Below are 450,738 nucleotides of genomic sequence, written 5' to 3'. Positions count from 1 at the left end.
TGGCACTGCTCGTAGCCGAAGGCCGCCATGCCGTGCACGTAGGGCACCTCGGCCGCAGCCGGCAGCGCCGCGAGCGCGAGCCGCAGCATGCCGGGGCAGTCGCCGGTGTTGAAGCAGTGGTACTGGCCCAGCTTCACCGACACCAGGTCGCGTGGATGCTCGCGGGCATGCTCGGCATGCAGCGCGATGGCGCGTGCGATGTCGCCGTCGGCCCAGGCCTGGACGGCGGCGATGTAGCGCTGCTCACGCGGCGTGGCGCGCGCCGCACCGGCGCGGGCCTTGTCGAGGAAGGGCTGCGCGTTGGCCGCGGCCTCGCGCGATTCGGCGAACAGGTGCAGCGTCGCGCAGTAGGCCTGCACGATCGGGCTGGCATCGCGTTCGGCCAGCGCCAGCAGGTTCACGGCGCGCGCCTCGGTCGAGAGAAAGCCCATGACGAAGTCGTCGACCAACGCGAGGCTGGCGGCGTCGTCGAGCGTGAGCGGATTGCCGAGGCTGTCGGCGGCGTGCGGGGTTCCGTGGGAGGGCATGGCGGCATGGTGCCACGCCCTCTCGGCGTCTTTCAAGTCTTCTCAGACACCTGCTTGCTGGTGGCGGTACTCCTGGGTCTTGCCGCCATAGCCATAGGCCGCACCGCGCGCATCGATCACGTGGACGTACGAGACCTCGTGCAGGTCGGGCCGCAGCCGGGCCATGGCCGCGTGCACCTCGCGCAGGTAGCGCGCCTTCTCGGCCTTGGTGTTGGTCTCGTCGGTCACGCTGATGTCCAGGTGGAAGGCCGACTTGCCGAGCTCGGCCAGCGACTTGCCGCCGATGAACCAGCTGTCGGCGGCGATGTACTGCACCGTGACGGCGATGACCGGCAGCGCCTTGCCCAGCACGCTCTGCGTGAGCTCGGCGACCGTGTCGACGGTCTTGCGGGTGAGGGCGGCGTCAGGCTGGCCGGAGAGGTGGACGACGATGTGGGGCATGGTGGACTCCTTTTGCGTTGAAGAACGGGTGGTCGATGGGGTGATTGTGGGATTCCTCTCGTCATCGGAAAAGCGGGAAGATATGATGGAATCCATCGGATCAGCGAATGGATAGGCAGGCACCATGCAAGGCTTCGACCTCGAACAGTTGCGCACCCTGGTGGCGGTGGCCGACGCCGGCAGCCTCACGGCCGCGGCGCCGCGCGTGTACCTGTCGCAATCGTCGGTGAGCGAGCAGATCCGCAAGCTCGAGGAGCGCGCCGGCCAGTCGCTGCTGACCCGCAGCAAGGCCGGCGTGGCGCCCACCGAGGCGGGCCTGCGGCTGCTGGGGCATGCGCGGCGCATCCTCGCGCTGAGCGACGAGGCCTTTCGCGACCTGCGCGGCGAAACCCTGCAGGGCGAGCTGCGGCTGGCCGTGACCGACTACTTCCGCCCCGGCGACCTCACCCGCCTGCTGGGCCGGCTCGGCGAGCGCTATCCGCAGGTGCGGCTGCACGTGACCATCCTGAAGAGCGACGCGCTGCGCACCGCCTACGCGCACGGCGATTTCGACGTGGGGCTGGCGATGAACATCGCGGGGGCCAATGCAGCCGCGGCGGGCAGCGGCGCCGTGCTGCGGCGCGAATCGCTGGCGTGGCTCGGTGCGACCGGCCTGCGCGTGGTGCGCGGCGAGCCGGTGCGGCTGCTGGCGCTGCCCGACACCTGTTCGCTGCACCAGTTCACCGTGTCCCTGCTGCGCCGCCGCCGCGTGCCCTACGTGCTGGCGCACGTGGCATCGGGGGTGGCGGGCCTGCAGTCGGCTTTGGCCGCGGGCCTGGGCGTGGCCTGCCTCAACGAATCGGCGATTGGGGAAGGCATCGCGCGGCTGGCGCCGCCCCACGGGCTGCCGGCGCTGCCGCGCGTGGCGTTCCAGTGGTTGCCTGCGCGGCGGGGCGAGACCGCGTTCGTGACGCGGGCGCGGGAGATGCTGTCGTTGCAGCTGGCCTGAAGGCCGTGCTCAGAGCTGCGGCCAGGGCCGCTGCACTTCCCGGATCTGCTCGAACGCGCGCGCCACGCGCAGCACGCCGAGGTCGTCGAAGCGTTGTCCCGCGATCTGCAACCCGATCGGCAAACCGCCGGCCGAGTAGCCGCAGTTCACCGACGCCGCCGGCTGCTCCGACATGTTGAACGGCACGGTGAAGCCGATGTGCTCCAGCGGCCGCAGCGGGTCGTTGGTGGGCGAGGGCGCCTCGGCCGCCGCCGGCATGTTGGGCGACACCGGCGAGATCACGTAGTCGAAGCGCGCGCAGGCGTTCACCGTCGTGACGCGCGTGGCGTGGAACTGGCTGAAGCTGCGGAACACGTGCTCGCCGCTGAACTCGGCGGCGCTCTCGGCCCATTCGCGGATGTAGGGCAGCACCTTGGCGCGCTGGTCGGGGCGCAGGGCCTTCAGGTCCACGAGCGAGCGCATGCGCCACAAATGGTCCATGCCGTCGAGCAGGGCCTGCGACATGAAGGGCTGCATGGGCTCGACGGTGGCGCCGGCCTTCTCGAACAGGCGCGCCGCCTGCTCGACCGCGGCCTGGATCTCGGGTTCGACGGCGAGGCCGCAGCCGGCGTCCAGCAGCAGGCCGATGCGCAGGCCGCGCAGGTGGTCGGGCGCGACGTCGAACGCGGCCCAGTCGATGTCCTGCGCAGGCAGGCTCATGCTGTCGCGCGCGTCGGGCCGGGCCAGCGCCTGCATCATGAGCGCGGCGTCGCCGACGGTGCGCGTCATGGGGCCGGCGGCGCGGCCCATGTAGGGCGGGTCGATCGGGATGCGTCCCAGGCTGGGCTTGAGCGTGAAGATGCCGCACCAGCTGGCGGGCAGCCGCAGCGAGCCGCCGATGTCGGTGCCCAGGTGCAGCGGGCCGTAGCCTGCGGCGGCAGCCGCGCCAGCGCCCGCGCTGGAACCGCCCGGCGTGCGGCTCAGGTCCCAGGGGTTGCGCGCCAGCGTGTGAAAGCTCGACAGCCCCGACGACAGCATGCCGTAGTCGGGCATGGTGGTCTTGCTGACGATGACGGCACCGGCTTCCTTCAGGCGCGCGGCCGGCGGGGCGTCGGCGGTGGCGGGCATGAGGTCGACGGCGGCGGTGCCCGCGGGCAGCGGGTCGCCGCGCGTGGCGATGTTTTCCTTGATGGTCGTCGGCACGCCGTCGAGCGGGCCGCGCGCGTCGCCGCGTTGCCAGCGCTGCTCCGAGGCGCGCGCCTGTTCCAGCGCGGCCTCGGGCCGGAACAGCCACGTGGCCTGCAGCCGGGGCTCGCAGTGCTCGATGCGCGCGATGACGGCGCGCGTCACCTCGACCGGCGACAGGCGCTTCTCGCGGTAGGCCGCGGACAGCTCCTGCGCCGACAGGTCGCTCAGTGAAGGCAGGGAAGGGTCAGGCACTGCGGGGCTCATCCCCACGACAGGGCCGACAGGTCGTTCACGAAGATCGGGTTCTCTTTCCAGAGGCCCTTGACGTTCTTCTTGGCCACGGTCGGGAACTGCGGCTGGTAGAGGAAGCCGTTGGCCGCGTCGGTGGCCAGCAGCTTCTGCGCCTCGCCCAGCAGCTTGTTGCGCTCGGCCGCGTTGCCGGTGGACTTGATCTTGTCGAACAGCGTGTCGAAGGCCTTCGACTGGTAGCCCCAGTAGTAGTCGGGCTTGGCGTAGTTGCCCAGGTCGAAGGGCTCGACGTGCGAAATGATCGACAGGTCGTAGTCCTTGTTGCCGTAGGTGCCGCTGAGCCACTGCGCCCACTCGACGTTCTGGATCTTCACGTTGATGCCGATCTTGGCGAGCTGGGCCACGATGACTTCGCCGCCCTGGCGCGCGTACGGCGGCGGGGGCAGGGTCATGCGCAGTTCGAGCGGGGTCTTCACGCCGGCTTCGGCCAGCAGCTTCTTGGCCTTCTCGATGTCGAAGGGGTTGATGCCCGTGGTGTCGATGTAGCCCGCGGCGCCCGGCACGTAATGGCTGCCGATCGGCACGCCCAGGCCGTCGGCCGCGCCCTCGATGAAGGCCTTGCGGTCGATGGCCGCGAGGATCGCGCGGCGCACGCGCACGTCGTCGAGCGGCTTCTTCTTGTTGTTGATCGAGAGGATGGTCTTGGCGCGCGAACCGGCCAGGATGGTCTGGAACTGCGGGTTGTTGCGGAACTGCGGCACGGCGCGCGTGCCGATGCGCGTGAACACGTCCACGTCGCCCGAGAGCACGGCAGCGGCCTGCGCGGCGGTGTCCGAGATGAAGCGGAAGGTGACCTTGTTGATCTTCGCGACGGCGGGGGCGCGGAAGCCCTCCCACTTGCTCAGCGTGATCGACGAGCCCTTGGCCCAGTTGTCCAGCTTGTAGGGGCCGGTGCCGATCGGCTTGGTGGCGTTGCCCTCGGCGCTCTTGGGCTCGACGATGGCGGCCGTGGCCTGGCCCAGCACGAAGGGCAGGTCGGGGTCGATCTCCTTGTTGATGACCACCACCGTGTGCTCGTCGACCACCTGCGTGGCGAGGTTGGCGAAGGTGCGCTTGTCCTTGTTGGTGCTCTTCTCGCCGCCGGCGCGGTCGAACGCGAACTTGACCGTGGAGGCGTTGAAGGGCTCGCCGTTCTGGAACTTGACGCCCTTGCGCAGCTTGAAGGTGTAGGTCTTCAGGTCGGGCGAGATTTCCCAGCTCTCGGCCAGGAGCGGCGTGACGCTGCCGTCGACGTTGATCTTGGTCAGCGTTTCCAGGATGTTGTACTGCACGACCTCGGCGATGGCGGCGGCGGCGCCGGTGGTCGGGTCCAGGCCCGGCGGCTCCAGGGCCATGCCGATCACGATGGCGTCCTTGCGGCCCTGCGCCATGCCGGCCAGCGGGGTGGCCAGGGCGACGGTGGCGCCGGCGGTGGTAAGGAGCGTGCGACGGTTCAACATACGGGGTGATCTCCGGAAAACGGTCAGTGTCGAATGACTGCTTCGGCGCGCACCGTGCCCCAGGGGGAAGCGCAGCGCCACGAAAGAAAGACACACAGCACGAAAGATGCCACGTGCAGCGGATCATTCTCTCGCAGCAGGCCCTCCGGTGCGCGCCGGCGCGGGCGGTTTTTCCTCGGGACGTTCCCGGATGGGCGAGCGATCTTGCGCGAAGCCAAGGCCTCGCGCCACCAGATGCTCATGACCGATCTGTCCGAGGCCGTGCCCCGGCGACTTCAGGCCGCGCGCAGCGTGCCGCCGGGCGGCGTGTGCAGCACCGCCGACAGCAGGGTGCGGGTGTACGGGTGCTGCGCGCGATGGAACAGCTCGGCCGGCGGCCCCTGCTCCACGATCTGCCCCTTGAACACCACGCACACCTCGTCGCACAGGTGGTTGACCACGGCGAGGTCGTGGCTGATGAGCAAATAGCTGATGCCGAACTGCTGCTGCAGGTCCTGCATGAGGTTGAGCACCTGGGCCTGCACGGACACGTCGAGCGCGCTCACGGGCTCGTCGGCGACGATGAGCTTGGGGCGCGTGATGAGCGCGCGTGCGATGGCGATGCGCTGGCGCTGGCCGCCGGAGAACTCGTGCGGGTACTTGTCGAGATCGGTGGTGCGCAGGCCCACGGCGGCGAGTGCTTCGGCGGCGCGCTCGCGTTGCTCGGCGCGGCGCGTTTCGGCCAGTGCTTCGAGCGGCTCGGCGACGATGCGTGCGACGGTCTGGCGCGGGTCGAGCGAACCATACGGGTCCTGGAACACCATCTGGAAGTCGCGCCGCGCGGTGCGCAGCTCGGCCTTCGAGAGCGCGTGCAGGTTGCGGCCTTCGAGCGCGACGCTGCCCGAGGTCGGGGTGTCCAGCGCCATCACGAGGCGCGCGATGGTCGATTTGCCGGAGCCCGACTCGCCGACGATGCCCACGCTCTTGCCTGCCTGCACCTCGAAGCTCACGCCGTTGAGGGCCTTCACGGTGGGCGGCGGGCCGAAGAGCTTTTCGCGCGGCAGGGCGTAGTGCCGCACGAGGTCGGTCACCTGCAGCAGCGGGGTCGATGGATTCATGGCGCAACAGCCTGTGCGGCTGCAATTTCTTCGAGACGCATGCAGCGCACCGCGTGGTCCGGCGGCAGCACCGTGGCGGACGGCCGCGTGGTGTGGCAGGCATCGACCGTGTAGGCGCAGCGGCCCGCGAACGGGCAGCCCGGCGGCAGATCGACCAGCTCGGGCACGCTGCCGCGGATGGTCGCCAGGCGCAGGCCGCGCGGCGCGCCGATGGCGGGGCGCGCGGCGAACAGGCCTTGCGTGTAGGGGTGGGCGCGCTTGGCGAACACGGCGTCGGTGGGGCCGCTCTCGACCACGCTGCCGCCGTACATCACGAGCATCTTCGAGACCGTCTGCGAGATCACGCCGAGGTCGTGCGAGATCAGGATCAGCGCCATGCCGCGTTCGGCCACGAGGCCCTGGATGAGCTCCAGGATCTGCTTCTGGATCGTCACGTCGAGCGCGGTGGTGGGCTCGTCGGCGATCAGCAGGTCGGGCCCGCAGGCCAGCGCCATCGCAATGCCGATGCGTTGGCGTTGCCCGCCCGAGAACTGGTGCGGGTAGGCATCGAGGCGCGAGGCGGCGTCGGGAATGCCGACGCGGTCGAGCAGCGCGAGCACTTCCTTGCGCGCCTCGGCTTTCGACAGGCCGCGGTGCAGCCGCAGCGGCTCGCCGACCTGGCGCGCGATGGTGTGCACCGGGTTCAGCGCCGTCATCGGCTCCTGGAAGATCATGCCGATGCGGTTGCCGCGGATCTGGCACATGTCCTTTTCGTCGCGACCGACCAGCTCGGTGCCGTCGAAGCGGATGCTGCCCGTGACCTTGGCGGTCGCGGGCAGCAGGCCCATGAGCGACATCACGGTGATCGACTTGCCGCAGCCCGATTCGCCGACGATGCCCAGCGTTTCGCCGCGCTCCAACGAGAAGGAAATGCCGCGCACGGCTTCGGCTGGCCCGCGTTGCGTCTGCAGGCCGATGTGGAGGTCGTTGACTTCGAGAAGTGCCATGACGTGCTTGCTTACCTCGCGCGCGCCAGGCGCGGATCGAGCAGGTCGCGCAGGCCGTCACCCATCAGGTTCAGGCCGAGCACCGCCAGGGCGATGGCCATGCCGGGGAATACCGCGAGCAGCGGCTGCTGGAACATGAGGGTCTGGGCTTCGCTGAGCATGCGGCCCCACGACGGTTGCGGTGGCTGCGTGCCGAGGCCAAGGTACGACAGCGCAGCCTCGGCCAGGATCGCGATGGCGAAGCGGATGGTGATCTGCACGATCAGCACGGCGGAGATGTTGGGCAGCACGTGCTGCATCGTGATCGCGAAGCTGCCCTTGCCGCAGGCGCGTGCGGCGGCCACGTACTCGCGCGACCAGATCGCGTTGGCTGAGGCGCGCGTGATGCGCGCGAACGTGGGGATGTTGTAGATGCCGATCGCGATGATCGCGTTGACGATGCCGGCGCCGAAAACGGCCGTCATCATGATGGCCGAGAGGATCGCGGGGAAGGCCAGTGTGAAGTCCGACAGGCGCATCACCGCCTCTTCGACCCAGCCGCGTCTCGCAGCAGCGAGCAGGCCCAGCGCCGTGCCGACCACAAGGCCGATGCCCACGGCGATCACCCCGACGAGGATGGACGCACGCGCACCCACCAGCAGCAGCGAAGCCACGTCGCGCCCGAAGGCATCGGTGCCGAGCCAGTGCGTGGCTGAAGGGCCCTGCATCTTGTTCGCCATGTCCATCGCGTAGGGCGACCAGGGCGTCCAGACCAGGGAGAGCACGGCGGCGATCAGCAGCAGCAGGCTCAGCACGCCGCCGATCGCGAAGCTGCGGTGGTGCAGGGCGCGGCGCCAGAAGCCCGGCACCTTGAGCGCGACGGCGCTGGGAACGGTGGTCGTGCTCATACGTCGCTCGCCTTGATGCGCGGGTCGATGACGGCATAGAGCACGTCGACCACGAAGTTCACGATGACCACCATCGCCGCGAGCAGCATCACGCAGTTGCGCACCACGATCAGGTCGCGGTTGCTGATGGCCTGGAAGATCAGCCGGCCCAGGCCGGGCAGGTAGAACACGTTCTCCACCACGATGGTGCCGGCCAGAAGTTCGGAGAACTGCATGCCCATGACGGTGATGACGGGGATCATCGCGTTGCGCAGCACGTGGGTCCACAGCACCATGCGCTGCGACACGCCCTTGGCGCGCGCCGTGCGAACGAAGTCTTCGCGCATCACCTCGAGCACGGCCGAGCGCGTGATGCGCGCGAGGATCGCCGCTTGCACGACGGCCAGCGAGAGCGCCGGCAGCAGCAGCGATTTCAATCCCGCGAAGATGCCTTCGCCCCAGCCCTCGAAGCCGCCGGCGGAGAACCACTGCAGCTGCACCGAGAACACGAGGATCAGCAGGATCGCGAACCAGAAGTTGGGAATGGCAATGCCGACCTGGGCCATGCCCATGAGGCCGACGTCGCCGAGCTTGTTGTGGCGTGCGGCGGCGGTGACACCGACCAGCAGGGCGATGACGACGGTGAGGGCCATCGCCATCACGGCCAGTGGCACGGTGAGGGCCAGGCGCTCGAGGATCAGGTCGATGACGGGCGAGCTGTAGGCGTAGCTGTCGCCGAGGTTGCCGGTGAGCAGGCCGCCGATCCAGTGCCAGTAGCGGGTCCACGCGGGCTGGTCGAGGCCGAGCTTGGTGGCCAGGGCGGCGACGGCGTCGGGCGAGGCGTCGGGGCCCATGAGCATCTGCGCGGCGTTGCCGGGCAGGATCTCGAGGACAAGGAAAACGATGACCGAGGCGCCGATCAGGGTGCCGATCAGCGTGGCGATGCGCTTGAATAGAAACAGACTCATGGGGCGGGCCGCAGCATAACTGACTGGTGCAACAACGGTGCCTCGACTGTGAACTTTGTGGCTCCTCGCCGGACCGCCCTGACGCCGACGCGGGCTCCGCAAGGCCCGTGGCAGGGCGTTCGTCCGGTCCGCGGATAATCGGGGGATGGCCCTCATGATCACCGACGAATGCATCAACTGCGATGTCTGCGAGCCCGAGTGCCCGAACGATGCGATCTACATGGGCGCCGAGTTCTACGAGATCGATCCGCACAAGTGCACCGAGTGCGTCGGCCACTTCGACGAGCCGCAGTGCGTGCAGATCTGCCCGGTGGCCTGCATCCCGGTGAACCCGGACCATGTGGAGACCCGCGAGACGCTGATGCAGAAGTACGTGCGCCTCACGGCGGACAAGGCGGCAGCGCCAGCTTCGGATGCCGCCTCGCCGTCGTCGTCAGCCGGCGCCCTCTGAGCCGGGTTTCTTCTTCTTTTTCTTCTTGCCTGTGTCCTTCGGCGCCTCGTCGCCAGTCGAAGGACTGTTGAAGCGCGCACTCGTCGGGCGGGGCTCGGCCGTGTGCTTGCGCTGACGGGCCTGGGCGGCCTGTTCGGCGGGCGTGAGCGGTTGCGCGCCCGAGGCGAAGCGCCCCGCATCGAAGGTCGTGGGATTGCCCTGGCTGAGCGCCTCCCGCTCCAGCGACTGGCGGCTGCGCGCCAGCCGGCCGGCGCTGCGTTCGTTGCGGCGCGTGGCGTCTTCCGATGCCTTGCGGTCCGCATCGTTGCGCCGATCGTCCACCTTCACGGTCCGCCCACCTTCGCAGGGCTGGTCGGAATAGGTGTTGCCGCATCGCCAGGTCTGGGCTGAAGCGCCCATGGATGCGATGGACAGTGCTATTGAAAATATAGCGATTGCCGCTGTTCCAGCCGTCTTCTTGTTCTTTGTCGTCGTTCTTCTTTTTCTCATTTTTTGTTTGCTCTTCCTCCCTGCACTCCCGTGGCCGGCTAGGTGGCGGCAGGCGTCGTGCCTCCGTCGCCGGGCTCCCGCCTCGGCGGCTTGGGCCGCGGCGGTTTGCTCGTGTGAATCATCAGCGTGGCTTTTTCCATCTCACCGGCCACCAGCGCGGGGGCGGCATGCAAGGTGCGCACGATGGCGTCTTCGATCGCTTCGCGCTGCTCCTTGAGCGGCTTCTTGAGCACCCAGTTGACGACCTCCGACTTCACGCCGGGATGGCCGATGCCCAGGCGCAGGCGCCAGTAGTCGCCGGTGCCGAGCTGGGCGTGGATGTCGCGCAGGCCGTTGTGGCCCGCATGGCTGCCGCCGAACTTGAGCTTGGCCTGGCCGGGCACCACGTCGAGTTCGTCGTGCACCACGAGGATTTCGTCGGGGGCGATCTTGAAGAAGCGCGCCAGCGCGGCCACCGACTTGCCCGACAGGTTCATGAAGGTCTGCGGTTCCAGCAGCCAGATGCTCTGGCCGCCGATGTTCGCGCGTGCCGCGAGGCCGTGGTAGCCGCGCTCAGGCACGAGGTTGAGCTTCCAGTCGCGCGCGAGGGCGTCGATCCACCAGAAGCCGGCATTGTGGCGCGTGGCTTCGTACTCAGGGCCCGGGTTTCCGAGGCCGACAAACAGCTTGATCATGGCGGGAATTATCTCGCCGCCCCACAAAGCAAAAGGCCCGCACGAGGCGGGCCTTCTGTTCGCGGACGGAAAGAAAGAGGATTACTTCTTCTTGGCCGTCTTGGCGGCGGGCTTGCCAGCGGCAGCAGCAGCGCCTTCGGCAGCAGCGCCTTCGGCGGCCGGTGCGGGCTCTTCCGAGACCAGCGGCGGCACGGCCGACACGATGACGGGGTTGGTCTTGCCGTGGCTCACGAACTTCACGCCCTTGGGCAGCTTGATGTCGTTGACGTGCAGCGTGGCGTTCTTCTTCAGGCCCGAGAGATCGATCTCGATGAATTCAGGCAGATCGCTGGGCAGGCAGTTGATTTCCAGTTCGGTCATCACGTGGTTCACGAGGTTGTGATCCAGCTTGACGGCGTCGGACTCTTCTTCACCCTTGAAGTGAAGCGGCACCTTCATGTTCATGCGGGTCTTGGCATCGACGCGTTGGAAGTCGATGTGTTGCACCAGCTGGCGGAACGGGTGGTACTGCACGTCGCGCAGCAGCACCTTGGTGACGGCGCCGGCGAGGTCCATTTCGAGGATCGACGAGTGGAAGGCTTCCTTCTTCAGGGCGTGCCACAGCGCGTTGTGATCGATTTCGATCAGTTGCGGCTGGGTGTCACCACCGTAGACGATGCCCGGGGTCTTGCCCGTGATGCGGAGACGGCGGCTCGCACCCGTGCCCTGCTTTGCGCGCTCATAAGCGACGAATTTCATAACTAGCTCCTGTGAGAGTCCACCGCGACCAGTGCGACTCCGGTTCAAAAAGGCCTCCGAAGGAGGCCTGCTTTTTCGCTCTCAGCTCAGAACAGGTTGTCCTGGTCCGAGAACAAACTCATCACCGACTCGCCCTTGGCAATGCGCTGGATCGTTTCGGCGATCAGCGGTGCCACGGAGAGCTGGCGGATCTTTCCGCACGCGACGGCCGCGTCGGAAAGAGGGATGGTGTTGGTGACGACCACTTCGTCCAGGGCCGTGCCCTTGGAGAGGCGTTCGATGGCCGGGCCCGAGAAGATCGGGTGCGTGCAATAGGCGTACACGCTCTTGGCGCCGCGCTCCTTCAGCACTTCGGCCGCTTTGACCAGCGTGCCGGCCGTGTCGATCATGTCGTCCATGATCACGCAGTTGCGGCCGTCGATCTCGCCGATCACGTTCATGACTTCGCTGACGTTGGCCTTCGGGCGGCGCTTGTCGATGATGGCGAGGTCGCAGTTCAGTTGCTTGGCCAGCGCACGGGCGCGCACCACGCCGCCGACGTCGGGCGAGACCACGATCAGGTCTTCGTAGTTCTTCTGGCGCAGGTCGCCCAGCAGCACGGGCGAGGCGTAGATGTTGTCGACCGGAATGTCGAAGAAGCCCTGGATCTGGTCGGCGTGCAGGTCCATGGTGAGCACGCGCTCGACGCCCACGGTTTCCAGCAGGTTGGCGACCACCTTGGCCGAGATCGGCACGCGGCTCGAGCGCGGGCGGCGGTCCTGGCGGGCGTAGCCGAAGTAGGGAATCACGGCGCTGATCCGCTCGGCCGAGGCGCGCTTGAGCGCGTCGACCATGATCAGCAGTTCCATCAGGTTTTCGTTGGTCGGCGCGCAGGTCGACTGCACCACGAACACGTCGCGGGCACGGACGTTCTGGTTGATCTCGACGGTGACTTCGCCGTCGGAGAAGCGACCGACGCGTGCGGCGCCCAGCGAGGTGCCGAGGTTGTGCGCGATTTCTGCAGCAAGGCCGGGATTGGCGTTGCCGGTGAAAACCAAGAAATCAGGGTGATTGGCCTGCATGAGCGCGTCCGGGCAGTGCAAATGGGCTTGCGGGAAAGCCGCCAAAGGTTTCGAGTCGTGGCGGCCTGTGTGGGCCGCCGATTATTGCAGCCGGTGGACTGCAAAAGAAGCACTGCGGCCATCAGGCCGCAGTTTGAGAGATTTGGCAGGGGAGAAAGGATTCGAACCTTTGCATGCTGGAATCAAAATCCAGTGCCTTAACCAGCTTGGCGACTCCCCTACACAGGTTGATGGTTTGCACCATCCACCGATATATGTCGCATCGAACCGCAGAGCGTTCCGATTATCTCTTCAGGCTGCCCATCCCCAGAGTGGATGAACTGCCAGATTGTCGCATTGTCGAACCTGCCATCCCCGGGGGGCTTCGAGCAGTTCCGCTTCCTGCGGCAATTGCGGCATCTTCGCGAACACCGAACTTCCGGAGCCGGTCATCCGGGCCTTCAATCCTTGCAGTCCGAGCCATTCGATGGCGTCGGTGACTGCGGGGCAAAGCCGTTGGGCAACCGGCTGCAGGTCGTTGTGACCGAAGTCGTAAACCCCGTTGCCGAGGTTTGTGGCTTCTAGCTGTTCGCTATCTGCAGCAAAGCCTGAGATTATAGCAACAGGAGTCGCCCGTTCCAAATCATCCGCAGAAAAAATTAATCGGGTATCGAGTCCCTCGGGTGGCTTGGCCACCACGAAGCGTGCCGGCGGCAGGTTCACGGGGGTGATTTCCTCGCCGATGCCCTCGACCCAGGCGTTGCGTCCGCCGAGGAAGAAAGGCACGTCCGCGCCCAGCTTCAACCCGATCTGCGCCAGGCGCGACAGCGGCAAGTTCAGGTTCCAGAGGCGGTTGAGCGCGAGCAGGCAGGTGGCCGCGTCCGACGACCCGCCGCCCATGCCCGCCTGCGCCGGCACGTGCTTGGCAATGCCGATGTGCGCGCCCTGGCCGGGCGCGGCATGCGCCTGCAGCGCACGGGCGGCGCGCAGCACGAGATCGTCGGCCGGCAGTGGCGTGGTGAGGTCTTCGCGGCTGAGCTGGCCATCGTTGCGCAGCTCGACGTGGAGCGTGTCGCACCAGTCGATCAGCATGAAGACCGACTGCAGCAGGTGGTAGCCGTCGTCGCGCCGCCCGGTGATGTGCAGGAACAGGTTCAGCTTGGCCGGCGCGGGAAGGTCGTAGATCGCCTTCATGAGCGTTCGAACACGATGCGCAGGTCCGCCCTGGGCGCGGGAGATTCGCGGGTGGCCTGCAGGCGGCCGTTCGACAGCTGGCCCAGGTCGGCGCGCCAGCCGGGGACGGGGTCGGCGCGGCCGTCGAGCCAGCCGAACAGAGCGCCCACCGGAATGGCGGCGCCCGTGGCGGCTTCGATCAGCGCGTCGACGGAGTCGTAGCGGCGGGTCTCGCTGCCGTTCTTCAGCAGGGCTTCACCCGGCGCCCAGTGCAGTTGCGCCAGCGTGCTGCCGATGGGCGTGGTCAGCGTCAGGTCGCCGGTTTCGGCCGAGCCGCGCAGCTCGAACAGTGCGGCAAAGGTCTGGACCGGTTCGCTGTCGATGCGCAGCGACATGCGCCCGCTCCAGCTGGCCGAACGTCCGGGCGCGGCAGCGGTGCCGCCCGAGAGCTGGGCGCAGCCCGTGAGCCACAGCAGCAGTGCACCGCCGCCCGCGCCAAGCGCCGCGCGGCGGGTGAAGGACTCATCGCCCCGCGCGGGAGCCGTGTGCGTGATCGATGCCATTCAGGGTTTGACGCGCAGGCGCTTGAGGGTTTCCTGCAGCGTCTCGTTCTCGGCGTCCGTCAGCAGCGATTCTTTCCAGATCGCGACCGCGCGGTCCTTCTGGCCGACCGACCACAGGACTTCGCCGAAATGCGCGCCGATCTCGGGGTCGGGCCGCGTCTTGTAGGCCGCCTCGAGGATGCGGATCGCCTCCGCCGTGTTGCCGAGCCGGAACTCGACCCAGCCCAGGCTGTCGGCAATGAACGGGTCTTCGGGCGCGAGCTGCACGGCTTTCTGGATGAGCGTGCGGGCTTCGTCGAGCCGGATCTTGCGATCGGCGAAGGAGTAGCCCAGCGCGTTGTACGCGTTCTGGCTCTCGGGCTTGAGCGTCATCAGGCGGCGCAGCAGCCGCTCCATGTCGTCCAGGCGATTGAGCTTCTCGGCCATCATGGCCTGGTCGTAGACGAGGTCGCCGTCGTCCGGCGCGGCGGCCGAGGCCTGGGCCAGCAGGTCGTAGGCGGCCTGGTATTGCTTGGCTTCGCGCAGCAGCTGGGTTTCGGCCAGCAGTTTCTGCTTGCGTTCCTCCGCCGTGCGCTCGGGCAGCGCGCGCAGCAGCTCGCGGGCCTGGGGCAGCTTGCCCTGCTTCGCGAGCAGGCTGGCGCGGCGGCCCTGGATGGCGCTCTGGTTGTCAGTGCTGTCGATGCGCGTGATCCAGCGGTCGGCCGCCTGGAAATCCTTGCGCCGTTCCGCCAGCTGCGAGAGCACGAGGTACGCCTGCGTCAGCCCGCGCTTGCGGTCCGCGACGTCACCGGCGTCCTGGCTCTGGCCCGGCGCCGTCATCAGGTCGACGTAGCGCTTGAGCGAGGTTTCGGCCGCCGCTTCCTGGCGGGCCTGCATCTGCAGGCTGCCGAGCAGCAGCCAGGGCTCCGCCAACTCGGGACGCGCGGCGGTCAGGGTCTGCAGCTGCGTGCTGGCGTCGCTGAAGCGGCGGTTCTCGACCAGCGTGCGCGCATAGGCAATGCGCAGGTCGGGCGAGGCCTTGGGGTTGTTCGCGAGGTAGCGCGTGACGATCGGCTCGGCCAGCGGCTGGCCCGGATCGATGAGCTCGAGCGCCAGCGCCGAGGGCGCCTCGGACGACGGGTCGATGGCCTGTCCCTTGCGCGCGGCGTCCAGCGCCCCCGAGGGGTCGCCTGCGTTCAGGCGCAGCCGGCCCACGGTGGCCCAGGCCAGTCCGCCGGTGGTCGGGCTCTTGAGTTCGTCGACCAGCGCCTGCTCGACCACCGAGGCGGCGAGCTTCTTGTCGGCGGCGCGGCCGTAGGTGCGTGCGATCACCGCCATCAGCAGGGGGCGCTCGATCTGCGAGGTGGCGGCCACTTCGGCGCGCAGCGGTTCGACGGTTTCGCTGATGCGGTTCAGTGCGATCAGGATCTGCAGCTCGATGCGCCGGGCATCGCGCGAATTGGGCAGTGCTTCCTGCCAGGCGCGTGCCGCGGAAATGGCGGCGTCGCCGGAGCGCGACTGCAGCGCGATTTCGACCGCGCGCTGGAACAGCTTGCCGTCGCGCAGGCGTCGGGCCGCGTCGAGCACGAGCGAATAGCCGGAGCCGGGGTCGCCGGAGCGGGCGGTGATCTCGCCCATGAGGATTTCGTAGAACAGGTCGGCCGTCAGCGCCGACGGCTGCGCGGCTTCGGCGGCCGGCTTGGCGGCGGCAGGGGTCGTCCGGGGGCGCACCGGCGGCTTCGGCGGTGCCGTGCGCTCGATGGCGGGGGGCGGGTTGCCGGCGGCAGTGGGTTCAAGAGACTGTGCGTGCGTTGTGTAGGCAAGCAGCACGAGAGACGCGGCCGCCGCAAGGCGGTGACGGCGGGGCGATGGGTTCATCTGACCATAATAATCCAGCCATTTGAACGAGCGCCGCATGGGGCTTCGTCGCTGCCGGAGTTTTACTTTTCATGCCTGAACTACCCGAAGTCGAAGTCACCCGGCGCGGCTTTGCCGACCGCATCGCCGGCGCGCGCATCGAGTCCGTGCGCATCGGCAAGCCGCTGCGCTGGGCGCTGATGGTGGTGCCGCAGGCGCTGGTTGGGCGTCGCGTGCGCGAGGTGCGCCGTCGCGGCAAGTACCTGCTCATCGACCTGGACCGCGGGCTGCTGCTGCTGCACCTGGGCATGTCGGGCAGCCTGCGCTTCGACATCCACCTGCCGGAGCCCGGCGTGCACGACCACTTCGACCTCGTCACCGAACTCGGGACCCTGCGGCTGAACGACCCGCGCCGCTTCGGTGCCGTTGTCTACGTGGACGACGAAGAGGCGCCCTGGGCCCTCAAGCTGCTCGGCGGGCTGGGCATGGAGCCGCTGGGCGACGCCTTCGACCTCGACGCCTTCCATGCCGGGCTGAAGAAACGCCGCACGGCCATCAAGCAGGTGCTGCTCGCGGGCGACGTGGTGGTGGGCGTGGGCAACATCTATGCGTCGGAGGCGCTGTTCATGGCCGGCATCCGGCCGACCCTGTCGGCGGCGCGCATCAGCCGGCCGCGCGCGGCGAAACTGCATGCGGCGGTGCGCGACATCCTGGCGCGGGCGGTGGAGAAGGGCGGCAGCACCCTGCGCGACTTCTCGAACGTGGACGGGCAAAGCGGCTACTTCCAGCTCGAAGCGACCGTCTACGGCCGCGCGGGCGAGCCGTGTCGGGTGTGCGGCACGCCGATCCGGCAGCTGAAACAGGGGCAGCGCTCTACTTATTACTGTCCCCATTGCCAGAAATCCTAGGGACGGTGGGCCCCGTGGCGGCTGCTTCGGGGCAAACTCCTGTTGGTACCCCGTTCGCCATGTGGCGATGTTATATTTGTAAATTCTTACTTACATCTTCCCCTTGAGCCGCTCTTTCAACCAACAGCTCGATCAGCACGGCGCCTGGCGGAGCAACTTCGCCCGCCGCCTTCAGTGGCTGTCCCGTTGGCTGACCGACAACGAGCTGCTCGACCAGGCCGTGGCCGAACGGCTGCGCGCCCTCGAAGACCAGATCCGCACCAGCAAGGTCATGGTGGCCTTCGTGGCCGAGTTCTCGCGCGGCAAGTCGGAGCTGATCAACGCGATCTTCTTCGCCGGCTACGGCCGGCGGATCATGCCGGCCAGCGCCGGGCGCACCACGATGTGCCCGACCGAGCTGGGCTACGACGCCGCCCTGGCGCCCAAGCTGCGCCTGCTGCCCATCGAAACCCGCCTGGAACCGCACTCGCTCGCCCACTGGCGCGAGCGGCCCACGCGCTGGACCGAGTTGCCCATCGAGGTGGGCGACGCCGAGCAACTGGCCCGGGCCATGGGCAAGGTGGCCGAAGTCCGCTGGGTGAGCAAGGACGAAGCCCGCGCGCTCGGCTTCTGGAACCCCGAGACGCCCGACGACAACCCGGTGCAGGACGCCGAAGGCCGCGTCGAGATTCCGCGCTGGCGCCACGCGGTGCTGAACATGCCGCACCCGCTGCTCGAGCAGGGCCTCGTGATCCTCGACACCCCCGGCCTGAACGCGATCGGTGCCGAGCCCGAACTCACCGTGAGCCTGATCCCGCAGGCGCATGCCGTGGTCTTCATCCTGGGCGCCGAAACCGGCGTGACCCGCTCCGACCTGTCGATCTGGCGCGAGCACCTGATCACCGGCGACGACAGCCACGACACGCGCTTCGTGGTGCTCAACAAGATCGACACGCTGTGGGACACGCTGAGCACCCCGACGCAGATCGGGCAGCAGATCGAGCGCCAGCGTGAAGGCGCAGCCCGGCTGCTCGAGGTGCCGCTGGCGCAGGTGCTGCCGGTGTCGGCGCAGAAGGGCCTGCAGGCCAAGATCGGTCACGACGCGGCCCTGCTCGACGCCAGCCGGCTGCCGGCGCTCGAGGCGCTGCTCGGCGAAGGCGTGCTTGGCAAGCGCGAGACCATGCTGCGGCTGGCGGTCGACGCTGGCATGGCCGCGCTGCGCACCGAGGCCGAGCGTCTGCTGAAGGTGCGCCAGCGTGACCTGTCGGAGCAGGCGCTCGAACTGCAGGGCCTGCGCGGCAAGAACGTGTCGGTGATCCGCCACATGCGTGCGCGCATCGACCAGGAACACGCTGAATTCGAGGGCAGCAACACCCGCATCCTGGCGCTGCGCTCGGTACAGGGCAAGCTGCTGCGCGAGGTGTACGCGGTGCTCGGGCGCACGGCGCTCAAGGCCGACATGGTCAAGCTGGCCGCGGCGCTCAAGCGCCCCGGCGTCAAGTTCAACGTGCGCAAGGTGTACGGCGAAACCTTCGATGCGCTGCGCAACAACCTGCGCGAAGTGCAGGCGACGACGGCCGAGATCCAGTCGATGCTGCACGCCACCTTCCGCCAGCTCAACGCCGAGCAGGGCTTCACGCTGCAGGCGCCGGCCGAGCCCGACCTGAGCGGCTTCGAGCAGGAGTTGGGCCAGATCGAGCGCAGCCACATCCACTACCTGGGCGTGGGCAACCTGATCAAGCTCGCGCAGGCCGACTTCTGCGACAAGCTGGTGCGTGCGCTGGCCAGCCGGCTGCGGCTGGTCAACGAAGCCGCCATGACCGAGGTCGAGCGCTGGAGCAAGGGCGCGAGCGCGCAGATCGATGCGCAGCTCAAGGAACGCCGCCGCAATTTCAGCAAGCGCATCGAGGCGATCGAACGCATCCAGAATGCCGCGGGCAGCCTCGACGACCGGTTGGCCGAGATCGCCGCGCAAGAGAGCCACCTGGCTGCGCTGCAGGAGCGGCTGCACGAGTTCACCTCGCTGATCGCGCAGCACGGCAGCCAGCCGCCTGCCGCGGCCGCCGCCATCGCGGGCGAGCAACTGCGTGCGGCCTGAGCGAACCGCCGCGCGGGCGGCCGTCTCCCCACTTCCGCCGCTGCCCCCCGAATTCGCAGCACAGATCGTGCGCTGGCAGCGCAGCCATGGGCGCAGTGAGCTGCCGTGGCAGAACACGCGCGACCCCTACCGTGTCTGGCTCTCCGAGGTGATGCTCCAGCAGACCCAGGTCACGACCGTGTTGGGCTACTTCGCACGCTTTCTCGAACGTTTTCCCGACGTGGCGGCGCTGGCCGCCGGCACCGAGGACGAGGTGTTCGGCCTGTGGAGCGGCCTGGGCTACTACAGCCGCGCGCGCAACATGCACCGCTGCGCGCAGGAGGTGGTCGCGCGCTTCGGCGGCGCCTTTCCGCACACCGCCGCCGAACTCGTGACCTTGCCCGGCATCGGTCGTTCGACGGCGGCCGCCATCGCGGCCTTCTGTTTCGGCGAGCGCGTGGCCATCCTCGACGGCAACGTGAAGCGCGTGCTGACGCGCGTGCTCGGCTTCGACGGCGACATGTCGTCGTCGGCGCAGGAGCGCGCGCTGTGGGACCTCGCCACGCAACTGCTGCCGCCAGAAGGCCAGCGCGAGGCGGTGGCGAGCTACACGCAGGGCCTGATGGACCTGGGCGCCACGGTCTGCCTGCCGCGCAAGCCCAGCTGCATGATCTGCCCGGTGAACGCGAGCTGCGTGGGCCTGCGCCAGGGCGCGCCCGAGCGCTACCCGGTGAAGACGCGCAAGCTCAAGCGCAGTGCCCAGTCGCTGTGGGTGCTGCTGGCGCGCGACGCGCAAGGGCGCGTGTGGCTGGAGAAGCGGCCCGCCAAGGGCATCTGGGCGGGGCTGCATTGCCTGCCGGTGTTTGACAGCCACGACGACCTACTCGCGGCCCTGCCGTCGGGCGCGGCGCATGACACGCAGGAACTGCCGCCCTTCGTGCACGTGCTGACCCACAAGGACCTGCACCTGCACCCCGTGCTCCTGCAGGGCGTCCAGCCGCAAGGCGAGGGCGCGCGCTGGGTCGAGGCGCAGGAGTGGAGCCGGCTGGGGCTGCCCGCCCCGATGCGCAAGCTGCTGGAAACCGCCGAGGCCTGAGCGGCCTCCGCCGTTAGGCGTCGAGTTCGCGGTGGCGCTTGAGCGCGCCCCAGCGCGCACCGAAGGCGCGTGCCAGTTGCTCGACCAGGAACACCGACCGGTGCTGCCCGCCCGTGCAGCCGATGGCCACCGTCACGTAGCTGCGGTGGTCGCGCGCCAGTGCGTCGAGCCAGTGCGTCAGGAACTGCTCGATGTCGTCGAACATGCGCGCCACGTCGTCGTGCTCGCGCAGCCATTCGATCACCGGCTCGTCGCGGCCCGTGAGCGCGCGCAGCGCGGGCACGTAGTGCGGGTTGGGCAGCATGCGCACGTCGAACACGTAGTCGGCATCGAGCGGCACGCCGCGCTTGAAGGCGAAGGATTCGAACACCAGCGTCAGCGCGTTCTGCGGCGCCGAGATCAGCCCCTTGATGTAGCTCTGGAGCTGTGCGGGGCGGATGAGGCTGGTGTCGATCACGTCGGCGCCGTCGCGCAGGTCGGCCAGCAGCTCGCGTTCGAGCTCGATGGCCTGCACCAGCACGCGGTGCTGCTCGGGCACGTCGGTGCGGCTTTCCTGGCGCGAGAGCGGGTGGCGCCGACGGGTTTCAGAGTAGCGGCGCAGCAGGGCGTCGGTGGTCGCGTCGAGGAACAGCGAGCGCAGCGAGACGCCGTCGGCACGCAGCGCTTCGAGCTGCTGCGGCACGATCGGCAGCGACACGCCGCTGCGCACGTCCATGGCGATCGCCACGCGCGTGGCCTGCTGCTCGTGCTGCAGGGCGATGAAGGCCGTGAGCAGCTCGGGCGGCAGGTTGTCGACGCAGTAGTAGCCGGCGTCTTCCAGCGCGTGCAACGCCACCGACTTGCCGGAGCCCGACATGCCGGTGATGAGGACGAGGTCGAGGTTCATGTTCATGGGGCGGTCGCCGGCGTCTTGTGGCCCAGCATTTCGCGCGCATGGGCCAACGAGGTGGCCGACACCTTTTCGCCGCCCAGCATGCGGGCGATTTCGCGGGCGCGGTCGTCGGCGGCCAGGCGCGACACGCCGCTTTCGGTGCGCGGGCCGTCCGTGCCGGCCGCCGTCGTCTGGCGCTTGGCGACCACGAGGTGGTGGTCGGCGCAGGCCGCCACCTGCGGCAGGTGGGTCACGGCGAGCACCTGGCGATCGCGGCCGAGCTGCTTCATGAGGCGGCCCACGGTTTCGGCCACCGCGCCGCCCACGCCGGCATCGACCTCGTCGAAGATCAGCGTCTGCGCGGCGCCCAGTTCGCTGGTCGTCACGGCGATGGCCAGTGCGATGCGCGAGAGCTCGCCGCCCGAGGCCACCTTGCCGATGGCGCGCGGCGTGCTGCCGGCGTGGCCGGCCACCAGGAACGAGATTTCTTCGAGGCCGGCGCGGCCGGGCTGTGCCAGCGGCTGCAGTTCGACGTCGAAACGCCCGCCCTGCATGCCCAGGCCCTGCATCGCCTGCGTGACGGCCTGGGCCAGGCGCGGCGCCGCCTGCTTGCGGATCTTGCCGAGGGCCTTGGCTTCCTTCATGTAGGCCTGTTGCGTGTTCAGCTCGGCGCGCTCCAGGCCTTCGAGGTCGCTCTGCGCGTCGAGTGCCTGCAGCTCCGCCTGCCAGCCGGCCAGCAGCGCGGGCAGCTCGGCGGGCGTGCGCTTGTAGCGGCGTGCGAGCGACATCCACAGGCCCATGCGCTCGTCGAGTTCGGCGAGCGTCTTGGGATCGGTGTCGGTGTCGCGCAGGTAGCCGTGCAGCGAGTGGGCCGCGTCCGAGGCCTGCGCCACGCAGGACGCCAGCACCTCGCCCAGCGTGCGGAATTCGGGCTCGATGTGCTCGCAGTTCTGCAGCAGTGTCGCGGCACGCGAGAGGGCGGCGAGGGCGCCGTTGTCGTCGTCTTCGAGTGCCTGGCTTGCGCCCTGGGCGGCGTCGATGAGCGCCTGCGCGTTCGAGATGCGCGAATGGTGGGCCGAGAGTTCGTCCCACTCGTCGGCACCCGGCGCGAGCTTGGCGACTTCGGAAATCTGCCACTGCAGCCGCTCGCGCTCGCGTTGCAGCGAGTCTTGCGCCGAGCGTGCGTGCTCGAGCGCCGAGAGCGCCTGGCGCCAGCTCTGCCAGGCGGCGTCGAGCGCGTCGGTGCGCGCGCCGGCGTAGGCGTCGAGCAGGCCGCGCACGGCCTCGGGGCGGGTCAGGCTCTGCCAGGCGTGCTGGCCGTGGATGTCGAGCAGGCGGTCGCCGAGTTCGCGCAGCTGCGTGGCGGTGGCGGGGCTGCCGTTGATCCAGCCGCGGCTGCGTCCCTGCAGGTCGACCGTGCGGCGCAGCAGCAGGCCGTCGCCGGCCTCGAAGCCGCCTTCGTCGAGCCAGCCGGCCAGGGCCGGGTCGGCGTCGAACTCGGCGCTCACGTCGAGCCGCTCGGCGCCTTCGCGCACGGCACCGGCGTCGGCGCGGTTGCCCAGCGCCAGCTGCAGCGCGTCGATCAGGATGGACTTGCCGGCGCCGGTTTCCCCGGTCAGCACCGTGAAGCCGGCCGACAGATCGAGTTCAAGGGACCGCACGATCACGAAGTCGCGCAGTGCGATGCGTCGCAAAGCCATCTCAGTTCGTCCTCAAGCTGGGGGCGTGGTCCTTCATTCAGGAGCCCCCTTCGTTCCAATGGAGTTTTTTCCGCAGCGTGTCGAAGTAGCTCCAGCCGCGCGGGTGCAGGAAGCGCACCCGGAAGTCGGAGCGGCGCACCACCACGCGGTCGCCGATGGCGAGCGAGGCGAGCGACTGCATGTCGAAATTGGCGCTGGCGTCGCGCCCGCTCACCAGCTCGATCACGATCTCGTCGGCGTCGGGCAGCAGCACGGGGCGGTTGGACAGCGTGTGCGGCGCGATCGGCACCATCACCCAGCCCGGCACCGCCGGATGCAGCAGCGGCCCGCCGGCCGACAGCGCGTAGGCCGTCGAGCCCGTGGGCGACGCAATGATCAGCCCGTCGGCGCGCTGGTTGGCCACGAAATGGCGGCCCACCGACACGCGCATCTCGACCATGCCCGAGGTGGCGCCGCGGTTGACCACCACGTCGTTCATCGCGAGCGCGTCGAACACGACGGCGTCGTCGCGGAGCACCTGCGCGTGCATCAGGCTGCGGTGGTCTTCTTCGTATTCGCCGGCCAGCATCGGGATCAGCGTGGCCTGGTAGTTGTCGAGCGGGATGTCGGTGATGAAGCCCAGTCGCCCGCGGTTGATGCCGATGAGCGGGATGCCGTAGCACGCGAGCTGCCGGCCGATGCCGAGCATGGTGCCGTCACCGCCGACCACGAGGCCGAGGTCGCAGCGCTGGCCGATTTCCTCTACCGACAGCGCCTGGTAGCGCGGGTGCGGCGGCGCGTCGGTGTCCTCGCAGGACGAACGCTCCACGAACACCGTGCATCCCTGCGATTCGAGGAAGGCGCCAATGCCTTCCATCACGCCATCGCGCGCATCGGCCTGCGCCCGGGCGCCGGAAGCCTGGTATTTGCCGATCAGGGCGACGTGACGAAAGCGTGAGGTCATAGCTCACAAATTACAACATCAAACTCTTGCGCATTCGCGAAACCATGCGAGTTTTGCAGGCGCTTTCTCGCTCCGATTCGAGTGCGGCCAGGACGATCCATTCCTTCGGGTCTTTTCCGAGTTCTTCGGCCAATGCTCCAGCGATTGCCGGGCTGAGGTGGCCGCGTGCTTTGGCCGTGTGCAGTGTCTGGCGGGCCAGCTTGAGCTTGTCGGCCCAAAAGGGGGCTGGGTGCAGGCTGAATGCTTGGTCGAGAAGGTGCATGGTCGTTTGCATATGCGTGTTTCTCCTGTGTGGGTGTGGTGCGTTGACTACAACGTGCAGTCATCTTACGGAAGGGCTTGACTGCAAGGTGCAGTCAACCTAATCTCCGGTCCGTGACTGCAATATGCAGTCACAGACTTTACAGGAGCCGCGCCCCTCGGGGCTACCGCCAGAAGCAGCGGCTCTCAACTCAGGAGCCGGCATGCACCAAATCTCTTTCGCTGCGTTCGCGCAACGTCCCCTCTGTCCTCCCCCACCTGCTTCGGCTAACGGCTCGGTTCTGAGCTTGCCGGCTCCTGCTGAGCCCGGGGTGGGGGTGGACACCCTCCGTGGTCCGTTCCAGTGCTTGTGTCAGGACTGCCTGCATGTGCAGACCTACGGCACTGAGGCCGCTCAGATCGAGGCGCACGACGAAGACACGTTCTGTGAGGCCTGCGGCACAGGCGTGATGTGCGCATGCCTTGGGTGTGTGGATTGGATCAGGCATCACGGCTCCGAAGGTGCCCTGTGACCCCCGCTCAACGCTGGTCCCTCATTCGTCGTCGCGAGTTTTGGACGCAGGGGAGGCTGTTCTGACTCGCCAGCTCGTAGCCCTTGCTGAGGGCTTCCGGCTGGCACGTCGCCAGGGCCTGCCGCGACACGCGGCCATCTAGGAGCACCACATGTCTCAATTCAGTTCCATCATTGAAGTTCTCGCCGTCGAAAACGAGGAGCGCGTCTCCAAGCGCACTCAGAACAAGTACACCCACTTTGCTGCGCGCTGCGTGCTGCGCAACGACAAAAACGAGGTGGTCACGGTCGGCACGCTGCGTAGCGATCAGATCATTCCTGAGCTGCGCGATCAGGTGAAGGTCGGTCTTTTCGCGGCAACGTTCTCCCTGCGTGTCGCCGACTGGGGCGAGTCCAAGGGCGACATCGTGTCCGTGCTCACGGGCTTCACGCCTGCCGCAGCACGCCTGCCGCAGCAGCCCTCGAAGGGTCAGTGATGTGCCCCGCCGTTGATACGTTGTGGATCGCGGCGGGCGTTGTGCTCGCTGCAATTCTCGTGCTCATCCTTGCGGCCCGGCTCTGGGTTGCCGTCGCGGACTACCTCCTGCGTCGTCGCATCACGTTGCGCGGTGCCATCGGTAGGGCGGTGGCTGCGCCTTTCGACCGTCTCGAAGATGCCCTTGCTGCTGCTGTAGGGCTCAAGCCATGAGCCGCCGTGTTCGGCTGAGGCTTGCGCTCATGGTGCTGCTCGCAGTGTTGATGGGCGTGCTCGTGGTCCTTCTCGTTGACCGCGCCATGGGTCCGCCTCGTTCCTCGTTGCTCGGGGTCGAGCGTGTTGAGCGCATGCGTCCTCCGGGTTTCGATTCGTTCACCGCTCACGAGCAGGCCGCTTTTTTTCGCGCGATCTGTGAAGCGGGCTTCACGCCTGACCTGATGCGGCCCTTGGGCCTCTACCCCGGTTTCCCCAGTCGCAAGCCCTTCATTGAGTGCCGCGCTCTGTGAGTGGCTTGCGGTTTTTAACTACGCGATAGGAGCTTTTATGGCAATGAGCCCTGATGAGGATTCCGAGTTCGATCCCGAGGCCGATTGCCCGCACTGTGGTGCCGAGCATGGCTATTCAGAGTGGGAGTCCGCCGACGGCTTAGAGGATGCGGTCGTGTGTCCTTCGTGTTCGGGTGTCGTTGAGGTCGAAGAAATTTATCCGTCGGCCTGATGCGCTACCTCGTCTGCACTGTCGATGCGAATCCGTGCCCGCCTGAGAGTGTCTCGTCGGTGCCGTTTCTCGAAACCATTGACTTCGCGTCCTTGGGCATTACTCCGGAGTCGCTGTTCTTTGTCTTCGGCTGGGGCTTCGCGGCGGTGTTCGCGTTCTGGTTGCTGGGCTTTGGCACGGCGCTCGCCCTGACTTCGATTCGCAAGCTCTGATGACCCGGTAGCCCTGCGGGTCAGGGTTTCCGGGTGTCGGTTTCCGATGCCGTTTTTCAACCAACCTGAAGGAAAAGCAATGCTGAAAAATCTCCACAACCTGAGCCAAAAGTACGGCTCGAAGGCCCTCGTGGTCGCCGCCGTGGCAACTGCATCGACCGGCGCATTCGCGCAGGAAACGAACCCGATCATCACGCTGCTCAACGGCATCGGCCTCTCGGGCGTGCAGGCTGCCGTTCTGGCCATCTGCGTCACGATCATCGCGATCGCGCTGACGCTCAAGGGCCCGGACGTGTCGAAGCGCGTCATTCGCAAGGTCTAAGCGATGCTGGCCGGCGCGCTCCTCGCCTTGTTCTGGGCAATCATCTTGCTCATGGGGGCGATGGGCGCGCTCCTGTTTGTGGCTGGCTATAAGTCCGCGCCATGAATTGGCTGCACGCTCTCTTTCTTGGCATCCTCCTGGCATGTGCCAGTGTGCAGGACGTGCATGCGTCGTATGTGTCGAAGGGCGCTGGTGGTTTGGGCCTTGCGCGCTCGGGGCCGAATACGGCGAGGGCTACTGTCAAGCCGACTGGTAGTGATTTCGATGCTCTGTTGGGCAAGCCTGCGAATCTCAGTGGCGGCCAGTCTGATTTCGAGGCCTTGTTACAGATGCCGTTCAAGCTTTCTGATCTTCCGCCGGACAAGGGAACGGTCAAGGGTGTATTGACGCCCGCGAACATCGGCAAAGCGTTGCGCGGTGGGATTGGTGGCTACGTTGCAGGCGAGGCGTTTAAGCGATTGACTGAGGCCGCTTGTGTTCGGCTTGCTGGTGGCTCGATGCAGCCTATCCCGAGTGGTGCATGGGAGGAGTGTGTCCCCGGACCGCCGCCGGTTCAGTCGGATGGCTTCTTCTACTACACGGATACGAAAGCCGGGGTTCCCACTCACCATAGCTCTGCTGCTGCGGCGTGTTTGGAACACAAGGAATGGTCCGCTCAGGTTTTTAAGGGGTCGAATCCAACAGCAGAAATTTTGGGGTCGGAGACGCTTACATGCGCTGTGCCATCTACCAAAGCGCGTGTTCATTGGAAGATCGGTACGGTTACGGCTTATCAGGACCGCACGGCTTCAATGTATCGAGCGGCGAGTGGGTGTCCGGCAGGGAACTACATTTGGTCTGACGGCTCTTGTCACGCTGAACCTCAGGTGACGGACGTTCAATACAGGCCTATCACGACCGATCAGGCGCAGCAGAAGCTCGAAGGCGCAATCCGTGACGACAAGAACAAGAACATCGTTTGGGATGCGATTCGCGACTACTGGGACAAGGGTGGTCAGATTGAGATTGATCAGCCGCTGTCCGTGATCGGACCGGCACAGTCACCAGCGAGCACGACGACTACTCAGACCACGCAGCAAACAGCGAACGGTCCTGAGACGCACACGACCACGAGCACGACGGTCATCAACTACAACTATGCTGGTGACACCGTGACGGTCAATCAGGTCACCAACAACGTGACAAGGAATCAGGCCGGTGATGTGATCAGCACGAGCACGACAACCAAAACGCCTGATCCTGTCGATGACGCGCCGACAGATACGCCTCTGCCTCCTGTCCCGGAGCTCTATGTCCGCAAGTACCCCAACGGCATGGAGGGCATCTATGACGAGTACAAGGATCAGTTCAAAAACACTCAGTTGGTCCAGCTTGCAAAGCAGTTGATGCCCAACGTTGGTGATGGTGGCACGTGTCCTAGTTGGCCGATAAATCTGAACTGGGATTGGTGGATCATGTACGGCGTGCACGACGTAGCGCCGCCTTGCTGGATTTGGGATGTCGCGAAAGCCATCCTCATCCTGAGCGCGTTGCTTTTGGCTCGTGCACTGATATTCGGAGGCTGACGTGGCAGCAGCCTTCACGATGCTTTTCGCGAAGATTTCGGCTGTCCTCACGTGGATCGGTCAGCTCTTCGTTAAGTGCTGGGTCGCTGTATGGGATGCGGTGCGCGACGCGGCGTGTTGGCCTTTCGAGCAGGTCTGCAAGATCGTCGTCAAGGCCATCGCTGCTATCGACTTCTCCGGCATTCAACCCTATGTCAATGCGGCTGGTGGCCTGCCTGCTGAGATAGTCAACATCATGGGACTGCTTGGCGTTGGCACCTGCGTTGCGATCATCGTTGCGGCCATCGGCATTCGACTGGTGCTGCAAGTCATTCCGTTCACGAGACTCGGATCATGATCAATGGCTTGGAGGGAATTCCCGGCTCTGGCAAGAGCTACGAGGCCAGCGTCTTTCAGGCGCTAGAGGCATTGAGGGCTGGTCGAAAGATCATCACGAACCTACCGCTGAATGTTGATGTGTTCGCGGCCATCGATCAGCGATTTCGGTCCTTGATCGAGATGCGGTATGTGGCCGCGCCTGTGCGTGGCACCTGGGACGCGAATCGCGTTGATCCTGCGACCGGCAAGGGTGAGGCATTCGAGCTTTTCGCTGATGGCCATGTCGAGCCTCCTGCTGCGGGTGCAGTGGTGTTCGGCACCGTCTGGTGCTACTGGTCCGACTGGAAGCATCCGAAAACAGGTCAGGGCCCGCTGTTTCTCATCGATGAGTGCCACGTAGCCATGCCGCGTATCGGCACTCATAAAGCGGTGATCGAGTGGTACAAGTTGCACCGGCACTTCAACTCCGATGTGCTGCTGGCAACGCAGAAGTTTCGACAGATGTGCCAGGACATTGCCGAGCTGATGGCGATGGTGATCAAGGTCCGCAAGGCCGATGTGCTCGGCAAGGCCGATAGCTATATTCGCAAGGTTCACGCTGGCTATCGTGGTGCCGTGATCCAGACCGACATTCGAAAGTACGAACCTCAGTTCTTCGCGCTGTACCGCAGCCACACCCAAGGCAATGCTGTATTGGAGGCTGGTGCTACTGACGTGGCACCGCTGTCCGTCAAGTTGAAGCGCTGGACTAAGAGTGTCTGGGCCTTGTCCGCCCTGTCGATCGCGTTCGCTGTGTGGCAGTTCTCCGCTGGTGACAAGCCCAAGCCCGTCTCGGTTGTGAAAACTGCCACGCAGGCCCCGGCTGAACCTGTTGCGGGCGCTACAGCGGGTGTTTCGGCGTCATCCGCAGCATCGTCCCCAGTCGCATCGAAAAATGCAGCTGGCGGTGCGCTTAGCGAGCCCAAGGGTGATCCCGAGCCTTACGCGGGTAAGTCGCTGCACCTCACGGGGGTGATGCGTCTCGGTGGTCGAGTGCTGCACACCTTTGCTCTGTCCGCCTCAGGTGCCGTCTTCGCTCAAGTCACGAGTGATGAGCTGACGGCGGTAGGTTATGACTGGGAGCCAAAGACCGATTGCATGGGCTTTCTGCGATGGCATGGTCAAGCTCGCGCGCTTATCTGTGACGCGCCGCAGCGGCAGGTCGGTTCGCCCGACCGTCCCTTGGTGTTGCGTGACGGCTATGGCTCTGACGGTCGGGTGCCCGCAGGTGCTCGTGGTGATGTACCCGCGGCTGGGCTTTCGTCGCAAGTTCTCATCGATGGCCCCGGCTATCGTGATCCGCAGGCTCTCAAAGGGGGGCGCGGGTGATCCGTTTGTTCAGCGGTCGCCCGGCTTGCGGGATGCTCTTTACGTGCCCCTGCGCCAGCGCTCGCGCCACTGCCAAGCCATCGTCGGAGCGAAGCGCAGACACCTGCACTACCGGCGTGCTTTGTATACGTGCCCCGGGTCATGCGCTCAATGAGAAGCAAAGCGCTCGCGGCTGCGAGCTTCGGAATTCGCCTCCCTATGCCCTTCGTTTTCTCGCGCTGGCGGCCCGCGATGTCGCAAGGCGCGCGAAGGGGGCCCCGCTTGCGGGGGAAGGGCGCGCCGCGCGCAGCGCGGCGCTAACTTGTTCTTAGAACACTTTGGAACAGAGCTACTTTTCCGCCGTCTTGACCGTGATGGTCTGAGGCAAAAAAAGACCCGGCAACGCGTCAACGTTCCGGGTCGGATCGGCATCGAAACTTAGGAGGAACCATGCCAATGGAGCGGTATGTTAATGGGATCAAGTTCGAAGGGAAAGTGGTCCCCGACAAGTGGGTGATCCGCACGTGGGAGTGCAACGGCGTCATGGAGCGAAGTGCGACGCCCTACGTCGCGTGGTCTGAGGTCTACAACCATGGCTTCAAGCTGGATGGCTGGGAGCCCGGTGATGACCGTGTGTTCGACGGCCTGCCGGGTTCGTTGGTCCTTGACAAGCACGAGCAGGCGCTGGCTCTCAAGAGGGCGGCCAAGGACGCAGAGGAACAGGCTGAGCGTGATGCCGCTGTGTTGCGAAAGTCGGCTGCTCGTTCGAAGACCACGGCGCGGCGCGGCATCATCACCGAGTGCTTCGATCAGATGATGACCATCACGTACAAGCGCAATCAGCCTGACCGCACACTCTGCAAAAAGCACTTCAAGGAATGGGTGCGCCGCATGAAGCGTGCGCTCGGCGGTCAGTTCCGCTACGTCGCTGCATTTGAGCCTCAGGAGCGGGGCTCAATGCACGTCCATCTCGCGTGTCACCGGCTCGCGACGTATGTCAGCCACAAGGGCGAGCGGATCAAAAGCTATGAGCTTGGTACACGCATCTGGCGCGATGTTGTTGGCGACCTTGGCGGCCTGTGCTTCCTCGGGGGCAAGGACAAATTCGGTCGTCCGCGTCGGCACAGCATGAGCTTGGCCAAGATGGCGGCCTACGTCTCGAAGTACATCCTCAAGGACTACGAGGACGTGCCGAAGCACGAGAACAGATTCAGCCGCAGCATCGGTGTCGTCGACGTGCCGATTGAATCCATCGTCGTTGATTGCGAGTTTGCCGACCTGATCGGGCTGGTCTACGAATACCGCCAGGGTGATTCGGTGCTTGCCCTGCGTCCGGGTCGGTTCAATGACCGGCTGTGGTTCTGCAAAGAGACGCCAGGGGGGTTACCGCACTAGTCGCCAGGCGAGCAGTAGCAGCACGGCGATGCAGAGCCACACGAGCAGCTGGATGCTCCAGTGCCAATCGCTTCCCCAAAGCTTTGGAGGGTGCTTCCCGTTGACTCGGCGGATCAGGTCGTCTGGGTCGTTGCGCTTCGATGGCGCGGCACCGGTCGCCCGAGCCGCACGCTCTTTCTCGTCGCGGTCTTTCCAGTACCAGTCCCTGTCTTGCACTCCCATGGGGTTTCTCCTTTCCTGTAGTCTACAAGTGCTTACAAAAATCGCGGAGTGCGGGGAGGGCATGAAGTGCTGATTGGTTATGCACGGGTGAGTACGGCAGAGCAGGAGGCGGACCTGCAATTGCGTGCGCTGAGGCGCTATGGTGTGCGTAGGGTGTTTTGGGAGACAGGATCAGGGGTAGGCCCTCGGCCCGAGCTTCAGCGTCTTCTGGGGTCTCTGAGGGAGGGCGACACCCTTGTGGTCTGGAAGCTTGACCGCGTTGCGCGATCGATGCAGGAGGTCTTACGGGTAATGGATGTGCTGAAGCTCCGAGGTTGTGGCTTCAGGTCGCTCACTGAGCCGATAGACACTTCGCATTCCTTCGGCGAACTCGCCTTGCAGATGATCGCGGCGTTCGCTCAGTTCGAGCGGAGTCTGATTCGGGAGCGTTGCGAGGCGGGGAGGGTGGCTGCTCGAGCACGTGGGGTGCTGTTTGGCCGTCAGCCGTTGGTGACCGGGGAGGATGCGCGTGTTGCGGCGATCCTGTACCGGGAGGGTTTTACGCTGGGGGAGATTGCGCAGATGTTCGGGGTATCGCCTACGGCGGTCCGGTCTGCGCTTGTGAGGGATGGGGTGACGAGGCGTGCGTGGGGCGGGCGGCGGTATCGCAGGTTGAGCTAGGCTCGGCGCTTCCGACCGAATTTTTCAAAGTACAACACTAAAATCTTGCAATGCTGGACGACCGTGCCAAGTTGCTGTTGAAGACGCTGGTCGAGCGTTACATCGCCGATGGGCAACCCGTCGGATCACGCACGCTCTCGCGTTCGGCGGGGCTGGATCTCTCGCCCGCGACCATCCGCAACGTCATGTCCGACCTCGAGGCGCTGGGGCTCATTGCCAGCCCCCACACCTCGGCCGGACGCGTGCCGACCACGCGCGGCTACCGGCTCTTCGTCGACACCATGCTGACCGCGCAGCGCGAGCAGATGAGCACGCCAAGCCTGGCGGCCGACCAGCCGCAGAAGGTGATCGCCAACGCCGCACACCTGTTGTCGAACCTGTCGCAGTTCGTGGGCGTCGTGATGGCGCCGCGGCGCGTCTCGGTGTTCAAGCAGATCGAATTCTTGCGCCTGTCGGAGCGGCGGCTGCTGGTGATCATCGTGTCGCCCGACGGCGACGTGCAGAACCGCGTGATCTTTCCGGAGTCCGACTACTCGCAGTCGCAGCTGGTGGAGGCCTCGAACTACATCAACGCGCACTTCGCCGGCCTGACGATCGAGCAGGTGCGCGACCGGCTGCAGTCCGAAGTCGAGAAGCTGCGCGGTGAAATCGCCGCGCTGATGCAGGCCGCGGTGCAGGTCAGCTCCGAAGTGCTCACCGATGCGCAGGCCGACGACGTCGTGATTTCCGGCGAGCGCAACCTGCTGTCGGTGACCGATTTTTCCAGTGACATGGGGCAGCTGCGGCGTGCCTTCGATCTTTTTGAAGAGAAGGCGCAGCTGATGCGGCTGCTCGACGTGTCGAGCAAGGCCGAGGGCGTGCGCATCTTCATCGGTGGTGAAAGCCAGGTCGTGCCCTTCGAGGAGCTGTCGATCGTCAGCGCCAATTACGAGGTGGACGGCCAGGTGGTCGGCACGCTGGGCGTGATCGGCCCGACCCGCATGCCGTACGACCGCATGATCCAGATCGTCGACATCACGTCGCGGCTGGTGAGCAACGCGCTGAGCCACCGCAAGTAAGCGGCTGCGCGCGGCGCATAGAATCGGGCCCGCGTGGGCCGTTAGCTCAGTTGGTTAGAGCAGCGGACTCATAATCCGTTGGTCGAGTGTTCAAGCCACTCACGGCCTACCACCAAATAAGAAAAGCCTGCTATCCAAAAGATAGCAGGCTTTTTCGTGTAGGCGCCTGTGAAGGCCCCGACCTGGACACGCAGACGATATCAGTTGTTGCAGGGTGGCATTTTGCGGAGCCACCAGCCGACTATGCGGCACTGTATGAAAAGACATGGAAGGAAAGCAGTATCCCTACAATGCATGGTAGTGGTCGCAGGAAACCATGTTTAACAAATAGCTCATATGCCAACACCAGGAAAATCATTGGTCGGTTTCATGGACGAGCCATCTGCCGTCGCCTATCTGCGTACCCATTGTGTGCCGCCTCCAGGCGCTGACGATTCCGTATTGATCGCAGACTGGCGTTCAGCGGTGGCCAAGCTTGGGGTGCCAACGCCGCAGGCTGGACACCCGACCGTCCAGCCGATCCCGGCAAGCCATACCCCGCGCATAGCAGCCTTGTATGCGCAACCTTGGCTTCAGCCTTGGATGGGGATGATTGCGCAGTGCCGATTCGAACTGGTCGAAATAAGACCCCTCCTCGCATTCCAGTTTCACGTTGATGCGAGCCGGTCTTCCCATCACTGCGCGCCGTTCTCCGCGCCGCCGACGCTCGATGAATTGATTGATGCGTGCTTGCCCAGCAACGCGCCTATCGAGCCCTATCAGGTCACGCCGGGAGCAAATTCTTTGCTGATCAGTTCTCGTAGCTTGAACTGGAAAGCTACGACGGCCGGGATGCTATCGCCTAACCACGCTGGTGTCGGATTCAATATCAGCCTGCCATTGGTGCACGTGGTGCGATACAACGGCAAGTACCTGCTGCACAACGGTTTCCACCGAACGTTTGGCGCTGGACTAGCAGGGGCCACTCATGTGCCGTGCTTGGTGCGCGATGTCGCCAGCGCAGAAGAGGCTGGGATTAACGCGGCCGGCGGGACTTTCTCTGAGAATCTTCTGTTCTCACATGACCCGCCGACGCTTGCTCACTTTTTGGACGCAAAGGCTCACGACGTGAACCTAAGAATTTTCACCCGTTCTCTGCACGTGAGTTGGGCTGAGTACTCTGTACCCTTCGAGTAAGGCTCAGTAGCTGAAACTGAATTCCTTAAAGTTCGTTTGAACGACCGGCGACGAATCTGGCGCCGGATTTCTCCGAACGAGCTCACTCTGCCCCCGTAGCACGTCTTGGGCATGAACGGTCGTAACTACCGTGCCGCGTAGTCCGCCAACTGCCTGCGCCTGCACTGTAGCCACGGGCAATGCCAGCGGGCCGTACTGTGTCAAAAGCTGTTGGACCATTGGTTTTCCTTGCTGTTTCGATAAACATTTAAGGGCGACACCTTTTTTGAAGTGACGCCCATTGACAACTATTGTCGGATGAGAGTAGCGGTACCGTCAACAAGCTTAGACAGGACCGTTACAAAACTATCCTCTGAAAACTACCCACTCTGTTACAAACATCACGGATGCGGTCTCGGCTCTACAACATTTGGCCCCAACCGTCAAATGCAAGAACGAGGTCAACTTTCTTGTGCCGCAGGCAGGAAATCGACGGTGTCTCGTTGGTACGCTGCATTGCAGCGTACCATCAACGATCGGTAATTTCCAACTTTCCTCTAAAGTCCCCGGCGCCACGGGCCAATGCGACTGAATGTGGGGACTCACTGTTGGATTTCTGTGGCTGGCAACCAGCGATACCTCGGCCTTGGCTGATCGGCGCCGCCTACGCTCACCCTGTTGAAAGTCTGCATATGTGAAAGCCATCGCTCGACGGCTGCAGTTTCAACAGTCGTCAAGGTGACCAACTCGGCCACCGTGCACGGGCCTTGTTTCAGTGCTTCGGACATCTGCACAGCACACTTGGCACTGATGTGTTGCGATTGGTTCATGCTTGTGATCTCAGTTTGTTGCGGTGAGGCCATTGTGCTTCAGCGCATATACAAAATCAACTTGTTTTCGTGAGTGCGAAAACACTATCCGCGGTTGTTTGCGCACATACAATTCACCCATGAAGAAGCCCCCAAACGACCGAGGTCAAGGCCGCAAGCCGATCAGCCCAACGGGTGAACTCATGAAGTCGCGGCCTTTGCGAATGACCGACGCAGAGTGGGAAAAGTGCAAGGCCTTGGGCGGGGCGGCGTGGGTGCGTGAACGCATCCGGCTAGCGGAAATAAAAACACTCGAGTAGATGCCCTTTGATCAGGACGGGGCCGTCGCGTCGTCAAGGTCAACAATGAGCCTAGTTGCTGACTCGCTCACGATCGGCTCACCACCCAGCGTTGAACGCCTTCCCGGTCAATCAGCACAGTGCCGTCCGGGTCTCGGATGAACTCACGGTCCTCCAGCCACTTGCCGTCGCGGATCTTCATGCGGATGGAGTTCTCGCTGCGGCCGGTGATGGCCGCGTAGACGCTGACCATCACGTAGCGGTCGGGCGCCAGGTAGACCGGCGGCGGGACCTCTGGCGTCGCTTCACGCATGAGGTACGCGGCGGCCGCGCGCTTTAGCTCGGCATCGGGTGTTTCATGTTGCATTGTCCCAATCCTCTGGTTGCTAGAGGCGCAATGCTAGGGTTTTCGTCGAAACCTCGGGGGTTTCTCCCGAAACCGTTTGCCCTCAAGGGGCTGATGCAGGGAGGCCCTTAACGCCATTCCGCACCGCCGCGAGCCAGGATGAAAGGGCGCGCTGTTGATCCGACGTCGGGGTGGGCGCAGCGCTAGGGAACGTATCCACCATCTTGGCTATCGCGCTTGCCAAGAAGCCGCATGCGTACTGGATAGGCATAGCGCAAACATTGAGCGCCTCGGCAGTACCTGCGCGGAAGGCGCGTAGCTGGTGCACGGACATTGGATAGGTGTGGACGTACTGAGAAAGCCACATAGTCGCGGCCGTGTGGTAATCGTGATTCACCACATTTCGCTCGTTCATGGCTTTTTGCGTGAGTGTCGCGTGCGGGGCGTCATCATCTTGGACCTTCCGCTGCATTCCATTGGAAAGTCGAGTGAACCAGCGGTGCTCTGTTACCTGCTTCTTCAACGAGCTGGCTTCGTCGCGAATCTGCTGCACCTTCGGATGCATTGATCCGATCGCGTCGGCCATCTTGATTCGCCGATGGGCGTCGTGTAGCCGCCATAGCAAAACCCTGAAATCTTGTTCCTCCGGTCCTTCACCTTGGTGCGCCATGTAGCTCAGGAGGTCATGGGCTTCAATCAGACATCGCGCTACTGCACTGGCCGATGCGGGGTCCCAAATCTGCCCCTGCACCTCCGGAAGAGCAGGTGAGAGCCGACGAAGGCTAATTGCATGTGCGAGGATTTTTGTATAGATCGCATCGAGGTAGTTCAAATGCATCTCAGTAGGCAGCATGCCTACTGTTCTTGCTGACACGGAAACCCCGAGCTCAATGAGCCCGTCAAACTCAGCTAGCAAGCGTAGGTAGCGATCCTGTTCCATCCCAACATTGTCGGCTGGCAAAAGGCTCCGTGGTCAATACCTCAGGAGACACTCGCTGCGTTTTTAAGCTGAGACAGAAGCCCTATGATGCCGGCGGCATCGGCTTCGGTGGCCATGTTGAAAAGGCTTCGACGGCCACCGCCGATATCAATGGTCAATGTGTGTGACGTGCTGCCGCCCATGAGCGCCGGCGTGCTTGGTGTAGCCGCGACTGCGGTTGCTTCCAATTTTTCCAGCCGAGCCACGGCACCCTCGAACTGCGCGCGTGTCGCCTGCCAGGCGCGATCGTCGCGCGCACCTTCCAGCGAGATGGCTCCCGGGTTCCGCCGCATGACATCTGCATTCACCTGCGCGTTTTGCTGCAGTGCGTGTATTACGGTCTTCAACGCGGCGACATCGTCGGGCTCCAGCGTGCCAGCTTCCAACTTGTTTCGTAGCTCGAACATGAGCCGGTTATCGACAGCGTTTTGCCCGGACAGCCGTTCTTCGCGCGTGCCTCCGAGTTGCGACTTCACCTCTTGATTGGGGCCAATGATGCCGAGGCTGTCTTCGTTGCGCCGATAGGTGCCGTCGTCGTTGCGTCCGCCTTGCTGGCTGTTCTGCCGGGGTGCGCTGGGCGTCGGGGGCGGCGTGCCGCGCTGCGGGCGCAGGGGGGCGCCGTTCGGCGATGGTGATCCTTGGGCCGCAATCTGTCGTGTGCGAAGCATCTCTCTCTGCAGTGACACCTCCGACGATTCGACGCCCTTGTTCGCGGCGATGGCTGCAGCTGCATACTTCTCAAAGGCAACGATCTTGTCGTCGAGGCTGGTTGTCACGCTGTCGCGGATGATCTTCCAGGACTCTTCGAATCGGCTTGCGGTTGCCTGGAGTTCTTCCGACGACTGCAAACCGAAGTCGTGCAGCGCTTCGCGCAAGCTCCCAACGCCCGGTAGCAGTCCGTCGATCTTCTCCCGCGCCTTTTCGAGGCCCGCTGCAACTTGCTCCCCGGAGAGACGCCCGGCCCGGCCTAGTTCTTCATACCGCTGAATGAGGGCCTGCAGCGCGCGCTCAGTGTTTGCCGAGGCGACTGCCTTATCCAGCGCTTGACCAAGCGCTCGACCTGTCTCTGGCCCCTTTGCGCCCAGCCTATCGAACGTAGCGGCAAGCGCATCGACGTCGTTGAGCATGCGCGCGGTTGTCGCGCCGAAGCCCGTAGCGAGCTCTTGAGCACTCAGGCCAGCACGGCGCAACGACTCGTTGCCCACCGCATCGATCGCGGCGGCCAAGCGGCGAACGCCTATCTCGCTATTGTCAAAAGTCGCAGCCGCTTCGGTTTGAAATTTCCCAAGGTCCTCTGTGCTGAGCGCCGCTGCAAGCGCCTCACGAACTTGCTCGCCTGAGATCTTGCCGCGCACCGCAAGTGCGTCCAGTGCCGCACCGGCTGCCTCGATGCCCTGTACGTTCGAGAGGTCCAGGGCCTTCGCCACTTTGTCTAGCGAATCGGCGACGGTGTCCCCCGCCTGCCGGGCTTTCTCAAACGTTCCGATCAACGCCTGAGCCTCCGTGCCAAGCCCCAGCGCCTTGTCGGCAGCGATCTGCGCGCGCTGTGCCAAAGCCGCATTGGTCTCCGCGAGCGCTCGCGCGGCGGCATCTTGCGCGCGCATGCGGCCTTCGAGGTCGCGCAAGGCATCGTCAGCGCCTCGCCATTTCGCGATCTGCTCGCCGATGGCGGTGCCTATTTCCTTGATGTTGACGGCGACAGCGACCAGCGCGCCGAGCTTCAAGGTCCCTAGGAGGCTCGCTAGCCGTCCGACACCAACTGCGCTCGCAGTACTGGCTGCATTCGCGGCGGTCTGTGCTGCGGTAAAGGCTACCGTTTCAGCGGTGGCCACCTTGGCGGCAACACCGATGCCTGTGAACGTCTGCGCCAGCCGAATAGCTTGGAATGCTGCAGCCGTTTTGCCGGCGGCGAGCAGCACGGACACGACTGTGTCCAGGTTCTTTGCCAATGCATTGATTGCGCCGGCGATGGTCGAACTGGCGCCTGTGGCCTTGTCGACTTCGCCGACATACTGCGTCCAAGCGGTCGACAAATTGGTAATCGAGCGCCCGATGGTCTGCGGCAGTTGGTCGAACTCCGCGCGCAAGGCGGCGCCTTGACCGCGCAAAGCGCTGATGACTGTTTGCGACGTCAGCGTACCGGCCTCCGCCAGCTTTCGAAGTTCGCCCGTCGTGACACCGAGCCCGTCGGCGAGGGCGCGCGCGAGGCGCGGCGCCTGCTCCATGACGCTATTGAATTCGTCGCCTCGCAAAACGCCTGCCTGCAGGCCCTGGACTAACTGGGTGATCGCGGCGCCCGCGCTTTCGGCGCTCGCGCCCGAGAGCTGCGCGGCCTGCGCGATGGTCTCGGTGAGTGCCAGTGCTTCAGCGTTGGTAACGCCGATCTGTTTGCCTGCAGCCACAAGCCGCGTGAAAAGGTCACCGACTGTGCCAACGGCCGTGCCCGTGCGCTGCGCGACCTCGAACACTCCGGATAGCGCGATCTTGAGCGCCTCTCCATCGCCGACCGCCAGCTTGATGCGCGCGGCGAGGTTCGCGGCTTCGTCGGCGGTCTTTGCGACGTCGCCCGCCAAGCCGCCGAGCAGTTGTCCGCCCACAATCGCGGCGGCCGCCTGCTGCACCCCCCGAAGTTGGTTTTGAATGCGCTGCAGGCCATCTGCGGTTTGAGTGTTTGCCGCGACTTGCTGCCGGCCGGAGCTCGCCGCCGCGACGCCGGTACGCTGCAGCTGGTCGGCCAGGTTCTTCTCCGCCGCGGCAGCGATGCGTGACGATGTCGCCGACTTGTCGAGCGCCTCGGCCTGAGTGCGCAGCGCGGCTCGGCTGTCGAGGATGGCAAGCTGTGCCGCCTTGACCGCCTGCCGGTATGCATCGGTCGCCTTGTCGGCTTCGCTGGTCGTGAGTCGCGTACGGGCGAGGGCATCGCGCTGATCCGTCAGCGCCTGTTTGCTCGCCTTCACTTCGGCTTCAAGCGCCGCCTCTGCCGCGCGGAAAGCCTTCGTCGCCGCGGTGGCCGCCTCGAGTTCTGCGGCGACCTTGGCGAACTCTGGGGAGAGATTCTTCCCGGCCGCGCCTAGGTCTTTGAGGTCGTCGGCAAGGCCATCGACACCCGTGGCCTCGACGTCTACACCGAGCGTCATGCGGACATCGCGATTGCTGTTACTCGTTGCCATTGCGGCACCCTTCTGGTGTTGTACCGCTACGCGGCGGGGTTGAGAGCTTGCAGCTCGGGCTCAAGAGCGGGGCGCAAATCCACCGCGGAGACGTGATGCAAGTCGCTCACCGTCACATCAACGCCCGGCCCATGGATGCGCAGCGCGCCGGCCGTGCCAACGGGCTCAACACGCAACCCTGCGGCAGCGATACGGGCCTTTACTCGCTGCTCGCGGCGTTTGCGTGTGTCAAGCATGGGCGGCGCTCCGTGTCGTCGGGAGTTTGGGCATGGGCCACTGCCTGCACCACTCTGCGGCAGCGCGTAGCGACGCGCGTTGCTTCAGAGGGAGTGTGTCGATGTAGGCGCGCGCCTGCGCAGGGCAGTGGAGGTACTCCGTCTGATCGGCGCTGAGGCTGTGCATCGGATCGCGGATCATTCGACACCAAACCCGATCAGGATGGCGGCCTCTGCTCGCTGGCCGGGCCGCGGGTCGATGTCGATACCCTGCGCATCCGCCTCGCGCCACAGCTTCTCTTCCAGGACCTCTGCCTGCTCGATCTTCCGACGGATACCCGCAAGGTGGACCGCGCGTTCCTTGGCGCCGAAACCTTCCGGCATCTGATCGAGCAGCGGCTTGAATCGCTTGAGCATCTCGGTTTTTCCGAGCGCGAAAGTGAGCCAAGCGCGCGTTTCCGAAACCACCTCGCGGAGTGCTACAGCCGGGTCCAATGCGAAGTCGATCACCTCGGGCGAAAGCAATTCCACGAGAGTGTCCCCTGCGGCGATTCGCTGCAGGTCAGAGGCCACGCGATCCGTGGCTTGATCGTGCCAGGCGTCGATCTGTGCCCGCAACACGATTTCCACTTCTGTGCGCGATGCATGGGCGTTGGCCGGATCGCTCAACAACTGCTCCAGCTTCGCGATCTGCTCGCGCGCCGATTCGATATTCTTCAGGATGGTGTTCACAGTTCGACCCCATGTTTCTTGGCGAGAGTTCGAAGAGCCTGGCAGTAGGTCAGCCAAGGCTGCACGCGACGTGCGAGGGCTGTTTGCGCGGCACGCTGGCGACCGATGCTGGTGTCAAGTGCCTTGCACTTTGTGCGCTTGGCATCGACGCTCGTGGTGAGCGATGCAAGACCGCTCTTAGGGCCGCGGTAGCGTGCTACAGCAGCCTCTGCTTGTTCGAGGTCAACGCGAGCCTCTCGGAGCGAGGCTTCCTTCTCTATCAATGCCTTGCGCGACTGATTGGACGCTGCGGCCACTGCGTCACCCCGGTCCAGCAATAGACTCAAGCGTTCGATGTCGATCATTTCTTTCCTTGGTTGTGATATCGGTCCCAGATAGCTGAAGTGCTGTTTGCGGCGGTGAGCCCATTTAGCAATGCGGCGCGCACCTGCGAGAGAGGCGTGCCGGCGGCGATGAATTCGGCGGCGGCTTGTGGGCGATTCGCATACGCGCAGAGAGCTCGAATCTCCGTCTCCAAATTCGCGGTTGAGCGAGGTGGCGCCGCTGAGGCTCGCAGGAGGGCCTGTACCTTGGCCGGTAGATTTGCCTGCAGCGGGCTGATGCGCGCCCAAGCGTCAATCGGCGCGGTGACCTTGGTCGCGAAGCCCAGCGTGCGCGCTTCACTCGCGGTCATCAATGTGTCTGCGGCCAGGAGCGCGTGCAGTTTTGCCTCGCTCAGGCCGGTGCGTACCGCGTAGGTGGCCGCCAAGCTCTCGCCGATCTTGTGGAGTACGTCAGCGGTCTCTCGCATTTCGTCGGCGGTGCCGACCACCTCAGCCCACGGGTTGTGCACAAAGACGTATGTGTCCTCTGGCATCTCCCTGATATCGCCGGCCATCATTACCAACGAAGCGGCAGATGCGGCGATGCCCGTGACCTTCGTGGTGATGGTCTTGCCCGAGGCGCGCAGCATGTTGTAGATCGCGAGGCCCGCGAACACGTCGCCGCCGGGCGAATTGATCTCGACGGTGAGAGCAGCCCCCGGCGTGTCCGCCAGTGCCGCGCGAAACTCTTTGGCCTGCACTCCGCTGCTACCGATCTCTCCCTCGATCCACAGCACGGCCTGCTCGCCCCTCGCATGGAATTGTCCGTAGCGTTTCATGTGGAGGTGGGCTTAGTCGCGGACGATCACGCCCTTGCGGCCGAGTTGCGCGATGGCGGGGGTGTCCAGGCCGGTGAGTGCATCGCGGTTGACTTCGCAGTCGCGCACGAAGCCGACGGCGCGCGTATCGCCCGTCTTGGCCGGCAGGTAGTTGTAGAGCACCGCGTCGGCCGGGCCGGCAGCGCCAGCGGCCACGTAGGGCGTGTACTTCAGCGAGCCCACAGCCACCACGATCTGGAACTCGTCCCCGTCCACGGCGGCGGTGCCGCCAGCGGTCAGCGTGAAGCCGAGACCGCCCTTGTTGAAGGCCGCACCCAACGTGCCGTTGCCGATGGTGACGCCCTCGGGGTCCTCGACGACGAATTTGGTGGGCGCCGTGAAGCGGCCACGGTAGACGCCCGCTTGCGCAGCGGCGCCGACGGTGATGGGGCCCGACGTCGGGTTGCCGGTCGCGCCCGCCTGCATCGCGAATGCGCCGGCGCCGGCATCGCCGGACTGGGTCAGCAGCGTGCCCGACTTCACCGCCGAGCCGCTTTGCGTGACCACGATGTTCTCGCGGCTGCGCTGGCCTCGGGCTTCACTCAGGACGAACTCTGCCAGGCGGGGAGTCGAGGTGAGGATGGTCGCCATTTCAAGCACCTCCGGCGACGGGAGCGAAGAGGTCGGAGCCCTCATCGTCGGCCACGTGCCCGCCTTGCAAAAAGTCTGAAAGTGCGGATGCGCGAACAAACTGCTGGCGGCCGATGTACATCAGTTCGACGGCGCCAAGCTGTCCAGCTTCAGCGGCGACGATGAACAGCTTGGTGCTGAGACCGGCACGCGCCGCAGCGTCTTTGACGTGGAGCAGATGGTGCACCGTGTACGGGCGCGGTTTTGTCAATTTCATGAAGGCCTTCACTTGGTGAGAGGCCTTCATGGTCAATTTCGCGCACTAATAAGCCCTGCGGCACGATTTCGCAGCGTCTTGTCTGGTCTCGCTGTGTTTCAACGCTTGTCGCGTCGGGACACCAACGGTCGCTTATCTATGCGCCGCTTCAATCTGCAGGCAATTGCGCAATCGCGCAATTCAAGATATGAAATCTTGAAAACTCGCGAGCCCCGGGCCTCTTCGTCCCCGCACGGTCGTGGCGACCCTACAGGGTCCCCGGCGGATATCGAGCGTGCGGTCGTGTCGGATGTGCCGTCCCCTCAGGGGGCAGGGGGTACATACTGGGCTGATAGGGCGGTCACCGCGCTGAGCCATAGGCGCGCCTCCATGGCGTCGCCGCTCACGTATGCGTTGGTTCGCCAGTGCCCCGGCTCGCCGAACTCGATTGAAAGTATGTCGATGTCAGGCAATGGCGCGTCACCCGCCCGGCTTCGGAGGTCGCGCCATAGTGCACTTGCCCACCAGTCAGTTAGGGATATGTTCTCGAGGTAGACGCACGCCATGCGCGCAGCGTTGGCGCTGAGGCTCTGCAGGTCGTGACGCAGTGCTGCTAGTGCGAGGGGTTGTTCCTTCATCGATTCTTCCTGTGGTCGTTGGAGTGCGCGGGGTGGAGCGAGGTCGGTTACGGGTTACGCGGGTTACGCTGACCCCCGGTAGCCCAAACTCTCCTATTCAGAATTTCTCTTTAGGTCTTACTAGAGTGGGCGTAACTGCTGTAACCCGTAACCGGTGCGGTTAGGCGAAGAGGTCGCTTGCCATGCGGGCGTGCTCGACCTCATCCTGCGAGCGGCGCGCCTCTGCGCTGAGCTCGCCCGGCGTACGGCTGCGCCACCTATCGGGGTCTCGGAGAATCCAGCACCGATGCGCGGACCCGTTGACCTTCAGGGGCTTCGCGATGCTTTCGCAGCCCAGTTCCTCGAGAGCCCGCCGCATCGCGTTGGTGAGCATTGCCCCTTCAGAACCGTCGGACAGTGCCCGGGCCACTTCGCGATTGGTCGCCACATCCGAGGGCCAATTGGCAACGAGATCCTCCGCGTACTTGACGATCAGCGACTTTGACGCTGCGATCACCGCGAGCTTGGCGTCGCTCATTGGCGGCCGCTCGCCAGGGTTGAACGCTGAGATATCTCGATCGCGCAGGTAGACGCCGACGGCGTTGACGAATTCAAGATCGCTCAACGCCTGGTATAGCCGCGAGTAGTCCGAGGGCGAGCGCGGCGGTGCGGTGTGGCGCGCGACTCGAAAGCGTCTGTCGGTGCCAGTGATGGGCAGCGCATTGTCATGGTTGCTGTACACGAGCCAACGGCAGGAGTTGTGCTCTCGGTACTGTCGCCCGAATTTGGGATTGATGTCTCTGAACTCGGCGTTGACGATCGATTTCAGCCGATTCGCGTTGCGATGGGGGTTCTCGCCCGCGCCTTCCTGCACTTCGTCAACGATCGCCACAATGCGGCCCGCGAGTTGCCCATTGAACTGCGAATCCATGAGCGCCGGGAGGTCGACGTTCGGTGCAACCTGGCCTCGCCACAGCCGCGCAAGCAGACTGGCCAGCCAATTGCGGCCGGTGCCGGTGTTGGATGCGACATGCAGCCATCCATAGTGCGGCAACTCGCCCGGGCGCTGTTCGATGTGCGCCAGCCAATTTAGGAAGGCTTCGCGCTCGACAATGTCGGGGAACAGATACGCCAGCTGTTCGAGGAACAAATCGATGTCTGCGTTCGCTGCCCATCGATTGATGGATTGCCACGAGTTCAAGGCCAGCTTGCCGTCGGGGTCTGTGCAAAGCCGCGGCGCGCCGGCGTGAAATGTTCGTGTGGCGACGGTTTTTCGAACGGGCGACTTCTTCCAGATGTTCGCGTTTGGAATCTCGCGCAACTTCGGCTTCTCGGCCTTCGCTGTCTTGTCTTCGACCTCGGTTGCGGACGCCGCGGTCAGCCCGGCGAAGTCGGTGAAGCTGAGCACTTGTCGTGGGTCGTGGAGTAGGCCTACCTGGCTACCCTCGCCGATCCACACGCAGCTGGCCTCCATCTCCGCGACGCTCATGATGGTTGGCATGGCGCTGGTGTCGGTGTCTTGCATCCGTGCGTTTTCCGCTTGTTGCCGTTGCCGCCGCTGCTCGTCGCGAGATGTTGTTGTGCGTGGGTCGATCCAACCGCATTCTTTAGCGCGTGCCAGCAGCGTGCCGACACGAATTTTTTCGCCATCGACCCTAGACTCGCGTCGCTCCCACTGGTGGGCGAAGTCACGCGGCGTGCACTCCGGGTGCCGCAGCGACAGTTCCTCTGCGATGTCGCGGCCCGCTTCACCTGCGCCGTCTTTGATTGCCCACAATACGTCTCGCCACTCGAACCAATCCGACAGGGCTTTGGGGTGCACGCCGTCGTTGGGAATGGCGGCGGCTGCAGACGCGATGACCTCCAGCGGCGGCGGGGGCAAACCCCCGATTGCGAGTAGTGCGGCCTCGTTGTCGTCTGTAGGCGCTGGCCGTTCCGGTCGAACCTTGCGGATCGCGACGGGCGCGGTGAACAAGTCGGGCCCATCGTCAAGCCATGTTCCCCCCTCGACGTTGCGCACCTCGTAAGGCACCTCACGAACGCGACCGAAGTAGAAGCCTTGACCATGCGAGATGCTCTCGCTCGCGAGGATGCCGCCCAGTGCCCCGTTAAGCACCTCAGCCATCTCGACCATGGCCGCAAGATTGCACCTTTTGGACAGCGGTGCGACGACACGCCAGCGAGGGGTCTCGGGGGTATGGCGACTCGTCGTATAGAACAGGCATCGGATGCCAGCAATGCGGGCTCTGGCTGCGGCCTCGTCGACCGTCACCTTTCCGCCGTCGTAGTCGCCAACCACGCCGGTGTAGTGCCGCACGTTTGGGCCGTGTTTCAGCGAACCGCTCTCAGTAGCTAGGTTGCCGAACTCCGCGAAAGACAGCAATGGGCACGCATACTTGTGTGGGTAGGCCTTACCGGTGCGCAACTGCTCGAAAAAGTCGCTCCAGGACAACGACTGCGTGCGTCGGGTCTTGGCTCCAACGTCGGGAAACGTCGTGAACACGATTGTCTGCGATTGCGCAATTGCATAGCTCCCGATAAAATTGCTCGCAAGGTTGCTTTCGTTGGCTGCCTGCTTCTCTAGACGGCCGCTTGTGTCCAGCAAGCGGCCGTTGTCATTTGCGTTCATGCGGCGGCACCCTTCCGCTTCAGCGGTGTGCCGCCCTCGGCGAGACGGTCCAGGGCCTTAAGGACGTGCTGCGGGTTGTAGCGAATCACCCCTCCGATCCGGTAGAACGGCAGCAGGCGCTGACGTCGCCGATCTCGCCGTATCCAAGTGAGAGAAACGCCGAGAGCGGAGGCCATCTCTACATCTGTGAGGCCTATGCGATCAGCAAAGGGTTTGGTCGGTGAACTTGCAGGGGTAGCGGACATGCCGGGCTTTGGATGGGTGAGCTTTGACCCGTCGTCATCGACGGGCCGCTCGACCGATCTCCCCCAGGTCGCTCGCTGAGGGCGGGTCCTCAGTCGTTTGGGTAGCGCGGAAGCGCCATTTCCAACCCTGTCTTCAGAGCACGCGCGGACAGGCTTAGATGCGCGGGCAATCCAACAGAGGTCCTTTAAGCCGGGCTGTTGGCCCATTGATGAGCATCATAGGCTAAGGAAGACTATTAACGCAACTTGTTTGCAATAGATTCGCTATTGCGAAACTTTGGCGCACACCTCGATATGGTCCGCGATTGCTTGCCACCCAGCGCGCAACTGCTCTTCGCTCACTTCAACGTAGCCGTCAGTGACGTCGTTCGCAGGGATGTGGTTCAGCAGGCGCTTTAGCGTGTAGACCGGAACTAACTGCGCGGCGATTGAGGCGAAGGTGTGCCGCAGCTTGTGCGGTGAAATGCCAGCGACCGCCGCGGCCTCGTTGATCGCGGTCAGTGTCTTTGGTGCGCTGTTCACGCCGAAAAGGGGCGCGCTGGCTACCTTGCCCTTCACGTGCTTTTCTACGATGGCTCGTGTTTGACTCGAGAGCAGCAACACATGTGTGCGTCTGTTTTTGGTGTCGGGCAGGGTGATTCGGCCGCCGCGCAGGTCGACGTCTTCCAGGGTAATCCCCGCAGCTTCACCGGGTCTGCAGCCAGTCAGCAACTCGAACCGCAGCATGTCCGCGCTTGGGGTGTCCACGGCGCAGGCTGCGCGCCACCAAGCGCCCCGGCGGTCTGTAGGGATGGGCGAGGGCTTGCCGCGACTTGGTGCAATGGCCACGCGGTCCTCGCCGGCCGTCGTGGGGCTAAGCGGGTTGTCCGCGATCATCACACCCTTGTGTCGCAAAACGGCGCGCAACACTTGCATGCTGTAGCTCTGTTGCCGCTCGCCGCGAGATGCTGCGGCGTCGTACGTGTTGCGTATGGTGGTGGCATCCAGTCGGCTGATCGGAATATCTGCCAGTGCATGCAGCGGCCCCGCTTGCGTGAGCTTGCCGTTCTTGAGCAGTTCGGCAGGAGCAATCATCGCGAGATAGTCCGCCTTGGTTCGCTCCTTCAGTGGCAGCTTGTCCTTGGCGCGGCGCTTGTTCTTGACGTAGGCGCGCAGGGCGACCGCGAACGTGTCGACCTCAGCCTTTACCGCCGCGCGGCGTTCGCGTTTTGTTTCCAGTCGGTCGACACCCTGCTGTAGTTCGCTCGAAACGTCGACAGTCAACTTGCGAGCCGCGTCTGCGCTTATGGCGCCTCGCCCCGACGCGGCGCCGAGAGTGCGTCGGACGGTCTTGCCATCCACCCGACGTTCAAAGACCCATGCGCGAGCATCGTTCGCCGTCACTCGCAACGCAAATCCTGGAGTTCTGGGACACCAGTGGAGCGAGTAACTAGTGACTGGCGCGGGTATCTTGCGAGCTTCGCTGTCGGTGATCCGGACTGAGTGTGTAGGCATCTCGTGTAGGCGCTGGTGAAGGCAAAAAAGTGCCTACAGTTGACCACACATGACATACTGAGGCCAAGCTTTCATAGGGAGGATGGCAACTCGGGCTCCCGTCTGCAGGTGCAAAAAATGGACTCATAATCCGTTGGTCGAGTGTTCAAGCCACTCACGGCCTACCACCACACATTCCCCCCTCTGTAGACACTCCGACGAAGGCCGCATTGCGCGGCCTTTTTCTTTGGTGCCAGAGGCGCGCGAGCGAGGCCTGCGGCCGCCGCCGATTTCACCTACGGCAAACACAGGATTCCTTCAGGTTGCAATGCAACATCGAAGGCAAAATGCACCATTTGAGTGCAAATGTAACGGGCCGGGTGATCCCTGCGCGCGCCGCACTGCGATTCCCGATGGCCATGACCCCGCTTTTCAAGCTCCTGCTTCCGATGTCCCTGCTCGCGCTCGCTGCATGCGGTGCCAAGCGGGCTTCCACCACCGATGATGCGCCGCCCGAAGTCGGCGTGGTGGCGCTGCACGCCAGCGACGTGGCTGTGCACACCGAGCTCGCGGGCCGCACGGCCGCCTACCGCGTCTCCGAGGTGAGGCCGCAGGTCAACGGCATCGTGCGCAAGCGGCTGTTCGAAGAGGGCGGCATGGTCCGCGCGGGCCAGGTGCTCTACGAGATCGAGCCCGGCCCGTTCGAGGCCGCGCACGAGCAGGCGCAGGCCACGCTGGCCACGTCGCAGGCCACCATCGCCAGCCTGCGCGGCAAGGCCGATCGCTTCGGCGAACTGGTCAAGGCCAACGCCGTGAGCAGGCAGGAACACGAAGAGGCGCAGGCGGCGCTGGTGCAGGCGCAAGCCGGCGTGAAGGCCGCGCAGGCGGCCGTGAAGGCGGCGCGCATCAACCTCGACTTCACACGCATCACCGCGCCCATCGCGGGGCGCGTCGGCCGCTCCGCCGTGACCGAAGGCGCGCTCGTGGCGCCGGGCCAGGCGATGGCGCTGGCCACGATCCAGCGGCTCGACCCGATCTATGTCGACGTGGTGCAGTCGAGCCTGGCGTTGACGAAGCTCAAGCGCCGCTTCATTTCGGGCGACATGGCGCCGGCCAGCACCCAGGTCCGCCTGCGCATGGAAGACGGCCTGCCTTACCCGCATGCCGGCACGCTGAAGTTCTCCGAAGTGGCCGTCGACGAGGCCACCGGCTCGGTCACGCTGCGCGCGGAATTCCCGAACCCGCAAGGGCTGCTGCTGCCGGGCATGTACGTGCGCGCGCAGGTCGAGTCCGGCGTGGAGCGCCAGGCCATCCTGGCGCCGCAGCGCGGCGTGGCGCGCAACGAGAAGGGCGAGCCGACCGCGCTGGTGGTGGCGGCCGACAACAAGGTCGAACTGCGCGCGCTCGAAGTGCGCAGCACCGAGGGCGAGCACTGGGTCGTGACCCGGGGCCTGCGCGAGGGCGACCGCCTGGTGGTCGACGGCCTGCAGCGCGCGCGCCCGGGCGAAAAAGTGAAGCCGGTGCCGGTGTCCACGGCGGGCGCATCGTCCGCTGCTGTGCCTTCCCCGGCCGATTGATGAGAAGCGACAACCTTCCGTGATCGCCCATTTCTTCATCCAGCGGCCCGTCTTCGCCTGGGTCATTGCCATCCTCATCATGCTGGCCGGCGGCGTGGCCATTCGCACGCTGCCGGTGTCGCAGTACCCGGACATCGCGCCGCCGACCGTGGTCGTGTCGGCCAACTACCCCGGTGCCTCGGCGCAGGCGGTGGAAAACAGCGTCACGCAGGTGCTCGAGCAGCAGCTCAAGGGCATCGACGGCCTGATGTACTTCAAGTCGACCAGCAGCGCCGCCGGCTGGGCCGAGATCAACGTCACCTTCCGCCAGGGCATCGACCCCGACACCGCGCAGGTGCAGGTGCAGAACAAGGTCAGCCAGGCCACCAGCCGGCTGCCGCAGGCGGTGCAGCAGCAGGGCGTGACGGTTGCCAAGTCGCAGAACAACTTCCTGCTGATCGTGGCGCTCTACGACGAGACCGGCCAGCGCACCGACACCGACATCGCCGACTGGATGGCCAGCAACCTGCGCGACCCCATCAGCCGCGTCGACGGCGTGGGTTCGGTGCAGGCCTTCGGCGCGGCGTACGCCATGCGCATCTGGCTCGACCCGCACCGGCTGGTCAGCTACCAGCTGATGCCGTCCGACGTCACGGCCGCCATCACCGCGCAGAACACGCAGGTGTCGGTGGGCGAGATCGGCGCGCGGCCGTCGGCGCCGACGCAGCACCTGAACGCCACCGTCACCGCGATGTCGCGGCTGCAGACGCCCGACCAGTTCAAGGCCATTGTGCTCAAGACGCAGGCCGACGGCGCCGTGGTGCGGCTGGGCGATGTGGCGCGCGTGGAGATCGGCAGCGAGTCGTATGCCGAGACCACACGCCTGAACGGCCACCCGGCCGCAGGCTCGGCCGTGATGCTGGCGCCCGGCGCCAACGCGCTGACCACCGCCCGCGCGGTGAAGGCGCGCATCGCCGATCTCGAGCGCTCGCTGCCCGCCGGCCTGCGCGTGGCCTACGCGGAAGACACGACCCGCTTCGTCAAGATCTCGATCCAGTCGGTCATCCGGACGCTGCTGGAGGCCATCGCGCTGGTGGTGGTCGTGATGTTCCTCTTCCTGCAGAACTGGCGCGCCACGGTGATCCCCGCGATCACCGTGCCGGTGGTGTTGCTGGGCACCTTCGGCGTGCTGGCGGCCTTCGGCTATTCGATCAACGTGCTCACGCTGTTCGGCATGGTGCTGGCCATCGGCTTGCTGGTGGACGACGCGATCGTGGTGGTGGAGAACGTCGAGCGCGTGATGCACGAAGAGGGGCTCGATGCGAAGGCCGCCACGATCAAATCGATGAAGGAGATCACCGGCGCGCTGGTCGGCATCGCGGTGGTGGTGTCGGCGGTGTTCCTGCCCATGGCCTTCTTCGGCGGCTCGGTGGGCGTGATCTACCGGCAGTTCTCGGTGACCATCATCGCGTCGATGGTGCTGTCGGTGGTGGTGGCCATCGTGCTCATCCCGGCGCTGTGCGCGCGCTTCCTGAAGGCCGGCGTGCCGCCGCGCACGCGCGGCTTCCTGGGCGCCTTCAACCGCCGCTTCGATGCCGCGCAGGGCCGCTACGTGGGCGTGCTGGGCCGCATCCTGCGCAAGCCGCTGCGCTTCACGGCGGTGTACGTCGCCATCGTGGCCGGCATGGGCCTGCTGTACCTGAGCCTGCCTGGCGGCTTCCTGCCGGAAGAGGACCAGGGCAGCGTGATGGTGATCGCGACGCTGCCGGCCGGCGCCACCTCGGGCCGCACCGACGAAGTGAACCGCGCCATCGAAAAGCATTTTCTCGAGACCGAGAAGGACACGACCGACACCATCTTCACGCTCACCGGCTGGAGCTACAGCGGCTCGGGGCAGAACATGGGCATGACGTTTGTCTCGCTGAAGGACTGGTCCGAACGCGCCAGCGCCGACAAGCGCGCGCACGCCATCGTCGAGCGCGCCGGCAAGGCGCTGGCCAAGCAGCAGCGCGACGCCGAGGTCTTCGGCATGGTGCCGCCGCCCATCGAAGGGCTGGGCGAATCGAACGGCTTCGAGTTCTGGTTGCAGGACACCTCGGGCATGGGCGCCGAGCGGCTGTTGCAGGCGCGCGAAAAGCTGGTGCGCGAGGCCAACAAGGACAAGCGCCTGCAGTCGGTGCGCGCCAACAGCGTGGCCGGCACGCCGCAGCTGCAGGTCGACATCGACCAGCTGAAGGCCTCGGCGCTGCGGCTGTCGCTGGACGACGTGAACACCACGCTGGGCATTGCCTGGGGCGGCAGCTACGTCAACGACTTCATCGACCGCGGCCGCGTGAAGCGCGTGTACGTGCAGGCTGATGCGCCGTACCGCTCGGCGCCGGACGACATCGGCCAGTGGTTCGTGCGCGGCAGCACGGGCGCGATGACGCCGTTCTCGGCCTTTGCCACCACGCGCTGGTCGCAGGGCGCGTCGCAGCTCGAGCGCTACAACGGCCTGCCCGCGGTGCAGATCCAGGGCGCGGCCGCGCAGGGCACGAGCTCGGGCACGGCCATGGCGGCCATCGAGACCCTCGCGAAGAAGCAGAGCGGCACGGGCCAGGCCTGGAGCGGCCTGTCGTACCAGGAGCGGCTGTCGGGCGGGCAGGCGCCGCTGCTGTTCGCGCTGTCGATCCTCGTGGTCTTCCTGTGCCTGGCGGCGCTGTACGAGAGCTGGTCGGTGCCGGTGTCGGTGATGCTGGTGATTCCGCTGGGCGTGCTCGGCGCGGTGATCGCGGCGGCGCTGCGCGGGCTGTCGAACGACATCTACTTCCAGGTCGGGCTGCTCGCGACCATCGGGCTGTCGGCCAAGAACGCGATTCTGATCATCGAGTTCGCGGAAGCCGCGCTGCGCCGTGGCGTGCCGCTGCTCGAAGCGGTGGCCGAAGGCGCGCGCCTGCGGCTGCGGCCGATCCTGATGACCTCGTTGGCCTTCCTGGCGGGCGTGATCCCGCTGGCGGTGGCCACCGGCGCGGGCTCGGGCAGCCAGGTCGCGATCGGCACCGGTGTGTTCGGCGGCGTGCTCGCGGCGACGGCACTGGGCATCTTCTTCGTGCCGCTGTTCTACCTGCTGGTGAAGCGCGTGGCCGCACGGCTGATGGGGCGCAAGGCGGAGGAGGGCGGCGAACAGGTGGCCTGAGGCCGTCGCATCGCAAGGCCGTGAAGCTTTTTTGAAAGGCCTCGCCGGAACAGCGCTTTCGGCGGGGTAGAATTCAAGGCTGCGCGGCTGTAGCTCAGTTGGATAGAGTACTTGGCTACGAACCAAGGGGTCGTGGGTTCAATTCCTGCCAGCCGCACCATCTCTCGAATAGCCTGGAAGAGTTTCTCTTCCAGGCTATTTTCGTTTGGGGCCCTCACAGAGAGGGTTTCGTCGCCCGTATTCGCTGCGCGGCAGGCGCCCACAAAAAAGCCGCCCGAGGGCGGCTTTTTGACGTCGATACGGACGACTGCCAGGCCACGCCTGTGCAGCGTCGCACCATGCGTCTTACTTCTTCTTGGCGACGGCCTTCTTGGCGGGAGCCTTGGCGACGACTGCCTTGGTGACAGCTGCCTTCTTGGGAGCGGCGGCCTTCTTGGCAGCGGGTGCAGCAGCAGCCTTTTCAGCCTTGCGCTTGGCGGCCTTGGGGTCGATGGCGGCCTTGAAGGCAGCGCCGGCGACGAACTTCGGCACCTTGGTGGCGGCGATCTTGATCTTGGTGCCGGCCTGGGGGTTGAAGCCCGAGCGTGCAGCGCGTGCGACTTGCTTGAAAGTACCGAAGCCGACCAGCTGGACCGAATCGCCCTTCTTCACGGCAGCGACGACGCTGCTGGTGATCGTTTCGAGGACGCGTGCGGCCTCGGCCTTGCTCAGGTTGTGGGTGGTGGCGATCTTCTCGACCAGTTCGATGCGGTTCATTCAGTATTCCTTGGATGGTATGGCGCCGTGTTGCCTACGGCGGCCCAGGCTTATTCCGGGCGGGGCGGAGTGTACCGGGTCGGAAGGGCCTCTTTGGAACGGCATGGGTCGGATGCGTTGCAACAAACCCCATTGCGGGTGGCCGTCGTCCGTATTTTCAGCTTTCGATCACAAAGGTTGGGACGGGCGAAAAAACACGCTATAATCGAAAGCTGTGCGGCTGTAGCTCAGTTGGATAGAGTACTTGGCTACGAACCAAGGGGTCGTGGGTTCAATTCCTGCCAGCCGCACCACTCTTCAAGGGTTAGCTCGTTTTTCGAGCTAACCCTTTTTCTTTGGCCGGTCATTGCGCCGCGCTCGCATCAAGGTCGCGTCGGTCGCGCGTCTTTCCAGAGGCCAGCCCGCTTGGCCCTGGCTTCTTCCTCCGCGAATTCATACTGCCCACGCTCCTGGGGCGACAGGCGTTGCGCCTGTGCGGGCTGCCAGCGCGCCAAGCCGACGGTCAGCAGCGCCAGGCCTGCGTCGAGCGTCCTCGGGCCGTTGGGTGCCGAATCCGGCGTCACCATCACGCGGCAGATGCGCGCGCGGGCATGGGATGTGGACGCGTCGCAGTCGACGTCCGCCGGCTTCAGGCGAACCATGTCGTGCATCTTCTGCCGAGCCTGCTCGGCAAAGGGCTGTCCGGGCTTCGGCGCCTCGATGCCCTGCAGGCGCACGCGGCGCCACGCACTGGCGCTGGCCGCGTCGCCGCAGCGGGCAGTGAGGGTGTCGCCGCTGTGGATGCTCACGACGAAGCAGGTCTGCGTCCTGGCGTGGGTGTCCACGGGAAGAAAGCCCAGTGCGGCAGCAAGGACCGCGAGAGCGTACAAATGAAGCCCCGCCGAGACATGGCGACGGCATGGGAAATGTCCGGTGGCGATCACGGGGGCTCCTGTCTCCTGGGGATTGCGGTTGCGGCAAACTCACCGGCTTGTAGGGCGCGGCAAGGGCGCCCAGTATTTCCGATTTGAAGGGCTCTGCATTGAACAAGGCATTCACCAAGGAGTCGGACGCCGATGCGGACGACGACGATGACGGCGCAGGCGGCGCCGCACCCGCGCTGCCGGCAGGCAGCAAGAACTACATCACGCCCGAAGGCTACGCGCGCCTGCGCGACGAACTGCTGCAGCTGATGGACGAGGAGCGCCCCAAGGTCGTCGAGGCCGTGCATTGGGCCGCGAAGAACGGCGACCGCTCCGAGAACGGCGACTACCTCTACGGCAAGAAGCGCCTGCGCGAGATCGACCGGCGCATCCGTTTCCTCGGCAAGCGGCTCGAGATCGCGGAGATCACCGACCCGTCGGTGCACCATGGTCGCGACCAGGTCTTCTTCGGCGCCACGGTCCGCTATGTCGATGAGACCGGCGACGAGCGCAGCGTCACGATCCTCGGCATCGATGAGGCCGAGAGCGCCAAGTCGGAGGTCAGCTGGATCTCCCCGATCGCGCGTGCGCTGCTCAAGGCGCGTGAAGGTGATGTCGTGAAGCTCGTGACGCCGGGCGGGGCGCACGAGGTGGAGATCCTGTCGGTGAGCTATCCGGCGCCGCGCACGCCAGCGAACTGACGAAGAAGGTCAGGGCGCCGGAATCGTCCGTGCCGCGGTCAGCACCGACGCGGTCCGGCGCGCGGCGCGCAGCACGGCATCGAGGTGCGTGCGGTCGCGCACCGCGATCACGAAGCGCAGGTCGGTCGAATCCTGCGGGGTCTCGTCGGCCATTTCCACGTGCGTGATGTCGGCCTCGGCATCGGCCAGCGTGGCCGCCACGCGGGCGAGCACGCCCTTGTCGTTGCGCACGGTGATGACCACGCCGGTTTCGAAGGCACGCGTGGGCTCGTCGGCCCATTCGACCGCGAAGAAGCGCTCGCTGTCCTTGTTGCGCAGGCGCTGGCCCACGCCGCAGTCGTCGGTGTGCACCACCAGCCCTTCGCCGTGCCCGAGGTAGCCGACGATCTGGTCACCGGGAATGGGCCGGCAGCACTGCGCAAAGCGCACGGAAGAGTTTTCGCTGCCATCGAGCGTCACCGCGCCTTGCGACACGGCCTCGTGCGAGGTGAAGCGCTCGCGGCTCAGGAGGAGGGCGTCGGGGCGCTCGCCGATCTCGGCCAGCAGCGCCATGAGCCGCTTGGCGACGATGCTCGCGATGCGCTTGCCCAGGCCGATGTCGGTCAGCAGCTCGGCGCGAGTGCGGTTGCCGGTGAAGCGCAGCAGCTTCTCCCACAGCGCCTGGTGTTCGTCGTCTTCCTCGGGCAGCTTGCCCAGGCCTTCGGCGCGCAGTGCCTGCGCCAGCAGCTTCTCGCCCAGGCCTTCGGACTCGGCATGCGCCAGCGTCTTCAGGTAGTGGCGAATCTTGGAGCGTGCCCGGCCGGTGCGCACGAAGCCCAGCCAGGCGGGGTTGGGCGTGGACACGGGCGCGGTGATCACCTCGACCACGTCGCCGTTCTTCAGCTCGGTGCGCAGCGGCACCTGGTCGCCGTTGATGCGCGCGGCCGAGGTGTGGTCGCCGATGTTGCTGTGAATGGCGTACGCGAAGTCGACCACCGTGGCGCCACGCGGCAGCGCCATGATCTGGCTCTTGGGCGTGAAGACGTAGACAGCGTCGGGGAACAGGTCGACCTTGACGTGGTCCCAGAACTCGGCGGCGTCGCGTGTTTCGTCCTGGATGTCGAGCAGCGACTGCAGCCACTTGGTGCCCAACCGGTCGTTGCTCGCGGCATTGGGCTCGGCAGCCTTGTAGAGCCAGTGCGCCGCCACGCCCGATTCGGCCACGACGTGCATGGCCTCGGTGCGCAGCTGGAACTCCACGCTCACGCCGGCAGGGCCCACCAGCGTGGTGTGCAGCGACTGGTAGCCGTTGAGCTTGGCGATCGCGATGTGGTCCTTGAACTTGCCCGGCAGCGGCTTGTACATCTGGTGCAGGATGCCCAGGCCGGTGTAGCAAGCGATCACGTTCGGCACGATGAGCCGGAAGCCGTAGATGTCGGTGACCTGCGCGAAGCTCAGGTGTTTTTCTTCCATCTTGCGGTAGATGGAATAGAGCGTTTTCTCGCGGCCCGCGATGCGCAGCGTCATGCCGGCGGCGGAGAAGGCCGTCTCGACCTCTTTCTGCACCTTCTGGATCAGGTCGCGTCGTCGTCCACGCGCCTTGGCAACGGCCTTGGCCAGCGTGGCGTAGCGCCAGGGCTTGAGGTGGCGGAACGACAGGTCCTGCAGTTCGCGGTAGGTCTGGTTCAGGCCCAGCCTGTGCGCGATGGGCGCGTAGATCTCGAGCGTTTCGCGCGAGATGCGGGCCCACTTCTCGCGCGGCGCATCGGCCAGCGTGCGCATGTTGTGCGTGCGGTCGGCCAACTTGACCAGGATGACGCGCACATCGCGCGCCATGGCCAGCAGCATCTTGCGGAAGGACTCGGCCTGATTCTCTTCGCGCGTGTTGAACTGCAGCTTGTCGAGCTTGGTGAGCCCGTCGACCAGCTCGGCAACCGGTGCGCCGAAGCGCTCGATGAGCTCCGGCTTGGTGACGCCGCAATCTTCGATGGCGTCGTGCAGCAGCGCGGCCATGAGCGCCTGGGCGTCGAGCTTCCATTCGGCGCACTGCGCCGCCACGGCGATGGGGTGGGTGATGTATGGCTCGCCGCTGTTGCGCAGCTGCCCGAGGTGGGCCTCGTCGGCGAAGCGGTAGGCTCGGCGAACCAGTTCGGTGTCTTCGGGGCTGAGGTAGTCGAGGCGGGCCGTCAGCGCGGCAAAACTCGCGGCGGCCGCGTTCAGCGCCGCCGGACTCGGTTTCGGCGTGGGGGACGGAGGTTTGGCGACCGCGCTCATGGCTACCACTTTAGCGTGACCGCTCTATGGACGCGTCCAGACGTAAAAAAAGCACCGCAATGCGGTGCCTTTTCGTTGCGGGGCTGCGTCAGATCAGCCCGGCACTTTCTTGAGCATCTCGATGCCGATCTTGCCTTCGGCGATTTCGCGCAGGGCCGTGACGGCGGGCTTGTTCTTGCTCTCGATCTTGGGGGCGTGGCCTTGGCTCAGCATGCGCGCACGGTACGTGGCGGCGAGAACGAGCTGGAAACGGTTCGGGATCTGAACGAGACAATCTTCGACGGTGATGCGGGCCATGATGAATTCTTTCGGTCGGTGAGCGGGGATTTCAAGGGATGTTCAGTGCGGCGAACGTATCGGCACGGGCTCTGCGCTGTGCGGAATACCGAAGCCGCTGCGCGTGGACGATCGCCTTGAGATCGAAAAGTGCGCGCTCAAATAACTCGTTGATTATAACGAAATCGAATTTTCCGGCCTGGGCCATCTCTTCGGCCGCGTTCTTCAGGCGCAGTTCGATCACCGCCGCGCTGTCTTCGCCGCGCCGTTCCAGGCGGGAGCGCAGCTCTTCCCAGCTGGGCGGGAGGATGAAGATCATGACCGCGTTGGCAAAGGTCTTGCGGATCTGCAGCGCGCCCTGGAAGTCGATTTCGAGGATCACGTCGGTGCCCAGGGCCACCCGCTCCTCGACCGCCTTCTTCGACGTGCCGTAGCGGTGGCCGTGCACGTGGGCCCATTCGACGAAGCCGTCGGCCGCGATGAGGGCGTCGAACTCGCTCGGGGAGGCGAAAAAGTACTCCCGGCCGTGCTTTTCCTGCCCGCGGGGGGGGCGCGTGGTGTGGGACACCGAGGGTTGAACGGCCGAGTCGAGCTCCATGAGCGCCTTGACCAGGCTCGATTTGCCAGCGCCGCTGGGCGCAGCGACCACGAAGATATTGCCGGGGTAGTCCATGGGTAGGCTCGTCGTCATTCGATGTTCTGCACCTGCTCGCGCATCTGTTCGATGAGGACCTTCATGTCCACGCCGATGCGCGTGAGTTCCAGGGCCGCCGACTTGGAGCCCAGGGTGTTGGCTTCGCGGTGCAGTTCCTGGATCAGGAAGTCCAGCCGCTTGCCGATGTCGCCGCCCTTCTTGAGCAGCCGCTCGATCTCGTCGAGGTGCGAATTCAGCCGCGTGAGCTCTTCCGCCACGTCGATGCGGATCGCGAAGGCGGTCGCTTCGGTCAGGGCGCGGTCCTGGGCGGCTTCGGGCAGCGTGCCGCCCGTGCCGGCGGTCAGGCCCATGGCCTCCTGCCAGCGCTCCAGGAAGCGGTTGCGCTGCTGTTCGACCAGCTGTGGCACCAGCGGGCCGGCCTGCTGCACCAGGGTGCGCAGCTGGGCCAGGTGGGCCTCGAGCATCTTGGCCAGCCGGGCGCCTTCGCGTTGGCGGGCCGACATCAGCGCCTCCAGCGCCTTGCCTGCCACGTCGAGCAGGTCGGGGCCCCAGTCGCCGCGCGTGGCGCCGTCGCCGCCGGCCAGCCGCAGCACGTCGGCCACGCTGAGCTCGCGGGCGCCGGGCAGCCAGGCACGAATGCCGTCCTGCACGCCGTTCAGCCGCTGAAGCAGCTTGACGGAGGGCTCGACCACGCCCGCCTGGGACGTGTTCTCGATGGCCGCGCGCACCTCGACCTTGCCGCGCTTGAGCTTGGCCGTGAGCAGCTCGCGCAGCGCGGTCTCATGCTGGCGCAGCTCCTCGGGGAGCTTGAAGGTGAGGTCGAGAAAGCGGCTGTTGACCGAGCGGATTTCGACCCCGAGTCGGCCCGCGGCGGAGGGCCGTGCATCGGCTTCGGAGTGGCTGCCTGCGGGGCCGTTCTGGCCGCTGGCGTAGCCGGTCATGCTGTAAACTGGCATTGCGCCTCACTGTGGTTTTGCTTGCAAGCACCGAGGCGTCGGTACAGCGTTCGCTTGCCGCACCATCGCCTTCGGGCGAAACTCCCGGATTATGTCAAAGGTCAAGCCTACGCCCCTGTTGCCCGATACGGTCATTGGCGGATATCGCGTTGTTCGCCGGCTTTCCGCGGGCGGTTTCGGCGTGGTCTACCTCGCGATCGACCCGAACGGCCAGCAGGTCGCCGTCAAGGAATACCTGCCTTCGTCGCTCGCCACGCGGGGCCCCGGCGAGCTGGCGCCGCAGGTGCCGCCCGAGAAGCTGTCGCTGTACCGCCTGGGGCTCAAGAGCTTCTTCGAAGAAGGCCGCTCGCTCGCGCAGATTTCGCATGCGTCGGTGGTCAGCGTGCTCAATTTCTTCCGTGAAAACGAGACCGTCTACATGGTCATGAACTACCTGGAGGGCGCGACCCTGCAGGATTTCGTGGTCACGGCGCGCGACCTGAAGCGGCAGAAGGTGTTCCGCGAATCGACCATCCGTTCGCTGTTCGACGAAATCCTGCGCGGCCTGCGCATCGTCCACCAGTACAAGATGCTGCACCTGGACATCAAGCCCGCCAACATCTTCGTCACCGACGACGACCGCGCCGTGCTGATCGACTTCGGCGCCGCGCGCGAAGTGCTCAGCAAAGAGGGCATCTTCATCCGCCCCATGTACACGCCCGGCTTCGCCGCCCCCGAGATGTACCGGCGCGATTCGTCGATGGGCCCCTGGACCGACATCTACGCCATCGGCGCCTGCATCTACGCCTGCATGCAGGGCTACCCGCCCAACGACGCACCCCGGCGCATCGAGAAAGACCGCCTGAGCCTGTCGCTCTCGCGCCTGCGCGGCGTGTACTCCGACAACCTCATCGAGGTGGTCGAGTGGTGCATGTCGCTCGACCCGCTCTCGCGCCCGCAGTCGGTGTTTGCGCTGCAAAAGGAACTCAGCCGCGAAGGCGAGCGCCGCTACACCAAGCTCACGGTCGGCGAAAAGGTGCGCCTGTCGATCGACAACATCCGCTCCTTCGACAAGAAGAGCCTGCCGCGCGCCGCCGCGCCCACCACCCGACCGGCCTGAGCGACATGAAGTTCTCCGTGTTCCAGGTCAGCCGCAAGGGTGGCCGTCTCAAGAACGAAGACCGCATGGGCTACTGCTACACGCGGGAGTCGGGTCTGTTCGTGCTCGCCGACGGCATGGGCGGCCATCCTGAAGGCGAAGTGGCAGCCCAGCTGGCGCTGCAGACCATCGCCGCGCTGTACCAGCGCGAGGCCCGCCCCACCGTGAAGGACGTGAAGGCCTTCCTGGCCGAATCGGCCATGTCGGCGCACCAGCAGATCATGCGGTACGCCAGCCACAAGGCGATGCTCGACACGCCCCGCACCACCGTGGTCGCGGCCGTGCTGCAGAACGCCACCGCCACCTGGCTGCATTGCGGCGACTCGCGTCTGTACGTCGTGCGCGACGGCCGCCTGCTGACCCGCACGCGCGATCACTCGCATGCCGAGCGCCCCAAGCCCCATGGCGCCTCCGACGCGCCCGTCAACCGCAACCTGCTGCTGACCTGCCTGGGCTCGCCCACCACGCCGCTGTTCGACGTGTCGGCGCCGCTGCCGCTGCAGCGCGGCGACCGCCTCATGCTGTGCTCCGACGGCGTCTGGGGCGTGCTCGACGACGCCGTCATCGTGCACACCCTGTCGTCAGGCAAGCCCGTGTCCGACGCCGCGCCCGACCTCGCCGAAATGGCGCTGCGCAAGGGCGGCGCTCACAGCGACAACGTGACGCTGATCGCGCTCGAGTGGGAAATGCCCGAGACGCCCGGCGACGACCGCGGCGTGTCCACCGAAACCATCGACGACGGCGTGTTCGCCTCGACCATCCAGGCCGGCATGCCGTCCGACAGCGAGATCGACGACCTCGACGAAGACGCCATCGAGCGTTCCATCGCCGAGATCAACGAAGCCATTCGCCGCTCAGCCGCCCGCAAGACCTGATCTCTCGATCGGGTCTCGCGGATTTCCTTTTTCTTTTTTCGGTTTCCTCCAGACACATGACTGCTTTCACACGAAGCGGCGGCCGCGCCGCCGACCAGCTGCGTCCCGTGCGCATCACCCGCGGCTTCACCATCCATGCCGAGGGCTCCGTGCTCATCGAGTTCGGCCAGACCCGCGTGCTGTGCACCGCCTCGGTCGAAGAAAAAGTGCCGCCGCACAAGAAGGGCAGCGGCGAAGGCTGGGTGACGGCCGAATACGGCATGCTGCCGCGCGCCACCCACACCCGCAGCAGCCGTGAAGCCGCCAAGGGCAAGCAGACCGGCCGCACGCAGGAAATCCAGCGCCTCATCGGCCGCTCGATGCGCGCCGTGTTCGACCTCGCCGCCTTGGGCGAACGCACCATCCACCTCGATTGCGACGTGCTGCAGGCCGATGGCGGCACGCGCACCGCGGCCATCACCGGCGCCTTCGTGGCCGCACAGGACGCCGTCGACAAGCTGCTGGCCTCCGGCGCCCTCAAGGCCTCGCCCATCAAGGGCCACGTGGCCGCCATCTCGGTGGGCATTGTCGAAGGCACGCCGCTGCTCGACCTCGAGTACACCGAAGACTCGGCCTGCGACACCGACATGAACGTCGTCATGACCGGCGCCGGCCACTTCGTCGAAGTGCAGGGCACGGCCGAAGGTGTGGCCTTCACGCGCGAAGAAATGAACCTCCTGCTCGGCCTGGCCGAGAAGGGCATCGGTGAACTCGTGAGCCTGCAGCAGCAGGCCCTGCTTTCGAACTGAACGACGACTACAACCAACGAGCCACTGGCGCCCGTTCATCGGGCACCACAGCCATCTTTGACTTTCCATGAAACTGGTTCTGGCTTCCAACAACGCGGGCAAGCTCGCTGAACTCCAGCAGCTGTTTGCCGAGCTGTCCGTCACCCTGGTGCCGCAGTCGACGCTGGGTGTGGGCGAGGCTGAAGAACCCTTCCGCACCTTCGTCGAGAACGCGCTCACCAAGGCGCGCCACGCCAGCGCCGCCACCGGCCTGCCGGCCATTGCCGACGACGCCGGCCTGTGCGTCGACGCCTTCGGCGGCCTGCCGGGCGTCGACACCGCCTACTACGCCACGCAGTTCGGCTACGCCAAGGGCGACGCCAACAACGTGAAGGCGCTGCTTGAGCAGCTCGACGGCGTGGTCAACCGCCGCGCCGCGCTCGTCAGCACGCTCGTCGCGCTGCGTCGCCACGACGACCCCGAGCCGCTCATTGCCGTCGGCCGCGTGGTCGGCGAGATCGCAAGCGCGCCCATCGGCGACAACGGCTTCGGCTTCGACCCCGTCATGTTCCTACCGACCTTCGGCAAGACCTTCGCCCAGCTGCCGCCCGACGTGAAGAACGCCAACAGCCACCGCGGCCGCGCCGCGCAGGCCATGCTCGCCCTGATGCGCGAGCGCTGGTTCTGACTCATGGCCACCGTCTTCCCGATCCAGCCCGCCCAAGCCGGCGGCGCCCCCCAGGCCAATGACGTGCTGCACTGGATGCGCCCCGGCCCGCTGCAACTTGCCGCGCTGCCGCCGCTGTCGCTGTACATCCACCTGCCGTGGTGCCTGCGCAAGTGCCCTTACTGCGACTTCAACTCGCACGAGTGGCGCGCCACCAGCGAGGCCGACATCGACGGCCTTCCCGAAGCCGCCTACATCGACGCGCTGATCGCCGACCTCGACGCCGCACTGCCGCTGATCTGGGGCCGCACCGTCCACACCATCTTCATCGGCGGCGGCACGCCCAGCCTGTTCTCGCCACAAGCCATCGACCGGTTGCTCGGCGACGTGCGCGCGCGCCTCAAGCTCGCGCCCGAGTGCGAGATCACGCTCGAGGCCAACCCCGGCACCTTCGAGCGCAACCGCTTCCGCGCCTACCGCGCGGCCGGCGTCACGCGCCTGTCGGTGGGCGTGCAGAGCTTCAACGACGAGCACCTCACGGCGCTGGGCCGCGTGCACGACCGTGCCCAGGCCATCGCCGCGGTGGAAGAGGCCGCGAGCGCCTTCGACACCTTCAATTTAGACCTGATGTACGCCCTGCCGGGCCAGTCCATGGAAAGCCTCGACGCCGACCTGACCCAGGCCTTGGCGCTTGTGCCGCCGCACATCTCGATCTACCACCTCACCATCGAGCCCAACACCTGGTTCGCCAAGTTCCCGCCCACGCTGCCCGAGGACGACATCGCCTACGCCATGCTCGACCGCATCACCGAGCGCACGGGCGCGAGCGGCATGTCGCGCTACGAGGTTTCGGCCTATGCACGCGACGGGCACCAGTGCGCGCACAACCTCAACTACTGGCAGTTCGGCGACTACCTCGGCATCGGCGCCGGCGCGCACAGCAAGCTGAGCTTCGCGCACCGCATCGTGCGGCAGGTGCGTTATCGCGAACCGCGCCTGTACATGGAGAACGCGCGCGCCGGCATGGCCGTGTCGCAGAGCGACGAAGTGGCGCTGGCCGACCTGCCGTTCGAGTTCATGCTCAATGCGCTGCGGCTGAAGCAGGGCTTCACGCTGCCCCAGTTCAGCGAACGCACGGGCCTGGCGATGACGTCGATTCAGCGCGGCCTGGAAGAAGCCGAGCGCAAGGGGCTCGTCGCACGCGACCTGTTCCGCGTGTGGCCGACCGAGCGCGGACTCGACTTCCTGAGCGACCTGCAGACGCTGTTCCTGCCCGACGACGAATAAGGCTGCGCCGTCAGCATAAAATCGACGGTTCCGGAGAGTTGGGTGAGTGGTTTAAACCAGCAGTCTTGAAAACTGCCGACGTGAAAGCGTCCGTGAGTTCGAATCTCACACTCTCCGCCAGAATTGATCCTTGGCAGTTTTTGAAAGTCCCGCGCAGTCCATGCGACGGGACTTTTTCATTGGAGGATGCGTCCTTTTGCGTCCGGCGCGATCTGCAAAAGACCACGCCTAGCTAGCTACCAAACATGGCATCAGTCATGGTATTTTCGAGTCGATACCATGACCCTCACCGTTAAAGCTATTGATGCGACCAAGCGCGCGAGAAGGCCTACAAGCTGACCGACGCGCATGGCCTTTATTTGTTCGTCTCACCGACCGGCGCGAAGAGCTGGCGAGCGAACTACACCGTCGGCGGAAAGCAAAAGACAAAGACGTATGGCCTCTACCCTGCCGTGAGCCTGGCGGATGCCCGGAAGGCGCATGCGTCTGCTCGTGAGGCGCCGCAGGCCGAGGTTGCGGCGCCGACCTTCGAGAGCGTGGCGCGCGACTGGCTCAAGGCGAAGCTGCCAACTCTATCCAACGGCAAGCATCAAATTCAGGTCGAGAACACGCTGAAGCGGTATGCCTTCCCGCTGCTCGGGTCGCGGCCGATCAATGCCATCCCGCGCTCGGAGCTGGTCACGGTGGTGCGAGCGGCGCAAGCTGGCGGCAAGATCGAGACGGGACATCGTGTTGCGAGTCGCATCTCGGCTGTTTTCGACGTCGCGCAGGACACTGGCCTGCTTCAGCAGCATGGTGCTGCCGGGCTACCGTCCGTGGCGCTGATGTGCGCGTCCTCCGCGGCACCGTTGTGCTCGGCGCGGATGACTTGCCAGAGCACGGCGCCGGCCATGCGCAACGCATGGGCCTCGTTGTCGAATCGCACGTCAGTGACGACGAAGCGGGTTTCGCCTTCGCGACGGTAGTTGGCGAGGCGGGCGATGAGTTGCTGGGTCCAGTAGCTGGGCGACTGGGCGCGGCGGTATTCGGTGCCCCACCACTGCATGATTTGCCTCGGACTGCGCGGCTCGTCGAGCCATGCGTCGCTGAGCGGCGTGCGATGGTTGGCCTTGTGCTGGTCTCCGGCGTGGACGTGCAAGACAACCGTTTCGAGGTGGTGACCTGGGCCATTGGTCGCGGCGAGGAAATGTGGTGCGTCGATTACAGCGTGATTTACGCGAACCCCGCCGACGAGCGCGATTGGTCGCACCTCGACGCCTACCGCAAGACGATCTTTCAGCATGCCAGTGGTCAGGCAATGAAGATCGAAGCGATGGCTGTGGACACCAGCGGCCACTTCACGCACCAAGCCTACAACTACTGCCGCCAGCGTGAGCGTGAACGGGTCTTTGCTGTGCGCGGCGATCCGCAGCCGTCGAAGATGGTGAAGAGCAAGGCAACCGTCCAGGACGTGAACTGGGGCGGGAAGATCATCAAGCGCGGCGTGCGCCTCTGGTACGTCGGCACCGATACCGCAAAGGACTTGTTGTATGGGCGCCTGTGCGTCGAGAAGAAGGGCGCCGGCTTCGTTCACTTCAGCGCGGACCTGCCGCGCGAGTTCTATACGCAGTTGACCTCCGAGGCACGCGTGCTGCAGCGCGTGGCCGGCGGCGAGGCCTACAAGTGGATGAAGTCGCCCGGCGTGCGCAATGAGGCGTTGGATTGCTCCGTCTATGCGATCTTCTGCACGCACATGCTCGGCCTGCACCTCTACACCGGAAAGATGTGGGAGCGGCTGGAGTCCATCGTGCAGCCGCCGAATGGTGATCTGTTCGGTAGTGGATAACAGCAGGAGGCGCTTCCCGCAGATGTTTCACGCGAAACGCAGGCGTCCGAGGATGGGCCGGCAAATGTTCCACGCGAAACGCAATCGGTCGAGCGACCGCCCGAGCATGCGCGCGCTGAGTCGGTCGTGACGCCTACGAACCCTCGGACGCCCCCGCCTGCAGCACCGCCGCCTGTCACGCCTCCGAAACCGGCGCAGCCACGCCGAATCGTTCAACGTCCTTCCCGACAATCCTTTCCCGCTAGATCATGGTGAACAACACGAACCGAAACGACATCGTTCTCGACATCCTCGGCCGAGTGCAGGACGCGCTCGCCACCGCCAAGGGCGAGTTGACGCCCGAGCTTGTGAAGGCCGTGGAGGTCGACATTCGAACGGACTGGGGAGGTGATCGCGTGTTTATCGCCAAGCGCCGCGGCGAGGGCCATAGCAACCGCAATAGCCGCATCTTCCGGGACTATCTCGCCGGCGAGCGGGTCAAGCTACTGTCGCGACGGTACGCTCTTTCAGAGCGCCAAGTCCTGCGGATCATTAAGGCTCCCGTAAAGTAGTTGCGACAGTAGCTCCAAGTCGGACAGGTTGCCTGCTGTAGTGGCTACTGTCCATACCGCTTTTTAGATAGCCGCGGCGGACCTACACCACTGAGCGATACGGCTGTACAGTGGTTCACTAGGGCGACGAGGCATCCTGGCGTCTCTCGAAAAAGCCATTTAAAAAATTCGTTGGGAGAGCTATATTTCATAGATTCGGACCAACATAAACTTTTTGAAATAACAAATGCTCACTGAAGAAATTAACGCTGCCCAACGACTGGTGCGAACCGATGCATATCAAATGTCGATCGGTGAAATTGTAAGTATGTATGATAATCGCGAGATTATTATTGACCCAGAGTTTCAGCGGCTTTTCAGGTGGAATGTCGGGCAACGAACGAAACTCATTGAATCTCTTTTGCTTGGAATTCCAATTCCGTCCATTTTTGTTTTTGAAAAAGATGACGGAAGTTGGGAGCTAATTGACGGTCTGCAGAGAGTGTCTACTATTCTGGAGTTCATGGGGCGATTGAGAAGCCCAGATGGTCAATTGGCATCGCCGTCAATTCTTGAGGCAACCAAGTATTTGCCGTCATTGCATAACGCCGTGTGGGAAAGGTCTGAAAATATCCTTGATGTTCCGGAAGATGAGCAATTGCCAATTGACAAGACGCAGCAATTGGCTATTCGGCGCGGGAGGATTAGCGTTGAAATTCTCAAACGCCCAAGCGACGACCAGACAAAGTACGACCTATTCCAAAGATTGAACGCGGGGGGCACAGTCGCAAATGCCCAGGAACTTCGGAATTGTGTGATGTTGATGATTGACCGTGATTTTTTTCACGCGGTTAAAGAGTCTGCGGAGCAAGCCACATTCCGCGCGGTCACGGGAGTCACGAACGAACAAGCTGAGAAACAGCGGCATCTTGAACTGGCGGTGCGCTTCCTGGTCCACACTCTGGTGCCTTACGATGGTGTCCTTGATGTTGAAGAATTCATAGATGAAGGCATTATCCAACTGGCACAGATAGGTGACGGTGCGGGCGCGAGGGATCTGATAGATCGCACTTTTCAGTTGCTTTTTAGTGCCGCAGAGGAGGATGCGCTAAGGCGCTTCCAAAACGGAGCGCACGTCGGGAAAACCGGTCTTGTTGGCCTTGAAGGTATTGCGGTAGGAGTTGCGAAAAACCTCGACGCTATTCTCGCTCTAGGAGGGCAGGCGGCGGTGGATTTTGTTCGTGAAAAACTTCAGAGCTTCTGGGCGCAACCGCAAAGTGCTGGTTTCACATCACCTGGCCTACGCGGCACGACACGAATTCAACGAACTGTTCCTTCTGGCGAGGCTTGGTTTAGGCCATGAGCAAACCTTACTCGGAAGATGATTTTTCTACGTTAATCACCGAGGATCGCAACTGGCGTATTAAAGAAATATCAGACCTCAAAGGAGCAATCAAAGCAGGAGACGCAAGCCTTCGACGGGTTTTGTTGCGCGCGTTAATTGCTGTTTGCTATGCCCATTGGGAAGGGTACGTCAAGTTTGCGGCGAGAAAATACATGGAGCATGTGGCGCTCCGAAAATTCCAGTTCACCCAGCTTGACGCGCAATTCCTGCGGAATTACTTTTTGCCACGACTGGCGGCTCTTTCAGTGTCAAAAACAAGCATCGCCGAAAGGTGCGCGCTTGTGGATGAAATGCTAAATTCGTCTGGTCAGCAATTTAAAAGGGTAAATGAAGATCTTATCAATACAAAGTCCAATTTAAACTTCGAGGTTTTTTCGGATATTTGTATTGTTTGTGGATTATCTGCGAATGCTTTTTCGGATAAGTCCACATTTATCGACGTCATTCTGCTGAAGCGCCGAAATTCTATTGCCCATGGTGAAGAAACCTTTGTAGCCCTTGCTGAGCTTGACGATATTACGGTGGAGGTAATTGGACTAATGCGTTCATTCGGGGATCTGCTAGAGAACCACGTGTATACGCAAACTTATAAGGCCGCGTAGATTGACACTGCTTTTTCACGGCGAGTGACACGGTTCGCCTTGCTGATGTCAGCTTCCCTCTTCGATAGTCCGGTCAATCCTGACCAAAGGTCCGACCGTGGCTATCGACACCTCCAATACAGAACCCATCTCCATCATTCCCGGCGACACCGTCAAGTGGGCGCGACGGCTCGCTGGCTATCCAGCCTCGGCCGGTTGGGCGTTGAGCTACGAACTGCTCAACGCAATGCATCGCTACGAGATTCCTGCGAGCGCTGACGGCGATGCATTTCGCATCGCTGTTTCCGCTCAGGCTACGAAGGACTATGCGCCCGGCTCCTACGACTGGCGCGCGCGCGTGACGAATGCGAATGAGGTCTACACGGTCGGCACCGGGCGGCTGACCATTGCGCCATCGTTCGGCGCGGCGGGCGATGTCCGCTCGCATGCACGGCGTACCCTCGACGCTATCGAGGCGGTGCTTGAAGGACGAGCGACCAGCGCAACGGCCGAATACGAGATCAACGGTCGGCGGTTGCCATCACTATGCCGAACGGGAGTCCGTTGCCCGCGGCGAAGATCGCGAAGTTTGCGCCGCACGATTGGCTCGGCCGTCGTTGGGAATGGGTGGACCCCCTCAAGGACATGAACGCTCGTATTGCTGGTGTGGGCGCTGGTCTGGTGTCGTCGGCATCAAGACCGGAAGCGCTGCATCATTCCGGCCGCTAGCTACGACGAGCCGAACTGGGAAACGGGCAAGAACGTCTGGTGGCGCTTCCGCCGAGCCGACGGGGCGCCTTGGGGATTGGCGGGTCTGTGGGATGCTTGGACCGACCTGAAGACGGGCGAGGTCTGGGAGAGCTACACCATGCTGACGATGAACGCCGACGGCCACCCGCTCATGGGCCGCATGCACAAGCCCGATCCGAAGCTGCCAGCAGACCAGCAGACCAGCAGACCAGCAGGACAAGCGCACGGTGATCCCGTTCGAGGTGCACGACTTCGACCGCTGGCTGACCTGTACGGTCGAAGAGGCGAGGGAGATGCTGAAGGTGCCTGCGGTCGAGCTGTTCGACGCGGGGCCGATTGAGGGCTAGTTTTTCAGCGCATCGGCCAAGTCCCGGGGAGGTCGATTCAACGCGTGCCTACACTAGTAAACAAATCAATATCTTGATGATCTACCGATGACCCATATTTCACCCTCTTCGTCGCAAGGAGGCGGGTCACAACACGATCTAGTGCTCTTTCGCTATGGCTTATTCATGGTCGCTTGGTCGGTGCTTGAAACCGTGATTCAAGCCGCGATTCAACGTCACTTGGGCGTGGATGTGAACAAGGCGGTCATCGTGACCGGAAAGCTCCAGTTCAATCCGCGTGTGCAGTTGCTTATCGGACTGCTCAAATCCGAAGGTGTAACACATCAGGAGGCCATTAAATTGCTCGGCAAAATCGAAGGCTTCGCTCAGCGCAATACCCTGGTGCACGGGAACGTAATTGTTGGGGTCCCTGAGCAACTGACCTTTATCAAGTATGACGGTGGGAGCAGCATCAAGCGGTCGTTCACGGCCGATGAACTTGCGGCTCACATCGTTGAGTTGATGAGCCGCACTGAAAAGCTGCAGGAGCTTTTGGCCATCACGGACGCGAACCTGCAGGAGATCGGCGACGCTACGTTGGCACACGCAAAGTGATTGTGCTGTGCCAGTCCAGATGCTTCTATGGCATTTTTGATGGTACTGGAGTGCTAAGTTATTGTTGGAGAACAATTTTTCGCTCTCACACTCTCCGCCATCAGCCCGCTATTCATGTGGGCTCGCGATCAGGGGCAAGCCATTTGCCCCCTCACGCAATTACCTCCCCGACCCATACCGCCGCACCAGAATGCGCGTCCCACTCGCAGCCTCAAACTGCTGCCAAGCCAGCACCGCATTCCCCACTTCATTCATCGCCAGATCCGGCGCCGCAGCAATCTCATCCGTGCCCTCCTGAGCCACCGGCGTCCCCCAGCCATCCGCCAGCGTGTGCCGAGCCGCATAGAGATCGCTCGTCCCCACCCCATTGCCCTGCGCCCACGCCACCAGCGCATTGGTCGCATCGTCCACACCCAATGCAGGCAAGCTCGCCAACGCCTGCGAAGCCGCTGCCCGCACCACACGCTCCGCGCCGAACGCAGCCCCCGGCACCGCCGTCGCCGCCAAGAGCGCGTTGTCCAGCCGCCCCCAGCTCACAACCGCCGCACCCGCCGCGTTCATGCGCAGCACGGGCGTGCTCAGCAACGCCTGCGTGGCGACGAACGGTGCGCCCACGCGCGCGGTGCCACTCTGCCACGCGCCCGCCGAGAAGCGCTTGAACCACACGGCGCTTTCCCACTGGTTGCTGCCACCGGGCAGGTCGGCCTGGCCCCAGGCGAGCAGGGCGTTGCCGGCGGCGTCGATCGCCAGGTCGTGGGCGCCGATGGAGTGGCCGGTGCCGGTGTCGGGCACGAGTTCGGTGGCCGTGGTCCAGGTGCCGCTTGCGTTGGCGCGGTTGGTCCACAGCGAGGCGCTGCTGCCGTCGGAGCGCTTCCACACCGCGACCGATTCGCCGGACCCCGCGACCACGACGGCCGGATCGCCGTCGACGCTGCCCACGACCTCGTTGGTCTCGATGAGCGCGGCGGTGCCCCAGCCACCGGCCGGGGTGTAGCGGTTGGCGTAGATGCTGAAGCGCGTGGCCGGGCCGATCTGCGACCACACGGCGACGGCATTGCCGTTGGCGTCGATGCCCACGCTGGCGTTGCCGACGATGCCGGTGCCGGTTTCCAGCAGCGCGGGGCTGCCCCAGCCGCCCGCGGGGTCGACGGGCAGCGCCCACAGGTCGTAGCCGGTCACGGAGCTCAGCTGGGTCCACAGCACGACGGCGCGGCCGCTGGGCTTGTCGATGGCGATACGGATGTCGCGCACGCCGCCGGCGTTGGCCTCGAGGCGCTGCGGCGCGGTCCAGCCGCCGCCGGGCAGGTAGCGGCTACCCCACAACCGATCCACCTGGGGGTTGCCTTCGATCTGGCGCCACACGACCAGCGCGCGGCCCTGCGCATCGATCGCGGTCTTCGGCAGGCTGGCGCCGCCGGCCGACAGCGCTGACGCATCACCCCAGCCGATCACGGGCGGTGCGGCCACGAAGGTGGCCGTCACGCCGAGCGCCGCGTCCATCCGCACGGTGCAGGTGCCGGCGTTGCCGCTGCAGGCGCCGCCCCAACTGCCGAGCACCTGCCCTGCCGCTGGCGTGGCCGCTAGGACGACCTCGGTGCCCGCATTGAAATCCGCACCGCAGCGGTCGGTGCAGTCGATGCCCGCGGGCTGCGATCCGACGCGGCCGTTGCCGGTGATGCCGACCTCCAGGCGATGCGTCACAGCCGCCGGCGGGGGCGCGGGCGGGAAGATGCCCAGGGGCGGCAACGCGCCGCCGCCCGATCCGCCGCCACCGCCGCCGCAGGCCGCCAGCAGGGCCAGCGCGCCTGCGCACACCATCCACCGTCCGTAGTTGCTCGTCTTCGTCATGTCTGTGTTCCTCCTCATCCGCTGGCGCCGGGGCCCGGCGCCTTCTGTGTTTGCTTGTTCGTTCAAGAGGGGCGGATCGTAGGGACGGCTGCGCGTGCGGCCCATAGCACCTTCGGGCACCTGCCCTAAGGTGCTATGGGCCGTTGCAAGGTGTCCCGATAGGCTGCTGGCATGACCTCTTCACGAACGCTCTTCTGCCTGCCCTGGCTTCTCGCGGCCGCCGTTCTGGCGGGGGGATGCGCTTCGCATGCCGTGACCGACGACGCCATCGTCACGAACACCTCGCGTGCGTTGGGCCTGCCGCCGCAGGCCTTCACGATCTCGAACCGGGCCGACAGCGGCGTGCAGACGACCTTCCAGGCTCGCACCGACGGTGGACGGGTCTACAGCTGCTACGTGGAGGGTTCGATGTCGGTGGTCGGCCGGGTGGTCAGCGATGCCATCTGTCAGGAGATGCGCCAGAGCGACGCACCCGCGTCCGCACGTCGCTCCGCCACGCGGCCGACGACCAGCCCCGCACCGGCCTGCAATGCGCTGCTGCGCGCGGCCGGCCGTTGCAACTGAGGCTTCGCGAAAGCCGGCGTGGCACCGACGCGCCGACGTAGACAACAATGGCGCCCTAAGAGGAGAGGGCGCGGGCCGGGCCCGCACCTGAGGATCACGGCACCATGAAACTCCTGCTTGTCGACGATCACCCGCTGTTCGGTGTCGGCTTTGCGCACGCGCTGACGCACGCTCGCCCCGACTTCGAAGTGCAGACCGCGCTCTCGCTGGCCGAGGGCGTAGCGCGGGCCTCGCAATGTGCGCCCGACATCGTGCTGATCGACTACCGCCTGGGCGGTGAAGACGGCCTCGAAGGCCTGCGTCTCTTCGGTGCCCGGCATCCGCTCGTGTCGCGCCTGATGATCTCGGGCGACGAAGAACCCGCACTCGCCGCACGCGCACGCGCCGCGGGTGCGGCCGGCTTCATCGGCAAGTCGCGCTCGGTGGCGCACATCGCGGCGGCGCTGGACGAGGTGGCCGCGGGTGGCGAGTCTTTCGACGTGCTGACCTCGCGCACCGGCCTACCGGTCGCGAGCCTCACGCCGCGCCAGCTCGAGGTGCTGCTGCTGGTGGCGCAAGGTCGTCAGAACAAGCAGATCGCCGCCGAGCTGGCGATCGCGGAGCGCACGGTCAAGCTCCACATCACGGCGCTGCTCGACACGATGGACGCGCGCAACCGCACCCACCTGCTGGTCCAGGCGCGGCGCGCGGGGCTGCTGCTGGAGCCGCGATGAAGCCTTCGGTGCCTGCCGCCCTCGCACCTCCGTTGAAAGCGCCGCGCGTCCCTGGTGTGCGCGGCCTCATTGCCGCGTGCCTGCGCTTCTCGGACCTCCAGCTGCAGCAGGTCGAGCAGATGATCCGCACCACGCCGTGGGCGTGGATGCTGGCCGCGCTTGGCGGGTACCTGTGCTACCGCGAATACGCGACGGGCGCGGACGGCGCGCGCATGCAGGCGTGGTTCGCCGTCTACTGCTTCCTCGTGGCCGTGCGGGGCGGCATCTGGGTGGCATGGGCGCTGCGGCCCGGCCTTCGATCGAACCTCGCGGCGATGGCGCTGCCCCTCATGGCCAGCAGCCAGAGCCTCGCCTTGTCGTGGGGCGTCTTGTGCGTCCTGCTGCAGAACGACGGGCCGGCGCAGGCCGAGGCCATCCTTCACATCACGATGGTCACCGTCTCGCTCGGCGGCGCGATCCGGCTCTCGACGATGGAACGGTCGGCCATCGTCTATGTGGGCCTCATCCTCGGCCCGCTGGTGCTGCGCGACATCTGGTTCGGCGGCAGCTACCACCTGGCCATGGCAATGATCGTGACGCTCATCGGCGTCTACACGCTGCTGAGTTCCCGCGAACTCTCGCGCGCGCTGCACGAGATCCAGGCGCAGCGTCGGCGCAATGCCGAACTGGTGACCGCGCTGAGCGCCGAAAACGAGCGCAGCCGCTCGGCCCGCCAGACCGCCGAAGAAGCCGTGGCGGCGCGCATGCGCTTCTTCGCTTCGGCCAACCACGACCTGCGCCAGCCGCTCAACGCGATGGCGCTGCTGGCGCAGACGCTGCACACGGTCAGCACGCAGCCGCAGGTGCAGGCGCTCTCCGAGCAGCTGGTGGCCTGCGCCGACGGCATGACCGACGTGGTGGACGACCTGCTCGACATCACGCGCGCCGATGCCGGATCGATCAGCCCGCAATGGTCGCTCTTCGCCATCGACGAGTTGCTGCGCGACTGCTGCCGGCCGCACCAGGCCGTGGCCGCGGCCAAGGGGCTGACGTTCGAGCTGGCCATCGACCCCGCCACCGTCCGCAGCGACCGCGCCTTGCTCACGCGCGTCGTCACCAACCTGCTGGCGAACGCCATCCGCTACACGCGCAAGGGCACCGTGCGGATCGGTGGCCGGGTCGACAACGGCCGGCTGCGGCTGGCCATCGAAGACACGGGCATCGGCATCGCGCCCGAGCACCTGCCGCACGTTTTCGACGAGTTCTATCAAATCGATAACCCCGCGCGCGACCGTCGCCTGGGCTACGGCCTGGGCCTTGCGACCGTGAAGCGATTGAGCGAACTGCTCGACCTGCGCGTGACCGTGCGCTCGCAGCCGGGGCAGGGCAGCGTGTTCGACGTGCAGGTGCCGTTGGCCGATGCGGCCGAGAGCGATCGGGCGGACGATGCCGAGCGGCTCGCCGCGTCACCGACCGCCGCATTGGCCGCGCGCGTGCTCGTGCTCGACGACGACCAGAGTTCGTTGCAGGCGCTTCAGGGGCTGCTGGCTTCCTGGGGCACGGAGGTCCGCGCCGCGAGCGACATGGCGGGCGCGCTGGCGTGCCTGCAGGCGGGCTTCCGGCCCGATGCGCTGGTGGTGGACCTGCGGCTCGGCCTGCAGGCGAGTGGCCTGCAGGCCATCGCGGACCTGCGCCTTGCGTTGAACGAAGCCGACCTGCCTGCGTTGATCGTGACCGGCGACGTCGGCGGCGATTCGCTGGCGGCGGCACGCGAGGTCGGCCCGCCGGTGCTCGTCAAGCCGGTGCGGCCCTCGCAGCTTCGCGCCTTCCTGGGCCATGCGCAGGCCTGGAGGCGGACTGGCGTCTCGAGCGAGTAGTTGCAAGCCCCGGGCGACTCGCTTCGCGCCGGGACTCATCCTCCCTATCCATTGCCCCGCCCGGTCAAGGTGCGGCGTGTTCGATGGCGCGGGAAAACACCGAGAGCGCGTTCGTTGACTGGCCCACCCGCAATCCCTAAAGTTCACCCACATGATCAATTGAGCAGTTGAAGATCAAATGTTCACAAAATACACGACATGGACCCCGAACTGAGTCTTTCCATCCGCGCCGCATGGCTGGCCTATGTGGGCGGCCACACGCAGGAGCAGATCGCCGAGCGGCTCGGCGTGTCGCGCGTCAAGGTGCAGCGGCTGATCGCCTCGGCCATGCAGAGTGGGCTGATCAAGTTCTTCGTGGAAGGCGTGCCTGCCGAGTGCATGGCGCTCGAAGACAAGCTGGTGGAAGCCTTCGGCCTGAAGCGCTGCGTGGTCGTCCCGACCACCCAGGCCGACCTGGACGATGCGACCGATGCGATCCCCGCGCTGGCAGTGGCTGCCGCACGCCAGCTGACCCGTGTGCTCGACGCCGGCGAGGTGCGCACCATCGGTGTGGGCCACGGTCGCACGCTGGCTGCGATGGTCGAGCGGATGCCTGCGGCGAATCGCAAGGACACGCGCTTCATCTCGCTCCTGGGCAGCCTGACGCGCCGCTCCGCCGCCAACCCGTTCGACCTGATTGCCAAGCTGGCCGAACGCACGGGTGGCGAGTGCTACTTCATGCCGGTGCCGTTCCTGGCCGACAGCCGGGCCGACGCTCAGGTGCTGCGCGCCCAGCGTGGCGTGCAGCACGTGCTCGAGCTCGTGCGCGAGTGCCAGCTCTGCGTCGTCGGTGTCGGCGACCTGGGCCCGGACACCCATCTGCTGCGCACCCAGTCGGTCACGGCCAAGGAGCTGGCGGCGCTGCGCAAGGCGGGGGCGGTCGGTGAACTCGCCGGCTGTTTCGTGGCGTCGAACGGCGAACCGGTGAAGTGCGAGATGAACGAACGTGCGGTCGGTGCGTCGCTGGACGACCTGCGCGGGCGCGACGTGCTCGCGGTGGCCGGTGGCACGTACAAGGCGGAGGCGATCTGCGCGGTGCTCAACACCGGCCTGATCACCGAGCTGATCGTCGACGAGGCGACCGCGCAGCTGTGCCTGCGCCATCAGGCAGGTCAGCGCGGCTGACCGGGCCGCCATCTTCCGGTCGTCGGAGTCGGTGCCCATAGAGCGCCAACGTCGACCGGAGCAGACAGGTTTAAGAAGATCAACAGGGAGGAGGTTCGCATGGGCGCCCAGCTCGAAATTTCCGCGCGCAGACCGTTCCGTCTGCGGACGTCGGCCTGCGTGTGGACGGCGGTGCTCCTGCTGCTGTGCGTGGCGATGGTGCTGGACACCAAGGCGGTCCGCATCGGCTCCCCCGAAGACGCACGGGTCGACGCGTTCTCGGCCGAGGCCTACGGCAAGAAGGCATTCGCACCCATTCGGGCCCTGATCGAGAAGGCGGCCGTCGACGCCCCGATGCTGGCGCAGGCCCTCGCGGCGGACAAGGCGGCAGCCGGCGAGACCTACGGCAAGCCCGGAAGCGTCGGGCCGATCTTCCCGGTCCGGTTCACCGGGACGGTCGGCGAGGGCCGTGCGGGCATCTTCACGGTGGTGGTCGACGGCCTGCCGCAGGGGCTGCAGCTTCGCGTGCAAACGGGGCCGGCCCTCAACGGCACCGAGGTGCGGGACGCCACGGGCACCGTGGCCTTCGGCCAGTTCACCAACCAGATCGACTACCAGGACGCGGGCTCGGCACTGAACAACGAGGTCAAGGCGCAGGTGCTCGGCACGCTCGACCGCGACACGCTCACCGGCAAGAAGGTCGACGTCATCGGTGTGTTCCAGCTCATCAATCCGTCGAGCTGGCTCGTCACGCCCGTGCGGCTGAGCGTGCAATGAGCGCCGCTGGCATCGCCCGTCATCCCGACAGCGCGATCGTGCTGTCGGCGCGGAACATCGCCAAGTCGTACGGCAGCGTGCAGGCGCTCAAGGGCGTGAACTTCGACATCCACCGCGGACAGGTCACGACGCTGTTCGGTGAAAACGGCGCCGGCAAGTCCACGCTGATGAAGATCCTCTCGGGCGTGGTCACGCCCACGTCGGGCGACATCGTGCTCGACGGCGTGCCGGTGGTCCTGGCGTCGGCCGCCGACGCACGCGAACGCGGCATCTCGATCATCCACCAGGAGCTGAGCCTGGCACCGAACCTCTCGGTGCGCGACAACGTCTTCATGGGCCGCGAGCTACGCAGCGCCACCGGCGTCGACTTTGCCGAAGAGGCGCGGCGCACGCGAGCGCTGATGGCGGAACTCGAGGAAGCGATCGATCCGTTGACCTTGGTCGAAGACCTGCGCCTCGGGCAGCAGCAGATCGTCGAGATCGCGCGGGCCCTGTCGGTCAACAGCCGCATCCTGATCATGGACGAGCCCACGTCGGCGCTCTCGGCGACGGAGGTGGAGGCGCTGTTCAAGGTGATCCGCGACCTCACGGCGCGAGGGGTGTCGATCGTCTACATCTCGCACCACCTGGAGGAGGCGCTGCAGATCACCGACCACGCGGTGGTGCTGCGCGACGGTGCCATGACCGCCAAGGCGCCGCGCGCCGAGATCGATCTCGAATGGATCGTGCGCCACATGGTCGGCGAGAACTTCGATCTCGGCAGTCCGCCCGGCGGCTACGACTTCGGCGAAGTCGCGCTGGCCATCGAGGACGCCGTCCTCACCGAAAGCTCCGGCGCCGACGTCGTCGACCATGTGTCGCTCGACGTGCGGTCGGGCGAAATCGTCTGCATCTACGGGTTGATGGGCGCGGGGCGCACCGAGCTGCTGGAGGCCGTGGCCGGCCGTTGCGCACTCGACGGCGGGCGCGTGCTGCTCGAAGGGCAGGACGTGTCGAAGCTGAGCATCGCGCAGCGCATCGCCAAGGGCCTCGCGCTGGTGCCCGAAGACCGCCAGCGCGACGGCCTCGTGCAGACGATGAGCGTCGGCCAGAACCTCTCGCTGGCCAGCATCGGCGCCTTCGTTCGCGGGTGCTTCACATCGCCGGCCCGGGAACGTGCATGCGTCGACGAGTCGATCCGGCGCGTCACCGTCAAGACCAGCGGCGGCCAGGCGGCCATCGGATCGCTGTCGGGCGGCAACCAGCAGAAGGTGGTCATCGGAAAGATGCTCGCCACGCACCCGAAGGTCCTGCTGCTCGATGAGCCGAGTCGGGGCATCGACGTCGGCGCCAAGGCCGAGGTGTTCCGCCTGCTCGCCGAGCGCGCGCGGCAGGGCCTCGCGGTCGTGTTCTCGACCTCGGAGGTGAGCGAATGCCTGGGCGTCGCGCACCGGATCGTCGTCATGCGACGGGGGCGGATCTCGGCCCAGTTCGGCGCTGACGCCACCAAAGAAATGATCATGGCCGCCTCGGGCGAAGCCATGGTTGCCTGAATGAAGCCTTCCGAGCGGACATCACCATGAGCGAAGCCCCATCTCCAGCCCTGCCTTCCGGTCCTGCCAACGGCGGAGGCGGCGGCATCGACATCGTCCGCCTCCTGCTTGAAGGGCGCGCCTTCTTCGCGCTGATCGCGATCGTGGCCGTGTTCTCGTTGCTGTCGCCCGTGTACTTCTCGACCGGCAACTTCCTCATCATGTCGTCGCACGTCGCCATCTTCGGGCTGCTGGCCATCGGCATGCTGATCGTGATCCTCACCGGTGGCATCGACCTGTCGGTCGGGTCGACCCTCGGCCTGTGCGGGGTCGTCGCCGGCTACCTGATGCAGGGCGTCACGATCGACGCGCTCGGCCTGGTGCTCTACCCGCCGGTCTGGGTCGTGGTGCTGCTGACCTGCGCACTGGGTGCCTTCGTCGGGGCCGTCAACGGCGTGCTGATTGCCTTCTTCAAGGTGCCGGCCTTCGTGGCCACGCTGGGCGTGCTGTACGTCGCGCGCGGCGTGGCGCTGCTGATCACCAACGGGTTGACCTTCAACAACCTCGGCGGCCGGCCCGAGTTGGGGAACACGGGCTTCAACTGGCTCGGCTTCGACCAGGTCCTGGGCATGCCGGTCGGCGCGCTGGTGCTTGCCATGGTCGCGGTGGTGGCGGCCGTGCTGCTCAACCGCACGGCCTTCGGGCGCTGGGTGTATGCGAGCGGCGGCAACGCGCGGGCGGCCGAGCTGTCGGGCGTGCCCGTGCGATTCACGACCGTCACCGTCTACGTGCTGTCCGGTGTCTGTGCGGCCATTGCGGGGCTGGTCCTGTCGTCGCAACTGACTTCGGCCGGCCCGACGGCGGGCAGCACCTACGAACTCACCGCGATCGCCGCCGTCGTGGTGGGCGGCGCGGCGCTCACCGGGGGGCGCGGCAACGTGCGCGGTACGCTGCTCGGCGCCTTCGTCATCGGCTTCCTGTCCGACGGGCTCGTGATCATCGGCGTGTCTTCCTACTGGCAGACCGTCTTCACGGGCGCCGTGATCGTGCTCGCGGTGCTGCTGAACGCCATCCGGTACGGCCGTCGGCCTGCGCGTGCCGCGACCCCGGCCGCGCCAGGCGCGTCCGGCGTGTCCGCCGTCTCTGGCGCGACCGGCCAGCCACGGCCCACGGCCTGAAAGATTCCCGTCCGCCGCAGCCGCGGCATCTGTCCAGAAGAAACCACCAAGGAGACGAAGTCATGTTGAACACCACCCGCCGCACGCTGCTTGCTGCACTCTCGCTCACGCCCCTGATGGCCAGCCCGGCATGGGCCCAAGGCAAGGGCAAGGGGCTGATCACGATCATCGTGAACGATCCCGCCAACCCCTACTGGTTCACCGAAGGCGAAGTGGCCAAGGCCACGGCGCAGAAACTGGGCTACACCGCGGTCGTCGCCGCGCACACCGGCGACACCAACACCGAGAGCCGTCTGATCGACACGGCCATCACCAACAAGTCGGTCGCCATCATCCTCGACCCCGCGAACGCGAGCGGCTCGGTGGGCGCGGTGCAAAAGGCGGTGGCCGCGAAGATCCCCGTGATCCTCGTCAATGCCGAGATCAACAAGGAGGGCCTGGCGCAGGCGCAGCTCGTGTCGAACAACGCCCAGGGCGCCGCGCTCGGGGCCCAGCACTGGGCCGAGCTGATGGGCAACAAGGGCAAGTACGTCGAGCTCGTCGGCGCCCCCTCCGACAACAACGCCGCGACCCGGTCGAACGGCTTCAAGACCGTGCTGAGCCAGTACCCGGACCTGGCCAAGGCCGGCTCGGAAGTCGCCAACTGGAACCGGACGCAAGGGCACAACAAGATGCAGTCGCTGATGCAGGCACACCCCGACATCAAGGGCGTCATCAGCGGCAACGATGAGATGGCCCTCGGCGCGATCGCCGCGCTCAAGAAGGCGGGCAAGTTCAACGGGGTCGTCGTCGGCGGGTTCGACGGTTCGCCGGACTCGGTGGCCTCGGTCAAGGCCGGCGAGCTGGCCTACACGGTGCTCCAGCCCGTCGCGGTGTTCGCCGCTGCGGCCGTGCACCAGGCCGACTCGTTCATCCGAACCGGCAAGACCGGCGCCAAGACCGAGAAGCAGCTGTTCGACTGCCTGCTGATCACCAAGGGCAACGCCGCCAAGTACTCCTCGCCGTTCGTCCTAGACAAGTAAGCCCACGCAACGTCACGCCACCCCGGCACCGCAAGGTTCCGGCGGCGCTCGCCACGCGACGCCGCCGGTTGCACAGCCGGTTCGAAGAAATGGAAAGCACATGAAGATCGCCATTGCCGCGGACACCGCGGGCGCGCCCCTTGCCGAGGTTCTTGCCAGGCACTTCGCCGGCCGGGAGGGCCTCGAGGTGACCCACATCGGCCTGCCCGAGGAGGACGCCGACTTCTTCTATGCCGACCTCTCCGACCGGGTCTGCCAGGGCATCCTCAGCGGCCTCTACGACCGTGCGATCCTGGTGTGCGGAACCGGCATCGGTGTCTGCCTCTCGGCCAACAAGGTGCCCGGCATCCGCGCGGCGCAGACGCACGACACCTACTCGGCAGAGCGCGCCGCGCTCTCCAACAACGCGCAGGTCATCACCATGGGGGCGCGGGTGATCGGGGCCGAACTGGCCAAGGCGGTGGCGCAGGCCTACCTGTCCTCGCACTTCGACCCCCACGGCACGTCGGCGCGCAACGTCCGCGCCATCGATGCGCTGGACGAGAAGTACCACGCGAAACACCGATGAACGCAACCCGTTCCCTCGGCGGCCGGCACTGACGCGCATGGCACGCGACCTCATCATCGGCGTGGACGCCGGAACTTCGGTCATCAAGGCCGTGGCCTTCGACCTGCAGGGCCGGCAGGTGGCGGTGGCCAGCACGCCGAACCGCGTGCTGCTCGGCCCCGACGGCGCGGCCGAGCAGGACCTCGACGGAACCTGGACCGACACGGCCGCCACGTTGCGCGCGCTGGCCGCGCGCGTCCCTGGCCTGGCGGCGCGCGTGGTGGCCCTGGCGGCCACCGGCCAGGGCGACGGAACGTGGCTCGTCGATGCCGATGGCCGCCCGGTCGGACCCGCGATGCTGTGGCTCGACGCGCGCGCCGGCCGTCACGTGCAGGCGCTGCGCGAGACGCCGGCCTCGCGGCTCGTCGCCGCGCGCACCGGCAACGCGCTCAACCCGTCGATGCAAAGCGGCCAGCTGCTGTGGCTGCAGGCGCACCAGCCCGAGCGCCTGGCACGGGCCGCATCGGCCATGCATTGCAAGGACTGGCTCTTCTTCAAGGCCACGGGCGTGCGTGCGACCAGCCCCTGCGAAGGCGTCTACACCTTCGGCAACTTCAGGAGCCTGGCCTACGACGACGAGACCCTGGCACTGCTCGGCCTGGGCGCCATCAAGCACCTCCTGCCGCCGATCGTCGACGGCACCCGCAGCCATGCGCCGCTGATCCGCACTGCCGCCACCGAGACGGGGCTGCCCGAAGGCCTGCCGGTGGTGCTGCCGCTCATGGACGTGCCGCTGTGCGTGCTCGGCGCCGGCGGCATGGCGTTCGATGCGCAGGGCGGGCTGCGGCACGTCGGCTGCTCGGTGCTCGGCAGCACCGGGATGCATGGCTGGGTCACCGACAACACGGCGGCCATCGAACCCAGCGCCGAAGCCGGCTACACCATCGCGATGCCTGCGCCGGGCCTGCGGGTCCGCCTGGTCTCGCACATGGCGGCGACGCTGAACATCGACTGGTTGCTCCGGCTGCTCGGCAGCGCGGCCGAACTGGCCGGCGGAGCGGCGTTGCCGCACGCGCAGATGCTGGAGCGGCTCGATGCGCTGGTGCTGTCCACCGCACCCGCACAGGCGGTCTACCACCCCTACATCGCGCAAAGCGGCGAGCGCGGACCCTTTGTCGACGCGAGCGCCCGTGCGCAGCTCAGCGGCTTCAGCGCGACGCTGGGCGTGGCGGGCCTGTCGCGGGCGGTCTTCGAAGGCATCGCGATGGCCACGCGCGATTGCTACACCGCGCTCGGCACGCTGCCCGAGGAGATCCGCCTGTCCGGCGGCGCCGCACGCAGCCTGGCGCTGCGGCAGATGATCGCGTCGGTCACCGGGCGCCCGGTGCGCGTGTCGAACCGCGAGGAGTGCGGCGCCGCAGGCGCGGCCATCACCGCCGCGCTGTCGATCGACAGCCACGCCAGCCTTCACCAGATGCTGCCCCAGTGGGTCGATGCCTACCTCGACGAGGCGGTCACCTTGCCGGACCCGGGCCAGACCGCGCTCTACGACCAGATCTACGGGCAGTACCGCGAAACCGCACAACGGGCGAGGGCGCCCTGGCAGGCCCTGGCCGACATCCGGCGTGCCCACTTCGATGCCGCCGCGCAGGAGATTCGATGAACGACTTCGTCCCGCCCGCCGTCCTGGCGCGGGCCTTCGAGCCCGCCGACGCGACCTGGCTCCATCCCGCGCAGCGGCGGCGCGACCTGGCCGAAGCCTCGCGCAGCGTGGCCGACGTGCTGGTGATCGGCGCGGGCGTGACCGGCGCGGGCGCCGCGCTCGACGCTGTCGCGCGCGGACTCTCGGTGGTGCTGGTCGAGGCGGGCGACATTGCCACCGGCACCTCGTCGCGTTCGGGCAAGACCTTTCACGGCGGCCTGCGCTACCTCGAGCAGCTCAACTTCAAGCTGGTGGCGCACGCGATCGAGGAGCGCGACCTGATGGTCAAGGTCCTGTGCCCGCACATTGCCCGCCCGGAGTCCTTTCTCTATCCGCTTACCCGCGCCTGGTGGGAGCGGCCCTATGTCGGCGCCGGCGTGCTGCTTTACGACCTCTTCGGCCTGAAGGGCGGCGCCGTCCCGCGCCAGCGCCATTTCGGCCGGGCGGCGCTCAAGCGGCACATTCCCTCGATCGATGCACGGCGCGTGGTCGGCGGCGTTCAGTTCCATGACGCGCTGATGGACGACGCGCGCCACACCCTCGCGGTCGTGCGCACGGCGGCCGGTCGCGGCGCCAAGGTCATCACGCGGGCGCCCATGGTCGAGTTCATCAAGGACGGCGAGCGCGTCGCGGGCGTCGTGGTGCAAGACACCCTGACCGGCGAACGGCATCGCCTGGCCGCCCGCGCGGTGATCAGCGCCACCGGCATCTGGGCCGACGACATCCAGCAGCGCGCGGGCGCCAACAGCTTCCGGGTGCAACCCGCGAAGGGCGTGCACATCCTGCTGCGGCCGGAAGCGCTGCAGTCCGACACCGGCATCCTCGCCCGCGCCACCGACTCCGTCATCATCGCGCGCCGCTGGTACGGCTACTGGCTCGTCGGCACCACCGATACGCCGTGGCACGGCGACAAGTCGCAGCCGGTCGCCGAAGCGGCCGATGTCGACTACCTGCTCGACAACCTCAATGCCTACCTCGAGCGCAAGGTCGGTCGCGCCGACGTGCTCGGTACCTTCGCCGGCCTGCGCCCGCTGCTGAAGTCGGTCGGCACCACCGATTCGACATCGGCACTGCTTCGCGACCACGCGGTGATCGACGGGCCGCCCGGCCTCACCACCGTCGTCGGCGGCAAGTACACGACCTACCGCCGCATGGCGGCCGACGCGGTCGATGCCGCGGTGCGGCCCCTGGGGGTGGGCACGCCATCGTCCACGGCCTCGCTGCCGCTGGTCGGGGCCGGCGACTGGGCCGCGGTGCGCGACAGCGCCGGCGAGCTGGCACGGCATTTCGGCATGGGCATCGGCGATGCGGGCCGCCTGCTGCAGCGGCACGGCGACCGGGTGCGCGACCTGCGGGCGCTCGCGCGGGCCAGGCCCGCACTGCGCGCAACGCTGCCTGGCGCGGCGCACTACCTGGTCGCCGAACTCGTGCATGCCGTCGTCGCCGAGGGCGCGCACACGCTGACCGACGTGATGACGCGTCGCACCCACCTGTCGATCGAACTCGCCGATGGCGGGCTGGCCCTGGCCCCGTTCGTGGCCGGGTGCATCGCGCCGTACCTGGGCTGGTCGAGCGACGACATCCGCCGGCAGCTTGCGGCCTACCGCGAACTCATCGCGGCGGAGCGTGCGGCGCTGGGCCCCGGCGTTGCCGTGCCGCCGGCCGCGTCGCCTGCCGCTGCCCCTGTCCCGCTCGCCGCGGCCCTGTAGAGCCATCCCTTCGCGCACACCCCGCGGGCCGCGTCCGGCCCCGCCCTTACCCAGGAGACCTGCTTTATGTCCATGAACCGTGTCGTCAACCACCCCGATCGCGTCGTCGAGGACATGCTCGGGGGCTGGTTGCTGGCCCACGGCGACAGCGTCGAGGCACTGCCCGCCAACCCGCGCGTCGTCAAGCGCGCCCGGGCGCCCGAGCGCGGCAAGGTCGGCGTCGTGACCGGCGGCGGGTCGGGGCACGAGCCGGCGTTCCTCGGCTACGTGGGCGACGGCATGGTCGATGCCGTGGCCGTCGGGGAGATCTTTTCCTCGCCCACGGCCAAGAGCTTCCTGGACGCGATCCGCACCGCCGACGGCGGCGCGGGCGTGGCCTGCCTCTACGGCAACTACGCCGGCGACAACATGAACGTCGGCATGGCCCGCCAGATGGCCGAGCGCGAGGGCATCGTGGTCAGGACCGTGGTCGCCAACGACGACGTGCCCTCGGCCGCCAAAGGCGACGAGGCGCGGCGCCGCGGGGTCGCGGGAGAAATCTTCATGTGGAAGGTCGGCGCCGCCAAGGCCGCGCTCGGCGCTTCCCTCGACGAGGTGATCGCCGCGGCGCAGAAGGCCATTGCGAACACGCGCAGCATCGGCGTGGGCCTGTCCGCCTGCGTGATCCCCGCGGTCGGCAAGGCCAACTTCCACATCGAGCCCGGCACGATGGAAGTCGGCATCGGACACCACGGCGAACCCGGCATCGACGTGCGGGCGACGGCGAGCGCCGCCGAGATGGCGCAGCTCATGCTCGATGTCGTGCTGCCCGACCTGCCGTTCGGTGCCGGCGACCGGGTCGCGGTGCTGATCTCGGGGCTCGGCGCCACGCCGGTGATGGAGCAGTACATCCTCTACGGAGAGATCGCGCAGCGTCTGCGGGCCAAGGGCATCACGGTGGCGTTCAACCAGGTCGGCAACCTCTTCACTTCGCTCGAGATGATGGGCGTGACGCTGACCCTCATGAAGCTCGACGACGAACTCGAGACCTGCCTGAAGCACCCCTGCCGCAGCGTCGGGCTGAGCGTGCCCGGCGACGCCGCGCAGGGCCGCACCTACAGCGGGAGCGCACGCATGAACGCTGCCGTGGCCACGGCTACCGTGTCTTCGGGCGCCGGCGCGCGCGCACGCACGGTGAGCGGGGCCACGCTGGCCCTCGCACAGGCGGGCCCCGTGGTGCGCGACCTCATCGACGCCATCGTCGCGAACCGCCAGCACCTGAGCGAGATCGACGGCCTGATCGGCGATGGCGACCACGGCATCAACATGGCCAAGGGCTTCACCGGCTGCGGCACGCGCCTGGACGCGCTCGGCCCGCGCGCCGCGTCGCTGCCCGCTGCCCTCGAGCAGCTGTCGCAGGCGCTGATGGACGACATCGGCGGCTCGATGGGGCCGCTCTATGGCCGCTTCTTCCTCGGCTTCGTCGACACCCTCGCGCCGCATGAACAACTCGATGCGGCGCTGTTCGGCGAGGCGCTGGCCGTGGCCGTCGCCAACGTGCAGGCGATGGGCAATGCCCAGGTCGGCGACAAGACACTGATCGATGCGCTCGTGCCGGCGCGCGATGCCTACGCCGCCGCACTTGCCAATGGCTCGGACTTCGCTGCCTGCCTGCAAGCCATGAGTGCTGCTGCACAGCAGGGGCGCGACGCCACCAAGGCCCTGCAGGCCCGCATCGGCCGTTCGGCGCGGCTGGGTCCGCGCTCGATCGGCGTGCTCGACGCCGGCGCCACCTCGTGCTGCCTGATCCTGCAGACGCTGGCGGCTTCGCTGCAGCGCCGGCTGGCCCCCTGAATTCGACTGTCACACGCAAGGAAATCCTTTTCATGACCACCATCCAAGCCGTCGTCTTCGACATGGACGGCATCCTCATCGACTCCGAAGTGCTCTGGCGCCAGGCCCGCGAGGAGTTCGCCGCAGACCACGGCATGACCTGGAGCGCCGAGGACCAGGAATCCACCATGGGATGCAACACCCGCATGTGGTCGCGCCTCATGGTCGAGCGGCTCGACTTGCGCGCCAGGCTCGGCATGGACGAGGCCGCGATCGCCCGCGAGATCAAGGCGCGCCTGCTGGCGAAGTACGAGGTGCACCTGCCCGAGCGCGAAGGCGCGATGGCCGCGGTGCGCCTGGCGGCGACCCGCTACAAGGTCGCGCTGGCCTCCGGCTCGCCGAACGAACTGGCGGCGCACGTGATGAAGGTGACGGGCCTCGACACGGTCTTCCTGGCCACCACGTATGGCGACGATGTCGCGCACGGCAAGCCGGCTCCCGACATCTACCTCGACGTGCTGCAGAAGATCGGCGTGAAGCCCGAGCACGCCGTCGGCGTCGAGGACTCCGGCAACGGCATCCGCTCGCTGCGTGCGGCCGGCATGGGCATCATCGCGGCGCCCGGGCCGGAGTTTCCGCTCGGGCCCGAGGTGCTTGCCCTGGCCGACGTGCGCATCGCCGAGCTGACGGCGTTCGACCTCGACCTCGTCGAGCGCGCCGGCGCGGCGCACCGGGCGCGGATGCGCTGACGGGCCGGGCCGCCCGAGGCCCGAAAGAAATCAGCGGCTCTCGACCGCGTGCCCCGCAATCGCATCGATCACCGGCGTCCACGTCAGCTTCGGCAGCGCGTGGCCCATGCCCTCGATGGTCACCATCCTCGCGCCGGGCACGTGGCGCGCCACGTCCTTCCCGCATTCGATCGGCACCAGCGGATCGACATCGCCATGGATCACCAGCGTCGGCGCCTTCAGCGACGCCAGCCGCTCCCTGCGGCTGCCTGACGCGATGATGGCCGCGAGCTGGCGCGCATAGCCGGCCGGGTGCAGGCCGCGTTCGAAACTGCGTTCCGCGCGCGCGGCATCGAGCGCCTCTTCGTCCGGATGCGAACCGGCGCGCAGCACCTTCATCACCTGCTGCTGGCGCGCGATGTAGCCGTCGCGGTCCAGCGGCGTGGGCGTGAGCAGCACCTGCAGCGCCTGCGGTTGGGGCGGTGGCAGGTCGGGCGCGCCGCTGGTGGCCATGATCGACACCAGCGTGCGCACGCGCGCCGGATGGCGCAGCGCGATCTCCTGGCCGATGGCGCCGCCCATCGAGGCGCCGACGATGTGGGCGCGATCGATGCCCAGCGCATCGAGCAGGCCGACCGCATCGTCGGCCATGTGGGCCAGCGTGTACGGCACCTGGCTCGCGCTCACCGGCATGCCGGCCAGCGCCTGTCCGAGCAGCTTGGCCACGTCGGGAATACCCGCGGCGCTCAGGCGCGTGGACTGTCCGATGTCGCGGTTGTCGAAGCGGATGACGCGGTAGCCGCGACCGGCCAGGCGTTCGCAGAAGGCTTCGTCCCACGCAATCATCTGCGTGCCCAGGCCCATGATGAGCAGCAGCGGTGGCGCCGCCGGATCGCCGAAGCAGTCGTAGGCCAGCTCGATGCCGTTGGACGAAGCGAACGAAGGGGAAGAGGGGTCGCGTTGCATGGGGCGTGGCGGTGAAAAGGAAGGGGAGAGAAAGGAAGAGAAGCGAAAGGCAACCGCCGCGCGTTGCGCTTTGTGCCCTGCGGCCGGGACGGTGTTTCGTGGACGATCTTTCCGTGGGGCACCAGCGCGAGAAAGGTTCGTTCAGACCAACCGGGAGTGACTTCGGGACAATTTGGCGCTATCGGGAAACTCCGAGTCTGCGCGTGCAGAACGCTTCGATATCCTGCGACGACCTTGGAGTGCGAGGCCAGTGGCGGCCTCGCCATCGAAGGCATGTGTTCTGAAGGGATTGAATCGTCGTGCATCGTTCGCCACCCGACTTCGCGTCACGCGTCTACGGACCCCAGCGCGTCGCAGCCATCGTCGCCACCCTGGTCGAAGAAGGCATCGCACCGGAACAAACCCTGAGCGGAAGTGGCCTGACGGAAGACCAGCTGCGCGCACCGGCGACGCGGATTTCCTACGAGCAGGCGGCCGTGGTCTTCCGCAACGCGGTGCGTCTGGCGCCCGGTCCCAGCATCGCCTTTCGCGCGGGCATCCGCATGCACCTCACGGCCTACGGCATGTACGGCTACGGGTTGCTGAGCAGCCCCACGCACGCCGACCTGATGGACTTCACCATCAAGTACAACCGCGTCATGGGCCCCGTGGCCGGGCCGGTGTCGTACACCTGCAGCAGCGGCACGGCCGTGCTGCCCTACGAGGTGCTGCTGTCGTCTGATCCGCAAGACCCGCTGTACCGCTTCGCGCTCGAGTTCGCCTTTGCGGTGCACCTGCGGCTGGGGCGCGATCTTTTCGGTCCGTCGTTCGGCCTCTCCGCACTGCACGTGCGCTTTGCCGAGCCCGAAGATTTGAGCGCCTACCGCACCCTGTTCTGCTGCCCCGTGGCGTTCGGCCAGCCGCGCGATGAACTGCATGTGGGCTCGCCGTGGGTGGGCCATCCTTCGCGGCTGCCCGACTCGGTCACGCATGCGATGGTGAGCGAGATGTGCCAGCAGGTGCTGGCCGACCTGCCGCGCTCGGGCGGTGTCTCGTCGGTGGTGCGGCGCACGCTGATCGACCACATGCCGTGGCGCTTTCCGACCATCGAGCCGATGGCTTCGGAGCTGTCGATCCATCCGCGCACCTTGCGCCGTCGGCTCGAGACCGAAGGCACGACCTACCGCGGCATCCTGGCCGACGTGCGCCGCGTGCTGGCCATCGAGTACCTGCGCACCACGCGCATGACCACCGAGGAAATCGCCGAGCGGCTGGGCTACAGCGACGCCTCGAACTTCCGCCACGCCTTCGTGCGCTGGACCGGTCGCAGCCCGCAGGACTACCGCGCGGCGAAGGCCTGAGCCTTGCCTGCGCGATGCCGCATCGGGCATCGTGAACCACCGCTGATTCGCATGCGCGCGCCTTCGTGCGGCGTTCGCGTGGCCGTCGATCCACACATCTGTTCGCAGTTGTGAGTCGCGCCTGCGCGGCGTTCAGATGCGCGTCCCGAAATCACCGCGAAGTGGTCGCATCGCACCTTTCCTTGTCGACGTCGCCGCGAAAAGATGGCGCCCAGAGCAACGACAACAAAGTGCCCGATCCGAGCCTCGCTGAAGGCCCGGACGAGGCCGACAGGAGACAACACATGGATGCACCTCGCGCGTGCCGGCATGCCCGGCACGGACTGGACGTACGCGGCGGGTTCACACCATGCATGCGTGCCGCCGCACAGGCCGGGCGCCGCCGTTGCGCGGCGCCGTCAACCCTTTTCCCCGATCTCGATCCTCTCTCGAACGACCGCCCGACCGGGTAGCCGTGTGCATCGCGTCTGCACGTCGGGCTTTTTCTTCGCCTCTCTTTTTTCTTTTCCCTTTCCCTCCACTCCCGAGATGACCATGACCGAATCTTCTTCGATGGCCCCGCCGTCCCGCCGCCTGCTGATGCTCGAGTGGCGCGCCGTGGCGGAGCTGTCCGCGTTCTTCACCATGGCCCCGATGCTGCGCATGGCGCCCGCGGGCGACGGGCATCCCGTGCTCGTGCTGCCCGGCCTCTCGGCGAGCGATGCTTCGACGCAACCGCTGCGCGCTTTCCTGCGCGACCGCGGCTACCGCGCGCACGGATGGAAGCTCGGCCCCAACTTCGGCCCGCGCCCCGGCGTGGAAGACCAGATGCAGGAGCGCCTGGCCGAGCTGCACGAACGCTATCAACGCAAGGTGAGCATCGTCGGATGGAGCCTGGGCGGCGTGTTCGCACGCGAGCTGGCACGACGCGCGCCCTCGCAGGTGCGCAGCGTCATCACGCTGGGCAGCCCGTTCGCCGGCGAGCCGCGCGCGAGCAACGCGTGGCGGCTGTACGAGATGGTGAGCGAGCGCAAGGTCGAGGACTGGCCCGAGCGCGAGCGCATGCGCACACCGCCGCCTGTGCCGGCCAGCGCCATCTACAGCCGCAGCGACGGCATCGTGGCCTGGCAAGGCTGCCGCGAACGCGAGACCGCGACCTCGGAAAACATCGAGGTCGAGGGCAGCCACTGCGGCCTCGGCCACAACCCGGTGGTGCTCTACGCCATCGCCGACCGGCTCGCACAGCCCGAGGGCCAGTGGAAGCCGTTCCGCCGCGAAGGCCTGCGCCGCCTGCTGTACCTCGATCCGCACCGCGACGTGCGCAAGGCCGCCTGATGCGCCGCATCACCCACCCGTTCACTTCCTGGAGACGCACATGAACAGCAAGCCCTGGCTGGCTTCCTACCCCGAAGGCGTGGCGTGGGACCACGCGATCACGCCCACCTCGGTCCAGCAGATCCTGGCCGACGCCGTGGCCGGTTTTCCCGACCGGCCGGCCATCGACTTCATGGGCAAGCGCCTGAACTACCGCGAGCTCGGCGCGCTGGTCGATCGCGCCGCCAAGGGCTTGCAGGCCCTGGGCGTGCGCCCCGGCGTGCACGTGGGCCTGTTCCTGCCCAACACGCCGCACTACCTGGTTGCGCTGTTCGGCGTGCTGCAGGCGGGCGGCACGGTGGTCAACTACTCGCCGCTCGATGCGGCGAAGGTGCTCGAGCACAAGATCGAGGACAGCCAGACCGACTTCCTCATCACGCTCGACCTGGCGGCGCTCTACCCGCAGATGGCCGCCATGCTCGGCAAGACACGGCTGAAGAAGCTCATCGTCGGCAACCTCGCCGAGATGACGGGCGCGCCCGAGCAGGTGGCCGCGCAGATGAAGGCGAAGAACGAGACGGTCGAGATTTCCGGCGACGAGCACCACCTGCGTTTTTCCGAACTGCTCGACAACGACGGCCGCTACACGCCGCACCCCATCGGCGATCCGCGCGAGGCGCTGGCCATCCTGCAGTACACGGGCGGCACCACCGGCCTGCCCAAGGGCGCGATGCTCACGCACGCCAACCTGTCCTCGGCCTGCGAGCAGGTGGTGATCACGCAGTCGGGCACGCCGCCCGTGCTGCAGATGGGCACCGAGCGGCTGCTCGCGGTGCTGCCGCCGTTTCACATCTACGCGCTCACGGTCAACCTGCTGCTGGGCGTGCGCCTGGCGGCCGAGATCGTGCAGCACCTGCGCTTCGACCCCAAGGCCGCGCTGCGCGACATCGCCGAGAAGAAGCTCACCACCTTCTGCGGCGTGCCCACCATGTTCACCGCGGTGATCGGCGACCCCGACACGCCGCAGTACGACCTGCACTCGCTCAAGCTGTGCAACTCGGGCGGCGCGCCGCTGCCGATGGAGGTCGGCGAGCGCTTCCGCGCCATCACCGGCACCTGGCTGGCCGAAGGCTGGGGCATGACCGAGACCTCGCCCACCGGCACCTTCTCGCCCGCGCACGGCCAGCGCAAGGCGGGCTCGTGCGGCATTCCGCATCCGGGCGTGGTCATCAAGATGCTCGACCTCGAAGACCCCGCGCGCTACGTGCCGTTGGGCGAGAAGGGCGAGATGTGCATCCAGGGCCCCAACGTGATGAAGGGCTACTGGAACAAGCCCGAGGCCACGGCCGACAGCACCACCTTCGACGGCTTCTTTCGCACCGGCGACGTGGGCTACATGGACGAGGACGGCTTCGTCTTCATCGTCGACCGCTGCAAGGACATGCTGCTGTGCAGCGGCTACAACGTCTATCCGCGCGTGCTCGAAGAGGCCATCTACCAGCACCCGGCCGTGCATGAGGTGGCGGTGATCGGCGTGCCCGACGAATACCGCGGCCAGTCGCCCAAGGCCTTCGTCACGCTCAAACCCGGCGCCGAGGCCTTCGACATCAAGGCCCTGCAAAGCTTTCTCAAGGAGCGCGTGGGCAAGCACGAGATGGTGCAGGCCCTGGAGATCCGCGCCGCGCTACCCAAGACGGCGGTGGGCAAGCTCTCCAAGAAAGACCTCGTGGACGAAGAGCTGCGCAAGCAGGCCGTCGCCGCGGCCACCGCCTGAGCGCGCATTCCCCAATTCCCACCGATCCCACCGACGAAAGAGGCCACGCCATGGACCACCTGAGCAGCATGGACGCGTCGTTCCTGCACCTTGAAACCCCCGAGACGCCGATGCACGTCGGCAGTCTCATGCTCCTGGACCTGCCCGAGGGCTACCGGGGCGACTACTACGAAGATGTGAAGGGCATGCTGGGCAAGCGGCTGCACCTGGCGTCGGTGCTCACGCGCAAGCTCGCGCAGATGCCCTTCGAGCTGGCCGAGCCGGTGTGGATCGACGACGACGACATCGACCTGGACTACCACGTGCGCAGCCTCACGCTGCGCCGCCCCGGCACCATGGAGCAGCTGCACCACCTCGTGGCGCGCCTGCATTCCAGCCTGCTCGACCGCAGCCGACCGCTGTGGGAGATGTACGTCATCGAAGGCCTGGAGAACGGCCAGGTGGCCTTCTACACCAAGGCCCACCACAGCGGCGTCGACGGCAAGGCCGGCACCGAACTGGCCAAGGTGCTCTACGACACCACGGCGCAGATGCGCGAGGTGCCGCCCGCGCGCCGCAAGCGCGGCAGCGGCAGCCACTACCAGCTCGGCGTGGCCGAGCTGCTGCAGGCGGCGGTGTCGAACTCGGCGCGCCAGTACCGCAAGCTCGCCGAGCTGCTGCCGGCGGCCGCGCGCGCGCTCACGGCGGCCGGCAGCGTGCTCGCGAGCCAGCAGACCGGCAAGGGCGAGCGCCGCCTGAGCCTGGGCATGGCGCCCAAGAGCATGTTCAACGACGCCATCACCAACCAGCGCTCGTACAGCACGATGTCGCTGCCCTTCGACGAACTCAAGGCGCTGGGCAAGCGCGTGGGCGGCACCGTCAACACCATCGTGATGGCGATGTGCAGCGAGGCGCTGGCCCGCTTCCTGAAGGAGCGCAACCTGCTGCCGAAAGAAGCGCTGATCGCCGGCGTGCCCGTGAGCCTGCGCGCCGAGGGCGACGACTCGATGAACAACCAGGTGTCGATGGTGCGCGTCGACCTGGCGACCGACATCGGCGACGCGGCCGAGCGCTTCAAGGCGATCCATGCCTCGTCGGAGGCGGCCAAGGCCGTGGTGCGCGAGCTCAAGCCCGTGCTCGGCGTGGACATGCCGATCACCGGCTCGCCCTGGCTCATGACCAGCCTGGCGTCGCTGTACGGTCGCTCCAACCTGGCGCGCCGCGTGCCGCCCGCGGCCAACGTGCTGATCTCGAACGTGCCGGGGCCGGGCGCCACGCTCTACGTGGCGGGCGCGCGGATGATGCACTTCTACCCGGTGTCGATCCCGTACCACGGCAGTGCGCTGAACATCACGGTGCAGAGCTACGCGGGCTCGCTCGACTTCGGCCTCACGGCCTGCCGCCGCATCCTGTCGCAGGAAGAGTCGTACGAACTGATCGGCCACCTGCGCGCGGCGCTGCGGCAGATCGAGCGGCTGCCCAGCGTCGAGAGCGCGGCCAAGCCGGCGGTCGCGAAAGAGGTGCCAGCCGAGGCCGTGCCCGCCAAGGCCCCGCGCCGCGCGAAGGCGCCGGCCGCCGCCAAGCCGCGTGCGGCTGCCACTGCTGCCGCACCCGCCAGCAAGAAGCCCCGCGCGCCGCGCAAGCCGGCCGCGCCTGCCAAGGGCAAGCGTGCCGCGGCCGCTGCCTAGCCTTCCCGCCGACTCCTTCACCGACCGACCCCAAAGGAAAGCAAGACCATGACCCCCACTTCTGCGCAGGCCCCCGCCCGCGCGCCGTACAACGCGGCGGACGAGGCTTTGTTTTCGAAGGTCAGCTGGCACCTGCTGCCGCTGTTGATCCTCTGCTACATCGTCGCCTTCATCGACCGCATCAACATCGGCTTCGCGCAGCTGCAGATGAAGCAGACGCTGGACTTCAGCAACGAGGCCTATGCGCTGGGCGCGGGCATCTTCTTCATCGGCTACTTTCTCTTCGAGGTGCCCAGCAACCTCATGCTCGAGAAGATCGGCGCGCGCAAGACGCTGCTGCGCATCATGTTCTGCTGGGGGCTCGTGGCCTCGGCCATGATGTTCGTGGAGACCACCACGCAGTTCTACGTGCTGCGCTTCCTGCTGGGCGCCTTCGAGGCGGGCTTCTTCCCGGGGATCATCCTGTACCTCACCTACTGGTACCCCTCGGCGCGGCGCTGCAAGGTGATCTCGATCTTCATGACGGCCACGGCCATCGGCTACCTGCTGGCCGGCCCGCTCTCGGGCTGGATCATGAAGTACATGAACGGCCTGGGCGGCCACCACGGCTGGCAGTGGCTGTTCGTGGTGCAGGGGCTGCCGGCCTCGCTGCTGGGCATCGTCGCGTTCTTCTACCTGAAGGACAAGCCCGAGCAGGCCAACTGGCTCACGCCTTCGGAGAAGCTCGCGCTGCGCAACCACCTGGACAACGAGCCGCATGCCGTGGAGACCGCGTCGCACGGTTCGTTCTGGGCGCTGCTGCGCGACCCCAAGGTGTTCACGATGGCCTTCGTGTACTTCCTGTTCCTGGGCGCCAACTACACGCTGGTGTTCCTGGTGCCCACGCTCATCAAGAACTGGGGCGTGGGCGACGTGTTCATGGTCGGCCTGCTGTCGGCCATTCCGGCGGTCTTCGGCGCCGTGGGCATGGTGTTCGTCGGACGCAGTTCCGACAAGCACCTGGAGCGGCGCAAGCACTTCTTCTTCTGCGTGGCGCTGGCCTCGGCGGGCCTGCTGGTGGCCGTCTTCAGCGGCGGCAACCTGGTGCTGGCGCTGGCGGGCCTCGCGGTGATGAGCATCGGCCAGTCGGCCAACACGCCGATCTTCTTCGCGGCCATCAGCGAGTACCTGCCGCGCAAGTCGGCGGCCGGCGGCATTGCGCTCATCAGCAGCCTGGGCAACCTCGGGCCCGCCGTGATGCCGGTGATCACCGCGTGGATCACCACCGCCACCGGCAGTTCGGACAACAGCATGTTCCTGGCGATCGGGCTGTGGCTGCTGTCCGGCGTAGTGCTGCTGCGCGTGATGCGGCCCGCCGCCGCCGGGCGCACGCAGTTCGCGCCGGCCTGATTTCTTGTTACCCGCTATTTCATTCACACAAGGAGATTCGATCCATGGCAACCAGCAAGAACGCAGCCAACGCCAACCCGCTCTTTCCCACGGCGCTGCCGTCGATGGAAGATTTCAGCAAGCTGATCGAGCAGCTCAAGCTGCCCGGCGTGGACGTCGGCGCGCTCGTCGAGTGGCAGCGCAAGGACATGGAGGCCCTGGCCGAGGCCAACCGGCAGGCCTACGAAGGCATCCAGTCGCTGGCGCAGCGGCGCGGCGAGATCCTGCGCGACACGCTAGCCCAGTGGCAGGACGCACTGAAGGACGCCACCGGCAAGGACGCCATCTCCAAACAGGCCGAGGTCGCGCAGCGCGGCGTGCAGCAGGCCGTCGACAACTTCCGCGAACTGGCGCAGCTGGAAGCGCAGGCGCGCAACAACAGCTGGAAGGTGGTGCAGGACCGCCTGAACGAGAACATGGCCAACCTGCAGCAGCTGCTGCAGCCGAAGAAATAGGGGCGCTCCCGCGGACGCAATGTCCGCGCAACGACTGCTGGTAGCCTTGCCGGATTGTTCAGGCGCGCCTCGCCCCGCGAGGTCGCGCGATCCGGATGAATCAGAAAGGACTCAGCGCGTGGTTGTGACAGGGAGAAGATGGGGCGCGTGCGCCGCGTTGACGGCGGCATTGCTGGTGGGCGCATGCTCCACCACGCCCAGTACGCCGGTGGCGGGCCCCGGCGAGTACGTCGTGCAGACGGGCGACACGCTCTACCGCATCGCGCAGCGGCACGGCCGGACGACGGCCGAGATCGCCCGCTGGAACCAGATCAAGGACCCCGACCAGCTCGAAGCCGGGCAGGTGCTGCGCGTGGTGCCGCCCGGTGGCGCCGCGACCGGGGCTGCCACGCCCCCGCCGCGCAGCAGCGGCGGCAGCAGCAGTGCCGAAAAAGCCAAGCCCACGCCCGCACCCCGCGAGCGCGACCCCGTGGTGCCGCCCGCGTCGCGGCGCAGCGACTGGGGCTGGCCCTCGCAGGGTGCGGTCATCGCCGGTTTCAACGGCAACAGCAACAAGGGCCTGGACATCGGCGGCAGCAGCGGCGAGCCCGTGCACGCGATCGGCGCCGGCTCGGTGGCCGCGACGGAGACGATGCGCGGCTACGGCAGCGTGATCATGGTCGACCACGGCGGCTCCTACATGTCGATCTACACCAACGTGGGCACCGTGGGCGTGAAGCAGGGCCAGCGCGTGCAGCGCGGCCAGAAGATCGCCGAGATCGGCCCGGCGGAGGGCGGCCGCGCCAAGCTGCACTTCGAGATCCGCTACCGCGGCAAGGCCGTCGATCCGCGCCTGTACCTGCCGGCGAAGTAAGCGGAGCGGGCCTTCAGCCCTGCGGCCGGGTGAGCAGGTCGAGCTCGGCCCGCAGGCGCCGCACCGCGACTTCATGGCGCCGCGTCTGCGGCCCGCGCCCGTGCGTGCCGGCCTTCAGGATGAGCCGCAGCTGCTCGCGCTGCAGCTGTGCCTTCAGGCGCCGGGCGCGCTTGCCGAATTCCTTGCCCATGTCGCGGCGCACGCGGTAGCGCAGCAGCGGCGCGCCCAGGCGCACCCATTCGTCGTCGCGGATCAGCTCGCGCTCGGGCACGAAGTAGGCCGCCAGCGCGTGCAGGTAGGTGCCGTTCTCGCGCGCGGCGGCACGCCAGACGAAGGCGGCGGCGATCACCACCGGGATGCCCTTGACGATGAGCAGCAGCGCGATGCCGACAAAGCCGTCGTCGAAGCGGTCTTCCAGCAGCGGCGAGTTCCAGATGAAGTGCATCGCCCACGCCAGCGCGAAGTAGAAAAGGGCGCAGCCGATGCGCGCCGCCATCGAGCGCTGCGGGTTCAGCAGGAACCACGCCACGCCGAACGAGGCGATGGTGGTGTAGGCCGCGTGGCTCCACAGCCCGCTCAGCAGCCCGCGCATGAGCAGGTGGTAGAGCACCGGGTACACCTGGTTCTCGAGCGGGAAGTTCACGGCGCTGTTCACCGTGTAGCTCAGGTTCTCGATCACCTGGAAGCCCAGCCCGGCCATGGCGCCGACGATCAGCACCGACAGATACGTTTCGAACTGGTTGCGCGCGATCAGCACCAGCAGGATCACGCCGGCCAGCTTCAAGAACTCTTCGGTGATCGGCCCCGCGATGGCCGGCCCCCACGCCGCCACGAACTCCGGCGACACCAGCTTGGCGCACAGGCTCTGGATGGCGATGTTGGCCGGCGCCGCGAAGTACACCGCGCCCAGCCCGCCCCACGCAAAGGCCAGCACGTAGGCCTCGGGCGGGTGCTGTTCCAGCAGGTCGAGCGTGCGGAAAAACAGCACGAAGGCCGCCGTGTAGCCGCCCCACACCAGCAGGCCCAGCAGCGCGGTGACGGGCACCACGCGAAAGCCCAGCGAGAACATCGACACGGTATAGAACAGCCCGTTGAGGATCAGCGCCGCCAGCAGCCAGAACGCGGCGCGCTGGGGCTGGAAGAACGAGTCGGTGCCGATGGGCCAGTCGGCGTCTTCCTGGGTCGCGACGGGAGCTTCGGTGGCGGTGCTCACAGCGGTGCCTCCAGGTCCATCGAGTCGAGCATCTTGCGGGCGTCGGCCAGCGCTTCGTTGAAGCCGTCGGTGGGGCCGTACACGTCGATCTGCACCAGCGAGCGGCGCGGCGTGTCGACCACCTGCCAGAAGCGGCCGGCGAGCTTGGCGCCGTAGTAGGCGAAGGTCTTGCCCTGCAGGCCCCAGCCGGTGACGAAGTCGGACACGTCGCCTTCGACGGTCAGGCCCTGGCCGCGCTCCATGAGCCGCTGCTGGCGCACCATGGGGCCGTCGGGCCCGCCCATCCACAGGCGCGTGGTCACGAGGAACTTGTGGCCGCCCTTGAAGAGCATGAGCGACTGGCCGGCCTTGGAGCGCGACACGTCCATCTGCCAGCCCGGCGCGGGCTCGAAGCGTGCGTGGGCGACCGACACGGTCTCGCCCGCGGGCAGCGGCCGGCTGCCGGGCGTGTGGTTGTTCCAGAAGGTCAGGCCGCCGACGTACGCGGCAATGGCCAGGAGGATCGCGAGCGCGCCCGGCCAGGTGCGGTACGGGATGCGGCGGGACGGTTGAAGCATCCGTGGATCGTGCCACACCGAAGCGACGGCGCGGGGGCGCCGCCGCTGTTGTCAGGCGCTCAGAACGCCATGCGAATACCAACGTCGTAGCCCAGCGCGCGGTGCGGCTGCATCCCGTTGGTGGTCGCGTAGGCCGGCTGCGGGAAGATCGCCGGCAGGCTCAGCACCAGCGGCGTCACGCCTATCACGGTCGGGTTGTTGCGGCCGTTGGCGATGTGGATGCGCGCCACCGAGGCATACAGCGCCGTGCGCTTGGAGAGGTTGTGCACGTAGCCCAGCGCCAGCTTGTTGACCGACGAATTGCCGTCGGGCAGGCCCAGCCCGTTGACGAAGCGCACGCGCGCATACGAGGCGCGCACCACGCCTGCGCCCAGCGGCACGTTCACGCCGGCCATGAGGCCGTCGTAGCGGTCGCTCAGGTGCAGCGCGCCGTTGGCGAAGGGCGCGGCGCTGTTGCGCACCTCGCGTACATCCCGCACACGCGACCATTCGCCGAACACCTTCACCACGCCGAAGTCGTACGAGGCGCCCAGGTTCAGGCTCTTGATCTTCTCGCTCTGCGCGGCGGCGCTGGCCAGCGTGCTCTCGCCATAGCCCAGCGCCACGTCGGCCGGACCGCTGGCCCAGCCGATGCGACCGCCCACGTAGCGCCCGCGCTGCGAGGGGCTGTCGGGCGTGTTGCTGACCTTGGTGTTCTCGTGCAGCGCGTACTGCACCTGGCCGTAGAAGCCGCCCAGGTTCGGCGGCAGGAAGTAGCTGATGGCGTTGCTGGTGCGCAGGTAGCTGTCGGTGCCGGCCGAGAGCCCGCCGTTCAGCAGGCCGCCCGTGGCCAGCGCGCGCGAGGCCGCGATGTTGCTGTTGACCACCGCGATCAGGTTGGTGCCCACGCCGTTGACGCTGAAGGGGTCGAACACCGCGTCGTTCCAGAACGAGGCCGTGTAGTCGCGGCCCAGGCGCACTTCGCCGAAGGGCCCGCTGAGGCTGAGCGTGGAGCGGCGTCCGAAGTTGGTGATGCCGCTCCCCGTGTCGTTGCTCAGCGGCGCTTCCAGCCAGAAGCTCGCGGCCAGCCCGCCGCCCAGGTCCTCGGTGCCGCGAAAGCCGATGCGGCTCGAGGCATTGCCCGAGGGCGACAGCACGGTCTGGCTCTGGCGCAGCTCGGCCGGGCGCAGCGGGTTGTACGAACTGCTGGTGGTGCGGTAGTGGCTCACGCCCGCGTCCATCACGCCGAACAGCGTGAGCGAGGACTGGGCGAGGGCGGCGCCGGCAGCGAGGGTCGCGGTTGCGGCGGCGATGAGGGTCTTCTTCTTCATGGTCTTGTCTCCTGGTTGTTGTGTGTGTGGTCGTCTCTGTCGTCGTGGGGGCGGTGTGTCAGGGCGCCCAGCGCAGCAGCGCGAGCACCAGCGCGGCGATGAAGACGGTCTCGCCGACCATCAGCACCACCGGCTTGAGGCCCACGTCGACCAGCTCGCGCAGCTGCGTCTTCATGCCGATGCCGGCCATGGCCGCCACCAGGAACCAGCGCGACAGGTCGCTGCCCGCGGTGGTGAGCGGGGGCGGCAGCCAGCCCGTGCTGTTGAGCGCCACCAGCGCGGCGAAGGCCACCGCGAACCACGGCAGCAGCGGCGGGCGCTGGCCGCCCGCGGCCTTGCCGGTGGCGCGCGTGAACATCACGGCGAACAGGATCACCGGCAGCAGCGCCGCCACGCGCATCAGCTTGACCAGCGTGGCCGTGTCGCCCGTGGCCTGCGACATGCCGTAGCCCGCGCCCACCACCTGCGCCACGTCGTGGATGGTGGCGCCCAGGAACACGCCGGCCGTGTGCGCGTCCATGCCCAGGGCGCGCGCGATCAGGGGGTAGGCGATCATCGTGAGCGTCGACAGCGCCGACACGCCCACCACCGTGAACAGCGTGGCGCGTTCCTTCAGCGGATGCGGCGGCAGCGCCGCGGCCAGCGCCAGCGCGGCCGAGGCGCCGCAGATCGCGGTGGCGCCGCCGCTGAGCAGGCCGAACAGCACGTTGAAGCCCATCAGCCGCGCCACGACCATCGACACGCCGATGGTCAGCACCAGCGACACCGCCACCAGCAGCACCGGGTGCCAGCCCAGCGCCACCACCTGCGCGGCCGTGATGCGCAGCCCCAGCAGCGCCACGCCCCAGCGCAGCACGTGGCGCGCGGTGAACTCGATGCCGGGCTTGCACGGGCCCTCGGTCGAAAGGAAGTTCATCGCCATGCCGAGGATGAGCGCGAACAGCATCACCGGCGCACCGTAGTGCTGCGACAAAAAGGTGGACGCGGCGGCGACCACCGCGCAGGCGAGCACGCCCGGAAAGAGCAGGCGGCCGCGCGCCGGCCATGCGGCGACAGACAGAGCGGTCATGAAAACCTCAGGGCACGAGCACGGTGGCGCCGGTGGTCTTGCGGCCTTCGAGGGCGCGGTGTGCCTCGGCGGCGTCGGCCAGTGCGAAGCTCTGCTGGGGCTCGCTCACGATGCGGCCGGCCAGCACGTGGCCGAACAGTTCGTCGGCCATCGACAGCATGTGTGGGCGCGGGTGGATGTAATGAACCATCGCGGGTCGCGTGAGCCAGATCGAGCCCTTCGCGGCCAGCAGCTTGGTGTCGAGGACCACGGCGCCGGAAGACGTGCCATTGCTCACGAGCGTGCCGCGTGGCTGCAGGCAATCGAGCGAAGCCTCCAGCGTGTCTTTCCCCACCGAGTCGTATACGACGGGCACGCCCTTGCCCTCGGTGATCTCGCGCACGCGCTGGGCGATGTTCTCGCGCGAAGTCACGATGGTGTGCGTGCAGCCGTTGGCCTTGGCGACGGCGGCTTTCTCGTCGGTGCTCACGGTGCCGATCATCGTCACGCCCATCGCGCGCGCCCACTGGCAGGCGATGAGACCGACGCCACCGGCGGCTGCGTGGTACAGGATCGTCTCGCCACCCTGGAGCGGATAGACCTGGCGGAACAGGTACTGCGCCGTCATGCCCTTCATCATCAACGTGGCGGCGGTGCGGTCGGAGATCCCATCGGGCAGCGGGATCAACACATCGGCCGGCATCACACGCACTTGCGAGTACGCCCCTTGCGGCCCGATGAGATAGCCCACGCGATCGCCCACGCGAATGTCGGTCACGCCCGGCCCCACGGCCTCGACCACGCCCACGGCATCGGAACCGAGGCCGTTGGGCAGCGCCAGCGGATAGCGCCCGGTGCGGAAGTAGATGTCGATGAAGTTGACCGCGATGAGGCTGTGGCGCACGCGCGCCTGGCCCGGGCCGGGCTCGCCGACTTCGACATGTTCGAGCTTGAGCACGTCGGCGCTGCCGGTCTCGTGGAAGCGGATGGCTTGGACCATGGGGAGTTTCTTTCGGTAGGAAGGGCAGGCGGGCAGAAAGGGCTCAGTCCGCCGAGAGTTCGTCGATGAAGGCCTGCGCGCCCGGCCATTCGCCGTAGCCCGAGGCGGGGTTGAGGTGGCCGACCTCGCCGAGGTCGACCAGGCGGCTGCCCCAGCCCTGCGCCATCTGCACCACGCGATCGAAGGGCGCCAGCGGGTCGTTGCGGCTGGCCGCCACGATGCTCGGGAACGGCAGCGGCCCGGTCGGCACCGGCAGCCAGCCGCCGGCGCGCAGGGCCTCGACGCTGGGGTAGCCCTCGGGCATCGGCCGCTCGAAGTCGGGCGGCGTGGCCAGCAGGGCGCCGCGCACCGGCCGGCGCGTGCGCTGGGCCCAGTGCGCCAGCATCACCACGCCGCCGCTGTGCGCCACGATGACCAGCGGCCCCTCGACCGCCTGCGCCTCGCGCTCGATGGCCGCCACGCGCGCGGCGCAGTCGAGGTCGTCGCGGCCCATGGGCGGCACGGCGCGCACGCGCGGCAGGCGTGCGGCGAGCAGGGTCTGCCAGTGGCTGGCGACGGCGTCGCGCAGGCCGGGAACGATGAGGACGGTGGGCGCAGTCATGTCGGCCTGCACCCTCACTGGTTGAGCTGGATGTTGTAGGTCTTGACGATCCGCGCGTTGCGCTCGTACTCGTCATGCGTGATCTTCGCGAGCTGCTCGGGGCTCTCGCTGGTCATCGGCACGAAGTTCTGCGCGATGAGCCGCTCCCGGACCTTCGGCGAGGAGGCGGCTTTCGTGAGGACCGCATTGATCCGCTTGACGAGGTCGTCGGGCATCCTGGCCGACACGATGGCGCCGGCCCAGTTCGAGAAGTCGATCTCGTCGAAGCCCTGCTCGGCCATCGTGGGCACCTCCGGCAGCTGCGCCAGCCGGGTCTTGGCCCCGACCCCGAAGACCTTCACCTTGCCGGCCTTGATCAGCGGCAGCGACGTGACGATGCCGTCGAACAGGATGTCGACCTGGCTGCCCATCAGGTTCTGCAGCGCCGGCGGCGAGCCCGGGAACGGCACGTGCTGCAGGTCCAGCCCCGCCTTGCGGGCAAAGATGGCGCCGGCGTAGTGCGAGCTGGTGCCCGCGGAGTACGAGGCGTAGCTGCCCGGGCTGCCCTTGCCGGTCTTCAGGTAGGCGATGAGGCCTTTCAGGTCGTTGGCCGGCACCGACGGCGCGCTCACCAGCACCATCGCCGAGCGCGCCACCATGGTCACCGGCTTCACGTCCTTGACCGGGTCGAAGCTGGTCTTCATCACCAGGGGAATCTCGGTCAGGATGTTGCTGACCATGAACATGATGGTCTGCCCGTCGGGCGGCGCGCTGTTGAGCGCCTGCACCCCGATGGCGCCACCGGCGCCCGGCTTGTTGTCGACGATCACCGGCTGCCCGATCTCGGCCGAGATCGCGTCGGACAGCACGCGGGCCACGACGTCCATGGTGCCGCCCGCGGGCGCCGGCACCACGATCCGCACCGGCTTGGTGGTCCAGGCATGGGCGAGCAGGGGCGCGGCGGCCAGGGCGGCTGCCCAGGGCTTCAGGCGGCGAAGGATGTTGTGGGTTTTTTTCATCGCGATGTCTCCAGGTGTTCTGGTGCCGGGGGTGTGGGGTGCTCAGGCCGCCTTGCGCAGGAAGCCCTGCTGCGCGCCGTTGCGGTTCGGCGCGAAGCCGTTGGCGGCCAGCGACTCTTCGACGGTGTCGTAGAAGACGCCGATCTTCGAAATCTCGCGCGCCTGCTTGGCGGTGGCGATGGGGCGGCCGAACTGGCGCGAGATGGCGACCAGCTGCTCGACCTGCGCCACCGTGCCCATCTTGGCGGAGCGCGACTGGTTCCAGAGGTTGTCCTCGATGCCGCAGCGCACGTGCAGGCCCATGGCGATGCCCATCATGTTCACGGGCAGCACGTTGCGCATGGAGCTTTCCACCGTGAGCACCGCGCCGTCGGGCACGGCGCGCACGAAGTTGGCCAGGCTGTAGATGTTGGGCACGTCCATGCCGCCGCCGATGGCCACCCAGTTCATCACCAGCGGGCCCTTGTAGACGCCGCGGCGCATCAGCCGCTCGACCGAGTCGAAGCTGTTGATGTTGTAGCACTGGAAGGCGCTCTGGATGCCGGCCTTGGTGAGGCGGCGGATGTGCTCTTCGGCCCAGCCCGGCTGCGCGGGCACGGTCATTTCCTTGTAGGCGCGGTAGACCTCGGGGTCTTCCATCGAGGTGCCCCGGGTGTCGGCGTCGTCCCAGTGCTCGACCACGTTCATCTGCGAGGTGTTGATGGTCACCGTCACCTGGTCGGGCGTGGGCTCCAGCTCGGCCAGCATGTGGCGCGTGTCGTCGCTCAGCCACTTGGCGGCCGCGCCTTCGCTCTCGGGGGCGAAGCTGATCGAGCCGCCCACCTGGATGATCATTTCGGGCACGGCCTTGCGCACGCCGGCGATCAGCTCGTTGAACTTCGACAGCCGCTTGCTGCCCTTGCCGTCGAGTTCGCGCACGTGCAGGTGCAGCACCGTGGCGCCGGCGTTGTAGCAATCGACCGCCTTCTGGATCTGCTGCTCCATGGTGACGGGAATGTCTTCCGGAAAGTCGGCGGGCACCCACGACGGTGCGTAGGGCGCGGCGGTGATGACCAGCGGCTGCTGGTTTTCGGGGAACAGATGGCCGTCGAGAAAATTCATGGCAGGACCTCGGGAGAAAGGAAGAAGGAAGGGAGAGGGCGCAGGACGTGCCCGCTCAGAAGACCGCGTCGCCGACGATGCCGGCGCGTTCCATCTTTCGATGGCAGGGCGGGTAGTCCATGACCGCGTAGTGCTGGGTCGATCGGTTGTCCCACATGGCCACGTCGCCCGGCTGCCAGCGCCAGCGCACCTGGTACTCGGGGATCTGCACCTGGCTCACGAGGTAGGCCAGCAGCAGGGCGGCGCCGGGCTGGTAGTCCTGCCCGTAGCGCACGTTGGCCGGCGTGTGGAAGTTGGTGAAGTGGGTCGTGAAGCCGTTGACGAACAGGATCTTCTCGCCCGTGTCGGGGTGCGTGCGCACCACCGGGTGCTCGGCGTCGGGAAACTGGGCCTTCAGCGCCAGGCGTTTCTCGATCGGCATCGCGGCGCCGAAGGTGGCCTCGATGCTGTGGCGCGCGCGCAGCCCGGCGATCTGCTGCTGGATGTGCGCGGGCAGCTTCTCGAAGGCCAGCGCCATGTTGGCCCACATGGTGTCGCCGCCCACCGGCGGGCATTCGACGCAGCGCAGCACGCAGCCGAAGGGCGGCTTCTCGCGCCAGGTGGCGTCGGTGTGCCAGCTGTTCTCGTAGCGGTCGACCGGCGTCTCGGGGTTCTTGTAGATGCGCACCAGGCCCGGATGCTCGGGGTCGCTGCCGACCACGGGGTGGTCCTCGAGCTCGCCGAAGTGGCGGGCGAAGGCGACGTGCTCGGCGCGCGTGAGTTCCTGCTGGCGGAAGAACAGCACCTTGTGCTGCACCAGCAGGGCGCGGATCTCGGCGGCCAGGCCGGCGTCGCGCGAGGCTTCGGCCAGCGACACGTGACGCAGCTCGGCGCCGATGGCGCAGGTCACGGGGTGGACCTGGATGCCGCGCGTGTGCACGGCGGGGGCCCCGTTCGAGAGGCCTGGCTGGATCGTGGAACCCATGTGTCTTGTCTCCTGTGCCGGTCGGGGAGTGCCGCTGTGCGGCGGTGACCGTGCTGGAAGCAAGAATAGGTCGGGGCCCCTGCGCGCGCCCCCTCCTCGCAGGAGGGGGAGGCGGCCCCGGAGGGGAGGGAGAAACCCTCAGTGCCCGGCTGCGAGCAGCCCCAGGATGCGCGCGCGCTGCACCACCTGCGCGCGCGTGCCGGCGTCGAGCTTGGCGAACAGGTTCTTCACATGCCACTTGACGGTGGTTTCGCCCACCTGCATGGCGCGCCCGATTTCCTTGTTCGACAGGTTGCGCGCCAGCAGCACCAGCACCTCGCCCTCCTTGGGCGTGAGCACGGTACCGGGCGAGGCCGGTGCCGCAGGCGCGGGCACGGGCGGCACGGCAGGCACGAGTGGCGCGACCGCGATCTCGGCCTGCGCGCCCTCGGCCGCGAGCGTGCCGACCCAGGCACCCAGCTCGGGGTGCGCGTCGGAGAACACGCGCTGCAGCCCGTAGGCGCGCGCCAGGTCCATGGCCTCGCGCAGCAGCGCCTGCGCCGGCTGGCCGCAGCGCTCCAGCGCCAGCGCGCGCAGGCCCAGCAGCTCGATGTGCAGGCCGCCCTGCTTGCGCTGGCGCGCCTGTTCGTCGGCACGCGCCAGCTTCGCGAGGGCGTCGGGCCAGTCGCGCGCGGCGATGGCCGCGTGGGCACGCGCCACGTCGCGCAGTGCTTCCACGCTGCGCCGCCACAGCGGGCCCTGCGGCAGCGTGGGGTCGGCCAGTTGCGCGTCGATGCGCTCGCACAGTTCGCGGCAGGTCTGGGCGCGGTGGCGCTGCGCATGCAGGCGCACCTGCTCGGCCAGGCTGGCGATGCGCAGCCGCGGCAGGCGCCGCGCGACGCCGGCCGCGTCCAGCGCGTCCAGCAGTTCCAGCGCGCGGTGCTCGGCGCCTTCGGCCGCCGCGATGCGCGCCGCCGTGCGGTAGGCCTGCAGCAGCGATTCGGGCAGGCCGCTGTGCTCCAGCACGTCGAGGCGGTCGGCCAGCAGCGTGGCGGCGTCGCCCGGCAGGTCGCGCTCCCAGGCCACCGACGCGAGCAGCGCGGCCAGGTTGCAGCTGAAGCGGTGGCGCCGGCCCATCTCGGCCTCGGCGCCGGCCACGGCCGGGCGCAGCAGCTGCTCGGCCAGCAGCACCTGGCCTTCCCACGCGTAGCTCAGGCCGATGACCAGTTCGCTCCAGCGCCGGATGTAGTCGACGCCGTGGCCCGGGTGCCCGCGCAGGGCCTGCTGCTGGCGCAGGCGCGCCAGCGCCGGCTCGCCTTCGAGCAGCGCGCGGTAGGCCATGCGGTTGGCATGCGACTGCAGCAGCAGCGGGTCGGTCAGCGGCACGGCCTCGGTCCACGGCGCGTGCAGTTCCACGAAACGGTCGGGGTCGTCCGCGAACACGGCCGCGCCGCCGAGGATCAGCGCGCATTCGCAGCGCAGCGCATCGCTCACATCGGGCTGCGCCAGGATGCGCGCCACGAAGCGGCCGGCTTCTTCATGCCGCTCGCTCGATGCGAGCGTCCATGCCGCGGCCAGCAGCAGGCGCGGGCGGCGGTCGAGTTCGTCGGCCGGCATCTGCGCCATCCATTCGAGCACCGTGGCCTGCCGGCCGCGCCGCATGAGCGATTCGTACAGGCTGCGCTCCGCGAGCTCGTAGGCGGTCTGGTGCTGGCCCGCGCTCAGCGCGTGGTGGGCGGCTTCGTCGAGCAGCTCGTGCGCGGCCAGCCACTGCGCCGCGCGCGCATGCGCCGCCACCTGCTCGGCAGCATCGAGCGCGGCGAAACGCTGGCGCAGCACGTCGCGCGCCAGCGCATGCATGCGCAGCCACTCGCCCCCTTCGGCGGCGGCGAACACCGGCGTGTCGTTGCTCAGCCGCGCCAGCCGCGCCGCGGCGTCGTCGACGCCGGAGACGGCACGGCACAGCTCGGGGTGCAGCAGGTCGAGCACGGCGATGCGGGCCAGGAAGTCGCGATCGTCGGGGTCGAGGTTCACCAGCAGCAGCCGCACCAGTTCGCCCTGCAGCTCGCCGGCGGCGGCCGTCATGTCGCCCAGGACCGTGTGCGCGGCGTGCGCGTCGGCCCCGCGCGCGATGATGGTCGTGGCCAGCTGCAGGCCCAGCGGCCAGCCTTCGGTCAGCTCGTGCAGCCGGGCGGCGGTGTTGCGGTCGACGCGCGCGCCGAAGCGCGCCTGCACCAGCTGCAGCGTCTCGTCGAGGCTGAACTTCAGCAGCGCCGGGCCGATCTCCACGCACTGCCCGTAGGCCACGAGGTCCTCGATGTCGAGCCGGCCGTCGGGGCGCGTGGCAATGAGCGTGCGCACGTTGGGCGGCGCGTTGCGCAGCAGGTAGGCCAGCGCCTCGCGCGAGGCCGGCGGCAGGCGGTCGGCCTCGTCGATGACCAGCACCACGTTCAAGGCCGCCTGCGCCAGCTCGGCCAGCAGCGCCGTGACGCTGCCGAGCGTGCCGGGCCGGTCGTCCTGGAACAGGCTGCGCCCGAACGCGGGGCGGCCCATGGCGACGCGCAGCGCCAGCGCCAGGCTCTGCACCAGCCGGCCCGGGTCGTCCTGGCTCTGCGCCGAGACCCAGCCGACCGGCACGCCCAGGCCCAGGTACTCCAGCCGCCACTGCGCCAGCAGCGAGGTCTTGCCGAAGCCCGACGGCGCCTGCACCACGCACACGGCGTGGTCGCGCAGCGCGTCGGCGCTCGACAGGAGCCGCGCGCGCGAGACGAGGTGACGCGGGACACGGGGCGGCGTCACCTTGAGCAGCAGGTCGCGCGGGGCGCCGCTCGCATCGGGGGGCGGGAAAGTGGCCAAGGCTCGTTCGTGCTCGTGGAGGGAAGAACGGGCGCGATTCTCCACGTCAATCGCGCGAGGCCGAAGCGCGGCGCGGCGCCCCCCGCCGCGCGCGGCTGGCCTTCGCGCTGCAGCCGTACTGCGCATGGAACCAGCGCGACAGTCCGCTGGGCGCACAGAAGCCGAGCAGGCCCGCGACCTCGGCCAGCGGGCGGTCGCCCTCCAGCACATGGCGCACGGCGAGTTCCTTGCGCACGTCGTTGACGATGGCCGAGAAGCTCTGCCCGTCGTCCGCGAGCCGGCGCTGGATCGTGCGGCATTCCACGCCCACGTGCGCCGACACCTGCGCGATGCTGCAGCGCCCGCTGGGCAGGAGCAGCAGCACCGCGCGCCGCACGTCGCCCGGCAGCGCGTCGCCGGGCGCAGGGGCTGCCGCGTCGAGCAGTTGCCGCGCATAGCGCGCCATGGCCGGGTCGGCCGCGGGGTTGGGCGCGTCCAGGTCGTCGCGCGCGCAGACGATGCCGTGGAAGTCCTGGTCGAAGGCGACGGCCGCGCCCAGCACGCGATGGTGCGTGCGCAGGTCGCGCGGCGCGGGATGCGCCAGGCACACGCGCCGGGGCTGCCAGTCGGCGCCGAGAAACTGGCGCAAGAGGCGCAGCATCACGCCCAGCGCGAGTTCGATGCGCTGGCGCGTGGCGCGGTGCGCCTTGCCGGGCTGCACTTCCTCGCGGATGACCACCACCTGGCCGAAGGCCTCGACCATCAGCGACAGCGAGCCGTTGAGCAGCGGCTGGTAGCGCATCAGCACGTCGAGCGAATCGCGCAGCGTCGGCTGCTCGCGCACCAGCAGGCCGACGGCCCCGAGGTTCGACAGCCGCCGCCCCTCGGCCATGCACAGCCCGAAGCTGTCGTTGCCCGAGCGCTCGGCCGAGGCCTGCAGCAGCGCGGCGACGCGGTCGACCGGGATCATCAGGTCGGGCTCGTCCAGCACGCGGGGACTCAGGCCGGCGTCCAGGAGCATGCGCGCCGGGTCCAGGCCGCTGGCGCGGGCGACCTCGCTGTAGTGGGTGAGGCTTGCCGCGCGGACCAGGGAAGACATCGCAAGTCCGCACGTGGCAGATCTCAGGGCACGAGCACGGTGGCGCCGGTGGTCTTGCGGCCTTCGAGGGCGCGGTGTGCCTCGGCGGCGTCGGCCAGTGCGAAGCTCTGCTGGGGCTCGCTCACGATGCGGCCGGCCAGCACGTGGCCGAACAGTTCGTCGGCCATCGACAGCATGTGTGGGCGCGGGTGGATGTAATGAACCATCGCGGGTCGCGTGAGCCAGATCGAGCCCTTCGCGGCCAGCAGCTTGGTGTCGAGGACCACGGCGCCGGAAGACGTGCCATTGCTCACGAGCGTGCCGCGTGGCTGCAGGCAATCGAGCGAAGCCTCCAGCGTGTCTTTCCCCACCGAGTCGTATACGACGGGCACGCCCTTGCCCTCGGTGATCTCGCGCACGCGCTGGGCGATGTTCTCGCGCGAAGTCACGATGGTGTGCGTGCAGCCGTTGGCCTTGGCGACGGCGGCTTTCTCGTCGGTGCTCACGGTGCCGATCATCGTCACGCCCATCGCGCGCGCCCACTGGCAGGCGATGAGACCGACGCCACCGGCGGCTGCGTGGTACAGGATCGTCTCGCCACCCTGGAGCGGATAGACCTGGCGGAACAGGTACTGCGCCGTCATGCCCTTCATCATCAACGTGGCGGCGGTGCGGTCGGAGATCCCATCGGGCAGCGGGATCAACACATCGGCCGGCATCACACGCACTTGCGAGTACGCCCCTTGCGGCCCGATGAGATAGCCCACGCGATCGCCCACGCGAATGTCGGTCACGCCCGGCCCCACGGCCTCGACCACGCCCACGGCATCGGAACCGAGGCCGTTGGGCAGCGCCAGCGGATAGCGCCCGGTGCGGAAGTAGATGTCGATGAAGTTGACCGCGATGAGGCTGTGGCGCACGCGCGCCTGGCCCGGGCCGGGCTCGCCGACTTCGACATGTTCGAGCTTGAGCACGTCGGCGCTGCCGGTTTCGTGGAAGCGGATGGCCTGGTTCATGGTGCGTCTCCTGGGGTGTGTGGGGGCTGGATGGAACGGATTCTTGCGGCGCGTGGCGGCGGCGGGAAGCGTGGTCTTGGTGATGTCCCAAATTGGCAAATCGATGCCCCAATAAAGCAAGAAATGCGGGCGGGGTGCGCCGGATACTGGCGGCATCGGCCCACCGAGGCCTGCAAGACAACAATCGGAGACACCCCATGAAACTGCTGCAATTTGCACGCGCCGCCGCCGTGGCGCTGGTCGGATGCTCGATGGCCCTCGGGGCCTGGGCGCTGGGCGACAAGCCCGTCAAGCTCATCGTTCCCGCGCCGCCGGGCGGCACGATGGACATCGTGGCCCGCGTCGTCGGGCAGCAGATGGCGCTGGACATCGGCCGCCCCGTGATCGTCGAGAACCGCCCCGGCGCGGGCGGCTCCATCGGCCTGCAGGCCATGCTGCAGGCACCGGCCGACGGCAACACCATCGTGATGGCCGCGAGCAACGTGCTGGCCGAGACGCCGCAGGTCGTGAAGATGCCCTTCGATCCGCTGAAGGACGTGGTGCCCATCGGCTCGGTGGCGCGCTCGGGCGTGGTGCTCGTCACGGCCGCGAACTTCCCGGCCAAGGACTTCCAGGGCCTCGTTGCTGAACTGAAGACGCGCAAGGGCAAGGCCAGCTTCGCCAGCTACAGCCCCGGCACCGTGTCGCAGTACGCGGGCCTCATCCTCAGCGACCGCGCCGGGCTCGACCTGCAGCACATCGGCTACCCCGGCTCGCCGCCCGCGCTGCAGGACCTGCTGGGCGGCCAGGTCGACCTGATGTTCGACGGCATGCTCACCTCGATGCCGCTCATCAAGGCCGGCAAGCTGCGCCCCTACGCCTTCACCGGCAAGACCCGCTCGCGCTTCCTGCCCGACTTGCCGACCACCACCGAGCTCGGCTACCCCGACCTGCAGTTCCGCGGCTGGGTCGGCTTCATCGGCTCGGCCAAGCTGCCGGCCGACGTGATGGCCAGGCTCCATGCCGCGATCGAGAAGGCCGGCCAGGCGCCCGCCGTGCAGCAGAAGCTGCTCGACGTGGGCCTGGAGCCCGAGCTCAGCGTCGACACGCCCGCGCTCATCGCCGAGACCCGCGTGCTGTCCGAGCGCAACGCCGCCATCGTCAAGAAGTACCGCATCCAGGCGAACTGAGCGGCACCCGTCATTCCATCGGAGACCTCTCATGAAGATCAGACCTATCACGCCGTCCATCGGCGCCGAAATCTCGGACGTCCACCTGGGCGAGGCCTCGCGCGACCCCGAGTGCTTTGCGTCGATCCGCGCCGCGCTGCTCAAGCACAAGGTGCTTTTCTTCCGCGGCCAGGACATCGAGCGCGCCGAGCACGTCGCCTTCGCACGCTGCTTCGGCGAACTGGAAGACCACCCCGTGGTCGGCAGCGACCCCGAGCACCCGGGCCTCGTGCGCATCTACCGCAGCGACAACAAGCACAGCTACGAGAACACCTACCACTGCGACGGCCTGTGGCGCCAGAGCCCCGCGATGGGCGCGGTGCTGCGCTGCATCGAATGCCCCGAGGTCGGCGGCGACACCATCTGGGTGAACATGGTGCAGGCGCACGACGAGCTGCCCGACGAGATCAAGCAGAAGATCGGCAAGCTGCGCGCCAAGGCCAGCATCGAGCATTCGTTCGGCGCCGTGATGCCGATGGAAGCGCGCCTCAAGCTGGGCCAGGATCATCCGCCCGTGGAGCACCCCGTGGTGCGCACGCACCCCGAGACCGGCGAAAAGGTGCTCTACGTGGGCAGCTTCACCACCCACTTCGTGAACTACAGCACCCCCGAGAACGTGCGCCACGGCATCGACAAGACACCGGGCGCGGCGCTGCTGCTGAACTACCTGCTCAGCCGCGCCACCATTCCCGAGTACCAGGTGCGCTGGTCGTGGAAGCCGGGCGACGTGGTCGTCTGGGACAACCGCAGCACGCAGCACTACGCGCTGAACGACTACTGGCCCGCGCCGCGAAAGATGGAACGCGCCGGCATCGTCGGCGACGTACCGTACTGAACATCGCCCCCCGCCTCGCCACCTGACAGACGCACGCCATGAACTTCCTCGACGGCCACCTCTTTCCCGAAAACCAGCAGCCGCTGATCATCACCGCCGCGCCCTATGCACCGGGCTGGCTTCCTTCCGACTTCCCGGGCGAGATCCCGGTCACGATGGAAGAGCAGATCCAGAAGGCGGTCGATTGCTACAACGCCGGCGCCACGGTGCTGCACCTGCATGTGCGCGAACTCGACGGCAAGGGCAGCAAGCGCCTGTCGAAGTTCAACGAGCTGATCGCCGGCGTGCGCGCGCGCGTGCCCGAAATGATCATCCAGGTCGGCGGCTCGATCAGCTTCGCGCCCGAGAGCGAAGGCGCCGCCGCCAAGTGGCTCAGCGACGACACGCGCCACATGCTGGCCGAGCTGGAGCCCACGCCCGACCAGGTGACGGTGACGGTCAACACCTCGCAGATGAACGTCACGGAGCACGCCGAGCTGGCGGACTTCAAGGGCACCTCGCGCGAGATCCCGGCCATCTTCGAGGCCTACAAGGAGATGACGGTGCCGGCGCAGCCGGGCTGGGTCGAGGAGCACATCCGCCGCCTCACGAAGGCGGGCATCCAGAGCGCCTTCCAGTGCTACAACATCAACAGCTTCGAGTCGGTCGAGCGGCTCATGCGCCGCGGTGTCTACAAGGGCCCGCTGGTGATGAACTGGGTGGCGATCAGCGGCGGCATGGACGCGCCCAACATCTACAACCTGGCCAACTTCGTGCGCGCCGTGCCCGACGGCGCGGTGCTCACGGTGGAAAGCTCGGTGCGCAACGTGCTGCCCGTGAACATGATGGGCATCGCGATGGGCCTGCACGTGCGCTGCGGCACCGAGGACGTGCTGTGGAACCAGACGCGCACCGCCAAGATCGGCACCGTGGCGCAGATCGAGCAGCTGGTGGCCATCTCGCGCCAGTTCGGCCGCCCCATCGCCACAGCGCAGCAGGCGCGCGAGATCTCGAAGATCGGCGTGTTCTACGAGACGGCCGAAGAGTCGCTCGCGGCCAACGGCTTCGCGCCGAACCGCAACGGAGGCAACCAGGGCTTCCTGCGCAAGGCGGCCTGAGAAGGACGATGGCGATGACGAGGCGTTTCACGCACGCCGCCTGGCGCCTGCTGGAGGGCATCGCGCATGCCCTGCGCCACGAAGACCTGCTTCAGAACGCGCGCACCGCGCCCTGAGCCACCGCGCCGGCCGTCTGCTTGCTCCATTGCGAGGCGCTGCAGCCGAAGTGGTGGCGGAACCAGTGGCTGAAGCTGCTGGGCCCTGAAAACCCCAGCAGCTCGGCCACCTCGCTCAGCGGCAGGTCGCTGTCGCGCAAGTGGCGCTTCACGAGGTCGGAGCGCACGTCGTCGAGCAGGCGGCTGAAGGTGAGGCCTTCGGCCTCGAGCCGGCGGTGCAGCGTGCGGCGGTCCACGCGCAGGTGCCGCGCCACTTCCTGCGCGGTGCAGCCGCCGCCGGGCATGAGCGCCAGGATGAGTTCGCGGCAGGCTTCGCGCGTGCTCTCGCCGCGGTCTTTCAGCGCGGCCTCCAGGTATTCGCGCGCGAAACGCGCCACGCCCTGGTCGCCCGATTCGCGCGGCTTGCGCAGGTCGGCCGCCAGGCACACGAGGCCGTTGAAATCCTGGTTGAACTTGACGTTGCGCCCGAAGAAGGCGCGGTGCGCCGCCATGTCCGCCGGCGGGCGGTGCGTGAAGCACACCTGCTGCGGGCGCCACTGCGGATCGATCAGCTCGCCGAGGATGCGGAACATGATGCCCACGGCCAGCTCCATCGACTGGCGCATCGGCAGCCCGGGGCTGGGCAGCAGGTCTTCCTGGATGATGACCATGTCACCCGTGTCCTCGAGGCGAAAGCTCAGCGAGGCGTTCACCAGCTTCAGGTAGCGGCCCAGCGTGTCGAGCGCGTCGCGCGGCGTGGGCTCTTCCTTGAGCACGACGCTGATGGGGCCCAGCGCCGAGAGCTTGCGCTGCGCCGCCAGCCGCAGCGCGAAATCTTCGGTGCGCGTGGCGCGCGCGGTGATCTCGAGCAGCTCGCGCACCGCATCGCCGGGGATCAGCGTCTCGGGGTGCTCGAGCAGCTGCGCCTTCAGCCCCACGGTGCGCATGAAGGCATGCGGGTCGCGGCCGAGCGATTGCACCAGCTCCACGTAGCCGCTGAGGCTCGCGCTGCGCATCAGTCGACCGAGGTGCTTCATGGTGGCTTCTTTGGCAGAGGCCCCGTGTTCACTCGGGGCTGATCTTGAGTTGCAGTTTCTCGATGATGGCCCGATTGTGGGCGGTCGTGGCGTCCAGCGTCTGGCGCAGCTGCTGCAGCGTCGCCTCGCGCGGCGGATCGTAATTCTGCGCGAGCAGCGCCTCGCGGAACTTCGGCGCCTGCACGGCCCGGGCCACCTCGGCGCGGATTTTCTCCTGTAGCGCCGGCGGCATGCTGCTGAGCACGAACACGCCCACGCTCGCGTCGGGCATCACGAAGTCGGGCAGGCCCAGCTCGCCGAAGGTGGGCACGTCGGGCAGGAAGCGCGAGCGCCTGGGCGACGCCACGGCCAGTGCCTTGATCTTGCCGCTGCGTATCAGCGAGGTGACGTTGCTCACCACCTCGAAGGTCAGCTGCACCTGGTTGCCCATGAGGTCGACCAGCGCCGGCGCCGAGCCCTTGTACGGCACCACGAGGATGTCGTTGCCGCTGCGCGCGCGCAGCATCTCGCCCAGCAGGTTGGAGCGCGTGCCCGTGCTCAGGTTGGCCACGCTGACCGAGCGCGGGTGCGCCTTGGCATGCGCCAGCAGGTCCTTGACCGTGTTCGGCGGGAAGCCGGCATTGGCCACCAGCACATGGAACATGCCCGTCACCTCGCCGACGTAGGTGAAGGTCTTGAGCGGGTCGAAGGGCGTCTTCACCGTGAGCGGAATGTCGGACAGCACGCTCGACGGTCCGACCATCAGCGTGTAGCCGTCGGCCGGCGCGGCCATCAGCGCGCGCTCGGCGATGACGGCGGAGCCGCCCGGCTTGTTGTCCACCAGCACGGTCTGGCCGAGGTTCGTGCGCAGCTGTTCGGCGAGCAGCCGCGCCGCCGCGTCGGAGATGCCGCCCGGCGGCGCGGGCACGATCAGCCGAATGGGCTTGTCGGGCCAGGCCTGGGCCGAGGCCGTGCCGCAGCACAGCGCGGCCAGGAAGAGGAGGGAGGCTCGCAGCAGATGCAGACACATGGTTCGTCCTCAGGTGGAAGAGACAAAGGCGTGCGGATTCTGCGGCGCCACCTCCTTTGAACGCTTGGCGTCACGCGTCGGCCACTTACCGGATCGCGACAGCGACACCTGTCTTTGCACGCGCCATTCCAATGCCCCGGAAAAACAAAACCGCGCCCCCGATGAGCAAGAAGTTTTCGCAGGTGCGCCAGACACTTTTGGCGTCAGAACCACCTTCCCACCGGAGACACCCATCATGAACTTCCTCGACGGCCACCTGTATCCCGAGAACCAGCAGCCCCTGATCATCACGGCCGCGCCCTATGCGCCGGGCTGGATTCCCGCCGACTTTCCGGAAGACATTCCGGTCACGATGGAAGAGCAGATTCAGAAGGCGGTCGACTGCTACGAGGCCGGCGCCACCGTGCTGCACCTGCATGTGCGCGAGGCCAACGGCAAGGGCAGCAAGCGCCTGTCGATGTTCAACGAACTGATCGCCGGCGTGCGTGCGCGCGTGCCCGAGATGATCATCCAGGTGGGCGGCTCCATCAGCTTCGCGCCCGAGGACGACGGCGCCGCCGCCAAGTGGCTCAGCGACGACACGCGCCACATGCTGGCCGAGCTCACGCCCAGGCCCGACCAGGTCACGGTGACCGTCAACACCACGCAGATGAACGTGACCGAGCACGCGGGGCTGGACGACTTCAAGGGCCTGTCGCGCGGCGACCCGCGGCTGTATTCGACGTACCGGGACATGATCGTGCCCTCGAACCCCAGCTGGGTGGAAGAGCACATCCGCCGCCTCACGGCCGCGGGCATCCAGAGCGAGTTCCAGTGCTACAACATCAACAGCTTCGAGACCATCGAACGCATGATCCGCCGCGGCGTCTACAAGGGCCCGCTGGTGATGAACTGGGTGGCCATCAGCGGCGGCATGGACCAGGCGAACATCTACAACCTGGCCAACTTCCTGCGCGCCGCACCCGACGGCGCGGTGGTCACGGTGGAGAGCTCGGTGCTCAACGTGCTGCCCGTGAACATGATCGGCATCGCCCTGGGCCTGCACGTGCGCTGCGGCATCGAGGACGTGCTGTGGAACCAGACCCGCACCGGCAAGATGAGCTCGGTCGAGCAGATCAAGCAGCTCGTGCGCATCGCGACCGAGTTCGGCCGCCCCATCGCCACCGCGCAGCAGGCGCGCGAGATCATGCAGATCGGCGTGTTCTACGAGACCACCGAAGAGACGCTGCAGGCCAACGGCTTCGCGCCCAACCGCAATGGGGCGCAGCAGGGCTTCCTGCGCAAGCCGGCCTGATACCGCTTCCACCGCTTCCCGGGGGGCGGTTGACGTACCGACTGGTCAGTCGGTAGACTGGGCCGATCGCGCAGCTCACCGGGCTGCATCGCATCGAACCGAAAGCCCCCCGATGAGCGAGAACTTCGCAGCCGAACTCCATCGCCGAGCGACCACGGCCCTGCAGGCCGGGCGCGCCGACGCGCAAGGGGAGGGCGACCGCGTGCCGGTCGGCCAGTACACAGACGAGGCCATCGCACGCGAAGAGCGGCGGCTGCTGCAGCGGCATCCGCAGCCGGTGGCCGCCAGCGCCTCGCTCGCCTCGCCGGGTGCCTGGCTGTCGCTCACGCACACCGGCGTGCCGCTGCTGCTGGTGCGCCAGGAGAACGGGCAGGTGCAGGCTTTTCTCAACGTGTGCCGCCACCGCGGTGCGCGCGTGGTGCCCGAGGGCAGCGGCAGCGAGGCGCGCGCCTTCGTCTGCCCTTACCACGCATGGACCTACAAGCCCGACGGCGCCTTGCGCGGCGTGCCCGAGTCCTTCGGATTTCCCTGCCTGAAGCAGGACGAGTCGGGCCTACGCCGGCTGGCCACCGTCGAGCGCGCGGGCGTGGTCTGGGTCGTGTGCGATCCGTCGCGGGCGGACAGCGACCCCGGCGCGCACCTGGGCGCGCTCATGGACAACCTCGAGTCGCTGGCCGGGCTGCGCGCGCCCGTGGCCTATGCGCCGCGCATGTACGAGGTCGAAGCCAACTGGAAGCTGCTGGTCGACGGTTCCTTCGAGGCCTACCACTTCAAGGTGGCGCACCGCGAGACCATCGCCCACATGTTCCTGCACAACCTGCAGGTCATCGACGAGTTCGACCTGAACCGGCGCCTGTACCTGCTCAAGTCGAAGTTCCAGGAACACCGGCCCGACGCCGCCGGTTTCGATCCGCGCCGCTACGGCAACCTGACCTACTTCTTCTTTCCCAACACGACCATCCTCGTGCAGCCCGACCACGCGCAGCTCAGCATGCTGGAGCCGCTGGGCGCCACGCGCACGCGCGTGCACGAGCTCACGCTGATTCCCGAGGCACCGGCCTCGGAGAAGGCGACCGCGCACTGGGACGCGAACGTGGCGCTGTACCGGCGCACGCTCGCGGAAGACTACGCACTGGCCGAGTCGATCCAGGCCGGGCTGGCATCGGGCGCGAACGACGCGCTCAGCTTCGGCACCTTCGAGTACAGCGCGCCGCGCTTCCATGCGCAGCTCGCGCAGCAGGTGGCGGCCATGCCGGCCGCACGCTGACGCGCGAGGGTGTCGCGCGTGCAACAACCAGACCCCAAGACACAAGAAAGAATGGCGCGCGTCGCGTCTGATCGCCGGTCGCGTCTTCGCGGCATGCGCCAGGCGTGACGCCTTCCAGAACCGCCCGATGGCCACCCTTGCCCCTTCCCGTAAAGAAACGATCCTCGCGCGCGCCGAGCAGCACTTTGCCGACCACGGCTTCCAGGGCGCATCGCTGTCGGCCATCGCGCGCGATTGCGAGGTCGGCAACCCGGGGCTGCTGCATCACTTCGCGAGCAAGGAGGTGCTGTACCGCGCCGTGCTCGAGAAGCAGGCCGAGGACCTGACGGCGCGCATCTGCAAGCGCGTCGAGGCGGCCCCCGACCTGCCTGCGCGGCTGCAGGCGTTCGTCGCGCTGCAGGTCGAGTGGATGCACGCGCGGCCCACGGGCTTCAAGCTCGTCACGCGCGAACTGCTCGACAACGCCGAGCGCATCCAGCATGCGCAGACCCGGCCGCTCGAAGGCTTCCTGCAAGCCAGCCTGGGCCTGGTGGCCGCGGCGCAGGCGGCCGGCCTCGTGCGCGACGACCTGTCGGCCGTGGTGGTGCTCACGCTCATCTTCGGCACGCTCAACTACGCCAAGATGGCACGGCCCACCTTCGCCAAGACCTTCGCAGAGCCTGCGCTGAAGAGCGACACGGCCTGGATGAAGGCGATGGCGCGCGATGTGCTGCGCGTCATTTCGCCGCCCTGATTTCTTCTTTCTCTCTTTCCTTCCCAGCAACCCCGACCAAAGGACGTTCCCTTGAAAACCCGCATCACCGAACTCTTCGGCATCCGCCACCCCATCATCCAGGGCGGCATGCACTACGTCGGCTTCGCCGAGCTGGCCGCGGCCGTCTCCAACGCCGGCGGCCTGGGCATCATCACGGGCCTCACGCAGAAGACGCCCGAGCTGCTGGCGCGCGAGATCGCGCGCTGCCACGAGATGACCGACAAGCCCTTCGGCGTGAACCTCACCTTCCTGCCGACCTTTGCCTCGCCGCCGTACCCCGAGTACATCGCGGCCATCGTCGAAGGCGGCATCAAGGCCGTGGAAACCGCGGGCCGCAGCCCCGAGGCCTACATGCCGGCGCTGAAGGCCGCGGGCATCAAGGTGATCCACAAGTGCACCTCGGTGCGCCACGCGCTCAAGGCCGAGCGCATCGGCTGCGATGCGGTGAGCGTCGACGGCTTCGAGTGCGGCGGCCACCCCGGCGAGGACGACGTGCCCAACATGATCCTGCTGCCGCGCGCGGCCGAAGAACTGAAGATCCCGTTCGTCGCCTCGGGCGGCATGGCCGACGGCCGCAGCCTCGTGGCCGCGCTCGCGCTGGGCGCCGAGGGCATGAACATGGGCACGCGCTTCATCGCCACCAAGGAAGCGCCGGTGCACGCCAACGTGAAGCAGGCCATCGTCAACGCCTCGGAGCTCGACACGCGCCTGATCATGCGTTCGCTGCGCAACACCGAGCGCGTGATCAACAACGCGGGCGTGGAGCGCCTCATGGAGATCGAGCGCGCCAAGGGCGACGCGCTGAAGATCGACGACATCATGGACCAGGTCGCCGGCATCTACCCGAAGGTGATGACCGAGGGCCACATGGACGCCGGCGCCTGGAGCTGCGGCATGGTGGCCGGGTTGATCCACGACGTGCCCAGTTGCGCGGAGCTCATCGACCGCATCATGGCGCAGGCGGACGAACTCATCGCCAAGCGGCTGGCGGGCATGCTGAAGGGCTGAGCTTTCAGTACGTCACCGTCACCGTGATGGTGCTGCTGTAGGGACCCGGTGCCACGTACTGAGCGGCCGGAATGCGGCCGTAGACGGTGTGGGGGCGCAGCGTGGTGACGCCACCGAGGGTCGCCAGCGCGCTGTAGCTGTCGCTGACGCTGTTGAGGCCCCAGACGGTGCTGCGCGCGTTGGTGGTGTAGAGGTTGTAGCCCAGCGGCGTGGCACCGACCGGGCCCACCATCTGCCGGCTGGCGATGTTGCCGGCCGAGCCCGCGTCCAGGCTGATCGTGAACGACAGCGTCACCAGGATGCCCAGGCCCGTGACCGTGCCGGCGACGGTCACGGTCGAGGTGTTGTCCTTGGGCGTCGCGACGGCCGGGTCGTAGTTGCCGAAGGCCAGCGCTGTCGCACTGACGGTGGCGCTGCAGCTGAACACGCCCACGCCCGAGCACGCGGCCAGCGACGTGCCCGGGGCCAGCAGCCCCGCCAGCGCCAGCGCGGCGGTCAGCGCGGGGACGACGACACGGGTTCGCATCGGTAAGGTCCCATCGAAGGCAGTGCGCCGGCGGCGCGGTCGGGTTCGCCCAGCGTGAAGTGGCAATGCCCGCGCTTCCATCGCGCCTCGAAGCGCTCGTTCGGCTGCGGGTCGTCGACCGACACCAGCCCGTTGAAGCCCGACAGCAGCGAGGTGCCACGCGCCGGTCGCATCACGTCGATGCCCGGAGGCAGCGGGCTGCCGTCGGGCAGCAGCACCGTGACGTTCGCCACCGTCTCGCGCGCGATGTCGAAGCTGGCCTGCGCCACGCCCTTGTAGCGGGGCACCACGCGCAGCACGTCGCTGCGCACCTGCGCCTCGATCGGCAGGTCGCCGTTGTCGATGCTGATGTGGTTGGGCTCGTAGGCGCGCAGGCCCGAGACGACGGCGCGGCCTTCGCTGTCGGTGGTGGTCCAGGGCTGGTTCTCGCGGTAGACCTTCACGCCGGCGGCGCCGGGCACGGTCACGAGCGCGAAGGCGTCGTCCGACTGGCGGGTGGCAAAGCCCACGCCGCCCGCGAAGCCCACGGCGCCGCTGGCGCGCAGGCGCACGGCGGTCTGGCCTTGCGCGCGCGCGGCTTCGGCCGTCAGCATGCCGTAGCGACCGCGCCAATCGACCGCGGCTTCGCTGCGCGCGTTCTCGCCGTCGGCGGCGCGCAGCCGGTAGCCCCAGCCGGTGTCGTTGGGCGGCTGCTGCACCCACTCGGCCACGGCCGAATGGCCGCCCGGCTTTTGCTGCTGCACCGAGAGCGTGGCGTGCTGGCGTTCGCCGAGCGTGAAGCTGAGGCTGACGTTCACCGAGGTGATGGAGCGCTTGCCGTCCTGGCGCGTGTGGGCCACCGAGGTGCCGAGCCAGGCGTTACCGCCGAGGCTGATCGACCAGCTGGCGGTGGTCACGCCGATGTGCTCGCCGGTGTTGTAGCGCAGCCGCGTGTGGCTCGCGCCCAGCGTGCCGTAGCGGCCCAGCGAGCGGCCTGCAAAGAGTTGGGTCTGTGCGTCGGTGTGCACGGGGCTGTCGTGCCAGGCGATCTGCGTGAAGCCGCGGCTGGCCACCTGGCGGCTCACGGAGAAGTTCCATTCGTCGCTGGTGCGGGTGTAGGCGGCGCGCCAGAGGCGGCCGCTGTCGCCGTCCTTGCTGCGGCTGGCGGCGCCGTGCAGCGAGAGTTCGCCCAGCGTGCCCCAGACCCAGGTCACGCCCGCGCCCGCGGTCTGGCTGCGCGAACTGGCCTCGCCGCGCGCCTCGACGGTCACGCCGTCGTTCACGCCGTGGCGCCAGGTGCCGGCGACGAAGGGCGGGCCGTAGTCGAAGCTGCGCTCGCCGTAGCGCAGGCGCGTCCAGCCGGCTTCGAGTGAGTAGTCGGACAGCCCTGCGCGCAGCAGGTTCGAGCTCACGTAGTAGGGCGTGGTCACGGTGCGCTGCACGCCCAGCGCGTCGGTGACGGCGAAGCGCATCTCGCCCGCGCCGGTGAGCACGGGCACGTCGCTGAGCGCGAAGGGGCCGGCATCGACACGGCGTTGATAACGCAGCGTGTCGTTCACATACACCTCCACCGCCGACGGCACGGCCGCACCGCCGCGCAGGGTCGGCATCGGGTAGCTGATGAAGCCGGGCTGCAAGCCGAAGCGGGTGCCGAACTGCACGCCACCGAAACGAAAAGGTGTCGACCACGCCGCGGCCTGCGTGATCGTGTCGCCCACCGTGAGGCGCGTGAGCCGCGCGGGGTCGTCGCGGCGGAAGTAGCTGTCCAGCCGCGTCGTGCCGCGTCCGCCGAACGCGGACTGCCCCGCGACGAGGCTCGTGCCCACCAGGCCCCAGTCGCCCGAGGCCGCCGCATCGAAGTAGCCCGAGGCGCGCGTGCCTTCGCGGTCGTGCTGCAAGGCCAGGTCGTAGTTGAGAAAGGCCCCGAAGGCCGACGCCGACAGCGGCGGTCGGTCGCCCGCGTGCGCATGCACGGTGCCCAGCGTGAACGCCTCGGCGGGCACGCTCAGGTCCACGCTCTGCGCGCCCTCGTCGAGCTGCAGCTGCGCGCCCGGCAGCGCGCGCAGGTCGTAGTAGTCGGTGCCGTCGCGCTGCAATGCCGCGGTGGCGGGCCGCACCAGGCGCCAGGCTGCGAAGTCGGGCGCCGACGCCAGCAGCTGCGCACCGCGCCGCAAGAGCGGTCGCGGCGCGGGCTGGCTCAGGCCGTTGATGCGCACGTCGAGGATCGCGGGCTGCACCTCGCCCGCCATGTCAGCGGGTGAGGTCTGTGCGCAGGCCACGCGCAGGCCCAGCCAGCCGCAGCAGACCCACAAGCTAGCGTGGCGTGGCGGGCGCACGGGGCACGCGCACGGTGGCGCTGGACGACGCCTCGGGGGCATCGGTGGCGGCCTCGACCTGCAGCCGGGTGTCGGGCGGCAGGGCGGGCAGTTCGATGTCGATGCCGGCCGACTGCCCGGCCAGCGCGTACTGCGACAGGCTCTTGCGCAGCAACTCGGTGCCGTCCTCGCGGCGCACCACGAGCTGCGTGACCTGGATGTGCTCGCTGCCCTGGTTGTCGAACACCAGCCGCCAGGCCGTGCCTGCCGTGCCGGTGGCGCGCCCCGAAGGCTGCAGCGACCATTGCAGCGCGCGGCGCAGCTGCAGCGGCGGCACGAAGATCGGCACGCCGATGCGCAGCAGCGTCTGCACCTTCGCGCCCTCGGCGCCGTCCGCCGACAGGGCCTGGTCGCGCGGCAGCTGGCGCAGGAAGATGCGGTAGCTGCGCTCGCCGGCGTCGGCCGGCACCTGCAGCCCGAGGCGCACGATCTGCCGCCCGCCCGGCGGCAGGCGGAAGATGGCCGGGTTGACCAGCACGTCGCGCGTGGGTTCGTAGGCGTCGCGCCCGTCCTGCTGCGACCACGCCACCACCTCGGCCTGCACGGCGACCTCGGTGTCCTCGGCGTTGCCCATGGTGAGCGAAGCGACCGGGCGCTGCGGCGTGAGCACGATGCGCAGCGGCGCCACGCTGAGGCTGGTGGCCGCGGCGGGAGCGGGAGCAAGGGCGGCCAGCAGCAGGCCGGCCCCCCATGCGACTGGCAGCAGGGCGCGACGCATGCCGTGGCGGCCTGCGGTGAAGGCGGTCAACGGCGCCCTCAATAGGTCAGCGAGACCGTGATCGTGTCCGTGTAGTCGATGGCCGGCGCCGCGGTGTACTGTCCCGTGGGGATCAGGCCGTAGATCGTCTGCGTCTGGGGCGTCCCGTTGCCGACGTAGCCGGTGCCGGCGACGCTGTTGTCCCAGTTGGTCTGGTGCGCGCTGTCCTTGAAGAGGCCGTAGCCCAGCGTGTTGTTGCCGGCGGTCGCCGTGGGGCTGGTCATCAGGCGGTTCGTGATCGTCGCGCCCGAGCCGCCGCCCGCGCTCAGGCCGAGCGAGTAGGGCGTGCCGAAGGTGCAGGTCACGTTGAGGCTGGTGGTGCCGGCCAGGGCGGTGGCTGACGCCGGGTCGTACGGCCCGAACGCCAGCGTGGCCGGCGTGGTCATGAGGCAGGCCTTGAGCACCGTGGCCGTGACCTGGAAGGTCGTGGTCGTCGTGACCGCCTGCGCGGGCAGCAATGTCAACAAGGCACCGACGGGCAGCACGGTACGGGCCAGTGTGCGAAGGAGGGAGCGAGGCTGGTGGCGCATCGGACGGGACCTTTCATCGGTGACTGGAAACCCAGGAACGACAGTGAAAACCCACCCACCGTTTCCAGTAGTGGGCGCCCCCTTTCTAACCAATCTCTCCCTGATGGGACATAGGACGCAGCCCTGTCGTCGACAGCTTGCTACAGATTTTTCCGAGGCCGGGAGAGCTCATGAGTGATTTCGGTCTACAGCCTGGGCCGGGCCTAGGTCGGATGTCTTCATGGGGCGCGACCTCTTGTCGGAGGGGGGGTGGTGCGTGCGGTGTATAGAACCGTTTACATTTACGCTCTTGGGAGTCGCCATCCAACGCCATTGCAACCTTGCCCGCGAGGTCCATCCAACGTGATCGCCGAAATACATGCTGATGCCGCGCCTGCTGGCCTCGCCTCGGGGTTCACCATGGCGTTCCAGCCCATCGTGGACCTGGGCCGGCACGAGATCTATGCGCACGAGGCGCTGGTGCGCGGCCTGTCGGGCGAAGGCGCCGCCGAGGTGCTCGGGCGCGTCGATCCGGTCGACCGCTTCGCCTTCCACGAAGCCTGCCGCGTCAAGGCCATCGAGATCGCCTCGCGCCTGGGCATGAAGTCGCGCCTGAGCCTCAACGTCATGCCCAACGACGTCGCGGGACAGGCCGAGTGCTTCCGCACCGCCATGGCTGCCGCCAAGCGCTGCAAATTCCCCGTGCGCCAGCTGATGTTCGAGATCACCGAGGGCGAGCGCGTGCGCGACCTGCACGGCCTGGCCGACACCTTCCGCGCCTTCAAGCGCCACGGCTTCACTTCGGCCATCGACGATTTCGGCGCCGCCTACGCGGGCTTCGAGCTGCTGGCCGCGTTCCAGCCCGACGTGGTGAAGATCGACCTGAGCCTGATCCGCGGCATCCATGCCGACCCGGTGCGGCTCACCATCGTGCGCGGCTTCGTCGCCACCTGCGACGAGCTGCGCATCCGCGTGATCGCCGAAGGCGTGGAGGCGCCCGAAGAGGTGCGCGCCTTGCGCGAGATCGGCGTGGAGCTGTTCCAGGGCTACCTGTTCGCGCGGCCGGCCATCGCCACGCTGCCGGCGGTGGCGTGGGACGCCGCCGCCTGAGCCTTCCCTGACCTCGGACGTTGGGGGTCAGACGTTGCTGGTCGCGCGCACTTCCTCGAGCGTGGTCCGGCCGGCCAGCACCTTCTCGATGCCGTCCTGACGCAGCGTGCGCATGCCCTCGCGCATCGCGGCGTCCTGCAGTTCCTCGGCGCGCGCACCGCCCTGCACCAGCCGGCGCAGTTCCCTCGACATCACCATGAGTTCGTGGATGCCCACGCGGCCCCGGAAGCCGGTGTCGTTGCAGTGCTTGCAGCCGGTGCTGGTGTAGGTCTGCAGCTGGCCGTCGCGCCCGTGGCGCTGCACCCACTCGGCGCGCACGGCGTCGCGCGCGGCCGGCGTGTCCTGCGCGCCGAAGGCATGCATGTAGTCGGCCAGCAGCTCCTCGACCGCCTCGCTCGTCGCCGGGCGGCTCTGCACGCACTGCGGGCACAGGCAGCGCACCAGCCGCTGCGCCAGCACGGCCAGCAGCGAGTCGGCGAAGTTGAACGGGTCCATGCCCATGTCGAGCAGGCGCGTCACGGTTTCGGGCGCGCTGTTGGTGTGCAGCGTCGACAGCACGAGGTGGCCGGTGAGCGAGGCCTCGATGGCGGTCCTGGCGGTCTCGGCGTCGCGGATCTCGCCGACCATGATCACGTCGGGATCGGCGCGAACGAAGGCGCGCAGCGCCTTGGCAAAGGTCCAGTCGATGCGCGGGTTGACCTGCACCTGGCGCAGGCCCGGCTGCGTGATCTCGATCGGGTCTTCGGCGGTCCAGATCTTGCGCTCGGGCGTGTTGATGCGCATGAGCGCCGAGTGCAGCGTGGTGGTCTTGCCCGAGCCCGTGGGGCCCACGCACAGCACCATGCCGTAAGGCCGGTCGACCGCCTGCGAAAACTGCGCCAGGTTGCGCTCGGACAGGCCCAGCGCATCGAGCGCGATGGGCTTGGCCGAGGCCAGGATGCGCATCACCACGTCTTCCAGGCCGTTGTTGGTCGGGATGGTGGCCACGCGCAGCTCGATGCGGTGCTGCGGCGAGTACTTCGAGAAGTTGATCTTGCCGTCCTGCGGCTTGCGCTTTTCGCTGATGTCCAGGTCGCACATGATCTTCACGCGCGCGACCACGGCGTTGCGGTAGCTGGGCGGCAGCTCCAGGTAGGTGTAGAGCCGGCCGTCGCGGCGAAAGCGGATGCGCGTCTTTTCCTGCCCCGGGTCGCTCTCGATGTGGATGTCGGAGGCGCCCTCGCGGTGCGCTTCGAGGATCATGCTGTTGATCATGCGCACCAGCGAGTTGTCCGACTGCTCCACGGGCGGCTCGCCGGCGGCGGGCGCGGCGGCCGATTCTTCCTTCTCGAGTGTCTTCAGCAGCGTGCTGGTGCCCGTCATGTCGAACTCGAGCGGACGCATCGGGTCGTTCATGTCGACCACCGGGCGCTCGGCCGCCACCTGGCCGACCTTCTCGTAGGCCTTGTGCAGCACGCCGTCCAGGTCCAGGCACTGGCCCAGCACGGGGAGCACCTTCATCTGCGCGATGAACTCCACCTCGTCGATCACCGCGTGCCGGTTGACCGGGTCGTCGAGCGCCAGCACCAGGCGCCCGCCGTGCAGCATGAGCGGCATCACCTGCAGGCGCCGCGCGGCTTCGTGGCCCACCTTGCGCAGCGCGTCGGCCGCGGCCGGAAACACATGCAGGTTCACCAGCGGGTAGCCCATCTTGCGCACCAGCGCGGTCTGCAGCTGGCCCCGGCTCACGACGCCCATGCGCACCAGCGTCTCGCCCAGCGGCACCGTGGGCTCGCGCTGCTGCTGCTGCAGCGCCGCGTCGAGTTGCGCCTGCGTGACCATGCCCAGCGACATCAGCGCCTGGCCGATGCGCGCGATCGGCATGCGGCTTTGCAGGTCGAGCTCCTGCACGAGCTGTTCGGGCATGACGACTTCGGTGGCTGCCATGGATCGATCTCCTGGTGGTTGTGGGGGCGCGGCGGGTGTGCCGACGCTAACGGTAAAACGCGAAACGGTTGCGGCCCTGCGACTTGGCGGCGTAGAGCGCCGTGTCCGCCCGCGCGAGCAGTTCGCCGGCGCCGACGGTGGCATCGACCGTCTCGACGAACACGATGCCGATGCTGGTCGTGACGTCCAGCCGCCGGCCTTCCACGGGGAACGCCGGCGCCGCGATCTGCGAGACGATCTTGTGCGCCACGCCCGCCACCGCGTCCTGCGAGTGCACGTTCTCCAGCACGATCACGAACTCGTCGCCGGCCAGGCGCACCACGGTGTCGGTCTCGCGCACGCTGGCGCGCAGCCGGCGCGCGTACTCGGCCAGCACGCCGTCGCCGGTGGAATGGCCGAGCGTGTCGTTGATGGCCTTGAAGTGGTCGATGTCCAGGAACATCAGCGCCATGCCGCCTTCGGCGCGGCGCACGCGCGACATCGCCGCGGGCAGCTGCTCGTTGAAGGCCAGCCGGTTCGGCAGGCCGGTCAGCACGTCCATGCGCGCCAGCTCGATGAGCTTGCGCTCGGCCTCCTTCAGCGCCGTGACGTTGAAGGTCATGAGGTAGAAGCCCGCCGTGTGGCCCGCCAGGTCCTTGTCGGGAATCAGGTTCACCTGGAAGTGCGCCTCCCGGTCGTCGATCGGCACCTGCACCGGGTACTGCGTGGCCCTGCCGGCGAGCACCGTGGGCAGGTGGGGCGTGTGCTGCACGTACACCGCCTCGCCCACGGCCGAGCGCAGCGTCACGCCGTCCAGCGGCGCGCGCTCGTCCAGGCCCGCCATGCGCCGCGCGCGGCTGTTGCCGTACAGGCAGTTCTCGTCGCGGTCGAAGTAGGCGACCAGCGCGGGGATGTTGTCGGTCACGTCGCGCAGGCGCTTTTCCTGCTGCGTGAGGGCGCGGCGGATGTTCACTTCGTCGGTGATGTCGAAGGTCATCGCGAACACGCCGTGCACCATGCCTTCGGCGTCCTGGTCGGGGATGTAGTGGGCCTTGAAGGTGCGGTCGCCGATGCCCAGCGCCGCGTCGCCGGCCTTCTCGACGATCACCGTCTCGCCCGCCAACGCGCGCTCCATGTGGGGCCGCACCACCGCGAAATCGGCCGCGCCCCGCACGGCCGGCATCCACTGGCCGACCAGCGGCTGGCCGTGGTGCAGCGTGCGCACCTTGGCATTGACGAAGGTGTAGTACAGCGCGGCGTCGACGTGCGAGACCAGCGCGGGAATGTTGTCGGCGATGGTGCGGATCTGCGCCTCGCTGTGCGCCAGCTCGAGCTCGATGTGCTTGCGCTGCGTGATGTCGAAGGTCATCGCGTAGTAGCCGCACACCCGCCCCTGCGCGTCGAGCTCGGGGATGAAGTCGGTCTGGAAGAAGTGCTCTTCCTCGTCGCGGTGCGCGGCGCCGCGCCGCTCGAAGGACACGGCCTCGCCGGCCAGCACGCGCCGCAGGTTGTGCTCGAGCGTCGGGTCGTCGTGCAGGCCGCTCATGCTCTGCACGGGCTGGCCCACCAGCTCCTCGGCGCTGTAGCCCAGCTCCTCGCACAGCCGCGCATTCACGAAGGTGTAGCGGCCCTGCGCGTCGGCGTGCGAGATCATGGCCGGCAGGTTGTCGGTGATGTCGCGCAGGAACTTCTCGCTGGCCTGGTGCTGCTGCATGAGCCGGTCGAAGGTGCGCGAGAGGTCGCCGATCTCGTCGTCCGGGTAGGTGCGCGCCACGGCCGTTTGCGCGGGCGCCGCGTGGGCGTCGAGCATGTGGCGGTGCAGCCCGGTGAGCGGGCGCAGCTGCTGGCGCACCACGGCCAGCGCGAGCGCGCCGGCCAGCAGCGCCAGCACGATGGCGCCGATCCACGCGGTGCGCTCGATGGCTTCGATGCGGGCAAAGGCCTCGTGGCGCGGGTACATCGAGCCCATGATCCAGTCGGCCTGGCGAATGCGCTTGAAGGCGTACAGGCCGGGCACGCCCGCATGGTTCACGCCTTCGATGGTGCCTTCGAAGCCGCCGATCGCGCGGTCCAGGTCGGGCGCGTCGTCGGCCATGGCCATGTTGGCCTGCTTGAGCACGCGGTCGGCCAGCGGGTGGTCGATCACGATGCCGTCCGCGGTGGTGATGAACACGTAGCCCGTCTGGCCGAAGCGCACGTCGGCCAGCTCGCCCAGGATGTTGCGGTCCTTCAGGTTGATGGAGCCCGAGATCACGAACAGCACCCGGCCGGCCGCATCGAGCACCGGCTCGGTGATGGCGACCTGCGCCAGGCCGTTGAGCCGGTTGCGGTAAGGCTCGGAGATCACGCCCGTGCGCGCGGCGACCGTGTCCCTGAAGTACGCGCGGTCCTTCACGTTCACCTTGCCGATCTGTCGCGCGCCGTTCAGGTTGGCGACCAGCTCGCCGTCCGTGTCCAGGAAGGCGACGTTGTCGAACGCCGCCCGCAAGGACTGGTGCTTTTCGAGAAAGGCCTGCAGCGGCGCGGCGTTCGTGATGCCGTGCGAGCCCACGCTCTCGGAGATCGTCTTCAGCAGGATGCGCCGGCTGGCGAACTTCTGCTCCACCGCGCTCGCGATGGCCGACAGCCGCGCGAACTCCTCGTTGGCGATCGAGGCCTGCATGCGGCTCTTGACCAGGTGCAGCGCCACCGTGGCGATGATGAAGGTGGTGGCCAGCACGACGGCCGCAACGCCGACGCTGAGGCGCGTGTTCAGGCTGATGCGGCGTTTCGCGGTCGCGAAGAGTTTCATGGGCGTCGTGCAGGCGGTGCAGCGAAGCGGCGGGGACCACCGGCCGGGCCGGCCATGGGGGCACGGCACACACCCTTCGCGCGTTGCGCAGCTAGTGTGTCAGAAAGTGCGAGAAATGCGCGCCATTGCGGTGCATCTCGCGGGGTTCCTGGGGGCCGGAGTGTTGCGCAGGTGCGCGAGGGAAACCAATCGTATTACTCGACGCGCGGCGGCGGCTCCGATCGGGCGGCCGCGGGCGAGCGGGCCGGCGCGATGAGCACCATCGCGCCGTCCTGCCCGCGCCGCACGCGCAGGCGCGTGCCGTCGAGCAGGCGCTCCAGCGCCGCGTCGGCGGCGATCTTTCCCCTGATGCCCCGGGTCGAGAGGTCCTTGACGTCTTCCATCTTGTAGATGAGCTGCACGCCCGACTGCGCGATGTAGGCGTCGAGCGCGGGCCGCAGCTCGCCGCCCTTCACGTCGAACTCCCGCGCGTGGGCGAGGGCCAGCCCCGTCGCCAGCAGGCCGGCGGCGGCCACGAGGGCAAGGCGGGGGCGGGTGAGCAAGAGGGCAAGGAAGGTGGGGGGCTGCCTCCGGATTCGAATCATGTCGGTCTGTTTTCCGCGAATTGGTTTTTCTTCTGCCCCCGGTGAGACGAGTTCGAGCGCACTTTCCGGTAACGGGGCAAGGGGGAAAAGCCCTCGGGCCCAGCCTTCTAGAATTTCCGGGTCCGCCGCCGGGCATGGGAATTCAAGGAAATTTCGCCGGCGGGCCTTCGCGCGTTACCGGAAATCTTCGGGCCGTTCGTCTCACTGTCTGTCGTCAATCCCGGCGACCTGCCGCTTTGTGTGTCGGCCCTTCAATTTCCAGGAGCGCTTCGTGGTTCTCAGTGACTTGGATGCCTGGTTCGTCAGCGAGGTGCTGCCGATGGAAGCCGCGCTCACGCGCTTCCTTCGCCGCAACTGGCGCGACGACGCCGAAGTGCCCGACCTGCGGCAGGACGTCTACGTGCGCATTTACGAGTCCGCCTCCAGATCCATGCCCGACCAGGTCAAGCCTTTCGTTTTTGCCACCGCGCGCAACCTGCTGATCGACCGCGCCCGGCGCGCGCAGATCGTTTCCATCGAGATCATTGCCGACCTCGACGCGCTCGATTTCTCGGCCGACGAGCTCACGCCCGAACGCCACGCCGCCGGCCGCGGCGAGCTGCGGCTGCTGCAGACCGCGCTCGACGCGCTGCCCTCCAAGTGCCGCCGCGTGGTCGAGATGCGCAAGATCGACGGGCTCTCGCAGCGCGAGGTCGCCACGCAACTGGGCATCACCGAGGACACGGTCGAGCGCCAGGTCTCGCGCGGCGTGCGCGCCCTGGCCGACGCCCTGCTGTCGGGCGGCGTGCAGCTGGACACCAAGGCCTTCGGGCGAGCGCAGAACGAGCGGAGGCTCTCGACATGAGCGAAGCCCAGCGCATCGAATCGTTGGCCGCCGACTGGCTGGCCCGCCGCGACAGCGGCGACTGGACCGACACCGACCAGCAGCAGCTGGACGCCTGGATCGCCGCCTCCATCGCCCACCGCGTGGCCTGGCTGCGGCTGTCCAGCGCCTGGGAGCGCGGCGACCGGCTGGGCGCGCTGCGCACGCCGGCGATCCCCATTCCCCTGCCCACACCGGCGCCGGCACCCGCACCGCAGGCCGCACGGCCGGCGCAGCGCCTGTCGCGCTTCTCGCTGCAACGCATCGCCGCCGGCGTGCTCGTGGCCGCCGCCGGCACCGCCTGGCTCGGCTGGCAGTACACGCAGGAAGAGCGCGGCCAGCACTACGCCACGGCCGTGGGCGCGCGCCAGTCGGTGGCGCTGTCCGACGGCTCGAAGCTCACGCTGAACACCGCCACGCAGGTGCGCACGGCCGTGAACGACAGCGGGCGCAAGGTGTGGCTCGATGCGGGCGAGGCCTACTTCGACATCGCGCACGACAAGAACCATCCCTTCGTCGTGATCGCCGGCGACCGCCGCATCACCGTGCTGGGCACGCGCTTTCTCGTGCGGCGCCAGGGCGAGCAGGTGAACGTGACGGTGGAGGAAGGGCGCGTGCAGATCGCCGCGGCCAAGCCCGATGCCCGAAGCGCCGAGCCCACCGTGCTCACGCGCAACCAGGCGGCCGTCACGCATGCCGACAACGTGCTCGTGATGTCCAAGGCGCCCAAGCAGGTCGACGACGAACTCAGCTGGCGCGAAGGCAAGCTCGTGTTCGACCAGACCACGCTGGGCGACGCGGCCGCGCAGTTCAATCGCTACAACCTGCGCAAGCTCGTGATCGCCGACCCGGTCATCGCGCAGGTGCGCATCGGCGGCAGCTTCGATGCGAACAACATGAGCGGCTTCGTGGGGCTTCTCAAGCAGGGCTTCGGTCTTGCCGCGCATGAGAGCGGCAACGAAATCAGAATTTCGAATCCGTAAATTACCGGAATGTGACGGGGCATTCGTCTCAGTGGGTACCCAAACAAATAACCACGCTGGAGACACACACAATGAATCGCACCGCGCCCCGCACCGGCCTGCCGCCCCAGAAGAAGAAGCGAACGTACGGCGCGCTGCGCCCGTGGGTCATCGGCGGCGCGTGGGCGCTGGCCAGCGGCATGGCTGCGCACGCACAGACGCAGGCCCCGCCGCAGGGCTTCGACGTGAGCGGCGGCGATCTCAAGACCGCACTGGACGCCTACATCGCGCAGGGCGGCGTGCAGCTGCTCTACAAGGTCGACGACGTGAAGGGCGTGGCCACGCGCGGCGTGAAGGGCGCGCTGTCGCCACAGGACGCGCTGGCGCGGCTGCTCGAAGGCACGCCGCTGCAGACGCGCCGCGGCGATGACGGCGCCATCGTGATCTACACGGCCGCCGCAGCCAAGCCGCAGGCCGACGAGGCACCGCAGTCGCTCGACAGCGTCACCATCACCGCCACGCGCCGCCGCGAGCCGGTGCGCGAGATCCCGATGCAGGTCAACGTGATGAAGGCGCAGGCGCTGGAGCGCGCGGGCGCCAAGAACCTGGCCGACTACGTGGCCGAGCAGCCGGGCGTGAACCTCACCAGCAGCGGCAGCGTGGGCGGCACGCTCACCATGCGCGGGCTGACCACCGGCCCGGTGCAGGGCATCGCGACCGTGGGCGTGTACGTGGACGACGTGGCCACCGGCATGAGCTCGGCCGGCGCGAGCGGTGGCAACACGCCGCTGGATATGGGCATGCTCGACCTCAGCCACATCGAGGTGCTGCGCGGCCCGCAGGGCACGCTGTACGGCGCCGGCGCCATGAGCGGCGTGCTCAAGTACGTGACCAACCAGCCCGACACCATGGAGTTCGCGGGCTCGGTGAAGCTGGGCACCTCGTGGACGCAGGGCGGCGGCCCCGGCTTCACGACCGGCGCGGTGCTCAACGTGCCGCTCAAGGAAGACGTGGCGGCCGTGCGCTTCGCTGCCTTCACCGACCAGTTCGGCGGCAGCTACGACGCCACGGGCCTGGCGCGCGGGCGCAACATCGACCGCGGCCACACCGACGGCGGCCGGGTCTCGCTGCTGCTGACGCCCACGCGCGAACTCACGGTGCGCCTCACGGGCACCGTGCAGGACGTGCATCGCAAGGGCCTGGGCTTCGAGGACATGGACCAGCGCACGCTGCGCCCCTGGACGCGGGAGCGCACGCGCCAGCTGTCGGCCAACGAGTCGTACAGCAACCTCACGCAGCTGTTCGGGCTGGACGTGGAATACGACTTCGGCTGGGCCCGCCTGAACTCGATCACCTCCGCGCAGGACGTGAAGATCAACAACACCGTCGACGTCACCGGCCGCTACGGGCCGATGCTGAGCGCGCTGCGCCTGCCGGTGGCCTCGGTGCCGGTGAACAGCGCCGTGGAGCAGCACCGCGTCAGCCAGGAGTTCCGCCTGACCTCGCGCTCGGGCACCACCATCGAGTGGCTGGCGGGCCTGTACCTGAACCGCGAACGCGGCAGCAACAACGGCGTCATGGACGCCAACCTGATCGGGGGCCGCAGCCTCGGCCTGCTGACCTCGACGCAGTCCTCGCGCTACCGCGAGGAGGCGGCCTACGGCGACGTCACCTGGAACGTGACGCCCAAGTTCTCGCTCACCGGCGGCGTGCGCCTGGCGCGCAACAACCAGAAGTACGCCAGCCGCCAGACCGGCCAGCTCGTCGGGTCGGTCGCCGCCAGTGCCGCCGGCACCTCGTCGGAAAGCCCGACCACCTACCTGGCCGCGGCCAAGTACACGCTGTCGGACACGAGCACCATGTACTTCCGCGCGGCCAGCGGCTACCGCCCCGGCGGTCCCAACGTGCTCAAGGCCGACACCGACCGCAACGTGGTGCAGCCGATGTACAACTCCGACTCGCTGTGGAGCTACGAGCTGGGCTACAAGGCCGACCTGCTGGACCGCACGCTGTCGCTGGAGGCGGCGCTGTACGACATCGAGTGGACCGGCGTGCAGCAGCCCACGCGCAGCGGCGCCTTTGTGTTCGTCACCAACGCGGGCGCGGCCCGCATCAAGGGCAGCGAGATCACGCTCAACTGGAAGCCCAGCAAGGAATGGCGCTTCACCGCCAATGCCGCGGCCGTCGATGCGCGCCTGACCGAGGATGCCAAGGGCCTGGGCGCCAAGGCCGGCGCGCGCCTGCCGCACACGCCGCGCTTTGCCGCCACGCTGGGCGTGACGCGCAACTTCAGCTTCGCCGACCACCCGGCCTACGTCGGCATCAGCGCGCGCTACACCGGCAAGCGCGATGCGGGCTACCGCGGCAGCACGGCCATTCCGAGCATCAACATGCCGGCCTACACGCTGGTCGACCTGCAGGCGGGCATCGACTTCAAGCGCTTCAGCGTCTCGGCCTACGTGCGCAACCTGACGAACAAGCGCGGCATCGTGTCGATCGAAACCGGACTCAACGCGAACCCGAACCTGGTGACTGCGGCACTCGTGCCGGCGCGCACCATCGGCGTGAACGTCAACGTTCCGTTCTGACATGTCGGGCCTCCCACCGTTCGCGGCACCGATGCCGCTGGATGCGGCCGCCCCTGCGGCCCTGGAAACGACCCGCAAGGCGCCCACCAGCGCCTGGTATGCGCTGGCGGTGCTCATCATCGCGACGGTGCTGGGCTCGATCGACAAGGTCATCCTCACGCTGCTGACGGAGCCGATCCGCCAGACGCTGTCGCTGTCCGACACGCAGCTCGGGCTGCTGCAGGGCGCGGGCATCGTGCTGTTCACCGGCATCGCCACCTTGCCGCTGGGCTGGCTCAGCGACCGCTACGACCGGCGCGTGGTGCTCGCGGCCTGCGTGGTGCTGTGGAGCGCCGCCACCGCCATGCGCGGCACGGCCATGGACTACGGCGTGCTGTTCGTCGCCTCCGTCGGCCTGGGCGTGGGCGAGGCGGGCCTCACGCCCATCACCAACAGCATGATCCCCGACCTGTTCCCGCGGGCGCAGCGGGTGCTGGCGAATGCGGTGTTCGCGCTGTCGGCCATCTTCGGCAGTGCGCTGGGCGCGCTGCTGGGCGGCACCATCGTGCACCTGACGGACGATCTGCGGCCCTGGCTGCCCGTCGCGATGCAGCAGCTCGAAGCCTGGCGCCTGACCTTCTTCGTGCTGGCCAGCGCCGGCATTCCGGTGACGCTGCTGGTGCTGTCGATCCGGCGCACGCCGCGCGGCGGCGCACTGGAAGCCAAAGCAACGCCGGGGGCACCGGCCGCCGACGCGCCGGGCGCCACCACCCTGCGCCAGCACCTGCGCCAGCACTGGCGCACCTTCGCGGGCCTGGTGGTCGGCGTGGGCCTGACCAGCGTGGGCCTGAGCTCGCTGGGCACCTGGCTGCCGATCCTCACGGCGCGCACCTACGGCGTCACGCCGGTGCAGATGGGGCAGGGCATGGGCCTGGCCTTCCTGTGCGGCACGGTGGCCGGCGGCCTGCTGGGCGTGCTGTCGATGCGCTACGTGCAGCCGCGCATGGGGCCGGCCGCGGCGCTGCGCCTGATCATGCTGGGCAACCTCTCGGCGGCGCTGATGTCGACGCTGCTGCTGTTCACGAGTTCGGCCAACCACAACTTCGCGCTGCTGGGCCTGCTGGTGGTGCCGCTCATCGGCAGTGCGGTGCTGCTGCCCAACGTGCTGCAGGACGCGGCGCCGCCGCACCTGCGCGCCCGCACCATCGCCATGCTCACGCTGGCCAGCCTGCCCTTCGGCGTGGTGGGGCCGCTGGTGGTGGGCATGTTGTCGGACGCCCTCAAGTCGATGCCCAACGGGCTGGCGGTGTCCATCGTCGTGACCACGCTGGTCGGCGGCAGCCTGGGCGCCATGGTGCTGCGTGCCGCCGAAGGCCCGTTCGTTCGCCTGATGCGCGAAGCGAAGCCGAACTGAGCCTTCCGCGTCGAGATCCCGCTCCCCCTTTCATCGTTCGTTGTTCCTCCATGTCACAACCACACCCTTCAGCCTCTCTTCCTGACACCGCCTCCGCGCTGGCCGCCATCGACGCGCTGGTGGCGCCCCTGAACCGCAGCGACGCGCCCGGCCTGGTGCTGGCCATCGCGCAGCATGGCCGCCTGCTGTACCGCCGCGCCGTCGGCATGGCCAGCCTGGAAATGGGCGTGGCGCTCAAGCCGACCACGCGCATGCGCATCGCCTCCACCAGCAAGCACTTCACCGCCATGGCCGTGCTGCTGCTGGCCGAAGACGGCCTGCTCGACGTGGAAGACCCGGTGCAGAAATACCTGCCCGAGCTGCCGCAACTGAGCGCCAACGGCCCCACGCTGCGCCACCTGCTCACGCACACCAGCGGCTGGCGCGGCCACGACGAGCTGTGGGCCATCGCGCACGGCCTCACGTTCACGCTGCCCGGCCCGGGCCTGCCGGCCATGGCGCGCCAGAGCGAGCTGAACTTCGAGCCCGGCACGCACATGGTCTACAGCAACGGCGGCTACTTCCTGCTGGCCAAGATCGTCGAGCGCGTGAGCGGCAAGAGCTTCAACGACTTCCTGAAGGCGCGCCTGTTCGACCCACTCGGCATGGCCGACACCTCGTCGGTGGTGACCGACCTCGACGTGGTCCCCGGCATGGCCGGCCTGTACATGCCCGCGCCCGGCGGCGGCTGGCGTCGCGGCCTGTACCCGTGCGAACTCGACGGCGGCGGCTCGCTGGTGTCGACGGCGGACGACATGCTGCGCTGGCTCGCCCACATGCACGGCAGCGAGAAGATCGTGGGCAGCGCGAAGAGCTGGGCGCTGCTGTCGGCGCCCACCACGCTGTCGTCGGGCTCCCAGGTGAACTACGGCTTCGGCCTCGCGCGCCACCCGTACCGCGGCGTCGAGATCGTGCACCATGCGGGCGCCGTGCTCGGCGCGCAGTCGCAGATGATCAGCGTGCCCAGCCACGGGCTGGACATCATCGCCATGGTGAACGGCGCGCCCGTGTCGCCGTCGGCGTTGGCCCTCAAGGTGATCGAGCTGCTGCTGGGCGACGCGCTCGCGCCGCCCGAGGTGCGCCCGCTGGCCAGCGCCTTCCCCGCGCTGCCCGGCCAGCGCTACCACGCCCCCTCCACCGGCGGCCTGCTGGGCTTTGCGGACGTGGCCGGCAAGCTGGCGCTGTCGTGGCAGGCCGGCGAGGCCAGGCCCCTGAACCAGGGCGACGGCAAGCTGTGGCTGGGCCTGCAGGACCTGCCGACGAACGACCTCGTGATCGACACCGTCGACATCGACCCGCAACGCGCACCCGATGCCTTCGTGCTGCATGAAGGCGGCCAGCCGCGCCGCTTCGAGCGCCTGCCCGAGACCGCGCCCGATGCCGCGTCGCTCGCCGACGAACTGTGCGGCGACTACACCAGCCCCGACCTCGACGCCACCGCGCGGATGGTGCTGGTCGACGGCCGGTTGCAGCTCACCGTACAGGGCCGCCACGGCCAGCACGCGTGCGTGCTGACGCCGCTGTCGGCCGACGTGGCCACGCTCGCCTCGGTCGACCCGGTGCTGGCCCAGCTGGGCAAATCGGTTCTCAACGTGGAGCGCAAGGGCGGCCGGGTCGTGGGACTGCTGTTTGCCACGACGCGCTCGCGAAACATCCACCTTGCCCGCCAGGAGCCCCGCGCATGAAGTTCTTCACCACCCTGTTCGCCACCGAAACCAACACCTTCGTCTCGGCCCCCACCGGCCTGGGCAGCTACGAGGAATACGGCATCTTCCGCGGCGACGCCAGCACGCGCGACGCGACCGGCTACGGCCTGTACGCGGTGGAAGTGCGCCGGCAGCTGGCCGCCGAAGGCCATGAAACGGTCGAGAGCCTGCTGGCCTTCGCACAGCCGCTGGGGCGCACCGTGCGCAGCGTGTACGAGCGCCTGCGCGACGAGATCCTGGACGACCTGCGCAAGGCCGGCCCGGTCGACGGCGTGATCCTCGTGCTGCACGGCGCGATGGTGGCCGACGGCTACGACGATTGCGAAGGCGACGTGATCTCGCGCGTGCGCGAGATCGTCGGGCCGAACGTGCCCATCGGCGTCTCGCTCGACCTGCACTGCCACTTCACGCAGAAGATGGTGAACACGGCCGACGCCATCATTTGCTACAAGGAATATCCGCACACCGATGCGTTCGAGCGCCTGACCGAGCTGATCCGCATCGTGGTCGACACCGCGCAGGGCCGCGTGAAGCCCGTGACGGCCGTGCACGACTGCCGCATGGTCGGCAAGTGGCACACCACGCGCGAGCCGATGGCCGGCTTCGTGCGCCGCATGCAGGACGCCGAGAAGCTGCCGGGCGTGCTCTCGGTGTCGCTGGGCCATGGCTTCCCCTGGGCCGACGTGCCCGAGTCGGGCGCCAAGCTGTGGGTGGTGACGGACAACGACCCCGCGCTCGCCGCCAAGCTCGCCGAAGAACTCGGCCGCGGCTTCTGGGACCTGCGCCACGAGACCGGCGTGCCCTCGCTCTCGATCGAGGAAACGCTCGCCAAGGCCATGGCCGTGCAGGGCGGCCCCGTCGTCATCGCCGACACCGCCGACAACCCCGGCGGCGGCGCCACCAGCGACAGCACCTTCATGCTGCGCGCCGTGGTCGAGCGCGGCATCGGCGACGTGGCCTTCGGCGGCGTGTGGGACCTGGGCGCGGTGCAGCTGTGCCGCGACGCGGGCGTGGGCGCGAGCTTCGAGCTGCGCCTGGGCGGCAAGTGCGGCCCAGCCTCGGGCGACCCGATCGACCTGCACGTGACCGTGATGAACGTGGTGGAGGCGCACTCGCAGGGCGGCCTCTCGGGCGTGCGCACGCCCATGGGCCCGTGCGTGTGGGTGCAGGCGGCCGACGGCGTGGACATCGTGCTCATCAGCAAGCGCAACCAGGTCATCGGCGCCGACCTCTTCACGGGCCTGGGCATCGACCTGGCGGCCAAGAAGCTGGTCATCGTGAAGTCGGCGCAGCACTTCCACGCGGAGTTCGGGCCCCTGGCCAAGTCGGTGCTGTACGTGTCGACGCCGGCCTCGCTGAGCACCGACTTCGCCAACCTGCCGTACCGCGTGCGCGACCTGGACTACTGGCCGCGCGTGGAGCAACCCGGTCGCCCGCACCACATGGCCGCGCCCGGCGAGCTCTACACCATCGACGGCCGCGCCATGCACCTGCAGCGCAGCGGCCCCGTGCCGGCCAGCGCCGCACAGCCCACGCTCGTCATCGAAGCCGGCGGCGGCTGCGCCTCGCCGACCTACGCGCGCCTGCAGCAGGCGCTGGCGGCCAAGCACCCGGTGATCAGCTACGACCGCGCCGGCATGGGCTGGAGCGAAGCCGACGACGCGCCCTTCGACGGCGAGCGCACCGCGCACCGCCTGCATGCGCTGCTCGCAGCCGCCGGCGTGACGGGCCCGATCGTGCTCGTCGGCCATTCGCTCGGCGGCCTGCTGAACCGGGTCTACGCGGGCCTGTACCCGCAACAGGTCGCGGGCGTGGTGATGCTCGACGCCAGCCACCCCGACCAGTTCGCGATGTACGAGCACCCGCCCGAATCGCAGTTCGCGGCCGAGCGCGTCAAGCGCGCGGACTTCCAGGCCGGCGGCCCGCCGCCGGCGGAGCAGGCGCCCATCGAGGCCCTGTTCGCCGACATGCCGCAGGTGCTGCGCCAGATGAAGGCGACCTACACGCCCGAAGCGCTCGACACCATGGTGGCCGAGGTGCGCGGCCTGCCGCACGTCGCGCGCCAGGCGGCCGCGTCGCCCGACTTCGGTGCGCGTCCGCTGGCCGTGCTGTGGGCCAGGCAGCAGCCGCTGCCGGCCGGCGCCGACCCGGCCATTGCCGCGGTGCAGCAGCGCTGGCCCGAGTTCCAGGAAGCGCATGCGGCGCTGTCGACGCAACGCCGCCTGGCCTGCATCGAAGGCGCCGCGCACATGACGCTGGTGCTGCTGCCGCCGCTCGTGCAGCGCGTGGCCGAGGAAATCGACGGCGTGATGGCGCAGATCGCGTCCGGAACCGGCCGATGACGCCCCTGGCCGAACTCACCACGCCCGCGCTGCTGCTCGACGTCGGCGTGCTCGAACGCAACTGCGAAGCGATGGCGCAGCGCGCGGCGCGCCACGGCGTGGCGCTGCGACCGCACCTGAAGACCGCCAAGTCGGCCGAAGTGGCGCGGCGCGCCACGCGCGGGCAGGCCGGCGGGCTCACGGTGTCGACCGTGGCCGAGGCCGCCTACTTCGCGCGCCACGGCTTCACCGACCTGACCTACGCCGTGGGCATCGACGCGAACAAGATCGAGGCGCTGCACGACATCCAGCGCACGCATGGCGCGCGCGTGACGCTGCTGGCCGATTCGGTCGAGGCCGTGCAGGCGGCCGGTGCCCGCGCGCGGGCGCTGGGCGCGAGCTTTCGCGTGCTGCTGGAGATCGACACGGGCGGCGGCCGCGGCGGCGTCGGTCCGCGCGACGACGGCCTGCTGTCGCTCGCGCGCGAGGTGCAGCGCAGCGAATCGCTGGCGCTGGCCGGCGTGCTCACGCATGCGGGCCACAGCTACCACGTGCAGGGCGGCACGGCGATCCGCGCCATCGCCGAGGCCGAGCGCGCCGGCGCCGTGCATGCGGCCGAGCGGCTGCGCGCGGTCGGCATTCCGGTCGAGGTGGTGAGCGTGGGCTCCACGCCCACGGCCGTGTGCGCGCAGTCGCTCGAGGGCGTCACCGAGATGCGCCCCGGCGTCTACACCTTCTTCGACCTGGACCAGGCGGCGCGCGGCATCTGCGGCGTGGACGAGATCGCGCTGTCGGTGCTGGCCACGGTGATCGGCCACAACCCGCGCTCGCGCCGCGTGCTGATCGACGCCGGCGCGCTCGCGCTGTCGAAGGACCAGTCGGCGGCCGAGTTCCGCGCCGGCCTGGGCTTCGGGCTGGTGTGCCAGGCCGACGGCACGGTGCCGCTGCCCGGCCTGTGCGTGGCCGAGCTGCACCAGGAGCACGGGCTGATCGCCTGTGAAGGCGATGACGACGCACAGGCCATGTTCCGCGCGCTGCCCCTGGGTGCCCGCGTGCGCGTGCTGCCGCACCACGCCTGCATGACGGCCGCGCCCTACGACCGCTACCACGTGGTGGACGGCGCGGGCAGCGGCGTGCAGGCGGTCTGGGACAAGGCGCACGGCTGGCAGGCCGGCGCCTGAAGCAATCTATTTTTCTGGAGAAGACAACGATGACGAAGACATTCCTTGCACGGCTGACGGCCGTGGCCGCGCCCTTTGTTCTGGCCCTCGGCCTGGGCAGCGCGCCGCAACTCGCAGGCGCCCAGACGCCGGCCGCACCGCAGGCCGCGGCCAGTGCTGCTGCCGCCACGCCGGCGCCCGTGGCGGTGCCCGAAAAGCCCGCCGCCCCGGTTGCTGCGCCGGCCGCCACCGCCAAGGTCGACAACCCCTACGGCGTGGGCGCGCTCTGGTCGCAGAGCGACGCCGTCGCCAAGGCCGTGCTCGCCATCCTGGCGATCATGTCGATGGGCAGCTGGTACGTGATCGTCACCAAGCTGCTCGAGCAGATGCGCATGGGCCGCCAGGCGCGCGCGGTCGACAACGAGTTCTGGAACGCGGGCACCGTGCAGGCCGGCACCGCGCGGCTGGCCGAGGGCAGCCCTTTCCGCTTCATCGCCGACGCCGGCATGCAGGCCACGCAGAAGCACGACGGCCTGCGCGGCAAGGTCGACTTCGCCGACTTCGTCGACCTGTGCATCCACCGCGCCACCGAGCGCGTGCAGCGGCGCCTGGGCAACGGCATGTCGCTGCTGGCCACCGTGGGTTCGACCGCACCCTTCGTCGGCCTGTTCGGCACCGTCTGGGGCATCTACCACGCGCTCACCGCCATCGGCGTGGCGGGGCAGGCCTCGATCGACAAGGTGGCGGGCCCGGTGGGCGAGGCGCTCATCATGACCGCCATCGGCCTGGCCGTGGCCGTGCCCGCGGTGCTGGGCTACAACTGGCTCCTGCGCCGCAACATCACCGTGATGGACGACGTGCGCGAGTTCAGCGGCGAGCTGCACTCCGTGATCCTGGCCGGCAGCGCCGCGGCCTGACGCGCGCCCACGCACGCAAGCGGATCGCGCCATGGCGATGAACATCCCGGCCTCCGGGGGAGACGAGGAACAGGCCATCGCGGCCATCAACACCACGCCGCTGGTCGACGTGATGCTGGTGCTGCTGATCATCTTCCTCATCACCATCCCGGTGGTCAATTACTCGGTGCCCGTCGCGGTGCCGAAGGAGCGCAACGAGGTGCGCGAGAGCAAGCCCGAGACCGTCGTGATCTCGGTGGACGCCGCCGGCCGCACCTACTGGTACGACACGCCGGTGCAGGGCACGCCCGCGCTGGTGGCGCGGCTCACCAAGGTGGCGGCCCTGAACCCGCAGCCCGAGGTGCACATCCGCGGCGACTGGCATTCCGACTACGAGCCGGTGGGCCGGATCATCTACGCCTGCCAGGCGGCCGGGATCGCCAAGGTGGGCTTCATCACCGAGCCGCCCGCGCGCAACTGAGACGAGACAAGCAAGCCATGCCAAGAAAACAGAAGCAGGGGCGGCGCAGCAGCACGCCTTCCGACGAGCCGATGATGGACATCAACACCACGCCGCTCATCGACGTGATGCTGGTGCTGCTGATCATGCTGATCATCACCATCCCGATCCAGCTGCATTCGGTGAACCTGAACATGCCCACGGGCAACCCGCCGCCCAGCGAGCTCAAGCCCGAGGTGCTGCGCATCGACATCGACGCGCTCAGCGTCGTGCAGTGGAACGGCGAACCGCTGGCCGACCGCAGCGAGATGGAACGGCGCTTCGAGCAGGTCGCCGCGCAGGCGGTGCAGCCCGAGGTGCACCTGCGGCCCGACCGCCGCGCGAAGTACGAGGTGGTGGCCGGCGTGATGGCCTCGGCGCAGCGCACGGGCGTGAGCAAGCTGGGCATCGTGGGCGCGGAGCAGTTCATCCCATGAAGCGCTCCCGCAAGGACTTCAACCCGAAATCGCGCTTCGGCCCCGTGGGCATCGCCGTGATGGTGCTGTTCCACGTCGGCGTGGGCTATGCGCTCGTGTCGGGGCTGGCGCGCCAGACGGTCGAGCTGATCAAGAAGCCGATGGATGCGACCATCATCAGCGAGATCAAGCCGCCGCCCCCACCACCACCGCCGCCCCCGCCGCCGAAGAAGATCGTGCGCCAGGAAACGCCCAAGGCCCCGCCGCCGCCGCGCCCGGCCTACGTGCCGCCGCCGGCCGTGACACCGCCGGCCACGTCGGCGCCCGCGATCACCGCCGTGCAGAACACCGAGCCCGTGCCGCCGCCGCCGGCCGCACCGCCGGCGCCCCCCGCGCCGCCGGCCCCGCCGAAGGCAACCACCACCGACATCGCGGTGGCCTGCCCGCGGCAGGTCAAGCCCGAGATGCCGCGCAAGGCGATGGACGAAGGCATCGGCGGCGTGGTCAAGGCCGAGGTGCGCATCAAGGGTGGCCATGTGCAGGAGGTGCGCTTCCTGTCGGGGCCGCGCGTGTACCACTCGGCCGTGCGCGCCGCGGTGATGCGCTACGAATGCCAGACCACGGGCGATGCCGAGGTGCTGGCGACGCAGGAGTTCGTCTTCCGCATCGAATAGGGGGAAGGAGCCGGTCTCTCTTCTTCAGACAGATCGGCCCATGGCGAGCGCGCGCATCACGGCGGCCGTGCGCGTCTCCACGCCCAGCTTCACGTAGACATGCTCCAGGTGCTTGTGCACGGTGCGGGGGCTGATCGTCAGCAGGGCGGCGATCTCGGCGTCGGTCTTGCCCTGCGAGAGCCAGTGCATGACATCGCCCTCGCGCGGCGTGAGGCCGGCAGGCTGTGCATCCGGCAACGGCGTCGGGGCGCGGCAGGCCAGCCGGTACAGGAAGGCCACCGCCATCGCATGCTCCAGCCCCACGCGCCGGCAGTAGTCGGCCTGCTGGGCGGCGCGGCGCAATTCGCGCCGGCCCGGCGCCTTGGCGATGCGGCGGGTGGTGCGCGTGGGATGCGCGTCGGCGCTGCGATGCCGCACGGGCACATGGCCGGACTCCAGTTTGTCCAGCAGGCGAAGTGCGCTCGCCCAATCGTTGCGCGACAGGTGCGTCATGGCATGCCCTTTCACGGTGCATACGCATTGCTGCGTATGGCGCCCGCACGCATCGAGAGACAGGATGCTCGCAGGCCCTTTGCCTCGAATTCAGTATAGGCAGGCAGCGGGCGCGCCAGTCGCTTGTCGACGAAGGGGATACACATGGCCATCGACGAAACACGGCTTAACGCGTTCATGGGTAACTTCGTCCACGACATCGGGGCCGTGATGCATGCGGCCACCATCGTCGTGGGCGACCAGCTCGGCCTGTACAAGGCGCTGGCCGAAGGCCCCGCCACCGCGGAGCAACTGGCCCGCCGCACCGAGACGGACCCGCGCTACCTGCGCGAATGGCTCTCGGCCCAGGCTGCCAGCGGCTACGTCGAGTACGACCCCAAAGGCGAGCTGTTCTCGCTGACCGAGGAACAGGCCTTCGCCCTGGCCGAGGAAGGCAGCCCGGCCTTCGTGCCCGGCGCGTTCCAGATCGCCGTGGCGCAGTTCAAGATCATTCCCAAGATGGTCCAGGCCATGCGCACGGGCCTGGGCATCGGCTGGCACGAGCACGACGTGGCCCTGTTCCACGGCACCGAGCGCTTCTTCCGGCCCGGCTACGCGGCCAACCTGGTGAGCCAGTGGATTCCGGCGCTCGAAGGCATCGAGCCTTTGCTGAAAAGCGGCGCGCGCGTGGCGGACGTGGGCTGCGGGCACGGTGCCTCGACGCTGCTGATGGCACAGGCTTATCCCCAATCCAGCTTCGTCGGCTTCGACTACCACGCACCGTCGATCGAGCGTGCGCGCGAAACCGCGCGCAAGGCCGGCGTCGACGATGAAAAACGCCTGCGCTTCGAGGTCGCGAGCGCCAAGGATTTCCCCGGCGAAGACTACGACCTGGTCGCCGTCTTCGACTGCCTGCACGACATGGGCGACCCGGTCGGTGCGGCGGCGCACGTGCGGCGCACCCTCAAGCCGCAAGGCACGTGGATGATCGTCGAGCCCTTTGCCAACGACCGGCTGGAGGACAACATCAACCCGGTGGGGCGCGTGTTCTATTCGGCCTCCAGCTTCATCTGCACGCCGGCCTCGCGTTCGCAGGAAGTGGGCCTGTGCCTGGGGGCGCAGGCCGGCGAAGCGCGCCTGCGCGACGTCGTCTCGCAGGGCGGCTTCTCGCACTTCCGCCGCGCCAGCGAGACGCCTTTCAACCTGATCTTCGAAGCACGTCCGTAAGGACAAAGGAGGCGCCATGTCCCGCCAATACATCGACTGCCGCGAGTATCCGAGCACGATGAACTGCAGTGTCGCGCTCTGCGCCGATTCCGAAGGCGAACTGCTCGATGCCGCCGTCCAGCACGCCGTGGCCGTGCACGGCCACACCGACACGCCCGAACTGCGCAAGCAGCTGGCGAGCATGTTCAAGGCCGGCACGCCGCCGGTGGAGCTCGCGAAGACGCCCGCTTGACTGGCGGACTGACGGTCCTGCGCGGCCCCGGCCGCCGCAACGAACCTTGATGCAGATCAAACGCTTGCATCGGCAAGGCCCTTAGCCTGCCCCGATGCAAGCTTCCGCCGCGCTCGCGCCGTTCCCGTCCGTTCCGTCGTCCACGGGGGCTGACGCCCGCGCCGACGCCTGGCAGCTGCTCGACGACCCCGCCGAATGGGCCGCGTTCGGCCGCCCGCTGGAGGCCGGCACGGGCCGCTGGGAATCGCAGGTGGCGGTCGAAGGCATGCACTGCGCGGGCTGCGCCTTCACCGTCGAGGCCGCGCTGGCGCAGGTGCCCGGCGTGACCGAGGTGCAGGTGAACGCCGCGAGCCGGCGCGCGCGCGTCGTGTGGTCGGCCACGGCCACGCGGCCTTCGCGCTGGTTCGAGGCCAGCGCCCGCGCGGGCTACCCCCTGCTGCCGGCCGGCAGCCGCAGCGCGCGCGAGACGCGCACGCGCGAACTGCGCATGGCGCTGTGGCGCTGGCTGGTCGCGGGCTTTTGCATGATGCAGGTGATGATGTACGCCTACCCGGCCTACGTCGCGCGCCCCGGCGACATGACGGCCGATGCGGCGCAGCTGCTGCGCTGGGCCTCGTGGGTGCTCAGCCTGCCCGTGGTGCTGTTCTCGTGCGGGCCCTTCTTTCGCAGCGCCTGGCGCGACCTGCGCATCGGCCGCGTCGGCATGGACCTGCCCGTGACCTTCGGCGTGGTGATCACCTTCGTGGTCAGCACGGCCGCCACCTTCGACCCCACGGGGCCGCTGGGGCACGAGGTCTACTTCGACTCGCTGACGATGTTCGTCTTCTTCCTGCTCACCGGCCGTTGGCTCGAGGCACGGCTGCGCGACCGCACGGCCGGCGCGCTCGAGGCGCTGATGCACCGGCTGCCCGACAGTGTGGAGCGCCTCGGGCCCGACGGCGCATGGGCCCGCGTGGCCGTGCGCCGGCTCGCGGCGGGCGACGTGGTGCGCGTGCGCCCCGGCGAGGCCTTCCCGGCCGACGGCACGGTGATCGACGGCGACACCACCGCCGACGAGGCGCTGCTCACCGGCGAGTCGCGCCCCGTGCCGCGCCCCTGCGGCGACCGCGTGCTCGCGGGCAGCCACAACCTCTCGGCCGTGGTGCAGGTGCGCATCGCCTCGGTGGGCGAGGGCACGCGCTTCGCGCAGATCGTGCGGCTCATGGAAAACGCCGCGCTCGACAAGCCGCGCCTGGCCCGGCTCGCCGATCGCGTGGCGCGGCCCTTTCTCATCGCCGTGCTGGCCTGCGCGCTCGGCGCGGGCGCGCTGTGGTGGGCGGTCGATCCCGGCAAGGCGCTGATGGTCGCGGTGGCGGTGCTGATCGTCACCTGCCCGTGCGCGTTGTCGCTCGCCACGCCCGCCGCGATGCTCGCGAGCGCGGGCGCCCTGGCGCGCGGCGGCGTGCTCACCTCGAACCTGCAGGCGCTCGAAGCGCTGGCCGGCGTCGACACCGTGGTGTTCGACAAGACCGGCACGCTCACGGGCGACACGCCGCGCCTGGAGCGCGTGTACTGCCGACAGGGCCTGCGCCCCGGCGATGCGCTGGAGATCGGCGCGGCGCTCGCGGCGCTGTCGCTGCACCCGGCGGCGCGCGCGCTCGTCAACGCCTGGCAGGCGCAGTTCCGCGCGCCGCCGGCCTGGTCGGCGACGCAGCTGCGCGAGACGGTGGGGCAGGGCGTGGCGGCTTCGTTGCACCGGCGTGATGCGGTGGACGACCACGGCGCGCGCCCCGTGCGCCTGGGCTCGGCGGTCTTCTGCGAGGTGCCGCCGCTGCAGGTCGACGCGGCGCAGATCCACCTGAGCGACGACGAGGGCTGGCTCGCCAGCTTCGTGCTCGCCGAGGAGCTGCGCCCCGACGCTACGCAGGCCGTGACGGCGCTGCAGGCGCAGGGGCTGTCGGTGCGCCTGCTCTCGGGCGACCGCGAGAACGCGGCGCGTGCCATCGGCGCGCAGGCCGGCATCGCGGCGGTGCAGGGCGACTGCGCACCGGAAGACAAGCTCGAGGTGCTGTGGCAATTGCAGGCGGCCGGGCGCGAGGTGGCGATGGTCGGCGACGGCCTGAACGACGGCCCGAGCCTGGCGCGTGCCAATGCGTCGTTCGCCTTCGGCCAGGCCGTGCCGCTGTCGCGCGCGCGGGCCGACTTCGTGGTGCTCGGCGATGCGCTGCAGGCCATTCCCGCGGCAGTGGCGCAGGCGCGCCGCACGCTGCGCGTGGTGCGCCAGAACCTGTTCTGGGCCGCGGCCTACAACGCCGTGTGCGTGCCGCTGGCCGTGGCCGGCTGGCTGCCGCCCTGGCTCGCGGGTCTGGGCATGGCGGCGAGTTCGCTGCTCGTGGTGCTCAATGCGGCGCGGCTCGCTACGCCCGGTAAGGCTGCGGTGGCCTGAGATGGACGTGCTGTTCCTGCTCGTGCCGCTGTCGGTGGTGCTCGTTCTGGCGATCCTCGGAGGCCTCTGGTGGGCCATCGAGCGCGGCCAGTTCGAAGACATCGAGGTCGAAGGCGACCGCATCCTGAAGAATGACTAACCCCCAGGCTACGCGCACTTCGTGTCGCTTCGCCAACCCCCTTGCAGGGGGCACACCCTGCGGCCTGGCATAGCCAGTTCCGCGGGTGTTCTGGCACGGCCTGCTCCGCGGCCTTCGGCATCGTCCGAGCTCGTGTGCCGCCGTCGATACAAGCCGCAGTGGAGAACGGAGCGGGCTTGATCTGCATCAAGCCTGCCCGGGCGACGCGGGCAGACACTGCCCGCAAATCACATTCACGGGCACCACGATGCAGCAGACCACGCACCCTCCCGCGGCCATCTACGACGACACCGTCGTGCGGCAGTTCGCACTCATGTCGGTGGTCTGGGGGGTGGTCGGCATGCTGGTCGGCGTGATCATCGCCTCGCAGCTGACCTGGCCCGATCTCAACTTCGGCATTCCCTGGCTCAGCTACGGTCGCCTGCGTCCGCTGCACACCAACGCGGTGATCTTCGCGTTCGGCGGCTGCGCGCTCATGGCCACGAGCTTTCACGTCGTGCAGCGCACCTGCCAGGTGCGGCTGTTCGCGCCGGCGCTGGCCTCGTTCGTGTTCTGGGGCTGGCAGCTGGTGATCGTCGCCGCGGCCATCAGCCTGCCGCTGGGCTACACCAGCGGCAAGGAATACGCCGAGCTCGAATGGCCCATCGACATCCTGATCGCGGTGGTCTGGGTGGCCTACGCCATCGTGTTCTTCGGCACCATCGGCCTGCGCAAGGTGCGCCACATCTACGTGGCCAACTGGTTCTACGGCGCCTTCATCATCGCGGTGGCGCTGCTGCACATCGTCAACAGCGCGGCCATTCCGGCCGGCTGGATGAAGAGCTACTCGGCCTACGCCGGCGTGCAGGACGCGATGGTGCAGTGGTGGTACGGCCACAACGCCGTGGGCTTCTTCCTCACGGCCGGCTTCCTGGGAATGATGTACTACTACATCCCCAAGCAGGCGGGGCGCCCGGTGTACTCGTACCGGCTGTCGATCGTGCACTTCTGGGCGCTGATCTTCACCTACATGTGGGCCGGCCCGCACCACCTGCACTACACCGCGCTGCCCGACTGGACGCAGTCGCTGGGCATGGTGTTCTCGCTCATCCTTCTCGCGCCCAGCTGGGGCGGCATGATCAACGGCGTGATGACGCTCTCGGGCGCCTGGCACAAGCTGCGCACCGACCCGATCCTGCGCTTTCTGATCGTTGCGCTGTCGTTCTACGGCATGTCGACCTTCGAGGGTCCGATGATGTCCATCAAGACCGTCAACGCCCTGAGCCACTACACCGACTGGACCGTGGGCCACGTGCACTCCGGCGCGCTGGGCTGGGTGGGCTTCATCACCATGGGGTCGCTGTACTACCTGATCCCGCGCATGTACGGCCGCCTCGCCATGTACAGCGTGCGCGCCATCGACGTGCACTTCTGGATGGCCACCATCGGCATCGTGCTGTACATCGCCGCGATGTGGATCGCCGGCGTGATGCAGGGCCTCATGTGGCGCGAGATCAATGCCGACGGCACGCTGACCTACACCTTCGTCGAAAGCGTGAAGGCCACCTTCCCCTACTACCTGGTGCGCGTGATCGGCGGCGTGCTCTACCTGGGCGGCATGCTGGTCATGGCCTGGAACGTCTGGATGACCGTGATCACCGGGCGCTCGGTGCGCGCCGAGATCCCGGCCGTTGCCGCCGCCCACGCCTGAAGCCATTGAGGACGCACGATGAACGCACCTGACAACCAGAACTCCGCGCCCGCCGCCACCGGCTTCACGCACGAGAAGGTCGAGACCAACAACCTGCTGATGATCGTGCTGATCCTGCTGGTGGTGGCCATCGGCGGCCTCGTGGAGATCGTGCCGCTGTTCTTCCAGAAGTCGACCACCGAGGCCGTGGAGGGCGTGAAGCCGCTCACGCCGCTGCAACTGGCCGGCCGTGACGTCTACCTGCGCGAGGGTTGCTACAACTGCCACTCGCAGATGATCCGCCCCTTCCGCTCGGAGACGCTGCGCTACGGCCACTACTCGGTGGCCGGCGAGTTCGTGTACGACCACCCCTTCCAGTGGGGCAGCAAGCGCACCGGTCCCGACCTGCACCGCGTGGGCGGCAAGTACAGCGACGAGTGGCACCGCATCCACCTGAACAACCCGCGCGACCTCGTGCCCGAGTCGAACATGCCGGCCTACCCGTGGCTGGAGAAGGGGCTGGTCGACGCCGGCAGCATCGCCACCCGCATGCGCGCGCTGCGCACGGTGGGCGTGCCCTACACCGACGAAGAGATTGCCAAGGCCGCCGACGAGGTCGCCGGCAAGACCGACATGGACGCCACCGTGGCCTACCTGCAGTCGCTGGGCCTGGCGCTCAAGTAAGAAGAAAGAACAGGCAACGCCCCATGACCGACATCACCACCTTGCGCATCGCCGCCACCATCGCCTGCTTCGTCGTCTTCATCGGCATCGTGGCCTGGGCCTGTTCGCGCCGCAACACGCAGCGCTTCGCCGAAGCGGCCCGGTTGCCGTTCGAGCAGGACTGAAGGGAGCCCCACGATGAGCGATTTCATCAATAACTTCTGGTCCAGCTACGTGGCCGTGGCCTCGCTGCTGAGCATCCTGGGCTGCGTGCTGCTCCTGTGGCTCACGGCGCGCAAGCGCGTGCCCTCCGACGCCGACAACACCACCGGCCACGTGTGGGACGAAGACCTGCGCGAAGCCAACAACCCGCTGCCGCTGTGGTGGGTGGGCCTGTTCGTGCTGACCATCGTCTTCTCGCTCGGCTACCTGGCCGTGTTCCCGGGCCTGGGCAGCTTCCGCGGCACGAACGACTGGAGCTCGCGCGCCGAGTACCAGCAGGACGTGGCCAAGGCCACGCAGGCGCTGGCGCCGGTGTACGCGCGCTACGCGCCCATGCCCCTGGAGGAGGTCGCGCGCGACCCGCAGGCCCGCGCCATCGGCGAGCGCCTGTTCATGAACAACTGCGCGCAGTGCCACGGCTCCGACGCGCGCGGCAGCAAGGGCTTTCCCAACCTCACCGACGCCGACTGGCTGCACGGCGGCACGCCCGACAAGATCGTCGAGTCGATCACCAAGGGCCGCATCGGCACCATGCCGCCGGCCGCCGCGATGGTCGGCACGCCCGACGACGTGAAGAACGTCGCCAACTACGTGCTGAGCCTGTCGGGCGAGCCGCACGATTCGCTGCGCGCGGGCCTGGGCAAGCCCAAGTTCGCCGCCTGCGCGGCCTGCCACGGCATCGGCGGCGTGGGCAACGCCGCAATGGGTGCCCCGCGCCTGAACGACCGCATCTGGCTGCACGGCTACGGCGAGGCCGCCATCGTGCAGATCATCAACGAGGGCAAGCACAGCGCCATGCCCGCGCAGGAAGGGCGCCTGACCGAGGCCCAGATCAAGCTGCTGGCCTCCTACGTGTGGGGCATGTCCAACCCTGCGACCGGGACGCCATGACGCGAAAGACCGTCATCCCGATCGCGAGCGTGCCGCCCGCCGCGGCGCCGGAGGTCGGCCTGTACGAGGCGACGAAGAAGATCTACCCGCGCAGCGTGCAGGGCCTGTTCGCGCGCTGGCGCTGGGCCATGGTCTTTCTCACGCAGCTGGTGTTCTACGGCATGCCCTGGGTTGAATGGGGCGAGCGGCAGATGGTGCTGTTCGACCTGGCCGCGCGGCGCTTCTACATCTTCGGGCTGGTGCTGTACCCGCAGGACCTGATCTACCTGTCGGGCCTGCTGGTGATCAGCGCGCTCTCCCTCTTTCTCTTCACGGCCGTGGCCGGGCGCCTGTGGTGCGGCTACGCCTGCCCGCAGACCGTCTACACCGAGATGTTCCTGTGGGTGGAGCAGCGCATCGAAGGCAACCGCAGCGCGCGCATCCGGCTCGACGCCGGCGCGTTCTCGCTCGAGAAGCTGGTGAAGAAGGCCTTCAAGCACCTCGTCTGGATCGGCATTGCGCTGTGGACCGGCTTCACCTTCGTGGGCTACTTCACGCCCATCCGCGAGCTGGGCATGGCCTTCCTGCAAACGCAGATGGGCTCATGGGAGGTGTTCTGGGTGTTCTTCTACGGCTTTGCCACCTACGGCAACGCCGGCTTCATGCGCGAGCAGGTGTGCAAGTACATGTGCCCCTACGCGCGCTTCCAGAGCGCGATGTTCGACCGCGACACGCTCATCGTCAGCTACGACCCGCGGCGCGGCGAGCCGCGCGCGCCGCGCCGCAAGAACGTCGACCCGCGCAGCGCCGCCTTGGGCGATTGCATCGACTGCAGCCTGTGCGTGCAGGTGTGCCCCACCGGCATCGACATCCGCCAGGGCCTGCAGTACGAGTGCATCGGCTGCGGCCTGTGCGTGGACGCCTGCGACAGCGTGATGGACAAGATGGGCTACGCGCCGCGCCTCATCCGCTACGACACGCAGAACGGCATGGAGGCCGGCTGGTCGCGCCGCCAGCTGTGGCGCCGCGTGCTGCGCCCGCGCGTGCTGGTCTACACCGCATTGCTCGCGCTGCTGGTGGCGGGCCTGCTCGCCAGCCTGGTCGCGCGCACGCCGCTGAAGGTCGACGTGGTGCGCGACCGCGCCTCGCTGGCGCGCATCGTCGAGGGCGGGCGGCTGGAGAACGTCTACCGGCTGCAGATCATGAACGCGACCGAGCGCGCGCAGCACTACCGCATCGCCGCGCGCGGCATCGAGGGGTTGAGCGTGGCCTCGCCCGACGAGGCCATCGAGGTCGAGCCCGCGCAGGCGCGCTGGGTCGCGGTGCGGCTGCAGGTGCCCTACGGCGCCGCGCCGGCCGGCTCGCACACGGTGCACTTCGACATCCGGCAGGCGGATGGCGCGGCGCAGGTTTCCGAAAAAGCGGTCTTCCTGGTGCCGCGCTGAAAGGTCTTCCCATGAACGATGCCCTGCCGATGAACGTGCCCGCGACCTCCGGCCCCTGGTGGCGCTACCCGCTGGTCTGGCTGGTGATCGCGGGGCCCGCGGCCGTGGTGCTCGCGAGCATCGCGACCGTGTGGCTGGCGCTGCGCACCCCCGAGGTGCTGGTGTCGGAGGACTACTACCGCGAAGGCATCGAGATCAACCGCACGCTGGCCGACAAGAAGCGCATGCCGGCGCAGGCCGGGCGCAACCACGCGGCGACGCCCGAGGACGATGTGCCGGTGCCCCGGAGGGGCGCGCAGTGAGTGCCATGCGCCGCATCGCCGGCATCCTGTGGCCGTCGTTCCTCGTGGCCTGCGGCATGGAGGTGCTGGTGTTCGCGATGATCGATCCGATCCATTCGTACTGCGGCGCCGATGCGCTGCGCATGTCGCGCCAGGGCATCTACACCGTGTCCTTCTTCGTGTTCTGGCTGATGGCGGCGGCCTCGAGCGCGTGCACCACGCTGCTGGCGCTGCCGTCCGAGAAAGAGACTGCGTCATGAGCCTGCCCCTGGCCTGCGTTCCCGAGACCCCGTCCGTGCTGCCCGTCGAGCTGCTGCGCCGCTTCGACGTGCCCGGCCCGCGCTACACCTCGTACCCCACGGCCGACCGCTTCGTCGAGACCTTCGGCGCCGGCGACTACGCGCAGGCATTGCAGCTGCGGCGCGATGCGGACACGGCCGGCGAGCCACTGTCGCTGTACGTGCACATCCCGTTCTGCGAATCGCTGTGCTACTACTGCGCCTGCAACAAGGTCGTCACGAAGCACCGCGAGCGGGGACGAGAGTACCTCGATTACCTCGCGCGCGAAGTGGCGCTGCAGGTCGCGCAGCTCGGCCCTGGTGCGCCCGTCGGTCAGCTGCACCTGGGCGGCGGCACGCCGACCTTCCTGGACGACGAAGAACTGGGCGAACTGGTGGCCCTGCTGCGCCGTACGTTCGCGTTCGTGCCGGGCGGCGAGCAGTCGATCGAGATCGATCCGCGCACCGTCGATGCGAAGCGCCTCGCGGCGCTGGCCGCGCTCGGCTTCAACCGCCTGAGCTTCGGCGTGCAGGACTTCGACCCCGCCGTGCAGCAGGCCGTGCACCGCATCCAGCCGGCGGCGCAGGTCTTCGCGCTGATGGACACGGCGCGCGCACTGGGTTTCAAATCGATCAACGTCGACCTGATCTACGGCCTGCCTCGTCAGAACGATGCCTCGTTCGAGCGCACCCTCGCGCAGATCCGCGAACTGCGGCCCGACCGCATCGCGCTGTATGCCTACGCCCACCTGCCGGAGCGCTTCAAGCCGCAGCGGCGCATCGCGGCCGACGAGCTGCCCGACGCCCCCACGCGCGTGCGCATGCTCGGGCGCGCGATCGCAGCGCTCACCGAAGCCGGCTACGTCTACATCGGCATGGACCACTTCGCACTGCCCGACGACCCACTGGCCGTGGCCAAGCGCGAGGGGCGGCTGCACCGCGATTTCCAGGGCTACAGCACGCAGCCCGACGGCGACCTCGTCGCGCTCGGCGTGTCGGCCATCGGCCGCGTGGGCGCGACCTACAGCCAGAACGCGAAGACGCTGGAGGACTACTACGCGCTGCTCGACCAGGGCCGCCTGCCCGTGGTCAAGGGGCTCGTGCTGTCGGACGACGACGTGCTGCGCCGCGAGGTCATCATGGCGCTGATGTGCCGGGGTCGCGTGGACTTCGACGCCGTCGAGGCCGCGCACGGCATCGCCTTTGCGGATTACTTCGCCCCCGAGCGTGCCGCGCTGGTGCCGATGGCCGAGCAGGGGCTGGTGCGCCTGTCACCGCGCGCCATCGAGGTCACGGAGGCCGGCTGGTTCCTCGTGCGCGCCGTGGCGATGGTGTTCGACCGCTACTGCGCCGCGACGCGCACGCGCTTCTCGCGCGTGGTTTGATTCGATGGAATCCCCCGCACTCGCCGGCGCCGCACTGTTGATGGGGCTCGCGGGCGGGCCGCACTGCGTGGCGATGTGCGGCGCGGTGTCGTCCGCGGTGATCCGCATCGTGCCGGTGGGCGGGTTGTCACAGGGAACGCATGCCATCGCACCGATCGCCTTCCATCTCGGCCGCATGGCGAGCTACGCCGCCGCCGGCGCCATCGCCGCCGCGAGCCTGCACGGCCTGGGCGCAGCGAGCGCGCAGGTCGCGGCCTGGCGCCCGCTATGGGTGATGCTGCATGTGTTCGTGCTCGCCTGGGGCGTGGTGCTCGCCGTCGCGGGCCGCCAGCCGCTGTGGGCGCAGCGCGCCGGGCGTGCGCTCGAAGCACGCCTGCGGCCCATGGCCGGCAGCTCGCTGCTGGGCGTGCTCGCCACGGGCACGCTGTGGGTCGCGATGCCCTGCGGCCTGCTCTATTCGGCGCTGATGCTGGCCGCGTTGGGCAACGGGCCGCTCCAAGGTGCATCGACGATGGCGCTGTTCGCGGCGGGCAGCAGCGTGTCGCTGCTCGCTGCGCCGTGGCTGTGGCAGCGCTTGCGCGGGTGGGGCGACAGCGGCACGCGCCAGGCCTGGGGCGCGCGGCTGGCAGGGGTGTTGCTGGCAGCGGTGGCGCTGCAGGCGCTGTGGATGGACCTGAGCCACCGCATCGCCGATTGGTGCGGCTGAGGCGCTAATTCCTCAGGCGATGCTCTCGATCAGCAACGCCTGTAGCACGAAGCGCCGGTTGTCCGCTGCCGCCGTGCGTTCGCCGAGCAGGCCTGCGAGCGCGGCCGTGGGGTGGCTGTCGGCCGCTGCGCCGTCGTGCACCGGAATCCCCGCGTGCTGGCCGATCTGGCGCACCAGCGCGGCGTCGATGCCCTCGCAGGCGACGGCGTCGTAGAGCCGCCCGAGCATGCGCGCCGTGTGCTGCAGCTCCTGCACCGGCGTGTCGGTCGACAGGCTGGAGCGCATGGTCGCGACCTGCGCGCCCAGTTCCTCGGCGGCCTGGCGCAGCAGGGCGAGGGCGGCGCTGTCGCGGGTCTCGCTGAGCAGGCCGAGGTTCTTGCCGCGCAGCAGCCGCGGCGGCGCGGCGCCGTCGAGCGCGGCGCGCTGGAGCAGCCGGGCGCGGCCCAGCAGGCTGGCCTCTCTCTGGGGCGACAGCGCGGCGGTGGAAGGGTGCATGGCAAGGTTCGACATGTGTCTCGCGGAGGCTAGCCACCCCGGCCGCGCTGGCCTTGACGCACATCAAGGACCGCCCCGCTGTTACACGCCGGACACAGAGCATTCACCCGACGTTACGCACCGATGCGGGCCGTTGTCACTGCGGGGCCTCGCGCTTCCTAGCATCGAGACATCGCCTGATCGCAGGCAACGCCACACAAGACAGACAGAACGCCGAGGAATCCCCATGCTCACGAGTGCCCGCCCCAACCCCATCCTCCCGCTTCGGCCGCTGCCGGCAGCGGTGCACAAGGAAGACGCCGGCCGCCGCACGGCCGAGCGCCTGCGCCTGCTGGCCGAGCAGCTGCAACCGCAGCGCCGCATGGTGCACACGGGCGACGTGATCTACCAGGCCGGCGAGCGCTTCGGCAACCTCTACATCCTGAACTCGGGCTTCTTCAAGATCGTGAATCTCTCGGCCGATGGGCGCGAACAGGTCGTGGGCCTGAAGTTCCGCGGCGACTGGCTGGGCTTCGACGGCATCGCGGGCCAGCGCTACGTGTGCGACGCCGTGGCCATGGACACCGGCGAGGTCTGGGTCGTGCCTTACGAGTCGCTGCTGGCCGCCTGCACCACGCACCCCGCGCTGCTGCAGATGCTGCACGCCGCGATGAGCCGCGAGATCGCGCACGACCGCGATTCGCTGATGTCGGTGTGCACCTTGCCGGCCGACGCGCGCGTGGCCGACTTCCTGCGCTACTGGGCCGAGTCGCTGGCCGACCGCGGCATGCGCACCGACGAGATCACGCTGCGCATGACGCGCGCCGAGATCGGCAACTACCTGGGCATGACGCTCGAAAGCGTGAGCCGCGCACTCTCGCGGTTGGCGCGCGACAAGGTCATCGGCTTTGCCACCAAGGGCCGGCGCGAGGTGCAGATTCCCGACGTGGGCGCGCTCTCGGCCTTCGTGCAGCGCTGCCTGGCGCCGGCGCCCGCGATGCTTCAGTAGGAAGAGACGTCGTTCACTCGCGCGCAGCCAACAGCGCCCGCGCCATCGCGCGTGCCAGCTCGCTGCGCGAATACGGCTTGCGCAGCAGCTCCCAGCCCGGCGGCGCTTCGCGGTCGGCGTCGAGCAGCTCGGCCGAGAACCCCGACATCAGCAGCACCGCCAGCCGCGGTTGGCGTTGCACCGCCTCGGCGGCCAGCCGCGTGCCGCGCATGCCGGGGCCGAGCGCGATGTCGCTCAGCAGCAGGTCGAAGGGCGTGGCTTCGGCGGCCATGGAAGGCAGTGCCTGTTCGGCGTTGGCGGCGGTCGCGACTTCGCAGCCCAGCGTGGTCAGGAAGGTGTGGACCACCTGGCGCACCTCGGCGTCGTCTTCGACCAGCATCACGCGCAGGCCCGGTGCCAGCGTGGCTTCGGCTTCGATCTCGATCGGGTCTTCGTCGGCGGGCGCCGCAGCGCTCGCCGCATCGGCCTCGACCTGCGGCAGGTAGAGCGTGACGGTGGTGCCGGCGTTGAGCTTGCTGTCGATGGCGATGGCGCCGCGCGACTGCTTCACGAAGCCGTACACCGTGCTCAGGCCCAGGCCGGTGCCGCGCCCGGCTTCCTTGGTGGTGAAGAAGGGCTCGAAGAGGTGTTCCATGACCGCGTCGGTCATGCCGGTGCCGCTGTCGGCGATGGAGAGCGCGACAAAGCGGCGGCCGGCGTCGGCGTCGCTCAGTTCCTGGCGCACGGTGGCGGGCAGGGCGTCGCAGGCTTCGGCGCGAAAGTGCAGGCGCCCGCCCTCGGGCATGGCGTCGCGCGCGTTGATGGCGATGTTCAGCAGCGCCGATTCGAGCTGGCCCGGGTCGGCGCGCACGGCGGGGCAGGGGTCGTCGGCGTCGATCTCGATCTGGATGCGCTGGTCGAGCGTGCGGCGCAGCATGTCGGTGAGCGAGTGCAGCATCTGCCGCACGTCAACCGCGTCGGGCTGCAGCATCTGGCGCCGCGAGAAGGCCAGCAGCTTGCCCGTGAGCTCGGCGCCGCGCCGGCTGGCGCGCGCGGCGGCGGCCACGAGCTGCTGCGCGTAGCCGTCGGCCGCGAGCTGCGGCAGCTCTTCGAGCACCTGCAGGTTGCCCTGGATGATGGTCAGCAGGTTGTTGAAGTCGTGCGCGATGCCGCCGGTGAGCTGGCCCACGCTCTCCAGGCGCTGCGCGTGGTTCAGCGCCTCCTCGGTCTGCACGCGCTGCAGGCTGGTGGCCAGCAGGCTGGCCACCGATTCGAGAAAGCGGATCTCCTCGTCGCCGAAGCGCCGCGCGGCGGTGGCGCGCACCGACAGCATGCCGGTCACGCGGCCCCGGTCGGACAGCGGCACGGCCAGCGCGCTGACCAGCCCGGCCTCGAGGTAGGCGGGCGGCACGGTGAAGCGACGCTCCTCGCGGTAGTCGGTCACGACGACGGGGCAGCCCTGCGAGAGCACGTAGCCGGGCTGCGTGTCGGGCCGGTTGGCGATGCGCAGGCCGACGCTCTCGTCGGCGACCAGGCCCACGCCGCTGGCCAGGCGGAACTCGCGCTGGGTGCCGTCGAGCAGCCACACCATGGCCACCTCGACCTGCAGCGCGGTCGCGACGATGTCGGGCACCTGCGCCAGCACCACCTGCAGGTCGCGCGTGTCGACCGCCAGCCGGCCCAGCTGTGCCAGGTGTTCGCTGTAGCGCGCGCGCTGCAGCGCCTGCTTCACGCGCGGGTAGGCGCCGATGTCGCGGATCGCGGCCACCACGAAGGGCAGGCCCTGGTTCTGCAGCGGGCTCAGCGCGATCTCGACCATCACCTCGCTGCCGTCCTTGCGCTTGGCGACGAGCTCCATGTCGGTGCCCATCGGGCGCGGGCGCGGCGCGCGGCCGTAGGCTTCGCGAAACGCGGCGTGGCGTGGGCGGATGCTGTCGGGCACCAGCGCTTCCACGCTCAGGCCCACGAGCTCGTCGGCCGCGTAGCCGAGCATGGCGGCGGCCGAGGGGTTGGCCAGCACGATGCGGCCCGACTGGTCCACCACCAGCAGCGAATCGGGGTAGGCGGCGAACAGCGAGCGGAACACGCTGCCTTCCTCGACGCCCGAGGGCAGGCCGGGGATGGAGGGTGGTGTTGTGCCGTCAGCCATGCGTGACCGGCGGCACGAGGATGTAGCCCGCGCCGCGCACCGACTTGATGAGCTGCGGATCGTCGGCGTTGGCCTCGATCTTCTTGCGCAGCCGGCCGACCTGCACGTCGATCGTGCGGTCGAAAGGGGCGGCCTCGCGACCGCGCGTCTGCTCGAGCAGGAAGTCGCGCGAGAGCACGCGGCCCGGGTGCCGCGCGAAGGCGCACAGTAGGTCGAACTCGCCGGTGGTCAGCGCCACGGCCTCGCCCTGCGCGTTGCTGAGGCTGCGCGCGGCGGTGTCCAGGCGCCAGCCGGCGAAGCGCAGGCGCTCGGGCGGCGTGGGCGCGGCGGCCGCTGCCGACGCGTCGGGCGTCAGGCGCCGCAGCACGGCCTTGACGCGCGCCGCCAGCTCGCGCAGGTCGAAGGGCTTGGTCACGTAGTCGTCGGCGCCCACTTCGAGGCCCACCACCTTGTCCACCGGGTCGCCGCGGCCGGTGACGATCACGAGGCCGCAGCGCCAGTTCTCGCGCATGTGGCGGGCGATGGAAAAACCGTCTTCGCCGGGCAGGCCGAGGTCCAGCAGCACGAGGTCGGCCGGGTCGGCGGCCATGAGCGAGCGCAGCGCCGCGCCGTCGTGGATCTGGGTGACGCGATAGCCGTGGCCCTGGAGGTAGTTGGCCAGCAGCAGCGTGATGTCGACCTCGTCGTCGAGCACCGCGATGTGGGGGGCAGAAGTCATGCGGGGGCTGGGAGAAAAAACGCCGGCGCCACGGGGAAGGGCGCAGGGAGCCGGGAAGCGTAGCACGCAAGGCGCGGCTGCGGCAGCCGCAGCGCCCGCCGTTGATCTGGCGCAAGGCATGCGGGCGGGGCGCTTCCGAGAATCGCGCCCGTTGTCCACAGGGTCCAGAAGGTACGAACGAATGGCATCTTTTCTTTTCTCGGGCGCGCTCGATCTCCCGTGGTGGGGCGTGCTGCTGGCCGCGCTGGCGCTGACGCACGTCACCATCGCCTCGGTCACCATCTTCCTGCACCGCCACCAGGCGCACCGCGCGCTCGACCTGCACCCCATCGCCAGCCATTTCTTCCGCTTCTGGCTCTGGATGACCACGGGCATGGTCACCAAGCAATGGGCCGCGGTGCACCGCAAGCACCACGCCAAGTGCGACACGCCCGACGACCCGCACAGCCCGCAGGTGGTGGGCCTGAAGCGCGTGCTGTGGGGCGGCGTGCTGCTGTACGTGGCCGAGGCGCGCAACCCCGAGACGCTCAGCCGCTATGGCCACGGCACGCCCGACGACTGGCTCGAGCGGCGGCTGTACACGCGCTACCAGACGCTGGGCATCACCTGCATGGGCCTGATCGACATGGCGCTGTTCGGCGTGCTGCCGGGCGCGCTGGTGCTGCTCGTGCAGATCGCGTGGATTCCGTTCTGGGCCGCCGGCGTGGTCAACGGCATCGGCCACTTCTGGGGCTACCGCAACTGGCCTGCGTCGGACGCGAGCACGAACATCTTTCCCATCGGCCTGCTGATCGGCGGCGAGGAGCTGCACAACAACCACCACGCGTTCCCGACCTCGGCCAAGCTGTCGAACAAGTGGTTCGAGTTCGACATCGGCTGGGTCTACATCCGCGCGCTGCAGGCGCTGGGGCTGGCGAAGGTGAAGCACCTGGCGCCGAAGCCGCGCCTCACCACGCCGCGCGCCACCGTCGACCTGCTCACGGTGCAGGCGGTGATCCGGCACCACTACGACGTGCTGTCGAACTACTCGCGCTCGCTGAAGCAGGCCTGCACCGAGGAGCTGGCGCGGGTGCATGCGCTCGCGCCGAACAAGGCACGCGCACTGCGCGCCGCGCGGCCCTGGCTCGGCAAGGAAGAAAAGGCGCTCGACGCCACGCGCCATGCGCAGCTCACGCAGGCGCTGGTGGCTTCGCAGGCACTGGAAACGATGTACGCGATGCGGCGCGAGCTGACCGCGCTGTGGAGCCGCTCGGGCGCCACCGGCGAACAGCTCGTGAAGCGGCTGCAGGACTGGTGCGAGCGCGCCGAAGCCAGCGGCATCGCACCGCTGGCGGCCTTTGCGGTGCGGCTGCGTTCCTACGCCTGAGGACGGTCTTCGCGGGTGCCGTCAGGCCGGCCCGACCTGCACCGCCACATCGAGCGGCACGGCCCGGCGCAGCGCACTGCCCACCGGGGAGTGGGCCTCGGCCCAGTGCACCAGGTCGCGCAACGCCTGCTCCGGCACGCCCTCCGCGGCGATCCGCACCGCGACGTGCATGCGGCTGGGGCCGGCGGGCACGGAGGCCGGCTCGCCGAGCAGGCCGCGGCTGTCCGACTGGCTGCCGACGACCACTTCGAGCGTCGTCAACGCGATGCCGAGCTGGGCGGCCCGCATGGCGATCACGGTTGTTTCGCAACTCGCCAGGGCGGCGCGCATGAACCAGCCGGGCGATGGCGCTTCAGCCTTGCCTCCGATGGCCTTCGGCATGTCGGTCGCGATGGATTCCCCCGTGGGCCCGGTCACGCGAAAGTGCAGGCCCGACACCAGCGTGGCCGTGGCCGGCTTGTCCTGGGTCAGTGCGTCCTGGGGATGCGTCGCGAAGTGGCTCGCGAGGGTGTCCATGGACTGCCGGATGTGCTGGGGTGAGCTCATGACGCTGCTCCTTGAAACGGGGAACGGGCGGGCGGTTCTTGCGCGAAAGAAGCCGCGAGCGGAGCAGGCCATTCTGGGCGCGGTGCCGGGCCCCGTCAAACCGGCGGCGGGCGGGCGGCCTACTGGTTCGCGACCTGTCCGTCCGGCAGGCTGAAGCGCTCGGACTCCACCTTGGCCGCGGCTTCGGGCGCGCGGATCAGCAGCACCGGCACGGGCGCCACCCGCAGGATGTGCTCCGCGCTGCTGCCCATGGCCCAGCGGCTCAGGCCGCGCCGGCCGTGCGTGCCGAGCACGATCAGGTCGGCCTTCGAATCGACGGCCTCGGTCACCACCTGGTCGTGGACCGCGCCGGCCTTGAAGCCGTCGCGCAGCACGACCTCGGCCTCGACGCCCGCTTCCTGCGCCTGGGCGCGGGCCTTCTCGAGCAGCGTCACGGCGTTGGCGCGCAGCGCCCCGAGCCAGTCGCCCGAATGGCCGACGTAGACGTCCATGCCGAGCGCGAACGAGAGCTCGTCCAGGATGTGGACGATGCGCAGGCGGCCGCCGGTGAGCCGGGCCAGGCGGATGGCTTCGGCCAGGCCTTCGGCGGAGGTGGAACTGCCGTCGACGGGAACCAGGATGCGTTGGTACATGGTGTGGAACCTCCAGGGTGCGTTGATGAGAAAGAGGAGATGCCATGCCAGTCTGTGCCTGGCTGCATGCACGGGCCTTGATCTGGAACAAGCCTGGGCCGCCTCGGGCTTGCGACCCTTGGGGCCTTCGAAAGAAGGAGACCCTCATGACCCATGCCGCCGTCCGGATCATTCGCCAGGAGCACGCCGCGCTGGCGGCCATGCTGCGTTCCATCGTGATGCTGCTCGACCAGCACCGCCGCAAGGGCACGATGCCCGACTTCGCGACGCTGCGCGCGATGCTGTTCTACGTGGACGAGTTTCCCGAGAAGCGTCACCACCCGAAGGAGACCGAGCTGCTCTTTCCCCGGCTGCGCGCCTGCACGCCGATCTCGCGCGACCTGATGGACAAGCTCGACAACGACCATGCCTGGGGCGAGCGCAAGATCCGCCACGTCGAGCACGCGCTGCTCGCCTTCGAGATGCTCGGTGAGCCGCGCCGCCTGGCCTTCGAGCAGGCGATGAACGAGTACGTGAGCTTCTACCTGGAGCACATGGCGCACGAGGAGCGAGAGATCCTGCCGCTGGCCGAGCGCGTGCTCAGTGCCGACGACTGGCGCGAACTCGACGCGGCCTTCGGTGAGAACCGCGACCTGTTCTCCAACCACCCCGCGCCCGACGAGGTGTATGCGTCGCTCTTCACGCGCATCGTCAACGCGGTGCCCGCGCCGATCGGGCTGGGGCCGGCGCTGTAACGACGGCCCGCGTCCGGATCGCGTAGGCTCGGCCTGACACCCTTCAGGACGAACGAGACGGCGAGATGGACATCGATCAGATCAGGGGAAGGCTGGACTTCCTTCGCGAGGCCGAGCGCCTCAAGAGCGTGCTGCGCAGCGCGCACACGGCCTCGGGCCGCACCGAGAGCACGGCCGAGCACAGCTGGCGCCTGTGCCTGATGGCCATGGCCTTCGAGGACGAGCTGGCCGACCTGGACCTGCTCAAGGTGCTGAAGATGTGCGTGGTGCACGACCTGGGCGAGGCGATCCACGGCGACATTCCCGCCATCGTGCAGGCCGCGCACCCCGACAAGAGCGCGCAGGAGCGCGAAGACCTGCAGATGCTCACGCGCACGCTCGATGCGCCGCTGCGCGCGGGCATCCTCGCACTGTGGGACGAGTACGAGAAAGCCGAGACGCCCGAAGCGCAGGCGGTCAAGGCGCTCGACAAGCTCGAGACCCTGCTGCAGCACAACCAGGGCGCGAACCCGCCGGACTTCGACTACGAATTCAATCTCGGCTACGGCCAGAAGCACACCGGCAGCCGGCCGCTGTTCCGCGCCATGCGGGCGTTGGTGGATGCCGACACGCAGAAGAAGGTGGAGGCCGCGCGGCGGGCGCAGGTGGGGCCGGCGGTGCGCCCCGAGCAAGCGGGCGACGAGGCCGCGATCCGGCAACTGACGGTGGCGGCCTTTGCCGGCGCGGCGCATGCCGACGGCACCGAGCACCTCATCGTCGACGCCCTGCGCGCCGCCGGGCGGCTCACGCTGTCGCTCGTGGCCGAAGACGGCGGCGAGATCGTCGGCCACGTCGCGGTGTCGCCGGTGGCGGTTTCCGACGGCACGACCGACTGGCATGGCCTGGGGCCGATCTCGGTGGCGCCCGCGCGCCAGGGGCAGGGCATCGGCCGGCTGCTGATGGACGCGGCGCTGGCGGGCCTGCGCGACGCCGGCGCGCAAGGCTGCGTGCTGCTGGGCGACCCGGCTTTCTATGGCCGCTTCGGCTTCGTCGTGCGGCCCGGCCTGGTGTTGCCGGGCGTGCCGCCGGAATACTTTCAGGCCGTGTCGTTCCACGGCGCGTGGCCGGTCGGCGAGGTGCGGTACCACGCGGCGTTCGGCGTCGGTGCCTGACGCACGGACCGGGGGCGCAAGGCGTTCATAATCGCCCCCGTCATGCCTGCCCGCCACCTGCCTTCGGACACTGCCCATGCGCCGCGCGTGAAGCGCGCGCAGACCTCGGTGTCCGCGCGTTCCGCGACCCCCGAACCCCCCCGCCGCCGCATCCATGACGGTGGTGCGTCCCGCAGCCTTGCGGGCTTCACCGCGATGGAGAGCAGCGCACCGGCCCGCGCGCCGTCTGCGGCGCGACCGCGCAACTGGCGCACGACCCTGCTGGGTGTGGCGCTCGGGCTGGTGATCGCGATGCTGTTGCTGATGAAGTGGCTGCTCGACTACCAGGTCGATGCCGCGCAGGCGCGCCACGCGCAGGAAGCCCAGGCGCGCACGCAGGCCGCGCGCTGCTTCGGCCGCGATGCCGGGCCGTCGTGCCCGCCGGCCGGCCGCACGGTCGTCGAAACCGTCGAGTCGGCCGCCACGCGATAACGCCCGCGCACCGCGCGCGCGGTGCCGGGTTCGTTCAGTTCAGCGCAGCACCAGCACCGGAATGTGCGAATGCGTCAGCACGTGCAGCGTCTCGCTGCCCAGCAGCAGCCGGGCCAGGCTGCGGCGCCCGTGCGAGGCCATCACGATCAGGTCGCAGTCCTGGTTCTTGGCGGCGTGGATGATGGCCTCGGCCACCTGGTTCGACTTCATGACCACCGCGTCGGCGCGGCGCACGCCCTTGGCCAGGGCGGTGTCGCGCACCGCATCGGCCACGCGCTGGGCCGCCTGCTCGACGTGTTTCTGGTTGGCCTCGAAATCCGTCTGGTTCAGCAGCATCGAGCCTTCGAAATAGCCATAGGGCTGGATGTGCGCGACGTTGACGCTCACCAGCTCGGCGCCGGTCAGCAACGCGAGGTCGATGGCCGCGGCCACCGCCTTGTCCGACAGCGAAGAGCCGTCGGTTGCGACGAGAACACGCTTGTACATGGCAGGCTCCTTGGCCCCCGGCACCGCGGGTGCCCTCACTGCCCAGTCTAGGTCGCGGGGCCCGGTCTTTCAAGGCGCGGCGCAGCGGCCGCGCCGATCGCCGTCAGCTGCTCGTGCTGTGGCGCCGGCCCAGTGCGAACACCGAGTTCGGTGCGTCGACCACGAAGGGCTTGCGCACCGGCGAGCCGACCACGGCCGTGGTGCGGCGGGCGGCCGCGCTGGTGGCGGGCTGCACGCCCTTGGCCTTCTGTTCGTCGACCAGGCTCTGCAGCGAGATCGAGCGCAGGAACTCGACGGCGCGCAGGTTCACGGAGGCCCACAGGTCGTCGATCTCGCAGCGGCCCGGTTCGTCGGCCGAGCCGGCGGCGCGCGGGCGGATCTTGCTGGCACCCAGGTCCTCGATGGTGAGCACGATGTCGGCCACCGTGATCTCCGTGGCCTTGCGGCTGAGCGAGTAGCCGCCGCCGGGGCCGCGGGTGGATTCGACCAGCCCGTTGCGGCGCAGCTTGGCGAACAGCAGTTCCAGGTACGAGAGCGAGACCTGCTGGCGCAGGCTGATCGAGGCCAGCGTGACGGGGCCCGAGCGGCCGTGCAGGGCGATGTCGATCATCGCGGTGACCGCGAAGCGGCCCTTGGTGGTGAGGCGCATGGTGCTTTCCTTCCTTGTCTTGTCGTTCTGGCGCGCTTACTCGTCCCGGCCGCCCGCGATGCCCAGCAGGGCCAGCAGCGACTGGAACACGTTGTAGAGGCTCAGGTACACGCCCAGCGTGGCCGAGATGTAGTTGGTTTCCAGGCCGTCCTTCACGCGCTTCAGGTCGTGCAGGATGAAGGCCGAGAAGATGCCGATGGCGGCGACCGACAGCGTCATCATCAGCGCGCTCGACTGGATGAAGACGTTGGCGATGCCCACCACCAGCAGGCCGATGGCGCCCACGAAGAGCCACTTGCCCATGGCCGAGATGTCGCGCTTGATGACCGTCGAGAGCATGGCCATGCCCAGGAAGATGCCGCCGGTGCCGGCGAAGGCGGTCATCACCAGGCTGGCGCCGTTGGACAGGCCGAGCACGCTGCCGACCAGGCGCGACAGCATCAGACCCATGAAGAAGGTGAAGGCCAGCAGCACGGGCACGCCGGCGGCGGAGTTCTTGGTCTTCTCGATGGCGTACATGAAGCCGAAGGCGCCGCCGAGGAACACCATGATGCCGATGCCGGGCGACAGGGCGCGCGTGAGGCCGGTGGCCACGCCGAGCCAGGCGCCCAGCACGGTGGGCACCATCGACAGCGCGAGCAGCCAGTAGGTGTTGCGCAGAACGCGGTTGCGTTCCTGGACCGAGGCCAACGGTGCGCCGAAGCTGGAGGGGTAGGCCGATTGGCTGGAGTTCATCGAAAAATCCTGAAAAAGAGAGAAGGCCGGACGGGTCGCATGACACGTGCGGCGGGGCCGTCGAACGGCTGAAAAGAAGGGGCAGGGGCGTCGCGCTAAACAGGCGACGGGCCGGATCGGATGAGCGCAAACGCCCGGACTGTTTCAGTCCTCAGGCGTTCGCTCGCCGCCGCGCGGCCTCAGGCGGCGAGAAGGGCGTGGGGCCGGGGTGGCCGCTTGGGCCGGTCGAGCAGCGGCGAGAGCACCGAGGTGGAGCCCAGCCGCGGCGGTTGCGCGGAGAGCACCAGCAGATTGCGCGCGTGGGGACGCGCATCGACCAGTTCGGCGTGCTCGGAGCCGGCTTCGTCCATGGCGGACGGGTCTTCGGACGATGTCTTGCCGATGTCCTTGTCGCCGCCATCGGCCAGCGAGGCGGCGAGCGTCGCGACGGTCTGGCGTTCGCCGGACGACGACGTCACATGGTGGCCGCCGACCAGCCCGTGCGCGAGCACGGCGAAGCCGTAGCAGGACAGCATGAAAGCGAGGACGGTAGCGGCAAACCAGCGGGACATGTAGGGGTATTTTACCCGCCGCCACGGATCGGCTCCGGCGGGCGCGAATTCATCCGACCACGGCGCACGGGTGTTGCCATCGTCCATCGGGTGGAACGCTGCAAGCCAATTGCACCGACTACCGGACTTCGGGGCGCGCTTTTACGCTGACGGACATGCATCGGGGGCCATTTTTCCCCGGCATTCAACCTCGCAAAGGAAGCCTCTCATGTCCAAGCCTTACACCCGTCTCGACAAGAACGATGTCGCCGTGCTGCTGGTCGACCACCAGACCGGCCTGCTCTCGCTGGTGCGCGACATCGACCCCGACAAGTTCAAGAACAACGTGCTGGCCCTGGCCGACATCGCCAGCTACTTCAAGCTGCCCACGGTGCTGACCACCAGCTTCGAGAACGGCCCCAACGGCCCGCTCGTGCCCGAGCTGAAGGCCCAGTTCCCCGACGCGCCCTACATCCCGCGCCCCGGCCAGATCAACGCCTGGGACAACGAGGACTTCGTCAAGGCCGTGAAGGCCACGGGCAAGAAGCAGCTCCTGATCGCCGGCGTGGTCACCGAGGTCTGCGTGGCCTTCCCGGCGCTGTCGGCGCTGGCCGAGGGCTTCGACGTGTTCGTCGTCACCGACGCGTCGGGCACCTTCAACGACGTGACGCGCCAGGCCGCATGGGACCGCATGTCGGCCGCCGGCGCGCAGCTGATGTCGTGGTTCGGCGTGGCCTGCGAGCTGCACCGCGACTGGCGCAACGACATCGAGGGCCTGGGGACGCTGTTCTCCAACCACATCCCCGACTACCGCAATCTCATCACCAGCTACACGCAGCTGACCCAGGGAAAGTGAGCACCCCATGACCACACCGAACACCGTCGCCAACTTCAACGGCGCCAAGCCCGTCATCGACCCGGACGACGCCGTGATGCTGCTCATCGACCACCAGAGCGGGCTGTTCCAGACCGTGAAGGACATGCCGATGACCGAGCTGCGTTCCAACGTCACCACGCTGGCCAAGGTCGCGACGCTGGCGAAGATCCCGGTCATCACCACCGCCTCGGTGCCGCAGGGCCCGAACGGCCCGCTGATTCCCGAAGTGCACAAGTACGCGCCGCATGCGCAGTACGTGGCGCGCAAGGGCGAGATCAACGCCTGGGACAACCCCGAGTTCGTGGCCGCCGTGAAGGCGACCGGGCGCGGCACGCTGATCATCGCGGGCACCATCACCAGCGTGTGCATGGCCTTCCCGAGCATCGCGGCGGTGCACGAGGGCTACCGCGTGTTCGCGGTGATCGACGCCTCGGGCACCTACTCGAAGATGGCGCAGGAGATCACGCTGGCGCGCGTGGTGCAGGCCGGCGTGGTGCCGATCGACACCGCGGGCGTGTGCTCCGAAGTGCAGAAGACCTGGCACCGCGACGATGCCGCGCAATGGGCCGAGGCCTACAGTGCCGTGTTCCCGCCCTACCAGCTGCTGATCGAGAGCTACATGAAGGCGCAGGAGGTGGTGACGAACAGCGAGCAGCTGGATTCGCAGCGCGCCTGATCTTCCGGGTGCGACACTGACGAACGCCGCGCCGCACGCGCAAAGTGCGGCGCGGTTTTCCTTCTTCTTTCAACGCACGGCAAGGAGCCCGGCATGGACAGTCCCCGCATCCTGATCATTCCCGGCAGCGCCCGCGACGGCTCGCTCAACCGCCGGCTGGCGGCCGTGGCCGCGGCCACCGCGCGCGCGGCGGGCCTGCAGGTGACGGAGATGGACCTGCGCGCGCTGGCGCTGCCCGTGTACGACGGTGACCTCGAGGCCGCCTCGGGCGTGCCGGCCGGCGCGCACGAACTGCGCAGCGCCATCGCGGCGAGCGACGGCGTGCTGATCGTCACGCCCGAGTACAACGGCTTTCCCACGCCGCTGGTCATCAACGCCTTCAGCTGGCTCTCGCGCATTCCGCCCGGCGAGGGCCACGCGGGTGGCCTGGCCGCCACGGCCAACAAGCCGGCCGCACTGCTGTCGGCCTCGCCCGGGCCGCTGGGCGCGCTGCGCTCGATGAACTTCCTGCGCCAGTACCTGCAGATGGCCTTCGCCATGCTGGTGGCGCCGCAGCAGTTCGCGCTCGGGCGCGCGAACGAGGCCTTCGAGGCCGACGGCACGCTGAAGGACGCGCGCGCCGCGCAGTCGGTGCAGAAGGTGGTGGCGGCGCTGGCCGCGCTCGCGACCGCGCTGCCCACGCCACGCTGACCCGCCCAGGGCGGCGTTCGTGCTGTCGCGCGAACGACCGTCCCGATCCGCATCGCGACGTATCTTCGACCGCACATTGGAAGAAGGACGAGACGACATGCAATTCGAATTCACGCCCCGGGTGCTCGCGCTGCGCGCCGAGCTGCTCAAGTTCATGGACGAGCACGTCTACCCGAACGAGAAGCGCCGCGAGGAAGAGCTGGCCGCCAACGCCCGCGCCGGCCGGCCCTATGCCGAGCTGCCGATGATGGCCGGCCTGAAGGCCAAGGCGCGCGAGCGCGGCCTGTGGAACCTGTTCCTGCCCGAGTCGGAGCACGGCCCGGGCCTGAGCAACGTCGAGTACGCGCCGCTGTGCGAGATCATGGGCCGGCGCTACTGGAGTGCCGAGATCTTCAACTGCTCCGCCCCCGACACCGGCAACATGGAAGTGCTGGCGCGCTACGGCACCAAGGCGCAGCAGGAACGCTGGCTCACGCCGCTGCTGGCCGGCGAGATCCGCTCGTCGTTCGCCATGACCGAGCCCGAGGTGGCCTCCAGCGACGCCACCAACATCCGCTGCAGCATCCGGCGCGAGGGCGACGAGTACGTCATCAACGGGCGCAAGTGGTACATCACCGGCGCCATGAACGAGCGCTGCGAAATCTTCGTGCTGATGGGCAAGACCGACCCCGACAACGCCGACCGCCACAAGCAGCAGTCGATGGTGCTCGTGCCCAAGAACACGCCCGGCATCACCATCGTGCGCGACATGCAGCTGCTGGGCATGTACGACCCGCCCTTCGGCCACCCCGAGATCGTGTTCGACAACGTGCGCGTGCCGGTCGAGAACATCCTGCTGGGCGAAGGCCGCGGCTTCGAGATCGCGCAGGGCCGCCTCGGCCCCGGCCGCATCCACCACTGCATGCGCGCCATCGGCATGGCCGAGGCCGCGCTGGAGATGATGTGCCAGCGCCTCGTGTCGCGCGTGGCCTTCCACAAGCCGCTGTCGGAGCAGGGCGTGTGGCGCGAGCGCATTGCCGAGTCGCGCATGCTGATAGAGCAGTCGCGCTGGATGGTGCTGAATGCGGCCTACCGCATGGACACCGTGGGCAACAAGGTAGCGGCCAAGGAGATCGCCATGATCAAGGTGCTCACGCCGAACAACTGCGTGAAGGTGATCGACTGGGCCATGCAGGCCTTCGGCGCGATGGGCCTGAGCCAGGACACGCTGCTCACGCACTTCTACGCCTACGAGCGCCACCTGCGCGTGGCCGACGGACCCGACGAGGTGCACCGCAACGCGATCGCCAAGCAGGAGCTGGCGGCGTATCAGTAACGGCAACGCCGCCGCGAGCGCGTCAGTCGACGCGTTTCGCGCGCTCCAGCATGGCGTGCAGCAAGACGTTGCAGCCGGCCGTGAGGTGGTCGGGCTGCGCGTCCTCGATCTCGTTGTGGCTGATGCCGTCCTTGCAGGGCACGAAGATCATGCCGGCCGGTGCCAGCCGCGCCGCATAGATCGCGTCGTGGCCCGCGCCCGACACCACGTCCATGGTCGAGTAGCCGAGCTTTTCGGTCGCGCGGCGCACCGCGTCCACGCAATCGGGGTGAAACGGGCAGGGCGGAAAGTACGACACGCGCTCGATCGTCACGCCCAATCCGGTCTCGCGCCCCGTGCGTTCGACGAAGGCGAGGATCTCGCCGTGCATGCGGTCGAGCAGTTCGCCGCTCACGTTGCGCAGGTCGACCGAGAACTTCACCTCGCCCGGAATCACGTTGCGGCTGTTCGGGTGCACCTGCACCATGCCGACCGTGCCGCGTCCGTAGGGCGGGTAGCGCAGCCCGATGGCCACCACCTCCTGCATGATCCGCGTCGCCACCTGCAGCGCGTCGCGACGCAGGTGCATCGGCGTGGGGCCCGCATGCGCCTCCATGCCGGTGACGACGCAGTCGTACCAGGAGAGGCCGAGCACCGCCGGCACCACGCCGATGACCTTGTCCGCATCTTCCAGCACCGGCCCCTGCTCGATGTGCGCTTCGAAGTAGGCGCCGATGGGGTGGTCGCCCGGCGTCTGGTCGCCGATGTAGCCGATGCGCTGCAGCTCTTCGCGCACCGTCTTGCCCTCGGTGTCCTTCGCGGCGTAGGCGTGCTCCAGGCTGAAGGCGCCGCAGAAGACGCCCGAGCCCATCATCACCGGCACGAAGCGCGAGCCTTCCTCGTTGGTCCAGAACGCGACTTCGATGGGCGCCTCGGTGCGAATGCCCTGGTCGTTCAGCGTGCGCACCACTTCCAGTGCCGACAGCACGCCGTAGTTGCCGTCGAACTTGCCGCCGGTGGGCTGCGTGTCGATGTGGCTGCCCGACACGATGGGCGGCAGCGCGGGGTTGCTGCCTTCGCGGCGCATGAAGACGTTGCCGATCTTGTCGACCGTGATGCTCAGGCCCGCCGCCTTGCCCCACGACACCACGAGGTCGCGCCCCTGCTTGTCGAGGTCGGTCAGCGCCAGCCGCTTGACGCCGCCCTTGGGGGTGGCGCCGATGCGCGCCAGCTCCATCAGCGAGTTCCACAGGCGCTCGCCGTTGATCGTCAGCACCTGCGTGTCCACTGCTGCATTCATGTATGACTCCTTGGGGGTTCAGCGCGCCACGGCCGTGGGCGCGTGCTGCTGCTTGAAACGTTCGAGCGCGGTGAACATCGGTGCGAAGGGCGGGCGCTTGAGGTAGCGGCCGGTGCCGGGCTCGGCGCGCAGGTCGCCGTCGCGCCAGACCCAGCGGCCGGCACTGACCGTGTGCCTGGGCACACCTGTCACCTGGCGGCCTTCGAAGATGTTGAAGTCGCTCTTCGAGTGCTGCGTCTTCACCGACAGCGTCTTGGTGGCCTTCGGGTCCCACACCACGATGTCGGCGTCGGCACCGGGCTGGATCACGCCCTTGCGCGGGTACAGGTTGAACAGCTGCGCCGCGTTGGTCGAAGTGACGCGCACGAACTCCGACGGCGTGAGCCGGCCCGCGTTGACGCCGGCATCCCACAGCACGGCCATGCGCTCTTCGACACCGCCGCAGCCGTTGGGGATCTTCGTGAAGTCGTTGCGGCCTGCGGCCTTCTGCTCGGCGCAGAAGGTGCAGTGGTCGGTCGCCGTGGTGTGCAGGTTGCCGCCCTGCAGGCCGCGCCACAGCATGGCCTGGTTCTCGCGCGAGCGGAAGGGCGGGCTCATCACGTGGGCGGCAGCGCGCGCAAAGTCGGGGTCGCGGTAGGCGCTCTCGTCGACCACGAGGTGGCCGGCCAGCACCTCGCCGTACACGCGCTGGCCGCGCGCGCGGGCGCGGGTGATAGCGTCGAGCGCCTCGCCGCACGACACGTGCACCACGTAGATCGGCACGCCCAGCACCTCGGCGATGGCAATGGCGCGGTTGGCCGCCTCGGCCTCGACCATCGGCGGGCGTGACAGCGGATGCCCCTCGGGGCCGCGAATGCCCTGTGCCAGCAACTGCTGTTGAAGCATCGCGACCAGCTCGCCGTTCTCCGCATGCACCGTGGGCATGGCGCCGAGCTCCAGCGAGCGCTGGAAGCTCTTCACCAGGATCTCGTCGTCGGCCATGATTGCGTTCTTGTAGGCCATGAAGTGCTTGAAGCTGTTCACGCCATGCTCGTGCACCAGCGTGCCCATGTCCTTGTGCACGCTGTCGTTCCACCAGGTCACGGCCACATGAAAGCTGTAGTCGCCGGCAGATTTTTCGGCCCAGTCGCGCCACATGCGGAACGCGTCCATCAGCGACTGCTGCGGGTCGGGAATCACGAAGTCGATGATGCTGGTGGTGCCGCCAGCCAGGCCGGCCGCCGTGCCGCTGAAGAAGTCGTCGGCCGCCACGGTGCCCATGAAGGGCAGCTGCATGTGGGTGTGCGGGTCGATGCCGCCGGGCATGACGTAGGCGCCGCCAGCGTCGACGACTTCGGCGCCCGCCGGCACCTGCAGGTCGGTGCCGACCTGGAGGATCTTGTCCCCCTGGCAGAGCACGTCGGCACGGTGCTCGGCATCGGCGTTGACCACCGTGCCACCGCGAATGAGAACGGTCATGGCGTGGGTTCCTTTTCTGTTTTGTCTCAGCTGGGGTTCTTGAGGGGCGGGGTCATGCCCTGAAGCTGTGGCGCGCGCGCCTTCATCAGCCCCATGTAGACCACGGCCGACAGCACCACGCCGACGAACCAGGCGTAGGTGTAGATCGTCTTGAAGAACTCGGGCATCGACGGCACGGCCGACGGAAAGGCGGCGTTGAGGAAGCCGGGGATGTTCGGCAGCACGCCGACCACGAAGGCGACGATGGCCGCCATGTTCCAGCCATTGCCGTAGCTGTAGGCGCCGGTCTCGCGGTAGAGCGCGTCGACGTCCAGCTCCTTGCGGCGGATGAGGTAGTAGTCGGCAATCAGGATGCCGGCCACCGGCCCCAGCAGCGCCGAGTAGCCGATGAGCCAGGTGAAGATGTAGCCCTGCGTGGTCTCCAACACCTTCCACGGCATCATCACGATGGCGATGCCGGCCGTGATGTAGCCGCCCGTGCGGTACGAGATCTTCTTCGGGTTGAGGGCAGAGAAGTCGTAGGCCGGGCCCACGAGGTTGGCCGCCAGGTTCACGCTCACCGTGTCGATCAGCAGGATGATGAGCGCGAGCAGCACCGCGGCGCCGGTCATGCGGCTGGCCAGGTCCACCGGGTCCCACAGCGCCTTGCCGTAGATGACCACCGTGGCCGAGGTGACCATCACGGCCATCATCGCGAGCAGGCCCATGGGGGCGGGCAGGCCGATCACCTGGCCCACCACCTGGTCGCGCTGCGAGCGCGAGAAGCGCGTGAAGTCGGGGATGTTCAGCGCCAGCGTGGCCCAGAAGCCCACCATGGCCGTGAGCGATGGCCAGAACACGGCCCAGAACATGCCGGCCTTCTTTCCGCCCGCTTCGAACTGCGAAGGCTGGTCGAAGATCGGGCCCAGGCCGCCCGCGCGCTGCACGGCCCAGTAGAGCAGGGCGATGCACACGATGATCTTCAGCGGCGCGGTGTAGGTTTCGAGCCGGCGGATCGATTCGATGCCGTGCACCACGAAGTACAGCTGTATGGCCCAGAAGATCAGGAAGCACACGAGCTGCGCGCCGTTGATGCCGAGCATCGGCAGCTTGTCGCCGCCCAGCGGCTGGCCCATGAGCACGCCGACCAGCGTGTAGATCATCTGGCCGCCGAACCAGGTCTGGATGCCGTACCAGCCGCAGGCCACGATGGCGCGCAGCAGCGCCGGCAGCCGCGCCCCGCGCGTGCCGAACGAGGCGCGCGCCATCACCGCGTAGGGAATGCCGTACTTGGCGCCCGCGTGCCCGATGAGCAGCATCGGCACCAGCACGATGGCGTTGCCGAGGAACACGGTCAGCACCGCCTGCCCCCACGACATGCCGCCCTCGATCAGGCTGGCCGCCAGCATGTAGGCGGGGATGCACATCACCATGCCCACCCAGAGTGCGGCGAAGTGGTACCAGCGCCACGTTCGCTGCGCCAGCGTGGTGGGCGCCAGGTCCTCGTTCCAGAGGTTTGCGGCGGGTGCGCCGCCGTGCTGTGGGGTCGTCATGTGGGTTTTCTCCTGCACGTGTGTCGTGCTTCTGGCCGTGTGGTCGTTCCCCTCCCGCCGCCGCCCGGTCTGCGCCGGGCTTGGTCATTCACTTGCTCACTCACTCGCTTGTTCGATATCCCGTTCAGGCGGGACTGCCGGTGCGCATCGGGTTGTTGGGGTGCGTGGTCCAGTTGGCGTAGTGGCCGACCACCGGGTGGCCGGTGCGCGCGTCCGTCTCACCGGCCTTCAGCGTGCGCATCGACAGCGCGCCGGGCACCGGGCAGATCGACACGCACAGGTTGCAGCCCACGCACTCTTCTTCCTTCACCTCGAAGAAGCGCATGCCGTCTTTCGTGGCGCTGATGGCCTGGTGCGAGGTGTCTTCGCACACCACGTGACAGCGGCCGCACTGGATGCACAGGTCCTGGTGAATCACCGCCTTGTCGACGTGGTTCAGGTTGAGCTGCTGCCAGTCGGTGATGCTGCCGACCGCACGGCCGCGCAGCTGATCCAGGTTGGCGTAGCCCTTCTGGTCCATGAAGTTGGAGAGGCCGTCGCACAGGTCCTGCACGATCTTGAAGCCGTAGACCATGGCGGCCGTGCACACCTGCACCGAGCCGCTGCCCAGCGCGATGAACTCGGCCGCATCGCGCCAGGTCGAGACGCCGCCGATGCCCGAGATCGGCAGGCCGGCGGTCTGCGGGTCGCGCGCGATCTCGGCCACCATGTGCAGCGCGATGGGCTTGGCGCCGGGGCCGCAGTAGCCGCCGTGCGAGCCCTTGCCGTCGGTGTGCGGGAACATCGCCATCGCGTCCAGGTCGACGCCCATGATCGAGTTGATGGTGTTGATGAGGCTCACCGCGTCGGCGCCGCCTTTCTTCGCGGCGCGCGCGGCGGGCCGGATGTCGGCCACGTTGGGCGTGAGCTTCACGATCACCGGCAGCTTCGAGTAGTGCTTGCACCATTCGGCCACCATCTGGATGTACTCGGGCACCTGGCCCACGGCTGCGCCCATGCCGCGTTCGCTCATGCCGTGCGGGCAGCCGAAGTTCAGCTCGATGCCGTCGCAGCCGGTGTCCTCGACCCTCGGCAGGATGTTCTTCCAGGCCTCTTCGGTGCACGGCACCATGATCGACGCCACCAGCGCGCGGTCGGGCCAGTTGCGCTTCACGCGCGTCATCTCTTCCAGGTTGGTGCGCAGCGGCCGGTCGGAGATCAGCTCGATGTTGTTGAAGCCCGTCACGCGGCGGTCGGCCGCGTACGACACGGCGTAGCGCGGGCCGTGCACGTTGACGACGTTCGGGTCTTCGCCCACGGTCTTCCAGACCACGCCGCCCCAGCCGGCCTCGAAGGCGCGGACCACGTTGATCTCCTTGTCGGTCGGTGGCGCCGAGGCCAGCCAGAAAGGGTTGGGGCTGCGGATGCCCACGAAGTCGATGCTCAGGTCTGCCATGTGAATTGCTCCTGTCGCGCCACGGCGCGCTCGGATGAATGGAGTGAAGGAGAGGGAGGGATTCGCAGCCGCGTCAGGCGGCGCGCAGGTGGCGGTCGATGGACAGCGCGGCCTGCTTGCCGTCTTCCACCGCCTCGACCGTGAGGTCGCGCCCGCCGAAGCGCGCGTCGCCGCCGGCCCAGACTTTGGGGAGCGAGCTGCGGCATTCCGCATTGGTGCTGATGCGCCCGCCCTGCAGCTGCACGCCGCTGTCTTCCAGCGCGGTCGCGACAAAGCTCTGGCCGATGGCGCACAGCACCATGTCGGCCTGCAGCGCGAGCGCTTCGCCGGTCTCGATCAGCTTGCCGTCGACCAGCGCGGTGCGCGCGAAGTCGATGCCGCGCAGCACGCCGCCCTTGGCGCGCAGGGCCTTGGGCGCGGCCCAGTGGATGATGCGCACGCCGTTCTCCTTGGCCCAGCTCTGCTCGTCGACCGAGGCGCCCATGGCTTCCGCGCCGCGCCGGTAGACGATGCTCACGTCTTCCGCGCCGAGCTTGCGCGACTGCACGGCCGCGTCCACCGCGGTCATGCCGCCGCCGATCACCACCACGTGCCGGCCGATGGCCACGTCGGCCGGCGAGGCGGCCTGGCGCAGTTCGGCGATGAAGTCCACCGCGTCGCGCACACCGGTCTGCTCGCCCAGGCCCAGCGTGTTCACGCCCGCCAGGCCCAGGCCGAGGAACACCGCGTCGTAGCCGGCGGCGAGTGCGTCCAGGTGCAGGTCGCGGCCCAGTGCCTGGTTGTTGCGTACCTCGATGCCGCCGACCGACAGCAGCCACTCGATCTCGCGTTGGGCGAAGTCGTTCACCGTCTTGTAGCTGGCCAGGCCGTACTCGTTCAGGCCGCCCAGCTTGGGGCGTGCATCGAACAGCGTCACCTGATGGCCCAGCACCGCGAGGCGGTGGGCGCAGGCCAGGCCGGCCGGGCCCGCGCCGACGACGGCAATGCGCTTGCCCGTGTCGGCCGCGCGCACGAAGAGCGGCGCGCCGGGCGCGTCGAAGAAGGCGTCGGTCGCGTGGCGCTGCAGCAGGCCGATCTCGACCGGCTTGCTCTCGTTGCTGTTGCGCACGCAGGCCTGCTCGCACAGCACCTCGGTCGGGCAGACGCGGGCGCACATGCCGCCCAGCGGGTTCTCTTCGAGGATGGTGCGCGCGGCGCCGCGCAGGTTGCCGTCGGCGATGCGGCGGATGAAGGTCGGGATGTCGATGCCCGTGGGGCAGGCCGTCTGGCAGGGCGCGTCGAAACAGTAGTAGCAGCGCTCGGCCTCGATGTTGGCCTGCACCACGTTCAGCGGCGGGTGGGCGTCGCAGAAATTCTTGGCGTACTGCGCGGGGTCGAGACGGCCGGCGCGCACATCGGAGGCAATGTGCGCGCTGGGCGCGACGGGATTCATCGTGCTGCTCATGGGCTTTCAAGCTCCAGGTCGTGGTGGGGTAACCGTGTGCGACATGAGAGATCGAGCCCTCATGAAGTTTGACCAAATGGTCGAATGTCGCGATGATTCAGCAAACGAGGGGTGCCGCCCATACACAGTTGGCGCGGCGCACGAGAAAGTGTTTGCCGCTGCCGACCATGCTGTTTGGTGCACTCCCCAGCACAGTTGCCCAGGGCAAACCCTGTCCAGACAGGCCGCATGCGTTTCTCAAGGAGACCCGGTGATGCAGAGTTCAAGCAACGCGTCGGCGCTGCGCCAGCCGGCGCAGGCCGGTGCCGGTTGGATGCAGGGCCTGATGGGCGACATGGACGAAGCCGCGCCTGGCCTCGGGCTGGCGCAGCGCCTCGTGGTGGGTGTCGAATTGCGCGTCATCGACGGGCGCCTGGCGCCCGGCACCAAGATGCCTTCGGTGCGCGCGCTGGCCGGCAAGCTGGGCATCAGCACCTTCACCGTCACCGAGTCGTACAGCGCCTTGCGCGCGCGCTCGGTGCTGGCCTCCCGGCCGGGCAGCGGTTACTACGTGCTGCACCGGCCTTCGCGCATTGCATCCGACGACGCCGATGCGGTGCCGCGCATGACCGACACCGCCACGGCCCACGACCGCCCGCCACCCGCCGAATACCGGGGCGACGACCTGGTGCGCGAAGCCATGCGCCGCGTGGCGCGCTCGGCCCCCGAATGGGACAGCGGCACGCGCCAGGGTTTCGGCCTGCCGCGCCTGCGCGAGCTGATCGCCGCGCGCCATCGCGCCGAGCTGCCCGCGCTGGGCCCGCAGCAGGTCATGACGGCAGCGGGCAGCCTGGGCGCCACGATGTGTTTGCTGCAGGCCTGGACCGAGCCCGGCGACGCGGTGCTGGTCGAGTCGCCCGCACCGCGCCAGCTGCGCAGCCTGATCCGCACGCTGGGCCGTCGCATGCTCGAAGTGCCACGGCGCGGCGGTTGCCTCGACATCGCCGCGCTCGACAGACATGCCGTGCTGTTGCCTGCGGCAAGCCGCCAGCGCCTGCTGTTCCTGTCGACGGCAGTTTCCAATCCGCTGGGCGTGTGCATGAGCCCGCAGGGCGCGCACCAGGCGCTGCAGGCGGCCGAGCGGCACGACCTGCGCGTGATCGAGCTCGACACCTGGCGCGGGCTCTCGCCGCTGCAGGCACCCAGCCTTGCCGCGATGGACGGGCTGCAGCGCGTGGCGCAGGTCGGTGGCGTGTCGACCACGCTCTCGGCCAAGCTGCGGCTTGCACATGTGCTGCTGCCGCAGCATTGGGTCGAGGATGCGGCCTTGCGCTGCCTGCACACCACGCTCGGCCCGAGCGAGTTCGAGGAGCGCGTCGCCTGCGAGGTGCTGGCCGATGCCGGCTATCCGCGCTTCCTGCAGAAGCTCAACACCGCGCTGAAGATCGCCGGCGAGCGCACGCTGTCGTTGCTGACAGGCGCGGGCCTGCAGGCGCTGTGCGTGCCCGACGGCGGCCCCTTTCTCTGCGCGGGTTGGCCGCCCGGCTGTGAGCCTCGTCCATCGAGCGATGCGGTGCTGCAGGAGGCGCGCAAGCAGGGCCTGCCGCTCGCTGCCGCGACCGATTTCGGCGACATGCCGCAGCCCTTTGCCTGGTATCGCTTCAACGTCGCGCATTGCGGCGACGAGCGACTGGTGCGCTTCCTGGCGCGGATGAAGAACCCATGAGTGCTGCGCCACCCCTGCGAACTGCGGCGCGTCCTCCCGCCGTGAAGCGCCAGGCCCGCCGCCAGAACCTCGAGAGCGCCATCCTCGCGGTGGCGCAGGAGCGATTCGCGCTGCACGGCTACGGCGGCGTGTCGGTCGACGACATCGCGGCCGACGCGGGCATCTCCAAGCAGAGCCTGCTGTACTACTTCCCCTCGAAGAAGGCGCTGTACAGCCGCGTGTTCAACGACGTGCTCGACTCGTGGCTGTCGAACCTCAACAGCCTGGCCGACGCCGACCTCGACCCGCATGCCGCGCTGGAGCGCTACGTCACGCAGAAGCTGCAGTTCTCGTACGACCACCCCTCGGGCTCGCGGCTGTTCGCGCAGGAAATCATTTCGCAGGCGCCGCAATGCGCCGACGACATCGAGGCCAAGCTGGTACCGGCCTTCCGCGCCGAAGCCGCAGTGCTGAACCGCTGGATGGCGAACGGCGACGTGGCGCCGCTGCCCGTGCCGCACCTGCTGTTCACGCTGTGGGCCATGACGCAGACCTACGCCGACTTCGCCTGGCAGATGCGCATGCTGCTCGGCAAGCAGGCGCTGGAGCCAGCGGATTTCGACCTGGCCCGCGAGACCATCCTGCGGATGCTCGAAGGCGCGCTGGGGCTGAAGCGGCCCGCCACCTCGGCGGTGGTGACGAGCGGGCACGCTGCGCTGCCTCCCGTGGAAAAAGCCGGGAAGGAGCGGGCCTAGTCGCGCGTCTCGAGCACCATCGACACCTCGACCACGCCGCCGCGAGGCAGCGACGCGACGCCCACGGTGGTGCGAACCGGCAGTGGGGCATCGGGGAAGATCCGCTGAAGGGCCGCCGAGGCCGCGTCCATCACCTGGGCGTGGTCCTTGAAGTCGCCGCAAGCCTGGAGATAGCCGTTCAGTGCCACGACGCGCACGACGCGAGAGAGGCTGCCGAGTTCGTCCTGTGCCGCGCGCAGCAGGGCGCCGACAGCCGCCACTGCGGCCCGCTGGCCGCGTGCCACATCGTCGGGGCCTTCGAGCCGGCCTGTGATCACCTGGCCGTTCTCGCGCGCCACCACGCCGCTCGAATGCAGCAGGTTTCCCACTTGCGCGAATGTGGCGTAAGTACCCGATGGCTTGGCCCGCGCCACTTCAGGTGGGCACAGCTGGTCGAGCAGAAAGTCTTCGGGCTGCGCATCGCAGGCCTCGCCGCCGACCCAGCAGCCTTCCTGCGCGTTCGCACCCGATGGCAGTCCCACGTGGATCGCGGAAGGTGAACCCATCGCTTCGCCCTGCCGCACGGTCGCCGACAGCGCGTCGTGGCCGACCAGCCCAAGGTGGCGCAGGCCCCAGGCCAGCGCCGCGGCGGCGATGCCCGTGGCGGCGTCTTCCGGGTAGCCGGAAGATTTGGGAAATTGCCGCGCGCTGACCGTGTCGGTCTCGTCCCGTGACATGGCATAGGGATACAGCCCGGTGGACCCGAGACGTTCGCACAGCGATTCGACGCGTGCGAAGTCGACGCGCAAGGCGTGCAGCTGCGCGGTGTCGGCCAGGCGAACCAGCGTCTTGACCCGGCTGGTGGCGGCGTTGAGCACCGGCCCCACGATCTGCCCGACCTCGATGCCCAGGCACTGCGCGAGGTCTTCGACCAGCCGCTGTTGCGTCACCTCTTCCACCGTGGCGCGCGGCTGGCTGATCCGCACCGTGCCATCGACGCGCCGGCCCGTGACGGTGCCGCTGAGCGTTTCGATCGCGACGGGCGCACCGTCCCATTCGCCGCGCCGGTGCAGCAGCCACAGCGCGCCGACCGTGGCGTGGCCGCACATTTCCATCTCGTGCTTGGGCACGAAGTAGCGCATGCGCAGCCGGTGCGCCGGTGTGGTCGGCTTCAGCACGAAGACGGACTCATGGCCGCTGAGCCGGGTGTGCTCCTGCATCTGTGCGGTGGAGAGCGCGTCGGCATCGAGCCAAACGGGCGCGGGGTTGCCGCCGACGGATGGGTCGGGGCCGACGAACACGCGGATGTTCCGGCAACCGGGCGCAGAAAAAATCGCAGCCATCGTCAATCAGCCCTCGCATTGACCGAGCGCGCAATGCCGCCCCAGAGCTTGATGTCGCCGCGGATCTGTTCCTCGAACACCTCGGGTCGCACGCTCCACGGCGTCACGCCCTTGGCCAGCATGTCGGCGCGCAGGGCCGGGTCTTTCATCGCGGTGTCGAGCGCGGCGCGCAACCGCTGCACCACCGGCTGCGGCGTGGCGGCCGGTGCCATCAGGCCGTACCAGAGCTGCGGCTTGAAGTCCTTGATGCCGGCTCCCTCGAAAGTCGGCAGGTCGGCGAAACCCGCCATCGGTTCACTGATGGCCAGCGCGCGCATGCGGCCGCCGCGCACCTGCGCCAACAGCGCGGGCGGGTTGTCGAACAGTGCCTGGATCTGGCCTGCCATCAGGTCGGCCTGCGCGGGCGCGGCGCCGCGGTAGGGCACGTGCGTCATCTCGATGCCGGTGCGCTGCTTGAAGAGTTCGCCCGCCAGGTGGCTCAGGCTGCCGTTGCCGATGCTGCCGTAGTTGAGCGCCTGCGGGTTGGCCTTGGCGTAGCCGACGAAGTCCTTCACCGTGCGCGCCGCCAGCGCGGGCGTGACCACCAGCACGAAAGGCGTGGTGCCGATGGTGCCGATCGGCACCAGGTCCTTGAGGGGGTCGTACGCGAGCTTGGGGTACACCGCATCGGCCGAGGCGATGGTGGTCGTGGTGCTGGCCACCAGCGTGTAGCCGTCGGGGTTCGCCTTCGCGCCGAAGCCCGTGCCCACGGTGCCGCCCGCGCCGGAGCGGTTGTCGATGATGACCGACACACCGAGCGCAGCCTGTAGCCGCAGCTGCACCGAACGGAAGATCACGTCCGTTCCGCCGCCGGCGGGGAAGGGTACGATGATGGTGATCGGCTTCACCGGGTAGGCCGGATCGGAGGCCGGCCACGAGGCGGTCGGCCCGTACAGGGCACCGGCGGCGGCCAGGCCCAGGAGCGCGCGGCGCAGAGGTTGAGTAGTCATGGGGTCTTCTTGCAGGAGTGGTCCTTCCGATTCTGTGGAGCGCGCGCCAACGCGTGCGCCCGATTGCGACATGCGCGGCTTCGAATGCGACAAGGAACGGCCATGCCACTGACTTCCAGCCACCCGCCGCCCCGCCAATCGCTGTTCGTCGAACGGCTGTCTCACCAGGCGACGATGGTCGCCAACACCCGCGACCACTACGCCACCGACGCGCACGTGCACGATTGCGACATGCTGTTCGTGCCCATCGCAGGCCGCTTCAGCGTGGGCGATGCGCAGGGCGAGGCGCAGCGCCTCGGGCCCGGCCACTTCGTCTGGTTCGCGGCGGGCAGCGCGCATTCGACGACCACGCTCACCGCCGGCCAGAGCCATGTCGCGGTCTACGTCGATCCGGCGCTGTGGGCCACGGCCTTGCAGGCGCAGGGCGTCGTGCGGCCCCCGCAAGGCATGCGCGCGGGCAGCACCGCGCTGGGCGCCCTGTCGCAGCGGATGTTCGAATCGACCCGCGCGGGCGACAGCGAGAACTACGTGCTGTGCGGCGCGCTCGTGATGGAGGCCGCGCGCCTGAGCGCCAACCCGTTGTCGGAGGGCGACGCCTCGCCGGCGCTGTGGGTCGCCGAGCTGCTGGCCGAAACGATGCTGCGCGATCTGGCGCAACCCCTGTCGCTCGACGCCTTTGCCCAGCAGCACCGGCTGTCGCGCCGGCAAGTGGAGCGGATCTTTCGCGCGAAGCACGGCATCTCGCCGCTGGAGTTCCTGCAGCGCCAGCGCATCGAGCGGGCCGTGTACCTGTTGCAGACCACGCGGGACTCGGTGCTGTCCATCGCGCTGCAGGTCGGCTGGGAGTCGGCGTCCTATCTTTCGCGGATGCTGGAGAAGACCTGGGCGAAGACGGCGACGCAAATTCGCGCGGCAGCCCCTCGGAAAAACTAGCCTGGCCGTTCAGGCCGGCGGCGCTTCCCACGCGAAGCCGACGCCATACACCGATCGAATCCAGTCGTGCGCGGGCGTCACCGCGCCGAGCTTGCGGCGCAGGTTCTTCACGTGGCTGTCGATGGCGCGCTCGGTCACGTCCACCGTGTCGTCGTAGGCCAGCTCCAGCAGCCGGGCGCGCGAGAAGATGCGGCCCGGGTGCCGCGACAGCACCTGCAGCAGCCCGAACTCGCGGCGCGTGAGGTTCAGCGGCGTGCCGTCGAGCGAGGCGCGCCAGTGCACGTCGTCGAGCACGAGGCCCGGTGCGTCGCCCGGCGTGGCCTGCGCCGCCACGGCCGGCGCGGTGCGGCGCAGCACGGCGCGCACGCGTGCCACCAGCTCGCGCGGTGAGAAGGGCTTGCACACGTAGTCGTCGGCGCCCAGCTCCAGACCGAGCAGGCGGTCGACCTCCTCGATGCGCGCGGTGAGCATGATGATCGGATGGGCGGTGTGCTCCCGCGCGCGGCGCAGCACCTCGATGCCATCGAGGCGCGGCAGCATGATGTCGAGCAGCGTGAGGTCGGGCGGCGCGGCGACGATGCGTTCGAGTGCGCTCTGCCCGTCGGCGAAATGTTCGGTGTCGTAGCCGGCGTGGCGCAGGTAGTCCTGCACCACGGAGGCGATGTCGAGTTCGTCCTCGACGATCACGATGCGCGTCATGCGGAAGCCGCCAGCGGAAGGGTGATCGTCATGCGCAGCCCGCCCAGCGGCGAAGGCGCCGCCTCGATGCTGCCGCCGTGCGCCTCGAGGGTCGCGCGGCAGATCGACAGGCCCAGGCCCGAGCCGCCCAGCGCGCGGCTGCGCGAGGTCTCGCCGCGAAACAGGCGGTCGAAGAGGCGCGGAATCTCTTCTTCGGGCACGCCCGGTGCGCTGTCGTCGAACACCAGCGTGAGGCAATTGCCGGTCCATGCGCCTTCGACGCTCACGCCGATGCGCAGCTGGCCGCCGGCGTCGGTGTAGGCCAGCGTGTTCTCCAGCAGGTTCATGAAGACCTGGTGCAGCCGGTGCGCATCGCCGTCGATCACCGGCTGGGCCGAGGCGGCGATGCGGTCGAGGGCGTCGCGATCGAGCGCGATGCCGCGCTGCGCGAAGCGGTCGCGCGTGTGGTCGAGCGCCTCCTTCAGCAGCGACAGCGGGTACACCGGCGCCTTCAGCAGGTCGCTCTGGGGCTCGCGCATGCTGCTGCGCAGGTCGTCGACCAGCTGGCCGAGGCGGATCACCTGCCGGTGCATGCGCAGCGCGGTGCGTTCGTCGAAGGTGCGCACGCCGTCCTGCAGCGCTTCGATCTCCGCGCGCATGGCCGCCAGCGGCGTGCGCAGCTCGTGCGCCGCATCGGCCAGCCAGGCGCGGCGCGAGGCCTCGGCCGTGTCCAGGCGCTGCGCCATGTCGTTGAAGGTCTTGCCCAGCAGCGCGAGCTCGTCCGAGCCGTGGACCGCGACGCGCGTCGAGAGCCGTCCGCGCGCCACGTCCTGTGCGGCCTGCGTGAGCGCGTCGATCGGCTGGAACCAGCGGCGCGCCAGCAGCCACGACAGCACCAGCGCAAAGGCCAGGCCGCACAGCCCGGTGAGCGCGATCACGCCGGACTGCCGGGCGAGAAAGGCGCGGTCGGCCTCGCTCTCCAGGCCTTGCATCGGCGCGAGCGCGAGGTAGCCGACGACGGTGCGCCCGTGGCGGATCGGCCGGCGTGCGGCGTTCTCGGGGTCGATGGTCGCGCCGACCACGAGCGCGCCGTGCGCGTCGAGCACGGCGAGGCGGCGAAAGATCGAGTCGGGCGGGCCGGCCAGGCCGGGGAAGAAGCCCGGGGGCGGCATCAGGAAGCGGCGGGGCAGCAGGTCGAGCTGTGGCGGCGGGGGCGAGGCGGTGGGCGAGAGTCCGCTGGACGGTTCTGCCTGCGGCGCGCCGTCGCCCTGTGTGCCGGGCGCACGGCGCTCGTACCAGGGCGGCAGCCGTCGGTCGTCGGGCGTGGCGGCGCCGTCGATCACCATGGCCGACTGGCCCAGCTGCAGGCGGTGCCAGGCGTCGTCGTTGTCGCGCAGTTTCTTCCAGTCGCCGTTGGCGGTGTAGTGCTTCAGCAGCAGCTGCGAGAGCCAGTCCATGCGGCGGATCTCTATCTCGGCCACGTAGGCGCCCAGGCCCCGCTGCAGCGCGACGATCGAGAAGCCCACGAAGCTCAGCAGCAGCACGATCAGCAGGGCGGCCAGGGCCAGGAAGATCTTGCGGGAGAGGGTCAGGCGCGGCATGGGCTCGGCGGCGGAGGCATGGCCGCATTCTGCGGCATGCGTTTCGGGGGCGGGGATGGCATGGGCAAGCCGCCGATCATGGCGCCCGATTGGGGAGGAATCTGGGAGACGGGCCTTCCCGCTCCTCTCCCACATTTCTCCCGATTCGGATCGCACGATGCCCGCCATGACACCGGACACGCATCGCGCCTCTTCCACCTTCGCTTTCCGCGCACTGGCCGCCGCCGCGCTCGCCTGGGCCCCGCCGGGGCACGCCGCGCCGCCGTCCACGCCTCCGGGCGACACCGACATCGACCTGCTGCTGTTCCTGCTGGCGGCGCTGTTCTGGGGCGTCGCGCATGTGTGGACGCTGTTCGTGGTCTGGGCCGAGGCGCGGGCCTCGGGCGTGCGAGCCCCTGCCAGGAAGGAGGCTGCCCATGGCCGATGAAGCGATCGGGCGCCGGGGCCTGTTGGCCGCGATCGGTGCGGCGGGTCTGGCAGCGTCAGCACCAGCGGCTGCCACACCGCAGAAGCTCCCGCTGACCGCCCAGACCACCGAGGGCCCGTACTACCTGGACCTCGCGAATTTCCGCACCGATCTGACCGACGGCCGCGAGGGCGTGCCGCTCGATGTGCGCCTGCGCGTGCTCGATGCCGCCGGTCGGCCGCTGCGCGGCCTGCGCACCGACCTGTGGCACTGCGACGCGCAGGGCAACTACTCCGGCTTCGGCGGGCAGGGCGACGACCGCACGCGCGGCTTCGAGGGCCAGGCCTTCCTGCGCGGCAGCCAGCGCACCGACCGCGACGGCCAGGCCACGTTCGCCACGCTCTACCCGGGCTGGTACGCGGGGCGCACCACGCACATCCACGTCAAGGTGCACCACCGCGAGCGCGCCGTGCTCACGACGCAGTTCTTTTTGCCCGATGCGCTCAGCGAGTTCCTCTACACGCAGGTCTCCAGCTACCAGCGCGCGCGGCTGCGCGACACGCTCAACAGCGCCGACGGCATCGCGCTGCGGGCCGGCGACACGGTGCTGGGCGCGGTGCGCGAGGAAGGCCGGCGCTATGTCGCGCTGCTCACGCTGGTGGTCGACCCCGCCGCGCGCCCGGTGACCGAGCGCCCGCCGTCGCTCGGCAAGGGGCCCATGCCAGTGGGCGGCGTGCGGCCGATGCGGCCGCGCACGCCCGAGGGCCTTGCCCGCATCCGCGCGCTGGTGCCGCCGCGCACGGAAGGCTGAGCGGTGCTGCGCATGCCGCTCCCGTCCGTTGCGCCCGCCGATGGGCGGGTCACGCCGCGCGCGCTGGCCCACGTCTGCGCGGGCGGCCTGGCCTTGTGCAGCTTGGCGCTGGGCATCGGCGTCGCGGCACGCGGCGCCTGTGCGGAGGCCCGGCAGGCCGAGGTGCGCAATTCGCGTCTGGCGACGCTGGCGCCGATCATGCAAAGGGGCGGCGAAGGCCGCACGCCGCGCGGCCACGGCGCGTGCAAGGCCAGGTCCGCCCTCAGCCCGGCCGCTGCGCGAAGCTGAACCCCACGCCGTAGACCGAGCGGATCCAGCCGTGCGAGGGCGACACGGCCGCGAGCTTGCGCCGCAGGTTCTTGATGTGCCCGTCGACCGCGCGCTCGTTCACGTCGAGCGCCTCGGGGAACGCCGCTTCGAGCAGCCTGGCGCGCGTGAACACGCGGCCCGGTTCGCGCGACAGCGCACGCAGCAACAGCAGCTCGCGGCGCGTGAGCGCCAGGGCCCGTCCCTCCAGCCAGGCATGGCCCAGCGCGCTGTCGAAGGCCACGGCGGGCGAGGCCATGCCCACGCTCAGGTCGGGCGGCGCGCGTCGGCGCAGCACCGTGTGCACGCGCGCCACCACCTCGCGCGGCGAGAAGGGCTTGCAGACATAGTCGTCGGCGCCCAGGTCGAAGCCGCGCAGCCGGTCGGCCTCGTGCGCGCGCGCCGTCAGCACGATGATCGGGTGGTCGCTGCGTGCGCGCACCTGCGCGATCACCTGCAGCCCGTCGATGCGCGGCAGCACCACGTCGAGCAGCGTGAGCGCCGGCGGCGCGTGCAGGATGCGCTCAAGCGCGGCGGCGCCGTCGCCGAGCTGCTCCACCTCGTGGCCCGCGCGCTGCAGCGGGCCCAGCAGCAGCGACGCGATCTCGCGTCCGTCTTCCACCAGCAGGATGCGGCTCATGGTCGTGCGGGTCGGTTCAGAAGGACGTGCCGATCTGGAACTGGAAGCGCTGCGTGCGGTCGGCCGCGATGCCGTTGGCCGTGTCCTCCTTCTGGTAGACGATCGGCACCGCGTACGCCAGGCGCAGCGGCCCCAGCGGCGAGATCCAGCTGATGCCCAGGCCGGCCGAGGCGCGCAGGCGGTTCTGCGCCTTCCACTGCGCGTCGGTCATGCTGGCCGTGCGTTCGGCGAACACATTGCCCGCATCGAAGAAGGTGTACAGGCGCAGCGACTTGTCGTTGCCCGCGCCGGGGAAGGGCGTGGTCAGCTCCATGTTGAAGATCGCCTTGCGCGTGCCGCCCAGCGAACCGCCGGTGACCGCGTCGGTCGGGCCCAGCGAGTTCTGCTCGAAGCCGCGGATCGAGCCCAGCCCGCCCGCATAGAAGTTCTTGAAGATCGGGAAGCTGCTGCCGCCCAGCGCCTTCGCATAGCCGAGCTGGCCGTTGAAGGCCAGCGTGTACTGCCTGGACAGCGGCACGTACTGCTGGTACTGGTAGTTGGTCTTCAGGTAGCGCAACTCGCTGCCCACGCCCAGCTCGAGGTTGGCGCTCTGCAGGCGCCCGCGCGTGGGCACCAGGGCGCTGTCGCGGTCGTCGCGCGACCAGCCCACGGTGGCCGGGATGCCCACCACGTTCCTGCCCGCGCACACCACGCTCGGCGCGGTGCCCGTGCACTGGAAGTAGTCGAGGTAGGCCTGCGGCGTGGCCGTGTAGACGTACGAGCCGTTGACCAGCGTGTACGAACCGTTGGTGCCCGGCGTGAACGAATAACGCTCCACGCCGATGCCCAGGTACACCGTGTCCAGCTCGTTCACCGGCAGTCCGAAGCGCACCGAGCCGCCGTCGCTCGCGAGCTTGTAGTTGCCGTCGGCCTCGTAGTAGGGCCGGGTGGTGGTGTGGAACAGGTTGAAGGTGCGCGAGATGCCGTCCTTCGTGAAGTACGGGTCGGTGGCCGTGAGCGACACCGAGCGGTTGTACGAGCTGGTGTTGACCTGCAGCCCCAGGTAGTTGCCCGAGCCGAACACGTTCTCCTGCGTGATGCCGAAGCTCAGCGAGACCTTGTCGGTCGACGAGTAGCCCGCGCCGAGTTGCAGCGAGCCCGTGGGCTTCTCGGCCACGGTGACGTTCAGGTCGACCTGGTCGTTGCTGCCCGGCACTTCGGCGGTCTCGACGTTCACGTCGGTGAAGAAGCCCAGGCGGTCGACGCGGTCGCGCGAGAGCCGGATCTTCGTGCCGTCGTACCAGGCGCCTTCGTATTGGCGGAACTCGCGCCGGATCACCTCGTCGCGCGTGCGCGCATTGCCACCGATGTTCAGCCGCCGCACATAGGCGCGCCGCCCCGGCTCGGCGTTCAGCACCATCACGACGCGGCGCCGGGTGCGGTCGATCTCGGGCTCGGCCTTCACGCGCGCGAAGGCGTAGCCGAAGGTGCCGAAGTGATCGGCGAAGGCCTTGGTGGTGGCCGCCACGTCCTCGCCGTTGTAGGGCGCGCCGGGGCGCACGGTGACGAGCGACTTGAACTCGTCCTCGCGTCCCAGGTAGTTGCCCGCCAGCTTCACGCCGGCCACCGCGAACTTCTCGCCCTCGCTGATGTTGACGGTGAGTTCGAGTGTCTGCCGGTCGGGCGAGATCGCGACCTGCGTCGACTCGATGCGGAACTCGAGGTACCCGCGCGTCAGGTAGAACGAACGCAGCGTTTCCAGGTCGGCGTCGAACTTGGTGCGTGCGTACTGGTTCGACTTCGTGTACCACGCCAGCCAGCCGCCGCTGTCCTGGTCGAACAGGTCGAGCAGTGTGCGTTCGTCGAAAGCCTGCTGGCCCACCACGCGCACCCGCGTGATGCGCGCCGGCTCGCCCTCGGTCACGCTGAACGTCAGGTTGACGCGGTTGCGCTCCAGCGGCGTCACGGTGGTGACCACCTGCGCGTTGTAGAGGCTGCGGCCGATGTATTGGCGCTTGAGTTCCTGCTGTGCGCGGTCGGCCAGCGCCTTGTCGTAAGGCCGGCCTTCGGCCAGCCCGATGTCGCGCAGCGCCTTCTGCAGTGCCGCCTTGTCGAACTCCTTGGTGCCCGCGAAGTCGACATCGGCCACGGTGGGGCGCTCTTCGACGATGACGACGAGCACATGGCCATTGACGTCGATGCGCACGTCCTTGAACAGCCCCAGGTCGAACAGAGCGCGGATCGCCGCGCTGCCGCGGTCGTCGCTGTAGGTATCGCCGGCCTTCAGGCCGAGGGTCGCGAATACCGTGCCCGCTTCGACGCGCTGCAGGCCTTCGAGGCGGATGTCCTGCACGGTGAACGGGTCGGCGGCCTGTGCGGGGCAGGCCGCCATCGCGAGGCACAGCGCGGCAAGGGCTGCGAGAGACTTGGGAGGAATCATCATCACCGCATGGTCTTCACCAATGTCGGAGGAATGTGGGACGCCCTCCCGCGCCCAGGGCCGGTTGGTGAGCAGTCGTTACTGCAACCCCATCGCGTTCACCGCCGGCCACGCCACCGCAGGCCGTTCGATCCGTTCGCGACAGTTCTGCGCATGCGTCTCCAGCGACAGATCGCCCTGGATCTCCAGTAGTCGCTGCACCGTGCGATCGACCGCCTGCGCGTCGAGCAGCGGATACGTGCGCGCCGTGCGCCCGTTGTTGCGCACCAGGCGCGCGATGTACGGCAGGTCCTGCTGCGTGATCACGGCGGCAGGCATCACGCCCTCCAGCTCCACGCCTTCGCACGGCAGCAGCACGAAGTACTGCAGCCGCAGGTCGTCCGGCAGCAGGCTGCGCAACTGCGTCGTCTTGCGCCCGCCTTGCCAGGCCGGGTCTTTCACTTCACGTGCCCGCGTGCAGCCCTGCAACCGCAGGAACCAGCGCGGCGGCGCCTCGTCGGACTTCTTGCGGTAGACGAACGCATTGCGCCACGCCTTGATCTCGAACAGGTACACCCCGGTCTCGCACACGACGACCGCATCGATGCGCGCCGTGGGCACCACGCAACCGGAAGGCATCGGGATGATGAGGTTGCGAAGAATGCGCAGATGCGAAAACGCCGGACTGAACGCGGTGGCAAGTTGCTGCACCCCGAGCGACGCGGCGACCGCGCTTTGCGGCAGAACAATGGTCATGTCGAACTCCTTCGGAGCCCCGAGCATTGCCGGCCTTTTAGGAGACTTCTGGTAAACGAGGCAGAGCCTTGCGGTGTTCCCAGGCCGAGCGAAGCAAAGGCCTGTGAGGTTCCCCACCCCTTCTGTATGCGCCGAGGAGCGCAGCGTTTCGCGGATCAGGGCTCGCCCTTGTTTGAGCGAAGCGAGTTTGGGCGAGACCCCGCGAAACGTGAGCACCGCAGGTTGCCCGCAGCGAAGCGGAGGGACGCAGACAGCAGGGTCGCCTTTTCTTTGCTTACTTTCTTTTGGCGAAGCAAAAGAAAGTGAGTCGCCCGCCGGGGCGAGACCCGGCCTCAGGCCATCAAACGACTAACCCTCGATCTTCCCCAACCGAGACTCCCGCAGCCGGCTAGGCGCCAAAGCCCCCGCAGACTCAAGAATCGGATAAGCAATCGAACAGATATGCGAATTGATCCGCTTCAAATCACTGATCAGATCGATGTGCAGCGAACTCGTCTCGATGCTCAAAGTAGTCCGATCCGACAACCGATCCAGATGGGTTGTTGCATAGGCCCGCTCCAGATCCCGAAACCGCGCCTTCTCTTCCAGCAGCTTCTGTGCGTCGCGAACATTGCCGTTCAAGAACACACTCATGCTCAACCGCAGATTGGCAACCAGCCGCTGGTGCAACTCGACGATCTCCGCCATCCCCGCTTCCGAGAAGTTGCGCTGCGGCTTGATCTTCTTGTCCTCGATATCGATGATCACCCGCTCGATGATGTCCCCGATCTGCTCCATGTTGATCGTGAAGCTGATGATGTCCGTCCACCGCCGGCTTTCCTCTTCGCCCAGCGCCTCGCGCGAGATGCGCGTCATGTAGTACTTGATCGCCGAGTACAGCTCGTCCACCGTGTCGTCGAGCTGCCGCAGCTCCTGCGCCAGCCGCAGGTCGTTGTTGCGGATCACATCGAGCGTGCCGATCAGCATCGTCTCCACGATGTCCGCCTGGTGCAGCGCCTCGCGCGCCGCGTTCGAAATGGCCAGCGAAGGCGTCGACAGCGCCGAAGGATCGAGGTGGTGCGGCCGGCTCGTGCCCACGGGCTGCGGCGGCACGGGCAGCATGCGCGTCACCAGCTTGGCGACCCACTGCGTGAGGCCGATGAAGCCGACGCTGATCACGATGTTGAACGCCAGGTGGAACAGCACCACGCCGTGCGTCTGGTTCGGCAGCTGGGGCTGCACGTAGCGCACCCACAGCCCCACGAACGGCGTGACCAGCGCCACGCCCAGTGCCTTGAACAGCAGGTTGCCCACCGTCACCTGCCGCACCGACACGGCCGAGCGCGCCGTGGTCAGCACCGCCAGCAGGCCGCTACCGAGGTTGGCGCCGAGCACCAGGCCCAGCGCCACGTCGAGCGGCACCACGTTCGAGCTCGCCATGGCGGCCACCAGCAGCACCACCGCCAGGCTCGAATAGGCCACGATGGCAAGTGCGGCACCCAGGGTGATCTCCAGCAGCACGTCGCTGGTGATGGACGCCAGCAGCGCCCGCACGGCCGGCGACGAGAACAGCGGCTCGGTGGCCGCCACCACCAGCTGCAGCGCCAGCAGCATCAGCCCCAGCCCGATCAGCACCCGCCCCACGCGCCCCGCCACGGTGGCCGAGCGCGTGATGAACAGCACCACCCCCACGAAGATGAACATCGGCGAGAGCCACGAGAGGTCGGCCGAGAACAGCACCGAGATCAGCGCCGTGCCCACGTCGGCGCCCCGCATCACCGCCAGCGCCGCCGGCAGCGTGACCAGGCCCTGCCCCACGAACGAGGAGGTCATGAGCGAGGTGGCCGTGCTCGACTGCACGAGCGCCGTGACGCCGATGCCCGAGAGCGCGGCCGTGAAACGGTTGCGCATGCTCTGCACGAGGATCTTGCGCAGGTTGGCGCCGAAGACGCGCAGCACGCCGGTGCGCACGAGGTGCGTGCCCCACACCAGCAGGGCGACGGCCGCAAGCAGATTCAGAAGGTGCTTCATGGAGGGCGGGGTCTGACCTTTCTCTTGTTTTCGTTTTGATTCGTTTCAGCCCCATTTTCCACAAGTAGACGCTTCAGTCGATCAGGGCTCCGTTGTCGTGGAAAGGATAAGGGCCTTCGAAGCTGCCGGAGGCCGCCAGGTGGGTGACGAGCCGGCGCCCGGCCGCAGACCAGGCGTGCACCCGGAACGAGGGCGGCTCCAGCGTCCAGGCCGAGGCGGCGTCGGGCGCCAGGTCGAGGCAGACCTGGTGCGCCTGCGCCGGCGAGGTCGAGGCGATGGTGCCGCCGAAGCGCACGTCGATGGCGCGGTGCAGGTGGCCGCAGACCACGCGCTCGACGTTCGTGTAGCGGCGCAGCAGGGCCTCGAGCGCGTTGGCGCCTTCGAGCAGGCCGATCTCGTCCATGTGGCCGATCAGCGTCTCGAAGGGCGGGTGGTGCATGGCGACCACCACGGGCTCGTGGCGGCAGGCGTCGAGCTGGGCTTCGAGCCAGGCCAGGCGCCGCTCGCACAGCGTGCCGTGGCTGGCGCCGGGCACGCAGGTGTCGAGCGTGAGCAGCCGCAGGTCGCCCACGCGCACCGAGTACTGCACGAAGCCGTGCGTGTCGGCGCCCGTGCCCAGGTAGGCGTGGTCGGGGAAGCTGCGGCGCAGCTGGTCGCGGTCGTCGTGGTTGCCGGGCAGCAGGTAGACGGGCATCGTCAGCGGCGCGAGCAGGGCGGCCAGGTGTTCGTACTCGGCGGCGCGGCCGAAGTCGGTCAGGTCGCCGGTGATCACCACCGCGTCGGGCGGCTGGCGCAGCGCGAGCACCGACTGCACGGCGCGCGCGAGGTAGGGCGCCGTGTCGATGCGGCCGTAGGCCAGCCGGCCGGGCTCGCGGATGTGCAGGTCGGTCAGCTGGACCAGGAAGGTGTTGGGGGGCGTGGTCGTGGTCATGCGCGGGTTTCCTGCGAGGTCATCAGGCGGTCGGCCGGGATGCGCAGGCCCACCGCGTCGCCCGGTCCGAAGGGGTTGTCGCGCCCCACGTCGGCCACCAGCACGGGCTGGTCCTGCAGGCGCAGGTGCAACTGCACGCGGTCGCCGAGGAAGGTGCGGCGTTCGACCGTGGCGCGGCCCCAGCCGGGCGCCTCGCCGGGCGGGGGCGCGCCGACCTCGATGTCTTCGGGCCGCACCAGCAGCGTCGCATGCTGCTGCCAGGGCGCGGGGCAGGGCAGCGACGACCCTCCGAGTCGGACAACGCCCTGTGCGATGGCGTCGGGCGCGCGCTCCAGCCGGTTGACCCGGCCCAGGAACTCGGCCACGAAGGGGTGCGCGGGCGCGCGGTACAGGTCTTCGCCGCGTCCGACCTGCACGATGCGCCCGGCGCGCATCACGGCGAGCCGGTCGGCGATGGCCAGCGCCTCCTGCTGGTCGTGCGTGACGTGGATGGCCGTGATGTGCAGGCGGCGCAGCAGCTCGGCGAGTTCGTCGCGCAGCGATTCCTTGAGCTTGGCGTCGAGCGCGGCCAGCGGCTCGTCGAGCAGCAGCACGCGCGGGCGCACGGCCACGGCGCGCGCCAGGGCCACGCGCTGGCGCTGGCCGCCCGAGAGTTCGGCGGGGCGCTTGTTCTCCAGGCCGCCCAGGCGCACGAGGTCGACCAGTTCGCCCACGGCGCGTTTCTCTTCCTCGGGCGACACGCCGCGGATGCGCAGGCCGTAGCCGATGTTGGCCGCCACCGTCATCTGCGGAAAGAGCGCGTAGCTCTGGAACACCATGCCCACGCCGCGGTGCTCGACCGGGCGCTGCGTGACGTCCTGGTCGCCGAAGACGATGCGGCTGTCGTCGTCGGGTGCTTCCAGCCCGGCGATGAGACGCAGCAGCGTGGTCTTGCCGCAGCCCGAGGGGCCGAGCAGCGCGAGCACCTCGCCGGCCTCGACCTTGAGGTTGGTGGGCTGCAGGCCGCGCGTGCCGTCGGCATAGGTCTTCGCGCAGTTCGAGATGTCGACGGGGATGCGTTCAAGTTCCATGGCGTTTCTGCATCAGGTTGGCAAGGTACTGCAGGCCCCACAGCACCGGAAGAATGACGGCGAAAAAGACCAGCGTGTAGGCCGATCCGATCTCGATGCGCATCGAGGCGTAGCTGTCGGCCAGGCCCACGGGCAGCGTGCGCGTGAGTGGGGTGTGCAGCATCCAGGTGAGGTTGAATTCGCCCACCGACAGCGTGAACACCATCAGGCTGCCGGCCACGATGGCCGGGAACACCGCAGGCACCAGGATGCCCATGAAGCGCTGGCGGAAGTTCGCGCCCAGCGAGCGCGCGGCCTCTTCGAGCGCGAGCAGATCGTCGCGCTGGAAGGCCGAGCTCACGGTGCGCACCATGAAAGGCAGCGTGAAGACGATGTGGCCCACGAGGATGAAGGCGAAGCTCTGGCGGAAGGCCGTGAGCTGGCCGTAGGCGAGGATGAGCGCGAGCGCCGTCGCCAGGCCCGGCACCGCGACCGGCAAGGTCAGCAGTTCTTCAAAAATGCGCGCCGCGCGCGAGCGGCTGCGCGCCAGCGTGTAGGCGCAGGGCACGCCGATCAGCACGGTGCACACGACGCAGGCCACGGCCAGCGCGAGCGACCAGCCGACGGTGCCGCCGTAGTTCTCCCACACCTCGCCGAGCCAGCGCAGCGTGAGGCCGCTCTTCAGGCCCGCGCTGTAGTTGTTGACGAGGCCGGCCATCACCGACAGCAGCATCGGCGCGATCATGAAGAGGCTCACGATCACCGTGATGGCGAGCAGGAAAGGGGCGCGGGGTTGCGAAGGGGTCTTCATCATCGGGCGACCGGGTTGGCGCCGAAGCGGCGCGCCACGAAGAGCACCAGCCAGGTCACGACGCCCAGCGAGATCGACAGCGACGCGGCGAGCGCGAAGTTGGCGTAGTTGGTGAACTCGTTGTAGATGGTGATGGGGATCACCTCGAACTTGCTGGCCAGCGTGAAGGCCGTGCCGAAGGCGCCCATCGAGGTGGCGAACAAAATGGCGCCGCAGGCCAGCGTGGTGGGCGCCAGCTCGGGCATCCACACGTCGCGCGCCACGCGCAGCTTCGAGGCGCCGAGCGAACGCGCCGCTTCCTCGAGCTGCGTGTTCATCGATTCGGCCGCCGCGGCGTAGGTGGCGATGGCGCGCGGCAGCGAGAAATACAGGTACGCCAAAAAGAGGCCGAGCAGGCCGTAGGCGAAGGTGATGCGCTCGCCGACCAGCGCGTCGCTCAGGTCGGCCACCACGCCCTGGCGCCCGCCCAGCAGGATCACGAAGAAGCCGATGATCACGCCCGGGAACGACAGCGGCAGCGTGAGCAGCGACAGCAGCATGCGCTTGCCCGGGAAGGCATGGCGCGCGAGGTAGATGCCCACCGCCGCGCCCAGCACCAGCGTGGCCAGCGTCACCGCAACCGACAGCGCGACGGTGTTGGCCATGCTGTGCAGGTAGCGCGCGTCGGTCAGCACCGCGAAGTAGGTGGCGGCGCCCTTGTCGGCCGGCAGCGCGAGCAGGCGCACCACCGGCAGCAGCCAGAAGGCCGCGAAGAAGACGGCCGCCGGCGCGACGCAGGCCAGCAATCGCCAGCGCGGGTTCCAGGCGTTGGAGTTGGAGGTGGTGGTGCTGCGTGTCATCGCGCGCGGCGCCGGGTCAGCGCACTTCCTTCAGGTACTGGTCGGAGAAGCCACGCTGCGCGTCGGCCATGCGGGCGTAGTCGACGGTTTTTGCACGCGCGTAGTCGCTGGCGGGCAGGAACTGCGCCTCGATCTCCTTGGGCATCGCGCTGGCGCGCACCGGGCGCAGGTAGGCCTTGGCCCAGATCGCCTGGCCTTCGTCGGACAGCGTGAAGTCGAGCACCTTCTTCGCATCGGCCGCGTGCGGCGCCTTGGCGACCAGGCTCATCACGTAGGGCACGGCCAGCGTGCCTTCGCTGGGGATGACGAAGGCGACGTTGGCCTTGTCCTTGTACTTGGCGCGGTAGGCGTTGAAGTCGTAGTCGAGCAGGATCGCGATCTCGCCCGAGAGCACGCGCGCGTACGAGGTCTGCTTGGGCACGATGGGCTCGTTCTTCTGCAGCGCCTTGAAGTAGTCGATGGCCGGCTTGAAGTTGTCGAGCGTGCCGCCGCGTGCCTGGTTGACCGCCACGGCGCCCACGTAGCCCACGAAGGCCGAGGCGGGGTCGAGGTAGCCGATGAGGCCCTTGTACTCGGGCTTGAGCAGGTCGGCCCACGACTTGGGCACCGGCTTGCCCTTGAGCGCGTCGACGTTGACCATGAAGCCGAGCGTGCCCGAGTGGATGGTGAACCAGTTGCCGGCCGGGTCCTTCAGTCCGTCGGGAATGTCTTTCCAGGCGGCCGGCTTGTAGGGCTCGACCACGCCGTCTTTCGCGGCCTGCACCGCGAAGGTCACGCCCAGGTAGGTCACGTCGGCCACGGGGCTGGCTTTTTCGGCGACCAACTGCGCGAGCGACTGGCCCGAGTTCTTGTTGTCGGCCGGCACGGTGATGCCGGTCCTGGCCTTGATGGCCTTGAGCTGGGTGCCCCAGTCGGCCCATTCGGTCGGGCAGTTGTAGCAGATGGCGGTCTGGGCCATGGCGCCGCCGGCGGCGACGAGGGCGGCGGCCAGCACGCCGAGGCGGGCGAGGCGGTGAAAGCGCAGGGACATGGAAAAACTCCTGGGAGGGGTGGTGAGGTCAGGACAGTGCGGCGTCGTTGTCTTCGCGCGCATTCGCGCACGACTCGCCGTCTCGGAAGGCATGGGGCAGCAGCAGGCTCGCGTCGGCCTGCAGCGCGCGGCCGCCGGCGATCGCCTGCGCCAGCAGCTCGACGCTGTGGCGGCCGATGTCGCTGTTGGGCTGCGCGATGGTGGTGAGCGCGGGCGTGAGGTCTTCGCCGAGCGCGATGCCGTCGAAGCCGACCACGCTGAGGTCGTCGGGCACCGCCAGGCCGCTCAAATGCGCGGCGCGGATGCTGCGGATGGCGAGCAGGTCGTTCGAGCAGACCAGTGCCGTGGGGCGGCTGCGCGGGCGCAGCTCGGCGCACAGCGCATCGACGGCGGTCTCGACAAAGGGCACTTCGACCAGCGGCGGCGCCGCGAGGCCGGCTTCGGCCATGCCGCGCTGGTAGCCGCGGTAGCGCTGCTGCGCGCGGTCCGACGCGGCCAGCGTGCCGCTGACCATCGCGATGCGCCGGTGGCCCAGCAGCACGAGCCGCGTGACCGCGTCGGCCACCGCGCCTTCGCTGTCGACCGACACGCAGGGATGGTCGGCGTGCCGGTTGTAGGCCAGCACGTAGGGCACGCCGGCGGCCTGCAGGCGCTGCAGCGCGGCCGAGGTGGACGGGTTCGACACCACGAGGATCAGCCCGTCGACGTTGCCCGCCAGCAGCAGCTGGACGGCACGCTCTTCCTCGTCGAGCCGGTAGCCCGTGGTGACCGGCAGGATCGCGTAGCCGCCCGCGACGGCCGCGCGCGCGATGCCCTGCAGGCATTCGGCAAAGGTCGGGTTCAGCAGCGTGGGCAGCACCACGCCGAGCGTGCGGCTGCGCTGGGTGCGCAGGGTGCGGGCGCTGGCGTTGGGCAGGTAGTTGAGTTCGCGCGCCACGCGCTCCACCAGTTCGCGCGTGGCCGGCGTCACCTTGTCGGGGAAATTGAAGGCGCGCGAGACCGTGGCCACGGAAACCCCGGCCTGGGCGGCTACTGCTTGGATGCTCATCGTGCGGGGTCCGTGGTGGGGTTCATGTAATCGATTACATTGGACCGGCGCAGTATGACTTCGCGATGACAGGGCAGGGAAGTGGGGAGAACCCCCGGGGCCGCTGGCGCAGCGTGCGGCCCAAAGAAAAAGGGGCCCGTGGGCCCCTTTGGTCGAGAACTGGCTTACTTGCCGCGTCGGACCCGCCGGATCTCGTCGACGATCAGGCAGATCGCCCCGAGCGTGATGGCGCTGTCCGCCGCGTTGAACGCCGGGAAGTACCAGTTGCCCCAGTGGAAGCTCAGGAAGTCGACCACGTAGCCGTGCATCATGCGGTCGACCACGTTGCCGATCGCGCCGCCCAAAATGCAGGCCATCGCGAACGAGAAGAGCTTCTGGCCTGCGTGCGACCGCAGCATCCAGACGATGAAGATCGCCGCCGCCACGCCGATCGCCGTGAAGAACCAGCGCTGCCAGCCCGAGTGGTCGGCCAGGAACGAGAAGGCGGCGCCCGTGTTGTGCGCGCGCACGACGTTGAAGAAGCTCGTCACGTAGGTCGCGTCACCGAGCTTGTAGTAGCCCAGGATCAGCGTTTTCGTGAACTGGTCGATGATCACGATGATCGTCGCCAGCCCGAGCCACGGCCAGATGCTGGCGCCGCGCGAACGCGAGGCCGACGAGGCGGAGCGTGCGGCCGCCATCAGGCCACGCTGCGCGATTCGCCCGCGCCGAACAGGTTGCTCGTGCAGCGGCCGCAGATCGTCGGGTGCGCCGGGTCGTGGCCCACGTCCTCGCGGTAGTGCCAGCAGCGTTCGCACTTCTGTGCGGTGCTGGGCGTGACCACGGTCGACAGGGTGTCGCCCGCCGCCAGCGCCACGGCCGAGGCGATGAACACGAACTTCAGGTCGTCGCCCAGCGAGCCCAGCAGCGCGAGGTCGTCGGCCGGTGCGTTCAGCTGCAGGTTGGCCTGCAGCGACGAGCCGACCTTGCCCTCGGCGCGCACTGCCTCGATGTCCTTGTTGACGCCGTCGCGGATCTCGCGGATGCGGCCCCACTTGGCGAGCAGCGCCTCGTCGGGTGCGGCGAACTGGCTGTAGGTCTGCGTGAAGATCGACTCGCCCGGCTTGCCGGTGCCCACGATCTTCCAGGCCTCTTCGGCCGTGAAGCTCAGGAACGGCGCCATCCAGCGCAGCATCGCCTGCGAGATGTGCCACAGCGCCGTCTGCGCACTGCGGCGCGCGAGCGAACCCGGGGCCGTCGTGTAGAGGCGGTCCTTCAGGATGTCGAGGTAGAAGCCGCCCAGGTCTTCCGAGCAGTAGATCTGCAGCTTGGCCACCACCGGATGGAACTCGTACACCTGGTAGTGCGCAAGGATCTCGGCCTGGAACTGCGCCGCGCGCGACATGGCGTAGCGGTCGATCTCGAACAGCTGGTCGAGCGGCACGGCATCCTTGGCGATGTCGAAATCACTCGTGTTGGCCAGCAGGAAGCGCAGCGTGTTGCGGATGCGGCGGTAGGCGTCGACGACGCGCGCGAGGATCTTGTCGTCGCCCGCGATGTCGCCCGAGTAGTCGCTCGCGGCCACCCACAGGCGGATGATTTCCGAGCCCAGCTTGTTGCTGATTTCCTGCGGGTCGATGCCGTTCTTGAGCGACTTGCTCATCTTGATGCCCTTGGCATCCACCGTGAAGCCGTGCGTGAGCAGGCCCTTGTACGGTGCGCGGTCTTCCAGCATGCAGGCGATCAGCAGCGACGAGTGGAACCAGCCGCGGTGCTGGTCGTGGCCTTCGAGGTACAGGTCGGCCTCGGGGCCGGTCTCGTGGTGCACGTTGGGGTGCGTGCCGCGCAGCACGTGCGAGAAGGTCGAGCCCGAGTCGAACCACACCTCGAGGATGTCGGTGCTCTTGGTGTAGCTCGGTGCGTCTTCGGCGCCCAGGATGTCTTCGACGGTGACGCGGCTCCAGGCCTCGATGCCGCCCTTCTCGACGATGTCGGCGGCCTGGTCGAGGATTTCCATGGTGCGCGGGTGCAGCTCGCCCGAATCCTTGTGCAGGAAGAACGGGATCGGCACGCCCCAGCTGCGCTGGCGGCTGATGCACCAGTCGGGCCGGCCGGCGATCATGTCGTGCAGGCGGGCCTTGCCGTTCTCGGGGTAGAAGCTGGTCTGTTCGATGGCGTCGAGCGCGGTCTGGCGCAGCGTCTTGGGCGCCTTGTCCTTGGTGAACACGCCTTCGCCTTCGTCCATGCGCACGAACCACTGCGCGGCCGCGCGGTAGATCACCGGCGTCTTGTGGCGCCAGCAGTGCGGGTAGCTGTGGGTGATGGTCTCGGTGGTCAGCAGTCGGTTGGCGTCGCGCAGCGCGGCGATGATCACCGGCACGGCCTTCCAGATGTTCTGGCCGCCGAACAGCGGGAAGTCGGGCGCGTAGCTGCCGTTGCCCTGCACCGGGTTCAGGATGTCGTCGTACGCCACGCCGTGGGCGATGCAGGAGTTGAAGTCGTCCACGCCGTAGGCAGGCGACGAGTGCACGAGGCCCGTGCCGTCGGTGGCGGTGGCGTAGTCGGCCAGGTAGATGGGCGACAGGCGCTGGTAGCCGGCATCCACGTCGTACAGCGGGTGCTCGAATTCGAGCCCGCCGAGCGCTTCGCCCTTGACCGTGGCCAGCACCTTGCCGTCGAGCGCGTAGCGCGTCATGCACATCTCGACCAGCGAGTTGGCCAGGATCAGCAGGCCGCGCTCGGTGTCGACCAGCGAGTACTCGAGCTCGGGGTTGAGGTTGATCGCCTGGTTGGCGGGGATCGTCCACGCGGTGGTGGTCCAGATCACGGCGAAGATGTCGCCCAGGATCGTGTGGTCGGTGCCGAAGGCCTTGAGCACCTTCTCGCGCTCGTGCGCCTTGAAGGCCACGTCGATGGTCTGGCTCTTCTTGTCGGCGTACTCGATCTCGAACTCGGCCAGCGAGGAGCCGCAGTCGAAGCACCAGTACACGGGCTTCAGGCCCCGGTACACGAAGCCGCGCTCGATCACGCGCTTGAACGCGCGCAGCTCGCCGGCTTCGTTGGCGAAGTCCATCGTCTTGTACGGATGGTCCCATTCGCCCAGCACGCCCAGGCGCTGGAAGTCGACCATCTGCTGGGCGATCTGCTCCGTGGCGTAGGCGCGACTCTTGGCCTGCATCTCGTCGCGGCTGAGGTTGCGGCCGAACTGCTTTTCGATGGCGTTCTCGATCGGCAGGCCGTGGCAGTCCCAGCCGGGCACGTACAGCGCGTCGAAGCCTTCGAGCTGGCGCGCCTTGGTGATCATGTCCTTGAGGATCTTGTTCACCGCGTGGCCCATGTGGATCTGGCCGTTGGCGTACGGCGGGCCGTCGTGCAGGATGAACTTGGGCGCGCCGTGGCGGGCGTCGCGCAGGCGGTGGTAGCGGCCTTCGTCGTTCCATTCCTTGACCCAGCCCGGTTCGCGCTTGGGCAGGTCGCCGCGCATCGGGAAGGGGGTGTCGGGCAGGTTCAGCGTGGAACGGTAATCTTTGGGGGAAGCAGCGTCAGACATGTTGGGTGCGGCGAAACAGAGGGGCTTCGACAGGCTCAGCCCGAACTGCATTGAGCGGTCGGTGCGGAAGATATAGCCGTTCGCCCTGAGCTTGTCGAAGGGCGGCAGCACGGGGCGTGCAGGGCTAAATTCGGTCGCGCGTGGTCTGGCGGTGGGTCTCGGCGTGGGTCGATGCGAAGAACGCGCGTGCGTCGCGGCCATCCTTCGCGATGCCCGCAGTGAGGGCTTCGAGGCTGGTGTAGCGCAATTCGTCGTGCAGTTTGTGCAGGAGTTCCACGCGCACGATTTTACCGTAGGCCCCTTCGGCCCCCAGATGCGAGGGCCACTCCAGGCAATGCGTCTCGAGCAGCACGCGTCCTGCGTTGACGTCGTTGGCGTCCAGCGAGGGCCGCACGCCGAGGTTGGCCACGCCCGGCAGCGGCTGGTCGGCCAGGCCATGGACCAGCACCGCGAAGATGCCGCTGGCGGCCGGTTTCCAGTGCTTGAAGCGCAGGTTGAGGGTGCGAAAGCCGTCGTCCTTGCCCGGCGACGAAGCGCCCAGCGCCCGGCCCAGCTTGCGGCCGTGGACCACGTGGCCCGAGATCGTGTACGGGCGCCCCAGCAGCGTGTGGGCGTCGGCCATGCGGCCTTCGGCCAGCGCCTCGCGCACGGCCGAGCTGGACACCCGCAGGCCGTGCACCTCGTAGCTGTTCATGCGCGCGACGTCGAAACCGTGGGTCTCACCGGCGGCATCGAGCATGGCGTAGTCGCCCGCGCGTTTGGCGCCGAAGCGGAAGTCGTCGCCCACCAGCACGTAACGCGCACCCAGGCCGTCGATCAGCACGTTCTGGATGAAGGCCTCGGGCGACTGGGACGCCAGCCGGCCGTCGAAGGGCAGCACGATGGTCTGGTCGACGCCGCAGGCCGCCAGCTCGGTCAGCTTGTCGCGCAGCGTGCCGATGCGGGCCGGGGCCAGGTCGGGTTTCTTGGTGACGGCGGCGAAGTAGTCGCGCGGGTGCGGCTCGAAGGTCAGCACGCAGCTGGGCAGCCCGCGATGGCGGGCCTCGGTCTGCAACAGCGCCAGCATGGCCTGGTGGCCGCGGTGGACGCCGTCGAAATTGCCGATCGTGAGGGCGCAGGCCGGAGCTACGCCCGGGTGTCGGAAGCCGCGGAAAACCTGCATGGGAGAGTATCTTTTTGATAGCGCCTGACGCCCGTCGAATGGGCAAATCAGGCCGATTTGTCACAAAGCCGGTATATTGTGACGCAGTGGGTGGGTTGGCGTGAGTCGCCGACGCATTCCGAGTCTCTGGTCTCTGCGTGTTTTTCTCGTTTCGAGGAGGCGTGTGTGAAGGTCTTGAAGCTGTCGGCCCAAGGGCTGCCCCAGTCATGGATATCGCTGGAACAGGCGGTGATCCACTACGCAGCGGACGAAGTCCGCTGGGAAGTGGGCGCGCAGGTGGCCGTGTTCCGTGGCGGCCACAACGCGATCACGGGCGAGCAGTCGCAGATCGCGATCAACAGCATCATCGGCACCAAGGGCGTGCCGCGCATCAACCCCTTCGCGCAGCGCCCGGGCCTCACCAACAGCAAGCTGTTCTCGCGCGACCGCAACATCTGCGCCTACTGCGGCGGCCATTTCCACGAAGACGAACTCACGCGCGAGCACATCATTCCGTTCGCGCAGCGCGGCATCGACACCTGGATGAACGTGGTCACGGCCTGCAAGCCCTGCAACCACCGCAAGAGCAGCCGCACGCCCGAGCAGGCGAACATGCCGCTGCTGTATGCGCCCTATGTGCCCAGCCTGTGGGAAGACTTCATCCTGCGCAACCGCCGCATCCTGGCGGACCAGATGGAGTTTTTGATGGCGCACCTGCCGCAGTCGTCCCGGTTGCACGACATCTGACACCCGACGCGCAAGAAAAAGGAGGCCTCGGCCTCCTTTTTTCTTTCAGCCCTTCCAGGCCGGCGGCCGCTTCTCGATGAAGGCCTGCACGCCTTCCAGCGCGCTCTCGTCCATCATGTTGCAGGCCATGGTCCGGCTGGCGTCGGCCAGCGCGGCCTCGATGCCGGTCTCGAGCTGGCGATAGAACAGCGCCTTGCCCAGCGCGAGCGCCGTGCGGGGCTTGGCGACGATGCTGGCGACCAGTGCCTCGACCGCGGCGTCGAGCGCCTCGGGCGGCGCGACCCGGTTGACCAGGCCTTTCTCGCGCGCTTCCTCGGCGCCGATGAATTCGCCCGTCACCAGCATCTCGAAGGCTTCCTTGCGACCCAGATTGCGCGACAGCGTGACGCCGGGCGTGGCACAGAAGAGGCCCACGTTGACGCCGCTGACCGCAAAGCGCGCGTCGCTGGCGGCCACCGCGAGGTCGCAGACCGCCACCAGCTGGCAGCCCGCCGCGGTCGCGATGCCGTGGACACGCGCGATCACCGGCACCGGCAGCCGCTGGATCGACAGCATCATCGCGCCGCACCGGTCGAACAGCTGCTGGTAGTAGCCGAGCGAGGGCTCGGCGCGCATCTCCTTCAGGTCGTGGCCCGCGCAGAAGGCCTTGCCCGCCGCGGCGATGACGACGGCGCGCACCGTGTCATCGGCGGCGATGGTGCCGAGCGCCTGTTCGAGCGCGCCCAGCATGCCTTCGGAAAGCGCATTGAAGGCGGCGGGGCGGTTCAGCGTGAGCGTGACGACGCCGCGCGCGTCGCGCGCCGTCAGGACGAAGGGGGCCGTGTCGTTCATGGCCGTTCAGTACGTCAGCTCGAGCACCGTCGTGTGCCCTTGCGCGGCGGGCCAGCTCTGGCCGGTGATGCGCTCGCCGTTGAACTCGGCGCTGACCGTGCGCTGCGGCGCGCCGGCCGCAATGCGCAGCCGTGAGCTCGACTGCCCCGCGCCCTGGGCCGGCACGCCGGGCGGCGGGCTCTGGCCGTCGAAGTTCATCGTGTCGCGCTGTGCATCGAAGTAGCCGCGCGGGCGCGTGAAGACGACCACCGCGCCCGCGCCGCTCTCGGCCGGCGCCAGGCGCTCGGTCCGCAGGTTGACGACGCCGCTGCTGCGCACGAACGGGCTGCGGTAGATGTGCGTGGTGCCCTGGCCGGGCACGTCGAGCACGAACTCGTAGCGCGCAGTGGGCTGCGCGCTGAACGGGCCCCAGCGGCCGTTGGCGCCGACCGTCTGCTGGTGCGCCGCCTCGCCGCGCCGCGCGCCCGAGGCCGGGTCGACCGCAAAGACCGTGACGCGCGCGCCGGCCAGCGCCAGGTTGTCCGCGCCGGTCGCACGGCCGTCGAGCACCACCTTCGATTCCGGCGCCACCGCCGTGCTGGCCGGCGCCTGGCCGGTCAGGAAGCGCCAGGTCGCCGCGAAGGCGGCCGGCGAGAACGAGGTCTCGCGGTGGTCCACGCGCGGCAGCACGAGGTTGGTGGCGCCCTTGAGGGCCGGCCCGTCGAAGCCGATGTTCGTCGGCTGGCCCGGCGCGCCGATCCACAGGCCGTCGGGTTGGGCGTACTTGTCGTTGGTGTCCGAGCGCAGCGTGAGCCACTGCACGCCGGGCGTGACCTCGTCGCCGTTCGGTCCCTTGGGTGCATTGAGCTGCTGCATGAAGGCCGAGAGCCCCGAGAACTCGTTGTTCTCGCGCAGGCCCTTCACCTTCCAGATGCCGTGCGCCGGGTTGCCGCCCAGCACCACGTGGCTCACCACGGCCGCGCTGCCGCCGTTCTGCACGTAGTTGCGGATGGTGTTGCCGCCGCGCGAATTGCCGATGAGCACCACCTTGGGCGCGCCCGTGGCCTTCAGCACCTTCTCGACCTCGGCGCGCAGGAACGCGGCCGACTCGGCGGTGGAGCTGCGCCCCGGCTGGGCCACGGCGTCGTCGTCGCGGGCCAGGGGAGTCGGCTGGTCGACGGCGAAGAGCCGCTCGCGCGGCCAGCCGTTCGATTCGAAGCGCCAGATCGTGGTCTGCCACAGCGCGGCCGAGTCGCCGTTGCCGTGCATGAAGACGATGGGCGGACGCTCGGTGGAAGAGGGCGCGGAGGTGGCGCAGCCGGTCAGCAAGGTGACGGCGGTGCTTCCGGCAAGGGCCAAGGCAAGCAGGGTGCGGCGGGAAGGCATGTCTGTCTCTCTCCTGGCAGGGGGCTGGGGCCCCGCAAGTGAAAACGCCCGCCGGCGCAAGGCGGGCGGGCGTTGGATGCTATCGACAAACAGCCGTCAGGCGAAGACGCCGGCCGTGTCCTGCATGCGGGCCGACACTTCACCCAGGTGGTGCAGCGTGTCGCCGAAGGTGAGCTCGAGCTGCGTGAGCTTGCGGAAGTAGTGGCTGCCGATGTACTCGTCGGTCACGCCGATGCCGCCATGCAGCTGCACCGAGTTCGCGGCCACGTAGCGCATCGACGTGCCCAGCTGGTACTTGGCGCGGGCCAGCGCCTGGCGGCGTTCGTCGGCCGGGGCGTTGAGCTTGAGCGTCGCGTAGTAGCTCATCGAGCGTGCCAGCTCCAGCTGCATCTTCATGTCGGCGACGCGGTGGCGCAGCGCCTGGAAGCTGGAGATGACCACGCCGAACTGCTTGCGCTGGTTCATGTAGTCGATGGTGACGTCGAGCGTCTTGTCGAGCACGCCGACCGCTTCGGCGCAGGTGGCGGCAATGCCGACATCCACCGCGTATTCGAGCGCGGGCAGGCCGTCGGCCGTGACCAGCGTGGCGTCGGCCTTGTCGAACACGACTTCGGCCGCGCGGCCGCCGTCCTGCGTGCCATAGCCGCGGGCTTCGACGCCGCTGGCGCTGCGCTCGACCAGGAAGAGGGCGATCTTGCCGTTGACCTTGGCGGGCACGATGAAGGCATCGGCCTCGTCGCCCACGGGCACCACGCTCTTGGCGCCGGTCAGCGAGTAGCCGTTGCCCGACTTGACGGCCGTGGCCTCGCACACGTCGAGGCGGTAGCGCGCCTTGCGCTCCTGGTAGGCCAGCACCACGAGGGCCTGGCCGCCGGCGATGCGCGGCAGCCAGTTTTCCTTGGTGGCCGCGTCGGCGTAGCCGCCGAGCACGGCGCCGGCGATCAGCGTCTGGGCGAAGGGCTCCAGCACGATGCCGCGGCCCAGTTCTTCCATCACGACCATGCCGGCCACCGGGCCCATGCCCAGGCCGCCGTCGTCTTCGCTGATGTACAGGCCGCCCAAGCCGAGCTCGGCCAGTTCGTCCCAGGCCTCGCGCGAGAAGCCGCCCTTGGCCTCGATGCCGCGGCGGCGTTCGAAGTCATAGCCCTTGTCGACCCACTTGCGAACGGCGTCGCGCAGCTGGTCCTGGTCTTCCGAAAAATTGAAATCCATGTTGGTGTCTCCTCAGCCCAGGACGGTTTGCGCCACGATGTTGCGCTGGACTTCGTTCGAGCCGCCGTAGATCGTGGTCTTGCGCATGTTGAAGAAGGTCGATGCCAGCGGTGCCAGCGCCGGGTTGCCGCCGGGGAAGTTGCCTTGCCAGCCGGCTTCCATGGCTTCGCGGATCAGCGGCAGCGAGTAGGGGCCGCCGGCCAGCATCATCAGCTCGGCGTAGCGCTGCTGGATCTCGCTGCCGCGGATCTTGAGCAGGCCGGCCACGTCCAGCGAGTTCTTGCCCGAGGTGGCGGCCGAGAGCACGCGCAGCACCATCATCTCGAGGGCGACGATGTCGACTTCGAGCTTGGCGATCTCGTCGCGGAAGCGCAGGTCGTCGTACACGCCTTCGCTCTTGGCGATGCGCTTCAAACGCTCGAGTTCGCGCTTGGCGCGGTTCACGTCGGCGATGTTGGTGCGCTCGTGCGAGAGCAGGTGCTTGGCGTAGGTCCAGCCCTTGTTCTCTTCGCCGATCAGGTTTTCGGCGGGCACTTCGACGTTGTCGAAGAACACCTCGTTCACCTCGACGCCGCCGTCGATCAGCTTGATCGGGCGCACGGTGACGCCGGGCGACTTCATGTCCAGCAGCAGGAAGCTGATGCCCGTTTGCGGCTTGCCTTCGTTGCTGGTGCGCACGAGGTTGAACATCCAGTCGCCGTGCTGGCCGAGCGTGGTCCAGGTCTTCTGGCCGTTGACGATGTACTTGTCACCCTTGCGCTCGGCCTTGGTCTTGACCGAGGCCAGGTCGGAACCCGAGCCGGGTTCGCTGTAGCCCTGGCTCCACCAGACTTCGCCGCTGGCGATGCCGGGCAGGAAGCGCTTTTGCTGCTCGGCGTTGCCGAAGGCCATGATCACCGGGGCCACCATGACGGGGCCGAACGGGATGATGCGCGGCGCGCCGGCGAGGGCGGTTTCTTCCTCGAACAGGTGGCGCTGCACGGCGGTCCAGCCGGGGCCGCCGAATTCCTTGGGCCAGCCGTAGCCCAGCCAGCCCTTCTTGCCGAGGATCTTGGCCCAGCCTTGCAGATCGTCGCGCGTCAGTTCGAGCGCGTTGTGCACCTTGTGCGAAATCTCCTGGGGGAGGTTGTCCTTGACCCATGCGCGAACTTCTTCGCGGAACTTCTGTTCTTCGGGTGTGAAGCTCAAATCCATGCGTGCCTCGCTGTGTTGATCGGTCCACCGCAGACGCGGGGTGTCTCCGGAACTGCGAGTTTTAGCACGGTCGTGCTGCGATCCGGTGTCCGCGTCGCGACAAGCACGCCGGCGTGCGGGTTGGCGGGAGGCTGATCGGGGTGTTGGCGGGGCACGGATAATCCCGGCCTCCCATGAAGAACATCGTGATCCTGATCTCCGGCGGCGGCTCGAACATGGCGGCCATCGTGCGCGCCGCCGAGCGCGACCGCTGGGCCGAGCGCTTCGGCGCGCGCATTGCCGCCGTCATCAGCAACAAGGCGGAGGCCGGCGGCTTGGCGCTGGCCGCATCGCACGGCATCGCGACCGCCGTCGTGCCGCACCAGGCCTTCGACAGCCGCGAGGCCTTCGACGCGGCGCTGGCCGAGGCGGTCGACGCCCACGCGCCGGCGCTGGTGGTGCTGGCGGGCTTCATGCGCATCCTGACGCCGGGCTTCGTGGCCCGCTACGCGGGGCGGCTGGTCAACATCCACCCCTCGCTGCTACCGGCCTTTCCGGGGCTGCACACGCACCAGCGCGCCATCGAGGCGGGCTGCAAGGTGGCGGGGGTGACGGTGCACCAGGTCACGGCGGAGCTCGACCACGGGCCGATCCTGGCGCAGGCCGTGGTGCCGGTGCTGCCGGACGACACGGCCGCCACGCTGGCCGCCCGGGTGCTGTCCCAGGAGCACCTGCTGTATCCGCGCGCCATCGCTGGATGGCTGTTGGATACATTGAGTCACAAAGCTTAAAGTTGTTTATATTGTTGGGTTTTCGGGAGCACAGAACTTTGAAAACCCAATCGCTACTGTTGACGTTGGCCACCGCGGCCCTGCTGGCCGCGTGCGCCGCTCCGGCCCCCGCGCCGGCACCGGGCGCCGCTGCGCCTGCGCCCGCCGCGCCGGCCGAGCCCGTCTTCCAGTGCAACGCCGAGGGCGCCCGCTTTGCCGTGGGCCAACAGGTGACGCCCCAACTCGAAGCCGCCGCGCGCGCACGTGCCGGCGCCGGCACGGCACGGGTGCTCAAGCCCAACCAGGCGGTCACGATGGAACTCAACCCCGGACGGCTCAACATCAGCGTCGACGCGCGTGGCCGCGTCAAGGACGTTCACTGCGGCTGAGCGTCGATCGGGGTGAAACGGCGCTGCGGGCGGCCGTCGATCTCGATGGTTTCCTCGAACATCGCGGCCGGCCGGACCCACAGGCCGCGGGCACCGTAGAGGGCGCGGTACAGCGTCATCGGCTCCAGCGTCTCGCTGTGGCGGACGGTGCCGATCACGTCGTACTCGCCGCCCTTGTAGTGGCGGTAGCGGCCAGGGGGCGTTTCGATCAGGGGAGGGAGGTCTTCGTCGTTCAACGGGGGCTTCTTTCTTCGGTAACAACTGTCGGATGAGTCTTTGACGGGAGTCGGATGGACCGTGCGGATTTTGTTCACCTGGTTCGCCTGAGCGAGCACGCGAGTGCGGACGACAGCGCGCGCTACCGGCGTGGCGTCGCGGCGTTCGCCGCGCTCGGCTACCTCTGGGTGCTGGCCTGCCTCGGGCTGGCGGTGGGCATTGTGGCCTGGGTGGTCGTCTCGGTGGCCGACGGGCGTTTCAACTTCACCCGCGGCTGGCTGCTCGTGTTCGCGCTGGGCCTGTTCTGGGCGACCCTGCGCGCGCTCTGGGTGCATTTCGACGAGCCCGACGGCGAGCCGCTCACGCGCGCCGACGCGCCCGGGCTGTTCGAGGCGCTGGACCGCATCCGCGAGCGCATCAAGGGGCCGCCGGTGCACCGCGTCTACCTGGACGACAACTTCAACGCCAGCATCAGCCAGGTGCCGCGCTTCGGCCTGTTCGGCGGTGCGCTCAACTCGCTGAGCATCGGCCTGCCGCTGCTGATGATGCTGGACCGGCAGCGCCTGCTGTCGGTGCTGGCCCACGAATACGGTCACTTGCGCGGCAACCATGGCCGGCTGAGCGCCTGGATCTACCGCACGCGGCTGTCGTGGCTGCGGCTCGATGCCAGCCTGCAGCGCGACGAGGGCGTGATGGCGTTGGTGTCGCAGGCCTTCTTCCGCTGGTACTTTCCGCGCTTCGCCGCCAAGACCTTCGCGCTGGCCCGCCAGGACGAGTACGAGGCCGACCGCATCTCGGGCCGGCTGCTCGGCACCGCGGTGGCCGCGGCTGCGCTCACCGAAGTGGCCATCAAGGGCAACTGGTACGCCAGCGAGTTCTGGCCCTGGCATTGGGCGCGCGCCGAGCGCGAGCCGCTGCCGCCAGGCCCGTTCGCCGCCCTGCGGCAGCGCGCCCGCACGCCGCCGAGCGAGGAGTTCGCGCGCCAGGCGCTGCGCGAGGCGATGCGGCGCGTCAGCGACCTGGACGACACCCATCCGGTGCTGCGCGACCGGCTGGAAGCGCTGAACCAGAAGGCGGCGCTGCCGGCCTGGTCGCAACGGCCTGCGCTCGACATGCTGGCCGACAAGCACAAGTGGATCTCGCATTTCGACAACGCCTGGCGTCGCGCCCATGCCGCCGACTGGAAGCAGCACCACGCGCACCGCTCGCGCATCCGCGAGCGCATCGCGGTGCTGGCGGCCCGCGGCGAGCGCAACACGCCCGACGAGATGGTCGAGTGGGCCGACGCCGAGCGCCGGCTCGACCCGGCGGCGCCTGTGCGTGCGCGTTACGAAAGCGCGCTGCGGATCGCGCCGGACCATCCGGGCGCGCTGCGCGGGCTGGCCCAGATGCTGCCCGTGCGCGAGCGCGCCGAGCGCCTGGTGGTGCTCGAGCGGCTGCACCAGTCGGGCGTGGCCAGCCGCTGGTGGGCGGCCAAGAACGCCGTCGCCTCGCTCGAAGATCCCGAAGCCGGGCCGCACGACGAGCAGGGGCTCAAGCTGTGGCGCGCGCGGCTCAAGGAGGCGGAGGAGGCCGAGGCGCGCGCCTGGGAAGAGATCACCGACACACCGTTCTTCAGCCAGATTTCGCGCCACGACCTGAACGACCACGAGCTGGGCGAGCTGCGTGCCGACATCGCACGCTGCCTGCCCGTGTCGCGGCTGTGGGTGGTGCGCAAGAACCTGCGCGAGTTCGCCTGGCGGCGGGCGTACATCGTGTTCGTCGAGGTGCCGGGGCTCGACGACGAGGACCGCTGGCACCTGTGCCGCGAACTAGAGCAGACCCTGACCTTGCCGGGCGCGGCGCTGGTGCTCTGGGCGGGGCACTCGCCCACGCTGGAAGACATCGAGCGGCAGGCCTTCGGGACCGTCTGGGTGCGCGGCGTCTGAGGCGTTTCGGCCGCGAGGCCGGCCGGCTGAGACAATCGGGGCTATGCATCCCAAAGCCCTGTTGGAGGCCACCGCCGATCTGGTCGGCCTGGTCCTGAAATTCGATCACCCGGCCGACCAGGTCGTTTCGCGCTTTTTCCGCGACCACCGCGAGTTCGGCCCGCGCGAGCGCGCAACGCTCGCCGAAACCGTCTACACCGTGCTTCGCAAGAAGCTGCTGTTCGATCACCTGTCGCCCTCGGGCAGCGGTTCGAAGGAGCGCCGCATGGCGATCCTGGGCTTTCACGGCCCGCGCGACTTCCTGAAGAGCGCGCTCAACGACACCGAAAAGCGCTGGCTCGACAACTGCGACGCCGTCAAGCCCGACGACCTGCTCGAACGCCATCGCCACAACCTGCCCGAATGGCTGGTCGCGCCGCTCAAGGCGCAGCTGGGCGACGGTTTCTGGCCGATGGTCGAGAGCCTGCAGCAGCCGGCGCCGCTCGACCTGCGCGTCAATGCATTCACCGACAAGCGGGCCGAAGTGAAGGCGGAGCTTGCGAAGGCTGCTATCAAATCTGAAGTGACGCCGTTCTCGCCCTGGGGGCTGCGCATCGACGGCAAGCCGGCGCTGACCAAGCTCGACGCGTTCGTGCGCGGCGCCATCGAGGTGCAGGACGAGGGCTCCCAGCTGCTCGCGCTGCTGCTGGACGCCAAGCGCGGCGAAATGGTGGTCGATTTCTGCGCCGGCGCCGGCGGCAAGACCTTGGCCATCGGCGCGACCATGCGCAACACCGGCCGGCTCTACGCCTTCGACACCTCGGCCCACCGCCTGGACGCGCTCAAGCCGCGGCTGGCGCGCAGCAAGCTGTCGAACGTGCACCCGGCCGCGATCGCCCACGAGCGCGACGACCGGATCAAGCGCCTGGCCGGCAAGATCGACCGCGTGCTGGTCGACGCGCCCTGTTCGGGGCTCGGCACGCTGCGCCGCAACCCCGACCTCAAATGGCGGCAATCGGCCAAGTCGGTGGCCGAACTGACGGCCAAGCAGACCGCCATCCTGCAAAGCGCGGCGCGGCTCGTGAAGTCGGGCGGCCGGCTGGTGTACGCCACCTGCAGCGTGCTGCCGGAGGAAAACGAGGCCATCGCCGAGGCTTTTGCCGCCGCGAATCCCGATTTCGTGCCCGTGGACGCGGCGGAATTGCTCCAGAGCCTCAAGGTGGAGGGCGCCGAGGCCCTCTGCGCGGGTGGGGAAGGCGGCCGCCGCTACCTGCGGCTGTGGCCGCATCGCCACGCCACCGACGGCTTTTTTGCCGCCGTGTGGAACCGGAAATAGGCGCGGGGCTCCAAACTAGGGTAAATCTGCGGTGTGACAGAAGGACAAAAGGCCTCGTTTTGGCCCTGACATCCTAAAATCGCGGGTTACCTGAAGGCTGCACCTTCGTGTGGCCATGGAGTACCTGACTCAATGATGCTTCCTGACTCCGCCGTTCTGAACGCGGTCATCCAATGGCTCGGACACGGCCTGTGGGACATTGCCTGGTGGCAAGTCGTGCTGTACACGCTCGTCACCACGCACATCACCATCGCAGCGGTCACGATCTTTCTGCACCGCACGCAGACGCACAAGGCGATGGACCTCGGTCCGATCCCCTCGCACTTCTTCCGTTTCTGGCTCTGGCTTGGCACCGGCATGGTGACGAAGGAATGGGTCGCCATCCACCGCAAGCACCACGCGAAGTGCGAAACCGCCGACGACCCGCACAGCCCGCAGGTCAAGGGCATCGACGAAGTCTTCTGGCGCGGCGCCGAGCTGTACCGCAAGGAATCGAAGAACAAGGAAACGATGGAGCGCTACGGTCACGGCACGCCCGATGACTGGATCGAACGCAACCTGTACACGCGTTACAGCTGGCAAGGCGTGGGCCTGATGCTGGTGATCAACCTGGCGCTGTTCGGCGCGCTCGGCCTGACCGTGTGGGCGGTCCAGATGCTCTGGATCCCGATCACCGCCGCCGGCATCATCAATGGCATCGGCCACTACTGGGGCTACCGCAACTTCGAGGCGTCCGACGCCAGCCGCAACATCATGCCCTGGGGCCTGATCATTGGTGGCGAAGAGCTGCACAACAACCACCACACCTACCCGACCTCGGCCAAGTTCTCGGTCAAGAAGTACGAGTTCGACATCGGCTGGGTCTACATCCAGGTGTTCCAGAAGCTCGGCTGGGCCAAGGTCAAGAAGGTGCCGCCGAAGATGCAGATGGGCGACATCCAGCCCGTGGCCAACGAGAAGACGCTCGAGGCCGTCATTGCCAACCGCTACGAAGTGATGGCCGGCTACGCCCGCGAAATGCGCCGCGCGACCAGCGAAGAAATCGACGTGCTGAAGGCCAAGGGCGCCGACCTGTCGGTGCTCAAGGCGGCCAAGCGCTGGCTGCATCGCGACGACGACAAGGTGCCGGCCTCGGCGCGCACCCATCTGGTGCAGGCCCGTGCTGCGCACCCGGTGCTCGACAAGATGGTCACGATGCGCGAAGAGCTGCGCCAGCTCTGGCTGAACACCTCGCAATCGCGCGAGCAACTGGCGGCCGACCTGGCGGCCTGGTGCCACCGTGCGGAAGCCAGCGGCATCGCCGGCCTGCGCGAGTTCTCGACCCGCTTGCGCGCCGCACGCGCCTGAAGAAGCTGGGCGCCAGCGCCTCGTGCGCTGCAGCCCTCGCTCAATAAAGAAGCCGACCTGAGGGTCGGCTTTTTTGTGTCCGCCTTTTCTGCTTTCGCAAGAACGACAGGCAATAAAAAACCCGCTGGGTGAGCAGCGGGTTTTTTGGGGAGAACAGGCCGAATTACTTCAGCTTGATTTCCTTGTATTCGACGTGCTTGCGCGCCTTGGGGTCGAACTTCATGATCGACATCTTTTCAGGCATCGTCTTCTTGTTCTTGCTCGTCGTGTAGAAGTGGCCGGTACCCGCGGTGGATTCCAGCTTGATCTTTTCGCGTCCGCCTTTGCTCGTTGCCATGATTCAGCTCCTTAAGCTTGGCCGCGGGCACGCAGGTCTGCGAGCACGGCATCGATACCGTTCTTGTCGATCAGGCGCAGTGCAGCGCTCGAAACGCGCAGGCGAACCCAACGGTTTTCGGTCTCGACCCAGAAACGGCGGTATTGCAGGTTCGGCAGGAACCGGCGCTTGGTTTTGTTGTTGGCGTGGGAAACGTTGTTTCCGACCATCGGGCCTTTGCCCGTTACGTCGCATACGCGTGCCATGTGGACACTCTTTCTTGAACAGCTGGCACCGGCGCAATCGTGGCGATTGCAGGGTGTTTTGCAGCTTGACCTCGCCAGAAACGGGTGGCGGTACCCCGGATTTGCCGCAACCCGACTCCCGGTGGGAGGTAGGCCCTGTTTCGGCAAAGCCTCGGATTATAGCCCTTTCGGGCTCAACGAGGCCGGGGACCGTCGCAGATACGGGAAATCCGGCCGCGCTGGCCGGTGCCCCGTTCCCCGTGGGATAAGCCTCAGTGCTCTTCCAGGAAGCGCTGCGCGTCCAGGGCAGCCATGCAACCCGTGCCGGCGCTGGTGATGGCCTGGCGGTAGATGTTGTCCTGCACGTCGCCGGCCGCGAACACGCCGGGCACGCTGGTCATCGTCGCGAAGCCCTTCAGGCCCGAGCGGGTCAGGATGTAGTTGTCCTTCATTTCCAGCTGGCCCTGGAAGATGTCGGTGTTCGGGTGATGGCCGATCGCGATGAAGCAGCCCTTGAGCGTGATCTCTTCGGTCGCGCCGGTCTGCGTGTTCTTGATGCGGATGCCCGTCACGCCCGTGCCGTCACCGAGCACCTCGTCGAGCTGGTTGTGCAGCTTCAGCACGATCTTGCCTTCGGCCACTTTTTCCATGACCTTGTCGATCAGGATGGGCTCGGCGCGGAACTTGTCGCGGCGATGCACGAGTGTGACTTTGTTTGCAATGTTGGAGAGGTACAGCGCTTCCTCGACGGCCGTGTTGCCGCCGCCGATCACGCAGACCTCTTGCTCACGGTAGAAGAAGCCATCGCAGGTTGCGCAGGCGGAGACGCCGCGGCCCATGAACTTTTCTTCGGAGTCCAGGCCCAGGTACTTGGCCGAGGCGCCCGTGGCGATGATCAGCGAGTCGCAGGTGTAGGTGCCGCTGTCGCCCGTGAGCGTGAACGGGCGCTTGCTCAGGTCGACCTTGTTGATGTGGTCGAACACGATCTGCGTCTTGAAGCGTTCGGCGTGCTCGAGAAAGCGCTGCATCAGCTCCGGGCCCTGCACGCCGTGCACGTCGGCCGGCCAGTTGTCGACCTCGGTGGTGGTCATGAGTTGACCGCCTTGCGCGATGCCCGTGATGAGCAAAGGCTGGAGGTTGGCGCGTGCGGCGTAGACGGCGGCGGTGTAGCCGGCCGGGCCGGAGCCCAGAATGAGAACCTTGGCGTGTTGGGGTGCGGACATGAGTAGAAAACCTAGGATGGACGCTGCGGCAGCGTGTACATTTTCAGGGTGGTAGCGATACGTGGGGAGTATCACCGCCCGGTTCAACACCGGGTGCACGGTGTTTTCAATGCGCGCGATTGTAGTAATCCATGGGCTCAGCATCAGGATCACATCGCGCGCTGTTTCAGGGATTGATTAATGTCGATGCTGTCCAACCTTGAATTGCTTCGGCGCGTTCCATTGTTCGCGTCGTTGACGGCCTCGCAGTCCGCAAGCATTGCGGATGCGATCATCAAGAAGCGCTTCAAACGCGCCGAGGTCGTCGTGGAGCAGGGCAAGAAATCCGATGCGCTGTACATCATCCTGACCGGCCGCGCCCGCGTCACGAGTGCCGACAGCCGTGGCCGCGAGGTGATCCTGGCCACGCTGCACCCCGGCGATTACCTCGGCGAGATGAGCCTGATCGACGACGAGCCGCATTCGGCCACCGTGCGCACCGAAATCCAGTGCGACGTGCTCATGCTGGGCCGCGACGCCTTCGCGCGCTGCCTGCCCGAGAACTCCTCGATGGCCTACAACATCATGCGCGGCCTGGTGCAGCGCCTGCGCCACGCTGACCGCAAGATCGAGTCGCTGGCGCTGATGGACGTGTACGGCCGCGTCGCCCGCGCACTGCTCGAGTTCGCCAGCCAGGACGGCATGGGCAACCTCAAGGTCCGCGACAAGATCTCCCGCCAGGACCTGGCCAAGATGGTCGGCGCGTCGCGCGAAATGGTGAGCCGCGTCATGAAGGACCTGGAAGAGCGCGGTTTCGTGCAGTCCCAGGAAGACGGCTCGGTGATCATCAAGGACCGGCTCCTGACGCTGACCTGAGCCCATAGGCCGGGCGCTTTCGGCGTCCACGGCCTTTTGTTGTAGTGTTCGGGGCGGCCGGCCTGCGTTTTTTCGGGCCGGGCGCCGTGCTTTTCATGACCTATTCGCTCCATACGCTTCAATCGTCCTCCTCTTCTTCCGCTGCCGAAGGGCAACCCGTGCGCCTGCGCGCCCTGCGCTTCGCCCACGAAATCACCCTGATCGCCGGGTTCGCAGCCCTCCTGTTCTGGCTGCTGGCGATGCTGAGCTTCACCCCGTCCGATGCCGCCTGGTCGACCTCGGGCACGGGCGGTGATGTCAAGAACTGGGGCGGCCGCATCGGCGCCTGGCTGGCCGATGGCAGCTACTTCCTTGCCGGCTATTCCGTCTGGTGGTGCCTCGCGGCCGGTCTGCGCGCGTGGCTCTCGTCGCTGGCCGGCTGGCTGCGCGGCGGCGAACCGACGCCGGCGGTCGAACAGCCCCCGCGCGGTCGCTTCAACCGCAGCCGCCTCGCTTTCTGGTTCGGCCTGGTCCTGCTGCTGTGCGCGAGCGCGGTGCTCGAATGGTCGCGCCTGTACCGCCTCGAATCGCACCTGCCGGGTTCGGGCGGCGGCGCCCTCGGCTACCTCGTGGGGCCGGCGAGCGTGCGCTGGCTGGGCTTCACGGGCTCGGCGCTGGTCGCCATCGCCGGCGGCGTGATCGGCTCGGCGCTGGTGTTCCGTTTCTCCTGGAGCCTGATCGCCGAGCGCATCGGTGCCCGTGCGTACTCGCTGTTCGAGTCGCGCCGTGAAAAGCGCGAAATGGCCGCCGACATCGCCATGGGCAAGCAGGCCGCGCGCGAACGTGCCGGCGACGAGGAAGAGCTGGCGCCCGCACCGCGCGCCAAGAAAATGCGCCCCAGCAAGGAGGCCGCGTTCGGCGACGCCGGCCCTCTCGAGCCGAGCTTCGACGACGAAGAGGAAGAAGTCGCGCCCAAGCGCCGCCCCGCATCGCCGCCCGTGCAGATCGAGCCCGCGATGACCGAGGTCCCCCGCAGCGACCGCGTCGTCAAGGAGCGCCAGAAGCCGCTCTTCAAGGAACTGCCCGATAGCAAGCTGCCGCAGGTCGACCTGCTCGACGCCGCGCTGGTGCGCCAGGAAACGGTGTCCTCCGACACGCTCGAGATGACCTCGCGCATGATCGAGAAGAAGCTCAAGGACTTCGGCGTCGAGGTGCGCGTGGTGCTCGCCTCGCCCGGCCCCGTCATCACGCGCTACGAGATCGAGCCCGCCACCGGCGTCAAGGGCTCGCAGATCCTCGGCCTCGCCAAGGACCTGGCGCGTTCGCTCTCGCTGGTGTCGATCCGCGTGGTCGAGACCATTCCCGGCAAGAACTACATGGCGCTCGAACTGCCGAACGCCAAGCGCCAGTCGATCAAGCTCAGTGAAATCCTGGGCTCGCAGGTCTACAACGAGGGCAAGTCGATGCTCACGATGGGCCTGGGCAAGGACATCATCGGCAACCCCGTGGTGGCCGACCTCGCGAAGATGCCGCACGTGCTGGTGGCCGGTACCACCGGCTCGGGCAAGTCGGTCGGTATCAACGCGATGATCCTGTCGCTGCTCTACAAGGCCGAGGCACGCGATGTTCGCCTGCTCATGATCGACCCGAAGATGCTCGAAATGTCGGTCTACGAAGGCATCCCGCACCTGCTGGCGCCCGTGGTCACCGACATGCGCCAGGCGGCGCACGGCCTGAACTGGTGCGTGGCCGAGATGGAACGCCGCTACAAGCTCATGAGCAAGCTTGGCGTGCGCAACCTGGCTGGCTACAACACCAAGATCGACGAAGCCAAGGCGCGCGAGGAGTTCATCTACAACCCCTTCAGCCTCACGCCGGACGATCCGGAACCGCTGAAGCGCGAGCCGCACATCGTGGTCATCATCGACGAGCTGGCCGACCTGATGATGGTGGTCGGCAAGAAGATCGAAGAGCTGATTGCCCGCCTTGCGCAAAAGGCCCGCGCCGCCGGCATCCACCTGATCCTGGCCACGCAGCGCCCCAGCGTCGACGTGATCACCGGCCTCATCAAGGCCAACATCCCCACGCGCATCGCGTTTTCGGTGGGCTCCAAGATCGACAGCCGCACCATCCTCGACCAGATGGGCGCCGAGGCGCTGCTGGGCATGGGCGACATGCTCTACATGGCCAGCGGCACCGGTCTGCCGATCCGCGTGCATGGTGCCTTCGTGAGCGACGAGGAAGTGCATCGCGTGGTGGCCTACCTCAAGAGCCAGGGCGAGCCCGACTACATCGAAGGCGTGCTCGAAGGCGGCACGGTCGATGGCGACGGTGACGGCGACCTGCTCGGCGGCGGCGACGGCGAAAAAGACCCGATGTACGACCAGGCGGTCGAGGTCGTGCTCAAGAACCGCAAGGCCAGCATCTCGCTGGTGCAGCGCCACCTGAAGATCGGCTACAACCGCGCCGCGCGCCTGGTCGAGGACATGGAAAAGGCCGGCCTCGTGAGCGCCATGAGCGGCAGCGGCCAGCGCGAGATCCTCGTGCCCGCGCGCCAGGCGGAGTGAGCCGCCAGCGCGCCACCGTCACCACCACTGCAGGGCCGGTTACGTGCTGAGAGGCAATTTGCAAACGCGCACCGGTACCGCTGCAAATCTTCATCAAAGCCTACAGATGCCGGCATCTGCGGCGGGTAGTGTCGATGGGCATCGCAGCAACGTTTTTCCGAGGAACCTCCCATGAAGAAAACCCGCCTCTGGCTGTTGGCCGGCCTGATCTGCACCGTGGCCGGCAGTGCCTGGGCCGACGGGCTCGAAAGCCTCGAAGCCTTCGTGAAGACGGTCAAGTCCGGCCGTGCCGAGTTCACCCAGACCGTGACGGCCCCGCCGCGCGAGGGCCAGCCGGGCCGCGCGAAGACGTCGACCGGCACCTTCGAATTCCATCGCCCCGGCAAATTCAAGTTCGACTATCGCAAGCCCTTCGCCCAGAGCATCGTGGCCGACGGCAAGACGCTGTGGCTCTACGACGCCGACCTGAACCAGGTCACGCAGCGCACCCAGGCGCAGGCGCTGGGTTCGACGCCCGCCGCGCTGATTGCTTCCGCCGCCGACCTGCGCGCCCTGCAGGCCGATTTCGCGCTGGAGGCCGCGCCCGAGCGCGACGGCCTGCAGTGGGTCAAGGCCACGCCGAAGAACAAGGACGGCCAGCTGCAGAGCGTGATGGTCGGCTTCCAGGGTGATGCGCTCGCGGCCCTCGAGATCCTGGACAGCTTCGGCCAGCGCTCGGTGCTCAAGTTCAGCAAGGTCGAGGTGAACCCCGCCTTGCCCGCCAGCACCTTCGAGTTCAAGGCGCCCGCGGGTGCCGACGTGCTCAAGCAGTAATCACCCTCAGCAGGACAGTCCCCGGTTTGGCCCCGCGCACCCACCAGCCCCTCGCCGAGCGCCTGCGTCCCAAGACGCTCGGCGAAGTGATCGGCCAGCAGCACCTGCTCGGTCCGGGCATGTCGCTGCGCATCGCCTTCGAGTCGGGCCAGCCGCATTCCTGCATCCTCTGGGGCCCGCCGGGCACCGGCAAGACGACCATCGCGCGGCTCATGGCCGACGCCTTCGACGCGCAGTTCCTGAGCATCAGCGCGGTGCTGGGCGGCGTGAAGGACATCCGCGAGGCGGTCGAGCAGGCCACGGCCGCGCGCGACGGGCTCACGCAGCAGCGCACCATCGTCTTCGTCGACGAGGTGCACCGCTTCAACAAGAGCCAGCAGGACGCGTTCCTGCCGCATGTCGAGTCGGGCCTGTTCACCTTCATCGGCGCGACCACCGAGAACCCGTCGTTCGAAGTCAATTCGGCCTTGCTGTCGCGGGCGGCGGTGTACGTGCTGCAGTCGCTCAACGAAGGCGACCTGAAGCAGATCGTCGCCAAGGCGCAATCGATTCAGGCGGTTCCAGCCATCGACGAGGCGGCCATCGACCGCCTGGTCGCCTACGCGGACGGCGACGCGCGCCGCCTGCTCAACACGCTCGAGACCCTGGCGGTTGCAGCCGGCGCCGAGAAGCTCACGAACATCACCGACGAGTGGCTGCTGCGCGTGCTCGGCGAGCGCATGCGCCGCTACGACAAGGGCGGCGAGCAGTTCTACGACACCATCAGCGCGCTGCACAAATCGGTGCGCGGCAGCGACCCCGACGCCGCACTCTACTGGTTCGTGCGCATGCTCGACGGTGGCGCCGACCCGCGCTACATGGCGCGCCGCCTGGTGCGCATGGCCAGCGAAGACATCGGCCTGGCCGATCCGCGCGCGCTGCGCCTGGCGCTCGATGCGGCCGAGGTCTACGAGCGCCTGGGTACCCCCGAAGGCGAGCTGGCACTGGCGGAATGCGTGGTCTACCTGGCCATCGCACCCAAGTCGAACGCGGTCTACAAGGCCTACAACGCGGTGCGCGCGCTGGTGAAGAAAGACAGCACGCGCCCAGTGCCGATGCACCTGCGCAATGCGCCGACCAAGCTCATGAAGGAGCTCGACTACGGCAAGGGGTACCGCTACGCGCACGACGAGGAGGGCGGTTTCGCCGCCGGCGAGCGCTACCTGCCCGAGGGCCTGGAAGGCCAGGTGTTCTACGAACCGGTCGAGCGTGGACTCGAAATCCGCATCGCGGAAAAGCTGCGCGAACTGCGTCGCCTCAACACAAATTCAGATCGCTGATACAGGTTTGCGCATCTGCATGACTTCACGCGCATACAGCATGAAGTGAGCGGGTAAACCCCGGTCATCCCGCCCCAAAACAGCGCCGGGGCGTGTCTACAATCCCGCCCACCAAATCTGCCGGCGACACATGTTGGCTGGTTTTTTGCTTGTCAAGCCAGTGGCGCCAAACCGGTGCCTCGGTAGGTGAATGGCACCCGCAAGGTGCAACACATAGGGAATCGCGTTATGGAAATATTGCTGCAGCAGATCATCAACGGTCTGGTTCTCGGCAGCATGTATGCCTTGATAGCCTTGGGCTACACCATGGTGTACGGCATCATCAATCTGATCAATTTTGCGCACGGTGAAGTGCTGATGGTGGGGGCGCTCACAAGCTGGACCATCATCGGGCTCATGAAGGACGGAATGCCCAACACACCGGGCTGGCTGATCCTCTTCGTTGCGCTGATCATTGCCTGCGTCGTCGCGGCAAGCCTCAACTTCGTGATCGAGAAAGTGGCCTACCGGCCGCTGCGCAACAGCCCCAAGCTCGCACCGCTCATCACCGCCATCGGCGTGTCGATCCTGCTGCAGACGCTGGCCATGATCATCTGGAAGCCGACCAACAAGGCGTATCCCAACCTGCTGCCGACCGACCCCATCCACGTGGGCGGCGCCGTGATCTCGCCGACGCAGGTCATGATCCTCAGCGTCACGGCGTTCTCGCTCGTGATCCTGATGTGGCTGGTCAACTACACCAAGCTCGGCCGCGCGATGCGCGCCACCGCCGAGAACCCGCGCGTCGCGGCGCTCATGGGCATCCGGCCCGACATGGTCATCTCGGCCACCTTCATCATCGGCGCCGTGCTCGCGGCCATCGCCGGCGTGATGTACGCCTCCAACTACGGCATCGCGCAACACGCGATGGGCTTCCTGCCCGGCCTCAAGGCCTTCACGGCGGCCGTGTTCGGCGGCATCGGCAACCTGGCCGGCGCGGTGGTCGGCGGCATTCTGCTGGGCCTCATCGAGGCCATCGGCTCCGGCTACATCGGCACCCTCACGGGTGGCGTGCTGGGCAGCAACTACAGCGACATCTTCGCTTTCATCGTGCTGATCGTGATGCTCACGCTGCGGCCTTCGGGTCTGCTCGGCGAGCGCGTGGCGGACCGGGCCTGAGGAGCAGCACACCATGAAGAACAGCAAGAACCTCGCGCTCTACATCCTCGGCGTGGTCGCCGTGCTGGCGCTGCCCATCCTGTTGCAGACCCAGGGCAACGCCTGGGTGCGCATCGCCGACATCGCATTGCTCTACGTGATGCTCGCGCTCGGCCTGAACATCGTGGTCGGCTATGCCGGCCTGCTCGACCTGGGCTACGTGGCCTTCTTTGCGGTCGGCGCGTACCTCTACGCGCTGATGGGCTCGTCGCACCTCTCGGACACCTTTCCGTGGTTCAAGGCGATGTTCCCGAACGGGCTGCACACCTCGCTCTTGATCGTGGTTCCGCTCGCGCTGGTGGTGGCCGGGGTGCTCGGCGCGATGCTGGGGGCGCCCACGCTGAAGTTGCGCGGCGACTACCTGGCCATCGTCACGCTCGGCTTCGGTGAAATCATCCGGGTGTTCCTGAACAACCTGGACCAGCCGATCAACATCACCAACGGGCCGAAGGGCATCACGGCGATCGACTCCATCAAGTTCTGGGGTCTCGACCTGGGCAAGGCGTGGAAGTTCGACGGCTTCACGATCTCGTCGGTCACGCTGTACTACTACCTGTTCCTGGCGCTGGTGGTGGCCACCATCATCATCTCGCACCGCCTGCAGATCTCGCGCATCGGCCGCGCCTGGATGGCCATCCGCGAAGATGAAATCGCTGCCAAGGCGATGGGCATCAACACCCGCAACATGAAGTTGCTGGCCTTCGGCATGGGCGCCAGCTTCGGCGGCGTGTCGGGCGCGATGTTCGCGGCCTTCCAGGGCTTCGTGTCGCCCGAGTCCTTCAGCCTGATGGAGTCGGTGATGATCGTCGCCATGGTCGTGCTGGGCGGCCTCGGGCACCTGCCCGGCGTCATCCTCGGCGCCGTGCTGCTGGCCGCGCTGCCCGAAGTGCTGCGCTACGTGGCCGGCCCGCTGCAGGCGATGACCGACGGCCGCCTCGACGCGTCCATCCTGCGCCAGCTGTTCATCGCGCTGGCCATGATCGTCATCATGCTGATGCGCCCGCGTGGCCTGTGGCCGTCGCCGGAACACGGCAAGACGCTGACCAAGAAGAACGGCGCGCCCGTCGACCCGACCCATGCGGCCGTGGCGCCCGGAACGCTCCAGACCCATGCACCGGGCATCGACAGCCCCGCTGACGAAGTGCCGGGTGCGGCATCGCGTCCCATGTCCATCAATCCGTGAGCCAAGGACACACAGACATGACGACAGACACCATCCTCGACGTTCGCGGCATCTCCAAGCGTTTCGGCGGGCTGCAGGCCCTCTCGGACGTGGGCATCACCATCAAGCGCGGCCAGGTCTACGGCCTGATCGGGCCCAACGGCGCCGGCAAGACGACCTTCTTCAACGTGATCACCGGGCTGTACACGCCCGACAGCGGCACCTTCGAACTGGCCGGCAAGCCCTACCAGCCGACGGCCGTGCACGAAGTGGCCAAGGCCGGCATCGCGCGCACCTTCCAGAACATCCGCCTCTTCGCCGAAATGACGGCCCTGGAGAACGTGATGGTCGGGCGCCACATCCGCACGCACTCGGGCGTGTTCGGCGCCATGCTGCGCACCAAGGGCTTCAAGGCCGAGGAAGCGGCCATCGCCAAGCGGGCGCAGGAGCTGCTCGATTACGTGGGCATCGGCAAGTTCGCCGACTACAAGGCGCGCACGCTGAGCTACGGCGACCAGCGCCGCCTCGAGATCGCCCGCGCACTGGCCACCGACCCCCAGCTCATCGCGCTGGACGAACCGGCCGCCGGCATGAACTCGACCGAGAAGGTCCTGCTGCGCGAGCTCATCGACCGCATCCGCAAGGACAACCGCACGATCCTGATCATCGAACACGACGTCAAGCTCATCATGGGCCTGTGCGACCGCGTCACCGTGCTCGACTACGGCAAGCAGATTGCCGAGGGCAACCCGGTCGAGGTACAGAAGAACGAAAAGGTGATCGAGGCCTACCTCGGCACCGGAGGACATTGAGATGAGCACCGCAGAAGCAACGATGGCCACCGCGACGGCACCGGCCGCCACCACCAAGGCAGCGGGCAAGAACCTGCTCAAGGTCCGTGGCCTGAAGGTGGGCTACGGCGGCATCCAGGCCGTGAAGGGCGTGGACTTCGACGTGTTCGAGGGCGAGCTGGTCTCGCTCATCGGCTCCAACGGCGCCGGCAAGACCACCACCATGAAGGCCATCACCGGCACGCTGCCGGCCGGCGCGGGCGACATCGAGTTCCTGGGCCGCAGCATCAAGGGCCGGGGCGCCTGGGACCTGGTGGGCGAGGGCCTCGTGATGGTGCCCGAGGGCCGCGGCGTGTTCACGCGCATGACGATCACCGAGAACCTGCAGATCGGCGCCTACATCCGCAACGACAAGGCCGAGATCGCGAGCGACATGGAGCGCGTGTTCGTGACCTTCCCGCGCCTGCGCGAGCGCAAGGACCAGCTGGCCGGCACGATGTCGGGCGGCGAACAGCAGATGCTGGCCATGGGCCGCGCGCTCATGGCGCGTCCGAAGGTGCTGCTGCTCGACGAACCCACCATGGGCCTGTCGCCCATCATGTGCGACAAGATCTTCGAGGTGGTGCAGACCGTGGCCTCGCAAGGCGTCACGATCCTACTGGTCGAGCAGAACGCCAACCGCGCGCTGCAGCTGGCCGACCGTGGCTACGTCATGGAGTCGGGCCTCATCACGATGAACGGCGACGCCAAGGAACTGCTGCGCGACCCGCGCGTGCGCGCCGCCTACCTCGGCGAGTAAGCGCCGCAAGCGCCAACCGGCCAGCACCGCCGAGCGCGGTGGCTGGCCGTTTTTTCGTCTGTCCCTTATCCCATCATCGCGGCGGCGGCCTTGATCGCCTCGCGGATGCGGCCGTAGGTGCCGCAGCGGCACACGTTCTCGATGGCGTCGATGTCGGCGTCCGTCGGGGTGCGCGTGCGGCGCAGCAGGTCGACCGCGGCCATGATCTGGCCTGGCTGGCAGAAGCCGCACTGCGGCACGTCCAGGTTCATCCAGGCCTGCTGCACCGGGTGCAGCGTGTTGCCGTTGGCCAGGCCTTCGATGGTCGTCACCTGGCGGCCGCGCACGTCGGACACGCGCACCGAGCAGGTCGTCACGGCCTTGCCGTCGACGTGGCAGGTGCAGGCCTTGCACACGTTGATGCCGCAGCCGTACTTCGGGCCGGTGATGCCGAGCTTGTCACGCAGCACCCACAGCAGCGCCAGGTCGTCGGGCGCCTCGACGTCGACGTTCTGGCCGTTCACCTTGAAAGATTGCACAGGCATGGCGGGTCTCCTCAGGCGGGGATCGGAACGTTGACGGGCGTGGGCAGCTTGCCCGGCGGGATCGGCGTGAAGTCGACCGGGAAGTTCAGCGGGAAGCTGCGCGGCTTGATGCCGGTGGCGCGCCCATAGGCGTTGGCGATCGCACCCGAGCTCGCCGACAGGCCGACCTCGCCCAGCCCGCCGATGGCCTCGCCATTGGCCGGCAGGATGATGATCTTCACGTCCTTCGGGTAGTGCTTCATGCGCGAGAAGTGGTACTGCGAGTAGCTGCCTTCCAGCGGCAGGCCGTTCTGGATGTGCAGCCCCGCCGACAGCACCAGCGCGATCGATTCGCACAGGCCGCCCTGCAGCTGCGCCTCGATGCCCGAGGGGTTGATCGGCGTGCCGACATCGATGGCGATGGTGGCGCGCACCACGCGGGCCTGCGCCGGCACGCGCGCGTCGATCTCGACGATGCAGGCCGTGAACGACTTCGACTCCTGGTGCACGGCCACGCCCTGCGCAAAGCCCGCCGGCATCGCCTTGCCCCACTGCGCGGCCTCGGCCACGGCCTTCAGCACCGCGCGGGCGCGCGGCAGGCGCAGGTACTCGAGCCGGAAGGCGACCGGGTCCTTGCGCGCGGCGCGGGCCATCTCGTCGACCAGGATCTCTTCCACCAGCCGCGCGGGCTGGATGTGCACCGAGCGGTAGGAGCAGGTGTTCATGTCCATCGGCACGGGCGTCAGCAGCTTGGTCGTGACGCCGAAGTTGTACGGCGAGGTCACCATGGTCTTGAACATCACCTGCTCGATCGCGAAGTTGCCCACCGTCTGCGGGAAGGCGTTGGGCAGCGCGATGGCTGCGGCCTCGAGCATGTTGCCGAAGCCGTGGCGCGTGTCCAGGCGCACGCTGGCGATGCGCTGCTCGAAGGCGATGACCTGGCCCAGCAGCATCGTGGCGCGCGCCTTCTGGTAGATCGGCGGGCGGATGCGCGTGTGGCGCATGTCGTCGGTGCGGTGGTACATCAGGCGGCAGGGACGCCCCAGCGCCTTCGACACCTGGATCGCCTGCAGCACCGGGTCCCAGAACAGGCGCCGCCCGAAGGAGCCGCCCGAGGGCACCGCATGCACGACGACTTTGTTCAGCGGCAGGCCCAGTTCGGCGGCCACCGCCTGCTGGGTGACGATGGGACTTTGCAGCCCGGCCCAGATTTCGGCGCGATCGGGCCGCACATCGGCAATCGCGCATTCGACTTCCATCGGGCAGTGCGCGGCCGGCGCGAACTCGAACTCGGCCTCGACCGTCAGCGCGCCCAGCGGCGGCAGCGCAAAGGGCAGCAGCGACGACTTCAGCTTGCGCATGATGGTGGCGTTCGACTCGCCGTCGAGCGGCCCCGCGGCCCAGGTCACGTCGAGCGCGTTCACCGCGGCCCAGGCCTGGCCGAAGGTCTCGGCCATCACCGCCACGCCCGGTGGCGTCGGCGTGATGCCATTTGTGGCGGGGATCGGCACCACGCCGATCACGCCCGGCATGCCCATCACCGTGTTCAGGTTGTTGATGCCGACGAACTTGCCGTTGATGGTCGGCGGGCGCCGCACCATCGTCGGCTTGGCATTGGGCACCGCCTGGTCGAGCGTGAACTTCTTGCGCCCGGTGACGATGTCCAGCGCATCGAGCCGCGTCACGCGCTGGCCGACCACCGAAGGCGTCGAGCCCGAGAGCAGGCCGCCGAGGCCGCCCAGCAGCGGCATGCCCGCGTGCATCGAGCGCACGCTCGACGAGCCGCCCGTGAGCTGGTTCCAGATCAGCTCGGGGCTCGCGTCGGCCGACGTGACTTCGATGGCGCTCAGCGGCAGGCGCAGCTTGTCGGCCAGCATCATCGCGCTGGCCGTGGCGATGCCCTGGCCCACTTCGAGGCGCGGCAGTGCGAGGCGCACGCGGCCGTCGCCGGTGTTCGTCACCTTCACCAGCGGCATGGTCGGCAGCGACGTCAGCGTGACCGCGTCGCCGATGTCGATCAGGTCGGTGGTGTCGGGCGGGGTCATGGGCAGCAGCGCGGCCACCGCGGAGGCGGGCGCCGTGAGGGCGCCGAGCCCCGCGATGCCGGCCGCCGCCGAGGCCAGCGGCGCGGCCGTGGCGTAGCCGAGCACGTCGCGCCGGCGCAGGCCGTGCGCATCCCCGCCGTCGGGTCCGCGCGCGGGGCGCGGGTCCTTGTTCGAACGCTTCATCGTTGTCTCCTTGTTGTTTGGCGAACGCGGATGACTGTGGCACCATCGCCGCGCCGAAGATGTCGTTGCAACGACATTTCTTACGGACCCCGCCGACCGGCGCCTGCGACGGATCGGCCGATGCGATGTCACGAGGGACGACAGCAGGAGGCGCGATGTCGAACGCGTTGGAGAACATGCTTCGCGAGAGCCTGTGGGCGCGCGCGCTCACGGACGACGAACTCGACCGCGTCGTCCAGGAGTCGCACGAGCGCGTGGTGCCGGCCGGCGGCTTCGTCGTGCGGCGCGGCGAGCCGGCCGATCACTGGATCGGCGTGATCGACGGCCTCATGAAGATGTCGGTGTCGCTGCCCGACGGGCGCGTGTCCACCTTCACCGGCGTGACCGCCGGCGGCTGGGGCGGCGAAGGCTCGCTGCTTACCCCCGGATGCTGGCGCTACGACGGCGTGGCGCTGCGGCCCACGCGCGTGGCCTGCGTGCCGCGGCACAGCTTCGAGCGGCTGATGTCCACCAGCATCGACTTCAATCGGTTTCTGTTGTTACACATCAATGCGCGACTGAGCCTGTTCATCGGCCTCATGGAATTCGATCGCCTGCTCGGCCCCGACGCGCGCGTGGCGCGTTGCCTGGCCAGCCTGTTCGACCCCATCCTCTATCCGCGCGCCACCCGCTTCGTGCGGCTGAGCCAGGACGAGATCGGCCTCTTGTCGGCGGTGTCGCGCCAGCGTGCCAACCGCGCGCTGCATGCGCTGCAGCGCGACGGCCTGTTGCGCATCGAACATGGCGGCGTGGAAGTGCTCGACCTCGCGGGCCTGCGCACCTACCAGAGCGGGGCGGCCGAAGCGGCGGCGGCCGTGGCCGCGGCCACCGACACGCAGGCCGCGGCGCCCCTGGACGACCTCGTCAGTCCACCTTCGCCCCGGTGGCCTTGACCACCTTCTCGTACTTGGCGAGTTCGCTCTTCATGAAGGCGCCGAACTGCTCGGACGAGTTGCCGACGGGCTCGGCCAGCATCGAGGCGAAGCGCGTCTTCGTTTCCGGCGCGTTCAGCGCGGCGACGAAGGCCTGATTCAGTTTCGCGACCACCTCGGGCGGTGTGCCGGCCGGCGCGACCAGGCCCCACCAGGTGTCGATCGAGAAGCCCTTGAGCGTGTCGGCCACGGGCGGCACGTCGGGCAGGGCGCTGCTGCGCTTGAGCGTCGTGACCGCGATCGCCTTCAGCTTGCCCGAGCGGATGTTCGGCGCGGCCGTGGCGAGGTTGTCGAAGTTGAAGTCGACCTGGCCCGACAGCAAAGCGAGCTGCGCCGGGTTGCCGCCGTTGTACGGAATGTGCACCGCGAAGATGCCCGCTTCCTTCTTGAACAGCTCGCCCGCCAGGTGGCCGGCGCTGCCGTTGCCGCCGCTGGCGTAGTTGAGCTTGGCCGGGTTGGCCTTGGCGTAGCGGATCAGGTCGGCCAGCGTGCGGATGTTCAGGCGGTTGGCCGTGTCGGCGTTCATCACCAGCACGTTGGGCACGCGCACCATCTGCGTGATCGGCGCGAAGTCGGTCGCGGCGTTGAACGGCATCTTGCTGTACAGCCACGGGTTCACCGCGTTCGTGGCCGTGGCCGCGATGCCGATCGTGAGGCCGTCCGCCGGCGCCTTGGCGACGAAGTCGGCGCCGATGTTGCCGCCCGCGCCGGGCTTGTTGTCGATGATGACCGGGCCGCCCAGCGTGTCCTTCACCTGCTCGGCCAGGATGCGCGCCGTGTTGTCGATCGGGCCGCCGGCCGCGTAGGGCACGACGAGGCGGATCGGGCGATGCTGCTGGGCTGCGGCGTGGCCGGCGGTGAGCACGGCGGCGCCGGCGATCAGGGTCAGGAGGAAGTGTCTCGTCTTCATGTTGTTCTGCGTCACGTCTGCGGAAAGGAAAGGGGAACGCGCAGGCTCAGGGCAGGGCTTTGTCGGCTTCGGTGGTGAAGGCGTCGGCGAAGAATTCTTCTTCGGGCAGGCCCGCGAGCGCCACGTAGTCGCGCTTGGCCGAGTCGACCACGATCGGCGCGCCGCAGGCATACACCTGGTGGCCCGACAGGTCCGTGAAGTCTTCCAGCACCGCCTGGTGGACGAAGCCGGTGCGGCCGGTCCAGTTGTCTTCCGGCGTGGCGTTCGACACCACGGGCACGTAGCGCAGGTTCGGCATCGCGGCCAGCTGCTCGCGCAGCCAGGCGTCCATGTACAGGTCTTCGGGGCGGCGCCCGCCCCAGTAGATCGCGGCGGGCCGGTCGATGCCCTTGAACTGCATGTGCTCCAGCAGCGCCTTGATGGGTGCGAAGCCCGTGCCCGAGGCCAGCAGGATCATCGGCTTGTCGGAGTCTTCGCGCAGGAAGAAGCTGCCGAACGGGCCTTCGATGCGCAGGATCTCTTTTTCCTTCATCGCGCCGAAGACATGGTCGGTGAACTTGCCGCCCGGCAGGTGCCGCAGGTGCAGTTCGAGGCCCGTGCCCGGCACCGCCACCGTGTGCGGCGCGTTGGCCATCGAGTAGCTGCGGCGCGCGCCGTCGCGCAGGATGAACTCCACGTACTGGCCCGCATAGAACTGCAGCGGCTCGCCGGCCGGCAGCTGCAGGCGCAGCATCATCACATCGTGCGACTGGCGCGTGAGCGCCATCACGCGTACCGGCATCTTGCGGATCGGCAATGCGCCGGCCTCGGTGACCTGGCGCGACTCGAGCACCACGTCGCTGGTCGGGTGGGCGCAGCAGGTCAGCACGTAGCCGGCCAGCTGTTCTTCGGCGCTCAGCGCCTTGCTCTGGTGCGGGCCGAGCGTGACCTCGCCCGACAGCTTCTTGCACTTGCAGGAGCCGCAGGCGCCGTCCTTGCAGCCGTAGGGGAGGCCGATGCCCTGGCGGATGCCTGCCGCGAGGATGGTTTCGTCGCCCTGGACCACGAAGTGGCGCCCGCTGGGTTCGACGGTGATGGAAAAGCCCGCTTCGTGCGGCGCTGTAGCAGTCATCGGTATTCTTCGGGGGTGAACTTTCCCGGCTGCGTGCGGCCGGGACAACTGAATTGAGACAGGAAACCCGGATTTTGCCTTCAATCAATAGTCCCTCCGGCGCACTGCCGGCCCGCTTCCGGCGCGAGCGCCTGCTGATCGTCGGCTGCGGCGACGTCGGCCAGCGCGTGGCGCGCAACCTGCGCGGGCGCATGCAGCTGGTGGCGCTCACGTCCTCGGCCGACCGCGTCGCGGCGCTGCGCGCGGCCGGCATCCGGCCGCTGGTGGGCAACCTGGACGACCGCGCCACCCTGCGCCGCCTGGCGGGCATCGCCACCCGCGTGGTGCATCTGGCGCCGCCCGCGCGCGAAGGCGGCGCGGCCTGGTGGCGCGACCAGCGCACCGTGTCGCTGGCGCAGGCGCTGCGGCTGCGCTCGCTGCCCTCGGCGCTGGTCTACGGCTCCACCAGCGGCGTGTACGGCGACTGCGGCGGCGCGCGCGTGAGCGAAACGCGCGGCGTGCGCCCCGACACCCCGCGCTCCCACCGGCGCGTCGATGCCGAGCGCGCCGTGCGCTGGTTCGGCCGCAGCACCGGCGTGCGCACCAGCATCCTGCGCATCCCGGGCATCTACGCGCCCGACCGCGAGAACGGCACGCCGCGCGGCCGCCTGGAACGCGGCACGCCCGTGTTGCGCCGCGAGGACGACGTCTACACCAGCCACATCCACGCCGACGACCTCGCACGCGCCTGCGTGGCGGCGCTGTTCCGCGGCAAGCCCCAGCGCGTGGTGCACGCGTCGGACGACACCGAGCTGCGCATGGGCGACTACTTCGACCTGGCCGCCGACCTCTACGGCATGCCCCGCCCGCCGCGCGTGGCGCGCGATGAGGCGCAGCGGCAATTGCCGCTGCAGCTGCTGAGCTTCATGGGCGAATCGCGCCGACTCGACAACACGCGGCTCAAGCGCGAGCTGCGCGTGCGGCTCGCGCATCCGACGGTGCACACCGGCCTGCAGCCGGCAGACGCCTGAAAGGACGCAACCCGTGAGCAAACAGAGCGTTCGCATCCCCGACGGCCATCCGACTTTCGGCTCGACCGCCGTCTTCGACAGTTTCAAGTACGCGCCCGGCGTCAAGGCCGGCGGCCTGCTGTTCGTGGCGGGGCAGGTCGGCCTGCGTGCCGACGGGAGCGTGCCCGAGAGCGCCGCGGAACAGGCCGACTGGGCCTTCCGGCGGCTGGGCGTGGTGCTCGAAAGCGCGGGGCTCGGCTTCGCCGACCTGGTGGAGATCGTGAGCTACCACGTCGACGTCGAGCACGAGCTGGCGGGCTTTCGCGAAGTGAAGGACCGCTACATCACCGAGGATTTCCCGGCGTGGACCATCCTCGGCGTGGCCGCGCTGGCGCGCCCGGCGCTGCGGGTGGAGATTCGCGCCGTAGCGGCGTTGAGGGCTGCGTAGGCGGGCTTGCACAGGAGAGAGGGAGGGGCGCCGGTCACCAGCGAAACGCAACGAAGGGAAGGCGCGACGCGGTGTTGGGTTCCGCTGATCTCAAGGGTGTAGTTCGGTTTTTCTTGAGGCCTAATTCGCTCCATGATCTTCATCAAAGCCCGCCTTTCTGCGACTGCCCTTGCCCTTGTTGCTGCCTTCGTGATGGCGCCTGCCGCCAATGCGTCGGACACATACGGTGCAGGTGTCGGCGTCCGTGATGACAGCTGCAGTTTGTGGCTCGCTGCCCGAGCAGCGTCCCCAACTGATCCAAATGCCATTGCGGCGCATCTGATGACTTCCTGGGTTCTGGGCTTTCTGACAGGCTTGAACACAACAACCAACAAGGACGACATGGTCCGGCTACTGTCCGCTGACACGATCAACGCCTATCTGGACAAGGCCTGCAAGGAAGAGCCGGGCACGATGGTCATGTTCCACGCCGTGGCGCTCAGAGGCGCTGTACAGAGGCAAGATCGACGGTGATTTACTCAATCCGTGGACGGGCAGGGATTGTCGGGGGCGTGGTCCTGCCATATTGGACCGCCAGGACGCAGCCCTGTCAGGCGGCTCGACTGAAGCGGGTGACCGGGGCCGCTCTCGCAGATCGGTCCGGGCGTACCATGGCAGGACAGGTTCCAGATCGAACCGATCGAAGCGAAGCGGACGAAACGAATGCCCCAAACGATTGAAGCGTTGCTTGCCGATCAAGGCGCACAGGCTGTCCTCGCCTACCTGAACGCGCGCGTGCCGCATCGGTACACCGGGATCTACAGGATCCGCGCCGAGCTGGTCACGAGCCTCTACCTGCACGACAAGCAAGGCGAGCTGATCCCCGAGAACATCGCCATCGTGCCCTTCGAGGCGAGCATCTGTCCCTTTGTCCTGCGCGACGGGTGGTTCCGCACCGACGACTCGAGCGTCGACGAGCGCTTTGCCACGCATCCTGGGCGGGAATACACCATCAGCTACCACGGCGTTCCGCTCTTGAACCCCGCGGGCGCGGTCGCCGGCACCTTGTGCCACTTCAACTTCACGGCCGTGCCGCTGCCGGACGACGAGTTCGAGCTGCTGCACCAGGCCGCCTTGTCGCTGCAGGTGAAGCTCGCCGACGTGCTTGGCTAGGGCGGGGCGCTGCCCGGCCTGGAAGGCCCCGAGGCAAAGAAAAACCCGCTGCGCCAGTGAAGCGAGCGGGTTTCTTGATGTGGGGGTGAGACGGTGTCGTCTCGTGGTGCCCGGGGCCGGAATCGAACCGGCACACCTTTCGGTGGGGGATTTTGAGTCCCCTGCGTCTACCAATTTCACCACCCGGGCACATCCGGAAGGAAGCCCAAAATTATGGCACAGTGGCTGGCATGAATTATCCGACGATCGAAGACGCCATCGGCAAGACCCCCCTGGTTGCCCTGCAACGCATCCATGCCGCGGAAAACGCCAAGCGCGGGAACGTGATCCTGGGCAAGCTCGAAGGCAACAACCCGGCGGGCTCGGTCAAGGACCGGCCGGCGCTGTCGATGATCAAGCGGGCCGAGGAGCGCGGTGAAATCAAGCCCGGCGACACGCTGATCGAGGCCACCTCGGGCAACACCGGCATCGCGCTGGCGATGGCCGCGGCCATCAAGGGCTACCGCATGGTGCTGATCATGCCGGAGGACCTCTCGGTGGAACGCGCCCAGACCATGAAGGCCTTCGGCGCCGAGCTGGTGCTCACGCCCAAGAGCGGCGGCATGGAATACGCGCGCGACCTGGCCGAGCAGATGGTCGCCCAGGGCAAGGGCCGCGTGCTCGACCAGTTCGCCAACCCCGACAACCCACGCATCCACTACGAGACCACCGGCCCCGAGATCTGGACCGACACGCAGGGCAAGATCACGCACTTCGTGAGCGCCATGGGCACCACGGGCACCATCACCGGCGTCTCGCGCTACCTGAAGGAAAAGAACCCGGCGGTGCGCATCGTCGGTGCGCAGCCGGCCGAAGGCTCGCGCATTCCGGGCATCCGCAAGTGGCCGGTCGAGTACCTGCCGAAGATCTACGACCCGAGCCGTGTCGACGAGGAAATCAGCGTGAGCCAGGACGACGCCGAGGAGATGTGCCGGCGCCTGGCGCGCGAAGAGGGCATCTTCGGCGGCATCTCGGCAGCCGGCGCGCTGTGGGCGGCCATCGAGGTGTCGAAGAAGGTCGAGAACGCCACCATCGTCTTCGTGGTCTGCGACCGCGGCGACCGCTACCTGTCGACGGGCGTTTTCCCCGCCTGATCCCTTCACACTGCGGCGGCGCCTCCGGGCGCCGCACGCCCGAGAAAAAGAACAGAGACTTTCCATGCCCCACCCCAAGTTCTGCCAGGCCTGCGCCACCCCGCTCGAATGGATCGCGTTGATGGAAGACGGCGGTCCCAAGGAGCGCCTGCGCTGCCCCAACTGCGGCCACACGCACTGGAACAACCCCACGCCCGTGCTGGCGGCCATCGTCGAGTACCGCGGCCAGGTGCTGCTGGCGCGCAATGCGGCCTGGCCGGGCAAGATGTTCGCGCTCATCACCGGCTTCATGGAGGCCGGCGAGACGCCCGAGGAGGGCATCGCGCGCGAGGTCAAGGAAGAGACCAACCTGGACGTCAGCGCCGCCAAGCTCGTCGGGGCCTACGACTTCCAGCGCATGAACCAGATCATCATCGCGTACCACGTGGTGGCCGACGGCGAGGTGAAGCTCTCGCCCGAGCTGGTGGACTACCGCCTCTACGACCTGCCCGACCTGCGGTGCTGGCCCGCCGGCACCGGCTACGCGCTGGCCGACTGGCTGCGCACGCGCGGCCACGAGCCGGTGTTCTTCACTGCCGCGGAAAACGAAGAGCGTCGCCGCGGCCTGAACCTGCCGCCGGAGCCTGGCAATGCAAGTTGACCGCGAAATCGACACGCGCGGCCTCAACTGCCCGCTGCCGATCCTGAAGGCGAAGAAATCGCTCAACGACATGGCGAGCGGCCAGCTGCTGAAGGTGGTGTCGACCGACCCGGGCTCGGTGCGCGACTTCCAGGCCTTTGCGCGCCAGACCGGCAACGAACTGGTGGCGCAGGAGACCGTGGGCAGCGACTTCATCCACGTGCTGAAGCGGCGCTAGCGTCGGCGACCGGCAAAAGAAAAAGGGGCCTCGCGGCCCCTTTTGTTTTCAGTGCTTTGCAGCGCCCTCAGAGCTTCAGGCTCTTGAGGTACTCGCGGAACTGCGCGCCCACTTCAGGGTGCGCCAGCGCCAGCTCCACCGACGCCTGCAGGAAGCCTTCCTTGCTGCCGCAGTCGTAGCGGATGCCCTTGTACGAATAGGCGTAGACCGATTCCTTCTTCATCAGCGCGGCGATGCCGTCGGTCAGCTGGATCTCGCCGCCCGCGCCCTTGGGCTGGTTGCGGATCTCGTCGAACACGCCGGGCGTGAGGATGTAGCGGCCGGCCACACCGAGGCGCGAGGGCGCGTCTTCGGGCTTGGGCTTCTCGACCATGCGGTTGACCTTCACGAGGCCGTCTTCCACGTTCTCGCCGGCCACGATGCCGTAGCGCTTGACGTGTTCCAGCGGCACTTCCTGCACGGCCAGCACCGAGGCGCCCAGGCGCGCGAAGACTTCGGTCATCTGCGCCAGCACCGGCTGACCACCGACAGGGCCGACCATCAGGTCGTCCGCCAGCAGCACGGCGAAGGGCTCGTTGCCCACCAGGTGCTCGGCGCACAGCACGGCGTGGCCCAGGCCCAGCATGCGCGGCTGGCGCACGTACGAGCAGGTCATGTCGTCGGGCGACACCGAACGGGCGATTTCAAGGAGTGCGTCCTTGCCGCTGGCTTCGAGCTGGCTTTCGAGCTCGTAGGCGGTGTCGTAGTGGTCTTCGATCGCGCGCTTGTTGCGCCCGGTCACAAAAATCATGTCGCGGATGCCCGCAGCATAGGCTTCTTCGACGGCGTACTGGATCAGCGGCTTGTCGACGACTGGCAGCATTTCCTTCGGCTGGGCCTTGGTGGCCGGCAGAAAGCGGGTGCCGAAGCCTGCAACAGGGAATACGGCCTTGCGGATGCGCGTCGGAGAAGAAGTGGACATGGGCGGTTCAGTGTCGTTTGAAGCAGGAAAAGAGGAGGGATGAGAGAGGGGACGGCGCGAAGCCGATGACCAAATCCTAATCCCCCACCCGGACCCCGTCTGTCAGCCGAGGCGCACAAGCTGGTCGCGCAGGCGCTCCAGCGTGGCGGTGAAATCGACCAGGCGCGTGCGCTCCTGTTCGATCACGGCGGGCGGCGCCTTGGCCACGAAGGCCTCGTTGCCGAGCTTGCCGTGCACCTTGGCGATCTCGCCCTCGATGCGTGCAATTTCCTTGCCGATGCGCAGCTTCTCGGCCGCCTTGTCGATCTCCATGTGCAGGCACAGGCGCGCCGCGCCCACCACCGCCACGGGTGCCGCCTCGGCGGCAGCCTGCCACGAGGCCTCGTCGTCGAACACCTTCACTTCCTTGAGCTTGGCCAGCGCCTGCAGCACCGGGGCCGCGTCGCGCAGGAAGGCCGCGCCCTCGGCGTCGTCGGCCACCGCGTACAGCGGAAGGCGCGTGGCGGGCGACACGTTCATCTCGCCGCGCAGCGTGCGGCAGGCGTCGACCAGTGCTTTCAGGCGCGCCACGTGCGCCTCTGCGGCTTCGTCGATCTTCTCCGGCTGGCTCTGCGGGTAGGCCGCGATCATGATCGACGCGCCTTCGCGGCCCGCGACCTTCGACACCTTCTGCCACAGCTCTTCGGTGATGAACGGAATGATCGGGTGCGCCAGGCGCAGCAGCGCCTCGAGCACGCGGATCAGCGTGCGGCGCGTGGCGCGTTTCTGCGCATCGTCGCCGGTCTGGATCTGCACCTTGGCGATCTCCAGGTACCAGTCGCAGAACTCGTCCCAGGCGAACTGGTAGATCGCGTTGGCCACGTTGTCCAGGCGGTATTCCTCGAAGCCCTTGGCCACTTCGGCCTCGACGCGCTGCAGCTGCGAGACGATCCAGAAGTCGGCGCGGCTGAACTTCAGGTAGCCGTGCGCCTTGCCGCCGACCTGGCAGTCTTCCTTCGTGTGCTCCAGCAGGCCGCAGTCCTGGCCTTCGCAGTTCATCAGCACGAAGCGCGTGGCGTTCCACAGCTTGTTGCAGAAGTTGCGATAACCCTCGCAGCGCTTCGAGTCGAAGTTGATGCTGCGGCCGAGCGAGGCCAGCGAAGCGAAGGTGAAGCGCAGCGCATCGGCGCCGAAGGCCGGAATGCCCTCGGGGAATTCCTTCTGCGTGTTCTTGCGCACCGCCGGTGCGGTCTCGGGCTTGCGCAGGCCTTGCGTGCGCTTGTCGAGCAGCGCGGGCAGCTCGATGCCGTCGATCAGGTCGACCGGGTCGAGCACGTTGCCTTCGGACTTGCTCATCTTCTTGCCCTGGGCGTCGCGCACCAGGCCGTGGATGTACACGTCCTTGAACGGCACAGTGCCCATGAAGTGCTTGGTCATCATGATCATCCGGGCGACCCAGAAGAAGATGATGTCGTAGCCCGTCACGAGCACGGTCGAGGGCAGGTACAGCGCCAGGTCCTGCGTCTTCTCGGGCCAGCCCAGCGACGAGAAGGGCACCAGCGCCGACGAGTACCAGGTGTCGAGCACGTCTTCGTCGCGCGTGAGCGTCTTGCCCGGTGCCTTGGCCTGCGCCTCGGCTTCGGTCTCGGCCACGTACACCTTGCCGTCTTCGTCGTACCAGGCGGGAATCTGGTGGCCCCACCAGAGCTGGCGCGAAATGGTCCAGTCCTGGATGTTCTCCATCCAGTGGTTGTAGGTGTTGACCCAGTTCTCGGGCACGAAGCGCACCTCGCCCGACTTCACCACGTCGATGGCCTTCTGCGCGATCGACTGGCCGTCGGCGCCGGGGCGCGTCATGGCCACGTACCACTGGTCGGTGAGCATCGGCTCGACCACGGCGCCCGAGCGCGCGCAGCGCGGCACCATGAGGCGGTGCTTCTTCACCTCGACCAGCAGGCCCAGCGCCTCCAGGTCGGCCACGATGGCCTTGCGCGCCACGAAGCGGTCCATGCCGCGGTATTTTTCGGGCGCGTTGTCGTTGATGGTCGCGTCGAGCGTCAGGATGCCGATCACCTCGAGCTTGTGGCGCTGGCCGACGGCGTAGTCGTTGTAGTCGTGCGCGGGCGTCACCTTGACCACGCCGGTACCGAATTCCTTGTCGACGTAGTCGTCGGCAATGATGGGAATCAGCCGGTCCACCAGCGGCAGCTTCACGCGCTGGCCGATCAGGTGCTTGTAGCGCTCGTCTTCGGGGTGGACCATCACGGCCGTGTCGCCGAGCATGGTCTCGGGGCGCGTGGTGGCCACCGTGAGTGTGCCGCTGCCGTCTTCCAGCGGGTAGGCGATGTGCCAGAGCGAGCCGTCTTCTTCCTCGCTCTCGACTTCGAGGTCGCTCACCGAGGTCTTGAGCACCGGGTCCCAGTTGCCCAGGCGCTTGCCGCGGTAGATCAGGCCTTCTTCATACAGCTTCACGAAGGTGTGCGTGACCACCTTGGACAGGTCGTCGTCCATCGTGAAGTACTCGCGGCTCCAGTCGACCGTGTCGCCCATGCGGCGCATCTGCTCGGTGATGGTGCTGCCCGACTTTTCCTTCCACTCCCACACGCGCGCCACGAAGTTCTTGCGGCCCAGGTCGTGGCGGCTGACCTTCTGCTCCTGCAGCTGGCGCTCCACCACGATCTGGGTGGCGATGCCCGCGTGGTCGGTGCCCGGCACCCACAGCGTGTTGGCGCCCTTCATGCGGTGGTAGCGCGTGAGGCTGTCCATGATCGTCTGGTTGAACGCATGGCCCATGTGCAGCGTGCCCGTGACGTTGGGCGGCGGCAGCTGGATCGCGAACGACTCGGCGCCTTCCTTGGGCTGCTGCGTGCCGCGAAAGCCCGCCTTGGCGTAGCCGCGCTGCTCCCATTCCGGGCCCCAGTGCGCCTCGATGGCGGCGGGTTCGAACGATTTGGACAGGCTCTCGAGGCCGGGCTGGGAGGTAGGTTCGCTCATGGGGAATGCAAAACGGCACCCTCGGGTGCCGTTGGTGACAGGGTGGGATTGCCCGGGATTTTACCGGGGCGGCTCGGGGAAACCCCAGCCCCACATAATCAGCTGATGCTGTTCCTGCTTTCCCCCGCGAAGTCGCTCGACTACGACACCCCCGTCCCCTCCGAAACCCCCGCCACCCAGCCTCATTTCGAAGCCCCGCGCGGCCCCTCGGTCGAACTCATCAAGCTCTTGCGCGAGAAGTCGCCCCAGGACATCGCCGAGCTGATGCACCTGTCGGACAAGCTCTCGGCCCTCAACGTGGCCCGCTACGCCGCCTGGTCGTCCAAGAGCACCGACAAGAACGCCCGCCAGGCCGCCTTCGCCTTCGACGGCGACGTCTACGGCGGCTTCAACGTCCGCAGCCTCACGCCCGCCCAGCTCGCCTGGGCGCAGGACCATGTGGGCATCCTCAGCGGCCTGTACGGCCTGCTGCGCCCGCTGGACCGCCTGCAGCCCTACCGGCTCGAAATGGGCACCGCGCTGGCCAACCGCCACGGCAAGGACCTGTACGCCTTCTGGGGCTCGCGCATCGCCGAGCACCTGAACGAGCGCCTGGCGGCCGACCGCACGCCGGTCGTCGTCAACGTGGCCTCGCAGGAGTACTTCAAGTCGGTCGACCAGAAGGTGCTCAAGGCGCGCGTGGTCGAATGCGTGTTCCAGGAGTGGAAGGGCGACAAGTACAAGATCGTGAGCTTCTTCGCCAAGCGCGCCCGCGGCCTGCTGGCGCGCTGGGCCGTGCTGCACCAGGCGGCCACGCCCAAGGCGCTGGAAAAATTCGATCTCGAGGGTTATGGTTTCGACGCCCAGGTATCGACAGCCGAAAGGCTGGTGTTCAGAAGGAAAGTCTGATGTCCCAAGCGATCAGTCCGGAATTGCGCGAATGGCTGGTGGCCCAGCTCGCGGCCGGCCATTCGGTGCCCGCGTTGCGCATGTCGATGCGGGCGGCCGGCTGGCAGGATGCCGCCACCGACCTCGCACTGGCCCAGCTGGAGGCCGGGTTTCCTGATGTGGAGGCGGCCCTGGCGCCGGCGCGCACCGAGATGCCCGGCCCCGACCTGGACGGTGCGCCGCTGTACATCGAGGCCGGCGACCGCCGCGTGCAGGTGCTGCAGACCGTGCGGCATCCGCGCGTCGTGGTGTTCGGCAACCTGCTGTCGGTCGAGGAATGCGAAGGCCTGATCGCCGCCGCGCGCGTGCGGCTGGCGCGCTCGCTCACCGTCGAGACCCGCACCGGCGGCGAGGTGCTCAACGTCGACCGCACCAGCGACGGCATGTTCTTCGAGCGCGGCGAGAACGAGATCGTCGCGCGCCTCGAACAGCGCCTGGCCATGCTGCTGCGCTGGCCGCTCGAGTACGGCGAGGGCCTGCAGATCCTGCGCTACGCGCCCGGCGCGCAGTACCGCCCGCACTACGACTACTTCGACCCGCACGAGCCCGGCACGCCCACCATCCTCAAGCGCGGCGGCCAGCGCGTGGCCACGCTCGTGATGTACCTGCAGGAGCCCGAGCAGGGCGGCGCCACCACCTTCCCCGACATCGGGCTCGAAGTGGCTCCGGTGCGCGGCACCGGCGTGTTCTTCAGCTACGACCGGCCCGACCCCGCCACCCGCACGCTGCACGGCGGCGCGCCGGTGCTCGCGGGCGAGAAATGGGTCGCCACCAAGTGGCTGCGCGAGCGCGAGTTCAAGTAGCAAAAGAAAAACAAGGAACCGATGAAAGTCACCGCCAACGGCCTGCAGATCGAAGTCGACGACACCGGCGGCGAAGGGCGCCCCGTCATCCTGCTGATCATGGGGCTGGGCATGCAGCTGGTTGCGTGGCCCGACGGCTTCGTGCAGCAGCTGGTCGATGCGGGCTTTCGCGTGGTGCGCCACGACAACCGCGACATCGGCCTGAGCCAGGGCTTCGACCACCTCGGCACCGGCAACCTCGTGTGGGAAACCATTCGCCACCGCATCGGCCTGAAGGTGCGCAGCGCCTACACGCTGCAAGACATGGCGCTCGATTCGCTCGGCGTGCTCGATGCGCTGGGCATTGCCCGCGCCCACATCGTCGGCGCCTCGATGGGCGGCATGATCGCGCAGCGCATCGCCGCCACCGCGCCCCAGCGCACCGCCAGCCTCGTGAGCATCATGAGCTCCAGCGGCGCGCGCGGCCTGCCGGGCCCGCGCCGCGAGGTCGGGGCCATGCTCATGCGGCGCCCGCGCAGCCACGACGAGGCCGCGCTGGTCGCGCACAGCATCAAGCTGCTGCGGCTCATCCAGAGCCCGGCCTACCCGCAGACCGACGAGCAACTGGCCACGCGCCTCACCTTCAGCATGCGCCGCGCCTACCACCCGGCCGGCCTGATGCGCCAGATGCTCGCCATCGGCGCCGACGACGACCGCCCGCAGGTGCTGGCGCGCATCCAGCGTCCGACGCTGGTGCTGCACGGCGACGCCGACGCGCTCGTGCCCATCGCCTGCGGCCGGGACTCGGCGCAGCGCATTCCGGGTGCGACCTTCATCGCCGTGCCCGGCATGGGCCACGACCTGCCGCCCGAGGTCTGCACGATCCTCGCCCACCACATCGCTCCGTTCGCACACGCGGCGGATGCCGGAACCGCCCCATGAGCCACGACCCGACCAACCCCAACACCCCCGAACAGTCGCAGCTCGGCCGCGCCTCGGCCTACGCCGACAAGTACGACCCGAGCCTGCTGTTCCCCATCGCACGCGCCACGCAGCGCGAAGCCATGGGCATCCAGGCCGGCGCCTTGCCCTTCTTCGGCGCCGACCTCTGGACCGCCTTCGAGCTGAGCTGGCTGAACCCGCGCGGCAAGCCGCAGGTGGCCATCGCGCACTTCACCATTCCCTGCGAAACGCCCAACATCATCGAGAGCAAGTCGTTCAAGCTGTACCTCAACAGCTTCAACAACAGCACCTTCGCCAGCATCGATGCCGTGCGCGAGCACCTGCGCACCGACCTTTCCGAAGCCGCATGGCGCGGCAGCGACCAGTCGGCCGGCATCGGCGTGAAGCTGCTCACGCCCGACCTGTTCGACCGCGAACCGGTGCACGAGATCGACGGCCTGGACCTCGACCGCCTCGACATCGAATGCACCCACTACCAGCCCGCGCCCGAGCTGCTGAGCAGCGACACGACGCAGGTGCACGTGAACGAAACCCTCACCAGCCGGCTGCTGAAGAGCAACTGCCTCGTCACCGGCCAGCCCGACTGGGGCAGCGTGCAGATCCGCTACAGCGGCCCGCCCATCGACCAGGCCGGCCTGTTGGCGTACATCGTGAGCTTTCGCAACCACAACGAATTCCACGAACCCTGCGCCGAACGCATGTTCACGGACATCTGGCGACAGTGCCAGCCGACCAAGCTCGCGGTGTATGCGCGCTACACGCGGCGCGGCGGGCTGGACATCAACCCGTTCCGCACGAGCTGGCCGCAGGCGCTGCCGGCGAATATCCGTACGGCGCGGCAGTAACGGCCATCTGCGGGCTGTCGCGCGCAGCCGCGGCTTAAGCCCCTCTTCGGAATTCCTGAACTCGCAGGCCGCCCCCTGTGGCATTCTGAAATTCCCCCGCGAACTGCGGGCGAACGAACATCCGAAGCAGAGGCAAGACACATGGTTGAAGGCAAAGTGGTCGTCGTCACCGGCGCGGGCGGCGGCATCGGGCGCGACATTGCGCTCGCGATGGCGCGGCATGGCGCGAAGGTGGTGGTCAACGACATCGGTGCGGGGCTCGACGGCGCGGGCGGCAGTGCCGGGCCGGCGCAGCAGGTGGTCGAGGAGATCCGTGCGGCGGGTGGGCAGGCCGTGCCCAACACCGACAGCGTGGCCGATGCCGCGAGCGCGGGGCGCATCGTGGAATGCGCGGTCGACAGCTTCGGGCGCATCGATGCGGTGGTGAACAACGCGGGCATCCTGCGCGACCGGTTCTTCCACAAGATGTCGGTCGACGAGTGGGACGCGGTGATCAAGGTGCACCTGTACGGCGCCTACTTCGTGAGCCGCGCGGCTGCGACGCACTTCAAGGAACAGAACGCGGGCGCGCTGGTGCACATGACCTCCACCTCGGGCCTGATCGGCAACTTCGGCCAGGCCAACTACGCGGCGGCCAAGCTCGGCATCGCGGCGCTGTCGAAGTCCATCGCGCTGGACATGCTCAAGTTCAACGTGCGCTCCAACTGCATCGCGCCCTTCGCCTGGAGCCGCATGATCGGCGCCATTCCCACCGACACCGACGAGCAGCGCGCCCGCGTCGACAAGATCAAGCAGATGACGCCGGCCAAGGTGGCTCCGCTCGCGGTGTACCTGGCGAGCGATGCGGCGGCGGCCGTGAACGGGCAGATCTTCTCGGTGCGTAACAACGAGATTTCGCTCATCAGCCAGCCGCGCCCCGTGCGCTCCATCCACCGCTCGGAAGGCTGGACGCCCGAGAGCATCGCCGAGCACGCCATGCCTGCGATGCGCGCCAGTTTCTTCCCGCTGGACCGCTCGGCCGACGTGTTCAGCTGGGACCCGGTCTGAGAAGGTGTGAACGGACCCGCCATGTCCGGATTCATTCACACCTTCTGAGGACAAACCCGCAAGCGGCTGCAGGCGACGCCGTTCGCCGGACAATGCGCGTTCCTCCCGCTTCCTTCGTGCCCGCCCGGTGAACCTGCACTTCGACCTGTTCGACCTGAAACTGTTCGTCTACGTGGCGGACGCGCGCAGCCTCACGCGCGGCGCCGAGAAGGCCTGCATCTCGCTGGCCGCCGCGTCCACGCGCATCAAGCAGATGGAAGAGGCGGTGGGCGGCAAGCTGCTGCACCGCAGTGCGCAGGGCGTGAGCCTCACGGCGGCAGGGCAGGCCGTGCTGTACCACGCCAAGCGCGTGATGCAGCAGATGGAGCACCTGCGCTGCGACATGCAGGACTTCGGCAAGGGCATCAAGGGCCATGTGCGCGTGTTCGCCAACACCACCTCGATCACCGAGTACCTGCCGCAGAAGCTCGCGGGCTTTCTCACGCAGCACCCGGCCGTGCAGGTCGATCTGCGCGAGTACCTGAGCGAAGAAATCGTGCGCGCCGTGGCCGACGGCGAGGCCGACATCGGCATCCTCGCGGGCGACGTGCACACCGGCGAATTCGATGCGCGCCCGTTCGGGCGCAACCAGCTCGTGCTGGTGGTGCCGCCCACACACCCGCTGGCGGGCGCGTCGTCGGTGGCCTTTGCCGACACGCTCGATGAGCAGCACGTGGGCCTGCACCACGGCAGCGCGATCCACCGCTTTCTGCAGCGCCGCGCCGAACTTGCGGGGCGTGGCTTCAACCCGCGCATCCAGGTCAGCAGCTTCGAAGCCATCTGCCTGATGATCGAAGCGGGCGTGGGCGTCGGCGTGCTGCCCTCGTCGTCGGCGCACCGGCTGTCGATGGCCATGCGCATCTCGACCGTGGCGCTCAGCGATGCCTGGGCCGAGCGCGAGCTCAAGCTCATCGCGCGCAACCGCGAGCAGCTGCCGGCCTCCGCGCGCGAGCTGTTCGATCACCTCACCCTGGCCTGAGGCGCGACGGGCCATGTCCGCCGACCTGAAATCGCTGCGCCTGTTCGTGGCCGTGTCCGACCACGGCAGCATCAGCGAAGGCGCCAAGCGCTGCCACATCGCGCTCGCGGCCGCGAGCAAGCGCATCTCCGATCTCGAGGCCCGCGCGCGGTTGCCGTTGCTGGTGCGCCATGCGCGCGGCGTCACGCTCACCTCGGCCGGCCACGGCCTGCTGCTGCATGCGCGCGCCGTGCTCTCGGCCATGGACCGGCTCGGCGCCGAGCTCGACGATTTCCAGAACGGCGTGGCGGGCGTGGTGAGCATCACGGCCAACGCCTCGACCATCGCGCAGTTCTTGCCGGCGCAGATCGGTTCGTTCCTGCGCCTGCACCCGGTGCTCAAGATCGACCTGCAGGAGCGCGCCAGCACCGAGGTGGTGAAGGCCGTGCAGGCCGGCCTGGCCGACATCGGCGTGATCGAGGGCCAGACGCCGGCCGACGGCCTCGAATGCCTGCCCTACCGCACCGACGAGCTGGCCGTGGTGGTCGCGCGCGACCACCCGCTGGCGCGCCGCAAGCGCATCGATGTGCAAGAGGTGCTGCGCCACGACCATATCGTGGTGCGCGAAGGCACGGCGCTGCACCGCGTGCTGCTGGCCGCCGCGCTCGAGGCCCAGGTGCCGCTCAAGGTGCGCATGCAGGTGGGCAGCTTCGACATGGTCTGCCGCATGGTGGAGCAGGGCGTGGGCATCGGCGTGCTGCCCTATGCGGCCATCCTGCCGCAGCTGCAGATTCTCAAGCTGCGCTGCCTCAAGCTCGATGCGCCCTGGGCGCTGCGCCGCCACCTGCTGTGCGTGCGCCGCCAGCAGGAGCTCACGGCCGCCGCGCGCTCGGTGCTCGAACACCTCGGCCGCCCCGACTGAGCTGAGGCCATCGGGCAACGAGCCTTCGCGCCGCGCGAAGGCTCGAACTCGCCAAAAACGAATTGTTCTCCTGCGGCCCTCGCGCAAAGATGCGGGCACACCAAAGGAGACACCCTTGAAGATCATCCGCGTCAGCGCCACGCCGCTGAACATTCCCGTGACCATCGACGTGGTCGGCCTGAACAAGCAGACCTCGCTGTCGCTGTGCCTCACCGAGATCGAGACCGACACCGGCCTCGTCGGCCACGGCATGACGGCCATCACCGAAGAAGAAATCATTGCCGCCGCCGTGCGCGAAGTGGCCGGCCCCGCGCTGATCGGCGAAGACCCGATGGCCACCGAGCGCCTGTGGGAGAAGCTCTACTGGCTGCTCTCGCCGCGCGGCCAGACCGGCTACGCGAGCCACACCATCGCCGCGCTCGACATCGCGCTGTGGGACCTGAAGGGCAAGGCATTGGGCCAGCCGCTGTGGCGCCTGTTCGGCGGCGCGCGCGCCAAGGTGCCGGTGTACGCCACCTTCGGCTTCGGCTTCTTCGAGCGCGACCAACTCGCCGCCGCCGCCAAGCTGTGGGTGTCGCAAGGCTTCCAGCGCCTGAAGATGACCGTGGGCAACCACGCGCTCGCGCGCCGCGACGAGCCGCGCCCGCTCGACGAGGTCATCGCCGAAGACGTGCGCCGCGTGGCCGCCGTGCGCGAGGCCGTGGGCCCCGACGTCAAGCTGTACGTCGATGCCAACTGCGGCCTCGACCTGTTCCACGCCACCGAGCTCGCGCACCGCATCGAGCCCTACGGCATCAGCTTCTTCGAGGAGCCGCTCACGCAGAACGACGTGCGCCAGATGGCCCAGCTGCGCGCACGCACGCGCATTCCGCTGGCCTGCGGGCAGAACGAGGGCCTGGCCTTCCGCTTTCGCGACCTGTTGGTGAACCAGGCGGCCGATGTGCTGCAGCCCAACGTGACCATCTCGGGCGGCTACTCGCAGTGCCTGAAGATCGCGGGCATGGCCGCCGCCTTCAACGTGCCCATCGACAACGGCGGCGCCTGGCCCTTCCACAACATGCACCTGCACGCGGGCGTGTCCAACGGCGGGCTGGTCGAGTACCACTACGTCGCGGTGCAGATGCTCAAGCAGATCTTCGACGACCTGCCCGTGCCCGACCAGGGCTGGCTCACGCTGCCCGAAGCGCCGGGCCTGGGCTTCACGCCCAATGCCGAGCGCGTGCGCGAGCTCGCGAAGCTGCCGACCTCGCACGGGAAAGGCAAGGCCTGAGCGCCACCCGACGACACTTCCGACCACGACCAGGCCGCGCAGACGGCCGGCGCATCCCGACCACCACGGAGACAAGATGAACGACAGAAGAACAGATGCCATGCGGCCATCGCGCCGGCATGCCCTGCAGGCCGCCCTGGCCCTGGCCGGCCTGCTGGCCGCCGCACCCGCCGCGTGGGCGCAGAAGTTTCCCGACAAGCCCATCCGCATCGTCGTCGGCTACTCGGCCGGCGGCGGTGTCGACGCGGTCGCGCGCATGCTCAGCGCGCGCCTGCCCGCCGTGCTGGGCCAGCAGGTGCTGGTCGAAAACCGCACCGGCGCCACTGGCCTCATCGCGGCCGACCTCGTCGCCAAGGCGCCGCCCGACGGCTACACGCTGATGATGGGCGACAGCGCCTTGCTCATCGCCAAGCTGCTGCAGCCGAAGATCGCGATCGATCCGCTGACCAGCTTCAAGCCCGTGGCCGGTGCCTTCGTGTCGCCGCTGATGATCGTCGCGGGCAACGACTTTCCCGCCAAGACGCCCGCCGAACTCGTCAAGGAACTCAAGGCGCATCCGGGCCGTTACTCCTACGCGTCGTCGGGCGTGGGCACCGTGCAGCACCTGGGCTTCGAGATGCTCAAGCAATCCACCGGCGCGTTCGTGGTGCATGTGCCTTACCGCGGCGCGGCGCAGATCGTGCCCGACGTGGTCGGCGGCCAGGTGCCGCTGGGCGTGGTGAGCGCCACCGCCGCCATGGCGCAGTCGAAGGCCGGCAAGCTGCGCGCGCTGGCGTTGCTGAACAACGCCAAGCTCGAAGGTGCCGAAGGCGTGGCGCCGCTGGCCGAGGCGCTGCCGGGCTTCGACGTGGCGCCGCGCATCTTCCTGCTGGCACCGGCGGGCACGCCCAACGACGTGGTCGACAAGCTCTCGGCCGCCGTGAAGACCGTGCTCGACGTGCCCGAGACGGGCACGGCCGCCGCCGCACAAGGCACGCTGCGCGCCTACGCCACGCCGGCCCAGCTGGGCAAGGACATGGCGGAGGAAACGACGCGATGGAAACGCATCATCACGGACCAGCGCATCGTGGCGGAGGGGAACTGAGGTGACACAGCAGCCCCATCTCGGCCTCATCGTTCCCCCCGCTGCCGGCGCCGTCCCCGTCGACGGCCCGCTGCTCTACGGCGACCGCATCCGCTTCAGCGCCAAGGGCCTGGGCCTCGGCGAAATCTCCACGCGCGGCTACACCGAGGTGATCGACTCGGTCATCGGCAAGGCCCAGGAACTCAAGGAAGAGGGCGCCAGCGCCGTCTCCCTCATGGGCACCTCGCTGAGCTTCTTCCGCGGCGTTGCCTTCACGCGCCAGTTGCAGCGCGAGATGGAACAGGCCACGGGCCTGCCCTGCACGACGATGAGCGACGCCATCCTCGCGGGCCTGCGTCACCTCAAGGTGCGGCGCGTGGCCGTCGCCACCGCTTACATCGACGAGGTCAACACGCAGCTGCGCACCTACCTCGAACAGAGCGACTTCGAACCGCTCGCACTCGAAGGCCTGGCCATCTCCGACGTGCAGGCCGTGGGCCAGGTGTCGACCGAGGTGCTGGTCGACCTGTGCCTGAAGGTGTTCGAAGACCAGCCCGGCGCCGACGGCCTGCTCATCTCGTGCGGCGGCCTCGTCACGCTCGATGCCGTGCGCGAGGTCGAGGCGCGCCTGCAGGTGCCCGTGGTGTCCAGCTCGCCCGCGGGCTTCTGGGACCTCGTGCGCACCGCCGGGCTCGATGCGCGCTCGCCGGGGCAGGGCCGGCTGTTCGCCTGAAAGAACGGCCTCAGCCGAGCCAGCGCCCCACGCGGGCCGTGCCGGCCAGCTGCCAGACGCGTTCGCACAGCGCCTTCGCTTCGTCGGCCGTCGCGCCTTCGCCGTAGTGCGCCAGGCGCTGCATCTTGTCCTCGATCTCGGCGCGGCTCAGGCTGTTGCCGGGGTCGCCCTTGGGCTCGTCGACACGGCCGGCCAGCGTGCGGCCGTCGGCGGTGTGGACGCTGACCTTGCCGATCCAGCGCGCGGGGTAGGCGGTGTCGACCTCGTCGTCCAGCGCCATCGTCACCTTCTCGCGGAAGGCCGAGACCTCGGGTGAGAGAAAGTCGCGGTCGAACTCGCCCAGGCCCGCGCGGCCGTGCACGGCGATGAGGCCCAGCACCGTGCCCATCGAGAACTTGCCCTGGTGCACCGTGGCGGGCACCGTCACGCGGCCCAGCACGTCGATGGCGCCCTGGTGCACGTGGGTCGTGACCCGGGACACGTCTGTAGGCTTGAGCTGGTTCTGTTCCATCACCTGCAGCAGCGCGTCGGCGGCGGGGTGCGTGTGGCGGCAGGAGGCGTGGTACTTGAACGAGGTCTCGGCCAGCGTCCAGCGCGTGCCCAGGCCGTCGGTGAGCTTGGCCGGATCGGCGTCGCTCGACATGCCCACGCCCAGCCCCTGCGCGCCTTCGAGGATCTTCGCCGCGCCCGTGAAGCCGTCCTGCGCGAGGTAGGCCGACATCAATCCGCTGGCCGCCGCGTGCGCGCAGTGCAGTTGCTTCGAATCGGCGGCGTCGCGCAAGAACTCCCACACGCCGGCCGACTGCGTGCCGGCCGAACCGAAGGCATGCAGCATCTGCTGCGGCGACAGTTCGAGCAGGCGCCCCACCGCCGCAGCCGCCGCGAGCGTGCCCGCCGTCGCGGTGGTGTGGAAGGTGCGGTAGTGCGATCGGCCCAGGAACTCGCCGACGCGGATGCCCACCTCGTAGCCCGCGACCACGGCCGTCAGCAGCTGCGCGCCGCTGGCGCCGATGCTCTGTGCGACTGCGAGTGCGGGTGCGATGACCACGGCGGCGGGGTGGAACACCGAGCCGTTGTGCACGTCGTCCTGCTCCACGTAGTGCGAGGCCGCCGCGTTGACCAGCGCCGCGAACAGCGGCGAACTGGTGCGCCGCGAGGTGAGGATTTCGCTCGGGCCTTCAGCGGGGCCCATCATCTGCGCGAAGTGCTCGATGCTGCGTATCGGCCGTGCAGTGCGGGCCGCGAGCACCGAGCCGAGCCAGTCGAGCATCAGGTCTTCGGTGCGGCGCAGCACGGGCGCGGGAATATCGGCGAACTTCAGCTCGGCCGCGAAGGTCGCGAGCACCTTGCTGGGGTGGTCGATGGCGTTCATGTGCAGTCCTTCAGAACGAACGAGGCAGGCCGAGCATGTGTTCGGCGACGTAGCTTAGGATGAGGTTGGTCGAGATCGGCGCCACCTGGTACAGCCGCGTCTCGCGGAACTTGCGTTCGATGTCGTATTCGCATGCAAAGCCGAAGCCGCCGTGGAACTGCAGGCAGGCGTTGGCCGCCTCCCAGCTCGCCTTGGCCGCGAGGTACTTCGCCATGTTGGCCTGCGCGCCGCAGGGCTGGCGCGCGTCGAACAGGCGGCAGGCCTCGTAGCGCATCAGGTTGGCGGCCTCGGTCTCGATGAAGGCTTCGGCAATCGGAAACTGCACGCCCTGGTTCTGCCCGATGGGGCGGCCGAACACCACGCGGTCCTTCGTGTAGGCCGTGACCTTGTCGATGAACCAGTAGCCGTCGCCGATGCACTCGGCGGCAATCAGCGTGCGCTCGGCGTTCAGGCCATCGAGGATGTACTTGAAGCCCTGGCCTTCCTCGCCGATGAGGTTCTCCGCCGGGATCTCGAGGTTCTCGAAGAACAGCTCGTTGGTCTCGTGGTTCACCATGTTGAGGATGGGGCGCACCGTCATGCCTTTGCCGATGGCCTCGCGCAGGTCGACGATGAAGATCGACATGCCTTCCGACTTCTTCTTCACGTCCGCCAGCGGCGTGGTGCGTGCCAGCAAAATCATCAGGTCCGAATGCTGGATGCGCGAGATCCACACCTTCTGCCCGTTGATCACATAGCGATCGCCCTTCTTCACGGCCGTGGTCTTGATCTTCGTGGTGTCGGTGCCGGTGGTCGGCTCGGTCACGCCCATCGACTGCAGGCGCAGCTCGCCGCTGGCGATCTTCGGCAGGTACTGGCGCTTTTGCGCCTCGCTGCCGTGGCGCAGCAGCGTGCCCATGTTGTACATCTGGCCGTGGCAGGCGCCCGAGTTGCCGCCGCAGCGGTTGATCTCTTCCATGATCACCGAGGCTTCGGTCAGGCCCAGGCCCGAGCCGCCGTATTCCTGGGGAATCAGGGCGGCCATCCAGCCGGCCTGGGTGAGTGCGTCGACGAACTCGGCGGGGTAGGCGCGCGCCTCGTCGACCTTGCGGAAGTACTCGTTGGGAAACTGCGCGCACAGGTCGCGCACGGCGTCGCGGATGTCGGGGAAACGGTTGTCGGTAGCGATCATCATGTTCAGTCCTGGCGGGGGCCGCCCGCTTCCTTTTCGACGCGTTGCCAGATCTCGATGGCCATCGGGTCGTCGATCTCCTCGAGGATGTGGCCCACGAGGCCGATGGCGCGCGCCATCACGCCGAAGCCGCGAATGATCTTCCACGGAAAGCCGAACTCGGCCGCAATGGCGCCGATGGCGCCCGTGGCATTGATCGGCAGCGATTTGCCCGACACGCGCTCGGCCTCTTCCTGCACGGCCTGCATCAGCGCGACGTAGTGGCTCGACAAGCCGTTCTCGGCCGCGATCTGGAACAGGCGCGGCGTGCGCGGGTCGATCGGCTTGTGCAGCGGATGGCCCAGCCCCGGCACGATGATCTTGCGCGCGCGGTGGTCGGCCACGATGTCCTTCGCCATGTCGGCCAGCGGGCGGGTGGGCTTCTCGCCGAAGGGAATGGCCTCGTACAGCATCTTCGCGGCGCCCTCGGTGCTGCCCACGAACACGGTGCCCAGCCCGCACAGGCCGGCGGCCACGGCGGCCTGCAGCGCTTCGGGTGCGCCGGCGTAGGTGAGCCGCGCGGCCAGTGCGCTCGGCGTGACGCCGTGCTCCACCAGCGTGACGACGATGGCGTTGAAGGTCACGGATTCCTGCGGCGTCGGGATGCGGCCCGTCAGCTCCAGGAAGGCCATGTCGCCCAGGTTGAGGTGGCCGAGGATTTCCGAGGGCAGGTCGCGCCCGCGCACGGTGATCTTGTCGGGCGTGCTGTGGCCGAGGTCGGTGTGCAGGGATTTCTTGATCTTTGTCATGGCTGCAAATCTATCCCCGCGCGCGCCCGCAGGCGCTCAGTGATTGCGAAACCCTCCCTTCCGCAATCGCGAATGCCCGCCGGCGAGGTCTTCGGGCACGCTGCGACTCGTCATTGCAACGGAAAAGAAAAGGCAGACAGCGCGATGGATTCCGACTCACTCCTGGCCGTGCGCGAAGCGGCGCTCGACTACTTCACCCGCAGCGGCGCCACCGCGCGACGCCGCGCCCGCACCGAACGACCTGAGGCCGACGAGGCCCAGGGCTGGGTCGAGATCGCGGCCCTCGGCTGGCCCGGCATGCTGGCGCCCGAAGCGGCCGGCGGCCTGGCGCTGGGGCTCGATGGCGCTGCGGAAATCCTGCGCGCGGCCGGCGAACACGCGGCGCCCGAGCCGCTGCTGGCGGTGGCGGGCCTGAGCGCGCTGCTGCTGGCGCGGCTCGACACGCCCGCGGCGCGTGCCCTGCTGGCCGAGCTCGTGGCAGGCCGCAGCCTGCCCGCGCTGGCCTGGCAGGAAAGCGCGGGCGACCTCAGCGCCGTGCCGCTGGCCTGCGGCTGCGAGGCGCGCACGGGTCAGGGGGGCGGCGTGCTGCTGCAAGGCGACAAGCTCATGGTGCTGCCCGGCGTCGCCGCCAGCGGCTGGCTGGTGTCGGCACGCGGCGAGGACGACGCCGTGCTGCTGTGGGTGCCGCGCGGCACAGCCGGCGTGAGCGAGACGATCATGCCGCTGGTCGATGGCAGCCAGGCCGCCAACCTGCGCTTCGAGGAGGTCGTGCTGCCGGCCGACGCCGTGCTGGCCAGCGGGCCGGCCGCGCAGGAGGCGCTGCGCCAGGCGCTCGCGGCTGGGCAGATCCTGCAGGCGGCCGAGCTGTTGGGCGCAGGGCAGGCGATGCTGGCGCAGACCCTGGCCTACCTGCGCACGCGCGCGCAGTTCGGCAAGCCCATCGGCAGCTTCCAGGCGCTGCAGCACCGCAGCGTCGACATGTTCATCCACCTCGAGGTGGCGCAGGCCACGCTCAACGAGGTGCTGGCGCTGGCAAGCGACGGCGCCTTGCCTTCTGACCGGCTCGAAGCCGAGGCCAGCCGCGTCAACGCGCGTTGCACGGCTGCCGCGCTGCAGGCGTCGCGCGCGGCGGTGCAACTGCACGGGGCCATCGGCTACACGCAGGAGTGCGACCTGAGCCTGTTCTACAAGCGCGTGCTGTGCCTGTCGGCGTGGCTGGGCAACGCCACGGCGCACCAGCGCCGGCATGCCGCGCTGACCGGTGAGGCCGAGGCCGCTGCGAGCGGTGCCGTGGCCTGGAACGGCGAGTTCCTCGCGCGCACCACCGACTGGTCCGCCATGCCCGAGGCCGAGTTCCGCCGCATGGTGCGCGGCTTTTTGCAGCAGCGCTATCCGGCGCATTTGCGCTACCTGTCGCACCGCGCGCGCTGGAGCGAGGTTCGCGAGTGGTACCTCACGCTCTCGGCGCAGGGCTGGATCGCGCCGGCCTGGCCGCAGTCGCACGGCGGCATGGGCCTGCCGGCCGACAAGCTCATCGCGTGGATCGAGGAGCTCGAGCAGCACGGTGTGGCGCGCGCGCCCGACCAGGGCATCGTGATGATCGGTCCGCTGCTGATCCAGCACGGCACGCCCGAACAGCAGCAGCGCTTTCTGCCGCGCATCCTGAGCGGCGAGCACGTGTGGTGCCAGGGCTACTCGGAGCCCAATGCCGGCTCCGACCTGGCCGGCCTGCGCACCGAGGCGGTGGCGGGGCGCGACGCGCAGGGCGATCACTTCGTTGTCAACGGCCAGAAGATCTGGACCACGCTCGCGCAGGATGCCAACCACATCTTCATGCTCGTGCGCACCGACAAGGGCGCGCGCAAGCAGGAGGGCATCAGCTTCCTGCTGTGCGACCTGCGCACGCCGGGCGTCACGGTGCGGCCGATCCACACGCTGGCGGGCGAGCCCGAGTTCTGCGAGGTGTTCTTCGACAACGTGCGCGTGCCGGCCGACCAGCTCGTGGGCCGGCTGCACGGCGGCTGGACCATCGCGAAGGCGCTGCTGGGCTTCGAGCGCATCTTCCTGGGCAGCCCCAAGCAGTCGCAGTACGCGCTGGGCCAGCTGGCGCGACTCGGGCAGGCGCGGCGCCTGTTTGCCGACCCGGTGTTCGCGCAGCGCTTCGCGGCGCTGCGCCTCGACGTGCTCGACCTGTCGGCCGCCTACACGGGCTTTGCCGACATCGTGCGTGCGGGCAAGCCGCTGCCCGCGTCGGTGTCGCTGCTGAAGATCTGGGCCAGCGAGACCTACCACCGCATCGGTGCCTTGCTGGTCGAGGCCGGCGAAGAGCAGGGCGCGGTCGCGGGCGACCAGGTGCTCGACGGGCAGAGCTTCAACGTGCTCTCGCCGCTCATCGGCGCCACCGCCGCCATGATCTACGGCGGCACGAACGAGATCCAGCGCAACATCCTCGCGCGGCAAGTCTTGGACTTGCCGGCCTGAGCGATGTGAGCCGCCAAAGACATACACAACTGGAGACAACGCTCATGCAATCCCTCGACCTCTTTTCGCGCCGCCAGCTCATGGCCGCGCTGGCGGGCGGCGCGGCGCTGGCCGCACTGCCGCACCGCGCCTTCGCGCAGCAGCCGCTGCCGCCGCTCATCAAGCTGGTGGTGGGCTATTCGGCCGGCGGGCCGGTGGACGGCGCCGCGCGCCTGCTCGCGCCCGCGCTGGGCCAGGAGCTGGGCACGCAGGTGATCGTGGACAACCGGCCCGGCGCCGCCGGTTCGCTCGGCGGCAACGCCGTGGCCAAGGCGCCGCCCGATGGCGCGATGCTGTTCTTCGGCGCGAGCCCGACCATCACCATCAACCCGAACGTGCAGCGCAGCATGCCCTTCGACCCGATGAAGGACCTCACGCCGCTGGCGCCGCTGGTCGACTACACCAACGTGCTGGTGGTCAACAACGACCTGCCGGTGCGCAACGTGGGCGAGCTGCTGGCCTATGCCAAGGCCAAGCCCGGCAAGCTGTTCTACGGCTCGGCGGGCGTGGGCGCGTCGAACCACCTGAGCGGCGCGCTGCTCGAGAAGATGAGCGGCGTGCAGCTCACGCACGTGCCCTACAAGGGCAGCGCCCCGGCGCTGGCCGATGTGATGGCCGGCACCGTGCCGATGATGTTCGACATCATCGCCACCTCGCGGCCCTTCATCCAGTCGGGCAAGCTGCGCGCGCTGGCCGTCACCTCGCGCCAGCGCAACCGCATGCTGCCCGACGTGCCGACCATGATCGAGTCGGGCGTGCCCGGCTACGACGTGGGCGGCTGGTTCGGCCTGTACGGCCCGGCGCGCATGGACCCGGCGCTGGTGGCGCGCGTGAATGCCGCGGCGCAGAAGATGCTGGCGCGCGAAGACATCGCGCACCGCCTGCGCGAGCAGGGCTACGAGGTCTGGACGGGTGCGCCGGAGGTGCTGGCGACCAAGGGCGTGTCGGACCGCAAGCTGTGGGCGAGCGCCTCCAAGGGCATCGAGGCGGAATAGCCGATGCCCCCCCGCATTCATCACCTGCTCGAAGACCGCGCCGCCCGCACACCGGACGCGGTGTTCCTCCACGAACCCGATGGCACCACCACGTATGGCGCGTTGCAGGCCATGGTCGAGACCGCCGCGAACGACCTGCTCGCCGCCGGCGTGCGGCCGACCGACCGCGTGCTGCTGGTGGCCGAGAACTGCGCCGCCCACATCGCGCTGCTGCTGGCCTGCAGCCGCGTGGGCGCGTGGTCATGCGGCGTCAACGCGCGCATGTCGCCGGGCGAGATCGCGGCCATCGCCGAGCGCGCCGACGCGCGGCTGTGCTGCTTCACCATCGAGGCGTCCGACGCGGCGCGCACGCATGCGCAGCGCGCGTCGGCCGTGCCGGCCACGCTGCCCGGCGTGATGTTCACCGCCGCGCGCGCCGACGCCCGCCCCGAGCCCGACCCGGCGCTGGCCGATGCCGCCGCGATCATCTTCACCTCGGGCACCTCGGGCACGCCCAAGGGCGTGATGGTGTCGCACCGCGGGCTGCTGCACTTCGGCCGCGTGTCGGCGGCGGTGCGCGCGCTCGACACGCGCGACCGCGTCTACGCCTTCCTGCCGATGACCCACATCTTCGGCATCGGCACCGTGCTGATGGCCGCACTCACGGGCGGGGCCGCGCTGGTGCTGCGCGGCAGCTTCTCGCCGGCCGACATGCTCGAGGCGCTGGCGCACGGGCAGGTGTCGAACCTGCTCGGGCCGCCGACCATGTACGCGCGGCTGCTGGCGCACATCGAGGCGCAGCAACTCGTGCCGCGCTTTCCGCAGCTGCGCTACGTGTACACCGGCTCCGCGCCGCTCGACCCGGCGCTCAAGCAGCGCGTGGAACGGCTGTTCGGCCAGCCGCTGCACTACGGCTACGGCCTGTCTGAGTACGCGGGCTCGGTGTTCCTCACGCGCACCGAGGCGCCGCGCGCCGACACCTCGGCTGGCTACGTGGTCGACGGTGGCGAGGGGCGCATCGTGACGCCCGAGGGCACCGAAGCGGCCATCGGCGACACCGGCGAGATCTGGCTGCGCGGCCCGGGCCTGATGCTGGGCTACTTCCGCGACGCGGCCGCCACCGCGCAGGTGATGCGCCCCGGCGGCTGGTACGCCACCGGCGACCTCGGCCGCTTCGACGCCGACGGCGCGCTGTTCGTGGTGGGGCGGCTGAAGGAAATGATCATCCGCTCGGGCTTCAACGTGTACCCGGCCGAGGTCGAGGCGGTGATCGGCCGCTTCGCCGGCGTGCACCTGTGCGCCGTGGTCGGCGTGCCCGAGGCCGACGGCAACGAGCAGATCGTCGCCTTCGTCGAGCTGAACCCTGGCGCGTCGCTCGACGAAGCGGCGCTGCGCGCGCACCTGGCCGAGCACCTGTCGCCCTACAAGCGGCCGGCGCGCATCGAGGTGATCGACGCGATGCCGACCACCGCCAACGGCAAGCTGCTCAAGCGGGAACTGCAATCACGGGCCCGGCAAGTCTGAGATCCGCCGGAAGGTCGCCGATGACACTGCAGCGGCCTTTCTGCGTGTCCATGTACTCGCGCATGCGGGCGATGCGGCCCTCGCGCAGCTCGAGGATGAAGCAGTAGTCGTTGTCGTAGTGCCGGCCGCTGGCGAGCGTGGCCTGCAGGCGCATTTCCAGCACCACGGTGTCGCCTTCGCAGAGCAGGTGGGTGAAGTCCACCGACACGTCGGCCACGAACAGCTTCGGAAACTCCTCGACGAGAAAGCGAACGATCGTGTCCGGCCCGATCATGTGGTCGGTGAAGCCCAGGGCCACGCCGGTGGCGTTGTCCTTGGGCGCCAGCCATTCGGCGTCGTCGGTGAAGGCGGCGCGCACGCGTTGCGGGTCGCGGCTGGCGAAGGCCTTCCAGGCGTCGACGACGGCGCGCTTGTTCTGCTCGGGGGTCATGGGGTGCGGCGGATGAAGTGAAGGAGCGGCGACGATAGGGGCGCCGCGTGGCGCCGGCCCGCTGCTTCCGGACATCTGCAACGCGCTCTCGGACTTATCCTGCAAGGAGCCGCGCTGCTGTCCGCCAGCCGATGCGCCGTGCAGGCCGCATCGTGGAAGCCTTCAACAAGGAATCCACGCCATGGCCGATGACCTGAGCAAGCGCGGACCGCAGGATGCGGCCCGCATCAATGTCAACGAACTGCACGAGGTTCGCTACTGGACCCAGACGCTGGGCGTGACCGAGGCGCAGCTGCGCTCGGCCGTCGCGGCCGCCGGGGTCGAGGTGAAGGACGTGCGCACCTACCTCGGCAAACCCTGAGCGCGCGCTGCAGGTGCGGCCCGGTGGGCAGGGCGCGCGTAGGCAGGCTCCTACAGCCGCGGCGCGGAGCGGGGCCGATACTCGTGGCCTTGTTCCCGCCTTCAGGAATCCTGCCTTGACCGTGCTCCCTGCCGCCTCTCGTCCCACGGGCCGCGCGCCCTTGCGGGCCGCTGCGCCGCGATGAAGTCGTCTCCCAGCGCCCGCAGCTGGATTGCGGCCGGCGTGCGCCACGAGCTGCTCACGCGCGCCCTGCCGGCGCTGCGGCACGACATGACGGCGCCGGTCTCGGTGATCCGCATGGCGGTGCTGATGCTCAAGCGCCAGGTGGCGGCCGACCCCGTCGACCCCGCGGCCTGCGAGGAGCGGGTGAACCTCATCGACAGCCAGGTGTCCGAGCTGGTGGCCGCGATCCGCTCGCTGCGCGACTGGGAACTGGCCACCACCGACGACGGCATCACGCGCAGCGCGCTGGTGGCGCAGTGCATGACGCTGATGCGCTCGGCCTTCGACCTGCACGGCGTGGCGCTCGAGGTCGACGAGGCGCTCGCCGCCCCGCAGGACGACGAGCCGCGCTGGCCCAATGCCGCCGCGCTGCGCTACCTGTTCCTGGGCGCGCTGGGCTACCTGCACGACGGCGCGGACGAGGCCGGCACCATCCGCATCGAGCCCGACGGCACCGACGCGCTGCGCCTGCACGCCCGGGTGCGCGAGGCCGGCGGCGCGAACGCGGTGCTCGACGCCCATCGCGCGCCGCGCGCGCTGGCCATCGACACCGTGGCGCTGCAGAACCTGGCCGAAGACCTCGGCTACGCCGTGCTGCTCGACGCCGACACCGTGCGCTTCGCCCTCGCCGCAGGCTGAGGCACCCGCAGGAAGGCGAGCAATCGCCGCTCCGCCGCCACCAGGCCACGCGCCGGGCCGGCCGTGGCGGCACGGGCCGCGATCTTCTCCAGCAAAGTGCCCGTCGTCGCCGTGTCGTCCTCGCGCGCCAGCGCCTCGCCCAGCGCCAGCACAGCGGGGTGCACGTAGGCCTTCTTGCAGACCGCCGGCGTGTTGCCGAGCTGCCGCGCCACGGCCGCGAGGATGTCCCTGGCGCCGGGCCGGTGCCCGCCCTCCCAGGCACAGGCCCGCCGCGTGAGCTCCAGCGCCTGCACCGTGCCGTGCCAGGTGCGGAAGTCCTTGGCGGTGAAGCGTTCGCCTTCACCCTTGCCTGTGTCGGTGGCGTCGGCGATGTAGTCGTTCACGTCGTTGGACGACACGCCGCGCACCTCGCCCGCTTCGTCCGTGTACTGGAACAGCGCCTGCCCCGGCAGCTGCTGGCACTGGCGCACCACGCGGGCCACGCGCGGGTCGTCGACGCGGGCCTCGTGCGCCACGCCGCTCTTGCCGCGAAAGCGCAGCCGCAGCGCCGAGCCCTGCACCGCCGCGTGGCGGTTGCGCAGCGTGGTGAGGCCGAACGAGCCGTTGCTGCTGGCGTAGGCCTCGTTGCCCACGCGCAGCAGCGTGGTGTCGAGCAGGCGCACCAGCGTGGCGATCACCTGCGCGCGCCCGGGTGTCTTGGTGCCGGCGCGCAGGTCGCGCGCCACGCGGGCGCGCAAACGGGGCAGGGCGCGCCCGAAGGCCGCGAGGCGCTCGAACTTGGTGCCGTCCTGCAGCGCACGCCAGTCGGGGTGGTAGCGGTACTGCGTGCGGCCGCGCGCGTCCAGGCCCGTGGCCTGCAGGTGGCCCTGCGGCAGCGGGCAGATCCACACCTCGGTGTAGGCTGGCGGAATGGCCAGGCTGCGGATGCGCGCGAGCGCGTCGGTATCGCGCAGCCAGCGGCCGTGCGCGTCGCGGTAGCGAAAGCCGTCGCCCCACTTCAGCCGGCGGATGCCCGGCATGCCGGGGTTCACGTAGACCAGCCCGCCGGCCAGCGCTGAGGTGGCAGCCGGTGTGGGCCGGCATGGGGTTTGCATCGAAGGCATGTCATCGCGCTTGTGCCAGCATCGACAATCGTGCGGTGTAGGACGCCGCACGCTGTTGCCGAGGCGCGCTTTCCTTTCCTTCCTTCTCTTCGGATTTCACCCATGTCCCTCCTGAACTCCCGTCGCTTCTCCCTGGGCAGCCGCGGTCTGACGCTGTGCGGCGCCGTGCTGCTCGCCACGGCCTGTGCCTCCACCTCGCCCACGGCCGACACGCGCGCTGCCGCCGCCGCCCCCGTCAAGGTGAAGGTGAAGGTGTTCGTGGCCGCCATGTTCGAGATCGGCCAGAACACCGGCGACCGCGCCGGCGAGTTCCAGCACTGGTACGAGCGCTACTGGAAGGGCGCGACGCCCGTGGCCGTGCCCGGCGCGCTGCAGCCCGTGTACTGCAACGCCGACGGCGTGTGCGGCGCGGTGCTGGGCATGGGCAAGGTCAACTCGTCGTCGTCGATGCAGGCCATCCTGCTGAACCCGAAGTTCGACTTCTCGCAGGCCTACTACGTGATCTCCGGCGTGGCCGGCACGCCGCCGCAGCGCGGCACCATCGGCGAGGTGAGCTGGGCCACCTGGCTGGTCGACTACGACCTCGGCCACCGCTGGGCCCCCGAAGAGAACAAGCCCGGCGAACCCACCTTCATGCCGCGCAAGGGCTACGAGGAGTACCGCCGCTTCAAGCTCAACCCCGACCTCGTCGGCTGGGCCATGAAGCTGTCGGCCGACACGCCGCTCAAGGACGCGGAATCGGCGCGCAAGTACCGCCTGCGCTACCCCGACGCCGCCGCGCGCCGCGCCCCCTTCGTGGGCACCGGCACGCACATGACGGGCGACACCTTCTTCCACGGCCCCGGCATGTCGAAGCAGGCGCAGTACATCGCCAAGCTGTATGGCGCCGACGACTACGTGATCACCGAGATGGAAGCCGCCGCCATCACCCTCGTGATCAAGCGCACCCACGGCACCGACCGCGTGATGAGCCTGCGCGGCGCGGTCAACTTCGACCAGGGCCATCCGAAGGAAAGCACGCTGCAGCACCTGGACCCGGCGCCGGGCGAGACGGCGGGCGGCTTTGCCGAGACGGTGGAGAACATCGCGCTGGTGGGCACGCGCGTGGTCGACCACATCGTGAAGAACTGGCCCACATGGTCGGTGGGCGTGCCCAAGCCCTGAAGATCGTCAGGGCTGCAGCACCGGCTGCAGATGCCAGGTCACGTTGAAGTCGAAGGGCGTCCAGCGGCTCACCGTGACGCCCGCCTGGCGCAGGCCGCGGCCGGTCCAGGTGTTGCAGGTCTCGAACAGGTGGTAGCTGCCCCGGGCCTCGTAGAAGGCATCGTCGTTCGCGTAGTGCGCACCCCCGATCGGCACCGCGCGGCCTGAGGGCAGCGTGGCGCGCACGTAGGCCACGAGCTGCGCGTACTGCGGCTGCGAGAGCGGCAGCTTGTAGGCCCCGCGCCGCAATTGCGCGCGCTGCAGGTAGGTCACGTGCAGCAGCGATCGGTTGCCGCCCGACAGCGCCCCGAAGGCGCGCGCGGCTGTCAGGTCGCCCCAGGTCGGCGTGTGCAGGTAGAACTCGCGGTCGCCCCAGCCGATGGCGACGAACTCGGCATCGGGCGGCGGCGCCTTGAAGTCGGACAGCGCAAAGAGCTGCCGCCAGTCGACGGTGGCCGAGCGGACCGGAAACACCAGGTCGGTGTGCACGCCGTTGCTCAGCACCCAGGCCTCGACGGTCGCAGGCTCGGCCGGCGGTTTCGTGTTGGCCGGCAGGAAGACCAGCGCGCAGGCCACGGCCACGTACAGCGTGATGGCCAGCAGCAGCCCCAGCAGGGTGAGGGCGATGCGTCTCAGCCAGCGTCGGATCATGGTGGTGTCAGAAGAGCGACGCCGTGGTCGCCACCGGCGCCGCGCTGCGAGCGTTGCCAGCGGGCGCCAGCGCCTCGGGGCTGCCGGCCTTGGCCAGCGCGCCCACGCGCACGCCCAAGAGGCGCAGCGGCCGCTCCAGCGGCACGCGCTTCAAGCACTGGCCACCGACCTGGCGGATGGTCTTGCCGTCGTCGGTGAAGCGGTCGATGGTCTGGTCGCGCGTGGCGATCTTGAAGTCGTCGTAGCGCAGCTTGATGCCGATGGTCTTGCCCACGTAGCCCTTGCGCTGCAGGTCTTCGGCCAGCTTCTCGCACAGGTGCGTGAAGATCGCGCCCAGCTCGGCGCGGTCGCGCACCGCGTGCAGGTCGCGCTCGAAGGTGGTCTCGCGGCTCATCGACACGGGCTCGCTCTCGGTCACCACGGGGCGGTTGTCGCGGCCCCAGGCCACCTCGTGCATCCACGCGCCGGTGGCCTTGCCGAAGGTGTCGATGAGCCAGCCGCGCTCGCGCGCCGCCAGCTGGCCCACGGTCTCGATGCCGAAGCGCTTGAGCTTCTCGTCGGCCTTCGGGCCGATGCCGTTCACCTTGCGGCAGGGCAGGGGCCAGATGCGGCTTTCGAGGTCGTGCTCGTAGACCACCGAGATGCCGTTGGGCTTCTCGAACTCGCTGGCCATCTTGGCGATGAGCTTGTTGGGCGCCACGCCGATCGAGCAGGTCAGGCCTGTGGCGTCGAAGATCGATTTCTGGATCAGCCGCGCCAGCGAGCGCCCGCCGTCGCGCTGGCCGCCGGGCACGTCGGTGAAGTCGATGTACACCTCGTCCACGCCGCGGTCTTCCATGAGCGGCGCGATGTCCAGGATCACCTGCTTGAAGGTGCGCGAGAAGCGCCGGTACTCGTCGAAGTCGACCGGCAGGATCAGCGCCTGCGGGCACAGCTTGGCGGCCTTCATGAGCCCCATGGCCGAGCCGATGCCGAATTGCCGCGCGGGGTAGGTGGCGGTGGTGATCACGCCGCGCCCCGTGTAGTCCTTCAGGCGCGGAAAGGCATCGATGGGAATGTCGGCCAGCGTGGCGCCCTCGGGCAGTTCGCGGATCGCCTCGTCGACGCGGCGCCGGCCACCGCCGATGACCACCGGCAGCCCCTTGAGCTGCGGGTAGCGCAGCAGCTCGACGGACGCGTAGAACGCGTCCATGTCGAGGTGGGCAATGCGGCGGATCGGAGGGGCCGGGGGCGGCGCGGGCTGGAAACTCACGGTGACAATTGTCTCGCTCTCCGGGCATGTTCGCCCGCCCCCGTGTCGCGTGCAAGAATGCGGCGGAATTTCAATCCCCACGCAGGTGGCGAACGGAAAGGAATGCACGATGGGTGACGACGAGGTGGAAGGCGGCCTGTCGGTCGCGCTGACGCCGGTGCAGATGGCGGCGGTGCTCGGCGGCGAAGACGTGCCCGAGTCGGCCAGCCTCAGCAACCGGCTCTGGGGCACGGCGGCGCTGATCGGCGGCGTGATCGAACTGGTCGGCGCCGGCGTGCTGTGCGTGGCCCCCGAGCCCACCATGGCCAGCAAGGTCGGCTGCGTGGTGCTGGGCGCGCACGGCAGCGACGTCACCGCCACGGCCGCGCGCCAGATCTGGACCGGCCAGACGCAGCGCACCGCCACCGCGCTCACCGCCGACGCCACCGCGCAGGCGCTGGGCGCCTCGCCCGAAACCGGCGCGCAGGTGGGCCTCGCGGTCGACGTGGCGGTGCCGCTCTTCGTGGCCGGCGGGCTGGCCGCATCGCGCGTCATCGCGGTGCGCGCGAGCCGCTTCAAGCTCGAGCCCGTGCGGCTCATCGAGCACGAGGGCATTGCGGGCTCCAAGGCCGGCGGCCACACCATCCGCGAGCACGTGGGCAAGTCGGCGCAGGAGCTGCTCGACCGCTTCGCGAAGAAGCCCAGCCTGCAGCGCTCGTCGTCGTTCTTCGACCTGGCCACCGCCGAGTCGGCCATCAGCCAGACCGTGCGCGCCAACGCACGGGCCATTCGCGCGTGGTCGCGCTCCGCGGCGGTGGGCTCCAAGCCCGTGGCCTTCGAGCACGACATCGGCACCGTGGTCGGCATCGGCGTGCAGCGCGGCAGCACCGCCGTGAGCCAGCTCACCAAGGTGCGCGTGACGCTGAACATGCGCACGTACAACGGCAAGCCGTTCTACATCCTCACCGCCCATCCGTTCTGATTTTTCCCCTACGACCCACGATGCGATTCGAACTGATCGACCACCTCACCAAGGTCTACTTCGGCCAGGACGCCGACATCCTCTTCGGCGAGACCGGCGCCGAGATCATGGCCTCGTACCGCGAGTCGAGCACCGAGGCCGAGCTGGCCGCGCTGCGCGCCGAGATCGCGGATTACCTCGGTTCGCACGACGACCTCGAAGCGGCGTTTGCGCGCGACTTCTCGCGCGACTACATCCCTGAAGATTTCGGCACGCCGGCCAGGCAGTTTCTCGACAGCGTGCTGGCTGCGGTGCGCTGAAGCTGCTCAGCGCGACTCGACCGTCACCAGCAGCGGCGAGTCGAACATCGCCACCGGCGAGATCACCGGTTCGTCCATCGGCACGGCGTCGCCGTAGCGCTCGCGCATCTTGGCGCGCACGGCCGGGTCGGCGAGGTTGAAGCTGCGGATCTTCTGCAGATCGCCGATGCGCACGCCCAGCGCGCGGTCGTACAGCTTCCACACCAGTTCCGAGCAGTAGATGCGCGAATCCGACCATTCGAAAGTCAGGTCGTACGGGCGGCCCGCGAAGTCCGAGGTGCGCGCATGCAGGCGCGCCACGGCGCCGGGCGTGAGCCGCGTGTCGGCATCGCGCAGCCGCTTCACCACGTAGCGCCCGCCGTTGCCGCGCGCGGTCCATTGCGCCAGCGGCGTGTAACGCACCGTCGAGACGGCCTCGAACACGTAGGGTTTGCCCTCCCGCAGCAGCACGATGCCCATGTGGCTGTAGCGCGAGCCCGTGGCGCGCTGCACGGCCAGGCTTTGCGCCGAGCGCGAGGTGTGGAAGATGATGTCGCCGTCCTTCAGTGCGGTGGCCGCATGGCCTGCGCCGGCTGCCAGGAGGGTGAAAAGGGCAGACAACGACGTGTAAAGGGCTTTCGACATGCAGGGCATTTTGCGGGATGCCGCTTGCGCCCCGCGGCATGCCGGTGCCATGATCCGCGCCATATGCAAACCGTCGCCTCCATCCTCTGGCGCAGGCTCGATGCACCGGGCCACGATGCCTGCCGCCTCGAACGCAACGCCTCGGCCTGGCAGCTCGACGGCGCGGCGGTGTTCCGCACCGAGGGCGGACGCATCGCCCAGCTGCACTACCGCGTGCGCTGCGACCTGCTCTGGCACACGCAATGGGGCACCGTGCGCGGCTGGCTCGGCGAGTCGGCCATCGACCTGTCGATCACGCGCGACGCGCGCGGCCACTGGAAGCTCAACGACGAAGCCGTGCCCGACATGTCGCACTGCGTCGACCTCGACCTGGGCTTCACCCCCGCCACGAACCTGCTGCAACTGCGCCGCCTGAACCTCGCAACGGGCGAAAGCGCCGACGCACCGGCGGCCTGGGTCGATATCGAAGACGGCGGGCTCAGCGAGCTGATGCAGCGCTATGAGCGGCGCGGCGAGGGCACGTACGCGTACGAGGCCAAGCGCTTCGATTACGCGGAGGTGTTGGGCGTCACGGCGGACGGGTTCGTGAGCGACTATCCGCGGCTCTGGCGCGCGGAGGACTGACCCGTTGCTTGGAGTTGTCGGGCGCTGCGCCTGAACGCAGCGGCATGGGCTTTTTGAGTTTCGTTTTCAACGCAGCCACCGTGCTGCTGCTGATGGTCGGCGTCGTGATCGTCGGCGTCGTCCTGCTGCGGGTCTTCGGGGCGCTGGAGCGGCGGATGGACTCCCGCGCGGCCGGGCGTTTCTTCAAGTTCACAGGCTACTTCACGCTGGCGACCTGCGTTGTTGCGCTGGTGGGCGGGTTCGTTCTCTACGTGACGCGCGCGCCGGACAAGGCGGAACTCGAGCGAGGCATGGCCAAGCTCTTCACCTACCCGTCCAACCGCATCCGCATCGATCTGAACGATGTCAGCGACGCTCAGCGCCAGGAACTGGTGCGCGTGCTGCAGCCGCTGCTGAAGAGCACATCGCGCGAGTTTCACCAACGCGTGACCACGCGCCGCGGCGGCTACGCCGTCGAGGCGACGCTGCCGAGCTACTACCGCCTGACCGCCGATCGCCTGGAGATCGCCACGGGCGAGAGCTTCGGCAATGGCAAGACGATGCCTGTGCTGTTCCCGCAGGTGCTGGCGCATGCGGCCAACGCCGCCACCGTGCCGACGTTGCCTACCGCGATCGACGCGCAGATCGTGGCGGGCGACCAGGCACTGGTCCCGTTGTCGCTGGTGTCGAAGACCGCCGAGCTGATGGTGCTCACGCGCCAGACGCTGCGGGGCACGCAACCCTTGCCCGCGCCCTGCCTGATGGCGATCCAGGCGCAGGTGCCCACCGATCACTTCGAGTGGCTCTTCGGGGCCGACCGGAACGGCCTGGGCAAGGACGTGCGCTTGCAGGTGAACGCCGTGCCCGGCGTGCTGCCGGCCGGCACGTACGAACTGCGGCAGCTGACGCTGCTGGGCTCCGAGCGCCGGCGCGTGCTCTGGGAACGCGCCGCCGCGCAGGGGCATGTCGCCGTGCAGCTGGGCCTGGCACCTGTCGGCCTGCGCGAGAGCCCCGGCTGCGAGGCCCGCCTGCTCAAGCAGCTCGACCGCGCATGGACCGTGACGGCATTGCGCAACGTGTCGCCGGCGCTGGCCACGGCGGTGAAGCAGGTCGACATCGAACAGCGCCCGGCGCGCTTCAGCCCCTGGTACGCGGGCTTCGGCTGGGTGGCCGCGCAGCCCTAGTCGAACTGCGCCCGCGCCCCCGCCACCAGCGCGCGGTTGCGCCGCCGGTCTGCCGCAATCTCCTGCGCGAAGTCCTCGATGCTCCCGCCGGCCGGCAGGTTGTAGGCCTCGCGCAGGCGCGCGCGCAGCGGGTCGCCTTGCAGCAGCCGGTTGATCTCGGCGTTGAGGCGCTGCACCACCGCCGCCGGCGTGCGCGCCGGCGCGAAGATGCCGAAGAGCGAATCGCGGTTCGCCTTCTCGTAGCCCAGCTCCGCGAGCGTGGGCACCGCCGGCAAGGCTTCGATGCGCGCGGGCGCGCCGACCGCCAGCGCCTGCAGCCGGCCGCTCTCGATGTACTGCAGCTGCTGCGCCGCGACGTTGGTCGACAGCACCTCGAACTGCCCGCCGAGCGCATCGTTGAGCTGCGGGCCGCCGCCCTGGTAGGGGATGTGCGTGATGTCGGTGCGGCTTTGCAGGCGCACCTGCGCGAGCACCATGTGGCCGATGGTCGCCACGCCCGAGGTGGCCCAGCGCACCGCGCCGGGCTGGCGGCGCGCCAGCGCGATCAGTTCCGCAAAGCCGCGGCCCGCGAAGGCCGGCGTGCCCACGACCAGCACCGGCGTGCGCATCACGCTGGCCACGGGCACGAAGGCGCGCAGCGGGTCGTAGGGCGCGCGCGCGAGCAGCGGGTGCAGGGTGAGCGGGCTGATGGCCGAAAAGGCCAGCGTGTGGCCGTCGGGCGTGGCGCGTGCGAGCGCATCCATGCCCAGGCTGCCGCCCGCACCGGCGCGGTGTTCGATGAGCACCGGCACGCCCAGCGACTGCGCCAGCGGCTCGGCCAGCGCGCGCGCCATGCCGTCGCTCACGCCGCCCGGCGGGTAGACGACGATCAGGCGCACGGGGCGGCTGGGCCAGGGCGACGAGGCTGCGTGCGACAGATGCGGCAACGCGCACGCAGCCGCGAAGCCGATGCGTTGCAGGAAGTGGCGGCGCGGCAGCGGCAGGGTCATGCGGCGGGCTTCCCCTCGGCCAGCCCGCGCAGCAGCGCCGCGAAGTGCCGCGCCGGCAGGTTGTCTTCATCGGCGCGCGACACCAGCGTGAGCGGCGCGTCGAGCTGGCCGCCGTCGGCCAGCCGCGTGTAGGCGATGGCGTGCGCGTGCACGCCGGTCATCGAGGTCGGCACCACCGACAGGCCGACGCCTGCGGCCACGAGGTTCAGGTTGGTCATCATGCGATCGACTTCGGCCACCACGCGCGGGCGCAGGCCCTGCGCGTGGCACAGCGCGAGCAGCTCGGCATAGAGGCCGGGCGCGCCCGGACGGCGTACGAGGATGATGCCTTCTTCGCAGAGTTTCGACAGCGGCAGCGGCTTCGCGGGCTTCTTGCCATTTGCAGGTGGCGCGAAGCGGTGATCGCTCGGCATCGCGACCCACACGGGCTCGCGCAGCAGCGTCTCGAACACCAGCCCCTCGGGCCGCGCCACCGGCACGCGCAGCAGGCCGCAGTGCAGCCGGCCCGCGGCCAGCGCCTCGGTGAGCTCGGCGGCGTTGTCTTCGCGCAGCTGCAGCTCCACGCCGGGGTGCGCGCGGCGGAAGGCGCGCAGCGCCTCGGGCATGAAGCGGTGCGCGGCGGCCGAGCTGGTGAAGCCGACCGCGAGCGTGCCGGTCTGGCCCTGGGCCACGCGCGCCATGCGCTGCTTCATGGCCTCCATGTCCTGCAGCATGCGCAGCGCCTCGGCCTGGAACAGCCGGCCTGCGTCGGTGAGCGCCACGCCGCGCGGATGGCGCTTGAACAGCAGCACGCCCAGCTCGCGCTCCAGCGCCTTGATCTGCAGGCTCAGCGGCGGCTGCTGGATGCCCAGCTGCTCGGCGGCGCGCGTCATGTGGCCGGTGCCGGCCACGGCCACGAAGTACCTCAGGGCGCGTATATCCATATGTTTTTTGTATTGAATAGGCCTTGTTATTTTATTTGACCCTAGGTCACACGGAATCTATCGTCCGGCCGCCTATTCAAAAAGCAGCCCACCGAGGCTGCATGCCGGAGACAAATCCATGCGCACACCGCGCCCTGCCTCGAAGTTTCGTGTCGTCGTTGCGCTGATTGGCGCGTCGTTGGTCCTGGCCGCCTGTGGTGGCGGCAGTGGGGGAGGAGGAAGCCCCGGCTTCTTCCTGCCGACCGTGCCGCCCGCCAGCGGCGGCACCCCGCCGGCCGAGGAGCCGCCCGGCACAGTGCCCCCGCCCGTGCTGCCCGTCGTGGCCTGCGCCGACCTGGCCGGCAAGAGCCTGCCCGCCGCGCTGATCAGCCTGCCCACGCAGGGTGCCACCGTCACCAGCGCCACGCCCGTGGCCGCCGGCGACGCGGGCAACGCGCTGGGCGATTACTGCCGTGTGCGCGGCACCATCGCGCCGGTGGACCCGGCCTCGCAGCTCATCCACTTCGCGGTCAACCTGCCCGAGCAGTGGAACCAGAAGACCATCCACTTCGGCGGCGGCGGCTTCGACGGCGTGCTCATCGACGGCACCGAGGTCATCCGCTTCGGCCCCGCCGGCAAGCCCGCGCCGCTGGCGCTGGGCTACGCCACTTACGGCGACGACTCGGGCCACCAGTCGAGCAGCATCACCGACGGCAAGTTCGCGGCCAACGACGAGCAGCTGGCCAACTACGGCGGCCAGTCGCTCAAGAAGACGCGCGACGTGGCGCAGGCGTTGGTGTTCGCGCGCTACGCAGTCAAGCCCAGGCACGCCTACTTCCTCGGCACCTCGACCGGTGGGCGCGATGCACTGAGCTACATCCAGCGCTGGCCGCAGGACTACGACGGCGTGATCGCCAACGAGCCCGCGCTCAACTACACCGGCACGCGCCTGTCGAACGTGGCGGTGGGCCGCGCGCTGTACAACGACGGCGGCAAGGGCTGGCTCAACCTGACGGAGACGCTGCTGGTGCAGAAGGCCGCGATGCAGGCCTGCGACAAGCTCGACGGCGCGATCGACAACATCGTGAGCAATGTGGAGAGCTGCCGCCAGCTCAACACGCAGATCCTCGCGTCGCTGCGCTGCCCCAACGGCGCCGACACGGCGGACACCTGCCTGTCGGACGCGCAGATCGACACGGTGCACGCCATCGAATCGCCGCTCGAGTTCACGAGTTATTCGCTCGCCAACGGCGTGAAGCGCGCGGGCGGCTACAACCTCCTCGAAGGCGCACTGGTGGCCGGCCCGTACACCACGCGCGACCTCGGCACGCGCAAGGCGCCGGGCAACCCTGCCACCTCGGCCGACGCCAACATGTACGTCACGGGCGACCAGTGGGTGAAGTTCTTCGTCACGCGCGATGCCGGTTTCAACACGCTCACCTTCGATCCGCAGAACCCCGGTGCGTACGCGGCGCGCGCGACCGAGGTGTCGAAACTCACCGACGCGACCGACCCGAACCTCGCGCCCTTCTTCGCGCGCGGCGGCAAGCTGATCATGCTGCACGGCCTGGCCGACGAGGTGATCAGCCCCAACTCGACCATCGACTACTACCGGCAGCTCGTCGCCACGCTGGGCCAGGCCGCGGTCACGCAGAACGTGCGCTTCTACACCGTGCCCGGCATGGGCCACGGCACCGGCAGCTTCATTCCCAACTGGGACTCGCTCGCGGCGCTCGAAGGCTGGGTCGAGGCCGGCCTCGCGCCCGCCACGCCCGTCGCGGTGGACGCCGTGGCCGGCAGCTACGGTCGCACGCGCCCGCTGTGCCAGTTTCCGTCGTGGCCCAAGTACCGCGGCAGCGGCAGCCTCGATGCGGCCGTCAACTACAGCTGCGTGACCGAGGTCGGCGACCCGCTCGCCTGCCCGAACCTGCCGGCGAGCGCGACGCGCTACAAAGGCGGCAACAGCCTCGGCGAGGAACTGCAGGTGCAGATCGACCCGGCCACCCTGGCCTACACCGTCACCATCGACGCGAGCCACGAACCCATGCGGGTCGGCACGCAGCGCAGCGGCTCGCTCGTGTCGCAGGGCAGCTGCAGCTACACGAGCGGCGAGAGCGGGGCGGTGTTCAGCTTCGGTGCCGGCGGCGTGCTGCTGGGCGGCGTGAACCCGCCGAGCGGCAGCGGCTTCTCGCCGCTGGTGGCGTTCCAGAACACCTTCCAGAATGTGTCGCCGTCGACGGACTTCCGCTCGGTGTCGCTGATCTTCAATGCGGCCGGCGTGGAGCAGCTTGGCGCGGGCACCACGGCGGCGTTCTCGTCGGCGGGGCGGCTGCGCAATGCGGGCACCTTCCAGTTCTGCCGCAGCCCGGCGTCGAACAGCTTCATGACCTACGACCAGACCTGCAAGAACACCGAGAAGGGCTACCTCCGCTACAGCACGGCGCGCGGGGCCTTCGACATGTACACGACCTCGACCTCGTCGAGCGGCACCGCCGAGACCGAGGGCGGCACGCTCACCGGCTCGGTGGTGATCGGGCTGGTCAACGGCGTGTCGACGCCGCTGTACCTGCGGCGCGTGGCCACCGCCGTGCCGGCGGGCGACACCTCCAGCGGCGTGGCCACCGTCATCCGGCCGGGCCTGCGCCTGCTCGCGGTGCAGCAGACGCTGATGCCCGGCGCGGCCGACGGCAGCTACGCCATGGCCAGCGTGAAGGGCGAGAGCCGCGAGGCCACCGTGGTCGGCACGGCCTTCAACCTCGGCGGTGCGGCCACCACGCTGGGCTACGACACGCCGGTGCTCGGCGTGGCGCAGGCCGGCGCCGGCCGGCCGGGCCATCTCATCTTCAACAGCGGCGTCGTGGGCTTCGTCACCACCGACGGAGCGAACGCGACGCTGGACCTCGGAGTACGCCATTGAAAAAATACCTCTCGCAACTTGCCGCCTTCGCCTTGCTGGGGGCGGCGCCGCTGCTGTCCGCGCACGCGGCACCCGCCACCGCGCCGAAGCCCACGGCCTGCCCGTCGCCCGTGCCGGAGAGCGCGCGCTGCTACACCGGTGAGGACGGCGTGGGCTCGTTCTACTGGATCGCCATTCCGAAAGACTGGCAGCGCGGCGTGCTCGTGATGCATGCGCACGGCGGCCCCGAAACCGGCGCGCCCAAGCTCCCACGCAGCGAGGAAGACCTCAAGCGCTGGGCCGTCACCGTGAAGGCCGGTTACGCGTGGGCCGGCTCCACCTACCGGCGCGGCGGCTACGGCGTGACGATGGCGGCCGAAGACACCGAGCGACTGCGGCAGATCGTCGTGCGCCACTTCGGCACGCCCCAGCGCACGCTGCTGCACGGGCAGAGCTATGGCGCGGGCGTGGCGGCGAAGGCGGCCGAGCTCTATGCGCCGGTGGGCGATGCGAAGAGTCCCTACGACGGCCTGCTGCTCACCAGCGGCGTGCTCGGTGGCGGCAACAGCGCCTACGATTTCCGGCTCGACCTGCGCGTGGTGTACCAGTACGTCTGCCGAAACCATCCCAAGCCCGACGAGCCGCAGTACCCGCTGTGGATGGGCCTGCCGATGGACGCGAAGCTCACGCGCGCGGACCTCGCTGCGCGCGTCAAGGACTGCACCGGCGTCGGCATGCCGGCCGCGCAGCGCACGCCCGAGCAGGCGGCGCGGCTGAAGACGATCCTGTCGGTCGTGAAGATTCCCGAACGCTCGCTCGTCGGCCACCTCAACTGGGCGACCTGGCTGTTCCAGGACCTCGTGCAGCAGCGCCTGAAGGGCCGCAACCCCTTCGGCAACATCGGCGTGGTCTACAGCGGCTCGGCCGACGATGCGGCGCTCAACGCCGGCGTGCTGCGCTACGCGGCCGACCCGCAGGCCCAGGGCGCGCTCGCGGCCGACAGCCAGCCCACCGGCCGCACCTCGCTGCCCACCGTCGGCCTGCATGCCATCGACGACCCCACGGCGTTCGTTGAACTCGAGAACGCCTACCGCCGCATCCGCGATGCGGCCGGCACCGGCGGCAATTTGGTGCAGAGCTTCAGCGCCGAGCGCGAGCACAGCTACCTCAGCGATTCGGAATACCCCGCGCTCTTCGGCGCATTGCTCGACTGGATCGACAAGGGCGAGAAGCCCACGCCCCAGAGCCTGGCGCAACGTTGCGCGTCGCTCATGCCGCGCTACGACACCGACGGCAAGAACGGCTGCCACATCCAACCCGAGTGGCAACCCCCGACGCTCGAAAGCCGCGTGCCTTCGCGCGCGCCCTGATTCTTCTTTTTGACCTTGACGGAGACTTCCATGAAACAACTGTTCGCCCTCGCGGCCGTGGCCCTTGCCGTGTGCGCCCACGCGCAAGACTTTCCCGCGGGCAAGCCCGTGACCATCGTCGTGCCCTTCGCGGCCGGCGGCCCGACCGACCGTGTCGCGCGCGACCTCGCCGAGGCGCTGCGCAAGCCGCTGGGCGGCGCCAGCGTCATCATCGACAACGTGCCCGGCGCGGGCAGCTCCATCGGCGCGGCCAAGGTCGCGCGCGCCAACCCCGACGGCTACACGCTGCTGCTCAACCACATCGCGATGGCGACCGTGCCGACGCTGGTGCGCAACGTGCCGTTCAAGGTCGAGACCGACTTCGAGTACCTGGGCATCGTCAACGACGTGCCCATGACGCTCATCGCCAAGCCCAGCCTGCCGGCCACCAACTACAAGGAACTGACCACCTGGATCGCCGCCAACAAGGGCAAGATCAACTTGGGCAACGCGGGCATCGGCTCGGCCTCGCACCTGTGCGGTTTGCTCTACCAGAGCGCTACCAAGACCGAGATGACGCCCGTGCCCTACAAGGGCACGGCACCCGCCATCACCGACCTGATCGGCGGCCAGATCGACCTGCTGTGCGACCAGAGCACCAACACCTCGCCGCAGATCGAAGCGAAGAAGGTCAAGGCCTATGCAGTGACCACGCCCAAGCGCCTGACCACGCCGCTCTTGAAAGACCTGCCCACACTCGACGAGGCCGGCCTGAAGAACTTCCAGGTGACGATCTGGCACGGCCTGTACGCGCCCAAGGGCACGCCCGCGCCGGTGCTCAAGAAGATCAGCGATGCGCTGAAGGCGGCACTGAAAGATGCCGACTTCATCAAGCGCGAGGAAGCGCTCGGCGCCGTGGTCGCCACCGACGGGCGCATCGAGCCCGAGGGCCACAAGAAGTTCGTGGCGGCGGAGATCGCGAAGTGGAGCCCGATCATCAAGGCGGCGGGGGTGTACGCGGACTGAGCTTGTCGGCCGCGCGCATCGCGCTCAGAGCCCGTGGATGGCAACGGTGGCCCAGAAGGCGGCCCACACGCCGATCAGCCCCAGCAGTGCCATGACGGCGACGTAGGCAATGAAGTACGTCACGCGTCTTGCGATGCTGGGGGTGGCTGGAACCTGCCATCAGTAGATCAACCCTGCCCACAAGAGCAGGGCGCTGGCGACGAGGGCTACACCGGTTCCTGTCAATGTCAGGACCTGGCGTCGCGCCAGGCCGGTGAGCAGGACATTGAGGACCGGGATCGAAACGACCCACGTCAGCACGCTCAGCACCAGCCGTAGGCCGGCATTCATCGAATCGCGTCGCGCGGTGCTGCGTGAGTTCTGTACTGTCATTTTTCTCTCCCTGTTGGACCGTTGTGGCCTCCTCAAAATCTTAGGGAGAGCTGTCTCATGCACATGCAGCAGGTCGCGCTGGAATCAGCAATGACCGTGACGCAAGTAGTTTGCTTGCCGTGGCAATCGCAAACCGATCGTGAACGAGTTAGCCCCACCGCATCGAATGCACCAGGGCGCAGCTCAGAGCCATTACCCTCGTCGATCCTGTTCATCAGAAATCGGCTCCATGAGCTTCAGCATCTACTACGACGCAAGACGAGACAGTCCCCTGACCCGCGAGGAAGCGCAGCGCCTGGACGCGATCGTGGCTGCCTTCGACAAAGTCGACGAAGCCGACCGCCATGCGCATTCAGGTAAGGGCCTCAACTGGGAGACCTTCACGCTCTACGAGGCGTCCGGACTCACCGGGGGAAAGGTACTGGAAGGCGCCACGAAACTCCCCGACAACAAGGCGTTCGCCATGCACAAGGGGGCCAGCCACTGGGTGGCCTGCCTCAACCGGATTCGCCGCGAAGTGCTGCCGGATGCCAGGTGGAGCGTGAGCATCGATGACAGGATGCTGCTCTGGAACGACAAGAGCGGCTGGCACGACGAGGCATCGGACGGGCTGGCGACGCTCTGGCTGGGCTGCCTGTTGAGCGCGCCGTTCCGACGGTTCACGAAGTGAGCGGGTAACCGTCGGGCGTGGCCCTGCCAGACCGCGTCAGAACGTGCCCGGCAACAGGATGTCCGACTTCACATCGTCGATCTGCGTGCGACCGCAGAAGGCCATCGTGATGTCCAGTTCCTTGTGGATGATCTGCAGCGCGCGCGTCACGCCTTCCTGGCCGTAGGCGCCCAGGCCGTACAGGAAGCTGCGCCCGATCAGCGTGCCGCGCGCGCCCAGGGCGCGGGCCTTGAGCACGTCCTGGCCGCTGCGCACGCCGCCGTCCATCCACACTTCGATCTGGCTGCCCACGGCATCGGCGATGGCCGGCAGCGCGGCGATGGAGGAGGGCGCGCCATCGAGCTGGCGGCCGCCGTGGTTCGACACGATGAGTGCGTCGGCGCCACTGGCCACAGCCAGGCGTGCGTCTTCTTCGTCCATGATGCCCTTGAGGATCAGCTTGCCGCCCCAGCGCTTCTTGATCCATTCGACGTCCGCCCAGCTCAGGGCCGGGTCGAACTGCTCGGCGGTCCACGACGACAGCGACGACAGGTCTTTCACGCCCTTGGCGTGGCCGGCGATGTTGCCGAAGGTGCGGCGCTTGGTGCCCAGCATGCCCATGCACCAGCGCGGCTTGGTCGCCAGGTTGATGAGGTTCTTGATGGTGGGCTTGGGCGGCGTCGACAGGCCATTCTTGATGTCCTTGTGGCGCTGCCCGAGGATCTGCAGGTCGAGCGTGAGCTGCAGCGCCGACACGTTGGCGGCCTTGGCGCGGTCGATCAGGCGTTCGATGAAGTCGCGGTCCTTCATCACGTAGAGCTGGAACCAGAAGGGGTGGCGGTCGGTGTGCTCGGCGATGTCTTCGAGCGAGCAGATGCTCATGGTCGAGAGCGTGAACGGAATGCCGAAGGCCTTGGCCGCGCGCGCGCCCAGGATTTCGCCGTCGGCGTGCTGCATGCCGGTCAGGCCCGTGGGCGCGATGGCCACGGGCATGGCCACTTCCTGGCCGATCATGGTGGTGCGGGTGGAGCGGCCTTCCATGTTCACGGCCACGCGCTGGCGCAGCTTGATCTTCTGGAAGTCGCTCTCGTTGGCGCGGTAGGTGCCCTCGGTCCAGGCGCCGGAGTCGGCGTAGTCGTAGAACATCTTCGGCACGCGCCGCTGGGCGATCGCCCGCAGGTCTTCGATGCAGGTGATCTTGGAAAGGTCGGGCAAGGGGAAGTCTCCAGGCTGGTGTTATGGGGTCAAGGCGGGCTGCAGCCTGTGCGGGCCACGGCAGCGCCGGGGGTCGAGTCTGCAGGGGAAACGCGCCGGCCACCTGAAAAAAGCCCACACCCCGGCTGAAAATTATTCAGCCCGGCTCGCGCAGCGCCTGGCGCAGCCATTCGACGAAGGTGGCGCATTCCCAGCGTTCCATGGTGCCGGGGCGCCAGCACAGGAAGTAGGCGTTGGGCGAAGGCGCGCTGTGCGGCGACAGGCGCACCAGCCGGCCGTTGTCCAGCCAGGCGCGGCCCAGCCGCAGGTGCATGAGCACCACGCCGAAGTCTTCGGCGGCCGCATCGAGCGCCAGGCCCAGGTCGTTGAACTGGTGGCCCACGGCCGGCTCGGGCAGGCCGATGCCGCAGGCCTTGAACCAGATGCGCCACGACTCCAGCGGCGTGCGCAGCATCTGCACGCGCGCCACCTCGGCGTCGGTCGAGAAGTGCTGCTCGAAGGGCCCGTGGCGTTCCAGGTAGGCCGGGCTGCACACCGGCGAGACGTCGTCGGCGAGCAGCTGGCAGAACTCGCGGTCGTGGAACGGGCCGGTGCCGAAGCGCAGCTCGATGTCGGCGTCTTCGGCCGTGAAGTTGCGCACCGGCATGGTCACCTGCAGCATCAGCTCGATGGTCGGGTAGGCGTCGCGGAACTCGGCCAGCCGGGGCAGCAGCATCTGGCGCGAGAAGGTGGGCGTGACCGCCACGCGCAGCCGCCGCACCTGCGACGCGGGCTCGCGCCCCGGCACCTGCTGCAGCGCCGCGATGGCCTCGCGCACGCGCGCCAGGTAGGCCACGCCGTCGGCGCTCAGGCCGAAGTCGTTGCCCGTGAAGAGCTTGAGCTCGAGCTGCGTCTCGAGCTGGCGGATGCGATGGCTCACGGCGCTGGGCGTCACGCTGAGCTCCTCGGCCGCCAGGTTCACGCTGCGCAGCCGCGCGACGGCCTCGAAGGCCTGCAGGCCCTGGGTCGAGGGGAGTCGCGTCGATGCCATGTGTTTCTTGGAAGGAGTGAGCGATGCGATGTTATCGAAGGGCGACCAGCGCATCGAGCAGCCGCCGCAGGTCGTCGACCGCTTCGTGCGCCAGCGCCGCATCGCCCATCTGTGCCTTGACGATGGCGCCGTCGACGCCGAGCGCGGCGGCCTGTGCAACGGCCATGCGCTGCGGGCCGTCGGGCAGCAGGCCGGCGATCACCTCGACCATCTCGCGCTTGTGCTCGCGCGCGATGTCGGCGGCACCGGCCACGCTGGCCCCCACTTCCACCACCGAGTTGATGAAGGCACAGCCCCGAAACAGCGGGTCGGCGAACCACTCGGCCATCACGTCGGCCAGCACCGGCAGCGCCTGCCCCTGCGCGATGCGCTGCTGCGCGTCGCGCCGGCCCAGCGCATCGACGAACCAGGCCATCCACACGCCGTGCCGGTGGTCGAGAAAGGCACGCACCAGGTCGTCTTTCGACGGGAAGTGCCGGTAGAAGGTGACCTTGGTGACGCCCGACGCGGCGATCACGCGGTCGATGCCGGTGGCGCGGATGCCGTCGGCGTAGAAGAGCTCGTGCGCCGTGAGCAGGATGCGCTCGCGCGCGGGCAGTGCAGAGATGTCCATGCGGCGATTGTAGGCATGTAGACAGGTCTGTCTACTCGTGGCACATTGCGGGCCTTCATCACTTCATTTCTTTGACTGAAAGACCGCCATGGAATCCCGCCCGCCGCTGCCGCCCTTCACCCTCGAATCCGCCCTCCAGAAAGTCCAGGCCGCCGAAGACGCCTGGAACTCGCGCGACCCCGCGCGCGTGAGCCTGGCCTACACGCCCGACACCGAATGGCGCAACCGCGCCGACTTCGTCAACGGCCGCGCGCAGGTGGTGGCGTTCCTGTCGCGCAAGTGGGAGCGCGAGCACGACTACCGCCTGAAGAAGCAGCTGTGGGCCTTCATGGACAACCGCATCGCGGTGCGCTTCGAGTACGAATGGCACGACGCCGCGGGCCAGTGGTTTCGCAGCCATGGCAACGAGAACTGGGAGTTTGCGCAGAACGGGTTGATGCAAAGGCGCTACGCGAGCATCAACGACCAGCCCATTGCGGAGTCGGAGCGCAAGTTCCGCTGGGAGCGCTGAGGCGCAGGGGCCGACAACGGGCATGCCTGTTGCTTGCCCTGTCGCATCCCTTCATACCCAGGAGCCAAGCCGCATGAACCGCAACGACGTCACCGAGAAGATCATCACCGTGAAGGTGTCCAAGGGCATCCAGTGGTCCGATGTGGCCAGGAAGGTCGGCCTGTCGAAAGAGTGGACCACCGCCGCCTGCCTCGGTCAGATGACGCTCGACGACAAGCAGGCCAAGACCATCGGCAAGATCTTCGGCCTCACGCCCGAGGAGCAGAAGTGGCTCCAGGTCGTGCCCTACAAGGGCTCGCTGCCCACGCCGGTGCCGACCGACCCGCTGATCTACCGCTGGTACGAGGTGGTGAGCGTGTACGGCACCACCATCAAGGAGCTGATCCATGAAGAGTTCGGCGACGGCATCATGAGTGCCATCGACTTCAGCATGGACATCCAGCGCCAGCCCGACCCGAAGGGCGACCGCGTCAACGTGGTGCTGTCGGGCAAGTTCCTGCCGTACAAGAGCTACTGACGTTCGACGCTCAGTCAGTACACCGGTGCCGCCGGCTTCGGCCGCGGCGTCGGGGCCGGACGCCAGCCGGGGCCGGCCATGCCGTAGCGTGCGCCCTCGATCGCACCCGCAATGGCACGCGCCACGCCGTCGACCGGCGTCGTCAGCCGCCGCCGTGTGCGCATGCGCTCGAAGGCGTAGCTGTCGGCGATGCGCTCGGCCAGCGGGTCGGCGGCCTCGGCCACGTCGGGGCTCACCAGCGAGACGTGCACGCGCCCCGCGTGTTCCCGCCGCAGTCCTTCGGAAATCGCCTGCACCGCGTACTGCGTGCCGTGGTACACGGCCGAGTCGGGCGTGGCGCCGCCCATGGCCACCGGCGCGACGTTGACGATGTGGCCCCAGCCCTGCTCCTGCATCGTGGGCAGCACGGCCGCCACGCCCAGCAGCATGCCGCGCAGGTTGACGTCGATCATCAGCTCCCACTCCTCGATCTTGCGCTGCCACAGCGGCGACAGCGGCATCACGCCGGCGGCGTTCACCAGCACGTCGATGCGGTCGTGCGTGTCGAGGGCGAACTCGGCAAAGGCCTCCATGTCGGGCCGGTGCGTCACGTCCAGCCGCCGGAAGCTCGCCGAGCCGCCGGTGGCATTGATCTCGGCAGCGAGCGCCGCGAGCCGTTCGGTGCGGCGCGCGCCGAGCACCACATGGGCGCCGCGCCGCGCGAGCCGCCGCGCCGTCGCCTCGCCGATGCCGCTGCTGGCGCCGGTGACGAGAACCACTGTGTCCTGGATTGCACTCATACAAAACTCCTCATGCGGGTCGATGCGCCACGGCGCGAAGGGTGCGCCGGGCATGCAGAGGAGTCTCGGGCCGAAGGGGCCGGAGGCGGTATCCGGATCGAACGAGGTTTTTGCCTGATCCTGCGAAATGCAGAAACAGGCGGGTCGTGCGCGGGGCCGCGTCAGGCGCGCCGGCCCAGCCGGTTCCCCAACGCCAGCAGCCCCCATCCCGTCAACCCGAAGGTCAGCGCGATGCCTGCTGCGTAGAGGGCCACGCCGCCGTAGCCGCCCACGTTGGCGGGGTTGAGGAAAGGGTAGGGGTACCAGCCCGTGCGGCTGCCGCGCACCAGCGTGTAGACCAGGTAGGCCATCGGGAAGACCAGCGTCCACAGCAGCTGCCGGCCGCCGAGGCGCGTGCGCGGCGGCTGCAGCAGCCAGTCGAGCAGCATGACGCAGGGCATCACGTGGTGCAGCAGCGTGTTGATCCACGGCCGCAGCGCGCCGAGGTCGACGTCGCGCAGCAGCAGCGAGAAGACGATGCCGACCACCACCATGTTCACGGCCGACAGGGCGCGCAGCCCTTCGTCGGGTCCCGTCGACGCCGGCCGCCAGAGGCGGCGCGCCCCCAGAACCAGCACGATGGCCGCGAACAGGTTCGAGAGGTTGGTGAAGAAGCTGAAGAAGTTGACGACGTCGAAGCCCATGCGGACATGGATCGCCAGCTGCCAGCCGATCGCCACGAGGGTCAGCAGGCCGAAGAAGAGGCGCAGGGCGGACCAGGCCATGGGATGCCGGTCCTCAGGGCCTGCAGCTGCCGCCCATGGACACCGAGCCGTCCTTGCATTCGGTGAGGATGGGCTCGCCGCGCGATGCGGGCGCCGAGGTGGCGCTCGGGGCCGGCGAGGCCGCGCCGCCTTCGCGCTGGTAGACGATCTTCTTCGTGCCCAGCTCGCAGCTGCCCACCACCTGGCCGCTCGCCGTGGCGGCGGCATCGACGGTGACGACGCTGAAGTTGATCACGCCCGAGGCGGCGATCTTGGCCTCGATCTGGGTGCGCAGCGTTTCGCAGTTGCTCTGGCTCGGGCTCTGGGCATGGGCGCTGCCGGCGGCCATGAGCAGGGGCCAGGCGGCGGCGGCAACAGCAAGCCAATGGCGTTTCATGAGGGGCCTGCCTTTCTTTCTTGCGTGCAGTGGGGGCGGGAGAAATCGGAGTCTAGTCGCGCACAAAGACCAACGGCCCGCCGCGCGAGCGACAGGCCGTTGGTGTGGGCACTTCCGGGCCTGGTCAGGCCCGGGAGGCGCAACGCAGCGGGATCAGACCGCCGGTGCCAGCACCGCGTTCAGCGTGGCGCTCGGGCGCATCACGGCTTCGTACTTCTTCGGGTCGGCCAGGTAGTAGCCGCCGATGTCCACGGCCTTGCCCTGCACGGCCGCGAGTTCGTCGACGATCTTCTTCTCGTTGGCGGTGAGCGCCTCGGCCAGCTTCTTGAACTTGGCCTGCAGCTCCTTGTCCTCGGTCTGCGCGGCGAGTTCCTGGGCCCAGTACATGGCCAGGTAGAACTGGCTGCCGCGGTTGTCCAGCTGACCGGTCTTGGGCGACGGGTTCTTGTTGTTGTCCAGCAGCTGGCCGGTGGCGGCGTCGAGCGTCTTGGCCAGGATCTTGGCCTGCGCGTTGCCGGTCTTCAGGCCCAGGTCTTCCAGGCTCACGGCCAGCGCGAGGAATTCACCGAGCGAGTCCCAGCGCAGGTGGTTTTCTTCCACCAGCTGCTGCACGTGCTTGGGGGCCGAGCCGCCCGCGCCGGTCTCGTACATGCCGCCGCCGGCCATGAGCGGCACGATCGACAGCATCTTGGCCGAGGTGCCCAGTTCCATGATGGGGAACAGGTCGGTGAGGTAGTCGCGCAGGATGTTGCCGGTGGCGCTGATGGTGTCCAGGCCGCGCACGACGCGCTCCAGCGTGTAGCGCATGGCGCGCACCTGGCTCATGATCTGGATGTCCAGGCCCGTGGTGTCGTGCTCGTGCAGGTACATCTTGACCTTGGTGATCAGCTGCGCCTCGTGCGGGCGGTAGGCGTCGAGCCAGAACACCACCGGCATGCCGGAGTTGCGCGCGCGGTTCACGGCCAGCTTCACCCAGTCGCGGATCGCGGCGTCCTTGACCTGGCACATGCGCCAGATGTCGCCCTTCTCCACGTCTTCGCTCATCAGCACTTCGCCGGTGTCCAGGTCGGTGATGTTGGCCACGCCGTCTTCGGGGATCTCGAAGGTCTTGTCGTGCGAGCCGTACTCTTCGGCCTTCTGGGCCATGAGGCCGACGTTGGGCACGGTGCCCATGGTCTTGGGGTCGAAGGCGCCGTGCCACTTGCAGAAGTTGATGATCTCCTGGTAGATGCGGGCGAAGGTCGATTCGGGCATCACGGCCTTCACGTCCTTCAGGCGGCCGTCGGCGCCCCACATCTTGCCGCCGTTGCGGATCATGGCGGGCATCGAGGCGTCCACGATCACGTCGTTGGGCGAGTGGAAGTTGGTGATGCCCTTGGCCGAGTCGACCATGGCCAGCTCGGGGCGGCCTTCGTGGCAGGCGTGCAGGTCGCGCTTGATCTCGTCCTGCGTGCTCTGGGGCAGCGTGGCGATCTTGTTGTACAGGTCGACCATGCCGTTGTTGACGTTGATGCCCAGCTCGTCGAACAGCTTGCCGTGTTTCTCGAAGGCTTCCTTGTAGAAGATCTTCACGCAGTGGCCGAACACGATGGGGTGCGAGACCTTCATCATCGTGGCCTTCACGTGCAGCGAGAACATCACGCCGGTCTTGTGCGCGTCTTCGATTTCCTTTTCATAGAAGGCCAGCAGGGCCTTCTTGCTCATGAACATGGAGTCGATGATTTCGCGGTCGAGCAGGGCGACCTTGGGCTTGAGCACGATGGTCTTGCCGCTCTTGGTGAGCAGTTCCATCTTGACGTTGCGGGCGCGGTCCAGCGTCATGGACTTTTCGCCGTGATAGAAGTCGCCGCCGTGCATGTGCGAGACGTGCGAGCGCGAGGCCTGGCTCCACTCGGCCATGCTGTGCGGGTTCTTGCGGGCGTATTCCTTCACGGCGCGGGGCGCGCGGCGGTCGGAGTTGCCTTCGCGCAGCACGGGGTTCACGGCGCTGCCGGTGCACTTGTTGTAGCGCGTGCGGATGTCCTTGTCCTCGTCGGAGGTCGGGTTCTCCGGGTAGTCGGGGATCTTGTAGCCCTTGCCCTGCAGTTCCTTGATGGCCGACTTGAGCTGCGACACCGAGGCGCTGATGTTGGGCAGCTTGATGATGTTGGCTTCGGGCTTGAGCGTGAGCTTGCCCAGTTCGGCCAGGTTGTCGGGCACCTTCTGGTCGTCGCTCAGGAACTCCGGGAACTCGCCCAGGATGCGGGCGGCCACCGAGATGTCGCTCGTCGTCACGTTGATGCCGGCCGGAGCCGTGAAGGCGCGCACGATGGGCAGGAAGGCGTAGGTCGCCAGCAGGGGCGCCTCGTCGGTGAGGGTGTAGACGATGGTGGGTTGCTTCGTGCTCATGCGCTTGCTTCCGTAGGTTCTGGGTTGTCGAGAGGGCTGAAATTTCATTGGGCGAAATGGACTTTCGCCGGAGCCCCCCATTGTCGCCCGGTCGGGCCGGGGCGCGGCCGGAGAAACCCCGATGACCCCTCTGCCAGGGCTTCCCGCGATGGCTACCATTGCGCCCCATGAAAAAGCTGCCTCTTGCCGGGATCGTCGGTCTTCTCGCGTCGCTGCCGGCCGGCCCCGTGCTCGCTGCGCCCGCGGCGCAGGTCTTCGTGGCCGTCAAGACGCCCGAGGCCGTCGACGCCATGTGGCGCGCCCACCTGTGCGCCTTGCTGCCGCAGCCCTGCGATGCGCAGGCGCTGAAGCTGCACCGCCCGCGCGACGGCGCCGCGCCCGACGACTACCTGCTCACCTCGGAAAAGCCCCTGGCCATGGCGCGCCTGAAGCGCGACGCCGGCACTGGTGGCTGGCAGCTCGCGCAACTGCACGATTTCTCGACCTACGTGGCCTCGCAGCAGCGCGACCGCCCCAGCACCGACCCCGAGCTGCACCTGGCCCTCGCGCCGGTGCTCTACCCGCTGGCCGAAGGCCGCTGGGCCGTGGCCGTGACCCAGCACGAATCGGAAAGCTATTCGGGCGGCGGCGCGTCCTATGTGACGGCCGACTTCGTGCCGCTGGACACGCCGCCCGGGCAGCGCGCCAAGGCCGCGCGCGAGGGCATCCCGTACTGGTGCTCGCGGTCGATCCGCGCCTGCTTCAGCGAGAAGGAATACAAGACCTCGAAGCACTGCCACGACGAAAGCCGCGGCAGCCTGCGCATCGCCTACGACGCGCCGGCGAAGGCCGGCGGTCCCTATGTGTGGCGCTACACCTGGCTGCAGAGCGAATGGCCGGCGCACACGGGGCCGGCCGGCAACAAGCGCACCAGCGTCGACTTCACCGACGACAGCGCCCGGAAACCCACCGCCTGCGACGGCGGACTGCAGTAAGCAAAACGGCGGATCAGTGCCGCGGCACCGTCACCGCGCCCACGTGCAGCGTGCGCCCCGCGCCCAGCCCCGCCATGACCAGCACCACGCCCAGGCCGACGAACAGCCACGCCGAGGCGTGGAAGCTGCCGGTCCAGCCGTGCAGCAGCCCGGCCAGCAGCGGGCCGAAGGCCGCCACCATGTAGCCCACGCCCTGCGCCATGCCCGACAGGTGCGCGGCAATGTGCGAATCGGGCGAGCGCAGCACGATCATCGTGAGCGCCAGCGCGAAGGTGCCGCCCTGCGAAATACCCAGCACCACGGCCCAGGTCCACATGCCGCCGGGGGCGTCCAGCGGCGCGAACAGCATGGCCAGCATGGCCGCCACCGTCATCGCCGAGAGCACCACCGCCAGCGCGCGCTGGTTGCGCAGCTTCACGGCCAGCGCCGGCACCACGAGGCAGGTCACGACCTGCGTCATGACCGACAGCGACACCACGTAGCCGGCCATTTCGCCGCTGAGCCCGCGCTCGCGCAGGATCGGCGCCAGCCAGCCCATCACGATGTACGCCAGGGCCGACTGCAGCCCCATGAAGAAGGTCACCTGCCAGGCCAGCCGGTCGCGCCACAGGCCGCGCACGGTGAAGCCCGACTCGCTGGCCACCGGCTTGAGCGGCAGCGCCTGCGGTGCCCAGATGAACGTGACCAGCGCGGCCGGCACGGCCCACATGGCGAGCGCCAGCGTCCAGCCGCCGCCCAGCGCGTGCTCCAGCGGCACCGTGAGGCCCGCGGCGCTGGCGGCACCGCCGCACACGGCCATGGTGTACAGGCCCATCATCAGCGCGGCCTGCTTGGCGAAGTCGCGCTTCACCAGGCCCGAGAGCAGCACGTTCGACACCGCGATGCCGCTGCCCGCGATGGCCGAGGCCAGGAACAGCAGCGGGATGTTGCCGGTGCCGCGCAGCACCGTGCCCACGCCGATCAGCACCATGCAGCCCAGCAGCGTGCGTTCGGTGCCGAAGCGGCGCCCGAGCCAGGGCGCCAGCGGCGCGAACACGCCCAGGCAGACAATCGGCAGCGTGGTCAGCAGGCTGGCGGCGGTGGCCGACAGGCCGGTGGCGCGGATGATTTCCGGCAGCACCACCGACAGGCTGGCGAACACCGGCCGCAGGTTGAAGGCGATGAGCACCACCGTCAGGCCCAGCAGCAGCCGGCGGCCCCGGCTGGGGGTGGGCGTGGGGCGCGGCGCGGGCAGGCTGTCGACTTCGGCGTCGATCAGCAGTTCTTCGGCGCCCGATGGCGCCGCCTGGGTGCGCGCAGCAGCACCCGTGGGCAAGGTCATGGAGTTCATGCCGTGCCCAGTGCGAGCGCGTTGAGCGTCGGCGCCATCAGCTCGCGCACGGCGGCGGCGGCGCGCTCGGGGTCGCGGCTGGCAATGCCTTCGACGATGGCGCGGTGCGCCGCCTCGTCGGGCTCGGGCAGGCTGGCGCTCAGCGTGCTGGCGATGGTTTCCTTGATGTAGCCGGTGATGAAGCGGCAGGTTTCGACCAGCGCCAGGTTGCCCGACACGTCGACGATGGCCAGGTGGAAGGCCAGGTCGCGCTCGATGAAGGCCGCGCCGCCGTCGGCCAGGTCGGGCTGGCCGCGCTTGTCGAGCAGGGCGTTCAGCCGGCGCAGGTCTTTCGCGGTGTGGCGTACGGCGGCGAGCCGGGCGGCCTCGACCTCGAGCGCGCGGCGCACCTCGAACTGGTCGCGCAGGCTGGCCAGGCGCAGCTTCTGCAGGCTGGCCGAGGGGTCGAAGCCCGAGCGCACGTAGGTGCCGGAACCCTGCCGCACCTCGAGCAGGCCGCGCGAGACCAGCGTCTTCACCGCCTCGCGCACCGTGCCGCGGCTCACGCCCAGCAGCTGCGCCAGCTGGGGCTCGATCGGAATGCGCGAGCCGATGGGCCAGCGGCCCGCCGCAATTTCGGTGCGGATGCTGTTCGCGGCGGCGTCGGCCAGGGAGGTGCGGGGCGGTTGGACGAGCATGGGATCAGGGTGGCTTATTCATTCAATGATTGGATGAATTTAACCATTGTCAAAAAGACGCGGTCGGCGGGAGGGGCATGAAGGCGGCGCGGCGGGTGTCCGGCCGCCCGCTTTACCAGCTGCCCGAGGCGCCGCCGCCGCTGCTCGAACCGCCGCTGTCCGAGGAGGACGAAGACGACGACGAGGAAGAGGACGAGGAACTGCTGCTCCAGCCGCTGTCCCCATCGTCGTCGCTGCTGCCCGATTCCCAGACGCCGGGCGGCAGGAAGCCGATCAGCATCGAGAAGAACGCCGCCAGCGCAATGGGAATCCACGAGGTGTCCGGCACCGGGCCGGGCGAGGTGATGTGGAACACGTAGCCGCAGATGCCCGCCACGATGGCCAGGCGCACGAGGAAGCTGACCACGCTGCGCTGGAAGGTGTTGACCATGCAGCGCACGATGATCACCGCGAACAGCGTCACGCCGCCGATGCACAGCGCCCACAAAAAGCCCCACCAGAAGCGGTCGGCGCCGACCGTCCACGCAATGGCGACCAGCGACGCGATCACGAGCACGAAGCCGCCCATGAAGATGGCGGCTGTGCGCGACATGCCGCAGAGAAAGCCCAGGCCGTAGCCGAAGATCGCCGGCATCGCCAGCACCAGCGCGATGGCCGGGTTCAGCAGCGCCGCGCCGGCCGCCAGCGGGCCAGCCCCGAGCAGGCCGAGCACCAGGCGCAGGTCGCGTGGGGCAGGGCGCGCACGCGCCGGTTCGGGCTTCATTGCCGCCAGGGCGTCGGCCCAGGGTTCGGGGCGCGCGCTGCCCTTGCGTTGGCCCTTGCGTTTTTTCTCCTCGGCACGCCGCGAGGCCGAGCTGCCGCGCGACGCGTCGCGCGGGACGCCGCGGCCGTGGTAGATGCCCAGGCCCAGGCCCCACAGCACCACGCCCAGCAGGCCCCAGCCTTCGGGCGTGACGTGGCCGCCGCGCGTCAGGCTGGTGACCTTCTCGTCGTCGGGTGCGGCGGCGTGGTCCACGACGATCTGCTGCGACTCGGGCGCGACAACGCCCACCTCGCCGTCGAGCAGCCGCGCGAGCGCGCCCACGGCTGCCTGCACGCCGCCGGCGAAGTCGCCCTCGCGAAAGCGCGGCACCATCTCGCGGTCGATGATGCGGGCCGCCTGGATGTCGGTCACCGTGCCTTCGAGCCCGGTGCCGACCTCGATGCGCATGCGGCGGTCTTTCTGCGCCACGAGCAGCAGGATGCCGTCGTCGGCGTCGCTGCGGCCCAGCCGCCACTTCGCGAACACGCGCGTGGCGTAGCTCTCGATGGTGTCCTCGCCCGTGGTCGGCACGATGAGCACCGCGAGCTGGGCCTGGGTGCGGCTCTGGATGTCGGCGATCTGCGCGCGCAGCGCCTCGGCCTCGCCGGCCGGCAGCGCCTGCGCGAGGTCGACCACGCGCGAGCTCATCGGCGGCACAGGCACGGGCTTGGCCTGCGCGGCGCGCGGGCCGGCCAGGCACAGCACCAGCAGCAGGCCCAGGCACAGCGACAGCCAGCGAGGCATCGACAGCGACACGCGCACCGGCGCGTTCATCGGCGCGCGCCCTTGGCCGCCACCACGCCCGCGCCGCGCACCTCCACCCGGCGCTGGTCGACCACCTTGCCGCTGGCGTCCACCAGCTCGATCAGGTGCCGGCCCGGCCACGGCAGCCACTGCGCGCTGTTGCCGCGCGCGTGGAACTTGCCGTCGATGCGCCACTGCACGCCGCGCCCTTCGGATTCGAAGCGCACGCGCTGGCGCTGCGGCGGAATGTCCGGGTCGAGCGCCAGGATCGTGCCGTCGGACGGCGCCGTGATGCGCGCCGAGGCGGCGTCGCTCGCCATGCCGGTGTCGAGCGCGAACAGCGGCTGCTCGGTGCCCTGCAAGAACCATTCGCTGCGCGCCGCTTCGAGTGGGCTGCCGTCGGCGCCCGGGCCGAAGCTCACGCGCGCCTCGACCAGCCCGGCGGGCGGCGCGGGCGCGCGGCTGGGTTCGCGCGCGTGCAGGAAGCGCATCACCTCGGCCCACACGGGCGCGGCGCCGCTGGTGCCGCTCACGTCCCACATCGAGGCGCCGCTGGCGTTGCCGACCCACACGCCGACCGTGTAGCGCTGCGACCAGCCCACGGCCCAGTTGTCGCGCATGTCCTTGCTGGTGCCGGTCTTCACGGCGGTCCAGAAGCGGGTCGAGAGGATGCTGTCCAGGCCGAAGGTGCGCGTGCGCGCGTTCGGGTCGGAAAGGATGTCGCTGACGATGAAGGCGGCGCGCGGGTCGAGCAGCGGCACGGCTTCGGCAGGCTTCTGCTTGCCGGCCGGGGCGGGTGGGCGCGGTGTGAGCGTGGTCGCGCCGAAGCGCCCGCCGTTGGCCATCATGCGGTAGGCATTGGCCAGCGACAGCAGCGACACCTCGGCGCTGCCGAGTGCCAGGCTGTAGCCGTAGTAGTCGCCGCTCTCGCGCAGCGGCAGGCCGGCGGCGCGCAGCTCGCGCGCAAAGGCTTCGGGTGACACCATCACCAGCGTGCGCACGGCCGGCACGTTGAGCGAGGCGGCCAGCGCGGTGCGCGCCGACACCGGGCCCTTGAAGCGGCGGTCGTAGTTCTGCGGAATGTAGAGGCCGCTGGCGGTGCTGATCTGCGCCGACGAATCCTCGATCAGCGAGGCCGCCGTGATGCGCTTCTCGGCCAGGGCCTGCGCGTACAGCAGCGGCTTGAGCGTGGAGCCGGGCTGGCGCAGCGCGGTCACGCCGTCGACCTCGGCGGCCTGGCTCAGCGGGCCCGAGGAGCCGACCCAGGCCAGCACCTCGCCGCTCGCGTTGTCGAGCACCACGAGCGCGCCGTCTTCCACGTGGCGGTCGCGCAGCTCGCGCAGGTGGCGCTGCAGGCTGTCGAGCGCGTAGCGCTGCAGCGGCGCGCGCAGGGTGGTGCGCACGCTCGTGGGCGCGGTGGACTTGTCGTTCCCCGCATCGCGCAGTTCACGCAGCACCCGCCGCGCGGCATGCGGCGCGATGCCTTCGTTGGGCTCGAACGCACGCCGCTGCACCACGGCGCTGGTGAACATGTCGAGCGCCTCGCAGTCGGTCTTGGCGCCGGGCTCCATCACGCGCAGCACCTCGCAGGCGCGCTGCGCCACCAGGGCGGGGCGGGCGTTGGGCGCGCGCACCAGCGCGGCGGCCACGGCGGCTTCGCGCGCGTCGAGCCCGCTCGGGGCCTTGCTGAAGAGCGTGCGCGAGAGCGCGTCGATGCCGACGATCTCGCCGCGGAAGGGCACCGTGTTCAGGTAGGCCTCGAGGATCTGGTCCTTGCGCCAGCGGCGCTCCAGCTGCGTGGCGGCCACGGTCTGGCCGATCTTCTGCGTGAAGCTGCGCCCGCCCGCCGCGCGGCGCAGGTCGTCGTCGAGCAGGCCCGCCAGCTGCATGGTGATGGTCGAGGCGCCGCGCGTGCGCGTGTTCCACAGGTTGCCCCAGGCGGCGGCCGAGGCGGCGCGCCAGTCGACGCCGCTGTGTTCGTAGAAGCGCTTGTCCTCGCTCAGCACCATGGCCGCGCGCAGCGCGGGCGACACGTCGGCCAGCGCGGTCCACTGGCCGCGCCGCACCGTGGGGTCGGTGCGCACGCGCTGCAGCAGCTCGCCCTGGCGGTCGAGCACGGCAGTTTCGGAGGAGCGGAAGTCGCGCTTCACCTCCTCGAAGCTGGCCAGCGCCCAGGCGGAGGGTGCAGCGGCTGCCGTCAGCAGGACCACGACCAGGGTGTGCCGGGCGGTGGAAGAAAACGAGAACGCAAGAGGCATCGCAGCAGACGGGGCCGCGGGGCGGCAGGCAAAGCGGAGACGGCCCATTCTCCGCCATGCCTTGCGGGGCTCGCCCGCAGCGTCGTCAGGTGCCAACGTACGCCGCGAGGTGCTGGCCGGTGAGCGTGGCGCGCTTGGCGACCAGGTCGGCCGGCGTGCCCTCGAAGACCACGCGCCCGCCGTCGTGGCCGGCGCCGGGGCCCAGGTCGATGATCCAGTCGGCGTGCGCCATCACCGCCTGGTGATGCTCGATGACGATGACCGACTTGCCCGCATCCACCAGCCGGTCGAGCAGGGCCAGCAGCTGCGCCACGTCGGCCAGGTGCAGGCCGGTGGTCGGCTCGTCGAGCACGTACACGCCGCCTTTCTCGGCCATGTGCGTGGCCAGCTTGAGCCGCTGGCGCTCGCCGCCCGACAGCGTGGTGAGCGGCTGGCCCAGGCTCAGGTAGCCCAGGCCCACGTCGGCCAGCCGTTGCAGGATGGCGTGCGCGGCCGGCGTGCGCGCCGGGCCCTCGCCGAAGAAGGCCGTGGCCTCGGTCACCGGCATCGCGAGCACCTCGCTGATGTCGCGCCCACCGAAGCGGTGCTCGAGCACCGAGGCGTGGAAGCGCTTGCCCTCGCACTCTTCGCAAATGGTGGCCACGCCGGCCATCATCGCCAGGTCGGTGTAGATCACGCCCGCGCCGTTGCAGGTGGGGCAGGCACCCTCGGAGTTGGCACTGAACAGGGCCGGCTTCACACCGTTGGCCTTGGCGAAGGCGTTGCGGATCGGGTCGAGCAGGCCGGTGTAGGTGGCCGGGTTGCTGCGCCGCGAGCCGCGGATCGCGCCCTGATCGACCGCCACCACGCCCGTGCCGGCGGGAATCGATCCGTGCACCAGCGAACTCTTGCCCGAGCCCGCCACGCCGGTCACGACCACCAGCACACCGAGCGGAATGTCGACATCGACATTGCGCAGGTTGTGCGCCTTGGCGCCGCGGATCGGCAGCGCGCCGGTGGGTTGGCGCAGCTTCTTCTTGAGCGCAGCCCGGTCGTCCAGGTGCCGGCCCGTGAGCGTGCCGCTGGTGCGCAGCGCTTCCACGCTGCCCTCGAAGCAGACCGTGCCGCCCGCCGATCCCGCGCCCGGGCCGAGGTCGACGACGTGGTCGGCGATGGCGATGGCCTCGGGCTTGTGTTCCACCACCAGCACCGTGTTGCCCTTGTCGCGCAGGCGCAGCAGCAGCTCGTTCATGCGCTGGATGTCGTGCGGGTGCAGGCCGATGGTCGGCTCGTCGAAGACGTAGGTCACGTCGGTGAGCGAGGAGCCGAGGTGGCGGATCATCTTCACGCGCTGCGCCTCGCCGCCCGAGAGCGTGCCCGAGGGGCGGTCCAGGCTGAGGTAGCCGAGGCCGATTTCGACGAAGGAATCGAGCGTGTGCGCCAGCTTGGCCAGCAGCGGCGCCACCGAGGGCTCGTTCAGGCCGCCGACCCACGCGGCGAGGTCGCTGATCTGCATCGCGCAGGCCTCGGCGATGTTGAGCTTCTTGATGCGCGACGAACGCGCCGCTTCGCTCAGCCGCGTGCCTTCGCATTCGGGGCAGGTGGTGAAGGTCACGGCGCGTTCCACGAAGGCGCGGATGTGCGGCTGCATCGCCTCCACGTCCTTGGCCAGGAACGACTTCTGCACCTGCGGAATGAGGCCCTGGTAGGTGAGGTTGATGCCGTCGATCTTGATCTTGGTCGGCTCCTTGTGGAGCAGGGTGTCGAGCTCCTTCTTGGTGAACTTGCGGATCGGCTTGTCGGGGTCGAAGAAGCCGCAGCCGTTGAAGATGCGGCCGTACCAGCCTTCCATGCTGAAGCCCGGGATGGTGAGCGCGCCTTCATTGAGCGACTTGCTGTCGTCGTAGAAGGCGCTCAGGTCGAAGTCGGTGACCGCGCCCCGGCCTTCGCAGCGCGGGCACATGCCGCCGGTGCGGCTGAAGGTCTGCTTCACCGTCTTGCTGGCGCCGCGCTCCACCGTGATGGCGCCGGTGGCCTTCACCGAAGGCACGTTGAACGCGAAGGCGCTGGGCGAGCCGATGTGCGGCTTGCCCAGGCGGCTGAAGAGAATGCGCAGCATCGCGTTGGCGTCGGTGGCGGTGCCGACGGTGGAGCGCGGGTCGCCGCCCATGCGTTCCTGGTCCACGATGATCGCGGTGGTGAGGCCGTCGAGCACGTCGACCTCGGGCCGCGCCAGCGTCGGCATGAAGCCCTGCACGAAGGCGCTGTAGGTCTCGTTGATGAGCCGTTGCGACTCGGCCGCGATGGTGCCGAACACCAGCGAGCTCTTGCCCGAGCCCGAGACGCCCGTGAACACCGTGAGCCGGCGCTTGGGCAGCTCGACGCTGATGTCCTTCAGGTTGTTCACGCGCGCGCCCTGCACGCGGATGAGGTCGTGGTGGTCGGCGGCGTGCCTGTTCTGCGTGTTTTTCGCTTCCTTCTTCGGGGCCTTGCTGCTCATCGGGTGTTTCTCTGGAAGGGACACGGGGCCGCCGCGGCGGCGGCGCCCGTGCAGGAGGTCAGGGGGCTGCGGCGCCGGCGGGCCGGCTCAGCGCGTCTGCTTGATGCGGATCAGGTTGCCCGCCGGGTCGCGCACCGCGCAGTCGCGCACGCCATAGGGCTGATCGGTGGGCTCTTGCACGATCTCGGTGTTGCGGCCCTGCAGCCGCTCGAAGGTGCCGGCCAGGTCGGGCGTGGCCAGCAGCAGCGAGGCGAAGGTGCCCTTGGCCATCATCTCGGCGATGGTGCGGCGTTCGTCGTCGGTGAGCCCGGGCGTGGCGGCCGGCGGGTACAGCACGATGGAGGTGGCGGGCTGGCCGGCCGGGCCGACCGTGATCCAGTGCATGCCGCCGTAGGCGACGTCGTTGCGCACCTCGAAGCCGAGGGTGTCGCGGTAGAAGGCCAGCGAGGCCTGCGGGTCGGTGTGCGGAAGAAAGCTCGAGTGGATGCTGAGGTTCATGGTGACGAGGGTCCGAAGTGTGTACGGGCCGTCATGCTAGGTGCGACTCGGGGTTTCGCGCTTCTCGATTCCTGATCGGGCGCGTCACTTGTTTGGCGACGCACGCCGGCATGCCCGCCGTCGCCTGCGCCGCCTCGCGCCGGTAGACGCCGGGCGACACGCCCACCAGCTCGGTGAAGCGTGTGGTGAAGGTGCCCAGCGAGGCGCAGCCGACCTCGAAGCAGACCTCGGTCACGCTCAGGTCGCCGCGGCGCAGCAGCGCCATCGCGCGCTCGATGCGCCGCGTCATCAGGTAGGCGTAGGGCGACTCGCCATAGGCCAGGCGGAACTGACGGCTGAGGTGGCCGGCCGACATGTTCGCGTCGCGCGCGAGCGCTTCCACGTCCAGCGGCTGCGCGTGCTCGCGGTCGATGCGGTCGCGCACGCGGCGCAGCCGTGCGAGGTCGGGCAGAGAGGGCTGGGGCTGCGTGGCGGTCATCGGCGGGATCGTGCCACGTCGCTACGACGTGCTCAAGCGCAGGCAAAGGTTCCACATCCGGTAACGAACTTCACACAAGCGCCTGCATCTGGACACCCGATGCGCACGCGGCGGGGCTTCAATACGGTACGGGCTCGCAGGAGGCGGGCCCGACCGTACAGCCCCACCCAAGGAGAACTCCGCATGACGAAAACACTCGCGCTTCTGCTGGCCGCCTCGGCCATCCTGGCCGGTTGCGTGGTCGCACCCTACGACCGGGGCCCGCCCCCGCGCGGCCACGGCTACGACCGCGACCGCGACGGCGTGCCCAACCGCTACGACCGTGACCGCGACAACGACGGCGTGCCCAATCGCTACGACCGCCGGCCGAACAACCCCTACCGCTACTGACACCGGGGCCGAAGGCCCCCAAAGAAAAAGACCGCGAGGCGCGCAGCCCCGCGGTCTTTTTTCTTGTGCGCGTGTGGATGTGCTCAGGTGGTGCGGCGCGCCATCAGCGCCCACAGGCCGGCCGCGCTCAGCAGCGAGCCACCAGCGAGGTGGAAGCGCCGCTGCGCGCGCGGCGAGGCGAGCAGCCGGCCGGCCGAACTCGCGAACACCGCATAGAGCGTGGCGTTGAGCGTGGCCAGCGCCACGAAGGTCAGGGCCAGCACCCACAGCTGGTGCGACACGTCGGCGCCCGGGCGGATGAACTGCGGCAGGAAGGCCACGAAGAACACGATGCCCTTGGGGTTCAGGGCCGTCACCAGGTAGGTGTTGGCGAACAGGCGCCAGCGCGAGGCCGGTGCGACCGGCGCGGCGATCTCGGTGGACGAGATGCCCGCGCGCAGCAGCTTGATGCCCAGGTACAGCAGGTACAGGCCGCCGACCCACTTCACCACCGTGAACCAGAACGCCGACGCGGCCAGCAGCGCGCCCAGGCCCAGCAGCGACACCACCAGCGCGGTCGAATCACCCAGCGCCACGGCGGCCACCAACGGCACGTTGGCGCGGCGGCCGTGCGACATCGAATAGCTGATCACCGTGAGGATGGTCGGCCCCGGAATGATCAACAGCAGCGCCGAAGTGGCGACGAAGGCGAGCCAGAGTTCGATGGGCATGGGTGTTCCTGAAAGAGGGAAGGATAGAGGGAAGGGCGGCGCGCCGTTCAGCGCGGGAACGAAGTCTTTTTCATGCGTCCGAGGTCGAAGCAGGTGCGCCGAAACGCAGCGCGGACCGCGCCTTGGCACGCTCGGCCTCGATGGCCCGGTCACGCGGCTCGGCCGTGGTCACCAGCGATTCGATCAGCCGCGCGGCCGTGGCGGCCACCTCGTCGACGGCACGCTCGAACGCCTGCTCGTTGGCGCGCGAGGGCACGCTGAAGCCGCTGAGCTTGCGCACGAACTGCAGGGCGGCGGCGCGGATCTCCTGCTCGGTGGCAGGGGGCTCGAAGTTGTAGAGGGTCTTGATGCTGCGGCACATGGCGAATGCTCCGGTCAGGCGCGGCGCAAGGGCCGCGCGGCCAGTCTAGCGAAATCGCGTTTTCTTGCGCACCCGCCGGGGAAGGCCTGCTGGAGGCCCGGCCCCCCCGTTCAGCTGCCTTCGTAGAAGAACTCTTCGCGCACGATCTTGCCGTCCTTGACGGTGTACAGCGCCATCTCTTCCATCGTGAAGCGCTGGCCCGTGGGCTTCATGGTCACGTCGAAGCGAAAGCCGACGATGAAACGGTCGTCGTGCGGCCAGGGGCCGGCCACCTGGAACGAATGCACCTCGTGGTTGGCGACCCACCATTCGCCCTTGGCGCGGATGGCCGACAGGCCCACCGACTCGCGCGACATGCCGGGCGGCGCGCTGGCCTCGACGCTGACGGCCTCCGGCGCGTAGAGCGCCTGGGCTTCATCGAATGTCCCTGCTTTGCACAGCGCCACGAGCTTGGCGGCGATTTCCTGGGTGTTCATGCGTTTCTCCAGTGAGTTGGGGGGATGACGGGAGGCGCAGTGTAGGCCCGCGCACCGTGCGTCGTCGACAGATGTTCAACGCGCTGGTTCGTTGAGCGCGCGCAGGCTGTCGACGCCCTCCGGCGAGAGCCACAGCAGTGTGTTCAGGTAGGTCTCGATGCGGTCGACCAGTGCGCTGCGCGGGCCCTCGCGCCATTCGGTGGAACCGTAGAACGCCGCCTGCTCGGCCTCCAGCGCCTCGCGGCTCGCGTAGGCGCGCACGAGGTGGTAGCTCTCTTCCTCGTGGTCCGACTTGCCGTAGCTCACCACGTCCATGCCCTTGCCGCGCAGCATGGGCACCGCGCGCTCATGCATCGCGCGGTGAAAGTCGTCGAGGGTGCCGGGCTTGAGGCGGTAGGTGCGGATTTCGAGCAGGCGGGTCATGAGGCGTCTTTCGCTGCAGCGTGAGTTACGCGTAGAGAAACGTAACCACCGTGAAATACAGAACCAGGAGACATGCCAGGATGCCCTTGGCGTTCTTCGTGACGAAATCAATGTAGCGTGACATGGCCTCGTCCGTGAGCCGAGCCTGCAGCGCATGTTCTGCAGGCAGAACAGCACGCAGCAGATAGCCGCCGAAGAAGATGATGGCCACGAGCACGACCATGAGGAGCAGTGGCAGAAGGAGGAACATGAGGGCTTGAGCGTATTCCGCTGGTTTCTACAGCCGGTCGTCAGAGGTCGACGAAGTCATCGGGCATTGCGGCGTGCGTAGCGACACAGTACCGCACGATGCTCTCGCGTGGAATGTCCCGGGAGAACAGGACTTCTGATTCCAGCTCGAATGTCGGGACCGTCTTCCCTCAGGACACCACGTCAATTCCGCCTCGAGACTTGATCTTGTAGAAAAAACCCCGTCCGTTCAATGCATGGTCAAGTGCAATTTCAAAACGTGTGGATGTGCATCACGTAGATGCTCGCACCCGTCTCTCGCATTGGAATTCGTCGTGGATATCGACCACTATCCCTCGCGGTGCTTGCTCAAGCAGGCCTTGATACTCGTCTCTTCGCGATTGAACTTCACGACGCCACTGTAGTCCGATGTGTCGAGTTGGAAGCGACCGTCGTCGCGGACATAGGCGACCAGAAACTGCGAAGCGGCGACGACAAGGTCCACGCGGTAGCCGTCGGCGCGTTTCGTCTGCCGAACGTGTGGCAGCAGGATGTTTTCCGAGGGGGAGGCCATCGCATCGTTGACGCAATCCACCATTGCTGCCTGCTCCGACTTTCGATAGCGGCCATCCACGATGGTCCGAAACTTCGACGGAGTCGCGACGGTGTTTACGCTCGTGGTGAACTCCCCGGTCGACACGGTGGTACAGCCAGACAAAAGGGCCACGATGGTGAGGGAGGCGGCAAGTTTCACAGGTTCCTTCGCTTGATTGCTGGACGTTGGTACTTCATGCCTGGAAGAGGGCGTCGAGTACGCATTTCTGACGTTGCTCAGTCTACCCACGTGCCGACGGCGGCAACGAGCACTTTGAGCTTCCGGCGAATTGGATCGTGAGTGGGGCAGGGGCGTGAATCACTGTTGCTCTTGTCGAGACCTCAAGAGCCAATCATTGCGGTAGTCCAGCTGACAATGCTGCCGCGGCTGTTGAGCGGCGCGTGTCTGGGGAGCAGCAGATCAGGCTTCCTTCATCGGAACTGCGCTCGGCATCGCTAGGACGGTTGCGTACGGAGTACGCAAGAGCTGATGTTGGGGCGCTTCGGACAGGCATGTTTGTCGGCTTGAGACAGTGAACCCGCTCAGCACGGTGGTGCGCACGCTGTCGTCGCACATGGGGCGCCACATCACGACGATCATTGCGGCCGCGGACCCCGACACCGAGCTGTCGAAGGCCCTTCGCAACCACTTCATCCTGTCGCGCCGCGACGAAGGGCGGGTGCTGTTGCAGCAAGCGGCCGAGGCGGGCGAGATCCGGCCGGATGCCGACCTCGAGATCGTGCTCGATCAGACTTACGGGCCGTTGTTCTTCAGGCCGCTGATGGGGCACGCGCCGCTCGATGCGGGCTTGGCACGAGCCCCGCGAGCGGCAAGCGCAAGCCCGCAACGCGTGCGTCACGGAACAAGGCGGCCTGAAGCGGTGGAGGTGTCGGTGGGCTGAAGCAGGTCCCACTTGTTGCCGCAAAGATCGAGGAAGACGGCAACCGTACCGTGCGGCTCGTGGCGTGGCGCTTCGAGAAAGCGCACGCCGTGGGATGTCATGTGTTCGTGATCGGACGCGAAGTCCGTGGTGTGCAGGAACAGGAACACGCGTCCGCCGGCCTGCTTGCCGACGCTGGCGCTCTGCTCGTCGGTCACGGCCTTGGCCAGCAGCAGCGCGGTGCCGGCATTGCCGGTGTTGCGTGCTGGCGCAACCACCACCCAGCGCTTGCCCGGACCGCGCGGCGTGTCTTCGACCAACTCGAAGCGCAGCGCCTCAGTGAAGAAGCGGATGGCTTCGTCGTAGTCGTGGACGAGGAGGGTGACGGTGGCGAGTTGGCGGGTCATGGGAGGCGTTTGCGTTGCGCTGTCGTGTGTGCTGGCGCTGTCGTCCGCGACCGCGACGCAGCGCGCCAGCAGGGCGGCCTCGCGCACCTCTTCGGTGGTGTTCACCTGGAACACGTTCTTGCCGCAATCGCTGCAATACCGGACGCCGGGCGTGGCGGTGGCTTCGAGTGCGTCCCAGGGCTTGGGGCATGAGAGCGATCCGTCGTGCCCGCTTCCCGGCGGCGCCTGTGGATCGACTGGCGCGCGACCGATGCGGATCGACTTCTTCATGGGGGCGCTGGGCGGTGGGTGCCGAGGATGTACTGCGCGACCCATTCCGCCTGTTCCGGTGTATCGGGCATGTCGACGCCCCGGGAGCGGCTCAGCAGGTGGAAGATGTTCTGGCGCGGAACACCGAGCCCGTGCAGCAGGCTGCCCGCGATGAGGCCCGTGCGGCCGATGCCGGCGCGGCAGTGGATGGCGATGGCCTTTCCGCTCGCCAGTTCGGCGCCCAGTTCGGCAATGAAGGCCGCCGCGTCCTGCTGCGATGCCGGCAGGCCCCGGTCCGGAATCGGGAAATGCCGGAACACGATGCCATGTTCGGCGCACAGCGCAGGCTCTTCCCGGAGTTCAAGTGCCCTGATTTCCTGCGCCTCGAGCAGGGAGACCACCATGTCCAGCGAGGCACGCTGCCAGGACGCCACCTCGGCGCGCAGCTGGTCGCCGCCGCGCGGGCGTGCCATCAGGCCCAGCCGATGCGGCGGTATGTCGCGGACCCAGTGGATGGTGGTCTCGAACATGGTCTGCGGACCTTACAGCCGATCGATCAGCCGCATCGCCCTCAGGTGAAAACGATCGCCGTCTTGTGCGCGATGCTCAGCCGCGCCGATTCGTACAGCAGCAGCCACGATTCGATCTCCCGGTAGAGGCCTTCGTCCTCGCCCATGCTGTCGCTGAGCCGCGCGGCTTCCTCGTCCGACAGCTCGCCGTCCGAAAGCGTGATGCCGAGGGCGGGCGCCACCAGCACCAGTTCTTCGAGCAGGCGGTACGACGAGCCGAGCATGCCGCCGGGCAGGTCGGTCTCGTCTTCCCCGGCAAAGATCACTTCGTCGAAGTCGACCGGCAGGTAGAAACCTTCCGCGTCGGAGTGGCACAGCAAGTGGCTTTCGAACATGCCGGCCACGTCTTCGAGCGTCTCGTCTTCCGTGGGGTCGGCGTCCTCCGGCAGGGGCGTGGCGATCCAGTCGGGCGTCGTCACGCGGTGCGCGTAGGCGCGGCGCAGGTAGTGGATGAACGAATAGGGCAGGCCGTCGAGCGGCGCGCGGGATTCGAGCGGCGGCAGCGTGCGAGGCTCCACGTGCGGCGGCAGGCCGGCTTCGGCGAGCTTGCGGTTCGCGGCGGCGAAATCTGCCTCGAAGTGTTCGACGCTCTCGGGATCGTTCTCGATCAGGTCGGCGAGGATGCCGACGCAAATGGCCAGGCCCATGGGGTTCTCCAGGTTGTGGGTTCGCGCGATGGTGATGAACGCAGATGAAGGCGGGATGACCGGCGGGTTTCAGTGCCCGCCGGTGATCTGTTTCACTTGGCCTTCGCCCTGATGGGGCGTCGGAATGCTTACTGGAGTACGCAGGACCAGTCTACGGCTGGCGTGTTGGCTGCGACGTAGTTCTTCACCGTGACGACGGGTGCCACATAAAGATCGGCTTGGCGCGAAACCAGGTAGTCGGCGATCTGCGTGTAGGCCGACTGGCTGATCGAGTAGCCGTCACCGGTGTCGCCCAGCGAATGGAAGACGAGGACTGTCCAGGTGCCCTTGGCAATGCCGTTGTCGATCGCCTGCTTGGCGGTGCTGACTGCGATCGCGTCGCTTCCTGCGATCGAAAGTCCGCTGATGTTGAAGCGGCGCCGAACCACCGCGCTCGGCTGGTTTTCTCCGGAACCCAACCCGCGCGCGCCTGTAACCGACGAGGCCAGCAGGCCTGCATATTCGCAGGCACCGACCTGTGTGCTTTGACCGCTCGCCTGTGACCCGACCACATAGTTGCCTTGCGGGTACGCGTAGGTGTGATCGGCGGGCGTCATGCCGTAGATGTTGCTCAAGAGCCACCATTCCATGTTGCCGACTTCACCAGCGACTTCCTGCCACGTCTTCGTTGCCAGGATCTGGTCGCTCCAGTGGGTATACGAGTGGTTTCCCACCTCGTGCCCGCGCTGGTAGACCTGTGCCCATTGCCCCGCATTGGCCGGGACCGAGGACAAGCCCATCGCGGTCAGATAGAAGGTCCCCTTGAGTCCTCTGGCATCCAGGATGGCGGCCTGCGTGAGTTGACTGGGCCATCCATCATCGGCCGTGATGCTGACGGCGCTCTTCTTGTTCGCCGGCCATTGAAACGCCATCGCAGTGCCGGAGAAAAGAACAGCCAGCGCGAGTAGCGATTTGACGGGGACTTTCATTCTCAGAACCTTTCAACAGAGGATTGATTCCTCAGGGACACGAACTGGCGGACGACCTGAGGACCCCTCTGGATTTCTTGCTTCTTGAGCCTCACTTCGCCGCCTCCACCTTCACCCGCGCATTCGGCGTCTCGCCGAACATCTCGGGCGCGTACATCGCTTCCACGCGGCTGGGCGGCAGCGCGAAGTCGCCGACGTTGTTCAGGCGCACGGTGTATTCCATCTTCACGACGCCCTTGGGCAGGTACTCGTAGTAGCTGCGGAAGGCCTCGAAACTGCGCTCTTCGAACGCCGGCCAGCCGGCGCCGCTCTTCTTCTCGCCCTGCGTGGCGATCTGCGAGTCGCGGCCCAGGCCGCTGCCCAGGATGGTGGCGCCGCCCGGGACCGGGTCGGTGATCACGACCCAGGTCATGTCGGTGCTGGCGTTGACCTCGATGCTCACGCGCAGCACGTCGCCGCGCGTGTACTTGCCGGCCACGGCCTGCTCGACCGGCGTGACGGTCTTCTTCAGCGCGTAGCCCGCCGCGAACGGCGCCTTCAGCTGCACGGCGGCCAGCGACTGCAGCGTGAGCCACGGCTTGCCGGTGCCCTGCTGCGTGACCAGGAGCGTGTCGCGCACGGGCGCACCCGTGGGCGATGCGGACCAGGGCAGGAACATCGTGTTGTTGCGCAGGTTGCCCGGCGAAGCGGGCGCGCCGAACATGGTGGTCTGGTTCGGGGCGCCGGTCGCGTCGCTGGCCTTCACGCGCTCCACCTTGCTCCAGTCGACCTGCGCCTTCACCGCGCCCAGCGTGGCGGCGGTGACGCCGGCCACCGGCGTGCTCTCGAACACCTTGCTGAACTTCTCCAGCGCCAGCCCGCCCCACAGGTTGGCGGTGGTGGTGTGCCAGGCGCCGTTCTGCTGGCGGCCGATGAAGCCGTTGGCGAGCTTGCCGATGTCGTCCTTCCAGGCCGGGTCGTCCATCACCGTGAGCAGCAGGCGCGCGGTGTTGACGTCGCCGTTGGTCATGAGCCACCACCAGTAGTCGTCCTGCTCGGTGCTGAAGATGAGCTTGGTGCCCTGGTAGGACAGGCGCGCCTTCAGCACGTTGTTGGCTTCGTCCAGGCGCTGCTGGCGCTGCGGCACGTCGTTCACGCGCTTGAGGATGCTGACCCAGTCGATCACCGCGCTGGTGGGCCACTGGTTCGGCGCGATGGTGATGCTGCCGAGCATGCTGCCCTTGGCCTTGCCGTAGCGCGAGAGCGCTTCGAGCGCGGCGAGCTTGCGCACGTCCAGGTCCTTGCGCGGGCTCCAGAACTCGCGCGTGACGCGGCCTTCGACGAACGCGATCAGGCCCGATTCCATCGGTGCGCGCGCGTCGTCGGCGAGCGCGAAGGCCGGGTTGAGCTGGGCTGCTTCGTGCGTGGCCGCGAGCAGGTACGACGTGAGGATGTCGCTGCCGCGGTTGGCTTCGCCGTCGCGCGGCGGGAAGTAGCTGGCCAGGCCGTCGCTGTCCAGGTAGGTCGGCAGCGTGGCCAGCACGCCCTGCCACATCTTCGCGTCGCGCAGGCCGACCGCCTTGCTGGTCTTCTGCTCGAGGCAGCTGAAGGGGTAGTTGGCGAACCAGTCGCGCACGCCCGGCAGGCCTTCGGCCAGCTTGGGCTGCAGCGACATCTTCAGGCCGCCGCGGCCGGGCAGGGCGTCGGCGGGCGGCGCCACGTCGAGCGTGAACGGCCCGTCGACCTGCACCAGCGTGGCCTGCTGCACCGTGAGCGGCACGGCGGGCACGATGCGCTGGCGCACCTTGAGTGCGTCGCGCGCGCCACCGACCGTGTCTTTCGCCTCGATCTCCCACAGGATCGCTTCGGCGCGCGTCTGCGCGAGCTGCGCGGGCGCGGTCACGTTCCAGGCCACTTCACGCGATTCGCCCGCCGGAATGTCCACGGTCTGCGTTTCGAGCGTGAGCAGCGTGGCGCGCGGCGTGGCTTCCACCTTCATCGGTTTCTGCGTGGTGTTGCGCAAGGTGATCTGCGCGCGGAACTGGTCGTCCTCGCGCACCAGCGGCGGCAGGCCGCTGATGATCTGCAAATCTTGCGTGGCCTGGATGCTGGCCTGGCCGGTGCCGAACAGGCTGGTGCCCGCATCGGCCACGGCCACGATCTTGAAGGTGGTGAGTGCGTCGTTGAGCGGCACCGTCACCACGGCCTGGCCGTTGGCGTCGAGCACGATCTTCGGGTTCCACACGAGCAGGGTGTCGAGCAGTTCGCGCGTCTGGCCCTTGCCGCCGCCGCCGCCCGCGGGCACGGCCTTGCGCCCGTAGTGGCGCCGGCCGACGATTTCCATCTGCGCGGTGGAGGTGCTCACGCCCCAGCTGCGCCGCTGCAGCATCGCGTTGAGCAGGTTCCAGCTGTCGTTGGGCATGAGCTCCAGCAGGGCCTGGTCGACCGCGGCCAGCGCCACTTCGGCGCCGGCGGCCGGCTTGCCGTCGGGCAGCTTGGCGGTGATGGTGACCTGCGCCTTGCTGCGGATCGGGTAGCTGGGCTTGTCGCTGGTGACGGTCACGTCGATCTGGTGCGCGCGCGTGCCGACGCGGATCTCGGCCATGCCCAGGCGGTAGGCGGGCTTGCTCAGGTCGACCATCGCGGTGGGCGCGACGTATTCCTTGCCCTCGTACCAGAAGGCGGTCCACCACTCGCGCGGCGCCTTGAAGCCCCAGGTGAAGAAGCTGTACCACGGCACTTCGCGCAGGCGCCCGCGCAGCGCGAGCACGCTCACGTAGGCGTTCGGGCCCCACTCGGGCTTGACCTGCAGGCTGACCGTCGGGTCCTTGCCGTCAAGCTGCACCACGTGCGTCTCGATGATGCCTTCGCGCTCCACGGCCACGAGCGCGGTGGCAAAGCGGAACGGGCTGCGCACCTGGAACTTGGCGACCTCGCCGGGCTGGTAGCTCTTCTTCTCGGGCAGCACGTCGATGCGGTCGTTGTCCTCGCCGCCGAACCACAGTTCGCCCTGCTTGGTCACGTAGACCGAGCTCACGGCGCTGGCGCTGCGGCCGTCGCTGTCGGTGGCACTGGCCACCAGCTCGACCTCGCCGGCTTCCTTCAGCTCCGACTCGCAGAGCAGCAGGCCGCGCGAATCGCTCTTGCCGGAGCAGACGGTGCCGATGTCCTTCGTTTCGGTCTTGTTGTCGTAGGTGTAGAAGCCGCCCACCATGCGCTTGCGGCTGGTGGTGGTGATGCGCGCCACGGCGCGCACATTGAGCGTCACGCCGGCCTGGGGCTTGCCCGTGAGGTCGAGCGCAAGCGCCTGGAACTTGAGCTTCTGGCTGGTCGAGACCCAGCCCTCGGTCTTGATGCCGGCGATGACCGACGCGGGCCACAGCGTCTGCGTGCTGCGAATGGTCTGCACCTCGCCGTTCGGGTCGGCGTAGGTGGCTTCGAGCAGCAGCTCGCGCGCCGCCTTCACCTTGGGCACCTTGTCGATCGTGACCTTGCCGGCGCCGTCCTTGTTCAGCGTGAGCGGCAGCTTGTCGGCGATCACGCGGGTGTCGTTCACGCTGTTGAGGTCTTCCTCGCCGGCGCTGGTGTCGGCCGCGGTGGCGGCTTCGCTGCCGTCGCCGGAAGCGCGCGGCGGGTTGAAGCTGAAGGCGTCGTAGTCGGAAAAGCTCAGGCCCTTGCCGCGCACCATGGCCGACACGCGCACCGGCAGGTTGGCGGCGCCGCCGCCGGCCACGTAGTTGATCTGCACGTCGGTGGGCACGCTCGTGGCGGCCACCAGCGGCTTCTTCTCGGTGGGCGCGATGCGGCCTTCGAGCACGGGCAGGCGGAACTCCTCGACGCGGAAGATGCCGGTCGAGTAGGTGCGGTTGTTGCCTTCGTCGCTGGTGCCGTCGCCGCTGCGCAGCTCGACCTGGTACACGCCGAGCTTGGCGGCCGGCGGAATGGCAAAGCTGTTCTCTGCGCTCAGGCCGCCGGTGGCGGTCTTGCGCCAGGCCAGCGGCTGGGTGAAGCGCTGGCCGCTGCCCATGTGGGTGACGACCAGCGTGTCGGGCCGGTCTGCCGGCAGGCCGAAGCCCTTGCTGGTCTGGGTGCGCAGCAGGCTCTTCATCGACACCGTCTCGCCGGCGCGCAGCAGCGTGCGGTCGAAGATGGTGTGGGCGATGCCGTCGGGGCGCACGTCCAGGCTGGTGGGCACGTTGAAGCGCCAGGGCTCGATGCCGCGCTGCCAGTCGCTCCAGGTGAAGGCCAGGTCTTCCACGCCCTTGTCGTCCTTGGCGCGCGCGCTCACGAACCAGGCACTGGTCTCGTACTCGTTCGGGCCGTTGCAGCTCGGTGCATCGGGCGACACGCCGTTGAGCATCACGATGCCGCTGGCGTCGGTGGTGCCGGTGGCCACGGCCTTGCCGTCGCAGCTGGACACGCGCACTTCGGCGCCCGCCACCACCTTGCCCTTGTCGAGCGTGGTGACCCAGGCCATGGAGTTCTCGCGGCCCAGCTTGAAGTGCACCGCCAGGTTGGTGGCCAGCGCGGTGGTGCGCACGTACATCGTGCGCCCGGCGTTGTAGCGTTCGTCGAGCAGGGCTTCGCCGAGTTTCTGCGAGGCGATCTCCAGCACGTGGAAGCCCGGCGTGAGCGGGATGCCGACCACTTCGAAGGGGCGCGGGTCGCCGCTCTCGGCCTTGGGCATGTCCAGGGCCTTCACGCCCGGCTGGCCGCCGAGCAGCGACACCATGCGCGTCTGCACGTGCGAGCGTTCGTTCTTGTCGATCACCGGGGGCAGGGCGCCCTTCACGTCGCGGCGCGCGGTGTCGCGGCTGACTGTGTAGTTGTCGTAGCGGCGCACCTTGCGGTACCACGCGATGATCTCGGCGTCGGTCTTGGGGTTGAGGTCGCTCACCTTGCCGGGCGTGAGCGCCTGCACCATCAGCTGAGGCTCCACGCGGCGCACCGTGACCGGCATCATGGCCGGGGTGCCGGGCTCGGCCAGGCGCTCGATCACGCCGAAGGGCGAGGCCGCGAACTTGGCCAGCGGCGGCATCGCGCCGGTCGCCACCTTCAGCGGAAAGCTGCCGGGCGTGCCCAGCGGGCGACCCGAGGCGTCCTGGAAGCCGGAAGGCAACTCGATGCTGAACTGCGTGCTCTCGGCCAGCGGCGGGCCGAAGCTCGCGCTGTTGACCACGTCGTCGTCGTTCTGCGAGCCGCCGCCGCTTTCGAGCGTGGCCTTGATCGTCTTGCCGTCGCCCTTGAGCACGATCTGCGAGGCCACCTTGCGCGTCACCGGCGCGTTGAACTGCAGCTGCATCGGGCGCAGCGGCAGGCAGGCGGCCTGCGCGTTCTCGCGCTCGCAGGTGAAGGACACGGCGAAGGGTTCGCGCACCTGGTAGTCGAAACGGCGTTCCACGTTGTTGGCGACGCCCGACGGCGTGGCCACGCCCTTGCCGTAGACGACCTGCACCTTGGCGCCGGGCGTGAGCGTGCGGTTGCACTGCATCGTGATGAAGCGCAGCGGGTCTTTCGCGGCTTCCTTCTCACGATGGAAGGCCTTGAGCAGTTCGGTGCGCGCCTCGCCCTCGAGCAGCTTGGCCGGAATGCGTTCGCCGACACCGTCGGCCGCGCACCAGACGTTCTGGCGCACGCTGTCGATGGTGGCCGCGCCGTTGAGCTCGAGCACGAACATCTGCTGCTCGTCGATGCGGGCGTAGGTGCCCGGCATGTAGTTGCGCACGAACGGGCCGCCGCTATTGAATTGATAGCGTTCGGGGCCGGTCAGCTCGCCGCCGCCGGCCGGCTTGAAGGTGGGAACGCGGGTGACCGAGCAGCGCACGCCGGGCGGCAGGTCGTTCTCGAAGTCGTAGACCCAGGCCTTGGCGTCGGTCCAGCGGCCGGTGCCCTTGCCGGCCTGCGCGTCCGAGCAGCTCACGGTGAGCGGCGCGGGCGCCTTGGGGTCGCCGAAGTTGACCGCCGCCTGATCGAATTTGGCGACGACCTGGCGCACGCGCGCCACTTCGCCCTGCGGGGTCAGGCTGGTGATCTGAAGTGCAAAGCCCGGGCCCGCCGCGAGCGCGCCGGCGGCCAGTAGCAATGTCGGAATGAAACGGTTCACGGAGTTCTCCACCTTGAGGCAGCGCGCAGCGTAGCCGATTTGCATGGCGCTTCGGGAGTGCCAAGGGTCATAGGCCGTCCGTGTTTGAAGCGCGCGTTCGGTCGACGTACGCCGGTCTTCTTACAATCGCTGACGTCGTGCGTGCGCTGCGCAGACCGCCACCAAGACCTCGCCGCCGACCGAATGAAACGCTACTGGGAAATAGACGCCTTGCGCGGGCTGATGCTCGTGCTGATGACCGTCACCCACCTGCCCACGCGGCTGACCGATCCACTGGGTCAGCCTTTCGGCTTCGTGTCGGCCGCCGAGGGCTTCGTGCTGCTGTCGGCCTTCGTGGCGGGGCTGGTCTACAGCCGCATCGGCCACGTGCGCGGGGTCGACTCGATGCGCCAGGCCTTCTGGCGGCGTGTGCTCAAGGTCTACCTGTGCCAGGCGGCGATCCTGCTGTTCCTGTTCACCGTGATCGCCGCGCTCGGCGTGCACATCGACCAGCCGGCGGTCAAGAACCTCGTGTCGTACTACCTGGCCGAGCCGCGCGACGGCTTCCTGTTCGGGCTGCTGCTGATCTACGAGCCGCCGCTGCTGGACATCCTGCCGATGTACATCTTCTTCATGCTCATGAGCCCGTGGGTGCTGGCCTTCGCCATGCGCCACGGCTGGACGCTCGTGATGGTGGCCAGCGCCACGGTCTGGGCGATGGCGCAGTTCGGGCTCAGCGAATGGGTCTACGGGCTGGCGGTGCGCTACCTCGGCGTGCCGGTGCCGTTCCACGAGATGGGCGCCTTCAACACCTACGCCTGGCAGTTCCTGTGGTTCGCGGGCCTGTGCCTGGGTGCCAGCCGCAACGCGCCCGAGGCCCGGCCGCTGCGCTTTCCGGCCTGGCTGCTGGTGCTGGCGGCGGGCATCGCGCTGTACGGTTTTTACTGGCGCCACACCGGCATCAACGGCCAGGCGCCGTTCGGCGGCGATGTGGAAATGAACCTGCTGTTCGACAAGTGGCAGCTCGGCCCGCTGCGGATCGTGAACCTGGTGGCGCTGGGCATCCTGGCGGTGCGCTTCGGGCCCTGGCTCATGCGCAAGATCCCGCGCCTGCACTGGCTCGAAGCCATGGGCTCGGCCTCGCTGCCGGTGTTCTGCGCGCACCTCGTGGCGGTGCTGCTGGTGCTGGCCTTCTACGGCGACAACCAGATGGCGCGGCCCTGGTGGGGCGACGGCCTGCTGCTGGCGGCGGTGTTCGCGGGGATGTACTTCGTGGCACGCTTCACGCGCGGCGCCGACGTGCCGCCGCCGGCGGACGATGTGCCTTCGGAGCCGGCGCCGGCGTAGGTGTCTGCAGGGAGCACCGCTCGTTTTTTTGAGAAGAGGGGGAGGGCGATGATCGATTCCGTTGTCTGGCAACGTGCACTGGCGGCCTGCGTGCTGGCGTGGGGTGCGGCGGCGCATTCGGCCTTGCCGCAAGCAGCGCAACAGGACGTGCAACGGCGGCTGGATTGCTACGGCGCCGCCAACCCATCGGCCTGCGAAATCACGCTGGCCGACAGCGGCACCCCGTTCGGACGCGTGTTCCGCGGCTCGGCGCTCATGATGGGCGTGGAGGTCGATGCCGCGACCCGTGCGCGCGCGATGGAAGACCTTCGCTCGGCGGCAGCGGAAGGCTATACGCCGGCCTATGAATCTCTCGCGGTCTTTCTCAGGCGCGGTGCTGGCCGAAGCGAGAGCCTGCAATGGCGCTGGCTGGCCGCTGAGCACGGCCACGCCGCTGCGGCGAAACATCTGGGCGGAAGCATCGACTTCGACGGGACAGACCGCCAATCGGCGGCCGACCGGATGTTCCTGTCGTGGGTCCACTGCCATCCGGCCTCCTTCGACAGCGACGGTCCCGCGATGAGCGAATTGAACACGGCGCGCAAGGCCTCACCGGGCACGGACCTGACGCAGGTGATCGCCCAGGTCCATGCGAAGCGGCTCAACGAAGCCAAGGCCAAGGCCGAGAACTTCCTGCACGGCTGCGTGCCGGGCGCCTACTACCTGGCCAGCCTGTCGCCCGACGACCAGGCCTGGGTGCGCAAGACGGTGCGCGCCCGCATGGCGCGGACGCTGAAGAACATCAAGGAGGCGGTGCGCAAGTTCCCCGACCTGGAGCTGCTCACGCTCCCCGAATACCAGGACCTGCTGCCGCCGCCCTGATCAGGGCGCGTTGGAAGGCGAGGTCGGCACCGCAGGCGGCATCGGAAGGTGCGGCGCCACCACCGACTGCCACAGCCGGTAGCCCTCGTCCGTCAGGTGCAGCCGGTCGCCGCGGAACAGCTCGGGGCGCGGGCGCCCGTCCGCGCCGAGCATCGGCGTGTGGATGTCGATGTACTCGCTGTTGGGCAGCAGGTTCAGGTAGGCCGAGATCACGTGGTTGGTCTCGCGGATCTGTGGCATCAGCTGCTCGCGCGACGGGCTGGGCTTGACCGAGATGAAGCTGATGCGCGCGTCGGGCAGCTCGGCGCGCACCGTGTTGGCAAAGCGCGCGAAGCTGTCGAGCACCTGCAGCGGCGTGCGGCCCTCGGCCAGGTCGTTGTCGCCCGCATAGAGCACCACCTGCCGGGGCTTGTAGCGCACCACCAGGTCGCGCGCGAACAGGGCGCAGTCGGCCAGCGTCGAGCCGCCGAAGCCGCGGTTGACGATGCCGCCCGGCACGCGGGAAAAGTCCTGCGACAGGCGCGTCCACATGCGCACCGTGGAGCTGCCCACGAACACCACGCCGCCAGGGGCCGGAAAGCGCTCCTGGTCGGCGCGCGCGAAGGCGGCCAGTTCGTTGTGCCAGCGGGCCTTGGCGGCGAGGTAGGCGGAGGTGGTGTCGGCGGCCGTGGCGCCGTCGGCTTCGTAGGGGAAGGCGGCGGCCGCGGTCTGGGCCTGGGCGGTGAAGGCGGCGGTTGCCAGCAGCAGGGCGGCGGTGGCCGCCAGCGCGGATTTCATCGAAGGCATCGGAAAGAGAACGGAAGCGGAGAAATTCAGGACAGGGTCAGAGCGTTTTTTCGATCAGCGGCCCATGGAACAGCACCGGCCCGGTCGGGCCGCCCGCGCTCGGCACGCCGCCCTTGGGCTCCAGGCTGATCGCCAGCGCCGGCACGCGCACATCGGATTCCGAGGCGGCCAGCCGCAGCGCCGGTGCATTGTCCAGCACGCCGAGCGAGCGCGGCGCGCCGCCGGGCGGCAGGGCCCACAGCTGCAGCGACTTGTCGGCGCCTTCGCGGAAGCTGCCCACGCGCTGCAGCACGAGCTGCTTCTTCTTCGGGTCGAAGGTCACGAGCATGGAGGCGGCGGCCTTGTCGTCGGACAGCACGGCCACGTACTGCACGGCGGGCGCATTGATCAGCTGCTCGCGCAGGTTCAGGCCCACGCCCACGGCCAGCACGGCCACGAGCGCGCCGGCCGCGGCGGCGCCGCGCCACAGCGCGAGGCTGCGCAGCCAGCCGCCGGTCGATGCAGACGCAATGGGCGCGGCGTTGTCGCGCTGCCGCTCGAGGGCCTGCTGCGCCTGCTCGGCGTCGATCAGGTTGCGGATGCGGGTCCAGACGGCCGGGTCGGGCGCGACGGGCTGCTGCAGCTCGGTCATGCCGGCCAGCCGGCCCTGCCAGACCAGCGCGGCGGCGCGCACGGGCGCCTGCTCGCGCGCCAGGGTTTCGAAGCGGCGGCGGGCGCCGCCGCGCAGCGTGCCCAGCGCATGGCTGGCGGCCAGCAGTTCGAGCAGTTCGGGGTGGGCAAGGAGGTTCATGGGGCGGGTCTCGTGGTCAGGCGAAGCGGCCCATGCAGGTGCGCAGCTTCTCGAGCCCGCGCCGGATCCAGGTCTTCACGGTACCCAGCGGCAGCTTGAGCTGTTCGGCCAGTTCGCCGTGGCTCATCTCGCGCAGGTAGGCCAGGCTGACCACCTCGCGCTGGCGGCCCTCGAGCTGGCTCAGGCACTGGTGCAGCGCCCAGGCCTGCTCGCTCGCATCGGCCATGTCGGCCGGGTTGGGCGTGTCGGATTCGAAGGTGTCTGCCATCAGCTCGTCGAACTCCTGCGTGAGCTGGGCGCGGTCGGCGGTGCGGCGGCGCAGCAGGTCGAGCGAGCGGCTGCGCACGATGAGCCCCAGCCAGGCCAGCGGCGGACTCAGCGAGGCACGGTAGTCGCCGGCCACGCGCCAGATGGTGAGGAAGGACTCCTGCAGCACGTCTTCGGCCCACTCGCGCTGGCGCACCACGCGCATCGCCAGGCCCATGAGGCGGGGCGCGGTGCGGTCGTACAGCTGCCGCAGGGCGGCTTCGTCGCGATGGCCGATCCGGTCGATCAGCGCCATCAGTTCGGCGTCGGGGCTGGGTGCGGTCATCGGCGGATTGTGGGGCATCGGTGCGCATGTCCGAGGTACGGCCCGGCCGGGGCGGCGGATTCAGCGCGGCCCACCTGAATCCACCGGCCGCCGGGCTGCGTACACGGGGCAGGGGGCGTCGAGATGCAGAACTCCAGACGGCGGCTCTTTCTTTTTCACCACCGATCCGACACCGAGGAAACGACCATGCACATCCGCACCCTGACCGTCCTGGCTTCCACCACCGCAGCGGCGCTTGGCCTGGCCGCCTGTTCCGGCATGGGCGCCAAGCCCCTGCCGATGTTCTCGCAGGCCAGCCTGCCCGACGCCGTGAAGGTGCCCGCCGGCCACCGCGTGGCCATGGAAACCGTGGGCGCGGGCGACATCACCTACGAATGCCGCGCCAAGGCCAACACGCCGGGCGAGCACGAATGGGTCTTCGTCGGCCCCGACGCCAAACTGATGGACCGCGCCGGCAAGCAGGTCGGCAAGTACTACGGCCCGCCCGCCACCTGGGAGAACGCGGACGGTTCGAAGGTGACGGCCACGCAGGTGGCGGTGGCGCCGAACGGCACCGGCAACATTCCCCACCAATTGGTGAAGGCCAACCCCGCCACCGGCATGGGCGCGATGCAGGGCGTGAGCTACATCCAGCGCGTCGCCACGCAGGGCGGCGTGGCGCCCGCCGCCGCCTGTGGCGCCACGAACATGGGCCAGAAACAGGTCGTGAAGTACCAGGCCGACTACATCTTCTATCGCGCCAGCTGACGCGTTAAGAGCCCTCATCCCGCCGCCGTTTGGAAACATTCGGCAACGTATACTGCGCCGCAAAACGGAGCGGGACCGCGTGCGCGCGGGGGCGGGAATGAAGCAAATTGCGATCGTGATCGCGCTCTGCGTGGGCGCGTGGTATTTCTTTATCGGCGGCCGCAAGCTCGACGAGGCGATGGCGCGCGACTACTACCGCAAGGAAGCGCACGCCATCTATTCGCGCGATGCGCAAGCGCTGTGCAAGCAGCTCAGCCGCAAGGCCGTGATCGAGAGCAAGGTCACGATGATGGGCCGCACCGTCGAGAGCAGCCACAACCGCGAGGAAGCCTGCGAGGCGGTCGAGAAGACCTTCGAGCTGTTCCGCACCGTGGGCGACCGCATGGGCGGCATCCTCACTATCGAGTACGAATACCACATCGACGCCGTCGAGGTGGCCACCGACCGCAAGAGCGCCGTCGTCACGGGCACCAGCGTGCTCAAGATGGGCGAGGCCGCGCTCCAGTACAAGACCAGTTTCAGCCAGCGCCTGGAGCGTGAGCTCGGCCAGATGCGCCTCGTGCATTCCAGCGACGCCACGGTCGTGCGCCTGGGCGGCGCGGGCGCGATGAGCCAGAGCGACTTCTTCCGCAAGTAGCCGCATCAGCACCCCAGGCCCCGCCATGATCGACCGCGACTCCCTGCCGCCGCCCCCGCCGTTCTGGCATCGCCTCAACAGCTTCTTCGCCTTTCCGCTCCAGCTGCGGCCGCTGGCCTACGGCCTGGTGCTGTCGTTCTGCAGCCTGCTGTTCGAGGCCGTGTTCTTCCTGCCCGATGCGCTGGCCTTCATCGTCATCGAGGTCGGCATCATCCTGGCGGCCAGCCGCTACGGCTTCAAGGTCATTGCGCTGGGCGCGCGCGGCATCCGCGACTCGGCCGACTTCGGGCGCGAATCGAGCGACGAGTGGACCTACCTGCCGTGGAAGCTCTTCGCCATCTCGCTGGTGCAGACGATGCTCATCGGCTGGCTCGCCTGGTACGAGCCGGTGCTGGGCACGGTGGGGCTGTTCATCATGTCCTTCACCTTCCCGGCGGCGGTGATCGTGCTGGTGCAGTCGGGCAGCTTCTTCCAGGCCATGAACCCGGGCTACGTGATGGACGCGATGCGCACCATCGGCTGGCCTTATGCGCTGCTGTGCTTCTTCCTGTTTTTGCTGAGCACGGGCGCGCAGGTGGCGATCTCGATGGTGCTGCCGGTGTTCGACGGGCGCATCGTGCTGCCGATCGTCAACTTCGCGTTCATCTACTTCGGCTGGGTGATGGCGAGCCTGCTGGGCTACGTGATGTACCAGCACCACGACGCCTTCGGCATCGACCTCGTGCCCGGTGCGGGCGCCGATATCGGCGCGCCGGTCGACCGCCGCACGCCTGCGCAGATCGCCGCGCAGCGCACCGACGCCGAGGTGGCGCAGTGCATCACCGACGGCGACCTGGCCGCCGCGCTGGGCATCGCCTACGAGGCGCAGCGCACCGCCGACGCCGACGACCTGGCCGCGCAGCGCCGCTACCACCGCGTGCTGGCGCTCATGCCCGAGAAGAAAGACACGCTGTTCGACCACGCGCGCCGCTTCATTCCGCTTTTGATGCGGCGCGACCTCGCGTCGGATGCGCTGAAGGTCTTCAAGGCCTGCCGCGCCATCGACAAGAGCTTCGTGCTCGACGACCCGGCCATGGTCATCGCCATGGCGCGCGCCGAGTGGCGTAGCGGCGACGCCCACGGCACGCTCGCGCTGCTGTCGGGCTTCGACAAGCGCTTCCGCGGCCACGCGGCGATCCCGCAGGCCTACGAACTCGCGGCCCGCGTGCTGGTGCAGGGGCTGGGCCGCACGGACATGGCGCAGCCGATCCTGACCACGCTCGAGGCCCGCTACCCCGAGAGCGAGCAGACGCAGGAAGTGCGCTGGCTGCTGCGGCCGGCGGCCTGAGGGAGGGCCGGCCCGCGGATCAGGGCAAAATTCCGCACGCCGCGCCGGCCGGACCTGCGGACCCGCCTCCCATGCCGCCCCTCACGCCCGAACCGTCCCTTCCTGCTCCTTCATCTCCATCGCCGACGCGCTCCCGCCGCCGCGCGCTGGTGGCCTGGGCGGCTGCCGTCGCGCTGGCGCTGCTGCTGATCGCCGTGGCCGGCCAGTGGGCCGCGCGGCGCGAGGCGAACTTCCAGGCCGACTCGATCCGCCGCGCCATGGAAGTGCACGTGCTCGGCCTGCGCGACGCCGCCGGCAAGTACGGCTACCTGCCGTTCACCGCCGGCATGCACCCCGACGTGCTGGCCGTGCTGGCCCACCCGCAGGACCCCGCCGCGCGGCAGCGCGCCAACCACCACATCGAGGAAGTGAACCGCCTCGCGGGCTCCGACGCGCTGTACCTCACCGACCCGCAGGGCCTCACGCTGGCCGCGAGCAACTGGGCCACGCCGCAGAGCTTCGTGGGCGAGTCGTATGCCAACCGGCCGTACTTTCTCGATGCGCGGGCCGGGCGGCGCGGCCTGTTCTACGGCGTGGGCCAGACCACGGGCGAGCCGGGGCTGTTCATGTCGGCGCCGGTGCGCGCCGAGGGCGGCGGCGAGGTGCTGGGCGTGGTCACCGTCAAGGTCAGCCTGCGCCAGCTGCACGACGCCTGGGCCTTCGTGCGCGACCCGATCCTGCTGACCGACGCGCGCGGCATCGTGTTCCTGAGCTCGGTGCCGGGCTGGATGTACCAGGCCACGCGGGCGCTGAGCCCCGCCGACCTGGCCGGCATCGAGCACGACCAGCAGTACGGCGCGCGCACCCGCTTCGCGCCGCTGCCGTGGCGCGTCGAGCACATCGAAGGCGCGCCGGGCTACCTGGTGCGCACCACGGTCGGCGGCAAGGCGCGCCGTTTTCTCGCCGTGGACGAGCCGCTGCCCGACCTGGGCTGGACCCTGACGGTGATGGCCGACCACGCCGAAGTCACCCGCGCGCGCGAGCGCACCTGGATGCTCGGCCTGCTGGGCGCCGGCGTGCTGCTGCTGGGGGCGCTGTACTGGCGGCTGCGCGAGCGCCGCTTCGCCGAGCAGCGCGACGCGCGGCGCGACCTCGAGCTGCGCGTGCGGGAGCGCACCCACGAGCTGGACCAGGCCCATGCCTTCCGCAAAGCGATGGAAGACTCGCTGCTGGTCGGCATGCGCGCGCGCGACCTGCAGGGCCGCATCATCTACGTCAACCCGGCCTTCTGCGAGATGACCGGCTACGGCGCCGACGAGCTGCTGGGGCGGCTGCCGCCGTACCCCTACTGGCACCCCGACGACGTGACGCAGCACTGGTTCCACTACGAGGCCATGATGAGCGGGCAGCCCGCGCGCTCGGGCTTCGAGTCGCGCCTGCGGCACCACGACGGGCACGAGGTCATCACCATGGTCTACACCGCGCGGCTCATCGACGCCGACGGCCGCCACAGCGGCTGGATGAGCTCGGTGGTCGACATCACCGAGCAAAAGCGCGCCGAGCTGCGCCAGCGCCAGAACGACGAGCAGCTGCAGCATGCGCAGCGCCTGGCCAGCCTGGGCGAGATGGCCTCCACGCTGGCGCACGAACTCAACCAGCCGCTGATGGCGCTGAGCAACTTCGCCAGCGCCGCCAAGGCCTTCGCCGCGCAGGGCAACCAGCCGCTGCTGGCCAGCAGCCTCGACGAGACCGTGGCGCAGGCCAAGCGCAGCGCCGAGATCGTGCGGCGCATCCGCGGTTTCGTGCGCCAGCGCACCGCCGGCACCGAGGACTGCGCCGTGGCCGCACTGGTGACCAATGCGCTGGCGCTGCTGCAGGGCGAGATGCGCCAGCGGCAGGTGCGCGCCGAGGTGCGCATTCCGCCCGCGCTGCCGCCGGTGCGCGGCGACCGCGTGCTGCTCGAACAGGTGCTGCTGAACCTGCTGTCGAACAGCCTGCAGGCGATGCAGCAGGGCACCCCGCCCGATCGGCGCGTGGTCGAGGTCGAGGCCGAGTTGCATGAAGGCCGCGTGCACATCCGCATCGCCGACCACGGCCCGGGCATCGACGCCGCGCTGGCCGAGCAGGTCTTCGCGCCGTTCTTCACCACCAAGGCCGGCGGCCTCGGGCTGGGCCTGAACATCTGCCGGACCATCGTGGAGGCCCACCGCGGCCGGCTGTCCTTTGCCGACCGGCCCGGCGGCGGCACGGTCTTCACCCTCGAACTGGAGGCTTCCCCGTGAACGCACCCCTGCTTGCCAACCACCTGTGCGTCGTCGACGACGACGAGGCCGTGCGCCGCTCCCTGGGCTTGCTGCTGCTGTCGCGCGGCCATGCGGTGCAGGCCTTTGCCTCGGGCGAAGCCTTCCTGGCCGGCGCCGACCTGCAGCGCCCCGGCTGCGCCATCCTCGACCTGCGCATGGAGGGCATGAGCGGGCTGCAGGTGTTCGACGCGCTGCGCGCGCAGGACAGCCCGTTGGTCGTGATCTTCCTGTCCGGGCACGGCGACATCCCGATGGCGGTCGAGGCGGTGCAGAACGGCGCCTTCGGCTGGCTGGAAAAGCCCTGCAACGACGAGCGCCTGCTCGACAGCATCGCGAAGGCGTTGCAGAAAGCCGAAGAGATCGCCGTGCGCCGCCAGGCCCGGCAGGCCGCGCAGGCGCTGTGGGCCAAGCTCACGCCGCGCGAGATGCAGGTCGCCCGGCTCGTGGCCGAAGGCCTGCCCAACAAGCGCATCGCGCAGGAACTCGCGCCGCTGGAGCTGCGCACGGTGGAAACGCACCGGGCGCACATGTTCGCGAAGCTGGGCTTTTCGAGCAGCCTGGAGCTGGATCGCTTCCTGCGCGAGCACGGGTTGTAGGGGCCGTTCAGGGCGCGTGCCCAGGCCACCGGGTACTTCCCTCCGCGAATGTCCCCCGGCCTGCGGCCTCCTCCTTGATTTCGCTGCGGGAAGCACCCGGTGGCCTGGGCACGCTGGGCGCTGTCGTTGTGCTGGCCCGATCAACGACTGCACTGAACACGCTCACGCCGATGGGGTGCCTTGCGCAGCGAAATCAAGGAGGAGCCCGAAGGGCGGGGGACATTCGCGGAGCAAGGTGCCCCGTCGGCGGGAGCGTTGCCCTGAAGGCGCCCCAACCTCTGGCTAGAACTTAGGGTTTACCCCTGCGTACCGGTACGCAGTCCCGCGGCGGGGGCCCTACGGACGACAGCGCGCCCCCGGCGGACCAGACTCCCCGGCACGGCTTTCCGCGGGCTTCGCGGGGGCTGCAGCCAGAGACAAGGACCCCCCGCATGACCGCCATTGCCAGCAGCAGCACGAGCGCCGGCGCTTCCATCCCGGACGCGACCCGCGACACCACCCCCTACACCTTCGAGGAAAAGCGCAAGCGCATCTTCGCCATCTTTGCCGCCTCGTCCGGCAACCTGGTGGAGTGGTTCGACTTCTACGTCTACGCCTTCTGCGCGATCTACTTCGCGCCCTCGTTCTTCCCCAAGTCGGACCCGACGGTCCAGCTGCTGAACACCGCCGGCGTGTTCGCCGCCGGCTTCCTGATGCGCCCGATCGGCGGCTGGCTGTTCGGCCGGCTGGCCGACCGCAAGGGCCGCAAGACGTCGATGGTGACCTCGGTCGTCATGATGTGCGTCGGCTCGCTGGTCATTGCCTGCCTGCCCACCTACGCGCAGATCGGCGCCTGGGCGCCCGCGCTGCTGCTGGCCGCGCGCCTGCTGCAGGGCTTGTCGGTCGGCGGCGAATACGGCACCACCGCCACCTACATGAGCGAAGTGGCGATGCGCGGCCAGCGCGGCTTCTTCTCGTCGTTCCAGTACGTCACGCTGATCGGCGGCCAGCTGCTGGCCGTGGTGGCCGTGGTGGTGCTGCAGCAGCTGCTCACCGAGGCCGAGCTCAAGGCCTGGGGCTGGCGCATTCCCTTCGTGCTGGGCGCCTTGGCCGCCGTCGTGGCGCTGATGCTGCGCCGCACGCTGACCGAGACCGCCAGCACCAAGACCCGCGCCGCCAAGGGCGCCGGCAGCGTGGCCGAGCTGTTCAAGCACCACAAGCGCGCCTTCCTCGTGGTGCTGGGCTACACGGCCGGCGGCTCGCTGATCTTCTACACCTTCACCACCTACATGCAGAAGTACCTGGTGAACTCGGCCGGCATGTCGATCAAGACCGCCAGCAACGTGATGACGGCCTGCCTCTTCCTGTACATGTGCATGCAGCCGCTGTTCGGCGCGCTGTCGGACCGCATCGGCCGTCGCAGCAACATGCTGCTGTTCGGCGCCCTGGGCGCGCTGATGACGGTGCCCGTGCTGAGCAACCTGCAAAGCGTGAGCAGCCCGCTGATGGCCGGCGTGCTGATCACGCTGGCGCTGGCGGTGGTGAGTTTCTACACCTCGATCAGCGGCATCGTGAAGGCCGAGATGTTCCCGCCCGAAGTGCGCGCGCTGGGCGTGGGCCTGTCGTACGCGGTGGGCAACGCCATCTTCGGCGGCAGCGCCGAGTACGTGGCGCTGGGCCTGAAGTCGATCGGCCACGAGTCGTATTTCTACTGGTACGTGACGGCGATGATGGGCGTGGCCTTCCTGGTCAGCCTGCTGCTGCCGAAGCAGGCAACGTACCTGCACAACGACAAGTAAGCGCTGCGGCGCTTCATCAACGAACCCGGCCGCGTGCCGGGTTTTTTACGTGCGCTGCAACGCGCGCGTGACCATGTCGTTGGGCGCCAGCCGCAGCAGGTGCGGCAGCAGGCCCAGGGCGCGATCGCGTTCGCCCGCGTGCAGCAGCCCGTTGGCGCACACCGAGAGCGTGTCGGCCAGCTCGGGGTGGTCGGGCGCGGTCTTCAGCAGGATGCGGCAGAGCTTGTCGGCGTCGCCGAACTGGCGGATGCGCGCGAAGCGGCGCGCCAGCCGGGCCATGTCGTCGGGCTTCAGGCGCACGCCCGGTTTGGCTTGGTCGAGGTAGGTCGTGAAGCTGGCGTGCTGCAGCGCCAGCGTGTCGGCGTCGGTGGCGGGCAGGCGGAAGATGCGGCGCGCGGCCTGGTGGAAGTCGTCGCTCGCGGGCTGCAGGCGCGCGGTGTGGAACCAGGCGCGCAGCGTGTCGGTGTCGCCGGGGCGCAAGGCGGCGGCGGCGCGCCATTCAACGCACGCGGGCTCGAACTTCATGGCCGCCGACAGCTTGCGCGCGGCGGCCACGTGCTGCTCGAAGCGGTGGTCGTCGGTCACCATTTCCGACTTCACGGTCTCGGGCGTCTTCACGCGGCCCAGCCACATCGCGCCGGCCATCAGCGCCGCGCCCGTCAGCAGGCCGCCCAGGTGGGCCATGTAGGCGATGCCCTGGCCGCCGATCCAGTGCTGCACCAGCTCGTTGGCGATCCAGGCCGGCAGCAACAGCAGGGCGGGTGCCGTGACGTAGTTGAAATAGAAGAACAGCTGGTAGAAAAAGCGGATGCGCCGCAACCGGTACATCACGGCGTACATGCCCATCAGCGCCGAGATCGCGCCCGAGGCCCCCAGCCCGTAGCCGCCCTTGCCCGCGTAGGCCCAGCCGGCCAGCAGCGCGGAGCCCACGCCGCCCAGCAGGTAGAAGCTCAGGTAGGTGCCGCGCCCCAGTGCCAGCTCGACCGAGAAGCCGAACAGAAAGAGGAACAGCATGTTGCCCAGCAGGTGGCCCGTGCTGCCGTGCAGGAAAGTGGCGGTGAGCCAGGTCCAGGGCTTGAACTCGGCGTCCTTGCCGTAGTCCTGCGACCAGCGCGCGGTGAACGGCGCGGGCAGCATCGCCTCGTACTGGCGGCGGTCGCGCTGCCATTCGTCGAAGCGCGGATTCGCGGGCGTCACGACCTGGTCGGCGCGCAGTTTCTTCAGGAAAGGCTGGTCGTTCTGCAGGCCTTCGAGCAGCTGCGGGTAGGCCTCTTCATGCGCCAGCATGCGGCGCGCCAGCTTGCCGCGCTTGGGGTCGGTTTTTTCGAGCCACTCGACGAAGGGCGGCAGCTCCAGTTCGGGCAACACGCTCTGCACGTAGAACTGCGCGGCGCGCTCGCGGCCGTTTTCTTCGATGCGCTGCGGCCCCCAGAACACGAGCATGTTCAGGAGGATCAGCAGCACCGTCATCCACGGCGGGTTGCGCCAGCTCGGCTTGTTTTCGAGCGGGATGGCGTAGAACATGAAGCGCGGCCCTCAGTGGTGCGGCCGCGGGCTTCAGCCGAGACGGGCGCGGTGGCGGGCGACTTGCGCTTTGACCTGCACGGGCGCGGTGCCGCCCAGCACGTTGCGGGCGTTGAGCGAGCCGCGCAGGCTCAGCACGTCGTACACGTCCTTCTCGATGTTCGGGTTGAACTGCTGCAGCACGGCCAGCGGCAGCTCCGACAGGTCGACCTGGTGCGAGGTGGCGGCCTTCACGGCATGGGCCACGGTTTCGTGCGCGTCGCGGAAGGGCAGGCCCTTCTTCACGAGGTAGTCGGCCAGGTCGGTAGCGGTGGCGTAGCCGCGCAGCGCGGCGGCCTCCATGGCCTGCGGCTTCACGGTGATGCCGCCGATCATCTCGGCAAAGATGCGCAGGGTGTCCTTGAGCGTGTCGACGGTGTCGAACAGCGGCTCCTTGTCTTCCTGGTTGTCCTTGTTGTAGGCCAGCGGCTGGCCCTTCATGAGCGTGATGAGCGCCATCAGGTGGCCGACCACGCGGCCGGTCTTGCCGCGCGCCAGCTCGGGCACGTCGGGGTTCTTCTTCTGCGGCATGATCGACGAGCCGGTGGTGAAGCGGTCGGCGATGTTGATGAAGCCGAAGTTCTGGCTCATCCAGATGATGAGTTCTTCGCTCAGGCGGCTCACGTGCACCATGCACAGGCTGGCGGCGGCGGTGAACTCGATCGCGAAGTCGCGGTCGCTCACGGCGTCCAGGCTGTTCTGGCAGACGCTGTCCATCTTCAGGGTGCGCGCCACGAGTTCGCGGTCCAGCGGGTAGCTGGTGCCGGCCAGGGCGGCGGCGCCCAGCGGCAGGCGGTTGACGCGCTTGCGCACCTCGCCCATGCGCTCGGCGTCGCGGCTGAACATTTCCACGTAGGCCAGCATGTGGTGGCCGAAGCTCACGGGCTGGGCCACCTGCAGGTGGGTGAAGCCGGGCAGGATCACCTCGACGTTCTTCTCGGCGATGTCCACCAGCGCCTTCTGCAGCTCGACCAGCAGGTCGCCGATGAGGTCGATTTCGCCGCGCAGCCACAGGCGCACGTCGGTGGCGACCTGGTCGTTGCGGCTGCGGCCGGTGTGCAGGCGCTTGCCGGCGTCGCCCACGAGCTGGGTCAGGCGGGCCTCGATGTTCAGGTGCACGTCTTCGAGGTCGAGCTTCCATTCGAAGCTGCCGGCCTCGATCTCGCCGCGGATCTGCGTCATGCCGCGCTCGATGGCGGCGTGGTCCGTCACGCTGATGATGCCCTGGGCCGCGAGCATGCCGGCGTGCGCCAGCGAGCCCTCGATGTCGGCCTGCCACAGGCGCTTGTCGAAGAAGACGCTGGAGGTGTAGCGCTTCACCAGGTCGCTCATCGGTTCGGAGAACAGGGCCGACCAGGCTTCGGATTTCTTGTCGAGTTGGTTTTGGGTCATGGGAGCCGTCCAGGAAGGCAATAATGGGTTGGTCACCCGATGGATCTGATGTCTGCGATGCGCAACCCGGCGATTTTATCGGCCAGCTCCCCCTCCACGTCCGCTTCGTCCCCGGAACGTGCGCGCGCGCCCGTGCGCGGCGGCCCGGCGCTGTTCGACGCCTGCCAGATCGGCGTGGTGCTGCGCACCGTGGTGTTCGTCGAAGCGGTGGTGGCGGTGGCCACGCTGTTCGTGGTCGGCTCCTTCGGCGAATGGCTGGTGCAGGCGGCCACGGTCACCGGCGGCGCGCTGCCCGCCACGCTGCTGTGGCTGGTGGCGGCCTGTGGGCTCAAGAAGCAATTGCGGCGCCTGCCGCCCCCGGGCCAGTACGCCGCGGGCGCCGTGCTGGGCGCCGTGGCCTCTCTCTACGGCTGCGGCCTGCTGCGCCTGACCGGCGTGATCGCCAGCGCCCCCTGGCTGGCCAGTGCGCTGGCCGGCGGCCTGTTCGCGGGGCTGGTGATGGCGGCGATGGTGCTGCGCGCGCGCGGCCAGACGCCGGCCGCCACCACGGCCCGGCTCGAAGAGCTGCAGTCGCGCATCCGCCCGCACTTCCTGTTCAACACGCTCAACAGCGCCATCGCGCTGGTGCGCGAGGAGCCGGCCAAGGCCGAGACCATGCTCGAAGACCTGGCCGAGCTGTTCCGCCAGGCGCTCACCGTGCCGGGCGAATCGGGCACGCTGGCCGACGAGATCGCGCTGGCCGAGCGCTACCTGGCCATCGAGCAGGTGCGCTTCGGCGAGCGCCTGCGCATCCGCTGGGACCTCGATGCCGCCGCCAGCGACGCGCGCCTGCCGCCCCTGCTGCTGCAGCCGCTGGTCGAGAACGCCATCAAGCACGGCGTGGAGCCCAGCCCCGAGGGCGGCAAGCTGCGCATCCGCACCGAGCGGCGTGGCGGCATGGTCGTGATCGAGGTGGTCAACAGCCTGCCGCCGCTGCGCTGGGCCGACGAGCCGCTGCCGCGCGGCCACGGCATCGCCCTGGACAACGTGCGCGAGCGGCTGCGCCTGCTGCACGACATGCAGATGCAGTTCAGCGCCGGCATGGACCAGAAGAACTACCGCGTACGCATTGCCATCCCCGCCGAATCATGAGCCTCAAGACCCTGATCGTTGACGACGAAGCCCTGGCCCGGTCGCGCCTGCGCACGCTGCTGCGCGACTGCACCTCGCCCGCCGCCGAGGTGACGGCCGAGGCCGCGCAGGGCGAAGAGGCGCTGGCCCACCTGGCCGCGATGGACCTCGACCTCGTGCTGCTCGACGTGCACATGCCCGGCATCGACGGCATCGAGGTGGCGCGCGCGCTGCGCAGCCGGCCCGACGCGCCGGCCGTGGTGTTCGTGACCGCGCACGCCAGCCACGCGGTCACGGCCTTCGAGCTGGAGGCGGTCGACTACCTCACCAAGCCCGTGCGCGCCGAGCGGCTGCAGCAGGCGCTGCAGAAGGTCGAGCGCTTCCTGAAGGAGCGCCGCGCCGCGCAGCCGGCCCCCGAGGCCACGCCCGAGTGCGTGCTGATCCAGGACCGGGGCCGCGCCGAGCGCGTGCCGCTGTCCGAGGTGCTCTACCTCAAGTCCGAATACAAGTACCTCACGGTGCGCACCGCCACGCGCAGCCACATCCTCGATGGCTCGCTCAACGATTTCGAGGAGCGCTACCCGAACCGCTTCCTGCGCGTGCACCGCAATGCGCTGGTGGCGCGCTCGGCCATCCGCGCGCTCGAGCGCTACGACGACGGCGAGGACGCCGATGGCTGGGCGCTGCGGCTCGATTCGGTGCCCGAGCCCGTGGCGGTGTCGCGCCGCCAGCTGGCCGCGGTGCGCGAGATGCTGAAGGAATCGCGATGACCGACGACACCCCGGCCGGCCCGAAGCCGGCGCCTGAACGGCCGGTGGCTGCGGATGAGCCGCCGCCTGCGCCCGCACCGGTGCCGGCGCCGCCGGTCGACCCCGTCGAGCCCGCAGCGCCGGTCGAGCCGAGCGCGACCGCCGAAGAGGCGACCTCCGCCCTGCGCAGGCGCTTCGTGCTGCACATGCCGGTCGACGTGCGCAGCGCCTCGCTCGTGGTGCTGGCCGTGCTCGCCAGCGTCTTCGCGCTGCGCTGGGGCCAGGCCGTGTTCGTGCCGCTGATGCTGAGCCTGCTGCTGAACTACGCGCTGTCGCCGCTGGTCGAGCGCCTGCACCGCTGGTACGTGCCGCGCTGGATCGGCGCGGCGGCGATCCTGCTGGGCCTGTTCGGCGGGCTCGGGTGGACCGGCTACTCGCTCTCGGGCAGCGCCTCGCAGCTGCTCGACTCGCTGCCGGTCGCCGCGCAGAAGCTTGGCCAGGCCATGCGCCGCGACAAGAACGCCAGCGCCACGCCGCTGGACAGCGTGCAGCAGGCCGCCGCGCAGCTGGAGAAAGCGGCCGAGGAAAACTCCGCGCGCGTCGCTTCGCGCAAGGGCGTGGCGCGCGTCGTGATCGAGCGGCCGGGCTTCAACGTGCGCGACTACCTGCTCAGCGGCACCGTCGGCCTGCTCAACGCCTTGGGGCAGCTCACGCTGGTGGCCTTCCTCACCTACTTCGCGCTGTGCTCGGGCGACACCTTCCGGCGCAAGCTCATCAAGATCACCGGGCCCAGCCTGCAGAAGAAGAAGGTCACGGTGCACGTGCTGGACGACATCACGCGCAACATCGAGCGCTACCTGCTGGTGCAGATTTTGGTGAGCGGGCTGGTGGGGCTGACCACCGGCCTGGCGTTCTGGCTGCTCGGCGTGGAGAACGCGGCCGTGTGGGGAATCATCGCGGCCGTGACCAACCTCATTCCCTACATCGGCTCGGTGATCGTGCTGGTGGCGGCGGGGCTCATGGCCTTCCTGCAGTTCAGCAGCATCGAGATGGCGCTGCTGGTGGGCGGCGTCTCGCTGGCCATCCACACGGTGGTGGGCAACCTGCTGATGCCCTGGCTCACCAGCCGCACCAGCCGCATGAACCCGGTGGCGGTGTTCGTGGGCGTGATCTTCTGGGGCTGGCTGTGGGGCATCTGGGGGCTGCTGCTGGGCATCCCGATCACCATGGTCATCAAGTCGATCTGCGACCGGGTGGAAGACCTGCAGCCGATCGGCGAACTGCTGGGCGAATGAACCGGCCCTTCAAACCCTTCAGGAGGGTGCATCGTCCGATGCTGTAAATTATTGCGAATTAATTCGCAATAATTAAATGCCCGACGTTCCATCCGCTTCCTTGCCACCCGGGGCCGGCGCCCCGGCCCGGCTGCTCTCCATCGACGCGCTGCGCGGCCTCGTGATCCTGTTCATGCTGCTGGACCACGTGCGCGAGACCTTCTACCTGCACCACCAGGTGCCCGACCCGATGCTCGTGGCGCAGACGCCGCCGGCGCTGTTCTTCGGCCGCCTGCTGGCGCACCTGTGCGCGCCGGTGTTCGTGTTCCTGACCGGGCTGTCGGCCTTTCTCTACGGCGCGAAGCAGGCGGACGGCCGCGCGGCGGCGTCCTCGTTCCTGTGGAAACGGGGCCTGTTCCTCGTGCTGCTGGAGGTCACGGTCGTCAACTTTGCCTGGACCTTCCAGTTCCCGCCGGCCACCGTGTTCCTGCAGGTGATCTGGGTGATCGGGCTGTCGATGCTGGCGTTGTCGGCGCTGGTGTGGCTGCCGCGCCGGGCGCTGGTCGTGTTGGGTGTGGTGCTGGTGGCGGGGCACAACCTGCTCGACGGCGTGCACTTTCCCGTCGGCCATGTGCTGCACGTGCCCTGGGCCGTGCTGCATGACCGGGGCTGGATCGAGGTGTCCGAGGCCCTGAGGCTGCGCACGTCGTACCCGCTGCTGCCGTGGATCGGCGTGATCGCGCTGGGCTACGTCGCCGGGCCGTGGTTCCTGCCCGGCGCCGATGCACCGCAGCGCCAGCGGCGGCTGCTCGCGTGGGCTGCGGGCCTGCTCGTTGGCTTCGTGGGGCTGCGTGCGCTCGATGTCTATGGCGACAAGCCCTGGGTGGCGGGCGACAGCGCGCTGACGACCGTGATGGCCTTCCTGAACATCACCAAGTACCCGCCGTCGCTGCTGTTCATCGCGCTGACGCTCGGCGCGGGGCTGTGGCTGCTGCGCCTGTTCGAGCGCCGGCAGGGCGCGGCCTGGCTCGCGCCGCTGGCCGTGTTCGGCGCGGCGCCCATGTTCTTCTATGTGCTGCACCTGTACGTGCTCAAGTTCCTCTACCTGGGGGCCGAGGCGGTCTGGGGCCCCAACCAGGGCCGCTTGTTCGGCTTCGACGCCGTCTGGATGGTGTGGCTGGTCACCGGGGTGCTGGCCTTCGCGCTGTATCCGGCGGTGCGCGCCTTCGCCGCCCTGAAGGCGCGGCGCCGCGACATCGCGTGGCTCAAGTACCTGTGAGCGGCTGGCGATGAGGCGGTTCTGCGGCGCGGCCCTCGCGATGCTGGGCACGTCCGTCCTCGCGGCCGAAGGCGGCGGCTTCGTCGAGGACACGCGCTGGCACGTGCTCCAGCGCAGCGTGTACGAGCACCGTAACTACCTGCACGGCGATCGCAGCAACGGCGGGCGCAATGCCTCGCTGCCCCGGGCGCGGCGCAGCGATCACGCGCAGGAGTGGGGCTACGGCGTCATGGGCACCCTCGCGTCCGGCTTCACGCCGGGCTGGATCGGCTTCGGCGTGGACGCGCATGCCTCGCTCGCGCGCAGCCTCGACGGCGACGATCTGCGCGTCGGCAAGATCCGCATGCTGCCGGTGGACGGCGCGGGCTACGCGCAGGACGGCATCGCGCGCGGCGGCGTGGCGCTGAAGGCGCGCATCTACGCCACCGTGCTGACGGTGGGTGAGCAACGCGTCAAGACGCCGGTCTTCAGCGCGTCCGATTCCCGCCTGCTGCCCGAGACCATGCGCGGCTGGCTGCTGACGAGCCGCGAGTTCGACACGCTCACGCTGCAGGCCGGCCGCTTCACCGGGTCGACCGACCGCCACGCGCGCGGCACGAACCACCCGTTGATCGTCAATTACCTCGACCCGAAGTCACCGCGCGGCGACGTGTTCGACTTTGCCGGCGGCACATGGAAGGGCAGCGCTTCGCTGTCGCTCACGGCCTACGTCGCACGCCTGCAGGACACCTGGCGCACCGGCTACCTGGGGGCCCAGTACACGGTGCCGCTCCCGGAGAAGCGTGCGCTGTCCTTCGACCTGCAGGTGTACCGCAGCAAGGACACGGGCCGCGCGCTGGCCGGCCCGGTGGACAACACCACCGCGAGCCTCATGACCAGCTACACCCACGGCCCCCACCGCGTGGGCCTGGGCTGGCAGAAGGTCGCGGGCGACACGCCGTTCGACTACGTGACGCGCGGCGCCGTCTGGCTCGGCAATGCAGCGCAGCTGTCCGACTTCAATGCGCCGCATGAGCGGTCGTGGCAGCTGCGGTACGAAGTGGATGCCGCGCGTTGGGGCGCACCCGGGTTGAGCCTGGGCGCGGCCTACATCCGCGGCAGTGGCATCGACGGCAGCCGCGTGCCGCCGCGCGGAGGCTACGCATGGCTGGGCTACGGGCAGGGCGGCCGGCACTGGGAGCGCGACCTCTGGCTGCGCTACACGGTCCAGCAAGGCAGCGCCAAGGGCCTGGCCCTTCTGCTGCGCTACGGCGAGCACCGCAACAACAAGGCGCAGGCCGAACTCAACACGCGCCAGATCCGCGTCGCGCTGGAGTACCCAATCGGCAACGACTGAGCGGGCGGCGCTGTCAGGGGGCCGTGACGGGCAGCTTCTTCACGAAGGTCGCGGCGGGGTCGAGCGGCTGGCCGTCGCGCGTGCGCAGGTCGATCGGGGCTACCGGCTCACCGTTCTCGCGCTCCAGCAGCACCGAATGCGGCTCGCCCGGCGCGAACAGGTTCGCCTCGCCCCAGTGCCGCAGGCCGACCACCACGGGGAACAGGCCGCGGCCCTTGGCCGTCAGCGCGTACTCCTGGTAGAGCGAGCCGTCCGAGGCGGGCACGAGGTCGAACACGCCTTCCTGCACCAGCCACTTCAGCCGGTCGGCCAGGATGTTCTTGGCCACGCCCAGGCTCTGCTGGAACTCGCCGAAGCGCCGCATGCCGTCGAAGGCGTCGCGCACGATCAGCAGCGACCACTGGTCGCCGACGATCTCGAGCGCGCGCGCCATCGGGCAGGCGTCGAACCTCAGACTTTTTCTCCTGGCCATCGTGTGTTTCCTGTGCGTCCCTGGGATGGCGGGATTAGACCGTAGCGTTTGATTGGTTGCAAATTAAAACCGATGCGACTAGCATCCGCATGGTTTTAATTTGAAACCTGAAGCGACCATGACCCTCCCAACCCCCGCTCCCCACGACATCCCTTCCGGCGGCGACGCCGTGCCCGGCCTGCGCGCCAGCCCCGTGCGCGTGGCCGTCGTGCAGTTCGACCCGCAGGTCGGCGTCGAGAACCTCGCGCGCAACGCCGCTGCCGTGCGCCAACAGCTCGAGGCTGCGGTGACCGGCGGCGCACAGCTCATCGTGCTGCCCGAGCTGGCGACCTCCGGCTACTGCTTCAACGGCCGCGCCGAGGCCTTCGCCCACGCCGAGCCCGTGCCGCACGGCCCCACGGTGCAGGGCTGGGTCGCGTTCGCGGCGCAGCACGGCGTGTACCTCGTCGGCTGCCTGGCCGAGCAGGACGGCATGCAGCTGTTCGACACCGCCGTGCTCGTCGGCCCCGAGGGCTACATCGGCCGCTACCGCAAGACGCACCTGTGGAACAACGAGAAGCTGTGGTTCACGCCCGGCAACGAGGGCTACCCGGTGTTCGAGACGAAGATCGGCCGCATCGGCCTGCTCGTGTGCTGGGACATCTGGTTTCCCGAGGCGCCGCGCATCGTGGCGCAGCAGGGCGCCGACATCATCTGCGTGCCCACGGGCTGGGTCTGGACGCCGCCGCCGCTGTACGACGCCAGCGGCGTGTGCATGGCGGCCTACCTGACGATGACGGCCGCGCACGCCAACAACGTCTTCATCGCCACCGCCGACCGCGTGGGCCAGGAGCGCGGCACGGGCTTCATGGGCAACTCGCTGATCGCGGGCACCAACGGCTGGCCGATGGGGCGCATCGCCGGGCCCGAGGAAGAGACCATCCTCTACGCCGACGTCGACCTGGGCGCCGCGCGCTCCGCGCCGATCTGGACGCCGCTCAACGACCTGCACCGCGACCGGCGAACCGATCTGTACGACGCGATGCTGGGCTATCGGGGGGCGCAGGCACTGCCGCGCTGAGTCGGGCAAAGCGGACGATCATCCAGGGGCCGAGCAGCGCCCCGAGTCCGACCGAGCTCCACGCCGCGACCCACGCGTACGTGCTGCCGAAACCGAAGCGCGCCTGCCCCCAGTCGAGCGCCAGCCCGAACACCCAGGGGCTGAGCGCGCCCGCGCCGAAGCCCATCACCGAGCGCACCGAGAACGCCACGCCGAGCCGGTGCGGCGCCACCACGTCGGCCAGCGCGGTCGAGTAGACCGACGAATCGGCGATGGCGAGCAGGTTGTACAGCGCCGCCATCGCGGCCAGCGCCCACAGCGGCCAGGTCCACATCCAGCCGAAGGTGAACGACAGGCTCAGGCTCGCGAGGGTGGCGATCATCATCACGCGCGCGCGGCCCAGCCGGTCGGAGGCCGCGCCGCCCACCACGCTGCCGAACACGCTCACGAGGTGCGCGAACGCCGCCAGCGCGATGCCCGCGGCCGGCCAAGCGGTCGCGCCGCCGCGCGACGAGGCCATGAGGTAGGCGGGCAGCCAGGCCCACAGCGCCATGAGCTCCCAGCAGTGGAAGGCGTAGGCCCAGTTGCCGGCCATCGCGGGCCGGTCGCGCACGGTCGCGTTCAGCGCCTGCAGCACGCCTTCGCGCGGCGCACCGGCGAGCCGTGGCGCAGGCGGTGCCATGCGCCGCAGTGCGAGCTGGGCCAGCAGCACGCCCATCACCGTGCAGCCCGCCGCCACCAGCAGCCCGGTGCGCCAGTGCGCCACCACGCTGAAGCCCGCCACGACCGCGAGCGACAGCGCATAGCCCATCGACGCCGCGCCGAGGAAGAGGCCCATCGCGCGCCCGCGCACCGCGGGGCCGGCGTTGAGCGACAGCAGCTGCAGCCCCGGCGTGTACGAGGCGCCCGCACACAGGCCCGCCAGGCCGTACAGCAGCAGGGCCGAGCGGTGGTCGTGTGCGAAGAGGGCGAAGGCCAGCGAGGCGACCGCGCCGATCACGCCACCGACCGCGAAGATGCGGTGCGGGCCGAAGCGGTCGGCCAGCAGGCCTACGGCGAACAGCGAGCTCATGTAGCCCACGTGCCAGGCGCTCTGGATGGAACCGGCCTGCGCGGCCGTCATCTGCCAGTCGTCGCGCATGAACGGCAGCACGCCCGAGTAGGCCGTGACGATCATTCCCTGCAGCAGCCGGCTCGCGCACAGCAGCGCGAGCCATCCGCGCTGCGGCGCTGGGGTGTGGTCAGCGCAGTGCACGCTGCATCAGCACGGTGTCGACCCACCGGCCGAACTTGAAGCCGACGTGGCGCAGCACGCCGACCGTCTCGAAGCCCAGGCGCGCATGCAGCCGCTGCGAGCCCGCGTTGCCGCTGTGGCCGATGCACGCGACCATCTGCGTGAAGCCGGCCTCGGTGCAGCGGTGGATCACCGCCTGCAGCAGCGCCGTGCCGATGCCGTGGCCGTGCATCTCGGGCGCGACGTAGATCGAGTCTTCCACCGTGTGCCGGTAGGCCGAGCGCGTGCGGTAGGGGCCGGCGTAGGCGTAGCCGGCCACCTCGCCGTCCTTCAACGCCACGAGGTAGGGGAGGCCGCGTTCCTGCACGTCGATGCGGCGCGCCTGCATCTGCGCGACGGGGGGCACTTCTTCTTCGAACGAGCACAGGTCGTGCTGCACGTAGTGGCTGTAGATGGCCTGCACGCGGGCCATGTGGTGGGGCTCGGCATCGGCGATGTCGAGCGCGGTGAAAGCAAGGGTGGGGGAGGACATGGCCCGATCTTGACGAGGCAATATCGATAAGTGAAGCTTGGTTAACCTATGCAGCGCATAAGGAATACTTTGGAAAAAAACCTCAACCTAGACCAGCTCGCCACCTTCGCCCTGGTGATCGACACCGGCAGCTTCTCCGCCGCGGCCGACCGGCTCGGCCTGTCGCAGCCGGCCGTGAGCCTGCAGGTGCGCCAGCTCGAACGCCGGCTCGCGGTGCGGCTCATCGAGCGGGTCGGCAAGCGCGCGCGGGCCACGCCGGCCGGTGCGGAATTGCTGCGCCATGTGCCGCAGATCGAGGCGGCGGTCGAGAACGCTGTCGACGCGGTGGCCGACCATGCGCGCGGCGTCACGGGCCGCGTGCGGCTGGGCACGGGCGCCACGGCCTGCCTGTACTTTCTGCCCTCTGTGCTGCGCCAGCTGCGCGAAGCCTTCCCGGCGCTCAGCGTGGTGGTGAGCACCGGCAACACCGACGAGCACGTGCGCAAGGTGGAAGACAACAGCATCGACCTCGCACTGGTCACGCTGCCCGCGGCGGGGCGCTCGCTGAGCGTGATCCCGGTGTGCGACGACGAGTTCGTCGCCATCGGCCGCGCCGACCTCGCGCCGCTCAAGGCCCGCGTCACGCCGGCCGACCTGGCAACGCTGCCGCTGGTGCTGTTCGAGCCCGCGGCCAACACGCGCAAGCTGGTCGATCGCTGGTTTGCGGCCGAGGGCATGCAGCCACAGCCCGTGATGGAGCTGGGCAGCGTCGAGGCGATGAAGGAGATGGTGGCCGCAGGGCTGGGCTACGGCCTGGTGCCCGGCATGTCGATGGCGGGGCGCGGCGCCCACCCGGCGCTGAAGGCCAGCCGCCTGGCCCCGCGCATGCACCGCACGCTGGCGGTGGTGATCCGTCGCGACAAGCCGCTCAACAAGGCGCTGCGCACGGTGCTCGAGGCGATCGTGGCGGCCGGCAAGAAGCCCGGCCGCCGTTGAAGGTACTTACTCCGGAATGGCCGCCAGCGGCGCCACGCCGCCGCGTGCGCGGCCCAGCGTGCCGACGATGAGCGCGGCGATCAGCACCAGCACGCCGCTGAGCACCATCGTGGGCGAGATGCCGCGGCTGTCGACCATCAGGCCGCCGATCAGCGCGCCCGAGGCGATCGCCACCTGGAAGCCCGTCACCAGCAGGGCCTGGCCGGCTTCCTGCGCGTCGGGCACGGCTTCCATCATCCAGCCGGTGAGCGCCACCGGGATCAGGCCGAAGGCCACGCCCCAGATCACCACCACCACCGCGCCGGCCACCATGCCGGTGCCGATCAGCGTCGACAGCAGCAAGGCCGTCGCGAGCATCAGCGCCGCCAGCAAGGTGGTGCCGCGCACGCTGCGCGCCACCAGGCTGCCGCCCAGGAAGGTGCCGATGAAGCCCACCGCGCCGTAGACCAGCAGCAGCGTCGAAACCGCGTTGGCCTGCAGGCCGAACACCTGCTGCAGCAGCGGCTTCAGGTAGGTGTAGGCCGCGAAGTGGCCGGCGATGAAGAACAGCACGGCGAGCAGGCCGACCTGCGCCATGCGGCGCGTGAGCGGCGTGAGCAGGTCGCGTGCACCGATGGCGCGTTGCGGCGGAATCGCGGGCAGGAGCCACAGCTGCACCAGCAGCACCGCCGCGGCCAACGCGCCGGTCACGGCGAACGAGGCGCGCCAGCCGAACATCGTGCCCAGCCACGAGCCCGCGGGCACGCCGAGCACCGTGGCGGCCGACACACCGGCCAGCACCAGCGACATGGCGCGCGCCTTCGAGGCGTCGGGCACCAGCTGCGTGGCGGCGGCGGGCGCGAAGGTCCAGAAGCCGCCCACGGCCAGGCCGAGCATCAGGCGCGCAACCAGCATGGTGGCGAAGTTGGGCGCGAACGCGGCCAGCAGGTTCGAGGCGATCAAGAGCAGCGTGAGCGCGATCAGCACCGTGCGCCGGTCGAGCCGGCCCGAGGCGACGATCAGCGCCGGCCCGGCAAAGGCGGCGAGCACGCCGGGCATGGTGATCATCAGGCCGGCCGTGCCGTCCGACACGTTCAGGCCGCGCGCGATGTCGGTGAGCAGGCCGATGGGCATGAACTCGGTCGACACCATCGCGAAGGTGCCGACGGCGATGGAGCCGACCGCGAGCCACGCGGAGCGGGTGGGGGCGGCCACAGCGTCGCGCGCGGGCGCCGCCAAGTCGTCGATGCAGGGGGTGCTGCCGGAAGAATTCATCATGGAGATGCAGTCCTTGAACGCATCGGCGATGAAGACGCCAATGCCGGTGAGGGGGCATTGGAGTGTGCGAGCCGGCCGCCTTGCGACCAAGGGGCGGTGGAGCAGTAGACAGTTTCCCTGCGGCGAACAATCGACCCCTTTGCTGTCTGCAGCCGCCCGGGGATGCGGCAATGGCGCCTTTCGCCATCACCGTCTTTTTGAGTTGCCGGGATTAGGTGTGGGCAGGGCGCAACTGCAGCGCCTGTCCGTCGGCCACGAACGATTCATCGACCAGCACGCGGAAGGCCGTGCCCTGCACGAACTTCGGCTGCGCCACGGCCGGCGAGAGAAATTCGATGTCGAGCGCGACCGGCGTGCCGCGCGCGAGCGAGGTGCCCTGCGGCACGCGCCAGCGCGCCGAGAAGCCTTCGGTGTCGAGCACCAGCGCGCCCCGGTATTCGCCGGGGCCCAGCGGCACGTCCTGCGCCGGCACCGAGGGGCGGCGGAAGGTGAGTTCCACGGCCAGGTGCGGCGTGAACTCGGGCAGCGCGTCGAAGCCTGCGGGCGGGGCCTGCTTGGGCGTGCGGCGCGGCAGCTTGCCGATGAGCCACCCGATCACGTTGCCGATGATCGGCACCCACAGCACCATCAGCAGCGTGGCGATGTCGCGCGTGGTGGTGCCGGGCGCCGCGTAGTGCCGCACGATGCCGCCGCCCACGGCCACGCACAGGAGGATCAGGACGATGACGCGTCGGCGGAACTGGATTTTGGTCATGAATGCGCGGGGTGAAAGCGGGTCCGGACCATAACCTACGCCGTCATCTGCCCTTTGCCTGCCGCTTGAGCGACCCGCAGCACCGCATCCGCCGGCAGCGCCTGCCAGTCGATCCATTCGCCCACCGCCACTTGGTGCGTGGGCGCGGCGGCGCCTTCGACGGTGCCCCATTGCAGCGTCAGCCGGTGCGTGCCGAGCCGCAGCGCGAGCTCGAAGCCCTGCCAGTGCGCGGGCACATGCGGCGTCATCGACAACTGCCTGCCCTTCACGTTCAGGCCCAGCAAGGTCTCGATGGCCGCGCGATGCAGCCACGCGGCCGAGCCGGTGTACCAGCTCCAGCCGCCCCGGCCCACATACGGCGCGGCGCCGTAGACGTCGCCCGCCATCACATAGGGCTCCAGCTCGTAGACCGGGCCGCGCGCGGGGTGCTGCGAACGGTGGGCCGGGCTCAGGCCCTCGAAGCTTTGCCAAGCGGCTTCATGGTCACCCTGCAGCGCCTGCGCCATCAGCGCCCACACGGCGCCGTGCGAGTACTGGCCGCCGTTCTCGCGCACGCCCGGCGGGTAGGCCTGGATGTAGCCCGGGTTGGGGGTCGACTGGGCAAACGGCGGCGCCAGCAGCCGCAGCAGGCCGGCCGGCTCGTCGTGCAGGTGCTTGCCGATCGCGGCCATGGCCGGGCCGGTGTGGGCCGCGTCCGAGGCGCCCGACAGCACCGACCAGGCCTGTGCGATCAGGTCGATGCGGCACTCGCTGTTGATCGACGAGCCCAGCGGCGCGCCGTTGTCGAAGAAGGCGCGGCGGAACCAGGCGCCGTCCCAGCCGGCGTCGTGCAGCGCGGCGATCCAGCCCGTGCGCGCTTCGGTCCAGCGCGCGGCGCGTTCGTGTTCGCCGCGCGCCTGCGCGAGGGGCGCGAAGCGCTCGACCACGCTGCACAGGAACCACGCGAGCCACACCGATTCGCCACGACCCTCGTGGCCGACGCGGTTCATGCCGTCGTTCCAGTCGCCGGTGCCCATCAGCGGCAGGCCGTGCACGCCGGTCTTCAGGCTGCGGTCGATGGCGCGCGCGCCATGGTCGAACACGGTGGCCATGCGGCCGCTGTTCTGCGGCGCGTAGTAGGCGTCTTCGGCGCCCTCGGGAATGCCGGGGCCTTCGATGAAGCCGACCATTTCGTCGAGCAGCGAGGCATCGCCCGTCACCTCGACGTAGTGCGCCGACGCATACGGCAGCCACAGCAGGTCGTCCGAGAAATGCGTGCGCACGCCGGCGCCGCCGGGCATGTGCCACCAGTGCTGCACGTCGCCTTCGGGGAACTGGCGCGCCGCGTTCACGAGGATCTGCGCGCGCAGGCGCGGCGGGTCGGTGAGCGCGAAGGCCATCGCGTCCTGCAGCTGGTCGCGAAAACCGAAGGCACCGCCGGCCTGGTAGAAGCCGGCCTTCGACCAGAGCCGGCAGGCCAGCGTCTGGTACACGAGCCAGCGGTTGACCAGTGCGTCGAACAGCGGGTCGGGCGTGCGCACCTGCAGGCGGCCCAGCAGCTCGTCCCAGAAGTCGCGCACCTGCGCCAGCGCCTCCGGCACGTCGCGCTGACGCCAGCGGCGCGCAAGCTCGAGCGCCGCGTCGGCATTGCCCGCGTGGCCCAGCACGAAGCTGAAGCGCGCGGTCTCGCCCGCCGCCACGACGAACTCACCGCCAATCGCCGCGCAGGCATCGAGCCCGCTGCCCGCGCGCCGCGCCAGCGTGTCGGGCACTTCGACGATGCCGCGGCCGGCGAAGAACTCGCTGCGGTCGCAGGTCCATTGCGTGGCCCCGGTTGTCGCGCCTTGCAAACCTGCGAGCAGCAGGAAGGCCGCGCTGCCGCCGAAGCCCGCGCTCGATTCGCGCTGCTGGCCGAACACGGCCGGCTGGTCTTCGGGCTTCCAGCAATGCACGGTGCGCCGTTCGCCGCGCGCGGCGCCCAGTTGCCACTCGACCATCGCGAGCGCGCGCAGGCGGCGCTGGCCGGCGCCTTCGTTGCGCACGCGCACATGCACCAGCTTGACGGCCTCGTCGCGGTCCGCGAAGAAGGTGGTTTCGAGTGCGAGGTCGCCTTGGCGGCATTCGAAGACGGTGTAGCCCTGCCCGTGCCGCACGCGGTGGCGGGTGGTGCCGTCGCCACCGCCGGCAGGTGTCAGCGGCAGCATCTCGCGCGTCGCGACGTCCTGCAGCAGGTAGTGCTCGAAGGCCGGGTCCTGCACCGGGTCGTTCGACCAGGGCGTGACCTGGTGCATGCGGCTGTTGCCGGCCCAGGTGTAGCCGGTGCCCCATTCGGACACCTGGAAGCCGAAGGTGGCGTTGGCGATCACGTTGATCCACGGGCGCGGCGTGCGGTGGTCGGGGCCGACCTCGAAGCGGAACTCGCCGCTCTCGGCGTCGAAGTCGCCGGTGGGTGCGGTGACATTCGACGAGGTGGCCTGCCGCGTCAGCAGCGGCGTGCGGTGCTGCACCGGCGCGCTGCTGTCGTCCGCAATCGTCGGGCTGCGTGCCTCATGCAACGCCGCCACCTGCACTTCGAGTGCGCGGCCGTCGGCCGTGAACACCACGCGCGCCAGGCTGGAGAGCGCGGCCTTTTCCGACGGCACCACGTCCTGGTCGCGCAACAGGTAGAAGCCGGCGGTGTCGTTGCGCGGAAAGCTGTTCTGCGTCTGCTGTGCGACGCGCGTGCGCAGCATTTCGATCTCGCGCTGCAGCGGCATGAGGTACGAGTTCGGTTCGCTGTTGAGCACCACGAGGTCGCAGGCCACGCCGCCGAAGCCCCACCACGGCTGCGCGCGCAGCAGCGTGTTGATCAGGCCCATGCCGTTCATCGAGTGGATGTAGACCAGCACGATGGGCTTGTCGCCCGAGATGCCGAAGCGCCAGATCTGGCGCAGGTCGATCAGCCCGCGGTCGCTCATCACGCGCGGCGTGGTGTAGGTGAGGATGGTCGTCAGGTCCTGCAGCGCCAGGTTCTGCGCGGGCGCGATGCTCAGGTCGCGCAGCCGCACCTGCGCCAGCGTGGCGGCCATGCGGGTGGCGCGCTCCACGTGCATGGGCTGCAGGTAGCGGTCGATGCAGGGCATCAGCGCCTCGATGCTCTCGTCGGCGGCGGTGGCGAAGCTCAGGCGCGCGGTGGTGCCCGGCGCGATCGACAGGCGCACGCGCAGGCAGGCGATGGGGTCCAGGCCGTTCACCTGCTTGCCCTGGGCCGTGAGCGGTTGCGGGTCGAGCGCAGGGTCGGCCAGCGTGCGGTTGCGGCCGATGAAGGCGCGCCGGTCGGTCATGCAGTCGATCGACAGCACGTTGGCGTCGACCGAGGCCACGAAGTGCACCGCGGCCACCACCGCATCGCCATGCAGGCGCGGCTTGCGCGACAGCAGCAGCGCGCGCCATGCCGGTTCCCAGCGCGATTCGACGAACAGGTTGGCAAAGGCCGGATGCGCCTCGTCGGCCTTGGGGTTCGACAGCACCGGCTCGAAGTACGAGATGAGTTCGAGCGTGCGCGTTTCGTCGCCCGAGTTGTGCAGCGTGATGTGGCGCAGCTCGGTGTCGTCCTCGGGGCTGATGAGCACCGTGGTGCGCACCTGCAGGCCGGGGCCGGTCGCATCGAACTGCACCTGGTCGGCCAGGAAGCGGGTGCGGTAGTGCCAGTCGGCGCCGGGCGCGGGCAGGGCGGTGAGCGAGGTGAGCTCGGCTTGCCCTCCGTCCTTTTCGATATCGCGCACATAGAAGAAAGTGCCGTAGCTGTCGCGCAGCGGATCGTCGCGCCAGCGCGTCACGTTGAACGCGCGCCAGCGGCTCACGCCCGCGCCGTTGGCCCGCAGCGCCACCGTGTAGCGGCCGTTCGACAGCAGGTGCGTGGGCTGGAAGCCCGGCCCCGTCGGATCGACCACGCGCGGCTGGAACAGCGGCGCCAGCTCGGCCTGGCTGGGCTCGGGCGGCGTGCGCGGGTCGGCGCTGCCGATGATCTGGCGCGGCGTGCGCTCGTGCAGCAGCGACTCGTGCGCCTGCACCAGCGCGGCGCTGCCGAACCAGCGGCGCGGCGCGTCGTCGCGCAGCACGTTGCACAGCGCCACCAGCGACATGCCCTGGTGGTGCGCCATGAAGTTGCGCACCACGGTGAAGTCCTGGCCCTCGGCCTGGCGCGAGGTGGTGAAGTCGATCGCGTCGTGAAAACCGAACTCGCCGCGCGCGCCGAGCGATTCGAGCAGCTCGAGATTGATGACGGCCGCTTCGGGCGCGAACGGCGCGGCCATCAGGCTGGCGTAGGGCGCCACCACGCGGTCGGTCGGCGGCGTGCGCCGCAGCGCCAGGCGCGGCACGCCGAAGGGCGAGTACTGGTACGCCAGCGAATGGTCTTGCGCGAAGTAGGCCGACTCGGACACGCCCCACGGCATGTTCTGCGCGCGGCCGAAGGCCTGCTGCTCGGCGATGGCCGCGGCGTTGGCCACCTGCAGCAGGCCGTCGGTGGGCTCGGTCATCACGAGCGCGGGCATGAGGTACTCGAACATCGAGCCCGACCACGACTTCAGGCTGGGCTTGAAGCCCACCAGCAGGAACGGCCGGCCCAGCGCCATCCAGTGGCGGCGCGGCACGTCGCCCTTGGCAATCGCCAGGAAGCTCAACAGGCGCGACTCGGAGGCCAGCAGGTCGTAGTAGCTCGCGTCGAGCACGTTCTCTTCGACGCGCAGGCCGATGTGGAACAGGTGGCGCTTGGCGTCGTAGAGGCCGCTGAAATCCATGCCGTCGTGCAGCGCGGCGCAGCGTCGGGCCAGTGCTTCCAGTGCGGGGGCTTCGCGGGGCTGGCAGTTTGCGTCCGCTGCGAAAGCGCGGCAGGCCTGCGCCACGGCTACGAGGTGGCCCGCGAAATTGCCGCTGTCCACGCTGGACACGTAGTCCGGCGGCAGCGGCTTGAGCGTCTGCGTGTCGTACCAGTTGAACAGGTGGCCGTTGTGCTTGTGCATGCGGTCGACGGTGTCGAGCGTGGCCGTGAGGCGCGCCAGCAGGGCTTCTGTGTCGATCCATCCGAACTCGCGCGCGCAGCAGGTGGCCAGCAGGTACATGCCGATGTTGGTCGGTGAGGTGCGGTGCGCGAGGGTCGGCTGCGGTTCGAGCTGCAGGTTGTCGGGCGGCAGGTGGTGATCGTCCGGGCCGACCACTTGCTCGAAGAAGCGCCAGGTGTCGTGCGCCAGCGTCTCGAGGTAGCTGCGTTGCGCGGGCGCGAGCGGGTCCTCGGCGTGCGTATCGACACGGCTGCCCCACCAGGCCGCAATGGGCGCCAGCGACCACAGCACGAAGAGCAGGGGACCGAGCACCGGCCAGGCGCTCCAGTTGGCGAGCACGGCCAGCACCAGGCACACCGCGCTGCTGAGGGCCGCGCTGCGCACGAAGGGCTTCAGGCGCTGGCTCGATTGCGCCTGCGCCTGGTCGGCCGTCGTCCACTGCAGCAGGTGCCTGCGGCTCACGACCAGCCGCCAGGTGGCGAGGAAGGCCGCGTCGAGCAGCAGGCGCGTCTGCGCCGCCAGCTGCACGAACTGCCAGGCCGCGCCGGCCAGGGCGCGCAGCAGCTCGACCGCGCCCGCGTCGAAGAAGTGGCGCAGCTCGATGGCGCGGCGTGTCGGCACCAGGCCGGCCAGCGCGCCCAGCAGCGGGCCCAGCGTGAGCGCCGCACCGACGGCGGCCAGCGCCCAGCCCAGCGGCATGGCCTGCGTGAAGATCACCAGCACCAGCAGCGCGAAAGACGCCGGCACCACCAGCGACCGGCGCAGGTTGTCGCTCATCTTCCACAGGCCCAGCGCGTCGATGCCGAAGCGGCGCGCGCGCCACATCAGCGGCAGCAGCTGCCAGTCGCCGCGCACCCAGCGGTGCACGCGCGAGGCGGCCACCCCGGCATGGTGCGGATGGTCTTCGACCAGCACCACGTCGCTGACCATCGCGCAGCGCGCGACGCTGCCTTCGAGCAGGTCGTGGCTCAGCACGGCGCTGTCTGGCAGGCGGTCGTTCAGCGTGGCGTGCACCGCGCGCACGTTGAGCAAACCCTTGCCGGTGAAGGAGCCGCTGCCGAACACGTCCTGGTAGATGTCGGAGGCGCCGCTGCCGTACGGGTCGAGCCCGCACTGCCCGGCGAACACCCAGTGGAAGAAGGAGCGCTCGCTGCGCATCGGGAACGGCGTGACGATGCGCGGCTGCAGGATGCCGAAGCCCGCGACCACGCGCCGGCTCGGCATGTCGATCTCGGGCGCGTTCAGCGGATGCGCGGCAATGGACACGAGGTCGCGCAGCGCACCGGGCGGCAGGCCGGTGTCGCTGTCGAGCGTCAGCACATAGGGCGTGCGGCCGGGCGCGAGCTGCTGGCCCGGTGCGAGCGGCAGAAAGCCGCTGGCGTCGCCGCTGGCCAGCAGGCGCATCAGCATTTCGAGCTTGCCGCGCTTGCGTTCCCAGCCCATCCAGCGCTGCTCGGTCTCGCTCCAGCTGCGCGGGCGGTGCAGCAGCAGGAAGCGCGGCGCGGTGCCATCCGCTGGCGGGTACTTGGCGTTGAGCGCGGCGATGCGTTGCTGGGCGTCATCGAGCAAGGGCGCGTCGTCGGGCATCGCCGCTTGCGAAGCGTCGGCCCAGTCGGTCAGCAGTGCGAACTGCGCGTGGGGCTCGCGGTTGGCGAGCCAATGCAGTTCGAGCCGGTGCGCGAGCCTGGCGTTGTTCGCGGTCGAGCCCAGCATCGTGGGCATGACGACGAGCGCGCGGTGCCGCTCGGGAATGCCGTTCGCGAAATCGAGGCGTGGCAGGGCCTGCACGCGCACCGACTCCGCCATGATGCGTTGCGCCAGTGCAATCAGCGCTTCGGACAGCGGCCACGCGAGCAGCAGCAACGCCGCGACGGTGGTCCAGTCACCGCGATGCGGCAGGCCGTGCAGCACGGCGGCCAGCAGCAGCGCGGTGCCGAGGGCGACGGACCCCACGTAGACGGGCAGGCGCCAGCCGCGATGGCTGCGCGCGGGGCGTGTGTGCGCGGTGCGTGTGGCCTGGCCCGGCGCTGCGTTCGCCTGCAGCGACGCAATCAGCGCGGGCCGGCCCTGGCCGAAGAGGTAATAGCCGGCGGTGCCGTCGGCGCGGTCGGTCTCCGCACCGGCTTCGTCGGCCGGCGCACTGGACGCCAGCGTGACCACGGCCTGCGCCACTTCGCGCTCGGGCCGTTCGGTGCTGCGCGCCACCTGCTCCATCGCATGCGTGATCTGCTGGCGCGTGAGTTCGCTCTCGTTCGCAAAGCTCGGCAGTTCGCGCAGCACGCGCAGCGAGCGGCTCACCGGCTCGATGAGGTCGCTCCATTCGACCTGGCCGATCATGCGCAAGGTCGTGATGATGTTGCCGACCGTGAGGTTGGCCGCGGCCTGCGCGTTCTGCGCGTCGCCGATCAGCGCCGGGCCGTTGGGGCAGTGCTGCTCGGTCCAGCGCACCAGCGCGGGCATGTCGTCGCCGTGCTCGACGGGCAGGCGCTGCCACAGCTGCGTGAGGTAGCTGTCCTGCAGGCCGTGGCTTTGCAATGCGCGGTAGAGCACGTCGAGGTCTTGCACCGAGAGGTGCGGCGCTGCGTCCCAGGCCGCGTGCGCGATCTCGCGCGCGACCTTGTTCTCGGCAATGCGCTCGGCCACGCGGCGCAGGTTTTCGAGCAGCACCACGCGCAGGGTGGTGGGCAGCGCCCACAGCTCGCCGAGCATGAGCTCGTCGATGTCTTGATAGGCGTTGAGGAAGGCCGTGAACAGCGTCTTGTTGAGCACGCTGTCGGTGTGCGCCACATAGGCCCACGCAATGCCGTACACGCGCGGCAGCCCTGCCAGCGGCGGCGTGACGAGCTTGGGCAAGCGTGCGTAGTAGCTGCGCGGCACGCCGTCATGGATCTGCTGGAGCTGCGCCTCGACGAGGTGGAAGTTGTCGAGCAGCCATTCGGCTGCCGGCGACACATAGCGCCCGCTCAGCGAGATCAGCGCGATGTAGTCGAAGGCGGCGCGCAGCGACTCGAGGTTTTCGTCGACCCGCGGAAAGAAGGGCGCGCCTTCGCGCGCGCGGTGGTGTTCGTCTTCCACCACCTGGGCACGGGCCAGGCTGTGGCCGTGCTGTTCGAAACGTTGGGCGCCGAAGAGTTCGGCGCGAATCGGGAGGGCTACCGGGTCGTGCGGACCGAGCAGAAGGGTCCGGGCGTAGTGACTGAGCCCTTGGAGGCGGTCGACGACGGCAGCGGCGCTCAAGTGACCGCGAACAGGCCGATGCCCAGAACCACGGCCACGCAGGCCATCGTGACAATGCGGCCCGCAGCGAGCGCGCGCACACGTTGCATGTGGCTTCGCAGCGAGAACCATCGCCCGTGGGCACGTGCACAGTGGTGCATGTGGGAAGCCAGGGCTTCGAAGTCGCTGCCGACGAAATCGATCTGAGAATGGGAAAGGGACTGCGGGACGGACATTGCAACGGGCTCCTGTGAAACGACTTCGAGCTGCCGCGCGATTGCGAGAACTGTGAACGTGTCCCGACCGTACCCTTTTAAATGACCTTACAGGTACCTCATTGCCGACAGCGCACGTAGGAAAGGGCGCACAAGGCGCCCTTTGTCCATGGAGGCTGTGTGCCGGTCAGCCCGTGTTGCGCAGCCCCGCCGCCACCCCGTTGATCGAGATGTGGATGCCGCGCTGCAGCCGCTCGCCGCCGTCGCCCGCGCGATAACGCCGCATCAGCTCGACCTGCAGGTGGTGCAGCGGGTCGATGTAGGGGAAGCGGTGGCGCACCGAGCGCTGCATTTCTGCATTGCCCTCGAGCCGCTGCTTGGCACCCGTGATGAGCGTGAGCGCGTCCGAGGTGCGTTGCCACTCGGCCTCGATCATCGAGAACACCTTCTGGCGCAGCTTGCGGTCGGTGACCAGCTCGGCATAGCGCGAGGCCAGCGCGAGGTCGCTCTTGGCCAGCACCATGTCCATGTTCGACAGCAGCGTGCGAAAGAACGGCCACTGCGCGTACATGCGCTGCAGCAGCGCCTGGCGCTCCTTCTTGCCCGCGGCGGTGCCGGCGGCGGCCAGGAACTGCTCCACGCCCGAGCCGAAGCCGAACCAGCCCGGCAGCGTGAGGCGGCACTGGCCCCAGCTGAAGCTCCACGGCACGGCGCGCAGGTCGTCGATCTTGTGGCTCGGGTTGCGCGAGGCGGGGCGCGAGCCGATGTTGAGTTCGGCGATCTCGCGGATCGGCGTGGAGCCGAAGAAGTAGTCGCCGAAGCCCGGGGTCTCGTACACGAGCTTGCGGTACGCGGCCATGCTGGCGGTCGAAAGTTCGCCCGCGGCCGACAGGAAGTTCGCCGGTGCCGACTTGCCCTGCGGCAGCAGCGTGGCTTCGAGCGTGGCGGCCACCAGCGTCTCGAGGTTGCGCCGGCCGATCTCGCGGTTGGCGTACTTCGAGCCGATCACTTCGCCCTGCTCGGTGAGGCGGATCTGGCCGCGCACCGTGCCGGGCGGCTGCGCCAGGATCGCCTGGTAGCTCGGGCCGCCGCCGCGTCCGACCGTGCCGCCGCGGCCGTGGAACATGCGCAGGCGGATGGGGTTCTTTTTCTTCTTGTTCAGCTCGTCGAACAGCGACACCAGCGCGATGCCCGCGCGGTACAGCTCCCAGTTGCTGGTGAAGATGCCGCCGTCCTTGTTGCTGTCGGAGTAGCCCAGCATCACGTCCTGCTCGGCGCCCGAGCGCTCGATGAGCGCCTGGATGTTGGGCAGCGCGTAGAAGGCGCGCACGATGGGCGCGGCGTTGCGCAGGTCTTCGATGGTTTCGAACAGCGGCACCACGATCAGGTCGCAGGTCGCGTTGCTGTCCATCGCGCCGCGCAGCAGGCCCACTTCCTTCTGCAGCAGCAGCGCCTCGAGCAGGTCGCTCACCGTTTCGGTGTGGCTGATGATGTAGTGGCGGATGGCCGCCGCGCCGTAGCGTGCACGCGCGGTGCGGGCGGCCGCGAAGATGGCCAGTTCGCTTCGGGCGAGCGGCGAGTAGTCGGCGTCGGGCACGCGCAGCGGACGCGCGTCGTCGAGCAGCTTGAGCAGCAGCGTCTGCTTGGCCTCTTCGGCCAGCGACGCATACGAGGGCTCGATGCGCGCGGTGGCCAGCAGCTCGGCGATCACGGCCTCGTGCTTGTCGGAGCTCTGGCGCAGGTCGACCGTGGCCAGGTGGAAGCCGAACACTTCCACCGCGCGGATCAGCGGGCGCAGGCGCGGCGCGGCGAGCACGGTGCCGTGCTTCTCGACCAGCGACTCTTCGATGGTGCGCAGTTCGGCCAGGAATTCTTCGGCATTGGCATACGGGTTCTGCGGCGCGACCGCATGGCGCGCGGCCTCGCCGCCGCTGAGTTCGCGCAGCGTGGCCGCCAGGCGCGCGTACACGCCGGTGAGGGCGCGGCGGTAGGGCTCGTCCTTGCGGTGCTCATTGGTGTCGGGCGAACGCTCGGCCAGCGCCTGCATCTCGACCGACACGTCGACCAGCGTGGCCGACAGCGACAGCTCGCCGCCCAGGTAGTGCACCTCGGTGAGGTAGTGGCGCAGCGCGAGCTCCGACTGGCGGCTCAGTGCGTACTCGAGCGTTTCGGCTGTGACGTTGGGGTTGCCGTCGCGGTCGCCGCCGATCCACTGGCCCATGCGCAGGAAGGGCGCGACCGAGGGCGTCTGCCCGCCTTGCACCAGCGCCTTCTCGAGGTCGGCGTACACGCGCGGGATTTCGCGCAGGAAGGTGGCTTCGTAGTAGCTCAGCGCGTTCTCGATCTCGTCGGCCACGGTGAGCTTGGAGAAGCGCAGGATGCGCGTCTGCCAGATCTGCGTGACGCGGATGCGCACCTGGGTTTCGTTGTCGGCCAGTTCGATGGGCGAGAGTGCGTCTTTTCCGCCGGCGTAGGCGTTCTGGCGCAGCTTGATCTCGTCGCGCGTGGTCAGCAGCAGGGCGATGGCGCGCTCGGCGTCGAGGATGCTCTTGCGCTGCACTTCGGTGGGGTGCGCCGTGAGCACGGGCGACACGTAGCTGTGGGCCAGCGAGGCGACGATCTCGTCGGGCTTGATGCCGGCCTTGCGGATGCGGGCCAGGGCGGTCTGCAGGTCGCCGTCGGCCTGCACGCCTTCGCGCTCGGCCTCGGTGCGGCGGCGGATCTGGTGGCGGTCTTCGGCCAGGTTGGCCAGGTGGCTGAAGTAGGTGAAGGCGCGGATCACACGCACCGTTTCGGCGGCGCTCAGGCCCTTGAGCAGGTTCTTCAGCGCGCGGTCGGCGGCATGGTCGGCGTCGCGCCGGAACGACACCGACAGGGTGCGGATCTTCTCGACCAGCGCGTAGGTTTCGTCGCCCTCCTGCTCCCGGATCACGTCGCCGAGGATTCGGCCCAACAGCCGGATGTCGTCGATCAATGGCTGGTCTTCGGTCTGGCGGCGCTTGGCGGGAGATGCAGGAGTCTTGCTGGCTTTCATTCGATGTTGTTCCTGGGGACTTGAATGGACGCGCCGCCTCCGTTGCTGCGGCGCAACATGCTAGCATTCCAGAGGTCAGAAACCATGTACTTTTTTGGGAGCGATCTTGAGCAACATCGTGATCGCCACGCGCGAAAGCCGGCTGGCCCTGTGGCAGGCCGAACACGTGCAAACGCTTTTGCAAGAACGAGGCCACAGCGTCAGCCTGCTGGGCATGACGACCCGTGGTGACCAGATCCTGGACCGCACGCTGAGCAAGGTCGGCGGCAAGGGCCTCTTCGTCAAGGAACTCGAAGCCGCGCTCGAAGACGGGCGCGCCGACATCGCCGTGCATTCGCTCAAGGATGTGCCGATGGAGCTGCCCGAGGGCTTCACGCTGGCCTGCGTGCTGGAACGTGAAGACCCGCGCGACGCGCTGGTGTCGCCGCGCTACGCCTCGCTCGACGAGCTGCCGCAGGGCGCGGTGGTCGGCACCTCCAGCCTGCGCCGCGTGGTGCTGCTGCGCGCGCAGCGGCCCGACCTGCGCATCGAACCGCTGCGCGGCAACCTCGACACCCGCCTGCGCAAGCTCGACGAAGGCCACTACGACGCCATCGTGCTCGCGGCGGCCGGGCTCAAGCGGCTGGGCCTCGAAGACCGCATCCGCGTCGCCTTCGACCCCGACACCATGCTGCCCGCCGCAGGGCAGGGCGCCCTCGGCATCGAGGTGCGCGCCGACCGCCAGGACCTCATCGACCTGCTGGCGCCGCTGGCCCACAAGAGCGACTGGCTCTCGACCACCGCCGAGCGCGCCGTGAGCCGCGCGATGGGCGGCAGCTGTTCCATGCCGCTCGCGGCCCATGCGCGCCGCCAGCCCGACGGCACGCTGCGCATCGACGCCGCCTGGGGCGACCCCGAAGGCGATGCGCCGCTGGTGCGCGTGCACGCGCAGGCCGAGGCCGGCGACTTCGCGGGGGCCGATGCCCTCGGCCAGCACGCCGCCGGGCTGCTGCGCGACGCCGGTGCCCACTGATCACGGTGGGCGCCGAGCGATGCGCGCGGGGCCTGTCATCGTCACGCGGCCGGCGCACGAAGCGGCGGCGTGGGTCCGTGATTTCCAGTCGGCCGGGCTCGAGGCCGTGGCGCTGCCGCTGATCGCCATCGCGCCCGCGCTCGACGTCGAACCGCTGCGCGCCGCGTGGGCGCGGCTCGCGGACTACGCGGCGCTGATGTTCGTGAGCGCCACCGCCGTCGACCACTTCTTCCAGCACCGGGGCACCTCGACCCTCGCCGGTTGCCGCTTCTGGGCCACCGGCCCCGGCACCGAGCGCGCATTGCTGCGCGCCGGCGTGCCGCCCGCCGCCATCGACGCACCGCCACCCGGTGCCACGCGCTTCGACTCCGAGGCGCTGTGGGCGCTGGCCCACGGGCAGGTGTCGCCGGGCGTGCGTGTGCTCATCGTGCGCGGCGGCGACGAGGCCGGCCAGCCGGCCGGGCGCCAATGGCTGGCCCGCGAGATCGATGCCGCCAGCGGCGTGCGCGACACCGTCGTGGCCTACCGGCGCCTGGCGCCCGCGCTCGATGACGCGCAGCGCCGCATCGCGACCGAAGCCGCCGCCGGACACGGCATCTGGCTCTTCAGCAGCTCGGAAGCCATCGGCAACCTGCAGCGCGCACTGCCGGGCACCTCCTGGCAGGCCGCGCGCGCCATCGCCACCCATGCACGCATCGGCGAAGCCGCACAGGCCGCGGGTTTCGGGGCGTTGCGTGTCTGCACACCCCTGCGGGAAGCACTGATCGCGTCGATAGAATCCTTCGCATGAGCGCCGCGTCCCCGTCCGACGACCTTTCTCCCCCTTCCGCCGCCCCGGTGCAGGTGCCCGCCACGGTGGCGCCGCACCAGACGCCCGCCGCCCAGGCGGCCGCGGCCACCCTGCTGGCGCGCATCGGCATGGGCCTCGTGGCCCTCGTGGCGCTGATCGCGCTGCTGTCGACGATCGCGCTGTGGCAGAAGGTCGGCGGCATGAAGGAACAGCTCGCGCGCCAGAGCGCCGAGGCCACCGCCCAGTCGATGGAAGCGCGCACGCTGGCCCGCCAGGCCAGCGACACGGTGCGCGATGCCGCCGCCCGCGTGGCCCTCATCGAGACCCGCGTGGCCGAAGTCGCGCTGCAGCGCTCACAGCTGGAAGAACTCATTCAAAGCCTCTCGCGTTCGCGCGACGAGAACCTGGTGATCGACATCGAATCCGCCGTGCGCCTCGCGCTGCAGCAGGCACAGGTCACGGGCAGCCTGGAGCCGCTGCTTGCCGCGCTCAAGGCCGGCGACCTGCGCATCGCGCGTGCCGCACAGCCCCGGCTCGCGCCTGTGCAGCGCGCCATGCAGCGCGATGCCGACCGCCTGCGCAGCAGCGCCAGCACCGACAGCGCCGAAGCGCTGCAGAAGCTCGACGAACTGGTGCGCAGCGTGGACGACCTGCCCACGCTCAACGCAGTGGCCGTGCGCGGCAACGGCGTCAACGCCTGGCGTCCCGAACCCATTCCCGCCGATGCGCCCTGGTGGCAGCGTGTGCTGCTGACCATCCGCGGCGAGGCCCGCTCGCTGGTGCGCGTGGGTCGCATCGAAAGCCCCGAGGCGGTGCTGCTGGCGCCCGAGCAGTCGTACTTCCTGCGCGAGAACCTCAAGCTCAAGCTGCTCAACGCGCGGCTGTCGCTGTTGTCGCGCCAGATGGACGCCGCGCGCGGCGAACTGGGCCAGGTCACCACATCGCTCAACCGCTATTTCGATCCGGCCTCGCGCCGCACGCAGGCCGCGGCCACGCAGCTGCAGCAACTGCAGCAGCTCGTGCGCAGCACGGAGCCGGTGCGCATCGACGACACGCTGGCCGCGCTGACCACCGCGGCCGCAGGGCGCTGATCCGTTCATGCGCGCTGCAATCTGGCTCCTCGCGCTGTTCGCCGTCGCCGCGGCGGTGGCGCTCTTCGCCGGCAACAACCAGGGCACGATCACCGTGTTCTGGCCGCCGTGGCGGGTCGATCTCTCGCTGAACCTCGTGCTCGTGATCCTGCTGCTGACCTTCGTGCTGCTGCACGTCGCGTTGCGCGCGCTCGCGGCGCTGTTCTCGCTGCCCACGCAGGCGCGCCACTGGCGGCTGCAGCAGAAGGAACGCATGCTGCACTCCGCCTTGCTCGATGCGATGGTGCAGCTGATCGCCGGCCGCTTCTCGCGCGCCCGCAAGGCTGCGCAGGCCGCGCTCACGCAGGAAAAGACATTGGCCGCGCTCGGCGCCGAACTGCCGCAGGCGCAGCAGGTGCGCGTGCTGTCGCACCTGCTGGCCGCCGAAAGCGCGCAGGCCCTGCAGGACAAGGCGGCGCGCGACGCCCACCTGCAGCAGGCCCTCAACGAAAGCGCCGACCGCACCGTGCTCGCGAGCCCCGAAACCCGCGAAGGCGTGCAGCTGCGCGCCGCACGCTGGGCGCTCGACGACCGCGACCCCACGGCCGCGCTCGCACGGCTCGAAGAACTGCCGCAAGGCGCGCAGCGCCGCACGCTGGCGCTGCGGCTGCGCCTCAAGGCCGCGCGGCAGGACCGTCGCACGGTCGAGGCGCTCGACACCGCGCGCCTGCTGGCCAAGCACCGCGCCTTCTCCGACGCGGCGGCGCAAAGCATCGTGCGCGGCCTCGCGACCGAACTGCTGACCGGTGCGCACGACCCGGCGCAGCTGCTGCGCGCATGGTCCGAACTCGATTCCGCCGAGCGGCAGATGCCCGAGGTGGCCATCCACGCGGCCCAGCGCATGGTCGCGCTGCGCGGTGACCTGGCGCTGGCACGCGGCTGGCTGCTGCCGGCCTGGGAGCGCATGGTGGCGAACCCGCGCGGCCTCGGCGACGGGCTGCGGGTGAAGCTCACGCGCGCGCTCGAGGCGGGGCTCGATTCGGTGGATGCCGACTGGCTCGCACGCATCGAGAGCGCGCAGCGCAACAACCCGCGCGACGCCAACCTGCAGTACCTTGCCGGCATGGCCTGCATGAAGCGCCAGCTGTGGGGCAAGGCCCAGCAGCTGCTCACGCAGGCCGGGCTGGGCCTGCAGGACCCCGACCTCTACCGGCGCGCCTGGCTCGCGCTGGCTCAGCTGGCCGAGGCGCGCGAAGACCACGCGCAGGCCGCCGACGCGTGGAAGCGCGCGGCGCAGATCGACAACACCCCCTGATCGTTTTTGGGTTCCGTCGCGCGTCCTGGCCTCAGGAGCACGCGGATTCCTTGGCGGCCGTCAGGCCCGCCGCCCGCACCGATGGCTTGCCGTTGCCAAAGATCAGCAGGCTGAGGCCGGCGAGCACCCAGACCCCAATCCCGCCGTAGAGCATCACCCACCCGAAGCTCTGCACCAGTGCCGCGTGCACGGCGGCGCCCGACGGGTCGGCCCGAGACAGCGCCGGAAAACTCTCGGGCAGCGACGCGAAGCTGCCCGCCGCGACCTTCTCCGCCAGCGCGCGCAGCTGCTCTGCATCGAGCGATGCCGACAGGGCGTTCTTCAGGTGCGCGTGAATGCCTTCGAGCAGTAGGAAGCCCATCAGCGCGATGTTCACGGCCAGCGTGATCAGCCGCGCGCTCATGTCCATGCCCGAGGCCATGCCCGCGCGGGCGCTCGACACCGAACCGGTGGTGGTGTTGGTCACGGGCGTGTTCGTCAGCCCCAGCCCGATGCCGGCCAGCAGGCAGCCGGGCAGCAGCGTGAGCCAGCTCGCATGCGCCACGCCGCTGCCCCAGCGCATCGCGATGAAGCCCAGGCCGATCACGAACAGCCCCGCCGGGATGACCACGCCGGGCCGGTAGCGCATCGACAGGCGCTCGGCCAGCGGCGGCAACACCAGCGTGGGCAGCGTGTAGGCCAGCAGCGCCGAGCCGGCCGTGACGGCGTCGTAGCCCAGGCCGCTCTGGAAGTAGATCGGCAGGTAGATCATGAACGGCCAGAAGCTGAAGTTCATGCCGATGGAGCCGACGATCGAGCCCGAGAAATTGCGGATGCGGAACACCGAGAAGTCGAACATCGGGTGCGGGTTGATCTTCTCCACCCACAGGAAGACCGCGAAGCAGGCCAGCGTCGCCACGAGGATGCCGATGGCCACGGGGCTTGCGAACCCGAGGCCCGGCCCCTGCGTGATGAAGTAGGTGAGGCCGAACACCGCGAGCGACAGCGTGACGATGCCCGGTAGGTCGAGCCGTTTCGCGTCGGGGTCGCTGGACTCTTCCACGCTGCCCAACACCAGCGCCAGCGCCACCACGGCCAGCGGCACATGGACCAGGAACACCCAGTGCCAGCTCGACAGCGCCACGATCGCGCCGCCGACGATCGGCCCGAAGCCCAACCCCATGCCGAACACCACGCCCCAGATGGCGAAGGCCTTGCTGCGCTCCTTGCCTTCCTGGAACTGGTGCGACAGCACCGCGAGCTGGCAGATCAGCATCGCGCCGCCGGCCAGGCCCTGCAGGAAGCGGCTGACGATCAGCACCGGCGCGTTGCCCGCGATGCCGCAGGCCAGTGAGGTGGCGCCGAACAGCACCACGCCGACGATCAGCACGCGCTTGCGGCCGTAGCGGTCGGCCAGCGTGCCGGCGGCCATCAGCACCGTGGTGCAGGCGATGGTGTAGGCGTTCATGATCCACTGCATGTCGCTGAAGTCGCCATGCAGTGATTGTTCGAGCGTGGGAAGAATGACTGGCACGCTGGAGATTTCCAGGCCGAACATCAAGGCAATCAGGCAGACCGCGGACAGGGCGATCCGGTTCTTGCCGGCGGGGGAGAGGGACATCGGGCGCTTTCCAAAAAGGCAGAGCGGCCGATTCTGGTGAAACCCTCTTCATGATGGAAATGATTTGATTTCCTAGAATTCATTAGGAAACATCATTTATAAAAACTCGCCATGGACTTCGACCCCACGCTGTTGCGCGCCTTCGTGGCCGTCAAGGAAACCGGCGGCTTCACGCGCGCCGCCGAGCGCCTGCACCTGACCCAGTCGGCCATCAGCCACCAGATCCGCAAGCTCGAGGAGCAGGTGGGCCGGCCGCTGCTGCACCGCACGACGCGCCGCCTCACGGTGACCGAGGACGGTGAAGACTTCCTGCGCTACGCGACGCAGATCCTCGACACGCTCGACGCGATGACGCGGCGCTTCCAGCCCTCGCCGATCTCGGGCGTGGTGCGTTTCGGCGTGCCGGACAACTTCATGGGCGACCGCCTGCCGCCGCTGCTCTCGCAGTTCGCGCGCGGGTTCCCGGCGGTGCGCATGGAGGTCTGCGTGAGCATGCACACCGACTTGCGCGCGGCCATCCGCGCCGGCGAGCTCGACCTCGCGGTCGTGATGTCGCCGCCCGACGTGGTGGAGGGCACCTGCCTGCGGCGCACGCAACTGGTCTGGGCCGCGGCCGAGGCCTTCGAGGCGCCGAAGGGCGCATCGCTGCCGCTGGCCTTCTTTCCGAAGCCGTGCGTCAACCGGCAGGTGGCCGGGTCGGCGCTTGACCTCGTGTCGCTCGACTGGCACGTGGTCTTCACTTCGGCCAGCCCGCAGGGCATTCGCGCGGCGGTGCTGGCGGGGCTCGCGGTGACGGTGCTCACGCGCGAGGAGGTGGAGCCGGGCATGAAGATCGTCGACGGCCGCTACGGCCTGCCGCCGCTGCCGAGCGTGAACTTCTCGCTGATCTGGAGCGAGAACGGCAAGACGCCGTGTGCCTGCCGCTTCGGGCAGCTGATCCTGGAGATGCCGGACCTGCCCGGCATCGAGGCACTGCCGCAGCAGGCCTGAACTCCGAAGCAAAAAAACGGCGCCACGAAGGCGCCGTTTTCATTTGCGAGGGAGCAGGGCTCAGAGCGAGCGCCGCTGTTCCTGCGGCTGCTGTTGCTGCTGTTCGAACGGCAGCGACATCGAACCGAGGTCGCGGCGGGTTTCGACCAGCACCAGCGGACCTTCGTCCAGCACGATCACCGGCGGGCGCTCGCGCGGCACGTGCACCGGCTTCGGCTCGGCGGCGATCGCGGCGCGCGCCTGCGCGATGCGCTCGGCGTCCGAGTTGACCCACTGCAGGCCCGAGCTTTCGGCGATCTGCGCGAGCTCGTTCAGCGGCAGTTCGAAGGCCTGCACCTTGGGCAGTGCGCGGCCGTTGCCGGCGGGCGCTGCTGCTGCGGGCTTGGCTGCGGCTTCGACCACGATGGGCGCTGCGACGGGTGCCGGTGCGGGGGCGGCGGGGCGCTCGAAGCGCGGCTGCTCTTGCACCTGCGGCGCGGGTTCGCGCACTTCGACCGCGGTGGCGACCACGGCCACTGCGGCGGCTTCCGCCACCAGCGGCAGTTGCTGCTGCGGCTGGCGCTCGGCCTGGCCTTCGGCAGCCACGGCGCCTTCGGCGACCGGTGCGGCGTCTGCGCCGTTGGCTTCGCTGCCACCGTTGCCGGCGTCGTCGCGCGGACCGCGTTCGCGGCGGTCACGGCCGTAACGGTCACGCGAACGGCCGCGGCGCTCTTCGCCTTCGCGGCGCGGGGCTTGCTGCTCGTTGCCTTCGTTGCTGCCTTGTTCGGCATCGCCGGCGGCAGCCGATTCGGCCACGCGTGCGTCGCCTTCGTTGGCGGCAGGCGCGTCGTTGCGGCGCTCGCGGCGGCCGTCGTTGCGCTCACCGCGCGGGCCGCGCGACTCGTCGCCACGGCCGTTGCGGGGCTGACGCTCGCCGTCGCCGGCGGTGGCTTCGTCGCGCGGCTGTTGCTGCTGCGCGTCGCCGTTGCGCTCACCGCGCTCGTTGCGTTCGCCGCCACGTTCACCACGTTCGCCGCGCTCGCCACGTTCACGGCGCTCGCCGCGGGCGCGGGGTGCGCGTTCCGCTGCGGCATTGCCGTTTTCGTCGCCGCCGGGTGCCGGCTGCTGTTGCTGCACGTCGAGGTTCAGGTTACCGTCGAGCAGGGCTTCGGCCGGCGCGTTGCGGCCTTCGCCACCTTCGCGGCGCTCGCCGCGACCGCCACGGCGTTGTTCGCCGTCGCGCGGGGCGCGTGCTTCACGGGGCTCGCGTTGCTCGCGTGCCGGGTTGGTGCTGTCGTTGCGCTGCTCGGTGTTGCGAGCCTCGCCGCGGCGTTCGCCGCCTTCACGGCGCTCGCCGCCGCGTCCGCCACGGCGGTCGCCGTCGCGTCCACCCGAACGGCCGCCGCCTTCGCCACGGCCTTCGCCGCCGCGTCCGCCGCGGCGCTGTTCGCCGTCGGCGCCGCGCGCACCGCGCGTTTCGCCGTCACGGCCCGGGCGACCGCCTTCGCGGCGGGGCTTCGGTGCTTCGACCGGAATGGCGCTGGGCGCCGGTGCTGGTGCGGGCGCCGGCGAGGCGCCGCCGAAGAAGCTCTTGATCCAGGCCATGAAGCCGGTCTGTGCCGGAGCCGGAGCGACCACCGCGGGCGGGGCCACCGGGGCGGGAGCGGGCGCAGCGCGCACCGCTTCGGGCTTGGGCGGCACCACGGGCGCGGGTGCGTCGGGCAGCACGCCCTTGATGACCGGCGTCTGCTTGTTGGTGGGTTCTTGCGAACGGCGCGTGACCGAGGTCGGGTCTTCGATCTCGTCGGCCATCTTGTAGCTGGCTTCGATGTGATCGAGGCGCGGATCGTCGTGCTTGAGGCGCTCGAGCTTGTAGTTCGGCGTTTCGAGCGTCTTGTTGGGCACCATCAGCACGGTGACGCGCTGCTTGAGCTCGATCTTGGCGATTTCGGGGCGCTTTTCGTTCAGCAGGAACGAAGCGACTTCCACGGGCACCTGCACATGCACGGCGGCCGTGTTGTCCTTCATGGACTCTTCCTGAATGATGCGTAGGATCTGCAGCGCGCTCGATTCGGTGTCGCGGATGTGGCCCGAGCCGCCGCAACGGGGGCAGGGGATCGACGAACCTTCGCTCAGCGCCGGCTTCAGGCGCTGGCGGCTCATTTCCATCAGGCCGAACTTGCTGATCGAACCGAACTGCACGCGGGCGCGGTCCTGGCGCAGCGCGTCGCGCAGGCGGCTTTCGACTTCGCGGCGGTTCTTCGACTCGTCCATGTCGATGAAGTCGATGACGATCAGGCCGCCCAGGTCGCGCAGGCGCATCTGGCGGGCCACTTCGTCGGCGGCTTCGAGGTTGGTGCGGGTGGCGGTTTCTTCGATGTCGCCGCCCTTGATGGCGCGGGCCGAGTTCACGTCGACCGAGACCAGCGCTTCGGTGTGGTCGATCACGATGGCGCCGCCCGAAGGCAGCTGCACGGTGCGGGCGTAGGCCGACTCGATCTGGTGCTCGATCTGGAAGCGGCTGAACAGGGCCGCGTCGTCGCGGTAACGCTTCACACGGGCGGCATGCTCGGGCATGACGTGCGCCATGAACTGCTGCGCCTGGTCGTAAATGTCGTCGGTGTCGATCAGGATGTCGCCGATGTCGTGATTGAAGTAATCACGGATGGCGCGGATGACGAGCGACGATTCCTGGTAGATCAGGAAGGCGCCCTTGCCGCCCTTGGCCGCGCCGTCGATGGCGGTCCACAGCTTGAGCAGATAGTTCAGGTCCCACTGGAGTTCGGGCGCCGAGCGGCCGATGCCGGCGGTGCGCGCGATGATGCTCATGCCCTTCGGGTACTCGAGCTGGTCCATCGCCTCCTTGAGTTCGGCGCGGTCGTCGCCCTCGATGCGGCGCGACACGCCACCGCCACGGGGGTTGTTGGGCATCAGCACGACATAGCGGCCGGCCAGCGAGATGAAGGTGGTGAGGGCCGCGCCCTTGTTGCCGCGCTCTTCCTTTTCGACCTGGACGGTGAGTTCCTGGCCTTCACGGATCACGTCCTGGATGCGGGCCTGGCTGGCCGACACGCCTTCGGCGAAGTACTGCTTGGAGATTTCCTTGAACGGCAGGAAGCCGTGGCGGTCTTCGCCGTAGTCGACGAAACAGGCTTCGAGCGACGGCTCGACGCGGGTCACGACCGCCTTGTAGATGTTGCCCTTGCGCTGTTCGCGCCCTTCGATTTCGATTTCGTAGTCGAGCAGTTTCTGCCCGTCGACGATGGCCAGGCGGCGTTCTTCGGCCTGCGTGGCATTGATCAGCATCCGCTTCATGATGCGTTGTCCTTATATGTATCGTTCTACCGGCTCATGACGAGCCAACGATGCACGGACGACGCCCGCGAAACCAGGGAATTGCCGCTTGGCCCCGGATGCTGTGACTGCCGCGCCAGGCGCGAACAGGCCTCTCGAGCGTCAGCTCAAGAAGACAGCCGGGGTGGGGGCGCGTGGATGGGCGCGAGCCAGATTCGGTGTTGGGTGGCTGCCTTTTTGACAGCCGGTTGCGCAAGGGTGGCGCGCACTGCGGGCGATTCAATGCCTGAGGCGACTGGTCGAAACCAGGTCGACCAGCGCAGGCATATTTGAATCAGCAGCATCAACACAACAAGGGACTCGCTTCGATCCGCCTGCAGCTTGGAAGCTGCAGGCTGGGTATTCCGTATCGGTGTTTCGTGGGTGTCGGCTTGACTTGGGTGCCTGGCCTGCCACTTTGCGCGATTGCGCGGGGTTTGCGGGCTGGACGCCAAAGCGGCATCGACCTCACAGCATGGTCGTCAGTGCTCTAAACTTCTGTCTAATCAAGCACTTACACGACCGCGCTGGTGAAAAACATTATAGGTGCGAAGAAAAGCCCCGCGGGGGCTCCAAATCCCGCGGATCGACCCGCGGGCGCCGACACCGGCACGCCGCACGCCGCCATCCACTTCCTGACCGTCGACGCCGAATCTGCTGGGCAGCGGCTCGACAACTTCCTGTTTCGCCATCTGAAAGGCGTGCCGAAGACGCACGTCTACCGGATCATCCGGTCGGGCGAAGTGCGCATCAACAAGGGCCGGGCCCAGGCCGAGACCCGTATCGAAGACGGTGACCTGGTCCGGATTCCGCCGGTCCGCATCTCGCCACGCGCCGAAGAGGGCGCCACGCCGCCCGCGCCGGCGCGCGAATTTCCGGTGCTGCTCGAAGACGAGGCCGTGCTGGCCATCGACAAGCCCGCCGGGGTCGCGGTGCACGGCGGCAGCGGCGTGAGCTTCGGCGTGATCGAGCAGTTGCGCACGGCGCGCCCGGGCGCCAAGTTCCTGGAACTGGTGCACCGGCTCGACCGCGAAACCTCCGGCATCCTGCTGGTCGCCAAGAAGCGCAGCGCACTGGTGGCATTGCAGGACCAGTTTCGCGAGCGCGAAACCGGCAAGACCTACCTCGCGCTGGTCGAAGGCGACTGGCCCGCCAACAAGAAGGTGCTGGACGCGCCGCTCGCCAAGTACCTGCTGCCCGACGGTTCGGGCGCCGGTGCCGGCGAGCGCCGCGTGCGCGTGGTCGCCAAGGACCACCCTGACGCGATGCGCGCCGTCACGCTGGTGCGCGTGCTGGCCCGCCTCAGCCTGCCGGGCGACGCCGCGCCACTGTCATTGCTGGCGGTGACCATCAAGACCGGGCGCACCCACCAGATCCGCGTGCACCTGGCCTCGGCCGGGCATCCGATTGCCGGCGATGACAAATATGGCGAGTCCGATCGGCAACGTGCCTTGCACAAACTCGGCCTCAAGCGCATGTTCCTGCATGCGTGGCGGCTGCAATTCAACCACCCGGGCAGCGGCGAGCGCATTGCGCTGCAGGCCGGGCTGCCGCCCGAGCTGCATGCGCTGATGTCGCGTGCGGCGCTCGAGGCGATGGCGCAACACCCCACCCCCACGGCCCATGACTGATTCTTCCGCCAGCCCTGCACGTTCCCCGCGCTTCGACCTGATCGCCTTCGACTGGGACGGCACGCTCTACGACTCCACCCGCCTGATCGTGCGCTGCATCCAGGCGGCCGTGGTCGATGTCGGCGGCGCCAAGCCCAGCGAGGACGATGCCGCCTGGGTGATCGGCCTGGGCCTGGCCGAGGCGCTCGCGCGCGCGGCGCCCGACGTGCCCAAGGAAAAGTACCCCGAGCTCGGCGCCCGCTACCGCTATCACTTCCTGCAGCACCAGGACGACCTCGTGCTGTTCGACGGCGTGCTGCCCATGCTCGATGCGCTGCGCGCGCGCGGCCACAAGCTGGCCGTGGCCACGGGCAAGTCGCGTCGCGGCCTCAACGAGGCCCTGAAGACGGTGGCGCTGCGCGACCGCTTCGACGCCTCGCGCACCGCCGACGAAACCTTCGGCAAGCCGCATCCGCGCATGCTGCTCGAACTGATGGAAGAGCTCGACGTGCCGGCCGAGCGCACGCTGATGATCGGCGACACCACGCACGACCTGCAGCTGGCGCAGAACGCCGGCTGCGCCAGCGTGGGCGTGGGCTTCGGCGCGCATGCGTCGTCCACCTTCGACGAGTTCAAGCCGCTGTACGTGGCGCAGTCGATCGCCGAGCTGCAGGCCTGGCTGCTCGAGAACGCCTGAGGGCCAAGGCATGAGCGATTCGCGCATCCCGCTGTGCAACGCCTCGGATCTGGTCGAGGGCGGCAACGCCGTGCCTTTCGACGTGGTCCACGGCGGCGAAACCTGCCGCGCCTTCGCGGTGCGCTTCGAGGGCCTGCCGCATGCGTACCTCAACCGCTGCAGCCATGTGGCGATGGAGATGGACTTTCAGCCCGACCGCTTCTTCGACGACAGCGGCCAGTGGCTGCTGTGCGCCACCCACGGCGCCGTCTACAAGCCCGACACCGGCGAATGCGCGGGCGGGCCGTGCCGCGGCGGGCTCGTGAAGATCGCGCTGAGCGAAGAAGACGGCGTGGTGCACTGGCATACTGACTGGAACCTCCAACCTCTTTCCTTCTGACATGACCGATCCGAACCGCAGGGAACCCCAGGGTTTCGAACCGCTGGAGCCGGCCGTCCCCCTCACGACATCCCAAGACAGCCCCCGCACCATGGCCCAAGACCCCACGCAGCGCCCCGGGTGGGAGCGCGCCACGCTCGAGAAACTCGCGTTCGCCTCCCTGAATGAGCAGAAGGCCACGCGCCGCTGGAAGACCTTCGTGCGCCTGGGCTGGCTGGCCTTCTTCGTGTTCCTGGCCTGGTTCGCGTTCTCGCGCAGCACGCCCAGCACCGCCAAGACCACGGCCCACACGGCCGTCGTCGAGATCAAGGGCGAGATCGCCAACGGCGGTGACGCCAGTGCCGAGTTCGTGATCGCCGCCATGAAGACGGCCTTCGAGGACGAGGGCGCCAAGGGCGTGGTGCTGCTGATCAACTCGCCCGGCGGCAGCCCGGTGCAGGCCGGCATCATCAACGACGAGATCAAGCGCCTGAAGGCCAAGCACAAGAAGCCGGTCTACGCGGTGGTCGAAGAAACCTGCGCCTCGGCGGCGTACTACATCGCCGCGGCCGCCGACAAAATCTTCGTCGACAAGGCCAGCATCGTCGGCAGCATCGGCGTGCTGATGGACGGCTTCGGCTTCACCGGCGTGATGGAAAAGGTCGGCGTCGAGCGCCGCCTGCTGACGGCCGGTGAAAACAAGGGCTTCCTCGATCCGTTCAGCCCGATGAACGACGCGCAGCGCGCGCATGCCCAGTCGATGCTCAACCAGATCCACACGCAGTTCATCAACGTGGTGAAGGCCGGCCGCGGCGACCGCCTCAAGCTCGACACCCCGGGCCTGTTCAGCGGCCTGTTCTGGAGCGGCGAACAGGCCGTCGAGTTCGGGCTGGCCGACCAGCTGGGCAACGTCGACTTCGTGGCACGCGAGGTGATCAAGGCCGAGGAAGTCATCGACTACACGCGCCGCGACAACGTGGCCGAGAAGCTGGCCAAGAAGTTCGGCGCCGCCATGGGCGCGGCCTCGGTGAGCGCGCTGAAGACCTCGCCGGCGCTGCGCTGAGCGCGGCTCTTGTCAGGCGGCGCTGCTGTCGCCGCTGCCGGTGAACCGGGCCGAGGCCGCCAGCGCGGCGGCAAAGGCCACCACCACATAGAGCGCGGCGGTCAGCGAGCTGACCCGCGCCAGCAGGCCGATCACCGCGGGCCCTGCCATGAACCCCAGGTACGCGATGGCCGACACGGCGGCGATGCCGTTGGCAGGCGCCACGCCCGGTACGCGGGCCGAGGCCCCGAACAGGATCGGCACCACGTTCGCAAAGCCGACCCCGACACCCGCGAAGCCCAGCAGCGCGAGCCAGGGCAGGTCGGTCAGCAATACCAGCGTCATGGCCGCCGCCGCGAGCAGGCCGCTGCCGCGCAGCAGCGCCGTGGGTGAGAAGCGGGCGCGCATCGCGTCGCCACCGAAACGCGCAGCCGCCATCGCGGCGGAAAAGCTCGCATAGGCCAGCGCGGCCTGCTGCTGCGGGCTGCCCAGCTCCTGCTGCATGTAGAGCACGCTCCAGTCGTAGATGGCGCCCTCGGCGATCAGTCCCAGCGCGGCCAGCACGCCGAGCACCGCGAGCACGCCGCGCGGCAGGCGAAAGCCGTGGTCCGTTGCAGCCGCGCCGTGGGCGGGTGCGGCCGGCGTGGGCAGCATGCGTGTTGCTGCGATCGCGACCACGCCGATCATCACCACGGCCACCGTCCACAGGTGAGTCTGCGGCGCCATGCCGGCGGCCAGCGCCGCGCTGCCGCTCGCGGCACCGACCATGCCGCCGAGGCTGAACATGCCGTGCATGCCGCTCATCAACGGCTGGCCGCCGCGCAGTTCGAGCTGCGCGGCTTCGGTGTTGATCGCCACGTCGAACACGCTGGTGACCAGGCCAAACACCGCCAGCAGGCCCAGCAGCGCGGCATAGCCGGGCATCGCGATCAGGCCGGCGATCAGCAGTGCGTAGACGCAGCCGCACAGCGCGGCCATGCGGCGCGGGCCGTGGCGGCCGATCCAGCGCCCGGCGCTGGTCAGGCCGACCATCGCGCCGGCGCCCGCTGCGAGCATGGCGAGCCCGAGCTGCGCCTCGTCGATGGCGTAGTGCGCCTTGACCGTCGGCACGTGCACGCCCCAGGTCGCAAAGATGAAGCCCGACGCGAAGAACTGGGCGCGCGACGCCCAGCGCGTACCGGCCGTGACGCCCGGCCCCACCGTCAGCGCCCGATGGCGAACACGGCGGGCAGGCGCTCGTCGGTCGTGGCCTGCGGCTTGGCAGCGCGCCAGGCTTTCACCGTCTCGCTGCGCACCTGCGCGGTCGCCAGCGTCAGGCCGCGCGCGACGGCGAGGCGGGTGTTGTGCTGCAACGTCTGCACCAGCGCCTGCAGCAGGGCCGCGTTGCGGTACGGCGTTTCGATGAAGAGCTGCGTCTGGCCGGTCTTGAGTGCGAGCGCTTCGAGCTCGCGGATGCGCGCCTGGCGTTCGCCGCCGTCCTGCGGCAGGTAGCCGACGAAGGCGAAGTTCTGTCCGTTCAGGCCGCTTGCTGCGAGGGCCAGCAGCAAAGACACCGGCCCGGTGAGCGGCACGACGGTGATGCCCAGGTCGTGCGCGGCGCGTGCCACCGACGAGCCCGGGTCGGCCACAGCCGGCATGCCGGCTTCGCTCAGCAGGCCGACGTCGTGGCCTGCGAGTGCGGCGGCGAGCAGCGGGCGGGCGTCGAACTGGCCGGCGTGGTCGCCTTTCTTGTGCACTTCGCGCGGCAGTTCCTGGATGTCCTGGGCCTGCAGCGGCGCGGCCAGCGGCACGACGGCATCGATGCGCTTCAGGTAGGCGCGCGCCGACTTGGCGTTCTCGCAAATCCAATGCGTGATGCCGGCGGCGGCCTGCAGCGTGCCCAGGGGCAGGGCGTCCTGCAGTGGTGCCTGGAGGTCGCAGCCGAAATCGAGCGGTGCCGGGACGAGGTAGAGCTTGCCTGGGGTGGTCACAGCAGGTCGACCCCCGCGGCGCGCAGCATCCGGCAGGTGCGGATCAGGGGCAGGCCGACCAGCGCGGTCGGGTCGTCGCTGTCGATGGCGTCGAGCAGCGCGATGCCGAAGCCCTCGCTCTTGGCGCTGCCGGCGCAGTCGTAGGGCTGTTCGGCTAATAGATAGCGCTCGATGGCGGCGTCGGAAAGGTCGCGGAACACCACGCGCACGGGAGCGATGTCGCGCTGGACGAAGCCCGTCGCATGGCAGACGACGGCGACGGCGGTCTGAAAGATCAGCGTCTGGCCGCGCATGCGGCGCAGCTGGGCGGTGGCCCGTGCGTGGTCGCCGGGCTTGCCGAGCGCTTCGCCCGCCAGGTCGGCGACCTGGTCGGAGCCGATCACCACCGCCTCGGGAAAGCGTGCGGCCACGGCGTTGGCCTTTTCCAGCGCCAGGCGCTCGGCCAGCGCGCGCGGCGTTTCGCCGTCGAGCGGGGTTTCGTCGACGTCGGGGGCGTGCACCTCGAAGGGCAGATGGAGGCGGGTGAGCAGTTCGCGGCGGTAGCGCGAGGTCGAGGCAAGGATCACGGTGCGTTGCATGCAGCGATTGTGCGTGAGCGACCGGACCCGACCCATCCGGTGGGTTGCTTGCCGAGGAAGCCGGCCAGCGCGCTAGACTGGGGCGGATGAAGAGAGAATTTGCCCCCGAAAGGCTCAATGTGCCCGCGTTCACCGCGGCGGCCGCCACGCTGGATGGTGCCGATCCGGTCCCGGGTTTCGCACGCCTGGTCGCCGAACTGGCGACGCCGGCCACCGACGCCGTGGTCCGCTGGGAAGCGACCGGCGAAGAGCGCCCCGGCGCCGACGGCAAGGCGACGCCCTGGCTGCACCTGGATGTCGAAACCACCGTGCCCTTGGTCTGCCAGCGCTGCCTGTCGCCCGTCGACACCGAACTGTTCGTGGACCGCTGGTTCCGCTTCGTGGCCGACGAGGCCACGGCCGAGGCGGAAGACGAGGAGTCCGATGAAGACTTGCTGGTCGTCAGCCGCGATTTCGACCTGCGCGGGCTGATCGAGGACGAGCTGCTGATGGAAATCCCCGTCATGCCGGTCCACGACGTGTGCCCGACGCCGGTGCGCTTGTCCTCCAGCGACGACGATTTCCAGGCGGCCGAGGAGGCCAAGCCGAACCCCTTTGCCGTGCTCGGTGCGTTGCGTCCGCGCAAGCCCGAAGAGGGCAAGTAGCCCTTTCTCTCTGGCTGGGCTATAATCATGGGCTTCGCGCGCGCCGCCGTGAGCAGCAATGCATACAAGGCAAAGGCAGAACGTGGCATTCCATGCATGCCGCCGGAGCTTTCGCCTCATTGCCACCGCTTGAGCCCGCATCCAGTCACCCACCTAACCGTCCAGGAGCCATCATGGCCGTCCAGCAAAACAAGAAGTCGCCTTCCAAGCGCGGCATGCACCGTTCCCACAACGCCCTGGGCGTGCCCGGCATCGCTGTCGAGCCCACCACCGGCGAAACGCACCTGCGCCACCACATCAGCCCGAACGGTTTCTACCGCGGCCGTCAGGTGCTCAAGAACAAGTCCGAAGCCTGATCTCGAATCCCAAGGCCAAGGCCCGAAGCTACTTTTGCTGTAGCGTCGGGCCTTTGTTTTGATGGCTGCGCCTTTTTCTCCCGAACTCACTGCTGCGCCCGCCGCAATCACGCTCGCCGTGGATTGCATGGGGGGCGACCATGGGCCGCGTGTCACGCTCGCGGCCTGCCGCGCGTTTCTCGAGCGGCACAGCGAAGCCTCGTTGCTGCTCGTCGGTGCGCCGGCCGCATTGGCGGGGTTTGCCGACCATCCGCGCGCCCGCATCGTGCCGGCCAGCGAAGTCGTCGGCATGGACGATCCCATTGAAATCGCCCTGCGCAAGAAGAAAGACTCTTCGATGCGCGTCGCGATCCAGCAGGTCAAGGATGGCGCGGCGCAAGCGGCCATATCTGCCGGCAACACGGGCGCATTGATGGCGATCGCACGCTATCTGCTCAAGACGCTCGATGGCATCGACCGTCCTGCCATTGCGCCCCAGCTGCCCAATGTGAAGGGCGGAGCGACCACCGTGCTCGATCTCGGCGCGAACGTCGATTGCGATGCCGAAGACCTGCTTCAGTTTGCCGTGCTGGGTTCGGCGCTCGTTTCGGCATTGACCGGCAACGAATCGCCTTCGGTCGGCTTGCTCAATATTGGTGAAGAAGCCATCAAGGGCAGCGAAACCATCAAGAAGGCCAGTCAACTGCTGCGTGCAGCTGCCAACTCCAAGGATCTGAACTTCTACGGCAACGTCGAAGGGAACGACATTTTCAAGGGCACGACCGACATCGTCGTGTGCGACGGATTTGTCGGCAACGTGGCGCTGAAGGCCAGCGAAGGCGTCGCGTCGATGATCGGCGAGTTCATTCGTGTCGAGTTTTCGCGAAACATTCTCACGAAACTGGCGGCTATTGTTGCTTACCCGGTTCTAAAAGCGTTCAAAGGTCGCCTGGATCACCGTCGCTACAACGGTGCGGCCTTGCTGGGCCTGCGCGGGCTGGTGTTCAAGAGCCATGGCTCGGCCGACGAAGTGGCTTTCGGCCATGCGTTGGATCGCGCTTATGATGCCGCTCGCAACAACCTGCTCGATCGCGTGCGGGCCCGCATCGCCCACGCCGCGCCTTTGCTCGCGCGGCAGGAGTCGGCGGTGCCGGCCGACGCGACAGCCCTTCACGCTTGATGACCCCTTTTTCGCGCATTACCGGCACCGGCAGCTACCTGCCCCCCCGCCGCGTCACCAATGACGACCTTGCCAAGGATCTGGCGACACGCGGCATCGAAACTTCCGATCAGTGGATCGTCGAGCGCACCGGCATTCACGCGCGCCACTTCGCGGCGCCCGATGTCAGCAGCAGCGATCTCGGCCTCGAAGCCGCGAAGCATGCACTGGAAGCCGCCGGCCGCAAGGCGAGCGACGTCGACCTGATCATCGTCGCGACCTCGACGCCGGACATGGTGTTCCCGTCGTCGGCCGCGATCCTCCAGCACAAGCTCGGCATTGCCGGCTGCCCGGCCTTCGACGTCCAGGCGGTCTGCAGCGGTTTCGTCTACGCACTGACGGTGGCCGACGCGATGATCCGCACGGGCACCGCGCGCTGCGCGCTGGTGATCGGCGCCGAAGTGTTCTCCCGCATCCTCGACTTCAACGACCGCACCACCTGCGTGCTGTTCGGCGACGGCGCGGGCGCGGTGGTGCTCGAGGCTTCCGACGAACCTGGCATTCTGGCCAGCGACCTGCATGCGGACGGCAAGCACGTCGGCATCCTGTGCGTACCCGGCCATGTGTCGGGTGGCAACGTGCTCGGCACGCCGCTGCTGCACATGGACGGCCAGGCCGTCTTCAAGCTGGCGGTCCGCGTGCTCGAAGATGCCGCGCGCGCCACGCTGGCCAAGGCCGACAAGACCGAGGCTGACATCGACTGGCTGATTCCGCACCAGGCCAACATCCGAATCATGGAAGGCACGGCCAAGAAGCTGAAGCTGCCGCGCGAGAAGCTGGTCGTCACGGTGCACGAGCACGGCAACACCTCGGCCGCCTCGATCCCGCTGGCGCTCGACGAAGCCGTGCGCTCGGGCAAGGTGAAGAAGGGTGAGACCCTCATGCTGGAAGGCGTGGGCGGTGGCTTCACCTGGGGCGCGGTGCTATTGAATCTGTAGTGCGTCGCGGCGCCCCGAAGCGGGCGTCGGCGCGATGACGAAGAAACAACAATGAAATCCTTTGTTTTTGTCTTTCCAGGTCAGGGCTCGCAGGCGGTCGGCATGCTCGACGCCTGGGGCGATCACCCGGCCGTGGTCGAGACCTTGCGTGAAGCCTCCGAAGCGTTGGGCGAAGACATCGGTGCACTGATCAAGAACGGTCCCAAGGAAGAACTGGCGCTCACCACCAACACGCAGCCCGTGATGCTGGTGGCTGGCGTGGCCGCCTGGCGTGCCTGGCTGGCCGAAGGCGGCGCCACGCCGTCCGTGGTCGCCGGTCATTCGCTGGGCGAGTATTCGGCGCTGGTGGCCTCGGGCGTGCTCACGCTCTCGCAGGCCGCACCGCTGGTGCGTTTTCGTGCGCAGGCTATGCAGCAGGCGGTGCCGGTCGGTGTCGGCGCGATGGCGGCGATCCTCGGCATGGCGTCCGACAAGGTGGTCGCCGGCTGCGCCGAAGCCACCGCCACGTTCGGCCCCGGCAGCGCCGAAGTGGTCGAGGCCGTGAACTTCAACGATCCGATGCAGACCGTGATCGCCGGCAGCAAGGCCGCGGTCGACAAGGCCTGCGAGCTGCTGAAGGCCAACGGCGCCAAGCGCGCATTGCCGCTGCCGGTGTCGGCGCCGTTCCATTCGAGCCTGATGAAGCCTGCGGCCGAAGCCCTGCGCGAGAAGCTCGCGAGCGTGGCGCTGGCCGCGCCGCAGATTCCGGTGCTCAACAACATCGACGTGGCCGTCGAGACCGATGCCGATCGCATCCGCGACGCCCTGGTGCGCCAGGCCGCCGGTCCGGTGCGCTGGGTCGAGAGCGTTCAGGCCTTGAAACTGCGCGGTGCAACCGCCATCATCGAGTGCGGTCCCGGCAAGGTGCTGGCCGGCATGGTGAAGCGCATCGCCCCCGAACTGGAAGCCGCGTCGGTGTACGACCCAGCCACCCTCGCGGACGTCCGACAATCGCTCGCCGGCTGAACGCCGCCAGGCCCCGATACTTTTTCTCTTTTATGAGCACTCCCAAATTCGAAGGCCAGGTCGCCCTGGTCACCGGCGCAACGCGCGGCATCGGCGCTGCCATTGCACTCGAACTCGCGCAGCGCGGCCTCAAGGTCGTGGGCACCGGCACCACCGACGATGGCGCCGCCAAGATCACCCAGGCGCTGAGCGCGTTCGACGGCCGCGGCCGTGCGCTCGACGTGAACGACGGTGCTGCCGTCGAAGCCCTGATCGACGAGATCGTGCAGGCTTACGGCGCGATCCACGTGCTGGTCAACAACGCCGGCATCACGCGCGACACGCTCGCCATGCGCATGAAGGACGACGACTGGGACGCGGTGCTTGACACCAACCTCAAGGCCGTCTTCCGTCTCTCGCGCGCGGTGATCCGCCCGATGATGAAACAGCGCTATGGCCGCATCATCAGCATCACGAGCGTGGTGGGCGCGTCCGGCAATGCCGGCCAGGCCAACTACGCGGCCGCCAAGGCCGGCGTGTCGGGCATGACCCGTGCGCTGGCCCGCGAACTCGGCAGCCGCAACATCACGGTCAACTGTGTCGCGCCGGGCTTCATCGAAACCGACATGACGGCCAGCCTGCCGGAAGCCCAGCAACAGGCGCTGCTCTCGCAGATCCCGCTGGGCCACCTGGGCAAGCCGGCCGACATCGCGCATGCGGTGGCCTACCTCGCATCGCCGCAGGCCTCGTACGTGACGGGGCAGGAGCTGCACGTCAACGGCGGCATGCACATGTAGCCGAAAGGCGCAATCTTTTTCCGTACCGGAGCGCGGGGCAAATGCCACGGGCCGCCCGGCTAAAATCCACCAGTTACCTACAACCCTTAGAGGGAATCAAATGAGCGATATCGAAGCACGTGTCAAGAAAATCATCGCCGAGCAACTCGGCGTGGAAGAGTCCCAAGTGACGAACGAAAAGGCTTTCGTGGCCGACCTCGGCGCTGACTCGCTCGACACGGTCGAACTCGTGATGGCACTCGAAGACGAGTTCGGCATCGAGATCCCGGACGAAGACGCCGAGAAGATCACGACGGTGCAGAACGCCGTCGACTACGCCACCAAGAATCAAAAGGCCTGATCGGCCAGCTGACACTGCAACGACGGCCGGCGGCTCTTTTTTCAACCGCCCGCGCCGATCGGCAGCTGCTCAGCGCTTCCAGAAAGGTTTGCCGGCATGACCAAACGCCGCGTCGTCGTGACCGGACTCGGTTGCATCGCTCCTGTCGGAAACACCGCAACCGAATCCTGGGCCAACCTGTTGGCCGGGAAGTCGGGCATTGCGAACATCACCGCGTTCGATGCAAGCGCCTTCGCCTGCAAGTTCGCCGGTGAGGTCAAGGGTTTCGACATCACCCAATACATCTCGGAGAAAGAAGCGCGTCACATGGACCGCTTCATTCATCTGGGACTCGCCGCCGCCATCCAGGCGGTGCAGGACAGCGGACTGCCGACCGGCGAAGCGCTGCCCTATGAAAAGGCCGTGCGCATCGGCTGCAACATCGGCTCGGGCATCGGCGGTCTGCCGATGATCGAACAGACGCATGGCGAATACGCGAGCCGCGGCCCGCGCCGCATTTCGCCGTTCTTCGTGCCGGCGTCGATCATCAACATGATCTCGGGCCACGTCTCGATCAAGTACGGCTTCAAGGGCCCGAACATCGCCGTCGTGACCGCCTGCACCACCGGCCTGCATGCCATCGGCACGTCGGCACGCATGATCGAGTACGGCGATGCCGACGTCATGATCGCGGGCGGCGCCGAATCGACCATTTCTCCGCTCGGCATCGGCGGCTTCACCGCGCCTCGCGCATTGAGCACCCGCAACGACGATCCCACCACGGCCTCGCGCCCGTGGGACAAGGACCGCGACGGCTTCGTGCTGGGCGAGGGCTCCGGCGTGCTGGTGCTCGAGGAGTACGAACACGCCAAGGCGCGCGGCGCCAAGATCTACGCTGAGGTTTCAGGCTTCGGCATGACCGGCGACGCGTACCACATGACCGCGCCCGACGTCGACGGCCCGCGCCGTTCGATGGCGATGGCGCTGGCCAATGCGGGTGTCAACGCCGACGAGGTCCAGTACCTGAACGCGCACGGCACCTCGACGCTGATCGGTGACCTCAACGAGACCAACGCGGTCAAGCTGGCGTTCGGCGATCACGCGAAGAAGCTCGTCGTCAATTCGACCAAGTCCATGACCGGCCACCTGCTGGGCGGCGCGGGCGGCATCGAATCGGTGTTCACGGTGCTTGCGCTGCATCACCAGAAGAGCCCGCCGACGATCAACATCTTCAACCAGGATCCGGAGTGCGATCTCGACTACTGCGCCAACGAGGCGCGCGATCTGAAGATCGACGTCGCGGTCAAGAACAACTTCGGCTTCGGCGGTACCAACGGTACGCTGGTGTTCAAGCGCGCTTGAGCGTCGCTCTCCCATGCACAGCGCACCGTCGGTGACCTATCCGGTGGGGCGCACCCGCGGCGCGACCCGGATTCTTCTGGCCCTTTGGACCCTGGGCGTCTGCTGCGCCGGCGCGGCCTGCTATCTGTTCGATAGCAATGGCTGGCGCCAGTTGCTGCTGCTCCTCAGCGTCGTCTTTTCCGGTGTCGCGGCAGGTTTTGGCCTGCGGCGCGACGGTGCGGCGACGCTGCATTTCGATGGATCGCACTGGTCGCTGACCGGTGCCGATCCGACGCGTGGCGTGCTCGCCGCGCGCGCCGTCGTGGCGCTCGATTTCCAGTCGCTGCTGCTTGTGCGCCTGGCCGAACCCGGCCGCGCGGCGCGCTGGGTCTGGCTCGAGCAGCGGGCCATGCCCGAGCGCTGGCGCGACGTGCGCCGTGCGGTCTATGCGCGGCCCCCGGCGGCCGAGCCGGCCGGCGATCCCTGGCGCGCGACCGCTCCGGCCGACGCGCCCTGACCCGTTTCGATGACCACGTCCTTGCCTCCCGTGCCTCCGGAGTCCGCGCTGCCCGATGAGGCGGCGCAGGCGCCGCGCCCGGGTGAGGTCGATTTCCAGCTGGTGCAGCGCACCGTCGCGGGCGACCAGAAGGCGTTCGAGCTGCTGGTCATCAAGTACCAGCGCCGCATCGAACGGCTGATCGGGCGCATGGTGCGCGATGTCGACCTGATCGAGGACATCGCCCAGGAAACCTTCATTCGCGCCTACCGCGCGCTGCACCAGTTCCGCGGCGAGGCCCAGTTCTACACCTGGCTGTACCGGATCGCAGTGAACACCGCCAAGAAGGCGCTGGTGGACATGAAGCGCGATCCGACCGTCTCCGAAAGCGCACTGCGTTCGTCCTCGGACGACGAAGATGAAACTTACCGTCCTGGAAACGAACCAACCAGCGATGAAACCCCCGAATCGGTCATGGCGGCGAACGAAATCGCCAGTGCCGTCGAGGCTGCCATGGAAGCGCTCCCGACCGAGCTGCGCCAGGCGGTCACGCTGCGCGAGATCGAGGGGATGAGTTACGAAGAGATTGCCGAGGTCATGGATTGCCCGATCGGCACGGTGCGCTCGCGTATTTTCCGGGCGCGCGAGGCCATTTCGGCCAGGGTCAAGCCGCTGCTGGACAACCAGTCCGGCAAGCGTTGGTAGATCAGCAGGTGAATGACATGAATCAGACGATGACGGTTCGGGAACAGGTGTCCGCACTGGCGGACGGCCATTTGCAGGGCGAGGCGTTCGCGCGTGCGATCGAATCCGTCTGCGCCGAGGACGACTCGCGCGACGCCTGGCACGCCTACCACGTGGTGGGCGATGTGCTGCGTTCGTCGGCGCATTCGCGCTGCAGCGACACCTCGGCCTTCCTGGCGCGTTTCCAGCAGCGGCTCGCCGATGAGCCTGTCGTGATCGCTCCGCCCGCGTCCGTGGCCCCCCTGGCCGCCGTGCCGGCTGCGATGCCCGTGCGGCAGCGTGCCGAGGCGGCCAACGAGCCGGTGTTCCGCTGGAAGCTGGTGGCCGGCGCTGCGTCGCTGATGGCCGTGGCGGCCATCAGCTGGACGCTGGTCGGCAACGGCGCTGCGGTGCCGAACGGCGGTGCCCAACTGGCCGCGGTGCAGCCGCCCGTGGCGAATTCGGTCCTGGCGGCCGCTGCCGGTGGCAGCGCGGCGCCCGGCAACGGCGCCCTGACGCCGACCCGCGTGCTGGTCGGCAGCGGCAATCCGCAGGTCATGCTGCGCGATCCGCGCCTCGACCAGCTGCTCGAAGCCCACCAGCAGGCCGGTGGTGCATCGCAAATGCCGTCCGGTTTCCTGCGCAACGCCACCTTCGAGGGCCCCACGCGCTGATTGCGCGACCGTCGCCGCCTGCAATGACCGTTGTTCACATGCCGATTTCCGCACGCACCCTGGTGCTCGCGTTTGCTGTTCTTTGCCTGGGGCAGATGGCCACCGCGCAGACCCGCTACGGCGCGGCGAACACGAAGAGCGTGCCCTCGGCGCAGACCGACGAACCGCCGGCCATGGGCGTGACCGAGTGGCTGCAGCGCATGCATGCGGGCGCGCGGCAGCGCAGCTACGTGGGCACCTTCGTGGTGTCGGCCCCGGGCGGAGACCTGTCGAGCGCGCGCATCTGGCATGTGCGCGACGGCGATCACCAGCTGGAGCGCATCGAAGCGCTGTCGGGCCCGCCGCGCTCGACCTTCCGGCGCAACCGCAACGTGATGACCTTCCTGCCCGAGGCGAAGGTCGTGAAGGTCGAGAAGCGCGAGAACCTCGACCTCTTCCCCAACCTGCCCGACAAGCCCGATTCGTCGGTGGGCGACTACTACGACGTGCGCGCCATCGGCAAGGACCGCGTCGCGGGCTTCGATGCCGACGTGGTGCAGCTGGTGCCGCGCGACGGCCTGCGCTTCGGCTACCGCATCTGGAGCGAACGCCGCTCCGGTCTCGTGGTGAAGCTCCAGACCGTCGACAGCGACACCCGCGTCGTCGAGCAGTCGGCGTTCTCCGAGCTGCAGCTCGATGCGCCCGTGAAGGCGCAGGCGCTGGCGCAGATGATGGCCAACACGAACGGCTACCGCATCGAGAAGCTCGAACTCGAGCGCAGCACCGCGCAGGACGAAGGCTGGATGCTGCGCACACCCGTGGCCGGATTCAAGCCCCGAAGCTTCTTCCGACGCCCCGCGCTGCCCGCCGGCGACGGCAAGCCGCCCAAGTCCGAGGCGACCACCGTCCAGTGGACCTTCTCCGACGGCCTGGCAACGGTCTCGCTCTTCATCGAACGCTACGATCCCGCGCGCACGCCCAGCGATGGCGTGCTGACCATCGGTGCCACCAACGCGATCCGTCGGCGACTGCCCGCACCGGCCAGCGACTGGTGGCTGACCGCGGTCGGCGAGGTGCCGCAGCAGACGCTCAATGCCTTTGCCCAGAGCCTCGCGCGCACGCGCTGACGGGCGGTGCGCTGACGCTGTGCAGGCGTTCGGGCTGAACCAAGCCGGCGCCGGGTACTCATAGCCTCTGTCGTTATTTGCAGCTCTGTTCTTTTTGAAAGACAACCGATGATGTTCAAAGTCGAGGGACACAAGCTTCGTTCCGGTCTGCTGGCCTTTGCGCTGGCGCTGACGGCCGGCGCCACTTTCCTGCCGGTCGAGTCGGTGCATGCGCAGACGCGCACGCTGCCCGACTTCACCGACCTGGTCGACCAGGTCGGTCCGTCCGTGGTCAACATCCGCACCGTCGAGAAGGTCGCGCAGCGCGGCGGCGGCAACGGCGAGATGGACGAGGAGATGCAGGAGTTCTTCCGCCGCTTCTTCGGCCAGCCGCTGCCGGGCACCCCGCGCCAGGGGCCGCGTCCGAACCGTCCGCAGCAGGAAGAAGAGCGCCCGCGCGGCGTGGGCTCGGGCTTCATCCTGACGGGCGACGGCTACGTCATGACCAATGCGCACGTGGTGGAAGACGCCTCCGAGGTGCTGGTCACGCTGCCCGACAAGCGCGAGTTCAAGGCCAAGATCATCGGCGCCGACAAGCGCACCGACGTGGCCGTGGTGAAGATCGAAGCCACGGGCCTGCCCGCGGTGAAGGTGGGTGACATCTCCAAGCTGCGCGTGGGCGAGTGGGTGATGGCGATCGGTTCGCCCTTCGGCCTGGAGAACACCGTCACGGCCGGCATCGTGAGCGCCAAGCAGCGCGACACGGGCGAGTACTTGCCGTTCATCCAGACCGACGTGGCCATCAACCCCGGCAACTCGGGCGGCCCGCTGATCAACATGCGCGGCGAAGTGGTGGGCATCAACAGCCAGATCTATTCGCGCTCGGGCGGCTTCATGGGCATCTCGTTCTCGATCCCGATCGACGAGGCCATCCGCGTCAGCGAGCAGTTGCGCACCTCGGGGCGCGTCTCGCGCGGGCGCATCGGCGTGCAGATCGACCAGGTCACCAAGGACGTGGCCGAAGCCATCGGCCTGGGCAAGGCGCAGGGCGCGCTGGTGCGCGGCGTCGAAGCCGGTTCGCCGGGCGAGAAGGCCGGCGTGGAGCCGGGCGACGTCATCACCAAGTTCGACGGCAAGGCGATCGAGAAGCCGAGCGACCTGCCGCGCCTCGTGGGCAACACCAAGCCGGGTACCAAGAGCACGTTGACCGTGTTCCGCCGTGGCAGCTCGCGCGACCTCAGCGTGACCATCGCCGAGATCGAGCCCGACAAGCCCGCCAAGCGCGCAACCGACCGCGATGAGCCGGCTGCGAAGCCGTCTGCTTCCGCGGCCCTCAAGTCGCTCGGCCTCGCGGTCAGCGACCTCAGCGATGCGCAGAAGAAAGAGCTCAAGCTGAAGGGCGGCGTGAAGGTCGATGCCGCCAACGACGCCGCGGCACGGGCCGGCCTGCGTGAGGGTGACGTCATCCTCGCGGTGGGCAATCTCGAGGTGGCGAATGCCCGCGAATTCGAGGCAGCGGTCGCCAAGGCGGACAAGGCCAAGTCGCTGAGCGTGCTCTACCGCCGGGGCGACTGGGCGCAGTACGCCCTGATCCGACCCGCACGCTGATACGGCGGCGGCGTCAAGTGGCCCCACCCGGCAGTCGGGTTTGGGGCCATTTTTTCGAGGTGTTTACGACGCTTCGGCACCAGCCTCTAAAAAAATCCAGGGCCTCGAAAACGACAAGATTTGTTTGCGTTCACTAACTTATAAAAGGGCTAAGGACGAATTTCGGTAGAATAGACAGCTCCTGGCGGCCAGTCAGCGCATAAAGAGGGCGATGGCCTTCACGATGCGAGATGTCACACAGCCGTCCACCGGTGCTCCACAGATCGCCCACAAGTTGTTCAGCTACTGCTCCACCGATCCTGTTGATAAGTTGTGAGTATCTTTGATGTTGTGGACCTGCAACGAGCCCTTTGGACCCTGTTCCCGGATGTACGTGCTTCCCTTTTTGCCTACAATGAAGTTCCAACTACTGCAGTTGCCATTGCTTGTTGGTTCAGGGCGCGTCTCCAGAAGACGCGCCCTTTTTTCTTGGCCCCGCCCCTCGGCGCCCGAGCCAATTCAAGTACTTAAGCGTTCCCGTTGATGAATCACATCAGAAATTTTTCGATCATTGCGCACATCGATCATGGCAAGTCGACGCTCGCAGACCGTTTGATCCAACGTTGCGGCGGCCTCGCGGAACGCGAGATGGAAGCGCAGGTGCTCGACTCGATGGACATCGAAAAAGAGCGTGGGATAACCATCAAGGCGCAGACCGCCGCGCTGCACTACAAGGCACGCGATGGACAGGTCTACAACCTCAATCTGATCGACACGCCGGGCCACGTCGACTTCTCGTACGAAGTGAGCCGCTCGCTGTCCGCGTGCGAAGGCGCATTGCTCGTTGTCGACGCATCGCAAGGCGTCGAAGCGCAGACGGTGGCCAACTGCTACACCGCGCTCGACCTCGGCGTCGAAGTGATCCCGGTGCTCAACAAGATCGATCTGCCGAATGCAGACCTCGACAACGCGCGCACTGAGATCGAAGACGTGATCGGCATCGATGCGACCGACGCGATTCCGTGCTCCGCAAAAACCGGTGTCGGCATCGACGACATCCTCGAGACCATCGTCGCGCGCATGCCCGCACCGCGCGGCAATCCCGACGGCCCGCTGCGCGCGATGATCATCGACAGCTGGTTCGACCCGTACGTCGGCGTCGTGATGCTGGTGCGCGTGGTCGACGGCCGCCTCGTGAAGGGCGAGCGCATCAAGATGATGGCCTCGGGCGCCATGTACAACGCCGACAGCATCGGCGTCTTCACGCCCGCCAACGAAGCGCGCGCGTCGCTCGAAGCCGGCGAGGTGGGCTACATCATCGCGGGCATCAAGGAGCTGCAGGCGGCCAAGGTCGGCGACACGGTCACGCTGATCCGGCCCGGCACTGGTGGCGCGGCCGCCACGGCCACCGAGGCGCTGCCCGGCTTCAAGGAAATCCAGCCGCAGGTGTTCGCGGGCCTGTATCCGACCGAAGCCAGCGAGTACGACTCGCTGCGCGACGCGCTCGAGAAGCTCAAGCTCAACGATTCGTCGCTGCGCTACGAACCCGAAGTGAGCCAGGCGCTGGGCTTCGGCTTCCGCTGCGGCTTCCTGGGCCTGCTGCACATGGAGATCGTGCAGGAGCGTCTGGAGCGCGAGTTCGACCAGGACCTGATCACGACCGCGCCCAGCGTGGTCTACCAGGTGGTGCGCAACGACGGCGAAGTGATCATGGTCGAGAACCCGTCCAAGATGCCCGACGTCGGCAAGATGGCGGAGATCCGCGAGCCCATCGTCACCGTGCACCTGTACATGCCGCAGGAATACGTCGGCTCCGTCATGACGCTGGCCAACCAGAAGCGTGGCGTGCAGCTGAACATGGCCTACCACGGCCGCCAGGTCATGCTGACCTACGAGATGCCGCTGGGCGAAATCGTGCTCGACTTCTTCGACAAGCTGAAGTCGGTGAGCCGCGGCTACGCCTCCATGGACTACGAGTTCAAGGAGTACCGTGCGTCCGACGTGGTGAAGGTCGACATCCTGCTCAACGGCGACAAGGTCGATGCGCTGTCGATCATCGTGCACCGCAGCCAGTCGCAGTACCGCGGCCGGGCGGTGGTGTCGAAGATGCGCGAGATCATTTCGCGCCAGATGTACGACGTGGCGATCCAGGCGGCCATCGGGGTCACCATCATTGCGCGTGAGACAATCAAGGCACTTCGCAAGAACGTGCTCGCCAAGTGCTACGGCGGCGACATCTCCCGCAAGAAGAAGCTGCTCGAGAAGCAGAAGGCGGGCAAGAAAAGAATGAAGCAGATCGGTTCCGTCGAAGTCCCGCAAGAGGCCTTCCTCGCGATTCTGCAGGTCGAAGACTGATCACCACGAACATGGCATACCTCACCACCCTGGTTCTCGCGGCGTTCGCCAGCTACGTCGGCGCCTGGTATTTCGGCGCGCTCGAAGGCAACTTCGCGCTGCTGCTGTTCGTGGCCACGGTGGTCACCGGGGTCTACTGGCTGGCCGAGCGCTTCTACTTCCTGCCGCAGCGCGAACGCGCCGCCGCCACGCTCGAGAGTTCCATCGCCGAACGCAACACGCGGCTGGCGGGGCAGGGCATCACCCAGGTCGACACCACCGACGCCAAGGCCAGCGAGCGCCTGCTGATGCAGCCCTGGTGGCTCGACTGGACCGCGGGCCTGTTCCCGGTGATCCTGGTGGTGTTCCTGCTGCGCTCGTTCCTGTACGAGCCCTTCAAGATTCCCTCGGGCTCGATGATGCCCACGCTGCTGACCGGTGACCTGATCCTGGTCAACAAGTTCACCTACGGCCTGCGCCTGCCAGTCGTCAACACCAAGCTCACCGACGGCACGCCGCTGGCGCGCGGCGACGTGGTGGTGTTCCGCTACCCGCCCAAGCCCAGCATGGACTACATCAAGCGCGTGGTCGGCATCCCGGGCGACGAGGTGGCCTACCTGAACAAGAAGCTCACGATCAACGGCCAGCCGGTGGGCAAGGCCCCGATCGCCGACTACCTCGATGGCGAGTCGATGCGCATCCTGAAGCAGTTCGACGAAGACCTCGGCGGCAAGCAGCACAAGATCCTCAACGACGAGAACGCCCCCGCCTTCGTGCCGGGTGCCAGCGACTTCCCGTTCCGCGAGAACTGCCGCTACTCGGTCGAGGGCGTGGTGTGCAAGGTGCCCGAAGGCAACTACTTCATGATGGGCGACAACCGCGATAATTCGGCCGATTCCCGTTTCTGGGGATTCGTACCGGACAAGAACATCGTGGGCAGGGCCTTCTTCGTCTGGATGAACTTCGGCGATCTCGGTCGCATCGGTCCGTTTCAATAATTAATCAACAGTCAACGTTACTGTTCGAGGGGTAAGAGGGCATGAGAACCAACAGTCGGTCCGTCCGTGGCAGTGCCGCGCACCAGCGCGGCATCTCGTTCATCGGCCTGGTGTTCGTCGCGGCGGTGCTGGGCTGCGTGGGCGTTGTCGTCGCGCAGGTCATTCCGACGCTGATCGAATGGCAGGCCATCGACAAGGCCGCCAACAAGGCCAAGGAAGGCGCCACGGTGCCCGAGATCCGCGCGATCTTCGACCGTGCCCAGGCCATCGACGACTTCAAGTCGGTCAGCGGCCGGGACCTCGAGATCAAGAAGGTGGGCGACAAGGTCGTCGTGTCGTATGCGTACGAGCGCGAGATCCCCCTGTTCGGGCCGGCCTACCTGACGCTCAAATACAAGGGCGCGTCCCGCTGACCGCGGTGTCGAACAAGAAGGTGGACGGCAGCCTCGTCGCGCTGCAGGCGCGCCTTCAGTACACGTTTTCGGACCCGCGCCTGCTCCAGCTCGCGCTCACGCACCGCAGTTTCTCGGCCGACCACAACGAGCGCCTCGAGTTTCTCGGCGACTCGGTGCTGAACCTGGCCGTCTCGCACCTGCTGTACATCCGTCTCTCGGAACTGCCCGAGGGCGACCTGTCGCGCGTGCGGGCCAACCTGGTCAAGCAGGACACGCTGCACCGGCTCGCGCTGGGACTGGCGCTGTCGCCGCTGTTGCGCCTGGGCGAAGGCGAAGCCCGCTCGGGCGGCCCGAACCGGCCCTCCATCCTGGCCGACGCGCTCGAAGCGCTGATCGGCGCGGTCTACCTGGACGCCGGCTTTGCCGCCGCGCAGGCGCTGGTGCACCGGCTCTACGAGGCGGTCGAGATCAATCCCCGCATGGAAGCCGCCGCGAAAGACCCGAAGACCGAATTGCAGGAATGGCTGCAGGGCCACAAAATGAAGCTGCCGGTGTACCGCGTGGCAGCGACGCTGGGTGCAGCGCACAAGCAGACCTTCGATGTCGAGTGCGAGGTGCCCGAGCTGGGCCTTCGCGAGCGCGGCATCGGCGGCTCGCGCCGCGCCGGCGAGCAAGCTGCCGCGGCCGCCATGTTGATCCGGCTCAAGGCACGCGGCGCCGCGTGAAATCAGAATGAACGATGTAACCAATCCCGCAGCGGGACCCGAAGACACCGCAGGCGACACGCCTGCCACCGGGCCGCAGCACTGCGGCCTGATCGCCATCGTCGGCAAGCCCAATGTGGGCAAGTCGACGCTGCTCAATGCGCTGGTCGGCCAGAAGATCAGCATCACCTCGCGCAAGGCGCAGACCACGCGCCACCGCATCACCGGCATGCGCACGCTGGGCGTCACGCAGTTCGTGTTCGTCGACACGCCGGGTTTCCAGACCCTGCATGCCAACGCGCTGAACAAGTCGCTCAACAAGACCGTGCAGGGCGCGGTCGGCGACGTCGACCTGATCCTGTTCGTGGTCGAGGCCGGCAGTTTCACGCCGGCCGACGAGCGCGTGCTCAAGCTGCTGGGCAAGGGCATCCCCACGGTGCTGCTGGCCAACAAGCTGGACAACGTGCACCGCCGCGGCGACATCGCGCCGTGGCTGCAGACGATGCAGGCCAAGCACAGCTTCGCGGAGTTCGTGCCGATGTCGGCCAAGAACTCGAAGGACGTCGAGCGCCTGTTCGGCATCTGCGAGAAATACCTGCCCGAGCAGCCCTGGTTCTACGACGAAGACGAGCTCACCGACCGCAGCGAGAAATTCCTCGCCGGCGAGCTGGTGCGCGAAAAGCTCTTCCGCCTCACGGGCGACGAGCTGCCCTACACATCGACCGTCATCATCGACAAGTTCGAGGAAGAGCCGCCCCAGAAGAAGGGCCAGAAGCGCCTGCTGCGCATTGCCGCCACCATCGTGGTCGAGCGCGATGGCCACAAGGCCATGGTGATCGGCGACAAGGGCGAGCGCATCAAGCGCATCGGCATGGAAACCCGCGTCGAGCTCGAGAAGCTGGCCGACGCCAAGGTGTTCCTCGAGCTGTGGGTGAAGGTGCGCTCCGGTTGGGCCGACGACGAGGCGCGCGTGCGCTCCTTCGGCTACGAATGAAGTGGCTGCCGCTCATCGCGTTTCGCATGAACCGGCTTACGTGCTCCATCGCTACGACTGGAGCGAGTCGAGCCTGATCCTCGAAGTCTTCACCCGCCACCACGGGCGCATCGCGCTCGTGGCCAAGGGGGCGAAGCGGCCGAGTTCCAATTTCCGACCCGTGCTGCTGCCGCTGCAGCCGCTGCAGCTGAACTACGGCGGCGACGCCGAGATCCGCACGCTCAAAGGCGCCGAATGGATGGGCGGCCACGTCATGCCGACCGGCGAGGCGCTGCTCTCGGGCTACTACGTCAACGAACTCCTGCTGCGCCTGCTGGCGCGCGACGACGCGCACGAGGCGCTGTTCGACGCCTACGCCGGCGTGGTGCAGGTGCTGGCCGGCGACCATGCGGGCGCCCAGGCCGCGACGCAGGCCGCCGCGCTGCGCGCCTTCGAGCTGCTGCTGTTGCGCTCGGTCGGCCTGCTGCCCTCGCTCGACGTGCAGACGCTCACCCTGGAGCCGCTGGCGGCCCGCACGCGCTACACCCTCGTGCCCGAAGCCGGCCTGCGCCAGGCGGCCAAGGACGAGGCCGCGCTGGCCGGCGCCGACTGGCAGGTGTTGCAGAGCGTGCTCGACGACCGCACCCCGTTCACCGCCACCCTGCGCGAGGTCGCGACGATGAACGCCGGCAGCAACAGTGCCCTGCGTAACCAGCTGCGGGCCTTGCTCAACTACCATTGCGGCGTGACCACGCTGCGCACGCGGCAAATGATGAGGGATCTGCAAGCACTATGAGCACTTCTTCGGGCGATGCCGGTACCACGGCCCTGTCAGTCAATCTCAACAAGGTCGCCCTGGTGCGCAACACGCGCCACCTCGGCATCCCGAGCGTGGTGGGCGCGGCCCAGGCCTGCCTGGCTGCGGGCGCGCAGGGCATCACCGTGCACCCGCGCCCCGACGCGCGCCACATCCGCGCGCACGACGTGAGCGACCTGTCGGAACTGCTCGCCAAGGACTGGCCGGGCATCGAGTTCAACATCGAAGGCAACCCCTTCCACAACCTGATGGACTTCGTGCGCGAGCTCAAGCCGCACCAGGCCACCTTCGTGCCCGACAGCGAAACCCAGTCGACCAGCGACCACGGCTGGAGCTTCCCCGAAGACGCCGAACGCCTGCGCCCGCTGGTCGCCGAAGCCAAGGCGTTGGGCGTGCGCGTGAGCCTGTTCATGGACCCGATCCCGGAGATGATGGCCGCCGTCAAGGCCGTGGGCGCCGACCGCGTCGAGCTCTACACCGAAGGCTACGCCGCCTCGCGCGGCACGCCGCAGGAAGCCGCCGTGCTCGCGCGCTACGTGGCCGCGGCGCAGGCCGCGCATGCGGCGGGCCTGGGCGTCAACGCCGGCCACGACCTGAGCCGCGACAACCTCACGCCGTTCCTGCGCGCCGTGCGCGGCGTGCACGAGGTGTCGATCGGCCATGCCTTCGTCGCCGATGCGCTCGAACTCGGGTACGCCGCGACCACGCGCGACTACCTGCGCTGCATCGCCGACGCCGCATGATCTACGGCATCGGGACCGACATCTGCGACGTGCGCCGCATCGCGGCCACCTTCGAGCGCCAGGGCGAGCGCTTCGCCCGCCGGGTGCTGAGCGATGCCGAGTTCGCCATCTGGCAGGCCCGCGCCGCGCGCTGGCCCAAGCGCGGCCTGAGCTACCTCGCCACGCGTTTTTCCGCCAAGGAAGCCTTCAGCAAGGCCATCGGCCTGGGCATGCGCATGCCGATGAGCTGGCGCCTGTGCGAGATCGCCAACCTGCGCAGCGGCAAGCCGGTGATCGTGTTGCACGGCGAACTCAAAGACTGGTTCGAGGCGCAGGGCCTGACGGCGCACGTGACCGTCACCGACGAAACCGAGTACGCCGCCAGCTTCGTGGTGGTGGAAAAGGCCTGAACGAATCTCCGGCGCCGTTGCGCCTTGCCGACCGATCGACCGACATGACCGAACTGAACCACGCGCCGCTCCTCATCGATGTGGCCGGCACCGAACTCACCCCCGCCGACCGCCGGCGCCTCGCGAACCCGCATGTGGGCGGCGTGATCCACTTCACCCGCAACTGGCAGGATCGCGCGCAGATGACCGCGCTGAACGCCGAGATCAAGGCGATCCGGCCCGATCTGCTGATCTGCGTCGACCACGAAGGCGGTCGGGTGCAGCGCTTTCGCACCGACGGCTTCACGCGGCTGCCCTCGATGCGCAGCCTGGGCGAGCTGTGGATGCACGATGCCCTGCGCGCCACGCAGGTCGCTACCGCCGCCGGGCAGGTGCTGGCCGGCGAGCTGCGCGCCTGTGGCGTCGACTTCAGCTTCGCGCCGGTGCTCGACCTGGACTACGGCGGCAGCAGCGTGATCGGCGACCGCAGCTTCCACCGCGACCCGCGCGTGGTCGCGCTGCTCGCCAAGAGCGTGATGCACGGCATGCTGCAGATGGGCATGCGCAACTGCGGCAAGCACTTTCCGGGGCACGGTTTCGTGCAGGCCGATTCGCACGTCGAAATTCCGGTCGACCGGCGCAGCCTGAAAGCCATCCTGGCCGACGACGCGCGGCCCTACGACTGGCTGGGCGGCACGCTCGCGGCCGTGATGCCGGCGCACGTGATCTACCCGAAGGTCGACAAGCGGCCGGCGGGTTTCTCGTCGAAATGGCTCAAGGCAATCCTGCGCCAGCGCTTCGCGTTCGATGGCGCCGTGTTCAGCGACGACCTGAGCATGGAGGCGGGGCGCTACATCGATGGCGAGCTGCTGAGCTACACAGATGCGGCCCTGGCTGCGCTCGAAGCCGGATGCGATCTGGCGCTGTTGTGCAACCAGAGTGTGGGAGACGGGCGTTTGCTGGACGACTTCCTCGACGGCTTCGAGGCTGCCGTGCGCGCGGGCCGATGGCAGCCGGACACGAACAGCGAAGCGCGCCGACAGGCGCTGCTGCCGACGGGCGCCGCCCCCGGCTGGCAGACGCTGGTCGCCTCGCGCGGATACCGCGACGCAAGGCGGATCGTGGACATCTGAGCGCTGCTGTCCCGCCAATCCAGAGCCCGCCATGCCCCTGTGCCTCAGTCTTTTTCAGCGCATGGATGAGGCTGTGCTGCGCAACCATGCGCACTACTGTCGCCTGTTTGGTTACCCCCACCAATGGCTGGAGAGCGACAAGCTGATCCATCCGACGCTGCGTGCCAGCGCCAAGTACAGCCAGATCCTTCGCCATTTGCGGACGCTGGACGAGGGTGACTGGCTGCTTTTTCTCGATGGCGATTCGGTGATCTTTCACCCCGTGGCCATCGACACCCTGGTGCAGGGCCTCGACCTGCTTGCGGCGGAAGGGCCGCCAACCGACGGTCGGCCGGGGCCGGCCATGACCAACACGCTGGTCGTGCGCAACACGGCGGCCAATCGCGCGTTGCTGCACCAGCTGATCGTGGACTCGGGCCATGTCGTTGCACTGGAGTCTGACCGGCTCGACGAGACGGCACGGCTGCGTCCAGCAGGACTGCTGGCGTGCAATGGCATCGTGGCCGATGTCTACTTCAACGTGTCCTGGCGCATTGCGCAGTGGCACAACGCGCGGGTCTTCGTGGTCAATCTGGCGCCATTGCCTGTTCCGTTGCCAGGCGGTGGATGGCGCGACGAGGTCCTGCACGACGTGAACCTGCAGGCCTTGCTGGTGCGTGAAGTCAACGGCGCGCTGATGCACGGTCGGCCCGTACTGCAGCCACCCCAATACCCCTCGCTTGGCGACGAACCTCTCAGCAGCCTCAACCCCGGCGCACGCATCGCGTTTGTGACGCTTTACACCCACCACGTGCAGACCTATGCCCGGGTCTCGGAGCACAACGTGCGCCGCTACTGCGAGAGGCACGGCTACGCGTACCACGTGTATCGCGAGGTTCCCCACGAGATCGGACCGGGCATCAACGGCTCCTGGGTCAGGAGCTGGCTGCTGCAACAGCACCTGCCAGATCACGACTGGGTGATCTGGGTCGATGCCGATGTGCTCTTCTTCAACCAGTCTCGTCCGATCGAGCCCCTGCTGCAGGGGCGCGACCTGCTGCTGGCCAAGGATGTGGGCGCGTGGCTCTTCAATTCCGGCGTGATGGGGTTCCGCAGTACGCCGCGCAACCTCGAATTGCTGGCGCAGATCTGGTCGCGGATCGGCGAGGTGGCTGACAAGTCGGGCGTCTACAGCAGTATGGGCGACCAGTACTACACCAACGAGGTGTTGAGCCAGGCGTCGCTCCTGGACGAGCGCAGCGTGCTCGACAACCTGACCATCAACACGCCACCCTTGCTTGCAAGCGAAGACACGTTGCTCGTGCATTTCGTGAGCCTCGCCGAGCCTTATCGGTCCGTGTACATGGCTGCGATGGACGCCGCGTCGCAGCAGGTCCGGTAGGCAGGCACGACGCCGGTGCATTGCCACAAGCTGGGAAGCACACGCTACCACCAGATTCTTCCGATCACGGCCGATAAGCTCTATGAGCGCAGCAACGATCTCTACGACGTGGTGATCCTGGGCGATGTCATCGAGGACATGCTCCACGCGCAAGGCCGCGACTTGCTGGAATTTCTCAACTACCGGTCGCGCTATCTCATCGTTTCCGCACCGGAATGGGACATGACAACTGGGCCGGGCCCGGTCTGGCCGAGGTGGTGAGTGCGGTCAATGGGGCCTGACTTTTCAACGGACATTCCAGCGGCCAGAAGCTGCCGGTCAACCTGACGATTCGCGACACGCGCTACAAGGAACAGACCGACGGGCACAATGTGGTGCTGTATCGCCCCCTCTGACAAGCGTTGTCCCATGGCCGAAGCCGACAAGATTTCCCTTCGTGATATCGACATCATCGTCTCCTACAGGGAGGCGAATGAAGAGCGGCGAGAGAACCTCTACGCCGTGCTGGCGCATCTGGGCCGCACCTATACCGACTACCGGTTGTGGTTGATGGAGGCTGCGCCGACTCCGCGCTTCGAGTGGCAGAGGTTGAACGATCCGAAGATCCGGCATGTCTTCATCCACCACGACGGGCCGTTTCCCAAATCGATGCTCTACAACACGGGCGTTCGGCTGGCTCGCAGCCCTGTCATCTGCTTCCATGACGCCGACTCCATTGCCCAACCGTCAACGCTGCGCGGCTGCGTCGATGCGCTGCTGGACCGAGGCGACAGCGACGTGCTGTGCCCTTACTGGAACGTCATCAACATTGCCGGCGAGCTCAAGCGCAATTTCATGCAGTCGCCCGACTACGCACGGTTCGCATCGATCAACGCGGAGCAGTTGCCTGCGGACACCAGCGTGCTGTACTCGAATGCCAACGGGGGCATCGTGCTGTTCAAGCGCAGCGAGTACATCCGCGTCGGCGGATACAACGCGCGCCTGGAGGGGTGGGGCGGCGAGGACGATGAACTGCTGCGCAGGGCAGGGCGGCTGGGGTTGCGTTGGCACTCGATACCCGTGCCCTTGTTCCACTTGCACCACGACTCGGGTTCGCGCAATGCATTGATCGAGAGCATCCGCGACTCCGACAACTTGCGCGCGTCGAACGCCATCGAGAGCATGTCGCAGGAAGAGTTGGAAACACTCGCGCGTGAGTTGGCCGATTTTTTTCGCTGAAACCGAGCGGCAAACCCGCCTCAACCGTCGACTGAATCAGCGCACAGCCTGGTTCTCGCGCCAAGCGAAGAATTGTTCCAGCGCTGGCTGAATGAACGAAGCCTGGGACTTCGCGGTAAATAGCCGATGCCCCAGGTCGGCGCGTTCGCGCAACTGCTCGGGCGTGGAAATCAGTCGCTCTGCTGTGTCGACCAGCTGCTCGTAGGGGACGCCGAAAAGGCCCTGGCGCAACTCGGTGCGCAATTCGCTGTCATCGTAGATCTCCGTGAGGATGGCTTTCCTTGCGACAAATCCTACGGCCAGCCGCGGAAGCTCCACGGTTCGCGTGGTGTCAAGATAGCTCACATTGAGCATCAACTTGCTTCGCATCAGGAGCGCAGACCTCTCTTCGGCAGGAATCGAGTGATGTGCTTCGACACGCAACCCTCGCTCGCGCATTTCATCGAGGAGGCGATGCCGCCGCGCATTCAGGCTGCCGAAGAAAAGCACATCGATGTCTTCCACGGGAGGGGCCTGAGCTTCCGGCGGTGCCAAGATCGCCCCGGCCTGGTAGCCGAGTGGAACCAGGCTGGCGTGCGGTATGCCGAGTTCCGCGTACCTTCTAAAGTTCAGCTCGCTGTACTCCCACACGTAGCTGTTACGCAGAACTTCCAGATAGATCGGATTGAAGGCGTTTCCACCCTCCACGAGTTGCTCGATGTTCACGACGATGCAGTTCGGCGCCAGATGAGCGAGATCCTTCCACTTCAGCGATGCGGCCCCGAACATGATGATGTTGACTCGAGCCGCATCGATCTGAGCGTAGTTCCACGTGACGTCGTACCCGAGCTCGCACAATCCCAGCCGGAAGCCTTCGACGATTTCCCCGACCATTTGCGGGTCGCCGACAGAAGTGAGATGCAGTTTTGGATTCATTGAATGATCACGCGCTAGGGGCGCTGCCTGCGAGCAAGGTGTCGGGGCGGGCTCGATCAAGATTTTCGTTGGTCACAGCTTTTTTCCTGCGAAACCCGTTGATGCCTGCGATCAGGAGTTTCATTTTTTCACTCCTCGCAGTCACGCGGGATCTTGCCCAATGCCTGCGAGCTGAAAAAGTTTACGCCCCGTTTGACTCGGCGGCCAGAGGATGAGCGCGGCCGTTCGATGCCCAGAGCGGCGTTCCGTCTGAATCCAGGTGCGTCAGATACAGCCGCAAGTCGAATTCAAGCTGCCGATAGTCCGGCTCCATGTGCATGCACAGTGCGTAAAAAGCCTTGTCGTGGTCGCGCTCCTTCATGTGCGCGAGCTCGTGCACGACGATCATCCGCAACAACGCCAGCGGCACGTCCTTGAACAGGCTCGCCACCCGAATCTCGCGCTTGGCCTTGAGCTTGCCGCCCTGCACGCGCGACACCGTGGTGTGCGTGCCCAGCGCATTGCGGATCACGTGCAGCTTGTTGTCGAACATCACCTTCGACAGCGGGGCGGCCTTGCGCATGAACTCGTTCTTGAGTTCGGTCACGTAGTCGTAGAGTGCGCGATCGGTCTGGATGCCGTGCACGCCGTCGGGATAGCGCTTGCCGAGCAGCACCCCCAGCTTGTCTTCGGCGACCAACTGGCGGACCTGGTCCAGCAGAGGCCCCGGATAGCCCGCCAGGTATTTCATGCGCGACGGCGCGCTGTGTGCGCCGCGCAGGCCAGCCCCGTGGCCACGCCGCCGAACAGGTCGCCTTCGACCAGGTTCACGCCCGCAAAGCTCTTGCGCAGGGCGTGCTGGAATGGCCGCAGCGCCGAGGAGCCGCCGGTGAGGTAGATCGCGTCGAGGTCGCTGCTGCGCAAGCTGGCGCGCTTGACGCACGCATGTGCGCAGGCGATCACGTTCTCGAGCGGGCCGGCCAGCTGCTGCGCCATATCGTCCGGTGTGAGTGAGGCCACCAGCCCGTGCTCGGCGCAGGAGAGGTCGATGGCTGTCGCCGCGTCGGTCACTGATGCATCGATCTTGGCCGCTTCCACCGCGCTCGCGATGCGGTGGCCGTGCCGTTCTTCGAGCACGGTCATCAGCCGGTCGTGCAACCGCGTGTCGCTGTAGCTCGTGCGCAGGTCTTTCGCCTGGCGCACCGCCTTGGCGGCGTAGAGCCAGTTGATCAGGTGCCAGGACGAGAGTTCGAAGAACACCTTGCTCGGCACCTCGCGCCCTTGCGGCCCGGTGTGGCGAAAGCCGAACTGCGGCATCACGCGTTCGAGGTTCAGGCGCTGGTCGAAATCGGTGCCGCCGATGTGCACGCCGCTGGTGGCCAGCACGTCGTCGGTGCGGTCCTCGCGTGCAGCTCGCTCGGGGCCGACGCGCACGACGGTGAAGTCGGAGGTGCCGCCGCCGATGTCGACGATGAGCACGATCGACTCTTTGGTGATGCGCTGCTCGTAGTCGAAGGCGGCTGCGATCGGTTCGAGCTGGAAGCCGATCTCGCGAAAGCCCGCGGCGCGCGCCGCGTGACGCAGGCTTTCCTCGGCGCGTTCATCGCGTTTCGGATCGTCATCCACGAAATGCACGGGTCGCCCGATCACCACGCGCTCGGGCATCTGGCCGAGCTCGCGGCTGGCGCGCACGGCCAGTTCGCGCAGGAAGCGCGCGATGATGTCCTCGAAGCTCACCAGGCCGTCGTAGATGGCGGTCTTTTCCTGCATCAGCGCGCTGCCGAGCAGGCTCTTCAGCGAGCGCATCAGGCGGCCTTCGGTGCCCGAGAGGTACTGGCCGATGGCGTCGCGACCGAAGTGGGTCGTGCGGTCTTCGGCGTTGAAGAAGATCGCGGTGGGCAGGGTGGTGGCCGCGCCTTCAATGGGCAGCAGGCGAGCCACGCCGTCGACCCGGCAGGCCACGGCGGAGTTGGAGGTGCCGAAGTCGATGCCGATCGTCGGCAGCGACGACGGTGACAACACGCTCAAGATTCCCTGCGCAGCGCCGGGAACAGGATCACGTCGCGGATGCTCGGCGAATCCGTCAGCAGCATCATCAGGCGGTCGATGCCGATGCCGCAGCCGCCGGTGGGCGGCATGCCGTATTCGAGGGCGCGCACGAAGTCGTGGTCGTAGAACATGGCTTCGTCGTCGCCGCTGTCCTTGGCGGCCACCTGTGCGTTGAAGCGCGCGGCCTGGTCTTCGGCGTCGTTCAGCTCGCTGAAGCCGTTGCCGAATTCGCGGCCCGTGATGTACAGCTCGAAGCGCTCGGTGACCTCGGGGCGCTCGTCGTTGGCGCGTGCCAGCGGCGAGATCTCGGTCGGGTGCTCCATGATGAAGGTCGGCTGCCAGAGCTTCTCTTCCACGGTCTCCTCGAAGTACATCACCTGCAGGCTGGCGAGGCTGCGCTGCGAGAGCTTGTCCTTTTCTTCGCTCAGGCCGAGCTTGCGCAGGGCGTTGATGAGCCAGGCGCTGTCGTCCACGCCATCTCCGGCCTCTGTGTACTTGAGGATCGCTTCGCGGATCGTCAGGCGCTCGAACGGCTGCGTCAGGTCGACGGCCTTGCCGCCGTAGGTGAGCTGCTGCGTGCCCACGGTTTTGTCGGCGATGGTGCGGATCAGCGTCTCGGTGAAGTCCATCAGGTCGCGGTAGTTCCAGTAGGCCGCGTAGAACTCCATCATCGTGAACTCGGGGTTGTGCCGCACCGAGATGCCCTCGTTGCGGTAGCTCCGGTTGATCTCGAACACGCGCTCGAAGCCGCCGACGATCAGGCGCTTGAGGTACAGCTCGGGCGCGATGCGCAGGAACATTTCCTGGTCGAGTGCGTTGTGGTGTGTCTTGAAGGGCTTGGCATTCGCGCCGCCCGGAATGGGGTGCAGCATGGGCGTCTCGACTTCGAGGAAGTCGTTGGCGACCATGAACTCGCGCAGCGCGCTCACGGCCTTGCTGCGCGCGGTGAAGCGCACGCGGGCCGACTCGTCGGTGATCAGGTCGACATAGCGCTGGCGGTACTTCTGCTCCTGGTCGGCCATGCCGTGGAACTTGTCGGGCAGCGGACGCAGGCTCTTGGTGAGCAGGCGCAGGCGGCTGACCTTGATCGACAGTTCGCCGGTCTTGGTCTTCATGAGCGTGCCTTCGGCGCCGAGGATGTCGCCGAGGTCCCAGCGCTTGAAGTCGGCGTACGCCTCTTCGCCGATGGCGTCGCGCGTCACGTACAGCTGGATGCGGCCGGTGGCGTCCTGCACGGTCGCGAAGCTGGCCTTGCCCATCACGCGCTTGAGCATCATGCGGCCGGCCACGCTGACGGCGACGGCCTGTGCTTCCAGGGCTTCGGGCTCGGTGCCGCCATGCTGCTCGACCAGCGCCGCGGCGCGGTGGCCGGGTTTGAAGTCGTTCGGGAACGCGACCCCCTTGCCTTCGGTCTGCGCCGTGCGCAGCAGCTTGAGCTTTTCGCGGCGTTCGACGATGAGCTGGTTGTCGTCGACGGCGGGTGCAGAGGAGGAGGCTGCAGCGGGCGCGGGAATGGGAGGGGTGAGGTGATCGGACATGAGGAGCGGATGAGGCGCAACCGGAGCGTGCGCGAGCCCGGCATTTTAGCCGATCGCTTTCGAATCAAACCGCCCCTGAGCGCCCGTCAATCCTGCACAAGACGCTATAAAAAAAGAAGCAAACTATTCAGTGATGCCGGTGCGTGCCAGCAGGTCGCTCACCAGCTCCAGCCGCATCAGCGGGCTGTCGAGTTCCATCAGCCGCTGCTTCAGCTCGACCTGCATCGGCACCAGCTCGCACCAGCGGTTGGCCACCCAGCCGCAATCGTCGAAGCGGTAGGGCGCGCCGATCGGCAGGCGCACCGCGTCGCCTTGCGCGCGGCGGCGTTCTTCGAGGGTGTCGATGAGGCGGCGCAGCGCGGTGGCGGTGTGGCGCAGGTCGTCGGGGATGTCGAGCGCGATGTCGTCGGCGACGGCTTCGACTTCGGCGACCCACAGGCCGTGTTTCTGCAGCTCGCTGCTGCGCACGTGAAAGCGCTGCGTGCCGATGCATTCGATCTGCAGCAGGCCGCTTTGCGGCGCGTCGAACGTGCGGATGTCGGCGAGCGTGCCGATGGCGGCAAAGCTTTCGGCTTCGGCGCCGGCCTTGCGCACCTCGGCGCCGCTCGTCAGGCTGACCACGCCGAAGGGGGCACCGGCCTTGCGGCACTTGCCGATCATGTCGAGGTAGCGGACCTCGAAGATGCGCAAGGGCAGCAGGCCGCCGGGGAAGAGAACCGTGCCGAGTGGGAACAATGGCAGTGAATGCAAAAGGGGTTGTGTCGTCATCGAAGAACCTTGCGTGGCTATCATCGCATTCCGCTCACGGCTGCGCCCCATGCTCTATCAGATTCCTTCGTTTCTTCTCGACGTGATCGTCGGCCTGCTCGGTGGCGCCTGCCTGCTGCGCCTGTACATGCAGTACCACCGCGTGCCCTTCGGCAATCCACTGGGGCGTTTCGTGTTCGCCATCACCGACTGGATCGTGCTGCCGCTGCGGCGCATCGTGCCCGCGGTGAAGCGCTGGGACCTCGCGAGCCTGATCGCGGCCTGGCTGCTGGTGATGCTCAAGTTCCTGGTGCTGTGGCTGCTGGCCGGCAGCCTAGCGCGGATCACGGCGCTGCCGCTGGTGTCGCTGGTTGGCCTGCTGCAGCTGGCGGTGTCGGGCCTGACGGCGCTGCTGGTGGTGTATGCGGTGCTGTCGTGGATTCCCGGCGCTTCGCCGATGCTGCTCGACCTGATCTCGCGCCTGGCCGAGCCGCTGGTGCGGCCCTTCCGGCGCTTCATTCCGCTGATCGGCGGGGTCGACCTGTCGCCGCTGGCCGCCATCGTGGTGCTGCAGGTGGTGGCGATCGTGCTGGGCAACCTGCTGGTCTTCGCGTTCCGGCTCGGCGCCTGACGCGTCGGGGTACCCCAGACAGCAAAACGCCCGCACCGCCTTTCGGCGTGCGGGCGTTCAGGCCGAAGCCTGAGCTACGGTGAAGGTCAGAGCACCGCGTCGGCCGGCTGGCGCAGCAGCATGGCCAGCGTGCTGGCGATGGTCTTGCGCAGTTCGCGGCGGTCGCTGATGAAGTCGATCGCGCCCTTGGTCTGCAGGAACTCGGCGCGCTGGAAGCCTTCGGGCAGCGTCACGCGCACGGTCGATTCGATCACGCGCGGGCCGGCAAAGCCGATCAGCGCCTTGGGCTCGGCGATCACCACGTCGCCCACGAAGGCGAAGCCGGCGCTCACGCCGCCCATGGTCGGGTCGGTCAGCACGCTGATGTAGGGCAGGCCTTTCTTCGCCAAGCGCGTGAGTGCGGCGTTGGTCTTGGCCATCTGCATCAGCGAGAGCAGGCCTTCCTGCATGCGCGCGCCGCCGGTGGCGGTGAAGCACACGAAGGGCACCTTCTGCTCGATGGCGGTCTCGACGCCGCGCACGAAGCGCTCGCCAACCACGCTGCCCATGGAGCCGCCCATGAACTCGAACTCGAAGCAGGCCACGACCACGCTGATGCTGTGGACCGAGCCGCCCATGACGACCAGCGCGTCGGTTTCGCCGGTGTTCTCCAGCGCTTCTTTCAGGCGCTCGGGGTACTTGCGGCTGTCCTTGAACTTCAGGGCGTCGACCGGCAGCACTTCCTGGCCGACTTCGTAGCGGCCTTCGGCGTCCAGGAAGGCGTCCAGGCGGGCGCGGGCGCCGATGCGGTGGTGGTGGCTGCAGCTCGGGCAGACGTTCTGGTTGTGCTCGAGGTCGGTCTTGTACAGAACGGTCTCGCAGGCCGGGCATTTGATCCACAGGCCCTCGGGCACCTGGCGGCGCTCGGACGGGTCGGTTTGTGCGATCTTGGCGGGTAGCAGTTTTTCAAGCCAGCTCATGGGGGCTCCTTGTGAGGGCAGTGATTATCGACCAGCCGCGTTCTTGGCCGTGGCGGCCGGCAGGGCGTCGAGCGCCTCGCGGATGCCGGCCAGGAATTCGCGCACCGTGGGCACCACGTTGTCGCGGGGCTGGTCTTCGATGAGTTGAATGATCTTGGTGCCGATGACCACGGCGTCCGCCGCCGAGCCGATGGCCTGCGCCGTGCGCGCGTCGCGGATGCCGAAGCCCACGCCGACGGGGATGCTCACGTGCTCGCGGATGCGCGGGATCATGCGCCCGACCGCCTCGGTGTCGAGATGGCCGGCGCCGGTCACGCCCTTGAGCGACACGTAGTACACGTAGCCGCTCGCGATGCGCGCCACCTGCGCCATGCGCTCGGAGGTGCTGGTGGGGGCCAGCAGGAAGATCAGGTCGATGCCGGCGGCCTTCAGGTCGGCGGCGAAGTCCTCGCACTCCTCGGGCGGGTAGTCGACGACCAGCAGGCCATCGACGCCGGCCGCGGCCGCGTCGCGGATGAAGGCCTTCTTGCCGTGCACGAGGTCGTAGCGCTCGACCGGGTTGGCGTAGCCCATGAGCACGACCGGCGTGGTCGTGTCTTTGGCGCGGAACGCGGCCACCATGGCGAGCACCTGCTTCATGCCGACGCCCAGCGCCAGCGCGGCCTCGCCGGCCTTCTGGATCACGGGGCCGTCGGCCATCGGGTCGGAGAAGGGCACGCCCAGCTCGATGACGTCGGCACCCGCCTCGACCATGCCGTGCATGAGTTCGGGCGTGATGTCGGCGAAGGGGAAACCGGCGGTGACGTAAGGGATCAGCGCGCGACGGCCTTGCGTTTGCAGGGCCTGGAACTTGGCGGCAATGCGGCTCATCACTTGCCTCCCTTCACGCTCAGACCGCGCATCGAGGGGCGGTCGTAGAAATCGACGCCCGACAGGTCGGCGACGGTGCCGATGTCCTTGTCGCCACGGCCCGAAAGGTTCACGAGGATCGACTGGTCGGGGCGCATGGTCTTGGCGAGCTTCAGGGCGTAGGCCAGGGCGTGGCTGGATTCGAGCGCGGGAATGATGCCCTCCGTGCGGCACAGGTAGTGGAAGGCTTCGAGCGCCTCGGCGTCGGTGATGCCGACGTACTCGGCGCGGCCGATGTCGGCCAGGTAGGCGTGCTCGGGGCCGACGCCCGGGTAGTCGAGGCCCGCACTGACGCTGTGCGTCTCGGTGATCTGGCCATCGTCGTTCTGCAGCAGGTAGGTGCGGTTGCCGTGCAGCACGCCGGGGCTGCCGCGCAGGATCGAGGCGGCGTGCTTGCCGCTGTCCAGGCCTTCGCCCGCCGCCTCCACGCCGATGAGGCGCGTGCCCGCGAACGGGATGTAGGGGTGGAAGATGCCGATCGCATTGCTGCCGCCACCCACGCAGGCGACCACCACGTCGGGCTGCTTGCCCTCGGCTTCACCGGTGATGCCGTCGGCCGCCAGCATGGCGGGCATCTGTTCGATGCACTCGGTGCCGATCACGCTCTGGAAGTCGCGCACCATCGTCGGGTAGGGGTGCGGGCCCGCCACCGTGCCGATGATGTAGAAGGTGTTTTCGACGTTGGTGACCCAGTCGCGCATGGCCTCGTTGAGCGCGTCCTTCAGCGTCTTGCTGCCCGACTCGACGGGCACGACGGTCGCGCCCAGCAGGTTCATGCGGTAGACGTTGGGGCTCTGGCGCTTCACGTCCTGGCTGCCCATGTAGACCACGCACTCAAGGCCGTAGCGCGCGCAGATGGTGGCCGTGGCCACGCCGTGCTGGCCGGCGCCGGTCTCGGCGATCACGCGGGGCTTGCCCATGCGGCGCGCGAGCATCGCCTGGCCGATCACGTTGTTGATCTTGTGGGCGCCGGTGTGGTTCAGGTCTTCGCGCTTCAGGTAGATCTGCGCGCCGCCCATTTCGCGGCTGGTGCGCGCGGCGTGGTAGATCGGCGAGGGGCGGCCGACGAAGTGCTTCAGCTCGTAGTGGAACTCGGCCAGGAAGGCCGGGTCGTCCTTGAACTTCGCATACGCGTCGCGCAGCTCGTTGATCGCGTGAGTGAGCGTCTCGCTCGCGAAGGTGCCGCCGTAGGGGCCGAAGTGGCCGCTGGCGTCGGGTTGCTGGTAGTCCTGGAATTGGCTTTGCATGGTTCTCGATCGATGGGCCGCAGCCCGAATGCGATCGGGTGCGGCGGCTAACTGGAGAAGGACGAAGCGTCGGCAGCCGAGGCTTTGACAGTGTGCGCCGCATCTGCGGCTCTCACGGCGGCGACGAATGCCCGGATCTTTCCGGCGTCCTTGAGGCCCTTGTGCCCGGGACCGTCGATTTCGACGCCCGAGCTCACATCAACGGACAGCGTCTTGCAGCGCGTCCGCAGGCTGTGAATGCCATCGCTCACGTTTGCAGGTGTGAGCCCACCACTCAAGACGAGGTGAGCGTCGACGGCGGGTGGAAGAAGTGACCAATCGAAAGCCTTGCCGCCTCCGCCATAACCTTCGACATGGGCGTCGAGCAGGATGGCCTGGGCGCGGGAGTAATCGGACGCGTATTTTACGAGGTCGAAGCCGGCCCCGGCAGCCCCCAGCGGAATCCGGGCGGCACGCATGTAACGAAAGCGCCCCGGACCGGTGGCTTCCTCGCACTGTTCGGGCGTTTCTTCCCCGTGGAACTGCGCGATGGCGCCTTTCACGCGGGCCAGGGAGGCCAGGACCTCGGGAGCGTCCGCGTTCACGAACAGCAGCACCGGCGTGATGAAGGGCGGCAGGCGCGAGGCCAGTTCGGCGGCGCGCTCGGCGGTCACGGCGCGCGGGCTCTTCGGGTAGAGCACGAAACCGATCGCGTCGGCGCCAACCTCGACCGCCGCGTCCACGTCGGCCTCACGCGTGAGGCCACAGATCTTGATGCGCGTGCGTGGGGCGAGAGGAGCAGGGGATGTCATGGCGGGCCATCATACGAAGCCCGCTCGCCCTGGAACGTGGCCTCGGCCGGCAGACCCCACTTGGCGTCGTACAACGGGCCGAGGAAGTACAGGCCGTCGGCGGAGAAGGTGGGCGCGGCCACCTTGCGGCTGCGCGCCTCGAGCACCTCGGTGATCCATTCGGGCCGCTCGTCGCCGCGGCCGATGCGCACGAGGCTGCCCATCAGGTTGCGGATCATGTGGTGCAGGAAGGCGTCGGCCTCGAACTCGAAGTGCCAGCGGCAGCGTTCGCCATCGCCCACGCGGGTGATCTCGAGGCGCCGCAGGTCCTTGACCGGCGAGAGGGCCTGGCAGGCCGAAGCGCGGAACGAGCTGAAATCGTGCCGGCCGACCAGCAGGGCCGCCGCGGCGCGCATCGCATCGCCGTCGAGCGGGTACATCGACCAGCCGACCCGGCCCGCATCGAGGCTGGGCCGCACGGGCGACTGCGAGAGCACGTAGACGTAGCGACGCGCCAGGGCACTGGCGCGGCAATGGAATTCGTCGGGCACCGGGTGCGCCCACTGCACCGCGATGTCGTCGGGCAGGTAGCGGTTGGTGCCGCGCATCCAGGAGAACGGATCGCGTTCGATGTCGGTGTCGAAGTGCACCACCTGCATCAGCCCGTGCACACCGGCGTCGGTGCGGCCGGCGCACAGCGTGCTGACCCGGCTGCCGGCGGGCAGGCCGGCGAACTTCGCGAGGGCGGCTTCGAGCTTGTCCTGCACCGTGCGGCCCGAGCGCTGGCTCTGCCAGCCCTCGTATGCCTGGCCGTTGTAGCGGATGCCGAGTGCCAGCCTCACGAAGCGATCAGAAGGGCAGTCGGCAACCGGCTCAGCGCAGTTCGGCGAGCAGCTGCTTGGCTTGCGACTTGAGGTCGCCGGCGCTTTCGGCTTCGACTTCCTCGACCAGCGAGCGCGCGCCTTCGACGTCGCCGATGGCCTGCAGTTCGCGGGCCAGCGAGAGCTTCACGGCGTGCGGGTTGTCGTCGCCGTCGTCGTCCAGGGCGGACGGCGAGGTGGCCACGGCCGCGGAGCGCGGTGCTTCGGCGGCGGCAGAGCGGGCCGGCAGGCCGGCGAGGGCGCTCATGTCGAACTCGATGAAGCCCGAATCGGCGGGCAGCGTGTCGCGCAGCATGGCCGGGCGGGTGTTGTGCTCCGCGTCGTTCAGCGACGAGGGGCGGGTGTGGGCCGTCAGCGCGCCGGGGGCCGTGTCGAAATCGTTTTCAAGGTCGACCGGTGCCGCGGCGTGGCCGTTGCTCAGCGGGGCCGGTGCGGCCGTCGGCGCGTAGACCGACTTCGGCAGGCTGGCACCCACGGGGGCGGGCGCCGGTGCGGGTGGCTGGGTCAGGTCGAGGTCGAAGTCCAGCGGCGCGACCGAGGGCATGAAGGCCGGCGGGGCCGACGCCACGGGCGGTGCGGCCGGGGGCGGCGGTGCCACGACGGCGGGTGCGACTGCGGCAGCCGGCTTGGCGGCGGCGGCCAGCGCGCCGGCGAATGCGGCGGTTTCGGCCTGGCTGGCGCCTCGCGCGGTGCCCGTGCCCGATTCGTACAGCGGGTTGCCCGGATCGAGGTCCTTGCCCATGTCGACCACGCGGTTCCATTCGGAGCCCGCGCCGTTGGTCAGCTTGTGCACTTCGGTGGCCAGGCCGTCGAAGGCGCGCACGTCGCGGCGCTTGGCGTGGATTTCGAGCAGCTTCAGATGGATGGCGGTGCGGTCCGGGTTCAGGCGCAGCGCTTCACGCAGGATTTCCTCGGCCTGCAGGTCGCGGCCGTAGGCGAGGTAGACGTCGGCCTCGGCGACCGGGTCGACATCGCCCGCGTCGAGCTGGCTCGGCGAGTACGACAGCGACGACACAGTGGAGTCGCCGCGGTTCTTGGTGTCGACCGATTCGCCGCCGCTGGCGCCGAAGAACGAGTCCTTGGGAATGCGGCTCTCGAGGAACACGCTTTCGCTCATCTCTTCGCGACGGCGGCCCAGCACGCGGTACAGCAGGAAGCCGACCAGCAGCGCGATCAGCGCGGCGCCGGCGAGCATCAGCGGGTTGTCGAGCAGCTCGTCGAGGAAGCTGCGCTCCGGCGGGGGAGGCGGCGGTGCGGCCTTGACCACAGGCTTGGGAGCGACGATGGGCGCGGCGGCGGCTGCAGCGCTGGCTGCGGCTGCCACGGGCAGGGCGGCTGCGTCGGTGGCCGACGGTGCGGCGGCTGCGGCGGGTGCTGCAGCGGAGGCCGCGGCGACGGGGGCCGTTGCAGCGGGAGCGGTTGGTGCGGCTGCCGGCGCCGGCGTTGCCGGAGCGGTGGCTGCGGCGGCAGGGGCCGCGGCGGGCGCAGGAGCGGCCGCAGGCGTCGGCGTCGTGGCTCCGGTCAGCGGCGCGGGAACGGCGATGCCGGGCGCGGTGGCCGGCGCTGCGGGCGCGGCGGCAGCAGACGATCCGGTGCCAGTGCCGGTGCCGGCCTTGAGCTTGTTCAGCTCGTTGATGTTCTTCGTGAGTTCGGCGACGCGATTGCTGCTGTCCTGCGCCTGGCGGGCCTGCGCGACCTTTTCATCGGCGGCGCGCGCGGCGGCGTTGCCTTGCGACACCGTGAGCTTGTCGGGGGCGCTGGCGGCGGCATTGCGGTCTTCCACGCTGGCCTGCAGCTTGCCCGAGGCCTGGCGGCTCGCGGCAGCCACGTTGGTGGTCGGGGCGTTTTCGGCAAGGCGCTGGCGGTAGCTGCCGAAGTCGCGGCTTTGCGCGGTGATCGTGCGGCGTGCGTCGGCTGCCGGCACGGCGGCTGCTGCGGCAGCATTCGGCAGGTCGAGCACGGCACCGGCCTTCATCCGGTTGACGTTGCCGCCGACGAAGGCGTCGGGGTTGGCGTTCAGCAGCGCGACCAGCATCTGGTCGAGCGAGACGTCGGCCGGCTTGTGAGCGGAGGCGATCTTGCCGGCGGTGTCGCCACGGCGCGTTGTGACTTGCTCGCCACTGCCGCCACTGGGCGCGGCGACGGCGGCACGTGCCGGCGCAGGAGCTGGCGCGGCCGCAGGGGCCGGTGCAGCCGCAGCGGGTGCGGGCGTTGCAGCGACTGCAGGCGCGGGTTCGCGGCGCACGCGCGGGGCGGGCGCGGGGCGCTCGACCGGCGTGGCGATCTGCGGTGCGATGGGCGTCGCCGGTGCGGCTGCCGCCTGGCGCGTGGCCGGCGGATCGAGCAGCACGGTGTAGTCGCGCACGATGCGGCCCGAGGCGCCGTTGGCTTCGAGCAGCAGGTCGATGAAGGGGTCGTTGAGCGGGCGGTTGCCGGCCAGGCGCACCACGTACTGGCCGCCGGCGCGGCGTTGCAGCGTGGCTTTCACATCGCCCAGGGCCGCGTTGTACGGGATGCCTGCGTTCTTGAAGGCCTCGGCCGTGGCGATGTTGATCTTCAGGCCTTCCGCCTCGTTGGCGGCCATTTCAGTGACATCGATCTCGGCGCGCAGCGGTTCGCCCAGTGCCGACTGCACCCGCAGCGGTCCCAGCGCGAAGGCGCTGGCGTCGGCGCTGGCCAGTCCCAGCGTCAGGGCCGCAGCGGCACCCAGGATGGAAAGGCGCCAGCCATTCGACGGCAGGGCGGGGCGGGCGGCCGAAGGGCGGGCCGCGGGCAACAGATGTCTTGTCATGCTGATAGGGGCGGCTCAGGCCCTGAATTTGTAAGAGGACGTTAGCATCATCAACATGCACTGACAAGGCAATGCGCCTGATCTACCCAGTGCGCGCATACTTCCGATGACATCCTGTGTTGCCTTTCGGCAACATTTTTGTATTTCAAGGCCCTGAGCTGCCCGCATCAGGCTTCGAGCAGGATGCGCAGCATGCGGCGCAGCGGTTCGGCCGCGCCCCACAGCAGCTGGTCGCCGATGGTGAAGGCGCCGACGTACTCGGGGCCCATCGCCAGCTTGCGGATGCGGCCGACCGGGATGTCCATGGTGCCCGTCACGGCCACCGGCGTCAGGTCCTTCACGGTGGCTTCGCGCGTGTTCGGCACGACCTTGGCCCAGGGGTTGTCGGCGGCGATCATCGCTTCGATGTCGGCCACCGGCACGTCCTTCTTGAGCTTGAAGGTCAGGGCCTGGCTGTGGCAGCGCATCGCGCCGATGCGCACGCAGAAGCCGTCCACCGGCGTGGCGGCGGTGCCGAAGCCCGCGCCCTGGCCGAGGATCTTGTTGGTCTCGGCGCCGCCCTTCCACTCTTCCTTGGACATGCCGTCGCCCAGGTCCTTGTCGATCCAGGGGATCAGCGAGCCGCCCAGCGGGGCGCCGAAGTTGGCGATTTCGGACGCGCTCAGGCTCTGCTGCTTGTGCAGCACCTTGCGGTCGATCTCGAGGATGGCCGACTTCGGGTCGTCGAGCAGGGCGCGCACTTCGGCGTTGAGGGTGCCGAACTGGGTCAGCAGTTCGCGCATGTGCTGCGCGCCGCCGCCCGAGGCCGCCTGGTAGGTCATGCTGGTCATCCACTCGACCAGGCCGGCCTTGTAGAGGGCGCCCACGCCCATGAGCATGCAGCTGACGGTGCAGTTGCCGCCGACCCAGTTCTTGCCGCCCTTGGCGAGCGCGTTCTGGATCACGGGCAGGTTGACGGGGTCGAGCACGATGATCGCGTCATCGTTCATGCGCAGCGTGGAGGCCGCGTCGATCCAGTGGCCGTTCCAGCCGGCGGCGCGCAGCTTGGGGAAGACCTCGCTGGTGTAGTCGCCGCCCTGGCAGGTGATGACGATGTCGCACTTCTTCAGTGCCTCGATGTCGTTCGCATCCTTGAGCGTGGTTTCGTTCTTGGCCATCGCCGGGGCCTTGCCGCCCGCGTTCGAGGTCGAGAAGAAGACCGGCTCGATGAGGCCGAAGTCGCCTTCGGCCTGCATGCGGTCCATGAGGACCGAGCCGACCATGCCGCGCCAGCCCACGAGGCCGACCAGAGGTTGCTTGGATGCGTTCGCCATTTCAGTTTGCCCTTAGTGAAGAAAGAAAAAATCAGTCTTTTTTGCCCCCGACTCGTCGGCCGGGGGAGGGCGTGACGAAGCGGGCTGCGGTTAGCCGGTAATCGTCTTTTTGGTGATGGCTGCTACGACCGCGTCGCCCATTTCGCGGGTGCCGACGCGCTTCGTGCCTTCGGACCAGATGTCGCCCGTGCGCAGCCCGGAGGCGAGCACGTGCTTGACCGCCGACTCGATACGGTCGGCAGCTTCGGGCTGATTGAGGGAGAAGCGGAGCATCATGGCAGCGGACAGGATTGTAGCCAAAGGATTGGCAACCCCTTTGCCGGCAATGTCTGGCGCGCTGCCGTGGCTCGGTTCGTACAGGCCCTGGTTGCTCGCATTGAGCGAGGCCGAGGGCAGCATGCCGATGGAGCCGGTGAGCATCGCGGCCTCGTCCGAGAGGATGTCGCCGAACATGTTGCCGGTGACGACCACGTCGAACTTCTTGGGCGCCTTCACCAGCTGCATGGCCGCGTTGTCGACGTACATGTGGTCGAGTTCAACGTCCGGATACTCCTTGCCGACCTCGGTCACGATGTCCTTCCAGAACTGGAAGGTCTCCAGCACGTTGGCCTTGTCCACGCTGGTCACGCGCTTGCTGCGCTTGCGGGCCGCCTCGAAGGCGACGCGGGCGATGCGCTCGACCTCGGGGCGCGAGTAGCGCATCGTGTCGAAGGCCTCTTCGGCGCCGGGGAAGTGGCCGTCAGTGGCAATGCGGCGGCCGCGCGGCTGGCCGAAGTAGATGTCGCCGGTCAGCTCGCGGATGATGAGGATGTCCAGGCCCGCGATCAGCTCGGGCTTGAGGCTCGAGGCGCCCACCAGCTGCTCGTAGCAGATGGCCGGGCGGAAGTTGGCGAACAGGCCCAGGTTCTTGCGCAGCCCCAGGATGGCCTGCTCGGGCCGCAGCGGGCGGTCGAGCTTGTCGTACTTCCAGTCGCCGACGGCGCCGAACAGCACCGCATCGGCGTCCTTGGCGAGCTTGAGCGTCGATTCGGGCAGCGGGTGGCCGTGCGCCTCGTAGGCCGCGCCGCCAACCAGTGCCGATTCCATCTCGAACTTCAGGTCGAGGACTTCGAGCACCCTGACGGCTTCCGCCACGATTTCGGTGCCGATGCCGTCACCCGGGAGAACTGCGATTTTCATAAGTTGGTCTGAGGTTTTTTCTTGAAAACGGAAAGGCCGCCGATCACGAGATCATCGTGTGCGCGAGCCAGGGCTTCTGCGCCAGGCGCTCGGTCTCGAAGGCCTTGATCTTGTCCTTGTGGCGCAGCGTCAGGCCGATGTCGTCCAGCCCGTTGATCAGGCAGTACTTGCGGAAGGCCTGCACGTCGAACGCGAACTCCTGGCCGTCGGGCTTCACGACCACCTGGCGCTCCAGGTCGATGGTCAGCGTGTAGCCCGGGAAGGCGAAGGCTTCGTCGAACAGCTGCGAGACCTGCGACTCGGGCAGCACGATCGGCAGCAGCCCGTTCTTGAAGCTGTTGTTGAAGAAGATGTCGGCGTAGCTCGGCGCAATGATCGCGCGAAAGCCGTACTGGTCGAGGGCCCACGGCGCGTGCTCGCGCGACGAGCCGCAGCCGAAGTTCTTGCGCGCCAGCAGCACCGAAGCGCCCGCGTAGCGCGGCTGGTTCAGCACGAAGTCGGGGTTCGGCTTGCGGCTGGCCGGGTCCTGGCCCGGAAAGCCGGCGTCCAGGTAGCGCCACTCGTCGAACAGGTTCACGCCGAAGCCGGTCTTCTTGATCGACTTGAGGAACTGCTTGGGAATGATCGCGTCGGTGTCGACGTTCTCGCGGTCCATGGGGGCCACGAGGCCCTTGTGCACGGTGAATTTCTGCATGTGATGTCTCCAGATCAGGCGAAGGTGCGCACGTCGACGAAGTGGCCGTGCACCGCGGCGGCGGCGGCCATGGCCGGGCTCACGAGGTGGGTGCGGCCACCCGCGCCCTGGCGGCCTTCGAAGTTGCGGTTCGAGGTCGATGCGCAGCGCTCGCCGGGCTCGAGCCGGTCGGCGTTCATCGCCAGGCACATCGAGCAGCCGGGCTCGCGCCATTCGAAGCCGGCGGCCTTGAAGATCACATCGAGCCCTTCGCGCTCGGCCTGTTCCTTCACCACACCCGAACCGGGCACGACCATCGCGAGCTTCACGTTCTTCGCGACCTTCTGGCCCAGCTTCTTCACCACGGCGGCGGCTTCGCGCATGTCCTCGATGCGGCTGTTGGTGCACGAGCCGATGAACACCTTGTCGATGAAGATGTCGTTCATGGCCTTGTTGGGCTCCAGGCCCATGTAAACCAGCGCGCGCTCGATGGCGCTGCGCTTGCTGGCGTCCTTTTCCTTGTCGGGATCGGGCACGCGGCCGTTGATCTCGACCACCATTTCGGGTGAGGTGCCCCAGGTGACCTGCGGCTGGATCTGCGTGGCGTCGAGCTCGACCACGGCGTCGAAGGTCGCGCCGGGGTCGGACTGCAGCGTGCGCCAGTAGCTCACGGCCTGGTCCCATTCGACGCCGGTGGGCGCGAGCGGGCGGCCCTTCACGTAGGCGATGGTCTTCTCGTCGACCGCCACCAACCCGGCGCGCGCGCCGGCCTCGATGGCCATGTTGCAGACCGTCATGCGGCCTTCCATGCTCAGGTCGCGAATGGCCGAGCCGGCGAATTCGATCGTGTAGCCCGTGCCGCCGGCGGTGCCGATCTTGCCGATGATGGCCAGCACGATGTCCTTGGCCGTGCAGCCCAAAGGCAGCTTGCCTTCGACCTTCACGAGCATGTTCTTGGCCTTCTTGCCCAGCAGCGTCTGCGTGGCCATCACGTGTTCGACCTCGCTGGTGCCGATGCCGTGCGCCAGCGCGCCGAACGCGCCGTGCGTGGAGGTGTGCGAGTCGCCGCAGACCACCGTCATGCCCGGCAGCGTCGCGCCGCTCTCCGGGCCGATCACGTGCACGATGCCCTGGCGCTTGCTCAGGAACGGGAAGAACGCGGCGGCGCCGAACTCGGCGATGTTGTGGTCCAGCGTGGTGACCTGTTCCTTGCTGGTCGGGTCGGCAATGCCTTCGTAGCCGCGCTCCCAGCCGGTGGTGGGCGTGTTGTGGTCGGCGGTGGCCACCACCGAGCTGATGCGCCACAGCTTGCGGCCGGCTTCGCGCAGGCCTTCGAAGGCCTGCGGGCTGGTCACTTCGTGCACCAGGTGGCGGTCGATGTAGAGGATCGCGGTGCCGTCTTCCTCGGTGTGGACGACGTGTTCGTCCCAGATCTTGTCGTAGAGCGTGCGTGCCATGTCGGTCTCTTCTTTCGTGGGGAAATGGATTGTCTGTCGACGCGGTCTAGGCCGCGAGTCGTTCGGTGGCGTCGGCCGAATCGGCCGCCGCGTGCAGGTGGTTCACCAGCGTGCGCGCCGCCACCGGCAAGGTGGAGAAGTCGCGCGCCACCAGCCGGATTTCGCGCGCGGCCCAGGCGTCGTTGAGCGTCACGCTCACGAGGCCGCGGCCGATGCCGTTGTGCATGAGTTCGAAGGCGCGCTGCGGCATCACGCCGATGCCCAGGCCGTTTTCGATCATCCGGCACATGGCGTCCAGGCCCGTGACGTGGATGCGTAGCTTGACGCTGCGGCCGGCACTGAGCGCCGCTTCGTGCATCGCCACGTAGATCGAACTGTTGGTGTGCAGGCCGACATGGTCGAAGGCCAGCGAGTCGATGAAATCGATCGCTTCCTGTGCGGCCAGCGCGTGCCCCTCGGGCACGATCAGCGCGAGGCGGTCGTGCCGGTAAGAGAGGCTTTGCAATTCGCCCGCGCCGCCGGCCACGTGGCACACGCCGAGGTCGGCCGCGCCTTCCTGCACCGCGCGGATCACTTCGCTGCTCAGGTGCTCCTCGAGATCGATCTTGATGGCCTCGTGCGCGCGCGAGAACACGCCCAGGTCTTCCGGCAGGAACTGCACGATGGCCGAGATGTTGGCGTGCACCCGCACGTGGCCGCGCACGCCGTCGGCGTACTCGCTGAGCTCGCCCTGCATCTTCTCGAGGCTGTAGAGCACCGAGCGTGCGTGGTGCAGCAGGCTTTCGCCGGCCGGCGTGAGGTCGACGCCGCGCGCATGGCGGTAGAGCAGGGCGGTGCCGAGCGTGGCTTCCAGGTCGGACAGCCGCTTGCTGACGGCCGAGGCTGCAATGAACTCGCGCTCCGCCGCGCGCCCGATGCTGCCCAGCTCGCACACGGCCACGAACAGCTGCAGCGACGTGAGGTCGATGCGGCGGGCGAAGTTGCGTTCGGATGTGCTCATGGGGGCTTGGGCATCGCGTTTGGCGATGAGTTGGCTATTTTCTTCCTGTTTTTAAGCCATTGCCATCGCGATGCGCGATGACCTCGCTGCCGGCTGGCGAGGAGGGGCATGCCGAACGGGCAATAAAAAAGCTGCCCGGAGGCAGCTTTTTCAGGGGGCGGAAGTTCCGCGCTAGATCGATCAGCGGGCCGAGATCGGCTTCACGTCACGCTTGGGCGAGCCTTCGAACAGCTGGCGCGGGCGGCCGATCTTGTACTCGGGGTCGCCGATCATTTCGTTCAGCTGGGCGATCCAGCCGACCGTGCGGGCCAGCGCGAAGATCGCGGTGAACAGCGGCACCGGGATGCCGATGGCGCGTTGCACGATGCCCGAGTAGAAGTCGACGTTCGGGTACAGCTTGCGCGACACGAAGTACTCGTCTTCCAGGGCGATCTTTTCGAGTTCCTTGGCGAGCTTGAACAGCGGGTCGTTTTCCAGGCCCAGCTCGGTCAGCACTTCGTTGCAGGTTTCCTGCATGAGCTTGGCGCGCGGATCGTAGTTCTTGTACACGCGATGGCCGAAGCCCATCAGCTTGACGTTCGAGTTCTTGTCCTTGACCTTCTTGATGAACTCGCCGATCTTTTCCACGCCGCCTTCGCGCTGGATGTCGTACAGCATGTTCAGCGCCGCTTCGTTGGCACCGCCGTGGGCAGGGCCCCACAGGCACGCCACGCCGGCTGCAATGGCCGCGAAGGGGTTCGTGCCCGACGAGCCGCACAGGCGCACCGTCGAGGTCGAGGCGTTCTGCTCGTGGTCTGCGTGCAGGATGAAGATGCGGTCGAGCGCGCGCTCGAGCACCGGGTTCACCTTGTACTCTTCGCACGGCGTGGCGAACATCATGTGCAGGAAGTTGCCTGCATAGCTCAGTTCGTTCTTCGGGTACATGTACGGCTGGCCGACGGTGTACTTGTAGGCCATGGCCACGAGCGTGGGCATCTTCGCGATCAGGCGGATCGCGGCGATCTCGCGGTGCTCGGGATTGTTGATGTCCGTGCTGTCGTGATAGAAGGCCGACAGGGCGCCCACGAGGCCGGTCATGATGGCCATCGGGTGGGCATCGCGACGGAAGCCGCGCAGGAAGAACTGCATTTGCTCGTTGACCATCGTGTGGTTCGTCACGAGCTTGGTGAAGCTGGCCTTCTTGCCTGCGTCCGGCAGCTCGCCGTACAGCAGCAGGTGGCAGGTTTCCATGAAGTCGCAGTTGGTCGCGAGCTGCTCGATGGGGTAGCCGCGGTACAGCAGCTCGCCCTTGTCACCGTCGATGTAGGTGATGGCCGACTGGCAGGCGGCGGTCGACATGAAGCCCGGGTCGTACGTGAACATGCCGGTCTGTGCATACAGCTTGCGGATGTCGATCACGTCGGGCCCGATGGTGCCCTTGTAGATCGGCAGTTCGACGTTGTCGCCGCCATTGCTGAACGACAGCGTGGCCTTGGTATCGGATGCTTTCATTTCGGTTTACTTTCAGAGGTGGATTCAGGACGAAGGAGAAAAAATGGCAGGACGCTGAGCGCCGTCGGTACGCATCAGCTGCAGCAATGCGACCACCTCGGCCCCGGCCCATGCGGGCTCGGGCTCCTTTCTGCACAGCAGCAGGTCGAGGAGGTCGTTGTCCGACAGGTCCATCAATGTCTCCATCGCTCCCGCTTGACCGACGGTCATGTGGGATTCGTGCCGCTCGAAGAAGCGGGCGATGAACAGGTCGTTCTCCAGCAGGCCGCGCCGGCAACGCCACTTGAGCTTGCTCAGCGCGCGTTCGCCGAGCAGCGTATCGGGGGCGTTGGCGGGGGTCGACATAAGTAAGGTTTCTCGGAAAAACCGTCAGATGGCGCGACGCACCATCAGTTCCTTGATCTTGCCGATGGCCTTGGTCGGGTTCAGGCTCTTCGGGCACACGTCGACGCAGTTCATGATCGTGTGGCAGCGGAACAGGCGGTACGGGTCTTCCAGGTTGTCCAGGCGCTCGGCGGTGGCTTCGTCGCGGCTGTCGGCGATGAAGCGGTAGGCCTGCAGCAGGCCGGCCGGGCCGACGAACTTGTCGGGGTTCCACCAGAAGCTCGGGCAGCTCGTCGAGCAGCTCGCGCACAGGATGCACTCGTACAGGCCGTCGAGCTCTTCACGCTCTTCGGGCGACTGCAGGCGCTCCTTCTCGGGCGGCACGGTGTCGTTCTGCAGGTACGGCTTGATCGAGTTGTACTGCTTGAAGAACTGGGTCATGTCGACGATCAGGTCGCGGATGACGGGCAGGCCCGGCAGCGGCTTGAGCACGACGGTGCCCTTGAGCGTGTTCATGTTGGTCAGGCAGGCCAGACCGTTCTTGCCGTTGATGTTCATCGCGTCGGATCCGCAGACGCCTTCGCGGCACGAGCGGCGGAACGACAGCGTGGGATCCTGCGCCTTGAGCTTCATCAGGGCGTCCAGCAGCATGCGTTCGTGGCCGTCGAGTTCGACCTCGACCGTCTGCATGTAGGGCTTGGCGTCCTTGTCCGGGTCGTAGCGGTAGATCTGGAATGTGCGCTTCATCGTATGGACCTTGTAAATATTCTTAGAACGTGCGGACCTTGGGCGGCACGGATGCCACCGTCAGCGGCTGCAGCTTGACGGGCTTGTACGAGAGGCGGTTGTCCGCGCTGTACCAGAGCGTGTGCTTCATCCAGTTGGCGTCGTCGCGGCCCAGCGGCGCGACCGGGTCGTCCGCGGGACGCTCGTAGTCTTCCACCGTGTGGGCGCCGCGGCATTCCTTGCGGGCGGCGGCCGAGACCATGGTGGCCTGCGCCACTTCGATCAGGTTGTCGACTTCCAGCGCTTCGATGCGGGCGGTGTTGAACACCTTGGACTTGTCCTTCAGACCGATCGACTTGACGCGCTCGCGCACGGCGGCGATCTTGACCACGCCTTCGTCCATCGAGGCCTGCTTGCGGAACACGGCGGCGTGCTGCTGCATGACGGCGCGGATCTCGCCGGCCACGTCCTGGGCGTACTCGCCGCCGGTGGAGGCTTCGAGCTCGTTCAGGCGCTGCAGGGTGCGGTCGGCCGCATCCTTGGGCAGTTCCTTGTGTTCCTTGAGCTTGTCGTTGAACTCGACGATGTGGTTGCCGGCCGCGCGGCCGAACACCAGCAGGTCGAGCAGCGAGTTGGTGCCCAGGCGGTTGGCGCCGTGCACGCTCACGCAGGAGCATTCGCCCACCGCGTACAGGCCGTTGACCACGGCGCTGTTGTCTTCACCCTTCTGGATGACGACCTGGCCGTTGATGTTCGTCGGGATGCCGCCCATCTGGTAGTGGATGGTGGGCACCACGGGAATCGGTTCCTTGGTGACGTCGACGTTGGCAAAGTTGATGCCGATCTCGTAGACCGACGGCAGCCGCTTGTGGATGGTGTCGGCACCCAGGTGGTCCAGCTTCATGTGGATGTAGTCCTTGTTGGGACCACAGCCACGGCCTTCCTTGATTTCCTGGTCCATCGAGCGCGAGACGAAGTCGCGCGGTGCCAGGTCCTTCAGGGTGGGCGCATAGCGCTCCATGAAGCGTTCGCCGTTGCTGTTCAGCAGGATGGCGCCTTCGCCGCGGCAGCCTTCGGTCAGCAGCACGCCCGCGCCGGCCACGCCGGTGGGGTGGAACTGCCAGAACTCCATGTCCTGCAGCGGGATGCCCGAACGTGCGGCCATGCCCAGGCCGTCGCCGGTGTTGATGAACGCGTTGGTGGACGCACCGAAGATGCGGCCTGCGCCGCCGGTGGCCAGCAGCACGGTCTTGGCCTGCAGGATGTGCAGGTCGCCGGTTTCCATTTCGAGGGCCGTGACGCCGACCACGTCGCCTTCGTCGTCACGGATGAGGTCGAGCGCCATCCATTCGACGAAGAACTGGGTGCGGGCTTCCACGTTCTTCTGGTAGAGCGTGTGCAGCATCGCGTGGCCGGTGCGGTCGGCCGCGGCGCAGGCGCGTTGCACGGCCTTCTCGCCGTAGTTGGCGGTGTGGCCGCCGAACGGACGCTGGTAGATCGTGCCGTCGGGGTTGCGGTCGAAGGGCATGCCGAAGTGCTCGAGTTCGTACACGACCTTCGGGGCTTCACGGCACATGAACTCGATCGCGTCCTGGTCGCCGAGCCAGTCGGAACCCTTGATCGTGTCGTAGAAGTGGTAGTGCCAGTTGTCTTCGCTCATGTTGCCGAGCGAGGCGCCCACGCCGCCCTGGGCAGCGACGGTGTGCGAACGGGTCGGAAACACCTTGGAGAGCACGGCCACGTTGAGGCCGGCACGGGCGAGTTGCAGCGAGGCGCGCATGCCGGAGCCGCCGGCACCGACGATGACGACGTCGAACTTGCGCTTGGTGATGTTTTCTTTTGTGTAGGTCATGGTGGGTCAGATCTTCCAAAGCACTTGAATGGCCCAACCCGCACAACCGACAAGCCAGACGATGGTGAAAACTTGCAGCACGAGACGGATGGCGACGGGCTGGACGTAGTCCATCCACACGTCGCGCATGCCGACCCACACGTGATAGAGCAGGGCAACGATCACGGAGAAGGTCAGGACCTTCATCCACTGTGCGGCGAAGATGCCGGCCCACAGGTCGTAACCGATGGGGCCGCGCGAGAAGATCAGCTGTGCGAGCAGGATGATCGTGAACAGCGCCATCAGGGCGCCGGTGATGCGCTGGCTGAGCCAGTCGCGCAGACCGTAGTGCGCGCCGACGACGATGCGCTTGGAGCCGTAATTCACAGACATGGGTGGCTCCTTCTCAGTACAGGCCGAACAGCTTGGCGCCAAGCGCCAGCGTGAGGATGATGCTTGCGCCCAGCGTGAACATGGCCGAGCTGTGACCGAATTCCTTCGTCACGGCGGAGTGGCTCACGTCCATCCAGAGGTGACGCAGGCCGGCGATGAAGTGGTGCAGGTAGGCCCAGATGAGCGCCAGTGCGACGAGCTTGAAGAACCATCCCGGAGCGAAGCCGACGCCGATGTTGAAAGCAGACTTGAATTTCGCGAACGAATAGTCAGATGACAGCGAGGTGTCGAACATCCAGATGATGAAGGGCATCAGCAGGAACATCAGCACACCGCTCACGCGGTGCAGGATCGACACGATGCCGGCCGGCGGCAGCCGGTAGGTCGTGAGATCGGTGAAGGCGTTGATGTTCCGGAATTCGCGACGCGGCGGCCGGGGGGGAGTTGCAAGCTCTGTCATAGGGAGATGGCTTTCGTGGCTTTGTGACTTGTTGGCTTGTTCTGAGAGCGAACGCTTTTGTTTCTTCTGCGGAATGCAAACAACGCAAAATTCTATTGCAATGCACCATCGCGCATCGGACGCGCAGGAGTCAACGCACTGCGGCAGTCGGATGCTCGGGGATTGAGGTTGCGTTGCGCGGGCTGAGTGTGCGCGTTTGTGCCCGCGCGGGCGAGGTTCTTCGGCGCCATCGGATCAGCCCAGCTGGTTGCGGTAGTGGTGGGTGTCGGTGCGGTACAGGCCGCGGCGCAGTTCCATCGGCATGTCGTGGTACGTGTGCGCCACGCGCTCCACGCTCAAGAGCGGCATCTGCAGCGGCACGTCGAGCAACTGCGCCTGTTCGGCATCGGGCAGCACGGCGCGGATCTTTTCTTCGGCGCGCACCATGCGCACGCCGAACTCGGTTTCGAACATCGCGTACATCGGGCCCGGCCAGGCGCGCAGCCGGTCGGCCGTGAGGCCCTTGAAGGGCGCGCCGGGCAGCCAGAGGTCTTCGAGAATGGTCGGCACGCCGGCGTAAGCGAGCACGCGGCGCACCTGCAGCACGGCGTCGCCGGTGCGCAGGCTCAGCGCGCGCGCCACGTCGGCCGAGGCGCGCAGGCGCTTGCAGTCGACGATGGTGCGCTCGGCCGGACCTTCGGCGCTCGGGCTGCCGGCGTCGGGCACCAGCTTGAGAAAACGGTACTGCACATGCTGCTCGGCATGCGTGGCCACGAAGGTGCCCTTGCCCTGGCGGCGCACCACCAGGTTTTCGGCCGCCAGCTCGTCGATCGCCTTGCGCACCGTGCCCTGGCTCACGCGGTAGCGCACGGCCAGGTCCATCTCGCTGGGGATGGGCTCGCCCGGCTTCCACTCGCCGGCCTGCAGGCTCTGCAGGATCAGGGTCTTGATCTGCTGGTAGAGCGGACTGAAGGACGGCGTCGTGGGCTCGTCGAGGGTGGAGGGCGTGTTCATGGCAGCGGTGGGGTGCGCCGTGGCGGACCCCCAGAGGATATCTTATATAAGACATAAGACGGCCTTTGTCGAATCGGCTTAAAATGCGGCCCGGTCCCGCGCCGCGGGAAAGCTTCCCCCCGCTGGACCGCGGCGCCCCACGAGAGCGCTAACCCGTTTCACCACCTTCTGGAGTCTTCCCATGAGCAAAAAGCCTGTCCGCGTTGCCGTTACCGGTGCCGCCGGTCAAATCGGTTACGCCCTGTTGTTCCGTATCGCTTCCGGCGAAATGCTCGGCAAAGACCAGCCGGTCATCCTGCAACTGCTCGAAATCCCCGACGAGAAGGCCCAGAAGGCGCTCAAGGGCGTGATGATGGAGCTCGACGACTGCGCCTTCCCGCTGCTGGCCGGCATGGAAGCCCACGGCGACCCGATGACCGCCTTCAAGGACGCCGACTACGCCCTGCTGGTCGGCTCGCGCCCCCGCGGCCCCGGCATGGAACGTGCCGAGCTGCTGGCCGTCAACGGCGCCATCTTCACGGCACAGGGCAAGGCACTGAACGCTGTCGCTTCGCGCAACGTGAAGGTGCTGGTCGTCGGCAACCCCGCCAACACCAACGCCTACATCGCCATGAAGTCGGCACCGGACCTGCCGCGCAAGAACTTCACCGCCATGCTGCGCCTGGACCACAACCGCGCTGCCAGCCAGATCGCCGCCAAGACCGGCAAGGCCGTGGCCGACATCGAGAAGCTCACCGTCTGGGGCAACCACTCGCCCACGATGTACGCCGACTACCGCTTTGCGACCATCAACGGCGAAAGCGTCGCCAAGATGATCAACGACCAGGAATGGAACGCCAACACCTTCCTGCCGACCGTCGGCAAGCGCGGTGCGGCCATCATCGAAGCACGCGGCCTGTCGTCGGCGGCTTCGGCTGCCAACGCCGCCATCGACCACATGCGCGACTGGGCCCTGGGCACCAACGGCAAGTGGGTCACGATGGGCATCCCGTCGGACGGCCAGTACGGCATTCCGAAGGACGTGATGTTCGGCTTCCCGGTCACCTGCGAAAACGGTGAGTACAAGCTGGTCGAAGGCCTCGAGATCGACGCATTCAGCCAGGAACGCATCAACAAGACGCTCGAAGAGCTCGAAGGCGAACGCGCCGGCGTCGCCCACCTGCTGTAAGTCAAGCAAGCCGCCCGCATGCTCGACTGGAACCCCGCGCTCTACCGTCGCTACGAGGACGAGCGCACCCGGCCCGCACAGGAACTCCTGGCGCGGGTCCCGCTTGCCGAGGCCGCCCGCGTGGTCGACCTCGGATGCGGACCGGGCAATTCCACCGAGCTGCTGGCACATCGGTTCCCGAAGGCGCAGGTCACGGGCACCGACAACTCCGAAGCCATGCTGGTCAGCGCGCGCGAGCGCCTGCCGGCGGCGCGCTTCGAGTTGAGCGACATCGCGACCTGGGCGCCGCGTGAAACAGAAGCGCCCGATCTCATTTATGCCAACGCGTCCCTGCAATGGGTGCCGGATCACGAAACGCTGATCCCCCGCCTGTTCGACGCGCTGGCCCCGGGCGGCGTGCTCGCCGTCCAGATGCCCGACAATCGCCAGGAGCCCACGCACCGCCTGATGCGCGCGGTGGCGGCCGAGGCGCCCTGGGCCGAGCCCATCGGCGACGCCGACAAGCTGCGCACCTTGCTGCTGCCGCTCGGCGGCTACTACGACCTCTTGGCCGCGCGTGCGGCCCATGTCGATGTCTGGCACACCATCTACCAGCACCCGATGGCCAACGCCGCGGCCATCGTCGAATGGGTGCGCGGCACGGGCCTGAAGCCCTTTGTCGACCGCCTGCCGCCCGACCTGCAGGCGAGCTACCTCGCCGAATACGAACGCCGGGTCAACGAGGCCTACCCGCTGCGCACCGACGGCAAGCGCCTGCTTGCCTTCCCGCGCATGTTCATCGTGGCGCACAAGAAAAAAGACGCATGACGACGAAGACCGCCGCTGCCCATCCCGCGGACGTGCTGCTCGGCGCACAGGCCGGCGCCGTGACCTTGCCGGTGTGCGACCACTACAGCGGCGTCGAAGCCCGCATGAAGAAGAGCCTCGCGCTCCAGGCCGAGATGGCGCAGGAGTTCGGCGCCTGCGTGTTCGACGTCACCCTCGACTGCGAAGACGGCGCCCCGGTCGGCGGCGAGGCGGAGCACGCCGCGCTCGTCACCGAGCTCGCGCTGGCCGCCCAGCCCGGCATGCGCGTCGGCGTGCGCGTGCACCCGGTCGACCACCCGGCCTTTGCCGGCGACGTGGTCACCATCGCCGGACGTGCCGGCCATCGGCTGAGCCACCTCATGGTGCCCAAGGTCGAATCCGTTGCCGATGTGTGTCAGGCTGTTGCCGCGCTCGACGCCGCCGATGCCGGCGCGCTGCCGCTGCATGTGCTCATCGAATCGCCCCTGGCGGTGCACAACGCCTTCGAAATTGCCGCGCATCCGCGCGTGCAGTCGCTGAGCTTCGGCCTCATGGATTTCGTGTCGGCGCATGCCGGCGCCATTCCCGCCGACGGCATGGGCGCGGCGGGGCAGTTCAGCCACCCGCTGGTCGTGCGTGCCAAGCTGGCACTGGCCTCGGCGGCGCATGCCTACGGCAAGGTGCCTTCGCACTGCGTGGTCACCGAGTTCAACGACATGGACGCGATGCGCACCGCGGCCCGCAAGGCGGCCACCGAATTCGGCTACACGCGCATGTGGAGCATCCACCCGAACCAGATCCGGCCGATCCTCGAGGCCTTCGCGCCCGACGAGGCGCAGATTCAAATTGCCACAAAAATCATTACAAAAGCCGCAGACGCGGATTGGGCACCGACACAAATTGATGGCACATTGCACGACCGCGCGAGCTACCGCCACTTCTGGCAGGTCCTGACGCGCGCCCACGCAACAGGGCGCGCGTTGCCCTCCGAGGCGAAAGCCTGGTTTGCATCGCGGTCTCCTGAAACCCACTGAATCAGCCTGAAGGAACCCCGCTCATGAAGAAAATTGCACTGATCGCCGCCGTTGCGCTGGCCCTGCCTTTCGCCGCCGTGGCCCAGAACGCCACCGCCACCAAGCCGGCCGCGGCCAAGGCCGAAGCCAAGAAGACCCCGCCGAAGCGCCAGGTGACCCGCAAGGCGGCCAAGGCCGTCGAAGAGGTCACGCCGATCGCCGACGACACCAACATCGTGCTGTCCGAGTCCGACCTGGCCGTGGCGCAGCGCGTGTCCATCGGCAAGGCCCAGTGCGAACTCGGCGCCGACGTGACCGTCACGCCCGACGAGAAGAAGCCCGGCTTCTTCACCGTGACCACCAAGGGCCTGAAGTACCGCATGCACCCGGTCGAAAGCCGCACCGGCGCCATCCGCCTCGAAGACCCGCGTGCCGGCGCCATGTGGCTCCAGCTGGGCAACAAGTCGATGCTGATGAACCAGAAGGCCGGCCTGCGCATCGCCGACGAATGCCAGACCGCCGCTCAGGTCGCCTTTGCCGACGAGATGAAGAAGAACCCGCCGAAGGCCCTTTTCGAAGGTGCCGACGCAGCCAAGAAGTAAGAAGAGCACCGAACCCGGGGTGCGGCGCGGCTCTTGCTTGGCCGCTAGAGACCGCTGCGCACGCCCGATAGCCTAGTTTCCGGAGAAAAGAAGATGTTGCAAGCCTACGTTGATCATGTTGCCGAACGCGCCGCGCTCGGTATCCCGCCGCTGCCCCTGAGCGCGAAGCAGACCGCCGAAGCGATCGAGCTCCTGAAGAGCGCGAACGCCAAGGACGGCGCCTTCCTGCTGGACCTGCTCACCTACCGTGTGCCCGCCGGCGTCGACGACGCCGCCAAGGTCAAGGCGAGCTACCTCGCGGCCGTGGCCCACGGCACCGAGAAGAACGCGTTCATCACGCGCGCTCGCGCCACTGAACTGCTCGGCACCATGCTCGGCGGCTACAACATCAGCCCCATGATCGACCTGCTGGACGACGCCGAAGTCGGCGCCGTGGCAGCCGAAGGCCTGAAGAAGACCCTGCTGATGTTCGACCAGTTCCACGACGTCAAGGAAAAGGCCGACAAGGGCAACGCCCACGCCAAGGGCGTGCTGCAAAGCTGGGCCGATGCCGAGTGGTTCACCAGCCGCCCCGAAGTGCCGCAGAGCATCACCGTCAGCATCTTCAAGGTGGCTGGCGAAATCAACACCGACGACCTGTCGCCCGCTCCTGATGCGACGACGCGTCCCGACATTCCGATGCACGCCCTGGCGATGCACAAGAACGCCCGCCCCGGCATCGTCCCTGAAGAAGACGGCAAGCGCGGCCCGGTGAAGTTCATCGAAGACCTGCGCGCGCGCGGCCACCTCGTGGCCTATGCCGGCGATGTGGTCGGCACGGGTTCGTCGCGCAAGAGCGCCACCAACTCGGTGCTGTGGTTCACCGGCGAAGACATTCCCTTCGTGCCGAACAAGCGCTTCGGCGGCGTCTGCCTCGGCGGCAAGATCGCTCCCATCTTCTACAACACGATGGAAGACTCGGGCGCACTGCCCATCGAGCTCGACGTGACGCAGATGAACATGGGTGACGTGGTCGAGCTGCGTCCCTACGAAGGCAAGGCCCTGAAGGACGGCCAGGTCATCGCCGAATTCCAGGTCAAGAGCGACGTGCTGTTCGACGAAGTGCGCGCCGGCGGCCGCATTCCGCTGATCATCGGCCGCGGCCTCACGGCCAAGGCGCGCGAGGCCCTGGGCTTGCCCGTGTCCACGCTGTTCCGCCTGCCGCAAAGCCCGGTCGACACCAAGAAGGGCTTCTCGCTCGCACAGAAGATGGTCGGCCGCGCCTGCGGCCTGCCCGAAGGCCAGGGCGTGCGCCCGGGCACGTACTGCGAACCCAAGATGACCTCGGTCGGCTCGCAGGACACCACCGGCCCGATGACCCGCGACGAGCTGAAGGACCTGGCCTGCCTGGGCTTCTCGGCCGACCTTGTCATGCAGTCGTTCTGCCACACGGCGGCGTACCCGAAGAAGGTCGACGTCAAGATGCACCACGAACTGCCCGAGTTCATGGCCAACCGCGGCGGCGTGTCGCTGCGTCCGGGCGACGGCGTGATCCACAGCTGGCTCAACCGCCTGCTGACGCCCGACACCGTGGGCACGGGCGGCGACAGCCACACCCGCTTCCCCATCGGCATCAGCTTCCCCGCGGGCTCCGGCCTCGTGGCCTTCGCGGCCGCCACCGGCGTGATGCCGCTGGACATGCCCGAATCGGTGCTCGTGCGCTTCAAGGGCAAGATGCAGCCCGGCGTCACGCTGCGTGACCTTGTCAACGCCATTCCGCTGTACGCCATCAAGTCGGGCCTGCTGACTGTGGCCAAGCAAGGCAAGAAGAACATCTTCTCGGGCCGCATCCTCGAGATCGAAGGCCTGCCCGACCTGAAGGTGGAGCAAGCCTTCGAGTTGAGCGACGCCTCGGCCGAACGCTCGGCCGCCGGTTGCACGGTGCACCTGAACAAGGAACCGATCCAGGAGTACATCAACAGCAACATCACGCTGATGAAGTGGATGATTGCCGAAGGCTACGCCGACGCCCGCACGCTGGCACGCCGCATCGCCGCGCAGGAAGCCTGGCTCAAGGACCCGCAGCTGCTCAAGGGCGATGCCGACGCCGAGTACGCCGCCGTCATCGAGATCGACCTGGCCGAAATCCACGAACCCATCGTGGCCTGCCCGAACGACCCGGACGACGTGAAGACGCTGAGCGACGTGGCCGGTGCCACCATCGACGAAGTGTTCATCGGCTCGTGCATGACCAACATCGGCCACTTCCGCGCCGCGTCGAAGCTGCTCGAAGGCAAGCGCGACATCCCGGTCAAGCTGTGGATTGCGCCGCCGACCAAGATGGACGCACAGCAGCTCACCGAGGAAGGCCACTACGGCGTGTTCGGCAACGCGGGCGCGCGCACCGAAATGCCGGGCTGCTCGCTGTGCATGGGCAACCAGGCACAGGTGCGCGAAGGCGCGACGGTGATGTCGACCAGCACCCGCAACTTCCCGAACCGCCTGGGCAAGAACACGAACGTGTACCTGGGCTCGGCCGAACTGGCCGCCATCTGCTCGCGCCTGGGTCGCATCCCGACCCGCGAGGAGTACATGGCCGCCACGGGCGTGATCGACGCGTCCAGCGCGCAGATCTACCAGTACCTGAACTTCGACAAGATCGAAGACTACAAGGGCGTGGCGGACACGGTCACGGCCTGAGGCTCGTTGCAGCCGGCGAGCGATTCGCCGGCCCCATGAAAAAGCCCCGCTTCGGCGGGGCTTTTTCATGGGCGTTCGTTATCGGTGTCAGCCCGGCGGCGGATTCGGCTTCAGGTGTTCCTGGCCCTTCAGCACCATCGCCATGCCGGCGGGGCCGCCCACCGCGTAGGGCAGCGAGGCCTGCAGCGAATGGGCGAAATCGCCCCGGTACAGCTTGGCGCCCTGGTGGGTCAGGTTCGAGTTGGCGTCGATGTAGATCGACTCGCCCAGCCCCGACCACAGCCGGCAGAAGCCGTAGTCTTCCGACAGGTAGCGCCGCGTGACCGGGTCGACCATCACGTCGAAGAAGCGGTAGTGCAGCCCGCGGTCGGCTTCGCCGATGCTGTCGGGCACGTATTGCAGCTCGGGGTAGGCGGCCATGAGCCGCTCGAACACGCCGCGCCGGATTGCCATGAAGCCCGTGGGCGCCTCGGTCATCTTCATGAAGCCGTCGGGCTGCACCTCGAGCTCGATCTGCGTCGCGCCTTCTTCGGCCTTGGCATTGACCGTGTAGCGCGTGAACGCGGCCTCGAACTGCTGCTGCGTGGTGCCGGCCGCCACGCCGTCCTGCGGCCAGTCTTCGCGCTTGAGCGGGTAGACGCCGGCGGCGATGTCGTAGCCCGACAGCAGCAGGCGGAACGCTGCCTCGGCCGAGAAACCGATGTCCGCGTCGATCCAGAACAGGTGGGTCCACTCGGTGTTGGCCAGGAACTGGGCCACGCAGTTGTTGCGCGCACGCGTGACCAGGCTTTCGCCCTGGTGCATCAGCACCTGCACCTTCATGCCGGCGCGCTCGGCGCTCACAGTGAAGTTCAGCAACGATGCCACGTAGTTCTGGAAGAACTTGCCGTCGTGGCTCGGCGTCACGATCACGGGATAGAAGTTCCGGAGTTCGGACGGGTCGAGCATGCGAGGGGGCTCCGTGGGGCGAGGGTCTGGCTAGCGGGCAGGGCGCTGCATCAGGCCCTGCAGCAGGGTGTCGTAGGTCTGCGTGGCCGCCGCATCCCCGGGCAGGTAGCGCGCGATGAGTGCGCGCTGCCGCTCACGGTAGGCCTGCGCCTGGGCGTCGTGCCCGTCGATGGTCTCGATCACGCGGGCGCTCCCTGCGGCCACGTCGTTCTCCGGGTAGTAGTAGCCCAGGTCCGCGCACAGGTGCGCGTTGTGCACCAGCGGATAGCCCTGCCAGCAGGTCTCGAGGTAGAAGTAGTTGAGCGGGTTCTCCCACTGGTGGGAGACCACGATGTCGGTGTTCTGCGCCAGGAACACCGGGGTCTCGTGCCGGCCCAGGAAGACCGCCTTGTGCTGGCGCACCAGGTCGAGCTGGTTCATCAACGTGATGAACTCCATGCTGTCCTTGGCCATGCGCTCCACGTTCGTGACCTGCAGCAGCCCGATCGCGTCGGGGCGGGCGCGGTAGGCCAGCTCGGCGATCAGGATGGGGTAGACGCAGAACTTCACCACGTTGATGTTCGGCTCCATCACGCTGAGCCGCCGCGGGCCGCTGCGCGGCTGGTACGCACCGCCGTCGGGCAGGGCGCGGGCGCGCTCCTCCAGAAACACCGGGCTCCAGACGAAAGGCACGGCGCGCGCCTCGGCGCGGCGCAGCACCTCGAAGTACGGCTGGCTGATGTGGGCCACCTGCGGAACCATCCAGATGTCGTCGTAGCGCTGGTTGATGAACAGGTTGCGGCCCCACAGCGGCTTGCCGAACAGCATCGACTCCATCGCGTGCACGTACTCGAAGCCGCAGCAGTACGACACCAGCCGCGCGCCGCGACGCTTGAGGTGGTCGGTCTGGTCGGCGTCGATCTGGCCGCCCAGTTCGATCAGCACGTCCACGCTGTCCTTGGCCGCCTCGAAAGTCACGGTCGGCCAGCGGGCCTGGTCCCAGGGCAGGGCGGGGGTGATGGGGGTGGCGGTGGTGTTGACCAGCACCACCGAGGCGACGCTGGGGCAGTGCTTCAGCGCCTCTGCCAGGAACACGGCGTTCTGCTTGATGCCGTTGTTCCAGAGGGTCTCGGCCTCGTGGTGAAGGCCGATCGTGATGCCGATGCGCAGGCCGGCACCCGAGGCGGTGGTCATTGGTTTTCGCGGGGGACGTAGCCCGTCAGGCGCCAGCCTTGGGGTTCGAGGCGGAAGCTGACTTTTTCGAAGACCGTCTTGTCGTTGGTCAGGCGGGTGGCGAAGTCGACGTTGGCGTACAGGCCTGCAGGGATGCCGGTGCTGTCGTCCAGGTAGCGGATGCGGGTCACGCTGGCCCAGTCACGGCGGGCCACGACGCCCACGGTCTGGCGCGAGCGTTGCGTGTTGGCAACGAATTCGGCCTTGGGAAAGCGAGTCTTCACAAACGCCGACGCGGTGTCCCAGATCTCTCCCGCCCGGTTTTCGTCGATCTGCTTGAGGCTGCTGAGGCCCGCCTGGACGAGTTCGTCGGCGGAGTTGCCGTCCTGCGCCAGGGCGCAGGAACCGGCCAGGGCCAGCGTGCATGCGGCCAGGAAACGGGGGAGAAACGGCTTCATTGGGCACCTTTTGTGAGGAAAACCGCTGTGACAGACAGCGGCGGCGATTCTAGGCGGGGCGTTCGGATCGACGTTCCACAGCGACATCGCCGCGCCCGGATTTGTCGCCAATCGTGAAAGTTTGTGAACTAAATCATCATTTCACGGTTTCCGGTAGACCGAAATGGCTGCAAATGTAAACGGCTGCGTACATTACCGCGTCCATTGTGAACGTCAGGGTAACTACGACCCTGGCTGGGGCGACGAACCGCGGGCGGTCGTTGCCTTCCTCCGCCGTTGATACCGCGCCCGCCCTCTGTGAACCGAGCTCGAAGAATATGAACAAGTCTTACCGAAGTATCTGGAATGAAGCCCTGGGGGCCTGGGTTGCGGCGTCTGAAATCACTTCGGCGCGGGGGAAGAAAAGCAGTTCGCGGGTGGCCACGGCGGTGGCGGCCGCCATAGTTTTAGCGGCCGCTGGCTGGAATGGTGCAGCGCAAGCCGCCTATACAGGCACTAGCGCAACGGTTGGTTCGGCAACCACCAACAGCGTTGCGATTGGTACGACCAATAGCACGGCTGCGGGTTCGGGGCGCGCCTACGCCAATAGCGGTGACTTTGCTGTGGCGATTGGGTTTGCTGCCAATGCACTGGGTGCAAATGCCACGGCAATGGGTGCAAACGCGGTCGCATCAGCTACGGGGGCAACCGCACTGGGTTCTGGCGCAAATGCCTCGAATGCTGGAGCAGCCGCTATAGGCTTGAACGCGGCTGCCAGTGGCAGTGCTGCGATAGCTCTTGGCCAAAACACAGCTGCGTCTGGTACCGCAGACATCGCCATCGGCCTTAAGGCGCGCACTACCGGCAGTTCCGGTTACAGCCTCGCAATTGGACACGACGCGGCGGCAACCGCGGCGGGGGGGAGCGTGACGGCGATCGGCTCTGGCGCCAAAGCAACTGGCGGTGCTGGCGCGTTCGCACTTGGTAATGATGCCAACGCCAATGGTGTGTCATCGGTCGCCATCGGAGGTGGGAATGGAACGGGCGGTGGTGGTTCCGTGGCAGCGGGTGACCAAGCTGTGGCCATCGGCCGGAATACGAATGCTGGCGGCACAAATAGTGTGGCGATTGGCGGCGCTTCGTTGACCAATCCTGGTGCGACGAGCGCAGGCAACAACACCGTAGCAATCGGTTCTGGTGCTAGCGCGAGCACCGACAACAGCGTTGCTTTGGGCAGCAACAGCGCGACTGCTGCGGCGGTCGCAGTTCCTAGTGCAACGGTCAACGGCGTCGTCCTCAGCGGATTTGCCGGTGCCGCGCCGGTTGGTGTCGTGAGTGTTGGCTCGGGCGGGAAGGAGCGTCAGATCACCAACGTGGCCGCGGGCCAAGTGAATTCGACTTCGACTGATGCGATCAATGGCAGCCAACTGTTTTCTGTTGCCAGTGCCGTCGGGTCTCTGTCGAGCTCGACTTCCTCGGGGTTGAGCACGGCGACCAGCGGAATTTCAAGCCTGTCGACTGGTCTGAGCACGGTCACAAGCGGCATTTCTAGTCTTTCCACCGGTCTGAGCACCACGAACAGCAACGTGAGCAGCCTGTCGACTTCCACGTCGAGCGGTTTGAGTACGGCGACCAGCGGCATTTCCAGCTTGTCGACGGGCCTGAGCACCACGAACAGCAACGTCGCCAGCCTGTCGACCTCCACATCGTCGGGCCTGAGCACGGCGAGCAGTCGCATCAACAGCCTGTCGACTTCGACGTCGTCGGGACTGAGCACGGCCACGAGCAGCATCTCGAGCCTGTCGACCGGCCTGAGCACCACGAACAGCAACGTCGGCAGTCTTTCGACCTCCACGTCGACCGGCCTCAGCACGACCAACAGCCGCATCGACAGCCTGTCGACGTCGACGTCGTCGGGCCTCAGCACCGCGACGAGCGGGATCTCCAGCCTGTCCACAGGTCTGAGTACCACGAACAGCAACGTCGGCAGCTTGTCGACGTCCACATCGTCGGGCCTGAGCACCAGCAGCAGCCGCATCGACAGCCTGTCGACGTCGACGTCGAGTGGCCTGAGCACGACCAACAGCAACGTCAGCAGCCTGTCGACTTCGACATCGTCCGGTTTGAGCACGGCGACCAGCGGCATCTCCAGCCTGTCGACTGGCCTGAGCACCACGAACAGCAACGTCAGTAGCCTGTCGACTTCTACGTCGTCCGGACTGAGCACCAGCAGCAGCCGCATCGACAGCCTTTCGACATCGACGTCGAGCGGTCTGAGCACGGCGACCAGCGGAATCTCGAGCCTGTCCACAGGTCTGAGCACGACGAACAGCAACGTCAGTAGCCTGTCGACATCGACGTCGTCTGGCTTGAGCACGGCCACGAGCGGCATCTCGAGCCTGTCCACAGGTCTGAGCACGACGAACAGCAACGTCAGCAGCTTGTCGACCTCCACGTCGTCCGGATTGAGCACCAGCAGCAGCCGCATCGACAGCCTTTCGACATCGACGTCGAGTGGTCTGAGCACGGCGACCAGTGGCATCTCCAGTCTGTCGACTGGCCTGAGCACAACGAACAGCAATGTCGGCAGCCTGTCGACCTCCACGTCATCGGGTCTGAGCACGACCAACAGCCGCATCGACAGCCTCTCGACGTCCACGTCGTCTGGCCTGAGCACTGCTACCAGTGGCATCTCCAGCCTCTCCACGGGGTTGAGCACAACGAACAGCAACGTCAGCAGCCTGTCGACATCGACGTCGTCTGGCTTGAGCACGGCCACGAGCGGCATCTCCAGCCTGTCCACAGGTCTGAGCACTACGAATAGCAATGTGAGCAGCCTGTCGACCTCGACGTCGTCGGGTCTGAGCACGGCGACCAGCGGAATCTCGAGCCTGTCCACGGGCTTGAGCACGACGAACAGCAATGTGGGCAGCCTGTCAACGTCCACGTCGACTGGCCTGAGCACGACCAACAGCCGCATCGACAGCCTCTCGACGTCGACTTCAAGCGGTCTGAGCACCGCCACGAGCGGCATCTCGAGCCTGTCCACAGGTCTGAGCACCGCGACCAGCGGCATCGCCAGCTTGTCCACGGGTCTGAGCACGACGAACAGCAACGTGAACAGCCTGTCAACATCGACGTCGTCGGGCCTGAGCACTGCCACCAGCGGCATCTCCAGCTTGTCCACGGGCCTGAGCACCACGAACAGCAACGTCAGCAGCTTGTCGACGTCCACGTCGTCCGGTTTGAGTACCGCTACGAGCGGCATCAACAGTCTGTCGACGGGCCTGAGCACGACCAACAGCAACGTGAGCAGCCTGTCGACGTCCACGTCGTCCGGCCTGAGCACGGCCACGAGCAGCATCGACAGCCTCTCGACCTCCACCTCGAGCGGCTTGAGCACGGCAACCAGCGGCATCTCTAGTCTGTCTACGGGCCTGAGCACAACCAACAGCAACGTGAGCAGCCTGTCGACTTCGACGTCGTCCGGCCTGAGTACCGCGACCAGCGGCATCTCCAGCCTTTCGACCGGTCTCAGCACCACGAACAGCAACGTCAGCAGTCTGTCGACCTCGACGTCGTCGGGCTTGAGTACGGCAACCAGCGGTATCTCGAGCCTGTCCACGGCCCTGAGCAGCACCAACAGCAACCTGGACAGCCTCTCGACTTCCACGTCGAGCGGGTTGAGCACCGCGACCAGCGGTATCTCCAGCCTGTCCACGGGCCTGAGCACCACGAATAGCAATGTGAGCAGCTTGTCGACTTCGACGTCGAGCGGCCTGAGCACCACCAATAGTCGTATCGACAGCCTCTCGACGTCTACGTCGTCGGGCCTGAGCACGGCGACGAGCAGCATCGATAGCTTGTCGACGTCTACCTCGAGCGGACTGAGCACAGCAACCAGCGGCATCTCCAGCTTGTCGACGGGCCTGAGCACGACCAACAGCAACGTCAGCAGCCTGTCGACCTCGACGTCGTCTGGTCTGAGCACCGCGACCAGTGGCATCTCCAGCCTGTCCACGGGTCTGAGCACGACCAACAGCAACGTCAGCAGTCTTTCGACCTCGACGTCGTCCGGCCTGAGCACGGCGACCAGCGGCATCTCGAGCCTGTCTACGGCTCTGAGCAGCACCAACAGCAACCTGGACAGCCTCTCGACTTCCACGTCGAGTGGTTTGAGTACCGCGACCAGCGGCATCTCCAGCTTGTCGACGGGCCTGAGCACCACGAACAGCAACGTGAGCAGCCTGTCGACTTCGACGTCGTCGGGCTTGAGTACGGCAACCAGCGGTATCTCGAGCCTGTCCACTGCTCTGAGCAGCACCAACAGCAACCTGGACAGCCTTTCGACGTCTACGTCGTCGGGCCTGAGCACCGCGACCAGTGGCATCGCCAGCCTGTCGACGGGCTTGAGCACGACGAACAGCAACGTGGGCAGCTTGTCGACCTCCACGTCCTCGGGGCTGAGCACGGCGACCAGTGGCATCGCCAGCTTGTCCACGGGCCTGAGCACGACCAATAGCAACGTCAGCAGCCTGTCGACCTCGACGTCGTCTGGTCTGAGCACCGCGACCAGCGGTATCTCCAGCCTGTCCACGGCTCTGAGCAGCACCAACAGCAACCTGAACAGCCTCTCAACTTCGACGTCGTCGGGTCTGAGCACCGCCACGAGCAGCATCGATAGCTTGTCGACGTCGACTTCGAGCGGTCTGAGCACAGCGGCCAGCGGCATCGCCAGCTTGTCCACGAGCCTGAGCACGACCAACAGCAATGTGAGCAGCCTGTCGACTTCGACATCGTCGGGCCTGAGCACCGCGACCAGTGGCATCGCCAGCCTGTCGACGGGCTTGAGCACCACGAACAGCAGCGTGGGCAGCTTGTCGACCTCGACGTCCAGTGGTTTGAGCACGACCAACAGTCGAATCGATAGCCTTTCGACCTCCACATCCTCGGGTCTGAGCACGGCGACGAGTGGCATCGAGAGCCTGTCGACCGGGCTGAGCACCACGAACAGCAACGTGAGCAGCCTGTCGACTTCGACGTCGTCGGGTCTGAGCACCGCCACGAGCAGCATCGACAGCCTCTCGACGTCTACTTCGAGCGGTCTGAGCACCGCGACCAGCGGCATCTCGAGCTTGTCGACGGGCCTGAGCACGACCAACAGCAACGTGAGCAGCCTGTCGACTTCTACGTCGAGTGGCCTGAGCACGGCGACCAGCGGGATCTCTAGCCTGTCTACGAGCCTGAGCTCGACAAACAGCAATGTCAGCAGCCTGTCGACCTCCACTTCGAGCGGCTTGAGCACAGCCACGAGTGGCATCGACAGCCTGTCGACTGGGTTGAGCACGACCAACAGCAACGTCAGCAGCCTCTCGACCTCGACGTCGTCTGGCCTCAGCACCGCCACGAGCGGCATCTCCAGCCTGTCTACAGGCCTGAGCACCACGAACAGCAATGTGGGCAGCCTGTCGACTTCGACATCGTCGGGTCTGAGCACAGCCAACAGCCGTATCGACAGCCTGTCGACGTCCACGTCGAGCGGCCTCAGCACCACGAACAGCAACCTGGACAGCCTTTCGACCTCGACGTCGAGTGGCTTGAGCACGGCGACCAGCGGCATCTCCAGCTTGTCGACGGGCCTGAGCACGACGAACAGCAATGTGAGCAGCTTGTCGACGTCTACGTCGTCGGGTTTGAGCACGGCCACGAGCGGCATCTCCAGCCTGTCCACGGGCCTGAGCACGACGAACAGCAACGTGGGCAGCCTGTCGACTTCGACATCGTCGGGTCTGAGCACGGCGACCAGTGGGATCTCCAGCCTGTCCACGGGCCTGAGCACGACGAACAGCAACGTGAGTAGCCTGTCGACCTCGACGTCGTCTGGTTTGAGCACGGCTACGAGCAGCATCGATAGCCTTTCGACTTCGACGTCGTCGGGTTTGAGCACGGCGACCAGTGGGATCTCCAGCCTGTCGACCGGTCTGAGCACCACGAACAGCAACGTCAGCAGCCTGTCGACGTCCACGTCGTCGGGCTTGAGCACGGCCACGAGCAGCATTGATAGCCTTTCGACGTCGACGTCGTCGGGTCTGAGCACCGCCACCAGCGGGATCTCCAGCCTGTCTACCGGCCTGAGTACCACGAACAGCAATGTCAGCAGCTTGTCGACCTCGACGTCGTCGGGGCTCAGCACGGCGACCAGTGGCATCTCCAGCCTGTCCACTGGCCTGAGCACTACGAACAGCAACGTCAGCAGCTTGTCGACCTCGACCTCGTCCGGTCTGAGCACGGCCACGAGCAGCATCGACAGTCTCTCGACGTCGACGTCGTCCGGTTTGAGCACCGCTACCAGCGGTATCTCCAGCCTGTCCACGGGTCTGAGCACGACGAACAGCAACGTGAGCAGCCTGTCGACCTCGACGTCCTCTGGTTTGAGCACCGCGACCAGTGGCATCTCCAGCCTGTCTACCGGCCTCAGCTCCACGAACAGCAACCTGGACAGCCTTTCGACCTCCACGTCGAGCGGTCTGAGCACTGCAACCAGTGGAATTTCGAGCCTGTCGACTTCGACGTCGTCGGGCCTGAGCACTGCGACCAGCGGCATCTCTAGCCTGTCCACTGGCTTGAGCACGACCAACAGCAACGTCAGCAGCCTGTCGACCTCCACGTCGAGCGGCCTGAGCACGGCGACGAGCAACATCGACAGCCTATCGACGTCCACGTCGTCTGGTTTGAGCACTGCCACCAGCGGTATCTCCAGCCTGTCGACTGGCTTGAGCACGACAAACAGCAATGTGAGCAGCCTGTCGACTTCGACCTCGTCCGGCTTGAGCACCGCGACGAGCAGCATCGACAGCCTTTCGACTTCGACGTCCTCTGGTTTGAGCACCGCGACCAGTGGTATCTCCAGCCTCTCGACCGGCCTGAGCACGACGAACAGCAACGTCAGCAGCCTCTCGACCTCGACCTCGTCGGGTCTGAGCACCGCCACCAGCGGCATCTCCAGCCTGTCCACTGGGTTGAGCACGACGAACAGCAACGTCGGCAGCCTCTCGACCTCCACGTCGTCGGGTTTGAGCACGGCGAACAGCAGCATTAGCAGCTTGTCGACGTCTACATCGTCCGGCCTGAGCACGGCCACGAGCAGCATCGACAGCCTGTCGACGGGCTTGAGCACGGCGACCAGTGGCTTCTCGAGCCTGTCCACCGGACTGAGCACCACCAACAGCAACCTGGACAGCTTGTCGACGTCCACGTCGAGCGGCTTGAGCACGGCCACCAGCGGTATCTCCAGCCTGTCCACGGGTCTGAGCACCACGAACAGCAACGTCGGCAGCTTGTCGACCTCGACTTCGTCTGGCTTGAGCACGACGAACAGCCGTATCGACAGCCTGTCGACGTCCACGTCGTCGGGCTTGAGTACGGCGACCAGTGGCATCGATAGCCTGTCTACCGGCCTGAGCACGACGAACAGCAACGTCAGCAGCCTGTCGACGTCGACATCGTCTGGCTTGAGCACGGCGACGAGCAGCATCGACAGTCTGTCGACTTCGACCTCGTCGGGTCTGAGCACTGCCACCAGCGGCATCGCCAGCCTGTCCACCGGCCTGAGCACCACCAATAGCAACCTGGACAGCTTGTCGACATCCACCTCGAGCGGCTTGAGCACGGCAACCAGTGGTATTTCGAGCCTGTCGACTTCGACGTCGTCTGGCTTGAGCACGGCGACGAGCAGCATTGGCAGCCTTTCGACCTCGACGTCGTCTGGTTTGAGTACTGCGACCAGCGGTATCTCCAGCTTGTCCACTGGCCTCAGCTCCACGAACAGCAACCTGGACAGCCTGTCGACGTCCACGTCGAGTGGCTTGAGCACGGCCACCAGCGGTATCTCGAGCCTGTCTACGGGCCTGAGCACCACGAACAGCAATGTGAGCAGCCTGTCGACCTCCACGTCGTCCGGCTTGAGCACTGCGACGAGCAGCATCGACAGCCTGTCGACTGGCCTGAGCACGACCAACAGCAACGTCAGCAGCCTGTCGACCTCGACGTCGTCCGGCCTGAGCACGGCGACCAGCGGCATCTCGAGCCTGTCCACTGGCTTGAGCACGACGAACAGCAACGTGAGCAGCTTGTCGACTTCGACGTCGAGCGGCCTGAGCACGGCCACGAGCAGCATCTCGAGCCTGTCCACTGGCCTGAGCACCACGAACAGCAATGTCAGCAGTCTTTCGACCTCGACGTCGAGTGGCCTGAGCACGGCCACGAGCGGCATTGAGAGCCTCTCGACTGGTCTGAGCACGACCAACAGCAACGTGAGCAGCTTGTCGACGTCTACGTCGTCGGGCCTGAGCACGGCCACGAGCAGCATCAATAGCCTCTCGACCGGCTTGAGCACGGCAACCAGCGGTATCTCCAGTCTGTCGACGGGCCTGAGCACCACGAACAGCAACGTGAGCAGCCTGTCGACGTCCACGTCGAGCGGGCTGAGCACGGCCGCGAGTGGCATCGATAGCCTGTCGACGGGGCTCAGCACGGCGACCAGTGGCATTTCCAGCCTGTCCACTGGCCTGAGCACGACGAACAGCAATGTCGGCAGCTTGTCGACCTCGACGTCCTCGGGTTTGAGCACGGCTACGAGCCGCATCGATAGTTTGTCGACCGGTCTGAGCACCGCAACCAGCGGTATCTCCAGTCTGTCCACCGGCCTGAGCACCACGAACAGCAACGTCAGCAGCCTCTCGACGTCTACGTCGTCCGGCCTCAGCACCGCCACGAGCGGCATCTCCAGCCTGTCCACGGGCTTGAGCACGACGAACAGCAACGTGGGCAGCCTGTCGACTTCGACATCGTCGGGTCTGAGCACAGCCAACAGCCGCATCGACAGCCTGTCGACGTCCACGTCGAGCGGCCTGAGCACCACGAACAGCAACCTGGACAGCCTTTCGACCTCGACGTCGAGTGGCTTGAGCACGGCGACCAGCGGCATCTCGAGCCTGTCGACGGGCCTGAGCACGACGAACAGCAATGTGAGCAGCCTGTCGACTTCGACATCGTCGGGTCTGAGCACCGCCAATAGCCGGATCGACAGCCTTTCGACTTCCACGTCGAGCGGTTTGAGCACGGCGACCAGCGGCATCTCGAGCCTGTCCACGAGCCTGAGTTCGACAAACAGCAATGTCAGCAGCCTGTCGACCTCTACGTCGTCTGGCTTGAGCACTGCGACAAGCAGCATCGACAGCCTGTCGACTGGGCTGAGCACAACCAACAGCAACGTCAGCAGCCTCTCGACGTCAACGTCGTCGGGGTTGAGCACTGCCACCAGCGGTATCTCGAGCCTGTCCACAGGCCTGAGCACGACCAACAGCAACGTCAGCAGCTTGTCGACTTCGACATCGTCGGGCCTGAGCACGGCCACGAGTGGCATCGATAGCTTGTCGACGGGTCTCAGCACCACGAACAGCAACGTGAGTAGCTTGTCGACCTCGACGTCGTCTGGCCTGAGCACGGCGACCAGCGGTATCTCGAGCCTGTCCACCGGCTTGAGCACGACGAACAGCAACGTCAGCAGCCTGTCGACTTCGACGTCGAGTGGCCTGAGCACTGCTGCCAGCGGCATTGATAGCTTGTCGACCGGCTTGAGCACGACCAACAGCAGTGTCAGCAGCCTCTCGACTTCAACGTCGTCGGGTTTGAGCACTGCGACCAGCGGCATCTCCAGCCTGTCCACGGGCTTGAGCACGACGAACAGCAACGTGAGCAGCTTGTCGACCTCCACGTCGTCTGGCTTGAGCACTGCGACGAGCAGCATCGACAGCCTGTCGACCGGGCTGAGCACGACCAACAGCAATGTCAGCAGTCTTTCGACCTCCACGTCGTCCGGCTTGAGCACTGCGACGAGCAGCATCGACAGTCTGTCGACCGGGCTGAGCACGACCAACAGCAACGTCAGCAGCCTCTCGACCTCGACGTCCTCGGGTTTGAGCACGGCTACGAGTCGCATCGATAGCTTGTCGACCGGGTTGAGCACCACGAACAGCAACGTCAGCAGCCTCTCGACGTCTACGTCGTCTGGTCTGAGCACGGCGACCAGTGGTATCTCGAGCCTGTCGACCGGCCTGAGCACCACGAACAGCAACGTCAGCAGCCTGTCGACTTCGACGTCGAGCGGCCTGAGCACGGCGACCAGTGGTATCTCGAGCCTGTCCACCGGCCTGAGCACGACGAACAGCAACGTGAGCAGCTTGTCGACCTCCACGTCGTCTGGTCTGAGTACTGCGACGAGCAGCATCGACAGCCTGTCGACCGGGCTGAGCACGACCAACAGCAACGTCAGCAGTCTCTCGACCTCGACGTCGTCGGGTTTGAGTACGGCAACCAGCGGCATCGATAGCTTGTCGACCGGCTTGAGCACGACCAACAGCACTGTCAGCAGCCTCTCGACTTCGACGTCGTCTGGCCTGAGCACTGCCACCAGCGGCATCTCCAGCCTGTCCACGGGCTTGAGCACGACGAACAGCAACGTGAGCAGCCTGTCGACCTCGACGTCGTCTGGCTTGAGCACGGCCACGAGCAACATCGATAGCTTGTCGACGGGGCTGAGCACCACGAACAGCAACGTGAGCAGCTTGTCGACCTCGACGTCGTCTGGCTTGAGCACTGCGACCAGCGGCATCTCGAGCCTGTCCACCGGCCTGAGCACCACGAACAGCAACGTCAGCAGCTTGTCGACTTCGACGTCGTCTGGCCTGAGCACGGCGACCAGCGGTATCTCGAGCCTGTCCACCGGCTTGAGCACGACGAACAGCAACGTGAGCAGCCTGTCGACTTCCACGTCGTCCGGCCTCAGCACCGCTACCAGCGGCATCGACAGCTTGTCGACGGGTCTGAGTACCGCAACCAGCGGTATCTCCAGCCTCTCCACGGGATTGAGCTCGGCAACCAGCGGCATCTCCAGCCTGTCGACGGGACTGAGCACCACGAACAGCAACATCAGCAGCCTCTCGACGTCGACGTCGTCCGGCCTCAGCACTGCTACCAGCGGCATCTCCAGCCTGTCCACGGGCCTGAGCACGACGAACAGCAACGTGAGCAGCCTGTCGACCTCGACGTCGTCTGGTTTGAGTACGGCCGCGAGCGGCATCGACAGCCTGTCGACGGGCCTGAGCACCGCAACCAGCGGTATCTCGAGTCTGTCAACGGGATTGAGCACCACCAACAGCAATGTGAGCAGCTTGTCGACTTCGACATCGTCGGGTCTGAGCACAGCGACGAGCGGCATCGACAGTCTCTCGACCGGCTTGAGCACGGCGACCAGTGGCATCTCGAGTCTGTCCACCGGCTTGAGCACGACGAACAGCAATGTCAGCAGCCTGTCGACATCGACGTCGTCCGGTCTCAGCACCGCTACCAGCGGCATCGACAGCTTGTCGACGGGGCTGAGTACCGCCACCAGCGGTATCTCCAGCTTGTCCACGGGCCTGAGCACCACGAACAGCAACGTCGGTAGCCTGTCGACTTCGACGTCGAGCGGCATCTCCAGCCTGTCGACCGGCCTGAGCACCGCCACCAGCGGCATCTCCAGCTTGTCCACTGGCTTGAGCACGACCAACAGCAACGTGAGCAGTTTGTCGACGTCTACGTCGTCCGGTCTGAGCACCGCCACGAGCGGCATCGACAGCCTCTCGACTGGTTTGAGCACGGCGACCAGTGGCATCTCCAGCCTGTCCACGGGCCTGAGCACCACGAACAGCACCGTGGGTAGCTTGTCGACTTCGACGTCGAGCGGCATTTCCAGCCTGTCGACGGGCCTGAGCACTGCCACCAGCGGCATCTCCAGCTTGTCCACTGGCTTGAGCACGACCAACAGCAACGTGAGCAGCCTGTCGACCTCCACGTCGTCGGGCCTGAGCACCGCCACGAGCGGCATCGACAGCCTCTCGACCGGCCTGAGCACAGCGACCAGTGGCATCTCGAGCCTGTCCACTGGCCTGAGCACCACGAACAGCAACGTCAGCAGCCTGTCGACCTCGACGTCGAGCGGCCTGAGCACGGCCACGAGCGGAATCGACAGCCTGTCGACCGGTCTGAGCACGGCGACCAGTGGTATCTCCAGCTTGTCCACTGGCTTGAGCACGACCAACAGCAACGTCAGCAGCCTGTCGACCTCGACGTCGAGTGGCTTGAGCACGGCAACGAGCGGAATCGACAGCTTGTCGACCGGCCTGAGCACCGCCACCAGCGGTATCTCGAGCCTGTCCACCGGCCTGAGCACCACGAACAGCACCGTGGGTAGCTTGTCGACTTCGACGTCGAGCGGCATCTCCAGTCTGTCGACCGGCCTGAGCACCGCCACCAGTGGCATCTCCAGCCTCTCCACAGGCCTGAGCACCACCAACAGCAACGTCGGCAGCCTCTCGACCTCCACGTCCTCGGGCCTGAGCACCGCCACGAGCAACATCGACAGCCTCTCGACCGGCCTCAGCACGACGAACAGCAACGTCGACAGCCTCTCGACCTCGACCTCGTCGGGCCTGAGCACGGCCACGAGCAGCATCGACAGCCTGTCGACCGGCCTGAGCACGACCAACAGCAACGTCAGCAGCCTGTCCACCTCGTTCTCGTCCGGCCTGAGCACCGCCTACAGCGGCATCTTCAGCCTGTCGACGGGCCTGAGCACGACGAACAGCAACCTGGGCAGCCTGTCGTCCTCGACCTCGACCGGCCTGAGCACCGCCAACAGCAGCATCGGCAGCCTGTCCACCGGCCTGAGCACCGCCACCAGCGGCATCAACAGCCTCTCGACCGGCCTGAGCACGACCAACAGCAATGTCGGCAGCCTCTCGTCGGGCCTGAGCACGACGAACAGCAACCTGAACAGCCTCTCGACCTCCACGTCGTCCGGCCTGAGCACGGTCACGAGCAGCGTGAACAGCCTGTCGAGCTCGGTGTCCACCGGCCTGAGCACCTCGGCCAGCCGCATCGACAGCCTGTCGACCGGGCTGAGCACGGTGGGCAGCAGCGTCGACAGTCTTTCGACCGGCCTGAGCACGACCAACAGCGCCGTCGGCAGCCTGTCGACGGGCCTGAGCACGACGAACAGCAACGTGAGCAGCCTGTCCACCGGGTTGAGCACGACCAACAGCACCGTCAACAGCCTGTCGACCGGCCTGAGCACCACCAACAGCAACCTGGACAGCCTGTCCACCAGCGTGGGCGGCGCGGCCAGCGGCCTCTCCAGCCTGTCGACCTCGACGTCGACTGGCCTGAGCACCGCCACGAGCAGCATCAGCAGCCTGAGCACGACGGTCAACACGATCAACGACAAGGGCACCAAGTACTTCCACGCCAACTCGACCAACACCGACTCCAAGGCCAGCGGTGCGGAAGCAGTGGCGATCGGGCCGCGTTCCGAAGCCAGCGGCGCCAACTCCTTCGCGGCCGGCAACGGCGCGCGGGCCACGGCCGACGGCGCGGTGGCGGTGGGCTTCGGGGCGCAGGCCACGGGCACCAACGCCATCGCCATCGGCACCGGGGCGCTGGCCACGGGCTCGCAGGCGATCGGCGCGAACTCCCGTGCCGGCGGCGGCGGCGTGGCCCTGGGTGACGGTGCGGACGCCGGCGGCACGCCGCTGAGCAAGGCGCAGAACATCGCGCAGGGCACGGCCATCGGCTTCGGCGCGGTGGTCCAGCAGACCGGCGGCGTGGCACTGGGTGCGAACTCGGTGGCCTCGCGGGCGGCGGGCGTGGCTGGCTACGTGCCGGGCAGCGCGAATGCGCAGCAGGAAGCGGCCATCAAGGCCACGACCAGCACGCAGGCGGCGGTGTCGGTGGGCGATGCGGCCAACAACCAGTTCCGCCAGATCACGGGCGTGGCAGCCGGCTCGGCCGACAGCGACGCGACCAACGTGGCGCAGCTGAAGGCGGTCTCGGCGGCTGCGAAGGCCAGCAGCGTGCAGTACGCCACCAACCCCGACGGGTCGGTGAACTACAACCAGATCACGCTGGGCACCGAGACTTCGGGTCCCACGCGCATCAGCAACGTGGCGCCGGGCGTGCTGCCGGGCGACGCGGTCAACCTGGGCCAGCTGCAGCAGGTGCAAAAGCAGGTGGGCGACGTGGCGCGCATCGCCTACTCGGGCTCGGCGATGGCCTTCGCGATGTCGGGCACCTACCTGCCCACGCTGTACCCGGGCGAGAAGACGATCGGCATCGGCATGGGTTCGTACAAGGGCTACAGCGCCGTGGCGCTGACCTTCAAGGCCCTGTCGGACGACGGCAAGATCTCCTGGGGCGCGGGCCTGAGCTCCACCGGCAAGGAGTGGGGCGTCAACGCGGGCATCGGCTGGAAGTGGAAGTAAAAGGCCGCTAGGCCGACGCCCCCCGGTCCGGTGGCTCCCGCGCCCTGCGCGCGGGAGCCATTGTTTTTTTGGTACACACTTCGGCCATGCGCATCGGTATTTCAGTCCTCTCCCACGCGGGGCAGAACATCTGGGAAAACGGAATGGGACAGAACGTCCTGTTCCTGGCCCGGCTGCTGCAACGCATCGAATTCGTCGAGTCCGTCACGCTCATCGACGCGGGCGACCAGCAGGCGATGCCGCCGCAGGTCGACCTGTTGGCGATGGGGCTCACGCTGGGCCGTGCCCGCGAGCTGACCGACGTGCTCGACGTGGTCATCGAAATGGCCGGCGCGCTCGACGTGCAGTGGCTGTCGTACTTCCGCGCCTGCGGCGGACGCGTGGCCTTCCACGGCGTGGGGCAGCCCTTCGTGGCGCTGGCCGAGCCGATCGTCTTTGCCGACAAGGGGCACTTCGGCGCCACCGACCGCTGCGACGAGATCTGGCTGCTGCCCAAGGACACGGCCTTTGCGCCGATGATGCGCACGCTGCACCGCTGCCCGGTGCACGAGGTGCCGTACCTGTGGTCGCCGCAGTTCCTGGCGCAGCGCGTGGACGAGGTGCAGGCGCAGGGCTTTCGCTTCGGCTACCAGCCGCGCACGGCGCAGCAGCCGGGTTTCCGGGTCGCGATCTTCGAGCCCAACATCTCGGTCGTGAAGTCGTGCAGCATCCCGATGCTGATCACCGACGAGGCCTACCGCGCCAACCCGGAGCACGTCGCGGCGATGCACGTGCTCAACACGCTGCACCTGAAAGACCATCCGACGATGCTCTACCTGGCCAACTCGCTGGACATCGTGCGCCAGCACAAGGCCACCTTCCACGGACGGCACGACTTCGCGGGCTTCATGGTGCAGCACGCCGACGCGGTGGTGTCGCACCAGTGGCAGAACGACCAGAACTACAGCTACCTCGACGCGCTGTACGGCAACTACCCGCTGGTGCACAACTCGCCCTGGCTGCGCGAGGCCGGCTACTACTACCCCGACTTCGATATCGCCGTCGGCGCCGAGCAGCTCGCCGCGGCAGTGCGCGGCCACGACGCGCAGCTCGATGACTACCGCGCGCGCAGTCAGCGCGTGTTCGACGCGATCGATCCGATGCACCCCGCCAACATCGACGGCTACGCACAGCGGCTGTTGAACCTGGTGGGCGGCGATCCGGCGTTCCGTGCCGGCAACGCGAAGGTGGTCGCATGAGCGAGGTGCAGAACCCCACCGCAGGCCCGCGCGCGGCCGTTTCACCCACGAAGCTGAAAGTCGGCGTCTCCATCTTCATCCGCAAGGGCGAGCAGAGCCTGTGGGAGAACGGCGTCTACCAGAACTGCCTGTTCCTCGTGATGCTGCTGCTGCGCTCGCCCTGCGTCGAACGCACGGTGCTGGTGGCGGGCGGCGGCGACGGCGGCCCGGCCGACGCCACCAATTTCCTGGCCGACTCGCCGGTGCCGATCATCGACATGGCCACCGCCGCGCAGGAGCTCGACCTCATGATCGAGATGAGCGCGCAGCTCGGGCGCGACTGGTCGGTGGCGTTCCGCGAGCGCGGCGGAAAAATCGCCTCGATGCGCGTGGGCAACGACTACGTGATCGACATCGAGCGCATGACCTTCAACAAGCCGCACGGCATGCTGGTCAGCGGCGCGCCCTACGACGAGGTGTGGACGCTGCCCGAGTACGAAACCTCCTGCAAGCCGTACTTCGCGAGCACCTTCCGCGCGCCCACCAAGCTCATGCCGCACCTGTGGAGCCCGATGGTGGTCGAGAAGGCGATGGCGCGCGGCGCCGAGGGCAAGCGCTTTGTCTACGAACCGGGGCGCAAGCAGTGGCGCGTGGCCATCTTCGAGCCCAACATCTGCATGGTGAAGACCAGCTTCATCCCGATGCTGGGCTGCGAGTCGGCGCACCGCGCGCAGCCGCGCCTCATCGAGAAGATGTGGGTCTACAACAGCTTCCACCTGAAGGACAAGCCGAACTTCGTCGCCTTCGCCCAGAGCCTGGACCTCGTGCGGCACGGCCTGGCGACCTTCGAAGGGCGCTTTCCGCTGTACCAGGTGCTGCCGGGCGCCATCGACGCGGTCTTTGCGCACCACTGGGAGAACGCGCAGAACTACCTCTACTACGAGGCGCTGTACGGCGGCTGGCCGCTCATCCACAACTCGCACCTGATCGGCGACTGCGGCTACCGCTACCACGGCTTCGACTGCGAGGAGGGCGGGCAGGCGCTGCGGCGCGCGTTCGCCGAGCACGACGCCAACCTGCCGGCCTACCGCGAGCGCGCCCGCGCCCTCATCGCGAAGCTCGACCCGGAAGGCGAGGAGAACGTGCGCCTCTACTCGGCGGCCATCGAGAGCCTCTACGCGTGAGGACGACACCGATGACCGCCCTGGCCCGATTCGCCGCTGCAGCCTGTGTGCTCGCGGCCGGCAGCGCGCTCGCGCAAGGCGTGCTGGCCCCGCCCGCGGCGCCGCAGGACACGCTCACGCGCGCCGCCGCCAGCGTGGGCGTGCAGCGCTGCCTGCCCGCCATCACGCGGCTGGCTACGCTCACCGTGCAGGGCAGCCGCGCGCACGACGTGCTGCTCGACTGGGACCGCAAGCGCCCCGATGCCGGCCCGGTGTTCTCGCTGGTCGGCATCCAGTACCCGAACGCGGGCGTGGCCGCGTCGATCACCGCCATTCCCGACGACAGCGGCGCGTGCACCGTGGCGGCCGAGCGCATCTCGGTCGCGCCCTTCACCTGCGCCAGCGTGGCCGAGCAGGAACTGAAGAACTACAAGCGCACGCCGCTGCTGCCGATCTACACGGTCTACACCGACGACAAGGAGCCGACCTCGTCGGTCTCGCTGATCGATTCGCCGCCGGGCTGCCTCGTGATCCGCCGCTACGTCGAGTACGGCTGGCGCGATCCCAATGCACCCGTGCCGGCCGCCGCGCCGGCCGGGCAGGCACCCAAGCGCCGCTGATCCCGCGGGCCGCGCGAGCCCGTCTCCGACACGCGTGAACGCCCTTGACCGGCCCGGTGCGGGCCGGTGCCGTCCAAGAATGGACGCATGCCGCGCGCTCCGGTGCGGCGCAAGGAGACCCCATGCCACTGGCGACCCTGATCGGCCAATGGGCGATGCAGCCTTTCTCCAAGGCCCTGCCGCCGCTGGGCGACACCGAGCGTGCCGCGCTCGAGGCCGGCACGGTCGGGTTCGAAGGCCAGCTCTTCGCCGGGCGCCCCGATTTCGACGCGCTGACGGCCGCCGGCCCCAACCAGCTCAGCGCGCGCGAAGAAGCCTTCCTGGCGAACGAAGTGCCCGCGCTGTGCCGCATGCTCGACGACCACGCCATCGACCAGGCGCACGACCTGCCGCCCGAGGTGTGGCGCTTCCTGCGCGAGAAGCGCTTCTTCGGAATGATCATTCCCGAGGCTTTCGGCGGCCTGGGCTTCGGGCACTACGCGCATGCCACGGTGGTGGCGCGCATCGCGAGCGTCAACGTGGCAACGGCCGTCACGGTGATGGTGCCCAACTCGCTCGGGCCGGCCGAGCTGCTGCTGCGCTACGGCACCGACGCGCAGAAAGACCACTACCTGCCGCGCCTGGCCGACGGCCGCGAGCTGCCGTGCTTCGGCCTGACCTCGCCCTACGCGGGCTCCGACGCCGCCGCCATCCCCGACCGCGGCGTGCTCGTCGAGCGCGAGTTCCAGGGCCGGCGCACGCGCGGCTTCCTGGTCGATTTCGACAAGCGCTACATCACGCTCGCGCCGGTCGCCACCGTGGTCGGCCTGGCGTTCCATGCCATCGACGAAAGCCAGCGCGAGCTGGGCATCACCTGCGCGCTGATTCCCGTGCCGCACGAAGGCATGGAGATCGGCCGACGCCACCGCCCGATGGACAGCGCCTTCATGAACGGCCCGATCCACGGCCGGCAGGTGTTCGTGCCGATGGACTGGGTCATCGGCGGCGAGGCGCAGGTGGGGCAGGGCTGGCGCATGCTGATGGAATGCCTGGCCGCGGGCCGCGCCATCTCGCTGCCCGCGCTGGGCTCGGCCATGCAGCAGACCGCGCTGTACGTGAGCAACGCCTACGGCCAGATCCGCGAGCAGTTCGGCCTGCCGGTGGGCAAGTTCCATGCGGTGGCGGGGCTGGTCGCGCAGATGTCGGCCGAGCTGTATGCGAGCGATGCGGCGCGCCGCTTCACCGCCGCCGCGCTCGACGCCGGCGAGCGGCCCAGCGTGGCCAGCGCGATCCTCAAGGTGCAGCTCACCGAGGCCGGGCGGCGCGCGGTCAACCACGGCATGGACATCCTCGGCGGCAAGGGGATCATCTCGGGCCCGTCGAACCTGCTCGGCGTGGCCTACCGGCAGGCGCCGATCGCGATCACGGTGGAGGGCGCGAACATCCTCACGCGCGCGCTCATCGTGTTCGGGCAGGGCGCGGTGCGCTGCCATCCGCACGTGCTCGACGAGATGGCGGCGGTGCAGGCGAAGGACGAAACCGCGCTCGGCCAGGCGCTCCTCGCGCACGGCAGGCATGTGGCGCGCAACCTGTGGCACAGCCTGTTCGGCGCGCCGGTGCTCGGCGATCCGCCCGCGGCGCTGGCGGCCGAAGCGCGGCTCATCGCGCGCATGAGCGCCAAGTACGCGCTCACAGCCGACCTGGCGATGGGGCTGCTCGGCGGCAAGCTCAAGCGCATGGAGCTGCTGTCGGCGCGGCTGGGCGACGTGCTGGCGCACCTGTACCTGGCGAGCGCCTGCGTGTGGCGCTACCGCGTCGATGCGGCGCCCGAGCTGCTGCCCTTTGCGCAGGCCGCGATCCGGCTGCAGCTGGACGAGGCCGGCAAGATCCTGCGCGACCTGTACGCCAACCTGCCGACGCCGGGGCGGCGCCTGCTGGGCGCGCTGGTGCTGCGCCGCACCGCGCATCTGGCGCCGCTGCGCGACGTGCAACTGATGGCACTGGCCGAGCTGCTGCGCACGCGCCCGGAGGTGGTCGCGCGGCTCGTGCCCGATCTGTCGGAGCCCGGCCCGGGCGGCCTGCGCGACCTGATGCAGGCGATGGCGCTCGGCGCGCAACTGGGCGACGAGACCGCCGCGCTCAACAAGGTGCTGCGCCGCACGCGCTCGCTCGACGAGGCCGCGCGCTCGGCCACCGACCCCGCGCTGGCGCTGGCCTACCTGCAGGCGGCCGACAAGGTCATTCAGGTCGACGACTTCGAAGGGCCGGCGCGCAACGCGGACGGCAGCGCCGGCCTCAGCGCGCCTGCTGCGCCGCCAGTGCCGTCAGCGCTGCCGCCGTCTGCTCGTCCGCCGGAAAGAACGACTCCACCGCGAGTTCCTGCAGCGTGACGTCCACCGGCGTGCCGAAGATCGTGATGGTGCTGATGAAGCTCAGCACGCCGCTGGGCATGACCACCTGGAACGGCACGGCCACCGCCGACAGCGCGGTGTCGAGCAGCGGCGCGTCGTGGCTCACGGCCGGCGGCGGGTAGCCCTCCAGCTCGTCGTGCAGCGCCTGCAGCACGGTGTCGCCGGTGGCGGCGATCTGCTGCTGCAGCCGCTCCAGCAGGTGCGTGCGCCACTGCGCGAGGTTTGCGATGCGCGGCGCCACGCCCTCGGGGTGCAGGCTCAGGCGCAGCACGTTGATCGGCGGCTTCAGCAGCTCGGCCGAGCAGCCTTCCATGAGCAGCGGCACCAGCGCGTTGTGCGCCACCAGGTTCCAGTGCCGGTCCACGGCCAGCGCGGGGAAGGGCTCGTGGCCCTTCAGCACGAGGTCGATGGCGCGGCGCGCCGAGGCCATGGCGGGGTCGTCGAGCGAGCGCTGGCGGTACATGGGCGCGAAGCCGGCGGCAACCAGCAGCGCGTTGCGCTCGCGCAGCGGCACGTCCAGGCGCTCGGCCAGGCGCAGCACCATCTCGCGGCTGGGTGCGGCGCGGCCGGTTTCCACGTAGCTCAGGTGGCGGGTCGACACCTCGGCCTCCTGGGCCAGATCGAGCTGGCTCAGGCGGCGGTGGGTGCGCCAGTGCCGCAGGTGGGCGCCGAACGGATCGCGCGCGCCGGGAAGGCCGGCGGCGGCGGCCTTGGACGAATGGGTGCGGGGGGTGTTCATGGAGCCGCATTCTGGCGCGACGGCGCCGCCGCGCCATGACCTCCCAGGTCATCGACGCGATCCACGTCCGGCGGAATCATCGACCCCAACGCAGCAGGACTGGCCTGCCGCGTACCCACCCAGGAGATCCACATGTCTGTTTTCGCTTCCCCCCGCTTCCTGCCGAACGTGATGTGGGCCGACGCCGCTTCGTGCGCCGCGACCGGCGCGCTGCAGGTGGCGTTCACCGATGCCCTCGCCTCCCTGACCGGCCTGCCGGCCTGGTTGCTCATGGGCACTGGCGTGTTCTTGCTGGCCTACGCGGCCGCCGCCGCCTTCATGGCCAGCCGCGCCACGCCGCCGCGCACGCTGATCGGCCTCGTGATCGTCGGCAACTTCGCCTGGGCGGTGGCCTGCGTGGCGCTGCTGGTGAGCGGCGTGTTCGCGGTCACCGCGCTCGGCACGGCCTGGGTGCTGGCGCAGGCGCTGTGCGTGGTCGTGCTGGCCGAGCTGCAGTGGACCGGGCTGCGCCGCACCCGGGGCGCCGCCGGCATGGCGATGGCCTGAGCGCCTGACCGTCCGCCCCACGCCCGCCGCACCCCGTGCGGCGGGCGTTTTCGCTATGAGAACGATAGTTCCGGAAGAGCCCGACAAGGAAGACCGACTACAGCCACTGACATTGAACCTCGCTATCCTTGAGAGGCTTCCACGAACACACAGGAGTCTTCTCATGGCCAAAGCCCCGGCGCACGCGTTTGCGTCCACCCTCAAGACCTTCAAGACCGCGTCGGGCAAGTCCGGCAAGTACTGGTCGCTGAAGGAACTGGCCAAGCAGTACCCCTCGGTGGAGCGCCTGCCGGTGTCGATCCGCATCGTGCTCGAGTCGGTGCTGCGCAACTGCGACGGCCAGAAGGTGTCGGCCAAGCACGTCGAGGAACTGGCCCACTGGGCGCCCAATGCCGAGCGCACCGACGAAATTCCCTTTGTCGTCACCCGCGTGGTGCTGCAGGACTTCACCGGCGTGCCGCTGCTGGCCGACCTGGCCGCCATGCGCAGCGTGGCCGCCAAGCTGAACAAGTCGCCCAAGACCATCGAGCCGCTGGTGCCCGTCGACTTGGTGGTCGACCACTCGGTGATGGTCGACTACTACGGCACGCCCAAGGCGCTGGACCTGAACATGAAGCTGGAATTCCAGCGCAACAACGAGCGCTACCAGTTCATGAAGTGGGGCATGCAGGCCTTCGACACCTTCGGCGTCGTGCCGCCGGGCTTCGGCATCGTGCACCAGGTCAACCTCGAGTACTTTGCGCGCGGCGTCTACAAGAGCCCGGCCGACAAGAGCGACACGCCGGTGTACTACCCCGACTCGCTGGTGGGCACCGACAGCCACACCACCATGATCAATGGCATCGGCGTGGTCGGCTGGGGCGTGGGCGGCATCGAGGCCGAGGCCGCCATGCTGGGCCAGCCGGTCTACATGCTCACGCCCGACGTGGTGGGCTTCGAGCTCACCGGCAAGCTGCGCGAAGGCGTCACGGCCACCGACCTGGTGCTGTACGTCACCTCGATCCTGCGCGCCGAAAAGGTCGTGGGCAAGTTCGTCGAGTTCTTCGGCCCCGGTGCCGCGTCCATCGCCGTGCCCGACCGCGCCACCATCGGCAACATGGCGCCCGAGTACGGCGCCACCATGGGCTTCTTCCCGGTCGACGAGATGACCGTGGCCTACTTCGAAGGCACGGGCCGCACCAAGGAAGAAGTGGAGCGCTTCGCCGCCTACTACAAGGCGCAGGGCCTGTTCGGCATGCCCGCCCCGGGCGACATCGACTACACCAAGGTCGTCAAGCTCGACCTGGGCACCGTCTCGCCCAGCCTGGCCGGCCCCAAGCGCCCGCAGGACCGCATCAACCTGGGCGACCTGTCGACCAAGTTCGCCGAGCTGTACAGCAAGCCCAACGACGCCAACGGCTTCAACCAGCCGGCCGACAAGCTCAAGCAGCGCTACGCGCTGACGCGCGAAGGCCAGAGCGGCGACACCGAAGTGCCCCCGCCGCCGCCCGGCTCGCCGCGCCCGGTCATCGAGATGGTGGCCAACCGCTCGACCAAGGCCGCGGCCCACACCAGCGCCACGGCGCCGTCGGCGCCCAAGGGCGACGTCACCATCGGCAACGGCGACGTGCTCATTGCGGCCATCACCTCGTGCACCAACACCTCCAACCCGAGCGTGATGCTTGCGGCCGGCATCCTGGCCAAGAAGGCGGTGGAAGCGGGCCTGAAGGTGCAGCCGCACATCAAGACCTCGCTGGCCCCGGGCTCGCGCATCGTCACCGAATACCTGGAGAAGGCGGGCCTGCTGCCGTACCTGGAGAAGCTGGGCTTCTACCTCGCGGGTTACGGCTGCACCACCTGCATCGGCAACGCCGGCGACCTCACGCCCGAGATCAACGAGGCCATCACGAAGAACGACCTCATCGGCGCGGCCGTGCTGTCGGGCAACCGCAACTTCGAGGCGCGCATCCATCCGAACCTGAAGGCCAACTTCCTGGCTTCGCCGCCGCTGGTGGTGGCCTTCGCCATCGCGGGCAACGTGATGACCGACCTCATGACCCAGCCCGTGGGCAAGGGCAAGGGCGGCAAGGACGTGTACCTGGGCGACATCTGGCCCACGCCGAAGGAGATCGATGACAACCTGCGCTTCGCGATGAACGCCAAGTCGTTCCGCGCGAACTACGAGAAGGTCAAGAGCGATCCGGGCAAGTTCTGGACGAGCATCAAGGGCACGACCGGCCAGGTCTACGACTGGCCCACCTCGACCTACATCGCCGAGCCGCCGTTCTTCGAGGGCTTTCAGATGCAGCCGCACGCGTCGGACGCGGGCATCCAGGGCGCGCGCGTCATGGCGCTGTTCGGCGACTCGATCACCACCGACCACATCTCGCCGGCCGGCTCCATCAAGGAAAGCTCGCCCGCGGGCATCTGGCTCAAGGCGCACGGCGTGCCCAAGGCCGACTTCAACAGCTACGGCTCGCGCCGCGGCAACCACGACGTGATGGTGCGCGGCACCTTCGCCAACGTGCGCATCAAGAACCTGATGATTCCGCCGGACGCCAACGGCACGCAGGAAGAGGGCGGCGTCACGCTGTTCCAGCCGGGCGGCGAAAAGATGTTCATCTACGACGCCGCCATGAAGTACATGGCAGCGGGCACGCCCACCATCGTGTTCGGCGGCGAGGAGTACGGCACGGGCTCGTCGCGCGACTGGGCCGCCAAGGGCACGCAGTTGCTGGGCATCAAGGCCGTGGTGGCGCGCAGCTTCGAGCGCATCCACCGCGCCAACCTGGTCGGCATGGGCGTGCTGCCGCTGCAGTTCCGCGGCGCCGATTCGTGGCAGACGCTGGGCCTCACGGGTGAGGAAAAGATCGACGTCGTGATCGGCGGCGAGCTCAAGCCGCAGATGGACGTGAAGCTGGTCGTGCACCGCGCCGACGGCACGCACCAGGAGGTGACGGTGCGCCTGCGCATCGACACGCCGATCGAGGTCGACTACTACAAGCACGGCGGCATCCTGCCGTTCGTGCTGCGGCAGCTGCTGGCGGCCTGATCGCTTGATCCGCGTCGGGCTCATCTCCGACACCCACGGCCTGCTGCGCCCGCAGGCCGTGGCGGCTTTGCAGGGCAGCGACTTCATCGTGCACGGCGGGGACATCGGCGACGCCGGCATCCTCGACGCACTCGCCGCGATCGCGCCGCTGACGGTGGTGCGCGGCAACAACGACCGCGAGGCGTGGGCCGGGGCCGTTCCAGAGACGGCATTCCTGAAGGTCGGCGACGTGCATGTCTACGCGATCCACGACCTTTCTCAGATCGACATCGACCCCGCCGGTGCCGGTGTGCGTGTCGTGATCTCCGGCCATTCGCACCAACCCAAGGTCGAGGAGCGCGGCGGCGTGCTCTACGTCAACCCGGGCAGCGCCGGCCCGCGCCGATTCAAGCTGCCTATCGCCGTGGCCGAACTGATCGTCGACGGCGACACCGTCAGCGCGCGCATCGTCGAACTGCCCTTGTGAGCGGGGCGGGGTCGAATACCCCTAATTGAGAATAAATCTTATTTGATGGGGTATCCTCGGGCCGTTCTTTGAAAAATGCACCACATCGGGGCATTTTCAAAGAACGTTCTTCTGTTCCGAGATGCTCATTCCCTTTCTCATCATGCTGCGCGAAGGCATCGAGGCCGCGCTCATCGTCGGCATCGTTGCCAGTTACCTGAAACAAAGCGGTCGCGGCGTGCTGATGCCCGCGGTGTGGGTCGGCGTGCTGCTGGCCACCGCGCTGTCGCTCTTTGCCGGCGCCGGCCTGCAACTGCTGGCGGCCGAGTTTCCGCAGAAGCAGCAGGAGCTGTTCGAGGGCGTGGTCGGGCTCATCGCCGTGGTCATGCTGACCACGATGGTGTTCTGGATGCGCAAGGCGGCCCGCTCCATCAAGGGCGAGTTGCATGCGTCGATCGACAAGGCGCTGGCGCAGCATGCCGACGGGCAGGGCTGGGCGCTGATCGGCATGGTGTTCCTGGCGGTCGCGCGCGAGGGGCTGGAGTCGGTCTTCTTCCTGCTGGCCGTGTTCCAGCAGAGCACCGGCTGGGAAGCGCCGGTGGGCGCGCTCGCGGGCATCGCCGTGTCGGTGGTGGTTGGCTGGGGCATCTACTCGGGCGGCGTGCGGCTCGACCTGCGCCGCTTCTTCCGCTTCACGGGCCTGTTCATCCTACTGGTCGCCGCCGGGCTGCTGGCGGGCGTGCTGCGCAAGCTGCACGAGGCCGGCGTGTGGAACCAGTTGCAGACCGTGGTGTTCGACATGAGCGAAACCCTGCCGATGGACAGCCCCGTGGGCGCCGTGCTGTCGGGCCTGCTGGGCTACCAGGCCGCGCCCGTGGTGGGCGAGGTGATCGTCTACCTGGCCTTCCTGGCCGTGGCCCTGTTCTTCTTCCTGCGCCCGGCGGCTGCTGCGGCGCCGCGCACGGCGACTGCCGGCTGACTTTTTTCCCTGATGTCTTCTTCCTCTCCTTCTTCGCCATCGACGCTCATGCGCGTCACCGTGGGCGCCTCGGCGCTGCTGGTCGTCGCCGGCCTTGCGGCCTTCTGGTACGCCTCGAACCAGGCGCGCAAGGCGCCGCCCAAGGCGGTCGACCATGCCGTCACCGTCACGATCCGCGGCAACGCCTGCGACCCGAACGAGATCACCGTGCCCGCGGGCCGCACGACCTTCACCATCGTCAACCAGTCGAACCGCGCGCTCGAGTGGGAAATTCTCGACGGCGTGATGGTGGTCGAAGAGCGCGAGAACATCGCGCCCGGCTTCTCGCAGACCATGACGGTCAAGCTCTCGCCGGGCGATTTCGCCATCACCTGCGGCCTGCTGAGCAACCCGCGCGGCAAGCTGCACGTCACGCCGTCGGCGGCCTCGCTGGCCGAGGAGGCGCGGCCCTCGCTCGTCAACTACGTGGGCGCGCTGGCCGAGTACCAGGTGTTCCTGCGGCTGGAGGCCGCCACGCTCGACGACGCGGTGCGCGCGCTGGCCGATGTCGTCAAGGCCGGCGACCTGGCGCAGGCGCGCGCGCTCTACGCGCCGGCCCACCAGGCCTACAAGCGCATCGAGCCGATGGCCGAGCTGTTCGCCGACCTCGACGCGCGCATCAACGCCCGCGCCGACTACTTCGAGAAGCGCGAGGCCGACCCGGGCTTCAGCGGCTTCCATCGCATCGAGTACGCGCTGTACGGCCAGGGCGATCCCAAAGCATTGGCCCCGGTCCTCGAGAAGCTGCTGGCCGACACCGAGACGCTGCAGGCGCGCTTGCGCGAGTTGAGCGTGCCGCCCGAGCGGCTCGCCAGCGCCGCCTCGAAGCTGCTGCGCCGCGTGGCCGACAACCTGCCCGCCGGCGGCGAGGACCACTACGGCCACGCCGAGCTGGTGAACCTGCAGGGCAGCTACGAAGGCACCAAGAAGATCGCCGACCTGCTGCAGCCGCTGCTGGTGAAGGCCGCGCCCGCGCAGCAGAAGGCCGTGGACGAGCGCTTTGCCGCCTTCGACGCCGCACTGGCGCCGTACCGCGCCGGCGAAGGCTTCCAGCCCGCGCCACTGGACGAGGCACAGCGCCAGGCGCTGGCCGTGCCGGTGCGTGCGCTGGCCGAGGAACTGGGCAAGGTGAACGCCGCGCTCGGTCTGGAATGAGTTGAGAGAGAACGACGACCCCATGGAACCGACGAAGAAGAACGACACCGCTCCTGCCTCGCCGCACCGCCGCCGCATGCTCGGCGCCGCGGGCGTGGCCTTTGCCGGGCTCGCCGCCAGCGCGCGCGCCGGCGCGGCCATTCCGGGCCCGCCCGACACCGGCGCGCAGGTCACCGACGCGCCGCAGAGCACCCACACGCAAGACCGCGTGCCCTTCCGCGGCAAGCACCAGGCGGGCGTGGTCACGCCGCGCCCGACGGCCGGCATGATCGCCTCGTTCTATGTGCTGGCAGAGAACCGCGCCGACCTGGAACGGCTGATGCGCACGCTCACCGAGCGCATCGCCTTCCTCACGCAGGGCGGCCCGCAGACCGACCCCGACCCCAAGCTGCCGCCCGCGGGCTCCGGCATCCTCGGCCCGGTGGTGCAGCCCGACGGGCTCACCGTGACGGTGTCGGTCGGTGCGTCGCTGTTCGACGAGCGCTTCGGCCTCGACAAGAAGAAGCCGCTGCGCCTGAAGCCGATGCAGCGCCACCCGAACGACGCGCTCGACGCCGCGCTGTGCCACGGCGACCTGTCGATCCAGTTCTGCGCCAACACGCCCGACACCAACATCCACGCGCTGCGCGACATCATCAAGAACACGCCCGACCTGCTGGTGCTGCACTGGAAGCAGGAAGGCTCCGTGCCGCCGATCCCGGCCGTGGCGGGCCAGCCCGCGGAGAGCGCGCGCAACTTCCTCGGTTTTCGCGACGGCTCGGCCAACCCCGACTCGGCGGACGACACGCTCATGAACAAGCACGTCTGGGTGCAGCCGAACGGCGACGAGCCCGCCTGGGCCGTGGGCGGCAGCTACCAGGCGGTGCGCATCATCCGCAACTTCGTGGAGCGCTGGGACCGCACGCCGCTGCAGGAGCAGGAGGCCATCATGGGCCGCCTCAAGCCCAGCGGCGCGCCGCTGGACGGCGGCAAGACCGAGCACGACGTGCCGGACTACACCAAGGACCCCGAAGGTAAGGCGACGCCGATGGACGCGCACATCCGCCTGGCGAACCCGCGCACCAAGGCCTCGGACGCCAACCTGATGCTGCGCCGGCCCTTCAACTACTCGAACGGCGTCACCAAGTCGGGCCAGCTCGAGATGGGCCTGCTGTTCATCTGCTACCAGGCCGACCTCGAGAAGGGCTTTGTCGCCGTGCAGACCCGCCTGGATGGCGAGCCGCTCGAGGAATACATCAAGCCCATCGGCGGCGGTTTCTTCTTCACGCTGCCCGGCGTGCAGGGCGCCGACGACTGGCTCGGGCGCAGCCTGCTGGCCGCCTGAGCCTTGCTTCCCCTTTTCATCACCACCGCATCGCATCCAAGGAGATCCATGACCGTGCAGTTCCGCCGCCGCTTCCTCGCCGCTTTCGTCGCAGGCTTTGCCGGGCTCTACGCCGTCGGCGCGCAGGCCGCCGTGTCGCCACTCGAGCTGGTCGGTCCGATCTCGGACTACAAGATTTACGTGACGCAGAACGTGCGCAAGCTGGCCGCCGACGTGCGCGTGTTCACCGCCGCCGTGAAGGCCGGCGACATCGAGAAGGCCAAGAAGCTCTACGCGCCCACGCGCACCAGCTACGAACGCGTGGAGCCCGTGGCCGAGCTGTTCACCGACCTCGACCAGTCGATCGACTCGCGCGCAGACGACCACGAGAAGGCCGAGAAAGACCCGGCCTTCATCGGCTTCCACCGCATCGAGTACAGCCTGTGGACGCTCAAGAGCACCAAGGACCTGAACCCCGTGGCCGACAAGCTGCTGGCCGACGTGCTCGAGCTGCAAAAGCGCCTGGGCGCGCTGACCTTCCCGCCCGAGAAGGTCGTGGGCGGCGCCGCCGTGCTGATGGAAGAGGTGGCCGCCACCAAGATTTCCGGCGAGGAAAACCGCTACAGCCACACCGACCTGTGGGATTTCCAGTCGAACTTCGAGGGCGCCTACAAGATCGTCGAACTGCTGCGCCCGCTGGTCGTGAAGCAGGACAAGCCCTTCGCCGAGAAGGCCGACGCCAACTTCAAGGTGGTGTTCGACACGCTGGCCAAGTACCGCACGGCCGACGGCGGCTTCGAAACCTATTCGAAGCTCACTGAGCGCGACCGCAAGATGCTGGCCGGCCGGGTGAACACGCTGGCGGAAGACCTGTCCAAGCTGCGCGGGATGCTCGGATTGAACTGAGTCCGGCCCCGGGGGACGCGCTCATTTCCGGCTGACCCGGGACTTTTTGGGGTTGGTCAGGTTTTCGCGAGTGAGAATTGCTAGCATCTGGCTTTTGCTTACTGGCGTGTCCCGGGGTTTCCGGGGGGCGCACCTCCACCGTGCGAAACAACGACCTCGGCGCAGCGCCGACCACCACCGCGCTGAGCCTCGACCAGCTTCCGTCCCATCAGTGGGCCACCGTGCTCGACGTGGCCCGCCCTGACAGCGCGGACGACCGCGAGCTGGTGCTGCGCCTGACCGAAATCGGCTTCGTGCCGGGCGAGGCCGTGCGCATCGTCGCCACCGGCACCCCGGGCCGCGAGCCGCTGGCCGTGCGCCTGGGCCACACCACCTTCGCGCTGCGCCGCCACGAGGCCGCGCTGATCCACGTCACGCCGGGGGCCGCGAACCATGGTTGAAGCCGTCATCCAGGGGCCGGGCCGTCTCGGCGCCACCGCGCAGCCCGCGCGCATCGCGCTGCTGGGCAACCCCAACTGCGGCAAGACCGCGCTCTTCAACCTGCTGACCGGCAGCCGCCAGAAGGTCGCCAACTACGCCGGCGTGACCGTCGAGCGCAAGGAAGGCACGCTGCGCACGCCGACGGGCCGCCGCGTGTTCGTGCTCGACCTGCCGGGCGCCTACAGCCTGAACGCGCTGAGTGCCGACGAAGCCGTCACGCGCGACATCGTCACCGGCCAGGCGCAGGAAGCGCTGCCCGACCTGCTCGTGTGCGTGACCGACGCCACCAACCTGCGCCTGAACCTGCGGCTGGTGCTCGAAGCGCGCCAGCTCGGCCTGCCGATGGTGGTGGCGCTCAACATGACCGACATGGCCAGGAAGCAGGGCATCGCGGTCGACACCGCCGTGCTCTCGCGCGAACTCGGCGTGCCGGTGATCGAGACCGTGGGTGTCCACACCGGCGGCGCGAAGAACCTGCTCGAGGCGCTCGACGCACCGGTCGCCGCCGCCGCGCCGCAGCCTTGGAAGGCGCCCGGCCTGGACGACGTGCTCGCCACGCAGCGCGAGGTGCGCCGCATCCTCGGCCTGGCCGTGAAGGAGCCCGTGGGCAGCCTGGACACCAGCGACCGCATCGACCGCGTCGTGATGCACCCGGTGTGGGGCATGCTGGTGCTGGCCGTCACCATGTTCCTGATGTTCCAGGCCGTGTTCAGCTGGGCCAACGTGCCGATGGACGCCATCAAGGCCGGCACCGAAGGGCTGGGCAACCTCATCAAGACGCACATGCCCGAGGGCATGCTGCAGAGCCTGCTGGTCGACGGCGTGATCGCGGGCGTGGGCGGCGTGATCGTGTTCCTGCCGCAGATCCTGATCCTGTTCCTGTTCATCCTGGCGCTCGAAGACTCCGGCTACCTGCCGCGCGCGGCCTTCCTGCTCGACCGCCTGATGGGCACCGTGGGCCTGTCGGGCCGCTCGTTCATTCCGCTGCTGTCGAGCTTTGCCTGCGCCATTCCGGGCGTGATGGCCACGCGCACCATCAGCAACTGGCGGGACCGCATCACGACCATCATGATCGCGCCGCTCATGACCTGCTCGGCGCGGCTGCCGGTGTATGCGCTGCTGATCGCGGCCTTCATTCCGGCGCGTACCGTGGGCGGCATCTTCAACCTGCAGGGCGTGGTGCTGTTCGCGCTGTATGTGTTCGGCATCGTCTCGGCAATGGCCGTGGCCTGGGTGATGAAGCGCTTTCGCGACAGCACGCGGCACTCGCCACTCTTGATGGAGCTGCCGGCCTACCGCTGGCCGAACCTGCGCAACCTGGCGCTGGGCCTCTATGAGCGGGCATGGATCTTCATCCAGCGCGTCGGCACGATCATCCTCACGCTCACGATCCTGCTGTGGTTCTTGTCGACCTTCCCGTCGCCGCCCGAGGGCGCGACCGGCCCCGCCATCCAGTACAGCCTGGCCGGCATGATCGGCCGCGGGCTGGAGCACATCTTTGCGCCCATCGGCTTCAACTGGCAGATTTCCATCGCGCTGGTGCCGGGCATGGCCGCACGCGAAGTCGCGGTGGGCGCGCTGGGCACGGTGTATGCGCTCTCGGCCACTGGCGACGACGTGGCCAGCGCGCTGGAGCCGCTCATCGCCGGCAGCTGGTCGCTGGCGACCGCGCTGTCGCTGCTGGTCTGGTACGTGTTCGCGCCGCAGTGCATCTCGACGCTGGCGGCCGTCAAGCGCGAAACCGGCTCCTGGAAATACGTGTGGATCATGGCGGGCTACTTATTCGCCCTGGCATACGTGGCATGCTTCTTGACCTATCGCATTGCACTCGCTTTCGGCGCGGGGTAAAACCACAGGGAAAGGGTTGAAGAAGACATGACACAGCAACTGATCGTCGGATTGATCGTCGCGGCCGCCGCGCTCTACGCGGTCTGGCGCTGGATGCCTGCCGGCTGGCGCCGTGGCGCCGCGCGCAAGTTCGCGGCCGGCACGCAGCGCGCGGGCCTCATCGACCAAGCCCGTGCCGATCAGCTCGCCGCCTCGCTGGCCAAGACCTCGGGCTGCGGCTCGTGCGACAGCTGCGGCAGCTGTGCCCCCAAGAAACCCGCTGGCGCCGACCCGGCCGACAGCCACAGCAGCCCCGCGCTGACTTCCACCACGCCCAGCACCGGACGCTGAGTCCGATGCCCGCGCACATCCTCGTCGCCGGGGGCGGGATCGGGGGGCTGGCCACGGCGCTGGCGTTGTCCCGTGCCCACCACCGCGCCGACGTCTTCGAACAGGCCGCCGACTTCGGCGAAATCGGCGCCGGCGTGCAGCTCGGCCCCAATGCCACCCGCCGCCTTCACCAACTCGACCTCGGCCGCGGCCTCGTCGCCATCGCGGCGCGCCCCGAGGCGCTCGTGGTCCACAGCGCCGGCAGCGGCGCCGAACTGGCGCGCATGCCCCTGGGCGAGGCCATGCAGCAGCGCTACGGCGCGCCGTACTGCTGCGTGCACCGCGCCGACCTGCACACGCTGCTGCTCGATGCCGTGCGCGCGCAGGGCACGGGCTCGCTGGTCACGGCCGCGCGCATCCGGCAGGTCGAGACCAGCGACGACCTCGTCTGCGTCTCGAGCACCGACGCGCGTGCGTGGGAGGGCGAGGCGCTGGTGGGGGCCGATGGCCTGTGGAGCCTGGTGCGGGCACAGCTTGAATCCGAATCTGCTGAAGCGCCGCCGCGCGTGACGGGCCACACAGCGTGGCGTGCGTTGGTGCGTCAGGCCGATCTGCCGGCGGCGCTGCGCCGTTCGCGCGTCGATGTGTGGCTCGGGCCGCGTTTGCATGCGGTCGCGTACCCGGTGCGCGCGGGGGATGCGCTCAACGTCGTCGTGATTGCCGAATCTGCACCCGCGGGCGATGCGCGCGATTGGGACCAGGCCAGCAGCCTTGTGGCGCTGAAGCAGGCGATGGGGCGCAGCTGTGCGAATCTTCAGTCATTGCTCGATGCGATGCCGAGTTGGCGCGCGTGGACGCTGAGCGACCGTGCGCCCGTGGCCGGCCCTGGCGACATGGCGCATGAGCGTGTCGCGCTGGTGGGCGATGCCGCGCATCCGATGGTGCCGTACCTTGCGCAAGGCGCTGGCATGGCGATCGAAGATGCGGTCGCGTTGGCGGATGCCTTGGGCGATACCTCGGCGTTGGGGGTGCCGGCTGCGTTTGCACGCTATGCCGATGCGCGCTGGGAACGCAACGCGCAAGTGCAGGCGCGTGCGCGTCGCAATGGCGAGATCTTTCACGCCACCGGGGCGGTGCGTTTGGGGCGTGACATGGCGATGCGCTTGTTGGGGTCCCGGTTGCTCGATCAGCCCTGGCTGTACGGCGGTTGATCCAGGGCGCGTGCCCAGGCCACCGGGTACTTCCCTCCGCGAATGTCCCCCGGGGCTTCGCCCCTCCTCCTTGATTTCGCTGCGGGAAGCAC

406 protein-coding genes, 6 tRNA genes and 5 pseudogenes (1 of these 417 only partly in view) are annotated in these 450,738 nt (G+C 68.1%); 228 read left to right on the top strand and 189 right to left on the bottom strand.

The window, feature by feature from the left end:
- A protein-coding gene (locus AC07SQ_RS08570; protein WP_495272128.1) for a tetratricopeptide repeat protein crosses the window boundary here: on the bottom strand, window positions 1-527 show its 5' portion. Its footprint begins 835 nt before the window's first position; the window shows 527 of its 1,362 coding nt (coding positions 1-527); its start codon is at window positions 525-527; the stop codon falls past the left edge of the window.
- A gap of 42 nt (window positions 528-569) precedes the next feature.
- On the bottom strand, window positions 570-968 hold the full coding sequence (locus tag AC07SQ_RS08565) for a tautomerase family protein (RefSeq protein WP_495272129.1): 399 nt from the start codon (window positions 966-968) through the stop codon (window positions 570-572).
- A gap of 124 nt (window positions 969-1,092) precedes the next feature.
- Here AC07SQ_RS08565 and AC07SQ_RS08560 point away from each other — a divergent pair, with 124 nt between their 5' ends.
- Complete coding sequence (locus AC07SQ_RS08560; protein ID WP_159273005.1) at window positions 1,093-1,956, top strand: LysR family transcriptional regulator; 864 nt, start codon at window positions 1,093-1,095, stop codon at window positions 1,954-1,956.
- Between the two features lie 9 nt (window positions 1,957-1,965).
- Here AC07SQ_RS08560 and AC07SQ_RS08555 read toward each other — a convergent pair whose 3' ends face one another.
- The 6 genes from AC07SQ_RS08555 to AC07SQ_RS08530 all read right to left on the bottom strand — a co-directional run bounded on the left by AC07SQ_RS08555 (window position 1,966) and on the right by AC07SQ_RS08530 (window position 8,788).
- On the bottom strand, window positions 1,966-3,360 hold the full coding sequence (locus AC07SQ_RS08555) for an amidase (RefSeq protein ID WP_495272234.1): 1,395 nt from the start codon (window positions 3,358-3,360) through the stop codon (window positions 1,966-1,968).
- Between the two features lie 23 nt (window positions 3,361-3,383).
- Window positions 3,384-4,871 (bottom strand): ABC transporter substrate-binding protein, encoded by a 1,488-nt coding sequence (locus AC07SQ_RS08550; protein ID WP_159275445.1) that lies wholly within the window; start codon window positions 4,869-4,871, stop codon window positions 3,384-3,386.
- A gap of 275 nt (window positions 4,872-5,146) precedes the next feature.
- Complete coding sequence (locus AC07SQ_RS08545) at window positions 5,147-5,968, bottom strand: ATP-binding cassette domain-containing protein (protein ID WP_495272130.1); 822 nt, start codon at window positions 5,966-5,968, stop codon at window positions 5,147-5,149.
- A complete protein-coding gene (locus AC07SQ_RS08540) occupies window positions 5,965-6,954 on the bottom strand; it encodes an ABC transporter ATP-binding protein (protein WP_062481347.1) in 990 nt (329 codons plus the stop codon). The genes AC07SQ_RS08545 and AC07SQ_RS08540 overlap by 4 nt, the downstream gene beginning before the upstream one ends.
- An 11-nt stretch (window positions 6,955-6,965) precedes the next feature.
- Entirely contained in the window at window positions 6,966-7,841 is an 876-nt protein-coding gene (locus tag AC07SQ_RS08535; protein ID WP_062481348.1) for an ABC transporter permease, read from the bottom strand.
- Complete coding sequence (locus AC07SQ_RS08530; RefSeq protein WP_095746670.1) at window positions 7,838-8,788, bottom strand: ABC transporter permease; 951 nt, start codon at window positions 8,786-8,788, stop codon at window positions 7,838-7,840. Before AC07SQ_RS08530 ends, AC07SQ_RS08535 begins: the two co-directional genes overlap by 4 nt.
- Window positions 8,789-8,933: 145 nt before the next feature.
- Here AC07SQ_RS08530 and AC07SQ_RS08525 point away from each other — a divergent pair, with 145 nt between their 5' ends.
- Entirely contained in the window at window positions 8,934-9,239 is a 306-nt protein-coding gene (locus AC07SQ_RS08525) for a YfhL family 4Fe-4S dicluster ferredoxin (RefSeq protein ID WP_095949170.1), read from the top strand.
- Here AC07SQ_RS08525 and AC07SQ_RS08520 read toward each other — a convergent pair.
- From AC07SQ_RS08520 to AC07SQ_RS08485, 8 genes are all read right to left on the bottom strand, one after another.
- On the bottom strand, window positions 9,222-9,638 hold the full coding sequence (locus tag AC07SQ_RS08520) for a hypothetical protein (protein WP_495272131.1): 417 nt from the start codon (window positions 9,636-9,638) through the stop codon (window positions 9,222-9,224). The two genes, AC07SQ_RS08525 and AC07SQ_RS08520, sit on opposite strands and share 18 nt — an antisense overlap.
- Window positions 9,639-9,766: 128 nt before the next feature.
- Window positions 9,767-10,402, bottom strand: a complete 636-nt coding sequence (pth, locus tag AC07SQ_RS08515; RefSeq protein ID WP_095949172.1) for an aminoacyl-tRNA hydrolase — start codon at window positions 10,400-10,402, stop codon at window positions 9,767-9,769.
- A gap of 81 nt (window positions 10,403-10,483) precedes the next feature.
- Window positions 10,484-11,140 carry a 50S ribosomal protein L25/general stress protein Ctc gene (locus AC07SQ_RS08510; RefSeq protein ID WP_062476274.1) on the bottom strand — a complete coding sequence of 219 codons (657 nt, stop codon included), beginning with the start codon at window positions 11,138-11,140 and terminating at the stop codon, window positions 10,484-10,486.
- 86 nt (window positions 11,141-11,226) lie between these two features.
- Window positions 11,227-12,201: a ribose-phosphate pyrophosphokinase gene (locus AC07SQ_RS08505; protein ID WP_062476346.1), complete on the bottom strand. Its 975-nt coding sequence runs from the start codon at window positions 12,199-12,201 to the stop codon at window positions 11,227-11,229.
- A 143-nt stretch (window positions 12,202-12,344) separates the two neighbouring features.
- A tRNA-Gln gene (locus AC07SQ_RS08500) sits at window positions 12,345-12,421 on the bottom strand.
- Window positions 12,422-12,492: 71 nt separating this feature from the next.
- A complete protein-coding gene (gene ispE / locus AC07SQ_RS08495) occupies window positions 12,493-13,374 on the bottom strand; it encodes a 4-(cytidine 5'-diphospho)-2-C-methyl-D-erythritol kinase (protein ID WP_070061996.1) in 882 nt (293 codons plus the stop codon).
- On the bottom strand, window positions 13,371-13,916 hold the full coding sequence (locus AC07SQ_RS08490; protein ID WP_495272132.1) for a lipoprotein insertase outer membrane protein LolB: 546 nt from the start codon (window positions 13,914-13,916) through the stop codon (window positions 13,371-13,373). The genes ispE and AC07SQ_RS08490 overlap by 4 nt, the downstream gene beginning before the upstream one ends.
- The gene (locus AC07SQ_RS08485; RefSeq protein WP_354342280.1) at window positions 13,917-15,773 is read right to left on the bottom strand and encodes a tetratricopeptide repeat protein; all 1,857 of its coding nucleotides are present in this window, start codon (window positions 15,771-15,773) and stop codon (window positions 13,917-13,919) included. It abuts the gene before it with no gap.
- Between the two features lie 71 nt (window positions 15,774-15,844).
- On the opposite strand from AC07SQ_RS08485, the gene mutM reads away from it, so the two are divergent.
- The 3 genes from mutM to mutY all read left to right on the top strand — a co-directional run bounded on the left by mutM (window position 15,845) and on the right by mutY (window position 19,812).
- Entirely contained in the window at window positions 15,845-16,660 is an 816-nt protein-coding gene (gene mutM / locus AC07SQ_RS08480; protein ID WP_095949174.1) for a bifunctional DNA-formamidopyrimidine glycosylase/DNA-(apurinic or apyrimidinic site) lyase, read from the top strand.
- A gap of 103 nt (window positions 16,661-16,763) precedes the next feature.
- A complete protein-coding gene (locus AC07SQ_RS08475; RefSeq protein WP_495272133.1) occupies window positions 16,764-18,737 on the top strand; it encodes a dynamin family protein in 1,974 nt (657 codons plus the stop codon).
- Window positions 18,738-18,777: 40 nt separating this feature from the next.
- Entirely contained in the window at window positions 18,778-19,812 is a 1,035-nt protein-coding gene (gene mutY, locus AC07SQ_RS08470; RefSeq protein WP_495272235.1) for an A/G-specific adenine glycosylase, read from the top strand.
- 13 nt (window positions 19,813-19,825) lie between these two features.
- Here the strand turns inward: mutY and rapZ are convergent, their stop codons facing one another.
- The 4 genes from rapZ to AC07SQ_RS08450 are packed head-to-tail and all read right to left on the bottom strand — an operon-like array spanning window position 19,826 to window position 23,600.
- Window positions 19,826-20,698: an RNase adapter RapZ gene (gene rapZ / locus AC07SQ_RS08465; RefSeq protein ID WP_062476353.1), complete on the bottom strand. Its 873-nt coding sequence runs from the start codon at window positions 20,696-20,698 to the stop codon at window positions 19,826-19,828.
- Window positions 20,699-20,700: 2 nt separating this feature from the next.
- Window positions 20,701-22,383 carry a DNA repair protein RecN gene (recN, locus tag AC07SQ_RS08460; RefSeq protein ID WP_495272134.1) on the bottom strand — a complete coding sequence of 561 codons (1,683 nt, stop codon included), beginning with the start codon at window positions 22,381-22,383 and terminating at the stop codon, window positions 20,701-20,703.
- Window positions 22,384-22,420: 37 nt separating this feature from the next.
- Window positions 22,421-23,326, bottom strand: coding sequence for an NAD kinase (locus AC07SQ_RS08455; RefSeq protein WP_390348795.1), 906 nt, complete (start codon window positions 23,324-23,326; stop codon window positions 22,421-22,423).
- Window positions 23,327-23,336: 10 nt separating this feature from the next.
- Window positions 23,337-23,600 carry a hypothetical protein gene (locus AC07SQ_RS08450; RefSeq protein WP_495272135.1) on the bottom strand — a complete coding sequence of 88 codons (264 nt, stop codon included), beginning with the start codon at window positions 23,598-23,600 and terminating at the stop codon, window positions 23,337-23,339.
- 650 nt (window positions 23,601-24,250) lie between these two features.
- Here AC07SQ_RS08450 and AC07SQ_RS08445 point away from each other — a divergent pair.
- From AC07SQ_RS08445 to AC07SQ_RS08390, 12 genes are all read left to right on the top strand, one after another.
- Window positions 24,251-24,574: a hypothetical protein gene (locus AC07SQ_RS08445; protein WP_495272136.1), complete on the top strand. Its 324-nt coding sequence runs from the start codon at window positions 24,251-24,253 to the stop codon at window positions 24,572-24,574.
- Window positions 24,575-24,815: 241 nt separating this feature from the next.
- Complete coding sequence (locus AC07SQ_RS08440; protein ID WP_495276227.1) at window positions 24,816-25,079, top strand: hypothetical protein; 264 nt, start codon at window positions 24,816-24,818, stop codon at window positions 25,077-25,079.
- Between the two features lie 210 nt (window positions 25,080-25,289).
- The gene (locus tag AC07SQ_RS08435) at window positions 25,290-25,502 is read left to right on the top strand and encodes a hypothetical protein (protein ID WP_495272138.1); all 213 of its coding nucleotides are present in this window, start codon (window positions 25,290-25,292) and stop codon (window positions 25,500-25,502) included.
- A gap of 79 nt (window positions 25,503-25,581) precedes the next feature.
- A complete protein-coding gene (locus AC07SQ_RS08430; RefSeq protein WP_495272139.1) occupies window positions 25,582-25,824 on the top strand; it encodes a hypothetical protein in 243 nt (80 codons plus the stop codon).
- A 101-nt stretch (window positions 25,825-25,925) separates the two neighbouring features.
- Window positions 25,926-27,389, top strand: a complete 1,464-nt coding sequence (locus AC07SQ_RS08425) for a hypothetical protein (RefSeq protein ID WP_495272140.1) — start codon at window positions 25,926-25,928, stop codon at window positions 27,387-27,389.
- Between the two features lies 1 nt (window position 27,390).
- Window positions 27,391-27,726 (top strand): DUF2523 family protein, encoded by a 336-nt coding sequence (locus tag AC07SQ_RS08420; protein WP_495272141.1) that lies wholly within the window; start codon window positions 27,391-27,393, stop codon window positions 27,724-27,726.
- Window positions 27,723-29,075, top strand: a complete 1,353-nt coding sequence (locus AC07SQ_RS08415) for a zonular occludens toxin domain-containing protein (protein ID WP_495272142.1) — start codon at window positions 27,723-27,725, stop codon at window positions 29,073-29,075. The genes AC07SQ_RS08420 and AC07SQ_RS08415 overlap by 4 nt, the downstream gene beginning before the upstream one ends.
- Before the next feature lie 429 nt (window positions 29,076-29,504).
- Entirely contained in the window at window positions 29,505-30,449 is a 945-nt protein-coding gene (locus tag AC07SQ_RS08410; protein ID WP_495276185.1) for a rolling circle replication-associated protein, read from the top strand.
- 270 nt (window positions 30,450-30,719) lie between these two features.
- Window positions 30,720-31,331 carry a recombinase family protein gene (locus AC07SQ_RS08405; protein ID WP_495276184.1) on the top strand — a complete coding sequence of 204 codons (612 nt, stop codon included), beginning with the start codon at window positions 30,720-30,722 and terminating at the stop codon, window positions 31,329-31,331.
- A gap of 50 nt (window positions 31,332-31,381) precedes the next feature.
- Window positions 31,382-32,389 (top strand): heat-inducible transcriptional repressor HrcA, encoded by a 1,008-nt coding sequence (hrcA, locus tag AC07SQ_RS08400; RefSeq protein ID WP_062476292.1) that lies wholly within the window; start codon window positions 31,382-31,384, stop codon window positions 32,387-32,389.
- Between the two features lie 35 nt (window positions 32,390-32,424).
- A tRNA-Ile gene (locus AC07SQ_RS08395) sits at window positions 32,425-32,501 on the top strand.
- Window positions 32,502-32,725: 224 nt separating this feature from the next.
- Window positions 32,726-33,565: a hypothetical protein gene (locus tag AC07SQ_RS08390; RefSeq protein ID WP_495276183.1), complete on the top strand. Its 840-nt coding sequence runs from the start codon at window positions 32,726-32,728 to the stop codon at window positions 33,563-33,565.
- Window positions 33,566-34,740: 1,175 nt separating this feature from the next.
- Here the strand turns inward: AC07SQ_RS08390 and xisR are convergent.
- From xisR to AC07SQ_RS08335, 11 genes are all read right to left on the bottom strand, one after another.
- A complete protein-coding gene (gene xisR, locus AC07SQ_RS08385) occupies window positions 34,741-35,019 on the bottom strand; it encodes an excisionase family protein (RefSeq protein ID WP_495272147.1) in 279 nt (92 codons plus the stop codon).
- Window positions 35,020-35,101: 82 nt separating this feature from the next.
- Window positions 35,102-35,830 (bottom strand): hypothetical protein, encoded by a 729-nt coding sequence (locus AC07SQ_RS08380; RefSeq protein WP_495272148.1) that lies wholly within the window; start codon window positions 35,828-35,830, stop codon window positions 35,102-35,104.
- Window positions 35,831-35,979: 149 nt separating this feature from the next.
- Complete coding sequence (locus tag AC07SQ_RS08375; protein WP_495272149.1) at window positions 35,980-39,147, bottom strand: tape measure protein; 3,168 nt, start codon at window positions 39,145-39,147, stop codon at window positions 35,980-35,982.
- 26 nt (window positions 39,148-39,173) lie between these two features.
- A complete protein-coding gene (locus AC07SQ_RS08370; protein ID WP_495272150.1) occupies window positions 39,174-39,383 on the bottom strand; it encodes a hypothetical protein in 210 nt (69 codons plus the stop codon).
- A gap of 177 nt (window positions 39,384-39,560) precedes the next feature.
- Window positions 39,561-40,094: a hypothetical protein gene (locus AC07SQ_RS08365; RefSeq protein WP_495272151.1), complete on the bottom strand. Its 534-nt coding sequence runs from the start codon at window positions 40,092-40,094 to the stop codon at window positions 39,561-39,563.
- Window positions 40,091-40,438, bottom strand: a complete 348-nt coding sequence (locus AC07SQ_RS08360) for a hypothetical protein (RefSeq protein ID WP_495272152.1) — start codon at window positions 40,436-40,438, stop codon at window positions 40,091-40,093. The genes AC07SQ_RS08365 and AC07SQ_RS08360 overlap by 4 nt, the downstream gene beginning before the upstream one ends.
- Window positions 40,435-41,235 (bottom strand): head maturation protease, ClpP-related, encoded by an 801-nt coding sequence (locus tag AC07SQ_RS08355; protein WP_495272153.1) that lies wholly within the window; start codon window positions 41,233-41,235, stop codon window positions 40,435-40,437. The genes AC07SQ_RS08360 and AC07SQ_RS08355 overlap by 4 nt, the downstream gene beginning before the upstream one ends.
- Before the next feature lie 12 nt (window positions 41,236-41,247).
- Complete coding sequence (locus AC07SQ_RS08350) at window positions 41,248-41,865, bottom strand: head decoration protein (RefSeq protein ID WP_495272154.1); 618 nt, start codon at window positions 41,863-41,865, stop codon at window positions 41,248-41,250.
- A 1-nt stretch (window position 41,866) separates the two neighbouring features.
- A complete protein-coding gene (locus AC07SQ_RS08345; RefSeq protein WP_495272155.1) occupies window positions 41,867-42,151 on the bottom strand; it encodes a hypothetical protein in 285 nt (94 codons plus the stop codon).
- A gap of 747 nt (window positions 42,152-42,898) precedes the next feature.
- On the bottom strand, window positions 42,899-45,346 hold the full coding sequence (locus AC07SQ_RS08340; RefSeq protein ID WP_495272156.1) for a DUF5906 domain-containing protein: 2,448 nt from the start codon (window positions 45,344-45,346) through the stop codon (window positions 42,899-42,901).
- Window positions 45,347-45,855: 509 nt separating this feature from the next.
- Window positions 45,856-47,085, bottom strand: coding sequence for a tyrosine-type recombinase/integrase (locus tag AC07SQ_RS08335; protein WP_495272157.1), 1,230 nt, complete (start codon window positions 47,083-47,085; stop codon window positions 45,856-45,858).
- Window positions 47,086-47,513: 428 nt separating this feature from the next.
- On the opposite strand from AC07SQ_RS08335, the gene AC07SQ_RS08330 reads away from it, so the two are divergent.
- The 3 genes from AC07SQ_RS08330 to AC07SQ_RS08320 all read left to right on the top strand — a co-directional run bounded on the left by AC07SQ_RS08330 (window position 47,514) and on the right by AC07SQ_RS08320 (window position 51,955).
- Window positions 47,514-48,641: an efflux RND transporter periplasmic adaptor subunit gene (locus AC07SQ_RS08330; protein WP_495276228.1), complete on the top strand. Its 1,128-nt coding sequence runs from the start codon at window positions 47,514-47,516 to the stop codon at window positions 48,639-48,641.
- 19 nt (window positions 48,642-48,660) lie between these two features.
- Window positions 48,661-51,795 carry an efflux RND transporter permease subunit gene (locus AC07SQ_RS08325; protein WP_495272159.1) on the top strand — a complete coding sequence of 1,045 codons (3,135 nt, stop codon included), beginning with the start codon at window positions 48,661-48,663 and terminating at the stop codon, window positions 51,793-51,795.
- Window positions 51,796-51,878: 83 nt separating this feature from the next.
- Window positions 51,879-51,955, top strand: a tRNA-Arg gene (locus tag AC07SQ_RS08320).
- Window positions 51,956-52,140: 185 nt separating this feature from the next.
- On the opposite strand, the gene AC07SQ_RS08315 is transcribed toward AC07SQ_RS08320, so the two are convergent.
- The gene (locus AC07SQ_RS08315; protein ID WP_070062003.1) at window positions 52,141-52,551 is read right to left on the bottom strand and encodes an HU family DNA-binding protein; all 411 of its coding nucleotides are present in this window, start codon (window positions 52,549-52,551) and stop codon (window positions 52,141-52,143) included.
- 216 nt (window positions 52,552-52,767) lie between these two features.
- On the opposite strand from AC07SQ_RS08315, the gene AC07SQ_RS08310 reads away from it, so the two are divergent.
- Window positions 52,768-52,844 (top strand) — tRNA-Arg (locus AC07SQ_RS08310).
- Between the two features lie 69 nt (window positions 52,845-52,913).
- Here the strand turns inward: AC07SQ_RS08310 and AC07SQ_RS08305 are convergent.
- Window positions 52,914-53,474, bottom strand: a complete 561-nt coding sequence (locus AC07SQ_RS08305) for a thermonuclease family protein (RefSeq protein ID WP_495272160.1) — start codon at window positions 53,472-53,474, stop codon at window positions 52,914-52,916.
- Between the two features lie 98 nt (window positions 53,475-53,572).
- Here AC07SQ_RS08305 and greB point away from each other — a divergent pair, with 98 nt between their 5' ends.
- The gene (gene greB / locus AC07SQ_RS08300) at window positions 53,573-54,154 is read left to right on the top strand and encodes a transcription elongation factor GreB (RefSeq protein WP_495261191.1); all 582 of its coding nucleotides are present in this window, start codon (window positions 53,573-53,575) and stop codon (window positions 54,152-54,154) included.
- 9 nt (window positions 54,155-54,163) lie between these two features.
- Here the strand turns inward: greB and AC07SQ_RS08295 are convergent, their stop codons facing one another.
- The 4 genes from AC07SQ_RS08295 to AC07SQ_RS08280 form a co-directional block, all read right to left on the bottom strand.
- On the bottom strand, window positions 54,164-56,407 hold the full coding sequence (locus tag AC07SQ_RS08295; RefSeq protein WP_095746649.1) for a RelA/SpoT family protein: 2,244 nt from the start codon (window positions 56,405-56,407) through the stop codon (window positions 54,164-54,166).
- A 93-nt stretch (window positions 56,408-56,500) separates the two neighbouring features.
- Window positions 56,501-56,704, bottom strand: coding sequence for a DNA-directed RNA polymerase subunit omega (rpoZ, locus tag AC07SQ_RS08290; RefSeq protein ID WP_013543330.1), 204 nt, complete (start codon window positions 56,702-56,704; stop codon window positions 56,501-56,503).
- Between the two features lie 31 nt (window positions 56,705-56,735).
- Window positions 56,736-57,356, bottom strand: coding sequence for a guanylate kinase (gmk, locus tag AC07SQ_RS08285; protein WP_062476362.1), 621 nt, complete (start codon window positions 57,354-57,356; stop codon window positions 56,736-56,738).
- Between the two features lie 14 nt (window positions 57,357-57,370).
- Window positions 57,371-58,294, bottom strand: coding sequence for a YicC/YloC family endoribonuclease (locus tag AC07SQ_RS08280; RefSeq protein WP_056573333.1), 924 nt, complete (start codon window positions 58,292-58,294; stop codon window positions 57,371-57,373).
- Window positions 58,295-58,385: 91 nt separating this feature from the next.
- Between AC07SQ_RS08280 and AC07SQ_RS08275 the strand changes: the two genes are divergently transcribed.
- The 7 genes and pseudogenes from AC07SQ_RS08275 to AC07SQ_RS08245 all read left to right on the top strand — a co-directional run.
- Complete coding sequence (locus AC07SQ_RS08275) at window positions 58,386-59,393, top strand: serine/threonine protein kinase (RefSeq protein ID WP_056573330.1); 1,008 nt, start codon at window positions 58,386-58,388, stop codon at window positions 59,391-59,393.
- A gap of 5 nt (window positions 59,394-59,398) precedes the next feature.
- Window positions 59,399-60,307, top strand: a complete 909-nt coding sequence (locus tag AC07SQ_RS08270; protein ID WP_495272161.1) for a PP2C family protein-serine/threonine phosphatase — start codon at window positions 59,399-59,401, stop codon at window positions 60,305-60,307.
- Window positions 60,308-60,363: 56 nt separating this feature from the next.
- Window positions 60,364-61,095 carry a ribonuclease PH gene (gene rph / locus AC07SQ_RS08265; protein WP_495266176.1) on the top strand — a complete coding sequence of 244 codons (732 nt, stop codon included), beginning with the start codon at window positions 60,364-60,366 and terminating at the stop codon, window positions 61,093-61,095.
- A gap of 67 nt (window positions 61,096-61,162) precedes the next feature.
- The gene (locus AC07SQ_RS08260; protein ID WP_495272162.1) at window positions 61,163-61,762 is read left to right on the top strand and encodes a non-canonical purine NTP pyrophosphatase; all 600 of its coding nucleotides are present in this window, start codon (window positions 61,163-61,165) and stop codon (window positions 61,760-61,762) included.
- Window positions 61,763-61,765: 3 nt separating this feature from the next.
- Complete coding sequence (gene hemW / locus AC07SQ_RS08255; RefSeq protein ID WP_495272163.1) at window positions 61,766-63,028, top strand: radical SAM family heme chaperone HemW; 1,263 nt, start codon at window positions 61,766-61,768, stop codon at window positions 63,026-63,028.
- A gap of 32 nt (window positions 63,029-63,060) precedes the next feature.
- Window positions 63,061-63,148 (top strand) — tRNA-Ser (locus tag AC07SQ_RS08250).
- 239 nt (window positions 63,149-63,387) lie between these two features.
- Window positions 63,388-63,771: pseudogene (locus AC07SQ_RS08245) on the top strand (tyrosine-type recombinase/integrase); the annotation flags it as partial.
- Window positions 63,772-63,812: 41 nt separating this feature from the next.
- Here the strand turns inward: AC07SQ_RS08245 and AC07SQ_RS08240 are convergent.
- The gene (locus tag AC07SQ_RS08240) at window positions 63,813-64,073 is read right to left on the bottom strand and encodes a deoxynucleotide monophosphate kinase family protein (protein ID WP_495272236.1); all 261 of its coding nucleotides are present in this window, start codon (window positions 64,071-64,073) and stop codon (window positions 63,813-63,815) included.
- 54 nt (window positions 64,074-64,127) lie between these two features.
- Here AC07SQ_RS08240 and AC07SQ_RS08235 point away from each other — a divergent pair, with 54 nt between their 5' ends.
- From AC07SQ_RS08235 to AC07SQ_RS08205, 7 genes and pseudogenes are all read left to right on the top strand, one after another.
- Complete coding sequence (locus AC07SQ_RS08235; RefSeq protein ID WP_495272164.1) at window positions 64,128-64,853, top strand: terminase gpA endonuclease subunit; 726 nt, start codon at window positions 64,128-64,130, stop codon at window positions 64,851-64,853.
- Window positions 64,854-65,104: 251 nt separating this feature from the next.
- Window positions 65,105-65,404, top strand: coding sequence for a Mor transcription activator family protein (locus tag AC07SQ_RS08230; RefSeq protein WP_495272165.1), 300 nt, complete (start codon window positions 65,105-65,107; stop codon window positions 65,402-65,404).
- Between the two features lie 226 nt (window positions 65,405-65,630).
- A complete protein-coding gene (locus AC07SQ_RS08225; RefSeq protein ID WP_495272166.1) occupies window positions 65,631-66,746 on the top strand; it encodes a GmrSD restriction endonuclease domain-containing protein in 1,116 nt (371 codons plus the stop codon).
- Window positions 66,743-67,390 carry an MAE_28990/MAE_18760 family HEPN-like nuclease gene (locus AC07SQ_RS08220; protein ID WP_495272167.1) on the top strand — a complete coding sequence of 216 codons (648 nt, stop codon included), beginning with the start codon at window positions 66,743-66,745 and terminating at the stop codon, window positions 67,388-67,390. Before AC07SQ_RS08225 ends, AC07SQ_RS08220 begins: the two co-directional genes overlap by 4 nt.
- Window positions 67,391-67,487: 97 nt before the next feature.
- Window positions 67,488-68,018, top strand: coding sequence for a hypothetical protein (locus AC07SQ_RS08215; RefSeq protein ID WP_495272168.1), 531 nt, complete (start codon window positions 67,488-67,490; stop codon window positions 68,016-68,018).
- A 54-nt stretch (window positions 68,019-68,072) separates the two neighbouring features.
- Window positions 68,073-68,466, top strand: a pseudogene (locus tag AC07SQ_RS08210) (SOS response-associated peptidase family protein); the annotation flags it as partial.
- 87 nt (window positions 68,467-68,553) lie between these two features.
- Window positions 68,554-69,060: a hypothetical protein gene (locus AC07SQ_RS08205; RefSeq protein ID WP_495272169.1), complete on the top strand. Its 507-nt coding sequence runs from the start codon at window positions 68,554-68,556 to the stop codon at window positions 69,058-69,060.
- Window positions 69,061-69,219: 159 nt separating this feature from the next.
- On the opposite strand, the gene AC07SQ_RS08200 is transcribed toward AC07SQ_RS08205, so the two are convergent.
- Complete coding sequence (locus AC07SQ_RS08200) at window positions 69,220-70,908, bottom strand: InlB B-repeat-containing protein (RefSeq protein ID WP_495272170.1); 1,689 nt, start codon at window positions 70,906-70,908, stop codon at window positions 69,220-69,222.
- Between the two features lie 171 nt (window positions 70,909-71,079).
- On the opposite strand from AC07SQ_RS08200, the gene AC07SQ_RS08195 reads away from it, so the two are divergent.
- From AC07SQ_RS08195 to AC07SQ_RS08135, 13 genes are all read left to right on the top strand, one after another.
- Window positions 71,080-71,472: a hypothetical protein gene (locus tag AC07SQ_RS08195; protein WP_495272171.1), complete on the top strand. Its 393-nt coding sequence runs from the start codon at window positions 71,080-71,082 to the stop codon at window positions 71,470-71,472.
- A gap of 104 nt (window positions 71,473-71,576) precedes the next feature.
- Window positions 71,577-72,185, top strand: coding sequence for a response regulator transcription factor (locus tag AC07SQ_RS08190; protein WP_070062039.1), 609 nt, complete (start codon window positions 71,577-71,579; stop codon window positions 72,183-72,185).
- A complete protein-coding gene (locus AC07SQ_RS08185; protein ID WP_495272172.1) occupies window positions 72,182-74,041 on the top strand; it encodes a sensor histidine kinase in 1,860 nt (619 codons plus the stop codon). The genes AC07SQ_RS08190 and AC07SQ_RS08185 overlap by 4 nt, the downstream gene beginning before the upstream one ends.
- Window positions 74,042-74,239: 198 nt before the next feature.
- Complete coding sequence (locus tag AC07SQ_RS08180) at window positions 74,240-75,205, top strand: sugar-binding transcriptional regulator (RefSeq protein ID WP_492697469.1); 966 nt, start codon at window positions 74,240-74,242, stop codon at window positions 75,203-75,205.
- 99 nt (window positions 75,206-75,304) lie between these two features.
- Window positions 75,305-75,961 (top strand): DUF2291 family protein, encoded by a 657-nt coding sequence (locus AC07SQ_RS08175; RefSeq protein WP_495272173.1) that lies wholly within the window; start codon window positions 75,305-75,307, stop codon window positions 75,959-75,961.
- Window positions 75,958-77,493, top strand: coding sequence for a sugar ABC transporter ATP-binding protein (locus AC07SQ_RS08170; protein ID WP_495272174.1), 1,536 nt, complete (start codon window positions 75,958-75,960; stop codon window positions 77,491-77,493). Before AC07SQ_RS08175 ends, AC07SQ_RS08170 begins: the two co-directional genes overlap by 4 nt.
- Before the next feature lie 26 nt (window positions 77,494-77,519).
- A complete protein-coding gene (locus AC07SQ_RS08165) occupies window positions 77,520-78,650 on the top strand; it encodes an ABC transporter permease (RefSeq protein ID WP_495272175.1) in 1,131 nt (376 codons plus the stop codon).
- A gap of 62 nt (window positions 78,651-78,712) precedes the next feature.
- Complete coding sequence (locus tag AC07SQ_RS08160; RefSeq protein WP_495272176.1) at window positions 78,713-79,672, top strand: D-ribose ABC transporter substrate-binding protein; 960 nt, start codon at window positions 78,713-78,715, stop codon at window positions 79,670-79,672.
- A gap of 100 nt (window positions 79,673-79,772) precedes the next feature.
- Window positions 79,773-80,240 (top strand): D-erythrulose-4-phosphate isomerase, encoded by a 468-nt coding sequence (derI, locus tag AC07SQ_RS08155; protein ID WP_070062045.1) that lies wholly within the window; start codon window positions 79,773-79,775, stop codon window positions 80,238-80,240.
- Window positions 80,241-80,277: 37 nt separating this feature from the next.
- On the top strand, window positions 80,278-81,882 hold the full coding sequence (locus AC07SQ_RS08150; RefSeq protein WP_495272177.1) for an FGGY family carbohydrate kinase: 1,605 nt from the start codon (window positions 80,278-80,280) through the stop codon (window positions 81,880-81,882).
- Window positions 81,879-83,630: a glycerol-3-phosphate dehydrogenase/oxidase gene (locus AC07SQ_RS08145; protein ID WP_495272178.1), complete on the top strand. Its 1,752-nt coding sequence runs from the start codon at window positions 81,879-81,881 to the stop codon at window positions 83,628-83,630. The genes AC07SQ_RS08150 and AC07SQ_RS08145 overlap by 4 nt, the downstream gene beginning before the upstream one ends.
- A gap of 66 nt (window positions 83,631-83,696) precedes the next feature.
- Window positions 83,697-85,463 carry a dihydroxyacetone kinase subunit DhaL gene (dhaL, locus tag AC07SQ_RS08140; protein ID WP_495272179.1) on the top strand — a complete coding sequence of 589 codons (1,767 nt, stop codon included), beginning with the start codon at window positions 83,697-83,699 and terminating at the stop codon, window positions 85,461-85,463.
- A gap of 32 nt (window positions 85,464-85,495) precedes the next feature.
- Window positions 85,496-86,191, top strand: a complete 696-nt coding sequence (locus tag AC07SQ_RS08135) for an HAD family hydrolase (protein WP_495272180.1) — start codon at window positions 85,496-85,498, stop codon at window positions 86,189-86,191.
- Between the two features lie 30 nt (window positions 86,192-86,221).
- On the opposite strand, the gene AC07SQ_RS08130 is transcribed toward AC07SQ_RS08135, so the two are convergent.
- Entirely contained in the window at window positions 86,222-87,136 is a 915-nt protein-coding gene (locus AC07SQ_RS08130; RefSeq protein WP_495272181.1) for an alpha/beta fold hydrolase, read from the bottom strand.
- Between the two features lie 299 nt (window positions 87,137-87,435).
- Here AC07SQ_RS08130 and AC07SQ_RS08125 point away from each other — a divergent pair, with 299 nt between their 5' ends.
- From AC07SQ_RS08125 to AC07SQ_RS08095, 7 genes are all read left to right on the top strand, one after another.
- Window positions 87,436-88,476 (top strand): AraC family transcriptional regulator, encoded by a 1,041-nt coding sequence (locus AC07SQ_RS08125; RefSeq protein WP_369629952.1) that lies wholly within the window; start codon window positions 87,436-87,438, stop codon window positions 88,474-88,476.
- Window positions 88,477-89,010: 534 nt separating this feature from the next.
- The gene (locus AC07SQ_RS08120; protein WP_095948796.1) at window positions 89,011-89,790 is read left to right on the top strand and encodes an esterase/lipase family protein; all 780 of its coding nucleotides are present in this window, start codon (window positions 89,011-89,013) and stop codon (window positions 89,788-89,790) included.
- Between the two features lie 40 nt (window positions 89,791-89,830).
- Window positions 89,831-91,543 (top strand): long-chain-fatty-acid--CoA ligase, encoded by a 1,713-nt coding sequence (locus tag AC07SQ_RS08115; RefSeq protein WP_495272182.1) that lies wholly within the window; start codon window positions 89,831-89,833, stop codon window positions 91,541-91,543.
- A gap of 50 nt (window positions 91,544-91,593) precedes the next feature.
- On the top strand, window positions 91,594-93,210 hold the full coding sequence (locus tag AC07SQ_RS08110) for a wax ester/triacylglycerol synthase family O-acyltransferase (protein WP_495272183.1): 1,617 nt from the start codon (window positions 91,594-91,596) through the stop codon (window positions 93,208-93,210).
- A gap of 48 nt (window positions 93,211-93,258) precedes the next feature.
- Window positions 93,259-94,599, top strand: coding sequence for an MFS transporter (locus AC07SQ_RS08105; RefSeq protein ID WP_495272184.1), 1,341 nt, complete (start codon window positions 93,259-93,261; stop codon window positions 94,597-94,599).
- Between the two features lie 44 nt (window positions 94,600-94,643).
- The gene (gene phaP, locus AC07SQ_RS08100) at window positions 94,644-95,093 is read left to right on the top strand and encodes a TIGR01841 family phasin (RefSeq protein WP_095948792.1); all 450 of its coding nucleotides are present in this window, start codon (window positions 94,644-94,646) and stop codon (window positions 95,091-95,093) included.
- 175 nt (window positions 95,094-95,268) lie between these two features.
- Window positions 95,269-95,946: a peptidoglycan DD-metalloendopeptidase family protein gene (locus AC07SQ_RS08095; RefSeq protein WP_495272185.1), complete on the top strand. Its 678-nt coding sequence runs from the start codon at window positions 95,269-95,271 to the stop codon at window positions 95,944-95,946.
- A 13-nt stretch (window positions 95,947-95,959) separates the two neighbouring features.
- On the opposite strand, the gene AC07SQ_RS08090 is transcribed toward AC07SQ_RS08095, so the two are convergent.
- The 12 genes from AC07SQ_RS08090 to AC07SQ_RS08035 form a co-directional block, all read right to left on the bottom strand.
- Complete coding sequence (locus AC07SQ_RS08090; RefSeq protein WP_159275471.1) at window positions 95,960-97,159, bottom strand: PrsW family intramembrane metalloprotease; 1,200 nt, start codon at window positions 97,157-97,159, stop codon at window positions 95,960-95,962.
- Window positions 97,156-97,716 carry a hypothetical protein gene (locus AC07SQ_RS08085; protein ID WP_095746625.1) on the bottom strand — a complete coding sequence of 187 codons (561 nt, stop codon included), beginning with the start codon at window positions 97,714-97,716 and terminating at the stop codon, window positions 97,156-97,158. The genes AC07SQ_RS08090 and AC07SQ_RS08085 overlap by 4 nt, the downstream gene beginning before the upstream one ends.
- Window positions 97,717-97,775: 59 nt before the next feature.
- On the bottom strand, window positions 97,776-99,026 hold the full coding sequence (locus tag AC07SQ_RS08080; protein ID WP_495272186.1) for a porin: 1,251 nt from the start codon (window positions 99,024-99,026) through the stop codon (window positions 97,776-97,778).
- Between the two features lie 58 nt (window positions 99,027-99,084).
- Complete coding sequence (locus tag AC07SQ_RS08075) at window positions 99,085-100,095, bottom strand: YeiH family protein (protein ID WP_495272187.1); 1,011 nt, start codon at window positions 100,093-100,095, stop codon at window positions 99,085-99,087.
- Between the two features lie 7 nt (window positions 100,096-100,102).
- Window positions 100,103-101,074: a quinone oxidoreductase family protein gene (locus AC07SQ_RS08070; RefSeq protein WP_495272188.1), complete on the bottom strand. Its 972-nt coding sequence runs from the start codon at window positions 101,072-101,074 to the stop codon at window positions 100,103-100,105.
- A gap of 43 nt (window positions 101,075-101,117) precedes the next feature.
- The gene (locus AC07SQ_RS08065) at window positions 101,118-101,675 is read right to left on the bottom strand and encodes an RBBP9/YdeN family alpha/beta hydrolase (protein WP_495272189.1); all 558 of its coding nucleotides are present in this window, start codon (window positions 101,673-101,675) and stop codon (window positions 101,118-101,120) included.
- A 14-nt stretch (window positions 101,676-101,689) separates the two neighbouring features.
- Window positions 101,690-102,673 carry a tripartite tricarboxylate transporter substrate binding protein gene (locus AC07SQ_RS08060; protein WP_307587191.1) on the bottom strand — a complete coding sequence of 328 codons (984 nt, stop codon included), beginning with the start codon at window positions 102,671-102,673 and terminating at the stop codon, window positions 101,690-101,692.
- Window positions 102,674-102,715: 42 nt separating this feature from the next.
- Window positions 102,716-103,774 carry a beta-keto acid cleavage family enzyme gene (locus tag AC07SQ_RS08055; protein ID WP_062482971.1) on the bottom strand — a complete coding sequence of 353 codons (1,059 nt, stop codon included), beginning with the start codon at window positions 103,772-103,774 and terminating at the stop codon, window positions 102,716-102,718.
- Window positions 103,775-103,829: 55 nt separating this feature from the next.
- On the bottom strand, window positions 103,830-104,678 hold the full coding sequence (locus AC07SQ_RS08050) for a TauD/TfdA dioxygenase family protein (RefSeq protein WP_159278246.1): 849 nt from the start codon (window positions 104,676-104,678) through the stop codon (window positions 103,830-103,832).
- 198 nt (window positions 104,679-104,876) lie between these two features.
- Complete coding sequence (locus AC07SQ_RS08045; RefSeq protein WP_495272190.1) at window positions 104,877-107,573, bottom strand: helix-turn-helix transcriptional regulator; 2,697 nt, start codon at window positions 107,571-107,573, stop codon at window positions 104,877-104,879.
- A gap of 46 nt (window positions 107,574-107,619) precedes the next feature.
- On the bottom strand, window positions 107,620-108,651 hold the full coding sequence (locus tag AC07SQ_RS08040; protein ID WP_495272191.1) for an AraC family transcriptional regulator: 1,032 nt from the start codon (window positions 108,649-108,651) through the stop codon (window positions 107,620-107,622).
- Window positions 108,652-108,674: 23 nt separating this feature from the next.
- Window positions 108,675-109,646, bottom strand: coding sequence for a quinone oxidoreductase family protein (locus AC07SQ_RS08035; protein ID WP_447746796.1), 972 nt, complete (start codon window positions 109,644-109,646; stop codon window positions 108,675-108,677).
- A 197-nt stretch (window positions 109,647-109,843) separates the two neighbouring features.
- On the opposite strand from AC07SQ_RS08035, the gene AC07SQ_RS08030 reads away from it, so the two are divergent.
- Genes AC07SQ_RS08030 through AC07SQ_RS08020 form a run of 3 tightly spaced genes read left to right on the top strand, consistent with a single transcriptional unit; the run spans window position 109,844 to window position 112,786 of the window.
- Window positions 109,844-110,815, top strand: a complete 972-nt coding sequence (locus tag AC07SQ_RS08030; RefSeq protein ID WP_495272192.1) for a Bug family tripartite tricarboxylate transporter substrate binding protein — start codon at window positions 109,844-109,846, stop codon at window positions 110,813-110,815.
- A 31-nt stretch (window positions 110,816-110,846) separates the two neighbouring features.
- Window positions 110,847-111,689: a TauD/TfdA dioxygenase family protein gene (locus AC07SQ_RS08025; protein WP_495272193.1), complete on the top strand. Its 843-nt coding sequence runs from the start codon at window positions 110,847-110,849 to the stop codon at window positions 111,687-111,689.
- A 38-nt stretch (window positions 111,690-111,727) separates the two neighbouring features.
- Window positions 111,728-112,786, top strand: a complete 1,059-nt coding sequence (locus AC07SQ_RS08020; RefSeq protein ID WP_070062068.1) for a beta-keto acid cleavage family enzyme — start codon at window positions 111,728-111,730, stop codon at window positions 112,784-112,786.
- Window positions 112,787-112,877: 91 nt separating this feature from the next.
- Here the strand turns inward: AC07SQ_RS08020 and AC07SQ_RS08015 are convergent, their stop codons facing one another.
- Both AC07SQ_RS08015 and AC07SQ_RS08010 read right to left on the bottom strand, forming a co-directional pair.
- Entirely contained in the window at window positions 112,878-113,918 is a 1,041-nt protein-coding gene (locus AC07SQ_RS08015) for an AraC family transcriptional regulator (RefSeq protein ID WP_062477242.1), read from the bottom strand.
- Window positions 113,919-113,946: 28 nt separating this feature from the next.
- The gene (locus AC07SQ_RS08010) at window positions 113,947-114,927 is read right to left on the bottom strand and encodes a Bug family tripartite tricarboxylate transporter substrate binding protein (RefSeq protein WP_495272194.1); all 981 of its coding nucleotides are present in this window, start codon (window positions 114,925-114,927) and stop codon (window positions 113,947-113,949) included.
- A 235-nt stretch (window positions 114,928-115,162) separates the two neighbouring features.
- Between AC07SQ_RS08010 and AC07SQ_RS08005 the strand changes: the two genes are divergently transcribed.
- The 4 genes from AC07SQ_RS08005 to AC07SQ_RS07990 all read left to right on the top strand — a co-directional run bounded on the left by AC07SQ_RS08005 (window position 115,163) and on the right by AC07SQ_RS07990 (window position 119,250).
- Entirely contained in the window at window positions 115,163-116,221 is a 1,059-nt protein-coding gene (locus AC07SQ_RS08005; protein WP_095948779.1) for a beta-keto acid cleavage family enzyme, read from the top strand.
- A gap of 112 nt (window positions 116,222-116,333) precedes the next feature.
- Entirely contained in the window at window positions 116,334-117,488 is a 1,155-nt protein-coding gene (locus tag AC07SQ_RS08000; RefSeq protein ID WP_495272195.1) for an aromatic ring-hydroxylating oxygenase subunit alpha, read from the top strand.
- Between the two features lie 127 nt (window positions 117,489-117,615).
- Window positions 117,616-118,221 carry a TetR/AcrR family transcriptional regulator gene (locus AC07SQ_RS07995; RefSeq protein ID WP_062477248.1) on the top strand — a complete coding sequence of 202 codons (606 nt, stop codon included), beginning with the start codon at window positions 117,616-117,618 and terminating at the stop codon, window positions 118,219-118,221.
- Window positions 118,222-118,272: 51 nt separating this feature from the next.
- The gene (locus tag AC07SQ_RS07990) at window positions 118,273-119,250 is read left to right on the top strand and encodes an NAD(P)H-dependent flavin oxidoreductase (protein WP_095948776.1); all 978 of its coding nucleotides are present in this window, start codon (window positions 118,273-118,275) and stop codon (window positions 119,248-119,250) included.
- A 4-nt stretch (window positions 119,251-119,254) separates the two neighbouring features.
- Here AC07SQ_RS07990 and AC07SQ_RS07985 read toward each other — a convergent pair whose 3' ends face one another.
- Genes AC07SQ_RS07985 through AC07SQ_RS07970 form a run of 4 tightly spaced genes read right to left on the bottom strand, consistent with a single transcriptional unit; the run spans window position 119,255 to window position 123,417 of the window.
- A complete protein-coding gene (locus AC07SQ_RS07985; RefSeq protein WP_495272196.1) occupies window positions 119,255-119,776 on the bottom strand; it encodes a Csu type fimbrial protein in 522 nt (173 codons plus the stop codon).
- Window positions 119,746-122,067, bottom strand: coding sequence for a fimbria/pilus outer membrane usher protein (locus tag AC07SQ_RS07980; protein ID WP_495272197.1), 2,322 nt, complete (start codon window positions 122,065-122,067; stop codon window positions 119,746-119,748). The genes AC07SQ_RS07985 and AC07SQ_RS07980 overlap by 31 nt, the downstream gene beginning before the upstream one ends.
- Before the next feature lies 1 nt (window position 122,068).
- Entirely contained in the window at window positions 122,069-122,878 is an 810-nt protein-coding gene (locus AC07SQ_RS07975; protein WP_495272198.1) for a fimbrial biogenesis chaperone, read from the bottom strand.
- Between the two features lie 8 nt (window positions 122,879-122,886).
- A complete protein-coding gene (locus AC07SQ_RS07970) occupies window positions 122,887-123,417 on the bottom strand; it encodes a Csu type fimbrial protein (RefSeq protein ID WP_495272199.1) in 531 nt (176 codons plus the stop codon).
- Between the two features lie 399 nt (window positions 123,418-123,816).
- Here AC07SQ_RS07970 and AC07SQ_RS07965 point away from each other — a divergent pair, with 399 nt between their 5' ends.
- Window positions 123,817-124,506, top strand: a complete 690-nt coding sequence (locus tag AC07SQ_RS07965) for an EAL domain-containing protein (protein WP_062477265.1) — start codon at window positions 123,817-123,819, stop codon at window positions 124,504-124,506.
- Window positions 124,507-124,533: 27 nt separating this feature from the next.
- Here AC07SQ_RS07965 and AC07SQ_RS07960 read toward each other — a convergent pair whose 3' ends face one another.
- The 3 genes from AC07SQ_RS07960 to AC07SQ_RS07950 form a co-directional block, all read right to left on the bottom strand.
- Window positions 124,534-126,432, bottom strand: coding sequence for a GspE/PulE family protein (locus AC07SQ_RS07960; RefSeq protein WP_369629934.1), 1,899 nt, complete (start codon window positions 126,430-126,432; stop codon window positions 124,534-124,536).
- Window positions 126,433-126,478: 46 nt separating this feature from the next.
- The gene (locus tag AC07SQ_RS07955) at window positions 126,479-129,202 is read right to left on the bottom strand and encodes a sensor domain-containing diguanylate cyclase (protein WP_495272200.1); all 2,724 of its coding nucleotides are present in this window, start codon (window positions 129,200-129,202) and stop codon (window positions 126,479-126,481) included.
- A gap of 194 nt (window positions 129,203-129,396) precedes the next feature.
- On the bottom strand, window positions 129,397-129,744 hold the full coding sequence (locus tag AC07SQ_RS07950) for an STN domain-containing protein (protein ID WP_493193176.1): 348 nt from the start codon (window positions 129,742-129,744) through the stop codon (window positions 129,397-129,399).
- Between the two features lie 313 nt (window positions 129,745-130,057).
- Here AC07SQ_RS07950 and AC07SQ_RS07945 point away from each other — a divergent pair, with 313 nt between their 5' ends.
- The 11 genes from AC07SQ_RS07945 to AC07SQ_RS07895 all read left to right on the top strand — a co-directional run bounded on the left by AC07SQ_RS07945 (window position 130,058) and on the right by AC07SQ_RS07895 (window position 143,302).
- On the top strand, window positions 130,058-130,630 hold the full coding sequence (locus AC07SQ_RS07945; RefSeq protein ID WP_235944170.1) for an RNA polymerase sigma factor: 573 nt from the start codon (window positions 130,058-130,060) through the stop codon (window positions 130,628-130,630).
- Window positions 130,627-131,631 (top strand): FecR family protein, encoded by a 1,005-nt coding sequence (locus tag AC07SQ_RS07940; protein WP_495272201.1) that lies wholly within the window; start codon window positions 130,627-130,629, stop codon window positions 131,629-131,631. Before AC07SQ_RS07945 ends, AC07SQ_RS07940 begins: the two co-directional genes overlap by 4 nt.
- A gap of 71 nt (window positions 131,632-131,702) precedes the next feature.
- Window positions 131,703-134,198, top strand: coding sequence for a TonB-dependent receptor (locus tag AC07SQ_RS07935; protein ID WP_495272202.1), 2,496 nt, complete (start codon window positions 131,703-131,705; stop codon window positions 134,196-134,198).
- 1 nt (window position 134,199) lies between these two features.
- A complete protein-coding gene (locus tag AC07SQ_RS07930) occupies window positions 134,200-135,591 on the top strand; it encodes an MFS transporter (protein WP_139702536.1) in 1,392 nt (463 codons plus the stop codon).
- Window positions 135,592-135,641: 50 nt separating this feature from the next.
- Window positions 135,642-137,315: a serine hydrolase domain-containing protein gene (locus AC07SQ_RS07925; protein WP_495272203.1), complete on the top strand. Its 1,674-nt coding sequence runs from the start codon at window positions 135,642-135,644 to the stop codon at window positions 137,313-137,315.
- Window positions 137,312-139,678 (top strand): alpha/beta fold hydrolase, encoded by a 2,367-nt coding sequence (locus AC07SQ_RS07920; RefSeq protein WP_495272204.1) that lies wholly within the window; start codon window positions 137,312-137,314, stop codon window positions 139,676-139,678. The genes AC07SQ_RS07925 and AC07SQ_RS07920 overlap by 4 nt, the downstream gene beginning before the upstream one ends.
- Window positions 139,675-140,838: an alanine racemase gene (locus AC07SQ_RS07915; RefSeq protein ID WP_495272205.1), complete on the top strand. Its 1,164-nt coding sequence runs from the start codon at window positions 139,675-139,677 to the stop codon at window positions 140,836-140,838. The genes AC07SQ_RS07920 and AC07SQ_RS07915 overlap by 4 nt, the downstream gene beginning before the upstream one ends.
- Before the next feature lie 29 nt (window positions 140,839-140,867).
- Window positions 140,868-141,734 carry a MotA/TolQ/ExbB proton channel family protein gene (locus AC07SQ_RS07910; protein WP_095746596.1) on the top strand — a complete coding sequence of 289 codons (867 nt, stop codon included), beginning with the start codon at window positions 140,868-140,870 and terminating at the stop codon, window positions 141,732-141,734.
- 31 nt (window positions 141,735-141,765) lie between these two features.
- Window positions 141,766-142,194, top strand: coding sequence for an ExbD/TolR family protein (locus tag AC07SQ_RS07905; RefSeq protein ID WP_139702541.1), 429 nt, complete (start codon window positions 141,766-141,768; stop codon window positions 142,192-142,194).
- Window positions 142,195-142,211: 17 nt separating this feature from the next.
- Entirely contained in the window at window positions 142,212-142,649 is a 438-nt protein-coding gene (locus tag AC07SQ_RS07900; protein WP_095948762.1) for an ExbD/TolR family protein, read from the top strand.
- Window positions 142,646-143,302, top strand: a complete 657-nt coding sequence (locus AC07SQ_RS07895; protein WP_070062086.1) for an energy transducer TonB — start codon at window positions 142,646-142,648, stop codon at window positions 143,300-143,302. Before AC07SQ_RS07900 ends, AC07SQ_RS07895 begins: the two co-directional genes overlap by 4 nt.
- A gap of 24 nt (window positions 143,303-143,326) precedes the next feature.
- On the opposite strand, the gene AC07SQ_RS07890 is transcribed toward AC07SQ_RS07895, so the two are convergent.
- Complete coding sequence (locus AC07SQ_RS07890; RefSeq protein WP_159275496.1) at window positions 143,327-143,794, bottom strand: helix-turn-helix transcriptional regulator; 468 nt, start codon at window positions 143,792-143,794, stop codon at window positions 143,327-143,329.
- A gap of 144 nt (window positions 143,795-143,938) precedes the next feature.
- Between AC07SQ_RS07890 and AC07SQ_RS07885 the strand changes: the two genes are divergently transcribed.
- The 13 genes from AC07SQ_RS07885 (at window position 143,939) to AC07SQ_RS07825 (ending at window position 155,315) form a co-directional block, all read left to right on the top strand.
- Window positions 143,939-145,000: a class I SAM-dependent methyltransferase gene (locus tag AC07SQ_RS07885; protein WP_062482952.1), complete on the top strand. Its 1,062-nt coding sequence runs from the start codon at window positions 143,939-143,941 to the stop codon at window positions 144,998-145,000.
- 16 nt (window positions 145,001-145,016) lie between these two features.
- Window positions 145,017-145,232, top strand: coding sequence for a DUF1059 domain-containing protein (locus AC07SQ_RS07880; protein WP_070062088.1), 216 nt, complete (start codon window positions 145,017-145,019; stop codon window positions 145,230-145,232).
- A gap of 94 nt (window positions 145,233-145,326) precedes the next feature.
- Window positions 145,327-147,657 carry a heavy metal translocating P-type ATPase gene (locus AC07SQ_RS07875; protein WP_495272206.1) on the top strand — a complete coding sequence of 777 codons (2,331 nt, stop codon included), beginning with the start codon at window positions 145,327-145,329 and terminating at the stop codon, window positions 147,655-147,657.
- Between the two features lies 1 nt (window position 147,658).
- Window positions 147,659-147,796 (top strand): cbb3-type cytochrome oxidase assembly protein CcoS, encoded by a 138-nt coding sequence (ccoS, locus tag AC07SQ_RS07870; RefSeq protein WP_095948759.1) that lies wholly within the window; start codon window positions 147,659-147,661, stop codon window positions 147,794-147,796.
- A 247-nt stretch (window positions 147,797-148,043) separates the two neighbouring features.
- Window positions 148,044-149,486 carry a cytochrome-c oxidase, cbb3-type subunit I gene (gene ccoN, locus AC07SQ_RS07865; protein WP_495272207.1) on the top strand — a complete coding sequence of 481 codons (1,443 nt, stop codon included), beginning with the start codon at window positions 148,044-148,046 and terminating at the stop codon, window positions 149,484-149,486.
- Window positions 149,487-149,504: 18 nt separating this feature from the next.
- Window positions 149,505-150,149, top strand: a complete 645-nt coding sequence (ccoO, locus tag AC07SQ_RS07860; protein WP_062481700.1) for a cytochrome-c oxidase, cbb3-type subunit II — start codon at window positions 149,505-149,507, stop codon at window positions 150,147-150,149.
- 23 nt (window positions 150,150-150,172) lie between these two features.
- A complete protein-coding gene (locus AC07SQ_RS07855) occupies window positions 150,173-150,313 on the top strand; it encodes a cbb3-type cytochrome oxidase subunit 3 (RefSeq protein WP_062481697.1) in 141 nt (46 codons plus the stop codon).
- A gap of 13 nt (window positions 150,314-150,326) precedes the next feature.
- Window positions 150,327-151,241 (top strand): cytochrome-c oxidase, cbb3-type subunit III, encoded by a 915-nt coding sequence (gene ccoP, locus AC07SQ_RS07850; protein ID WP_495272208.1) that lies wholly within the window; start codon window positions 150,327-150,329, stop codon window positions 151,239-151,241.
- Window positions 151,238-152,665 (top strand): cytochrome c oxidase accessory protein CcoG, encoded by a 1,428-nt coding sequence (ccoG, locus tag AC07SQ_RS07845; protein ID WP_495272209.1) that lies wholly within the window; start codon window positions 151,238-151,240, stop codon window positions 152,663-152,665. Before ccoP ends, ccoG begins: the two co-directional genes overlap by 4 nt.
- 11 nt (window positions 152,666-152,676) lie before the next feature.
- Window positions 152,677-152,967, top strand: coding sequence for a FixH family protein (locus tag AC07SQ_RS07840; protein ID WP_139702548.1), 291 nt, complete (start codon window positions 152,677-152,679; stop codon window positions 152,965-152,967).
- A 5-nt stretch (window positions 152,968-152,972) separates the two neighbouring features.
- Complete coding sequence (locus AC07SQ_RS07835; RefSeq protein WP_223301390.1) at window positions 152,973-153,206, top strand: hypothetical protein; 234 nt, start codon at window positions 152,973-152,975, stop codon at window positions 153,204-153,206.
- Window positions 153,203-154,609 carry an oxygen-independent coproporphyrinogen III oxidase gene (gene hemN / locus AC07SQ_RS07830; RefSeq protein WP_495272210.1) on the top strand — a complete coding sequence of 469 codons (1,407 nt, stop codon included), beginning with the start codon at window positions 153,203-153,205 and terminating at the stop codon, window positions 154,607-154,609. Before AC07SQ_RS07835 ends, hemN begins: the two co-directional genes overlap by 4 nt.
- A 4-nt stretch (window positions 154,610-154,613) precedes the next feature.
- On the top strand, window positions 154,614-155,315 hold the full coding sequence (locus AC07SQ_RS07825; protein WP_495272211.1) for a sulfite exporter TauE/SafE family protein: 702 nt from the start codon (window positions 154,614-154,616) through the stop codon (window positions 155,313-155,315).
- Between the two features lie 12 nt (window positions 155,316-155,327).
- Here AC07SQ_RS07825 and AC07SQ_RS07820 read toward each other — a convergent pair whose 3' ends face one another.
- A complete protein-coding gene (locus AC07SQ_RS07820) occupies window positions 155,328-155,810 on the bottom strand; it encodes a Rossmann-fold NAD(P)-binding domain-containing protein (RefSeq protein WP_495272212.1) in 483 nt (160 codons plus the stop codon).
- Between the two features lie 226 nt (window positions 155,811-156,036).
- On the opposite strand from AC07SQ_RS07820, the gene AC07SQ_RS07815 reads away from it, so the two are divergent.
- Window positions 156,037-156,798, top strand: a complete 762-nt coding sequence (locus AC07SQ_RS07815) for a Crp/Fnr family transcriptional regulator (protein ID WP_369645975.1) — start codon at window positions 156,037-156,039, stop codon at window positions 156,796-156,798.
- A gap of 13 nt (window positions 156,799-156,811) precedes the next feature.
- On the opposite strand, the gene AC07SQ_RS07810 is transcribed toward AC07SQ_RS07815, so the two are convergent.
- Both AC07SQ_RS07810 and AC07SQ_RS07805 read right to left on the bottom strand, forming a co-directional pair.
- The gene (locus tag AC07SQ_RS07810; protein WP_495272213.1) at window positions 156,812-158,926 is read right to left on the bottom strand and encodes a PAS domain S-box protein; all 2,115 of its coding nucleotides are present in this window, start codon (window positions 158,924-158,926) and stop codon (window positions 156,812-156,814) included.
- Window positions 158,919-159,644, bottom strand: a complete 726-nt coding sequence (locus AC07SQ_RS07805; protein ID WP_070062099.1) for a winged helix-turn-helix domain-containing protein — start codon at window positions 159,642-159,644, stop codon at window positions 158,919-158,921. The genes AC07SQ_RS07810 and AC07SQ_RS07805 overlap by 8 nt, the downstream gene beginning before the upstream one ends.
- Before the next feature lie 181 nt (window positions 159,645-159,825).
- Here AC07SQ_RS07805 and AC07SQ_RS07800 point away from each other — a divergent pair, with 181 nt between their 5' ends.
- Window positions 159,826-161,010, top strand: a complete 1,185-nt coding sequence (locus tag AC07SQ_RS07800) for a DesA family fatty acid desaturase (RefSeq protein ID WP_070062100.1) — start codon at window positions 159,826-159,828, stop codon at window positions 161,008-161,010.
- A 21-nt stretch (window positions 161,011-161,031) separates the two neighbouring features.
- Here AC07SQ_RS07800 and AC07SQ_RS07795 read toward each other — a convergent pair whose 3' ends face one another.
- Both AC07SQ_RS07795 and AC07SQ_RS07790 read right to left on the bottom strand, forming a co-directional pair.
- A complete protein-coding gene (locus AC07SQ_RS07795) occupies window positions 161,032-161,556 on the bottom strand; it encodes an OsmC family protein (protein ID WP_495272214.1) in 525 nt (174 codons plus the stop codon).
- A gap of 119 nt (window positions 161,557-161,675) precedes the next feature.
- Complete coding sequence (locus AC07SQ_RS07790; protein ID WP_492744522.1) at window positions 161,676-162,188, bottom strand: universal stress protein; 513 nt, start codon at window positions 162,186-162,188, stop codon at window positions 161,676-161,678.
- Between the two features lie 146 nt (window positions 162,189-162,334).
- Here AC07SQ_RS07790 and AC07SQ_RS07785 point away from each other — a divergent pair, with 146 nt between their 5' ends.
- The 4 genes and pseudogenes from AC07SQ_RS07785 to AC07SQ_RS07770 all read left to right on the top strand — a co-directional run bounded on the left by AC07SQ_RS07785 (window position 162,335) and on the right by AC07SQ_RS07770 (window position 164,544).
- Window positions 162,335-162,922, top strand: coding sequence for a hemerythrin domain-containing protein (locus AC07SQ_RS07785; protein ID WP_159273080.1), 588 nt, complete (start codon window positions 162,335-162,337; stop codon window positions 162,920-162,922).
- 65 nt (window positions 162,923-162,987) lie between these two features.
- Window positions 162,988-163,554 (top strand): annotated as a pseudogene (locus tag AC07SQ_RS07780) (HD domain-containing protein); the annotation flags it as partial.
- Window positions 163,555-163,566: 12 nt separating this feature from the next.
- Window positions 163,567-164,073 carry a GNAT family N-acetyltransferase gene (locus AC07SQ_RS07775; RefSeq protein WP_495272237.1) on the top strand — a complete coding sequence of 169 codons (507 nt, stop codon included), beginning with the start codon at window positions 163,567-163,569 and terminating at the stop codon, window positions 164,071-164,073.
- Window positions 164,074-164,115: 42 nt separating this feature from the next.
- Window positions 164,116-164,544, top strand: a complete 429-nt coding sequence (locus AC07SQ_RS07770; protein ID WP_062479965.1) for a hypothetical protein — start codon at window positions 164,116-164,118, stop codon at window positions 164,542-164,544.
- Window positions 164,545-164,583: 39 nt separating this feature from the next.
- On the opposite strand, the gene AC07SQ_RS07765 is transcribed toward AC07SQ_RS07770, so the two are convergent.
- The 4 genes from AC07SQ_RS07765 to AC07SQ_RS07750 form a co-directional block, all read right to left on the bottom strand.
- On the bottom strand, window positions 164,584-165,030 hold the full coding sequence (locus AC07SQ_RS07765) for a universal stress protein (RefSeq protein WP_062479963.1): 447 nt from the start codon (window positions 165,028-165,030) through the stop codon (window positions 164,584-164,586).
- A gap of 103 nt (window positions 165,031-165,133) precedes the next feature.
- Window positions 165,134-165,679: an Rrf2 family transcriptional regulator gene (locus tag AC07SQ_RS07760; protein WP_307694935.1), complete on the bottom strand. Its 546-nt coding sequence runs from the start codon at window positions 165,677-165,679 to the stop codon at window positions 165,134-165,136.
- Window positions 165,680-165,715: 36 nt separating this feature from the next.
- The gene (locus AC07SQ_RS07755; RefSeq protein WP_341890989.1) at window positions 165,716-166,414 is read right to left on the bottom strand and encodes a Bax inhibitor-1/YccA family protein; all 699 of its coding nucleotides are present in this window, start codon (window positions 166,412-166,414) and stop codon (window positions 165,716-165,718) included.
- Window positions 166,415-166,593: 179 nt separating this feature from the next.
- Window positions 166,594-166,929, bottom strand: a complete 336-nt coding sequence (locus AC07SQ_RS07750; protein WP_062479977.1) for a hypothetical protein — start codon at window positions 166,927-166,929, stop codon at window positions 166,594-166,596.
- 244 nt (window positions 166,930-167,173) lie between these two features.
- On the opposite strand from AC07SQ_RS07750, the gene ycaC reads away from it, so the two are divergent.
- The 4 genes from ycaC (at window position 167,174) to AC07SQ_RS07730 (ending at window position 170,502) form a co-directional block, all read left to right on the top strand.
- On the top strand, window positions 167,174-167,800 hold the full coding sequence (gene ycaC, locus AC07SQ_RS07745) for an isochorismate family cysteine hydrolase YcaC (RefSeq protein ID WP_062479957.1): 627 nt from the start codon (window positions 167,174-167,176) through the stop codon (window positions 167,798-167,800).
- Window positions 167,801-167,807: 7 nt separating this feature from the next.
- Complete coding sequence (locus AC07SQ_RS07740) at window positions 167,808-168,497, top strand: isochorismatase family protein (protein WP_062479955.1); 690 nt, start codon at window positions 167,808-167,810, stop codon at window positions 168,495-168,497.
- Between the two features lie 93 nt (window positions 168,498-168,590).
- Window positions 168,591-169,187 (top strand): NADPH-dependent FMN reductase, encoded by a 597-nt coding sequence (locus AC07SQ_RS07735; protein WP_095746578.1) that lies wholly within the window; start codon window positions 168,591-168,593, stop codon window positions 169,185-169,187.
- Between the two features lie 97 nt (window positions 169,188-169,284).
- The gene (locus AC07SQ_RS07730; RefSeq protein ID WP_095746577.1) at window positions 169,285-170,502 is read left to right on the top strand and encodes an acyl-CoA dehydrogenase family protein; all 1,218 of its coding nucleotides are present in this window, start codon (window positions 169,285-169,287) and stop codon (window positions 170,500-170,502) included.
- Window positions 170,503-170,524: 22 nt separating this feature from the next.
- On the opposite strand, the gene AC07SQ_RS07725 is transcribed toward AC07SQ_RS07730, so the two are convergent.
- From AC07SQ_RS07725 to AC07SQ_RS07705, 5 genes are all read right to left on the bottom strand, one after another.
- The gene (locus AC07SQ_RS07725; protein WP_495272215.1) at window positions 170,525-171,781 is read right to left on the bottom strand and encodes a Zn-dependent hydrolase; all 1,257 of its coding nucleotides are present in this window, start codon (window positions 171,779-171,781) and stop codon (window positions 170,525-170,527) included.
- 18 nt (window positions 171,782-171,799) lie between these two features.
- A complete protein-coding gene (hydA, locus tag AC07SQ_RS07720) occupies window positions 171,800-173,239 on the bottom strand; it encodes a dihydropyrimidinase (protein WP_495272216.1) in 1,440 nt (479 codons plus the stop codon).
- 26 nt (window positions 173,240-173,265) lie between these two features.
- Complete coding sequence (locus AC07SQ_RS07715) at window positions 173,266-174,771, bottom strand: NCS1 family nucleobase:cation symporter-1 (protein ID WP_495272217.1); 1,506 nt, start codon at window positions 174,769-174,771, stop codon at window positions 173,266-173,268.
- 124 nt (window positions 174,772-174,895) lie between these two features.
- Window positions 174,896-176,206, bottom strand: a complete 1,311-nt coding sequence (preA, locus tag AC07SQ_RS07710; protein WP_495272218.1) for an NAD-dependent dihydropyrimidine dehydrogenase subunit PreA — start codon at window positions 176,204-176,206, stop codon at window positions 174,896-174,898.
- A gap of 73 nt (window positions 176,207-176,279) precedes the next feature.
- On the bottom strand, window positions 176,280-177,650 hold the full coding sequence (locus AC07SQ_RS07705; RefSeq protein ID WP_495272219.1) for an NAD(P)-dependent oxidoreductase: 1,371 nt from the start codon (window positions 177,648-177,650) through the stop codon (window positions 176,280-176,282).
- A gap of 253 nt (window positions 177,651-177,903) precedes the next feature.
- Between AC07SQ_RS07705 and AC07SQ_RS07700 the strand changes: the two genes are divergently transcribed.
- Together AC07SQ_RS07700 and AC07SQ_RS07695 are read left to right on the top strand one after the other, a co-directional pair.
- The gene (locus AC07SQ_RS07700; RefSeq protein WP_495272220.1) at window positions 177,904-179,355 is read left to right on the top strand and encodes an aminotransferase-like domain-containing protein; all 1,452 of its coding nucleotides are present in this window, start codon (window positions 177,904-177,906) and stop codon (window positions 179,353-179,355) included.
- Window positions 179,352-180,089, top strand: a complete 738-nt coding sequence (locus AC07SQ_RS07695) for a TetR family transcriptional regulator C-terminal domain-containing protein (protein WP_139702566.1) — start codon at window positions 179,352-179,354, stop codon at window positions 180,087-180,089. The genes AC07SQ_RS07700 and AC07SQ_RS07695 overlap by 4 nt, the downstream gene beginning before the upstream one ends.
- On the opposite strand, the gene AC07SQ_RS07690 is transcribed toward AC07SQ_RS07695, so the two are convergent.
- Together AC07SQ_RS07690 and AC07SQ_RS07685 are read right to left on the bottom strand one after the other, a co-directional pair.
- Entirely contained in the window at window positions 180,086-181,369 is a 1,284-nt protein-coding gene (locus tag AC07SQ_RS07690; RefSeq protein WP_495276181.1) for a PhzF family phenazine biosynthesis isomerase, read from the bottom strand. The genes AC07SQ_RS07695 and AC07SQ_RS07690 overlap by 4 nt on opposite strands.
- Before the next feature lie 44 nt (window positions 181,370-181,413).
- Window positions 181,414-182,400: a Bug family tripartite tricarboxylate transporter substrate binding protein gene (locus AC07SQ_RS07685; protein WP_495272222.1), complete on the bottom strand. Its 987-nt coding sequence runs from the start codon at window positions 182,398-182,400 to the stop codon at window positions 181,414-181,416.
- A gap of 102 nt (window positions 182,401-182,502) precedes the next feature.
- On the opposite strand from AC07SQ_RS07685, the gene AC07SQ_RS07680 reads away from it, so the two are divergent.
- Window positions 182,503-183,333: a helix-turn-helix domain-containing protein gene (locus AC07SQ_RS07680; protein ID WP_495272223.1), complete on the top strand. Its 831-nt coding sequence runs from the start codon at window positions 182,503-182,505 to the stop codon at window positions 183,331-183,333.
- 9 nt (window positions 183,334-183,342) lie between these two features.
- Here the strand turns inward: AC07SQ_RS07680 and AC07SQ_RS07675 are convergent, their stop codons facing one another.
- Window positions 183,343-184,032 (bottom strand): response regulator, encoded by a 690-nt coding sequence (locus AC07SQ_RS07675; protein ID WP_495272224.1) that lies wholly within the window; start codon window positions 184,030-184,032, stop codon window positions 183,343-183,345.
- Window positions 184,029-185,612: an ATP-binding protein gene (locus tag AC07SQ_RS07670; RefSeq protein WP_495272225.1), complete on the bottom strand. Its 1,584-nt coding sequence runs from the start codon at window positions 185,610-185,612 to the stop codon at window positions 184,029-184,031. Before AC07SQ_RS07670 ends, AC07SQ_RS07675 begins: the two co-directional genes overlap by 4 nt.
- A 157-nt stretch (window positions 185,613-185,769) precedes the next feature.
- Between AC07SQ_RS07670 and AC07SQ_RS07665 the strand changes: the two genes are divergently transcribed.
- The 3 genes from AC07SQ_RS07665 to AC07SQ_RS07655 are packed head-to-tail and all read left to right on the top strand — an operon-like array spanning window position 185,770 to window position 187,117.
- A complete protein-coding gene (locus tag AC07SQ_RS07665; RefSeq protein WP_495272226.1) occupies window positions 185,770-186,039 on the top strand; it encodes a hypothetical protein in 270 nt (89 codons plus the stop codon).
- Window positions 186,029-186,829: a dioxygenase family protein gene (locus AC07SQ_RS07660; protein ID WP_495272227.1), complete on the top strand. Its 801-nt coding sequence runs from the start codon at window positions 186,029-186,031 to the stop codon at window positions 186,827-186,829. The genes AC07SQ_RS07665 and AC07SQ_RS07660 overlap by 11 nt, the downstream gene beginning before the upstream one ends.
- Window positions 186,830-186,832: 3 nt before the next feature.
- Window positions 186,833-187,117 carry a hypothetical protein gene (locus AC07SQ_RS07655; protein WP_495272228.1) on the top strand — a complete coding sequence of 95 codons (285 nt, stop codon included), beginning with the start codon at window positions 186,833-186,835 and terminating at the stop codon, window positions 187,115-187,117.
- Here AC07SQ_RS07655 and AC07SQ_RS07650 read toward each other — a convergent pair.
- The 13 genes from AC07SQ_RS07650 to AC07SQ_RS07590 form a co-directional block, all read right to left on the bottom strand.
- Complete coding sequence (locus AC07SQ_RS07650) at window positions 187,092-187,775, bottom strand: response regulator (RefSeq protein ID WP_159275528.1); 684 nt, start codon at window positions 187,773-187,775, stop codon at window positions 187,092-187,094. The two genes, AC07SQ_RS07655 and AC07SQ_RS07650, sit on opposite strands and share 26 nt — an antisense overlap.
- A 16-nt stretch (window positions 187,776-187,791) precedes the next feature.
- Window positions 187,792-190,197, bottom strand: coding sequence for an outer membrane protein assembly factor BamA (gene bamA / locus AC07SQ_RS07645; RefSeq protein ID WP_495272229.1), 2,406 nt, complete (start codon window positions 190,195-190,197; stop codon window positions 187,792-187,794).
- A 75-nt stretch (window positions 190,198-190,272) separates the two neighbouring features.
- Complete coding sequence (locus AC07SQ_RS07640; RefSeq protein ID WP_062480899.1) at window positions 190,273-190,929, bottom strand: nuclease-related domain-containing protein; 657 nt, start codon at window positions 190,927-190,929, stop codon at window positions 190,273-190,275.
- 348 nt (window positions 190,930-191,277) lie between these two features.
- Window positions 191,278-192,939 (bottom strand): Na/Pi cotransporter family protein, encoded by a 1,662-nt coding sequence (locus AC07SQ_RS07635; RefSeq protein ID WP_062480901.1) that lies wholly within the window; start codon window positions 192,937-192,939, stop codon window positions 191,278-191,280.
- Window positions 192,940-193,012: 73 nt separating this feature from the next.
- Window positions 193,013-193,870 carry a phosphodiesterase gene (locus AC07SQ_RS07630; protein WP_495273546.1) on the bottom strand — a complete coding sequence of 286 codons (858 nt, stop codon included), beginning with the start codon at window positions 193,868-193,870 and terminating at the stop codon, window positions 193,013-193,015.
- Window positions 193,867-194,940 (bottom strand): ABC transporter ATP-binding protein, encoded by a 1,074-nt coding sequence (locus AC07SQ_RS07625; protein WP_495273545.1) that lies wholly within the window; start codon window positions 194,938-194,940, stop codon window positions 193,867-193,869. The genes AC07SQ_RS07630 and AC07SQ_RS07625 overlap by 4 nt, the downstream gene beginning before the upstream one ends.
- The gene (locus AC07SQ_RS07620) at window positions 194,930-195,730 is read right to left on the bottom strand and encodes an ABC transporter permease (RefSeq protein WP_062480906.1); all 801 of its coding nucleotides are present in this window, start codon (window positions 195,728-195,730) and stop codon (window positions 194,930-194,932) included. The genes AC07SQ_RS07625 and AC07SQ_RS07620 overlap by 11 nt, the downstream gene beginning before the upstream one ends.
- Window positions 195,730-196,569, bottom strand: a complete 840-nt coding sequence (locus AC07SQ_RS07615) for an ABC transporter permease (protein WP_307694918.1) — start codon at window positions 196,567-196,569, stop codon at window positions 195,730-195,732. The genes AC07SQ_RS07620 and AC07SQ_RS07615 overlap by 1 nt, the downstream gene beginning before the upstream one ends.
- Window positions 196,570-196,585: 16 nt before the next feature.
- Window positions 196,586-197,599: an ABC transporter substrate-binding protein gene (locus AC07SQ_RS07610; protein ID WP_495261117.1), complete on the bottom strand. Its 1,014-nt coding sequence runs from the start codon at window positions 197,597-197,599 to the stop codon at window positions 196,586-196,588.
- Between the two features lie 28 nt (window positions 197,600-197,627).
- The gene (locus AC07SQ_RS07605) at window positions 197,628-198,647 is read right to left on the bottom strand and encodes a LacI family DNA-binding transcriptional regulator (RefSeq protein ID WP_307587066.1); all 1,020 of its coding nucleotides are present in this window, start codon (window positions 198,645-198,647) and stop codon (window positions 197,628-197,630) included.
- A 164-nt stretch (window positions 198,648-198,811) separates the two neighbouring features.
- Window positions 198,812-199,327, bottom strand: coding sequence for a signal peptidase II (gene lspA, locus AC07SQ_RS07600; RefSeq protein WP_159273104.1), 516 nt, complete (start codon window positions 199,325-199,327; stop codon window positions 198,812-198,814).
- On the bottom strand, window positions 199,327-202,176 hold the full coding sequence (gene ileS, locus AC07SQ_RS07595) for an isoleucine--tRNA ligase (RefSeq protein WP_070062279.1): 2,850 nt from the start codon (window positions 202,174-202,176) through the stop codon (window positions 199,327-199,329). Before ileS ends, lspA begins: the two co-directional genes overlap by 1 nt.
- Before the next feature lie 124 nt (window positions 202,177-202,300).
- Window positions 202,301-203,338: a bifunctional riboflavin kinase/FAD synthetase gene (locus tag AC07SQ_RS07590; RefSeq protein WP_307694915.1), complete on the bottom strand. Its 1,038-nt coding sequence runs from the start codon at window positions 203,336-203,338 to the stop codon at window positions 202,301-202,303.
- 165 nt (window positions 203,339-203,503) lie between these two features.
- Between AC07SQ_RS07590 and AC07SQ_RS07585 the strand changes: the two genes are divergently transcribed.
- Complete coding sequence (locus AC07SQ_RS07585) at window positions 203,504-204,064, top strand: HNH endonuclease (RefSeq protein WP_062480919.1); 561 nt, start codon at window positions 203,504-203,506, stop codon at window positions 204,062-204,064.
- Between the two features lie 45 nt (window positions 204,065-204,109).
- Here the strand turns inward: AC07SQ_RS07585 and AC07SQ_RS07580 are convergent, their stop codons facing one another.
- The 4 genes from AC07SQ_RS07580 to AC07SQ_RS07565 form a co-directional block, all read right to left on the bottom strand.
- On the bottom strand, window positions 204,110-204,895 hold the full coding sequence (locus AC07SQ_RS07580; protein ID WP_159273106.1) for an enoyl-CoA hydratase: 786 nt from the start codon (window positions 204,893-204,895) through the stop codon (window positions 204,110-204,112).
- Between the two features lie 6 nt (window positions 204,896-204,901).
- Window positions 204,902-206,260 (bottom strand): alpha/beta fold hydrolase, encoded by a 1,359-nt coding sequence (locus tag AC07SQ_RS07575; protein ID WP_495273544.1) that lies wholly within the window; start codon window positions 206,258-206,260, stop codon window positions 204,902-204,904.
- Window positions 206,261-206,356: 96 nt separating this feature from the next.
- Window positions 206,357-207,472: an acyl-CoA dehydrogenase family protein gene (locus tag AC07SQ_RS07570; protein WP_495273543.1), complete on the bottom strand. Its 1,116-nt coding sequence runs from the start codon at window positions 207,470-207,472 to the stop codon at window positions 206,357-206,359.
- Between the two features lie 12 nt (window positions 207,473-207,484).
- Complete coding sequence (locus AC07SQ_RS07565; RefSeq protein WP_062482930.1) at window positions 207,485-208,666, bottom strand: acyl-CoA dehydrogenase family protein; 1,182 nt, start codon at window positions 208,664-208,666, stop codon at window positions 207,485-207,487.
- Window positions 208,667-208,839: 173 nt separating this feature from the next.
- Between AC07SQ_RS07565 and purN the strand changes: the two genes are divergently transcribed.
- Window positions 208,840-209,436, top strand: coding sequence for a phosphoribosylglycinamide formyltransferase (purN, locus tag AC07SQ_RS07560; RefSeq protein ID WP_070062139.1), 597 nt, complete (start codon window positions 208,840-208,842; stop codon window positions 209,434-209,436).
- Window positions 209,437-209,495: 59 nt separating this feature from the next.
- Window positions 209,496-209,804, top strand: coding sequence for an I78 family peptidase inhibitor (locus tag AC07SQ_RS07555; protein ID WP_223301392.1), 309 nt, complete (start codon window positions 209,496-209,498; stop codon window positions 209,802-209,804).
- Here AC07SQ_RS07555 and AC07SQ_RS07550 read toward each other — a convergent pair.
- A complete protein-coding gene (locus AC07SQ_RS07550) occupies window positions 209,792-210,040 on the bottom strand; it encodes a DUF1653 domain-containing protein (protein ID WP_062483076.1) in 249 nt (82 codons plus the stop codon). The genes AC07SQ_RS07555 and AC07SQ_RS07550 overlap by 13 nt on opposite strands.
- Window positions 210,041-210,094: 54 nt before the next feature.
- Between AC07SQ_RS07550 and AC07SQ_RS07545 the strand changes: the two genes are divergently transcribed.
- The 3 genes from AC07SQ_RS07545 (at window position 210,095) to AC07SQ_RS07535 (ending at window position 214,610) form a co-directional block, all read left to right on the top strand.
- The gene (locus tag AC07SQ_RS07545; protein ID WP_495273542.1) at window positions 210,095-211,948 is read left to right on the top strand and encodes a M48 family metalloprotease; all 1,854 of its coding nucleotides are present in this window, start codon (window positions 210,095-210,097) and stop codon (window positions 211,946-211,948) included.
- 43 nt (window positions 211,949-211,991) lie between these two features.
- Entirely contained in the window at window positions 211,992-213,263 is a 1,272-nt protein-coding gene (locus AC07SQ_RS07540; RefSeq protein WP_495273541.1) for an RsmB/NOP family class I SAM-dependent RNA methyltransferase, read from the top strand.
- A gap of 132 nt (window positions 213,264-213,395) precedes the next feature.
- The gene (locus tag AC07SQ_RS07535; protein ID WP_070062144.1) at window positions 213,396-214,610 is read left to right on the top strand and encodes a DesA family fatty acid desaturase; all 1,215 of its coding nucleotides are present in this window, start codon (window positions 213,396-213,398) and stop codon (window positions 214,608-214,610) included.
- Between the two features lie 163 nt (window positions 214,611-214,773).
- On the opposite strand, the gene rpmG is transcribed toward AC07SQ_RS07535, so the two are convergent.
- The 3 genes from rpmG to trxB all read right to left on the bottom strand — a co-directional run bounded on the left by rpmG (window position 214,774) and on the right by trxB (window position 216,394).
- Window positions 214,774-214,947, bottom strand: coding sequence for a 50S ribosomal protein L33 (rpmG, locus tag AC07SQ_RS07530; protein ID WP_007830291.1), 174 nt, complete (start codon window positions 214,945-214,947; stop codon window positions 214,774-214,776).
- 11 nt (window positions 214,948-214,958) lie between these two features.
- Entirely contained in the window at window positions 214,959-215,192 is a 234-nt protein-coding gene (rpmB, locus tag AC07SQ_RS07525) for a 50S ribosomal protein L28 (protein WP_007830293.1), read from the bottom strand.
- 251 nt (window positions 215,193-215,443) lie between these two features.
- Window positions 215,444-216,394, bottom strand: coding sequence for a thioredoxin-disulfide reductase (gene trxB / locus AC07SQ_RS07520; RefSeq protein WP_062481027.1), 951 nt, complete (start codon window positions 216,392-216,394; stop codon window positions 215,444-215,446).
- A 180-nt stretch (window positions 216,395-216,574) separates the two neighbouring features.
- On the opposite strand from trxB, the gene AC07SQ_RS07515 reads away from it, so the two are divergent.
- From AC07SQ_RS07515 to AC07SQ_RS07480, 8 genes are all read left to right on the top strand, one after another.
- On the top strand, window positions 216,575-217,249 hold the full coding sequence (locus AC07SQ_RS07515; protein WP_062481025.1) for a Crp/Fnr family transcriptional regulator: 675 nt from the start codon (window positions 216,575-216,577) through the stop codon (window positions 217,247-217,249).
- A gap of 95 nt (window positions 217,250-217,344) precedes the next feature.
- Window positions 217,345-219,795, top strand: a complete 2,451-nt coding sequence (locus tag AC07SQ_RS07510; protein ID WP_495273540.1) for a DNA translocase FtsK — start codon at window positions 217,345-217,347, stop codon at window positions 219,793-219,795.
- 171 nt (window positions 219,796-219,966) lie between these two features.
- Complete coding sequence (gene lolA, locus AC07SQ_RS07505) at window positions 219,967-220,608, top strand: outer membrane lipoprotein periplasmic chaperone LolA (protein ID WP_307637488.1); 642 nt, start codon at window positions 219,967-219,969, stop codon at window positions 220,606-220,608.
- A 26-nt stretch (window positions 220,609-220,634) separates the two neighbouring features.
- Window positions 220,635-221,927, top strand: coding sequence for a replication-associated recombination protein A (locus AC07SQ_RS07500; RefSeq protein WP_062481021.1), 1,293 nt, complete (start codon window positions 220,635-220,637; stop codon window positions 221,925-221,927).
- 228 nt (window positions 221,928-222,155) lie between these two features.
- On the top strand, window positions 222,156-223,085 hold the full coding sequence (locus tag AC07SQ_RS07495) for a branched-chain amino acid ABC transporter permease (RefSeq protein ID WP_062481019.1): 930 nt from the start codon (window positions 222,156-222,158) through the stop codon (window positions 223,083-223,085).
- Between the two features lie 13 nt (window positions 223,086-223,098).
- Window positions 223,099-224,307 carry a branched-chain amino acid ABC transporter permease gene (locus AC07SQ_RS07490; protein ID WP_062481017.1) on the top strand — a complete coding sequence of 403 codons (1,209 nt, stop codon included), beginning with the start codon at window positions 223,099-223,101 and terminating at the stop codon, window positions 224,305-224,307.
- Window positions 224,308-224,324: 17 nt separating this feature from the next.
- Window positions 224,325-225,098: an ABC transporter ATP-binding protein gene (locus AC07SQ_RS07485; protein ID WP_056572293.1), complete on the top strand. Its 774-nt coding sequence runs from the start codon at window positions 224,325-224,327 to the stop codon at window positions 225,096-225,098.
- Between the two features lies 1 nt (window position 225,099).
- Window positions 225,100-225,876, top strand: coding sequence for an ABC transporter ATP-binding protein (locus AC07SQ_RS07480; protein ID WP_354342495.1), 777 nt, complete (start codon window positions 225,100-225,102; stop codon window positions 225,874-225,876).
- A 65-nt stretch (window positions 225,877-225,941) separates the two neighbouring features.
- On the opposite strand, the gene AC07SQ_RS07475 is transcribed toward AC07SQ_RS07480, so the two are convergent.
- Window positions 225,942-226,400: a (2Fe-2S)-binding protein gene (locus tag AC07SQ_RS07475; RefSeq protein ID WP_056572291.1), complete on the bottom strand. Its 459-nt coding sequence runs from the start codon at window positions 226,398-226,400 to the stop codon at window positions 225,942-225,944.
- Between the two features lie 11 nt (window positions 226,401-226,411).
- The gene (locus AC07SQ_RS07470) at window positions 226,412-228,607 is read right to left on the bottom strand and encodes a xanthine dehydrogenase family protein molybdopterin-binding subunit (RefSeq protein ID WP_495273539.1); all 2,196 of its coding nucleotides are present in this window, start codon (window positions 228,605-228,607) and stop codon (window positions 226,412-226,414) included.
- Window positions 228,608-228,762: 155 nt separating this feature from the next.
- On the opposite strand from AC07SQ_RS07470, the gene AC07SQ_RS07465 reads away from it, so the two are divergent.
- On the top strand, window positions 228,763-229,539 hold the full coding sequence (locus tag AC07SQ_RS07465) for a Crp/Fnr family transcriptional regulator (protein WP_095746547.1): 777 nt from the start codon (window positions 228,763-228,765) through the stop codon (window positions 229,537-229,539).
- Here AC07SQ_RS07465 and AC07SQ_RS07460 read toward each other — a convergent pair.
- Both AC07SQ_RS07460 and AC07SQ_RS07455 read right to left on the bottom strand, forming a co-directional pair.
- Window positions 229,511-230,488 carry a Bug family tripartite tricarboxylate transporter substrate binding protein gene (locus AC07SQ_RS07460; protein WP_495269259.1) on the bottom strand — a complete coding sequence of 326 codons (978 nt, stop codon included), beginning with the start codon at window positions 230,486-230,488 and terminating at the stop codon, window positions 229,511-229,513. The genes AC07SQ_RS07465 and AC07SQ_RS07460 overlap by 29 nt on opposite strands.
- Before the next feature lie 46 nt (window positions 230,489-230,534).
- The gene (locus AC07SQ_RS07455) at window positions 230,535-231,599 is read right to left on the bottom strand and encodes a CDP-6-deoxy-delta-3,4-glucoseen reductase (protein WP_495273538.1); all 1,065 of its coding nucleotides are present in this window, start codon (window positions 231,597-231,599) and stop codon (window positions 230,535-230,537) included.
- Between the two features lie 74 nt (window positions 231,600-231,673).
- Between AC07SQ_RS07455 and AC07SQ_RS07450 the strand changes: the two genes are divergently transcribed.
- From AC07SQ_RS07450 to AC07SQ_RS07435, 4 genes are all read left to right on the top strand, one after another.
- Entirely contained in the window at window positions 231,674-232,609 is a 936-nt protein-coding gene (locus tag AC07SQ_RS07450) for an SDR family oxidoreductase (protein ID WP_495261104.1), read from the top strand.
- Window positions 232,610-232,622: 13 nt separating this feature from the next.
- Window positions 232,623-233,036, top strand: coding sequence for a RidA family protein (locus tag AC07SQ_RS07445; protein ID WP_495273537.1), 414 nt, complete (start codon window positions 232,623-232,625; stop codon window positions 233,034-233,036).
- Between the two features lie 132 nt (window positions 233,037-233,168).
- Complete coding sequence (locus AC07SQ_RS07440; protein ID WP_095746542.1) at window positions 233,169-233,549, top strand: hypothetical protein; 381 nt, start codon at window positions 233,169-233,171, stop codon at window positions 233,547-233,549.
- Window positions 233,550-233,738: 189 nt separating this feature from the next.
- Window positions 233,739-234,188: a guanylate cyclase gene (locus AC07SQ_RS07435; protein WP_495273536.1), complete on the top strand. Its 450-nt coding sequence runs from the start codon at window positions 233,739-233,741 to the stop codon at window positions 234,186-234,188.
- 104 nt (window positions 234,189-234,292) lie between these two features.
- Here AC07SQ_RS07435 and AC07SQ_RS07430 read toward each other — a convergent pair.
- Window positions 234,293-234,377: transfer RNA gene (locus tag AC07SQ_RS07430), tRNA-Leu, on the bottom strand.
- Between the two features lie 41 nt (window positions 234,378-234,418).
- Between AC07SQ_RS07430 and cysM the strand changes: the two genes are divergently transcribed.
- From cysM to AC07SQ_RS07415, 3 genes are all read left to right on the top strand, one after another.
- The gene (cysM, locus tag AC07SQ_RS07425) at window positions 234,419-235,321 is read left to right on the top strand and encodes a cysteine synthase CysM (protein WP_062479803.1); all 903 of its coding nucleotides are present in this window, start codon (window positions 234,419-234,421) and stop codon (window positions 235,319-235,321) included.
- Window positions 235,322-235,385: 64 nt separating this feature from the next.
- A complete protein-coding gene (locus AC07SQ_RS07420) occupies window positions 235,386-235,961 on the top strand; it encodes an NUDIX domain-containing protein (RefSeq protein ID WP_056572274.1) in 576 nt (191 codons plus the stop codon).
- A complete protein-coding gene (locus tag AC07SQ_RS07415; RefSeq protein ID WP_056572272.1) occupies window positions 235,951-236,178 on the top strand; it encodes a sulfurtransferase TusA family protein in 228 nt (75 codons plus the stop codon). The genes AC07SQ_RS07420 and AC07SQ_RS07415 overlap by 11 nt, the downstream gene beginning before the upstream one ends.
- A gap of 67 nt (window positions 236,179-236,245) precedes the next feature.
- On the opposite strand, the gene galU is transcribed toward AC07SQ_RS07415, so the two are convergent.
- Together galU and AC07SQ_RS07405 are read right to left on the bottom strand one after the other, a co-directional pair.
- A complete protein-coding gene (gene galU, locus AC07SQ_RS07410; RefSeq protein WP_070062154.1) occupies window positions 236,246-237,139 on the bottom strand; it encodes a UTP--glucose-1-phosphate uridylyltransferase GalU in 894 nt (297 codons plus the stop codon).
- A 102-nt stretch (window positions 237,140-237,241) separates the two neighbouring features.
- Window positions 237,242-240,112: a valine--tRNA ligase gene (locus tag AC07SQ_RS07405; protein ID WP_095948708.1), complete on the bottom strand. Its 2,871-nt coding sequence runs from the start codon at window positions 240,110-240,112 to the stop codon at window positions 237,242-237,244.
- 105 nt (window positions 240,113-240,217) lie between these two features.
- On the opposite strand from AC07SQ_RS07405, the gene yaaA reads away from it, so the two are divergent.
- From yaaA to AC07SQ_RS07355, 10 genes are all read left to right on the top strand, one after another.
- Window positions 240,218-241,000 carry a peroxide stress protein YaaA gene (yaaA, locus tag AC07SQ_RS07400; RefSeq protein WP_495273535.1) on the top strand — a complete coding sequence of 261 codons (783 nt, stop codon included), beginning with the start codon at window positions 240,218-240,220 and terminating at the stop codon, window positions 240,998-241,000.
- Entirely contained in the window at window positions 241,000-241,842 is an 843-nt protein-coding gene (locus tag AC07SQ_RS07395) for a 2OG-Fe(II) oxygenase (protein ID WP_062479797.1), read from the top strand. Before yaaA ends, AC07SQ_RS07395 begins: the two co-directional genes overlap by 1 nt.
- 21 nt (window positions 241,843-241,863) lie before the next feature.
- Window positions 241,864-242,763, top strand: coding sequence for an alpha/beta fold hydrolase (locus AC07SQ_RS07390; RefSeq protein ID WP_495261099.1), 900 nt, complete (start codon window positions 241,864-241,866; stop codon window positions 242,761-242,763).
- Window positions 242,760-243,629 (top strand): NADPH-dependent 7-cyano-7-deazaguanine reductase QueF, encoded by an 870-nt coding sequence (gene queF, locus AC07SQ_RS07385; RefSeq protein ID WP_495273534.1) that lies wholly within the window; start codon window positions 242,760-242,762, stop codon window positions 243,627-243,629. The genes AC07SQ_RS07390 and queF overlap by 4 nt, the downstream gene beginning before the upstream one ends.
- A gap of 141 nt (window positions 243,630-243,770) precedes the next feature.
- Window positions 243,771-244,676: an SDR family NAD(P)-dependent oxidoreductase gene (locus AC07SQ_RS07380; RefSeq protein ID WP_495273533.1), complete on the top strand. Its 906-nt coding sequence runs from the start codon at window positions 243,771-243,773 to the stop codon at window positions 244,674-244,676.
- 127 nt (window positions 244,677-244,803) lie between these two features.
- On the top strand, window positions 244,804-245,694 hold the full coding sequence (locus AC07SQ_RS07375) for a LysR family transcriptional regulator (protein ID WP_095746534.1): 891 nt from the start codon (window positions 244,804-244,806) through the stop codon (window positions 245,692-245,694).
- A 13-nt stretch (window positions 245,695-245,707) separates the two neighbouring features.
- The gene (locus AC07SQ_RS07370; protein ID WP_056572254.1) at window positions 245,708-246,595 is read left to right on the top strand and encodes a LysR family transcriptional regulator; all 888 of its coding nucleotides are present in this window, start codon (window positions 245,708-245,710) and stop codon (window positions 246,593-246,595) included.
- Window positions 246,596-246,710: 115 nt separating this feature from the next.
- On the top strand, window positions 246,711-247,865 hold the full coding sequence (locus tag AC07SQ_RS07365; RefSeq protein ID WP_495273532.1) for a mandelate racemase/muconate lactonizing enzyme family protein: 1,155 nt from the start codon (window positions 246,711-246,713) through the stop codon (window positions 247,863-247,865).
- Between the two features lie 100 nt (window positions 247,866-247,965).
- Window positions 247,966-248,949: a Bug family tripartite tricarboxylate transporter substrate binding protein gene (locus AC07SQ_RS07360; RefSeq protein ID WP_495313003.1), complete on the top strand. Its 984-nt coding sequence runs from the start codon at window positions 247,966-247,968 to the stop codon at window positions 248,947-248,949.
- A gap of 1 nt (window position 248,950) precedes the next feature.
- The gene (locus AC07SQ_RS07355; protein WP_495273530.1) at window positions 248,951-249,661 is read left to right on the top strand and encodes an arylmalonate decarboxylase; all 711 of its coding nucleotides are present in this window, start codon (window positions 248,951-248,953) and stop codon (window positions 249,659-249,661) included.
- Window positions 249,662-249,671: 10 nt separating this feature from the next.
- Here AC07SQ_RS07355 and AC07SQ_RS07350 read toward each other — a convergent pair whose 3' ends face one another.
- The 3 genes from AC07SQ_RS07350 to AC07SQ_RS07340 are packed head-to-tail and all read right to left on the bottom strand — an operon-like array spanning window position 249,672 to window position 252,992.
- Window positions 249,672-251,033: an MmgE/PrpD family protein gene (locus AC07SQ_RS07350; RefSeq protein WP_495273529.1), complete on the bottom strand. Its 1,362-nt coding sequence runs from the start codon at window positions 251,031-251,033 to the stop codon at window positions 249,672-249,674.
- 10 nt (window positions 251,034-251,043) lie between these two features.
- Window positions 251,044-252,207, bottom strand: a complete 1,164-nt coding sequence (locus AC07SQ_RS07345; protein ID WP_495273528.1) for an acyl-CoA dehydrogenase family protein — start codon at window positions 252,205-252,207, stop codon at window positions 251,044-251,046.
- Between the two features lie 2 nt (window positions 252,208-252,209).
- The gene (locus tag AC07SQ_RS07340) at window positions 252,210-252,992 is read right to left on the bottom strand and encodes a citryl-CoA lyase (protein ID WP_159275562.1); all 783 of its coding nucleotides are present in this window, start codon (window positions 252,990-252,992) and stop codon (window positions 252,210-252,212) included.
- A gap of 144 nt (window positions 252,993-253,136) precedes the next feature.
- Here AC07SQ_RS07340 and AC07SQ_RS07335 point away from each other — a divergent pair, with 144 nt between their 5' ends.
- From AC07SQ_RS07335 to AC07SQ_RS07325, 3 genes are read left to right on the top strand one after another with little or no spacing between them, the layout of a single operon-like run.
- On the top strand, window positions 253,137-255,473 hold the full coding sequence (locus AC07SQ_RS07335) for an acyl-CoA dehydrogenase family protein (RefSeq protein WP_495273527.1): 2,337 nt from the start codon (window positions 253,137-253,139) through the stop codon (window positions 255,471-255,473).
- 44 nt (window positions 255,474-255,517) lie between these two features.
- Entirely contained in the window at window positions 255,518-256,507 is a 990-nt protein-coding gene (locus AC07SQ_RS07330) for a Bug family tripartite tricarboxylate transporter substrate binding protein (protein WP_489057872.1), read from the top strand.
- A gap of 3 nt (window positions 256,508-256,510) precedes the next feature.
- Window positions 256,511-258,010 (top strand): class I adenylate-forming enzyme family protein, encoded by a 1,500-nt coding sequence (locus AC07SQ_RS07325; protein ID WP_495273526.1) that lies wholly within the window; start codon window positions 256,511-256,513, stop codon window positions 258,008-258,010.
- Here AC07SQ_RS07325 and AC07SQ_RS07320 read toward each other — a convergent pair.
- Window positions 257,973-258,440 (bottom strand): nuclear transport factor 2 family protein, encoded by a 468-nt coding sequence (locus tag AC07SQ_RS07320; protein WP_495273525.1) that lies wholly within the window; start codon window positions 258,438-258,440, stop codon window positions 257,973-257,975. The two genes, AC07SQ_RS07325 and AC07SQ_RS07320, sit on opposite strands and share 38 nt — an antisense overlap.
- 181 nt (window positions 258,441-258,621) lie before the next feature.
- Between AC07SQ_RS07320 and AC07SQ_RS07315 the strand changes: the two genes are divergently transcribed.
- Together AC07SQ_RS07315 and AC07SQ_RS07310 are read left to right on the top strand one after the other, a co-directional pair.
- A complete protein-coding gene (locus AC07SQ_RS07315) occupies window positions 258,622-258,801 on the top strand; it encodes a DUF3606 domain-containing protein (protein WP_062477985.1) in 180 nt (59 codons plus the stop codon).
- Window positions 258,802-258,981: 180 nt separating this feature from the next.
- Entirely contained in the window at window positions 258,982-259,662 is a 681-nt protein-coding gene (locus AC07SQ_RS07310; protein WP_095746526.1) for a hypothetical protein, read from the top strand.
- Here AC07SQ_RS07310 and AC07SQ_RS07305 read toward each other — a convergent pair.
- Window positions 259,608-260,765 (bottom strand): DNA topoisomerase IB, encoded by a 1,158-nt coding sequence (locus AC07SQ_RS07305; protein ID WP_495273524.1) that lies wholly within the window; start codon window positions 260,763-260,765, stop codon window positions 259,608-259,610. The two genes, AC07SQ_RS07310 and AC07SQ_RS07305, sit on opposite strands and share 55 nt — an antisense overlap.
- Before the next feature lie 102 nt (window positions 260,766-260,867).
- On the opposite strand from AC07SQ_RS07305, the gene AC07SQ_RS07300 reads away from it, so the two are divergent.
- Window positions 260,868-261,929, top strand: coding sequence for a purine-nucleoside phosphorylase (locus AC07SQ_RS07300; RefSeq protein WP_495273523.1), 1,062 nt, complete (start codon window positions 260,868-260,870; stop codon window positions 261,927-261,929).
- Window positions 261,930-261,935: 6 nt separating this feature from the next.
- Here AC07SQ_RS07300 and AC07SQ_RS07295 read toward each other — a convergent pair whose 3' ends face one another.
- Both AC07SQ_RS07295 and dinB read right to left on the bottom strand, forming a co-directional pair.
- Window positions 261,936-262,619, bottom strand: a complete 684-nt coding sequence (locus tag AC07SQ_RS07295; RefSeq protein ID WP_495273522.1) for a TIGR02117 family protein — start codon at window positions 262,617-262,619, stop codon at window positions 261,936-261,938.
- Window positions 262,620-262,626: 7 nt separating this feature from the next.
- Window positions 262,627-263,811, bottom strand: a complete 1,185-nt coding sequence (dinB, locus tag AC07SQ_RS07290; protein WP_495273549.1) for a DNA polymerase IV — start codon at window positions 263,809-263,811, stop codon at window positions 262,627-262,629.
- A gap of 169 nt (window positions 263,812-263,980) precedes the next feature.
- Between dinB and AC07SQ_RS07285 the strand changes: the two genes are divergently transcribed.
- Together AC07SQ_RS07285 and AC07SQ_RS07280 are read left to right on the top strand one after the other, a co-directional pair.
- Window positions 263,981-264,832, top strand: a complete 852-nt coding sequence (locus AC07SQ_RS07285; RefSeq protein ID WP_062477997.1) for an RNase A-like domain-containing protein — start codon at window positions 263,981-263,983, stop codon at window positions 264,830-264,832.
- Window positions 264,833-264,852: 20 nt separating this feature from the next.
- Complete coding sequence (locus AC07SQ_RS07280) at window positions 264,853-265,131, top strand: contact-dependent growth inhibition system immunity protein (RefSeq protein ID WP_492731921.1); 279 nt, start codon at window positions 264,853-264,855, stop codon at window positions 265,129-265,131.
- Between the two features lie 6 nt (window positions 265,132-265,137).
- On the opposite strand, the gene AC07SQ_RS07275 is transcribed toward AC07SQ_RS07280, so the two are convergent.
- Entirely contained in the window at window positions 265,138-265,755 is a 618-nt protein-coding gene (locus AC07SQ_RS07275) for a YiiX family permuted papain-like enzyme (protein WP_495273521.1), read from the bottom strand.
- Window positions 265,756-265,818: 63 nt separating this feature from the next.
- On the opposite strand from AC07SQ_RS07275, the gene AC07SQ_RS07270 reads away from it, so the two are divergent.
- Together AC07SQ_RS07270 and AC07SQ_RS07265 are read left to right on the top strand one after the other, a co-directional pair.
- On the top strand, window positions 265,819-266,379 hold the full coding sequence (locus tag AC07SQ_RS07270) for a putative glycolipid-binding domain-containing protein (protein ID WP_495273520.1): 561 nt from the start codon (window positions 265,819-265,821) through the stop codon (window positions 266,377-266,379).
- A 44-nt stretch (window positions 266,380-266,423) separates the two neighbouring features.
- A complete protein-coding gene (locus AC07SQ_RS07265) occupies window positions 266,424-267,542 on the top strand; it encodes a hypothetical protein (protein ID WP_495273519.1) in 1,119 nt (372 codons plus the stop codon).
- Here the strand turns inward: AC07SQ_RS07265 and AC07SQ_RS07260 are convergent.
- Both AC07SQ_RS07260 and AC07SQ_RS07255 read right to left on the bottom strand, forming a co-directional pair.
- Entirely contained in the window at window positions 267,539-268,531 is a 993-nt protein-coding gene (locus AC07SQ_RS07260) for a Bug family tripartite tricarboxylate transporter substrate binding protein (RefSeq protein WP_495273518.1), read from the bottom strand. The two genes, AC07SQ_RS07265 and AC07SQ_RS07260, sit on opposite strands and share 4 nt — an antisense overlap.
- Window positions 268,528-269,454: a LysR family transcriptional regulator gene (locus tag AC07SQ_RS07255; protein ID WP_495273517.1), complete on the bottom strand. Its 927-nt coding sequence runs from the start codon at window positions 269,452-269,454 to the stop codon at window positions 268,528-268,530. The genes AC07SQ_RS07260 and AC07SQ_RS07255 overlap by 4 nt, the downstream gene beginning before the upstream one ends.
- A gap of 118 nt (window positions 269,455-269,572) precedes the next feature.
- Between AC07SQ_RS07255 and AC07SQ_RS07250 the strand changes: the two genes are divergently transcribed.
- The 3 genes from AC07SQ_RS07250 to AC07SQ_RS07240 are packed head-to-tail and all read left to right on the top strand — an operon-like array spanning window position 269,573 to window position 274,704.
- Window positions 269,573-272,350: a tannase/feruloyl esterase family alpha/beta hydrolase gene (locus AC07SQ_RS07250; protein ID WP_495273516.1), complete on the top strand. Its 2,778-nt coding sequence runs from the start codon at window positions 269,573-269,575 to the stop codon at window positions 272,348-272,350.
- Window positions 272,347-273,699 (top strand): alpha/beta hydrolase family protein, encoded by a 1,353-nt coding sequence (locus AC07SQ_RS07245; protein ID WP_495273515.1) that lies wholly within the window; start codon window positions 272,347-272,349, stop codon window positions 273,697-273,699. The genes AC07SQ_RS07250 and AC07SQ_RS07245 overlap by 4 nt, the downstream gene beginning before the upstream one ends.
- 30 nt (window positions 273,700-273,729) lie before the next feature.
- The gene (locus AC07SQ_RS07240; protein ID WP_495273514.1) at window positions 273,730-274,704 is read left to right on the top strand and encodes a tripartite tricarboxylate transporter substrate-binding protein; all 975 of its coding nucleotides are present in this window, start codon (window positions 273,730-273,732) and stop codon (window positions 274,702-274,704) included.
- 159 nt (window positions 274,705-274,863) lie between these two features.
- Here the strand turns inward: AC07SQ_RS07240 and AC07SQ_RS07235 are convergent, their stop codons facing one another.
- Window positions 274,864-275,076, bottom strand: coding sequence for a hypothetical protein (locus AC07SQ_RS07235; RefSeq protein ID WP_495273513.1), 213 nt, complete (start codon window positions 275,074-275,076; stop codon window positions 274,864-274,866).
- A gap of 229 nt (window positions 275,077-275,305) precedes the next feature.
- Between AC07SQ_RS07235 and AC07SQ_RS07230 the strand changes: the two genes are divergently transcribed.
- Window positions 275,306-275,746 carry a hypothetical protein gene (locus AC07SQ_RS07230; protein ID WP_070062185.1) on the top strand — a complete coding sequence of 147 codons (441 nt, stop codon included), beginning with the start codon at window positions 275,306-275,308 and terminating at the stop codon, window positions 275,744-275,746.
- A gap of 36 nt (window positions 275,747-275,782) precedes the next feature.
- Here AC07SQ_RS07230 and AC07SQ_RS07225 read toward each other — a convergent pair whose 3' ends face one another.
- The 3 genes from AC07SQ_RS07225 to AC07SQ_RS07215 all read right to left on the bottom strand — a co-directional run bounded on the left by AC07SQ_RS07225 (window position 275,783) and on the right by AC07SQ_RS07215 (window position 278,583).
- Window positions 275,783-276,940 (bottom strand): alpha-hydroxy acid oxidase, encoded by a 1,158-nt coding sequence (locus tag AC07SQ_RS07225; protein ID WP_369646042.1) that lies wholly within the window; start codon window positions 276,938-276,940, stop codon window positions 275,783-275,785.
- A gap of 136 nt (window positions 276,941-277,076) precedes the next feature.
- Window positions 277,077-277,970 (bottom strand): LysR substrate-binding domain-containing protein, encoded by an 894-nt coding sequence (locus AC07SQ_RS07220; protein ID WP_070062186.1) that lies wholly within the window; start codon window positions 277,968-277,970, stop codon window positions 277,077-277,079.
- Between the two features lie 31 nt (window positions 277,971-278,001).
- On the bottom strand, window positions 278,002-278,583 hold the full coding sequence (locus tag AC07SQ_RS07215; RefSeq protein WP_495268200.1) for a TetR/AcrR family transcriptional regulator: 582 nt from the start codon (window positions 278,581-278,583) through the stop codon (window positions 278,002-278,004).
- 88 nt (window positions 278,584-278,671) lie between these two features.
- On the opposite strand from AC07SQ_RS07215, the gene AC07SQ_RS07210 reads away from it, so the two are divergent.
- Both AC07SQ_RS07210 and cynS read left to right on the top strand, forming a co-directional pair.
- Complete coding sequence (locus tag AC07SQ_RS07210) at window positions 278,672-279,094, top strand: nuclear transport factor 2 family protein (RefSeq protein ID WP_492744179.1); 423 nt, start codon at window positions 278,672-278,674, stop codon at window positions 279,092-279,094.
- A 73-nt stretch (window positions 279,095-279,167) separates the two neighbouring features.
- A complete protein-coding gene (cynS, locus tag AC07SQ_RS07205) occupies window positions 279,168-279,611 on the top strand; it encodes a cyanase (protein WP_495273512.1) in 444 nt (147 codons plus the stop codon).
- A 14-nt stretch (window positions 279,612-279,625) separates the two neighbouring features.
- Here cynS and AC07SQ_RS07200 read toward each other — a convergent pair whose 3' ends face one another.
- From AC07SQ_RS07200 to AC07SQ_RS07185, 4 genes are all read right to left on the bottom strand, one after another.
- Entirely contained in the window at window positions 279,626-280,390 is a 765-nt protein-coding gene (locus AC07SQ_RS07200) for an SDR family oxidoreductase (protein ID WP_062478031.1), read from the bottom strand.
- A 161-nt stretch (window positions 280,391-280,551) separates the two neighbouring features.
- A complete protein-coding gene (locus AC07SQ_RS07195; RefSeq protein ID WP_495273511.1) occupies window positions 280,552-281,154 on the bottom strand; it encodes a Pr6Pr family membrane protein in 603 nt (200 codons plus the stop codon).
- A 13-nt stretch (window positions 281,155-281,167) separates the two neighbouring features.
- Complete coding sequence (locus AC07SQ_RS07190) at window positions 281,168-281,530, bottom strand: DUF1161 domain-containing protein (RefSeq protein ID WP_495273510.1); 363 nt, start codon at window positions 281,528-281,530, stop codon at window positions 281,168-281,170.
- 153 nt (window positions 281,531-281,683) lie between these two features.
- Entirely contained in the window at window positions 281,684-283,918 is a 2,235-nt protein-coding gene (locus AC07SQ_RS07185) for an NADP-dependent isocitrate dehydrogenase (RefSeq protein WP_095949616.1), read from the bottom strand.
- 167 nt (window positions 283,919-284,085) lie between these two features.
- Between AC07SQ_RS07185 and AC07SQ_RS07180 the strand changes: the two genes are divergently transcribed.
- Window positions 284,086-284,892, top strand: coding sequence for a hypothetical protein (locus AC07SQ_RS07180; protein ID WP_495273509.1), 807 nt, complete (start codon window positions 284,086-284,088; stop codon window positions 284,890-284,892).
- Between the two features lie 13 nt (window positions 284,893-284,905).
- Here AC07SQ_RS07180 and AC07SQ_RS07175 read toward each other — a convergent pair whose 3' ends face one another.
- The 7 genes from AC07SQ_RS07175 to AC07SQ_RS07145 form a co-directional block, all read right to left on the bottom strand.
- Window positions 284,906-286,222, bottom strand: coding sequence for a CynX/NimT family MFS transporter (locus AC07SQ_RS07175; protein ID WP_495273508.1), 1,317 nt, complete (start codon window positions 286,220-286,222; stop codon window positions 284,906-284,908).
- Window positions 286,219-286,899 carry a FadR/GntR family transcriptional regulator gene (locus tag AC07SQ_RS07170; protein WP_095949614.1) on the bottom strand — a complete coding sequence of 227 codons (681 nt, stop codon included), beginning with the start codon at window positions 286,897-286,899 and terminating at the stop codon, window positions 286,219-286,221. The genes AC07SQ_RS07175 and AC07SQ_RS07170 overlap by 4 nt, the downstream gene beginning before the upstream one ends.
- A gap of 112 nt (window positions 286,900-287,011) precedes the next feature.
- On the bottom strand, window positions 287,012-288,475 hold the full coding sequence (locus AC07SQ_RS07165; RefSeq protein ID WP_495273507.1) for a TPM domain-containing protein: 1,464 nt from the start codon (window positions 288,473-288,475) through the stop codon (window positions 287,012-287,014).
- Window positions 288,472-290,703, bottom strand: coding sequence for a penicillin-binding protein 1C (gene pbpC / locus AC07SQ_RS07160; protein ID WP_495273506.1), 2,232 nt, complete (start codon window positions 290,701-290,703; stop codon window positions 288,472-288,474). Before pbpC ends, AC07SQ_RS07165 begins: the two co-directional genes overlap by 4 nt.
- A gap of 85 nt (window positions 290,704-290,788) precedes the next feature.
- Window positions 290,789-293,182, bottom strand: a complete 2,394-nt coding sequence (locus tag AC07SQ_RS07155) for an ATP-binding cassette domain-containing protein (protein ID WP_495273505.1) — start codon at window positions 293,180-293,182, stop codon at window positions 290,789-290,791.
- A gap of 87 nt (window positions 293,183-293,269) precedes the next feature.
- Window positions 293,270-293,680, bottom strand: a complete 411-nt coding sequence (locus tag AC07SQ_RS07150; protein ID WP_495273504.1) for a VOC family protein — start codon at window positions 293,678-293,680, stop codon at window positions 293,270-293,272.
- 31 nt (window positions 293,681-293,711) lie between these two features.
- On the bottom strand, window positions 293,712-294,158 hold the full coding sequence (locus AC07SQ_RS07145; RefSeq protein WP_095746499.1) for a helix-turn-helix transcriptional regulator: 447 nt from the start codon (window positions 294,156-294,158) through the stop codon (window positions 293,712-293,714).
- 183 nt (window positions 294,159-294,341) lie between these two features.
- Between AC07SQ_RS07145 and AC07SQ_RS07140 the strand changes: the two genes are divergently transcribed.
- Window positions 294,342-294,548, top strand: a complete 207-nt coding sequence (locus AC07SQ_RS07140; protein ID WP_062474353.1) for a hypothetical protein — start codon at window positions 294,342-294,344, stop codon at window positions 294,546-294,548.
- A gap of 83 nt (window positions 294,549-294,631) precedes the next feature.
- On the opposite strand, the gene AC07SQ_RS07135 is transcribed toward AC07SQ_RS07140, so the two are convergent.
- From AC07SQ_RS07135 to AC07SQ_RS07110, 6 genes are all read right to left on the bottom strand, one after another.
- A complete protein-coding gene (locus AC07SQ_RS07135; protein WP_495273503.1) occupies window positions 294,632-295,258 on the bottom strand; it encodes a LysE family translocator in 627 nt (208 codons plus the stop codon).
- A gap of 70 nt (window positions 295,259-295,328) precedes the next feature.
- Entirely contained in the window at window positions 295,329-295,619 is a 291-nt protein-coding gene (locus AC07SQ_RS07130) for a DUF2277 domain-containing protein (RefSeq protein WP_070062202.1), read from the bottom strand.
- Between the two features lie 110 nt (window positions 295,620-295,729).
- Complete coding sequence (locus AC07SQ_RS07125) at window positions 295,730-296,095, bottom strand: nuclear transport factor 2 family protein (RefSeq protein WP_070062203.1); 366 nt, start codon at window positions 296,093-296,095, stop codon at window positions 295,730-295,732.
- Window positions 296,096-296,170: 75 nt separating this feature from the next.
- Window positions 296,171-296,518: an NIPSNAP family protein gene (locus AC07SQ_RS07120; protein WP_495268211.1), complete on the bottom strand. Its 348-nt coding sequence runs from the start codon at window positions 296,516-296,518 to the stop codon at window positions 296,171-296,173.
- Window positions 296,519-296,543: 25 nt separating this feature from the next.
- Entirely contained in the window at window positions 296,544-296,768 is a 225-nt protein-coding gene (locus tag AC07SQ_RS07115; protein WP_492740603.1) for a hypothetical protein, read from the bottom strand.
- Window positions 296,769-297,095: 327 nt separating this feature from the next.
- Window positions 297,096-297,500, bottom strand: coding sequence for a hypothetical protein (locus AC07SQ_RS07110; RefSeq protein ID WP_390341839.1), 405 nt, complete (start codon window positions 297,498-297,500; stop codon window positions 297,096-297,098).
- A 373-nt stretch (window positions 297,501-297,873) separates the two neighbouring features.
- Here AC07SQ_RS07110 and AC07SQ_RS07105 point away from each other — a divergent pair, with 373 nt between their 5' ends.
- Window positions 297,874-298,242 (top strand): TetR-like C-terminal domain-containing protein, encoded by a 369-nt coding sequence (locus tag AC07SQ_RS07105; protein WP_495273502.1) that lies wholly within the window; start codon window positions 297,874-297,876, stop codon window positions 298,240-298,242.
- Here AC07SQ_RS07105 and AC07SQ_RS07100 read toward each other — a convergent pair.
- From AC07SQ_RS07100 to AC07SQ_RS07080, 5 genes are all read right to left on the bottom strand, one after another.
- Complete coding sequence (locus tag AC07SQ_RS07100) at window positions 298,197-298,898, bottom strand: VOC family protein (RefSeq protein ID WP_495273501.1); 702 nt, start codon at window positions 298,896-298,898, stop codon at window positions 298,197-298,199. The genes AC07SQ_RS07105 and AC07SQ_RS07100 overlap by 46 nt on opposite strands.
- Window positions 298,895-299,407 (bottom strand): phosphatase domain-containing putative toxin, encoded by a 513-nt coding sequence (locus tag AC07SQ_RS07095; protein WP_495273500.1) that lies wholly within the window; start codon window positions 299,405-299,407, stop codon window positions 298,895-298,897. Before AC07SQ_RS07095 ends, AC07SQ_RS07100 begins: the two co-directional genes overlap by 4 nt.
- A 41-nt stretch (window positions 299,408-299,448) precedes the next feature.
- Complete coding sequence (locus AC07SQ_RS07090) at window positions 299,449-300,093, bottom strand: putative DNA-mimic protein (RefSeq protein WP_495273499.1); 645 nt, start codon at window positions 300,091-300,093, stop codon at window positions 299,449-299,451.
- Between the two features lie 128 nt (window positions 300,094-300,221).
- Complete coding sequence (locus tag AC07SQ_RS07085) at window positions 300,222-301,061, bottom strand: polysaccharide deacetylase family protein (RefSeq protein WP_495273498.1); 840 nt, start codon at window positions 301,059-301,061, stop codon at window positions 300,222-300,224.
- A 91-nt stretch (window positions 301,062-301,152) separates the two neighbouring features.
- The gene (locus AC07SQ_RS07080) at window positions 301,153-307,143 is read right to left on the bottom strand and encodes an alpha-2-macroglobulin family protein (protein WP_495273548.1); all 5,991 of its coding nucleotides are present in this window, start codon (window positions 307,141-307,143) and stop codon (window positions 301,153-301,155) included.
- Window positions 307,144-307,326: 183 nt separating this feature from the next.
- On the opposite strand from AC07SQ_RS07080, the gene opgC reads away from it, so the two are divergent.
- On the top strand, window positions 307,327-308,469 hold the full coding sequence (opgC, locus tag AC07SQ_RS07075) for an OpgC domain-containing protein (RefSeq protein ID WP_062474337.1): 1,143 nt from the start codon (window positions 307,327-307,329) through the stop codon (window positions 308,467-308,469).
- A gap of 48 nt (window positions 308,470-308,517) precedes the next feature.
- A complete protein-coding gene (locus AC07SQ_RS07070) occupies window positions 308,518-309,330 on the top strand; it encodes a hypothetical protein (RefSeq protein ID WP_495273497.1) in 813 nt (270 codons plus the stop codon).
- Here AC07SQ_RS07070 and AC07SQ_RS07065 read toward each other — a convergent pair whose 3' ends face one another.
- Genes AC07SQ_RS07065 through AC07SQ_RS07055 form a run of 3 tightly spaced genes read right to left on the bottom strand, consistent with a single transcriptional unit; the run spans window position 309,331 to window position 311,498 of the window.
- Window positions 309,331-310,107, bottom strand: coding sequence for an SGNH/GDSL hydrolase family protein (locus AC07SQ_RS07065; RefSeq protein WP_495273547.1), 777 nt, complete (start codon window positions 310,105-310,107; stop codon window positions 309,331-309,333). It lies immediately after the preceding gene.
- A gap of 46 nt (window positions 310,108-310,153) precedes the next feature.
- Window positions 310,154-310,906 (bottom strand): anti-sigma factor, encoded by a 753-nt coding sequence (locus AC07SQ_RS07060; protein WP_095949601.1) that lies wholly within the window; start codon window positions 310,904-310,906, stop codon window positions 310,154-310,156.
- Between the two features lie 16 nt (window positions 310,907-310,922).
- Window positions 310,923-311,498, bottom strand: a complete 576-nt coding sequence (locus tag AC07SQ_RS07055) for an RNA polymerase sigma factor (protein ID WP_235944176.1) — start codon at window positions 311,496-311,498, stop codon at window positions 310,923-310,925.
- 186 nt (window positions 311,499-311,684) lie between these two features.
- Here AC07SQ_RS07055 and AC07SQ_RS07050 point away from each other — a divergent pair, with 186 nt between their 5' ends.
- The 6 genes from AC07SQ_RS07050 to AC07SQ_RS07025 all read left to right on the top strand — a co-directional run bounded on the left by AC07SQ_RS07050 (window position 311,685) and on the right by AC07SQ_RS07025 (window position 318,865).
- Entirely contained in the window at window positions 311,685-312,245 is a 561-nt protein-coding gene (locus AC07SQ_RS07050; protein WP_492684657.1) for a DUF3455 domain-containing protein, read from the top strand.
- 97 nt (window positions 312,246-312,342) lie between these two features.
- Window positions 312,343-312,882, top strand: a complete 540-nt coding sequence (locus tag AC07SQ_RS07045) for a hypothetical protein (protein ID WP_495273496.1) — start codon at window positions 312,343-312,345, stop codon at window positions 312,880-312,882.
- A gap of 25 nt (window positions 312,883-312,907) precedes the next feature.
- Entirely contained in the window at window positions 312,908-314,209 is a 1,302-nt protein-coding gene (locus AC07SQ_RS07040) for a hypothetical protein (protein ID WP_495273495.1), read from the top strand.
- 71 nt (window positions 314,210-314,280) lie between these two features.
- On the top strand, window positions 314,281-316,470 hold the full coding sequence (locus AC07SQ_RS07035; protein ID WP_495273494.1) for an ATP-binding protein: 2,190 nt from the start codon (window positions 314,281-314,283) through the stop codon (window positions 316,468-316,470).
- Window positions 316,467-317,087, top strand: a complete 621-nt coding sequence (locus AC07SQ_RS07030) for a response regulator transcription factor (protein ID WP_056572153.1) — start codon at window positions 316,467-316,469, stop codon at window positions 317,085-317,087. The genes AC07SQ_RS07035 and AC07SQ_RS07030 overlap by 4 nt, the downstream gene beginning before the upstream one ends.
- A gap of 431 nt (window positions 317,088-317,518) precedes the next feature.
- A complete protein-coding gene (locus AC07SQ_RS07025) occupies window positions 317,519-318,865 on the top strand; it encodes an MFS family transporter (protein WP_159275605.1) in 1,347 nt (448 codons plus the stop codon).
- 45 nt (window positions 318,866-318,910) lie between these two features.
- On the opposite strand, the gene AC07SQ_RS07020 is transcribed toward AC07SQ_RS07025, so the two are convergent.
- The gene (locus AC07SQ_RS07020) at window positions 318,911-320,389 is read right to left on the bottom strand and encodes a rhomboid family intramembrane serine protease (protein WP_495271912.1); all 1,479 of its coding nucleotides are present in this window, start codon (window positions 320,387-320,389) and stop codon (window positions 318,911-318,913) included.
- Between the two features lie 33 nt (window positions 320,390-320,422).
- The gene (argH, locus tag AC07SQ_RS07015) at window positions 320,423-321,820 is read right to left on the bottom strand and encodes an argininosuccinate lyase (RefSeq protein ID WP_495264291.1); all 1,398 of its coding nucleotides are present in this window, start codon (window positions 321,818-321,820) and stop codon (window positions 320,423-320,425) included.
- A 57-nt stretch (window positions 321,821-321,877) separates the two neighbouring features.
- On the opposite strand from argH, the gene AC07SQ_RS07010 reads away from it, so the two are divergent.
- From AC07SQ_RS07010 to AC07SQ_RS06990, 5 genes are all read left to right on the top strand, one after another.
- On the top strand, window positions 321,878-322,951 hold the full coding sequence (locus AC07SQ_RS07010) for a sensor histidine kinase (protein ID WP_495271918.1): 1,074 nt from the start codon (window positions 321,878-321,880) through the stop codon (window positions 322,949-322,951).
- Window positions 322,948-323,700, top strand: a complete 753-nt coding sequence (locus AC07SQ_RS07005; protein WP_495271911.1) for a LytR/AlgR family response regulator transcription factor — start codon at window positions 322,948-322,950, stop codon at window positions 323,698-323,700. The genes AC07SQ_RS07010 and AC07SQ_RS07005 overlap by 4 nt, the downstream gene beginning before the upstream one ends.
- A complete protein-coding gene (locus AC07SQ_RS07000; protein WP_062474318.1) occupies window positions 323,697-324,974 on the top strand; it encodes an AI-2E family transporter in 1,278 nt (425 codons plus the stop codon). The genes AC07SQ_RS07005 and AC07SQ_RS07000 overlap by 4 nt, the downstream gene beginning before the upstream one ends.
- A gap of 76 nt (window positions 324,975-325,050) precedes the next feature.
- Window positions 325,051-326,232 carry an acetyltransferase domain-containing protein gene (locus AC07SQ_RS06995; protein WP_495271910.1) on the top strand — a complete coding sequence of 394 codons (1,182 nt, stop codon included), beginning with the start codon at window positions 325,051-325,053 and terminating at the stop codon, window positions 326,230-326,232.
- Window positions 326,233-326,242: 10 nt separating this feature from the next.
- Entirely contained in the window at window positions 326,243-327,568 is a 1,326-nt protein-coding gene (locus tag AC07SQ_RS06990; RefSeq protein WP_495271909.1) for an OprD family outer membrane porin, read from the top strand.
- Window positions 327,569-327,581: 13 nt separating this feature from the next.
- On the opposite strand, the gene AC07SQ_RS06985 is transcribed toward AC07SQ_RS06990, so the two are convergent.
- Window positions 327,582-328,040, bottom strand: a complete 459-nt coding sequence (locus tag AC07SQ_RS06985) for a winged helix-turn-helix transcriptional regulator (protein WP_095746483.1) — start codon at window positions 328,038-328,040, stop codon at window positions 327,582-327,584.
- Window positions 328,041-328,158: 118 nt separating this feature from the next.
- Between AC07SQ_RS06985 and AC07SQ_RS06980 the strand changes: the two genes are divergently transcribed.
- A complete protein-coding gene (locus AC07SQ_RS06980; RefSeq protein WP_495271908.1) occupies window positions 328,159-329,100 on the top strand; it encodes a nitrilase family protein in 942 nt (313 codons plus the stop codon).
- On the opposite strand, the gene AC07SQ_RS06975 is transcribed toward AC07SQ_RS06980, so the two are convergent.
- Together AC07SQ_RS06975 and AC07SQ_RS06970 are read right to left on the bottom strand one after the other, a co-directional pair.
- On the bottom strand, window positions 329,018-330,334 hold the full coding sequence (locus AC07SQ_RS06975; protein ID WP_495271907.1) for an MFS transporter: 1,317 nt from the start codon (window positions 330,332-330,334) through the stop codon (window positions 329,018-329,020). The two genes, AC07SQ_RS06980 and AC07SQ_RS06975, sit on opposite strands and share 83 nt — an antisense overlap.
- A complete protein-coding gene (locus AC07SQ_RS06970; protein WP_495271906.1) occupies window positions 330,321-330,845 on the bottom strand; it encodes a GNAT family N-acetyltransferase in 525 nt (174 codons plus the stop codon). Before AC07SQ_RS06970 ends, AC07SQ_RS06975 begins: the two co-directional genes overlap by 14 nt.
- A gap of 48 nt (window positions 330,846-330,893) precedes the next feature.
- Here AC07SQ_RS06970 and AC07SQ_RS06965 point away from each other — a divergent pair, with 48 nt between their 5' ends.
- Window positions 330,894-331,820: a LysR family transcriptional regulator gene (locus AC07SQ_RS06965; protein WP_495271905.1), complete on the top strand. Its 927-nt coding sequence runs from the start codon at window positions 330,894-330,896 to the stop codon at window positions 331,818-331,820.
- A gap of 6 nt (window positions 331,821-331,826) precedes the next feature.
- Here AC07SQ_RS06965 and AC07SQ_RS06960 read toward each other — a convergent pair whose 3' ends face one another.
- From AC07SQ_RS06960 to ppc, 5 genes are all read right to left on the bottom strand, one after another.
- Window positions 331,827-333,077, bottom strand: coding sequence for an MFS transporter (locus AC07SQ_RS06960; protein ID WP_495271904.1), 1,251 nt, complete (start codon window positions 333,075-333,077; stop codon window positions 331,827-331,829).
- Between the two features lie 211 nt (window positions 333,078-333,288).
- The gene (locus AC07SQ_RS06955; RefSeq protein ID WP_159273181.1) at window positions 333,289-333,831 is read right to left on the bottom strand and encodes a hypothetical protein; all 543 of its coding nucleotides are present in this window, start codon (window positions 333,829-333,831) and stop codon (window positions 333,289-333,291) included.
- A 35-nt stretch (window positions 333,832-333,866) separates the two neighbouring features.
- Window positions 333,867-342,089, bottom strand: coding sequence for a glycoside hydrolase family 94 protein (locus AC07SQ_RS06950; protein ID WP_495271903.1), 8,223 nt, complete (start codon window positions 342,087-342,089; stop codon window positions 333,867-333,869).
- Entirely contained in the window at window positions 342,086-342,304 is a 219-nt protein-coding gene (locus AC07SQ_RS06945) for a hypothetical protein (RefSeq protein ID WP_062474298.1), read from the bottom strand. Before AC07SQ_RS06945 ends, AC07SQ_RS06950 begins: the two co-directional genes overlap by 4 nt.
- A gap of 166 nt (window positions 342,305-342,470) precedes the next feature.
- Entirely contained in the window at window positions 342,471-345,317 is a 2,847-nt protein-coding gene (gene ppc, locus AC07SQ_RS06940) for a phosphoenolpyruvate carboxylase (protein WP_070062227.1), read from the bottom strand.
- A 106-nt stretch (window positions 345,318-345,423) separates the two neighbouring features.
- On the opposite strand from ppc, the gene hemC reads away from it, so the two are divergent.
- From hemC to AC07SQ_RS06920, 4 genes are read left to right on the top strand one after another with little or no spacing between them, the layout of a single operon-like run.
- On the top strand, window positions 345,424-346,329 hold the full coding sequence (gene hemC, locus AC07SQ_RS06935) for a hydroxymethylbilane synthase (RefSeq protein ID WP_495271902.1): 906 nt from the start codon (window positions 345,424-345,426) through the stop codon (window positions 346,327-346,329).
- 19 nt (window positions 346,330-346,348) lie between these two features.
- A complete protein-coding gene (locus AC07SQ_RS06930; protein ID WP_495271901.1) occupies window positions 346,349-347,119 on the top strand; it encodes a uroporphyrinogen-III synthase in 771 nt (256 codons plus the stop codon).
- Entirely contained in the window at window positions 347,116-348,210 is a 1,095-nt protein-coding gene (locus AC07SQ_RS06925; protein WP_062482753.1) for a uroporphyrinogen-III C-methyltransferase, read from the top strand. Before AC07SQ_RS06930 ends, AC07SQ_RS06925 begins: the two co-directional genes overlap by 4 nt.
- A gap of 7 nt (window positions 348,211-348,217) precedes the next feature.
- Window positions 348,218-349,504, top strand: a complete 1,287-nt coding sequence (locus AC07SQ_RS06920; protein WP_495271900.1) for a heme biosynthesis protein HemY — start codon at window positions 348,218-348,220, stop codon at window positions 349,502-349,504.
- 31 nt (window positions 349,505-349,535) lie between these two features.
- On the opposite strand, the gene AC07SQ_RS06915 is transcribed toward AC07SQ_RS06920, so the two are convergent.
- Window positions 349,536-351,104 carry an MFS transporter gene (locus tag AC07SQ_RS06915; RefSeq protein WP_495271899.1) on the bottom strand — a complete coding sequence of 523 codons (1,569 nt, stop codon included), beginning with the start codon at window positions 351,102-351,104 and terminating at the stop codon, window positions 349,536-349,538.
- A gap of 111 nt (window positions 351,105-351,215) precedes the next feature.
- Here AC07SQ_RS06915 and AC07SQ_RS06910 point away from each other — a divergent pair, with 111 nt between their 5' ends.
- A complete protein-coding gene (locus AC07SQ_RS06910; RefSeq protein ID WP_495271898.1) occupies window positions 351,216-352,094 on the top strand; it encodes a LysR family transcriptional regulator in 879 nt (292 codons plus the stop codon).
- A 60-nt stretch (window positions 352,095-352,154) separates the two neighbouring features.
- Here AC07SQ_RS06910 and AC07SQ_RS06905 read toward each other — a convergent pair whose 3' ends face one another.
- The gene (locus AC07SQ_RS06905; RefSeq protein WP_495271897.1) at window positions 352,155-355,388 is read right to left on the bottom strand and encodes an Rne/Rng family ribonuclease; all 3,234 of its coding nucleotides are present in this window, start codon (window positions 355,386-355,388) and stop codon (window positions 352,155-352,157) included.
- A gap of 548 nt (window positions 355,389-355,936) precedes the next feature.
- On the opposite strand from AC07SQ_RS06905, the gene AC07SQ_RS06900 reads away from it, so the two are divergent.
- From AC07SQ_RS06900 to AC07SQ_RS06885, 4 genes are read left to right on the top strand one after another with little or no spacing between them, the layout of a single operon-like run.
- Entirely contained in the window at window positions 355,937-357,037 is a 1,101-nt protein-coding gene (locus tag AC07SQ_RS06900; protein ID WP_495271896.1) for an RluA family pseudouridine synthase, read from the top strand.
- On the top strand, window positions 357,030-357,713 hold the full coding sequence (locus tag AC07SQ_RS06895; RefSeq protein WP_095746473.1) for an HAD family hydrolase: 684 nt from the start codon (window positions 357,030-357,032) through the stop codon (window positions 357,711-357,713). The genes AC07SQ_RS06900 and AC07SQ_RS06895 overlap by 8 nt, the downstream gene beginning before the upstream one ends.
- A 10-nt stretch (window positions 357,714-357,723) precedes the next feature.
- Window positions 357,724-358,092, top strand: coding sequence for a Rieske (2Fe-2S) protein (locus AC07SQ_RS06890; RefSeq protein WP_070062237.1), 369 nt, complete (start codon window positions 357,724-357,726; stop codon window positions 358,090-358,092).
- Between the two features lies 1 nt (window position 358,093).
- Complete coding sequence (locus AC07SQ_RS06885) at window positions 358,094-359,134, top strand: S49 family peptidase (RefSeq protein WP_159273190.1); 1,041 nt, start codon at window positions 358,094-358,096, stop codon at window positions 359,132-359,134.
- A 12-nt stretch (window positions 359,135-359,146) separates the two neighbouring features.
- Here the strand turns inward: AC07SQ_RS06885 and AC07SQ_RS06880 are convergent, their stop codons facing one another.
- Genes AC07SQ_RS06880 through AC07SQ_RS06870 form a run of 3 tightly spaced genes read right to left on the bottom strand, consistent with a single transcriptional unit; the run spans window position 359,147 to window position 361,661 of the window.
- Complete coding sequence (locus AC07SQ_RS06880) at window positions 359,147-360,313, bottom strand: MFS transporter (RefSeq protein WP_495271895.1); 1,167 nt, start codon at window positions 360,311-360,313, stop codon at window positions 359,147-359,149.
- Between the two features lie 2 nt (window positions 360,314-360,315).
- The gene (locus AC07SQ_RS06875; protein ID WP_495271894.1) at window positions 360,316-361,083 is read right to left on the bottom strand and encodes an SAM-dependent methyltransferase; all 768 of its coding nucleotides are present in this window, start codon (window positions 361,081-361,083) and stop codon (window positions 360,316-360,318) included.
- On the bottom strand, window positions 361,080-361,661 hold the full coding sequence (locus AC07SQ_RS06870) for a Maf family protein (protein WP_495271893.1): 582 nt from the start codon (window positions 361,659-361,661) through the stop codon (window positions 361,080-361,082). Before AC07SQ_RS06870 ends, AC07SQ_RS06875 begins: the two co-directional genes overlap by 4 nt.
- 86 nt (window positions 361,662-361,747) lie before the next feature.
- Between AC07SQ_RS06870 and AC07SQ_RS06865 the strand changes: the two genes are divergently transcribed.
- From AC07SQ_RS06865 to AC07SQ_RS06745, 25 genes are all read left to right on the top strand, one after another.
- Entirely contained in the window at window positions 361,748-362,305 is a 558-nt protein-coding gene (locus AC07SQ_RS06865) for a YceD family protein (RefSeq protein WP_095746469.1), read from the top strand.
- Between the two features lie 173 nt (window positions 362,306-362,478).
- Window positions 362,479-362,661 (top strand): 50S ribosomal protein L32, encoded by a 183-nt coding sequence (gene rpmF, locus AC07SQ_RS06860; protein ID WP_057592299.1) that lies wholly within the window; start codon window positions 362,479-362,481, stop codon window positions 362,659-362,661.
- Between the two features lie 61 nt (window positions 362,662-362,722).
- Window positions 362,723-363,820: a phosphate acyltransferase PlsX gene (gene plsX, locus AC07SQ_RS06855; RefSeq protein WP_082818146.1), complete on the top strand. Its 1,098-nt coding sequence runs from the start codon at window positions 362,723-362,725 to the stop codon at window positions 363,818-363,820.
- Window positions 363,820-364,797, top strand: a complete 978-nt coding sequence (locus AC07SQ_RS06850) for a beta-ketoacyl-ACP synthase III (RefSeq protein ID WP_495271892.1) — start codon at window positions 363,820-363,822, stop codon at window positions 364,795-364,797. The genes plsX and AC07SQ_RS06850 overlap by 1 nt, the downstream gene beginning before the upstream one ends.
- A 51-nt stretch (window positions 364,798-364,848) precedes the next feature.
- Window positions 364,849-365,802 carry an ACP S-malonyltransferase gene (gene fabD / locus AC07SQ_RS06845; protein WP_495271891.1) on the top strand — a complete coding sequence of 318 codons (954 nt, stop codon included), beginning with the start codon at window positions 364,849-364,851 and terminating at the stop codon, window positions 365,800-365,802.
- 32 nt (window positions 365,803-365,834) lie between these two features.
- On the top strand, window positions 365,835-366,578 hold the full coding sequence (gene fabG / locus AC07SQ_RS06840) for a 3-oxoacyl-ACP reductase FabG (RefSeq protein ID WP_062475549.1): 744 nt from the start codon (window positions 365,835-365,837) through the stop codon (window positions 366,576-366,578).
- 100 nt (window positions 366,579-366,678) lie between these two features.
- Window positions 366,679-366,918 (top strand): acyl carrier protein, encoded by a 240-nt coding sequence (gene acpP, locus AC07SQ_RS06835; RefSeq protein ID WP_007830471.1) that lies wholly within the window; start codon window positions 366,679-366,681, stop codon window positions 366,916-366,918.
- Between the two features lie 96 nt (window positions 366,919-367,014).
- Window positions 367,015-368,259, top strand: a complete 1,245-nt coding sequence (fabF, locus tag AC07SQ_RS06830) for a beta-ketoacyl-ACP synthase II (RefSeq protein WP_495261026.1) — start codon at window positions 367,015-367,017, stop codon at window positions 368,257-368,259.
- Between the two features lie 13 nt (window positions 368,260-368,272).
- Window positions 368,273-368,755, top strand: a complete 483-nt coding sequence (locus AC07SQ_RS06825) for a hypothetical protein (RefSeq protein WP_495268099.1) — start codon at window positions 368,273-368,275, stop codon at window positions 368,753-368,755.
- 9 nt (window positions 368,756-368,764) lie between these two features.
- Window positions 368,765-369,439 carry an RNA polymerase sigma factor RpoE gene (rpoE, locus tag AC07SQ_RS06820; protein WP_235926394.1) on the top strand — a complete coding sequence of 225 codons (675 nt, stop codon included), beginning with the start codon at window positions 368,765-368,767 and terminating at the stop codon, window positions 369,437-369,439.
- A gap of 17 nt (window positions 369,440-369,456) precedes the next feature.
- Window positions 369,457-370,131 carry a sigma-E factor negative regulatory protein gene (locus AC07SQ_RS06815; protein WP_495271890.1) on the top strand — a complete coding sequence of 225 codons (675 nt, stop codon included), beginning with the start codon at window positions 369,457-369,459 and terminating at the stop codon, window positions 370,129-370,131.
- Between the two features lie 38 nt (window positions 370,132-370,169).
- Complete coding sequence (locus AC07SQ_RS06810) at window positions 370,170-371,237, top strand: MucB/RseB C-terminal domain-containing protein (RefSeq protein WP_495271889.1); 1,068 nt, start codon at window positions 370,170-370,172, stop codon at window positions 371,235-371,237.
- Between the two features lie 108 nt (window positions 371,238-371,345).
- Complete coding sequence (locus AC07SQ_RS06805) at window positions 371,346-372,824, top strand: DegQ family serine endoprotease (protein WP_062475536.1); 1,479 nt, start codon at window positions 371,346-371,348, stop codon at window positions 372,822-372,824.
- 522 nt (window positions 372,825-373,346) lie between these two features.
- Window positions 373,347-375,158, top strand: coding sequence for a translation elongation factor 4 (gene lepA / locus AC07SQ_RS06800; protein WP_070062248.1), 1,812 nt, complete (start codon window positions 373,347-373,349; stop codon window positions 375,156-375,158).
- Window positions 375,159-375,169: 11 nt separating this feature from the next.
- A complete protein-coding gene (gene lepB, locus AC07SQ_RS06795; protein WP_062475534.1) occupies window positions 375,170-376,135 on the top strand; it encodes a signal peptidase I in 966 nt (321 codons plus the stop codon).
- A 41-nt stretch (window positions 376,136-376,176) separates the two neighbouring features.
- Window positions 376,177-376,548, top strand: a complete 372-nt coding sequence (locus AC07SQ_RS06790; protein WP_062475531.1) for a DUF4845 domain-containing protein — start codon at window positions 376,177-376,179, stop codon at window positions 376,546-376,548.
- 20 nt (window positions 376,549-376,568) lie between these two features.
- Entirely contained in the window at window positions 376,569-377,255 is a 687-nt protein-coding gene (gene rnc / locus AC07SQ_RS06785) for a ribonuclease III (RefSeq protein WP_056572447.1), read from the top strand.
- Between the two features lie 7 nt (window positions 377,256-377,262).
- Window positions 377,263-378,228 carry a GTPase Era gene (gene era / locus AC07SQ_RS06780; protein WP_495264314.1) on the top strand — a complete coding sequence of 322 codons (966 nt, stop codon included), beginning with the start codon at window positions 377,263-377,265 and terminating at the stop codon, window positions 378,226-378,228.
- Window position 378,229: 1 nt separating this feature from the next.
- The gene (gene recO / locus AC07SQ_RS06775; RefSeq protein ID WP_062475523.1) at window positions 378,230-379,003 is read left to right on the top strand and encodes a DNA repair protein RecO; all 774 of its coding nucleotides are present in this window, start codon (window positions 378,230-378,232) and stop codon (window positions 379,001-379,003) included.
- Window positions 379,000-379,767, top strand: a complete 768-nt coding sequence (locus tag AC07SQ_RS06770) for a pyridoxine 5'-phosphate synthase (protein WP_139702431.1) — start codon at window positions 379,000-379,002, stop codon at window positions 379,765-379,767. The genes recO and AC07SQ_RS06770 overlap by 4 nt, the downstream gene beginning before the upstream one ends.
- Complete coding sequence (acpS, locus tag AC07SQ_RS06765) at window positions 379,764-380,156, top strand: holo-ACP synthase (protein WP_056572075.1); 393 nt, start codon at window positions 379,764-379,766, stop codon at window positions 380,154-380,156. The genes AC07SQ_RS06770 and acpS overlap by 4 nt, the downstream gene beginning before the upstream one ends.
- A gap of 44 nt (window positions 380,157-380,200) precedes the next feature.
- Entirely contained in the window at window positions 380,201-381,268 is a 1,068-nt protein-coding gene (gene nagZ / locus AC07SQ_RS06760) for a beta-N-acetylhexosaminidase (protein WP_495271888.1), read from the top strand.
- 31 nt (window positions 381,269-381,299) lie between these two features.
- Window positions 381,300-382,649, top strand: coding sequence for a glycosyltransferase family protein (locus AC07SQ_RS06755; RefSeq protein WP_495271887.1), 1,350 nt, complete (start codon window positions 381,300-381,302; stop codon window positions 382,647-382,649).
- A gap of 15 nt (window positions 382,650-382,664) precedes the next feature.
- Window positions 382,665-382,910: a hypothetical protein gene (locus AC07SQ_RS06750; protein ID WP_493193360.1), complete on the top strand. Its 246-nt coding sequence runs from the start codon at window positions 382,665-382,667 to the stop codon at window positions 382,908-382,910.
- Window positions 382,911-383,057: 147 nt separating this feature from the next.
- Window positions 383,058-383,867 carry a galactosyltransferase-related protein gene (locus AC07SQ_RS06745; RefSeq protein ID WP_495271886.1) on the top strand — a complete coding sequence of 270 codons (810 nt, stop codon included), beginning with the start codon at window positions 383,058-383,060 and terminating at the stop codon, window positions 383,865-383,867.
- A 36-nt stretch (window positions 383,868-383,903) separates the two neighbouring features.
- Here the strand turns inward: AC07SQ_RS06745 and AC07SQ_RS06740 are convergent, their stop codons facing one another.
- From AC07SQ_RS06740 to AC07SQ_RS06720, 5 genes are all read right to left on the bottom strand, one after another.
- A complete protein-coding gene (locus AC07SQ_RS06740; protein WP_495271885.1) occupies window positions 383,904-384,782 on the bottom strand; it encodes a hypothetical protein in 879 nt (292 codons plus the stop codon).
- 181 nt (window positions 384,783-384,963) lie between these two features.
- Entirely contained in the window at window positions 384,964-385,512 is a 549-nt protein-coding gene (locus AC07SQ_RS06735; protein ID WP_495271884.1) for a YgjP-like metallopeptidase domain-containing protein, read from the bottom strand.
- Entirely contained in the window at window positions 385,509-386,783 is a 1,275-nt protein-coding gene (locus AC07SQ_RS06730; RefSeq protein WP_495271917.1) for an Hsp70 family protein, read from the bottom strand. Before AC07SQ_RS06730 ends, AC07SQ_RS06735 begins: the two co-directional genes overlap by 4 nt.
- A 2-nt stretch (window positions 386,784-386,785) precedes the next feature.
- Window positions 386,786-388,348, bottom strand: a complete 1,563-nt coding sequence (gene lysS, locus AC07SQ_RS06725; RefSeq protein ID WP_495271883.1) for a lysine--tRNA ligase — start codon at window positions 388,346-388,348, stop codon at window positions 386,786-386,788.
- 123 nt (window positions 388,349-388,471) lie between these two features.
- Entirely contained in the window at window positions 388,472-389,140 is a 669-nt protein-coding gene (locus AC07SQ_RS06720; RefSeq protein WP_495276179.1) for an LON peptidase substrate-binding domain-containing protein, read from the bottom strand.
- 25 nt (window positions 389,141-389,165) lie between these two features.
- Here AC07SQ_RS06720 and AC07SQ_RS06715 point away from each other — a divergent pair, with 25 nt between their 5' ends.
- Window positions 389,166-389,726, top strand: coding sequence for a YggT family protein (locus tag AC07SQ_RS06715; RefSeq protein ID WP_056572059.1), 561 nt, complete (start codon window positions 389,166-389,168; stop codon window positions 389,724-389,726).
- Window positions 389,727-389,812: 86 nt separating this feature from the next.
- Here AC07SQ_RS06715 and accD read toward each other — a convergent pair whose 3' ends face one another.
- The 18 genes from accD to AC07SQ_RS06625 all read right to left on the bottom strand — a co-directional run bounded on the left by accD (window position 389,813) and on the right by AC07SQ_RS06625 (window position 409,123).
- Entirely contained in the window at window positions 389,813-390,685 is an 873-nt protein-coding gene (gene accD / locus AC07SQ_RS06710; protein ID WP_062475492.1) for an acetyl-CoA carboxylase, carboxyltransferase subunit beta, read from the bottom strand.
- Between the two features lie 24 nt (window positions 390,686-390,709).
- A complete protein-coding gene (gene trpA / locus AC07SQ_RS06705) occupies window positions 390,710-391,555 on the bottom strand; it encodes a tryptophan synthase subunit alpha (protein ID WP_495271881.1) in 846 nt (281 codons plus the stop codon).
- Window positions 391,555-392,841, bottom strand: a complete 1,287-nt coding sequence (gene trpB, locus AC07SQ_RS06700; protein ID WP_495271880.1) for a tryptophan synthase subunit beta — start codon at window positions 392,839-392,841, stop codon at window positions 391,555-391,557. The genes trpA and trpB overlap by 1 nt, the downstream gene beginning before the upstream one ends.
- Window positions 392,842-392,888: 47 nt before the next feature.
- The gene (locus tag AC07SQ_RS06695; protein ID WP_495271879.1) at window positions 392,889-393,632 is read right to left on the bottom strand and encodes a phosphoribosylanthranilate isomerase; all 744 of its coding nucleotides are present in this window, start codon (window positions 393,630-393,632) and stop codon (window positions 392,889-392,891) included.
- Window positions 393,629-394,453, bottom strand: a complete 825-nt coding sequence (gene truA / locus AC07SQ_RS06690) for a tRNA pseudouridine(38-40) synthase TruA (RefSeq protein WP_070062263.1) — start codon at window positions 394,451-394,453, stop codon at window positions 393,629-393,631. The genes AC07SQ_RS06695 and truA overlap by 4 nt, the downstream gene beginning before the upstream one ends.
- A gap of 31 nt (window positions 394,454-394,484) precedes the next feature.
- Window positions 394,485-397,268, bottom strand: a complete 2,784-nt coding sequence (locus AC07SQ_RS06685) for a FimV/HubP family polar landmark protein (protein WP_495276229.1) — start codon at window positions 397,266-397,268, stop codon at window positions 394,485-394,487.
- A 182-nt stretch (window positions 397,269-397,450) separates the two neighbouring features.
- Window positions 397,451-398,596 (bottom strand): aspartate-semialdehyde dehydrogenase, encoded by a 1,146-nt coding sequence (gene asd / locus AC07SQ_RS06680; RefSeq protein WP_159275652.1) that lies wholly within the window; start codon window positions 398,594-398,596, stop codon window positions 397,451-397,453.
- 90 nt (window positions 398,597-398,686) lie between these two features.
- The gene (gene leuB / locus AC07SQ_RS06675) at window positions 398,687-399,775 is read right to left on the bottom strand and encodes a 3-isopropylmalate dehydrogenase (protein ID WP_062479698.1); all 1,089 of its coding nucleotides are present in this window, start codon (window positions 399,773-399,775) and stop codon (window positions 398,687-398,689) included.
- 43 nt (window positions 399,776-399,818) lie between these two features.
- Window positions 399,819-400,469 carry a 3-isopropylmalate dehydratase small subunit gene (gene leuD / locus AC07SQ_RS06670; RefSeq protein WP_062479700.1) on the bottom strand — a complete coding sequence of 217 codons (651 nt, stop codon included), beginning with the start codon at window positions 400,467-400,469 and terminating at the stop codon, window positions 399,819-399,821.
- 14 nt (window positions 400,470-400,483) lie between these two features.
- Window positions 400,484-401,905, bottom strand: coding sequence for a 3-isopropylmalate dehydratase large subunit (gene leuC / locus AC07SQ_RS06665; RefSeq protein WP_307586694.1), 1,422 nt, complete (start codon window positions 401,903-401,905; stop codon window positions 400,484-400,486).
- Between the two features lie 46 nt (window positions 401,906-401,951).
- Window positions 401,952-402,905, bottom strand: a complete 954-nt coding sequence (locus tag AC07SQ_RS06660) for a LysR family transcriptional regulator (protein WP_192195454.1) — start codon at window positions 402,903-402,905, stop codon at window positions 401,952-401,954.
- A gap of 180 nt (window positions 402,906-403,085) precedes the next feature.
- The gene (gene gltA / locus AC07SQ_RS06655; RefSeq protein WP_062479703.1) at window positions 403,086-404,396 is read right to left on the bottom strand and encodes a citrate synthase; all 1,311 of its coding nucleotides are present in this window, start codon (window positions 404,394-404,396) and stop codon (window positions 403,086-403,088) included.
- A gap of 24 nt (window positions 404,397-404,420) precedes the next feature.
- Complete coding sequence (locus tag AC07SQ_RS06650) at window positions 404,421-404,741, bottom strand: FAD assembly factor SdhE (RefSeq protein ID WP_062479704.1); 321 nt, start codon at window positions 404,739-404,741, stop codon at window positions 404,421-404,423.
- A gap of 24 nt (window positions 404,742-404,765) precedes the next feature.
- On the bottom strand, window positions 404,766-405,467 hold the full coding sequence (locus AC07SQ_RS06645) for a succinate dehydrogenase iron-sulfur subunit (RefSeq protein WP_062479706.1): 702 nt from the start codon (window positions 405,465-405,467) through the stop codon (window positions 404,766-404,768).
- A 22-nt stretch (window positions 405,468-405,489) separates the two neighbouring features.
- Complete coding sequence (gene sdhA, locus AC07SQ_RS06640; RefSeq protein WP_056572028.1) at window positions 405,490-407,298, bottom strand: succinate dehydrogenase flavoprotein subunit; 1,809 nt, start codon at window positions 407,296-407,298, stop codon at window positions 405,490-405,492.
- Window positions 407,299-407,304: 6 nt separating this feature from the next.
- Window positions 407,305-407,670, bottom strand: a complete 366-nt coding sequence (gene sdhD / locus AC07SQ_RS06635; RefSeq protein WP_062479708.1) for a succinate dehydrogenase, hydrophobic membrane anchor protein — start codon at window positions 407,668-407,670, stop codon at window positions 407,305-407,307.
- Window positions 407,671-407,683: 13 nt separating this feature from the next.
- Window positions 407,684-408,130, bottom strand: coding sequence for a succinate dehydrogenase, cytochrome b556 subunit (sdhC, locus tag AC07SQ_RS06630; protein ID WP_062479711.1), 447 nt, complete (start codon window positions 408,128-408,130; stop codon window positions 407,684-407,686).
- A 234-nt stretch (window positions 408,131-408,364) separates the two neighbouring features.
- Window positions 408,365-409,123 (bottom strand): GntR family transcriptional regulator, encoded by a 759-nt coding sequence (locus tag AC07SQ_RS06625; RefSeq protein WP_062479713.1) that lies wholly within the window; start codon window positions 409,121-409,123, stop codon window positions 408,365-408,367.
- 181 nt (window positions 409,124-409,304) lie between these two features.
- Between AC07SQ_RS06625 and AC07SQ_RS06620 the strand changes: the two genes are divergently transcribed.
- From AC07SQ_RS06620 to AC07SQ_RS06600, 5 genes are all read left to right on the top strand, one after another.
- Window positions 409,305-410,291, top strand: a complete 987-nt coding sequence (locus AC07SQ_RS06620; RefSeq protein WP_042578072.1) for a malate dehydrogenase — start codon at window positions 409,305-409,307, stop codon at window positions 410,289-410,291.
- 18 nt (window positions 410,292-410,309) lie between these two features.
- Window positions 410,310-411,098: a trans-aconitate 2-methyltransferase gene (tam, locus tag AC07SQ_RS06615; RefSeq protein ID WP_495271877.1), complete on the top strand. Its 789-nt coding sequence runs from the start codon at window positions 410,310-410,312 to the stop codon at window positions 411,096-411,098.
- Window positions 411,095-412,111 carry an HpcH/HpaI aldolase/citrate lyase family protein gene (locus AC07SQ_RS06610; RefSeq protein ID WP_495271876.1) on the top strand — a complete coding sequence of 339 codons (1,017 nt, stop codon included), beginning with the start codon at window positions 411,095-411,097 and terminating at the stop codon, window positions 412,109-412,111. The genes tam and AC07SQ_RS06610 overlap by 4 nt, the downstream gene beginning before the upstream one ends.
- A 23-nt stretch (window positions 412,112-412,134) precedes the next feature.
- A complete protein-coding gene (locus AC07SQ_RS06605) occupies window positions 412,135-412,692 on the top strand; it encodes a hypothetical protein (RefSeq protein ID WP_062479718.1) in 558 nt (185 codons plus the stop codon).
- A gap of 93 nt (window positions 412,693-412,785) precedes the next feature.
- Entirely contained in the window at window positions 412,786-415,371 is a 2,586-nt protein-coding gene (locus AC07SQ_RS06600; RefSeq protein ID WP_062479720.1) for a bifunctional aconitate hydratase 2/2-methylisocitrate dehydratase, read from the top strand.
- 87 nt (window positions 415,372-415,458) lie between these two features.
- On the opposite strand, the gene AC07SQ_RS06595 is transcribed toward AC07SQ_RS06600, so the two are convergent.
- Genes AC07SQ_RS06595 through AC07SQ_RS06585 form a run of 3 tightly spaced genes read right to left on the bottom strand, consistent with a single transcriptional unit; the run spans window position 415,459 to window position 417,929 of the window.
- Window positions 415,459-416,319, bottom strand: a complete 861-nt coding sequence (locus tag AC07SQ_RS06595; protein WP_159273220.1) for a hypothetical protein — start codon at window positions 416,317-416,319, stop codon at window positions 415,459-415,461.
- 30 nt (window positions 416,320-416,349) lie between these two features.
- Complete coding sequence (locus tag AC07SQ_RS06590; protein ID WP_495271875.1) at window positions 416,350-417,492, bottom strand: DUF2827 domain-containing protein; 1,143 nt, start codon at window positions 417,490-417,492, stop codon at window positions 416,350-416,352.
- Window positions 417,489-417,929, bottom strand: coding sequence for a DUF4019 domain-containing protein (locus AC07SQ_RS06585; protein WP_159275661.1), 441 nt, complete (start codon window positions 417,927-417,929; stop codon window positions 417,489-417,491). The genes AC07SQ_RS06590 and AC07SQ_RS06585 overlap by 4 nt, the downstream gene beginning before the upstream one ends.
- A gap of 317 nt (window positions 417,930-418,246) precedes the next feature.
- Here AC07SQ_RS06585 and AC07SQ_RS06580 point away from each other — a divergent pair.
- From AC07SQ_RS06580 to AC07SQ_RS06550, 7 genes and pseudogenes are all read left to right on the top strand, one after another.
- A pseudogene (locus AC07SQ_RS06580) lies at window positions 418,247-419,344 on the top strand (ESPR-type extended signal peptide-containing protein); the annotation flags it as partial.
- A gap of 3,249 nt (window positions 419,345-422,593) precedes the next feature.
- Window positions 422,594-429,766, top strand: a pseudogene (locus tag AC07SQ_RS06575) (beta strand repeat-containing protein); the annotation flags it as partial.
- A 435-nt stretch (window positions 429,767-430,201) separates the two neighbouring features.
- Window positions 430,202-432,265 carry a YadA family autotransporter adhesin gene (locus tag AC07SQ_RS06570; protein WP_495313006.1) on the top strand — a complete coding sequence of 688 codons (2,064 nt, stop codon included), beginning with the start codon at window positions 430,202-430,204 and terminating at the stop codon, window positions 432,263-432,265.
- A gap of 86 nt (window positions 432,266-432,351) precedes the next feature.
- Window positions 432,352-433,503, top strand: a complete 1,152-nt coding sequence (locus AC07SQ_RS06565; protein WP_495271872.1) for a DUF2827 domain-containing protein — start codon at window positions 432,352-432,354, stop codon at window positions 433,501-433,503.
- Window positions 433,500-434,666, top strand: coding sequence for a DUF2827 domain-containing protein (locus tag AC07SQ_RS06560; RefSeq protein ID WP_495271871.1), 1,167 nt, complete (start codon window positions 433,500-433,502; stop codon window positions 434,664-434,666). Before AC07SQ_RS06565 ends, AC07SQ_RS06560 begins: the two co-directional genes overlap by 4 nt.
- An 11-nt stretch (window positions 434,667-434,677) precedes the next feature.
- On the top strand, window positions 434,678-435,265 hold the full coding sequence (locus tag AC07SQ_RS06555) for a hypothetical protein (RefSeq protein WP_495266683.1): 588 nt from the start codon (window positions 434,678-434,680) through the stop codon (window positions 435,263-435,265).
- A gap of 122 nt (window positions 435,266-435,387) precedes the next feature.
- Window positions 435,388-437,634: an acyl-CoA dehydrogenase gene (locus tag AC07SQ_RS06550; protein ID WP_495271870.1), complete on the top strand. Its 2,247-nt coding sequence runs from the start codon at window positions 435,388-435,390 to the stop codon at window positions 437,632-437,634.
- On the opposite strand, the gene AC07SQ_RS06545 is transcribed toward AC07SQ_RS06550, so the two are convergent.
- Window positions 437,540-438,394, bottom strand: coding sequence for a helix-turn-helix domain-containing protein (locus AC07SQ_RS06545; protein WP_062477152.1), 855 nt, complete (start codon window positions 438,392-438,394; stop codon window positions 437,540-437,542). The genes AC07SQ_RS06550 and AC07SQ_RS06545 overlap by 95 nt on opposite strands.
- Window positions 438,395-438,526: 132 nt before the next feature.
- Here AC07SQ_RS06545 and AC07SQ_RS06540 point away from each other — a divergent pair, with 132 nt between their 5' ends.
- The 11 genes from AC07SQ_RS06540 to AC07SQ_RS06490 all read left to right on the top strand — a co-directional run bounded on the left by AC07SQ_RS06540 (window position 438,527) and on the right by AC07SQ_RS06490 (window position 450,646).
- The gene (locus AC07SQ_RS06540; RefSeq protein WP_495271869.1) at window positions 438,527-438,940 is read left to right on the top strand and encodes a hypothetical protein; all 414 of its coding nucleotides are present in this window, start codon (window positions 438,527-438,529) and stop codon (window positions 438,938-438,940) included.
- 163 nt (window positions 438,941-439,103) lie between these two features.
- On the top strand, window positions 439,104-441,971 hold the full coding sequence (locus AC07SQ_RS06535) for an aconitate hydratase (RefSeq protein ID WP_095746438.1): 2,868 nt from the start codon (window positions 439,104-439,106) through the stop codon (window positions 441,969-441,971).
- A gap of 4 nt (window positions 441,972-441,975) precedes the next feature.
- The gene (locus AC07SQ_RS06530) at window positions 441,976-442,437 is read left to right on the top strand and encodes a metallophosphoesterase family protein (RefSeq protein WP_095746437.1); all 462 of its coding nucleotides are present in this window, start codon (window positions 441,976-441,978) and stop codon (window positions 442,435-442,437) included.
- Window positions 442,438-442,558: 121 nt separating this feature from the next.
- Window positions 442,559-443,395 (top strand): iron uptake transporter permease EfeU, encoded by an 837-nt coding sequence (gene efeU / locus AC07SQ_RS06525; protein ID WP_099795612.1) that lies wholly within the window; start codon window positions 442,559-442,561, stop codon window positions 443,393-443,395.
- A 12-nt stretch (window positions 443,396-443,407) separates the two neighbouring features.
- Window positions 443,408-444,589 (top strand): iron uptake system protein EfeO, encoded by a 1,182-nt coding sequence (gene efeO / locus AC07SQ_RS06520; RefSeq protein ID WP_495271868.1) that lies wholly within the window; start codon window positions 443,408-443,410, stop codon window positions 444,587-444,589.
- 22 nt (window positions 444,590-444,611) lie between these two features.
- Window positions 444,612-445,913 carry an iron uptake transporter deferrochelatase/peroxidase subunit gene (gene efeB, locus AC07SQ_RS06515; RefSeq protein WP_159275669.1) on the top strand — a complete coding sequence of 434 codons (1,302 nt, stop codon included), beginning with the start codon at window positions 444,612-444,614 and terminating at the stop codon, window positions 445,911-445,913.
- A 48-nt stretch (window positions 445,914-445,961) separates the two neighbouring features.
- Window positions 445,962-446,798, top strand: coding sequence for an iron uptake system protein EfeO (gene efeO, locus AC07SQ_RS06510; RefSeq protein WP_082818180.1), 837 nt, complete (start codon window positions 445,962-445,964; stop codon window positions 446,796-446,798).
- Between the two features lie 140 nt (window positions 446,799-446,938).
- On the top strand, window positions 446,939-447,238 hold the full coding sequence (locus AC07SQ_RS06505; protein WP_070062301.1) for a FeoA family protein: 300 nt from the start codon (window positions 446,939-446,941) through the stop codon (window positions 447,236-447,238).
- On the top strand, window positions 447,231-449,126 hold the full coding sequence (gene feoB / locus AC07SQ_RS06500; protein WP_495271867.1) for a ferrous iron transporter B: 1,896 nt from the start codon (window positions 447,231-447,233) through the stop codon (window positions 449,124-449,126). Before AC07SQ_RS06505 ends, feoB begins: the two co-directional genes overlap by 8 nt.
- 27 nt (window positions 449,127-449,153) lie before the next feature.
- A complete protein-coding gene (locus AC07SQ_RS06495) occupies window positions 449,154-449,456 on the top strand; it encodes a DUF6587 family protein (protein WP_062477175.1) in 303 nt (100 codons plus the stop codon).
- Window positions 449,457-449,461: 5 nt separating this feature from the next.
- Window positions 449,462-450,646, top strand: a complete 1,185-nt coding sequence (locus AC07SQ_RS06490; RefSeq protein ID WP_495271866.1) for an FAD-dependent monooxygenase — start codon at window positions 449,462-449,464, stop codon at window positions 450,644-450,646.
- Window positions 450,647-450,738 lie beyond the last annotated feature (92 nt).

The organism is Variovorax sp. GW821-FHT06D12 (assembly GCF_059419205.1).
This window is presented reverse-complemented; position numbering and strand designations above follow the sequence as displayed.

Bases quoted from the DNA above. Each gene is read 5' to 3' on its own strand.
- AC07SQ_RS08565 (WP_495272129.1), bottom strand. From the start codon at position 968: ATGCCCCACATCGTCGTCCACCTCTCCGGCCAGCCTGACGCCGCCCTC.
- AC07SQ_RS08560 (WP_159273005.1), top strand. From the start codon at position 1,093: ATGCAAGGCTTCGACCTCGAACAGTTGCGCACCCTGGTGGCGGTGGCC.
- AC07SQ_RS08550 (WP_159275445.1), bottom strand. From the start codon at position 4,871: ATGTTGAACCGTCGCACGCTCCTTACCACCGCCGGCGCCACCGTCGCC.
- AC07SQ_RS08545 (WP_495272130.1), bottom strand. From the start codon at position 5,968: ATGAATCCATCGACCCCGCTGCTGCAGGTGACCGACCTCGTGCGGCAC.
- AC07SQ_RS08540 (WP_062481347.1), bottom strand. From the start codon at position 6,954: ATGGCACTTCTCGAAGTCAACGACCTCCACATCGGCCTGCAGACGCAA.
- AC07SQ_RS08535 (WP_062481348.1), bottom strand. From the start codon at position 7,841: ATGAGCACGACCACCGTTCCCAGCGCCGTCGCGCTCAAGGTGCCGGGC.
- AC07SQ_RS08530 (WP_095746670.1), bottom strand. From the start codon at position 8,788: ATGAGTCTGTTTCTATTCAAGCGCATCGCCACGCTGATCGGCACCCTG.
- AC07SQ_RS08525 (WP_095949170.1), top strand. From the start codon at position 8,934: ATGGCCCTCATGATCACCGACGAATGCATCAACTGCGATGTCTGCGAG.
- AC07SQ_RS08520 (WP_495272131.1), bottom strand. From the start codon at position 9,638: ATGGGCGCTTCAGCCCAGACCTGGCGATGCGGCAACACCTATTCCGAC.
- pth (WP_095949172.1), bottom strand. From the start codon at position 10,402: ATGATCAAGCTGTTTGTCGGCCTCGGAAACCCGGGCCCTGAGTACGAA.
- AC07SQ_RS08510 (WP_062476274.1), bottom strand. From the start codon at position 11,140: ATGAAATTCGTCGCTTATGAGCGCGCAAAGCAGGGCACGGGTGCGAGC.
- AC07SQ_RS08505 (WP_062476346.1), bottom strand. From the start codon at position 12,201: ATGCAGGCCAATCACCCTGATTTCTTGGTTTTCACCGGCAACGCCAAT.
- ispE (WP_070061996.1), bottom strand. From the start codon at position 13,374: ATGAAGGCGATCTACGACCTTCCCGCGCCGGCCAAGCTGAACCTGTTC.
- AC07SQ_RS08490 (WP_495272132.1), bottom strand. From the start codon at position 13,916: ATGGCATCGATCACGCACACGGCTCCCGCGCGGGGCGATGAGTCCTTC.
- AC07SQ_RS08485 (WP_354342280.1), bottom strand. From the start codon at position 15,773: ATGAACCCATCGCCCCGCCGTCACCGCCTTGCGGCGGCCGCGTCTCTC.
- mutM (WP_095949174.1), top strand. From the start codon at position 15,845: ATGCCTGAACTACCCGAAGTCGAAGTCACCCGGCGCGGCTTTGCCGAC.
- rapZ (WP_062476353.1), bottom strand. From the start codon at position 20,698: ATGAACCTCGACCTCGTCCTCATCACCGGCATGTCGGGCTCCGGCAAG.
- recN (WP_495272134.1), bottom strand. From the start codon at position 22,383: ATGGCTTTGCGACGCATCGCACTGCGCGACTTCGTGATCGTGCGGTCC.
- AC07SQ_RS08455 (WP_390348795.1), bottom strand. From the start codon at position 23,326: ATGACCTCACGCTTTCGTCACGTCGCCCTGATCGGCAAATACCAGGCT.
- AC07SQ_RS08450 (WP_495272135.1), bottom strand. From the start codon at position 23,600: ATGCAAACGACCATGCACCTTCTCGACCAAGCATTCAGCCTGCACCCA.
- AC07SQ_RS08445 (WP_495272136.1), top strand. From the start codon at position 24,251: ATGTCTCAATTCAGTTCCATCATTGAAGTTCTCGCCGTCGAAAACGAG.
- AC07SQ_RS08440 (WP_495276227.1), top strand. From the start codon at position 24,816: ATGGTGCTGCTCGCAGTGTTGATGGGCGTGCTCGTGGTCCTTCTCGTT.
- AC07SQ_RS08435 (WP_495272138.1), top strand. From the start codon at position 25,290: ATGCGCTACCTCGTCTGCACTGTCGATGCGAATCCGTGCCCGCCTGAG.
- AC07SQ_RS08430 (WP_495272139.1), top strand. From the start codon at position 25,582: ATGCTGAAAAATCTCCACAACCTGAGCCAAAAGTACGGCTCGAAGGCC.
- AC07SQ_RS08425 (WP_495272140.1), top strand. From the start codon at position 25,926: ATGAATTGGCTGCACGCTCTCTTTCTTGGCATCCTCCTGGCATGTGCC.
- AC07SQ_RS08415 (WP_495272142.1), top strand. From the start codon at position 27,723: ATGATCAATGGCTTGGAGGGAATTCCCGGCTCTGGCAAGAGCTACGAG.
- AC07SQ_RS08410 (WP_495276185.1), top strand. From the start codon at position 29,505: ATGCCAATGGAGCGGTATGTTAATGGGATCAAGTTCGAAGGGAAAGTG.
- hrcA (WP_062476292.1), top strand. From the start codon at position 31,382: ATGCTGGACGACCGTGCCAAGTTGCTGTTGAAGACGCTGGTCGAGCGT.
- AC07SQ_RS08390 (WP_495276183.1), top strand. From the start codon at position 32,726: ATGCCAACACCAGGAAAATCATTGGTCGGTTTCATGGACGAGCCATCT.
- xisR (WP_495272147.1), bottom strand. From the start codon at position 35,019: ATGCAACATGAAACACCCGATGCCGAGCTAAAGCGCGCGGCCGCCGCG.
- AC07SQ_RS08375 (WP_495272149.1), bottom strand. From the start codon at position 39,147: ATGGCAACGAGTAACAGCAATCGCGATGTCCGCATGACGCTCGGTGTA.
- AC07SQ_RS08370 (WP_495272150.1), bottom strand. From the start codon at position 39,383: ATGCTTGACACACGCAAACGCCGCGAGCAGCGAGTAAAGGCCCGTATC.
- AC07SQ_RS08360 (WP_495272152.1), bottom strand. From the start codon at position 40,438: ATGATCGACATCGAACGCTTGAGTCTATTGCTGGACCGGGGTGACGCA.
- AC07SQ_RS08355 (WP_495272153.1), bottom strand. From the start codon at position 41,235: ATGAAACGCTACGGACAATTCCATGCGAGGGGCGAGCAGGCCGTGCTG.
- AC07SQ_RS08350 (WP_495272154.1), bottom strand. From the start codon at position 41,865: ATGGCGACCATCCTCACCTCGACTCCCCGCCTGGCAGAGTTCGTCCTG.
- AC07SQ_RS08345 (WP_495272155.1), bottom strand. From the start codon at position 42,151: ATGAAGGCCTCTCACCAAGTGAAGGCCTTCATGAAATTGACAAAACCG.
- AC07SQ_RS08340 (WP_495272156.1), bottom strand. From the start codon at position 45,346: ATGAACGCAAATGACAACGGCCGCTTGCTGGACACAAGCGGCCGTCTA.
- AC07SQ_RS08335 (WP_495272157.1), bottom strand. From the start codon at position 47,085: ATGCCTACACACTCAGTCCGGATCACCGACAGCGAAGCTCGCAAGATA.
- AC07SQ_RS08330 (WP_495276228.1), top strand. From the start codon at position 47,514: ATGTCCCTGCTCGCGCTCGCTGCATGCGGTGCCAAGCGGGCTTCCACC.
- AC07SQ_RS08315 (WP_070062003.1), bottom strand. From the start codon at position 52,551: ATGAACCGCATCGAACTGGTCGAGAAGATCGCCACCACCCACAACCTG.
- AC07SQ_RS08295 (WP_095746649.1), bottom strand. From the start codon at position 56,407: ATGAGCGCGGTCGCCAAACCTCCGTCCCCCACGCCGAAACCGAGTCCG.
- rpoZ (WP_013543330.1), bottom strand. From the start codon at position 56,704: ATGGCCCGCATCACCGTCGAAGATTGTCTCGTTCAGATCCCGAACCGT.
- gmk (WP_062476362.1), bottom strand. From the start codon at position 57,356: ATGGACTACCCCGGCAATATCTTCGTGGTCGCTGCGCCCAGCGGCGCT.
- AC07SQ_RS08280 (WP_056573333.1), bottom strand. From the start codon at position 58,294: ATGCCAGTTTACAGCATGACCGGCTACGCCAGCGGCCAGAACGGCCCC.
- AC07SQ_RS08275 (WP_056573330.1), top strand. From the start codon at position 58,386: ATGTCAAAGGTCAAGCCTACGCCCCTGTTGCCCGATACGGTCATTGGC.
- AC07SQ_RS08270 (WP_495272161.1), top strand. From the start codon at position 59,399: ATGAAGTTCTCCGTGTTCCAGGTCAGCCGCAAGGGTGGCCGTCTCAAG.
- rph (WP_495266176.1), top strand. From the start codon at position 60,364: ATGACTGCTTTCACACGAAGCGGCGGCCGCGCCGCCGACCAGCTGCGT.
- AC07SQ_RS08260 (WP_495272162.1), top strand. From the start codon at position 61,163: ATGAAACTGGTTCTGGCTTCCAACAACGCGGGCAAGCTCGCTGAACTC.
- hemW (WP_495272163.1), top strand. From the start codon at position 61,766: ATGGCCACCGTCTTCCCGATCCAGCCCGCCCAAGCCGGCGGCGCCCCC.
- AC07SQ_RS08240 (WP_495272236.1), bottom strand. From the start codon at position 64,073: ATGCAGTGGTGGGGCACCGAATACCGCCGCGCCCAGTCGCCCAGCTAC.
- AC07SQ_RS08235 (WP_495272164.1), top strand. From the start codon at position 64,128: ATGGTTGGCCTTGTGCTGGTCTCCGGCGTGGACGTGCAAGACAACCGT.
- AC07SQ_RS08225 (WP_495272166.1), top strand. From the start codon at position 65,631: ATGCTCACTGAAGAAATTAACGCTGCCCAACGACTGGTGCGAACCGAT.
- AC07SQ_RS08220 (WP_495272167.1), top strand. From the start codon at position 66,743: ATGAGCAAACCTTACTCGGAAGATGATTTTTCTACGTTAATCACCGAG.
- AC07SQ_RS08205 (WP_495272169.1), top strand. From the start codon at position 68,554: ATGACCCATATTTCACCCTCTTCGTCGCAAGGAGGCGGGTCACAACAC.
- AC07SQ_RS08200 (WP_495272170.1), bottom strand. From the start codon at position 70,908: ATGACGAAGACGAGCAACTACGGACGGTGGATGGTGTGCGCAGGCGCG.
- AC07SQ_RS08195 (WP_495272171.1), top strand. From the start codon at position 71,080: ATGACCTCTTCACGAACGCTCTTCTGCCTGCCCTGGCTTCTCGCGGCC.
- AC07SQ_RS08190 (WP_070062039.1), top strand. From the start codon at position 71,577: ATGAAACTCCTGCTTGTCGACGATCACCCGCTGTTCGGTGTCGGCTTT.
- AC07SQ_RS08185 (WP_495272172.1), top strand. From the start codon at position 72,182: ATGAAGCCTTCGGTGCCTGCCGCCCTCGCACCTCCGTTGAAAGCGCCG.
- AC07SQ_RS08180 (WP_492697469.1), top strand. From the start codon at position 74,240: ATGGACCCCGAACTGAGTCTTTCCATCCGCGCCGCATGGCTGGCCTAT.
- AC07SQ_RS08175 (WP_495272173.1), top strand. From the start codon at position 75,305: ATGGGCGCCCAGCTCGAAATTTCCGCGCGCAGACCGTTCCGTCTGCGG.
- AC07SQ_RS08170 (WP_495272174.1), top strand. From the start codon at position 75,958: ATGAGCGCCGCTGGCATCGCCCGTCATCCCGACAGCGCGATCGTGCTG.
- AC07SQ_RS08165 (WP_495272175.1), top strand. From the start codon at position 77,520: ATGAGCGAAGCCCCATCTCCAGCCCTGCCTTCCGGTCCTGCCAACGGC.
- AC07SQ_RS08160 (WP_495272176.1), top strand. From the start codon at position 78,713: ATGTTGAACACCACCCGCCGCACGCTGCTTGCTGCACTCTCGCTCACG.
- derI (WP_070062045.1), top strand. From the start codon at position 79,773: ATGAAGATCGCCATTGCCGCGGACACCGCGGGCGCGCCCCTTGCCGAG.
- AC07SQ_RS08150 (WP_495272177.1), top strand. From the start codon at position 80,278: ATGGCACGCGACCTCATCATCGGCGTGGACGCCGGAACTTCGGTCATC.
- AC07SQ_RS08145 (WP_495272178.1), top strand. From the start codon at position 81,879: ATGAACGACTTCGTCCCGCCCGCCGTCCTGGCGCGGGCCTTCGAGCCC.
- dhaL (WP_495272179.1), top strand. From the start codon at position 83,697: ATGTCCATGAACCGTGTCGTCAACCACCCCGATCGCGTCGTCGAGGAC.
- AC07SQ_RS08135 (WP_495272180.1), top strand. From the start codon at position 85,496: ATGACCACCATCCAAGCCGTCGTCTTCGACATGGACGGCATCCTCATC.
- AC07SQ_RS08130 (WP_495272181.1), bottom strand. From the start codon at position 87,136: ATGCAACGCGACCCCTCTTCCCCTTCGTTCGCTTCGTCCAACGGCATC.
- AC07SQ_RS08120 (WP_095948796.1), top strand. From the start codon at position 89,011: ATGACCGAATCTTCTTCGATGGCCCCGCCGTCCCGCCGCCTGCTGATG.
- AC07SQ_RS08115 (WP_495272182.1), top strand. From the start codon at position 89,831: ATGAACAGCAAGCCCTGGCTGGCTTCCTACCCCGAAGGCGTGGCGTGG.
- AC07SQ_RS08110 (WP_495272183.1), top strand. From the start codon at position 91,594: ATGGACCACCTGAGCAGCATGGACGCGTCGTTCCTGCACCTTGAAACC.
- AC07SQ_RS08105 (WP_495272184.1), top strand. From the start codon at position 93,259: ATGACCCCCACTTCTGCGCAGGCCCCCGCCCGCGCGCCGTACAACGCG.
- phaP (WP_095948792.1), top strand. From the start codon at position 94,644: ATGGCAACCAGCAAGAACGCAGCCAACGCCAACCCGCTCTTTCCCACG.
- AC07SQ_RS08085 (WP_095746625.1), bottom strand. From the start codon at position 97,716: ATGCTTCAACCGTCCCGCCGCATCCCGTACCGCACCTGGCCGGGCGCG.
- AC07SQ_RS08080 (WP_495272186.1), bottom strand. From the start codon at position 99,026: ATGAAGAAGAAGACCCTCATCGCCGCCGCAACCGCGACCCTCGCTGCC.
- AC07SQ_RS08075 (WP_495272187.1), bottom strand. From the start codon at position 100,095: ATGACCGCTCTGTCTGTCGCCGCATGGCCGGCGCGCGGCCGCCTGCTC.
- AC07SQ_RS08070 (WP_495272188.1), bottom strand. From the start codon at position 101,074: ATGGTCCAAGCCATCCGCTTCCACGAGACCGGCAGCGCCGACGTGCTC.
- AC07SQ_RS08065 (WP_495272189.1), bottom strand. From the start codon at position 101,675: ATGACTGCGCCCACCGTCCTCATCGTTCCCGGCCTGCGCGACGCCGTC.
- AC07SQ_RS08060 (WP_307587191.1), bottom strand. From the start codon at position 102,673: ATGAAAAAAACCCACAACATCCTTCGCCGCCTGAAGCCCTGGGCAGCC.
- AC07SQ_RS08055 (WP_062482971.1), bottom strand. From the start codon at position 103,774: ATGAATTTTCTCGACGGCCATCTGTTCCCCGAAAACCAGCAGCCGCTG.
- AC07SQ_RS08040 (WP_495272191.1), bottom strand. From the start codon at position 108,651: ATGTCTTCCCTGGTCCGCGCGGCAAGCCTCACCCACTACAGCGAGGTC.
- AC07SQ_RS08035 (WP_447746796.1), bottom strand. From the start codon at position 109,646: ATGAACCAGGCCATCCGCTTCCACGAAACCGGCAGCGCCGACGTGCTC.
- AC07SQ_RS08030 (WP_495272192.1), top strand. From the start codon at position 109,844: ATGAAACTGCTGCAATTTGCACGCGCCGCCGCCGTGGCGCTGGTCGGA.
- AC07SQ_RS08025 (WP_495272193.1), top strand. From the start codon at position 110,847: ATGAAGATCAGACCTATCACGCCGTCCATCGGCGCCGAAATCTCGGAC.
- AC07SQ_RS08020 (WP_070062068.1), top strand. From the start codon at position 111,728: ATGAACTTCCTCGACGGCCACCTCTTTCCCGAAAACCAGCAGCCGCTG.
- AC07SQ_RS08015 (WP_062477242.1), bottom strand. From the start codon at position 113,918: ATGAAGCACCTCGGTCGACTGATGCGCAGCGCGAGCCTCAGCGGCTAC.
- AC07SQ_RS08010 (WP_495272194.1), bottom strand. From the start codon at position 114,927: ATGTGTCTGCATCTGCTGCGAGCCTCCCTCCTCTTCCTGGCCGCGCTG.
- AC07SQ_RS08005 (WP_095948779.1), top strand. From the start codon at position 115,163: ATGAACTTCCTCGACGGCCACCTGTATCCCGAGAACCAGCAGCCCCTG.
- AC07SQ_RS08000 (WP_495272195.1), top strand. From the start codon at position 116,334: ATGAGCGAGAACTTCGCAGCCGAACTCCATCGCCGAGCGACCACGGCC.
- AC07SQ_RS07995 (WP_062477248.1), top strand. From the start codon at position 117,616: ATGGCCACCCTTGCCCCTTCCCGTAAAGAAACGATCCTCGCGCGCGCC.
- AC07SQ_RS07985 (WP_495272196.1), bottom strand. From the start codon at position 119,776: ATGCGAACCCGTGTCGTCGTCCCCGCGCTGACCGCCGCGCTGGCGCTG.
- AC07SQ_RS07970 (WP_495272199.1), bottom strand. From the start codon at position 123,417: ATGCGCCACCAGCCTCGCTCCCTCCTTCGCACACTGGCCCGTACCGTG.
- AC07SQ_RS07965 (WP_062477265.1), top strand. From the start codon at position 123,817: ATGGCGTTCCAGCCCATCGTGGACCTGGGCCGGCACGAGATCTATGCG.
- AC07SQ_RS07960 (WP_369629934.1), bottom strand. From the start codon at position 126,432: ATGGCAGCCACCGAAGTCGTCATGCCCGAACAGCTCGTGCAGGAGCTC.
- AC07SQ_RS07955 (WP_495272200.1), bottom strand. From the start codon at position 129,202: ATGAAACTCTTCGCGACCGCGAAACGCCGCATCAGCCTGAACACGCGC.
- AC07SQ_RS07940 (WP_495272201.1), top strand. From the start codon at position 130,627: ATGAGCGAAGCCCAGCGCATCGAATCGTTGGCCGCCGACTGGCTGGCC.
- AC07SQ_RS07935 (WP_495272202.1), top strand. From the start codon at position 131,703: ATGAATCGCACCGCGCCCCGCACCGGCCTGCCGCCCCAGAAGAAGAAG.
- AC07SQ_RS07930 (WP_139702536.1), top strand. From the start codon at position 134,200: ATGTCGGGCCTCCCACCGTTCGCGGCACCGATGCCGCTGGATGCGGCC.
- AC07SQ_RS07925 (WP_495272203.1), top strand. From the start codon at position 135,642: ATGTCACAACCACACCCTTCAGCCTCTCTTCCTGACACCGCCTCCGCG.
- AC07SQ_RS07920 (WP_495272204.1), top strand. From the start codon at position 137,312: ATGAAGTTCTTCACCACCCTGTTCGCCACCGAAACCAACACCTTCGTC.
- AC07SQ_RS07915 (WP_495272205.1), top strand. From the start codon at position 139,675: ATGACGCCCCTGGCCGAACTCACCACGCCCGCGCTGCTGCTCGACGTC.
- AC07SQ_RS07910 (WP_095746596.1), top strand. From the start codon at position 140,868: ATGACGAAGACATTCCTTGCACGGCTGACGGCCGTGGCCGCGCCCTTT.
- AC07SQ_RS07905 (WP_139702541.1), top strand. From the start codon at position 141,766: ATGGCGATGAACATCCCGGCCTCCGGGGGAGACGAGGAACAGGCCATC.
- AC07SQ_RS07900 (WP_095948762.1), top strand. From the start codon at position 142,212: ATGCCAAGAAAACAGAAGCAGGGGCGGCGCAGCAGCACGCCTTCCGAC.
- AC07SQ_RS07895 (WP_070062086.1), top strand. From the start codon at position 142,646: ATGAAGCGCTCCCGCAAGGACTTCAACCCGAAATCGCGCTTCGGCCCC.
- AC07SQ_RS07890 (WP_159275496.1), bottom strand. From the start codon at position 143,794: ATGACGCACCTGTCGCGCAACGATTGGGCGAGCGCACTTCGCCTGCTG.
- AC07SQ_RS07885 (WP_062482952.1), top strand. From the start codon at position 143,939: ATGGCCATCGACGAAACACGGCTTAACGCGTTCATGGGTAACTTCGTC.
- AC07SQ_RS07880 (WP_070062088.1), top strand. From the start codon at position 145,017: ATGTCCCGCCAATACATCGACTGCCGCGAGTATCCGAGCACGATGAAC.
- AC07SQ_RS07875 (WP_495272206.1), top strand. From the start codon at position 145,327: ATGCAAGCTTCCGCCGCGCTCGCGCCGTTCCCGTCCGTTCCGTCGTCC.
- ccoS (WP_095948759.1), top strand. From the start codon at position 147,659: ATGGACGTGCTGTTCCTGCTCGTGCCGCTGTCGGTGGTGCTCGTTCTG.
- ccoN (WP_495272207.1), top strand. From the start codon at position 148,044: ATGCAGCAGACCACGCACCCTCCCGCGGCCATCTACGACGACACCGTC.
- ccoO (WP_062481700.1), top strand. From the start codon at position 149,505: ATGAACGCACCTGACAACCAGAACTCCGCGCCCGCCGCCACCGGCTTC.
- AC07SQ_RS07855 (WP_062481697.1), top strand. From the start codon at position 150,173: ATGACCGACATCACCACCTTGCGCATCGCCGCCACCATCGCCTGCTTC.
- ccoP (WP_495272208.1), top strand. From the start codon at position 150,327: ATGAGCGATTTCATCAATAACTTCTGGTCCAGCTACGTGGCCGTGGCC.
- ccoG (WP_495272209.1), top strand. From the start codon at position 151,238: ATGACGCGAAAGACCGTCATCCCGATCGCGAGCGTGCCGCCCGCCGCG.
- AC07SQ_RS07840 (WP_139702548.1), top strand. From the start codon at position 152,677: ATGAACGATGCCCTGCCGATGAACGTGCCCGCGACCTCCGGCCCCTGG.
- AC07SQ_RS07835 (WP_223301390.1), top strand. From the start codon at position 152,973: ATGCGCCGCATCGCCGGCATCCTGTGGCCGTCGTTCCTCGTGGCCTGC.
- hemN (WP_495272210.1), top strand. From the start codon at position 153,203: ATGAGCCTGCCCCTGGCCTGCGTTCCCGAGACCCCGTCCGTGCTGCCC.
- AC07SQ_RS07825 (WP_495272211.1), top strand. From the start codon at position 154,614: ATGGAATCCCCCGCACTCGCCGGCGCCGCACTGTTGATGGGGCTCGCG.
- AC07SQ_RS07820 (WP_495272212.1), bottom strand. From the start codon at position 155,810: ATGCACCCTTCCACCGCCGCGCTGTCGCCCCAGAGAGAGGCCAGCCTG.
- AC07SQ_RS07815 (WP_369645975.1), top strand. From the start codon at position 156,037: ATGCTCACGAGTGCCCGCCCCAACCCCATCCTCCCGCTTCGGCCGCTG.
- AC07SQ_RS07810 (WP_495272213.1), bottom strand. From the start codon at position 158,926: ATGGCTGACGGCACAACACCACCCTCCATCCCCGGCCTGCCCTCGGGC.
- AC07SQ_RS07805 (WP_070062099.1), bottom strand. From the start codon at position 159,644: ATGACTTCTGCCCCCCACATCGCGGTGCTCGACGACGAGGTCGACATC.
- AC07SQ_RS07800 (WP_070062100.1), top strand. From the start codon at position 159,826: ATGGCATCTTTTCTTTTCTCGGGCGCGCTCGATCTCCCGTGGTGGGGC.
- AC07SQ_RS07795 (WP_495272214.1), bottom strand. From the start codon at position 161,556: ATGAGCTCACCCCAGCACATCCGGCAGTCCATGGACACCCTCGCGAGC.
- AC07SQ_RS07790 (WP_492744522.1), bottom strand. From the start codon at position 162,188: ATGTACCAACGCATCCTGGTTCCCGTCGACGGCAGTTCCACCTCCGCC.
- AC07SQ_RS07785 (WP_159273080.1), top strand. From the start codon at position 162,335: ATGACCCATGCCGCCGTCCGGATCATTCGCCAGGAGCACGCCGCGCTG.
- AC07SQ_RS07770 (WP_062479965.1), top strand. From the start codon at position 164,116: ATGCCTGCCCGCCACCTGCCTTCGGACACTGCCCATGCGCCGCGCGTG.
- AC07SQ_RS07765 (WP_062479963.1), bottom strand. From the start codon at position 165,030: ATGTACAAGCGTGTTCTCGTCGCAACCGACGGCTCTTCGCTGTCGGAC.
- AC07SQ_RS07760 (WP_307694935.1), bottom strand. From the start codon at position 165,679: ATGCGCCTCACCACCAAGGGCCGCTTCGCGGTCACCGCGATGATCGAC.
- AC07SQ_RS07755 (WP_341890989.1), bottom strand. From the start codon at position 166,414: ATGAACTCCAGCCAATCGGCCTACCCCTCCAGCTTCGGCGCACCGTTG.
- AC07SQ_RS07750 (WP_062479977.1), bottom strand. From the start codon at position 166,929: ATGCTGTCCTGCTACGGCTTCGCCGTGCTCGCGCACGGGCTGGTCGGC.
- ycaC (WP_062479957.1), top strand. From the start codon at position 167,174: ATGTCCAAGCCTTACACCCGTCTCGACAAGAACGATGTCGCCGTGCTG.
- AC07SQ_RS07740 (WP_062479955.1), top strand. From the start codon at position 167,808: ATGACCACACCGAACACCGTCGCCAACTTCAACGGCGCCAAGCCCGTC.
- AC07SQ_RS07735 (WP_095746578.1), top strand. From the start codon at position 168,591: ATGGACAGTCCCCGCATCCTGATCATTCCCGGCAGCGCCCGCGACGGC.
- AC07SQ_RS07730 (WP_095746577.1), top strand. From the start codon at position 169,285: ATGCAATTCGAATTCACGCCCCGGGTGCTCGCGCTGCGCGCCGAGCTG.
- AC07SQ_RS07725 (WP_495272215.1), bottom strand. From the start codon at position 171,781: ATGAATGCAGCAGTGGACACGCAGGTGCTGACGATCAACGGCGAGCGC.
- hydA (WP_495272216.1), bottom strand. From the start codon at position 173,239: ATGACCGTTCTCATTCGCGGTGGCACGGTGGTCAACGCCGATGCCGAG.
- AC07SQ_RS07715 (WP_495272217.1), bottom strand. From the start codon at position 174,771: ATGACGACCCCACAGCACGGCGGCGCACCCGCCGCAAACCTCTGGAAC.
- preA (WP_495272218.1), bottom strand. From the start codon at position 176,206: ATGGCAGACCTGAGCATCGACTTCGTGGGCATCCGCAGCCCCAACCCT.
- AC07SQ_RS07705 (WP_495272219.1), bottom strand. From the start codon at position 177,650: ATGAGCAGCACGATGAATCCCGTCGCGCCCAGCGCGCACATTGCCTCC.
- AC07SQ_RS07700 (WP_495272220.1), top strand. From the start codon at position 177,904: ATGCAGAGTTCAAGCAACGCGTCGGCGCTGCGCCAGCCGGCGCAGGCC.
- AC07SQ_RS07695 (WP_139702566.1), top strand. From the start codon at position 179,352: ATGAGTGCTGCGCCACCCCTGCGAACTGCGGCGCGTCCTCCCGCCGTG.
- AC07SQ_RS07685 (WP_495272222.1), bottom strand. From the start codon at position 182,400: ATGACTACTCAACCTCTGCGCCGCGCGCTCCTGGGCCTGGCCGCCGCC.
- AC07SQ_RS07680 (WP_495272223.1), top strand. From the start codon at position 182,503: ATGCCACTGACTTCCAGCCACCCGCCGCCCCGCCAATCGCTGTTCGTC.
- AC07SQ_RS07675 (WP_495272224.1), bottom strand. From the start codon at position 184,032: ATGACGCGCATCGTGATCGTCGAGGACGAACTCGACATCGCCTCCGTG.
- AC07SQ_RS07670 (WP_495272225.1), bottom strand. From the start codon at position 185,612: ATGCCGCGCCTGACCCTCTCCCGCAAGATCTTCCTGGCCCTGGCCGCC.
- AC07SQ_RS07665 (WP_495272226.1), top strand. From the start codon at position 185,770: ATGCCCGCCATGACACCGGACACGCATCGCGCCTCTTCCACCTTCGCT.
- AC07SQ_RS07660 (WP_495272227.1), top strand. From the start codon at position 186,029: ATGGCCGATGAAGCGATCGGGCGCCGGGGCCTGTTGGCCGCGATCGGT.
- AC07SQ_RS07650 (WP_159275528.1), bottom strand. From the start codon at position 187,775: ATGAGCCGCATCCTGCTGGTGGAAGACGGACGCGAGATCGCGTCGCTG.
- bamA (WP_495272229.1), bottom strand. From the start codon at position 190,197: ATGATGATTCCTCCCAAGTCTCTCGCAGCCCTTGCCGCGCTGTGCCTC.
- AC07SQ_RS07640 (WP_062480899.1), bottom strand. From the start codon at position 190,929: ATGACCATTGTTCTGCCGCAAAGCGCGGTCGCCGCGTCGCTCGGGGTG.
- AC07SQ_RS07635 (WP_062480901.1), bottom strand. From the start codon at position 192,939: ATGAAGCACCTTCTGAATCTGCTTGCGGCCGTCGCCCTGCTGGTGTGG.
- AC07SQ_RS07630 (WP_495273546.1), bottom strand. From the start codon at position 193,870: ATGACCACGACCACGCCCCCCAACACCTTCCTGGTCCAGCTGACCGAC.
- AC07SQ_RS07625 (WP_495273545.1), bottom strand. From the start codon at position 194,940: ATGGAACTTGAACGCATCCCCGTCGACATCTCGAACTGCGCGAAGACC.
- AC07SQ_RS07620 (WP_062480906.1), bottom strand. From the start codon at position 195,730: ATGAAGACCCCTTCGCAACCCCGCGCCCCTTTCCTGCTCGCCATCACG.
- AC07SQ_RS07615 (WP_307694918.1), bottom strand. From the start codon at position 196,569: ATGACACGCAGCACCACCACCTCCAACTCCAACGCCTGGAACCCGCGC.
- AC07SQ_RS07610 (WP_495261117.1), bottom strand. From the start codon at position 197,599: ATGTCCCTGCGCTTTCACCGCCTCGCCCGCCTCGGCGTGCTGGCCGCC.
- AC07SQ_RS07605 (WP_307587066.1), bottom strand. From the start codon at position 198,647: ATGAGCATCCAAGCAGTAGCCGCCCAGGCCGGGGTTTCCGTGGCCACG.
- lspA (WP_159273104.1), bottom strand. From the start codon at position 199,327: ATGGCGGCCGCACGCTCCGCCTCGTCGGCCTCGCGTTCGCGCGGCGCC.
- ileS (WP_070062279.1), bottom strand. From the start codon at position 202,176: ATGTCTGACGCTGCTTCCCCCAAAGATTACCGTTCCACGCTGAACCTG.
- AC07SQ_RS07590 (WP_307694915.1), bottom strand. From the start codon at position 203,338: ATGCAGGTTTTCCGCGGCTTCCGACACCCGGGCGTAGCTCCGGCCTGC.
- AC07SQ_RS07580 (WP_159273106.1), bottom strand. From the start codon at position 204,895: ATGAACGACACGGCCCCCTTCGTCCTGACGGCGCGCGACGCGCGCGGC.
- AC07SQ_RS07575 (WP_495273544.1), bottom strand. From the start codon at position 206,260: ATGCCTTCCCGCCGCACCCTGCTTGCCTTGGCCCTTGCCGGAAGCACC.
- AC07SQ_RS07570 (WP_495273543.1), bottom strand. From the start codon at position 207,472: ATGGATTTCAATTTTTCGGAAGACCAGGACCAGCTGCGCGACGCCGTT.
- AC07SQ_RS07565 (WP_062482930.1), bottom strand. From the start codon at position 208,666: ATGGATTTGAGCTTCACACCCGAAGAACAGAAGTTCCGCGAAGAAGTT.
- purN (WP_070062139.1), top strand. From the start codon at position 208,840: ATGAAGAACATCGTGATCCTGATCTCCGGCGGCGGCTCGAACATGGCG.
- AC07SQ_RS07545 (WP_495273542.1), top strand. From the start codon at position 210,095: ATGGACCGTGCGGATTTTGTTCACCTGGTTCGCCTGAGCGAGCACGCG.
- AC07SQ_RS07540 (WP_495273541.1), top strand. From the start codon at position 211,992: ATGCATCCCAAAGCCCTGTTGGAGGCCACCGCCGATCTGGTCGGCCTG.
- AC07SQ_RS07535 (WP_070062144.1), top strand. From the start codon at position 213,396: ATGATGCTTCCTGACTCCGCCGTTCTGAACGCGGTCATCCAATGGCTC.
- rpmG (WP_007830291.1), bottom strand. From the start codon at position 214,947: ATGGCAACGAGCAAAGGCGGACGCGAAAAGATCAAGCTGGAATCCACC.
- rpmB (WP_007830293.1), bottom strand. From the start codon at position 215,192: ATGGCACGCGTATGCGACGTAACGGGCAAAGGCCCGATGGTCGGAAAC.
- trxB (WP_062481027.1), bottom strand. From the start codon at position 216,394: ATGTCCGCACCCCAACACGCCAAGGTTCTCATTCTGGGCTCCGGCCCG.
- AC07SQ_RS07515 (WP_062481025.1), top strand. From the start codon at position 216,575: ATGTCGATGCTGTCCAACCTTGAATTGCTTCGGCGCGTTCCATTGTTC.
- AC07SQ_RS07510 (WP_495273540.1), top strand. From the start codon at position 217,345: ATGACCTATTCGCTCCATACGCTTCAATCGTCCTCCTCTTCTTCCGCT.
- lolA (WP_307637488.1), top strand. From the start codon at position 219,967: ATGAAGAAAACCCGCCTCTGGCTGTTGGCCGGCCTGATCTGCACCGTG.
- AC07SQ_RS07495 (WP_062481019.1), top strand. From the start codon at position 222,156: ATGGAAATATTGCTGCAGCAGATCATCAACGGTCTGGTTCTCGGCAGC.
- AC07SQ_RS07490 (WP_062481017.1), top strand. From the start codon at position 223,099: ATGAAGAACAGCAAGAACCTCGCGCTCTACATCCTCGGCGTGGTCGCC.
- AC07SQ_RS07485 (WP_056572293.1), top strand. From the start codon at position 224,325: ATGACGACAGACACCATCCTCGACGTTCGCGGCATCTCCAAGCGTTTC.
- AC07SQ_RS07480 (WP_354342495.1), top strand. From the start codon at position 225,100: ATGAGCACCGCAGAAGCAACGATGGCCACCGCGACGGCACCGGCCGCC.
- AC07SQ_RS07475 (WP_056572291.1), bottom strand. From the start codon at position 226,400: ATGCCTGTGCAATCTTTCAAGGTGAACGGCCAGAACGTCGACGTCGAG.
- AC07SQ_RS07470 (WP_495273539.1), bottom strand. From the start codon at position 228,607: ATGAAGCGTTCGAACAAGGACCCGCGCCCCGCGCGCGGACCCGACGGC.
- AC07SQ_RS07465 (WP_095746547.1), top strand. From the start codon at position 228,763: ATGTCGAACGCGTTGGAGAACATGCTTCGCGAGAGCCTGTGGGCGCGC.
- AC07SQ_RS07460 (WP_495269259.1), bottom strand. From the start codon at position 230,488: ATGAAGACGAGACACTTCCTCCTGACCCTGATCGCCGGCGCCGCCGTG.
- AC07SQ_RS07455 (WP_495273538.1), bottom strand. From the start codon at position 231,599: ATGACTGCTACAGCGCCGCACGAAGCGGGCTTTTCCATCACCGTCGAA.
- AC07SQ_RS07440 (WP_095746542.1), top strand. From the start codon at position 233,169: ATGATCTTCATCAAAGCCCGCCTTTCTGCGACTGCCCTTGCCCTTGTT.
- AC07SQ_RS07435 (WP_495273536.1), top strand. From the start codon at position 233,739: ATGCCCCAAACGATTGAAGCGTTGCTTGCCGATCAAGGCGCACAGGCT.
- cysM (WP_062479803.1), top strand. From the start codon at position 234,419: ATGAATTATCCGACGATCGAAGACGCCATCGGCAAGACCCCCCTGGTT.
- AC07SQ_RS07420 (WP_056572274.1), top strand. From the start codon at position 235,386: ATGCCCCACCCCAAGTTCTGCCAGGCCTGCGCCACCCCGCTCGAATGG.
- AC07SQ_RS07415 (WP_056572272.1), top strand. From the start codon at position 235,951: ATGCAAGTTGACCGCGAAATCGACACGCGCGGCCTCAACTGCCCGCTG.
- galU (WP_070062154.1), bottom strand. From the start codon at position 237,139: ATGTCCACTTCTTCTCCGACGCGCATCCGCAAGGCCGTATTCCCTGTT.
- AC07SQ_RS07405 (WP_095948708.1), bottom strand. From the start codon at position 240,112: ATGAGCGAACCTACCTCCCAGCCCGGCCTCGAGAGCCTGTCCAAATCG.
- yaaA (WP_495273535.1), top strand. From the start codon at position 240,218: ATGCTGTTCCTGCTTTCCCCCGCGAAGTCGCTCGACTACGACACCCCC.
- AC07SQ_RS07395 (WP_062479797.1), top strand. From the start codon at position 241,000: ATGTCCCAAGCGATCAGTCCGGAATTGCGCGAATGGCTGGTGGCCCAG.
- AC07SQ_RS07390 (WP_495261099.1), top strand. From the start codon at position 241,864: ATGAAAGTCACCGCCAACGGCCTGCAGATCGAAGTCGACGACACCGGC.
- queF (WP_495273534.1), top strand. From the start codon at position 242,760: ATGAGCCACGACCCGACCAACCCCAACACCCCCGAACAGTCGCAGCTC.
- AC07SQ_RS07380 (WP_495273533.1), top strand. From the start codon at position 243,771: ATGGTTGAAGGCAAAGTGGTCGTCGTCACCGGCGCGGGCGGCGGCATC.
- AC07SQ_RS07370 (WP_056572254.1), top strand. From the start codon at position 245,708: ATGTCCGCCGACCTGAAATCGCTGCGCCTGTTCGTGGCCGTGTCCGAC.
- AC07SQ_RS07360 (WP_495313003.1), top strand. From the start codon at position 247,966: ATGCGGCCATCGCGCCGGCATGCCCTGCAGGCCGCCCTGGCCCTGGCC.
- AC07SQ_RS07350 (WP_495273529.1), bottom strand. From the start codon at position 251,033: ATGAACGCCATCGACCACCCCAGCAAGGTGCTCGCGACCTTCGCGGCC.
- AC07SQ_RS07345 (WP_495273528.1), bottom strand. From the start codon at position 252,207: ATGATGATCGCTACCGACAACCGTTTCCCCGACATCCGCGACGCCGTG.
- AC07SQ_RS07340 (WP_159275562.1), bottom strand. From the start codon at position 252,992: ATGACAAAGATCAAGAAATCCCTGCACACCGACCTCGGCCACAGCACG.
- AC07SQ_RS07335 (WP_495273527.1), top strand. From the start codon at position 253,137: ATGGATTCCGACTCACTCCTGGCCGTGCGCGAAGCGGCGCTCGACTAC.
- AC07SQ_RS07330 (WP_489057872.1), top strand. From the start codon at position 255,518: ATGCAATCCCTCGACCTCTTTTCGCGCCGCCAGCTCATGGCCGCGCTG.
- AC07SQ_RS07325 (WP_495273526.1), top strand. From the start codon at position 256,511: ATGCCCCCCCGCATTCATCACCTGCTCGAAGACCGCGCCGCCCGCACA.
- AC07SQ_RS07320 (WP_495273525.1), bottom strand. From the start codon at position 258,440: ATGACCCCCGAGCAGAACAAGCGCGCCGTCGTCGACGCCTGGAAGGCC.
- AC07SQ_RS07315 (WP_062477985.1), top strand. From the start codon at position 258,622: ATGGCCGATGACCTGAGCAAGCGCGGACCGCAGGATGCGGCCCGCATC.
- AC07SQ_RS07310 (WP_095746526.1), top strand. From the start codon at position 258,982: ATGAAGTCGTCTCCCAGCGCCCGCAGCTGGATTGCGGCCGGCGTGCGC.
- AC07SQ_RS07305 (WP_495273524.1), bottom strand. From the start codon at position 260,765: ATGCCTTCGATGCAAACCCCATGCCGGCCCACACCGGCTGCCACCTCA.
- AC07SQ_RS07300 (WP_495273523.1), top strand. From the start codon at position 260,868: ATGTCCCTCCTGAACTCCCGTCGCTTCTCCCTGGGCAGCCGCGGTCTG.
- AC07SQ_RS07295 (WP_495273522.1), bottom strand. From the start codon at position 262,619: ATGATCCGACGCTGGCTGAGACGCATCGCCCTCACCCTGCTGGGGCTG.
- dinB (WP_495273549.1), bottom strand. From the start codon at position 263,811: ATGGACGCGTTCTACGCGTCCGTCGAGCTGCTGCGCTACCCGCAGCTC.
- AC07SQ_RS07285 (WP_062477997.1), top strand. From the start codon at position 263,981: ATGGGTGACGACGAGGTGGAAGGCGGCCTGTCGGTCGCGCTGACGCCG.
- AC07SQ_RS07280 (WP_492731921.1), top strand. From the start codon at position 264,853: ATGCGATTCGAACTGATCGACCACCTCACCAAGGTCTACTTCGGCCAG.
- AC07SQ_RS07275 (WP_495273521.1), bottom strand. From the start codon at position 265,755: ATGTCGAAAGCCCTTTACACGTCGTTGTCTGCCCTTTTCACCCTCCTG.
- AC07SQ_RS07270 (WP_495273520.1), top strand. From the start codon at position 265,819: ATGCAAACCGTCGCCTCCATCCTCTGGCGCAGGCTCGATGCACCGGGC.
- AC07SQ_RS07265 (WP_495273519.1), top strand. From the start codon at position 266,424: ATGGGCTTTTTGAGTTTCGTTTTCAACGCAGCCACCGTGCTGCTGCTG.
- AC07SQ_RS07260 (WP_495273518.1), bottom strand. From the start codon at position 268,531: ATGACCCTGCCGCTGCCGCGCCGCCACTTCCTGCAACGCATCGGCTTC.
- AC07SQ_RS07255 (WP_495273517.1), bottom strand. From the start codon at position 269,454: ATGGATATACGCGCCCTGAGGTACTTCGTGGCCGTGGCCGGCACCGGC.
- AC07SQ_RS07250 (WP_495273516.1), top strand. From the start codon at position 269,573: ATGCGCACACCGCGCCCTGCCTCGAAGTTTCGTGTCGTCGTTGCGCTG.
- AC07SQ_RS07240 (WP_495273514.1), top strand. From the start codon at position 273,730: ATGAAACAACTGTTCGCCCTCGCGGCCGTGGCCCTTGCCGTGTGCGCC.
- AC07SQ_RS07235 (WP_495273513.1), bottom strand. From the start codon at position 275,076: ATGACAGTACAGAACTCACGCAGCACCGCGCGACGCGATTCGATGAAT.
- AC07SQ_RS07230 (WP_070062185.1), top strand. From the start codon at position 275,306: ATGAGCTTCAGCATCTACTACGACGCAAGACGAGACAGTCCCCTGACC.
- AC07SQ_RS07220 (WP_070062186.1), bottom strand. From the start codon at position 277,970: ATGGCATCGACGCGACTCCCCTCGACCCAGGGCCTGCAGGCCTTCGAG.
- AC07SQ_RS07215 (WP_495268200.1), bottom strand. From the start codon at position 278,583: ATGGACATCTCTGCACTGCCCGCGCGCGAGCGCATCCTGCTCACGGCG.
- AC07SQ_RS07210 (WP_492744179.1), top strand. From the start codon at position 278,672: ATGGAATCCCGCCCGCCGCTGCCGCCCTTCACCCTCGAATCCGCCCTC.
- cynS (WP_495273512.1), top strand. From the start codon at position 279,168: ATGAACCGCAACGACGTCACCGAGAAGATCATCACCGTGAAGGTGTCC.
- AC07SQ_RS07200 (WP_062478031.1), bottom strand. From the start codon at position 280,390: ATGAGTGCAATCCAGGACACAGTGGTTCTCGTCACCGGCGCCAGCAGC.
- AC07SQ_RS07195 (WP_495273511.1), bottom strand. From the start codon at position 281,154: ATGGCCTGGTCCGCCCTGCGCCTCTTCTTCGGCCTGCTGACCCTCGTG.
- AC07SQ_RS07190 (WP_495273510.1), bottom strand. From the start codon at position 281,530: ATGAAACGCCATTGGCTTGCTGTTGCCGCCGCCGCCTGGCCCCTGCTC.
- AC07SQ_RS07185 (WP_095949616.1), bottom strand. From the start codon at position 283,918: ATGAGCACGAAGCAACCCACCATCGTCTACACCCTCACCGACGAGGCG.
- AC07SQ_RS07180 (WP_495273509.1), top strand. From the start codon at position 284,086: ATGAAAAAGCTGCCTCTTGCCGGGATCGTCGGTCTTCTCGCGTCGCTG.
- AC07SQ_RS07175 (WP_495273508.1), bottom strand. From the start codon at position 286,222: ATGAACTCCATGACCTTGCCCACGGGTGCTGCTGCGCGCACCCAGGCG.
- AC07SQ_RS07170 (WP_095949614.1), bottom strand. From the start codon at position 286,899: ATGCTCGTCCAACCGCCCCGCACCTCCCTGGCCGACGCCGCCGCGAAC.
- AC07SQ_RS07165 (WP_495273507.1), bottom strand. From the start codon at position 288,475: ATGAACGCGCCGGTGCGCGTGTCGCTGTCGATGCCTCGCTGGCTGTCG.
- pbpC (WP_495273506.1), bottom strand. From the start codon at position 290,703: ATGCCTCTTGCGTTCTCGTTTTCTTCCACCGCCCGGCACACCCTGGTC.
- AC07SQ_RS07155 (WP_495273505.1), bottom strand. From the start codon at position 293,182: ATGAGCAGCAAGGCCCCGAAGAAGGAAGCGAAAAACACGCAGAACAGG.
- AC07SQ_RS07150 (WP_495273504.1), bottom strand. From the start codon at position 293,680: ATGAACCTCAGCATCCACTCGAGCTTTCTTCCGCACACCGACCCGCAG.
- AC07SQ_RS07145 (WP_095746499.1), bottom strand. From the start codon at position 294,158: ATGACCGCCACGCAGCCCCAGCCCTCTCTGCCCGACCTCGCACGGCTG.
- AC07SQ_RS07140 (WP_062474353.1), top strand. From the start codon at position 294,342: ATGACGAAAACACTCGCGCTTCTGCTGGCCGCCTCGGCCATCCTGGCC.
- AC07SQ_RS07135 (WP_495273503.1), bottom strand. From the start codon at position 295,258: ATGCCCATCGAACTCTGGCTCGCCTTCGTCGCCACTTCGGCGCTGCTG.
- AC07SQ_RS07130 (WP_070062202.1), bottom strand. From the start codon at position 295,619: ATGTGCCGCAGCATCAAGACCCTCTACAACTTCGAGCCCCCTGCCACC.
- AC07SQ_RS07125 (WP_070062203.1), bottom strand. From the start codon at position 296,095: ATGAACACCCAGGAAATCGCCGCCAAGCTCGTGGCGCTGTGCAAAGCA.
- AC07SQ_RS07120 (WP_495268211.1), bottom strand. From the start codon at position 296,518: ATGACCCGCCTGCTCGAAATCCGCACCTACCGCCTCAAGCCCGGCACC.
- AC07SQ_RS07115 (WP_492740603.1), bottom strand. From the start codon at position 296,768: ATGTTCCTCCTTCTGCCACTGCTCCTCATGGTCGTGCTCGTGGCCATC.
- AC07SQ_RS07100 (WP_495273501.1), bottom strand. From the start codon at position 298,898: ATGAAGAAGTCGATCCGCATCGGTCGCGCGCCAGTCGATCCACAGGCG.
- AC07SQ_RS07095 (WP_495273500.1), bottom strand. From the start codon at position 299,407: ATGTTCGAGACCACCATCCACTGGGTCCGCGACATACCGCCGCATCGG.
- AC07SQ_RS07090 (WP_495273499.1), bottom strand. From the start codon at position 300,093: ATGGGCCTGGCCATTTGCGTCGGCATCCTCGCCGACCTGATCGAGAAC.
- AC07SQ_RS07085 (WP_495273498.1), bottom strand. From the start codon at position 301,061: ATGAAAGTCCCCGTCAAATCGCTACTCGCGCTGGCTGTTCTTTTCTCC.
- opgC (WP_062474337.1), top strand. From the start codon at position 307,327: ATGAAACGCTACTGGGAAATAGACGCCTTGCGCGGGCTGATGCTCGTG.
- AC07SQ_RS07070 (WP_495273497.1), top strand. From the start codon at position 308,518: ATGATCGATTCCGTTGTCTGGCAACGTGCACTGGCGGCCTGCGTGCTG.
- AC07SQ_RS07065 (WP_495273547.1), bottom strand. From the start codon at position 310,107: ATGAAATCCGCGCTGGCGGCCACCGCCGCCCTGCTGCTGGCAACCGCC.
- AC07SQ_RS07060 (WP_095949601.1), bottom strand. From the start codon at position 310,906: ATGAACCTCCTTGCCCACCCCGAACTGCTCGAACTGCTGGCCGCCAGC.
- AC07SQ_RS07055 (WP_235944176.1), bottom strand. From the start codon at position 311,498: ATGACCGCACCCAGCCCCGACGCCGAACTGATGGCGCTGATCGACCGG.
- AC07SQ_RS07050 (WP_492684657.1), top strand. From the start codon at position 311,685: ATGCACATCCGCACCCTGACCGTCCTGGCTTCCACCACCGCAGCGGCG.
- AC07SQ_RS07045 (WP_495273496.1), top strand. From the start codon at position 312,343: ATGAAGCAAATTGCGATCGTGATCGCGCTCTGCGTGGGCGCGTGGTAT.
- AC07SQ_RS07040 (WP_495273495.1), top strand. From the start codon at position 312,908: ATGATCGACCGCGACTCCCTGCCGCCGCCCCCGCCGTTCTGGCATCGC.
- AC07SQ_RS07035 (WP_495273494.1), top strand. From the start codon at position 314,281: ATGCCGCCCCTCACGCCCGAACCGTCCCTTCCTGCTCCTTCATCTCCA.
- AC07SQ_RS07025 (WP_159275605.1), top strand. From the start codon at position 317,519: ATGACCGCCATTGCCAGCAGCAGCACGAGCGCCGGCGCTTCCATCCCG.
- AC07SQ_RS07020 (WP_495271912.1), bottom strand. From the start codon at position 320,389: ATGTTCTACGCCATCCCGCTCGAAAACAAGCCGAGCTGGCGCAACCCG.
- argH (WP_495264291.1), bottom strand. From the start codon at position 321,820: ATGACCCAAAACCAACTCGACAAGAAATCCGAAGCCTGGTCGGCCCTG.
- AC07SQ_RS07010 (WP_495271918.1), top strand. From the start codon at position 321,878: ATGCGCAACCCGGCGATTTTATCGGCCAGCTCCCCCTCCACGTCCGCT.
- AC07SQ_RS07005 (WP_495271911.1), top strand. From the start codon at position 322,948: ATGAGCCTCAAGACCCTGATCGTTGACGACGAAGCCCTGGCCCGGTCG.
- AC07SQ_RS07000 (WP_062474318.1), top strand. From the start codon at position 323,697: ATGACCGACGACACCCCGGCCGGCCCGAAGCCGGCGCCTGAACGGCCG.
- AC07SQ_RS06995 (WP_495271910.1), top strand. From the start codon at position 325,051: ATGCCCGACGTTCCATCCGCTTCCTTGCCACCCGGGGCCGGCGCCCCG.
- AC07SQ_RS06990 (WP_495271909.1), top strand. From the start codon at position 326,243: ATGAGGCGGTTCTGCGGCGCGGCCCTCGCGATGCTGGGCACGTCCGTC.
- AC07SQ_RS06985 (WP_095746483.1), bottom strand. From the start codon at position 328,040: ATGGCCAGGAGAAAAAGTCTGAGGTTCGACGCCTGCCCGATGGCGCGC.
- AC07SQ_RS06980 (WP_495271908.1), top strand. From the start codon at position 328,159: ATGACCCTCCCAACCCCCGCTCCCCACGACATCCCTTCCGGCGGCGAC.
- AC07SQ_RS06970 (WP_495271906.1), bottom strand. From the start codon at position 330,845: ATGTCCTCCCCCACCCTTGCTTTCACCGCGCTCGACATCGCCGATGCC.
- AC07SQ_RS06965 (WP_495271905.1), top strand. From the start codon at position 330,894: ATGCAGCGCATAAGGAATACTTTGGAAAAAAACCTCAACCTAGACCAG.
- AC07SQ_RS06960 (WP_495271904.1), bottom strand. From the start codon at position 333,077: ATGATGAATTCTTCCGGCAGCACCCCCTGCATCGACGACTTGGCGGCG.
- AC07SQ_RS06955 (WP_159273181.1), bottom strand. From the start codon at position 333,831: ATGACCAAAATCCAGTTCCGCCGACGCGTCATCGTCCTGATCCTCCTG.
- AC07SQ_RS06945 (WP_062474298.1), bottom strand. From the start codon at position 342,304: ATGTCCGTCCCGCAGTCCCTTTCCCATTCTCAGATCGATTTCGTCGGC.
- ppc (WP_070062227.1), bottom strand. From the start codon at position 345,317: ATGAAAGCCAGCAAGACTCCTGCATCTCCCGCCAAGCGCCGCCAGACC.
- AC07SQ_RS06930 (WP_495271901.1), top strand. From the start codon at position 346,349: ATGCGCGCGGGGCCTGTCATCGTCACGCGGCCGGCGCACGAAGCGGCG.
- AC07SQ_RS06925 (WP_062482753.1), top strand. From the start codon at position 347,116: ATGAGCGCCGCGTCCCCGTCCGACGACCTTTCTCCCCCTTCCGCCGCC.
- AC07SQ_RS06920 (WP_495271900.1), top strand. From the start codon at position 348,218: ATGCGCGCTGCAATCTGGCTCCTCGCGCTGTTCGCCGTCGCCGCGGCG.
- AC07SQ_RS06915 (WP_495271899.1), bottom strand. From the start codon at position 351,104: ATGTCCCTCTCCCCCGCCGGCAAGAACCGGATCGCCCTGTCCGCGGTC.
- AC07SQ_RS06910 (WP_495271898.1), top strand. From the start codon at position 351,216: ATGGACTTCGACCCCACGCTGTTGCGCGCCTTCGTGGCCGTCAAGGAA.
- AC07SQ_RS06905 (WP_495271897.1), bottom strand. From the start codon at position 355,388: ATGAAGCGGATGCTGATCAATGCCACGCAGGCCGAAGAACGCCGCCTG.
- AC07SQ_RS06895 (WP_095746473.1), top strand. From the start codon at position 357,030: ATGACTGATTCTTCCGCCAGCCCTGCACGTTCCCCGCGCTTCGACCTG.
- AC07SQ_RS06890 (WP_070062237.1), top strand. From the start codon at position 357,724: ATGAGCGATTCGCGCATCCCGCTGTGCAACGCCTCGGATCTGGTCGAG.
- AC07SQ_RS06885 (WP_159273190.1), top strand. From the start codon at position 358,094: ATGACCGATCCGAACCGCAGGGAACCCCAGGGTTTCGAACCGCTGGAG.
- AC07SQ_RS06870 (WP_495271893.1), bottom strand. From the start codon at position 361,661: ATGCAACGCACCGTGATCCTTGCCTCGACCTCGCGCTACCGCCGCGAA.
- AC07SQ_RS06865 (WP_095746469.1), top strand. From the start codon at position 361,748: ATGAAGAGAGAATTTGCCCCCGAAAGGCTCAATGTGCCCGCGTTCACC.
- rpmF (WP_057592299.1), top strand. From the start codon at position 362,479: ATGGCCGTCCAGCAAAACAAGAAGTCGCCTTCCAAGCGCGGCATGCAC.
- plsX (WP_082818146.1), top strand. From the start codon at position 362,723: ATGGCTGCGCCTTTTTCTCCCGAACTCACTGCTGCGCCCGCCGCAATC.
- AC07SQ_RS06850 (WP_495271892.1), top strand. From the start codon at position 363,820: ATGACCCCTTTTTCGCGCATTACCGGCACCGGCAGCTACCTGCCCCCC.
- fabD (WP_495271891.1), top strand. From the start codon at position 364,849: ATGAAATCCTTTGTTTTTGTCTTTCCAGGTCAGGGCTCGCAGGCGGTC.
- fabG (WP_062475549.1), top strand. From the start codon at position 365,835: ATGAGCACTCCCAAATTCGAAGGCCAGGTCGCCCTGGTCACCGGCGCA.
- acpP (WP_007830471.1), top strand. From the start codon at position 366,679: ATGAGCGATATCGAAGCACGTGTCAAGAAAATCATCGCCGAGCAACTC.
- fabF (WP_495261026.1), top strand. From the start codon at position 367,015: ATGACCAAACGCCGCGTCGTCGTGACCGGACTCGGTTGCATCGCTCCT.
- AC07SQ_RS06825 (WP_495268099.1), top strand. From the start codon at position 368,273: ATGCACAGCGCACCGTCGGTGACCTATCCGGTGGGGCGCACCCGCGGC.
- rpoE (WP_235926394.1), top strand. From the start codon at position 368,765: ATGACCACGTCCTTGCCTCCCGTGCCTCCGGAGTCCGCGCTGCCCGAT.
- AC07SQ_RS06815 (WP_495271890.1), top strand. From the start codon at position 369,457: ATGAATCAGACGATGACGGTTCGGGAACAGGTGTCCGCACTGGCGGAC.
- AC07SQ_RS06810 (WP_495271889.1), top strand. From the start codon at position 370,170: ATGCCGATTTCCGCACGCACCCTGGTGCTCGCGTTTGCTGTTCTTTGC.
- AC07SQ_RS06805 (WP_062475536.1), top strand. From the start codon at position 371,346: ATGATGTTCAAAGTCGAGGGACACAAGCTTCGTTCCGGTCTGCTGGCC.
- lepA (WP_070062248.1), top strand. From the start codon at position 373,347: ATGAATCACATCAGAAATTTTTCGATCATTGCGCACATCGATCATGGC.
- lepB (WP_062475534.1), top strand. From the start codon at position 375,170: ATGGCATACCTCACCACCCTGGTTCTCGCGGCGTTCGCCAGCTACGTC.
- AC07SQ_RS06790 (WP_062475531.1), top strand. From the start codon at position 376,177: ATGAGAACCAACAGTCGGTCCGTCCGTGGCAGTGCCGCGCACCAGCGC.
- era (WP_495264314.1), top strand. From the start codon at position 377,263: ATGAACGATGTAACCAATCCCGCAGCGGGACCCGAAGACACCGCAGGC.
- AC07SQ_RS06770 (WP_139702431.1), top strand. From the start codon at position 379,000: ATGAGCACTTCTTCGGGCGATGCCGGTACCACGGCCCTGTCAGTCAAT.
- acpS (WP_056572075.1), top strand. From the start codon at position 379,764: ATGATCTACGGCATCGGGACCGACATCTGCGACGTGCGCCGCATCGCG.
- nagZ (WP_495271888.1), top strand. From the start codon at position 380,201: ATGACCGAACTGAACCACGCGCCGCTCCTCATCGATGTGGCCGGCACC.
- AC07SQ_RS06755 (WP_495271887.1), top strand. From the start codon at position 381,300: ATGCCCCTGTGCCTCAGTCTTTTTCAGCGCATGGATGAGGCTGTGCTG.
- AC07SQ_RS06745 (WP_495271886.1), top strand. From the start codon at position 383,058: ATGGCCGAAGCCGACAAGATTTCCCTTCGTGATATCGACATCATCGTC.
- AC07SQ_RS06740 (WP_495271885.1), bottom strand. From the start codon at position 384,782: ATGAATCCAAAACTGCATCTCACTTCTGTCGGCGACCCGCAAATGGTC.
- AC07SQ_RS06735 (WP_495271884.1), bottom strand. From the start codon at position 385,512: ATGAAATACCTGGCGGGCTATCCGGGGCCTCTGCTGGACCAGGTCCGC.
- lysS (WP_495271883.1), bottom strand. From the start codon at position 388,348: ATGTCCGATCACCTCACCCCTCCCATTCCCGCGCCCGCTGCAGCCTCC.
- AC07SQ_RS06720 (WP_495276179.1), bottom strand. From the start codon at position 389,140: ATGATAGCCACGCAAGGTTCTTCGATGACGACACAACCCCTTTTGCAT.
- AC07SQ_RS06715 (WP_056572059.1), top strand. From the start codon at position 389,166: ATGCTCTATCAGATTCCTTCGTTTCTTCTCGACGTGATCGTCGGCCTG.
- accD (WP_062475492.1), bottom strand. From the start codon at position 390,685: ATGAGCTGGCTTGAAAAACTGCTACCCGCCAAGATCGCACAAACCGAC.
- trpA (WP_495271881.1), bottom strand. From the start codon at position 391,555: ATGAGCCGCATTGCCGCCAAGTTCCAGGCCCTGCAAACGCAAGGCCGT.
- trpB (WP_495271880.1), bottom strand. From the start codon at position 392,841: ATGCAAAGCCAATTCCAGGACTACCAGCAACCCGACGCCAGCGGCCAC.
- AC07SQ_RS06695 (WP_495271879.1), bottom strand. From the start codon at position 393,632: ATGACATCCCCTGCTCCTCTCGCCCCACGCACGCGCATCAAGATCTGT.
- asd (WP_159275652.1), bottom strand. From the start codon at position 398,596: ATGGCGAACGCATCCAAGCAACCTCTGGTCGGCCTCGTGGGCTGGCGC.
- leuB (WP_062479698.1), bottom strand. From the start codon at position 399,775: ATGAAAATCGCAGTTCTCCCGGGTGACGGCATCGGCACCGAAATCGTG.
- leuD (WP_062479700.1), bottom strand. From the start codon at position 400,469: ATGCAGAAATTCACCGTGCACAAGGGCCTCGTGGCCCCCATGGACCGC.
- leuC (WP_307586694.1), bottom strand. From the start codon at position 401,905: ATGGCACGCACGCTCTACGACAAGATCTGGGACGAACACGTCGTCCAC.
- AC07SQ_RS06660 (WP_192195454.1), bottom strand. From the start codon at position 402,905: ATGAGCACATCCGAACGCAACTTCGCCCGCCGCATCGACCTCACGTCG.
- gltA (WP_062479703.1), bottom strand. From the start codon at position 404,396: ATGAAAGCATCCGATACCAAGGCCACGCTGTCGTTCAGCAATGGCGGC.
- AC07SQ_RS06650 (WP_062479704.1), bottom strand. From the start codon at position 404,741: ATGTCGACCCCCGCCAACGCCCCCGATACGCTGCTCGGCGAACGCGCG.
- AC07SQ_RS06645 (WP_062479706.1), bottom strand. From the start codon at position 405,467: ATGAAGCGCACATTCCAGATCTACCGCTACGACCCGGACAAGGACGCC.
- sdhA (WP_056572028.1), bottom strand. From the start codon at position 407,298: ATGACCTACACAAAAGAAAACATCACCAAGCGCAAGTTCGACGTCGTC.
- sdhD (WP_062479708.1), bottom strand. From the start codon at position 407,670: ATGTCTGTGAATTACGGCTCCAAGCGCATCGTCGTCGGCGCGCACTAC.
- sdhC (WP_062479711.1), bottom strand. From the start codon at position 408,130: ATGACAGAGCTTGCAACTCCCCCCCGGCCGCCGCGTCGCGAATTCCGG.
- AC07SQ_RS06625 (WP_062479713.1), bottom strand. From the start codon at position 409,123: ATGAACACGCCCTCCACCCTCGACGAGCCCACGACGCCGTCCTTCAGT.
- AC07SQ_RS06620 (WP_042578072.1), top strand. From the start codon at position 409,305: ATGAGCAAAAAGCCTGTCCGCGTTGCCGTTACCGGTGCCGCCGGTCAA.
- tam (WP_495271877.1), top strand. From the start codon at position 410,310: ATGCTCGACTGGAACCCCGCGCTCTACCGTCGCTACGAGGACGAGCGC.
- AC07SQ_RS06610 (WP_495271876.1), top strand. From the start codon at position 411,095: ATGACGACGAAGACCGCCGCTGCCCATCCCGCGGACGTGCTGCTCGGC.
- AC07SQ_RS06605 (WP_062479718.1), top strand. From the start codon at position 412,135: ATGAAGAAAATTGCACTGATCGCCGCCGTTGCGCTGGCCCTGCCTTTC.
- AC07SQ_RS06600 (WP_062479720.1), top strand. From the start codon at position 412,786: ATGTTGCAAGCCTACGTTGATCATGTTGCCGAACGCGCCGCGCTCGGT.
- AC07SQ_RS06595 (WP_159273220.1), bottom strand. From the start codon at position 416,319: ATGCTCGACCCGTCCGAACTCCGGAACTTCTATCCCGTGATCGTGACG.
- AC07SQ_RS06590 (WP_495271875.1), bottom strand. From the start codon at position 417,492: ATGACCACCGCCTCGGGTGCCGGCCTGCGCATCGGCATCACGATCGGC.
- AC07SQ_RS06585 (WP_159275661.1), bottom strand. From the start codon at position 417,929: ATGAAGCCGTTTCTCCCCCGTTTCCTGGCCGCATGCACGCTGGCCCTG.
- AC07SQ_RS06565 (WP_495271872.1), top strand. From the start codon at position 432,352: ATGCGCATCGGTATTTCAGTCCTCTCCCACGCGGGGCAGAACATCTGG.
- AC07SQ_RS06560 (WP_495271871.1), top strand. From the start codon at position 433,500: ATGAGCGAGGTGCAGAACCCCACCGCAGGCCCGCGCGCGGCCGTTTCA.
- AC07SQ_RS06555 (WP_495266683.1), top strand. From the start codon at position 434,678: ATGACCGCCCTGGCCCGATTCGCCGCTGCAGCCTGTGTGCTCGCGGCC.
- AC07SQ_RS06550 (WP_495271870.1), top strand. From the start codon at position 435,388: ATGCCACTGGCGACCCTGATCGGCCAATGGGCGATGCAGCCTTTCTCC.
- AC07SQ_RS06545 (WP_062477152.1), bottom strand. From the start codon at position 438,394: ATGAACACCCCCCGCACCCATTCGTCCAAGGCCGCCGCCGCCGGCCTT.
- AC07SQ_RS06540 (WP_495271869.1), top strand. From the start codon at position 438,527: ATGTCTGTTTTCGCTTCCCCCCGCTTCCTGCCGAACGTGATGTGGGCC.
- AC07SQ_RS06535 (WP_095746438.1), top strand. From the start codon at position 439,104: ATGGCCAAAGCCCCGGCGCACGCGTTTGCGTCCACCCTCAAGACCTTC.
- efeU (WP_099795612.1), top strand. From the start codon at position 442,559: ATGCTCATTCCCTTTCTCATCATGCTGCGCGAAGGCATCGAGGCCGCG.
- efeO (WP_495271868.1), top strand. From the start codon at position 443,408: ATGTCTTCTTCCTCTCCTTCTTCGCCATCGACGCTCATGCGCGTCACC.
- efeB (WP_159275669.1), top strand. From the start codon at position 444,612: ATGGAACCGACGAAGAAGAACGACACCGCTCCTGCCTCGCCGCACCGC.
- efeO (WP_082818180.1), top strand. From the start codon at position 445,962: ATGACCGTGCAGTTCCGCCGCCGCTTCCTCGCCGCTTTCGTCGCAGGC.
- feoB (WP_495271867.1), top strand. From the start codon at position 447,231: ATGGTTGAAGCCGTCATCCAGGGGCCGGGCCGTCTCGGCGCCACCGCG.
- AC07SQ_RS06495 (WP_062477175.1), top strand. From the start codon at position 449,154: ATGACACAGCAACTGATCGTCGGATTGATCGTCGCGGCCGCCGCGCTC.
- AC07SQ_RS06490 (WP_495271866.1), top strand. From the start codon at position 449,462: ATGCCCGCGCACATCCTCGTCGCCGGGGGCGGGATCGGGGGGCTGGCC.